The sequence below is a fragment of the Zwartia panacis genome (assembly GCF_030410395.1).
In the GTDB taxonomy this organism is placed as follows: Bacteria; Pseudomonadota; Gammaproteobacteria; order Burkholderiales; family Burkholderiaceae_B; genus Zwartia; species Zwartia panacis.
Map to the genome: position 1 here is coordinate 1 of NZ_JAUHHF010000001.1, position 461,373 is coordinate 461,373.

Below are 461,373 nucleotides of genomic sequence, written 5' to 3' on the forward strand. Positions count from 1 at the left end.
TTTGGCTGAGATGTTTGTAGCTCATAAGGTGACTTTGACTTGGCGGTCTGGAAATCTGAGATGCTAGAACACTCTCAGCCAACCCGCCCAATTAATCAAAGTTGCACTTCGTACTTGAAACCACCTTCTTTTTTAGAGACTCACCATGAAAATTATTGTGTTGCCAGGCGATGGCATTGGGATTGAAACAGTTTCCGTAGCAGTGGATGCGCTTGAATTTGTATCTAAAAAATTCAAACTCGATGTGTCCCTCAAGCACGACATCGCAGGGCATGAGAGTCTCAAGAAATATGGCACCACGATTCACCCTGGTTTGCTCGAGTCCGTCAAAAATGCGGATGGATTGATTCTCGGTCCGATGGCCACTTACGATTTTAAAGACGAAGCCAAGGGCGAGATCAATCCGTCAAAGTTTTTCCGCAAGAGTCTCGACTTGTTCGCCAATATTCGACCCGCCAAGACTTTTCCGGGCTGTGGCACACCACACAAGCCGCTCGATCTCGTGGTCGTACGCGAAAACACCGAAGGCTTTTACGCGGATCGCAATATCGAGTCGGGTGGTAGCGAAATGCTGATCACACCTGATGTCGTCGTATCCTTGCGCCGGATTACGCGACTGTGTTGCGAGCGGATTGCACGTGCGGCCTTCGAGCTCGCGATGACACGCAGAAAACACGTGACAGTTGTTCACAAGGCCAATGTGCTGAGGCTCGGAGACGGCATGTTCATTGACTCGTGCCGCCTGGTGGGCAAAGAGTTTCCCGAGGTGCAAATCGAAGAGATCATTGTCGATGCGATGATGGCGCACGTGGTGCGTACGCCGGAGCGTTATGACGTGTTGGTGACGACCAATATGTTCGGCGATATCTTGTCCGATCTCACGGCCGAGCTTTCCGGTAGTCTGGGAATGGCTGGATCAATCAATGCCGGCTCCGATTACGCCATGGCTCAGGCCGCGCACGGCTCGGCGCCAGATATCGCGGGCAAGAACCTTGCCAATCCCTTCTCGCAGGTCTGGTCAGTGGCGATGCTCTTGAACTGGTATGGCCAGCGCAAAAACAAGCCTCAGTTTGTGACTGCCGCGCAGGTGATGGAAACCGCGATGGCACAAGCGATCGCAGCAGGTGAGTCGACCAAAGATATTGGTGGCAAGCTTGGTACCAAAGAGACGGGTCAGGCCTTGCTGGAGCGTTTGTCGAGGGCTTAAATCAGAGGCCTGAGTGTTCGCTTTAGTACCAGGAAAGGGGCTCTTAACCTGCTTTGTTGAGAGCCTCGATTTTTTTCAATGCTCCGGCAATTGCGTCGCCTGACAGGTTAATTGCCGGAATACCTCGAAACACAAACGCGATCCCCGCAACAGCTTGAAGCTCCGCGACCGAGGCACCCGCGCGGAGTGCCGCGACTGCGTGGTTTTCAGCGGCTTGAGACAAGTTCATCAACAACATGCCGAACGCCATGAGCTGACTGGTTTTCAGATCCAGTGCCTCTGGTTCGAGCAGCTGGGCACGCAGGCGTTCAACACCCTCTGTCATCTCCGGCGCTGTCTTAACGCCAAGGGTGATACGCGAGTGAATCCGATCAGGTACGAATCCCAGAATGTGTTTGTAATTTTCCTCGAGTGCATCGATCATGCTTTGCTCGTGACCTGGTTCGCTCGTTTCTTTGTTCATGTCAGGGTCTTGTCGGAATCATTGTTGATAGGGTTTGAAGCCATATAAACGCTCGGCGTTTGTGACGAAAAGTTTTTGGCGCGCTTCATCGTTCGGTATCCATGTTTCCAACAGGTCGAGCAAGTCGATGTCGTTTGGAATATTGGCGTGGAGACCTGGGTGAGGCCAGTTCGTCCCCCACACGCAGCGATCGACGTGATGCGTCAGCAATGTTTGGGCAAATGGTTTCATGTCCGGATAAAGTGGCATACCTGTGGCTGGCACGGGGACATCTGACATCCGGTACCAGCTGGAAATTTTGACCCAGGTATCGGATTTTTGATCGAGCAGCCGACGCAAGACAGCGAATTCCTCGGAGTGCACACCTGTATTGCCGCGGATCCGTCCCATGTGGTCAAACACTAAGCCAACTGGACAAGCCATCAGACGTTTTTCAAGACCGATCCAGTCCGCACCATTGAGGATGTTGATTTCAATGTGCCAGCCAAAATCCGCCACCAGCGCCGCGATCGCTTCGAGATCGCGCGTGGTTGCTCCGTTTGGATACTGATCCATGAGGCGCGCGGCCCGAAATCCGGCGTCATGCAGGCGCTGAATATGCGCCTTGGGGGTTCCCGGCGCAATCGCTGCAACGCCGCGAAAACGCTCGGGATCGGTCTTGATGAAGTCTTCGGTGATGCTGTTGTCGAAGCTGTAAATCGACCCATGAACTTGCACACCGCGATGCACACCCATGATGCGATGCATATTGAGCCAGGATTCGCGCGTACAGACAGGTGGACTGTATTTGCGATTGGGATCCATTGGATAGCGCTCCATCTGGTCGAAGATGTGCGCATGACAGTCGATGGTTCCGGCAGGCACCTGGCGTTTGGGGGCGCGCAAATCCAGAATGGGTGGCAGCGGTGTGGCGTGTGGCTTCATGACGACTTATTGATTGATGACGATGTTGGCAGCTTTGCCGATTTCTTTATTCGTGTTGTAGTCTTTGTTGACATACTCCTGAAACGCTGCGCGATCCAGAGGAATGATTTCCACGCCGAGTCCTGCAAAGCGTTCTTTGACGCTGTCACGCTCAAGCGTCTCCTTCAACGCCTTTGTCAGCTTGTCCATGACAGGTTGAGGCATGCCTTTGGGTCCAAAAATCCCTGTGTACGTCATCATGTCAAAGTCTTTCACGCCGAGCTCTTCAAACGTTGGCACATTGGGGAGCAAAGGTGAGCGCGTCTTGCCTGTTTGCGCCAAAGGAATCAGTGCGCCACTCTTGATGTGTTGAAGCGACGCGGTGAGTTGGTCCATCATCGTGTCCACTTGGCCGCCAATCACGTCCACCAAGGCGGGGCCGCTACCCTTGTAGGGAATGTGATTGAGCTTGACGCCCATTTTCAAGGCCAGTAATTCAAGTGCAAGGTGTTGGGTCGAACCGTTACCTGCTGAGCCCACGGAAATTGGGTTTTTGTCTGTTTTGGCGCGCGCAGCAAAATCAGCAAAATTTTTCATCGACCCTTTGGCCGAGGCACTCAAGACAATTGGCACGGCATGAATGGGTCCAATCGCAACTAAGTCTGTCACGGGGTTGTAGGGCGATGTCGGCGTGAGCGCAGGCGCAATCGAGATTGATCCACTCGAACCCAACAGCAAGGTGTAGCCGTCCGGCGTGGATTTCACGACGCCGGTACTACCGATAAAACCACCTGCACCGGGCTTGTTTTCGACAATCACTTGCTGACCCAGAATCTCGGACATGCTGGGTGCGACCGCGCGGGCGGTAATGTCGACGTTGCCACCAGGCGCCCAAGGCACGACCAGTTTGATCGGCTGTTTAGGGAAGTCCTGGGCTTGAGCCTGAGTGCCTGTTGCCAAGGCGAGGGCGCAGACTGACAGGGCCAGGCTGGGAAGAAGTCTGGATAGTTTCATAGCGGTCTCCGAATGCCTCAGTCTCGAAGCAGGTGCCAGAAAGGCGCCAGAGGGATGCTTGTAGACTGAGCAACTGTTTTTGGTATCGCTTAGACTATTGGTTTTGAGGGCGTCGTGCAAGCCATTTCTAGGACGTCCTTTGTGCTAACGTAACGCGCACCGCATTTTCCTGCCGGATGAGTCCGGCCGGTTGGCAAAGAGACAAGGAATAACCGAATGACTGCGAACACCTTTAACGAGACCGCCGAAGGCGTCTACCTGATTACCGTGACCCCCTTTAAAGACAATGGGGACCTCGATTTGGCCAGCACAGACCGTATGGTCGACTTCTGTCTCGAGCGCGGCGTGACGGGTTTGACTATTCTTGGCATCATGGGTGAAGCCACCAAGCTGACTGCCGAGGAGTCGCGCCAGTTTGTTCGTCAGGTGCTCGCCCGCGTTCAGGGCAAAGTCCCCGTCGTCGTGGGGGCTTCTGCCGCTGGCTTTGCGCCAATGAGCGAGCTCACCAAAAGCGTCATGGACATGGGCGCTGCCGGAGTCATGGTCGCACCGCCATCGACCGTGCGTACCGATGACCAGATTTGCAGTTACTTCGACATGGTGACCGAGACTTTGGGGCCCGATGTGCCCTGGTGCTTGCAGGATCACCCCACCTCGACGGGTGTGCAGATGTCTTCAAGCGTCGTCTTGCGAATTTTGAAAAACTCGCCAACCTGCGTGATGCTCAAACACGAGGATTTCCCAGGGTTGGCCAAGCTGTCGGCTGTGCGTCAGGCGATCGAAAAGGGTGATTTGCGCAAGATTTCGATACTGACCGGTAATGGTGGCGGCTTGTTCCTGCCCGAAGAAATGGTACGTGGCGCCAACGGCGCGATGACCGGCTTTGCCTACCCAGAGATGATGGTCGACGTCGTGAACGCCTTTAAAGCAGGAAATGTCGAGCGCGCTTTCGATATTTTTGATTGCTATTTGCCACTGGCCAAGTACGAGCAACAGGCGGGCGTCGGTTTGGCTGTGCGCAAGCATCTGCTGGCCCAGCGTGGTGCGATCGCCTCGGCTGCTGTCAGAAAGCCAGGTCCAAAATTATCCGCACTCGACCTAGCCGACATTGCCCGACTGGTCGCCAGGCAAGAGAAAAAACTGGCAGCCCTGGGTTAATCATTCAGATCCCCTAGGTTCGCTTTTAATCAATAACCACTCAATCAGTATCCCGGAGATTACTCATGGTAGATATGCAACTTGATCCCAAGGTGAAAGACATCCTCGCAGGGATCTCCACCGCAACCTTGACAACGATTTTGCTCAAGAAGGGTTTGCGCAACGTTTGGATGCGCGGCACCAAGCCCATCCGCGCTGGTCAGCCACGTCTGGTGGCGCGCGCGTTCACACTGCGCTTTGTGCCAGCACGCGAGGATTTGGCGACGCCGGAGTCTTGGTCGTCACCAAAGTCCACGCGTGGAGCGATTGAAGACATGCCCGAAGGCTGCATCGCCGTGGTGGATTCGATGGGTGTTCAGGATGCCGGTATTTTTGGCGATATCTTGTGCGCGCGCATGGCGAAAAAGAAAGTGGCCGCGCTTGTGACAGATGGCGTGGTACGCGATCTCGCGGGTGTGCTCGGAACTGGATTGCCTGTGTGGTGTTCCGGTGCTGCAGCACCTCCATCAGTGGCGGGTCTGACCTTTGTGGACTGGCAGCAGCCCATCGGTTGCGGTGGTGTTGCCGTGTTTCCCGGCGATGTCGTAGTCGTGGACGATGATGGCGCAGTCCTGATTCCCGCCGCGATGCTCGATGACGTGGTGACCAGCGCAGCGGCTCAGGAAAAATTGGAAACCTGGATCATGTCCCAGGTTGAAAAGGGCCATCCTCTGCCAGGTCTGTATCCACCCAACGCAGAAAATCTGGCGCGCTACAAGGCGGAAACAGGCCAGAAGTAATCAGTTTGCTGTGTTCTATTCGAGAGGTCTGCGCAAAAGCGCAGACCTTTTTTTACGCTTTACATCAAACGATTTATGCCGCTATGTTGCTGTTGCGAGATGGTCCAAATGAGCGCCAGGTAAACCACGCGATACTGATCATTGCGATGGCAGCCGCGACAAATTGAGCGGGTCTTGTTTCTGGAAAGTCGATGGTGGTGGTCAAGAGGATATAGACCCCAACGAGACCTGCGGCGCTGATGATGCGCATCAACCATGACTGAGGTCGCAAGGCGCGTGCGGGTATGCGTTGCGTCAGCCAGACGCCTGCAACACCGCTGAACAGTCCGATCGCCGCACCTGCGCAGACATCTGCTGGCCAGTGCGCACCCACTGCGATGCGTGCGACGCCCGCCAGAGTCGCCACCACAAACAACCAGCGGTAGGCACCTCGTTTGTCAGGTTCGAGCGCAAAATAAAAGGCCGTCAAAATAGAAAAAGCCGTGAGTGTGTGTCCGGAGGGCATCGACAGCGAAGTCAGCGGTTTGCCCAGGATGTAAAAGCTTGCGGGATCCAGCACGGAGGCCGGGCGGGGCATTTCGAGCGTGTGCTTGAGGATTCGTGAAATGATTCCGGAGATCGCCCCACCGCAGAGGGCGGCGGTGAGCAAGCGTGGTGCGAGCAGCAGCAAGGGACATGCAAGGGCGAAGATTCCCCAGCCATTGCCAAGCATATTAAAGCTTGCCCAAAACAAATCAGGCAGAGCCCGGGCGGAGGTATTGATCAGACGAAACAATTGGGGTTCGGGTGCGAACAGCCAAAGCCCCAACCACACGACAAGCGGAATCAGGCACCAGACAAAGTCCCGGCCTTGTACTGTCGGGACATTGCTGGCGCGAGACACCGCGGCCTGTTGATCTCGAGGATCAGACATGCGCACGGGCCGCTTCAAACTGCACAGCGACTTTCTCCATCACCTGCGCCACAGAGATTGCCTGCATGCAGACATTGTCCGAGCAAGGCGTTTTACGGTGATTGGCGGCGCTCACGCAAGGCGAGCAGGCGAGTTGAGCGGTGATGGGGATTGACTTGCCCAGCGAGCCATATAAGGCAGGTGTTTCGGGTCCGAACAATACCACCGTATGCAGATCCGTTACGGATGAAAAATGCCCGGGACCCGAGTCGTTGGTGACCATGACATCGGCCAGACTGTATAGAGCGGGTAATTCGGAGAAAGAGACTTGGCCTGCAAAGTTGAGCGCACTGCTCACCTGAGCGCCTACCCGAACGTTTTCGACATACTCAAATTCCGAAGGGGAACCGGTGATCAAAATCAGGCTGTCAGGCCATTTGCGATTGAGTTCAATAATCAGCGCAGAGAAACGTTCAGGCGCCCAGCGACGTTGAACCAGTAATTCGCTTGCGTTGGGATTGACCAGAAAGAGGGGTTGGTTGCCCAGTTTGAACACGCACTGTGCATTTTTTGCGAGCGCTTCGATGCGATCGAGCACAGTTTGACGAACGGCAGGATCAATCACTGCCTGTGCGATCTTGATCGCTTCGTCGGGAATATGTATTTTGCTAAACGGGGTTTCCTGATCAGTCGAGAATGCGGCATGAATCAGGGACAGGAAGTTTTTGGCGATGTGGATGTGGGGGTTGTAATGAACCTTGTGGGTCAGCATGTTGCCGCGCCACAGACCTTCACCGTGAAAGATGTGATAACCGACCCGGCGTCGCGCGCCACACAAACCGGTCAGGAGCGCTGTAAAACGCGAAAAAAGCTCCAGATCAATGACAGTATCAATCTTGCGTGCGCGTGCCCATACGAAAAACTTGAGCGTATCTCGTGCGAGTGAGACGACCGAGCTCGAGTCGATCGTGAACACATTTTCAGCGGGTACGGTGTTGAGCAAACTCAAACTGGCCTGGTTGCTTTTGAAAATCAAAAAGAAGATCTCTGCCCCACGCGCTTGTGTATCGCGCATCGCGGGATCGACAATGATGGCGCTCCCCATTTCGGAAAGTTCGATAAAGAGAACTTTACGGGGCATCGCAGGCTTGCCCGCAAACAGGCGTGTGATCCAGTCGATCAGGATCACGATGGGGGTGAATAAGGCACAAAGCGGAACACCGACGCGATGGTCGATGGTGCGCATGGTATCAACACTTAAGCTCATAAGCTGAGTATTCTAATGGTGTTTGGAGGAGACGGGCGCTGCAGTGCCGGCATCCTCGTGCTTACGCCTCAACAGAGACAGCGCACCTGGCAGGTAGGTGACCAGCGTCACAATCCCAAAGCTGACGGCAGCCAGAACGGTAATCCCGCTATCAATGTTCCACAGTGCGAGCGTGGCCGAAAGCGTCGCCTCGCGCAGTCCCCAGCCCGAGATGCTGATAGGCAGCATCATCAGTAGGCCGAGTGCTGGCATACCAATCATGAGAGCAGAAAAAGGCGCGCTGATACCGAAGGCTTTCAGGCAACACCAAAAGCTCGTCAATGCCAGGACATGGGTCATGACGGAAATCACAAGCTGAGGCAAGACGTTGGGCCAGCCCAACCCGGTTTTAAGCGCAAACATGGCCTGCGGCATACCAAGTTTGTCCAAAATTCGCTGGATCAGCGCGCGACTGGCGGATATTTTGATCAAGAGCGAGGCCAGTGCGGCGGCTGCCAGCATGGCGCCAAGAAGCCACCAGCCCAGTGCCTGGCCCCAAGGGCCGAGCATCGCTCCGCCCAAGATCAGTCCCAGCGCGCCCAGGATATTGTTTCCAAGTAGGCCCAGCCCACGGTCGAGCGCAACACTAAAAAACCCCAACCGCAACCTGGGGGGCGCGCGATTGAGATCGACCGGAGAGTGGAGCTCTTGTGCAAGGGTTTGATGAGGCCCCGGATCTCGAGACGCGGATACTCCAGCGTGATAGGGGCGACTGCCTTCAACTGCGCGATAGCTGTCGCCCCCGATCGTGCTGGGCAAGCCTTGATTGATCAAACCACCCGCAAAATAAAGCGAGATGTAGTCCCTGGCAGGTCTGTAAAGTTTGACACTGCGCATCAGCCAGCCCCAGCGGAGCACTGCCAGCAGGTTGGTCAGAACGAGCATCAGAAATGCCAATCCGAACCAAACGGGCACGATGGCGATTTTCGTGTCTCGCAAGGCTTGCCAGTCAATATTGCGCGTCGCTAGCCAGAGCAGGGCGATGGAAAGCGCGATTCGAATGTAAGGCCAGAGTTGTTTAAAAAGTTGTTTCAAGTGAATCGCATTATTTGGTGGTGGCGTTGTGGTTGGCGCCCCATTGACGACAATGGTAATAATCAAAGCGCGAGACGTGGCGGGTCAAGCGTTTAGCTTCGAAGCTGCCAATTAGCCTGCACCACTCGAATTCGCCTGTCTGGGTAGGCAGATCAAAGTGAACCTGCGACCAGTTTACAAAAAGACTGTCTGTGCCGGGGGGAATTTTGCCAAACCACAGGTCAAATTGATCGAAACGGTTATCCAGTACATAGACGGGCAGGGGTCTGCCGTACCAAGCAAGTCGGCTACCCAGCGTCCAGTTGCGCACCGAGAGAGAGGGAAGGTCGTGCGCGCGCGCCAGTTCGAGAGCTTTCAAACCCGCCTCATCCCAACCCCAGAGGTCGGCGAGCGGGTTTTTGCGCGCGAGCGGATGATCGGCGGACAGGCCGGGGATACCCACGAAAAATAATGCAGCAAAAGCGACCAGACACATCACCGCTTGCGCCCGAATGAAAGCCAGAATCAGGGCTTGACGACCACTTGCCCAGCGCTCAGCCAGTGCATTCGCGGCGAATGGTGTCATTGCAAGCCACGCAGGCGCTGTCCAGTGTGGCAGGCTCCCCCCTCCGCCCGACATCAAACCCGTGACAACAAAGGGGATAAAGAAAAACAACAGCAATCCTGCGCCTAACCACTGCTTGCTTTTGATTATTTGACGTGATGCCAGGTAGGCACCCAGGACGAGTAAGGGCCCGTAGGCGACAAGTTGAACCCCAGCAAAAGCAGCGAGCCTGCGTGCCTTCCATGCCCCCCCGCTGCCGTGTTGGAGTTGGTAGGTAAATGAAATCCATTCATGTTGAGCGTTCCAGTACAGGACCGGGCTGATCATCACCAGCGCGACAACAGCGGCAAACCATGGACCTGCGGTCAACAACAACCGGACTCCGCGCGTGACAAGCAAGGTCACGATGACGGCTGCGGCAGGTAGAACAGCGGTGTATTTGGAAAGGCCCGCCAAGCCTAGCAAGACGCCTAGGGCTAACCATTGCGCAGTGTGATGAGGTGCTGGCTGCGCGAGTTTGAGGGTGACGGACATGAGCAGCAGCACCAGCACCATTAGCAGGCTGTCAGGCAAGAGGCCCACAGCCAGCACGTGCATGACTGGGGCGAGCAATACTAATCCGACCGCCCATAGGCCCACAGTATCGCGGCTGATGGCTGGTTTGTCCTGAGCGGCATCCCTCAGGAGCCGCAGATCGTAAATTTGGATGGCGAGCCGCCGCGTCAATAAACATGCGATCAGCCAAAGAAGCTGTGGAATCAGGCGAATCACGCTATCCGGCGCACCCGCTGCGACCAGGGGCCATTGAATCCAGCCGACAAGAGGCGGGTGGTCAAAATAACTCCAGTCAGGCTTGGCGGCATACAACACGTAATGCGCTTCGTCGACCGACAGAGTCAAGAGCGCGCCAAAGCCAAGATGAATCAGCAGACCAAGCGCCAACAACGAGGTCAAATTGATCCAGGACGCAGCGGAGGTTGTCGCGACGCTGCGGGCATGTTTGGTGTGCACGGTTTCTCGGACGACCAGAGTGGTTTTATTTGACCTGAACAGGCAGGACACGCCAGGTCACTTGGCGCTTGCCATCCTCGGCGATGACTTTGGCATTCGCGCGCGTGGCGGTAAAACCTGCGGGCAAGTCTGTTGTTCCGGTGACATGCAAAAAGTGATTGAGTTTGACCGCGATGCGGGGCAAAGTAATCGTTTCCACCCGACCGTTTGCATATCGTCCTTCAAAGGATAATTCGAGCCATCCTTTGAACTCAGGTTTTTGAGCGTTTTCCTGCAATAACCACACCAGATAGGACAGTTTGGTGGAGTTTTTCCCTTGGGTAAACAAGCTGGTGCTCACACCGATCGGACCATAACGCGGGTCGAACGGCAAGGTTTGCGCAAACAAGTTCAGTTGTTCTCGCAAAGGTCCGATCAAGGATTCTGCGGTCGACAGACTGCTTGTCAATTCTTTGATCTTCGTGTCGCGCACGCTGATTTCGGCGTCGAGCACCTTTTGCGACTCGTCTACCTTGGTTTGCAAGGTTTGTTTTTCGACCGTCAGATTCTTGAGCTCTTCGGTGAGCTTTTGCGTTTCGGCAAGAGAAAGGCGTTTTTCACCATAACTTGCCTGCAAAAAAAGAACACCGCCACCACCCAGCAAAATGCCGATCAAAAAGAGAATCAGCCAGCCGGGCAAGCCGCGGGAGCCGCGGCGTGTATCGTAGGGCGCTGGTTTGAAAATCGCGCGTTTGGCTTGAACACGTATCACCATATCATTCTCCGCATCGCGGACATCAACTCTTGAGTATGCATTCTAACGTGTTGAGCCGCTCGGGGGTACCGACATCAATCCACACCCCTTGATGAAGTGCTCCTGACACGAGTGTGCGAACGATCGCATCGCGTAACAATGGAGCGAGTTTTGCGGGTTGTTTTGCCGGAGTATGGGCAAAAAGAGAGGGCTGATACACACCGATACCGGAAAAGGTGAATTTGGGCATCGTGTCATCGGTCACGCAACCGGTCGGCAACAGCCCGAAATCTCCGTGAGGATGATGCGCGGGATTTGCCACCAGCAGCAACCACGCTTGTTGTGCAGTGCATTGCAACGATGAGGCGATCTCCAGCGCTTGAGCAGGATCCCAGTCACACCAAATGTCTCCGTTTATCACCAGAAAAGGATCGGTTCCCAAAAGAGGCAGCGCCGTGGCAATGCCTCCTGCCGTTTCGAGCGCAACCGTTTCGGCTGAGTAGCGGATATGAACGCCCCATTGATGACCATCGCCAAGCGTTTGTTCAATCAGCGCACCCAGCCAAGCGTGATTGATCACGATCTCTTTGATCCCGGCCGCTGCGAGTTTTTCGATATGCCACTGGATCAGTGGTTTGCCGGCGACGGGAATCAGTGGCTTGGGTAGAGTGTCGGTGAGTGGGCGCATTCTCTCCCCGCGCCCAGCAGCCAGAATCATCGCACGCATCAGAATGTGTATCCCACCTTGGTTTGCACTTGGTCGAGTTCGTCAAGCACACGCAAAAGAGGTTTGAACGCGAGATAGCGTCCGGCGACTTGGCGGACGTACTGATTGACGCGAGGAATATGCGCCAAATAGCCTGACTTGCCGTCGCGATGGTTGAGTCTGGCAAACACACCGAGAATACGCAGGTTGCGTTGCAGTCCCATCCATTCGTAATCCTGGTGGAAATCTGCGAAATCGGTAGGCACTGGCAAACCGTGTTTTCGGGCTAGTTCCCAGTAGCGAATGGCCCAGTCTAATTGCTGGGGTTCTTCCCAGGTTGTACGGGCATCCATCACCAGTGAGGCCAGATCGTAGGTGATCGGGCCGGAGACGGCATCTTGAAAATCCAAAATGCCGGGGTTGGCGCCGTGTTCCGGGCGTTCGCAACGCATTAGATTCGGGGAGTGGAAATCGCGGTGCACGAGCACGCGAGGTTGCGCGGCGTTGCGATTGGCCAGTAAATCAAATACTTGATCCAGCCCTTTTAAGGCCTCAGGGCTCAAGGTCACTTTGCAATGGACCGTGACATACCACTCGACAAAGAGGCCGAGCTCATCTTTGAGGCGAGCGACGTCATAGACAGGCAGTCCCGCAGCGCTGGCAGATTGCATTTGCACGAGTGCGGCCAATGCCTCACGATAAATTTTTTGCAGCGTGGCATCATCAAGTCCCGCCTGAATGCAGTCGTAATACGTGGTGGGACCCAGATCGGACAACAGTAGAAATCCCTGAGTCAGATCCTGGGCGAGGATCCTGGGTACGTTCAGCCCGACAGTCGAGAGTCTTTGGGCTACATCGACAAAAGGTTTGCAGTCCTCCTGAGGCGGTGGCGCATCCATCACGACGAGCGTGCCCTGCGCAGCGTTGATTCGAAAATAGCGTCTGAAACTCGCATCGCTTGAGGCGGGTGCAATGCTGGCAGGATCGAGGCCCAAGGAGCTTGGGCAGGTCTGAATCCACTCAAGGAGCCGGGTCATTCTGGAGTCGGAAGAAGAGGTTGACATCATCGCGAAAATGTAGTGAAAAATTGAATCTGACCGACCGTTTGATCGATCACAGCAAAGATGAGGGGCTTCTCTATAATAGCGTCAGGATAGAACATATTTTTAGAGCTGTTTTCAAAGCAAACAAACCTGGTTTGTTGCTAAGTGTCTGTATTAAGGTGACTTTTCAGAACGTGCGTATCTATCATTCGCTGTGGTTGCTTGCGGGGCTGGGGATTGCGGCGGTACATGCGCAACCTTCCCCTGCGCCTGCTGCACCCGCGATTGTAGGCCCAGGTCTACGTGTTTCGCCTTTGCTCGAGCGCAGTACAGTACCTGACAGGGAAATGCCAGCTTTCCTCGAAGGAGCACAGATCGAGGGTGATAGCCAGGGAAATGCCAGATTACGGGGTAAAGCCAGCATCAGAAGGCAAGATGCCGTCCTGAAGGCCAACATTATTGACTACAACAAGCGCACGGGCGTGATGGACGCTCAGATTAATGCGCGCCTGATTAGAGATGGAAACATCCTTTCCGGTACTAGCATTATTTACAACTCAGAAGATGGCACGGCCAGCGTGGATCAGCCTAATTTTTGGCTGGATGATGGTGGTGCCGGAGCGGGGTCTTGGGCGGATGTTTTCAATCGAGATCAGATGAGTATCACTGATGTCACCTATAGCGGCTGCCCATGTCCGCAGCCTTCATGGTACATAGAAACTGAAAAGCTCGATCTGGATTACGCTGCTAACGAGGGCGTGGCCCGAAACGGGGTGCTTTATTTTAAAAATGTACCGATTCTGGCTTCGCCATATCTGACATTTCCGATTAAAAAGGAACGAAAATCCGGTTTCTTGTTGCCAACGTTCGGCAACACATCCAATACCGGCTTCGATTACACGCAGCCGTACTATTTCAACATCGCACCCAATTACGATGCAACACTGCAGACTCGCGCGATGTCCAAGCGAGGCGTACAGCTTGGAGGAGAATTTCGCTACCTTGGAGCGAGTTACAGCGGTCAAATGGCGGGTACTTATCTGGCTAAGGACCTGCAAACAGGCGAGGATCGCTGGCTATACAGTGCGCAGCACAGCCAACGTTTCGGGCGAGGCTTTTTTGGTGGTTATAACGTCAACGGCGTGTCGGATGACAATTACTTCAATGATTTTGCCAGCCTGGGTATTAATCAGGCTGTCATTAGCGCCCTACCCCGTCAGGTTGGCGGAGGTTGGGGAAGTGAGTACGTTACTACAAGCGTAGCGGTGTCGACTTTCCAGACGCTGTCACCTACTGGCACGCTTGTGATCCCGCAGTACAACAAGGTTCCCGAGTACGCGATCAATGCCTCACGCTTTGATATCGGTGGGTTTGATGTACAAAGCTTGAATACTTTGACAGAGTTTCAGGCGCCACTTGATAATCGATTCGCTTTTGGACCAGGCGGTAGTTTACGCTGGCGCCCAGACGGTCAGCGCTTGCTTTCATATAACTCGATCGCTTATCCCATCGTACGACCAGGCTGGTATATCACCCCCAAAGTTGCTATGAGTCTGTCTCAGTACCAGACGAACTGGTATGGCCTTGAGCAGACTTTTGGTTACGGACAGCCTTCCAATGGTCGCGCATTGCCGATCATGTCAGTCGACTCTGGTATGACTTTTGAGCGCGATACGACTTTTTTTGGCAAATCCGCGCTCCAAACGCTTGAGCCTCGAGCCTACTATCTGCGGGTGCCTTACAGGGATCAGTCTCAGTATCCTGTTTACGATACAACGCTGGCGGACTTTAGTTTTTCTTCTGCCTTCCAGGAGAATATTTTTGCGGGTTTTGACCGGATTTCCAACGCAAACCAGGCGACCTTTGCTCTGACGACCCGCTGGCTCGATGCGAGCTCGGGTTTTGAGCGACTGCAGCTTGGAATCGCTCAACAATACTATTTCGAAGATCAGTTGGTGACCTTGCCAGGACAGATTCCACGCACCAACACCAAGTCTCAGTTTCTCTTCGGTGGAAATGCGGCATTGACGGATACTCTCAACTTATCCTCGCTGCTGCAATACAACCCCTACGCTAGCCAGATCAATCGTGCTCAGATCACTAGTCGCTGGCGCCCACAGAGGCTCGCGACTCTAGCGTTATCTTATCGCTATCAGGTCAATCCGCCTGCCTTAAGTTTGTACCAGCCCCAAGGTCAAAATCAGGTTAGCGCGGCTTTTCAATGGCCGTTGACAAACAAGTGGTACTCGATTGGTCGTGTGGACTACTCATTCAACAAGGTATTTGCACCCAGCATCATTAATCCCTCTCAAACACTTGATATTCCTAAAGTCACTCAGGCAGTGCTGGGTCTTGAGTACAAGGGCGACTGTTGCTGGACTGGGCGTGTCGTGATGCAGCGCTACGTTGTGAGTGTGGATCAAACCAATACAGGTGTGTTTTTTCAGCTCGAGTTAGGTGGTTTAGGCAATCTCGGCCAAAATCCCATGGCTGTTATTGGCCGAAGTATTCCCGACTATCAGCCGATTAATCCGCCGCTTCCGCGAGTCAATAAATTTGAAAGGTATGAATGATGACAGGCGCTACGAAAAGCTCAATGAAAAGCACGACCATTATTCGGCGTTGTTTCACATGGCTGACGTTCCTGGGTTTGTCGACTTTTGCGCTGACGAGTACTGCACAGCTAGGTTCGCAAAATCAAAATCGAGCCAATACCGCCCAAAAATCAGCTACTGAGCGAGACGCCGACGGAATTGTCGCCGTCGTCAACAAGGATGTCATTACACGCCGAGAGCTCGATTCCCGCGTTCGTATTACAAAACGCGAACTTGCCGCCCAGCGCATTCAGGCGCCGCCCGATTCTGTGATTGAGGCTCAAATTTTGCAGCGCCTCATTACCGAGACACTCGAGCAACAAGAGGCTCGTCGCCAGCGTATTGATGTCACGGATGCGATGACAAATTCCGCCATGGAGATTATTGCCAAGCGTAACAACACGACTGTTGCGGTCATGCGCAAGCAGATCGAAGGCGCAGGTATCAACTGGTCCGATTACACCGCCATGATTCGTCGCGAAATCATGGTTGAGCAACTCAGGCAAAGAGTCGTGGACAGCACCATTTTTGTGAGTGATGCCGATGTGGACGCCTATCTGAGAGAACAAAAGGCGCGTAAAGAAGGCAATCTGCCGCTTTCCGTGCGTCCCGCGCCACCTCCGCCTCCACCACCCAAGCCTCAGCCAAAACCGCAGGCTGCAACGCCTGCCATCATGGGGTTAGCCCAGATCCTGGTGCGTGTGCCAGAAGGCTCGAGCGAAGAGGAAGTTAAAGCGCTGCGCGCCAAGGCGCAGGGACTGCTTGCTCGTGTGCGTAAAGGTGAGAGTTTTGAGGCCGTTGCCAAAGCTTCGTCCGATGGTCCAGAGGCCAGCCGAGGCGGAGATATGGGGGTGCGTCCACTGAGCGGATGGCCTGACCTGTTTCTCAAGGGCGTGGCGGGCGTGCCCGATGGCCGTGTGAGTAACATCATTCAAAGTCCCAACGGCTTTCATATCTTGAAGGTGATTGGACGCGCAGGCGGTGCGCCTCCACCACCACCTCCGGAACCTAAACCTCAGGCAGCACCTGCACCAGGCACCCCGGGCGGACCCGTTCCTCAGGGACCGATGCCAGTTCAGCAAACACAAGCCAGACATATTTTGATCAAGACGACCGCAGTCGTCACCGATGAAATTGCCCGTCAGCGACTTGAGCAAATCAGGCAGCGAATTGTCCAGGGCGGAGAGTCTTTCTCCGATATGGCAAAACGTTTTTCTAATGACTCGTCTGCGCCTCAGGGTGGTGTGCTGGGCTGGCTCAATCCTGGTGAAACCGTACCGCCTTTTGAAAAGGCGATGAACGCACTCAAAGAGGGTGAAGTCAGTCAGCCTGTGCAGAGTCAGTTTGGTTGGCATCTGATCATTGTGGATGGACGTCGCACCCAGGATATGGCGGATCAGTTCATTCGTAACCAGGCCCGCCAGCAAATCTTCCAGCAGCGATCGAATGTCGCTTTTGAAGCGTGGTTGCAGCAAGTGCGCAGTCAGTCCTTCATCGACAACAGGCTTGAAAAAAGCCAACGTCAGTCAGGACGCTAAGGCGTGGTGACAAACCACGGTTCTCAGGCGCATCAGGCTCGCAAGCGGTTCGGCCAGAATTTTCTGGTCGACGCTGCTGTGGTGGAGTCCATTGTTCGCGCGATCGCCCCGCAGCAGCAGGACAACATGGTCGAGATCGGCCCGGGCTTGTCTGCATTGACGGCCCCATTGCTTGAACGTCTCGAACGCTTGTCTGTGATCGAAATTGATCGCGACCTGGCGCAGCGTCTGCGTGAGCGTTTCCCCGCAGCTCGACTCAATATCGTTGAAGGCGATGCCTTACAGATTGATTTCGCCCAGTTTGGCGACAAGCTTCGTATTGTCGGGAATCTTCCTTACAACATTTCGAGCCCATTGCTTTTTGCCTTGGTTGGTTGTGCAGAGCGCGTGATTGACCAGCACTTCATGCTGCAAAAAGAAGTGGTGGATCGAATGGTGGCTCGCGCAGGCGAGTCCGATTACAGCCGCTTGTCCGTGATGTTGCAATATCGCTATCGGATTCAAAAACTGTTTGATGTGTCGCCAGACGCCTTTGATCCGCCACCACGTGTGACTTCGTCCATTGTGCGCATGATTCCTTTGGGCCCGGAGCGCTTGCGGGCGCAGAGCGACACATTATTCGCGCAGGTCGTGCAGCGCGCTTTTTCACAGCGACGCAAAATGCTGCGTGGTGTGCTTGGAGAATGGACGGCTTCGATTCCCTGGGAGAGTTTGGGGATCGAGCCTACGTGGCGTGCCGAGCAGGTTTCAGTTGCGGGTTTCGTTGGAATGACAGACGCTTTGTGGCAGGCAAGCGTACGTTGACGTTTATCGCGTCTGATGCTTTTCAGCGGCGAGCCATAATCTGAGGACATCCTGGGCCCGGTCGCGGAGCAGTTGCCCGGCATTTGAGCAGGCTTGGTCCAAGCTCATGGGTCCAGAGACGAGACTGAAGGCCGCGATGATACCGGTGGGATACAGCGCTTGATATCCAGCACCCAGCGAACCCACAATCGCGACGACGGGCACACCGGCAGCTTGTGCGATTTTGGCTACTCCCATCGGCGTTTTTCCATGGAGGGTTTGCGCGTCCATGCGACCTTCGCCCGTGATGACGAGTTGTGCACCCTGAATCGCCTGTGCTAGCCCACCGAGCTCTGCGACCACTTCGACGCCTGGTCGAAAACGTGCCTGCATCCAGGCGTGTGCCGCAAATCCCAAGCCTCCTGCAGCGCCAGCTCCTGGCGCGTTGCGGTGGTCGTGACTCAGGACATCTGCGCACTTGTCTGCGAAATGTTTCAAGGCTGCGTCCAGTGTGCTGACTTGTTCTGGTGTTGCGCCTTTTTGGGGACCAAAAATTGCCGAAGCACCCGTGGGTCCGCACAAGGGATTGTTCACATCTGAGGCGATGGTGATTTGAACCCCTTTTAATCGGGGGTCAAGTTTTGCGCGGTCGATCCGTGCGAGCTTGGCGAGTGCCGCCCCACCGGGTGGCAGTTCATTGTCATGTTGATCCAGGAGTCTCAGGCCCAGCGCTTGGAGCATGCCCGCGCCTGCGTCATTGGTGGCCGATCCACCGAGACCCAACACGATTTGTTCCGCACCCAGATCAAGCGCATGAGCAATCAGTTGTCCGACGCCAAAACTACTCGCGCGCAAAGGATCGCGTTCTGTGATGGCAATGTGTTCAAGACCTGCCGCGCAGGCCATTTCGATGATCGCGACTTTGCCAGGGAGCCAGCCCCAATGCGCCTGGATGGGACGGCCGAGGGCATCCTGCACCTGATTACTGCGACGCTCTCCGCCTGTCGCAGCTAAAACTGCCTCGACGGTTCCCTCGCCCCCATCAGCCATTGGGATGCTCACGCACTGAACGTGTGGAGCGGCTTGACGCAATCCGGCTGCGATGGCCTCGGCAACCATGGGCGCGGACAAGGACTCTTTGAAAGAGTCAGGGGCGATCACGATTTTCATGGGATCAGGCGGCGGTCTTTTTTTGAATCAGCTCGATTTTGTAACCATCGGGATCCTCGACAAAAGCAATCACGGTGGTGCCGTGTTTCATCGGACCGGCTTCGCGTGTGACTTTGCCTCCGCGTGCCCGGACTTGATCGCAGGCCTCGTAGGCGTTGTCAACGGACAGTGCGATATGACCATAGCCTGTACCGAGATCGTAAGAGGATGTATCCCAGTTGTAGGTGAGCTCCAGTGCCGGACCTTCACTTTCGTCTTGGTATCCAACAAAGGTGTTCGTGAAGCGGCCGCTCGGATATTCCGTGCTGCGCAGGACACGCATGCCGAGGACTTTTGTATAAAACTCAATCGAGCGCTCAAGATTTCCAACGCGCAACATAGTGTGCAAAATTCTCATGGATATTCCTTGCTGGTCATGGTTCAAAGCTGATGGATCAATGATAACAACACTCCGGGATCACCCATCAGAGATCGGGGACATGGTCCGGCGTGTGTTTTCGTAGCATTTTCTTGGCTTGCTCATAATCCGGATAGAGTTGCTGCACTTCCGACCAGAAATCCTGACTGTGATTCATTTCGCGCAAATGCGCCAGCTCGTGAGCGATGACATAGTCGATCACCATCGGTGAAAAATGAATCAGGCGCCAGTTCAACATGATGCTGCCGTCGCTAGTGCACGAGCCCCAGCGAGTTGCTGCAGAGGATAGGCGCCAGCGGCTGATGGTGAGGCCTGTTTTATCCAGGAAGTGACTGATCCTCTTTCCGAACCAGAGTTTGGCACGTGCCTGAAGCCACGCCTGCGTCATATCGCGAATGCGATGCGCATCGGCATCGTGGGGCAATGCAAGCCATAGATGCTGTCCGGGTTCCGGCGCCTCCGGATCGCCTTCAAAATAAGCCGCACCCTGTGCGGTCTGCGCGCTCGGCGTACCGCTTCGCAAAATGATTTTGCAACCCAGGTACGGAAGCTCCCCGCCAGACTGCCAGCGCGTGTGCGCCATCGCCAGTCGCTCTTTGCGAGCTTGCCAGTCCTGGAGCTTGGCCAGAATCCACGGCATTTTTTCAATGACCGCTTCATCGATTTGCGCGAGCGTCACCCAGTTTGGCGCGGTGACGCGCAAACCCTCGTCCTGAATGACGAAACCAATACTGCGTCGGCGCGATCGCAGCAAACTAAAACCGACAGCCTGATCGCCATGTCGGACAATACGCCATTTGGCGCCGAGCGGCATGGTTTCAGGCGCGATCGTCCAACCCGGTTTCGGGGTGTCCGCGTCTGAAAGCAAGAGCTCGAGTTGGCTCATGATGGATGGCGATAGCGTTCAGGGTTCAGGCGTTGCATTTCTGCTTCGATCCACTCTTGTACCCGCTCATTAAGCGCTTCGGGTGTCAGTCCGACGGAGTCGATCGCAGGGCCAATTGAAACAGTAATGCAGCCCGGTTTTTTGATAAAGGCATTGCGTGGCCAGCACTCGCCCGCGTTGAGCGCGATGGGAATGACAGGCGCGCCCGTTCGCGTGGCAAGCAAGGCACCCCCCATTTTGAAACGGCCAGTCTTGCCCGGCGCAATTCGGGTGCCTTCTGGAAACAGGATGGGCCAGCGTCCTTCGTCCAGTCTTTGTTGGCCGACTTTAACGACTTGTTCAAACGCGTCGCGTCCTTTGCTGCGGTCGATCGGAATCATCGCAAGCAAAGCCAATCCCCAGCCAAAAAATGGCACGCGATGCAGCTCGCGCTTGTAGACGAAGCAGACTTCACGTGGCAGGTAGGCGGGCAGAAACAAGGTTTCCCATGCAGACTGATGCTTGGATAGCACAATCGCGGGACCATTCGGGAGATTTTCCCAGCCTTTGACTTGCCACTTCACACCGCAGATCACACGAGCGCCCCAGACAGCCAGTCTGGGCCAGCCCATCGTCAGTTTGTAGCGCCAGTGCAGGGGAAGCGGTGACCAGATCATGCAGGCAAACGCATAGGGGATCACCGTCACGACCAGCAGTAAGGTGTAGAGCGTCGCGCGCGTGATGAGAAAAAGTTTATTGAGCATGGGTGAGTATTTTTTCTACCGCTTCGGCCAGATCTTGAACGACCTGAGTGTTGGCAGGTAGATTGCCTTGTTTGAGGGTTTTAGGACCATTGCCGGTTTGAACCAGCCATGGACGACAACCCGCTGTCGCACCGGCTTGAATGTCTCTCAGAGAGTCACCGACAGTCGGAACGTCCCTGAGGTCGACGTCATAGCGTCTGGCGATGTCATGAAATAGTCCTGGCAGAGGTTTGCGGCATAGACAGCCATCCTCGGGTCCATGCGGACAGACAAAGATTGAGTCCACGGCGCCGCTCAACTGCGCGAGTTCTTTACGCAGCTTGAGATGGATGGCCGTGAGCGCCGAGATGTCGAAGAGTCCTCGCGCAAGTCCTGATTGATTGGAAGCAATCGCGACGGTCCAGCCCGCCTGATGTAAACGTGCGATCGCTTGCAGGCTGCCGGGAATCGCATGCCATTCGTCCGGACTCTTGATGTAGTCCGGGCTGTCTTGGTTAATCACGCCATCGCGATCGAGGATGATGAGTTTCATGTTGCCAGTCTGGAAATGTCTGCCACTTGATTCATCAACCGGTGCAATTGTGCCAGCAGCGCGAGGCGATTCAGGCGCACAGCTTGATCATCAGCCATGACCATGATGTCATTGAAAAAGGTATCCACCGCGGCACGCGTTTGTGCGAGCGTGGCCAACGCGGCTTTGTAATCACCAGAGTCGAACTGTTTTTGTGCCACGGGTTGCACAGCCGCGATACTTTGCGCGAGCGCCTGCTCGGCTGGCTCGGTGAGGAGCGCTGCATTCACAGCGGGCAATGTGCCTTCAACTTTTTTCAACAAATTCCCGATGCGTTTGTTGGCGGCAGCCAGACTCGCGGCATCCGGACTTTGCGCAAAGGCCTCGGCAGCCACAACGCGAGCGGGGACTTGGTGAAGGGGAGGAGCGATTGCCAGCACGGCTTCCACAGCGTTGCGATCGAACTGTGTGATGAGCTGGTTACGAAGTCTTTCAAGAATAAAGGCCTGCACTTCGCTGACAGTGTCGGCCTGAAGTACTCCCGGAGTAAAGGTGTCTGCGCACGCTTGCAAAAGACCTTGCAGGGTCAGAGGTCCGTCTTGTTGGATATTCAAGACGGCGCCAGCAGTCAATTGTTCAAAGGCGCTGATCAAGCCGAGCGCGGCACGGCGCAAGCCAAAAGGATCGCGCTCGCCGGTGGGCGCCAGTCCAATCCCCCAGATGCCGACAAGAGTTTCTGCGCGTTCGGCCATGAACAGCACCGTTGCAGTCAGGTTTTCAGGTTGGACGGGAGCGTCGATTCTGATGCGGTATTGTCCCGCCAAGGCTTCCACGACCTGGGGAGATTCTTTGTCACCCCGGGCATAGTAGGCACCCATGATGCCTTGGAGCTCGGGAAATTCTCCGACCATGTTGGTGTTGAGATCGGCTTTGGCGAGTAACGCCGCGCGTTCGCACTCTGCGACATTCGCACCAAGCGTGTGCGCCAACCAGGCGGCGATTTTTTGCACGCGGGCGGTGCGTTCAAGCTGGGTACCGAGCTTGTTGTGATAGACGATCGCGCTGAGTTGATCGACTCGCGCGGCTAGAGGAACTTTTCGATCAGTTTCAAAAAAGAACTCGGCATCGGCTAGCCTGGGTCGAATCACGCGCTCATTGCCCTCGATGATCGCCACAGGTTGATCAGTGGGCATGTTACTGACAATCAGAAACTGATTCGTCAGTTTTCCTGTCGTGGGATGAAAGAGTGGAAAGTATTTTTGATTCAGACGCATGGTCAAAATCAGACATTCCTGGGGGACAGCCAAAAAACGTTCCTCGAATGTTCCCACATAGACGACGGGCGCTTCGACGAGCGCGGTGACTTCGTCCAGCAGGGCAGGAACTTCCGGGTCCCGTCCGAGCGAAGCGCCCAGCCGTGTCGCCTGAGCGTCGAGCAGGGCTTGAATTTGTGTGCGTCGCGCATCAAAGGACGCGACGACATGGCCGGTCTGGGCGAGTTGGGTTTCGTAACTTTCCGCGCTGGTGATGGTCAGGGCTCCGGGATGCAGGAAGCGATGGCCGTGTGTCACACGACCTGCAGTCAATCCCAAAATCTGGGCTGGGATGATTTCCTCACCAAACAGCGTGACTAACGCATGAGCGGGGCGGACGAATTTGACCGAAGTTTGACCGTCGGCGAGCTGGTATTTCATGACCTTGGGGATGGGCAATCCGGCCAACGTCGTTTCGATGGCGGTTTGCAACACATCGACCAGTTTGGCGCCGGGCGCTGTGCCGCTGGCCACAAGGTAGTCCTGCTTGCCGTCCGATTCGCGTCCAAGCTGGCTGATATCCATCTGTTCCAAGCCCTTGGCTGCGAGTTTCTTGAGCAAGGCAGGTGTCGCGGCGCCTGAGGAATCGAGACCGACTTTCACAGGCATCAGCTTTTCGGAAAACGCCTGCTCTGGTGCCTCGTCCAGCACGCGGGTCAGACGTACAGCGAGTCTGCGGGGGGTCGCAAAGGGGACGACTGTATTGTCGGTCGCAATGAGACCTTGTTGGGTCAACGCTGCGCAGAGCCCCTGTGCAAAGGCTTGTCCGAGTTTGGGCAGCGCTTTGGGGGGGAGCTCTTCGGTAAAAAGTTCGACAAGCAAAGGGCGCGTGATCATGGCTGTGCCCCTTTGGTTGAGTGCAACATGGGAAAACCTAATTTTTCGCGGGAATCGTAATAAGCTTGAGCGACCGCGCGCGAAAGGTTACGGATGCGTCCAATGTAGGCGGCACGTTCAGTCACACTGATTGCGCCTCGGGCATCCAGCATATTGAAAGTGTGCGCGGCTTTGAGGGTGGCCTCGTAAGCAGGCAGTGCCAGCGGAACTTCCATCAGGCGTTTAGCCAGCACTTCAAAGTCGGTGAAATGGCGAAAGAGTGTTTCCGCGTCGGAGTGTTCGAAGTTGTAGGTGGATTGCTCGACCTCGTTTTGGTGAAACACATCGCGATACAGCACGCGACCGTTCGGACCCTCGGTCCATACGAGGTCGTACACGCTTTCCACACCCTGAAGATACATCGCCAGGCGTTCCAAACCATAGGTGATCTCGCCTGTTGTCGGGGTGCAGTCCAGCCCCCCGACTTGCTGGAAATAGGTGAACTGCGTGACTTCCATGCCATTGAGCCAGACCTCCCAGCCCAAGCCCCAGGCACCAAGCGTTGGATTTTCCCAGTCGTCTTCGACAAAGCGGATGTCATGTTCGGTCGGGCGAATGCCCAACGCCTCGAGAGACCCGATATAGAGGTCCAGGATATTGGGTGGCGCGGGTTTTAGGACGACCTGATACTGATAGTAGTGTTGCAGACGGTTTGGATTTTCCCCATAGCGGCCGTCTTTGGGGCGGCGTGAGGGCTGAACATAGGCGGCGCGCCAGGGTTCGGGGCCAATCGCGCGCAGGAAGGTCGCGGTATGAGAGGTGCCGGCGCCAACCTCCATGTCGTAGGGTTGGAGCAGGGCACAACCCTGTTGATCCCAGTACTCCTGCAGTCGCAGGATAATTTGCTGAAAGGTGATCATGAAAATTTGAACGCATTAAGGGCGAAATAAGACTTCATTTTAGCTTGGGGGCGGGGAGGCGTGGCGTTGGCACCGGGTCACTGACAACTGAAAGGGCACGAATCGCCTATGATTTAGGAAATACAGCCAGATTTATTGAATATTTTGCCTGTTGGTTTCGCTTTTTTACTTAGGAACACCTATGTCAAACCTGGTCAGCGTGGATTTCACTGAAGGAATCCTCATCATTACGATTAATCGTCCCGAGGCGCGCAACGCGATCAGCTTCGAAACAGCTCAGCAGCTTTCCGCCGCTTTTGATCAAATGGACGCCCGTGAAGATGTCAAGATCGGCATCCTGACCGGGGCTGGCGGGACGTTCTGCTCCGGTATGGATTTGAAGGATTTCGCCAAGACCCGCAAGCGTTCCTCTGTGGAGGGGAAGGGTTTTGGTGGGTTGAATGAGGCGCCCCCTAAAAAGCCGCTCATCGCTGCCATTGAGGGGTATGCGGTGGCAGGTGGCTTTGAAATGGTGCTGGCCTGTGATTTGATTGTTGCCGCTAACAATGCCAAATTTGGTTTGCCTGAAGTCAAGCGTGGACTGGTCGCGGGTGGTGGAGGTTTGGTGAGATTGCCCCGCCAGATTCCCTACCATGTCGCGATGGAAGTTTTGTTGACGGGGGATATGCTGTCTGTTGAGCGCGCCTATCAGCTTGGTCTGGTGAACGTGGTCACTGACCCGGGGCAGGCGTTGTCCGAGGCGATGAAATTGGCCGCCCGAATCTGCGAAAATGGACCGTTGGCGATTCGGACTGTCAAGGATGTGGTGGTCAAAGGGCTCGATTTTCCAGTAGCTGACATGTTCAAACTGCAGCGACCTTTGACGGATCATATTTTCATGTCGGAAGATGCCCGCGAGGGCGCGACGGCGTTTGCGGAAAAGCGCAAACCCGTCTGGAAGGGAAAATAATTTTTTACATATCTTTTCATATATCGAAACACAGATAGGGTTCTCTATGTCCATCACCATTCAAGAAGAAGATTTCGTCAGTTCGATTGCCGATGCGATCCAGTTCATCAGTTATTACCATCCTGCTGATTACATCAAGCATCTTGCGCGCGCCTATGAGCGCGAGGAAAGCCCTGCTGCCAAGGATGCGATTGCACAGATTTTGACTAACTCGCGCATGAGCGCCGAGGGGCGTCGACCCATCTGTCAGGACACGGGTATCGTCAACGTCTTTCTGAAAATCGGCATGGATGTCCGCTTCAACTCCAAAAAAAGTATCCAGGAGTTGTGTGACGAGGGTGTGCGTCGCGGCTATCTCAATCCAGACAATCCATTGCGCGCCTCGGTGTTGGATGACCCCATTTTCTTGCGTAAAAACACCAAGGACAATACACCCTGTATCGTCAATGTCGAACTGGTTCAGGGCAATACAGTCGATGTACAGGTTGCGGCCAAGGGTGGCGGCTCGGAAAACAAGTCCAAGCTTGCGATGTTGAATCCCAATGATTCGATCGTGGACTGGGTGTTGAAAACAGTGCCGACGATGGGTGCAGGCTGGTGTCCGCCTGGCATGCTCGGAATCGGTGTGGGCGGTACAGCGGAAAAAGCGGTGTTGATGGCTAAGCATTCGCTGATGCAAGATCTGGACATGTACGAGTTGCTTGAGCGTGGTCCACGTAACAAACTTGAAGAGCTGCGGATTGAGATCTACCAAAAGGTCAACGCGCTCGGCATTGGCGCGCAGGGTCTGGGTGGTTTGACGACTGTGCTTGACGTGAAAATCGAGACCTTTGCGACGCATGCGGCCTCGTTCCCCGTCGCCATGATTCCAAACTGTGCCGCCACGCGTCACGCACACTTTGTGCTGGATGGTTCGGGTCCTGCGCACTTGCATCGTCCGTCATTGTCGGATTGGCCGGATGTGCATTGGGCGCCTGACTATAAGTCCTCCAAACAAGTGGATCTGAACAAACTGACGCGTGAAGAAGTCGCCAGCTGGAAACCAGGTCAGACGCTGTTGCTCAACGGCAAAATGCTCACGGGTCGCGATGCTGCTCATAAGCGGATTCAGGACATGCTAGCCAAGGGCGAACCCTTGCCTGTCGACTTCCATGGCAAGATGATTTATTACGTGGGCCCAGTGGATCCGGTGGGTGACGAGGTGGTGGGTCCTGCCGGTCCTACGACGTCTACCCGGATGGATAAGTTCACTGACATGATGTTGGAGAAGACGGGTCTGTTTGCCATGATTGGCAAGGCTGAGCGGGGTCCTGCAACGATCGAGTCGATTCGCAAGCACAAGTCTGCTTATTTGATGGCGGTGGGTGGTGCTGCGTATTTGGTGTCCAAGGCGATTCGTGGCGCCAAGGTGATTGGCTTTGAGGACCTGGGTATGGAAGCGATCTATGAGTTCGATGTCGTGGACATGCCTGTGACGGTGGCGGTGGATTCTCAGGGTACTTCGGTGCATACCACTGGACCGAAGGAGTGGTCGGCCAAGATTGCCGGGATTCCTGTGGTGGCTGGGTAAGTGCTTGTATAGGTGAAAGGCGCGCAAGGGGCCATGGCTCACAGTGCGCTGGCTTTCTCGGCCTGCTTTGCAGGCTACCCTCAGACCCCTTGCTTTGACGGAGACGACCCCAAACTCGCTTCGCTCAAACAGGGGGTCGTCTTTTTCCGTCAACGCTGCAGGGCTTCAGCTCGACAGACATCGCACTGTGAGCCATCGGCCCCTGCGCGGGTTTTGATTATTTAAGCGCTCGTACTTGAGGCTAGATTTTTTTCTGCTAGCTCTCTGAGTTTGACTCGCTGGAATTTGTCGCCGTTGGCGCTCGCTGTGGCCGGAAAGGCGTCGATGAACCAGAGATGGGCGGGAATTTTGAAGGCGGCGAGTTGTTTGGAGAGTCTGTTCAGAATAATGGCTGGGTCGATTGTTTCGTTGTTTGTGCGACCACTTTGTGTGTCTGACGGGATCACGAAAGCGACGGGTTTGAGTTGACCTTTGATTTCGATACCGACGACTTGTGCGCTTTTGATTTCGGGTTGTTCGGCGAGTACTTGCTCAATCTCGGTTGGATCGACGAGAAAACCGCCGAGCCGCATGGTGTCTCCCATTCTGGACTGATAGACAAAGCTGCCGTCTGTTCGGGTGTAGCCGAGGTCGCCTGTCTTGAAAAAACCATCTTCTGTAAAAGCATCCTTGGTCGCTTGAGGATTGTTGAAATAGCCTTTGAATAAGGTTGGTGAGTGAATTTCCAGTTCACCTGAGATGCCTGGCGGACAAAGCTCTCCCGAGTCTGGATCTCGGGCGCGCACAGTGGCAAGAGCGCCTGCTGCGGTGTATCCGCCACCGAGTGCGCGCTCCTCAATGGGCATGTCTGCCTTTTGCAGGGAAAATAGCGCCATGACTTCGCTTGATCCGTACAAGCCGCGCATCGGAATGCCGCGCGGGATCAGGGCTTTCGCCAAGTCGATGAAGCGCGGACTGAATGAGGCAAAGCCAAAGGTTTTTAAAGAGGGAAAGGGAGTCGGATCGCTGTTTTCTGTCAAACGACGCAACATTTCGTCGCTGCCAAACACATGTGTGATGTGCTCGCTATGAATCAGCGCCGCTGCGGTATGTCCCTCAAAGAAATCCATGAGCACGACTGGCATACCGCCCGCCACAGCGCCCAGCACGCTGTTCAAGCCGAAGACTCCGCAAAGTGGGAGTGCCGCAAGCAGCTTATCGCCAGGCTCACCGAATCCGTAGCCTGAGGCAACATGTCCGGCATGCTCGCTGAGCGTGCGTTGGGTGTGCATGACGAGCTTGGGTCCCTTCGTTGTCCCCGAGGTCGTAAAGAACGCCATGTTTTGGTCTGCCAGTGTGCTGGGTCCATCGACAGGGCTGCGCTTAGTGGGCGTGATTGGAGTCGCGGTAGTCACATCAGCATTCACATCAGCAGTCACCTTGGCATCCGTGACGCTAAAAGCAACCACAGGCCGCCCAAGCAAATGCGTGGGCGTTGAGGTGTCGGCATCCAGCATGATGACACGTTGGAGATGTCGGAGTGCTTCTGGATCGACATCTTTGACAACTGCTGCGAAATCAATCTTCTTGAAATTGAGTTGCAGGATCAGTGTTGTGGCCTGAGAGTTCGTCAAAATGTACTGCAACTCGTGCGCACGATATTTTGTATTGACCGCGACAAGCGTCGCCCCGATCCTAGCAAGGGCAAAAAGGAGCACCAGCCATTCGATCCGGTTGATCAGCCAAACCGCGACATGATCGCCTGGCTGAATGCCTTGTTTCATCAACCAGTCGGTTGTTGCTTGAACCTGTCGGTCAAACTGTAAGTAACTCACAGTTTGGCCATCCTGAACAAGCATGATGGCGTCTGGGGTACGCGTTAAGTGTTTTTGGTAGATCGAAAAAAGCGTACCCGCATGCGACATGTCAATACAGTTCCATCAATTCAGTGTTGTTACTAAAGTCCTCGGGGGAACCTTCGCGGATCAGCTGGCCGGATTTCATGACGATGACGCGATCAGAAATCTTGAGTGCTTCTCGCACGTTTTGCTCAACGATCAAGATTGACATCTTGCGCTCTTGCTGGAGGGCGCGAATCGGTCCTGCCAAGTCTTGGAACAGTTTTGGGGCTAGACCGATTGACGGCTCATCAAGTAGTAAACAACGTGGTTGGCTCAGGAGCGCGCGACCCAAGGAAACCATTTGTTGCTGTCCGCCCGAAAGCGTACCGGCCCGTTGAGTATAGAAACGCTTGATCATGGGCAAGACTCCCATGACCCATTCAAGTCGGGCGCTTTGTTCGCCGACAGGGATATTGTTCGCCCAGAAACCGAGCTTCATGATTTCGGCAACCGTCAAACCGGGGAATACGCCACGACCCTCGGGGACAAGGGCAATACCGGCCGCACTGAGTTCTCTGGGGTCAGGTCGCTCGACAGATTTGCCTTCGAGTGTAATGGCCCCCTGCTCAAGCGGTACCAGTCCGAATAAAGCTTTGAGCAGCGTGGATTTGCCTGCGCCATTGTGTCCGATCAGACACAGGACCTCGTTGTATTGGAGGCTGACATTGAAGTCCTCGAGCACGGGACGTCCACCGTAACCCACGCGAAGATTTTTTGCTTCGAGAAAAGGGCCCTGGCTCATGAGCGATCTCCAAAATAAATGGCCGCAAGGTGAGGATCTTTCAGGATATCCTGCGAGCTTCCTTGCGCCAGAAGTTTGCCCTGATCCAGAAAGGCAACGCGGTCAGAGAGTTTGATCACGATGTCGAGGTTGTGCTCAATGATGCAGATTGTGATGCCGCGTTTCGCATAGTCACGAAGTAGTGTCACAAAACGTTCGAACGAGCGAGGATCCAGGCCAGAGGCCGGTTCATCCAGCAGCCAGAGTTTGGCCTCGCTTGCCATGATGCGCGCCAGACTCAGGAATTTACGTTCAGCGTAAGCAAGATCCACCGCGCGTTCTTGACGTTTGTCGCTCAGTTGGGTTTCCTGAAGGATCTCGGTGACACGTTGTTCCGCAGCGACTCTGCCACCTTGCCAGAGCCAACTGCTGCGCTCCATGACCGTCATGATATTTTCTTCGACGGTCATCTGGTTAAACAGACGCAGATCCTGAAACGTGCGCGCGATTCCCATGCGGGCGATACGCCAGGGTTCGATGCCTTTGAGTGGTTGTCCGAGCCAATGGACGGTTCCGCTCGAGGGCACCAGATGGCCGGTGATGAGGTTGAATAAAGTCGTCTTTCCAGCGCCATTCGGTCCCACGAGTGTGGTGATCACACCTGCGGGTAAGTCCATCGTGACATCTGAAATGGCCTGGAGACCGCCAAAATTTTTATTCAGGCCACGGATTTCAAGCAGGATCTCTTGAGCAGAGTCGATTGCCGGGGCGTGACGTTCTGATGCGGTTACTGTCGTCATGCTGATTTCCCCTTTGTGCGTCCGCCCACCAGACCACCGGGTCTGAACATCATAAGCAGGACCATGGCGAGTCCGTAAATAATCTGCTGAATGGTTCCAAGCTCAGAGGGCGGCAGGAAAGGCAGATAGGTGAGCGCTGCAGGTAAAGACATCAACAACGCAGCGCCTACGATGGGTCCAAACAGCGTGCCTGTCCCGCCAATGATCACCATCGCCATTAACAGAATCGACATCTCCAGCATGAAACTCTCTGGGTTGATGAAGCTCATGTAAAAAGCGTAAAGAGATCCCGCAACGCCGGCGAGTCCGGATGAAACTGCCACAGAGAGTGTTTTGACCGCATTCACGTGCTTGCCATATGTTTGCGCGGCCGACTCGCTGTCTCGGATCGCCATCAGGCTGCGTCCGAAGCTGCCTCTCACCAGAAGTGCCGTGATGCCGAGCACCAGCAACAGGATGACGAGAGCGAGAGCAAGAAAAGCCGTATCGTTGTTGAAGACATAGCCAAACAGGTTGGGGCGCGGGATGCCGATCATTCCCCCGAGTCCGCCAGTCACGGATTTCCATTCAGAAAAAATGGTCACTCCGATGACTTGCAAGCCAAGGGAAGCCGCGACAAAGTACTCCCCCCGAACACGCAGAGCCGGCAGCGCAAGCGCCATTGACAGGACTGCCGAGATAACAGCCGAAGCTAGCATGCACAGTAGCAGCGAGTCCGAGAAGTTCAGCGCGATATAGGCTGTCGCATAAGCACCCACGCCAAAGAAAATCGCATGGGCCAGAGAAAAAATTCCCGCATAGCCCATGATGAAATTCAGCGTCAGGGCCAGGATGCCATTGATGCAGAAAAGAACAGCGATATTTTGTAGGTAGGCAATCATTTTTTGTCCTTCCTCAAGAAACAGTGGCTCGACCGTACACGCCACCGGGACGGAACAGGATGAACAGGAACAAAATCACAAAAGTGACTGCCTCACTCCACTGAGGGTCGATAAAGGCCAGGCAAAGATTTTCAGCCAGGCCAAGCAGCAGGCCCGCTACAGCTGCGCCTCTCAAGCTGCCGACACCACCGACGATCGTGGCAGCGATACTGATCAGCATGATGTGGTGACCCATCGCGGGGTTCAGGCCCGAGGTCGCGGCAGTCAGAATGGCTGCAGGGACGACCAGGATGGAGCCGATCAGAAATACATATTGAGACAGGCGGCGGGGCGTCAGACCATAGACTTCAATCAGCGCTGGATTTTCACCCAGGGCGCGCAAGGCGATGCCTAGATTGGTTCGCGTCAGGAGCCACTGCAACAACGCGAACGAGACAATGGCGCATACAAATACGACGCCCGCGATCGGAGCGATAAAGAGTCCTGGAATCAACTCCAGACTTTTGCTCAAGGGTGTGCTGACTGTCACCATGCCTCGACCGAACACGATCGAGATGACGTTCTGGACTATGATCGCAGCACCAAAAGAGGCGACAAAGACCGTGAAGAACGAACCTTCGTGACGTTGAATCACTGCGTAGACCCAGCGATCCAGCAGAACACCGAACAAGCCTGCCGCGGCGGCTGAGGCGAGTGCGGCAAGTGGCCATGCCCACCCGAGTACGGCATAGCACTCATAAAAAACAAAACCCGCGATTGTGAATGTCGCACCATGCGCGGCATGAAATACGCGGGTCATACCAAAAATCAGTGAAAAGCCGGCTGCGATCAATGCGTAAAGCGCACCAGTTTGCAGACCATTGGCGAGTAATTGGGCAAACAGCATAAAGCAGTGTCCTATTTAGGCAACTAGAAGACGCGTGGACCACGTCCACGCGTTTGTTTACTGCGGACTCTGATGATTATTTGCCTGCAGCGATCAGTTTGCTGGTGCCATCACCGACGATCTCGTTGATTTGGATCGGTGACTTCACAGTACCGTCATCCGCGAAAGAAACGGTCGCGCCGACGAACTGGAAGTTTTTGGTGGCTTTGCGCTGAGCCAGCAAATTCTCGCCTGTCACAGGCTTACCTGCTTTTTCAAGCGCAGCAGCCAACTCTGCAAAAGTCAACACGGCGTTGTAATAGTTGAGCACGTACATGTTGGGCTCTTTGCCGTATTTCTTTTTGTAGTCCTCTTCGACACGCTTGGTCAGTGGATCGTCTTTATTCAGAGTCACCTGCTGGCTGGTGTAGACCAGGCCTTTCGCTTCTGGAAGCTTCAAGATCGAAGGCAAGGACATCGCAGAGTAGCTGGCCAAGGGCTGGCTCACGCCATTGTCGCGCAACTGCTTGACCAATTGAACCTGCTGGTTCCCGTAGGTGGCGATATACACGGCATCGGGTTTGGTGTCGCGAACGCGAGCAGCCACGCCGGAGAATTGTTGAGCGGTTGTTGGAATAGAGAAGGAGCCCACGACATCACCACCGGCGGCCTTCACTTCTTTGGTGAGGTCTTTCAGGACCGCCTGACCAAGGGGATCATCGACGTAAATCAGCGCGATACGCTTGTAGCCTTTTTCTTTGACCAGATAGGGCACCATCGCTGTGACTTCAAAGTTTGCGAGAGGAATCGTGTTCCAGAAGTACTCGCCCAGCATGGCAAGATCAGGACCCACGCCACCGCCATTGACCATGACAGTCTTAGTTTTTGCACCAATCGGCGCCATCGCTTTGGATACGCCTGTAAATGCCGACAAAATGTAGGGGACCTTGCTGACGTTGATCAGCTTGTTCGCGGCAATCACACCTTGGGCGGGTAAGGCCTGGCTATCTTCGTAAATGGCGCTCAGTTTGCCCGACAGTTTTTTATCAGCATTGATATGCTCGATGGCCAAATCCACTCCGGAACTAAATACCTGACCGTATTCGGCGTTCGCACCGCTCAATGGAAAGGCTGCGCCGATCTGGTAGTCCTTGGCTAGCGCGGGAGTCGCCAGCGCTGCGTGCAATAAAGTCAAACCTACGAGTAACTTCTTCATGTGTCTTGTCTCCGAAATGTATGAAAGGACTGCTTTCCAATATTTACTCTGATTGATGAACTGAACGTTTTAAAGATCAGGACGTCCGGCCCAGCAACTCCTTTAGGATCTCTTCTGTGTGTTGCCCCAGTAGCGGAGCGGCCCGCTTGTATTGCACGGGAGTCGCTGAAAAAATCATCGGGCTCGCCGTGGTGGGCGAGGTGCCGCCCGTCGGGTGAGGGATGTTTTTCCAGATCTCGCGAGCCTTGACCTGTGGGTGGTCAAATACCTGGTCGATGGTCTGGATCGGTCCGCAAGGCACGCCAACGGCTTCGAGCTTGGCGATCCATTCGTCGCGTTTGCCTGTCGCCATGATTTTTTCGAGGACAGGGATCAATTCGTCGCGATGCAGGATGCGCTGACGATTTGTCACGAACTTTGGATCCGTCGCGTATTCGGGGATGCCGATCGCACCGCAAAAAGAGCGGTACTGTGAATCGTTGCCGACCGCGACGATCATGAATCCATCTGATGTTTTAAACACCTGATAAGGCACGACGTTCTGATGGGCGTTGCCCGCGCGTCCGGGAGCCTTACCCGTTGTCATATAGTTCAGGTTCTGGTTGGCCAGCATCGAGACGTGACAGTCGAGCAAAGCGATGTCGAGGTGTTGTCCCAAACCACTATGATTGCGCTCTTGAAGCGCAGCCAAAATGGCGACGGAGGCATACATGCCGGTGATGATATCCGTGACGGCCACACCTGCTTTCTGTGGACCGCCTCCGGGTAAGTCATCGCGCTCTCCTGTAATACTCATCAGGCCGCCCATGCCCTGAATCATGAAGTCATAGCCCGGGCGTTCGGCGTACGGACCCGTCTGACCAAAACCGGTGATGGAACAGTAGATCAGGCGAGGAAACTCTTGCTTCATGCTGTCGTAGTCGAGACCGTATTGCTTGAGCCCGCCTACTTTGAAGTTTTCAACCAGTATGTCGCAGTGTTTGGCGAGCTCTTTGACGAGCTTGATGCCTTCCGGACTCGCCAGATCGATTTCAATCGAGCGTTTGTTGCGGTTGGTGCTGAGATAGTAGGCCGCCTCGGTCGTATCGTTGCCGTCTTGGTCTTTTAGAAACGGCGGCCCCCATGCTCGCGTGTCGTCACCGAGTTTGGGTCGCTCGACCTTGATGACATCCGCGCCTAGATCGGCCAGATTTTGCGTACACCACGGACCGGCGAGTACTCTGGATAAATCCAGAACGCGTATGCCGGCCAAGGGTGCGCGACGGGGAGGGGAGTCCTGATTGACTGCTGTGGTCATGCTTTGATTCCTGCGTATCCATGGCTTAAAACGACGACATCACGTTCAGCGACCTTGGCCCGAAAACGAACGGCTTCTTTGCCATCGCGCCACATTTCACAGACGAGTGTTTCGCCTGGAAACACGGGTGAAGAAAAGCGTGTGTGCAGCGCGGTCAGCCGGGTTGCGTCATTGCTGCAAGCGGTCTGAACGATTGCTCGAGCCGCCACACCATAGGTGCACAAACCATGCAGGATCGGGCGCGGGTAGCCTGCGCGTTCAGCGACAGCAGGATCGGCGTGCAGTGGATTGTTATCGGCACACAGCCGGTAAATCAAAGCGGCCTGAGGCAGAGTTGGCAAGGCGCAGGTCATGTCCGGTGCGCGATCAGGCGTAGCTTCGAGTGCTGGTGGGCTTTCATCAGATTGACTGAGGCCGCCATCACCGCGACAAAACGTCGTTGAGCCGATTGTGACGAGATGATTGCCGGCATCGTCGTGCAAAGTACGCTCGGATAAAACCAGCGCACCTTTGTCAGCGCCTTTGTCGATCACATGCGTGATGCGCGTGCGACCAATGACGCGACCAGCGGCCGGCAAAGGTTTGTGAATGGTCAGGCGCTGCTCGCCATGGACGAGCTTGACCCAGTTGATGCCGGCTTTAGGGTCTTTCATCCAGAAACCGGGATAGCCCAACACGACCGCCATCGTCGGAAACGCCTGCAAATTTTGTTCGTAGACGTATTTCAAGTGATCGGGATTGGTGGGCTCCTGGCCGAATCCGATACCGAGTGCGTACAAGATGCTGTCGTTCTCGGTGTAGGTCCGATCAACTTCGGGGAAGACCCAGTTTTTAATTAGCTGATAGTCCATGATCAGATTGGATCCCAGTCGATGGCGTCAGGTGAGCGCTCAAGCGCCATGAAGTGGTGACGCATGGCGGGCGCGGCGATTTCGGCGATTGCCTCAGGTGTCCAGCCTGTGCTCATGTGCACTGAGCGAATCGGACGAGGCTGGCTAAACAGCATGATTTCGTTGGCGCGGACGCCGAAAATCTGGCCGGTCACATCCTTGGCTTGCTCGCTGGCGAGATAAACGGCCATTGGCGCGATTTTGTTCGCTTCCATTTTTTGGAGTTTGGTCACGCGCGCTTTTTCCTCGTCGGTATTGGCGGGGATTGAGCTGGTCATACGGCTCCAGGCAAAAGGGGCGATACAGTTTGAGCGGACATTGTAGCGATTCATGTCCAGCGCGATGGACTTGGACAAGGCCGCGATACCAAGTTTGGCAGCAGAGTAATTGGCCTGGCCAAAGTTGCCGATCAGGCCGGAGGTCGAGGTCATGTGCACAAAGGCACCGGACTCTTGCTCGCGGTAATAGTTGGCTGCGGCGCGGCTGACAAAAAATGTGCCATTGAGGTGCACATCAATCACCTGGCTCCATTCTTCCTCGCTCATCTTGTGAAACACGCGGTCGCGCAAATTGCCGGCATTGTTGACGACGATATCGATCCGTCCAAAAGTCTGCACAGCAGTTTCAATGATGTTATTGGCACTTGCGCGAGTGGCGACGCTGTCGGTATTGGGTACGGCCTGGCCGCCTGCCTTGATGATTTCATCCGCGACTTGCTGGGCGGGACCTGCGCCTGAACCTTCACCTGCCAGACTGGCTCCGATGTCGTTGACGACGACTTTCGCTCCGGCTGCAGCCATTGCCAAGGCGATGCCACGTCCGATTCCACCGCCTGCGCCCGTGACAACAGCGACTTTACCTTCCAACATTCCACTCATGAAACACTCCAATGAATAATGATCTGATTTAAAAATTAACTGAATGATTTACTGATTTGGGTAGATGTTGCCCTTCGTAATCACGTCTTCCCACATCTTGTATTCTTTGTCGATGCGTGTGCTCAGAGCCTTGGCATCCTCTTTGTCGAGTGAATAACCACCCGCTTCGATCGCTTTAATGAATTCGGGATTTTTCTTCACAGCCTCGACTGCAGCGGTGAGTTTGGCCACGATAGGCTGGGGCATGTTTTTAGGACCAATGACAGCAAACCAACCCAGCACTTCATAATCAGCAATACCCGCTTCGATCATCGTTGGAATATTCGGCAAGCTTGGGTTGCGCTCTTTCGAAGTGACAGCTAGGCCGCGTGCCTTGCCGCTATCGATAAAGGCTTTGCCGGTGCTGGTGATATCGAACATGAACGTCACTTTTCCACCGATCACATCCACCATCGCGGGTGCGTTGCCTTTGTAAGGCACATGCAGCATTTGTGTTTTTGTGGATTGCTTAAGTAATTCTGCCGATAAATGATTCGAGCCACCAAAGCCTGCAGAACCAAAGCTCACTTTCTCAGGATTTTTGCGCGCATAGTCCACCAGTTCTCCAACGGTTTTGGCAGGAATCTGCGGACCGATCAGTAGCACGTTCGCGTAATTGACGATTGGACTGATCAGCGTGAAGTCCGTGCGCGGATTGAATAACTTACTGCGCTGGACAATGGGAGAAATCGTCAGGCTGGGACTTGCGACAAAATTCAAGGTGTAGCCGTCCGGCGTTGCTTTGGCTGTTGAGTCTGCACCAATCATTCCGCTTGCGCCAGCCTTGTTTTCAACAACGACAGTTTGTTTGAGTTCGTCGCCTAAAAAGCGCGCAAAGATACGTCCAGTGGTATCGACTGGGCCGCCTGGGGAATAACCCACAATCAATTTGATCGGACGGTCTGGCCAGTTTGTCTGAGCCAAAGCAGAAGTGGTCGCACCGAACGTGAGAGTCAGGCCGCAGACGATGCGTAATGCTTGAATGATTGTTGTTTTAAATGATTGATTTTTCATATTCAGTCCATTCGAAAATTAGTTGATTTTTGCGCCAGATTCTTTGACGGCTTTGTTCCACTTGACGAGTTCTGCTTCAATGAGTTGACCAAAAGCGGCGGGTGTGGAGCCCACCATTTCGTAGCCATTCGAATTGAGTTGAGCTTTGATTTTTGGATCGGCAGCCACCTCTGCAAAGGCCTTGCTCAGGTTGTCCACAATTGCCGCAGGTGTGCCGGCGGGTGCCAAAATGCCATACCAGACATTGACTTCAAAGCCGGGCAGTGTTTCGGCGACAGTCGGCACATCTGGCAAGATGGAGGCGCGCTTGGCGCCCGTCACCGCGATTGCTTTGAGCTTGCCGGTTTTAACTTGCTGATAGGACGTTGAAATACTGTCAAACATGAAATTCACTTCATTGCCAAGCATCGCAATCACGGCTGGACCACTACCTTTGTAGGGGATGTGTGTCATCTGGGTGCCAGTCTGTGATTTGAATAACTCCACAGCCAGATGGCTCGTGTTTCCGTTGCCTGCTGAAGCATATGAAAGTTTGTCTGGATTTTTCTTGGCGTAAGCGATGAGCTCGGGAATGGTGTTCGCAGGTGTCGCAAGCGGAGCGGCCACGAGTAAAGGTAAGGTCGCGACCAGTGAGACAGGTGCGAAGTCTTTGCGAGTGTCGTAGGGCAGGGATGGGTAGAGCGCGTCATTGATCGCGTGTGCGGTCAGCACCATCAAGATCGTATTGCCATCTGGTTTCGCGCGGGCCAGTGCTTGTGTGGCGATCGTGCCGCCAGCTCCAGCTTTGTAGTCGAGCACGATCGTGCGACCAAGTTTCTTTTGCAGCTCTGGCAGCATCGGACGCGCCAGCATGTCAGCGCTTCCACCAGGAGGGTAGGGAATGATCAAGGTCAATGGTTGGCTGGTGGTACTTTGCGACCAGGCCAAACTGTGTGCAACGAGTGCGGCAGCGCCCAGCGCGAGCCTCAGGCCAATCGATATTTTTTTGTTCATCATTGTTCTCCTCGAATCACGAGACCCGGTTGAGTTCCCGTTTTGGTGTGGGCGTGTCCCCGCCCTTGATTTGATTATTGTGACGCAAACAGGCGCTGCCGCCATTCATGACTACCCGTAGACGGGATTTCCCTGCGCATTGCGGCGAATGACGGAGAGTTTTGCTGAAGCCCTAAGCGGAGCGCCAGTTTTTTGTTGCAATATTTCCATCGACAAGCCCTCAATCATCGCGCGCACCTCGAAGCCTTGGGAGGTCACATCAATGATGGCCAAGTCTGTGTAGATCTGGTCAACCACCCCGGCGCCGGTGAGCGGGTATGTGCACTTTTGCATCAACTTTGGGGTCTGATCCTTGGCGACATGCTCCATCATGACGATGACGTTTCGCGCGCCAATCGCAAGATCCATGGCGCCACCGATTGCCGCAATCGCATCGGGACCCGAGGTAATCCAGTTTGCCAGATCGCCGTTGGATGCGACTTGAAAACCACCCAGAACTGAATAGTCCAGATGGCCGCCCCGCATCATGGCGAAAGAAATGGTGTGTTCGGTGATCGAGGCGCCCTTGAGCAGGGTGACGGGCGTACGGCTGGCGTTGATCAGATCGAGGTCGATCTCATCTCCAACCGCTGCGCCGCCCATCCCCAAAATTCCGTTTTCACTGTGCAGCAAAATTTCGCGGTCTTTAGGCAGATAGTCAGAAACTTGCGTAGGCATGCCGATGCCCAGGTTCACCACGGATCCATCAGGAAAATCATGGGCTACAAGGTAGGAAATTTCTGCGCGAGTGAGTGGTTTGAAACTGCTGGCTGGCGTTGTGCTCATCTCTCGCCTCCGATTGCGACAACTGATTGAACGAAAATTCCGGGTGTCATGACATGTTCAGGCGCAAGTTCACCGAGCTCGACGATACGATTAACCTGGGCGATCGTATGCTTGGCAGCCATGCACATCACAGGGCCAAAGTTGCGAGCGGCCCAGCGGTATGTCAGATTTCCCCAGCGATCACCTAAATGTGCGCGCACCAAGGCGAAATCCGCCGACAGAGGCTGTTCAAGAATGTAGCCTTTGCCATCGATCACGCGCTGCTCTTTGCCCTCGGCAATCAAAGTGCCGAAGCCGGTGGGGGTGAAAAAAGGTCCTAGTCCAGCACCGGCCGCACGCAAGCGCTCGGCGAGTGTGCCTTGTGGCATGCATTCAAGTTCGACCTGACCCGCTCTGTATGCGTTGGCAAATACATCCGAGTTGGCTGGCCGTGGGTGTGAACAAACAATTTTGCGTACGCGTCCAGCTTTGATGAGTCCGGCAATACCGGTCTCATGCGTGCCTGCGTTGTTGCTGATGATCGTGAGTTCTCGAATTCCCTTGTCAAGCACCGTGCTCATCAGCTCAAAAGGTATGCCAGCATCACCAAAGCCGCTCACCATGATGGTCGCGCCGTCCTGAATAGGTTCGATCGCTTCTTGCAGGGACGCTTTTATTTTATTGAGCATGCTGACTCCAGATGGGGCTCTCAGTGAAAAGTGGCGCCGAGACACCAAGTATTAGGGTTTTCATTAGTATGTGTGCTGTCTGAGAAATAATTTTTTTTGATTGTAGGGTTATTTTTATCGATGAGAGGCACGCGAGGTTTTTCACTTGCTGAACGGGGACTTCCAAAATGACAGACAGGATAGGGGGGCGAGGGGCGTTAAGATAACGTGCACAGGAGAACACTCATGGACTTGACTTGGACCCCCGAAGAACGCGCCTTTCGTGAAGAAGTCCGCGCGTTTGCGCAGGCAAAATTACCAGCAGATTTACGCGCAAAGACGTTTGCCCATCACCGCATCAAACGCGACGACTATTTGCGTTGGCATCGAATCCTCGCCGAAAAGGGTTGGGGTGCACCGAGCTGGCCCAAGGAGTATGGTGGTACCGGCTGGAATGCTGTTCAGCGGATGATTTTTGAAATCGAATGTTTCAAAGCGGGCGCCCCGCGTCTACTGCCCTTCGGTCTGGGCATGATTGGTCCGGTGCTGATTAAATACGGCACCCAAGCTCAAAAAGACCGTTTCCTCTCTCGCATCATCAACGTCGATGACTGGTGGTGCCAAGGTTATTCGGAGCCCGGTTCTGGCTCCGATCTGGCCTCATTGAAAACGCGGGCCGAACGAGTCGGTGATCGCTACATTATCAACGGACAGAAAACCTGGACGACCTTAGCGCACTATGCCGACTGGATGTTTTGTCTGGCCCGCACTGACCCCTCCGCCAAGGCACAACGCGGTATCTCGATGATCCTGATCGACATGCGTCAGCCCGGTGTGCAGGTCAGACCCATCAAAACACTGGACGGCGGCGCGGAGGTCAATGAGGTTTGGCTCGAAAACGTCGAGGCGCCTCTGGAAAATCTGATCGGCGAAGAAAACAATGGCTGGACCTATGCGAAATACTTGCTCGGCCATGAGCGCAGCGGTATCGCGGGTATCGGTCACTGCCATCGTGAGCTTGCGATCCTCAAGTCATTGGCTGAGCGCACGATGGCCAGTGGAGAGTCGCTGAGTCTGAATCCGCGCGTGCGTGACAGTATCAATCGTGTCGAAGCACAAGTGCTGGCACTGGAAATGATGGTCTTGCGGGTCGCCGCGGATGAGTCCAGCGATCCCGGACCTAAAGCCTCCATCCTGAAAATTCGAGGTTCAGAGCTTCAGATGGAGTTGGCCAAGTTGCAAATGCAAGTGGCAGGTTCTGATGCCTGGCCGTACGACCCGGAGTGGATGTTGGCAGAGGCCGATTTCCATGGCCCCGGTCCGGAATATTCGGCTGCCGCTGCCGCCGCTTACTTTGATATGCGCAAGACGGCTATTTATGGCGGAACCAACGAGGTTCAGAAAGGCATTATCGCCAAGCAAATTATTGGGGTCTAGGATACATCATGGATTTTTCATACTCAGAAGAGCAACGGATGTTGACTGACAGTCTGCGCCGTCTTGTCGCAGACAACTGGACCCGACCCAAGCGCCGGGCGCGTCAGGAAGCAGGCAAACTTGATATCCCTGCATGGAATAGTTTGGTCGAGCTGGGCATGGGCGGTTTGCTTGTGCCGCAGACCTACGGTGGTTTTGGCGAGACGCCTGCGACGATGTTGGCAGTTCACCAGGAGCTTGGTCGCGGATTGGTGAGCGAGCCCGTGATCTCCAGTGCTGTCATGGGCGTCACATTGCTCGGTGAAAGCGATAATCAGGCTCTCAAAGACAAATGGCTAACTGCGCATGCCGAAGGTGAAGCCATACTTGCCGTTGCTTGGCAAGAAGAGGGCGAGCGCGACACGCAACGCCCGCTGTCGACGCGTGCCGCCACTACCTCGGCCGGGTACCAGCTTGATGGAAAAAAGATCCTGGTCTGGCACGCTGCAGGGGCGGACGCATTGCTCGTATCCGTGATGCTCGATGGTGAAACTGCCATCTTGCTGGTGCCAACCAATAGTGCCGGCGTACACATCACGGACTTTCCGACCTTTGACGGTTCACGCGCTGCCACGGTGATGTTTGAGCGCGTGTCGGTCCCTACTGAAAATCTTCTTGCCAAAGGCGAGCTCGCCCAGACTGCACTGCGCAAAGCGCTTGATTTCGGTATTGTGGCTTTGTGTGCGCATGCCTGTGGCGCAATGGCCTACTTAACCGACAGCACGATTCAGTATCTTAAAACTCGCAAACAGTTTGGTCAGCCGCTGGCGAATTTTCAGGTGTTGCAGCATCGCTTAGCCGAAATGCTGATTCAATCAGAAATGGGATTGTCGATGACTTATGTGGCTGCCATCGCGCTCAGCGAGGCGGATGCTGATAAGCGCAGTCGACTCGTCTCGATGGCCAAGGTCGAAGTCGCTGCGGCTGCCCGTTTTGTCGGCGAGGCTTCGGTTCAGTCGCATGGCGGGATGGGTGTGACCGATGAGCTCGAAGTGGGAGATTATTTCAAACGTTTGACCTACCTCGATCTGTTATTGGGTGACACCAACTACCACTTGCAGCGCATGCAAGATCTCGAAGCTTAATAAGGAAGTCAGTAGATGTCGACGACAGATTTGAATGCCTGGCTAGGCAAATCCCAGACCGTGGTGGATCGTATGGATCCTGGTCATGCAGCATGTATCGCCGCCACATTGGGTGAGCCCACACCACAAGTCGGGCAAGTCGTGCCACACCTCTGGCATTGGGCCTTTTTTCTTGAGACGGTGCCAATCGCACAAACAGGTCTGGATGGACATCCCGCTCGCGGTAGTTTTTTGCCACCTGCGGATAATCGAAATCGCATGTGGGCAGGTGGGCGCGTGACTTTCAACGATGGGTTGCGTGTTGGCGTTGAAGCGCAAAAAACTTCCACGGTGTTGGCCATTAAAGAAAAACAAGGACGTACGGGATCCTTACTTTTCGTCACAGTCAAACACGACATCGTTCAGGCAGGCAAGCTTGTGATCAGCGAAGAGCAGGATATCGTGTACCGCGAGCCCAGCCCTCCCAAACTTCAGGGCACGGAGCCTGCCCCAGCGGCGCAGTGGAAAGAATCCGTCGATCCGAGCCCTGTATTGTTGTTTAGATATTCAGCGGTAACCTTCAACAGCCACCGCATCCATTATGATCATCCCTATGTCACGCAGACCGAAGGCTATCCAGGTTTGGTGATTCATGGGCCTTTGATCGCGACGCTGATGTGTCGAGCCTTCGTCAAGGCTCATCCGGCCTCTCAAGTCCGTCATCTGGCTTATCGCGGGCTGCGTCCACTCATTGCGCCGACTCCCTTCTCTGTCGCAGGCTCGATCGCCGCACCGGGTGAAGCCAAGCTCTGGGCCGAACAAGACGGCACACTCGCACACCAAGCTGAACTGAGGTTTGAATCATGAATAAAGTCGGTCCACGTCCACTCGACGGTATTACCGTCGTAAGCCTCGAACATGCGATTGCGGCCCCATTTTGTACGCGTCAACTGGCAGATCATGGCGCACGCGTCATCAAGGTTGAGCGTCCCGGTGTGGGTGATTTCGCGCGCAAGTACGACGAGCGCACACGCGGCATGGCTTCGCATTTTGTCTGGACCAATCGCTCCAAGGAAAGTTTGACGCTGGATCTCAAGCATGAGGATGCAGGTCCCATTCTGGAAGAGTTACTGGGACAAGCTGATGTACTCGTCCAAAATTTGGCACCTGGTGCAGCGGCGCGCATGGGTCTCTCTTTTGAAGCGCTGCATCAACGCTTCCCCAGGCTGATCGTGTGCGATATTTCAGGCTATGGTGAAGGCGGTCCTTACGAAACCAAAAAAGCATATGACCTGCTCATCCAGAGTGAGAGCGGCTTCATCTCTGTCACCGGTTCCCCGGATGCGCCCGCCAAAGCGGGTTGTTCGATTGCGGATATCGCAGCGGGCTCTTACGCCTATTCTGGAATTTTGAATGCATTGTTGCTACGTCATAAAACCGGACTGGGTAGTCATCTTGATGTTTCGATGCTTGAAAGTATGGTCGAGTGGATGAGCTTTCCGATGTACTACGCCTTCGAGGGTCAGACTCCGCCTCCGCGTGCGGGTGCGGCCCATGCAACCATCTATCCCTATGGTCCTTTTCCAGTCGGTGATGGCAGCAATGTGATGCTGGGTCTTCAGAATGAGCGAGAGTGGCAGGTCTTTTGTGAAAAAGTCTTGAATCAACCCGACTTGGCCAAGGATCCTCGCTACGATTCGACGTCCAAACGCGTCGCCAATCGCGATGGATTGCGCGGTTTGATTGTCGATGCTTTTGCCAAGATGACGATTGATCAGGTGGTCGAGGCCTTGGAAAAAGCGCAAATCGCCAACGCGCGCGTCAACGAGATGAAAGATGTCTGGGCGCATCCTCAGCTCAAGGCGCGCAATCGCTGGACTGAAGTTCAAAGTCCGGTTGGCGCCTTGCCTGCGCTGCTTCCACCCGCGACCAGTAATGCTTTTGAGGCACGCATGGATCCGATTCCGGGCATTGGCGAACATACTCTGGCGATCCTGAAGTCTCTGGGAGTCAGTGACGAGGTGATCGCCAAGCTCGAGGCTGCCAAGGCGATATAAGCCGATCTAAAGTCATTTAAAGCCATTTAGAGTCTAAAGCGGCCAGAGTTTTTGGTCGCTACATTTTTCAAGCAGCAATTTGAGGCTTCCCTGCTTGAGTGCGAGCGTGGGGGTTAGATCACTGAGGGGTTTGAGCACAAAAGCTCTCTCGTGCATGCGTGGATGCGGCAATGTCAGTCTGGCCGAGTCCATGGTCACCCCTTCGTACCAGAGTAAGTCCAGATCCAGCGTGCGAGGTGCGTTGCGATACGGGCGCTTTCGACCATGAATCTTTTCAATGGACTGCAAAGTATCAAGCAATGCCAGGGGTTCGAGGCGCGTTTGGATTTCGGCCACTGTGTTCACAAAGGTCGGTCCTTGCGCATCAACCGGATCGCTTCCATATAGAGGCGCGACAACCACCGACTCAATCCCGTCCGTATGTTTTAGCGCGTCAAGCGCTTCTTCAATCGTCTCTCGCGCTTGTCCCAAATTGGCGCCTAGACCGATGAACGCGCGGACAGGCATGCTCTACAGAACCTTAACTGGCATCAGAGGTGGGTGTGCGCGGCGTACTCGCACCGGTTCCCGCTCTCGGGCTTCGTCTGCGCCGACTGCGCGCACGCGGTCCGGTCGCGCTGGATTCGCGAGGGAGTTTGCTGAGATCCTCCAGCATTGCTGCGCGAGTTGAGTCGTCCGCATTGGCCAGATCCATCCACCATTGGGCCAAAACACTGTCGAACTGATGCGCGGCGGCGCGAAGCTGCAGAAAATCAACGGCAGCTCTGAAACGCGGTTGCTCGAACATTCGCCAGATTGCTTTAGGTAAACGTTTTTCAAAGCGTGGTTGCATGAACCAAATCTCGCGCATGTCCGCACTGAAACGTTTTTGAATCGCGAGCTTCTCTGTTTGTTCGTCCAGTACAGAGTCTGCGGCTTCCATGAGGGCTTGAATCGAGGGTTCGCCCGCCGCCACCCGTTTTTTCCAACGCACATCGACCTGATGCCAAAGGAGTGCGGCGAACAAAAAGCTCGGACTCACGGTTTTGCCGCTGCGCACTCTGTGATCAGTACGATCCAGGGCGAGCTCGATGAATGCTTCGCCGCCCGGTTGCTCAAGGACCACGTCCAGGAGCGGGAGAATGCCTTGATGCAGACCGTCTTGTCGCAATTGCGTCAGGCACTCCATCGCCTGTCCACAGGTCAGCAATTTGAGCATTTCATCAAACAAACGAGAGGCTGGGACATTTTCAATGAGTTCGGCCATCGAGGCGAGCGGCTCTTTTGTCGCAGGCTCAATCTTTCCCTTGAGTTTGACTGCGAAACGAACTGCCCGCAGCATACGGACCGGATCTTCGCGGTAGCGTGTGCGTGGATCACCGATCATCCGCACCACGCGATGCTTGAGATCATCCACACCGTTGTGATAGTCGATCACCTCTTCAGTCGTGGGATCGTAATAGAGCGCATTGATGGTGAAGTCGCGGCGAGCCGCGTCCTGGGCATGGGTGCCAAACTCATTGTCTCTGAGGATGCGGCCATGCCCATCGGTGGATTGGGACTCTGAGGCGGGCGCCCTAAAGGTGGAGGTTTCGATGATCTCCTGTCCAAACACCACGTGAACAAGCTGAAAGCGTTTGCCAATGATGCGCGCGCGTCTGAAAAGAGGGCGAATCTGTTCGGGGGTCGCGTTTGTCGCCACATCGAAGTCTTTGGGCTCGAGTCCCACGATCAAATCTCTCACTGCTCCGCCAACGATATAAGCTTGGTAGCCTTCGTGTTGCAGAACTTCGCAGACCTTGATGGCATGGCGAGAGACGAAGCGGCGATCGATGCCATGTTTGTCCTTGCCGATTCTTCGCAAACCCTGCGATCGTTGGCCAAACAACTGACCGACAAAGCGTTTAATAGTGTCTGTAAGCATCAGGATTTATCGTCGGCTAGCTTGTTGAAAAGGTTCAGTACGGGCCACTTGCGTTGCTGGGCAACCGCCAGCAGACTCTCGCTCGGATTCGTCACAATGGGATGTGTGACAACTTCGAGCAAAGGCAGATCGTTGATTGAGTCGCTGTAAAAATAAGATTCGTCAAAATCGTGCAGTCTCTTGCTCATCCCGTCGAGCCAGCTGTTGACGCGTAAAACTTTGCCGTGCTTGAAGCTGGGAGTACCTAAAATTTTTCCGGTGTAACGCCCGGCAATGTATTCAGGATCAGTTGCAATGAGTGTTGGCACACCAAAGGCCCGAGCAATTGGCGCCGTGACAAAGCTGTTGGTTGCCGTCACAACCGCGCAGAGGTCGCCAGCGGCCAGGTGTTTTTGAACTAGATCGATGGCAGCCTGTGTCATGGCCGGTCGAATGACGTTTTGCATAAACTCTTCGTGCCAGGCTGCCAGAAGGTGGGGCGGGTGTGCCGCCAGCAGACCCAGCATGAATTCGGCTGCCTGCTCGGCGGTGAGTTCACCGGCGTTGTAGCGGTCCATCAACTCTTCGTTGCGTCGCAGTGCTTCGGCGGGGTCGCCTGCGCGACCGGATTTCGCCATGAAGACAGCCCATTGATAATCGCTGTCGAGCGGCAGCAGCGTGTGGTCGAGATCAAATAGTGCGAGTCTTCTGGAGGTCATGATTGCAAAAATTCTTTGTCAGTCAGCATTTGGCGCACAAGAGGCACGGTGATGGTCCGGTGTTTGGAGAGTGAGTATCGGTCCAGCGCGTCCACCAGCGCAAAAAGTTGGCGAATGTCTCTGGAGTAGTGCGTCAACATCCAGTCCAGAACTTCTGCGGCCAGTGGAAGTCCGCACCTGAGTGCGTAGGCAACAATTGCTTCGCGCTTTTCTGCATCGGATAATGGTTCGAGTCTAAATACAAGATCCCAGCCCAGACGGGTGCGGAGGTCTTCACGCAGGGACATCATCATCGGTGCGCGATCGCCCGTGACGACCAAACTGAAAGCCTGGCTGGTCGCACTGAGCTCGCGCCAGCGATTGTACAGGGCAAATACCGCAGCCTGTTGCTCTGCGGTCATTTCCTGAATGTCGTCCACGGCCACGATCTCTGCCCCGGGCTTGTCTGTCGGCAAGGTGGCAAGCGCCATGATTTCGTCCGAACAGGTCCGGGTGTCGACAAAATCAGCCATTTTGTCTTTTATCATTGCATGAAGCAGATGGGTGCGCCCGCAGCCAGGAGGACCCCATAAATAGAGCGCCCGACCACGTGACAAGCCCTTTGCCGCATCAATGGCAGCGGCATTTTCACCCACTACGGTATTGTCCAAACTTGGACTTTGTGTGGGCGTGATCTCTAGAAGTAACTGCCGACTCATCGACTCATCGTAAAATCAGTAAAAATACGGACGAAAGTCCACAATTGTCACACAACCACGGCTTTTTCCCATGACTCAACCTCAAGCACCTCTGACTTACCGCGACGCTGGCGTCGATATCGACGCAGGCGATGCCCTTGTAGACCGTATTAAACCTCTGGCGGCACGCACGATGCGCGAGGGCGTCCTGGCTGGTATTGGTGGCTTCGGCGCGCTCTTCGAGGTGCCAAAGCGTTACAAAGAGCCGGTTCTTGTCTCTGGAACGGACGGGGTGGGTACTAAGCTCAAGCTCGCGTTTGACTGGCAACGCCACGACACCGTCGGAATCGACCTGGTTGCCATGAGTGTCAACGACATCCTGGTTCAAGGGGCTGAACCGCTCTTTTTCCTGGATTATTTTGCTTGCGGCAAATTGTCTGTGGATGTCGCGGCGCAAGTCGTGGGCGGTATCGCCAAGGGATGTGAGCTTTCGGGCTGCGCTTTGATTGGCGGTGAAACGGCCGAAATGCCTGGCATGTACCCCGAAGGCGAATACGATCTGGCAGGTTTCGCTGTCGGTGCCGCTGAGAAGTCTTTGCTGATTGATGGCAAGTCGATCCAGCCAGGTGATGTGGTGCTGGGCTTGGCCTCAAGCGGTGCGCATTCCAATGGTTACTCCCTCCTGCGCAAAATCTTGCAGCGCGCCAATGCCCGGCCTGAACAAGACTTTTACGGCCAGCCACTCGGTGATGTCGTCATGGCGCCCACGCATTTATATGTCAAGCCTGTCCTGGCCGTTTTAAAAGATTTCGGTAAAGAAATCAAAGGCTTGGCTCATATCACGGGCGGTGGATTGCTTGATAACGTACCGCGTATTCTGCAGCCCGGCCTGCAAGCACGCCTGCATCGCGATGCCTGGCAAATGCCCAAGCTTTTTAGCTGGTTGCAGCAACAGGGTGGCGTGGCGGATACCGAGATGCATCGTGTCTTCAATTGCGGTATTGGCATGGTCGCAGTGGTGCCTGCCGCCCAAGCCGAGGCGATCAGCCGTGCCCTTCGCGCGCAGGGTGAAACCGTCTATCAGCTCGGAGAAATCGCCGAGTGCGCAGCCACTGATGCGCAAACGGTTGTGCTGTAAGTCAGTCCGTAATCGTCCGATCGTCGATCAGTCGACCGACGATCGCGAGGGTGCGCTCAAGCGCGCCTGGCGCATCGGCTTCAACGGTCAGTCTCTCTGGCAGACTGCGTAGCCAGGTGAGTTGCCTTTTGGCGAGTTGCCGGGTCGCAGCAATCGCCTGTTCTCTTGCCTGCTCAGGCGTGACCTCTCCACTCAGCATGCTCCAAAGTTGACGGTAACCCACGCAACGGATGGCGGGCAGGTCGGTATGAAGGTCTCCACGCGCGCGCAGTGCCTGCACTTCCTCCACCAGTCCCTCCTTCAACATCGCATCAAACCGTAACGCGATGCGCTGATGCAAGTTGCTGCGTTGCGCAGGCTCAAGGCTCAGCGTCACCGTCTTGAGAGGCTGATCCGTTTGCTCGGAGGCGTTGAGCAGTTCTGACATGGGTTTGCCACTGATATGCCAGATTTCCAGTGCACGCTGAATGCGCTGACTATCATTAGGTGAGAGCCTGACTGCTGTTACTGGGTCGATCGCACGTAATGCTTCATGCATGGCAGGCCAACCCAGCTGGGCAGCGCGTGTCTCCAGCTCTTTTCTAATCTCTGGGTTCGCAGTAGGCAGATCATTGAGTCCCTCGCGCAAGGCTTTGAAATAAAGCATCGTGCCGCCCACCAATATTGGCAGGCGTCCGCGTGACCGGATTTGCGCCACACAAGTCAGTGCATCGCGTCTAAAAGCGGCTGCCGAGTAGGATTCAAGAGGATCCAGAATATCCAGTAAATGGTGCTGGATCATGGCGCGTTCTTCGCGGGAAGGTTTGGCTGTCCCGATATCCATACCGCGATAAATTGTGGCGGAGTCGACGTTAATGATTTCGCACGGCCATTGTTGAGCGATCGCGCGGGCGATCGCACTCTTGCCGCTCGCGGTCGGACCGGCTAGACATAGCAATGCGGGCGGATTCGACGATGATGCAGAGTGAGCGCGCTCTGTCATTGGCCGCGCAAGAAAAGTTTGTCCAAATCCGACACGCTCCAGTGAATCCAGGTCGGTCGACCGTGATTGCATTGATCTGCCCGCTCGGTTTGTTCCATCTGACGAAGCAGAGCGTTCATTTCCTCGAGAGTCAATTGACGGTTGGCGCGTACGGCGCCGTGGCAAGCCATGGTTGCAAGCAAGGTGTTACGTTGTTCAGTCAAAAGCTGACTCGCGCCGATCTGTTCGAGATCACGCAGAACGCCTCGGGCCAATGCCTCAAGATCTCCCCGGGCAAGCATCGCCGGCACCGCGCGAAGCGCCATGGACTGCGGTCCGACTGCAGCCATTTCAAAACCCAGCCGACTGATCTGTTCCTCAAACTCCTGGACGAGTGCGAGTTCCTTCTCAGTGACTCGGAATACGACCGGAACAAGCAAAGCTTGTTGTGGCAGGGATTGCGAATCCAGTGCTTTTTTCAATTGCTCATAGACCACACGCTCGTGCGCGGCGTGCATGTCGATTAACGCAAGTCCCGAACTCGTCTGCGCGAGAATGTAGATGCCGTGTACCTGAGCGAGCGCGCGACCGAGTGGCCAAACTGGAGGCTGCTCTTCAAGGGGTGCGTAGAGTGTCTGCCAGGCTTGGGGAGAGGTTGAGTGAGCGTGTCCAGTTTCGCGCAAATGAAAAGCGCGTTGAATATTGGCTTGTGGAGTAAAACTTGTTTCATTGCGCGTTGAAAACTCAGACGAAGCAGACGTGGCGGCAGAGGGTTCAAAGGATGTCGTGGCAAAGGTCGTCGCGGCAAACGCGTTTTCATTTTGTGCGCCTGCGACACCTGCAAGCGCTTGAGTCACGGTTTGTTGGACAAAACGATGGACAGCGCCGGAGTCGCGAAAGCGAACCTCGTGTTTGGCTGGGTGAACGTTGACATCGACGGCGCTCGGATCGATCTGTAAAAAAAGCACAAAAGCTGGCTGTCGGTCACCATGCAGGACATCTGCATAGGCACTGCGAATAGCGTGAGAGACGGTGCGATCACGTACATGACGACCATTGACAAACAAAAACTGGCGATCTGCGCGGGCGCGTGCCGCCGTCGGGCGTGTCACGACACCCATCAAAGAAATCATGCCGCCTTGGGCGTTCACTTCGATTCCGTGTTCGTTGAATTCCGTACCCAGCACATCGCTGATGCGTTTGAGGGCCGAGGTTGGCAGCCATTGTCTGACTGCACGATCATTGTGAAACACGCGAAAGCCGACTTCAGGAAATGCCAGCGCGATACGTTCGATCGCGTCGATACAATGACCAAATTCGGTAGCCTCGGCGCGTAAAAACTTGCGTCGAGCGGGAACACGATCGAATAAATATTTGACATCTACTGTCGTGCCCAAAGCCCCGGACGCAGCGGTCGCCTCTACTGCACCCGGTTCCAGACACCAGGCATGCTCTGCGTCTTTTGTTCGGGAAATGAGAGACAGTTGTGAGACCGCGGCGATCGAGGCGAGAGCCTCACCGCGAAAGCCCATCGAGTGAACCGACTCCAGTTCTTCAATCGAGCTGATTTTGCTGGTCGCATGCCGTGTGAGCGCAAGCGCGAGCTCATTTTTTTCGATCCCACTACCGTCGTCAATCACGGCGATTCGCCGTATACCGCCGGCTTCAAGTCTGATTTCCACCGTTTGCGCACCGGCGTCTACAGCGTTTTCCACAAGTTCTTTTAGAACGGAAGCGGGACGCTCGATCACTTCACCTGCGGCGATTTGACTCACAAGCAGGTCGGGCAGGGCACAGATTGGGCGGCGAGTCGACATATTGAATACGAACAAAAGAGAACCTCTATTCTAGAGGCTTGTCGGGTCGAATGTTCGTGTGGTTGACTTAACCCGTGCTGGCCAGGTGCGGATTCGCTCTGAAAAACTGCTGAATGCCTGTGTGCATGGCGACAGCAAAGCGATCTTGTGTTTGGGCGCTGCGCAGCATTTGCTCTTCGGTCGGATTGCTGATGAAGGCGGTTTCGACCAAAATCGAAGGCATATCGGGCGCTCGCAGCACTGCAAAGCCTGCATTTTCGACTTGCGGCTTGTGCAAACGGTAAACGTTCCGGAGTTGGTCCAGCATATTCGAGGCCAATTGCGTGGAGTCTTTGATCTGGGCAGAGGTCGAGAGGTCCAACAAAATTTTGGCAACTTGCTGATTTTGAGTCTGAATGTTGATGCCGCCAATCAGATCAGCAGAGTTTTCTTTTTCAGCGAGCCATTTTGCAGCAGTACTCGAGGCGCCGCGCTCGGACAGGACATAGACTGAACTGCCGCCTGCAGTCGGTCTTGGAAAAGCGTCAGCATGAATGGAAACGAAGAGATCGGCTTTGACCCGGCGCGCTTTCTCCACACGCACATGCAGCGGAACAAAGTAATCGCCATCGCGCGTCAGGTAGGCACGCATGCCGGGAGTCGCGTCAATACGGGCCTTGAGCTTTTGAGCAATCGCCAAGACGACGTCTTTTTCCCGCGTGCCGCCTTTGCCGATCGCACCTGGATCCTCTCCACCGTGTCCGGCATCGAGAGCGATCGTGACCATGCGACGTCGACCCAGCGGAGTCGGACTTTTGCCTGGGCTGCTTGGACCTGTCGCAGGCGCAACGGAGTTGGGGATGACAGGCATGGCTGTCATGCCGGTGCCTTTGGGATTGTTGCTAATGTCGTTGAGCACGCGGGCAAGCGGATCTTCATCCAGCTTTTTCTGCGGCATTTTTTTGAGCAGGGCCGTCAGCGGATCTTGCGCGACTTTAGGGTATAGATCCAGCACAAGCCGGAACTTGTAGTCACCGACAGGCTTGAGGGTGAACACTTGAGGCGCGATCGCCTGCTTTAAATCAAAAACGATACGAATCACATTCGCCCGGTTTTGCGCGACGCGCAGGGAGCTGATGTATGGATCGTCGGGGCGCACCTTGCGCACCAGATCGTTGAGTGCGGGATTCATCTCCATGCCTTGAATATCCACCACCATGCGATGTGGATTTTCAAGTGTGAAGTGTTCGGCGCGTAATTCGCTATCCAGCTCGAGCGTGACACGCGTGTAGTCTTCTGCGGGCCATGTGCGAACAGCGAGCAGCTTGGCCGCCATGGCGACCCGAGGAATCACGGGTAAAAGCAAAATCGTGGCAGCGCCCAACAGACGACGACGAGCAGGCGCTTTCAGCTCAGCTGAGCGTCCCGAATTGTCTGAGGCAGTGCGTCGATCCATTGAAGCCCTTTTACTGTGTAAGCACTGAGTGTTGCTTGGCGCCCCTGCCCTGCATAGGACAGCTCAATAAGTAGATCCGGATATCTCAACAAGTCGCCTGCACGTTCAGGCCATTCGATCAAAACAAGCGCTTGTTTGTTGAGTAAATCCCGGAATCCAGCATCGAGCCATTCGGCAGGGTCGCTAAATCTATAAAAATCAAGATGATACAAGTATAAGTTAGAAACTTCATAAGATTCAAGTAAAGCGTAACTTGGACTCTTGATTCGGCCAGAAACACCACACTGTCGTAAAAATGCTCTAACTAAGGAAGTTTTACCTGCACCAAGGTCCCCTTGAAGGTGAATGCGTCCGCCTGCTTCAGGTCCGGGAATACTTCCGGATACCGTGGGTTGCAGGTCTGCCGCGACCTGTGCGAGCGCTTGTCCAAGGCGATCCGTATCGGACTCGTTGGGCAATGCGAAAGAGATCGTTTTAAAAGGCGTAGGGGTCATGTCTTTTGTGTTCAGCGCGTCAAGCAAGCAGCAGCAACCATAATGGAAGGGTGAGAGCTGCCAAGAGCGTGCCAGTCGAGATCATCAGGCTGACGAGCTTTCCATCGCCTCCCATCCGGACAGCCAGGACATAGGCGGTTGGAGCAGGAGGCAGGGCAGCGAACAGCACCAGTATTTGTTTTTTCAATGGTTCGAGTTCCAGCCAGTTTGCAATGAACCAGGCGCACACTGGAAGTGCGAGTAATTTAACAATCAACATCCAGCTTAATAATTTAAAGTTGGTTTGACTGGGTTGCCACAGCAAACTTGCACCTACGCAAATGATACCCATCGCAATGGAAGCCGCGCCGAGTTTGGCCAACAAAGTGCTGATGAAAGCTGGAATCGGCAAGCCCGCCAAGTTGCAGGCCAGTCCGAGCGTGGTCGAGATAAAAAGTGGATTGCGAATCAGCGACGACAGAATCCCCGACCCTTGCTGTCTGGCTAGTCCATATACCGCGGCCACGTTGACGAATGGCACAGCGATACCCACGATAAGTGCCATGATGGCTTGTCCATCAGGACCGCCCAGACTCAGCGAGAGAGCCAGCGCGATGTAGGCGTTAAAGCGATAGCCGCATTGAGCGATCGAGGCCATCGCCAGTGCAGGTGGTCGCAGTACAGGACTTGCCAGCCAAGACATCGCGATGCCCGCTGTTGCGACGGCGATAGTCCCTGCTAGAGGATCTGCCGCGGACTCCAGCGTGATGGGCACGCGCGTGATGGAATGAAACAGCAGTGCGGGAAAGAGAACGTAATAAACAAGCTTTTCGACGCTTGTGAAGAATTCGCTCGAAAACCCGAATTTTCTTTTTAATAACCAGCCGAAGGCGATCATTAAAAACTCAGGCAAGACGAGCAGGGCGACAGACATGTGCGGGACGCGAGAAAAAATGATGGTGCTCAATGCTACTATTAATTCTTCAATTCGCGACATTGCATCCTTTCATGAGTGTTCAGGAATCAAGTGCAGTCAGCGCTTTCATCGATGCCGTCTGGCTCGAGGATGGACTAGCTGCAAACACACTCTCGGCGTACCGTCGGGATTTGTGTGCGTTTGAACAGTGGCTCAACGCTGAACGCGGTATCGCCCTGGATGCAGCCACTGGCGGGGATATCGAATCATGGTTCGCAGCGTTGCATGCGCACACTAAACCCAGCACGGCAAATCGCAGGCTCGCGACGCTGCGTCGCTATTATCTTTGGGCCATGCGCCATCAGCGCGTATCAACGGATCCTTGCCTGCAATTGACCACTGCGCGACAACCTCTGCGTGTACCCAAGACATTGTCCGAGGGACAGGTTGAGGCTTTGCTCAAGCAGCCACCGGTTCATACGCCTCGAGGGTTGCGTGATCGCGCGATGCTTGAGGTTTTGTATGCCACGGGCTTGCGCGTATCCGAACTTGTCAGCGTCGGTGTTTTGGATATCAGTTTGTCCGATGGTGTGTTGAGAGTCGTGCAGGGCAAGGGCGGAAAAGACCGTCTGGTACCGCTGGGCGCCGAGGCGGCCCACTGGATTTCGACTTACATGAAAGATTCGAGACCGATTTTGCTCGGAGAGCGCACTAGTCCCGCCATGTTCGTGACATCTCGCGCCATGCCCATGACGCGCCAGTCGTTTTGGTTGCTGATCAAAAAATATGCCGTGCTTGCCGGTGTTCGGGCGCCTCTCTCGCCGCATGTCCTTCGCCACGCGTTCGCTACGCATTTGCTCAATCACGGTGCGGATTTGCGCGTGGTGCAAATGTTGCTCGGACATGCCGATATTTCAACCACACAGATTTATACCCATGTTGCGCGCGAACGCTTAAAGAGTCTGCATGCGCAGCATCACCCGCGAGGTTGAGGGACTTGTTAAACTAGACAATACGCCGCCGTAACTCAGTGGATAGAGTACCTTCCTCCTAAGAAGGGAGTCGGACGTTCGATTCGTCTCGGCGGCGCCACATTATCCTTTTGCCTGTTCATTTCATGACGCAAACAAACAGCACTGCAACGGATCCAGGCAAATTACTGGATAACCCAATCGCTTTTAGAACCATTCTGGTGGGAACTTTCATCGTGCTGTTGGCGATGGGTATCCGCGCCACGATCGGTTTGTTTATCCAGCCGATGGGTTTGGAGCGAGGGTGGGGGCGGGAGGTGTTTTCGCTCGCCTTTGCCGTCCAGAATCTGGTGTGGGGGTTTGGCGCGATTGGCGCGGGCATGATGGCTGATCGTTTCGGCTCAGGTCGTACCATCGCGCTGTCGATCGTTTTGTATGCGCTGGGTCTGATTGGTACGCGCCTGGCAAGTTCGGAAACGGAGTTTTATCTGACTGCCGGTGTTCTGATCGGTCTGGGTCAGGCCGGCACGACTTTCGCGGTGATTTTGCCTGTGATTGCGCGCACGGTCCCAGTCGCGCATCGGAGCACCGCTATGGGAATCGCCAGTGCGGGCGGATCTTTGGGACAATTCCTGGTGGTACCGACCGGTCAGCTCTTGATTGATACACTGGACTGGACTGGCGCCTATTGGGTGATGTCCGCCGTATTTGCCGCGACATTGCCGCTTGTGTGGTTTTTGCGTGGTAAACCGGGTGTCACTGCAGGCCCGCAACAGTCCATGTTTTCAGCGATCGCACAGGCCTTGCGCCACCCGACTTTTCATTTCCTGTTCTGGGGCTATTTTGTTTGCGGGTTTCACACGGCATTCATCACCTTGCACTTGCCAGCGTTCGTTGTGGACAAGGGACTCAATGCCGGGACAGGTGCGATTGCGATCGGGTTGATTGGTCTCTTTAATGTTTTCGGTTCCTTTACCGCAGGCAAACTCGGTGGCATTTACAGCAAAAAGAACTTGCTTGCGGGTATTTACGCGATGCGCTCGGTTGGTTTGATCTGGATTCTATTGATGCCGACGACGCCTTTTGTGCTTTATATCTTTGCTGCATGGATGGGTGTGTTTTGGCTGGGTACGGTACCGCTGACGCAAGGCTTGATCGCTCAGATTTATGGATTGCGTTTCGCAGCGACGTTGTCAGGTATGGTGTTTTTAGGGCATCAGCTCGGTAGCTTCATCGGCGTCTGGCTGGGTGGTCGTGTGCAGACGGTCACCGGGAGTTATGATCTGGTCTGGTGGATGGCAATCGCGCTCTCGCTTGTCGCCGCAGCATTATGTTTGCCTGTGCGGGAAAAGCCTATCGCGATCAAGTTACCCGGAATAGCGAGCCCGCAAGCGAGCTAAGTGACTGATGGAGGTCCGACCTATGATGCAGCAGACCCAGCAAGAACAGCCTGCGCAGCCACGACGGATTTCTCTGTGGCTCAGAGTCACGCTCGGTCTCATTTTTATCGCTGTGCTTGCGGTGGGTTTCATGGGGTATCTCACGCCGGCGATGCGCGTCAGTTGGGAAGCCATTGCATCGATGTGCGGCTTCTAACAGCGCGTATGATCAACCTTGATGCGTGTCCCCGAGTTTCATTGTCCGCGCTTGCGCAACTCAAAGCGACTGAAACAACCGTTTTGACAGTGAATAATCGCCTGGCCAGGCGTGTTGTTCAAGATTTGGCGCAACGCTCGGGAACCTCTGCTTCTGTTCGCGAGATGCCCACGATCGTCCCCTGGTCTGCATGGATTTCTCAACAGCTCGTACAAGCGGGTTTTCATGAGTCGCTCAAATCCCATTCGGTGCTCCTGGATGCTTTTGGTTCGCAGTTGTTATGGGCAAGGGTGATCGAGGCGATCGAGGCCGATGAGCCTCTGCTCGATACACAACAGGCCGCGATCGCTGCGCAGCAGGCAGATAAACTGATCGATGAGTGGATGATCGAGGTTGGCGAGACTTCAACTACGGAGGAATACGCGCACTTCATGTTGTGGCGAGAGCGTTACCGTGAAGAACTCTCGCGTCTGGATGCGTTGGATCCGAATCTCGGTTTGGCGCGCGTGATTGAACATGTGCGCGCAGGACTTCCTGTCAAACCTCAATTGCTACTGGCCGGGTTTGCTGAAATCTCTCCACGTATGTCGCAATTACTCGCCGCATTGGTTGAGCGAGGAGTGTCTATTTCTGTTCTGGAGTCAGGCGTATCGGTGCAGCCTCGATTGACGCGCATGATGTTCGACACCACTCAGGATGAGTGGTTGGCGGCTGCCCATTGGGCGCGCGCCAATCTGGCAAAGAATCCCGAAGGACGCTACGCCATCATCGCGGTGAATCTCGAGGCCGAAGTGGCGTATGCACGCAGGTCTTTGAGTCGCGTGCTCGAGGATCAGTCAGCCCAGTCGGATCTGTCAGGCCTCGGCGCGCAGGCTTTTCCCTACAACGTCGCGTTGGCTCGTCCTCTGTCCGAGTGGCAAGCTGTGCGCGCGGTGTTGGCCTGGCTGCGCACATTTGTTCTGTTCAAAGAGCAACGTCAAGCGCGGGCCAGTGAGCTTGGTGCGGCGCTTCTTTCAGGCTATTGCGCGGGAGACCTGGCAGAGTTGGGTGACCGTGCCCGCCTGGATGCGGACTGGCGTCACAATCAGGTTGTTGAGCTGAGTGTGATGGCTTGGTCCAGAAAGATTGAGCCCCTTAAACAGCTCTCTCCTGCGTGGCATCTCGCTTGGCAATCCTGGTCGGAATTACCGCGCAAAGGTTCGGTTCGCTTATGGTCCATGGCTTTTCGTCAAACACTCTCAACGCTGGGTTTTCCAGGACGCACGAAACAGAGCTCGACCGTGTACCAGGTGATCGAGGCACTCGATCAGTTATTCGAGCGATTCGATGCTTTATCTCCGGTTGTCGCCTCTCTGTCAGCATCCGAGGCGTTGAGTATTTTTGGACGCCTGGCCCGTAGCATCCCTTTTCAGCCTCAACGCGATCCACAGGCACGACTCGATGTGCTGGGGATGCTTGAAGCAGAGGGCGGTAGCTGGGATGGGGTCTGGATTTTGGGGCTGACGGACGAGGTATTTCCAGCCATCCCGAAACCGAATCCTTTTGTCCCACTGTCCGAGTTGCGGCGTGTAGGTGCGCCCCGCGCTACACCCGAGCGAGAACGCGAGTGGGCTGCGCATATGTACCGACAATTATGCGCGCTCGCGCCAGATGTTGTCCTGAGTGCTCCCAGACATGAGGGGGAGCGGGGTTTGCGACCCTCGGCCTTGATTCAAGATGTTCCGCTGACCAGTCATGACAAGCTTGTGCCGAACGAGCAACCAGGCTGCGAGGCACTCGAGTTCATTGAGGACAGTCAGGCGCCAGTTTTACGACCCGAGGAAAACGTTAAGGGCGGTATTGCCTTGCTCGAAACTCAGGCGCGCAATCCCCTCTGGGCGTTTGTCCGTTATCGTCTGGGCGCCTATGGACTGCCCGCATATTCGGAGTTGGCGCCTGTCTCGGCACGTGGCATGTTTTTGCATGCTGTGATGCAAGAAGTTTGGGAAACATTCAGAACTCAGGCGCAATGTCAGCAGATCACCGCAGCTGGCGAGTTGCGAGAAATACTTGAGAGACTGATTCATGCCTCTGCTGACCAGGAGCTCACAGCTTTCAATCCCGCATTGCGTGCTCTCGAGGAAAAACGGGCGCTGGCTATTGTGACGGCCTGGCTTGCGTTGGAATGTGAAAGGGATTCTTTTACGGCGGTTCAGATCGAGGAGAAACATGAACTGTCCGTCTCTGGGTTGACGTTGAGTGTTCGACTTGATCGCATGGATCAACTCGAGAATGGAGATCATGTCGTCATTGATTACAAAGCCGGAGGGAGTCTTCCGAAAGTACTCAGTGATTGGCAGCGTGACCGTCCTGTTCAGCTTCAACTGCCAGCCTATGCCGCAGTGTTGGATAAAGAAGGAATGCTCGATACGGTTGCGGGTTTGATGCTTGTGCACTTGCATTCTGGGCCACAGCTTCCCACTGGTCTGCTGAGCCGAGACATCGGCGTACGTGGGCCGGTCCTTATTCAGGATGCTAGCTATCCGGATGCGGATTGGTCAGCGACGATGACACGTCTCAAGGATGTGGTGTATGCGCTTGCCTCGGAGTTCACTTCCGGATTGGCCGTCAATTTGTCATGGTCGCGTCACGATTTGCAGTATTGCGATGTGCCCGCTTTGCTCAGGTGCTATGACGATGGGCTGGAGGTGCTCGATGAGATGCTGGACATGACTCGCCCAGCTTCCCTGGGAGAAAAAGATGTCGAATAGACAGCCAAGTGATTGGGCTGTGCGGGAACGTGCGACAGACCCGCGAGAGTCTTTTCTGGTGCAAGCGCCTGCCGGATCAGGTAAGACGGAGTTGTTGACGGATCGCATTTTGGCCTTGTTGGCGATCGTTGGCCGTCCGGAGGAAATCGCCGCGATTACCTTTACGCGCAAGGCCGCTGCCGAAATGCACGAGCGTGTCCTTGAGAAGCTTCGTCGCGCCGAAAATCCTGAACCTCCCGAGGCTGCTCATGCGCTTAAAAGCTGGACCCTTGGACGTGCTGCACTGGCAAGAGATCGGGAGTTCGGGTGGGCCTTGCTGCAACACCCTGCGCGTTTATCGATTAGAACCATAGACGCCTTTTGTGCATCGCTTGTTCGAAATATGCCCTGGCTTTCTTCCATGGGTGGTGTGCCTAAACTTGTGGATGATGCGCGCGCGCACTACCTTGAGGCTGCGCGACAGACGCTTGAGATGGTGGGGGAGGTTGAAGCTGTCACGCGTTTGCTTGAGCATATGGATCTCGATGTGTCCCAGACCTGTGAAGCGCTTGCCGATATGCTGGGGCAGCGCGATCAATGGCTGCCGTTGCTGCCTGAGGGTGATGATCGCCATGTGCTTGAGGAAAACTTCTGCGACGCCGTCTGTCAGGATCTGGCGGGGTTGCTTGCACTGATGCCAGCAGGTTGGGCGGAGCAGCTGGCGCCGATCGCGCGTGGCGCTGCGGACGTTTTGTTGCAAACTGAACCCACGCATCCGATCGTCGCGCTCCTGGACTGGGACGGAGGGGCTTTTGAAGCGGATGCGGGCGAGCTTGAACGCTGGAAAGGACTGGCTGCACTGCTACTGACGAGCGCGGGAAGCCTGCGCAAAACGGTGAATAAAAATCAGGGCTTTCTCCCCAAAACAGAACATAAGGAACGCCTGCTCGAATGGTTGCGAGGTGTCGAATCTGACGAGCCGCCCGCTTGGGTCGTGCGCTTGCAAGCCATTGTCCATACGCCTGAGCCTGTGTTCTCTGTGCAGCAGTGGGAAATTCTCCAGGCACAACTCACTTGTTTGCGACTCGCCGCAGCACAGCTGATGCTGAGATTCATGGAGGTGGGCGAGGTTGATTTCATCGAAATCGCCCGTCGTGCAGATCAGGCGCTTGGGCGTGCCGAAGAACCTACCGAGTTATTACTCAAGCTCGATCAAAACATCCGTCATCTTTTAATCGACGAGTTTCAAGATACAAGCCAGTCGCAAATTTCCTTGATTGAAAAAATCACCGCAGGTTGGCAACAAGGAGATGGACGCACACTTTTCCTGGTGGGCGATCCGATGCAATCGATTTATCGTTTTCGTAAAGCCGATGTGGTGCTGTTTTTGCGTGTGCGCGACGAGGGTTTGGGATCTATTCGTCCTGAATGCCTTACGCTGACAGATAATTTCCGTTCCCAAAGCGGAATTGTCGATTGGGTGAATCACGCTTTTTCATCGCTTTTTCCAGCGTCCGATGATCCTTGCGCCGGTGCGATTGCCTACGCACCCTCAACGTCTTTCAAAGACGCTACGATCTCTCCTGCCGTGCGATTCCATGGTGTGTGTCCACAGCTCGGACAGCGTTCCCAAGATGTTGTTCTTGACCTGGTCAGGCAGGCGCTGACTGACTTTCCCGATTCAGAGCATCCTGTCGCGATCTTGGTGCGCGCGCGCTCTCATCTGAAAGATGTGACTCAGTTACTTGCGCAAGAAGGGATCGCCTGTCGCGCAGTCGAGTTGGTGCCTTTGCATCTTCGCGCCTACGTGGTCGATTTGGTTCAGATCATTCGCGCGTTGGTGCATCCCGGAGATCGGGCAGCCTGGTTGTCGGTATTGCGTTCACCTTATTGTGGCTTGCGACTCGAGAGCTTGCATCGACTCTTTGGTATGGATCGTCATGGCGCGATTCCGGCCTTGCTTGAACGTGTCTTGCATCGCACCGATTCTGACATGCGCTGTCAAGCTGAAAAAATCCTGGCCCCTGACGAGTACGAGCGATTGTGCGCGGTCGCGCCTGTCTTGCTGAATGCTTTGGTCGAAGACGATCTGGCTCCTTTGGCAGCTCGCATCGAGCGAGTGTGGCGCTTGCTAGGGGGCGTGGCGCTTGCCCGCTCGGCCACCGATTTACAAGATGCAGAAAGCGTCTTCGCCCTGATTGAGAAAATCGCGCCGTACGGTGGACTGGATGTGGATGTGCTCGACGCTCGTTTGACCCGTTTATTCGCCTCGCCAGAAACAGGTGAACGTTCGGTGGAAGTGATGACGATGCACAAAGCAAAAGGGCTACAGTTTGAATCAGTGATTCTATTTGGCTTGCATCACCCGCCGGTTTCGGATCGTGCGCCTCTCGTTCGAATCGAACAAGTCGCCGACAAGGTGATGCTCGGACCGATTAAGGCGCGTGCAACCGAGGAACAGGATGTGATTTCCAAATATCTTGCCCAACGTGACAAGCGTCGAAGCGATTATGAGGTGGATCGCTTGTTGTATGTTGCTGCGACGCGTGCAAAGGAAAGTTTGCACCTCGTGGCAGAGTTGCAGCTTGATGCAGAATCTGGCGCACCGCTTGCGGCCCGTTCAGGCAGCTTATTGGCGCGCCTGTCCCCTTATGTGCAGTTTCCTGAGCCTGCGACCGTGGTCAACGAGGCGGCAAAAGCAGAGCGCGCAGTACCTGCTTTCTCGATGCCTCGTTTATCACGTTTGAAAAACCGTGCGCCGCAGCCCTTGCACACAATAATGGTTCAGAACCCAGCCTATGCCTGGCAAGCTCAGTCAAGCTATGAGAGGTTAGCGGGTGTGTTGGTGCACGGATGGTTGGCACACATTGGCGACCAAGGTGTGGCGCTTTGGTCCCAGACCCGCATCGAACAACAGCGCGATCGCATTGAACGCCAGCTTTTGCAAATGGGGGTCGTGGCCGAGGCAATCGCTCAAGTGGCCGACGAAGTCATCGACACCTTGGTGGCGATGCTTAAAAGCGAACGGGGACAGTGGCTCTTGAGTCAGTCCCGGGCCAGGCATGAATGGGCTTTACTCGATGAGTCCGGGCAGATGTCTGTGCTGGATTATGCGCTCAAAGATGAAAAGGGTTGGCTCGTTGTCGATTACAAAACAGGACGGCCAGAGCCGGGTGAAAGCCCTGAAGCCTTCGGTGAGCGGATGATCTCACGCTATCGGCCACAGTTGACGCGGTATTGCGAAAAGCTTCACGCTTTTGATGGCGCTGCAGCCCGTGCAGCCTTGTATTTTCCTCGAGATCAGCTCTGGTTTGAGTGCATCCCGGCTCTCTGACTCAAGCCCTGCTAAAATCTAAGTTGGCGGGCCCCTTCGCATGGTTCGGCGGTCAATCTGGTCAGGTCGGGAACGAAGCAGCCACAGCCGTGCAGAACTAGTGCCGAAGTCAGGCTCGCCTCTTCAATTTCCGTCTGTGGTCGGTAAAACTTATGAGCTATTTGGTCCTCGCGCGTAAATGGCGCCCCCGCTCGTTCGATACGCTGGTCGGTCAGGACCACGTTGTCCGCGCACTGACGCATGCACTGACGACCCAGCGACTTCACCATGCTTGGCTATTTACCGGTACGAGGGGTGTCGGCAAGACTACGCTTTCGCGTATTTTGGCCAAGTCGCTGAATTGTGAGACAGGTATCACGGCGACCCCTTGTGGTGTTTGTCAGGCGTGCACCGAAATCGACCAGGGCCGTTTTGTTGATTATCTTGAGCTCGATGCCGCCTCCAATCGCGGTGTCGATGAAATGACCCAACTACTCGAGCAGGCGGTTTACTCGCCCAGCGCCGGTCGTTTCAAGGTTTACATGATCGACGAAGTCCACATGCTCACGGGGCACGCTTTTAATGCGATGCTCAAGACCCTTGAGGAGCCACCTGCGCATGTGAAATTCATCCTCGCGACGACCGATCCCCAGAAAATTCCTGTCACTGTACTGTCGCGTTGTTTGCAGTTCAATCTCAAGCAAATGCCAGGCGAGGCGATTGTCGGCCATCTCGAAAACGTGCTTGGACAGGAGCAGATCCCTTTCGAAGTGCCAGCTTTGCGACTGCTTGGTCAGGCCGCTGCGGGTTCAATGCGCGATGCCTTGTCGCTTACCGATCAGGCGATTGCCTACAGCGCGAGCAACCTCACCGAAGAGGCTGTGCGAGGTATGCTCGGGACGATTGATCAGCGCCATCTTGTTAGGCTGCTGGATGCCTTGCAGTCGGGCCAGGCCCCCGCAGTGCTTGAGATCGCCGATGAGCTTGCGACGCGCGGTCTCTCCTATCGCGCGGCTTTAGCCGATCTCGCGGTATTGCTTTCACGTATCGCGATTGCCCAGCGCGTGAGTGCTGCGGTTGACGAATCGGATCCCGTCGCGCTCGACATTCGCCGATTTGCCGCTTCGCTGCACCCGGATGTGGTGCAGTTGTTCTATACGGTGGCTGTACATAGTCGGTCGGAGCTCGCGATTGCGCCTGATGAATATGCAGGTTTTGTGATGGCGTGCCTGCGCATGTTGTCTTTGGGTGGGACCTCAGGCGTTGCGATGCCCGCGCCTGATTCGGTATCGCCCAATGTTTCCAAGCCAACCCCCTCGATTGCGACAGCGGCAGTACCCGCTCAAGTCCCTGCTGCGCCTGCCACCCCGGCTGCTTCACCTCCAGCCATGACATCCTCGGCACCCCCGACCCCTCCGACACCTACGACCCCTCCGACACTTCCAACACCGAAAGCGGTATCCAAGTCTCTGGTTACTCCTAAACCCGAACCTGAGCCCGAACCCGAACCCGAACCCGAGTTCGATAATGATGATGAGGGCTTTGGTTTTCAGGGCACCGCTGAGCACGACCAATACTCTCTCAGTGCCGAGGACTATGAGCGGATGCAAGCCTCGAACTCCGACACCATTGTCCTTCCCGAGCCTTGGGCAGCATTCGCGGCCAAGTTACCGTTGTCAGGTCTGGCAGAGCAACTCGCCAGACAGTCAGAGTGTGTGGCGATTAACAAGCATCAGCTGACTTTGCGCGTGCCGAGTAAAGCCTTGTCTGAAGGGGCGCCAGTCGAGCGCTTACGGACTGTTCTGAACGATTATTTTGGCTTCAAGGTTGAGCTGCTGTTTGAAATCGGCGAGGGTGAAGGCTCTTCCGCGCATGCGCTTGACCTGGTCGCGCAGCAAGCCCGACAGGAGGCCGCGGAGGTCTCGATTCAAAAAGATCCTTTTGTACAAGCGTTAATTCAGGATTTTGGTGCCAAGGTGGTGCCAGGGTCGATCCGGCCGAGCTCGCCTGCCTAATTGCAGATGCGAATTCGGACTCATTTTTAAATTTTTTATTCAGGAAATCCAATCATGATGAAAGGACAAATTGCAGGTCTGATGCGTCAGGCGCAACAGATGCAGGAAAACATGAAAAAAGCCCAGGACGCTTTGGCTGATATTTTGGTTGAAGGCGCTTCGGGCGGCGGATTGGTAAAAGTCACAATGACCTGCCGTCATGACGTCAAGCGCGTCTCGATCGATCCGACCTTGCTCGCCGATGACAAAGATATGCTCGAAGACCTGGTGGCTGCCGCGTTCAATGACGCTTTGCGCAAGGCCGAGGCGACTTCCTCGGAAAAAATGGCTGCCGTGACTGCAGGCATGCCTTTGCCACCCGGGATGAAGCTTCCTTTCTGAAATGGAAAAATTCAGCTCCGAACCTCAACCACTGCTTGCGCTGGTCGACGCATTGCGTCGGCTGCCGGGCGTGGGTGTCCGGACTGCGCGGCGCATGGCTTATCACCTGTTGCAGCACGATTTGCAGGCCGCCGAACAGCTCGGTCAGGCGTTAACCGAGGCGGTTGAACGTTTGCAGCATTGCGAACAATGCAATGGTTTTACTGAAGTCCCTGTCTGTGCGACCTGCGAGCATCCGGAACGCGATGCTTCTTTGCTCTGTATTGTTGAAACGCCTGCCGATCAAAACTCAATCGAAGCGACCCATGGCTACACAGGTATGTACTACGTTTTGATGGGTAGTCTCGCGCCTTTGGAGGGCCGGGGACCCGACGAGCTCGATTTTGGTCGGGTGTTGAAAAGAGCCGGTAATGGTCTGGTTAAAGAAGTGATTCTTGCGACCAATTTCACGGCAGAGGGCGAGACGACCGCACACTACCTCTCTGAGTCATTGCGTGCGCTTGGCATCAAGGTGACGCGCCTTGCGCGCGGAGTGCCTGCGGGCAGTGAGATCGAATATGTCGACGCGGGCACGGTGGCGTGGGCGCTCATGGAACGTCGCCCTACGTAGCCTTGAAGATTACCGTTGCGCGTCAATCAAAGCATCGAGCTTGCGAGCATCCGCGACAAAAGCCCGAATCCCTTCTGAGAGCTTTTCACTTGCCATTGCGTCTTCGTTCAGTAGAAATCTAAAGCTTTGCTCGTCGCAAGGTAAAGCCTGCGGCTGACTGGCGCGCGCGCCTTCGGGCGTGAGTGAGGCCGAGAGGCTGCCGGTGGACTCGTTTAGACTTCCCAGGAGCTCGGGGCTGATCGTCAACAGGTCGCAACCTGCGAGCGCGAGTATCTGACCCGTATTGCGAAAACTTGCGCCCATGATTTCAGTGGGAATGTCGAAATATTTGTAGTAGTTGTATATTTTTGTCACCGACAGTACGCCGGGGTCGTGACGACCGCTGCTGGCGGCTTCATCCCAGGCACTTGCTTGCTGTTTTTTGTGCCAATCGTAAATGCGACCCACAAAAGGTGAAATCAGTTGGACGCGGGCATCGGCGCACGCCACAGCTTGAGAAAGCGAGAAGAGAAGCGTCAGGTTGCAGCGGATACCTTCGGACTCGAGAACACGTGCGGCTTGGATACCTTCCCAAGTCGCCGCGATCTTGATCAAGACACGTTCGCGTCCGATCCCCTCAGCTGCGTAAAGGGCCATAATCTGTCGTGCCCGGTCGATCGTAGCCCGCGTGTCAAAAGAAAGCCGTGCGTCGACTTCTGTTGAAACTCTCCCCGGCACAATGCTAAGAATTTCTTTTCCAAAGGCAACCAGTAGCTGGTCGACCAAGGTCTCTGAAGACGCTTTGGGGTGAGCGTTGACGCAGCGCGCAAGCATGGGACGGTAGGCGTCCTGCTGAACAGCCTTCAAAATCAGAGAGGGATTCGTCGTGGCATCGGTGGGTTGATAGCGCTTCATGCTCTCAAAGTCGCCCGTGTCTGCTACAACGGTGGTGTATTTACGTAAAGATTCGAGAAGGCTGGCCATCGGGTTATACTTCCAAGGTTTGCTTATAAGATTTGATGCCGGGGTTAATTGTGCTGCCAAATATATTTGATGAGATTGAGCTTAAGAACCCAGGGTCTGGAAAGAATGATACAACTGCTGCCGCCAAAACCACGCGTCGCAACTCGATTGCGATTTTAGCGCTGGCTGATGGTACCGTATTTCGGGGTATTTCTATTGGTGCCCCTGGCCATACTGTCGCCGAGGTGGTCTTCAACACCGCCATGACAGGTTATCAAGAGATTTTGACGGATCCGAGCTACAGCGGACAGATCGTGACGCTGACGTATCCCCACATTGGCAATACCGGCGTCAACCTCGAAGATGTCGAATCCACCAAGATTCATGCCGCAGGCCTGATTGTTCGCAATTGCCCTGCGCGCCTCTCCAATTTCCGTTCAACACAGTCCTTGCCCGACTACCTGAAGTCGCAGGGTATTGTCGCCATCGCCGAGATCGATACCCGTAAGTTGACCCGTATCCTTCGTGAGGGCGGTGCGCAGGGTGGTTGTATCTTTGTGGGTGACGATGCCGAACAAGCGCTCAAGCTCGCGGCAGCTTTCCCTGGCATGTCGGGTCAGGATTTGGCCAAGGTCGTATCGGCCACAAAAAATGCAAATTGGACGGAATCGACCTGGCAACTCGGAGTGGGTTACGGCAAAAACGATCGTCAGTCGCCGCATGTTGTCGCTTACGATTTCGGTGTGAAATCCAATATTTTGCGCCTGCTCGCTGAGCGTGGTTGCCGCATCACCGTTGTTCCGGCGCAGACCACCGCCGAGCAAGTCTTGGCACTGCAACCAGACGGCGTGTTCCTGTCCAATGGCCCTGGCGATCCAGATCCTTGTGACTATGCGATTGCCGCCACCAAGGTTTTTCTCGAGCGCAAGCTCCCGATTTTTGGCATTTGTCTGGGCCAGCAGATTATGGGTCTTGCCTTGGGTGCCAAGACAGTCAAGATGAAAACGGGTCATCATGGCTCCAATCATCCCGTCCAGGAGCTGGCGAGCGGACGCGTGTTCATCACCGCCCAGAACCACGGTTTTGCTGTGGACGCCAAAACGCTCCCCGCCAATGCGCGCGTGACGCATATTTCATTGTTTGACGGTACCTTGCAGGGCTTCGAGCTCACGGACCGCCCGGCATTTTGTTTTCAAGGGCACCCCGAAGCCAGCCCTGGACCGCACGATATCGTGGTCCTGTTCGATCAATTCATGAGCCTGATGGCCGGTAAAAAATAAAGAGTCACCATGCCAAAGCGTACAGACCTAAAAAGTATTCTCATCATCGGCGCGGGTCCGATCATCATCGGTCAGGCCTGCGAGTTCGACTATTCAGGCGCTCAGGCTTGCAAAGCCTTGAAAGCCGAGGGTTACCGCACCATCCTGGTCAACAGCAACCCTGCGACCATCATGACCGATCCAGAAACCGCCGATGTTACCTACATCGAGCCGATCACCTGGCAGGTTGTGGAAAAAATCATCGAGAAAGAGCGTCCCGATGCCGTGTTGCCCACCATGGGTGGCCAGACTGCGCTGAATTGCGCGCTTGATCTCGACAAACACGGCGTTCTCAAGAAGTACAACGTCGAGTTGATCGGTGCGAATGCGCATGCGATCGAAAAGGCCGAAGACCGTCAAAAATTCAAAGTCGCGATGAGCGCGATCGGACTGGAGTCCGCGAAATCGGGCGTCGCCCATAGCCTTGAAGAGGCGTGGGAAGTTCAAAAGAGAATCGCTGCTGAAATTGGCACTTCCGGTTTTCCAGCTGTCATTCGTCCAAGCTTTACGCTCGGTGGGAGTGGTGGCGGTATTGCCTATAACGCCGAAGAATTCGAAACGATTTGCCGCCGAGGCCTAGAGGCCTCTCCGACCAGCGAGTTGCTGATCGAGGAGTCTCTGCTGGGCTGGAAAGAGTTTGAGATGGAAGTCGTGCGCGACAGCGCCGACAACTGCATCATCGTTTGCTCGATCGAAAACCTCGACCCGATGGGGGTGCATACCGGTGACTCGATTACCGTCGCGCCGGCGCAGACGCTGACCGATAAAGAATATCAAATCATGCGCAACGCCTCGATCGCGGTATTGCGCGAGATCGGTGTTGATACGGGTGGCTCAAACGTTCAGTTCGCCGTGAATCCCGACAACGGTCGCATGATCGTGATCGAGATGAATCCTCGCGTGTCACGCTCCTCGGCGCTTGCCTCCAAAGCAACGGGCTTCCCCATTGCCAAGGTCGCAGCCCGTCTCGCGGTCGGCTACACGCTCGACGAATTGAAAAACGAAATCACAGGTGGTGCGACACCCGCATCCTTTGAGCCCACAATCGACTACGTCGTCACCAAGGTGCCACGTTTCGCTTTCGAAAAGTTTCCGACTGCTGATGCGCGCTTGACGACACAGATGAAGTCGGTCGGCGAGGTGATGGCGATTGGGCGCACGTTCCAGGAGTCTTTCCAGAAAGCCTTGCGCGGCCTTGAGGTCGGTGTGGACGGTCTCAATCAAAAAACAACTGATCGCGAGAAAATCCAGGTCGAGCTCGGTGAGCCCGGTCCTGAGCGCATCTGGTATGTGGGCGATGCGTTCGCACAAGGCTTCACGCTCGACGAAGTGCATCAACTCACCAAAATCGATCCCTGGTTCCTTGCGCAGATCAAGGAAATTGTCGATATTGAACTGGCGCTCGAGCAACGCACGCTGGCCGACCTGGATGTCGAGACGCTGTTGCAGCTCAAGCGTCGTGGCTTTTCAGACCGTCGCCTGGCTTTCCTGCTCGACACCGTCGAAGCCGAGGTGCGCAAGTTACGCCATCAGTACAACGTACGTCCCGTTTACAAGCGCGTCGATACCTGCGCGGCCGAATTCGCCACCAACACAGCCTATCTCTACTCGACCTATGAGCAAGAGTGCGAGGCAGAACCCACTGATCGCAAAAAAATCATGGTGCTCGGTGGCGGACCCAACCGTATCGGCCAGGGTATCGAATTTGATTACTGCTGCGTGCACGCCGCGCTGGCCTTGCGTGACGATGGTTATGAAACCATCATGGTCAATTGCAACCCAGAGACTGTTTCGACTGACTATGACACCTCGGATCGTTTGTATTTCGAACCCTTGACACTTGAGGACGTGCTTGAAATCGTCCACAAGGAAAAGCCGGTTGGCATCATTGTTCAATATGGTGGCCAGACACCCTTGAAACTCGCTCGCGCGCTTGAGGCGAACGGTGCGCCGATCATTGGCACCAGTCCCGAGTCGATTGACGTTGCTGAGGATCGTGAGCGCTTCCAGAAATTGCTCAACAAACTCAATTTGCGTCAGCCGCCCAACCGTACCGCGCGTACCGAAAGCGAGGCGCTGAATCACGCGCAGGAAATTGGCTATCCCCTGGTGGTGCGTCCGAGTTACGTGCTGGGTGGTCGCGCCATGGAAATCGTGCATGAGCAGACAGACCTCGAGCGATACATGCGCGAAGCCGTCAAAGTCAGTAACGACTCTCCCGTGCTGCTCGATCGCTTTTTGAACAACGCGATTGAAATCGACGTCGATTGCCTGTGCGATGGTCAAGAGGTATTCATCGGTGGTGTCATGGAACACATCGAGCAAGCAGGTGTGCACTCAGGCGACTCCGCATGCTGCTTGCCGCCTTACTCTCTGTCCCCCGAGATGACCGAGGAAATCAAGCGTCAGACAGCGCTGATGGCCCGCGCGTTGAATGTGAAGGGGTTGATGAACGTTCAATTCGCCGTTCAGAACGGTGATGTATACGTGCTTGAGGTCAACCCACGCGCTTCGCGGACCGTTCCCTTCGTCTCCAAAGCGACAGGTCTGCAACTGGCCAAGATCGCGGCTCGCGCGATGGCCGGTCAGACTCTGGCTTCACAAGGCATCACAAAAGAAGTCGTTCCACATTACTTCTCGGTTAAAGAGGCTGTCTTCCCCTTCGTGAAGTTCCCCGGCGTTGATACGATTCTCGGACCCGAGATGAAGTCGACAGGCGAGGTCATGGGTGTTGGCGAGACCTTCGGTGAGGCTTTTGTCAAATCACAGATGGCGGCTAGCGTCAATTTGCCTGAGTCGGGTACGGTGTTTATCAGCGTGAAAAATGCCGACAAACCTAAAGCTGTTCAAGTTGCGCGCGGTTTGCACGCACTGGGTTTCAAGGTTGTGGCGACACGCGGTACAGCGGCTGCGATCCAGGAGGCTGGCATTCCCGTGATGCTTGTCAACAAGGTCGCCGAAGGGCGTCCGCACATCGTGGACATGCTTAAAAACGGTGAAGTGTCTCTCGTGATCAACACTGTTGAAGAACGCAGAAACGCGATAACCGATTCACGTGCGATTCGCACCCAGGCGCTGGCTGCGCGTGTGACCTACTACACGACCATCGCGGGCGCTCTCGCGGCTGTCGAGGGCATGCAGTACTTGCGCGAAGGGCTCGGCATCAAGGTTTACTCATTGCAGGACTTGCACCGCTCACTCGCTTCTTAATTCTTCTTTAAGGCAGGCTGGCTGATGACTCTTCCCTACACCGGATTGCGTGTTTTAGATATCAGCCAGGGGATCGCCGGGCCCTATTGCGCGCACATTCTGTGGCAACAGGGCGCCGACGTGATCAAGGTCGAGCCTCCTTCTGGCGACTGGATCCGTTTTATCGGCGTCAACAAGGGTGATCACAGCGCTTACGGCATTCAAAACAGCGCCGGTAAAAAAGCGCTGGCACTGGATGCTCGCCATCCAGAGGGCAAGAAGATTTTGTATGACATGGCGATGCAAGCCGATGTCATCGTGCAAAATTTCCGTCCTGGTGTCGCGCAGCGGCTGGGCATCGGCTACGAGGAGCTCTCCAGGCAAAAGCCAGAGCTCGTATATGTCTCGATCAGTGGCTACGGTCCGGATGGTCCGTATGCGGATGCTCCGGCAACAGATTCGGTGATGCAGTCTGATAGCGGTCTGATGTATTCCAATCAAGATGAGCAGGGTACGCCTCGTCGCTTGGGCGTGCTCGCCGCTGACATCATGACGGGTCTCTATGCCGCGCAAGGCGCCGCAACAGCCTTGTATCAGCGTCTTGTCCGCAAGCAAGGCACGCATGTCGAAGTCAGTCTCTTCGAAGCTTGCGCCTCGTTTCAAGGAATGTGTTTTCTCGAAGAAGCGATGGCGGGCAAGCGCCCCTTTGGTTCAGTCAGTGCTCCAAACGGAGTATTCGATACCGCGGATGGAAAGATATCGATTGTCACGGTCCATACCGAACACTTCCATCACATATGCGATGCAATGGGGCGTCCCGAATGGAAGACCGATCCACGCTTCATCGATAATCACATCCGTTTTGAAAACAAAGCGGTGTTACGCGATCTGATGAATCAGCAGCTCTGTCAGCAATCAACCGAACATTGGACAGCACTGTTCAAAAAACATGATGTGTTGCATGCGGTTGTTCGTGATTATCAAGGTGTGCTCAATCATCCGCAGGCCCAGCATTTAAAGCTTGCGCAACAACTCGATCAGCCAGGGGTCGGGTTATTGCCCTACATTGGTTTGCCCATTCACCCGCATCGTCGTCCCGTCGAGAGCTCCCCTCGGATTGGCGAACATTCAATCGAGATTCTCATGCAAATGGGTTTGTCCGAAGATGCGGTTGAGCGATTGATCACTGCCGGCGTGGTCAAACAGGCGGGTCGCTAATCCATGGCGGTATTCATCACAGGTGCCAGCAGCGGGCTGGGTGCTGCCTTGGCGCGTCATTATGCAGCTCAAGGTCATGTGTTGGGTTTGCTTGCGCGACGCGGTGAGCGTCTCAACGCGCTGATCGAGACCTTGCCGGGTTCGCATCATATGTATGTGGTTGATGTGTGCGATCGCGAGGCGCTGCATGCTGCCGCTGAGGACTTCATTAGGCAAGTCGGTCGCGTGGATATCGTGATTGCATCAGCGGGTATCAGCGCCGGTACGCTCACCGAGGAGCGGGCAGATTTTGATGTCTTCAAAGCGATCTTTGAAACGAACGTGATGGCGACGGTCTCTACCTTTGAGCCTTTCGTTCCCCTGATGAAGCAGGTCGGTACCGGTACGCTTGTCGGTATCGCGAGTGTGGCAGGTGTGCGTGGCTTGCCTGGCGCAGGTGCCTACAGTGCATCCAAAGCTGCGGTCGCGACATATTGTGAAAGCCTGCGCCTGGAGCTCAAACCTTTCGGTTTGTCGGTGGTCACCATTGCCCCGGGCTATATCAAAACCGAGATGACCGCTAAAAATCCCTACAGCATGCCCTTTTTGCTAGACGCGGATATTTTTGCCCGGCGTGCGGCACGATCGATCTCTCAGCACAATTCCTATGTCGTGATACCCTGGCAGATGGGGATTGTCGGCAAAATCATGCGTGCGCTACCGAACTGGCTCTATGACCGTTTGGCCGTGAATGCGCCGCGAAAACCCCGTCAGAGCTAAAAGACTCGATAGATTCGAAAGATCTAAAAGATCCAAATCATCCCGTCAGGGCGTGACATCATTCTGTGCGCCTTCGCCAAGGTGCTCCACCTCGCCCCAGCTCAAGATTCTCCATGATTCCGGGGATACGCTGAGACGATTCAAACTCGCGTTCAGCAATGGAGCTTTGCGATCAGCCTGTAGACCGACCTGACTGGCGTGGCGCCAGATGATGTCCATCGCACCGCCATGACTCACTACCATGATGCGTTGCCCTGGGTGTTTGGTCGCGAGTCCATTGATGGCTCCGACTACCCGACGGTGGAAAAAGCCAAGCGATTCGCCCTCAGGCATTTCAAGATCGGGATCACGGCTGCGCCAGATCCGATAAGCCTCAGGCTGGTGCTGTTCCATTTCGCTATAAATCAAGCCCTGCAAGACGCCGAAGTGACGTTCACGGATACCGGGTTCGAGCGATAAAGGCAAACCCACTGATTCGGCCACGATGCTGGCAGTGTGATGGGCACGCTTGAGATCACTGGTGTAGATTGCATCCAGACGCGTCCCCGAATCACTCAGATTCTTGATATGACGCGCAAGTGACCGGGCTTGTTCGATACCGTTTTCATTCAGTCCGATGTCCTCCCAGCCCTGTACGCGGCTCTCCACGTTCCAGGGGGTTTCACCGTGTCGAACCAACCAGATTTCAGTCATGCTGTGCATCAATCCTTAAAATAGATCTTCCAGTGTACTGCGCGAGATTATTGCTCTGCGAATGCGCGTTCGATCACAAAATCGCCGGGGCGGGTGGTGTTGCCTTCTTTGAACCCGCGCGTTTCAAGCATGGCTTTCAGGTCGCGCAACATATCGGGACTGCCGCAAATCATGATGCGGTCTTGCTCGCGGTCGAGGTGCGGGACTTTCAAGTCGGCAAAGAGCTTTCCACTCTCAATCAAGGTCGTGATGCGTCCCATGTTGGTATAGGTTTCGCGTGTCACAGTGGGGTAGTAGCGTAATTGACGACTGACCATTTCGCCCAGGAACTCATGCTGTGGCAAGGTTTGAGTGAGGTAGTCGTGATAGGCCAGTTCGGCAACTTCGCGCACGCCATGCACCAACACAACCTCCTCGAATTTCTCGTAGGTTTCCGGATCGCGAATCACGCTCAGAAAAGGCGCCAGGCCTGTGCCCGAGGCAAACATATATAAACGTTTGCCCGGCAGTAAATAATCGATCAGCAGTGTCCCGGTGGGTTTGCGTCCCACAATAATCGAGTCTCCCACTTGAATATGCTGCAAGCGTGAGGTCAGCGGGCCGTCCTCGACTTTGATACTGAGAAATTCCAGGTGCTCCTCGTAGTTCGCGCTCGCGATACTGTAGGCACGCAAGAGAGGCTTGCCGTTCACCTTCAAACCGATCATTGTGAAGTGACCGTTGCTGAATCTCAGGGAGGGATCCCGCGTTGTCGTAAAGCTAAAAAGACGGTCTGTCCAGTGATGCACACTCAGGACTTTTTCTTCGTTGAAGGCACTCATGGGGGTTTTCTTTTAAGACTCACAAAAAAAAACTATAACAAATATGGCAGGGATCCCAGCTTCGGCCCGGCCTGACGTGCATTTAGGTTAAAGTTTTTGGTTCAGGCGGCTATAGTGATCGTTCGCCGCAACGCTTTAATGCGATTTTGAAATGCTGTAGGAGCAAATGTCATGAGTGTGCAGACCCCCAATTGGATACGACTGGTGCTACAAGCCACCGCAGTGCTGGCCTTTTCATCCACTGTCCATGCGCAGGGCACCATTAAAATTGGTGAAATCAACAGCTACAAGGCACAGCCCGCATTTCTCGAGCCCTATAAAAAAGGGATGGAGCTGGCCGTCGAGCAGATCAATGCTTCTGGCGGTCTGAACGGTAAGCAAGTCCAGTTGATCACGCGTGATGACAATGCCAATCCCGGAGATGCCGTTCGGGTCGCAGAGGAACTCCTGACGCGTGACAAGGTTGACGTGTTGACGGGGTCATTTTTGTCTCATATCGGTTTAGCGCTCACTGATTTTGCCAAACAGAAAAAGGTGTTCTTCCTGGCGAGCGAGCCACTGACCGATAAGATCGTTTGGCAAAATGGCAATCGCTACACATACCGTCTGCGCACTTCAACTTACATGCAGGTTGCGATGTTAGTGCCCGAAGCCGCTGCCATGAATAAGAAACGCTGGGCGATTGTTTATCCCAATTATGAATATGGTCAATCCGCGGCTGCCACATTTAAAACACTTCTCAAAGCGGCTCAACCAGACGTCGAGTTTGTCGCTGAACAGGCGCCTCCGCTAGGCAAGCTCGATGCGGGCAGTGTGGTGCAGGCCTTGTCGGATGCGAAACCAGATGCGATTTTCAACGTGTTGTTCGCCGCGGATCTCGCCAAATTGGTCCGCGAGGGCAATACACGTGGTTTATTCAAGGGTCGCGAGGTCGTGAGCTTGCTGACAGGCGAGCCCGAATATCTGGATCCACTCAAGGACGAGACACCTGATGGCTGGCTGGTGACCGGCTATCCTTGGTACGGCATCAAAACACCTGAACACGAGGCTTTCCTGAAAGCCTATCAGGCACGTTTTAAAGACTATCCACGACTCGGATCGATCATTGGCTACAGCACCATCATGTCGCTTGCAGAGGGTATTAAAAAAGCGAAAAGTACGGATACTGAGGCCTTGGTCGCCGCTTTCAAAGGATTGCAATTGATGACGCCGTTTGGCCCAATCACTTATCGACCTGAGGACCATCAATCGACGATGGGTGCGTTCGTGGGTCGCACAAAAAATGAAGGTGGAAAGGGTGTGATGGTGGATTTCCGCTACATGGATGGCGCAAAATTTTTACCTTCTGCCGCCGAGGTGAAAAAGCTTCGACCGGCTGACTAGGCGCGTCGAGCGCATCGTATGGATCTTGCCAGTTTCATCGTTCAGCTCTTAAACGGCTTGGCCGGCGCCTCCTCGTTATTTTTGGTGGCGGCCGGTTTGTCGTTGATTTTCGGTGTGACGCGCATCGTCAATTTTGCCCATGGATCTTTTTTCATGGTCGGGATCTATGTGGCCTACAGCCTGGTCACAAGATTTTCTTCGACGATTGGTTTTTGGCCCGCCATACTCGCTGCGGCACTCAGTGTCGCAATATTGGGTGCGCTGGTGGAAATGACGTTAATGCGCCGTATTTACAGAGCGCCTGAGTTGTTTCAATTACTTGCGACCTTCGCGCTCGTGTTGGTGATCAAGGACGCTGTCTTGTGGTTCTGGGGGCCGGAGGAGTTGCTGGGCCCGCGTGCGCCGGGATTTAAATCCGCCGTGCAGATCTTGGGTCGCAGCTTTCCAAGTTACGACCTGCTTTTAATTGTGCTGGGGCCTGTGATCCTCGGGATGTTGTGGTTATTGCTGACCCGCACTCGCTGGGGGGTATACGTACGCGCTGCCACACAGGATCGTGAAATGGTGGGTGCCCTAGGGGTCAATCAGGCCTGGTTGTTCACCAGCGTATTCGCGCTTGGCGCCTTTCTGGCTGGTTTGGGGGGGGCGCTTCAGCTGCCTCGTGAGCCCGCCAGTCTGGAGATGGATCTCAATATCATCGGTGCGGCCTTTGTCGTCGTCGTGGTCGGCGGCATGGGCTCGATTCCAGGCGCTTTTGTCGCCGCGCTATTGATTGCTGAAATCAAGGCGATCTGTATCTGGTTGGGTGTCGAGACAATCTTCGGCGTAGAAGTTTCTTTTTCCAAGCTGACCTTGGTCGTGGAGTTTCTGGTGATGGCGACCGTCCTGATGCTCAGGCCCTGGGGATTATTTGGACGACCCCAGCAGCCTGCTCGGCATACCACTTATGCCGAAGCACCCTTGCGAGCGGCCAGTGTCTGGAGCGTGCCGTTCTGGACAGTGTTGATTGTCTTGCTTGTACTTCTTCCCTGGCTGACCCGATCTTCTCCGTATGTGACAATTTTGAGTATTGATTTGTTGGTGGCCGCACTCTTTGCGACGAGTTTGCATTTCATTATGGGACCGGCTGGCATGCATTCTTTTGGTCATGCTGCCTATTTTGGTCTGGGTGCCTATGGCGCAGCGTTACTCTTGAAGTATGCCGGCGTGCCCATGGAGGCGGCGCTTTTGATCGCGCCTTTGGTTGCCTTGTTCGGCGCTGCTGTGTTTGGCTGGTTTAGTGTGCGTTTATCGGGTGTTTATTTGGCCATGCTGACGCTCGCCTTTGCCCAGATTACGTGGGCAGTCGTCTTTCAGTGGGATGGGTTCACGGGCGGCAGTAATGGCCTGACCGGTGTGTGGCCCGCCCATTGGCTCATGAACAAGCAACACTATTACTGGCTCACACTCGCTTTCGTGGTCATTGGAGTATGGTGGATGCGCCGGGTATTGCACGCGCCGTTTGGTTACGCTGTGCGAGCAGCCAGGGACTCTGCAGTGCGGGCCGACGCGATCGGGATCAATGTCAAGCGCATGCAGTGGATTGCGTTTGTGATCGCGGGTACGCTGGCTGGATTGGCTGGGGCGCTCTTTGCTTTTTCTAAAGGCAGTATTTCGCCCGAAGTGTTGTACGTGAGTAAGTCCGTCGATGGTCTGGTGATGGTGCTGTTAGGGGGGATTCAAACGCTCTCGGGTCCTCTTGTGGGAGCCTTGTCGTTCACCTGGCTTCATGACACCGTGGCGCGCAACACAGAATACTGGCGCGCGATGCTCGGTGGCATCATTCTTTTGCTTGTGCTCTTGTTTCCGGAGGGGCTAGCAGGTGCCGGGCGTCGCTTCCTGATCTGGCGGGGTGCGCGATGAGTTTGCTTGTCGTCAGGGATCTCGGGAAATCTTTCGGGGGGCTGACTGCCGTAGACGAGGTCAGCTTTTCAATACGCCCGGGTGAATTGTTGGCATTGATCGGTCCAAATGGCGCGGGCAAAACAACAACATTCAATATGATCAATGGACAATTGCGCGCCGATCGAGGCTCTGCGCAATTATCCGGACATGAATTGCTGGGTTTGGCTCCGCGCGATATTTGGCGCCTCGGAGTCGGTCGAACATTCCAGATCGCGGAAACCTTTGGTTCATTCACTGCCCTGGAAAATGTACAAATGGCGTTGCTCTCCCATCAGCGTCGCCTGTTTTCATTTTTAAAACCCGCACGTGCGTTCGCGCAAGCACGCGCCCAAGAGTTGCTCGAGCAGGTTGGGATGGCGCAACAAGGCGAGCGCGCTTGCAGTGAGCTCGCTTATGGTGATGTTAAACGCGTTGAACTCGCCATGGCACTGGCTAACGAGCCCAAGCTTTTACTCATGGATGAACCGACTGCCGGCATGGCGCCCGAGGAACGACACGCTTTGATGGCCTTGACCAAGCGTTTGGTGCTCGAGCAAAACATCGCGGTGCTTTTCACCGAGCACAGTATGGATGTTGTGTTCGCGTTTGCGGATCGTGTCATTGTGTTGGCGCGCGGCCGTCTAATTGCGCAGGGAACACCCGCCGAGGTGCGTGCAAATCGTCAAGTACAAGAAGTGTATTTTGGAACAGGCGCGACCTTTCATGCCGACTGGGGAGGAGGGCAATGACATCACCTCTCGTCGCAACATCCCGACAGACGCTCACGCCCATGTCGGAAGTGAAAGGTCACGAACAGCCGTTGCTCGTGGCTGAGCATTTGTGCGCGTGGTATGGCGCGGCTCAGATTCTATTTGATGTCGATCTCGAGGTCAGGCGAGGGGAAGTCGTCGCCCTGATGGGTCGCAATGGTGCGGGCAAGTCGACTGCGATCAAGACGCTGATGGGCTTGATTGAGCGACGAGCGGGTCAGGTCGTTTTCATGGGACGCGATATCTCGACGCTACCCGCCTATCGCATCGCGACGCTGGGTTTGGGTTTCGTGCCTGAAGATCGGCGCATATTCACAGATTTGACGGTGCTTGAAAATCTGGCCGTCGGGCGCCAGCCTGCTCGCCGCTGGCCCGATGGTTCTCTTGCACCCGAATGGAGTGTCGAGCGTTTATTCGATTTGTTTCCCAATTTGTCTGAAATGCCCCATCGTCCGGGCGGAAAAATGAGCGGTGGTGAACAACAAATGCTGACTGTGGCGCGAACGCTGATGGGCAATCCTTTCCTGGTGTTGCTTGACGAACCGTCCGAAGGGGTGGCGCCAATTGTTGTCGAGCAGATGGTGCATATGATCTTGGCGCTCAAGCGTCAGGGTGTCAGTATTTTGTTGTCAGAACAGAATCTCCACTTTGCGCGACTTGTGTCCGACCGTGTGTATCTGCTCGAAAAGGGTCACATTCGTTTCACTGGCACGCTGGCCGAACTTGATCAGCTCGAACAAGTCAAGAAAGACTACCTGACGATGTAAGAAACATGAATCTGTAGAGGGTGGCTTGCATTTGCCGCCAACTTTGCTCACAATAGAGACTTGATCACCACCCCGGCTTCGCATCGATCCGGGGTTTTGCTTTTTGGGAAAATATCATGGCCACTATTCCTCTTACCGCGCGCGGGGCCGAGCGCTTGCAAGCCGAGTTGCATCGCCTCAAACATGTTGAACGTCCAGCCGTGATCAATGCGATCGCGGAGGCGCGTGCGCAGGGCGATCTTTCGGAAAACGCCGAGTACGATGCCGCTCGCGAGCGCCAGGGCTTTATCGAAGGCCGTATCAGCGAGCTCGACGGTACCTTGTCCAATGCTCAGATCATCGATCCAAGCACGATCGATGCGGATGGTCGCGCAGTTTTTGGCTCGACGGTCGAGATCGAGGATCTCGAATCGGGTGAAAAGGTGACCTATCAGATTGTGGGCGATGTCGAAGCCGATATTCGCGCCAATCTTATTTCTGTTTCCAGTCCTGTCGCGCGTGCCTTGATCGGCAAATACGAAGGCGATGTCGTTCAGGTGCAGGCACCTTCCGGTATCCGCGAGTTCGAGATCGTCAGCATCAAATACCTGTAAAGGTTTAATGGTTCGCCATAAAAAACGCCCCGATGCCTGGTGCATCGAGGCGTTTTAAATTTTGTTTTAACGCTTGGGTGCGGGACGTTTACGAGAAACCAAACCAGGCGCTCCACGACGAGCACCGGCACGCAAGGACAGTGCGCTGCGACGCGGAATCCCATGTGCTGTATCCTTGGAGCCTGTGGCACGTGTGCTAGGTCGTGCCGGACGATCACCAGAAAATACGCGGGGGCGATCCTCTTCGAGCTCGCTGTCACGTTCGGCGCGAGTGCGACGCGATGGCTTTTCAAGTTTTTTTCCTTCGGCGGCAAGCTTTTTAGGCGTGTGGGGTTCCGAAGGTTTGCGTTTTGCAGGTGAGGTGGGGGCAGGTTCAGTCTTGAGGTAGGTGCCTTTCGCGCCGTACCTGTACAAAATCAGCATCTTGCCCAGATGATGAACGGCGGCGCAGGAAAGCGTTTCGCAGATCGCACTGAGCATTTCCTCGCGCGCCTCTCGATCTGCCGTGCCGGCGCGGACTTTGATAAGCTCGTGTGCCGACAGGTTGAGATCGATTTCTTTGAGTACTGCCTCAGTCAGGCCATTGTCGCCAATCAGGACGACGGGGCGCAGTGGATGGGCAGCAGCACGAAGGGCGCTGCGTTCGCGTGGGGTGAGTTCCATAATAGTCATAAGGTAGATTGTACGGGAATGGCAAAGAACAAATTTTCAAAAGAGTGGGTGATGCAACACATCAACGACCCATTCGTCAAATTAGCCCAGCAAAAGGGTTATCGCGCCCGTGCGGCTTTCAAGTTAACCGAAATCCTGGATGCAGAGAAGCTGATGCGTCGCGGGGATGTGATTGTCGACCTGGGTTCGGCGCCTGGTAGCTGGTCCCAGGTCGCCCGCGAAAGGCTGGTGGGTAAGGGGGGCGTTCTCGATGGACGCATCCTCGCTTTGGACATCCTTCCCATGGAGCCCATTGCCGGGGTGGAGTTTATCCAGGGTGACTTCAGTGAGGAGTCGGTGCTTGAGACCTTGAACACGATGCTGGATGGAGCTAAGGTAGACTTGGTGCTGTCAGATATGGCGCCCAATTTGTCCGGAGTGGGCATGGCTGATGCCGCGCGGGTGCAAATAGTGATCGAATTAGCTCTTGAATTTGCGCTGATGCACCTCAAACCTGATGGTGCGTTGATCGTAAAAGCCTTCCACGGCAGCGGTTTCTCTCAAGTCGTTGAAAGCTTCAAGCGACACTTCAAAAGAGTCGTGGAGCGCAAGCCTAAAGCGTCTCGGGATCGTTCCTCTGAAACTTTCCTCATCGCGAAAGGTCGAAAGTTGTAGAGGTCTTGGAGCGTTCTGGAACTTCTTGATTTTGTTCCGCTTTTGATTCCCTTTTGATCCCCCGTTTGAACCCTTCAGGCCGAAGGGAATCCAGCCGGAAAGTGACCAGAATCGGGGTAGAATGAAGTATTGATTTATATTGCGAAACTCCCTTTAGGCCACTAGGGTATCGCTTGTCAGCATTACAAGCAGGAGATCGGCCTTGAACAATTCGTTTTCTAAAGTCGCTGTCTGGATGGTGATCGCACTGGTTCTGTTTACTGTTTTCAAACAGTTTGACAGCCGTGCGCCTGCCCAAGACTCCGTCAGTTACACCCAGTTTATGGACGATGCCAAGGCTGGCAAAATCCGCAAGGTGGATGTGCAGAGCGATGTGCTCTACGTCACGCCCGATGCTGGCCGTCCTTACACTTTGACTTCTCCCGGCGACCTCTGGATGGTGTCCGACCTGATGAAGGCGGGTGTGCAGGTTTCGGGCAAGGCGCGCGAAGAGCCCTCGTTCCTGATGAGTATTTTCGTGTCGTGGTTCCCCATGCTGTTGCTGATTGGCGTGTGGGTGTTTTTCATGCGCCAGATGCAGGGCGGTGGCAAGGGCGGAGCGTTCAGTTTCGGCAAGTCCCGTGCCCGGATGCTCGATGAGACCACGAACTCCATCACCTTTGCCGATGTCGCGGGCTGCGACGAGGCCAAAGAGGATGTGCAGGAGCTGGTTGATTTCTTGCGTGACCCGACCAAGTTTCAGAAGCTCGGTGGACATATCCCCCGAGGCGTGCTGATGGTGGGTTCGCCCGGTACGGGTAAGACACTGTTGGCTAAAGCAATTGCCGGCGAAGCCAAAGTCCCATTCTTCAGCATCTCAGGCTCTGATTTTGTCGAAATGTTTGTGGGCGTGGGTGCTTCTCGCGTGCGCGACATGTTTGAGAACGCTAAAAAGCATTCGCCTTGCATCATCTTCATCGACGAAATCGATGCGGTCGGTCGCCAGCGTGGCGCCGGGCTCGGTGGTGGTAACGATGAGCGCGAGCAAACGCTCAACCAGTTGCTCGTCGAGATGGATGGTTTTGAGACTGGCGTGGGCGTGATCGTGATCGCCGCGACCAACCGTCCTGACGTGCTGGATCCAGCCTTGCTGCGCCCCGGTCGTTTCGATCGTCAGGTTGTCGTGCCTCTGCCTGATATTCGCGGTCGTGAACAGATCCTGAATGTGCACATGCGTAAAGTTCCTCTCGCTCAAAACGTCAACGCGCATGTTTTGGCTCGCGGTTGCCCTGGCTTTTCTGGTGCCGATTTGGCTAACCTGGTGAACGAGGCTGCGTTGTTTGCCGCCCGTCGTAATGGTCGGACGGTTGATATGTCCGACTTTGAAAAGGCCAAGGACAAAATCATCATGGGTGCCGAGCGTCGTTCGCTTGTCATGCCTGAAGAAGAGCGTCGCAATACCGCTTACCATGAGTCGGGTCATGCGATTGTGGCGCGCATGCTCCCCAAGACGGATCCTGTGCACAAGGTCACGATCATTCCACGTGGCCGCGCGCTGGGCGTGACGATGCAGTTGCCCGAAGGCGATCGCTACAGCATGGATAAAGAGCGGTTGCTTTGCACGATTGCGGTGTTGTTTGGTGGTCGCATCGCCGAAGAATTGTTCATGAATCAAATGACGACTGGCGCCTCCAACGACTTTGAGCGTGCAACGGCGATCGCCCGTGACATGGTGACGCGTTATGGCATGTCGACCGAACTTGGTCCGATGGTGTATGCGGAAAATGAAGGTGAAGTCTTTTTGGGTCGCAGCGTGACCAAGACCACCCACATGTCCGAAGACACCATGCAAAAGGTCGATAACCAGATCCGTAAAATTATTGACGAGCAGTACGCTGTCGCACGTACCATTCTCGAGAACAATCGTGACAAAGTTGAAGTCATGACCAAGGCTCTGCTCGAATGGGAAACCATTGATTCCGACCAGATCAATGACATCATCGAAGGCCGTCCGCCGCGTCCACCCAAAGTGCCTGAGGCACCGATGGATTCGACAGGGGCACCACCGAGCGGCACGGCGCCTGGCACAAACACTGATCCCGCCGCCGTCGTCTGAGGCAGGTAGTGTCCGGCACAATGGCTGAACGCTGGGTATGCGGGCGCTTTGAGTTTGATCTCAAGCGCCCGATTCTTATGGGAATCGTCAATGTCACGCCAGACTCGTTTTCTGATGGCGGGCAACATGCCCGCACAGAGTCGGCGATTCGACATGCGCACACGCTGATCCAGGAGGGGGCCGACATCCTGGACATTGGCGGAGAGTCGACACGTCCGGGTGCTTTACCCGTTTCTGTACAAGACGAGCTCGCGCGCGTGATTCCTGTGATCAAAGCGTTGTTGCACAGTGGTGTGGCGATTTCTGTCGACACCTGCAAGCCCGAGGTCATGCAGGCAGCTCTTGATGTGGGTGCGGATATCATTAACGATGTCACAGGTATGCGCGATGTATCCGCGCAGCGTATCGTCGCCAGACATGGTCATTGCGGCGTATGCGTGATGCACATGCAGGGCGAACCCCGAACAATGCAGACCAAGCCACATTACAACGACGTGGTCCATGACATTCATGCAGAGCTTGTCAGACAAGCTCATCAACTCGAATCCCTGGGTATTCAGTCCGAGCGTATTAGTCTGGATCCTGGCTTTGGTTTCGGTAAAACTGTCGAACAAAATTATCAGTTGCTTGCCAATTTGAACGTCATTGCGAATACGGGTTATCCTGTCGTTTTAGGGGTGTCGCGCAAATCAATGATTGGTGCTGTGACTGGACAGTCAGTCGATCACAGACTTTCAGGCAGTATCTCTGCCGCACTCGCCGGAGTGGTGCGTGGCGCCCGTGTACTCAGAGTGCACGATGTGAGAGAGACGCGCGATGCCTTGTCGGTATGGCATGCAGTAGAGGATGCGAAAAAATAATAATGTCTAAAAGAAAATATTTCGGTACAGATGGTGTCCGAGGGCTCGTTGGCGGCGAGGTGATCAACGCCGAGTTCGCCCTGCGTTTAGGGTATGCCGCGGGCAAGGTTTTGTCTCAGTCTCATGAAAGCGCGGGTGGACGCAGTGGTCGTCCTACCGTTCTGATCGGCAAAGACACTCGGATTAGCGGTTACATGCTGGAGTCGGCTCTCGAGGCTGGTTTTGCTTCTGCAGGTGTGGAGGTGCTTCTTGCGGGACCGCTCCCGACACCTGCAGTCGCGTATCTGACCCGCACTTGGCGGTTGGTGGCCGGTATCGTCATCAGTGCTTCGCACAATCCGTATCATGACAACGGCATCAAGTTTTTCTCCTCGAAAGGGATGAAATTGCCCGATGAGACTGAGGCCGCAATCGAAGCCGCGATTGACGAGCCCATGGTGTGTGTCCCCTCTGAAAAACTAGGTCGGGCGCGTCGTATTGACGATGCGCCCGGGCGCTACATCGAGTTTTGCAAAAGCACTTTTCCTTCAGATCTGGATTTGAAAGGACTGAAGCTTGTGATCGATGCCGCCAACGGAGCGGCTTACCACATCGCGCCTCATGTGTTTCGTGAGCTGGGCGCCGAGGTCCACGCGATTGGCGTTTCTCCTGACGGATTCAATATCAACAAGGACGTTGGTGCCTTGCACCCCGAGGGTCTTGCCGCCGAAGTGCGAGCGCGTGGTGCTGATCTGGGGATCGCGCTGGATGGCGATGCGGATCGTTTGCAGATGGTGGACGCTTCAGGTCGTGTTTACAACGGCGATGAGTTGTTATTTGCAGTGGTGCGTGAGCGTCTCGCGCGTGGACCGGTGGCAGGTGTCGTCGGAACCCTGATGACCAACTTCGGTTTGGAGAAACAGCTTAAGTCACTTGGCATTCCTTTCGAACGTGCGCAGGTGGGTGATCGTTACGTGCTTGAGCAATTGCGTAACCGTGGCTGGCTCTATGGTGGTGAAAGTTCAGGCCACTTGTTGTGTCTGGACTCGCACACAACGGGTGACGGCATTGTGGCGGCATTGCAAGTGCTTGCGGCACTTCAGCGCAGTGGCGAAACTCTGGCTCAGTGGCTCGATACGTTGAGGATGTACCCTCAGACAATGGTCAACGTGCCGTGGGTGCCGGGTAAAAGCTGGACCGCGCATGCGGGACTGGTCGCCGCCAAGGAACAAGTCGAGCGCATGCTGGGTGAGCGCGGGCGCGTATTGATTCGCGCTTCGGGTACTGAACCCAAATTGCGCCTGATGGTCGAGGCGGAGGACCATGGTCTGGTCGAGCAGGGTATTTCAATGTTGACGGCGGTTGATCTGAACTGAGTGCTGTGCATTCAGCGCTGTTCATTTGATGCGACTTATTTCGCGCGACTCTTTTTTGCGCGACTCAGATCAGAATCAATTCAAAATCGAAGCCCACCTTGCTCCACTCCGACTCTTCGCCATGCAATGAAAAGTCTGTGAGCGGATGCGTGGCGAGCCATTTCTTATCCACTTTGCACACGATGGAATTTCCGTTGATGCTGACCGAGAGGGGCAGGCGCGCGACGTCCTCTCTGCGTCGACAGAGCAACACTGCAAGTCGTAGACACAGGATTGTCAGCCATTGATCACGGCTCTTGACCAGCGATTGTGCTTTGGCGAGTTTGCCGGTGTGCACGAGTGCTAACAGCCCGAGATGCAATTGATCAACTCGTGAAAAACCCGGCATATCCGCGTTGTTGAGAATATAGGCACTATGCTTGTGATACCCGGCTTGTGCGATGGAAAGACCGACCTCGTGCAGGTCTGCCGCCCAGCTCAATGTGTGTCGTAGCTCGTCTTGCTGGCTACGGTCGGGAAACAAGCTTTCAAACAGACTCAGCGCAGTGCGTTTGACCCGGTTGGCTTGCCGCGTATCGACATGATAGCGTTTCATAAAAGCACTGACAGATTCATCCCGACGGTCATGCGCTTCTTCGCGTCCGGCCAGATCGACGAGTACGCCGAGACGTAGCGCACCATCACCGGTTTTCATTGTGTCGACACGCATTTCATCAAAAAATGCGCTCATGATGGCCAGGCCGCCTGTGAGGACGTCCGCACGGTCCACCTTGATGCCCGGCAAATCATTTGTGATCACACGACCTGAGCGAATGAGTTTGGCTTTCAGGCGATCCAAACCGTCCCGGGTAATGCCGCCGGTCGTCAGCTTGCCATCGGTCAGGATGGCCAACAGGGCTTTGGCCGTGCCCGATGAACCGTAAGCCATATCCCAACCCATTTTTCTGTAGGGTTTAGTGATGACCTCGATTTCGCGACGGGCGGCGAGCTCAGCTTGTTTCATACTCTGGGCATCGATTCGACCATCTGGAAAGAATTTTTGGCTAAAGCTCACGCATCCCATATAAAGCGAGGAGGTGAGGATGGGCTCATCGCCTTTGCCAATAATCACCTCCGTTGAGCCGCCACCGATGTCGATGACCAGTCTCTTCTCGGCAGAGACGGGAAGCGTGTGACTCACGCCCGTGTAAATCAGGCGTGCTTCTTCACGGCCAGCGATGACTTCGATTGGAAAGCCCAGTGCCGCTTCGGCCAGAGGCAAAAAGTCCGCGACGTTTCGGGCGACGCGAAAAGTGTTGGTCGCAACTGCGCGCACGCGGTCCGGGTGAAAGCTTCGAAGACGCTCTCCGAAGCGTTGCAAAACCTCGACAGCCCGGTCGATGGCCTCTTGACTGAGGTTTTTGGAGGCGTCCAAGCCGGCGGCCAGGCGCACGGTTTCCTTGAGACGGTCGATTTGGTAGATGTGTTTGGCGCCATTTTGTTCGGCCACCCGACCAATTGACAGCCTGAAGCTGTTGGATCCCAGATCGACTGCCGCCAACAGGTGTTTCATAAAATTAAACCAAAATGCGATAGCAACATTATAAAAGGGTATCTTGTAAAAAGTTTGTCATACAGGCACGATAAGCTGAATGCACGAAAATGCCGCTATCATGTGCCTAAAAGCCTTGAATAATGCCTCTCCATACCTACACATAGGTTTTTGTCCAGATGCCCGCCAGAAAGAAAGCTGAGCCCCTTTACTTCAACCGAGAGTTGTCGCTGCTGCAGTTCAACGAGCGCGTGTTGGCGATGGCCGAGCGCCCTGATACACCGGCTCTGGAACGGTTACGTTACGTCTGTATCGTCGGCTCGAATCTGGACGAGTTTTTTGAAATCAGGGTCTCGAGCCTCAAGGCTCAGATCGCCCAGCATCCACATTTGATGGGACCTGACGGACTGACGGCCGAAGACGCTTTTGAGCGTGTCCAGCAGGCGGTGCACGTTTTGGTGGATCGCCAATATGCTCTGCTCAACGAGCAGGTCTTGCCGGCACTTAAAGCTGAAGGGGTGGTGCTTCACCAGGCGGCTGATTGGAATGCCGCCCAGAGGAAATGGGCGCGAGAGGTTTTTCACAGGGATGTGATGCCGCTGTTGACGCCAATCGGTCTGGATCCCGCGCATCCTTTCCCCAGGGTCTATAACAAAAGCTTGAATTTCATCGTGCCTCTTTCCGGGGTCGATGCGTTTGGTCGTAAGTCGACGATCGCGATTGTGCAGGCGCCGAGGGCTTTGCCACGACTGATCAAGGTGCCTCCAGCAGTGTCCGGTTCTCCTCACGGCTTCATATTGCTGACCGGATTTTTGCGTGCCTTTGTCGGTGATTTGTTTCCCGGCATGCATATGGAGGGCTGTTACCAGTGGCGTGTGACACGTAACAGTGATTTATTTGTCGATGAAGAAGAGGTGACTAATCTGCGCCAGGCCCTTCAGGGCGAACTCTCCCAGCGTAATTTCGGTTCGGCCGTTCGTCTCGAAATTGATCACAATACGCCTGCACACATTGAAACTTTTTTACAGAAAGAGTTTTCTCTGACCGCTGAAGATACTTATCGGGTGAATGGTCCCGCGAATGTCGCGCGCTTGATGCAAATCTGTAACCTGGTTAAAGAGCCGGATTTACTTTTCCCCGAGTTTCAAGGGCGCGTGCCCAAGCCTTTTGACTCCTTGCCGGCACGTTCGCCCGCGATTTTCGACGCGATTGCCAACCAAGACCAGCTTCTTCATCATCCCTATCAGTCCTTCAAACCAGTTTTGGATTTTTTGACTGCGGCGGCTTTCGATCCGGATGTCGTGGCAATCAAGCAAACGATTTATCGGACGGGCGAGGACTCCGAGCTCATGCATCTCTTGCTTGCGGCAGCCAAGGCGGGTAAAGAAGTGACGGTCGTCGTGGAACTGATGGCGCGTTTCGACGAGCAAACCAACATTAACTGGGCGGCACGCCTTGAAGAGGTCGGCGCGCATGTGGTGTATGGCGTCGTCGGCCATAAAACACACGCCAAGATGGCGCTGGTGCTACGCCGGGAAAAAGGCCGTATCCGTCGCTATGGTCACATGGGGACTGGAAACTACCATTTGCGTACGGCAAGCCTCTACACGGATTTTGGTCTTCTGACGGCAGATCCCAAGCTTTGTGAGGATATGGATCTAGTATTTTCTCAGCTGACCGGACTCGGTGAGCGACGCAAACTCAAGATGTTGCTGCAGTCGCCGTTTACGATGCACAGTACGGTCATCAGCATGATCCGCGCGGAAACCCGCGCCGCGCGTGCAGGGAAAAAGTCTCGAATACTCGCCAAAATGAATTCTTTGTTGGAGCCTCTTGTGATTCAAGAGCTCTACAAAGCGAGCCAGGCCGGCGTCAAAATCGATTTGATCGTGCGTGGCGTCTGTGCTTTGCGCTCAGGCGTAGCGGGTTTGTCTGAAAACATCACTGTGAGATCCATCGTCGGGCGCTTTCTGGAGCACTCGCGCGTCTTTTATTTTTATGACCAGGGCAAAGAGTCTGTTTATCTTTCCTCGGCGGACTGGATGGACCGAAACTTCTTCAGGCGAGTTGAAATTGCCTTCCCCGTCAATAATCCTCTACTCAAAAAGCGGGTGATTGATGAGGCCTTTACGGAGGCGCTGCGGGATAACCAGCGGGCCTGGCTGCAACAGCCCGATGGCACATATGCGCTGATCCGTAACCGTCGTGCGCCGTTTTCATTGCACCAGCATTTGATGGAAAAGCTGGGCTCAGACGTCAAATAAGCGGTTTTTTTCAGGATTGTCACGAAAACGTCATTTTCGTTCCCTAAGATTCAGTCTGTAGCGTGAAACTACTTACATTAATAGTGATTGAGGATTAAAAATGATCAAACGCGTACTGACTTCCCTGACCGCCGGCCTCGCCATGAGTGTTGCCGCGTTGTCCGTGCAAGCTGCCGACATTACCGGCGCAGGTGCCACGTTTCCTTATCCGATCTTCGCCAAATGGGCGGAAGTCTACAAAAAAGCAGAAAACGTCGGTTTGAACTATCAGTCGATTGGTTCCTCGGGTGGTTTGCGCCAGATTCGCGCCAAGACCGTGACTTTTGGTGCTTCTGATGCGCCGGTCAAGGGTGATCAGCTCGACAAAGACGGCATGGTCCAGTTTCCAGTGATCCTCGGTGGTGTGGTGCCGGTTGCCAACCTAGAAGGTTTCAAACCCGGCGAGCTCAGATTGACCGGTCAGCTGTTGGCCGATATTTTCATGGGCACCATCACAAAGTGGAACGACCCCAAGATTGCCGAGATCAACCCTGGAAAAACTCTTCCAAATCAGTCGATTACGGTGGTTCATCGTGCAGATGGGTCGGGCACAACCTTTATTTTCACCGACTACCTGAACGAAGTCAGTAAGGACTGGGCAGGCAAGGTCGGCAAGGGTGCCGCAGTGAAATGGCCCGCAGCGAGCTCCGTTGGTGGCAAAGGTAATGAGGGCGTTGCGGCGAACGTGACACGCGTCAAAGGCGCAATCGGCTATGTCGAGTATGCCTACGCTAAGAAAAACAACATCAAGCACCTTCAGTTGATGAACAAAGATGGCAAATACGTCAATCCGAGCGAGGCCACCTTTGCCGCTGCCGCAGCAGGTGCCGACTGGTTTAGCGTACCGGGCATGGGTATTTCCCTGGTTGAGCAAAAAGGCGAAGCCGCCTGGCCCATCACAGGTGCTTCCTTTGTCCTGATGTACAAAGAGCCGACTGACAAGCAAGCCTCTAAAGACGTGATCAAGTTCTTCTCCTGGGCGTTCAAAGATGGCAAGCAGCTCGCGCTGGATCTGGACTATGTGCCGTTGCCAGATGTCTTGACTTCGGCCATCGCTCAAAAGGTCTGGTCACAGATCAAGCACTAAGCTCTATCCAAACTGAGATGATGTTTCAAAGTCTCAAATCAGTCTGTCCAGGCCCGGTGGGTCTGGACATTCGGTTCTAAGGAGTAGTAGATGGGTACGCCCCCAACGACGAGCGGCATGTTGGACCCACGCATGATGGCGGTGGTCAAAAAGCAGCGTATTCAGGACTTTTTTTTCCATAAAGTCACCATGTTGTTTGCCGTGCTGGTGCTAGTCGCGCTTGCAGGCATTCTGGTCTCGCTGATGATCAGTGCATGGCCAGCATTCAAAAAATTTGGAATCGACTTCATCTGGACCGTTGAATGGGACATCATCAACGAGGACTTTGGAGCCGCGATCGCGATTTATGGCACGCTCGTGAGCTCAGCGATTGCCTTGTTAATCGCCGTGCCGTTGGCATTCGGTATTGCGTTGTTTCTAACTGAAATGTGTCCGGTCTGGTTACGTCGCCCGCTGGGTACGGCCATCGAGTTGCTCGCTGCGGTGCCTTCGATCATCTACGGCATGTTCGGACTGTTTATTTTTGCGCCGTTGTTTGCTCAATACGGCCAGCCGGCTTTGCAATCCACGCTCGGTCAAATGCCCATCATCGGACCTTTGTTCGGAGGGGCGATGAACGGCATCGGTCTTCTGGCCGCCGGTATTATTCTGGCGTTCATGGTGCTGCCCTTTATCGCTGCCGTGATGCGCGATGTGTTCGCCATCGTGCCACCGATCTTGCGCGAGTCTGCTTATGGCTTGGGCTGTACGACTTGGGAAGTGGTGCGTTACATCGTGTTGCCCTACACCCAAAAGGGTGTGATCGGCGGCATCATGCTGGGCTTGGGACGCGCGTTGGGCGAGACGATGGCGGTGACCTTCGTGATTGGTAACTCACAGCGCATCAGCGAATCTTTGTTTGCGCCAGGTACCTCGATTGCCTCCACACTGGCTAATGAGTTTGGCGAGGCAGATGACTTCCACCTTTCGACCTTATTTGCACTCGGCTTTCTCTTGTTCGTCATTACTTTTATCGTGCTGGCTCTGGCCAAAATCATGATTTTGCGAACTGAAAAAGCCCAAGGGGCCAAAACATGATGAATCCAAACATCTATCGTCGTCGCAAGTTCGTCAATACCCTCGGTCTATCACTGTCCATGTTTGCCATGGGCCTGGGATTGTTCGTCTTGCTCTGGATTTTATTTATCCTTTTTAAAAATGGCTTCGCGGGTCTAAGCGTCGCAATTTTCACGGAATCCACCCCGGCGCCCGGTTCAGAAGGTGGTGGTCTGGCCAACGCAATTGTCGGCAGCCTCATGATGATTGGAGTCAGTGCATTGATCAGCACGCCGATCGGGATTTTCGCCGGCGTCTATCTGGCTGAATTCGGCGATGGCAACAAGCTGGCTTCGGTCACCCGCTTTGTGACTGACATTATGTTGTCCGCGCCATCGATTGTGCTCGGGTTGTTTGTCTATGCTGTGTTGGTTGCACAGGTTAAGCACTTCTCGGGCTGGGCGGGATCTTTCGCGCTTTCCCTGATCGCGATTCCCGTGGTGTTGCGCACGACAGAAAATATGCTGCGTCTGGTGCCAGGAAGTTTGCGAGAGGCTGCTTTCGCGCTGGGTGCGCCTCGCTGGAAAGTGACAAACTATGTGACCTTGCGTGCGGCGCGCGCAGGCGTCATGACCGGTTTGCTTCTTGCGTTGGCGCGTATCAGCGGAGAGACGGCTCCCTTGCTCTTTACAGCGCTGAATAACCAATTTTTCTCGACCAACATGAACGCACCGCTGGCGAATTTACCTGTGGTGATTTTCCAGTTTGCGATGAGTCCCTATGACAACTGGGTCAGTCTGGCATGGGCGGGCGCCTTGCTCATCACGCTGACCGTACTTGTACTGAATATCATTGCGCGCGTTGTGTTCCGCGACCGCACTGTTGGTTAACTTTCTGGATCTTTTATGAATAATAAAGCTACTGCCGCGCCGTTGAAGAATGCCCTCGAGGTGCGCGGTCTGAACTTTTTCTACGGAAAATTCCAGGGTCTGAAAAATATTGATCTGGATATCGCCGAGCATCGCGTGACCGCTTTTATCGGTCCATCTGGTTGCGGTAAATCAACGCTCCTGCGCGCGCTCAATCGTATGTATAGCCTCTATCCTGGTCAGCGCGCCGAGGGCGAAGTCAATTTCTACGGTGAAAATATCCTTGATCCGAAACAGGATCTGAATATGCTGCGTGCCAGGATCGGCATGGTGTTCCAAAAGCCGACACCCTTTCCCATGTCGATCTATGACAACGTTGCCTTTGGCGTACGCTTGTATGAGAACTTGAGCAAAGCCGATATGGACGCCCGAGTTGAGTGGGCCCTGACCAAGGGTGCGCTGTGGAACGAGGTGAAAGACAAGCTCAATCAGAGCGGTCTATCCCTTTCGGGTGGTCAGCAACAACGCTTGTGCATTGCCCGTTCGGTCGCGGTCAAACCTTCGGTGATTTTGTTCGATGAGCCAACCTCGGCGCTCGACCCCATTTCGACTGGCAAAATCGAAGAGTTGCTCCATGAGCTGAAATCCGAATACACCGTCGCGATCGTCACGCACAATATGCAGCAGGCCGCCCGGGTCTCGGATTTCACTGCTTTTATGTATTTGGGCGAGCTCGTGGAGTTTGGTCAGACAGACAAGATTTTCGTCAAACCCAAGCGTAAGGAAACCGAGGATTACATTACCGGCCGTTTTGGCTGATTTCCAAATTTCTGGTATATTGTCGGTCTTCGGGGCGTAGCGCAGCCTGGTAGCGCATCTGCTTTGGGAGCAGAGGGTCGTGAGTTCGAATCCCACCGCCCCGACCAGTCATACCAACGGGTTACAGATCAAAAGTCTGTAACCCGTTTTTTTTAGTAAGCAAACCTTACCCGTACACAAATTTAAAGGTTCGTCTGGCTCGAGTTCGATTTGTCATTCCGAACCCAAGTTATTTTCCCTTTTCGCATGTCAAGTAGCGTTTGATCTACCGACCACGCAAACGATTAGGATTTAAAACTTGGTACGAAGTATTTCACCAGTCCTTGAACAGTCTCGCATTTCGTATTTGAATGTGTAGATACATTTCGGTGATGGCGTGATCAAGGCCTCTCCAACAAGCATTTTCATCACATCCAAAGGACGTTCTAGCCCGCTCATCGATTCGTCTTCGTGGGAAGCAATGCATGGATCATTTGCTCCACGCTTTGCTTCCATGTGTTGTACTGAATGGCGTCGCTCTTGATGTGCGTACCGGCTTGGAATGCTTCCATCCAAGCCGCAATAGCCTCAGCCGTATCTTGCGTGCTTTCGCCTTTGAAATACGTGGCTGCCTGGCCGGCAACTTCTCTAAATACAGGTATGTCACGCAATAAGACGGGTAAGCCGTGTTTCGCGGCTTCGATAATGGGTAGTCCAAAACCCTCCCCCTCGCTTGCGACAATTAGGCAAGCACTTGCGGCATATAACTGTTCCAGAGACTCATCGCTTACCCCTTCAAGCCAAAAAAGGCGTTGACCGAACTCAGGATGGTTATGTAAAGCTAATATGAGCGCATCGATATTCCAGCCCGCCTTGCCAACAATGACGAGATTTGTCTGTTTGCCTTCACGCCAAAGTTCAGTAAAAGCATTAAGAATTAGTCCGTAACCTTTACGAGGCTCTAATGTGCTGACCATTAAAAATGTTGGACGCTGACGAAGTAACTGAAGAAATCCTGCGTGATCAGGAAGAAGACCTTTAGTCGGTGCCGAATGTTGAATATCAGCGCCTAAATGGAAATAATCAATACGGAAATCTGGCGAAGGGTTCAGATTGTTGGCGTTGAGCCATTGGCGATATTGATTCGCAACAGTTTGTGAGATACATATGACACCGTCGAATTGACTTAAGGTTTTGAGCCAACGCGAATGAAACGCTTCGCTTGAGGGTGTGAAATATTGGGGAAATTGAACGGGAAGTAAGTCATAAATGACGAAACAAACCTTAACCCCCTCGTTTCTAATAGCAGATAAGTACTCGGCTTCTCTCAGGGTGGCCGTGCATGCGAAATCCAACCCCAAAAATATATCGCCCTTGCAAATGGAAATTGTGTGTAGCCCAGAGCTTTTGGTCAAGGAAAAGGACTGATCTATACCGGTAGATAATTGCGCGGGTCGATAGCCAAAATGTGGATCTGCATAAACGGGTTGGATGGCATATCCGGCGGGTGGCTGTTGCTGCAATTCAAGCAAAATACTACGTACGACGCGTTGTATACCCGTTTTGTGATCTTCCAACACTAAAAACGATACGTCAACAAAAAGCATGTTGGTGCAAGAGGGATCTCGATGATGAATCACGCGCTGCTTAGAAGCAAACAAGTCAAAGAGTAAGACTTGTACTTTGCGGACAACAATGTCGATTGCTGGGAATTTTTTAGCGACGGATTTGAATGCTCGCTTAAGGGGATCGCTCGTTAAAAGATCGTATATACGTCTTGCAAACATTCATTGACCTCTATCTGCCTAGATTAAGCGTTACCCTACAATCGGGGTCTAGTTAAATATTCAACACCTAAGATCCGAATTTGCCGCTGCGGGCAACTTTTACATGCAGAAAGGGTTGGCCTTTGGGTAAAGAAAAAAGCTCTACGAAAAACACAAGTTTGTGTTGGCTAAGGGCTTTTTTAGATGATCAGTTCAGTACAACTCTAAACGCAGGTCGAGTAAGTTCGCCTTCGATTGGGACCTCATACAGCTCATTTGGAAAAAGCTTGAATTTTAATAGTCGATGCTTGCCAGTACGTTTGCTATCTGCATGACTAAGGGTTGGAGCCGCACAAAAGGGCTATTGGTATCTTATAAAGCGAACTGGAATTAGGGTCTGTCGCGATTGGCAATTTCAATCCTTATTTGATGGATCTGCTTCATGCTAGCATGAAAATTATTAAATAAGATGGTCAGCATTTTATGCAAATTTAAGATGAACACACGACTTGTTCAGTCTCATGCGGCAACCATAGAAATCTTTACAATCGGCCACGGCCCCTGGCTTGTCATCCTGCCATCACTTGGACGGGGTATTGAGGACATGCAGGATTTGGCGCGTAGCATCGCCGAGCAGGGTTTTTCCGTGTGTTTGCCCAACCCCAGGGGGATTGGGCAGAGCATCGGACCCATGGACGGTGTCAGCCTCGATGATCTGGCGGACGATATCCTGAACGTCATTGAGACCTTGACGACCGAACCGGTTGTTCTCGCTGGGCATGCATTCGGTAATTGGGTCGCGCGTAATGTTGCTACTCGTTACCCTGAGCGCGTGAAAGCGGTCGTGCTGATCGCAGCCGCGCACAATACGATCCGTCCCGAGCTGGCTCGGCACATCGATACTTGCATGGATACGCAGTTCAGTGATGAGCAGCGCTTGTCATCCTTGCAACAGGCTTTTTTTGCTCCGGGACATGATGCCCGCCCCTGGTTGGCAGGGTGGTATCCCGAAGTCGCAAAGATGCAAAGACAGGCCAGCCAAGCCTGTCCACGCCAACAGTGGTGGCATGCGGGTCAGGCACAGATCCTGGATCTTCAGGCGGGGCAGGACCCATTTGCTCCGTTGGAAACTGCATATGCCTTATCCAAGGAGCTCGGGGGCGATCGGGTTAAAGTGGTGCGTATTCAGGATGCAAGTCACGCACTTATACCTGAGCAGCCTCAGGCGGTGACAGACGCTATTGTTCAGTTTATGCAGTCCATCCATACATAAAAATTAGTTTGAAAAAAATATTCGGGAGACAAAAAAATGCTGGGATTTTTAAGACGTCAGACACTCGTATTGTTCGCGATGATTGGTCTGAGTTGTCATGCTTTTGCAGCTTATCCGGACAAGCCGATTCGACTCGTTGTGCCCTTTCCGCCTGGCGGGGCGGCCGATATTATGGCCAGAGGCATGGCAGTCAAACTCGGTCAGGAGCTGGGTCAGCCAATCGTGATCGACAACCGGGGTGGGGCAGGTGGCAGCACGGCCAGCGAACTTGTCGCAAAATCTCCAGCGGATGGATACACGATCTTATTTGCCAACATGGGTACCATGGCAATCAACGTCTCCTTATATCCAAATTTGCGCTATGACCCGGTCAAAGATTTCGCACCCGTGAGTCTGACGCACATGACTCCGCGAGTCTTGATGGTGAGTCCCAATGTGCCGGTCAACTCCATCGCTGAGCTCATCGCATTGGCTAAAAAAAATCCAGGTATGTTGAGTTATGGTTCAGCGGGGAATGGTAGTTCTAGCCACATCTCTGGCGCGCTCTTTGGCACCATGGCCGGGGTCGAAATGCTTCATGTGCCTTACAAGGGTAGCGCACCGCTTGTGACGGATTTGCTGGCAGGTCGGGTCAATATGACTTTCGACTCTTACTCCGTTTACGAGGATCATATCCGCAGCGGCAAGGTCAAAGTCTTAGGCGTGACCTCTCCCGCGCGCATGGCGGTGTTGCCCGCGGCGCCAACAATTGCTGAGTCTGGATTGAAAGGCTACGAAGTATTGAATTGGTTGGGACTGGTTGTGCCCACCGGTACGCCGCCACAGGTGATTAAACGCTTGAATGAGGCAACGATCAAGGCCATGGCTGATCCTGAACTGCGCAAACAGCTCCTCAATTTAGGCATTGAGCCGACACACTCAACGCCAGAGGAGTTTTCGGCCTTGATTCTGGCAGAGATTCCTAAATGGAAGGCCGTTGTCAGTAGCACAGGGGCGACGAATAACTGATCATTTGAAATCAGGCTCGCCAAGCTTCAGATGGCGTCTTTAATGCGATCCACCGGCAGCGCTTCCATCTTGGCCGGCTTGGTAGTGCGCTGCGAAAGGGGTGAGGACAGCACTGTTGATTTTTTCGTTTGCTTTGAGCGAAAGATGGAAATGGGTGAATCCGACACGACGCAATAAAAATATTAAATCCTGAGTAATGTCCCCTGAGGCATGAAGCTCACCCTTAAAACCCGCTTCACGAAAGCGTGCGGCAAGAGAAAAACCTCTGCCATCCGTAAATTTCGGTATTCTGATTTCAAGGGCATGAACGCTGGGATGCTTTTCAATCCAGTGGTGGATTTTTTTAATGGTGTCCGTCGAGTCATCGCTCGAAATGAATGCTGCTGGATCAATCACAGCATCGCAATCTGTGAGTTTTTGAATCAAGCTTCCAGAAAGATCACAAATGAATAGATCTTGAGGATTTTGTGTGGGATCAGTCATTTTGTTCATGGATCGGGCTCGGTGGGTTCTCCGCATTGACAGTCGCGGAGATTGCAAAATGCGCAAAAGCTGAAATCAGCGCACGACTCTCACCCAAAGGCGGAAGTGTCTGAAACGAGAGCTCCGGATGTGCGATTTGTGCCTGAGAGACTAGTTGCGGCACACAGCTTCTGATGTGTCCACCTGTAGCGAGAAATAAAGGGACGACCCTGATCGTTGTGACCCCGCGCTTTGCAAGCTCAATGACGCAGTCCGCGAATGCTGGTTTCATATGCTCTAAAAATGAGAGGCTGACCGGGCCACCATGCAAATGAGAAACTTCATTTTGAATTTCTAAAAAGGGCTGTCGCCATTGTTCATCGCGAGAGCCGTGGGCCAATAACAGGATTCCGGTTTTGTGATGCATCATGAGCCTATCGCACATAGTTGTGCACGTTCTTCCAGATGCGTTTGATTTGCCCTGGAAAATGCTTCCCCAAGCATCAGTAATACTGGACCTGGTAGATCAGGCAGGGCGTTGTCTGCAAGTTCGCGCAAGGTCATATGCAGGCAAGCACCCTCCAGACTGGCGTTCTCAACAACGCATACGGGAGTATCTGAGGATTTTCCTCCTGCGATGAGCTGTTGTCCGAGGGTCTGAGATTGCGCACTTGCCATATAAAGTACGACAGTGTTTGCGGCCAGACTGACGGCAAGCCATTCTGTGTCGGTATCCGTCAAGCGTTTTCCGACACGCGGGGTGACAAATGCCACGCTCCTGGAAACACCTCGCAAGGTCAGACTCGTCTGGAGTTGAGCTGCTGCCGCACAGGCTGATGTGATGCCAGGTACGACCTCAACTGTGATTTGGGCTGCTTGACAGGCGGCAATCTCTTCCGCCATGCGACCAAAAATGCTTGGATCTCCCCCTTTGAGGCGCACCACATTCAGTCCTTGCTTGGCATAGGACACGATTAAGCGGCAGATAAATTCTTGTTCGACAGACAGGCGGCCTAAACGTTTTCCAACATATACCCATTGAGCATGGGGTGCCGCTTCTTTCATGCCTTCGACATCCAGTAACGCGTCATGCAACACCACATCGGCCAAACTCAGCAAACGCCATGCTTTTCTGGTGAGTAGCTCAGGATCGCCGGGCCCCGCTCCAATCAGCGTGACGCGACTCACGGGGACTCTCCAGCATTCAGACTTAAGCCAGGAGCGTTTCGTATGGTCGAGATTCGAATGGTGTCAGCACTCGCGGCGAAGAGGTCTTTGCCTAGCCGATCGACCGAAGAGCGAAATGTTTCCCCCGGTAACCGATGCTCAAGATAGGTATCCAGTACTTGTTCAACCGCATCGGCTATTTCATCCTCGGCAAATGCTCTTCCGATGATGGTGCCAAGCGTCGCTGGAGCGCCATGACCAGAGTGCCCTCCAAGCAAGAGCTGATAAAACGCTGCGCCATCCTTGTCGACACCCAGAATGCCAATGTGTCCGACATGATGATGACCGCAGCTGTTCATGCATCCGGAGATTCTGAGGTCAAGAGGGCCGATATTTTCCTGGGCATCAAGATCCGCATAACGTTTAGAGATCTCCTCTGCGATCGGTAATGATCTGGCATTGGCTAATGCGCAATAGTCGCCGCCAGGACAGGCGACCAGATCACCAATCAGACCACCCAAAGAGTCCGCCAGACCAAGCTGCCTGAGAGATTCATACAGGTCGGGCAGGTCCGATTCCTTGACGGCAGGTAACAGCAGGTCTTGAGAGTGACTGACTCGGATGTAGCCTTGACTGTAGGTATCGGCAATATTGGCGATAGCCTCCATTTCTTGGCTGGTCACGTCACCAGGTGGACGTCCTGCCCCTTTCAATGCAATCAGGACGGCAGCAAAGCCAGGCCGCCGATGAGGTAACACATTACGTGCGCGCCATCGATTCCATGCGGTGAGCGCAGGTCCGGTCAGGTTGACTTCCGACGCATTGATAGGATGTCCCATTGACCAGTCCGGTTCAACGAAAGACGATTTGATCCGTGCAAGCTCAGCATCAGGAAGCTTGTGGGGGCCATTTTTATGTTGTTCCCATTCCTGCTCCACCATTTGACGGAAAACATCGATACCGGTCGCACGGACTAATATTTTGATGCGCGCTTTAGTGAGATTGTCACGTCTGCCAAGTTCGTTATACACACGCATGATGGCATGCGTGTAACTCAGCAGATCAGACCATTCCAGACGCTCACGCAAGACAGGACCGAGTATTGGCGTACGTCCAAGACCACCACCCACCCGCACTCTGAAGGTGACAACAGGTTGGACATCGACGACTTCAAAGGCCAGGTCATGAATCTGAACGAGCGCGCGGTCTTCGGGAGTACCAGTCAAAGCAACTTTGAATTTACGTGGCAGGAAGGCGAATTCTGGATGAAACGTACTCCACTGGCGTAATAGTTCGGCATACGGTCTGGGATCAAGCAATTCATCGGGTGCGATACCCGCTAAGGCGTCACTCGTGATGTTGCGTAGGCAATTACCGCTGGATTGAATGCCATGCAAGCCCACCTCAGCAAGATCGGATAACGCAAGCGGAGTATCGTCGACAGAAATCCAGTTCAACTGAAGATTCTGTCGCGTCGTGAAGTGACCATAGCCGCGATCATAGCGTCGTGCGACTTGTGCAAGCGCTCTAAGCTGCGCGCTGTTCAACATTCCGTATGCGATGGCAATACGAAGCATAGGCGCATGTCGCTGAATATACAGACCATTTTGAAGACGCAAGGGTTTGAGCTGGTCATCAGTCAGAAAACCTTCTTTGTTTCTAACGATTTGGGCACCGAGTTGGGTGGCGCGCTCTTTTAAACGGCTGATATCGAATTCACTTGCCTGGTACATGGTTCGGCCAAAGATAGTGGTGAACCACTATCTTAGAGATCATGCAGAGACCTAGTCCAATATCGAATGGATGTAATCAAATACATGATTTTCATAAGTTGATTGGGCGATATGTAAATCAGCAATCGGTATTTTGTATTTGACTCCTGAGCACATAGAGTGTTTGTCAGTACCTTGCAATCCTGGCTTGTACGATTGATCTTTGAAGCTGAATCAACGTGAAACATCAGAAGTCTCTATCTTTCATTTTTCTCGCGACCCTGCTGGCGGCTTCCACTCTTCTCGCTGAGTGGTTCGCAGGCGAGGTCGAGCCCTCATCACCGATGCAGACCCATGCTGACATAAGCACCAGCAAGTGGATTGTGGATGCAAATCAAGCAAAAAAAATGATTGATGATGGAGCGCTTGTCATTGATGCACGGGCGACTCCACTCAAACTTAAATCATCCTCTCCACCAGGTTCGATTTCGCTTCTTTGGCACGATCTCTCAAGGACTGCCATGTCTGAGAAGGGGATTCCTCTATCTTTTGCAGTGGGTATTCGCAAGCTTTCTCTACTCGGTGTGAACGACTCTAGTCCCGTTGTTGTTCTGGGTGATTGGGAAAATGGCTGGGGCGAGGATGGGCGTGTGGTGTGGGCGCTGCGCAGATGGGGTCATGCGAATGCAGTCATGATCAATGGAGGGCTGAGTGCCCTCGAAAAAGTGGGTATGCCTGTGAAGACGCACAATCAGGTTGCTGCGCCATTTACAGGGGCAGATGTTCCTGCGTTGCAGGCATCGATTCAGGAGGTCAAACACAAAATCGGTCAACCTGATGTGGTGTTTTTGGATGTTCGTGAAACCAGGGAGTATGCGGGTCAAACACCGTATGGCGAAGATCGAGGAGGTCATTTGCCAGGGGCAATCAATATCTGGTTCAAGTCTTTTCTGAAAAGCGATGGATCCTTGAAGTCGAGAGGAGAAATCACACATCTTCTCTCGGAACATGGAATTTCGGATCAAAACGAGATCATCGTTTATTGTTCAGGGGGTTTTAGATCCGCCTGGGTGATGGCCATACTCCACGATTATGGTTATCAGGTAAAAAATTATGCAGGTTCGATGTGGCAATGGTCTGACCGAAATTTTGTACGTTATCCGCTTGCCGTAGCAACTCAAGGGTTATATAGATAAGTGCTATCTATCCTTGTGTATTTAATTCGCAAGTCGAGGCATACTCCAAAGACTCGATCTGAATCGTTGCATGCTCGATATCGAATTTGTCATGGAGCAAGGTTGTTGCGGATTTCAAGATATCGACCTTGTTGTGAGTGACGCTGTCACTGACCAAGTGTACGCTCAGGGCGACTTGTGTCGTACTCGTCGCCCAGATATGCAAGTCGTGCAGCCCACTGACCCCGGGTACAGTTTGAAGAGCGTTTGAGACGGACTGCAACTCAATACCCTCTGGTACACCATCGAAGAGCAGATGCAGAGATTGGCGGAATAATGACCACGTTCCGATAATAATCACCAAAGCAATCAAAATGCTGCTGACGGGATCGACCCAGGTCCAGCCTTTCCACAGCGAGACGAGACCAGAAATCACGACCCCCAGTGAGACCAAAGCGTCTGCGGCCATATGTATGAAGGCACCGCGTATATTGAGATCTTTTTTGCTGCCAGAAACAAAAAGCCAGGCGGTGATGCTGTTAATGACAATGCCAATCGCCGCGACAACAATGACCACTTTTGAGTCGACGACCGCAGGTTCATTGAGCCGGCTAATCGCCTCCCAACCGAGTGACCCCATCGCGACAAGCAAAATGATCGCATTGAAAAAACTGGCGATGATGGAGCCCTTTCGCCAGCCAAACGTTCGCGTTGCACTGGGTTTGATTTTTGCGGCTGCATAAGCTGCCCATGCTAGGAGCAAACCTCCTACATCACTTAGATTGTGACCTGCATCGGCCAGCAAGGCCAATGAGCCAGCTTGCCAGCCGTAGAACGCCTCCACAGCGACAAAAACCAAGTTGAGTCCAATGCCGATGGCAAATAGTTTGCTATATTGAACCGGGGCATGGTGGTGATGCTCACTCATCTATTTTTATTCTCAATTTTGGTTGTGCGATGCAGGTTGATTCATCGGAGATCGTCCCTCTCACGCGATTTCCTCAATCATACATGCGGAAAGTGTCACGATAAGGCAGTCTGAACCCTCATGAAGCCTACTTCTGATCACGCGATTGACCTGGACAAGACGAGTTCTGCTCAAGAGCTGAATCACACTTGTTATTGCAAAACGCTGAACAAGCAAGTGCTCCAAAAACAGCTGGATCGCGATCCTAGCGTGAGCGCGATCATGGCAGATCTCTGGCAATCGCATCCACACTTGTTTTCTTCAACAGTCGTGTTTATCTCTCCCGCGACCTTGCTGCTGATGACTGAAGCGATCCAGGCCCTGGAGCGGGTGATTGCATTGCCTGCGTATCAGTCGATGGCGCTGGATAGGGCGCCTGTGATCGCCCGGCATCACTTTGGTCCGCGTGGTGTATTTCAGGGTTTTGATTTTCACCTGGATGCTGATGGGCCGAAGCTGATTGAGATCAATACCAATGCTGGCGGGGCGTTGCTCAACGCTGCCTTGGCGCGTGCGCAGGATGCTTGTTGTCAAGAAATGGAATGGACGCGTCATCCAAAGCTGGCGCTGAATTCACTTGAGGATCAGTTTGTTGAAATGTTCAGAAATGAGTGGCGTTCTGTACGCGATCAAGCGTCCTTGCGCACGCTCGTGATTGTGGATGATGATCCGCACAATCAATATTTGGCTCCAGAGTTCGAGCTTTTTAGGCTCATGTTCAACAAAGCTGGCATTGATGCGCATGTTGCTGATCCTTCTTCTCTGATTTTGCGTGAGGGGCGGTTGTATTTCGAGCAACAGCCTGTGGACATGCTCTATAACCGCTTAACGGATTTTTATCTCCAAGAGCCTGCGCATCAGGCAATACGCGAGGCTTACGAACAGGGTCACGTGGTGATGACCCCGGATCCGCATGCGCATGCGCTGTATGCGGATAAACGCAATCTGATTGTGTTCAGCGATGATGGCTTGTTGGAGAGTTGGGGTGTGGCTGAGTCCGATCGTGCTCTGTTGCATCGAGTCATTCCCCGTACGATGCTTGTGCGTGCCGACAATGGAGAATCACTCTGGGCCAATCGAAAAAATTTATTTTTTAAACCCGTTGCAGGTTACGGTTCAAAAGCGACTTACCGTGGTGACAAACTGACTAAAAAAGTCTGGGCAGAGATCCTTGCCGGCGATTTTGTTGCGCAAGAGCTGGTCAAGCCGAGTGAACGCCTGATTTTGCAAGACGAGGTGTTGATCGAACTTAAATTTGATGTGCGAGCATATGCTTACGACGGAAAGATTCAGCTGTTGGCCGCGCGCATGTATTCCGGTCAGACAACAAATTTCAGGACATCAGGCGGCGGTTTTGCCCCCGTCGTGGTGTTGCCGAACTGAGTGTCTTGGTTCGAGTGTTTATTTTGAACGAAACACTTCAACACCCACACCTTCGCAATCCGGGTAGACATCGGGCTTTTCCGTCGAGACGCGTGTGGCGTAAACAAGTGGATGGGCGAGCATGCGTTTGACGATTTCATCGCAAAGGGTTTCTTGCAAGTGAATATGCCCTGTCGCGATGATGTCCGCGATGGTCTGGCGCATAAAGTCGTAATCGACCACTTCACTTAAGTCGTCCTGGCTGGGCGTGTTGCTCTGCAGAGGCACGTACAAGTCGACATTGATGATGACACGCTGCTCCCCTTTCTTTTCGAAATCGTGCACACCGATGTTCATGTTGATTTCAAAGGCTTTCAAGAACAGGCGGCGGCAGTGTGTGAGGTCGAGCTTTTGAATATGCGTAGGTGTCATTGGTCAGTTGTAGTGGTCAAAATGTCAAAAATAGAGGAGGCGATTGGGTGATGAAGCGATTGAGTCATGATGTCAAAAACATGACATCACGGTCTGAGGACTTCAGGTGCTGACCGCCGTCCACATAAAGCGTGGTGCCAGTGATCGCGTGCGCGCTGGCGATATAGACCGCGGCCGCGGTGATATCCTCGGGCGTGGAAGACTTGCCAAGCGGTGTCATGTGGTGGGCTTGCTTGAAGCCCGCCTCAGTCTGATCTCCGAATACCAGCGTGATACCTGGTGCAAGACCGACTACCCGGACATGCGGCGCCAGCGCCTGCGCCAACAGTCTCGTGGCTTCGAGTAGGGCGGCTTTGGATAAGGTATAGGATAGAAAATCAGGATTAGGGTTGATCAGCTTTTGATCCAGAAGATTGATCACAACGGCCGGATGTTTGAACGTATCCGGATTCTGTTTGCGGGCGCGGTGCAAGTCGCGCGCAAGTGTGATCGGCGCTGCGACATTGATTTGCATATGGGCATTCAGTCGCGCGTAACTAAAGCTGTCTGTCTCGTCATAATCAAACAGCGATGCATTGTTCACGACACAACTGGGGAGTCCAAACGTATCGGTACAACGCTTGATCAAGCTTGATACTGAATGCTCATTTCCGAGGTCGGCTTGTAGCGCAACCGCCCGGCGGCCGAGCGCCTCGATATCTTTCACGGTCTGTTGAGCATCCGCAGCCGATGTCCCGAAATGGATCGCGACATCCCAGCCTGCCTGAGCAAGCCCCAGGGCAATGCTGCGCCCCAGACGCTTGCCAGCGCCTGTGACCAGGGCAATTTTCTCTGAGTGGACTGAGGACACGTTTATTTCGCCTAAGCAAACTGCGACGCCACACATGGACGCCACGACAAACGACATATTAACTTGCCCGGGTCAAATAAGACTTATGCACCCCTGAGTAAAGGGCTCAATACCCGTGAATATTGACTCGCCATGTCATAGGCATGCCCAAGCTGCAGGACCTCAAGGTCATGCTGCAGAGGACCGATGACTTGAATGCCAGCGGGCATCCCGGCGGCGCTGAAGCCTGCTGGCATGCTGAGGGCGGGCAATCCCGCCATCGTGGCCGGGATTACAGACTGCATCCAGCGGTGGTAGGTGTCCATTTTCTGACCCGCCACTTCTTTGGGCCAGTGTAGTTCAGCGATGAAGGGGAAGATTTGCGTGGTCGGCATGACGAGGAAGTCATAGGTCTCGAACAGTCTGCGCAGCTCTTGATACCAGGCAGTGCGGACTTTTGCGGCAGTAAAGACCTCGGGGCCGGACAGTTTGAGACCGCGCTCGATTTCCCAGACCGCCTCGGGCTTGAGAAGCGCCCGGCGCTCAGGTGCCTGGTAGTGATGCGCGTTGCCGCCAGCAAAGGTAAAGCTGCGCAGTGTGATCCATGCGTTCCAGAGCTGTTCAAGATCAAAGTTCAACCGAGCGTCCTCAACCGAACAGCCAAGCGTCTTGAAATGATCGAGCGCGCGGGTGGTGACAGCGAGCAGCTCGGGATCCATGGGTAAATGACCTTGCAAGTTCCCAAGCCAGCCCACACGTTTACCTCGGAGGTCTGTTTCAAGGGGCTGAGTAAACAGGCGCGGATCATCTTGGCGGCGTGTCAGGGGAAGGCGAGGATCAAATCCTGCCTGAACCGCTAAAAGCATGGCCAAGTCCGGCACATTGCGCGCCATGGGTCCGGTGACACTGAACTGCTGGAAAAAGACCTCTTCGCCAGGTCCGTGCGGCACGCAACCAGGCGAGGGACGAAAGCCAAAAACGTTGTTGAACGCCGCGGGTGTTCTGAGAGATCCCATCATGTCCGAGCCATCGGCGACAGGCAGCATCCTCAAGGCGAGTGCCACACCGGCACCGCCACTGCTGCCGCCCGCGGTGCGCGAGGGATCAAAGGCGTTCCGGGTGATTCCATAAACGGGGTTGTAGGTGTGCGCACCCAAACCAAATTCAGGTGAGTTTGAGCGCCCGACAAAGATTGCACCTCCCGCACGCACGCGGCCATTGGCAGCCGAGTCGACTTGAGTGACCTGACCTTTAAAAATGGGTGAACCGTTGGTGGTGACCATGCCAGCAACAGGTGCGATGTCCTTGGGTGCCTGAGGAAAGCCGTGAAGCGGACCCATGCTCTGATTGCGGGCCAGCTGGAGATCGCGTTCTTGCGCCTGCGCACGCAAGACATCACGATCCTGCATAGCGACGATCGCATTGACTGCCGGATTGTGCGCATCGATCTGGGCGAGAAATGCGTCCATGACCTCGACACATGAAAGCGCTCGTCTGTGAATGGCGCGTGACAAGCTCATCGCATCCATGGACACGATATCCCAGTGCTGATTTTTGTTGTTGGTGTGGTGGGTATTTTGAGGCGCGGCGGGTGTGGTCATGATGTATTGTCGGATCAGAGTCGAAAGCGTTGTGGGTCACGTCGGGAAATTCAGCCACTATTGTGCAATAAAATCCACGTGAACAAGCCCACTGGGCAGGACAGGAGCGAAATGAGTCTATTTTCTTTGCACGGCAAAACGGCGTTAGTGACGGCCAGTGTGCGTGGACTGGGCTTGGAGATCGCGCGTGGACTGGCACGGCAGGGCGCACGCGTATGGATCAATGGCCGAAATGACGCGACGGTTGCGCAAGCGGTTGAACAGATCCGTGCCGAGGGCGGGCAGGCGAAAGCCATGGTGTTTGATGTTTCTCGTCTTGATCTGCTGGATGGCATGATGCGAGTCATCGACGAGACTTGGGGTCCTCTGGATATTTTGGTTAACAACGCGGGGATGCGGGATCGCCGTGACCCCTTCGCTTTCGAACTGGATGCCGTCAGGCAGATGTTCGAGACGAATCTGGTCGCGCCTTTTGAATTATCCCGGCGGGTTGCGGGCCGCATGGTTGAGCATCAGGTTTCAGGGCGAATCATCAACATTACGTCGATAGCGGGTCAGATATCTCGTGCATCTGATCCGATTTACACCACCGCCAAGGGTGGACTTGCGGCGATGACGCGAGCCCTGGCGGCAGATTTTGGTCAATACGGAATCACGGTCAATGCTGTGGCTCCGGGATTCTTTGCCACAGAGGCGAATGCAGAAATGGTCGCAGACCAGGCTATTGAACAAATGTTGGCTAAACGCACCTCTCTGGCGCGTTGGGGGCGTCCTGAGGAAATTGCGGGAGCCGTAGCCTTCCTAGCCTCGGAAGCGGCGTCTTTTGTTACCGGTGAGGTGATCGCTGTCGATGGTGGTTATTTGGCACACTATTAGACGTCACTGGAGTCGCAACAGAAAAAACTGTTGACCGTCTTCAATCTAACACCTTAATCTGAACCTACAATATTAAATCTGACAATTGATAGTTCATCAGTCTAAAGTTCAGTGGACATCAGTTGTCGGTCAATCATTATTTGAAAAGCCCATTAAGGGATTGGAGACAAAAATGTTCAGACCTTCAACTCGGTCAGCTTTAATCGCGTCTGTACTAATCGCAAGTTCATGCGCTTCGGTTGCACAAACGAAGGTCTCTGATGATGTTGTCAGGATTGGGGTGTTGACCGATATGTCAGGTGTATTTTCAGCCAATGTCGGTCCCGGATCTGTCCTGGCAACCAAGCTTGCGATAGAAGAGTTCGGCGGTAAAGTCGCTGGAAAACCGATTGAAATGTTGTTTGCAGACCATTTGAACAAGGCTGATATTGGAGCAGCTCGTGCGCGCGAATGGATGGATCGCAATGGTGTTGACGTCGTGACAGAGTTGGGAAATAGCGCGGTCGCGCTTGCCGTCATGAATGTCGCAGCCGAAAAGAACCGCGTCACGATGGTGACAGGTGCAGGCGCCACGCGCATTACCGGTGAGGACTGCAAGCCTAACAATGTTATGTGGGTATATGACACATACGCTTTGGCCAAAGTCGGCACACTTCCGCTTGTGCAGGACGGAGCCAAGAAATGGTATTTCATCACCGCCGATTACGCTTTTGGCCACTCGCTTGAGGGTGATGGCATGCGTTTTGTAAAAGATGGTGGAGGATCTGTCTCAGGCTCTTCGCGCTATCCTTTTCCTGGCACTGATTTCTCCTCTTATCTGATTTCAGCTCAAGCAAGCGGTGCAAACGCTGTAGCCTTTGCAAGCGCGGGTGCTGATTTGCAAAATCAAATCAAGCAAGCGAACGAGTTTGGTTTGTCCATAAATCAAAAGCTTGTCGCGATGTTGATGAGCATTACGGATGTACATGGCGTAGGTTTGGATGCGGCTAAGAACATGAACTTTGCCGAAACTTTTTATTGGGACATGGACGACGAGACGCGCAAGTTTTCACAGCGATTTTTCAAGGAACTGGGAAAAATGCCAACAGCCTTGCAAGCTGGTCAATATTCGGCCGTCTTGAATTATTTGCGTGCGGTTGAAAAATCTGGCTCTGATCAGGCTGAAGTGGTCATGAAGACTCTTCGTGAAATGCCTATTCAAGACGCTTTTGCGCGCAATGCGAAATTACGCCCTGATGGCAAGCTGATTCACGACACTTATCTTGTCTCTGTGAAGACACCTCAGGAGTCAAAGGGGCCATGGGATTATTACAAAATCGTCAAAACAGTACCAGGTGATCAGGCGTTCAGCCCACTTTCAGAAAGTAAATGTCCGCTTGTTAAAAAATAAGCTACTCCGGGTGTGAAGATGATGCACGATGAAATAATCCTGAGGTTGTTGCCGGCTCGCGTGAATGCAGACGACAGGCTGTGTTGGCGTGGTCGTCATGTGAATACTACTTTTCTATTGGAATCAGGCACGGCACAGTATTTGATTTCGATAGAGAAGGGACGGATTTCCTCGGTCAGCAAGAGCGCCGGCCACCCCGATAGCTATCGCTTCGCTTTGCGAGCCGATGAAAGTGTCTGGGGCTCTTTTTGGCAATCTCATCCAGCACCCGGGTACCACGACATCATGGCATTAATAAAATTTAAACGTTTAAAAGCTGAGGGGGATCTCTACCCTCTCATGTCGCATTTGCTTTATTTCAAAGATGTTTTAGCAGCTGTCAGGGATGTCCCCCAGCCCGCTGGAGTCCACGCATGAGCAGTCAATCAGTCGTCAATCCAAAGGTCATGGTAGAACCGATCGTTGGTCGATACATGCATATCGATTTAAAGGGTCAGGAGCACCGGATATATGTAGAGGAGTCGGGTTCAGGTACGCCCTTGCTCTGCCTGCACACTGCGGGCTCGGATACCAGGCAGTATCGTGCCATTCAAAACGACCCTGATATTCTTAAAAAATTTCGGGTAGTTGCTTTTGATTTGCCTTGGCATGGAAAGTCTTCCCCTCCTGAGGGATGGCAAAACTCCACCTATCGCTTGTCATCACAAGATTATACGGAGGTGATTTTGGCGGTATCAGACGCCCTTGAGCTTGACCGTCCGATTGTCATGGGCTGTTCCATTGGTGGGCGGATCGTTTTACATCTTGCGCTCGAACATCCGGAAAGATTTGGCACAGCCATTGGCTTGCAGTCAGGGGCGCACGTCGAGCCTTATTACGATTTGGAGTGGTTGCATCGCTCTGATGTGCACGGTGGCGAGGTCTGTGCAGGAATTGTTTCCGGACTGATCGGACCATCTAGTCCCTCGGTTGAGCGTTGGGAGACTCTTTGGCATTACATGCAGGGCGGTCCCGGAGTCTTTAAAGGCGATTTGTTTTTCTACACCGAGGATGGTGACATCAGGGATCGCGTAAAAAATATTGACACAAAGAAATGTCCTCTTTGGCTATTAACCGGCGAGTATGACTACTCCTGTACTCCGCAAGACACAGAGTATCTTGGGAAAAATATTGCCGGCAGTCATTGGCAGATTATGCGGGGCATGGGTCATTTTCCCATGAGCGAAGACCCCAAGACTTTTCTGGAGTATTTGAAACCTGTGCTTGAACAGTCTCTGGCATCAAGAGCCCAGCGGACTCAAGAGGGTAGTCCGTAGCGAGGGAAGTCCGTTGTGCTTAGCGCAAGTTGCAGACATCCATCTGGGGCTGTACAAAGCCAGGGTCTCCGTTGCCATAGGCAGCCGGGTGCATGGTTCTGACTGTCTGTATTGCTTTCAGGCAAGCGGAGCCATAGTGAGTTGATCTGGAAAAGGCGCCCCAGCGCATTTGCATTTTTTGTACGACTTCCGACTGTATTCTGCAGTTGACGTTTCCCCCGCATCGCAGCGGCGAGGTTCCATCATAAGACGCGGCGGGTCGAGGTGCGGCAGCTGGTGGCGCTGAGGGTGCGGGTCTTGGGTTGGCTTGGGCGGTAGGTACAGTGGCCGAGCGACCATCGAAATCCACTCTGTCCAGCTGGCACAGATTCAGATTGCGTTTTTCTTCGACAAGCCGGCTTTGATATTCAACCCGAAGATCAAAGCTGCAGCCACGCGCGGATCCGGGGTTAAAAACCTGTTCATAGCCTTGCATCAAGACTTCTTCACCCAAAATATCCTGGCCCCAGCCGGTGGATTGCAAGGGTGAGATAAAAACTTTAAATATCGGCTCAGTACCTCGGTTTACGAGAGTAAAGCGCGTATCAATGAAGTTGGCGGGAGTTGGAAGACCAGAGCCAACACGCTCCATCACCCATTTCACATTTTTTTCACCTTCGAAATACAGGCGTCCGTCAGCTTGCAGCGTTGCTTGCACATTGTAAAATTTGCCGTCGGTATAAACCTGTCTGCCTGCAAAGGTCGTAGGGGAAGTGGCTGTCAGTTGAATAATGTTTTGACCCACTTTGAAGTTGGGACTGTTCGTGCTGGTGGCAGTGCCAATCCCATTTTTCAAAACGTAGCCGTACTTCCACTGTGTGCTGTACCAATTACCATCGAGCACGTCCACGGCGTCCTGGGCATTTCCGATCGGTACCATGAGGAAAAACATGGCCATGGTCTGGAAAACTCGGAACATTGTTATATGCATAATGGCGACCCTGATGCCAGATTATAAGTGTTGTCAATTTGACAATTATAGTCTTGTGTCTGTTCAGTTTGCCAGCGGCTTTTTCCTGCTAGCCAAGTTTGCCGCCCAGAACAGTAAGGTCAATAAAACGGCGGCCCCGACTTGTGCGACCAGCACGATGTTGTAAGACTGATCGATGGCCCATAGCCACGCGGCAACGACCGGACCGATCGCGCGCGCAATGATAGTCGGGACCGTAATCAGGCCGTTGAGTGCGCCATAGGCGTGCGCACTCAGCATTTCGGGTACGACTTGCGAACGCACAATCGTAAAGACACCATTCGCCAGACCGTAAATGCCGAAGAGTGCCGCGACAAGTTGAAAACTCAGTGAGTCCAACAGGAAGGTCGCGAAGACAAAAGGGAAAATACTGAGCATGATCGAGCCAAGCGTGCGCATCGAGACGCTTGACGCGAAACGGCTGATGATCATGCGGCCAAGCACCTGGGCTGGGCCGATAATTGAAATCGCCCATACCACTTCGTTAGTCGGTAATTGCTTGTCGAGCAACATGGGGTACATGTGAAACGTAAAAACTGAGAAAACCATCGAGTAGGTTGTCAAAGCAATCAACAAGAGCCAGAACACCGAACTTCGCAGGGCCTCGTGCACGATGTTTTTATCGCGTGCGATGTTGTCCGCCTTGCTGCTGGTCTGTGTGGCGTTGACGGCATCGAGTTCGGGTTTGATCCAGTGCCAGTAGCCTGCGGCGCAAGCAACGTTGACCAGCGCAAGCACCCAGAGCGAGGCGCGCCAGCCCCAACCATCCAGCAAGAACTGTTCAAGTGGAATAAAGACCGTACTGGCAAAGCCTGCCCAGAGTGTGATGGTAGTGATCCCGGCGCGAGAGTTTTGTGGACCGACGCGACGCGCGAGCAGCGCGAAAGCGGACTCATAGAGTATGGCTGCCTGGAGTGAACCCATCGCAGCCGCGATCAAGTAGAAAATAAACAGGTGATGAACGAAAGACCAGGCAATAAATAAGACCGCTGCGGTGATTGAACCCCAGACCATGACGCGCTTGCCATAACCTCGATCAATTGCCAGTCCGACGGGATAGGCGAGCGCGGCCGCTAGTAACAGGCCGATTGTCAGAGCGCCGTAAACGTCTGATTTTGACCAGCCCAACTCGCGCTGCATGGCGACGACAATCACTGGAAACGCATAGTAAATCGTGCCGTACGAACAGATTTGTGCGATACCAAGAAAATGGGCAAGTCCGTGTACTTGACCTGTGTTGGTTGATGCCTCGCGATCCATACCTTGTCTCGGTGTTATGATTTTTTATCAAACTAAAGATTACCTCATAATGAAAATATCATCGATTCTTGGACTGTCAGTCTGTTCCGCTGCGATTGTGTTGGCGGGCTGTTCGAGTAGCACACCAAGTGATACGGCCTTGGCCATGCGTGCGGATTTGTGCAAGACAAAAGACTTGGGCAGCATGACCAAATACCTGACCGAGGAGTCCAAGCCATTGATGGAAATGGTCACTAAGCTCGCCTCCAGTCCAGAAAAGAAAGCGATGATGGACAAAAACCTGGGTGAGACTTGCGCTAAACCTGCAAAGGTGATTGCAGAGAGAGTGACGGGCGATACAGCTGAAGTCACTCTCGATGGCGACAAGCCGATGAAGCTCAGAAAAGTGGACGGTAAATGGCTCGTCGTCATTTCCAAAAACTAAGAGTTTTCGTTGTTCTCGGAACGGCCGCATTGATGAGTGCGGCTGTTTTTTTTCTGTTGTTTCCGCAACGCGCGGAGCAGGACTTTTCTGTGATGCAAGCCGAGAGGCTAGTTGCCGAGCTGACCACTCAGCTTAAGGAAGGTGATCTTGTATTTAGGCGCGGGCGCGGTTTTTGGTCCGAGACATTTTCGGATCGCGCCGGTTCGAACTTGAGCCATGTGGGTGTCCTAGTTCTTGACCAGAATGGGTGGTCGGTCGTGCACGCCGAAGCCGACGATTTGAGTCTGATTGGTGGTGTGCAAAGTACGCCACTTGTTACTTTTTTAACAGGTACGGTCCTGCGACATTTGCGCAGAATTCAAATGACTGATGAAAGTCGCTCAATCTTCGTCACGGACATCAGAGACCATTTGCGTCGACAAACTCCTTTTGATACTGGCCTGTCGCTCGAAGATGATGCCCAACGTGTTTATTGTTCAGAGCTGATCTGGGCTTCTGCCCAAAAAGCCGGAGTCGATTTGGCTCGACCCCGGGAGTTGCTGGGCAAGTCTTACATCACCATTGACGACTTATTCTTTAGCCCTTTGTTGAGCGTGGTGTCTGTCACGCCTTGATCAGGCCTCATCCAGTCAAGCATCTCAGTCCAGTATCAATCTCCTAACCGCACCAGTCCATCGACTGCCAGTACTTTGTTGGACTGAACGAACAAGGGGTTGATTTCAGCTTCGAGCACATTGACACCCGTGACTGCAGCGAGTTTGGAAAAGGCGACGACCGCTTGTGCCAAGGCCTCGCAGTCACCCTTAGGCAGGCCACGGAAGCCTTTGATGAGCTTGGTGACGCGGACCTCGTCGATCATGGCGTGTGCCTGCTCGAGCGTGACAGGTGCCCGACGGATTGCAAAATCGGGTGACAACTCTGCCGTAATGCCCCCCGCACCCAGGATAATCGTCGGGCCGACTAAGGGATCATTGCGATAGCCGAGGATCAACTCGATCAGACGCGACTCCATGGCCTGAACCAGAAAACCGTCGATTCTTGCTTGTGGTGCGTAGGCTTTCGCGTTGCGACCGATCTCCTGCACAGCGGCTTCAAAATCCGCAGTGTTGTGGATGCCGACTTTGACGCCACCGGCCTCGGTTTTGTGCGGAATATCGCGCGAAGATACTTTGACCACAACGGGGTAGGGAACTGAGTGCGCAGGTTTTTCGCTGCTGACAAGCTGCGCTTGCGCGGTATTGACACCCAGTGTTTTAAAGACTTGCGCGGCTTCGAATTCGGTGAGTAAGCCCTGCTGAGGACAGGAAGCGGGCCAGGAAATTGCCGGCAAGGTTGGCGGGGCGCTGATGCGTGGCTGGAAAAATACTGACAAGGCGTCCGCGCAGGACTCGGGTGTGCGAAACGCGGGAATGCCTGCTTGTTGTAACAGGCCGAGCGAGGCCATTGCTTCAGGTGCCAAAAACACTGCGAGCGGTTTGGTGTCGGGCTTGTCTGATTCGACCAGAGGTTTGACGGCCAACTCCGGATGAAACTGCGCAGAAGAACCCACAACGCTCAACACGGCATCACACCAATCGGTGCGTAATAGTTGCTCGAGCAGGTCTTTGTATTGCGCGCTTGTCGCGGCAAGCGTCAGATCGATGATGGTCGTCTCGCGAATTTTCATGCCGCGTTGCGCCATCTGGGCGACGAAAGCGGGTGGGGGGGCGACCGCCACCATGCCCATGAGCCCGAGGTTGTCGACGACTGTCGCCGCACCCCCGCCAGTCGTGGTGATCACAGCCACGCGAGCGGGGTGGGGGTGGGGTGCTGTTTTGCCCAGATAGCGTTGAGCCAGTGGCGCGATTTCAAACAGGGTCTCAAGATTGCGCACGCGCAACACGCCGTGGGCACGCAAAAAGGCGTCTACGGCCACATCGTTTCCTGCCAGAGCGCCTGTGTGTGATTGGGCCAGGGCATCGCCCTGTTCGGAGCGTCCGATCTTGTAAGCAATCACTGGTTTATTGTGCGCGCGGGCACGTTCAAGCGCACGTGCCAAGGTGGGTGAATCGCGAATGGTTTCGAGAAACAGCAGAATGACTTTGGTTTGCGCATCATCGACCAGAGCGTCGATGACTTCACCCACGGTCACGTCGCTTTCATTCCCCACCGAGACCGATTTCGCAAAACCAAAACCACGCGCATTGGCGCGTGCCATGAGAGAACCCATCATTGAGCCGCTTTGCGAGACCAGGCTCAGGCCGCCTGTGACCAGCTTTTCTGTCTCAAAGGCTGCGTTGACGGACAAAATCATCCCGCTGTGCAGATCCGCCAGGCCAATGCTGTTGGGCCCAATAATGCGGACACCTAGCTGTTTTGCGCGCGCAATCAAGGCGTCTTGGGCGGCCATCCCCTCGGGACCCGTCTCTCCAAAACCGTCCGAGTAAATCGTGATGACTTTCGCGCCCGCTTTGGCGCACGAATCGATCAATGGCAACACGAGGTCGCTTGCCACCATCACAAATGCATGGTCGATAGGGCCAGGCAGGTCAGCCAGATCGGCATACGCGGGCTCACCCATGATTTCAGACTGTGTGCGGTTGATCGGGTAAATCTTGCCCTGAAAACCATGCTTGCGCATAAAGCGCATCGGACGCGCTGTGTTTTTCTGTAAGTTTCCTGAAGCGCCTACTAGGGCGATCGCGCGAGGGGAGAATAGTGCCTGGGCAAAGTCAACGGCAGAGACGGGATTATTCATTGGGTTCAGCGATATTCAAGCAAGTTTTTAAGAAGGAAAGAACAGATTTCGCTACGATAACTCAAAGAATCGCGCTGTTTTTTTTGCCGACTATCCTACAATCGGCGATAGAGATGAAAAAAACAGGTCACAAACGGAGGGGTTGGACCCATGAGTCAGGAAAGTAGCGGAAAACGCGTTAAAACACCCGAGTCTTTGCGCAGTGCGCGATGGTTCGCACCCGATGATTTGCGATCCTTCGGTCACCGGTCTCGCGCGATGCAAATGGGTTACGGACCCGAAGACTGGGTCGGTAAACCTGTCATCGGCATTGTGAATACCTGGTCTGACATCAATCCCTGCCACAGCCACTTTAAACACCGGGTCGAAGACGTCAAGCGTGGCGTGCTGCAGGCGGGTGGATTTCCCATCGAGTTGCCTGCCCTGTCCCTTGCAGAACAATACGTCAAACCCACCACCATGCTTTATCGCAACTTGCTGGCGATGGACGTGGAAGAGTTGCTGCGCTGTCATCCGATTGACGGAGTGGTGCTGATGGGGGGCTGCGATAAGACGACGCCCGCTTTGCTGATGGGCGCCACCAGTGCGGGCTTGCCCTCCATTTATGTGCCTGCCGGTCCGATGTTGCGCGGCAACTGGCACGGCAAGGTACTGGGGTCCGGCTCGGATGCCTGGAAATATTGGGATGATCGACGGGCGGGTTTGATTAATCAGAAAGACTGGATCGAAATCGAGGGTGGTATCGCGCGCAGCCACGGCACCTGTATGACCATGGGTACGGCTAGCACCATGACTGCGATTGCTGAGGCCTTGGGCATGACCCTGCCTGGCGCTTCATCGATCCCCGCGCCGGACTCCAATCACTTGCGCATGAGCGCCGAGTCCGGACGCCGAATCGTCGATATGGTCTGGGAAGACCTCACCCCCAACAAAATTCAGACGCATGCCGCGTTTGAAAACGCGATTGCTGTCGCGATGGCCATGGGGTGTTCGACGAATGCCATCATCCACGTGATTGCCCAGGCCAAGCGCGCGGGCTGTGACATCGGGCTCGAGGATTTTGATCGCTTTAGCCGCTTTGTGCCGGTGATCGCCAATGTCCGTCCGAGTGGCGATCAGTATTTGATGGAAGATTTTTTCTATGCGGGCGGACTCCCTGGTCTGATGACTCGCATTAAGCAGCATCTGCATCTGGATACCTTGACGGTGACCGGTAAAACGCTTGGTGAAAACATCGAGGGGGCCGCTGTATACAACGACGATGTGATTCGTCCGATCGACAATCCGATCTACGCTGAAGGCGCTCTGGCCGTGCTCAAGGGGAACCTGGCTCCCGACGGTTGTGTGATCAAGCCCAGTGCTTGCCCGCCGCATCTGCATCGTCATACGGGTCCCGCGCTTGTCTTTGACGACTATCCTTCGATGAAAGCCGTGATTGATCGCGATGATCTCGATGTGACCGCGGATCATGTGCTGATTTTGCGTAACGCTGGGCCGCAGGGTGGTCCAGGCATGCCAGAGTGGGGGATGTTGCCCATGCCTAAAAAGCTCCTCAAACAAGGGGTGCGAGATATGTTGCGCATGTCCGATTCGCGCATGAGCGGCACGAGCTATGGCGCGTGTGTGCTCCATATTTCTCCGGAGTCTTTTGTCGGTGGTCCTCTGGCGCTGGTCAAAACAGGCGACATGATCTCGGTGGATGTTCCAGCACGCACGATCAATCTCGACATCTCTGAAGAGGAGTTCGCGCGGCGCAAAGCAGCCTGGAAGGCACCGGAGCCCAAGTACGAGCGCGGTTATGGCTGGATGTTCTCCAAACATATCCAGCAGGCCAATGAGGGCTGTGACTTTGACTTTTTGCGAACGGACTTTGGTAAAGCTGTTCCTGAACCAGACATCTATTAAGAGACGGAATCATGAGCAAACTTTCTGCTGCGACACGCGACAAGCTCATGGCGGTGAGTACCGCCACGTTGGCGACTTGCCTGTACAAGCGTGGCTTGCGTTCGCAATTTATCCAAAACGTTCAAAAACTCTCTCTGGCCAAGAAAAACATGGTGGGAGAAGCCTATACCTTGCGGTATATCCCTGCGCGCGAGGATTTGAACGGAATTGAGGTCTTTAAGGATCGTGCGCATCCCCAGCGTAAAGCCGTGGATGAGTGCCCAGCGGGGGCAGTGATGGTCATCGACAGTCGCAAGGATGCCCGCGCGGCTTCGGCCGGAGGCATTTTGGTGGGACGACTGATGGCCCGGGGCGCCGCAGGTGTGGTCACGGACGGTGGTTTTCGGGATTCGGCAGAAATCGCCGAGCTCGGCATTCCTGCCTATCATCAGCGTCCTTCGGCACCGACTAACCTCACGCATCATCAGGCGATTGATATCAATGTACCGATTGCCTGCGGCGATGCGCCCGTGTTTCCGGGAGATGTGATCGTCGGAGATGCGGATGGCGTTCTGGTGTTACCCGCGCATTTGGCTGACGAGCTGGCCAATGAGGCGACCGAAATGACTGTTTTCGAGGATTTTGTAACGCAAGAGGTCAAGACGGGTCGGTCGATTCTCGGCCTCTACCCCAACACGGACCCAAAGACGACAGCCGACTTTCAGGCTTGGAGAGAGAAAGTGGGCAGATAAGGACCCTAAAAGCTCTGGACACAAAAAAGCCCTGTATGGCAGGGCTTTTTCAGGAAATCTGTACTGGGGTGAGCGACGGGGCTCGAACCCGCGACAACCAGAATCACAATCTGGGACTCTACCAACTGAGCTACGCCCACCACAGAAGCAAAATTCTATCATGTTTGTGCGTTTGTCGTGATTCACAATAGCAACATATTCAATTCCTAGGTAGCACTTCATGGCTCGGCTTCAAGAAATCCTGATCGAATATTGGCCTCACCTTTTGTTGGTCATTTCGATCGTCGCAACTACCGTGGCCTCCGTCCATGCGGCCATGACCAAGCAAGATGTCAGGGCGGCAATCGCTTGGGTGGGGGTGATCCTCTTTTCCCCTATCCTGGGGGCCTTTTTATATCTTGTCGCAGGCATCAACCGCATCCGTAAGGATCGCGTTTTTGCCAGGCGTGCCCATACGCTTTACGACAAGGATCTGATCGATAAGGTTCTGGTGCATGATGTTGTGGATGTCTCTGGCCCTCAATTTGCCTCGCTCAAAACACTTGGAGACCGGGTCAGTGATTTCAAGGTGCTGGGTCTCAACCAGATCAAGATGCTGCATGGTGGTGACGAAACTTACCCAGCGATGTTAGAGGGAATTCGCCAGGCAAAGCACTCGATTGCACTCCAGAGCTATATTTTTGATCACGATACGATTGGTAAAGAACTCGCCCAAGCCTTGATCGACGCCCATCACCGCGGCGTGCACGTTCGAGTGTTGATCGATGCGGTGGGCGCCAAATATTCGCATCCGCCCATCACTTCCATGTTGCGCGATGCGGGTGTCAAAACAGCTTTGTTTATGCAGCCCGTGATTGGTATTCGTCTGGTCTATGCCAATCTGCGCAGCCATCGAAAGCTGCTGGTCATTGACGGGTTGCACGGTTTCACAGGCGGGATGAATATCCGCGAGGGTTTTGTCACGGCGATCGCGAAAGATGCGGTGACGCATGACACGCACTTTCAGGTGAATGGTCCCATTGTGTATCAGCTCATGACGAATTTTGCGCATGACTGGGAATTTACGACTTCGGAAAAACTCACGGGTGAGGAGTGGTTTGCGCCTGCAGCCACCGAGCTTAGAGATTCAGGTGTGGCGTTGCGGTGCGTCCCGTCGGGTCCTGATGCAACGCTCGGTAGTACACACAGTATGTTGATGGGTGCTCTGGCCGTGGCACAAAAGCATGTCAGGATTCAGTCGCCCTATTTGTTGCCTGACATGGCGTTGATTGCCGCATTGTCCACGACCGCGCGTCGCGGCGTCATTGTGGACGTGGTCGTCCCGGGCGCCAACAACCTCAAGCTTGTCAATGCTGCGATGATGGCTCAGATTGACCAGCTTATTGCGACAGGCTGCCGGGTCTGGAGAGCCTCGGGGACGTTTGATCACTCCAAGCTTTTTACCGTTGATGGCGGCTGGTCTTATATCGGCTCTTCCAATATCGACCCACGAAGTCTGCGTCTGAATTTTGAACTCGACCTCGAGGTGTACGACCGCAGTATCGCCAAGGAGATTGAGACCAAGATCGATCGCATCATCGCAAACGCCGAGCTCATCACGCTGCGCATGGTGCGCAAGGATCCGTTCCTGATCCGATTGCGCAACAAGGTGATCTGGCTGGCTTCGCCTTATTTATAGATTTATAGATGATCGAGCGGATCCTGCTCAGGGTCCGCCGCATGGCCCACGCCCGCGCCTTGGATGCCATGTTTGTTCATTGACGCTTTGACCATGCCGCTCGCCTTCATTTCCTCGACAAATTGACGCAAAAATGTTGCGGCCGCCGGGCCCTTCGATTTTGGTACTCCCATGGCTTGATTAATCACCATGAAACGCTCTGGCAGGATTCTCACGCCGGACATTCCCTGCGTGTCCGCTTCAAGTTGTTGTTTGACGCCTGCAGCCACTTCGATGTTTTGCGCGAGGAAATCTTGCACAACGGTCTGTGAGGACGATGCGCGCACGATCGGAGATTGTTTGAGATGTCTGGTGAGAAACAAGTCGTAGGCACTTCCCTTGCCAACTACAACACGATTGCCGGGTGCATCGACTTGATCATTTCGCGTAATGGGCGAGTCCGTGCGCACAAGGTAATACCCTTCGATCAGCACATAGGCTGCGGTAAAAGAAATTTCTTTGCCACGCTCTGGATCCACGGCAAAAAAACCGATGTCGGCACGTCCCGATTCGACTGTTGCGACGGATTTTCCAGCGGTCTCATTGACGATCAGCTCAACCGGAACTCCCAGTTTTTGACCAAGCGCCTGAGCCAGATCAATTGAAATGCCAAATGGTTTGCCCTGTGCATCCAGATTGGCAAGAACAGGATTGCCGATATTGAGCGATGCGCGCAGCACACCATTAGGGGCAAAGGCTTGGATGATATCGCGGGAGATGGAATTCATGGGATGGGTGCTCCTGTCAGATCAGCAGTGTCAGTCTGCAATTTTTTGCCAACATAACAGAATCAGAGTCAATTGACAGGGCACAATCCAATACTGTTTCGTAGCGCCTATAATCAAATCATAGATTTCTAAAACTTATTTAGCTCAAAGATCATTCAAATGATGAATATTCGTTTACTGAAGTCCTCTGCTATTTGCGCGGCTTTTCTGCTGATGAGCGGAATGGCCCACGCCCAGCCTAAACCGGCTGCCCCGTTGGCGACAGTCAATGGTGTGGCGATTCCGGAGTCGCTGCTTGAGCAAAATGTCCGTGCCAATGTTGCGCAGGGCCAGCGTGATACCCCCGAGCTGCGTCAGGTTCTCAAGGATGAACTGATTAATCGTGAGATTTTGTCGCAGGAAGCTGCCAAGCTTGGATTGGATAAAACCGCAGAAGCCAAGACGCAATTGGCACAATTGCGCCAGACCATGATGGTTGAGCTTTTGCTGAACGATTACGCGAAAAAAAATCCAATCACGGATGTCAAAATCAAAGCTGAATATGATCGGCGCGTGGAGCTGCTTAAAAATGAGCAAGAGTACAAAGTTGGGCTGATCGTCACGCAAACCGAAGACGAAGCCAAGTCGATTCTCGCCCGTCTGAACAAGGGCGAGTCTTTTGCCAAGCTTGCCGAGCAATCTTCGATCGATCCGAGCAAGGTTCGTGGTGGGGACGTGGGCTGGGTTCTGCCGGCTCAGATCTTGCCAGCGATTTCCAACGTGATGGTCAATTTGAACAAGGGGAGCCTGGCGGTTGCCCCGATTCGTACGCAGGCAGGTTGGAACATCATTAAAGTCGAAGACAAGCGCGCCTATCAGGCACCGAGTCTGAATGATGCGAAAAACGAAATTCGCCAGTCTTTGGCTCAGCAGCAACGCGCCGAGTTGGTCAAACGTTTGCGTGATAGCGCCAAGGTACAGTAATTTTGGCGCCCCCGGCGAGAATCGAACTCACAACCACCCGCTTAGAAGGCGGGTGCTCTATCCAATTGAGCTACGGGGACGGCGCGGCGCTATTCTAACCTTTCTAATCTGGTCTGAGTTCTGATGTCACAACTCTTTGCCGTTCATCCTGACAATCCGCAACCTCGTCTGCTCAGGCAGGCGGCCCAGCTTTTGCAAAACGGCGGGCTCGTCGCGCTCCCGACCGACTCAAGTTATGCGGTTGTCGCGCGCCTCGATGATCGCGCGGCCGCTGATGCTTTACGTAAGCTGCGCGGCCTCGATGAGCGTCACCATCTGACGGTGCTGTGCCGGGATATGACCTCGATCAGCCAGTTTGCCCGCGTCGACAATGCCCAGTTTCGGTTGTTAAAACAAGCCACTCCCGGGCCCTGGACGTTTATTCTGGAGGCGTCACGCGAGGTCCCGAGACGGGTTTCTCATCCTTCCCGTAAAACGATCGGTATCCGAGTCCCCGCACATCCCGTGACACTCGCTTTTTTGGAAACGGTTGACGCGCCATTGCTGTCTACAACCTTGATTCCCGAGGGTGAGGAGTTGCCGCTCAACGATCCCGAGGAGATCAGGGAACGTTATCAGCACGCTTTGGCTGCGGTGATTGATGCCGGGGCTTGTCCCTTCGAGCCCACCACGGTGATCGATTTATCGGGACCCGTACCCGAGCTCATACGTCGCGGTCGAGGTGATCCGGCTCTTCTGGGTATCCCTTAGCGTTGCATGCCCGATAAACCTCTACAATCAGTTGCATGAACGAAATTATTCAAACGCTGACCCTGTATGCTTTGCCAGTGGTGTTCGCCATTACCCTGCATGAGGCGGCTCACGGCTATGTGGCGAGATTGTTCGGAGATCCAACCGCGACACTCGCGGGCCGAGTGACCCTGAATCCAATCAAGCATGTCGATCCGATGGGAACGATCGCCGTACCGATCGGTATTTTGCTCATGTCCAAGCTGGTGGGCGGACCGTTCTTGCTGTTTGGCTGGGCCAAGCCCGTACCGGTTGATTTTGGACGCCTGCGCCGGCCCAAGAGAGATATGCTCTGGGTGGCCTTGGCAGGTCCTGCTGCAAACCTTTTCATGGCAATTCTCTGGGGAATTTCTCTGCGATTGCTATTCGAGTCTGGCGACCGAAGTAGTTTTTGGTTTCAAATGGCCCAGGTGGGTATCCAGATCAATTTGACATTGATGGCACTGAATCTTTTGCCGATTTTGCCCCTCGACGGAGGCAGGATGCTGTTCAGCCTGTTGCCGCATCAGCTCGCCTGGCAATATAGCCGCATTGAACCTTTTGGCCTCTGGATCGTGATTGCCCTGCTTGCCACAGGGTTGCTTGGCACCCTCATCGCACCCATGATGTCTCTGGGGGAGTGGGTGGTAAGACTAGTGCTCTGAAAAGCCCACTATTCCGGTACACTTTCGACTGACTTCTATTAACGGCGCTTAGGCGCCACGAACAGCGCTCTGGATCCTATTTATGGCCACGAATTCTTCTTCCAACGGACCCCAGTTTCAAGGCAGTATTCCAGCCTTGGTGACCCCGATGCATCCAGACGGCAGCCTGGATTACGAAAGCTTTCGGGCTCTGGTGGACTGGCATGCCCAAGAAGGCACAGACGCACTGGTGATCGTCGGCACTTCCGGCGAATCCCCGACTGTCAATGTCGACGAGCATGCAGAACTCATCCGCGTTGCTGTCGAACACGCTGCTGGACGTTTACCCATCATCGCTGGCGTCGGCGCAAACTCGACGCGTGAAGCCATTCATCTGGCTGAGCACGCGCGCAAAGTCGGTGCTCACGCGGGCTTGTCCGTGGTGCCCTACTACAACAAGCCTTCGCAAGAAGGTATTTACCAACACTTCAAGACAGTTCAAGAAGCGGTCGATCTGCCAACGGTGCTCTACAACGTGCCCGGTCGCACGGTTGCCGATATGTCGCATGACACCGTGCTCAGGCTGGCTCAGATCCCTGGCATTATCGGCCTCAAGGACGCTACGGGTGACATTGGTCGCGGCGCGTTGTTGATTCGCGATGTGCCTGCCCATTTCCAGATTTTAAGTGGCGATGATGCCACCGCGGCCGCGCTGATCTTGCTGGGTGGTCGCGGCAATATTTCCGTGACAGCCAATATCGCGCCTCGTCAAATGAGTGAGATGTGCAAAGCCGCCTTGGCCGGTGATGTACAAAAAGTCCGACAGTTAAATAGTCTGCTGGGTCCTCTCAACAAGCTTTTGTTTGTTGAAGGGAACCCGATTCCAGTGAAGTGGGCATTGGCGCAGATGGGACGTATCCCCTCTGGTATCCGCTTGCCGCTTGTGGAATTAGGCGCTCAGTATCACGCTCCTTTGAGAGCTGCAATGGTTCAGGCGGGGTTGCTCTGAAATGAAAAGTTTGTTGAGTCAAAAGAAAGCGCTGATGGTGTCGGCAATTGCCGCCGTCATGGTGCTGAGTGGTTGTGCCTCGGTGCGAGAGGTGTTGAGTGGCGATAATTCTGTCGACTACAAGAGCGTGGTGCGCACTGATCCTCTGAGCATTCCGCCTGATATGACACAGGCCGCGAGTGACCCGCGTTTCCGTGCGCCCGACTCAGGTACAACGACTTTTAGTCAGTATCAGAAAGCCGGCCAGGTGAATCCTGCCGCACAAGCTTCGACTGCGAAATCCGCCGTGCTACCAACGCGCAGTGACATGCGCGTGATGCGGGATGGTGATTTACGCTGGTTGTCTGTGGATATGCCTGCTGACCGTGTATTTTCCACGGCAGCCGATTTTTGGACAGAGCTTGGATTCACGCTCGACGTTACAGATCCCAAAGCGGGTTTGATCGTGACCAACTGGGCTGAAAATCGCGCCAATATTCCTGACAGCTGGATTCGTCAGGCACTAGGGAGCGTGATGGGTGGCGCTTGGGACAGCGGTACACGTGACAAGTTTCGCACACGTATTGAACGTAACGGCAACCGCACCGAGATCTACATCACTCACCAGCACATGGTTGAAGAGGCTCTTGGTAAAGGCGCCGGAGGTGTCGCTGCCGATATCCGCTGGACAATCGGAAAGGAAGATCCAGGTCTGAACGCAGCCATGCTTGCACGCATGATGGTCTTCTTTGGTGAAGATGTTGACGGCGCTCGCAAGAAAATGGCTCAAGCCAAGGCCGATCCCCAGTCTCCTCAGGTCGTCGCACCAGATGGCGACAAGACCAAGCTGGTCATTGGTGAGACATTTGATCGCGCCTGGCGACGTGTCGGCGTGGCGCTTGATTCGGGCGGATTCGCTGTGGATGATCGTGATCGTTCGACGGGTGAGTATTATGTTCGCTACGTTGATACTGACACAGGCATGAAACGCGACGAACCACACTTCTTTGCCCGTCTGTTTGGTGCCAAGGATGCGCCAAAGGCCCCGACATATCGTATCCGTCTGACATCTGTCGGTACCCAGACTGAGGTGACGGTACTCGATGACAAGGGTGTACGAGACACGAGCGCAACCGCTCAGCGCTTGCTGGCTGTATTGGCGGACAAAATCTAAGTCGCCTTTCATCACGCGTTGCGGGTGCGGTGTCCCGTAAAAATAGGCTCCTTTTGGGAGCCTGTTTTTTTCGCCTTCCCGAAAATAGGGCAACCAGGTTGTCAGTGCACCAAAATAATGCATTTGGTGCGCCAGAATGAGGCGCATCGCAGAAATGCGCTCCCACGTCATGCTTTTACCGCAGAGTATTCTCTGTACATGGCGATCAGGCATCATTATTGCTTGTGTCAGGTCATGAACCGCGTCGAGTCTTTCACCACAGCAAGCTGGCTAGCCCGGCTTGAACTGGATTTTTATCCTGACGGGCAGGTCCAAACAGGACCCGCAGGACAAACACGCCGTACGAATCTCAAACATCAGCATCAGGGTCCGTTAAGGATACAAAAGGCGCTTTACCCCGAAGGCCCCGCACTCTGTCACGCGATCATCGTGCATCCACCCGGTGGAATTGCTGGCGGTGACCGGCTTGAGGTGCAACTTCGGAGTCAAGTACAGAGCCGTGCGCTGGTGACTACACCATCGGCTGCGAAGTGGTACGGGACCGATTGGGTGGTGCCAGCCACGCAAAAAATTGAGATCGACCTGGAAGGACAACTGGAGTGGCTTCCTCAGGAAACGATCGTCTTTGATCGCGCTCAAGTCGAGTCGGACATCACAATCGAGGCCGCCGCGACTGGGGCGATGCTGGGGTGGGATCATTTAATTTTTGGGCGACGAGCTTCAGGTGAATCCTTTACCTCAGGACGTTTTGCGCAATCACTCAAGATCATTTTTCCAGAGGGGCTCGTCTGGCATGATCGTATCGTGCTGGAGGGAAGCGATGCGTTGTTTCACTCACCGATCGGTCTGAGAGGACATCATGCGTTTGCAACGGTTTGGGCTATTTTGGCCGAGCCAGACGCATGGACAGAGCCTCAACTGGAGTCCGTGCGCAAGCAGAGCCCCGAGCTTGCGTGGACCGTGCTTCATCCACGTTTACTCGTCGGACGTTTGCTTGTTGAACCTTTAAAACTCAAGGGCTTGCTTGAACAGGCGTGGAGCACGCTGCGGCCCCTCGTTCTGGGTCGCATGGCCCTTCAACCCCGTCTCTGGGCAACATGAATCAAGGAGTGTGCGGATGGACTTGACCCCTCGAGAAAAAGATAAGTTACTCATTTTTACTGCGGCCCTACTTGCGGAAAGGCGCCTGGCACGCGGCTTAAAGCTCAATGTTCCCGAAGCGATTGCGCTGATTACGGCTGCGATCATGGAGGGCGCGCGTGACGGTAAAACCGTTGCGACACTGATGGCGGAGGGGCGCAACATATTGACTCGTGCGGATGTGATGGAGGGTATTCCTGAAATGATTCCGGACATTCAAGTCGAGGCGACGTTTCCGGACGGCACCAAACTCGTCACGGTCCATCAACCTATTCAATAAGGAGAGGCGATGCAAACAACATCCATGGTTCCGGGACAAATGCTTGTTCAAGAAGGCGATGATATCGAGATTAACGTCGGTCGCGATGTATTGAGCCTGACTGTGTCCAATACAGGTGATCGTCCTGTTCAGGTGGGTTCGCATTTTCATTTTGCTGAGACCAATGCGGCGTTGTCGTTTGATCGCGCTGCGGCTCGAGGTTTTCGATTGAATATTCCCTCGGGAACAGCGATTCGCTTCGAGCCTGGACAGGCCCGTGAGGTCGAGCTTGTGGCCTTGAGTGGTGATCGCATTGTGTATGGCTTTTCTGGAGCAGTCATGGGGAGTCTGGACCAATGAAAATTTCAAGACAGGCTTATGCCGAAATGTTTGGGCCGACCACTGGGGACAGGATTCGTCTCGCAGACACCTCTCTTTTTGCGCAGGTGGAAAAGGATTTCACGATTTACGGTGAAGAGGTCAAGTTTGGTGGTGGCAAGGTCATCCGGGACGGAATGGGACAATCGCAACGGATGAGTGCGGATTGTGTCGACACCGTTCTCACCAATGCATTGATCATCGATTACTGGGGCATCGTCAAAGCCGATATCGGCATTAAAAATGGTCGTATCTCGGGAATTGGCAAAGCAGGTAATCCGGATATCCAGCCTGGGGTGACAGTCGTGATCGGACCTGCGACCGAAGTCATCGCAGCCGAAGGCATGATCGTGACGGCGGGTGGCGTCGATAGCCACATACACTTTATCTGTCCGCAACAAATCGAGGAAGCCTTGTGCTCAGGCGTGACCACCATGATCGGAGGTGGAACAGGGCCCGCGACCGGGACTTTTGCAACCACGGTCACCCCCGGTCCCTGGCACCTGGCGCGCATGCTCCAATCCCTGGAGTCTTATCCAATCAATATCGGATTGTTGGGTAAGGGCAACGTGTCGTTGCCGGGACCTTTACATGAGCAAATCGAAGCGGGTGCCGTCGGTCTCAAGCTTCATGAGGATTGGGGCAGCACGCCCGCCGCGATCGACAACTGTCTGACCGTCGCAGATCAGACCGATACGCAGGTGGCGATCCATACGGATACGCTGAACGAGTCGGGGTTTGTCGAGGCCACACTTAAAGCCATTGACGGCAGGGTGATCCACACCTATCACACTGAAGGTGCCGGAGGCGGCCATGCACCCGACATTATCCGCGTGTGTGGTGAGCAAAATGTTCTGCCCTCGTCGACGAACCCGACCCGACCCTATACGGTCAATACGCTTGATGAACATCTCGATATGCTGATGGTGTGTCATCACCTCGACGCCTCGATTGCCGAAGACATTGCTTTCGCAGAGAGCCGGATCCGTCGTGAAACGATCGCTGCCGAAGACATCTTGCATGACATTGGAGCATTCTCGATGATTTCATCGGATAGTCAGGCGATGGGGCGCGTTGGAGAGGTCATCATGCGGACGTGGCAGACGGCGCATAAAATGCGTGAGCAACGTGGCTCCTTGAGTGATGGGGCATTTTCTGACCCCTCGACAAGCGATAACTCGCGCATCAAACGATACATCGCGAAATACACGATCAATCCTGCGCTGACGCATGGTATGGCGCATGAGATCGGCTCAATCGAGGTCGGTAAATGGGCGGATCTGGTGTTGTGGCGGCCGGCATTTTTTGGCGTCAAACCCTCGACGGTCATCAAAGGTGGTCAGATCGCCATGGCCGCGATGGGTGATCCCAATGCCTCGATCCCGACACCGCAGCCTGTCCATTTCAGACCTCAGTTCGGAGCTTCCGCACGTGGTATTGAAACCAGTTGCATCACGTTCATGTCTGGTATCTCGGTGCAACGCGGCCTGCATCAGGAGCTTGGCTTGCGTAGACAGATCGCGACGGTGCAGGGTACGCGCACAGTCACCAAGGCCGATATGAAGCTCAACAGCGCCACCCCTCACATTACGGTGAGTCCTGAAAACTACAAGGTTTATGCCGATGGCGTCTTGCTGGATTGCGCCCCTGCGCAGGTGTTACCGATGGCGCAACGTTACTTTTTGTTTTAGGAGTTTCGATGGCGATCATGTTGACGACCCGTATTCCTGCGCAAGAGCGAGCGTCTGGGCAAGTGCAAGCTCTCTCAGAGGTCGATGCGCAATCAGAGTCTATTCCTGTACTGGAACTCACCCTTGAGGATCGGCAGCGTTCACGTTTGGCTGCGATGCTTCCCAACGGACGTGCGGTCGCGGTCATCCTGGCGCGCGGCGAGTCCATGCAGCATGGGGATGTGCTTTGCGGTGAGGGCGGTGAACAGGTGCTCGTCCAAGCCGCACCTGAGTCGCTCATGCTGATCCGGGCATCCAATGCGTTCGAGCTCATGCGCATTGTGTACCACTTGGCGAATCGGCATGTGCGGGCGATGTTGCTCCCTGATTCTGTGTTGATCGAGCCTGATCCTGTTCTTGCAGAGCTTGTCCGACGCCTTGGAGGCACAGTGGAGCAGACTCGCCAGCCTTTTCTTCCCGAGGGGGGCGCTTATTCTGCCAATACGGGTGGTCACTCGCACTCACATTCTCATCACCATCATCAACATCCGAGTGAATGTGGCGTCGAGCTTCAGGACGAAGCGATGGGTCAGATCGGCGAACAACTTTCCATAGCAGCCCATGCGCGATCCAAAACTTAATTCCCTTCTGGCGGCTTTGCATCTGGCGAGTCCGGCCTTACCTGTCGGAGGATTCGCGTACTCGCAAGGCTTGGAGCAAGCGATCGAGGATCGGTGGGTCACCGATATGGAACAGGCTTACCTCTGGATTCGTGATGGTTTGCTGCTCAATTTGGCCCGTCAGGAGTTGCCGTGGTGGTTGCATTGTTATGACTGCGCTGCACGACAGGACTGGGCTCTGCTGAAGCTGGGTAATCAACAACTCAGCGCGTTGCGGGAAACCTCTGAACTCAGACTCGAATCCCTCCAGATGGGGTATTCAATGGCAAAACTCTTTGGACAGTGGCCTCTGGCACATGCTCTGGCCCAGTTTAGGGACATGACCTGGTCTTATCCTGCAGCCTATGCCGCACTGGCAGCCTGTAGCGGGGTAGAAAAGGAAACGGCACTGGCAGCATATTTGTGGGGATGGATTGAAAACCAGGTGTTGGCGGCCATTAAAACCGTTCCGCTCGGTCAGGTCGAAGGTCAACAACTGTTACACCGGCTCAAGGATGATATTGCTCAGGCTTGTTTGATTGCCCAGCAGACCAGTCTCTCCGATGCCGGCACCGCTACATTCGGTCTGGCGATGGCAAGTGCAAGGCATGAGACGCAGTACAGCAGATTATTCAGAAGTTAAAAATAAGGAACACGAACATGACACAACTTTCCAATCCTTTGCGTGTAGGGATCGGCGGCCCTGTGGGTTCTGGAAAAACGACCTTGGTCGAAGTCCTTTGTAAAAGGATGCGCGACCAGTACAAACTCGCTGTCGTGACAAATGACATTTACACCAAGGAAGACGAGCGATTGCTCGTCGCGGCAGAGGCGTTGTCAGCGGACCGAATCATGGGCGTTGAAACAGGTGGCTGTCCGCATACGGCGATTCGCGAGGACGCGTCGATTAATCTCGAAGCAATTGACCGCATGCAAAAGCGTTTTCCAGATCTTGAGCTGATCTTTATCGAGTCCGGTGGAGATAATCTGGCGGCGACTTTTAGTCCTGACTTATCGGACCTGACGATTTATGTGATTGATGTGGCGGGTGGAGAAAAAATTCCTCGCAAAGGTGGTCCGGGTATCACGCGCAGTGATTTGCTGGTGATCAACAAAACGGATCTCGCACCGTATGTGGGCGCCAATCTGGACGTGATGCGCCATGACACGGCGCGCATGCGTGTCGATCGCCCCTGGGTCATGACCAACTTGAAAACAGGCGAGGGTCTGGACGAGGTCATCCGTTTTATCGAAAAATCAGGTTGCCTGGTTCGTTCGTGAAAAACTGCGTCTGGACAAGACAGGTCCGATTAACGGACCTGATTATTTGCGCACCAGATGAATCCATCCATCGTCGAGCCAGTCTGCAAGTGCTTCGAGTGCATCTTTCGACAGGCGTTTAGCCGCGGGATCCGTTCCGGCAAGCTCCCGTGCATCGGCCAGTCGCTTGAGTCCCGCTTCGGCTTTCACCAAGGCGGCTTCGCCGTTGATGAAGAGTTGTTGACCACGATAGAGCATACGTGTGCGACGATCCAGTACCCAGTGCGTATAGGCTTGCGTATCTTTTTCTGAGTCCTGTTCCTCGTCCAATTCATGCGAAAGCGGGCTGTCAAAGACAGCGGCCTGATTAGGCTCGGTGAGCCAGCACCCAAGAAAGCGTGTGGCAAGCGCATGATCAAAGCGGATTTTGCTGGCTGCAGCGATCGCAGCCTCTGTCAGTCGCTCGGGGATTTCAGCAGGATGGGCCACGGCGGGTTGACCCGGATCCCGATAGAACTTGTCTAGTGCAGGTCCGGGCAGGGCAGGTTCGCCGTAGGGACCGCTGGTAACGCCAGCGCGAGACAGAATCTGGTCGGCCGCTGCCTCGAGCATGCCACGCGCCAGAGCTGCCTCGTCGGGTGCGCGAAAACCAATCGAAATTGTCATACAGTCATCCAGTGCGATGCCATCATGAGCGGCTTGCGGGGGCAGATACAGCATGTCCCCCGGCTCGAGCACAAACTCTTGTTCAGGTTCAAAATTTTGCAAAATCTTGAGTGGCAAATCAGGTACGAGCGATAAGTCTTTTTGCTGACCGAACTTCCAGTGTCGACGACCTTGTGCCTGCAAAAGAAAAACGTCATAACTGTCAAAATGCGGACCGACGCCTCCACCTGCAGTGGCAATGCTAATCATGAGGTCATCGAGTCGCGCGTCCGGTACAAAGCGAAACTGGTTCATCAGCGCGCAGGCCGCGTCATCATGGATATCAACGCTTTGTACCAACAACGTCCAATGCGTCTCGGACATTTTGGGCAAGCGACTGAAGGGACCGACTTCCATATTCCATTCGTCCTGGTCCCGCCAGATGAGTTTGGACTCAACATCGTCGCGCTTGCTCATTTTTTTGAGTGTTGCCATTGAGACGGGAGGCTTGAAGTTTTTGAAAGCCTGGCGCACGAGTAAGGGTTTGCGCTGCCAGTAGGTTTTCATGAATTGGGAAGGGGTGAGTCCACCCAGGAGGGCGAGGGGCTGATCCGTGTGCATACAAAACCTAAGGTAATAAATTCTTGAGTTGATAAAGCGCGTCGAGTGCCTCGCGCGGGCTGAGCCTGTCGGGATCGAGCTCGTTGACCGCTTGTTGAAGCGCAGCTTGCGCCTCTGCGAGATCACTGGGGATCTGGATTGTGCTCTGCGCGGGGGTGACCTCGCCAAACAATCCAAGCTGAGGTGTGGGTGCGCCTTGGGATTCGAGTCGTTCGAGCTCGCGGGTCGCATGCCGGATCACGGCAGCTGGCACACCTGCGCGTTGCGCAACTTGAATGCCGTAGCTGCGGCTGGCGGGTCCGTCTTTGACTTCGTGTAAAAAAACGATCCCGGACGGAGACTCCGCTGCGGCAAGGTGCACGTTGGCCGTGTTGGGTTGCTCGTTGGGCATGCGCGTGATTTCAAAATAATGCGTTGCAAAGAGTGTCAGAGCGCGATTGTGGGTGACGAGTCTTTGCGCAATGGCCCAGGCGAGCGCCAGGCCGTCATAGGTCGAGGTGCCACGTCCGATTTCATCCATGAGGACGAGACTGTGGGCAGAGCTGGAGGCCAAGATCGCGGCGGCCTCGGTCATTTCCATCATAAAGGTCGAACGCCCACCCGCGAGATCATCCGCTGCGCCGATGCGCGTAAAAATCCGATCCAGGGGACCAATCGATGCCGCGCGAGCGGGCACAAAACTCCCGATCCGGGCGAGCAAGGCAATCAAGGCGACTTGACGCATGTAGGTGGATTTACCGCCCATGTTGGGCCCCGTGATCACCAGCAGTGCGCGGTGCGGATTCAGGCTGCAGCTATTTGGCGTGAAGCGTTCGATTGAGCGTTCTACGACCGGATGGCGACCTGCCGTGATTTCAATGGCAGTGTGATCGAGCAAACTCGGGGCGACCCAATCGTGATGCTGCGCATGATGCGCGAGTGCGACCAATACATCGAGCTCCGCGCAGGCGCTTGCACATTGTGACAAAGCTTGCGCCATGGGCATCAGTTCTTGCAACACTTGCTCGAAGAGCCATTTTTCGCGAGCGAGCGACCGATCCTGGGCGGAAAGAACTTTGTCTTCCCAGGCTTTCAGCTCGGGCGTGATGTAGCGTTCTGCATTTTTGAGCGTTTGACGACGACGATAGTCTTCGGGAACTTTGTCTGCCTGCGCGCGACTGACTTCGATAAAAAAGCCGTGAACGCGATTGAATTCCACGCGCAAGGTCGAGATCCCTGTGCGAGCGCGTTCACGCGCTTCGAGCTCAAGCAGGTAGGCGCCGTTATCCGTGGAAATCGCACGCAACGCATCGAGCTCAGCGTCATAACCAGTGGCAATGACACCGCCGTCCCGAACTTGAACGGCAGGTTCAGCGTCAATAGCCGCCAACAATAAGCTTTCCATGCCGGGAGGCGGAAGCAAATGCTGTGCAAGTTCCTGCAAGCGAGTGTGCAGGCCGTGCTCAGATGATTGCGCTGATGCGATGAGTTCTTGCAGTTGGGGCAAGGCACCAAAGGCATCGCGCAAGCTCGCGAGCTCGCGGGGTCTGACCGACAGAAGTGCGATGCGAGTCGCGATACGTTCCAGATCGGGCAGGACGTTCAAGGCTGTGCGTAGCGATTCCAATACCGAGGTCGCATGCAATAGTTCACTGCGAGCATCGCTTGCTTGCATGAGGGCGGAGATCGCCTGTTGACGTGCCAGCACAGGCGCGTTGTCTCTCAAAGGGTGGTGAAGCCAGCGTCTTAAGAGTCGCGCGCCCATTGGGGTGCGGCAACTGTCCAGGACAGAAAAAAGCGTGGGCGCCTCCTCTCCGGACAGCGTGCGCGTGAGCTCGAGGTTGCGGCGCGTGGCAGGATCCATCAGCACATACTGGCTGGCACGATCTGCGCTCAGAGTCTGAATGTGAGCCAAGCCGTGCGCTTGGGTACGACCCGCGTAACGGATCAGTGCGCCTGCCGCGCAGATGGCGGCGGGCAGATCATCGACGTCAAAGCCCGAGAGTGATTGGGTTTTGAAATGCGCAAGCAATTGTGCCTGTGCCTGTTCGGCTTCAAAGTGCCAAGAAGGGACACGCGCAGTCGCGCAGCTGAGCGTCATGTCCAGCTCCGCATCGTCGGCGATGATGATCTCGGCAGGTTCGATGCGATGCAGTTCTGAATCCAGCGCTTCTGGGGCGCACTCCGCGAGTTTGAATTCGCCACTCGCAACGTTGAGCCAGGCAAGTCCGGCACGAGGTGTTTTACTGCCCTTGCGCGAGATGAACACTGCCGCGACGCATCGATCCGCTTTGGCCGGCAGGAGTGCTTCGTCAGTCAGCGTGCCAGGTGTCACGATGCGAACAATTTTGCGTTCGACAGGACCTTTACTGGTGGCCGGGTCACCGATTTGTTCACAGATCGCCACAGAGACGCCTGCCGCGACAAGCTTGGCCAGATACTGTTCGGCTGCGTGATAGGGTACGCCTGCCATCGGAATCGGTGCACCATTCGAGGTGCCACGACGGGTCAGCGTGAGATTGAGCAGGCGCGCGCCGCGCTCGGCGTCCTCATAAAACATTTCATAGAAATCCCCCATGCGATAGAGCAGCAGCAAAGGACCGGCCTCAGCCTTCAGACGCAGATATTGCTGCATCATGGGCGTGTGTTGCTCAGTGTTGGCGGGCGTGAGTGCGTTGTCTTGCATAGGTGTGTTTTTCGGGGGATTGCCGCTCATCTGGGGAAGCCTTTAGTGTAAGCCACCGGGATAACAGACTTCTCTATAATCAATCAAATAAATGCGTTTCGTGACAAGGTGAAACAAACATGATCTCTAAAATCGTGCCCGATTTACAGGCGGCTATGGCTGGTATTCAGGATGGGTCAACCGTTCTGATCGGCGGCTTTGGCGGCGCTGGGCAGCCACATGAACTGATTGACGGCCTCATCGAGCAGGGCGCGCGCGAGCTGACAATCGTGTGTAATAACGCAGGATCGGGCGACAAAGGTATTGCAGCATTGTTGGCTTCAGGCCAGGTCCGTAAGGTCGTCTGTTCATTTCCGCGTCAGGCGGACTCGTATGTGTTTGACCGGCTCTATCGCGCCGGCAAACTCGAACTCGAATTAGTACCCCAGGGGACGCTGGCCGAGCGTATCCGGGCTGGTGGCGCAGGGATCGGCGGATTTTTCACGCGCACGGCGGTGGGTACGCAATTGGCCGAGGGTAAAGAGGTCCGTACGATCAACGGTCAGGATTATGTACTCGAAGGACCGATTGTGGCGGATGTCGCCGTGATCCGCGCGCATCGCGCCGATCGTTGGGGCAATCTTGTTTATCGCAAGACGGCACGCAATTTTTGCCCCGTGATGGCGACTGCCGCCAAGCTCACCATTGCGCAGGTCAATGAAATCGTCGAGCTCGGCGAGCTTGACCCTGAAGCAATCGTCACGCCTGGCGTCTATGTCAAACGCGTTGTGCGCATCCCGGCTCAAGCTGCCAAAGGTTAATCATGAAACGTATTTCAAGAGACGAGATCGCCGCACGCGTGGCGCGCGATATTCCAGAAGGTGCAGTCGTGAATCTTGGCATTGGTTTGCCGACCAAGGTTGCCAACTATTTGCCTCAAGACAAAGATATTTTCCTGCAAAGCGAAAACGGTGTGCTTGGGATGGGACCCGCTCCCGCACCCGGTGAAGAGGACTGGGATTTGATCAACGCGGGCAAACAGCCCGTGACCTTGCTGCCTGGCGGCAGTTATTTTCACCATGCCGATTCGTTTGCCATGATGCGTGGCGGTCAATTGGACATATGTGTGCTGGGTGCGTTTCAAGTTGCGGTAAATGGCGACCTCGCCAACTGGTCCACCGGCGAGCCCGATGCGATTCCCGCGGTCGGCGGCGCAATGGATTTGGCCGCAGGTGCGAAAGATGTTTTTGTCATGATGGAATTGCTCACCAAGGACGGTCAGAGCAAGCTGGTCAAGCGCTGTACCTATCCTTTGACGGGCTTGGGTTGCGTGTCACGGGTCTACACCGATATCGCGGTCTTTCAGATCGAACCTGGCGGTGTCGTTAGGGTGGTGGACGACGTGTCCGGCGCTGGCGAGCAAGAGTTGCGCCGTTTGACCGGGCTGGGAATGGATTTGTTGTTCTAGGTCGCGTGGGACTTTAGCCGTTTACTCATCGACGAGCTTACTGAGTTTTTGAGTATCAAGTGGCGGTGAGGCATCCTGTATTTTGGAGCCCATCGCCTCGAGTGACTGACACAGATTTGAGATCCGCGCATCTTGCCTGGCGACATGCGTGATCAGTTCATTTAAAACTTTGTTCAAGGGATCGGCCGCGCCGGGATCGACCGCGTAGGCGATATTTAAAATAGCTGGGGTGGCGGGAGTGCTTTGCGCCTCCGTCTCTTTTTCAATCACGCGTGCAGGATTACCCACTGCCGTGGCGTGCGCTGGAACGGGTTTGACCACAACAGCGTTGGAGCCGATACGTGCACCGTCACCCACCAAAAAACCTCCCAGGACTTGGGCACCTGCACCGACCACGACGCCTTTGCCCAGTGTCGGGTGCCGCTTAGCCCCTTTGTACAGGCGTGTGCCGCCCAGTGTGACGCCTTGGTAGATGGTGCAATCGTCACCGATTTCCGCCGTCTCGCCGATCACGACACCAAAGCCGTGGTCAATAAAAACCCGCCGCCCGATTTTGGCGCCAGGGTGTATTTCGATGCCTGTCAAAATACGGCTCAGGTGCGAGACAAAACGACCCAGCCAATAAAACTGTGCGTTCCACAAACGATGCGCCAGGCGATGCGCCATGATGGCGTGCAGCCCCGGATAGCACGTCATTACCTCGAGCTTGCTGCGTGCGGCGGGGTCCCGCTCAAGAATGCAAGCGATGTCTTCGCGGATGTTTTTAAACATGTTGATGATCCTACCGCATGAGGGAATATCGTTTGATATTAACCAGATTAAACGGATTTAAACGGGTGGTTTGTTATGCAGAGGGTATGCGCTTGTGAGCCGTCGCAATCATGGCGGTGCAGACACCGCGCATCATGTCGACCTCATCTTTGGTTAAATCCGAGCGATTGAACAAATGACGCATGCGCGGCATCAGTTTTTTTGGATGTTCGGGGTCTAAAAAGCGAACGGCTTCGAGAGCCTCTTGCCAGTGCGCGAGTAACGCTTGCACCGATTCGCCACTCGCGGGTTGATTGCCAGGGTGTTTGGCCACTGGCCTAGGGGTAATCAAGGAGGCCGAACGTGGCGCCGTGCCGCCTTGGAGCAAGGCGTAACGGAGCTCCCAGGCGCCGAGCTGCATAGCTTGGGAGACATTGAGCGAACTGTAGGCAGGATTGGCCGGGATATGGCACACGCGGTGGCAGAGCTCGATGTGCTCGTTGGTCAGCCCTGAGCGTTCCGTCCCCACCACAAGCGCGATGCGGCCCTCTGGGTGCTCGCTCAGATGTATTTGGGCCATCTGTGCCGCTTCACGGATGTCGCAGGCAGGTGGCCCCAGCTCGCGTTCGCGGGCCGTTAAAGCAAAAGCGAGGGTGACCGGGGCCAAGGCATCTTTAAGGTTGTCAAAGGTCTGGGCTCGGGACAACACATCGCCGGCACCGCTGGCCAGGGCGATCGCCTCAGGCTGAAGGGCGATTTCAGGGGTTTTCGGGGCGACGAGCACCAGTTCTTCGAAGCCCATTGTCTTGATCGCACGAGAGGCCGAACCGACGTTTCCGGGGTGGCTGGGCTCGGTCATAATGAAACGAACACGGGAAAAATCGGAAGTCATTTAAAATTCTGCTTTGCTTAATAGAAAACCTACGCTCATGCACCCGATGCTTAATACCGCCATCAAGGCGGCCCGGCGCGCCGGAACCATTATCAACCGTGCGAGTCTCGAACTTGATCGATTGCAAGTTGCCCGCAAAGGGCCCAGAGATTATGTCACGGAAGTCGATCGTGCCGCCGAAGAGGCCATCATCGATGTGCTTCGTACTGCCTATCCCGATCACGCCTTTTTGGGTGAGGAGTCTGGCTACCAGGGCGGTGACACCCCCGAGGGTGAAGTACCCGCCAACGAGTGGGTAATCGATCCTCTGGATGGTACGACCAACTTTATTCACGGTTTTCCCACCTATGCGATCTCCATCGCGCTACGGCAGTCTGGTCAGGTCACGCAAGCTGTGATTTATGACCCTGCCCGCAACGAAATGTTTACCGCGAGCCGTGGCGGCGGCGCGTTTCTGAATGACCGACGTATGCGCGTGTCGACCCAGTTGAAATACCACGATGCCTTGCTGGGTGCGCGCTGGCCTGGTTCAATCGGCCCAGACGAGGCTTCGCAGCCTCGTTTCATGGAAATGGCGCGCCAGTGCGCGGGTGTTCGTCGCACAGGCTCAGCGGTGCTGGATTTAGCGTATGTCGCCGCGGGGCGCTTGGATGGCTTTTGTGGCCTCGGTCTCAAGCAATGGGACATGGCTGCAGCGAGTCTGATGGTGCTCGAGGCCGGTGGTCTGATCGGCGATCTAGAGGGTGAACAGACTTGGATGGAAACTGGCAACGTGATTGCGGCAACTCCCAAAATCTTTACCCAGATGTTGGGTCACCTCCGTGTTTAAGCCTTAAAAGAGGGTTTGAAACCCACTTTTTTAAAAGTTTTACTTAGTATAAGGGTGTCGCGACAAGAGTTTGATCGGGTACTATAGAAGGCTGATCAACTCTTGGAGCCCTCAATGGAGTGGCTGCTCGACCCAACGATATGGGTCGGACTTTTAACGCTCGTGGTGCTCGAGATCGTTCTCGGCATCGACAACCTGATATTCATCGCTATCCTTGCGGATAAGCTGCCTCCCGCCGAGCGTGAACGCGCCCGGGTGATAGGACTCTCCCTCGCGCTCATCATGCGCCTGGGCCTGTTGGCTGGTATGTCTTGGCTGGTACAACTCACCGCGCCACTCATCGGATTTTGGGGTTTTCAGCTCTCCGGCCGGGATCTGATCCTGATTGTGGGTGGATTTTTTCTGCTGTTCAAAGGCACGCTCGAACTTCATGAGCGCCTGGAAGGCAAGCGCCTTGAGTCAACGAATACGCGTGTCTATGCCAGCTTCTGGGTCATCGTGACCCAGATTGTGGTGCTGGATGCGGTGTTTTCTATTGATGCAGTGATTACGGCTGTTGGTATGGTCGATCAGTTGTCAGTCATGATGACTGCCGTGGTGATTGCGATGGTCATCATGCTGCTTGCATCAAAACCCCTGACGCGTTTCGTGAATGCCCATCCTTCGGTGGTGGTGTTGTGTCTGGGCTTTTTGCTGATGATTGGCTTTTCGTTAGTGGGCGAGGGCTTTGGTTTCAAAATCCCCAAGGGCTATTTGTATGCGGCGATTGGCTTTTCAGTCCTGATCGAGTCGCTCAATCAGCTGGCGCGTCACAAAGGTCTCAAACTCGAGTCGAAAAGGCCCATGCGGGAACGCACGGCTGAGACCGTTTTGCGCATGCTGGGCAAACGCTTGCCTGATGAAATCGTCGAAGCTAAACCGACGCCTCAAGGTCAGCCCGAGGCGATCGCCTTTGGAGTCGAGGAGCGGAACATGGTCAGCGGCGTACTGACCCTGGCCGAGCGCTCTATCCATTCCGTGATGACTCCCCGCACAGAAATTTCCTGGATCAACCTGGATGACGATCCCCAGGAAATCCAAAAGCAGATCTCCAGGGTCCCGCATAGCTTTTTTCCTGTTTGCCGGGGCTCAGTGGACGATGTGGTCGGGATTGGCCGAGCCAAGGAAATGATTGCTGATTTGCTGACGCACGGCAATATTCGTCGCGCTGGACTGCGTGAGCCGATAATCGTCCACGATACGATCAGTATTATTCGACTGATGGACACTCTCAAGCGTTCGCGTGGACAGCTGGTGCTCGTGGCCGACGAGTTTGGCGCGATTCAAGGACTGGTCACGCCGATCGATGTGTTCGAAGCGATCGCGGGCGAGTTTCCGGATGAGGATGAAACGCCAGATATCGTGCCAGATGGAGAGGGACAATGGCTGGTGGATGGTGCGGCCGATCTACATCATCTGGAACAGGTGCTGGAGACTGAAGGCCTGGTAAACGAGGATCAGGAGTACACCACGCTGGCAGGTTATTTGTTGGCGAGGTTTGGTCAGTTGCCCTCAAGGGGCGATCAGTGTGAATTCAAGGGCCAGCACGCGAACTTCAAGTTTGAAGTAATGCACATCGATGGTCGCCGGATTGCTCAGGTCAAGGTCAAGCGACTGGCCGAAGAAACTGAAGACATGACAGGGTAAGTCAGTCTTCAGTGCTGTCACGCATCGAGTGTTGAGATTGAACCTAAGCCTGATCCAGATCGAACAGTGCTGGACCATCCTCGTCGATCACCATCCAGCCACCGCGCATCTTGCCTGCAGGGGCTGAGGATTCGCAGTCCCAGTCTGGTAAGACCCAACGCTCACAGATGCGACCATCGACGCTCAATACATTGCGACCTGGGCGATGCGTATGTCCATGCACCACCAAGGAGACTCCGGCTGTGCGAATTGCAGCGGCAACAGCATCGGCGTTGACATCCATGATTTCCATCGATTTGGTCTGATTGGCCACCATGCTTTCGCCGCGCGCCTGCGCTGCCAGACTTAAGCGTTCGGGAATGCTCTTGGACAAAAAGCCGGACTGCCAGGCGGGGTTGCGTACCATGGTTCTGAATTGCTGGTAGGCCACATCATCCGTGCAGTATTCGTCACCATGACTCAGCAGCATTGTGCGCCCGGCAATTGTCACGAGCACCTGCTCTGGCAGCAGTTGTGCACCCAGCCCTGCGACGAGTGCTCCACCCATGAGAAAGTCGCGATTGCCACGCCCCAGCCAAACGGGAATCTGGGCCGCACACGCTTTGATGGCCATGAGATCCTGCGCGAGCCAGGGTGGTGCTACAACGGCGACATCGTCACCGATCCATGCATCGAAAATATCGCCAGGCAACAGCAAAGCCGAAGCCTCGCTGGCAGCGAGCTTTAAGAAATCACGGAAAGCTTCTGCGGTGCCGGTCGTGTGTTGCCCGAGATGAACATCCGAGGCAAGCCAGACCGGACCGTCAAGTTCAATCTTATTCAAGGACGACAGCCTTTGTGATCACGAGATCGGTGGTGGGGACGTTTTGATGGAAACCGCTATTGCCAGTAGGCACGCCTTTCATCTTATCGATGACGTCCTGACCTTCGACCACCTCGCCAAATACTGCGTAACCCCAGCCTTGGGCTGTTGGCGCAGTGTGATTTAGGAAGTCGTTGTTGGCGACGTTAATGAAAAACTGCGCAGTTGCCGAGTGTGGGTCGCTGGTGCGTGCCATGGCCAGAGTGTATTTGTTGTTCTTCAAGCCGTTGTTGGCTTCGTTTTCAACAGGTGCTTTGGTGGGCTTTTGCTTGAGACCTGGCTCAAAACCGCCGCCCTGAATCATGAAGCCATCGATGACACGGTGGAAAATCGTACCGTCAAAAAAGCCGTCTTTGACGTAGGCCAGGAAATTCGCCACAGTCTTGGGGGCTTTTTCAGCGTTAAGCGAAATGATGAAATCGCCCTGGTTGGTGGACATTTTGACGCGGGGTGCTGTGCTCATGGAAGTAACGCCTTGTTTTTGAGTCGAGTTGGAAGGAGGGGCCGCTTGGGCCGACAAAGACACCAGTGGAATCATACCGACCAGTGCGAGGCAACGCATGACACGCAGCCCGTAAGAGGAAAAGTTGGCAATACTCATTTAGTGGAACCCTCAAGCAGTTCTTTGACACGTTTGATTTTTGGTCCGAGACCGGATACCCCAGCTTGCTCGGCACTTTGATAGGCACGCAATGCGAGGTTGAGCTGCACATCACCCAGATTAGCCTGCGCAATAGAGTATTTAGGATTGATCATGATCGCCATTTCGAGCGCGCGTCTGGCCTGGTCGAGCTCGTTGCGTTTGACGTATAGCGCGGCAAGGTTATTCCAGGGCTCTGGCAGCTCGGGAAAACGACCCGTCATCTGAAGGTAGATCGCCTCGGCCTCGGCAGTGCGATTCATCTCAGCCAAAATTCGCGCGTGCAAAAACATGAGCTGCACGTCTGTGCCGGGAGTGTGGCGCATGGCCTCCACAGCTTGGCGAGCCTCGACGGTTTGCAGGGCTTCTTTGAGGCGGCCCGCGCGAATCAGGCCATCAATACGGTTTGAGATTTCAGTGGGCGTGAGCGGGACGCTGGTATCGACAGAGGGGGCGAGCGCTTCCAGCAGTTTTGCCAGGCCATCCCAGCCACCGTCGGGAACCTTGTCTCCCAGGACCGCGTTGGGCGCATTGGGTACAGCCGGAGGCAGACTGTTGCGCGGCGTCCGGTTTGCACCGGTATCCGTGGGGTCGCTGGACAATGGGTTCAAGGTGGCGGGGGTACTGCCACCCAGGTTCAGCTGGGCGAGCGCAGGCTGGTGCATCAGCACCGGCAGGCAAAGCGCGATTGCCGTGGCCGTCCATCCTGCCATGGTCGCGATCGAACGCGTACTTTTCACCAGCTTCAAGTCGTAAAACCCTCAATTGCTATACTTGTAGATCTGCATTTTAGCCCTGCTTTTGACTGACCACACGCATGCTACAGATCTACGACTCATTGTCTCGCTCCAAGCGCCCCTTTCGTCCGGTACAACCCGGTAAAGTAGGGCTTTACGTGTGTGGAATGACTGTCTACGACTACTGCCACCTGGGCCACGCCCGAATGTTGGTGAGTTTTGATGTGGTCCAGCGCTGGCTGCGTGCATCTGGCTATCAGGTCCAATATGTGCGCAATATCACGGATATCGATGACAAAATCATCCGTCGCGCGGTGGAGACTAACCGTCGGTTGGGTGAGGTGACCTCCTATTACATCGATGCGATGCATGCTGATGAGCGAGCTTTGTCCGTTCAGTCGCCGGACCATCAGCCCTGCGCCACCGAGTATGTCGGCGATATGCTTGACATCATTGGCAAGCTTGAACAAAAGGGTTTGGCCTATCACGCGGTCGATGGCGATGTGAATTTCTCCGTGCGAGAGTTTCCTGAGTACGGCAAGCTTTCAGGCAAATCCCTCGATGACTTGCGCGCAGGCGAACGTGTGGCTGTCGCTTCCTCCAAGCGAGATCCACTTGATTTTGTCCTGTGGAAATCCGCCAAGGAGCACGAACCAGCCGACACGCGCTGGGATTCGCCTTATGGCTGGGGACGTCCTGGCTGGCATATTGAGTGCTCGGCCATGAGTAAAGCCCTCTTGGGATTGCCGCTCGATATCCATGGCGGCGGCCCGGATTTGAAGTTTCCTCATCACGAAAACGAAATCGCGCAGACTGAAGGCGCTTTTGGTGGCACGCTGGCCAACAACTGGATGCATTGCGGTCCGTTGATGGTCGATGCTGAAAAAATGTCCAAATCACTGGGCAATTTCCGCACCATCCGTCAAACAATTGGCGTGTTGGATCAGGCCTCTCAACAGGGGCAACCCGGTGTGACTGAGTCGGCAGAGTATGAGGTCAATCCTCGCGAAGCTGAAATGCTGCGTTTCTTTATTGTGCGCAACCACTATCGCAGTGCGCAAAATTACGCGCCTGACAATTTGATCGATGCGCAGTTGTCACTCGATCGTCTTTATCAGACGCTTCAAAACTGCCCACCCTCTTCAGGGTCGGTTGAGATTGACTGGAAGTCCCCCCAAGCCACTGCCTTTCGCGAGGCAATGAACGATGACTTCAATAGCGCCGGTGCCGTCGCGGCGTTGTTCGAGCTGGCGAGCGAGGTCAATCGCAGCAAAAGTACGGCACTGTCCTCACAGCTCAAGGCACTGGCCGAGCTGCTGGGCATATTGCAGAAAGATCCGGCTTTGTATTTCAAGAGCCCTACCCGCTATACGCGGCGCGCGACCCAGCGCACGAGTGAGGAGGGGGCGTCTAGTGAGGTGACGACTGCGGCGGCTGCACTTTCCGAGTCAGAAATCGAAGCCTTGATCGCGGCTCGGGCGGCTGCTAAGGTTGCGAAAAATTTCGCCGAAGCCGATCAGATTCGTGCGACACTGAAAAACGCAGGAGTCGAGCTTGATGACAAGCCCGGCGGCCTGACTCAGTGGCGCCGTGCCTGAGGTTGATTCCATGCCCCGTTCTGATATCGCTTTAGGTAAGCCCGAATACTGGGATTCGGCGACCGCTCAATTGATGCGGCGAGACCGCATCATGAAAAAAATTATTCCCAAGCATCCAGATATTTTTCTGACGACGCGTGGCAATCCCTTCGTCACACTCGCCCGCTCGATCATCGGTCAGCAAATTTCTGTGAAAGCGGCTGAATCTGTTTGGCAGAAATTTTTGCTCGAATGTGGAAAACGCCCAACCCCGCAGAGCGTGCAAGCCGCAGGGATGGAGCGTCTGCGTGCAGCTGGACTCTCCGCGAGAAAATGTGAGTACATCATTGATTTATCGACACATTTCCTCGATAAACTGGTGCGTCCACAAAAGTGGGCCAGCATGGAAGACGAGGAAGTCATTGCCGAGTTGACCGGTATCCGTGGCATCGGACGCTGGACGGCAGAGATGTTTTTGATTTTTAATCTTCAGAGGCCTAATATTTTGCCGCTTGATGATGCGGGATTATTGAAAGCAATCTCGTTACACTATTTCAGCGGTGAGCCCGTCTCCCGTTTTGAAGCCCGAGAAGTGGCCCAGGGATGGCAACCGTGGTGCACGGTCGCGACTTGGTATTTATGGCGCTGTTTGGATCCCACCCCGGTGGAATACTAAGCGCACCCCAGATTGAATGAGCACACACTGACATGCGCAATACTTTTCTCGAATTTGAACAACCCCTTGGTGAACTCGAGGGCAAGATCGAACAGCTGCGCTATGTGCAGGCGGATTCGGCCGTCGACATTTCCGATGAAATCAGTCGTCTGCAACAAAAAAGTCAGACGCTCGCCAAAGAGATTTACTCAAAGCTCACGCCTTGGCAGACTTCCATGGTCGCCCGTCATCCCCAGCGTCCTTACACGCTGGATTATGTGCGCGAGATCTTTACCGATTTTCATGAATTGCATGGTGACCGCATGTACGCCGACGATTTATCGATCGTGGGTGGCATGGCGCGTTTTAACGGTACACCTTGCATGGTGATTGGCCATCAAAAAGGTCGCGACACCAAAGAGCGCGCCGTGCGCAATTTTGGCATGCCCCGTCCCGAGGGTTACCGCAAAGCGATGCGCCTGATGCGCCTGGCTGAAAAATTCAACCTTCCCGTGTTTACCTTTGTCGATACTCCGGGCGCATACCCAGGCATCGGTGCCGAGGAGCGCGGACAGTCCGAAGCCATCGGTCACAACCTCTACGCCATGGCTGAGCTCAAGGTACCCATCATTTCCACCATCATTGGTGAGGGCGGTTCGGGCGGTGCCTTGGCGATCGCGGTCGGTAACGTTGTCTTGATGTTGCAGTACTCCACATACTCGGTGATTTCCCCTGAAGGTTGCGCGTCGATCTTGTGGCGCAGTGCGGACAAGGCTTCCGAAGCCGCCGCGGCGCTCGCGATCACCGCGGATCGCCTCAAAGAGTTCGGTTTGATCGACAAGATCGTGAACGAACCCGTCGGTGGTGCGCATCGCGATCCGCGCGTGATGGCGCGACTGCTGCGTCGCTCTCTCGCGGATGCGTTGCGTTCACTGTCAGGCATGACGCCACAGCAGCTGATCGACCACAGACTCGAGCGGTTGTTGTCCTACGGCAGTTTCCAAGAGGTGCGCGCCTAAGGGCGGTGCCTCGGGTGCCTCCTTACGCGCTTGCTTGCCCATTTTTATGCAAAGCGCCTGGCCTGATGCGCCCGTCCGGGCACTCCAGCAGGCGCTTGCTGATCTCCCCGCTGAGCAGGCAGTCGCTGTCGCACTGAGTGGCGGCACTGACTCTGTCGCACTCGCTTTGGTTGCGACGCAGGTGTGTGCACAGCGTGGTCAGTCTCTTTATTTTTTTCACATCCACCATGGATTGATGCCCGAGGCGGATGCCTGGGTTGCGCATCTGAGCGAGCTAGCGCTCTTGCTCGATGTGCCCTTGGCGGTGCGCCACGTCCAGGTTGATCTCGAGCAGGGACTGGGTATCGAAGCCTCGGCGCGCGAGGCACGTTATCAAGCGCTTGCTGCGCTAGCAAGTGAACATCAGGTGGGTGCGATTTTGCTCGCACACCATCAGCAGGACCAAGCAGAAACGGTGTTGCTGCGCTTGTTGCGCGGGGCAGGGGTGCTGGGCCTGAGCGCCATGCAAGACGATGTGTCGCGCCAGGGCATGCGTCTCCTGCGTCCCTGGCTGGACATTGAACGTGCCCAGCTGGTCGCCATCGCGCAGGCGTTCGCTGCCCGCACAGGATGGCAAGCCGTTGAGGATCCGAGTAACGCAGACCCACAATACAAGCGGGGGGCGTTCAGAACTGAACTTGTCCCCGTCCTAGAAAAACACTGGCCCGCTTGGCGCCAGACGTTGGTGCGCCATGCCCGACAGGCCGCCGAGGTGTCAGAGGTTTTGGATGAGGTCGCCGCCTCGGACTGGTTGACTCTTGACCCTGATGCATCCGGGCAAAGCTTCAGTCTCAAGGCCTGGCGTGACCTGAGTCCACCCCGTCAGGCGCTGGTGCTGCGCTATTGGCTCGGCCAGCAGCAAGTGGCCATGCCCGGAGAGCGCCGGCTGGCTGATTTAATGCGCCAATTGAGGCAATTGCATGCTCTCGGACACGATCGAGAGCTGTTGTGGCAACATGGTTCCCATATTGTGCGGTGCCTGCGCGGGCGAGTATCGCTCTGTTCGGGCTAAAATAGCGGACTTTGCATCTGTCTATCCGTTTTTACCCTTCATCATGTCACTCATCGTTCATAAGTACGGCGGGACCTCTATGGGATCCGTCGAGCGCATTAAAAACGTCGCGCGTCGCGTTGCCAAATGGCATGCGGCTGGTCACCAGGTTGTGGTGGTTCCCTCCGCCATGTCAGGCGAAACCAATCGCCTGCTCGGTCTGGCCCGCGAGATCTCCGAGTCCGCTGATGGTCGCGAGCTCGATATGATCGCCGCCACCGGCGAACAAGCTTCGAGTGGCCTACTGGCCATCGCGCTCCAGGCCGCGGGCCTTCAGGCCCGTAGCTATGCCGGTTGGCAAGTCCCCGTGCGCACCGATTCCGCCTACACCAAAGCACGCATCACCGCGATCGACGACAAGCGCATTCGCGCCGATCTCGATGCCGGACGCGTTGTCGTGGTGACAGGTTTCCAGGGCGTGGACGACGAGGGTCACATTACGACCCTTGGACGCGGTGGTTCGGATACCTCCGCGGTCGCGGTCGCAGCCGCGCTCAAGGCAGACGAGTGCCTGATTTACACAGACGTGGATGGTGTCTATACGACCGACCCGCGTGTTGAGCCCGATGCCCGCCGTTTGAGCGTCATCTCTTTCGAAGAAATGCTCGAAATGGCCTCGCTGGGTTCGAAGGTTTTGCAGATTCGCTCGGTGGAGTTCGCGGGTAAATACCGCGTGCCCACCCGCGTGTTGTCATCGCTGACCGACCCTGACATTCCGCTGGACGAGGAAATGCGCTCCGGCACCCTGATTACTTTTGAGGAAGACGAAAAAATGGAAGCAGCTGTTGTCTCGGGCATCGCCTTTAGCCGCGACGAAGCCAAGGTTACTTTGCTGGGCGTGCCCGACAAGCCAGGCGTCGCTTACGCCATCTTGGGCAAAGTCGCCGACGCGAATATCGACGTCGACATGATCGTGCAAAACCAGTCCGTGGCCGGTACGACCGACTTTTCCTTTACGGTTCACCGCAACGAGTTCGCCCGCACGCTCGCCTTGTTGACCAGCCAGGTCGCACCCGCCGTTGGCGCAAGCTCAGTCGTGTCAGACGACAAAGTCGCCAAGGTCTCGATCGTCGGTATCGGTATGCGCTCACATGCGGGCGTGGCAAGCCTGATGTTCAAAACACTGGCCGCAGAAAATATCAATATCCAGATGATCAGCACCAGCGAGATCAAAACTTCCGTGTTGATCGAGGACAAGTACATGGAACTGGCCGTGCGTGCATTGCACAAGGCTTTTGGTCTAGAAACTGCTGCACCGACCAAGATTTAAGGTCCTTGCAAGAGTCAAAAAAGGCGCTATTCGTCATGCTAGAATAGCGCCTTGGTTTGGAGGCGTGCCCGAGCGGCTGAAGGGGCTCCCCTGCTAAGGGAGTATATGCGCTAAAACGTGTATCCAGGGTTCGAATCCCTGCGCCTCCGCCAAGTAGTAAGTGTTTATGAGGCTCTTCAGGGGGTCAGTCGCAACGTGGTACCACTTGTGGTGCCAGTCTTGTAGGGGTATCAGCCGAATCCCTGGAGCAAAATCCCGCTTGTATGTCTGCCGCCAGACAGTTTGACCGACACATATCCAATACCTGAAAGTCGTGCCTTTCCACTTGAGACAAGGAGAACGGCATGGGTAGCTCAACACAGTTTGACCAGGAATTGTTCGCAGAACAGCATGCCGATCTGATCTAGGCGCTTTCGGTATTCCGAGGCAAGGGCGACGACCAGGATAGCGAGGGCGCAGCCCTGAACATGCTCGGGCTACTGGCGCAGTACGGCTGCACAGACCTCATTCGTAGATCGTCAATTACAGCCTTGGGCGCGAAGCGTACCTAGGTCTAGGCATACAGCTGCTTGTTGACATTGCGTTCCCCAGTAAGGTTTTCTGATCGCCTGCCCAACGCCAGCCTTGTACTCGGTCCGTTGAGCGTAAGTGCTCGGAGGATGGGACTGCTGGTGCCACTTGAAGGAAATGCTGATCCGCCCCCTGGGGTAGCACCGCTCACCCGAGCTCTGATGGTTACCCCCTCACTCAGAAATTTTCAACAGTTTCAGACTTTCAGCTTACTCCCTCCCACCGCTCGACCTTGTCGGTGTCTCAACTAAGGTGATCACCAAGAGATGCTTGTCACATCTGGCGCATGATGTTAAGTTTAGCTTGCCCCCAGAGCTCAGACCTGCCACCATGATCTATGCCATCTACTTCGTTGCGTTCTATCTGGGCTTCTTAGCCTTTGCTCTGGCGCAGCTGCTTGATCGGCATAACGCAGCTAATCGGCCAGCAAATCCAGCATCGATGCGCTGGGCTGCGCGCTTTGGAGCTGCATGTGTTCTAGCGCTTACCATATTCGGGCTCTCGAAGTTCGCCTGGTACGTCCCATTGCTCGCATATCTATCCGTTGCGCTCACAGCAGGTACGGTTCGCTATCGAGCGCGCCGTTCCCCGAAAGCGCTAAGTATCGAGATCCTATGCGGCGCGAGCAGTGTATTTCTTACGATTCTCAGTTTCCAGCTGGTGGACTAGCCCAAGGAGTTGCGCATGTCACGTCCATCATCCAGCAACAAGTACTGTCAGGCAGGAAACGACCCGTTCCATTCACAGGCTTCCGCGAAAAGACTGCCCCAAAGCCGCCTCACAGCCGTCCAAATACTGTGGCTAATGGTAATTTCCTGTCAATGCCGATCCGGCTTCAGCATTGCAGTAACACGGGCTGGTTTGTGCGACTCGATCGAAAAGACGATACTCGTGCCCACGTTAGGATGACGTACTTAACAACCAAAAGATAATGCCCTATGACGATAGACGAGTTGGTAAACGCGGCGAAATTCACTGTGCTGATCGGCAAGAACGGCGCTGGTAAAAGCACGCTGTTGCGCTCACTGAATGCTGGCGATCGGCCTCATATTAAGTACGTATCTCCCGAGCGAGGCGGAACGCTCAAATACGATCCAAACGTCGACAACAACATTAATTCCAATGAGGCGTGGCTTAAGCAAACTAGACAGACGAACAGGTTTGAGCAATTTCGCCAGCAAAGCGCTGCACAGTTCAGAAACCTTGAAACGGCAGTGCTTCGCGAGATCGAGAAAGAGGCCGAAAAACGTGCCGACTCAACATATACATTTGATGTCATTCTTGAGCAGATAAACGAACTGCTTCCAGCAATTAGGATGATCCGCAACGACAAAGGTGGCTTCTCGGTCCAGACGAAGTCTGGACAGCCGCTTGATGAGGCGAATATATCCAGCGGTGAATCAGAGCTGATTGCGTTAGCCATCGAGGTGTTGGTGTTCTCACGCCAGTCAATGGCAAACAAGATGCTCTTGTTGGATGAGCCTGACGTGCATCTTCATCCAGACTTACAGCAGCGTTTTACCTCGTTCGTAGAAACAGTCGCAGTTGCACATGATCTTCGCGTCGTTATTGCCACTCACAGTACAGCAATCATTGGGGCCTTCTCGAAGAGCGCTGATCTTCAAATTGTTCCGATCTCAAAGAGAGATCAATCCGATTTCGCCACCTTCAGTCGGTCAGGGGTTTGCGAAGAAATTCTGCCAATTTTTGGCGCTCATCCCCTTTCGACTGCTTTCAATCGATCACCTATAGTGCTGGTGGAAGGAGACGACGATCGGCGCGTCTTAGAGCAAGTTATTCGTTCGGGTGGAGGTAGGTTTGCACTGGCGCCGTGCGTCGTTGGCAGTGTCACTGAACTTTCGGATTGGGAAGACTGGTTAAATCGGTTTCTCCCGGTCCTGTATGACACGCCAAAGGCCTTTTCCCTGCGTGACCTTGATGATGCTCAGGAGGCTGACATCAATGATCTCGACCACGTGCGTCGCATCCGATTGAACTGCTATGCAGTAGAAAACTTGCTTCTGTCCGATCAGGTGCTCACTGCTCACGGATTCAGTGCCGATGCCTTTAGGACTGCTCTGCAGGCACGCGTGGAACGTATTCCAGATCACAAATACACAGGTGCTTTGCGTGCTCTTGTTGATGACTTCGAGAACCGTAGGACTCGGAACATCAAAGACGTTCGCAACATTCTTGTCGCTGAACTTGGTAGCAACAAACCGTGGGAAGTGCTATTAGGTCAGTTGATTGCGGCCGAGGTTGCGACCGTTAACCTAAGTGAACATTCCATTCAAACCTACCTCGGTCCAAAGGCCATGACATATCTCTTCCATTGACGGTTCTCCGCGGACACTCTTGAATCGCGGAAGCTGCCGTTCGGGAATGTCAGCTCCTGGCCGAAACCGGCTGTTATGAACTCAGTTATGGCTTGATCTGACATACACTGTCTGATCAAGTTTGAGTTAGTGCATCTAAATCAATCTAAGACCTCTTAACCTGTCCATCTTGATCTATGCCGTCTACATCGTTGCATTCAACCTTGGGCTGCTTGCCTACGTGATCGCGAGATTGATTAACCGGAAGTCACCGATACACCAGCCATTGAGACCTGCACCCATGCGCTTTAGCTCCTAGTTGGCTGGATTATGCGTGTTAGTGCTGATAGCCTACGGTTTCTGGAAACTGTCTTGGTACTTACCAATACTTGCTTACCTGTCTGTTTTCTTTACTGCTGGCACTATTGCACGCCGTGCTTCAAGATCCGATAAAGCTCCGGGAATAGTGATCGCTTTCGCTGGAGTGAGCACCTTGCTGACAGTGCTCTTTATTTCGGTGACGCTCTAGCGCGCTGGGCTGTTAAGCCTCGCGGCTGGCCGCTCGAAGCATTGTGCCCTGCATAGGGCATTAGATAAAATGATCGCATGACAAATCAAAACAGATCAAGCTACCGCAAGGGCGTTGACCTTACCCTTAAACAACGTGCCTTCGTGACCATTTTGGTTAGGCAAGGCTGCAATCCGACGCAGGCGGCGCGCCAAGCGGGTTACGTTGAGCCTAAGGTTGCCTCGTACGACTTACTACGCACCCCTCATGTCCAAGAGGCGGTTCGGCAAGAAAGGGCGAGGTATGTATCAGGAGACCTTGCTAACGTCGCCACCGGAACGCTAAGAGCGATTATGATCGACGAGAATGCGCCGGCGTCTGCTCGCGTTGCAGCGGCACGAACTGCTCTGGAACTTGCTGGGGAGCTTGGATCGAGTAAACGTGACGTAGATAACGATCGCCCATTGAACGAAATGACTGCCGATCAGCTGGCGCAACTCATTGATAAATGGCAGGGTGAGCGGTCAGAGCTGGCAAATACCGTCGACGCTGATGATGTGACTATGCCTTGTGCAGCTGACTCTTCGCAACTCCTTCAATAGTCTGGTTAACAACACCGGACAAGGCAGGGTTTTGTTATGGGCGAGCCAATATGGCCTGACGATGCGACACCTGAGCAAATAGCTCGCATCACCCGCAAGGTGGACGGATTCTTAAAGATGAGACCACCTCGCAAGGCGACCCCTGCTAAGGTTGAGCCAGGTGTACTGGTGCAACCCACTACCAATGCTAAACAGTCAAAGCCCAAGGGTTAAGATCCGAAGTCTGTCTATCCTTGCCTCTGAAACAAAATTTTTACTGTGGTTTAGTGTCAATTACGCCTTCGTCAAATTGTCAAGAAAATTAAGTACGTACAGGTGTTTTTTTATTTTACATACCCCAAAAGCATATCCAAAAATATCGACTTAATTTCAAAGCGGTATTGCTTTTAGAACCAGTCTCTTTTGCTTTTTGTTTGCGAAGATGTTGCGTTTAGTCTCAGCAGTTTGGGCTATTTGTACCTCCCCTTGTTGATTTTATCCAAACGACAACCCATAGTACCAACCTCCAAAAATCGGTTTGGGTCCCATCTTGCTACCTTTACACTACGTTCAGCTCAAAAAAAATTTGATTGTGAAAATTTGTGTAGCAATCCAACTTAAATAGCAAAGTGTTGGGCCTGAGGAAATTCTAGTTAGGATGATACGGTTCAATCATTCGGACATCTCTCTCAGCAATGTGAGTGTGATAAGAGCTTTGTATTTTTAAGACGCATTACGCACGTGTCTCTTTCAGATCACTCATGACAAAAAAATCGATTGAAAAAAGGCAGCATTATGTGTGAATATTGATTGAAAATATTGATGCATAAACGTCAAATTAAACGATTTTGAATCGCTGCATTTTTAGAAAATTTATCGATCAAACCATTTCCACAAGCCGTACCACCCACGAAAAAAATGACTTAAGTCTCCGTTAAGTTTTGAATATTAGAATATAAAAATATCTTAATAATGTTGATGGAAACAAACTTGAACACATCTTCTGCCGCTTTAATTAAAAAAAGAAATCGTTTTTCAAGTATCAGCATCGGGCTACATTGGTTAATGCTCCTCCTTCTTGTTGCTGTGTATGCGACGATTGAACTCAAGGGTTTTTTTCCTAAGGGCGGAGATGTGCGGCAAGCCCTAAAACCCTTGCACTCAGGATTAGGTATTACGATCTTGATGCTTGTAATAATACGTATTACTTACAACGCCTTTCAAGAGTCGCCAGCGATTATGCCCAAGCCGCCGCAATGGCAGCTCTTTTCTAGCAGAATGATGCACTACGTACTTTATTTGTTCTTGGTTGTCGTTCCTGTTGTTGGTTGGCTTATGTTGAGCGCTAAAGGAAAACCAATTGCGTTTTTTGGGTTTGAGCTACCTGCGTTGATTGGACCGGATCGCGCTTTTGGAAAGCGACTTGAAAATCTTCACGAAACACTTGCTCAAGCTGGTTATTTTTTAATTGGTGCACACGCAATCGCTGCATTAGTTCACCATTACGTATTGCATGACAATACTCTTATTCGCATGCTGCCTAAATTTAACAATGGTAAATAATCATGCGCGTTCTGATTGCAGAAGATGATCGCTCTTTAGGCAGTGGTATCGAGGCAGCACTAAAGATGTCAGGCTACGCTGTCGACTGGGTACTGGACGGAAAAGACGCCTTGCTTGCTCTAGACTCGGGTGAATATGCAGCATGCGTGTTGGACTTGAATTTGCCTCGCATGGATGGCATCAAGGTACTTCAGTCCTTGCGGCGTCAAGGAAACAATGTACCTGTCCTGATATTGACGGCTCGAGATACGAGAGAAAGCAAAATTGAAGGTCTCGATGCTGGAGCAGATGATTATTTAACCAAGCCGTTTGATTTGCCAGAGTTGCAGGCTCGTATACGGGCGCTCTTGCGCCGAGCTGCGGGATCTGGTTCAGTTCAGTTAACTTATAAAAATATTTCTTTAGACCCAGTTGCACGCAGAGTAACTGTAGATGGCAATAATGTTACCTTGTCAGCAAAAGAGTACGCCCTGCTTCATGATCTAATTAGCCATCAAAATCACATACGCTCTCGCGCTGATTTAGAGCAAAGTCTTTATGGTTGGGGTGATGAAGTAGAGAGTAATGCTGTAGAGGTACACATACATCACCTTCGAAAAAAACTTGGTGTTGATATGATCACAACTGTTCGTGGAATGGGTTACGTGATGGGTGATCTGTGAGCTGGCGCGAGGCACTTTCAAGTGGCTCTCTTCGGCGAAGACTGCTAACCTCAATATTTGTTCCGTTATTGATCGTATGGTTAGCGCTAGTTCTGATTGCATATGACAAAGGTAAGCATGAAGCTGAGGAGCTACTCGATGGTCAGCTTTCATTATCCGCTCGACTCCTTGAGGCTCAGATTTTTCACGAGGAAACTAATCACACTTTCGGTCAGTTAGCAGAAGATGGCACAGATCAAAAAAAGACTGCATTAATTGAAAAACTGGATATTGAGGATAGGCTGCCCTACGAGCAAGAATTAGCTTTCAAAATTAGCAAGGAATCAGGTCCTGTTATTTTGATGTCCGCCAACGCCTTATCTATGGATCACTTCGCTGAGCCTGGGTTTCATTTACAAGAAATTGATGGGACAATTTGGCGAATTTACGTAAAAAAGAGCCTCGATAAACGGTTTCATCTGCAAGTAGCTCATCCGCTTTCGAGCCGCGAATTAATTGGTTTGGATGTGGCGGAACGTATTGCTATTCCATTGTTCTTCGCATTTCCGATTTTGATGCTCATCATGTACGTTTCGGTCACACGTTCGATTCGCCCTCTAGATCGTGTTGCAGAGAGTTTGTCGACAAGGTCAGTTGATAATCTCTCACCCGTCTCAGACTATAAAATTCCTTTAGAGCTGCGTTCAATCATCCATGCGTTTAATCGCTTACTTTTGCGCGTAAGTGAAAGTATCAAAAATGAACGTAGATTTACTTCAAATGCTGCGCATGAGCTCAGGACTCCTCTGGCCGGTACAAAGCTGCACGCTCAATTAGCATGTGCTACTTCTGACCCAGTTCAGAAAGAGCAATTCATGTCTCAGGTTTTGGAGGGTTTGGATAGATCCCAGCGACTGATTGAGCAGATGCTCAAATTGGCACGTTTAGACCCTGAAAATCTTGGCCAATTAAAACTCGACAATATCGATATAAAAACTTTACTTTTAGAGGTGCAAGATACTGAGGCAGAAACTCTAAAAAGAAAAAATCAGAATCTGGTGCTTGACGTATCATCGTCGCTGAGCACTATCAGAGCTGATGAAGAGTTGTTAAATGTCGCACTTACTAATTTGGTGGGCAATGCTGCTCGGTACAGCCCAATGGGGACTACAATTTTCGCTGGCAGCTGGGCAAAAGACGAACAGTACGGTTTGTATGTTCAAGATTATGGTCCAGGTATTAACCCTGAAGATTTACCTACGATTACCCAGCGTTTTCGGCGTGGAACCGATGTGCGAGAGGAGGGTACTGGTCTAGGACTGGCAATTGTTGAGCGTATTGCATCGCTACACCATGCAGAGTTGATATTGCGAAACATCCCCACGGGTGGGCTTAGGGCTGAGATTGTTTGGAAACTCGATTAAATTTTTTTATTCTAATAATTACTGCGCTTGTTTTCGTAAGATTCATTTAGTGAAAATTGATTGCATCATTGATAATGCGGTCATACATCCCAGTTACACGTTACAACACACTCGCGTCATATTCTTGATGCGTGTATTTATTTTTACTTTTTTTTAAAAATACCCTTTATTTCCATATGGTTAGGATTTATGGATAGTTTTTAATCTCTTAAGTTTCTCCTAAGAATGGAACATTAAAGTTCCAACTACAGAATGCCTGATCGGCAACTGTTAATTCCCTTAGGAATTATGAACAGATACTGACTTAAGAGGTGCTTTATGAGCCGTTACGAGAATGAACGAGATGACGACCGCTACGAGCGCGATGATGATCGCTATGAGCGTTATGAGCGCGATGATGATCGCTATGAGCGTTACGAGCGTGATGATGATCGTTACGGTGATAGTGATGACAGGCGTTATGCTTCAACGCCAAATACGCCAGCTAGTACTGCTCGCTATGCTGAAATCGATGACGATTATGATGGTCAAGCCTTTCGTTTATACATGGCTGCGCTAGATCGCACTCCGGATCCAACTGGTCTCGCAAACTGGACTAATTTGTTGCGTAGTGGTGCTGATCTAGACGATGTGGCTAGAGGTTTTGTAACCAGTACAGAATTTCAATCCCGATATGGTGATTTGGATGACAGCGAGTATGTCACTCAACTGTACCTCAATGTGCTTAATCGCTCCCCTGATGCGTCGGGCCAAGCAAATTGGATTGCTCAGTTAGAGTCTGGTGCAACACGCGAGTCGGTATTAATTGGATTTTCAGAATCTACAGAAAATCGCTTGCAAGCAGAGGCACTTGTAAATGGTGTCGATTATCAAGCTTGGGTAGGATAAGGTGTTTAGCGTTGTTTTGCTAAGAAAATGCGTTCCCATAGCTCTTGCTCTGATGCACTATGGGAACGTTACATTCGCGCAAAGCCTACAAGAAAGTGTGAATATAGCTCTAAGCCAGTATCCATCAATACTTGCTGCACAATCACGAACACAAGCCGCTGATTTCGACATCATTAGGGCTCAAGGTGCGCATTACCCACAAGTAGCGTGGTCAGGTACGCAAAGTTCTTATAACACTGGAAATATTCCTAGTAATTGGATTCAATCTCCAACAGTCACGATGAATATATGGTCGGGCTGGGCAATTGAGTCGGATGTCGAGAAGTCTAAAGCACTAGCAAACGCAGGCCGTCAACAGCAGCGAATCACAAGAGATGATGTCGCATTACTTGTAACAGAAGCTTATTTGAATTGGGCGCGTTCATTACAGCTTGTGAAACTAGCCCAAACCAATCTCGAAGAACATCAACGAATTCGTCGCGACATTACAACCATTGCTGAAATTGACATTGGACGCAAAGTTGATTTAGACCAAGCGCAAGTACGTTTTGAAAGTGCCAGCCTGTCATTAAAGCAAAGGCAGACTGAATTGGAAGTGGCCAGTCAGCGACTTTCTCGCATGTTGATGGGGAGGATGCCAGTCAAACCGGAAGGTCTAAACGCAATGGTTGGGCGATTGCCAGGAAGCTCGAATGAGGCATTAGGGTACTTGGTTGATTCGCACCCTGTTATTGCTTTAAAGATTGCTCAGGTTCAGGTAGCGAAGGCAAGCGTAGGTGCCGCACGTGCTCAACACTCCCCGACAGTCAATTTAACTTATGGGAAGCAAGTCAATCAAGGTTCAGGTCAGGGCGACTATGTCGCTCAGCTTAATGTGTCTATTCCTATTTTTACAGGAGGTTCTGCAACTGGAGCGACCGGCACAGCATCAGCAAATTTACAAGCAGCCGAATTTGATTTGAGCGATACACGTTTAATTTTGCGTGAGAAACTTCTCTCAGCATGGTCCGAGTATTTTTCCTCAAAAGATCGGGCTGCTCTTGGTACAAAACAGGAGCGCACTGCGAAAATACTGGTATCAAGTTATGAAAGTCAGTTTCGAATTGGCCGTCGATCATTACTTGATTTGTTAAATGTGCAAAACGATCTTTACAACTACCAAAGTAATGCCTTAGCGGCACGTTTTGATGAGCAGATTTTTTATGCGCGAATCATGGCAACAATTGGAAAGCTTGCGAGTTCGTATGCGCCGTCTAATGACGTAAGAAGTCAATCCATGCCTTTACCTGGCATGAATCCTCAGGCGACTTGGTTGCTGATCACGGAATCCCGATGAAAAAAACCGAAAAGATTTCTGGACCAGCATTTGATTGGTTTTGGGGAACGTTGTGGAAATTCAGGCTTTTCTATTTTGAGTCGATGGTGGCATCAGTTGTCGCCAACTTACTGACTTTAGCCTCAATATTTTTTACGATGAACGTATATGATCGGGTCGTGCCATCACAAGCATTTGTGTCGTTGTGGACGTTGGCAATCGGTACAACAATAGCAATTGTTTTAGAGTTTTTGATGCGTTGGGTCAAGGCAAGATTAGTAGATCTTGGAGGAAAAAAAGCAGATTTAGCAATTAATGCCACGTTGCTAAGCGAAATCATGGCAATCAAACTTGAGCACCGACCACAGTCTATCGGTGTTTTTGCAAGCTCAATGCGGGATTTTGAAGCGTTAAGGGATTTTTTCTCATCTGCTTCCTTGGTCCTGGTCGCAGATATGCCTTTCATAATTTTATTTTTAGTATTGATCGGTTTAATTAGCGGTCCACTCGTACTTATTCCGGCCGTAATAGTTCCATTATTGATTATTGTTGGATTGGTTGCCCAGCGTCCATTGATGCGCTCTATGCGCGAAGGTATGAAGCAGGCTGGGGACCGTCAAAGTGTATTAGTTGAGTCTGTGCTGAATCTCGAGTTACTAAAGGCTCACAATGCTGAAGGCTATTTGCAAAGTCGTTGGGAAATTGCAAATTTAGCTGCAGCAGATTCATATAAAAATACAAGAGCTATTACAAACTTTATGATGGGCTTAACCGCGACGGCACAGCAGCTTGGAACTGTTTCCATGGTCGTTTTTGGTGTGTATCTTATTTCATCTAATTCTCTGACCTTGGGTGGGTTGATTGCCTCGGTAATTTTGGCGGGGCGTGCTGTAGCTCCTTTGGGAAGTATCATGTCCCTCGCATCTCGTTACCAGCAAGCTGCATCCGCCTTAGAGACACTTGATGGATTAATGCAGCGGCCGAGCGATCATGTTTTAGGTAAACGATACGTCAAACTAAAAAATTTCAAAGGTAGTTTAAAAGCAGATTCTGTTGAATTCGCATACCCGGGCATCGATCGCGGCGCAGTTATCAAAGGTATTTCAATGGATCTTAATCCAGGTGACCATATCGCGTTACTTGGAAAGGTCGGCAGCGGGAAAAGTACATTTCTTCGATTGATGTCTGGTCTTTATACTCCCAATGCAGGAAGAATTCATGTCGATGATTTCGATATGAATGAAATTGAACCGAAGCAATTCCGTTCCAACTTAGGTTATGTCGGTCAGGATCCCCAGTTATTTAGGGGAACATTACGAGAAAATCTAATTTTGTCTGATACAAAAATTCAAGATCAGGAAATTATTGATGTATTGAAAAAATTAGATTTTTTTGATGTTGTTCAGTCCCATCCGCTGGGTCTTGAGATGCCATTGAGTGAATCAGGAGGAGGGCTTTCCGGTGGCCAAAGACAGTTAATTGCCATTGCGCGAATGATGGTGCGTAACCCAGTCTATGTATTTATGGATGAGCCTACGGCCAATATGGATCAAGCGACAGAGACACTAGTCATTGAAGTATTGCAGACCTGGTTGCAGGGGCGCACACTACTATTAGCAACTCATCGGCTGCAATTACTCACTTGGGTAAATCGTATTGCTGTTTTTGAGCATGGAAAATGCTTAGCTGAAGGACCTCGTGATGAAATTATGAAAAGCTTAGCCCGTGGGGCGGAAATTGCTCGCGCTCGAAGTGCGAAATCGATGCAACAGGTAAGCGAATGATTGAGAGTGAGTTCGAAGAGCGCAAAGTATTACGTCTGTTGGTATGGACGTCAGCGCTTGTACTTGTTTTAGCGCTGATCTGGGCCTCTGTTTTTGATTTAGACGAAATCACACGAGGTCAAGGACGCGTCATACCTGCGAGTCGAGAGCAGATTGTGCAAAGCTTAGATTCAGGTATCTTGTCAGAATTGCTTGTACGTGAAGGAGACTTAGTTCAAAAAGATCAGACCCTGTTACGTATAGATGATATTCGGTCCGGATCGCTGTACCGTGAGACTCGTGAAAAAATGTTGTCATTGCTTGCCCAGGCATCCCGATTGCGTGCAGAGGCCTATAGCAATAATCTTGTATTTCCAAGCGAACTTGATGCACAGCCAGTACTGAGAGAGCGTGAGCACAAAGTTTTTGAGGCTAGAAAAAATGCACTTGAACAACAACTCTCTGCTCTAAGTAAATCGCTCGTTGCAATTAGCCGAGAGTTAGCATTAACGGCGCCGATGGTTAAAAAGGGGGTAGTTTCGGAGGTGGAGCTTCTTCGCCTTCAACGCCAGCAAGCGGAGTTGGAAGGACAAATTGCTGAGCGCACTAACCGCCACTTAACCGAATCAAGTAACGAACTTAGTCGTGTAGAGTCAGATTTGGCTCAAACGCGCGAATTAGTGCTTGCTCGAGAAGATGCTTTTAAGCGAACAGTCATACGCTCACCGATGAAGGGTATCGTAAAAAAAATTCAAACGACAACAATCGGCGCAGTGATACAAGCAGGACAAAATATTCTTGAAATTATCCCGACACATGACGAAATGCTAGTTGAAGCTTATGTTAAACCATCAGAGATTGCGTTTTTAGAGATTGGTCAATCCGCAGTAATAAAACTATCAGCTTACGATTTTAATAAATACGGCGGTCTAAGGGGTGAGTTGATAAACTTTAGTCCTGATACGCTGCGCGACGAAAGCGGTAGTCGTAAATCGAGTGGAAGTCCTGCTGATCTGGAAGAGGGTTACTACCGTTTGTTCATACGCATTCTTAATCCAAACGTGATGAGACACGGTGTTTCTTTGCATCCTAAGCCAGGTATGACTGTAACTGTCGAAATTTTAACGGGTAGAAAGACTGTGATTGAATATCTTTTCAGACCGTTACAGGCCGTGACTCAGGCACTTCGTGAACGATAGCTTGGATCTTTTGATTTAAATAGAATTGAAATCACTTGCATCATTAATAGTTTCAAACACTAGTGGGTCTTTGGAAAACGATTCCAGACGCGAGACAAGGTCTGATACATTAGCTTTGAGTATGTTGAGATTTTTTTACAGCCTAAAAAGGCAGTATTTAACTCTCGGATATTTCCCTCTAAACAATTTATCTGCATGGCTGGCTTAGTCAACAATCAGGGGAAAGATTCGACGCATGAAAATTACCTTAACGTTGACAAAAAACAGAGGGAACCTAAAAGTACTTTAAAAGGTTGGTTTTATAGTACCAAACTATATTCCAAATTAATGTAAATTTAAAAAATTGTTTTTTATCATTGGGTTATAAGTATTTTGTAGGACTGCGCCTACGCCAGATCTGTTTTTGCAAATTAAGCACCTTCGGGTGCTTTTTTGTTTGTCCATAAATTCCCTAAGCCAATCCGATGACGCATCCTTGATTCGCTGTGTGTCTAAGACCAAGCCTCATATAATTCTCAAATTGGTATTCAACAGAGAGTATAAAAATGCGTCGCGTTTTCTTATCCATTATCATCCTCGCCCTGTCCTGTATTACTTCGGGCGCGGCAGCTCAACAGATAAACGAGCAGTGGCTCGGTTTCTGGGACTCCGCTGACGGCCAACTCATCGTCACCTCCAAAAATATTGTTGATGCCGGCAAAATCTGTAGATGGGTGGGCAAGATACCCGCTGGACAACATACAGGTTGTATCGCATTTTATGGAGGCACCACGACTAAAAAGAACATGCTCGCAACACTTCAAAACATGCGTGAAGCTCTTCGAGACAACGTTCAAAACATGGACGCCCAGTATCTGGCAGGAGAAAAGAAACTGGTGGATACGTTGGAGACTAACCTCCAATCACTCAGCGACAGTACCTTTAGAATCGTGGACACCTCGGATGCTGATTATCAAGGTTCGGGTGATTGCGGCAACTATTACATTATGGATCAAGGTGTTGCTTACTCAGTTCGTCAATGCGAGTCAGCCGGCTTGGGCAGTGCATTGATACTGACGCCTATGCGTAAAGGTCCAGCGACAGGACCCATCACAGCGCTTGATGGAAACTGGGTCAGTACAAAATGGAAATACGGCTACACACTGAACAACGGACTTGGCACAGCAACTGCTACGAACAGCGCAAAGTTTAAAGTAGGTGATGAAATCATCATTCTTCGCGCCACAGGAAAAAACACCTTTGAAGGCGAGCAGGTCTATCAGGATGGAAAATTCTATTCTGTAAGTGCTGTCTTGCTGCCTGATGGGCGCCTGCAGTTTAAAGGCGATAAAAATATTACTTGGATCATGGAACGTAAATAAAATTAAAAGTTTCACTGGCGTTCTCTAAGGCTCTAAGGTTTCTACGCCTGAGCCTTTTAGAGCGCATATCAAGCACCTACGGGTGCTTTTTTGTTTTCATGTGTAAATCTTTATTTTATGCAACGGAAGAATGTACTGACAGATCTGGCTCATTCAACTCAACGCTTCACACGCCAAACGTAATCTGCGGCAGCCTTCTTTAAGTTCAGACATGGAGGTTGCGAACGAGATACGAAAAAACGGGGAGACTCCATACGCGTCGCCTTGTATGACCGCGAGATTTTGTTGTTCGAGCAGGTATAAAACAAACTCTTCATCGCTTTTTAGGATCTTGCCTTGGGGAGTCTTTTTTCCAATGACGCCTGCACAAGACGGAAACGCGTAGAACGCACCCTCCGGGAGGTGGCAACTCAAGCCTGGTATGGTGTTGAGCTCACCCACGACCAGATCCCGTCTTTCTTGAAAGATTCTTGTGCGCTCTTCAATAAAGTCCTGAGGGCCGTTGAGGGCCGCTGTCGCGGCAGCTTGGCTGATCGACGATGCGTTGGATGTGCTTTGCGACTGAAGTTTTGTCATGGCTTTGACGAGTGCGGCGGGTGCGCCTCCGTAACCAATGCGCCAGCCGGTCATCGAATAGGCTTTGGATACGCCATTGATGGTGAGGGTTCTGTCTTTCAGTGCAGGTTCGATTTGAGCGATGGTTGAAAACTGACGACCGTCATACAAAATATGTTCGTAAATGTCGTCGGTCATGATCCAGACGTGGGGGTGACGAAGCAAAACATCAGCCAGCGCCCTGAGCTCTGCGGCAGTATACGCAGCGCCGCTCGGATTGTTAGGGGCATTGAGTATGAGCCACCGCGTGCGCGGAGTGATGGCGCACTCGAGGTCTTGGGGGCTGAGCTTGAAACCGTTTTGTGGTAACCCGGGTACAAAAACAGGTTTGCCTTCGGCTAGTAAGACAATATCGGGGTAGGATACCCAATAAGGTGTGGGCACAATCACTTCAGCGCCCGCCTCAACGGTACACATGAGTGCATTGAAAATGATTTGTTTGCCTCCTGTTCCGACGATGATTTCATTTTCAAGATAGTCCAAGTCATTGTCACGCTTGAACTTTTTGATGATGCTGGCCTTGAGCTCTGGTGTACCGCCGACGTCTGTGTATTTGGTCTTGGACGCAGCCATCGCGCTGACCACTGCTTCGCAAACGTGTGCTGGTGTATCAAAATCGGGCTCACCCGAAGTCAGGCTGATGATGTCACGACCCGCTGCACGTAGTTCGCGCGCACGCTGGCTCGCCATTGAGCTAGGGGAGGGTTTGATTCGATTCAGACGAGCAGCGATCAGACTCATTGGTTAACCTTATCAAGCGTTGAGTACACTGTAATTGAAGCTGTTATTGTGAAGCTGAAATTTTTTTCTAAAGCGCGTTCTACATCACAAGCAAGTTTATTTACATATTATTTAAAACAGTCTTGCCTTCATTTGCATACCAGACGTATAGTGATCCGAATATAAACTAAAAGTACTATAAAAAAGGAGACCTCCATGTCACTTCGGAAAGTTAAAGCTTGTTCCGCTGCAGTCGTATTAAGTGTGTTGTGTGCCCCCAGCTTTGCTGCCTGGCCTGACGACCAAACAATTGAATTGGTGGTTGGTTTCGCCCCGGGCGGTGGCACGGATCTGATGGCTCGGGCGCTTGTACCTTTCCTTGAAAAGAAACTGGGGGGTAAAGCCCGAATCGTTGTAGTCAATAAGCCAGGCGCGGGTGGTGAGATTTCAACAACATATTTGGCGCGCGCGAAACCAGACGGCTACACAGTTGGCTTTATTAATGTGCCGGGCTTTGTGTTTATTCCGATGTACAAGCAGGCGACATACAAAACGGATGACGTTCGTATCATTGCGCGCGTCGTCGATGATCCGGCTGTATTGATGGTTCGCGATGATGGAAAATTTAAAACAATTCCTTCGATTATCGAGGCCCTTAAGAAGGATCCTAAATCGTTATCTTTTGCGACAAGCGGACGAGGCACCAGTGGGCATCAGGCTTTACTCAAGATTGAAGCTGCAGCCAAGGTCAAAGGCACAGACATTCCGTTTAAAGGAGCGGGTGAGTTTAAGAGCGCTCTGATCGGCGGGCACGTGGATTTCGCTTTTGCGAGTGTGGGAGAATATCTCGCAGGTTATGGCAACATGAAAAACATCATACCTGTTGCGGTGATGAATCCATCAAAGGTGTCAGCTATACCTAATGTGCCATCTGTGTACGAGTACGGCTACAAAATTCGAGTGACCTCGGAACGGGCGATTGCAGGGCCTAAAGCATTGCCAGACGATATTGCTAATCGCTTTCAGCAAGCGATTAAAGATACGATTGCTGATCCTGCATTCGTGGCGACTGTGAAAAATGATGCGGCCGTGCTTGCGTATATGCCTGGAGCGGAGTTTACCAAGTCGCTTGAGTTGATACGCGAAGAACTCAAACCGCTTGTTGCTGCAATGCAATAAGTAGTTTGAGATGATGTCCTCAATTTCTTAGAGAGACTTTCAAGCAAAGACAGCGCTTGCTCGGCTCATGATTAAGGATAAATTAAGCACCCTCGGGTGCTTTTTTATTGCCAGTATTTGAGAGCAACTTTCACACTCTAGTTTGTAAAATCCACCAGTTTTTTTTAGTGAGATAACGTGTGTACATGTTCATCTTGCTTGTTCAAAGCATCTAGAGCTGTAACTTGGATTTGAAACTTAAATCTCATCAAATTATTTTTATTGTCATATTGACAGCCTTGTTCGGCCGTGCCCAAGCCGATGAGCCTTGTCCTGTAAACGTCTCCACTAACAGGAATATCTCGGTTTCAGTTGCTTCAACCCCTAACTGTTCTATCTATATTAGCAGCGGAGTAACCTTGTCTGCTTCGGGGTATGCCATTTTAGCTGGCGGGGCGGGTTCTACAGTAGTCAATGATGGAACAATTTCTGGGTTTAGTGGAATGAGAAATTCAACTCCTGGGATCGGCACTTTCACAAACTCCAGCTCAGGTGTGATAACCACTACAAGCACTAGTATTTTTAACTCTAACTCCAGTATTACGACTTTTAATAACCATGGATCTATTTCTAGTAATAATGATTCCTTTACGAACCGAGGCAATATAACCAATCTGATTAATACAGGTTCAATCAAAGGAGGCAATGTCGCTGGTGGTGCTGGCTCAGCAATAGTTAACGGCAGTGTCTCTTTATCAGGCACCATCACAAATTTAACCAATACTGGTGCCTTAAGCTCTGGAGGAACGGGCTATGGAATTTACAATTATCTGGGTCAGGGCTCTGTTTCAAATCTTAACAATGGTCAAGGTGGGAATGGCGCGACACCAAGCACAACTGCACTGAAGCACTGGGGACCACTTCCTACCAATTACAACATCATCGTTACTTCAACATCAAAATACGGTCAACTTGCGGTTTTCAGTCCTTCAAGTTCAACTATTTTTGGCATATATTCTGGTGGTGTATCTGGTATCGCAGCATCCACGTTAACGCCTGGCACATATACGGATGTCTTTACAGGTCTTGATGTAATTAACTTAAATGGTGCCACCTCTGGCACATACGGTTCTTTGTATAACTGGTCACTAAGTAACAGAACTGGTAGATCCTGGGATCTCATAGTCACTTGTATTAGCACTTGTGGTAGCGATAACAGCAACAGCAACAGCAACAGCAACAGCAACAGCAACAGCAACAGCAACTCCTCATCCACAACAAACATCACAACAGGTTCAACGGTAAGTTTGAATGCCGTCGGAGTGACCGCAAATCCTGTGCTTGCGGGTGGCACACTTGTTTTAACCAAAGGTGAACGTTCCAGACAAGCCCTGTCTATCCTGAGCGAAGGCGGAATAATTAGTGCCCCAACAGCTGGGGCGGCTCAGCTATTGGGACAACTCTCAGGGTCAGGTCGGGTCACATTCAACGGTTCTGGAATGACCGTTTTGTCTGGAGTGAACACCTATACGGGTGGCACCACTGTCGAGTCAGGTACGCTGTCCTTGCTTGGCGGAACTTTGGGATCTGGTGATGTTTACGTGGCACCGGGGGCTCAGCTTGTTGGTACAGGAACCATTCCAGGTCCTGTCACTGTTGCCGGCTTGTTCAAGCCTGGTAACTCACCCGGTTATATCAATGCCAATGCAAATGTTGTCATGACGAATGGTTCGGTCTACCAACAAGATATTGCGGGCACGACGCAGGCCTCACAAAGCTCACCCGTTGGCGCAACAGGGTACTACTCCTATTTGAACATTACAGGCGGCCAGTTCATTATTAATCCCGGCTCGACTCTGACCCCAGCTTTATCAAACCTATTCAATAGCGAAGAATCTGGCTATGGCAGTACGCCCTACACACCAGTGATCGGTGATCGTTTTCGTATCATCACGGCTGATGGTGGTATCTCTGGCAAATTTTCAACGCTCACGCAGCCTGCGGAGCTGCTTAGTGACAGGCAGTTTTTGCCGTTCTACAACCTTGATGGCACGAATAGTCTTGATCTTGCGGTGATTCCCAAGTCTTATGTATCAACGATCGCTGTGAACTCGGGCAATCAGAACGCTCAGTCCGTTGGTGCTGCACTTGATCAAATGGTCACGGCGACTCAGTCTGGCACCTCGAACTCAGCACAGGATCAGCTACTGTACGCTGGCTCGACTCAGAGCGCATCAAATCTCGTCAGCTACGCTCAGAGTCTCGCCGGCGAGGTCTATGCAGCTGCCGTCGCTGTGATTGCACAAACAACACAGCGTGTGCAACAAGCCGTACTGACTCGAATGGGCGACACGATGGGAATAGGGTTGCCCAACACTTTGACATCGCCTGCCGGTAATACGGCGCTCATGGAAGCAAGCCATGCTGCGCTTTCAGGTGGAGTGCCTTCGCCTGCTGTCAGCTCCAATCCAAGCGTCAATCCCAATGCGGAGGCCAAGAGGTTTGCAAACGGTAATGTTTGGGGTGATCTAGTCTATCAAAAAGGTCATCGCACGAGCGACAATTACTCTGGCGGCTGGAATAGCAATCTTTACCAGCTTGTATTTGGCTCGGATTTCTTGACCACACATGGTATGACGGTCGGTGGTGGTCTGGCTTTATCCAATACAACGCTTAATCCAAGTTACGGCTCAGGCACCATTCAGCAGGGCGCTGTTTTTGCTTATGGCAAGTTGCCTGTGCAGGAGTACATCGTGGATGCCACGGCGAGCTTCGGTTTGAACTCAAGCGATCTGTCACGTGGAGATGTCACGGGGTTGAGTAATGGGTTCAAAAACAAGAACATCTCTGGTCAAGACGCAATGATCAGCTTGGGCGTCAGCCGCCCGGTGGATATCGAGCATGTCAGGATTACGCCCTATGCTCGAGTGACTTGGCAGGTCGTGATGCAATCTGGTGTGAATGAGGGGGGGGCTGCGTCAGCCCTGAGTGTCAATAGCTTTACTGGCAATGGCGTACGGGGCGTGATCGGCATCGCTGCAGGATCAAAAGCCAACTCTCCCATGACAAATCCATATACTTACCGCGCCTATGTGGGGGTCGGCGCAGACTCCTCAGGAGTGTTCAATCCAATACTGAACGCTTCGATTGCAGGGATCAATACAAGCGTTACCACCCCCCATGCGGGCGCTACGTTTGTTCAGGCAGGTCTTTACGGTACTGCGAAGATTGCCGAAAACGCTTACGTCTATCTTGGACTCTCGGGGGAGGCTCGCAGCGGTCAGACTCTTGGCGCTGTGAACTTTGGGGTGAGGGTTCAGTTTTGAGACCCAAATCCCAGTTTTTAAAAGGATTTTGATTCGGCAGGCGCCAGATCAGTTATTCTTGGAGATACGCAGCAAATCAGACTGCACCAGCGCTCAACATTTTCTTCAGGTGCTTTCAGCTCGACGGCTGTTATCACTGATGTGCGCATTCCTCAAGGAGTCATCATGACAAATTCAATCAAAATTACACGCCGGAATCTGCTAGGTGCGACCGCCGGTTTGATTGCCGCGGCTGGACTTAAACCATCAGCTGCCTCTGCACAGCAGGCTGCTGCCACTGCAGCGGCCCCTGCCGCTTCCAAGGCAAAACCACTACCCAGCTATGTCAGCTGGAAACATGCTGACAGCATGATTGTTCATACTCCGACGACCATTGAAACAAAGCGTTCCGCTATCGGTTCAAGCATCATCACACCGACCGATCGCCTGTTTATCCGTAATAACCTGCCAGCACCTTCGGAGGCGGATATCGGGGATGTGAATGCTTGGAAAATCAATTTCGAAGGCGTTGGAAAGCCGCAGACTCTTTCTGTGACTGATCTCAAACAGATCGGACTCGAAACAATGGCGACTGTGCTGCAATGTTCAGGTAATGGTCGCGGCTTGTTTCCTGGTAAACCAAGCGGTACTAGATGGCAGACGGGTGCAGCGGGTTGTGTGATGTGGACGGGGGTCCCAGTTCGCGACGTCATTCAAGCTTTAGGCGGAGTATCCGCAGGAATGGTCTATATGACGGGCACCGGAGGCGAGAAGCTTCCCGAGGGCATTGATCCTAGTGCGGTCATTGTCGAGCGTTCTGTGCCTGTTGCAGCGATGCAAGACGCGATGCTGGCCTGGGAAATGAACGGCGAACCAATGCCGTTGGCGCATGGTGGTCCTCTGCGTTTGATTGTTCCTGGCTACAGTGGTGTAAACAATATTAAATACATCAAGCGTTTGGCTTTTACCAAAGAGCAGACACAGGCGGCTATCCAAAAGACTGGATACCGGATGTCACCTGTCGGTCAAAAGGGCGATCCAAGTCAACCCGCTGTTTGGACGATGGATGCTAAGTCTTGGGTGACATCGCCTTCGCCTGACAGTGGTCCCGTCAAAGCGGGTGTTGTCCAAATTACCGGTGTTGCGATGGGTGGACTCGAGGATGTCGCCAAGGTAGATGTCTCGCTTGATGGTGGTAAGACATGGCAGGCCGCTCGGCTAGTTGGTCCAGATTTGGGTAAGTACGCATGGCGTCAATTTGTTCTCGCCACAAACTTGAAGCCCGGACAGTACGATGTTTCTTGCCGTGTCACGACCAAGTCTGGCGTTGAGCAGGTTGCTCAATCCACAGAGAACGCCGCAGGGTATTTGAATAGTGGCTGGATCGCACACACTGTAAAAATTGATGTGGCCTAAACTCAGATTGACAACATTTTTACGAGAGTCATTTGATTTCAATGTTAAAAAAAACCTTCATTCATTTCGCTGAGGTGACCAGAGCGGTTGCTTGTGTATCCGCGCTTGTGTTTGTTTCGGGGTTGGCTTCTGTTGCCTCGGCAAATGATGAAGTCGGCAAGCAGTTGTTCTTAAAAGGTGCAACTCCTGCTTGTGCGATATGTCACACTCTTGATGCAGCCGGGGCTGCGGGCGCGGTCGGTCCCTCACTGACGGAGCTGCAGCCCGATGCAGCTCGTGTCCTGAACGCTCTCAAGAACGGTATTGGTCAAATGCCTGCCTATACCAGCTTGACTCCGGAGCAGATGCAAATTCTCTCTGAATACGTCGCAAAAGCAAGTCGCGAGTAAAACCGAATCAGTCGCGATCGACTCATGTTTCCGGTTTTTCCGCTCATCGCCACACTCGCAACGCAAAGTCTGGCGACGATGGCGGCTTACTCGTTTCCAGTTGTTGCTCCGGTCATTGCCAAGGATCTAGAGGTCCCTGGCACGCTTGTGGGTTTCTTTATCTCGACCGTCTATGGTGTCGGCATTATTTCTGCACTGTTGTCGCCGCGCTTTATCCGGCGTTTTGGTGCGGTCAGAGTGAGCCAACTGGTCTTAATGGCTACGCTCGCCATGCTGCTGTCTTGCGCGGTCGGAAGTGTTCTCTCAGTCGTACTGGGTGCCGCACTCCTTGGATTAGCCTATGGTGCGACGGCGCCGGCGAGTACGCACCTGCTGGTGCCGCGTACACCCCCACGCATCATGAACTTGGTGCTCTCCATTCGACAGATCGGCGTGCCGCTTGGGGGCGTATTGGCAGGTTTGGTGATGGCGCCACTGACTTTGAGTCTGGGTTGGCAAGCTGCCTTGCTGTGGCAGACTTTACCTGTGCTTGCCGTGATATTGCTGCTGGAATGTACGCGTCTCGCCTGGGATGCTGATCGGGATCCGAGTCGTCAAATATTCAGTCAAGGACTCTTCGCACCGGTGCAAATGTTGTTCGACCGTCCTGAGCTTCGTCGTCTAGCTTTTGTGAGCTTTGTTTATAGCGGCTTACAGCTTTGTTTTATCGCTTTTATCACGGTGCATTTAACGAGTAAGACGAGATTTGATTTGGTTCAGGCGGGTTGGGCCTTGGCGGTCTATCAGTTGGCTGCGGTCATCAGTCGGCCGATTTGGGGTTGGTTGGCGGATAAATGGCTCTCCGCACATTCATTATTGGCCTGGCAGGGTTTCATTATGGGTGCAGCCGCTTTGCTAACTGGTCAGTTCGGAATGAATTGGGCACCTTGGGTGGTGCTGTCATTGAGCGCGGTTGCGGGCGCCTCGGCGAGTGGGTTCACGGGGCTCGCCTATGCGGAGTGGGCACGTCTTGGGGGGACGCAGAGAACGGAGGCGACAGGTTTAGGCTCCGGCCTGATGTTTGCGGGTGTGTTGTTATTACCCTCGCTGTTCTCGGTAATCGTGACTGCATTCGATGATTATGCTTTGCCGTATGGATTTGTTGGCGGCTTGGCGGCCCTGTCTGGATTCTTGCTCTTACACCAAAAAAATAGCTGATTCAAATGATCGGTTTATTGTTCGTGGTGACAGTTTGTTTCATCTCAGTTCTTGTTGCCGAACTCTGGGTTTGAGACAATATTTTGCCTGTATTTTTGGACGAGCAAAATGGAAACCAGAGTCAGTGATTTAGAAACTTTTGCGGTGGATGCGCGCGATCGACTGGCTCGAATTGAAACGCGTCTGGATACCTTTGCGACCAAGGCAGATTTGCACCGTGAGCTTCACAGCATGACTTGGCGTTTACTGGGTGGTGCCTCTGCCTTAGTTGGAATTGTCTATTGGATCGCTCGAGTTGTTCATTGATTTAGCAATCTTTATTATGAAAAAACCGAACATAAGATCATAAAAAGTTCGATTGATACGAAGTTATTTCCCCTTCATGATCCACTCCAATACGTTTGCCGTTCACGGCTGTCTACTGGAGTGCTCAAATGAAAGTCATACTTTGGGGCAGTGTTGCCCTGTTGGCCCTGTTGTGGACAAGTGGGGCCGCCTTGCTGGCCAAGGCAGTCAAGTGGTCTGCGCAGCAGATGTCCGGGGGGACGATCACGAGTCTCGATGGGATGGCAACTAATCTCGTCATCCCGGTCTGGTTGACTCCATGGTTCGATCCGGCTATGTGGACAGGTGTTATTCAGATGATGCAGGATATCCTTGAGAACTTTTCTAGTGTGTTGCCCTCGATGGGGATGGTGCTTGGATGGCTTGTTCCCGCCATCTGGATTACCTGGGTGCTCGGTATCTTGGTGTTGGTGGGCGCCGTAATAGTGGGTACGCTGATGTTGCAGCGTTATCACAAGTCTTAAAAACCATCAGTCCTGGCCAGTGACTTCACCAGTGCAAGCGGTATGATGAAAAAAATATAACAATCAAAACGACCGCAAAATAATGGAGATGTCATGCAAGTAAAAGATGGTTACCTTGAAATTCCCTCACTGAAAGGGAAAGTTTCCGAGGCTGAGTGGCAAGCGCGTGTGGATCTGGCCGCATGTTATCGACTGGTGGCGATGTATGGTTTGTCGGACATGATCGCCAATCATATTTCTGCGCGTATTCCGGGCGAAGAGGGTGTGTATCTCATTAATCCCTATGGCATGATGTATGAGGAAATCACTGCCTCGAGTTTGTTCAAGGTGGACTTCTCCGGCAAGGTTGTGGGTGGACCGGACTTTGGTAGTTTGGGTTATGGCGTGAATCGTGCGGGTGCTGTCATCCATAGCGCCATCCATGAAGCGCGTCACGATGTGGGTTGCGTGTTGCATACACACAGCTGGGCCTCGATGGCCGTATCGTCCCTGGAGTGCGGCATACTGCCGCTGACGCAAACCGCAATGCGGTTTCTGAAAGTCGCCTACCATGATTACGAAGGCGTGGTTCTGCTGGATACCGAGAAAGCATCGTTGGTGAAAGATCTTGGCACAAACAACGTGTTGATTTTGCGTAATCATGGCGCACTGACTGCGGGTGCGACTATTGGCGAGGCGTTTAACTGGATGCACCGCCTGGAGCTTTCCTGCTATGCGCAGCTTGCTTCCATGGCATGCAATTCCCCCTTAGTCAAAGTTTCTGAAAGGGTGCTGGAGGAAACGTGGAACAACTACCAAGCCAATACGCGTCGTCGCTTTGGTGATCTGGAGTGGCCTGCCTTGCTACGCAAACTCGATCGTAGTGACCCGACTTATAAAAATTAATGAAGTATTGCTATCTACACTGGCTTAAAACAAACCTTTCAAACCCGTGTAGATAGCAACAATCGTCGTGACAATCGCACCTATTGTGGCAGTGAACTCGCTAATTTTTTTAGCGATCATTTGTAAAGATGCGGACGGTACACGCTCATCATTTTTATCTGCAAGCCAGCTACCCGAGGTCTGTCGATTGACGCTCGTGGAAACCATGATGCTATTTGATTTTAAAAATGAGAGTCTACCTAGCAACATCCCGGTTATATAACTGAACGAAATGCTCGCTGCAAACTCGATCAAGTCTCGCCATACATAGATCGTCTGGGGCCAAATCGGTGAGTCGTCTACGTAGCTGGTCACGGCACTCATGCACGCAACGGCGACCCATCCCAGTGTTACCACACATACCAGCCATACAAGCGTGTTGCGAGATTGTCTGTGGCATAAAAAATATCCAAAACATATCGGCAAAATAAGTGTTACTAGACGCAGATATAAAATTTTGGTGTCGTAGATAATCGTGATGCAGACATGTGCCAATACTAATAAAAGCAGAGGCAACATAAAAAACTTTGCAAAATCAAAAAAGAAATTGCGATATTTCTCGTGAGAGGTCGTTGCGATTCTACAGGTTTCTGTCTCGATCGCTGGCGAGGCGGACTCGCCCTGACCGTGCTGATGAGTGTGTAATGCTTGAAGCTGTTCTTCGAGTTCGTGAATGCGCGACATCAGTTGCTTGGGTAAAGCAATATCGCGTTTGCATTGGTGACATACAAGCGCCTGATGATTGAGTTCGACGACGCAGTATGGACATTTCATTATGGATTCACCTGAATGGTGATCTGTGAGTTCGTCTCGCGACCTTCGACGTCTTTGATCGTGAGACGGATGGTGTGGGAGCCTGGTGGCACAATCGCTTTTTTAAGCTCAATGCCGTTAGGGGTGACCGCTGTTTGTATACGAGGTGTGAGATCGACGATTGGTGACTTGAGGTAGGTCACCTTTAGAGAAGATGGATCGATTTTTACTCCTTCGCGTGATTCAAGTAGTACCTTGAGCTCAAACGGGGAGCTGACTACGATCCCATTTTTAGGATTTATCCACTTGACTATGGGTCCTCGGATAATGCTACGAGAAGCTGGTTTCGAGGTATACGGAGGAAGTGCAGCCTCTTGCTCACTGATCAGAGTCTGCGCTTGAATCGGTATAAAGATGCTAATCAATATAGTGCATAACAACAAATATATTTGATGAGCTTTCATCTCTAGGCCTGATTATGAGTCTCGTAATGTATGTGTTTTTAACAAGTGTAATATATCCAAAAGAGAAGTAGCTTGAAATATCAGCGAGTCGCTAATTAGTCTTGATGTTGTCTCTCTTTACACGGAATTCACATGAGCTCTCGCAGAACCTTTCTTAAAGGTCTGGCCTCTTTAGCGCCTGCAGCTTCGTTTTCAGATTTATTTGCTGCGCAAAATTCCACGGCACATCAGGCGCTCGTGATTGGAAACAGTCAATATAGTGACATGCCTCTTGGCAATCCGGTCAATGATGCCTCTGCAGTATCCAAACTCCTTCAAACGGCTGGCTTTGTCACAGATACTCAGCTCAATACGACACGTTCGAACTTGATCGCTTCGATAGACCGTTTTACTCAGGTGATTAAACAGTCGCAAACACAAGTTGTCGTTTTTTATTACGCAGGGCACGGTGCGCAACTTGATTGGCGTAACTACCTTGTGCCGGTCGATGCTGTGGTGACAAAGCGTGCAGACATGCAGTCACGTTGTGTGGACTTGAACAACCTGCTGAGTCAGCTGAGCAAGATTAAAGATAAAACTTTTATCATCATTCTTGATGCCTGTCGGGATGATCCTTTTGGCAATCGTTATAAATTAGAAAGTAAGGGATTGTCGCAGTTTGATGCTCCGGTCGGTAGCCTGTTGGCCTATTCGACTTCTCCAGGAAAAGTCGCCTCTGATGGCAGTGGAGCGAATGGTCTCTACACCGAGAATCTCGTTCGAGAACTTTCTTTGCCGAACGTCAGAGTCGAGGATGCGCTTAAAAGAGTACGTTTGAATGTTCGATTGGCTTCAAACGGAGATCAAATCCCTTGGGAGACTACTTCGCTGGAGTCAGATGTCTATCTCTTTGCTTCTGCTAATAAAAAGCAAAGCGCGTCTGATCTTGAACGTTTAATTCAGGAAGAAATTGCGGATTGGTCAAAGGTCAAAGATTCAAAAGTTCAGGATCAGTGGGTCGCCTATTTGCGTAAATATCCCAATGGGCGATTTTCTGAGGTGGCTCACCAGAGATTAAAAAAACTCATGGTCGAGCAATCCTCTAAACCGACATTTTCCGCTGTTTCTTCAAGCGGCGTAGCTTCAGCCAAAAATAAAAAAGAGCTCGCGGGAAACATGAAACCTTTCGCGCCTCCAGAGACGGGTGGGGCGGTCAGGTTAGGCCCCGGGCTCACTGTGCCCAAGCTATGGAAGCCCTCTCAGAGTCCATATTCTGTCGGACGTTACGAGCTTGGCAGGATTTTCACCGTGGGTGATCAGGCAAAAAATCGGATCTCTGATATGTTGTCGGGAATTGAGACCGAGGTCCGTGTCGCGACCATCACGCGAGTTGATACGGATGCCGATCTTGTTGAAATTAACAATGGCAGGATTATTCTGGATTTAATGGGCAATCCTATGTCTGTTCGGGGTCGTAAGTTTGATACGCCTCTAGTGATGATCCCTGCTGAGTTTCAGCTTGGAAAGAAATGGACAGCGACGAATATCAGTACTGTGAATGGTCAGCGTTCATTTGTGACTTACGATGTACGAATCGCCGCAGTTGAAAAAATACGTGTGCCTGCAGGAGAGTTTGATGCGTTCAGGGTCGATGCTCACGGTTGGAATGTGACGAATGATGTTGAACTCACAGAAACGAATTGGCAAGTTCCTGGCTTGAATTTTTCGGTGAAGCGCGAGACCATGAGGCGTAAGCGAAATGGTCAAATTGTGTTTTCAGAACGTCTGGAACTGATGGAGCTTTATCAGCAAAAAACAGTGTTGGATTTAAGTATTTAGCACCGTTAGGAGACCGAGGTTTCGATCGCTGTTATTGAATGCGATTCTTTTCGAAGGATTGGCTCAGAAAATCCACAAAAATACGGACTCTTCGCGCAAGGTGATGCCTCTGCGGGTAGACAGCATAAATATCTGCGGGTGGTGCTCGGTAGTTTTTCAACAACAATACTAGTCGACCGCTTTTAAGATATTTCGCCAAATCCCATTCCGCACGCAAAAGAATGCCATGACCATCGAGCGCCCATTGCACAGCGATATCTCCGTCGTTGGTTGTTAACGGTCCGTTGATTTTGACTGTTTCCTGTCCTTGAGCTGAAGATAAGCGCCACAATCCATACGCCTCATCACCGTGTTTGATGGCGATGCAGCGATGTTGAGTGAGATCCCTGGGTGTTTTGGGTGTGCCATTCTTTAAAAGATAGCTGGGCGCCGCGCATAATAATCTGCGATTCGCAGCAATTTTTTTGGCAATCACACGTGCATCAGGTGGCTCTCCAAAGCGAATGCAAACATCGTAAGAAGGATCCGAGGGAGGCGGGGGATTGACGGTCAGTTGCAATTCGACTTGAACGTTCGGATGGGTCTCGTGAAACTTGGAGATAATCGGTGCAATGTGACTGCGTCCAAAGCCCAGCGTCGCATTGACACGCAGGAGTCCTTGGGGCTCTGTCATCGATGTGGAAAGACGATGTTCTACATCGTCGATTTCCGCCAAAATTCTGCGCGCATGATTGAGGTATTCCTCGCCCTCGGCAGTCAAACTCATTCTTCGGGTTGTTCTCGTAAGCAACGGAACCCCAAGTCTTTGCTCAAGCAGATTGAGTTTTCGCGTCACGGCCGGCGGTGTGATCCCCAGCTCTCTGGCAGCCAGACTCAGGCTGCCAAGTCTGGCCAGCAAGCTAAAAAACGCCATTTCAGCGGAGGAGTTTGGGATCTCTTTCATTCTTAACTTAATTTGAAGAGTATGTTCAGTTTAAATCTATTTTTAACTTATTGAAATAAGCAAAACTCGAACATACAAATACAAATTAGGGAGATGACATGATTAGGTTGATTCGCACGCTTTTGGCAAGCACGATTCTTTTGACAAATTTTGTCTGGGCTCAGAGTGACTACCCGTCCAAGGCCGTCACGATTGTGGTTCCGTATGCCCCGGGTGGTACGACCGATATCGTGGCGAGGATTTTGGCTCGCGCTCTGCATGGCGCATCGGGTAAGTCATTTGTGGTTGAAAACAAGGGTGGGGCGAGCGGTACCATCGCGATGGGATACGTGGCGAACGCTGCACCGGATGGATATACCTTGCTTTCTAACGAAATGACGCAAACGGTTGTGCCGGCGTTGTTTCCAAAGTTGACCTACAGTCCCGTTCGCGATCTCACGTCGATTGGTATTTTTGCCGAAGCGCCTTATGTGCTGGCCATCAGTTCAAAAGTTCCAGTGAACAATTTGCAAGAGTTTGTGGCATATGCCAAAGCCAATCCAGGCAAGATTAATTTCGCCTCTGGCGGTTCAGGGAGCGGCCCCCACATGGCGGGTGAGTTGTTGAAATCTGTCGCTGGAATAGAGATGACGCACATCCCTTACAAAGGTTCGGGCCCCGCACTGCAAGATTTGCTCAGTGGTCAAGTAGAGGTTTTGATTACTGCAGCGCCCACTGTTGCCCAGCATTTGGGATCAGGTCGAATCAAGGCACTTGCCGTCGCGAGTAACAAGCGAGTGTCGAGCCTTCCGACTGTTCCCACATCTACCGAGGCGGGTCTCTCTGCTTTTGTTGTCGCTAACTGGTTTGGCTTGGCAGCACCAAAAGATACGCCCGTCGCGATTATTCAACAACTGAATAAAATGCTAGTTCAAGAACTTGCCAAGCAGGATTTCAAAGATAAACTGATCGCCGCAGGTGCCGAGCCCGTCAATATTTCACCCGCTGAGGCAAATACATTTATTACAGCTGAGGCTAAACGCTGGCAAGAGTTGATCAAAAAATCTTCGATCAAAGTAGAGAATTAATTACAAACTATATTTAAGAGAGACATGATGAAAATTGTAAAAGTTGTGCCGTGGCATGTGGGTCAGTTCATGTTTGTACGCATTGAAACAGACGAGGGGATTACTGGATTCGGTGAGGCCGGGACCTGGGGACACATCGAAGCGGCTGGAGCTTGTATCAAGAGATTTGCGGAGTACTTGGAAGGCAAGGATCCCTATCCGATTGAGCATCACTGGAACGTGATGCACCGTTTTAGCTATTTTCAAGGTCTTGCAGAAAATGCCGCGATCTCTGCGATCGATATGGCACTCTGGGATATCAAGGGAAAGGCGCTGAATGTTCCTATCTATGAGTTGCTGGGTGGCGCAGCACGAACAAAGGCGCGTATCTACGGTCATATCTACGAAAGCACGATCGAGAAAATGCTAGTCGAATGCGAAGCCAAAATGAATGCAGGCTTCACTGCGTTTGGGCATTTGAATCCGTTCCTGGACGAGGGGCATGACAAGGTCTACTTTAAAACGCATATCAAGAAAATGCGTGATGCGATCGAAAACACGGAGCGTATGCGTGAGGTGGTGGGAGATCGGGTGGATTTGCTGCTGGAAATCCATCGACGGTTAACACCTGCCGAGGCGATTGTGTTTGCGCGCGGGGTCGAGCATACACATCCGATGTTCATTGAGGATCCGATTCGTCCTGAAAGTAATGATGCCATGGCGCGCGTGGCGGAGAAAATTCATATTCCGATTGCAACGGGTGAGCGCTTCTCCACTATTTACGAGTTTCAAATGTTGATGGCACGTGGCGGTGTTGAATATGCCCGTGTTGATTTGTGCTTGTGCGGTGGTATCACAGGCGCTAAAAAGGTGGCAGCTATTGCTGAAGCGCATCAAGTCCAAGTGGTTCCGCACAACCCGTTGTCACCGATCGGCTTGGCCGCATGTTTACAGCTGGCTGCGGCGATCCCGAATTTTGCGATTCAAGAATACGCGACTGGTTTTGAGTCGGGCACCTTTGAGTCCCTGCCGATTCACCTCGGCAGCAATGTCGTCGACAAGGTACCACTGCCCAAAGATGGTTTCGTGGATATTCCGAATGGACCTGGTTTGGGCATGAATATCTTGCCAGATGCGCACAAGATCAGACCTCCACTTGTGAAGCCCATTTCCATGCGGCCACACTATGATGGTTTCGTCGTGGATCAGTGATAGGCGCGTAAACGCTGAATCAAGGAGATTCGGGTTGTTTTTGATTCTTGATGATGAAAAAAACGTCCCGAATGATCGGTGGTGAGGCAATGAGCAGTAGAAAAATGGCGATAGGGACGGTCGTGAAATATCCGACCGTCTTGAATGCCAGGGCGCCCAGAATGCCGCCCATCAAAAACGCTGAAAAAATAGACAGGTAAATGTTGAGCTTTCGCCTGTTGGCCCGCACATCCTCTGCGGGTGGAAGGTGTTTGCTTTTATTCCAGTAGAAGAGGCGACCGAGCTCGATGCCGATATCGGTGACAACGCCCGTCATGTGGGTTGTGCGTATTTCCGCGCGAGAGACTTTGGTCATGATCGCATTTTGCAGCCCCATGATGAAGCAGAGAAGCAACATAGTGGTCGGGACAAAAACCTCGACTAGTATGTTCAGGTTGGCACCTAACAGACCAAATATGAGTAATAAAGCGGCCTCGAGCGCCAGAGATAATGCATATTCGCTATGCAGTCTGCGTCGTCGTGCCCAGTTGATAAAAATGGCGGTGGTCGCGGCACCTGCAATGAAGCAAAACAGCGCGGCAACACCTGCCAGTACAACGGTGAGATCACTCACGACCAGGTCATCTGCGATTCCGGAGATGATCCCTGTCATGTGAGAGGTGTATCGCTGAATCGCCAGAAATCCACCCGCATTCACAGCGCCTGCGATCAGCGCCATGATGCAACCCAGAATCCAGTTGGACCGAGGTTCACGGTCCTTACCAGTGAGCTTAAGGAAAAACGCGAGAGACATTCGACTCCATGGGTTGACGCACTAGATCATGTTGATCCCGATTGCCGTGAGTATGGCGAGCATGATTCCATAGCATAACGCGCCTGCGACTAGGGAGAGTGCGGCGATCTTGAGGGCTTGTATCTCGTTTTGTGGATTCAGTCTGAGCAAGACCGGACGACCTCCAATTGAGACGAATGCGAGGCTGTACAAGACGCACGCAATATTCAGGATGTCCGTATCTTTCAGTGCGAAGCCCAGCATGAAGACTGCGGTGCCGACGATAAAGCTAGGTAACCCCACGATATAGCCGAGCGTACGAAACAGTGTCACACCCGCGAGGTCCCAAGTCGTGGGGACTTCCTCGGGGTGAATGTTTTCGTCCTTGTCGCAGGGGTGCTTCACACCAGCCCTTATTAAGTTAAAACAAATAAGTTATTTTATTTTATATCAGCCGATGATATAATCAAAAAATGAAAGATCATGAAATTCGCACGCTGTTGGATCTACATGATCAGATCATCGACCAAGAGAATGGCTACTGGCTCAAAATAGAGGCTTGGGAAGTCAAAATTAGCAAAGATATACCTCATGGTATTCGGTATTCCCTTACGCTGCATGCCCCAAGCGGTAAACGAATTTTAGGTTATGACAACGCTCATGCCGTTAAGATGATAGGGAAGAGATATTCTGGTCAACGGATACCGTTTGATCATAAACATAGGCATATTGCAGACAAGGGTGTGCCATATGCATTCAAAAATGCGCATCAATTGTTATCAGACTTTTTTACTGAAGTTGATTCGGTTTTAAAAGAGGCGAAGTCAAAATGAAAATTATTAAAATAGGTATTGCTTCACAAGAAAAAATTCGCGCACGTATGTTGGCGATCGCGAGAGGTGAGCTCAAACCTAAGCCTTCAGATCCTAAAATTTGGTTTACTTCAATGCGTTCACTGTCTGAAGTACTCAGCGACGAAAATCGAGCGCTTCTGGATGTCATTCGCACTTCACGACCTGCATCTATCAGTGCACTTGCTGATCTCACAGGACGTAAGCAAGGAAATCTCTCGCGTACTTTAAAAACGATGTCACGATACGGTTTAGTAAAAATGGAAAAGCACGAGCGATCACTTCGTCCGATTGCTCATGCTGAACGTTATCAGATTATGGTCTGAGTTAACTGAGCGCGAAACTACGACTAGTACGATCCCATGTAGTCTTTCTTGCCGATCTCGACGCCGTTATGACGCAACAGGTTATAAGCGGTGGTGACGTGGAAGAAAAACTGCGGCATGCCGTATTTCAATGCGTAGTCTTCAACCGCCAGTTTTTTCTCTTTTGGTGTACCGGGGCGTAATACGACTTCTTTGACTGTGCTGCCATTTAGTTGTTCAGCGGTCATGCCGTCGATGAGTGCGATGGTTTTGGCGATGCGCTGTTGTAGTTCGGCAAAGCTTTGTTCGGTATCTTCGTAGGCAGCGACCTCTACGCCCGCGATACGCGCCGGAACACTTTTGGCAAAGTCGCAAGCGATCTGGACCTGACGCACTAGTGGCAGCATGTCGGGAAAAAGACGCGACTGCAACAACACGACTGGATCAAACTTGCGCTGTTGTGCGTGTTCTTCGCCCTTTTTGAGCACATCGCTCAGCGCCAAAAGCATTTGTTTGAAAACAGGCACGGTTGCGCTGTAGAGGGAAATGGACATGATTTTCTATCCTGTTCGGGCTAAGTCGAGATTGATTAAAGCATGATCTCACTGATCGGAAAATTTCATTTGGTTGTATCCAAATGTTAATCGTATACTGTATTTATGTACAGTATTCTTGCCTCCCAAACTCAATCCGCCAAAGCGGAGCCAAACCTGACTCAAACGCCTGTTCATGCGGCGCTGGAGCCGGCTGCGCGGGATTTACCGCTTTTGGCGCACCGGATCAGCGCGGGCTTTCCTTCGCCTGCGGCGGATTATCTCGAGGTCGGGCTTGATCTCAACGACTATCTGGTACGCAATAAACCCGCGACATTCCTGTTCACGGTCAAAGGGGACTCCATGTCGGGTGCCAGCATCGAAGAGGGTGACAAGGTCATCGTGGATCGTGCGCTGACGCCCAAGCATCGGGATATTGTGGTGGCGGTGGTGGATGGCGAGTACACGCTCAAGCGGTTGTTCAAGCATCGCGGGCGCGTCGAATTGCGCGCTGAAAATCCTGCTTACTTACCGATCGAGTTCAAAGATGGCAATGAGTTATTAGTCTGGGGGGTGGTGGTCGGGGTGGTGCGGCGCTACTCAGCAAGGGGTGGATGATGTTCGCGCTTGTGGATGTCAATAATTTCTATGTCTCTTGTGAGCGTGTGTTCAAGCCCAAGCTTGAAGGTATTCCGATCGTTGTGCTGTCTAACAACGATGGTTGTGCGGTGGCCCGCAGCAATGAGGTCAAGGCGTTAGGCGTCAAAATGGGCACGCCATGGTTCCAGATGAAAGACTTGGCGCGTGAGCACCGTATTCTGGCGTTTTCCTCCAACTACGCGCTCTACGGAGATATGAGCAATCGTGTAGTGCAGATTTTGCGGGACTTTTCGCCTGATACAGAGGTCTACAGTATCGATGAGTCTTTTTTGCAGATCGAAACGGTCGCGCACCTTTACGGGGGGGCGCTATCGATGGGGCAGCAGATGCGCCAGCGCATCAAACAGTGGACGGGACTGCCTGTTTGCGTGGGAGTCGGACCGACTAAAACGCTTGCCAAGTTCGCCAATCATTTAGCTAAAAAAAATCCTGAATTCGAGGGGGTATGTGATTTGCATGTGATCCCGCGTCAGGAGCGTGTGCGCTGGATGAGCGGCATCGAGGTGGGCGAGGTCTGGGGCGTGGGGGGACGGATCGCGCGCCGGCTCGAGGCGATGGGGATTCATACGGTCCTGGATCTGCGCAATGCTTCGCCAAAAGAAATGCGCAGGCACTTTGGTGTCGTCATGGAGCGCAGCTGTAATGAGTTGCGCGGGATTTCTTGTTTGGCGCTTGAGGATGTTGCCGGACCCAAACAACAAATCATGTCTTCGCGCAGTTTTGGCCGACCTGTTGAAACGATCGAGGAGTTACGCGAGTCGCTTGCGAGCTATTTATCGCGCGCGGCTGAAAAACTACGCAAGCAACAGTCTGTCTCGGCGGCTGTGTACGTGTTCATCCAGACGAATCGCTTCAACCAAGATGAGCAATACAACGCGAGCGTGACGGTGCCTTTGCATGAGCCGACTGATGACACGCTCACCCTCACTGCTGCGGCCTTGAGTGGTTTGGAGACGATTTATCGTGCTGGTTTTCGTTATAAAAAAGCGGGCGTGATGTTGATGCTCCTTTCGGACAAACAGAGGCGCCAGATGAGTATTTTTGATAACTTGGCAGCGACACAGAAATCAACTCAGCTGATGCGCGCGCTTGATACGATTAATCGTGATTATGGGCATGGTACGGTGCGCTCTGGAGTGAGTGGGTTCACGCAACGCTGGGCGATGCGCAATGAAAACCGTTCACCACGGTATACAACGCGCTGGGACGAGTTGCCTGTTGTACGTTAGAAGATATCGAACGTATTTAGCGCCGTCCACCCGCCATTTTGATCGCTTCTGGTTGTCGTCGCAGTGTCATCATGCTGAGGGCGCCTAGTAACGGACCAATGGCCAGTACGATGAAAGCATAGCGCCAGCCAACCATCTCGGAGATCTGTGCGATGAGCCAGATCGAGGAGGCTGTGAGCAGAAAACCGAGGCTGGTCTGCAGGGTCAGCACTGTCCCGATCAAGCGGGGTTCGGCGAGTTCGGCGATGGCCGCCGAAAACTGTGCCGAATCCGCTACAACGGTCATGCCCCAGACCGCCGCGATCACGATGACTGCGATTGGACCCGCGTCCACTGAAAAGCCGATCAATAGCGCACAACCGCCGCTTAAGAGCAGCGCGCCGGTAGTTGTCAGGGTGCGACCAATACGATCGGCAAGCAGACCTGCCAGCAAGCATCCAATCGCTCCAGTGGCCATCACGAGAAAGGTGATCAACGAAATGGAGGAATGACCCAGTTCGATCTCCATGCCTGAAGCAGGCAGCGCCCAGACAAAAAAGCTACCGAGCCAAGCCCACATGGCATAGAGCTCCCACATATGCCCAAGGTAGCCACCCTGAGCCAGCAAAATGGGTTTATTTTTCAGCAGCGCTTGAAGGTCTGCCCAGCGAAAAGTCATGGACTTGGCATGCTTGGGTCCGAGCGCGACAAAATGGATAGCCGCTGCCGCTGCAATCGCGCAGCCACTGGCAAGCGCGACGGGGATGTGCCAGCCGATACTGACAAAGGCGTAGAAAAGATGCGGCATGGCAGATCCAAGCGTCACGGCGCCCACCAGAGCCCCCATGAGCAGCCCCATGTTGCCTGTGGACCAGCCAGCAGCGAGTTTCATGCCGACTGGATAGACGCCAGCCATACAGACTCCCGTTGCAAATCTCAATACAGGCGCCGCAGGATGATCAAAGCCAGAAAGCAAGAGTGCCCCATTGAATAGTGCGCCAAGTAATGCCGCTGCTGAAAACAGCACGCGAGAGTCAAAGCGGTCGGCAAGTCCAAATCCGGCGCTTGTAAACGTGCCGGCTACGAAACCAATCTGGACTGCAGATGTGAGTGCGGCGGCGGCATCGGTCGAAAGCTGACCAGCATCCAAAAGACTCGGTACCGCTGCCGAGGCAGAAAACCATAATGCCATCGCCGCGATTTGACACACGATAATCAGAAAGATGGATAGGCTGCGTCCGCTTGCGCGCATGAGGGTCCAATCTTGAAAATGGGCGATTACCCGGAACTTTGTGATTTTATATTTAACTCAGAGACAAAATCACAATGATGTTTCCCTTACACTCAATGACTATGGCGAAAAAACTCAGCAGTCTCACTCATTGGTTACGTGAGTACCGGGTGTTCTCCCGGTACAAGACACAGTGGTTTCTGGCCGCGCTGTTTTTACTTTTGGCTGCAGCTGCCACGCTGGCCGTACCACTCGCATTTCGTGATTTGGTCGATACCGGATTGACCAGCGAGGCGGTTGATCTGAAATTCATCAATCTGTTGCTGTTGGCTGTGGCGCTGGCATTGATGACTGCGAGCCGGTTTTACGTGATGTCATGGCTCGGCGAGCGTGTGGTCGCGGATATCCGACGGCGTGTCTTTGAAAACGTCTTGCGACAGAGTCCTGCGTATTTTGAAACCCTACAGACAGGCGAAGTGTTGTCACGGATGACGAGCGACACTACTTTAGTTCAAACACTAGTGGGCTCAAGTATCTCGATCGCATTGCGTAGCCTGGTGATGTTGCTTGGTGGGATGACCATGATGCTGGTGACCAGTGCCTGGCTAGCCGGCGTGATGATTATTTTGCTCTTGGTGATCGTTCTACCCCTCTGGGCCTTGGGTCGGCGCGTGCGTAAGATGTCACGGGCCAGCCAGGATAAAGTCGCCGATACGAGTGCGATGGCTGGCGAGGTGTTGAACGCGATCACGACTGTTCAGGCGTTTGTGCGAGAGCCCTACGAACAAAAACGTTTTGATTCGGCGGTCGAGCAGGCCTTTGCCGAAGCCAAAAAACGTATCACCATGCGCTCAATACTCACAGCGTCGGCGATCGTGATGGCCTTTGGCGTCATTGTGTTTGTTTTATGGATGGGTGCGCGTCAGGTCACTCAGGGCGTCATATCGCTTGGTGAGTTGACTCAGTTCGTGTTGTACGCGGTCTTGATTGCTGGCTCGATTGGAGCACTATCAGAGACCTGGGGTGACTTGCAGCGCGCAGCGGGTGCGATGGAAAGACTCGTCGAGTTGATGCAGGCCAGGCCTGCCTTGATTGATGACTCAAATAAAAACAGCGAAAGCATTGATCGATTGATCACCGGCATTTCAGCGCCAGATTCGTTCATGGGGAATGAGTTTGCTGAGGCATTGAAATTCAAGGACGTCACGTTTTCCTATCCCTCACGGCCTGATTTTCTGACGATGAATCACTTGTCCTTTTCTGTATCGAGTGGTGCCCGTTATGCGCTGGTGGGGCCCTCTGGCGCGGGGAAAAGCACGTTATTTGCGATGCTATTACGTTTTTATCAGCCTGCTGCTGGACAAATCGAAGTGTTCGGCCGTGATATTACGCAATGGCCGGTGAGCACGTTGCGTAATTTGATTGGCATCGTTCCTCAAGAACCGGTCATATTTGCAGCCAGTGCGATGGAAAATATCCGCTATGGCAGACTCGATGCAACCGATCAAGAAGTCATCGCAGCGGCCCAGACTGCGCACGCCCATGGCTTTATCACGGCCTTGCCGCAAGGGTATGACAGCTTTTTAGGTGAGCGGGGCGTGCGATTATCAGGTGGACAAAAACAGCGGATTTCAATTGCGCGCGCGATTTTGAAAAATCCGCCGCTCTTGCTGCTTGATGAAGCGACGAGCGCTCTGGATGCAGAGTCGGAGCGCGAGGTTCAGCTCGCGCTGGAAAGTGTCCTGCCAGGCAGGACATCATTGACGATCGCGCATCGTTTGGCGACAGTGCTTCAAGCTGACCGTATTATTGTGTTGGAGGATGGTACGGTGGTCGAGCAGGGTACGCACGCGGAGCTGATTGGCCAAAGTGGTTTGTATGCACGGCTGGCGAAGTTGCAGTTTGCTTGATCAAAATACCCCTAGAAGTCGTATGGAACTCTTTGTTCAGCAGACTAGTCTATAAAACTTATTTAACGTACTTTACAAGGAGCCTATGATGCATTGTCCAGTTTGCAAAGATCCTCAGCTCGTGATCTCTGAGCGTCAGGGTATAGAAATTGATTACTGCCCATCATGTCGGGGTGTATGGCTCGATAGAGGAGAATTGGATAAACTGATCGAAAAGTCGAATGTCATGAATCAACCAAGTCCGGTTAGCTCGTATCAACAAAGAGAGTCTCAGCCGCGCATGGATGACCGTTATCATTCGGACTCTAGACATCATTATCAGAAAAAACCAAAAAACTGGCTCAGTGAATTTTTTGATTGAGTATAGATTTTGACCCTGACACATTGACATCTCTACTCGCTCACTTTATGTCCACTCATCCATGTTCAGTTCAAGCACTACAAAATCTGAGTCTTCCTGTTATCGCCTCTCCGATGTTCACAGTCAGTTATCCAGAACTGGTGTTGGCGCAATGTAAAGCGGGAATAGTGGGGTCTTTTCCAGCATTGAATGCTAGAGAGCCTCAGATACTGGATGAATGGCTTTATCTGATTGAGCAGGATTTGGAGGCATTTAAAAGACAAAATCCTCAGATGAATATTGGTCCTGTCGCCGTGAATCAAATTTCACATCAATCTAATGTTCGTTTGATGCAGGATGTTGAGACATGTGTCAGACATCAAGTACCGATTATTATCAGCTCACTCAGGGCCCCAGTCCGCGAAGTGATTGATGCTGTGCATAGTTATGGTGGCATAATTCTTCATGACGTGATTACTATCAGACATGCAGAGAAAGCACTTGAGGCGGGCGTTGACGGATTAATTGCTGTTGCAGCGGGTGCGGGTGGTCACGGCGGAACATTGTCGCCTTTTGCTTTGGTCGGCGAAATTAGGCGCTTCTTCAAGGGTCCTTTGGCACTCTCGGGATCAATCGCGACCGGACGTGCCGTATTGTCAGCTTTGGCGATGGGCGCAGATTTTGCTTACATAGGTACTCGATTTATCGCCAGCAAAGAGGCCAATGCAAGCGAGCAATACAAGCAGACAATTCTAGATTCTGCCGCGGCTGATATCATTTATAGCGATTATTTCTCTGGTGTTCATGGAAACTATCTTCGCGAGAGTATTGTGCGCGCAGGTTTGGATCCTAATAGTTTGCCTGTTGGCGACAAGAATAAAATGAGCTTTTCTGATGGCCGCTCAAAAGCGAAGACTTGGAAAGATATCTGGGGTGCTGGCCAAGGCGTGGGACAAATTGATAGCCTCTTGAGTGTTCAGGAAATCGTCAATCAGTTGCGACTTGAATATCAAGAGGCTTTGCAATCACTGAGCCTTCGCGCCTGATACTTTGACGGCTTGCTCCCAGCGTGTGAGCTCGTTTTTAAGCAGTTTTTCAAAGTCTGCCGGACTGCCACCTGTAACAAGCGACCCTTGTTGTTCGAATTTCTTTTGCATTTCTGGATCTTTAAGCGCTGTATTTACGGCTTGGTTAAGTGTATTGATTATGTGAGCCGGTGTACCTTTTGGTACGACGATCCCGTACCACACTGTGACAACAAGATCCGGGAATCCGGATTCAAGCGCTGTGGGAACATTGGGTAATACAGAAGAACGTTCTTTGGAGGTAACCGCAAGAGCTTTGATCCGACCATCTGTAATTAAAGGTGCGGTTAAAGGGACGCCGTCTATCACCGTATCGACTTGGTTGGCCATTAAGTCTTGAACGGCCGGGGATCCGCCTTTGTATGGAACGTGCAAAAGCTTGATCCCTGTTTGAAGTTTAAGTAATTCGATCGTCAGGTGAGAAATGCTGCCGGAACCACCTGTGCCAAAGCTATATTTGTCTGGTGCTCCCTTTGCCAGCGCAACGAACTCACTTAGATTGTTTGCCGGCAAGGAATTTTTTGCCACGATCGCAAGCGGTGATGTTGAAACTAGTGCGACAGGCTCCAAATCCCTGAGTGGCTGAACTGATTGTCCCGGAGTCATGAAGGGATTGATCGTGAGTGATCCAGTATTACCCAGCAGTATCGTATAGCCATCTGGCTGGGCTTTCGATACGGCAACAGCAGCGATACTGCCGCCCGCTCCAGGTCGATTTTCTACGATGATTGTTTGGCCCAGCAGTTTGCTCATGCCGCTGGCGATTAGACGCGCACTTAAGTCGGCGCCACCGCCTGCAGGGAATCCAACCAGCATTCTGATCGAATTAGAGGGATATGTTTGTGCGAATGTCGTCGCTGAGCATGTCAGCAACGTCAATCCGAGCGCGAGCTGTACTTTGGTGAACGCGTGTTTGAAGTTCATTTTGTCTCCTTCGGCTGCCTTTTAGGCTGTTGCTATGTCTTCGAATGTAGTGATATCGCTTGTGACCGTCAAGGACGATTTTTATCCTAAAAGCGGAAAGTACAGTCTGTGTTGCTGCGGTTATTCTCTGTGCCGGTTCGGGTACGAAACTTTGGCTGATTATCCGCAGTGGATTTTAAAATTTTTATCTGTGACTCAAGGTTATAGACTTTTAAGGAAAACTGTCTAAACGATGCAAGGAAAGAATAGAGTTACTTGTCAGTGCCACAAGTTGTGTTGCTGCATTCTTAAATGATGCAACTCCTTGTACGATTCTGCTCGAAATCATCGAAATGCTGTCTGGCGGTTATTTGGTTGAGGATGATGTCGCGCGTTTCGACCATGAGTACGAACGAAGGGTTTTAATGAGAAGTTCATTCAATATGTCGCGAAGCTTTATTGGTTTTTTGTCTCCTTTTAGACTTTCAAAAAAATCATAAAAATCAATTACATACTTCGATTAGCGTACGCTTCGGTAGAAAAAAATTAATCTCAAAATGAATACAATTTCCAAAGGAGTTTTTGATATCTAAACATTAGTTATTTAAAAGAGCACTAAAAAAGCATGCCTCAAAATAAAGCTATCTTGCCAAAATCTTTAGCTGCATCTTTAGTAGTGACATGCCTGATTAATGCTCCATCATTTGCGCAACCATCCGCGGGTTCGCTGATGCAGCAACTGCAGAGTGAACAGCCTCTTATCACTTTACCCCCTGCACAGCCGAGTCTGGCACCCGGAAGATCGGTCCCCACCACACCTGATCAACAAAAAGTATTCATCAAGCAATTTAAATTTCTCGGTAATCAAAAATTATCCGATCAGGATTTACAAGCGCTAGTTGCACCCTACAAAAACACCTCTCTATCTTTTGCGGATATCAAAGGAATCACAGAGCTCATCGGTAAGCATTACAGGCAGAAAGGTTGGCTGGCACGTGCGCTGGTGCCAGCTCAGGACGTGACCGATGGAGTGTTGACGATTCAAGTGGTCGAAGCTGTCGTGGGTGAAATCCGGATCGACAATCAGTCAAAAAGAGTCAGTACAGAGCGAATCGAGTCATGGATTGATAACGGTATCACCCGGAAATCAGGCTTATCCCTCGGGCAATTGGATCGCACGATGCTGACGCTGAATGATTTGCCGGATGTCAATGCGGTCAGTTCATTACAAAGCGGTACAAAAGAAGGCGAAACAGATTTAAATGTTGTGATTACCGATAAACCGCGTGTCGATGGTTTTGTCGATGTCGATAATTATGGTGATCCTGCAACGGGTATTTGGCGTGCAGTTGGAAGCGTCTATATCAATAGTCCTTTGGGATTCGGTGATCAAGCAATCGTTTATGGGTTGTATTCCGAAGGCGTTTCATTTGGACGTGTTTCCTACACCGTTCCTGTCGGTCAAGATGGATTGCGCCTGGGCGTGAACGCGAGCGCATTAAATTACCGTGTGATCAACCGCGATTGGGATACGTTGCGCTTGGGAGGACAATCTCAATCTGGTGGTCTTGAGGCCGCCTATCCAATTCTTCGCAGTCGACCCGCTAATTTATATGCGCTCGGTTTTTACAACTACAGTAATTATGAAAACCGAAGTGACGGCAACATCACCAATCGTTACAAGACTTCTGTGCTGAGTGCTGGACTGTCCGGAAATTTAATGGATGGCTTGGGTGGAGGTGGGACCAATAATGGCTCGCTGATTTTTTCAGTGGGTGTCATTATTTTAAATGGATCACCACTTCAATCTTTTAACGAGGAGACCATCAATACTGGTGGTCAATTCACCAAGATCAGATACTCGTTAAACAGATTGCAAAATATCTCGAAAGATCTCTCTGGGTATGTTTCTTTGTCCGGGCAGTTCGCAAATAAAAATATGGACTCCTCCGAACAAATGTTTATGGGGGGACCCTATGCTGTTCGCGCTTACGCCACTGGGCAAGGTGCAGCGACACAAGGAAATTTACTGACTGCAGAGTTGCGTCTGAGATTGCCTCACCAATTCATCGCAACTGCTTTTTATGATTTGGCTAATGTCCAAATGCTGAAGTCTTCAGATTATCCGGGCAATACAGGTGCAAACATGTATCTGCTACAAGGACTCGGCCTGAGCTTGACGTGGAACGCCCCCAAAAACATTTTGGTACGCGCAACCTGGGCGCATCGCACGGGCCCTCTCTCTGATGCTGCTCAGACATATCTATCCAGCAATGGTGGTTTGAGTCCCAACCGCTTTTGGTTGAACGCTTCTATTTCATTCTGAAACAATGTCTGATCACAACTATTCAGCAACGCGCTCGCTGAGCGACAATTCTGATCGATTCAAACTCAAGCACCTCGTTTGCGTACTGATCAGTATTTTTTGGTATCCCGCGTTTGCTCAAGCTCCTGCGCGAACTCAATTGCCTACTGGTGGAACAGTCACCGCAGGTCAGGCAAACATCTCACAGTCTGGTAACGCTACGACAGTGAATCAATCCTCGAATCGTGCGTCAATCAGATGGAACAGTTTCGACGTGGGAAGGGATGCGACAGTCAACTTCGTTCAGCCTGATACCAAGTCAGCGACGCTGAATCGCGTTGACAGCATGGCGCCTAGTCAAATTTATGGCCAGATCAAAGCAAATGGTCAGGTGTACCTGATGAATCCGGCCGGGGTTTACTTTGCACCCAGCGCAAGCGTCAATGTTGGCGGGGTTGTGGCCACCACGCACCAAATTTCTGACGAAGATTTCATGCAAGGCAAGACGACCCTGAATGGTCGTGGAGCGAAGGGTAGCGTCGTCAATGAAGGGAAAATAGAAACTGATCTGGGTGGGTATGTTGCATTGCTCGCACCAGATGTTCGCAACAAGGGTTTTATTCTGGCGCGTCAAGGTACCGTTGCGATGGCGGGTGGGGAGTCCATTACGCTCAATTTCGGACCACTTAACAAGCTTGAAAGTGTGACAGTCACTGCAGGTGATATGGCGGCCTTGATTCAAAATCAACAGGCGGTTCAGGCCCCTGGTGGTCTTGTCATTATGTCAGCCCGTGCGATTAATCAGCTTGCAAGTCGCGTGGTGAATACCGGAGTGATTGAAGCGCAGGGATTAATCGACAAAGGCGGCCGAATTATTCTAGATGCCGGTTCGACAGGCACAACAGTGGTTTCTGGCAGTCTAGATACATCGAGTCAACAAGGACGCGGTGGTCGTATCGATGTAACAGGTCAGCACATACAGGTGCGCCAAGGTGCCAAAGTCAATGCCTCGGGTGCAACAGGGGGTGGGGAGGTATTTGTTGGGGGTGGCTGGCAGGGTAAAGATCCCTCTCTGCTGCAAGCAACAAGCACGTCGGTTGAGTCTAGCGCTGTTATTCAGGCCAATGCAACAAAGCAGGGAAGTGGAGGTACAGTCGTAGTCTGGTCAGATACTAAAAACGCCAAGTCCACGACTGTCGTCAAAGGCGATATTGAAGCGAAGGGCGGGCCTCTTGGTGGCGGTGGTGGCAAGATTGAGACATCAGGCGCTCAAGTCGATATTGCCGGAGCCATGGTAAGTGCTCAGGCCCCTGCGGGTCGAGGTGGTATCTGGCTGATCGATCCTTACGATTATTTTATTGGTCAGGCACAAGCCTCGACCATTATGAATACACTGAATACTGGTACCGATGTCATTATCGAAACTTCGGTGAACAATACTTCCTTGGGATCCAATGGTAATAGTTCCAGTGCGGGCAATATTATTATTTCTAGTCCAATTACTAAAACGAACGGGAGCTCAGCCACTCTGACTTTAAATGCAGCGAATGAAATTTATATCACTGCGGATATCACTGCGGTCGGTAATGGCCTAGATATAGTGTTGAATGCACCCGGTCGTTCGAGCTTGGTCTCAGGCCGACTCTCCCTTGGTTCAGGCTCTCTCACCAAGTTGGGTGCTGGCGCTTTGACCCTCACACAAAATAATTCATATTCGGGTCTGACTTACATCAATGCGGGAAGTTTGGTTTTTGAAAATGATGCACCAGTTTTTAATACAAGCGGCTTTAGAGGGATCAACGGTTCACTGACCATTCAGCCTGCTTCGTCTAGTTTTAGTGCTCCCTATACAGTACCCTCACTATTGACCTCCGCTTCTTTGGGTGGCTTGACGATTGGTAAACCGTCTAATGAGGCAGCCTTAACGTTTTCAAATAATATTCTGGTTGCTGGACCCATCAATATTTATGGCGGCAGAATTAACTTTAATGCCAACTTGACTTCATCATCAGGTGATATTTTGGTGCGTAGTGCCGGTGTGACGAACATCGCATCTGGTAAATCTTTAAGCGCAACGAATGGAAATATTGTCGTTACCACAAGTCAATTTATGAATGACAGTAACGCTTCTGCATTACAAGCTTCGGGCGCATCAAAGTCATGGCAGGTTTGGAGTACAAACGCGAATCCGTTTGATGGAAGTACTGCAGACGTCACTGGAAATCTTGCATTCGATTTTGTTCAATATAACGCTACTTATGGCGCGACCACAGTCCTTGGAAGTGGTAATGGATTTCTCTACAGCCTTGCTCCGACTGTGAGTGTCGCTTTAGTCGGTACGTCAGCCAAAGTGTATGACGGCAATAAAAGCGCATCTTTAACAGCTTCAAATTACAGTATCATTCGCGGAGGAGTAAATGGCGACGTCGTCACTCAAGTGAGATATCCTACAAGTGGAACCTATGCGACTGCAAATGCAGGTAATGGGATCCTTATCACTGCTGACGGAACATCTGTTTTATCAGCGTCTACCAGTGTCGCCTCTGGTAGTAAGCCCGCTTATGGCTATCGATTAGCTGGTGGGTCAGCATCCGGAAATATAGGTTCGATCTCTCCAGCTAATTTAACTGTCACAACAAACGATTTTGCACGACCTTTTATAGGTCAACCATTTTATGGCGGTAATGGTGTAATGATGTCTGGCTTTGTGAACGGTGAAACGTCGAGCGTGCTCTCTGGCACTCTCATATATACGGGCACGAGTCAGGGTGCAATTAACCCTGGACAATACAGTTTATTAGCCTCCGGATTAACGAATCCGAACTATACGATTAGATATGTTGGTGGTCAGTTAGTCATTACGCAACCTGTTTTTGGAATTGCTTCACCTGCTCCATCTTCGGTGCTAACGGCGATGATTCCTTCGCCTTCAACTCTGGTCATGCCAACACTATCAGTATCTGCTGATGTTGCGGATGCAGGTCCTGATGCGAATACAAGCTCAGATGTTGGTCAGTTTTTGGATAGCAGTGCGAGTACTTCGTCTAGAGGTTCTGGCGCAAATGTAGGCAGTGAGGCAAATACAGCAGCTGGAACGGGTCAAGGTGCTGGCGGTCCTGGTGATGGTGCAGGTCCTGGTCAAGGGGCAGGTCAAGGAATTGGCAAAGGTGGAACTCAAGTTGATTCCACTTCACAACCAATCTCTGATTCAGGGGCTAATGAAGGTAGTTTTGTAAATACTCAGCCGGGAACGGGTCAAGGTGCCGGAGGTCCTGGTGATGGTGAAGGCCCTGGTCAAGGGGCAGGTCAGGGAATTGGCAATGGTGGAGTTAAAGGTCCTGATGTCACTCCAACGATGCCGCCAGGTGGAGTGACGCCTCCAGGCGGAGTTACACCTCCGAGTGGAATTACACCTCCAGGTGGAATCACACCTCCGAGCGGAGTCATACCACCGAGCGGAACCACACCTCCAAGTGGAATCACGCCTCCGAGCGGAGTCACACCACCAAGTGGAGTCACACCACCAAGTGGAGTCACACCTCCAAGTGGAATTACACCTCCAGGTGGAATCACACCACCGAGCGGAGTCACACCTCCGAGCGGAGTCACACCTCCAAGTGGAATCACACCTCCTAGCGGAGTGACGCCTCCAAGTGGAGTGACACCTCCAGGCGGAGTGACACCTCCGAGCGGAGTCACACCTCCAAGTGGAATCACGCCTCCGAGCGGAGTCACACCACCCGGCGTCGCGACACCGCAAGCCAGTACTTCAAACACTCTGACTGGTCAGCGCTTAGTGACTTATGAAGATATTTCAGTTTCTCTTGTCAGAGAACCAAGAGCGCAAGAGAAAGGGCTGGTCACAGTGTTGGTTCCAAATACCATCATCTCGACGGGTAAAGAGTTTTCTTTCAAATTACCTGAAAAAATTGGTGATACTGCAGTGGGTTCTCAGCCGATTAGAATCACCGCCGAAAATGGTGGTCCTTTACCTGGCTGGTTAAATTTTGATCCGAACTCCAAGACACTAGAGTCGATGTCATCTGCAAATCGAGTCTTCCCCGTCAAATTAATCATCCGAATCAATAATCAAACTGCAGACCTCATCATTTCGGAGAGGACAAATTCCAAATAATTAAGCGAATCAATATCGGGTTGTTACGGGGGTTGACTATCTTCATCAAGATGTATGATGGGATTCAATTCCCACAATGCAAAGGAATTCTTCATGGTGCATACAACTCGTGCGTTCGCAAAGTTTGCCAAGCTTTCTCTGACAGCTTGTGTTTTTTCTTGGTTTTCACTCACGGCCTCATCAGCCGCGGCGCAAACAAATTACCCAACTAAGCCAATCAAGCTGATCGTAGGATTTGCACCAGGTGGTGGCTCAGATTTGATTGCTCGCTTGGTGGCCGCCAAGCTGGGTCCAGTACTGGGTCAATCAGTGATTGTGGAGAACAAGCCTGGTGCGGGCGGCAACCTTGCCGCTGAACTCGCGCTGAAATCTCCCGCAGATGGTTACACCTTGTTCTTGTCGGCTGCAAGTTATACCGTCAATCCCAGTTTCTACAAGTTACCTTTTGACTCTGGTAACGATATGACTCCAATTGCACTATTGGCCCGTGGACCTTTTATTATTGCGGCAACAAAAAGCTTTCCTGCCAATACGCTGCAGGAGTTTGTGACCTTGGCTAAGGCAAGTCCGGGGAAATACAGTTTCGCGACTTCGGGTCAAGGCAGTATCACCCAGATGGCCACTGAGTATTTCAATGAAACAGCAGGTATCAACTTGCTGCATATCCCGTACAAAGGTACCTCTCCTGCACTGACCGATACTGTAGCGGGTCACACCGATATCATTTTTGGAACTGTTGCCTCAACTTTGCCTTTAGTCAGTACTGGGCAACTCAAAGCATTAGCAGTGACCACGCCTAAGCGTTTGTCCGCTTTGCCTGATGTCCCGACTGTGATGGAGTCAGGCTACCCGTCCTACGAAGTGACGAACTGGCACGGGATTATTGCACCTAAAGGTGTACCGGTTGCTATTCAGCAAAAGCTGAATAAAGCCATCAATCAGGTTCTTCAGGACAAAGAGATGGAAAAGACGTTGACTAGTGATGGCTTGACGGCCGCCGCGTTGACACCAGAACAGTTCGGCGAGTTGTTGAGAAGTGAAATCGCTCGCTGGGGAGCTCTTGCTAAAAGTCGTGGATTGTCCATCAAGTGAATCTGATTTCTGCAGGCTGTTAAAAATCTGAACTATATCGATCCTCCGACGCGGAGGATCGATAGTTTCCTGACTATTTCTTTTGCAGCATCCGCTCGTAATTAAACCGTCGATCCACGTCAAGGATTGATTCGCCAGACTCCAGGGCGCGGACCATTTCGAGCTCCTTGCTCAGGATCTCCTCGGCGGCCGCGACGACCTCTTCTACTTTCTCGACGGGAATGACGACTACCCCATTCACGTCAGCGACAATGACGTCGCCAGGGCGCACAGGCGCATCGCCTAATCTGACTGGAACGTTCCAGGCTTCTTGAACGATGCGACCCCGGGCAGTCAAAGGCACAGTGCCGCGTGCGTGCACGGGAAACCCGAACACTTCACAGGCATCGACGTCCCGAACCGCACCGTCTACAACAACGCCTGAAACGCCTTTTTGTCGGGCGCCCATCGCGAGGATTTCTCCCCAGCAATTGTTGTAAAGATCGCCTCGGTTGTCGATCACAATGACATCACCGGGATGGCTGTTGAAGATGGCGTCTACGCCGAGGTGCGCTTTGGCAGGGACCGCGCCTGCCGCTGTCATCTTGATGGTGACGGCGCGCCCGATGACCTTTGTTTTGCCCCAGCGGGGAACGATACCGACGACGCTGCAGCGAGCGATCCCAAGCTGATCAAGCGCGTCGCTCAGATTGGATGTGGCAAGCGCCTCTAAGCGCCCTCGAAAATCTTTGTCAAACGTTTTGTTGTCCATAACCTTAGTCCACTTTTGCACCAGACATTTTAATCAGCTCTGCCCATTTTGGAATTTCAGCATCCACGACCTTCTTGAAATCAGCCGGCGTGCCGCCCAGCGCTGTTGAACCTTGCTCTTCAAGTTTTTTCAGGACGGCTGGATCTTTCATGACCGTTTGAATTGCGCTGCTGAGTTTGTTGACGATTGCAGGTGGTGTCGCTGCGGGAGCGAAAATGCCGTTCCACAAGACGATTTCATAGCCTGGCAGGATTTCTGCGATCGCAGGTGCGTTGGGGATTCTGGATGAGCGCGTTTTAGTGGTGACGGCAAGCGGTCTGAGTTTTCCGCTATCCAAATACCCAAGTACTTCGACCATAGGTGAAAAAACAGCTTGTACCTGGCCTGCTAGAAGGTCATTGTTCGCCAAGGAGCCGCCTTTGTAGGGGACGTGCACCATTTCACCTCCCACCATGTTGTTAAACAAAACACCTGCGAGATGGTTGGAGGCACCACTACCCGAGGAACCATAGTTCACGGGTACTTTTTTCTGTTTAACAATTTCGACAAACTCTGCCAGGGTTTTGGCTTGAAAATTATTGTTCACCATCAAAACATTCGGAATCAGCGCGACTTGCGAGACGGGTATGAGATCTTTCTGTACGTTTAAACCCATGTTTTTGTACAGAGAGACGTTTGCGGTGAGTGTGCTGGTATGCAAGAGGATGGTGTAGCCGTCTGGCTGGGCTCTGGCAACAAAGGCTGCTCCAATGTTACCCGCTGCGCCGGGCTTATTTTCCACGACTACGCTTTGACCGAGGATGGGACCGAGCTTTTCAGCGAGCATGCGTGCGGTGATGTCGGTGCTGCCGCCTGCTGCGAAGGGAACGACCATGGTAATCGGGCGAGTGGGCCAGTGACCTGATTGCGCCATCGCGCTAGTGCCTAAGGCAGCCATCGCAGTTGTTAAAACAAGTTTTGCAATTTTTTTTGTGATCATGATTTGTCTCCAGATGTTTTATCGCAATGTGCTTCGTTTATTTTTATGAACGATTTTTAAGACTCACTTCAACAACGCCTGCGTCTGCGTCGATTTCCACATAGTCGCCTGTTTTGATGACAACTGTCGGGTCTTGATCCAGTCCTGCCACGACGGGTATGTTGCCGATAATCGCACCGATGGTCGTGATGGGCTCTGGGTTGACTTGTATAAAAGCGACGGGGGCTGTGCCACGCGAGACCATGTCGTATATTTTGTATGAACCCCCTGTGGAGCCTTTGCCAGTCAAAAATACGAGCACTTTCCCGGAAATATTCATACCTTCAATTTCATGGCCAGGTTCGGTCACGATCCCAGTCATGTTGTCGACGCCTCCGTTAAAGCTGATGGCCTCTTTGGTCACAATTGCTTCGCCTTGAGCTTTGCCCGTGACAATTTTTCGCCCTTGAAGTTTTAATGTTGTTGTATTCATCTTTTATCTCCAGACACCGTCGATGGCGGCTTGCATCACGCGTTGTAGATTGCCGTAATGAGCCGGCAGTCCAAATTGACCGGGTGCATAAAAAGCCATCTTTGCTGAATTGGTGGTCAAGGTTTTGTAGCCTTTCGAGGGTGCGATCACACGACTTCTCGCTAAAAATGGGCAAGTTTCACGCACGACTACGCCACCAGCGTCTTTGATCGTCTTGATGTAGCCCATTTCATCGGCCATCGCATACATGGCGCCGGCGGTCGTGACCCAAAGCGACACGTCAGGGTGTATTTTTTTTCCTTCAAGCGCTTCGGCTACTTCCCGGATCTCCTGCACCGATGCATTTGGACATCCGACCAATATCCAGTCGACGTGATCTGAGGGCTCTTTGTTAAGAGCGTTTTCAGCTTGTTGACGTTCTTGCTCTCCAAATACCAGTGTTTTGGCAGGCTTACGATCACCAAAGGCTGCCTCGAGCGTGGGGGCTTCCGGCGTCACACCAATGGCATGAAACATACTCACCGCTCCAGAGGCTGCGAGTGCCGCACTCAAAGCCTTAAGTTCCTCAAGAGTAGGATGATTGGGGAGTCCCTCAAAAACCGGCGTATCTTGTCCTGCGATTTTCCCTGCAAAGTAACCGAGCGTTCCATAGTCAGTCATATCTCGCATGGGTGTTTCAACTTTGATCAAGAAACTTCCATAGCGATTTTCTTTGAGATGGAACCCGTATTCAGGTGTTCGACCGGTGAGTGCTGTAGCAAGAGCGCTTGGACCGCCTTCACGATTCGTTCTTGCGCCACAGACTGAGTTGGCAAAAACAACCGCGGACGATTCTCCCCAAGCCATATGTTCGCCAAAACGCGGCATGTTGCCCACCAGATAGGGGATGCAGGTATTACAGGTGTTTGCACCCATCCCCGCATAGGCTCCTGTCAAGCGTTTTTGCAGGACCTGATCGGATTCAGGAATGCCGATTTGCTCCCATTGAGTGGGATCCACTGCCGTTGGATTCGTGGTGACTCGGGTCACAAAGGTGCCCCCTTGTTTACGAATATCCTCGACAAAACGTGTGCCTGCCTCTTCTGCAACCAGGACGGATGATCCAGCCATGTGGACGTTATTCACGGGAAGGAGTTTCTCTGCCCCAAAGCTTTCCCCGAGTGCGACGAGGATTTGCATCGCTTTTTGAACTGCCGGGCCTTTTTCCCCCGCCAGCATCTTTGTCTCTTCTTCTGTCAGAAACATCTATTTCTCCGTTTATCACTGGAATCACGTATTCACGATCAACTAGGATTCTGGACAATTAAATAAATCATGAAAAGCGATAAATTGGAATTAATATACATTCTAAATAGTGATCTATTAATTGAAGTGAATATGCGCCATGATGACTTTCAAACAGCTGGAAGCACTGTTCTGGATTGTGCAGGCAGGTGGTTTCTCACAAGCGGCAGCGCGCCTGCACACCACTCAATCCGCCATTTCCAAGCGTGTGCACGAATTGGAGGAGATGTTTGAGACGCCTCTATTCGATCGTACCCAGCGCTCGGCTAAGCTGACGGCAAAGGGCGAGGAGATGTTTTTGGTCGCCAAGCGACTGTTGGAGCAGCGGGATGTCGCGATTGAGCAGTTTCAACGTCCGGAGGTTTTGGTGCGGCGCATCAGAATCGGTGTCACAGAACTGACAGCCATGACGTGGTTGCCTCGATTGGTCAGCGCGATCCAGGCCCACTACCCCAAGGTCATCATCGAACCCGATGTGGATGTCAGCCTTGCCCTACGTGACAAGCTGTTTGCCGATGATGTGGATTTGATGATCGTGCCTCAGGTTTTCGAAGATCAACGCTTAGTGGTCAAGAGAGTAGGCGTCGTAGAAAATGTGTGGATGTGTAAGCCGGGTCTGGTGAAAGCAGGCAGAAATCTGCGCATGCAGGATTTGGCAAACCATAGGCTGCTCACTCAAGATGATCGTTCAGGCACGGGTCAGCTCTATAACCGTTGGCTGCAGTCGATTGGTATTCAGCCAGAAAATACGATCTTGAGTAATAGTCTCGTCACACTCATCGCACTGACGATCTCCGGGATGGGCGTGAGTTATCTGCCTAAGAATTGTCTGCAGCAAATGATTCAGGCTGGTGCGCTTCAAGTGTTGCCAATCAAACCGACCTTGCCACTGGCCTCCTATGCTGCCGTGTATCGTGCAGATCGAAAGAGCACCTTTATTTCTGCGGTGGCGACTCTCGCGCAAGATCACTGTGATTTCGGTACGATCTTTCAAACAGCTTAATGGATGTATTAGTATCTGGCTATAACCGAATCTACAAAAAATAAATCTCAAGGAGACAAGTATGAAAGTAGGCTTAATTGGTGCAGGAAATATCGGGCAACATTTTGCGACGCGTATTCTGGCTGCAGGTCATGAACTCGTAATTTTTGATCTGAATAAAGAGGTGCTGACGCGCTTCAAGGCCCTAGGCGCCGAAGTGGCCGACGGAGTGTCTGACCTTACTTCGCGTGTGACAGATGTTTATTTGTGTTTGCCGGTACCTGCTGCGGTCAAATCCGTAGCCGCTGAAGTCGTGAACGGTTCAATGGTCAACATGTTGATTGATCTTTCCACGACGGGTCCTTCGATTACCAAAGAAGTTCACGAAATATTGTCGCAAAAAAATATAGCATTTGTGAGTGCCCCGGTCAGTGGCGGGACTGTTGCTGCCCAGCATGGCACGCTGGCGGTGATGGCGGCAGGAGATACGGAGGCATTTAAAAAAGCCGAACCGATTTTGAAGATCATAGGCAAAAATATTTTCTTCCTCGGTGAGGATCCCAGCCTGGGTCAAACGATGAAGATCATCAACAACACTTTGTATGCCACCAGCATGCTGGCAAGCTGCGAAGCATTAGTTTATGGCGTCAAAGCTGGTCTGGACTCCAAGACCATGCTCGATGTTTTGAATGTGTCGAGTGGCAGATCCTTTGCGACACTTGAAAGAATTCCGCAATGTGCCTTGGACAGAAGTTTCCCTGTGCGTTTCACCACAGAGTTACTGCACAAGGACATCAAAATGTGTCTGGATGAAGCCGAAAAAATTGGTGCGCCAATGTTTATCAATCAAAACGCACGACAGTTTCTCGCCTTTGCAATGACGCAAGGTGATGGACCCAAAGACAATCTCATGCCGATGAGACATTTTGAAGAGTGGGCTGGCGTTCAGTTTGGTAAAAAACCCGATTAACTCAGAATTAAAAGTTCGAGTGGTAAGGAAGGATGCGTGTTGATGTCTCAAAAGTCTTTGCTGTTAGTGCTTGTATTTTTGACCGAAGATCATCGTTCTCTTTTGTCAGAACATTTTGACGTGATTTACTTGCCTTACGAAAAATATGGCGGTGATCGATCATTTTGTATCGAAACCATGCGTGAACATGCGTCGCGAATCAAGTTCGTTTTGACCAACGGCGCGTTTGGTTTGAAAGATGCCGAAATGGCACGCATGCCCAAGCTCGAGTTCATCAGCACGTTAGGTGTCGGCCATGAAAGTGTTGATCTTGAGGCTGCTAAAAAAAGAGGCATTGTCGTTTGCAACACAGCGGGGACGAATGCGGAGGTTGTCGCAGATCACACCATGATGTTGCTGCTTGCCACCATCAGGCGACTGCCATTCCTGAATCGCGAAGTGCGTAAAGGTTTATGGCGTGACGACGTTCCACGACCAAGACATATTTCAGGTAGAAAGATCGGTATCTTTGGTTTGGGTGCCGTGGGACAAAAAATCGCGACGCGTGCTCAAGCCTTTGAGATGCAGGTGGGTTATCACAGTCGTACCCGAAAGGACGAAACGGGGTACACGTATTTTTCAAACATTGAAGAACTGGCAACATGGTGTGATTTTCTGGTGCTTTGCGCCCCAGCAGGTCCCCAGACATTTCATATCGTAAATCGCAAAATTTTGGACATGCTGGGTCCTGAAGGTGTGTTGGTGAATGTTGCCAGAGGTGCCCTGGTCAATACAGAAGAACTTGTTGAAGCTATTCAGGCAAAGGCGATCGCAGGGGCTGCTCTGGATGTGTATGAGGGTGAGCCCAATTTGCCGCCCGCTCTAATCGATCTCGATGATGTGGTGATCACCCCTCATATTGCAGGTGTTTCTCCGGAGGCGATGCGCTCAGCGATAGACAGAGTCATTGAGAATTTGCAACGTCATATCGCTGGGCAAGCTTTGATATCGCCTATTTAGATTTTTTCTCTTTCAAGAACTGACCCATGTACTGCTGTGGTTCACCAGTTTGAAAAGCTGCAGCAAACTCACTGATACTGTTTCGGATAGAGGTCTCCAGAGGCTCGTCTTCCCATTCTCGCATCATGCGTTTTTGTTGGGCGAGCACCTTGGGACCAAGTTCTGCGAGACCATCGGCGACACGCGCGATTTCTTGGTCTAGCGTATCGAGTTCGACCACCTTATCGAGCAATCCCCAAGAGAGCCCTTGCTGGGCATCGATAACTTCACCCGTCAGGAGCAACCATGCCGCGCGCGACTGACCGATTAGCCGAGGCATGAGTGAAGCGTGAATGACGGAGGGGATGCCTACTTTGACCTCAGGCATGCCTAGCTTCGCAGCTGTCGATGCGATACGCAGGTCGCAGCAGAGGGCGAATTCAAGTCCGCCACCGAGTGTCCAACCTGGCACGCGAGCGATGACCGGCATGCGCAAGACACGGACGGCTTCACACAATTGTCTGAGTTTGTCGATAAACACCCTGGCAGTTTGGTGATCAAGCGCAGCCATTTCCTTGATGTCGGCACCCGCAACAAAGGCTTTGTCGCCATGCCCACGCATGACCACGACTCGAACATCGTTGTTATTTTCGACCCAGGCTAATGCCTCGATCAGGCCATTCATGACAGGCGTGCTCAAAATATTCAGGCTGCCTGCCTGTTGAATGGATACGGTCGCAACACCTTTAGTCGATACGTTGACTGTAGCAAACTGATTCTCAAACATCATTCTTTTGTCACCTGATTTTATGTGGTCATGTATTGGTTAAATCAAATGAAGCAGCCAGCCCGTTAAACCTCCGACCATCACTACGAGCCATGGCGGGAGTTTCCAGAACATCAGCGCGACAAAGGCGATCAGTGCCAGGCAAAAATCCTGTGTACTGAGGATCGCGCTTGTCCAGACTGGCTGATACAGTGCGGCGAGTAACAAGCCCACGACAGATGCATTGATGCCGCTCAGTGCTGCTTGCGTGCGTAGGTTTTGACGGAGTTGTTCCCAGAATGGCAGGGCACCTACGACTAATAAGAAAGAGGGAATAAAAATCGCGATCAGTGCGATCAGTCCGCCTGCCCAACCGCTGGGAGCACTCGTCATGGAGGCGCCGAGAAACGCGGCGAACGTAAAAAGGGGTCCTGGCATGGCTTGAGTGGCGCCGTATCCAGCCAGAAAAACTTGTTCCTCTACCCAGCCCGTCGGCACAACCTCGGTCTGCAGCAGTGGAAGGACGACATGACCACCACCAAACACCAGAGAGCCTGCACGGTAAAAGGCATCCACGATGGCCAAGGTCTGACCAGGCATTGCTTCGGAGGCCAGTGGCAAGAGGATTAACAAGATAAAAAAGAGAGCAAGCCAGAGACTTCCCGTTCGCCGTGAGATCTGAATGGGAAGAGGATCGTGTGGGGCAAGCTGAGCAGGTTTGAATAGGGCTACACCCGAGATTCCAGCCACAATGATCACGCCTACTTGAGCCCAAACCGACGGCATGAGCAGTACGGCGCAAGTGGCGAGCATCATGATCGAGATGCGTTTTTCATCTGTACACAGACTGCGAGCCATGCCCCAGACTGCTTGCGCCACAACCGCCACCGCGACGATTTTTAAACCATGAAGTGCTCCGGCCGAGAAACTGTTGCCGGCACTTGAGATCCCAATCGCAAAGAGAATCAGCACGATTGCCGAGGGAAGGGTAAAACCCGCCCAGGCTGCAAGTGCGCCAGCGTAGCCTGCTCTCGAAAAACCTAGTGCGATGCCGACCTGACTGCTGGCTGGTCCTGGGAGAAACTGACAGAGCGCGACGAGATCTGCATAACTTCGGTCGCTGAGCCATTGTCGACGTGTGACGAACTCTTCTCGAAAATATCCCAGATGGGCGACGGGTCCTCCGAAAGAAGTCAGCCCAAGTCTGAGGAAAATCAGAAAGACTGTCCAGACGGAGCGGTTATTGGAGCGTTTTTCGGATCGGTTTTCGTTTGATGGGGGAGATGTTGTCATGATTATGAGTACCCAAAGTATCTAGGTGATTATGCCTCAGCTCGTGTCTGTAAATGAAGGGTTGAGTCAAGCGTGTTATGGTTTCACACACTTAAGTGAGCTTTCCGGAGCAGTGGCATGACCCAGCGGATCCCGAGTTTTTACAAGACCTTTGAAATTGATCCCGCTGCGGTGGTGGCCGAGTTAGAGTCGGGCCTGTGCTCGCCGCATGCACATTGCTCACCAAAATATTTCTACAACGCTTTGGGTTCAACCTTGTTTGAGGCCATTACGCATTTGCCTGAGTATTACCCGACGCGTACCGAAGCCAGCATTTTTACTGAACACGCCAATGAGATTCACCGTCATATCCCTCTCCAAGCTGCGTGGATCGATCTGGGAGCCGGGAGTTGTCAAAAAGCAGTGAGCCTGTTCGCTGGAACGACACCTGGGATGTATGTGGCGGTAGACATCTCGCTGGATTATTTGACGGGTACGCTGATTCAACTGCAGCGCAGTCACCCGACGCTCGAAATGGTTGGCGTGGGGATGGACTTTTCCTCATCTCTTGATTTCCCTGCAGTACTCGCTAGTCAGTTCACTGAACGTCCGGTCTTTGCTTTTTATCCGGGGTCAAGCCTTGGCAACTTTACGCCCTCGGAGGCGCAGAAGTTTTTAGGTCGAGTGTCTCACGTTTGTCAAAACGCTCAAACTGGTTCTGGTTTACTGATCGGGATAGATTTGGTGAAGTCCAGACAAGTTCTTGAGCTTGCTTACGATGATGAACTGGGTGTGACCGCAGCATTCAATTTGAATGTCTTGAGACATATCAACACCTTATTGGGAACCAATTTTGATGTGCGTGACTGGCGCCATAAGGCTTTATTTAACGAAGCAGAGTCTCGAATCGAGATGCACTTGATCGCCCGCCATGCTCTCACTGTGCGCTGGGGCAGTCGGTCGCGTGATTTTCAGGCAGGAGAGGGTATCCATACTGAAAATTCCTACAAGTGGACGATTCCCGACTTTGATTCGCTTCTGAAGTCTGCAGGATTCTCAGAAACAAAATACTGGACGGATCCCCAACAGCAGTTTGCCGTGTTTTGGGCGAGTTAAGTTCAGAGTGAATGGTGACAAACCCTGAAACCAGAGTAGATGTCGCGGCGCTCGGGTGTGAAAAAGTTGCGGTAATGCACATTGCGTAAATATGGGTGAGTCGCCCGTGCAGCGCCGCGTAGGACTTTTCGTGAACCAAACCAAGGCGCGGAATATTCGACGTAGGGGTGGGGCGTAAAGCCCTCGAAAGGTTCGAACGTGTCCGATGTCCATTCCCAGACATCGCCCCATTGGAAATTTTGTAGTGTGCGAGCAGCGTAGTCCCATTGGGCCTCGGTCGGGAGGCTGCACTGTGCCCAGCGGCAATAGGCTTGAGCGTCGTCCCAGGAGATGTGTTGGGCGCATGCTTCGGGATTGATAGGTTCCCAAGTGCCGAAGGTATTGATTTCATAAGGTACTGAGCCAGTCTGCGCCTTCGAGGGTTGGACATAGAGTGGCAATCGGTGTCCTGTTGACTCGACGAAATCGAGATACTCTCTCCAAGTCACCGGTTGCAGCGCAATGGCAAAAGATTCGAGCCTGGTTGTGCGTTCTCCGACTTCGTTATCAAAACAAAACGACCGACCCGCCAAACCACTCCAGTTTGTCCCCATTTTCCAGTCGGTCGCTGTGAGCTGACTCATCCCCTGCGGATAGACATTAGGGTGTGAGGCCCATTGGGTCTCAAATGGAATCCCCAAGGCTTGGGCCATATAGGTACTGGCCTCCAGGTGCATCGCTTCATGTTGCAGTGCAAGCCAGTAAAAATAAAGTGCAGCTGAACCATCGGTTTCTTTTTCTAAAGTCACTAGTGTTGTATCAAGTGTCTTTCTCAGATAGTCCAAGCATTGCTCAGTTTTTAGGAGAGGGAGGGTCCAGCGCAGATCATGGGCGACTTGTGTACTGTCATACCATTGATCAGCCGAGTTGACGATCGAGGGTGCACGTTGGTGTTTGATGTCCTGAAAGACGCCGCGCTCCCTTTGTAGATTGCGCGCGATCCAATATTCCTGAAACCAGGCGAGGTGGCCTAATTCCCAGAGTGGAGGATTAAACTCATCCTCCAAAGGAACCGTGAGTACACTGGCTCGCTGATAGCAGGCAAAAGCCTCGAGCGTATGCGCGCGCAGAGTTTTAAGCCCTCGAGCCAATATGTGTACTTCTGCTTGTCTCATAATTCTTGCTAACCTCTTGTTATGTCTATTTTACCCAAGCCTACACTGTTGAATGTTGTGATTGTCAGTCCTGCGCTGGCAGCGGCGAACAATGGCAACTGGCAGACTGCCCAGCGCTACGCCAGACTACTGCGCGCGTTTTGCCGCGTCAGGATTGTGCAGCGATGGGATGGCAGTGAAAGCGATGATGTCATGATCGCTCTGCATGCACGACGCAGCTATGAGTCGATCGCACAGTGGCATGTGCGCCACGGAACGCGCGGTTTGATTGTCGTTCTCACAGGTACGGATTTGTATCGCGATATTCAGAGCGATCCGCAGGCGCAGCAATCGCTTCGCTGGGCGCATACGCTTGTTGTGTTGCAGTCTGAAGGGGTGCAAGCTGTGCCGGAGTCCTTTCAAGCAAAAACAGTCGTCGCTTTTCAGTCGACAACAACGCGTCAAACACTTCGCAAAACGCCAAGATATTTACGCGCGATTATGGTGGGTCATCTGCGTCCCGAAAAATCGCCTCGAACCTTTTTTCAGGCAGCCCGTCAGTTGGCATCGCATGGTGATATCCAGCTTCAGCACGTGGGTGGCGAACATGATCCCGAGCTCGCACAACTCGCGCATCAAACTGCTGCAGAATGCCCAAATTATGTTTTCCTCGGTGCCCGTTCACACGAGGCGACGCGAAGACTGATCCAGCGTGCGCATGTTCTGGTTCACCCGAGCGTGATGGAAGGTGGAGCGCATGTCGTCATGGAAGCCATATGCAGCGGTGTTCCAGTGGTTGCTTCCCGCATCCCCGGCAACGAGGGCATGCTCGGTCATGATTACGCTGGTTTTTTTCCGACAGAGGATGCGGCGGCTTTAGCTGAAGTTTTGCTGCGTTTGCGCCGTGACGCTTCGTTTTATGCTCAATTAATGGCTCAGTGCGCCTTGAGAGCCCCCTTGTTTGCACCCGCCCGTGAGCAAGAGCGTTTGATTACAATCGTCCAACAGTCTTTTTTGTCTTAACCCCCCCAAGGAATCTCATGAAATCACTCGAGCCCCGCCTAACTTCACTGTCGCACGGTGGCGGTTGTGGATGCAAAATTGCTCCGGCCGTCTTGTCCGAGATTTTGAAGGGCACCCTTCAGATGCCGATTCCCAAAGAGTTGATGGTGGGTATCGCGACCGCTGACGACGCTGCGGTTTATCGTTTAAACGATGAACAGGCTTTGATCGCAACAACGGATTTTTTTATGCCGATCGTAGATGATCCGCATGAGTTCGGCCGCATTGCCGCAACGAATGCCATCAGCGATGTCTATGCGATGGGGGGGCGTCCGATTTTGGCATTGGCGTTGGTTGGCATGCCGATCAATGTGCTCTCAACCGAGACGATCGGTAAAGTTCTCGAAGGTGGCGCTTCGGTTTGTCGCGCGGCTGGAATACCGATTGCGGGTGGTCACACAATCGACTCAGTCGAGGCGATTTATGGACTCGTTGTGCTGGGCCTCGTGCATCCCGACCGTGTCAAGCGTAACGATGGCGCGCGCAAGGGCGATGTGATGATTTTGGGCAAGCCTGTTGGTGTGGGTATCTTGTCAGCGGCTTTAAAAAAGGAGGCGCTTGATGAGGCCGGATACGCTTCAATGATCCACAATACGACCAAACTGAATACGCCCGGTCCTGAGCTCGCCGAGCTCGAAGGCGTGCATGCCTTAACCGATGTGACGGGTTTTGGTCTGGCCGGACACGCCCTTGAAATTGCCCGTGGTGCCGACTTGACTGCCCAGATTAAATGGGCCGATGTGCCTTTGTTGCCGGGTGTGACTGATTTGATCAAGGCTGGAATGGTAACTGGAGCCTCAGGTCGCAATTGGGATGGCTATGGTCAAGACGTCAGTCTCGCGGTCAACTTGGGTGCAGAATGTAAAACCCTGCTGACCGACCCTCAAACCAGTGGCGGCTTGCTGGTGTGTTGTGCACCTGAAGCGGTGCAGGATGTGCTGGCGATCTTTAAAAAGCATGACTTCGGGCATGCCAGCGTGATTGGCCAGATTACCGAAAAGCAAGCTGCGCGTCTCGTGGTGGTCTGAGTATGACAGGGCGCTCCCTGCTCAGCGGAGCACTTGTCGCGCTCTGTGTGATGTTCATGCAGAGCGCCTTGTCCGCGCCCTTTGTCGTCGGTTCCAAGCGATTCACTGAGTCTTTTATCCTCGGTGAAATTGTTGCCCAAACGGTCCGCGAGGCGGGTGACGTCGATGTTGAGTTGAAATCTGGCATGGGTAACACCAGTATTCTGCTCGCGGCGCTCAGAAGCGGCGAGATCGATGTGTACCCTGAGTACACCGGTACCATTACACGTGAAATTCTCAAGACTGATCGAGCACTGACGCTGGATCAGATCAATGACAAACTGGCGCCAATGGGTTTGCGCGCAGCCATTCCGCTCGGCTTTAACAATTCCTATGTGCTGGCGATGCGTAGTGATCTCGCGCGCCAACTGGATATCAAAACGATTTCAGATCTGAGGCGGCATCCCTCACTTGTCTTGGGCTTATCCCATGAATTTATCGGACGAGCGGATGGATGGCGGGGACTGACGCAGGCGTATGATTTGGGCGCGCTCAAGCCTCGTGGTCTGGATCATGGGCTAGCCTATGAGGCGATCGCAGCAAAAAAAATTGATCTGGTCGATGCCTATGGCACTGATTCAAAGCTTTCACGCTATGCACTAACTGCGCTGGATGATGATCGACAGTTTTTTCCAAGCTATGAGGCAGTGCTACTGTTTCGAGCCGATGTTCCCGAGAGGTTTCCGCGGGCCTGGCAAGCGCTTCAGAACCTTGAGCAATCTATTTCTCAAAGTACCATGCTCGCACTGAATACGCGGGCTGAAATCGATAAACAAAGTTTTCCGAATGTTGCCAGGCAATTTCTGGAAACCAAAAAAAAAGGCGTGACATCAGTCGATACCCAGGCTGTGAGTTTTATGAAGTTTTTATTCGGTCCTGATTTCTGGCGTTTGTCTGGACAGCATTTATTCCTTGTTTTGAGTTCACTCGCGCTTGCCACGCTGATTGGGATTCCTCTGGGAGTATTGTGTTTTTATGCACCTCGCCTGGGCCAGCTGGTGCTCGCAATCACAAGCGTGATACAAACCATTCCTTCGCTTGCTATCTTGGCATTTCTCATCACGCTGCTTGGCACAATTGGCATCGTGCCGGCGATTGTGGCGCTGTTTCTGTATGCGTTGTTACCGATCGTGCAGAACACGCATGCGGGGCTCAAGGAGATTCCCTCATCGATGCGTCAAGCTGCGACAGCCTTGGGTATTTCTGACAGTCAACGGTTGTGGTTGATCGAGTTACCCTTGGCCCGTAGTCTGATAATTTCAGGTATAAAAATTTCAGCCGTTCTTTGTGTGGGAACGGCGACGATCGCGGCCTTTATCGGGGCAGGTGGTTATGGAGAGAGAATCGTTCAGGGCTTGGCTCTGAATAATACCCAGTTGCTTCTTGCAGGCGCCATTCCCGCCGCAGGCTTGGCGTTGCTGATGCAAGGCGGATTTTTTCTCTTGGAAAAACACTGGTCTCCGGGCTCAAAGGGTTGAAAGTATGGATGAGTGCCAGTTAGCCTGATCGCGCTTGAGCGGACCCGCTCCTAAACTCCATTGCATGTTGATGCCAGATACGGTGACAGGCCATTTCACACGTCTAGCCGGTCCCCACACTGTGAGTTCAACAGTGTCACTCCAGTCTTTGGGTGTTTCTGGGGCGAGGGCAGGGCGTTCAAGACCTAAAGGGTCCACAGTCGTCAACAGTAAGGCGCCGGTTCGAGCCAGCGATGCGCGGGCAATCGAGCCAATACCGGTTTGGACGCGCTTTTCAAGGCCTTTGAGAACTGCCGTGGCAAGCAAGTAGCCTGTCGCATGATCCAGCGCCTGAACGGGGAGTGGTTCTGGGCGAGCGCTCTGCGAAAGCTCTTGTCCCAGTTGAGCGATCCCGATACTCATTTGTACCAGACTGTCGAAACCCCGTCGGTTGGACCAAGGTCCAGTAAAACCATACGCATCGAGTGAAACATCAACCAGACCTGGTCGGATCCGCTGACGCGTCTCTGCGTTGAGTCCCATCTTGACCAGGGCATCGCTGCGATAGCCATGGACCAAAACGTCCGCTTCGCTCAATAGTTTGATCCAGTGCGCACGCTGTTCGGCCAGGCGAAGATCGAGCGCTGCGCAACGTTTGCCAAGGGTCATTTCGGGGGCGTTTGACTCATTCCACATCGGCGCATCGAGTCGCAAAACTTGCGCACCGAGTCCGGCCAACATGCGGGTCGCCGCCGGGCCCGCTAATACACGCGTCATGTCGAGAATTTTGATTCCCGCAAGAGGCTGGCCAGGATCATACTTCCAGCCACCGGGATGTCCTTGTTCACCGTCGACCCAATCGATCAGGGGTTCCTGTTCAACGGCTTGGCCCTGTGGATGATGCAGCCATTCATTGACAGAGAGCATGGTTGCCGCACATCCGCCTTCGGCAATCACGCTTGCCACGAGTTCGTCGCGTTTCCATCCCGATACCGCTCGAGCCATCGCTTCAGGGTTTGCGGAACACCCAAGCGTCCGGAGTGCCGCAGCACGATGATGTGAAGCATTGGTATGCAGCCGCAACCAGCCATCTTGCGCCAGATAGTCCGCCGCGGGGAGCTCATCCAGTTTGGGAGGCTTCCAACTCTCGGGTCTGAGCGTTGTGGCAAACCAGAATGAAGCCAAGCGCCGATCGACTTGTACCGTCATATTTTGAGGCGCGCCTCGACCATTGGCAGTCTCCAGGGCGTGAACAAGCGAGCCAACAGCCAAGCCTGCAGCCCCCATTGATGCGGCGGCGAGTTCAGTGACTGCAAAAAAAGAGGGTAAATGTCCTTTGCCTGTGAAGGACACGCTCTCCGTCTGAGAATGGGCGCCTCGGGCCGCCTCCCAGATCGTCTCCAGAAGACTCCGACTCGAATCTTGCGAGGGCCCGGGATAAGGAGGTGGTTGCTTGAACATGCCGAAACCTGAAGTTGGTTGAAAAGCTGAGCAGAACTCGAAAGCAAATTCAATCCTACACCCGTTTTAAAAAGCTGATATAATTTTAGTCTTTGTAGCGCCCGTAGCTCAGTTGGATAGAGTACTTGGCTACGAACCAAGGGGTCGTGGGTTCGAATCCTGCCGGGCGCGCCATAAAAATCAGGGGCTTACAGATTAATTCTGTAAGCCCCTGTCCATTTTTGAGGCCAATTGCTGCGACGCATCAATAAAACTATGACCTACGTTATACGCTAATTGGAATAGTTGGAGTTGCTTTAAGTTAAAAATTGGCGCTATCATTCACACATGGCTACTGAATCGAAACACTCTCTTACATATCTGCGCTTCCTGAACCTCGTTCATGCGATTAAGCAGATCCCCACGTTTCCTGCAATGGATCCGGTCGAAGAGCGCTTGCTCGCCATGCTAGGTGTCAATTGGCACAATGGTAAAAAAGTCAGCGTGCTCGAGGCAATGGGTCTCTCAACAGAAATCTCTGCGACAACTGCTCACCGGCGCTTGAAGACACTGCGTAAAAAAGGCATGATCGAGCTTGACACAGACAAGGTCGATAGCCGCGTGAAATATGTTGTGCCTACTCCACTTGCAGAACAGTACTTTGTGACGCTCGGACAGGCGATCGACAAGGCCCATCAACCAGGTTGATTTATGTTTTCCACGCCACCAGGCGCTGCTGATCGGACAAAAACTAATCATCGCCTCAGTACTGGGGCGATGATTTTGTTTGTGGTCGGGGTAGCTGTTGCTTGGGTCGCTTTGTACCAATTCAATACTTGGCTTTTCTCGAGTATCCACCTGACTGGCTTCATTAGCTGGATCTTTTTGCCTGCCGCCATTCGAATGTTGGCGGTGATGGTCGGTGGCTGGGCGGGTGCGCTCGGGCTGTTTTTGGGGGCAATCATCACAAACTTGAGCCTGCTGCAGTTCGAGCCACTCAACATTGTGGTTCTGGCGGCGCTTTCAGCTCTTGGGCCTTTAGTTGCCGTTTATCTTTGCACCCGATGGTTGCAGTTGCCCAGCGATCTGGGTGGTCTGCAGCGCTCACAACTCATGGTATTCGCTGTCGCAGGTGCCGTCTTCAATGTGTTTCCACACAATCTTTATTTTTATATGACTGGACTCACGCATGATGCATGGTCCGGTGTGTTCCCGATGTTTGTTGGTGATTTAGCCGGAACATTGATTGTGCTGTATCTGGCGAGTTTATCGATTCGCTTGGCTCTCAAGAGCGCTCGGGTTTAAATCAAAAAACTATACCCACCCCCGAAGCCAATGTTGTTGATCTTTCAATGCGCGCCATGCCAAGCGTATGACTCTGCCTGTCATGGCAGCCTGAAGCTCAATTTCAACAACGGGGTCACCCGGTTGCTCAGGTTCGATGACGTTGACCACCCAAAAATGCTTTTCTTTGTGTGTTGGCCGCACAGCGGTCCATTTGCTCAGCAAAAGCTTTTTTGGGTGAACGTGATTTTTCGTGGGTGTTGTATCACTTTTCAATGGTGATATTGCCATCTGTGATGACTTTGTTCCAAACAGCACTTTCCTCTACCATCTTCTTGGCAAAATCGGCCGAACTGCCACCGCCAGGGTCAAAGCCAAGCTTGGCAAGTTGCGCAAGCACTTTTGGATCTTTTAACGACTGATTCAACGCTTGATTGAGCTTGTTGAGGACCGGCTCACTCATGCCTGCGGGACCGAATACGCCAAACCAGGTCAAGGACTCGTAACCGGGCACAAAGTTGGTCAGTGGTGGAATGTCAGGCGCGACTGAGAAGGGCTTGCCCGAGGTCACTGCCAATGCGCGGACTTTACCATCCCGGATATGAGGTAACGAAACAGAGATCGAGTCAAACATCATATCCAAACGGCCAGCCATCAAGTCCGGCATGGCCAATGCCGTGCCTTTGTATGGCACGTGAGTCATTTTGGTATTAGTCATGGCCAGAAAGCGTTCAGCCGACAGGTGGGGGATGCCACCCGTGCCTGCCGACCCAAAATTGAGCTTGCCAGGATTTTTCTTGATGTAATCAATCAGTTCCGGCATGGTCTGAGCGGGTGAGCTCAGTGGCACCACCACCACCTGTGGCGAGGAAGCCAGGAACATGATGGGCGTAAAGTCTTTGGTGGGCGAATAAGGCATCTTTGGGTTGAGCAAAGGGCCGATCGTGTGTGTGCTCGAGGTGGCAATCAGAATGGTGTATCCATCAGGCGCTGCGCGGGCGACCATTTCAGAACCAATGACGCCTGCGGCACCCGCGCGGTTTTCAACCACAACACTTTGGCCAAGCTCCGCGCCGAGTTGTTGCGCCACGACTCGAGATACGAGGTCAGTCGCACCTCCTGCTGGAAAAGGGACAACAAGCTTGATGGGTTTATTCGGGTAGGCCTGCTGCGCAAAAGCGATTGGTGCAGTCATGCAGGCCAGAGCAGAGAGACCTGCAATGAGTGCAATGCGTCTAGTTTTCATGACAAAGACTCCGAAGCAATAAAAACGACAGTGATTGATATATTAAGCCAGCACGCGTCAGGCAGGCTGAGAGTACTCTTTGACTGTAAGCTTTTCTGCAAGCGCTTGTGGGACGACAATCGGCATATCCATCATCCAGAATGACAAGCCTTTTCCATGCGTATCAAGATTGAGTGCGTCATTGACGCCACCGTCCAAAATCCCCTCAAGAACGAAATTCATCGCGTGCAGTTTGGGCAAGACGTAGCGCGTCACTTTGGTCGGATGTCGGTAGCCAAACCACTCAGCGACTTTTTCCTCCGTTGCCTGGGCAACCAGTAAATCGAAACAAGCAGGGTCCCAAGCGATGACACTGATATTAGAGGTATTGCCTTTATCTCCCGCGCGTCCGTGTGCGAGTTGGTACAAGGGCAGTTGAACTGTTTGATGAGGTGTTGAGGTCATGCGCGCTGCTCCTCGACAAAGCGATAGCCACAAGGGACGGATTCACGTGGGATGGTGCAGGACAATGTGTCCAGTCGGGGTCTGAGTGAAGTTCTCACGCCCCCCCCTCCGGCAGGGCCACAGCAATACAGTGAGGTCACCTCACGCAGAATTTTTTCAGCGATTGATTTATCAATGTGTACGCCGGCCACACGCAAGCGGACGTCACGCGCTTCGGGTAAGCCTTTGCCCATTAGTTCTCCGGCGTCATCGCCAAAAATACTGAGGGCACCGATCAGATCCACGCGCAATGGTAATAAGTGTCCGATGCGTTTGCGGACTGTTTCACCAGCCAGCGCGGCACGCTCTCTGGCGCGAAAGCCCGCATAGGAAATCTCAGCTTCGGCGAGATAGCCATTGTCATAGCAAACGTTGACTTTGAGCTCAGCTGGGCGAGGATGCCCTTGGATGCCTTCGACACGGATACGATCCGGACCTTCTTGTGTGATGGTCGCCTCAGTAATGTCTGCGGTGACATCCGGTGTCAAGTAGCGGGCTGGGTCATGCACTTCGTACAAAATCTGCTCACGGCCTGTACGGTCATCCACGAGTCCACCGGTATTGTTTGCCTTGAAAACAGAAAAAGTACCGTCTGCACGAATTTCAGCGATCGGAAAACCGATTCGGTCCATGCCAGGGACGGACTTTTGACCAGGTACGCTGTAGTAACCACCTGAAACTTGCGTGCCGCACTCAAGCATATGTCCGGCCATCGTGCCACAGCCCATTTTGTGCCAGTCATCCATCGCCCAGCCAAAGTGCGCAATGGCGGGACCCAGCGTGAGGGATGGATCCGACACACGACCGGTCACAACAATGTCTGCGCCTTCCATGAGCGCTTGCGCAATCTCAAAGGCGCCGATGTAGGCATTGGCACTGACAACACGGGCTGGATCGATATTCGTACCGAGTTTTTTGAGTAAAAATTTCAATTGCTCGGGCTCGGTCAGGTCGTCCCCGTACACGACTGCGATGCGAGGAGTACGGAGATTTTGTTCGCGTGCAATGGCGAAAATCCTCTGGGCAGCGGCTTGGGGATTGGCTGCACCAAAATTACTGACGATCTGAATATTGTGATCGAGACAGCGTTTGAGTACGGGACCCACCAGATCTGCGAGAAGGGGCTCGTAGCCCATTTTCGGATCTTTGCGTTTTTCGATTTGCGCGAGAGCTAAGGTACGCTCGGCAAGTGTTTCAAAATTCAGCACGCCGCCGCCCAGAGCGATCAGAGTATCGACCACAGGGCCTGCGCCATCCGTGCGATCTCCAGAAAAACCGGTCGCGCATCCCACGTAGAGGGGGCGTTGCGCGGCATGCGATGTAGTTAAAGTGCTCATTTATTTGCCTGATTAGTGAGAGTGACACCAGCAATGACAATCGCCCCGCCAATCACCATCGAAATATAGACGGGCTCGTCGAGGATCAGATAGCTTAACAATAAGCCAAAAACGGGGACAAGGTTGGTGAAAACGACAGTCCTGGCCGGACCGATCATTTTGACGCCTTCGTTGTACCAGATGAAGGCGATGGCTGAGCCAAACGCACCTAAATAGAAAATGGCGAAAAAATTATTCCAGGTCAGCATTTCAGCACTCAGCCTGTCTAGTTCGGTCAGTGCTGCAAGACCCAGCACCAACGTGCCCCAAAGCGTGGCGTAGGTTGTTGCCGCAATTGGAGATAATCCTCTGAGTGCAAAGCGACTAATCACGGTATAGCTCACCCAGCTGACAATCGCCCCGAACATCAAAAGCTCCCCCCAGCTGAAAGTCTGAATCAAACTTTGGGTGGCATTGAGAATGTCGCCTTGGGTGACGATGGTCAGGGTACCGATGAGGGCGAGTGCGATTCCGCCCCAGCGATAGAATCCAAGTTTTTCTTTGAGAATCAGCGCAACGGTGACCGCTGTCATAATCGGACTTAACGCCACGAGCAGGGCGGTTTTTCCCGCAGGCATACGCTCCAGTGCGCCAAATAAAAAGAAGTTGTAGATGGAGATCCCGGTCAGGCCCAGAAGCAGGGTCACCCAAAGCTGTTTGTGGCTGAGCTTGGGTAGACCACCCTCGACGCGGTAGGCAATCAACAGCAGTAACACCGATGCGATCACGAAACGACCTGTCGCGACAGTCAGTGGCGGCATGGCCTGTACGGCGATTCGACCTGCAATAAAAGTGGCGCCCCAAAAAAAGGCACAAAGCACGAGTTTGATATAGGCCGAGCGAAGGGATTGTGAGTGCGTCTGTGGACCCAAGGATGTCTCAGCTCACCACGTTAACGGGTTTGCCTTGCGCAAAAGCGTTGAGATTGTTCGAGATACCATCCATCAGGCTGCGCATGCCATGCTCGTTGGCCCAGGTGATGTGAGGCGTAATAATCAGATTTGGCAAGTGCATCTGCAAAAGAGGATTTTCGGCGGGAGGGGGCTCGACAGCCAGCACATCTAATGCCACACCGCCTAACTGGCCACTAAGCAGACCATCGGCGACCGCCTGTTCATTGATCAGAGGTCCGCGCGCAGTGTTGATCAGCATGGCTCCACGCTTCATTTGAGCGATCTCCGCCTGGCCAATCATGCCGCGCGTGGCTTCGGTGAGCGGACAGTGCAGTGTAATGATGTCACTTTGAGCTAAAAGTGTTTCAAAGCGGACATAGCCTGGGCGAACCTCGGGTCGGTGGCGATGTTCGCCAAAGATGACATTCATACCCAGGGCCTGCGCGAGCGTCGCGACTTCGTTGCCGATGGCTCCCCGTCCAAAGATTCCCAGCGTGGCACCCCGCACATTGAGCACGGGGGCCCCGTGCACGCAAAAATGGGGTGACTCTGGCCAGGCTTGACGCGCGATTGTCTGGTAATAAGGGAGCGCGCGTCGCAAAGAAAAAATAAAGCCAATCACGCCCTCGCCCACGCTTTGCCTGGAGTAACCCGGTACGTTCGAGACCACCACACCATGCTCGCGGCAGGCTTGCAGATCCACACAGTCGTACCCGGTCGCAGCGACACAGACGAACTTCAGGCGAGGCAACTGCGCAAGGATAGTCGGAGTGAGCTTGATTTTATTGGTGATGCAAATGTCTGCTTCGGCGAGCGCCTTGACCACTGCCTCGGGATCCTGTGGTGTGGCTGGGAGATTGACCCACTTGGAAACCCAATCGGGCACGGGAAGGGGGGTTGGAATGGTGTCGCTGTCAAGAAATACGATCTGCATGGTTAAACTTTACCCAGATGTGGTCTGATGTCGAATGCCGCCAATGCGGCAATGAAGCATTAAATCATGTTGGCGGTCAGTTTGAACTTAGTGCAAGATGGATGCTCAAAAATGATGAGATTTTCTCGCGATGTTTGACATCTCAACGGGCATTTAAGGGATATTTGATCTATTTTTATATATAAATCAAACAGTTAAATGAAAAACAATCAACGGATACAAAAGACTCTTTTCGGGATTCTCGCTGCGGCACTGGCCTTGTTGGCTCTGTGGGGTTCTCAAGACCTGTCTGTGCAACTGATTCCTGATGCGCACGCTGCAGATAAAACCTACAAGTTGACCGGGAAAGTTGTTCGTGTCTCTGATGGCGACACGATCAACTTGTTGATCGACAACAAACAAGAGCGCATTCGTTTGGCAAGTATCGATGCCCCGGAAACTGCGCATGGCAGCGATCAGCCAGGTCAACCTTATGGAGAGGCTTCCAGAAAAAACCTCGCTCATTATGTCGCGGGTAAAACGCTGACGGTGCTTTGTTTCGAAAAAGATCGCTTTGATCGACACATCTGTGACATCCCGATTGACGGTACAACCGCCAATCGGTTGCAAGTCGAGCAAGGAATGGCCTGGGCCAATCAGCAAGCTAAAGGTAAATACTTGCGTGATTCCTCATTGATCGAGCTGCAAAAAAATGCGCAGCAGAAAAAGCTGGGGTTATGGGCAGAACCAGGTGCGGTTGCACCCTGGGATTGGCGAGTGCAGTGCTGGAAAAATAAAAAATGCTCTTAAGCCTGACAGGCGCGTTATCTAGGACAATTGCGGTTTGCGCAATCGTCCTGTTGGCTGGCTGTGACCAAGCGTTATCTCCAGGCCAAATCTTTGGTGAGTCTCCGATCAATAGTCCGTATGTGGCGGGTGCGGAGAAGCAAAATGTTCTGTATACGGCCTTTACGCAACGCTCACCGAAGTATCTCGATCCGGCGCGCTCATATTCGACCGACGAGACTCCCTATACGTACAACATATATGAGCCCCTGTATGGCTATCATTATCTCAAACGTCCTTATGAGCTCATTGCACGCACCGCCACGCATGTCGCTGAACCTGTTTTTTTAGATTGGCAGGGAAACACGCTGGATGCAGACTCACCTGCGACAGAGATTGTTGAAAGCGTCTACGACATCAAGCTGCGACCTGGCATCCTGTTCCAGCCTCATCCTGCTTTTGCACGGAAGGAGGACGGCCGATTTCAATACTGGCCGATCGATGCACAGGAGTTTGAAAACAAGTTCTCCATTCCCGATTTCGAGTACATGGGCACGCGTGAGTTGACGGCCTATGATTATGTGTATGCGCTACGCAGACTCGCCAGTCCGCGTGTGGCCTCTCCGATTTTTTCAACCTTGGCGCAACACATCGTCGGGATGGAAGCCTATGGCAAGCGCTTGCGGGAAATCGACAATGACTTGCGCAAAGATGTTCCGCCGGGCACCCGCGATTTGCCTTGGCTGGACCTACGCAGCATTGGTTTTTCCGGCATCGAAGCGCTTGACGAATACACGCTGCGGATCCGTGTCAAAGGTTTGTATCCTCAGTTCAAGTATTGGCTTGCCATGACGTTTGTCGCGCCCATTCCCTGGGAAGCTGACCGGTTTTACAGTCAGGCGGGTATGGCGCAGCGTAACCTCTCGCTGAATCACTGGCCAGTCGGGACGGGTCCCTACATGTTGACTGAGTCTTTGCAAAACAGGCGTCATGTGCTCTCACGCAACCCTAATTTTCGTGGCGAGCCCTATCCCTGCGAAGGAGAGCCCGGCGATCGCGAGGCTGGTTTGTTAGAAGACTGCGGGAAAATGACCCCCTTCATTGATCGCATTGTTTTCAATATTGAAAAAGAAAGTATTCCCTTGCAGGGTAAGTTCATGCAGGGTTACTACGACATCCCTCAAGTGGATCGCGGCGATACAGGTGTCGCGATGCTCGTGGCTGCCAGTGACTCCACAGAGAAAGCCGCCTTGTACGCCAAGCACGGGATTCAATTGCCGACTACGGTCGAAGCTCAGATGCAGTATTTCGGTTTTAACTGGCGTGACCCGGTTGTCGGTCAGGGAGACACACCAGAACAACAGATTCGCAATCGTAAGCTGCGTCAGGCCTTGAGTATCGCGTTTAACTGGGAAGAGTTCGTCGCGATTTTTCAAAACGATCAGGCGCAGGTCGCCTACGGGCCGATACCCCCCGGCATTCTTGGTTATGAAAGCGGTGAGGCGGGCATTAATCGTGTGGTGTACGACATCAAGGACGGAAAACCGCAACGTAAATCCCTCGATGAAGCCCGCCGCTTGCTAGCCGAAGCAGGTTATCCAAACGGCCGACATGAGAAAACGGGTGAGCCACTGGTGCTGCATTTCGATTCGGCAAGCGGCGCGGGTGGCTCAAGCCCGACGCTTGACTGGATGCGTCGTCAGTTTGCCAATATTGGCGTGCAACTGGATGTGCGCTCGACCGACTACAACCGGTTTCAGGAAAAAATGGCGCGAGGTGTCGCCCAAATGTACATGTGGGGGTGGGTGGCGGACTATCCTGATGCGGAAAATTTCTTGTTCTTACTGTATGGACCCAATGCCAAAGCAGGCAAGGGTGGAGAAAACGCTTCGAATTATGCCAATCCAGCCTACGACGCACTCTTTGAAAGAATGCGTGACTTACCCGATGGTCAGGAAAAGGCAGAGGTGATCGCCCAGATGACGCGCATCTTGCAAGAGGATGCGCCATGGATGTTTGGGGCATTTCCCAAGTCCGGGGGAGCATATCAGCAGTGGGTCGGTAATGCCAAGCCCACCCAGATGGTGCGTAATACATTGCAATACATGAAGATCGACCCGGAGCTGCGTGCTAAAAAAATCGCCGAGTGGAATCCGCCGATCTGGTGGCCGCTGGGTGTGTTGCTCGCTGTGCTCGCTGCCATCGTTTGGCCTGCGTGGCGTGTGCTGCGCAAACAAGAGCGTCTCAATGCATTTGGCGAGGATGCCCGCGAACATCAGCCGCTGGAGATGCGCAAATGATGGCTTATATTGCTCGCCGTTTACTGTACGGCGCATTGATTTTAGTCGGCGTGAACTTGTTCACTTTTATTTTATTTTTTGCAGTCAATACGCCTGATGATATGGCGCGACTCGCCATTGGCGGGCAACGTGTCAGCACCGATGCGATTGAAAAATGGAAGGCTGATCGTGGGTACGACAAGCCACTGTTCGTCAATACAGAAGCGACGGGCCTGGGCAAATATACCGACACGATTTTTTATCAACGCTCGGTGCCATTGTTGAAGTTTGATTTCGGCGCATCGGACGAAGGGCGTGACATTGGTCGTGAAATCGGAGTGCGAATGTGGCCAAGCCTTGCGCTGGCGATACCGACCTTTATTCTTGGTTTGTTGGTGAGTGTCGCATTCTCTTTGTCTTTGGTTTTTTTCCGAACAACGCGTCTCGATTTTTGGGGTGTGGTGTTGTGCGTGCTGATGCTATCGATTTCGGGTTTGTTTTATATCATCGCAGGACAATGGTTGTTTTCAAAAATGTTGCGTCTGGTCCCTTATTCGGGATTTGCCTGGGGCTGGGATGCGGTCAAGTTTTTAACACTTCCGGTGCTGGTGGCGATCATCGCGCGTCTAGGCCCTGAGGCCCGTTTTTATCGCAGTTTGTTTCTTGAAGAAATTGGCAAAGACTATGTCCGTTCCGCGCGGGCGCGCGGGCTGAGTGAACGCGTCGTATTGTTCAAACATGTGTTGCGTAATGCGATGTTGCCGATTTTGACAGGTACGGTTTCTACCTTGCCCTTGCTGTTTATGGGTAGCTTGATCGCGGAGTCTTTCTTTGGGATTCCGGGATTGGGGAGTTATACGATTGATGCGATTGGCGCGCAGGATTTTTCGGTCGTGCGGGCGATGGTTTTTCTGGGGGCAAGTCTTTATATCGTCGGCTTGATTCTGGCGGACATTTCTTACACGCTCGCCGATCCGCGCGTGCGTTTCGAGTAACCGCCATGCCTAAAATTGTTTTCCTTTGGACCGATATCGCGATCTTCGCACTGTTCGCTGCGACGTTGATCTACGCCTGGCATGTCTCGCGCTCACGCAATTTGCGTGCGACATGGTCGAGGGTGGCTCGCAGCGCTCCCGCCATGTGCTCGGCGGTTGTGCTCTCCGTGTTCGTTGTGATTGGCTTGCTGGACTCGATGCATTTTCAGCCGCGCTTGCCACCCGTTCCGGGCGGACCTGTCAATGCCGCGCCGGTTTACGCACCGAAAGTCGTATCAGTCCTGGATGCGTTGCTTGAGGATACGGCTTTTGTACGCCCTGAAAAAACGTATTCCGCTCCTTTAGATTGGCTGCAATTCACCAAAGAAACCATCTTGCAGGATGGCGGCGCGCCGACGCGAGATTTTCCGCGGTTGCGCTTTGGGGGGCGGCATTTAACTGATCCGGATTTGGAGTGGGGTGGCGATGTCGCGCAACGCGCGGGTCTGGGAGGCCTGGCGGGTTTGCTCGTGGCTGCAGTGTTGATGTGTTTGACAGTCTTGTGTGTGGGCGAGGGGACTCGCCTTGAAGTCGCCAGACAGATCTGGCGTGGTCAGACAGAGCTTCCCTGGCGCGCTGTGCTGATCACAGTATTTGTGCTTTGCGTCACGCTTGGCGTGGTCTTGGGGCTGGCCACGGGGTATCACGTGCTGGGGACAGATCGCACGGGCAATGACGTGTTGTGGCAAGCCTTGAAAAGCATTCGCACAGCCTGGGTCATTGGTAGCCTGACCACCGTCGCCATGCTGCCTCCCGCCCTGATATTGGGAATATCAGCGGGGTATTTCAAAGGCTGGATCGACGATGTGATTCAGTATGTTTACACCACGCTGACTTCGATTCCGGGTGTTTTGCTGATTGCAGCCTGTGTGCTGATGATGCAGGTCTACATTGATACCCATCCTGGTTTGTTTCCCACTGCGGCTCAGCGTGCAGATTTGCGACTTTTCTTGCTATGCATGATTTTGGGATTAACGGGGTGGGCAGGATTGTGCCGGTTACTGCGCGCCGAAGCGTTGAAGCTGCGTGAGCTCGAATATGTGCAGGCTGCGCGTGCGTTCGGTATTTCCAATTGGCGCATCATGGCGCGCCATTTGCTGCCCAATGTCATGCATATCGTGCTGATCACAGTGGTGTTGGAGTTTTCTGGTCTCGTCTTGTACGAGGCTGTGCTGTCCTACCTCGGGATCGGTGTCGATCCGAGCATGAACTCTTTTGGCTCCATGATCGAAAAATCGCGTTTCGAGATGTCGCGCGATCCGATGATCTGGTGGAATCTGCTTGCTGCCTTTGTGTTCATGCTGGCCTTGGTCCTGGCGGCGAATTTGTTTGCCGATGCAGTGCGTGATGCGTTTGACCCACGATCGAGGATGTTCCGCCCAAAGCGCTTTAAGTTTCTGGCCACTCATCAGTCCTCAAATCAGTCCTCAAGTCCTGAGGCACCCGCGTTGACGAATGATGCGAAGAGGCGTTCTGATGTGCCGGTCCTTGATGTGCATTCACTCGATGTGGTGATCGATACGGGTGAGGCCTGGCGACATGCGGTGCAGGGGCTGGCTCTTGCTGTGCATCGTGGCGAGACTTTTGCCCTGGTCGGTGAGTCAGGCTCGGGCAAGAGCATGACGGCGCTCGCGATGATGAGACTATTGCCGGAAGCCTTGCGGGTCACACGCGGTCAAGTTGCAGTCGAGGGTGTGGACATCAACAGCTTGTCCGAGTCCTCAATGCGGGCGGTCCGCGGTGGTCGGGCAGGCATGATTTTCCAGGAGCCCGGAACGAGTCTCAACCCTGTGCTCCGTGTGGGAGACCAACTATGCGAGGCCATCGTGACCCATACGGCTTTGCGTGGAAACGCCGCCAGGATGCGGGCGATTCAGTGGTTACAGCGTGTGGGGATTCCCGAGCCTGAGCAGCGGATCGACGATTATCCTTTTCAGTTTTCCGGCGGTCAAAAACAGCGGATTATGATTGCGATTGCGTTGGCGGCCGAGCCTGAATTGTTGATTGCGGATGAGCCCACGACGGCGTTGGATGTCACCGTGCAGGCGCAAGTATTGAATCTGATTCGAGACATTCAGCAAGAACTCGGAATGGCGGTCTTATTGATCACACATGATTTGGCAGTCGTGCGTGATGTGGCGGATACGGTCGCATTGATGCGCTTTGGTGAGATCGTTGAAACTGCACCTGCGCAGCAGTTTTTCAGTGCCCCCAAGCATCCCTATGCGCGGGAGTTGTTTGCTGCGATTCCGACATTTGCCAAACGTGGTCAACCTTTGAGTGCGCTGAGTCTGGACTCAGTCACTTTTGCTGAAACATTGACGCCCTCCGTCACAAGTTCCTCTGGTGCGTCACAAGCACCTGCACTTCTTGTCGAGCGGCTGCAGATTGGTTATCCAGTTCGCAAGGGCTTGTTGCGCAGGCAAGTGGGAATCAATCAAGCGGTGCGAGACGTCAGTTTCTCTTTGTGTCGCGGCGAAACCCTGGCTCTAGTCGGCGCTTCAGGCTGTGGTAAGACAACGGTCGCGAAAGCTTTGCTGAGATTACTGGATTCTTCCGCGCTGATTGTTGGTGCGGCGAGGTTGGGTGATCAAGATTTGTTGTCAGCATCTCGCCAAGAGATGAAAGCATTGCGCCGTCGGATTCAAATTGTCTTTCAGGATCCCTTTGCCTCGCTTGATCCTCGCATGCGCGTGCGAGAGATTTTGCATGAAGGCATCGCGGCTCTGCGGCCCGAGTGGACGTCGGCACAACAAACTAAGCGAATTTCAGCACTGTTGGCGCGTGTGGGTCTGCCTGCGGATGCCGAGGACCGTTATCCGCACGAGTTTTCTGGCGGCCAACGCCAGCGAATCGCGATTGCACGCGCCTTGGCTGTTGAGCCCGAGGTTTTGATTCTGGATGAGCCGACCTCGGCACTTGATGTCTCGGTTCAAGCGCAAATCCTTGATTTGCTGACTGATTTGCAGAGAGAGACAGGCATGGCCTATTTGTTTATCACCCATAATTTCGGTGTGGTCGAGTATCTGGCTGATCGCGTGGCCGTGATGGATGCAGGCAAAATCGTAGAGCTGGGAGACGCCACGCAGGTGCTTCAGGCACCCAAGAGCGAGGTGACGCGCGAGTTGCTCGCTTCCGTGCCTCGTTTAGGGTGATCCCTAGGTGATTTGGGTGAGTCCGTTATACTTTGTAGGACTTGTATTTTTCAAATTTGCCCTCAGATCAGGTGTATGGGACTAAAAGTTTTCGATTTGCAGTGCGAGCATGGCCATCTTTTTGAGGGCTGGTTCGGCTCGCATGAAGATTATGACTCGCAGCAAAGTCGAGGTATGTTGACATGTCCGATGTGTCAGAGCGCCAAAATTGAAAAACGCTTGTCGGCGCCAAGGCTCAATGTGGGTCATTTTGATTCGGAAACGAGGGCATTGGACGGCGCAAGTGCCTCCGGAAGTTCCTCGGCAACCGGCTCTGCAACCGCTTCCCGGGAGACAGTGCTGGCAGCTTCGCCCGAAGCCCTTCAGCTCGCCCAAATTCAGGCCGCCATCATGCAGCAGATGCGTGAGCTGGTTCGCAATACCGAGAACGTTGGTGCCAGTTTCGCCCAAGAAGCTCGCCGGATTCACGAAGGCGAGTCAGAGGAGCGTCCGATCCGCGGCACCGCTACCCCCGAGGAGCGTGAGGCACTGATCGAAGACGGCATCGCCGTCGTGGCCTTACCAGACTTTCTCGATGCCGATCAATTGCAGTGACAGGCATTGTGGTGCCTGCTGCATCGCACCTTCCATCAACAGTCCAATACCCGGTATGCCACATGGCAAACCTGCGGGTGTTCCTTGCATTCACCTTCAGCAAGATTTTCGTTGCGCGATTTTCGGTCAGCCAGAGCGGCCTGCGTTTTGCGGCGGCCTTCAGCCGTCAGACGAGATGTGCGGGTCGGACAGGGTGTACGCGCTTCGTTGGCTTAGCGAACTCGAACGCGCCACGTGTTAAAAATACTCAAGGTAGATATCTCCTGAGAATCTGATCACTTACTCGTCTAGAATGTCTGGATTTCTTAGTCTTATTGTTATGAAACTACTACTCTCAAAATGCGGCACACTGAAAACAAAGAAAAACGCGAATCGCTACTGAGCAGCATCATTCACAGCATAGGATCTTAATCATTCATGAGTACGGTGTCTGCAGTCATCATCGTTAAAAACGAAGAGGCACATCTCGCTCAATGTTTGAGCACCTTGCAGTGGGTTGATGAATTGATTGTGCTTGACTCGTGTAGTACAGATGCTACTTGCCGTATTGCGGAGTCATTCAACGCGCACATTGAACAAGTTGAGGATTGGAAAGGTTTTGGGATACAGCGTCAGCGTGCTCAAGCTTTGGCCACTTGTGACTGGGTATTGATGATCGACGCCGACGAACGAGTGACGCCAGAGTTGAAAGCTTCCATTCTGGCGCATATTCAAGGAGAGCCTGCCATTGGCAGAATGTCACGCTTGAGTTGGTGCTTCGGAGGGTTTATTCGCCATTCAGGTTGGTATCCCGATCTGATTGACCGTCTCTATCCAAGAGAGGCTGCCCATTACAACAGTGATATGGTCCATGAAAAGCTATTAAACCCCAACAATTTGCCAGTCAAAAGGCTGCATGGAGATTTACTTCACTATACCTACGACAGTATGCGGCAATACCTGGTTAAATCTGCCCACTATGCCGAGTTGTGGGCTCAGGGACGGCAACAGCAGGGTAAAACAACCAGCCTCAGTGTGGCTTTTATTCATGGTATTGGTTGTTTTATGCGGATGTATGTATTGAAGGCAGGTTTTCTGGATGGTCGCCCAGGTATATTGCTCGCTCTTCTGTCGGCGCATTCGACTTTTGCTAAATATGCAGACTTATGGGTTAAAGGAAGAGCTCAACGAAAGGATGTAGAGAAAATAATTTCAATTTCAAAGTCTCCTACTGACATATGAAAGCCTTACGCATACTGGTGGTGCGCAATGACAAGCTGGGAGATTTTATGCTTGCATGGCCAGCCTTAGCGCTTCTCAAACGTTCACTGCCAAATAGTCAAATTAGTGTGCTGGTTCCTGCCTACACTCAGCAACTTGCTGAACTTTGTCCTTGGGTAGATCGAGTGTTGGTAGATCCTCAAGCGCTTTCTCAATTGAACCGTCAAAATTTTGATGCGGTGTTGACTTTGTTTTCGACAGGGCGGATAGGGTGGCAGGTCTTTAAAGGTCGCATTCCAGTCCGTTTTTCGCCAGCAACAAAATGGGCACAGATTTTTTATAACCATACAGTCGTCCAGAGACGATCTCAATCAGTGAGACCTGAGTTCATATATAACCTTGAGCTAGCGTCAGCTTTAATCGAATATTTAGGTCATAAACCGGCCCAGTCTTTACCACCTTACTGGTCAATCAGTTCAGATGAAAAAAGTGAACTTCGTCATCAGTTGGCTAAAAAACTTGGATTAGATCGTGCCAGACCATGGTTTTTTTTGCATAGTGGCTCCGGTGGTTCTGCTAATAATCTCACTGTCGCTCAGTATGCCCAATTACTGGTTTCAATACATGAACAATTAAAGCAAGAACGTCAATATTTGCCTCAGTGGGTCTTGACATCTGGTCCAGGAGAGGAGGCTGATGTTGAGTCTTTGTATCAGCGTATTCCTGATCATATTGAAAGAGTTATCTATCGTTCAACTGATGGGTTGGCTGCATTTGCCAAAAATATTGTGACTGCTCAGTTGATGGTGGCCGGGTCGACAGGGCCATTGCATATTGCTGGAGCGTTTGATGTGCCGACAGTAGGTTTTTTTCCAGCTAAACGTTCGGCAAGTCCTTTGAGGTGGCGTCCTTGCAATAGTGAATTACGTACTATTAGCTTTAGTCCCGAGTTACATGGAAAAGAGCTGAGTAATATGGCCAGTATCGATATCAGTATTTGTACGCAGCGTATTGTGAGTTGGCTCAGCAAGAATGATTTGCTGCAACGACAGTAAAAAATTATTTACAAACAAACCGACCATATTCATAAAAAATTCCCACCATGAGGTGGGAATTTTTGATTAGTTTTGCTGCAAAAGAAAAAAATTTTTACATCACGCGGCTGCGGTATTCGCCTGTGCGTGTGTCGATCTCGATCTTGTCGCCGATCGCGCAGAACAAGGGTACTGGCAACTCGTGGCCAGTGTTGATCTTGGCGGGCTTCATGACCTTGCCGGAGGTGTCGCCACGCACTGCGGGCTCTGTGTAGACGATTTCACGCACGACCATTGTGGGCAGTTCGACAGAGATGGCGCGGCCGTCATACAACACGACTTCGACCTTCATGCCTTCTTCGAGGTAGTTCAACGCATCGCCCATGCTGTCGGCTTCGACTTCGTGCTGGTTGTATTCCTCGTCCATGAAGACGTACATGGGATCGGCAAAATAAGAGTAGGTGCACTCTTTGCGATCGAGCACGACCACATCGTATTTTTCGTCAGCTTTTGACACCGTCTCGCTGCCCGAGCCGGTCAACAGGTTTTTGAACTTGAGCTTGACGACAGCGGCGTTGCGGCCAGACTTGTTGTATTCGGCGCGCTGCACGACGACGGCGTCTTTGCCGACCATCACTACGTTGCCCACGCGCAGTTCTTGTGCGGTTTTCATACTTTAAAACTCCGGTAACTGAGAGTCTCCGGGACAAACTTGGCCGGAGTTGTTTGATTAAAAAGCCCTCTATTTTAGCCTTTCTGGGCGCTTGACGCTTTAAATTGGAATTAACCGCTCAAATGCTGAAGCTTTTCTCTGCAAAAATGGTCCAAAGAAGTCGCCAAATCAGGTTGAAGAGCCAGTTTTTGGCTAAGTAACTGGCATGTCGAGCTCCATTTTTCCAGCTCGGCAGGACCCAGCGCCAAGCGAAAGGAATCTCTCAAGGCGGGCTCTGGGGAGTCTTGATTCCATTCAAGCAGAAGCTTTTGAGCAAATCCAGGCAGGTCACAACGTGCGAGCCAGGCCTCAAGTTTTTTGAGGTGTGTCTGTTCGGATTGCGGATAAATATGCCAGACAAAAGGTTTGCCAGCCCAGAGGGCGCGCACGATCGAATCCTCGCCACGTACGAAATTCAGATCTGCGCACCACAGGATTTTGTCGTAATCCTCTTGTGAAACAAACGGGATGCGCACAACATGAAGTGAACCACGAATATGAGGTGTCAAATCTGGCACGACGCCTTCAGGAACGAGTAATACAGAATCCTGATGGTCTCGGCTCAAAACCTCGAGTAAGGGCGCAAGAGGAGCCTTTGGGTAGCAAAACAGGGAAATTAGTCGTCCTGTGTGTCCGGGTGTGGGGGGCGCTTCTCCCTGCGGTCGCCATGCTTGCATGGCGGCTTCGGGTACGCCCAAGCTCTTGATGAAATGGTACTGTTGGGTGCAGTCTTTGAGCCATGCCTCGCGCTTTGCCAGCAACGCATTTTCACGAAGCAGTCCACCCGTTTGAGGCGTAAAGCCCGGAAAAAAAAAGTGGGAGGACAAACCGTCTGAACGGAGCGAAGGCAGCCCATGGCAGCCTTCCACCCATTTTTCCGCGCTCAAGTACTCGAGGTTCACCCACAAGCTTTCTTGCTCGGACATCTGGGCTAAATAAGTGGTGGGTAGATCGCAGGAAAAGCTTGCGATGACAACGGGCCTTGGGAGGAGTGCGGGTGCTGGATCTGTCCAGTGAATGATCTCCACATCCGCAATGGTTTGGCGAGCCAGCGCTGAATCCAGTCTGGGCTCCAGGCGCTGAAAGCTCCTCAGATCATCGACCCACAAACGAATCGACCACTGATACTCACTTTGCAATTGACGCACCAACCGCCAGGTCACCCCGATATCGCCAAAGTTATCAATGACTCGGCAAAAGATATCTGCGTGCATGGTCAGTGAAAATGAGCGGGCGCGGTTTCAGCGTCTTCGGGCAATTCAGCGTGCACCATTTCACCATTTGGATTGGGAAAGTAGGGCGCGCCGCAGTCTTCACAAAACTCGGGCATCAATATTCCTGGCAAGCGCCGAATATCACTGACACCGCATTCTTTGAGCAGATTGGCGATTTCATCGATCGTTTCAATCGGTGGGGGCTCATGGTCCAGCAGTGGTTGATCATCTTCGCGGCCATACAGTGGCCACAGGCAACCGTAAACCACTTCGTTTTGATTTTTCTGTGTAAAGCCGATGCGGTACTCGTCAATGCGTCGTTCGCCGCATCCGGCGATGACGGCGCGCAGTTTAGAGGCCTCGATATTGAGTGCGGCACCCAACCATGAAACCGCAGCTTTGACAGACAAAGGACGCACCCGACGATCTGCATCGCGGTTACTCACATAATAGGCATCGGGGGTCAGAATCTCAAAGCCACAGCCCGGCAAGAGATTGGCAAAAATTGGCGTTGTGTCTGCAATCCAGCGCTCCAGGCAGCTCTCGCGACCGACTCCAAGTTCGCCAGGTTCTTCTTGCCAGCGAAAGAGCGGCTGACCCTCGGGTACGGCAATTGCCGCGACGAGATACCGTGTATCGGCCAACATATTAAACGCCTCGGGTTCGCTGTTGAGTGTGGGCGCAGTATAAGAAGCGCCCAGAGCGGCGAGACCCAGTTTTTGTAACCAGTCCCAAGTCTCGCAAAAAGTGCGCGGCATTTGATCGAGGCTCGCCAAATGAGGAAACAGGGCGACCTGAGTATCGCGTGCGAGGACGTGTCTTTGAAGATGCTCGCGCAAGGCTTGCGCTGGCGCCGTTGGGATCTCGGAGGCGGGAATGCTGTATCGCGTCCATGCCACGAGCGGCGCCACCAATAGCAAGACATCAAAACGTTTGCCGTCTTGTTCGATGACGCAAGATTCAGAGAGAGTCTCTGCTTGCTCGATCAAGACTTCGTAGCCACCCAGGTGTGTCTGGGATAGATGCTCCAGAGCCGCGTCGATGGCCCCATCATGATGGTTGCGCATGAGCTTGAGCAGCACGTTCGCGAGCTCGGCTTCCCAATAACGATCCTCGACGCGGCTGCCGGAACTGTGGAGCGCGAGCGCGAGCGCCACCAGACGCGCAGCATCACGCGTCAGGCGGGTAGAAGGGGTGGTCGAACGAAGACGTGCCATGATGTTGCGTGCCTGCCGACAAAAGGAGACTAGTGTAACGAACTATCCTCCACTCATCGGCGGGTCACGGGATCAGGTCAAAATTCCCCTTTTATGCGGCGATTAACTGCCTCAGGACAAAGGGCAAAATCCCGCCGTGTTGGTAGTAGTCCACTTCGATTGGGGTATCGATACGCAGAAGCACAGGGATACTTTGTTTGGAGCCGTCTGGTCGGTGAATCACAAGGGTGACATCTTGTTGCGGCACGATGCCGTTTTCGAGTCCCTCGACATCAAACGTTTCCGCACCCGTCAGGCCCAGGGAGACAGCGCTATCCTGACCCTTGAACTGCAGGGGAAGCACACCCATTCCGACCAGGTTGCTGCGGTGAATGCGCTCAAAGCTCCGTGCAATCACGGCTTTGACTCCCAGCAGTTGCGTGCCTTTCGCCGCCCAGTCGCGCGACGAACCTGTGCCGTACTCTTCACCGCCAAAAACGACAGATGGAACACCATCTGCGACGTACTTCATCGCCGCGTCGTAAATCGAGACTTGTTCACCGCCTGGCTGCAATAGCGTTTGGCCACCTTCGACACGCGAGCCATCCGGTCTGGCGGGAATCATCAGATTTTTGATGCGCACATTGGCAAAGGTGCCGCGCATCATGATTTCGTGATTGCCACGTCGTGAGCCATAGCTGTTGAAATCCGCTTTTTGAACGCCATGCGCAAGCAGCCATTGACCGGCTGGTGAGGCTTCGCTGATGGAGCCTGCAGGAGAAATGTGATCAGTGGTCACAGAGTCACCAAAGATGCCAAGGGTGCGAGCCCCGCGGATCGCAGGCATTGGTTTTGGCTGCATCGTGAAGTCGTCGAAAAACGGCGGTTCGGCAATATAGGTCGAGCTCGGCCAGTCGTAGACATCCCCATTGACGCCTTCGATGTTTTGCCAAAGTTTGCCAGGCTTTTTCTCAACCTTGGCATAGTTGGCGCGGAACACTTTGGGATCCATCGCAAACTTCATCAGCTTTTCAACTTCTTTGGCGCTTGGCCAAATATCGCCCAGGTAAACCGGGCCTTTTTTGCCATCGCCCACAGGTTCGGTCATTAAATCGCGCATCATGTTGCCCGCCAAAGCGTAGGCGACCACAAGCGGAGGCGAGGCCAGGAAGTTGGCTTTCAGATTCGGGTGGATGCGGGCTTCGAAGTTTCTGTTACCCGACAATACCGCAGCACAGATTAGATCGTTGTCGATAATGGCTTGATTGAAGTCAGCAGCCAAATCACCTGCGTTGCCGATACAGGTTGTGCACCCGTACGCGGCGACATCAAAACCCAATTGCTCCAGATAGGGCAGAAGACCCGCGCGCTCCAGATACTCCGTGACAACACGGGATCCGGGGGCAAGCGATGTTTTGACATGCGCAGGGACTTTGAGGCCGGCCTTAACCGCTTTTTTGGCAAGCAGGCCAGCGGCCAGCATCACGCTTGGGTTGGAGGTGTTCGTACAAGACGTAATACCCGCAATCAAAATGTCGCCGTTATGGAGGGTTTTGCCCGTTGCAGTCGTAAAACCTTTGCTGAGTTTGGCGGCGGGTTGATTGAAGCCGTTGTCAGCGATGGGTTTGGAAAACAGTTTTTTGAAGGTTTTTTTGACCTCGCCGATTTCGATCCTGTCTTGTGGGCGTTTAGGACCCGCGAGTGAGGGGACGACGGAACCAAGATCGAGTTTGACGACTTTGGTGTAGTTGATATCGGCGGCGTTAGGCACGCCAAACATTTGCTGCGCCTTGAAGTAGGCCTCGAGGGCTTGTACCTCGTCTTTCGTGCGGCCGGTACCCTCGAAATATTCAATCGTGCGTTGATCAACAGGGAAAAATCCCATGGTCGCGCCGTACTCGGGCGCCATATTGCCGATTGTGGCACGGTCTGTGACGGACAACTTGGCTGTCCCGGGGCCACAAAATTCGACAAACTTACCGACCACCTTTTCTTTGCGCAAGAGTTCTGTAATGGTCAGTACAAGGTCGGTCGCGGTCACGCCGCCGCGCAATTCGCCGGTCAACTCCACCCCGACGACGTCGGGCGTTAAAAAGTACACGGGCTGCCCGAGCATCCCTGCCTCGGCTTCGATGCCACCTACACCCCATCCCACGACACCAATGCCGTTGATCATGGTGGTGTGGCTGTCCGTCCCGACCAGTGAGTCAGGATAGTAGACATCGTTCTTTTTATCGTAGTGGACTCCGCGCGCCAAATATTCCAGGTTGATCTGATGAACAATCCCAAAGCCCGGAGGTACTACGCCAAAGGTATCAAAAGCTTGCATCCCCCACTTAAGGAACTGATAGCGCTCCTTATTGCGCGCGAACTCGACCTTCATGTTGAGATCCAGCGCGTTCTTGGTACCGAAATAGTCGATCATGACCGAGTGGTCGACGACTAAGTCGACAGGTACCAAGGGTTCGATGGATTTCGCCTCTTTGCCCATTTTCTGGGCGACTGCACGCATCGCCGCAAGATCAGCCAGTAAGGGGACACCTGTAAAGTCTTGCAACACCACACGTGCCACGACAAACGGGATTTCCAGTTCGCGTTTGCTGTTGGGTTTCCAGCCAGCGAGTTCACGGATGTGGCTTTCTGTGACTTTTTTACCGTCGCAATGACGCATGACGGATTCCAGCACGATTCGCAGGGAGACTGGCAGACGGGAAATGTCAATGCCTAGTGCCTCGCCCAGTGCGGGGAGGGAGTAAAAATGGGCATGTTTTTTGCCGATTTTGAATTTTTTAAGCGTGTTCAGTGTGTCGTGTTTCATGGCGTACGCTCCTGGGTGTTGATGTCTTTATCCTACACCAGCCACACGCTCTGCGTACAATAAAAAATCCCCCTGTGAGGACATCCACAGGGGGATTAGAGATCGAGCAGACTTAGATGGCGTCTGCTACATCTTTGTAGTCAGGAATTTGATCAAAATTCAGATACTTGTAGATTTCGGCGCTGCTGTTTTTCAGTACGCCCATATCCGCCATGTACTCTTCTTTGGTCGGGATACGGCCAAGTTTCGAGCAAATCGCTGCCAATTCGGCTGAGCCCAGATACACATTGGTATTTTTGCCCAGACGGTTGGGGAAGTTACGCGTGCTGGTGGACATCACGGTTGCACCTTCGCGGACTTGAGCCTGGTTACCCATGCACAGCGAGCATCCAGGTGACTCTGTACGCGCGCCGGCTGTGCCAAACACGCCGTAGTGACCTTCCTCGGTCAGCTGGGCCGCATCCATCTTGGTCGGTGGTGCGATCCAGAGCTTGACGGGCATGTCGCGCTTACCTTCGAGCAGCTTGGAGGCGGCACGGAAGTGACCGATATTAGTCATGCAGCTACCGATGAACACCTCGTCGATCTTGGCGCCGGCGACTTCAGACAACATTTTGACGTCATCTGGATCGTTGGGGCAGGCCACGATTGGCTCATGGATATCAGCCAGATCGATTTCGATGACGGCGGCGTACTCAGCATCCGCATCGGGTTCGAGCAGCTGTGGGTTGGCAAGCCAGGCTTCCATGGCTTGGATACGGCGCTTGAGGCTGCGCTCGTCTTCGTAACCATTGGCAATCATCCACTTCAACATGACGATGTTGCTGTTGATGTATTCGATGATGGGTTCTTTGTTCAGGCGAACAGTACAGCCCGCAGCGGAGCGTTCGGCTGACGCGTCCGACAATTCGAAAGCCTGCTCGGCCTTGAGATCAGGCAAACCTTCGATTTCGAGAATGCGACCTGAGAAGATATTTTTCTTGTTTTGCTTGTCAACGGTCAGCAGACCAGCTTTGATGGCGTACAGAGGAATCGCGCTCACCAAATCACGCAGCGTGACACCGGGTTGCATTTTGCCTTTGAAACGCACCAACACTGACTCTGGCATGTCCAGAGGCATCACGCCTGTCGCGGCGGCAAAGGCCACCAGACCGGAGCCAGCTGGAAAGCTGATACCGATCGGGAAACGCGTGTGTGAGTCGCCGCCAGTACCGACTGTGTCGGGCAACAGCATGCGGTTGAGCCACGAGTGAATCACACCGTCACCTGGACGCAGTGAAATGCCACCACGATTGCTCATGAACTCTGGCAGAGTGTGGTGTGTTTTGACGTCCACAGGCTTGGGATAAGCCGAGGTGTGACAAAACGATTGCATGACCAGGTCGGCGGAGAAGCCCAGACAAGCGAGGTCTTTCAACTCGTCGCGTGTCATCGGACCAGTGGTGTCCTGGCTGCCGACTGAAGTCATCTTGGGTTCGCAGTAAGCACCTGGGCGCACGCCCTGACCTTCAGGCAGACCACATGCGCGGCCGACCATTTTCTGAGCCAGTGTGAAACCTTTTTTGGATGCTGCAGGATTTTGTGGCAAGCGGAACAGCGTCGATGGGGGCAGACCCAATGCTTCGCGCGCTTTGCCCGTGAGGCCACGACCGATGATCAAGGGAATACGACCACCTGCGCGAACCTCATCGAACAAGACTTCGGACTTGACTTGAAACTTGGCGATGACCTTGCCGTCTTTGAGTGCCTCACCGTCATAAGGACGCAACTCGATCACATCGCCCATGTTCATGTTGGAGACATCGAGCTCGATGGGCAGGGCGCCTGCGTCTTCCATGGTGTTGTAAAAAATAGGCGCGATTTTGCTACCCAGACAAACACCTCCAAAGCGCTTGTTTGGCACAAAAGGGATGTCTTCGCCGGTAAACCACAGTACCGAATTTGTCGCGGATTTGCGCGAGGAACCTGTACCGACCACATCGCCGACGTAGGCAACCAGGTTGCCTTTTTTCTTGAGGTCATTGATGAAATTGATCGGGCCCGTTTTGCCGGGTTCTTGAGGCTCGATACCGGGACGGGGATTCTTGAGCATCGCCAAGGCGTGCAGAGGAATGTCGGGGCGACTCCAGGCATCTGGTGCGGGGGACAAGTCGTCCGTATTGGTTTCGCCCGTGACCTTGAAGACCGTGACTTTGAGGCTCTTGGGCACTTCGGGGCGGCTGGTAAACCACTCGGCATCGGCCCAGCTCTGCATCACAGCTTTGGCGTTGGCGTTACCTTGAGCGGCTTTTTCTTTGACGTCGTGAAAGGCGTCAAACATCAGCAGTGTTTTCTTCAGTCCATCGGCAGCGATCGTGCCGACGTCTTTGTCGTCGAGCAGTTCGACCAAAGGTCCGATGTTGTAACCACCCAGCATAGTGCCCAGCAACTCAGTGGCCTTAGCGCGTGTGATCAACGGACACTTTTCCTTGCCCAGTGCGACTGCTGCAAGATATGAAGCTTTGACTTTAGCGGCATCATCCACGCCTGCGGGTACGCGGTGCGTGATGAGTTCCACGAGTGCATCGCCTTCGCCTGCTGGTGGAGCTTTGAGCAGTTCGATCAGGTCAGCGGTCTGCTGAGCCGAGAGTGGAAGGGGAGGAATACCAAGGGCTGCGCGTTCGGCAACGTGTTGGCGATAGGCTTGTAGCATGTGAGCGCCTTTCTATGTGGTGAAGAATGGATTGATTGTAGAGGGAAGACACCGGTGTCGCAAGTGTCTTATATCTTATATAAGACTATAAAATAAAGTAAAACTTAATTCACGAGCGAGGCGTATTCAGGATGCTTTTTGATGTACGCCGCGACGTAGCTGCATTGAGGGATGACCTTCCAGTTTTGTGAACGGGCATAGTCCAGCGCAAACTTGGTGATGTCTGCGGCTAAACCACGTCCGCCCAGCTCATTTGGAACGCCGGTATGCGTCACGGTCATAACTTTATTGTGCAAGGTGTAGTCCAGCACGCAACGGTGGCCTTCGAGCTTAAGCTCGAAGCAGTGTCCGGCGATGTTGTGTTCGATCGTATTCATTAGTTGGATCCAATGATTAAAAGAGCCCAAAGTCCAAGCATGGCAATCAGTCCGACCGCACAGCTTCCCCACATCCCCACGATTGGCCAGCGAACGCTCATGGGCAAGTTGATCGGGTCAACGTGCGACAACAAACGATTGGCATTGCTGGCAAAAGAAGCGGTCGATTTATGAAAAAGGATACGTAAAAAATAGTCTAGTGTGATCGTCAGTCGAATACTGATGGGCAGATCCGCGAACCTACGTTCACGCAAGTATGGGTGCTTAAAGCGCGCGTTGACCTCGTCGATTTTGAAAAACCACAAATACGCCCCGGAGATAAAAAATACAAAGGAGCAGGTGATGAAAAACGTAAAGGTCAGAACGAGCGCATGGGAAAAATATTGTTGCATACAGCCTACTAGATGTTTAAGAAATATCCGCTTGCATTAACCAGGAACGCGAACCCAGCCTTCCATCAGCACACGTGCGCTGCGGCTCATGATGGCTTTGGTCACCTGCCACTCGCCGTCGATTTGTGAGGCTTGGGCGCCAACACGCAACGTCCCTGAGGGGTGGCCAAAACGGACGGCATCCAGATTGCCACCACCAGCCGCCAGGTTGACAAGTGTGCCCGGAATGGCGGCAGCGGTTCCGATCGCCACAGCGGCCGTTCCCATCATGGCGTGGTGCAGCTTACCCATGGATAAGGCGCGTACCAACACATTGATATCCGAGGCAGAGATTTTTTTACCGCTCGAGGCGACGTAGTCAGCGGGCTTGGCGACAAAAGCGACTTTGGGTGTGTGCTGTCGCTTGGCCGCCTCTTCGAGCTGGCTGATCAGACCCATGCGCAGCGCACCGTGGGCACGAATCTTTTCAAACATCTCAAGCGCTTTGGGGTCGCCATTGATGTCATCCTGTAGTTCGGTGCCCTTGTAACCAATCGCCTCGGCATTGAGAAAGATCGTCGGAATACCCGCGTTGATCATGGTCGCTTTGAGTGTGCCGACACCCGGCACCACGAGATCATCCACAAGATTGCCAGTCGGGAACATCGCACCGCCGCCACCTTCTTCTTCGGCAGCTGGATCCATAAATTCAAGCTGAACCTCGGCGGCCGGGAAGGTGACACCATCGAGCTCAAAATCACCTGTTTCCTGAACGGCACCGTCAGTCATCTGCACATGCGAAATAATGGTTTTGCCGATATTGGCTTGCCAGATCCGCACGGTCGCGATGCCATTTTTCGGGATGCGGGCAGGATCAACGAGACCATTGCTGATACTAAAGGGACCGACCGCCGCGGATAGGTTGCCGCAGTTGCCGCTCCAGTCGATAAAAGGCTTGTCGATCGAGACCTGGCCAAACAGATAATCCACGTCATGATCAGGGCGTGAACTTTTTGCCAGAATCACGGTTTTGCTGGTGCTCGAAGTCGCCGCCCCCATGCCATCCGTTTGCTTGCCGTAGGGGTCCGGACTGCCAATCACACGCATCAGCAAGGCATCGCGCGCCGCACCCGGCACTTGAGCGGCTGCGGGCAAGTCTTGTAGACGAAAGAAAACGCCCTTGCTTGTGCCGCCGCGCATATAAGTGGCAGGTACTTTGATTTGAGGTGCGTGCGCCATGTGTATGTTTCCTGATAGATGTTTAAGCCGCTGCGTTGGACTCTAAAAAGTCTTGTGCGAAACGTTGCAAGACGCCGCCTGCTTCGTAAATCGAGACTTCCTCCGCTGTGTCCAGACGACAGGTCATCGGAACCTCGAGGCGCTCACCATTTTTCCGCGTGATGACCAGAGTTAAGGTTGCGAGAGGTGTAGGCTTTCCAAGCACGTCATAGATTTCGGTGCCGTCCAGGTTCAGAGTCTTGCGATTCACACCGGGTTTGAACTCGAGCGGCAAGACACCCATACCCACGAGATTTGTGCGATGGATACGCTCGAAGCCCTCGGCTGCAATCGCTTCAACACCCGCGAGCCGAACGCCTTTGGCCGCCCAGTCACGCGAAGAGCCCTGACCATAGTCCGCACCCGCGACGATAATTAATGGCTGCTTGCGTTCCATGTAGGTTTCGATTGCTTCCCACATGCGGGTGACCTTGCCTTCGGGTTCAATGCGCGCAAGCGAACCTTGTTTGACCTGACCGTTTTCCACTGCCATTTCATTGATCAGCTTCGGATTGGCAAACGTCGCGCGTTGCGCGGTCAGATGATCGCCACGGTGCGTCGCATACGAGTTGAAGTCTTCTTCGGGCAGCCCCATCTTCTCTAGGTATTCGCCAGCAGCACTATTGCGCATGATGGCGTTTGAGGGAGACAGGTGATCCGTGGTGATGTTGTCACCGAGCAAAGCCAGTGGACGCATGCCTTTTAATTGACGGACACCCGCGAGAGCGCCTTCCCAATAAGGGGGACGACGGATATAAGTACTCTGTGGACGCCAGTCATACAGAGGGCTGAGCTTTTCACCTGTATCCACTGTTGCGGCGAACATGGGCTCGTAAACTTTGCGGAACTGTTCGGGTTTGACGCTGGCTTTGACGATGGCATCGATTTCTTCGTCAGAGGGCCAGATATCCTTGAGCATGACGGGTTTGCCTTGCTGGTCGTGACCCAGCACATCGCGCTCGATGTCAAAACGGATCGTGCCTGCGATCGCATAAGCCACTACGAGTGGGGGCGAGGCCAGAAAGGCCTGTTTCGCATAGGGGTGAATGCGACCGTCAAAGTTACGGTTTCCGGATAAAACGGCAGTCGCATAGAGATCGCGATCGATGATTTCCTGTTGGATCACGGGGTCGAGCGCGCCGCTCATGCCGTTACAGGTCGTGCAGGCAAAGGCCACAATGCCAAAGCCGAGTTTTTCCAGTTCGGGCAAAAGCTTTGCGTCGTCGAGGTAAAGCTCGACAGTTTTCGAGCCTGGTGCAAGAGAACTCTTGACCCAGGGCTTGCGTGTCAGTCCGCGTGCGTTGGCATTGCGCGCCAAAAGACCCGCGGCGATGACGTTGCGCGGATTGCTTGTGTTGGTGCAGCTTGTGATCGCGGCAATAATGACTGCTCCATCAGGCATGAGGCCAGGTTCATTTTCAACCTTTCCGGAAATGCCTTTGGCAGCCAGATCAGTGGTCGCCACGCGTCGGTGGGGATTGGAAGGGCCGGCGATGTTTCGAACCACCGTTGACAGATCGAAACGCAGTACGCGCTCATATTCCGCCGTTTTCAGGCTGTCTGCCCAGAGGCCGGCTTGCTTGGCATACGTTTCGACGAGCTTGACTTGCTCGGCTTCGCGACCGGTCAAGGTCAGGTAGTCGATTGTTTGCTGATCGATATAGAACATTGCCGCAGTCGCGCCATACTCAGGCGTCATGTTGGAGATCGTTGCACGGTCACCTAAGGTCAGGTGTGCCGCGCCTTCTCCAAAAAACTCCAAGTAAGACGAAACGACTTTTTGATGACGTAAAAATTCGGTGAGCGCCAACACTAAGTCGGTTGCAGTGATGCCGGGCTGCAGTTTGCCTGTCAGCTCTACACCAATAATGTCGGGTAGTCTCATCCATGAGGCGCGACCGAGCATGACGCTTTCCGCCTCAAGTCCACCCACACCAATCGCAATCACACCGAGTGCGTCAACATGTGGCGTATGACTGTCTGTACCGACTAAGGTGTCTGGAAAGGCAACGCCATCTTGGGCGTGGACAACAGGCGACATGCGTTCCAGATTGATCTGGTGCATGATGCCGTTACCGGGAGGAATGACGTCGACGTTTTTGAAGGTCTTTTTTGTCCAGTTAATAAAATGGAAGCGATCTTCGTTGCGACGGTCTTCGATGGCACGGTTTTTTTCAAACGCATCGGGGTCGAATCCCCCACATTCGACAGCCAGAGAGTGATCGACAATTAATTGTGTCGGTACCACCGGGTTGACGAGTGCGGGATCTCCCCCTTGCGCTGCGATCGCATCCCTCAACCCTGCCAGGTCGACTAATGCAGTTTGTCCAAGGATGTCATGACAAACGACTCTGGCGGGAAACCAGGGAAAATCCAGATCGCGTTTGCGTTCGATGATTTGCGTCAGCGAAGCCACGAGTGTCGCGGGGTCGCAGCGACGCACGAGATTTTCAGCCAGCACACGCGAGGTGTAGGGCAGTTTGTCATACGCACCCGGCTTGATGGCATCGACAGCCGCACGGGTGTCAAAATAATCAAGCTTAGTGCCTGGAAGAGGTTTGCGATACGCAGTGTTCATATTTTCTATGCCGATTAACGACGCTTGGCGAGTGGAACGAATTTCTGATCGTCGGGACCGGTGTAGTTAGCTGCCGGACGAATGATCTTGTTGTCGATACGCTGCTCGATGATGTGCGCTGACCAGCCCGCCGTTCGCGCGATCACGAACAGAGGGGTGAACATCGCAGTGGGTACGCCCATCATGTGATAGGACACAGCGGAGAACCAGTCGAGGTTGGCGAACATTTTTTTCGCATCCCACATCACGGCCTCAAGGCGATCCGCGATGTCATACATTTTGGTTGTGCCGGCTTTCTTTGAAAGGCGCAACGCCACTTCTTTGATGACTTTGTTGCGTGGATCAGAGATCGTGTAGACGGGATGGCCAAAGCCGATGATGACCTCTTTGTTTTCGACACGCGCGCGCACGTCGGCTTCAGCTTCGTCCGGGGTTTCATAACGCTTTTGCACTTCAAAAGCCACCTCGTTGGCGCCACCGTGCTTGGGGCCGCGCAGCGCGCCAATGCCGCCAGCGATGGCCGAGTACATGTCGGAGCCTGTTCCAGCAATCACGCGGCAGGTGAATGTTGAAGCGTTGAATTCGTGCTCTGCGTAAAGAATGAGGGAAGTATGCATGGCACGGACCCAGTCAGCATTGGGTTTTTTGCCGTGGAGCAGGTGCAGGAAGTGTGCGCCGATCGAGTCATCATCTGTTTGTACATCGATGATGCGACCATTGTGACTAAAGTGGTACCAGTAAAGCAGGGCTGAGCCCAGACTGGCCATCAAGCGGTCCGCGATATCACGTGCGTCGGGAATATTGTGATCGTCTTTTTCTGGCAGGATGCAGCCAAGTGCCGAAGCCGCTGTGCGCATCACATCCATGGGATGGCTGGCCGCAGGCAATGATTCGAGAATGGTTTGCAACTGTGCGGGCAGACCTCGCATTGAGCGCAATTTTTCTTTGTAGGCGGCGAGCTCAGCCTTGTTTGGAAGTTTGCCGTGAATCAGTAAGTGCGCGATTTCCTCGAATTCGCTCGTATCGGCGAAGTCCAGAATATCGTAGCCGCGGTAGTGCAGATCATTGCCGCTGCGACCGACTGTGCAAAGCGCGGTGTTACCGGCAGTCACGCCAGAAAGCGCAACGGATTTTTTGGGTTTGAAGGCGGGCGCAGCAGTTTCGACAGCTTTAGCAGGCGCTGCGCGTTTTGCCGTTTTCTTGGTCGTGGCCATGTGTGATTTCCTCAATAAATTATTTGGATTTGCCCTGAGCGAACAAAGCGTCGAGTTTGCCTTCGAATTCGTGATAATTGATGCGGTCGTACAACTCGTCACGGGTTTGCATGATGTCGATCACATTGCGCTGGTGGCCATCACGTCGGATCGCGGTGTAGACAGTTTCAGCCGCTTTGTTCATGGCACGGAAGGCGGACAGCGGGTAGAGCACCATGCCAACACCAGAGCCGCGCAATTCATCCACTGAAAAGAGCGGTGTTTTGCCGAATTCTGTAATGTTTGCAAGCAATGGGACGTCAACGGCTTTTGAGAACTTTTCAAATGTCGCCAGGTCGTAGGCCGCTTCGGCAAAAATCGCATCGGCACCTGCTTCAACGCAGGCAATCGCGCGCTCGATCGCGGCATCGACGCCATGTGAGGCGATCGCATCAGTGCGAGCAATCAGATAAAAGCTGTCATCGGTGCGTGCGTCGGCTGCTGCTTTGACGCGGTCGCGCATTTCTTCAGTCGAAACAATTTCTTTGCCTGGGCGATGTCCGCAGCGTTTAGCGCCGACCTGGTCTTCAATGTGGCATCCGGCTGCGCCAAACTTGCTCAAACTTTGAATGGTGCGAGCGATGTTGAACGCCGAGGGGCCAAAGCCGGTATCGATATCAACGATCAGGGGCGTATCGCATACATCCGTGATGCGGCGCACATCAGTCAGCACGTCGTCAAGCGTATTGATCCCCAGGTCCGGTAATCCCAGAGAGCCAGCTGCGACTCCGCCACCAGAGAGGTAAATAGCCTTAAAGCCGGCGCGCTTGGCGAGCAAAGCATGGTTGGCGTTGATCGCACCGATGATTTGCAATGGTTTTTCGGCGGCGAGCGCTTCGCGAAACCGTTGACCGGCGGGAACTTGTTTGGGCATGATGATCTCCGTGACGAATATTTATTTTTTAAAGATTGATCTTATTAAAAAAATGGGCCCTCATGGGGCCCATTAACTCGATGCTTACTTGAGCAAATGAGCGACTGCGTCGCGCTCTTCGATCAATTCTTTCAGCGTGAGATCCATACGCTCACGTGAGAACGCATCAACCTCGAGACCTGTGACGCGGTGGTATTCGCCACCTTCGCAAGTCACTGGCACGCCATACATGACGCCTTCGGGGATGCCATAGCTTCCGTCGGAAGGAACACCCATGGTGACCCATTTACCGTTTGTACCCAACACCCAGTCGCGCACATGGTCGATTGCGGCGTTGGCTGCCGATGCGGCAGAGGACAGACCGCGCGCTTCGATGATTGCCGCGCCACGCTTGCCGACTGTAGGCAAGAAAACGTCGCGGTTCCAGGCTGCATCATTGATCAGTTTTTGAACGCTCTGGCCTCCGATTGTTGCGAAACGGTAATCCGCGTACATTGTGGGAGAGTGGTTGCCCCAGACCGCCAGCTTTTGAATTTCGGCGACAGGCTTGCCCATCTTACTGGCCAACTGCGACAAGGCGCGGTTGTGATCGAGGCGCAACATGGCAGTGAAGTTTTTGGCAGGCAGGTCCGGTGCCGACTTCATTGCGATGTAGGCGTTGGTGTTGGCGGGGTTGCCGACAACCAGTACTTTGACATTACGGTTTGCGACCGCGTTCAGCGCTTTGCCCTGTGCAGTGAAAATCGCGGCGTTCACCGCGAGCAAGTCCGCGCGCTCCATACCGGGGCCGCGTGGGCGTGAACCGACTAACAGTGCGACTTCAACGTCTTTGAATGCTTCGAGGGGATCGCTGTGTGCTGTCATCGATTGCAGCAAGGGAAATGCGCAATCATCAAGCTCCATCATCACGCCCTTGAGCGCCTTTTGGGCTTTCTCATCCGGGATTTCCAGCAGCTGCAAGATAACAGGCTGGTCTTTGCCAAGCATTTCACCTGAAGCAATACGGAACAAAAGGGCGTAACCAATCTGGCCAACTGCACCAGTAACCGCAACACGCACGGCGGGTTTGGACATAACGATCTCCGAAAGGACTGAGAGGATTGTAAGAAGGGGAAATAAAGAGTTTAGCTTTTTTGCGCAACCCGTTTTTTAGGCGGCCTGGCAGGGGGCGACACGTTGACGAATGCTAAAGCAAACACGCAGTGTTCGTCAACATTCTTATATCTTATATAAGACACAAGAGTAATGGACTTTCGCTGAGGGCTATGCCACAATGCGACATGATATTTCAGAGCCCTTCAGATGTCTGACAGTTCTCGCGCCCGTGCTGCTTTGGTCGAATCAGTTCCAACTACTGCGGCGGCTTTTAGTCCGCTTTATCAGCAGATCAAGTCTCTGCTGGTTAAGTCGCTTGACGCCGGCGAATGGAAGCCGGGCGAGGCCATTCCCAGTGAAATCGAGCTTGCCGCCCGTTTTCAGGTGAGTCAGGGAACCGTGCGTAAAGCGGTCGATGAATTGGCCGCTGAAAATTTATTGTTCAGACGTCAGGGAAAGGGAACGTTCGTGGCGACGCATCTGGAGCCCAGGGTACGTTTCAGATTTCTGAGGCTTGCGCCGAACGAAGGCGCGCCCGAGCCGGCTCAAAGCAAAGTTCTGGATTGTCGTCGTATCCGTGCGAATGCCGAAATCGCGCGGGCGCTCGAAATCAAATCGGGTGATCCGGTTGTGGCTATTCGCCGCTTACTTTCATTTTCCGATACCCCTACAGTTGTTGATGATATTTATTTGCCAGGTGCGCTCTTCAAGGGATTGACTGCAGATCTGCTCAACGATTACTCCGGACCGCTTTATGGTTTGTTCGAGTCAGAGTTTGGCATCAACATGGTGCGTGCCGAAGAAAAGCTTCGCGCCATTGCGGCTCCCGATGACGTTGCGCTTGCATTGGGTGTCGCCCCCTCAATACCCCTACTTTGTGTGGAGCGAATTTCTTACACCTACGGAAACCGTCCTGTAGAATTACGTATCGGTCATTATGTGACTAATGAGTATTATTATCGTAATAGCTTGAATTAATTATATATTTTTGCTGATTTGAATGCAGTCTCTACATGAGCGAAAATAGCGTGTTTTCCCTTATCCAACTGTTCTACGTTCGAGGTCGTTATGTCTGACACAGCTAACAAGCCGCGTCCTCAGTTTCGTAACATTAATGTTACAGACTTGATGGCGTATCGCTTGCCAATGGCCGGAAAAGTCTCCATTCTCCATCGAGTGAGTGGTGCTTTGCTCTTTTTGTGCTTGCCTTTCCTGATCGCGCTCTTTGCGATGAGTTTTGTCAGCCAGGCCGGTTTCAACGCATTGGCAATGGTGATCGGTCACCCGATCGTCAAGGTGATTCTGTTGGTCCTGATTTGGGGCTACCTCCACCATTTCTGTGCAGGCATTCGTTACCTGATCCTCGACTTGCATATTGGCGTCGACAAAGAGTCTGCTGCTAAAAGCGCGAGTCTTGTCATGGGCGTGAGCCTGGCGCTGACCCTCGTTTTCGGTCTCAAATTATTCGGAGTGTGGTAATGGTTCCCGTCGAAAAAATTGGTCCCAAGCGTCTGGTAGTTGGCGCACATTACGGCACAGGCGAATTCATTGCCCAGCGTGTGACCGCCATCATTCTTGCGGTATACACCCTCGTGTTGCTGATTGGCATTCTGACAATGTCGGGCTTCACGTACGAGGGCTGGAAAAACCTCTTTACTTTTACTGTGCTGTTCATGCCTTTGGGTCAGATTCTTGCCACGCTCGCCATGTTTTCGCTGGCTTGGCACGCTTGGATTGGCGTGCGAGACATCTGGATGGATTACATCAAACCCGTTGGTCTTCGTATTTTTTTACTGGTCCTGACTATCCTGTGGTTGGTCGGTTCGGTCGTGTACTTCGTACACATCCTCTGGAGAAATTAAGCCGTGGCAGCTGTCAAAACATCTTTACCGCGCCGTCAATTTGATGTGGTGGTCGTGGGTGCCGGCGGAGCCGGTATGCGTTGCTCACTTCAGCTCGCCAATGCGGGCCTGTCGGTAGCCGTTCTTTCCAAAGTCTTTCCTACACGCTCCCACACGGTTGCGGCTCAGGGCGGTATTGGTGCCTCCTTGGGCAACATGAGCGAAGACAACTGGTACTGGCACATGTACGACACCGTCAAGGGTTCAGATTGGCTGGGCGACCAGGACGCCATCGAATTCATGTGCCGCGAGGCGCCCAACGCTGTCTATGAGCTTGAGCACATGGGCATGCCTTTTGACCGTAACCCTGACGGTACGATCTATCAGCGACCCTTCGGCGGTCACACTGCCAATTTCGGTGAAAAGCCCGTGCAGCGCGCATGTGCTGCCGCAGACCGTACCGGTCATGCTCTTTTGCATACCCTTTATCAGCGTAACGTGGCTTCACGCACTCAGTTTTTCGTGGAGTGGATGGCGCTTGACCTGATTCGCAACGATGCGGGCGATGTCCTGGGTGTGACAGCCCTCGAGATGGAAACCGGCGAAATCTATATTTTCGAAGCGAAAACGACCGTGATCGCAACGGGCGGTGCAGGACGTATCTGGGCCGCTTCGACTAACGCCTTTATCAATACCGGAGACGGTATGGGCATGGCTGCTCGCGCGGGCATCCCGATGATGGATATGGAGTTCTGGCAGTTCCACCCCACTGGCGTAGCCGGTGCGGGCGTGCTGATCACCGAAGGTGTGCGAGGCGAGGGCGGTATCTTGCTGAACAAAGACGGTGAGCGCTTCATGGAGCGTTACGCGCCCACGCTCAAGGATTTGGCTCCTCGCGACTTCATTTCCCGTTGCATGGATCAGGAAATCAAAGAGGGACGCGGTTGCGGACCCGATGGCTCATACGTTCATCTCAAGCTCGACCACCTTGGTGCAGACGTGATCAACAAGCGTTTGCCTTCGATTCTCGAAATCGGGCACAAGTTCGCCAACGTTGACGCCACCAAAGAGCCCATTCCTGTTGTACCGACCATCCACTATCAGATGGGCGGTATCCCCTGTAATTACAACGGTCAGGTGACAACCTGGGACGGCAAGCAGACCAAGATTGTCAATGGTCTTTACGCAATCGGAGAGTGTTCCGCAACATCGGTACACGGAGCCAACCGTTTGGGTACAAACTCCTTGCTCGATTTGATCGTGTTTGGTCGTGCGGCGGGTAATCACATTGTCGCGGCTCACCTTGAGCGTCAGCATGCGCACCAGCCTTTGCCAATGGAGTCCGTTGACTTTTCGCTTGATCGCGTCAACAAGCTTGAACAACGCAAGACTGGTGAAAAGACGCAGGTCGTTGGTAACGAAATTCGCAACGCCATGCAACAGCATTGCGGCGTATTCCGTACCATGGCCTCTCTCAAAGAGGGTGTGGCCAAGATCGATGCGTTGGCTGAAAAGGTCGACAACATCGCCTTCCAGGACAAATCCAAGGTTTTCAACACGGCACGAATCGAAGCACTCGAACTGAGCAACATGATCGAAGTCGCCCGTTCGACGATTCATTCGGCAGCAGCCCGCACGGAAAGCCGTGGCGCACATGCGCTGGACGACTTCCCAACGCGTGACGATGATAACTGGATCAAGCACACTCTCTGGTATTCCGAAGGCAACCGCCTGGACTACAAGCCCGTGCAGATGCAGCCTCTCACCGTCGAGAGCTTCCCGCCCAAGACTCGTACATTCTAAGTCAGGATATCTGGAACAAATCATGAGCAAAAAACGCATCGTGAAGTTTGAAATCTACCGCTACGATCCAGACAAGGATGAGCGCCCTTACATGCAGAAACTCGAAGTCGAGTTGCTGCCTACCGACAAAATGCTGCTTGACGCATTGCTTCGCATCAAAATGGATGTCGATGACAGCCTGGCATTGCGTCGGTCATGCCGCGAGGGCGTTTGCGGTTCAGATGCCATGAACATCAATGGCAAAAATGGTCTGGCTTGCACCACAAACATGCTTGAACTCAAAGAGCCTGTGGTGTTGCGTCCTTTGCCAGGCCTGCCTGTCATTCGCGATTTGATCGTCGATATGACGCACTTTTTCAATCAGTACCATTCGATTCGCCCATACCTCATCAACGATACGCCTCCTCCAGAGAAGGAGCGTCTCCAGACTCCCGCTGCGCGTGAGGAGCTTGATGGGTTGTATGAGTGTATTTTGTGTGCCTGCTGTTCGACTTCCTGCCCCTCGTTCTGGTGGAATCCCGACAAATTCGTGGGTCCCGCAGGCTTGTTGCAAGCTTATCGTTTCATTGCGGACACCCGCGATCACGCGACAGCCGAACGCCTCGATAACCTAGAGGATCCGTACCGCTTGTTCCGTTGCCACACCATCATGAATTGTGTGGACGTCTGTCCAAAGGGTCTGAACCCAACCAAGGCGATTGGCAAGATCAAAGAAATGCTTGTGCGTCGCACGGTTTAACTTAGAGCTTTCATGGGAACACTATCAGATCAGGATCGGGTAAGGTTACGTTGGCGTGCCAGGAGAGGCCTGCTCGAAAATGATCTGATACTCACCCAGTATCTCGATGCTCACGAGAAGGATTTGACAGACGTTGAAGTTGGCGCTCTGACTCAACTGTTTGAACTCGGAGACAACGAACTGTTAGACTTATTACTAGGTCGTGTCGAGCCCGAGGGGGCGCTTGACCGACCCGCAGTCAAGATGGTGCTGGCGCAGATTCGCGCAGCATAGACAGCGTCTTGTATTGCCCACCGAAATTAAACGAAGGAATTACGCATGAAACTGTCCGACAAAAAAGCCACGCTATCGTTCTCAGATGGTAGCCCCTCAGTTGATTTTCCTATGTACGACGGCAGCGTCGGCCCACAGGTGATCGACATTCGCAAGTTGTATGGACAGACTGGTCTGTTTACCTACGACCCGGGTTTTTTGTCGACCGCTTCATGTACTTCAAACATCACCTATATTGACGGTGACAAAGGCGAGTTACTTTATCGCGGTTACCCGATCGAAGAGCTTGCAGTCAATTGCGACTTCATGGACATCAGTTATCTGATCCTGAATGGTGAATTGCCTGATCCCAAGCAAAAAGTTGAATTTGATACGCTCGTGTCCAAGCACACGATGGTCAACGAGCAGATGCACTTCTTCTTGCGCGGCTTCCGTCGTGACGCCCATCCGATGGCGGTGTTGACTGGCCTGGTCGGCGCGTTGTCTGCTTTCTATCATGACTCGACAGACATCACGAACCCACATCATCGTCATGTTTCGGCGATCCGACTGATCGCCAAGATGCCAACTCTTGTGGCCATGGCTTACAAGTACTCTCAGGGCCAGCCTTACATCTATCCGCAAAACAACCTGTCTTACACAGGGAACTTCTTGCGCATGATGTTTGCCACGCCATGCGAAGAGTATGTCGTGAACCCAGTGGTCGAGCGTGCGCTCGATCGCATCTTTATTTTGCACGCCGATCACGAGCAAAATGCATCGACCTCTACAGTGCGTTTGTGCGGTTCGTCCGGCACCAACCCCTTTGCAGCGATCGCCTCTGGTGTGGCTTGCCTGTGGGGGCCCGCTCACGGCGGCGCCAACGAAGCGTGCTTGCAGATGCTCGAAGAGTTGCAGGCCAAGGGCGGGTTGTCCAAAGTCGGCGAGTTCATGGAGCAGGTTAAAGATAAAAACTCCGGCGTTCGCTTGATGGGTTTTGGTCATCGCGTCTACAAAAACTACGATCCACGCGCAAAACTCATGCAGCAAACCTGCAAAGAAGTGTTGGCTGCCTTGGGTCTGGAAAACGACCCGTTGTTCAAACTTGCGATGGAAGTCGAGCGCATTGCCCTTGAAGATCCATATTTCGTTGAGCGCAAACTGTATCCAAACGTAGATTTTTACTCTGGTATTGTTCAGCGCGCGATTGGAGTTCCAACAGCGTTGTTCACAGCCATTTTTGCTTTGGCTCGCACAGTGGGTTGGATTGCCCAGTGGAACGAAATGATCTCCGATCCCGAGTACAAGATCGGTCGTCCACGTCAGTTGTACCAAGGCTCTGTTTCGCGCTCGGTCCCCAAGCGCAAGTAATTTGCACAAGAGCCAGCGCTGAAATAAAAACGCCTGATGATGAGTCAGGCGTTTTTTCTTTTAGGATGCGCTGGCTCGCGCATCCTATGGGGTCGATCAATTTCCGATCACCTTTGCTCCGCTTCCATTTGAGCATCAATCACGGCAAGCGCCGTCATATTGATGACGCGTCGTACAGTCGCGCTATTCGTCAGAATGTGAACAGGACGGGCGGCACCCAACAAAACGGGTCCCATCGCAATGCCATTGCTCCCTGTCATTTTCAACAGGTTGTATGTGACATTGCCGGTGTCGAGGTTCGGCATGATCAGCAGATTGGCACTGCCTTTCAGAGTACTGTCCGGATAGTTCGCCGTACGGATGGATTCGGACAGAGCTGAGTCCGCATGCATTTCGCCATCGACTTCGAGCGAGGGTGCGCGCTCGACGATCATTTGACGTGCATGCGCCATTTTGCGTGAAGACTCGGTCGGGCGACTCCCGAAGTTGGAGTGCGAGAGCAGGGCGATTTTCGGGACGATGCCAAAGTTGCGCATTTTATGTGCCGCTTGAATCGTCATGTCCGCCACTTGCTCGGCAGTTGGATCCTCATTGACATGCGTATCGCAAATGAACAGGGTCTGATCGGAAAGCATCAGCACGTTCATTGCCGCGAAAGTCGAAGCGCCTTTTTGTAAACCAATGACATCCTCTACGTACTTGAGCTGATTGTCGAAACGGCTGCCGATTCCGCATAGCACCGCATCTGCGTCGCCACGCTTGAGCAGCAATACGGCAATCAGTGTGTTGTGCTTGCGTACCATCGCCTTCGCCACGGTTGGTGTGACACCCTCGCGACCTTTCAGGCGGTAATACTCTTGCCAGGACTCGTTGAAACGGACATCGTCCTCTGGATCCACGACTTCAATATTTTTGCCAACCTCGAGGCGCAGTCCCATTTTCTTGATGCGCATATTGATGACAGCGGGGCGTCCAACCAAAATCGGAAAAGCGATTTTCTCGTCAGAAACCGTTTGCGCCGCACGCAGGACGCGTTCGTCTTCGCCGTCTGCGTAGATCACGCGCTTGGGCGCGCGCTTGGCCTGTGTGAACAGCGGGCTCATGAGCTGGCCGGAGTGGTAAACCATCGCCAACAATTTGGCTTTGTAGGCTTCCATGTCCTGAATCGGTCTGCGTGCCACACCTGAGTCAGCCGCCGCCTGTGCGACAGCAGGAGCGATTTGAACGATCAGGCGGGGATCGAAAGGTTTTGGAATGATGTAGTCAGGTCCGAAAGTCAATTCCTGGCCTGCGTAGGCTTGCGCAACTTCGTCACTTTGTTCAGCCTCAGCGAGTTCTGCGATCGCCTTGACGCAAGCGAGCTTCATCTCTTCGGTGATGCTGCTCGCGCCCGCATCGAGCGCACCCCTGAAAATAAAGGGGAAGCAGAGCACGTTATTGACTTGATTCGGATAGTCGGAGCGACCCGTCGCAATGATGCAATCGGGGCGTGCGGCTTTGGCGATTTCAGGACGAATCTCTGGCTCTGGATTTGCCAAGGCCAGGATCAATGGCTGCTTGCCCATGCTCTTGACCATTTCGGCATTGACGACGCCTGGCGCGGAGCAGCCCAAAAATACATCTGCACCGACCATCGCTTCTGCGAGCGTGCGAAGCTCGGTTTTTTGCGCATAGCGCTTTTTGTTTTCCTCCATCTTCGCATCGCGACCTTCGTAAATCACGCCGCGAGAATCGCAAACAAAAATGTTTTCTTTCTTGATACCAAGGTGGACAAGTAAATCCAGACAGGCGATTGAAGCCGCTCCTGCGCCGGAAACTACAAGTTTGACCTCTCCCATCTTTTTGCCAACAACTTTCAGGCCGTTCATGATCGCAGCAGAGGAGATGATCGCTGTGCCATGCTGGTCGTCATGAAAAACTGGAATCTTCATGCGCTCGCGTAGTTTGCGCTCAATGTAAAAACACTCAGGCGCCTTGATATCCTCAAGGTTGATGCCACCCAGCGTGGGCTCGAGCGCAGCAATGATCTCCACGAGTTTGTCTGGATCTGTTTCGGCAAGCTCAATGTCAAAAACATCGATACCTGCGAATTTTTTAAACAGGCAGCCTTTACCTTCCATGACGGGTTTGGCGGCCAAAGGACCGATGTTTCCAAGCCCCAATACTGCGGTTCCGTTAGTGATCACTGCCACCAGATTTGACCGTGAGGTGTATTTGGCGGCGGCTTCGTCGCCTTGCGCATGAATCGCCATACAGGCAGCCGCCACGCCCGGGGAGTAGGCCAGTGACAAATCGTCCTGGTTCGCCAGTGGTTTCGTGGGGGTGACGGAAATTTTCCCTGGGGTGGGGTAGGCGTGGTAATCGAGGGCAAGCTTAGAGAGGTTTTCGTCCATGGATCTCTTCAATGCAGGTGATTGGGATAAATGTGACGTTAAGCTTACAGGTAAGCATGCGCAATGGCATCAAATCCAGGTAATTTTCGATTTTGCGGCGCACCATTCACGAAAACAACTAAAGGCTTAGGGTTATACTTACATGCCGGCTCTTAAGGCTATCAAATAACCGCCTTCTGCCCCGCTATCCGCAAATCGGTTTGGCCGAGAAAACGGAAGGTATTCCTGCATCGTAACGGGTGAAGCACCCGAATAGGTGAAGCGCTAAAATGTCATCAGAACTCGAATCTTTACAAAACTCATACCTTTTTGGGGGCAATGCGCCCTACGTAGAAGAACTCTACGAAGCCTATCTGGATAATCCAGGTTCGGTTCCTGATAATTGGCGAAACTACTTCGACCAGTTGCAGCATATGCCGGCAACAGATGGCCAAGAAGCCACTCGCGACCAGGCTCACGCACCCATTATCGAATCCTTCGCGCTGCGCGCCAAAGCCAACGCTTTTGTTCAGCGTGGACAGGAGCCCGATCTCGCCGTGGCGATGAAGCAAGTCCATGTCCAGTCGCTGATCGCAGCGTATCGCTCACTCGGCTCGCGCTGGGCTGATCTCGATCCCCTCAAGCGACAAGACCGTCCCAGCATTCCCGAGCTCGATCCTGCTTTTTACGGCTTGACCGAAGCGGATCTGGATCAGGTTTTCTCGGCAACAAATACCTATTTCACGAAAGCGACAACGATGACGTTGCGCGAGATCTTGAAAGCACTGCGCGACACCTACTGCCGCTCAATTGGCGCCGAGTTCATGCATGCCTCAGATCCGGCCGTCAAGCGCTGGGTTCAGGAGCGCCTTGAGTCCACCCTCGGCGCACCGACCTTTACCCCAGAGCGCAAGCGCCACATCTTGCAGCAGTTGACCGAGGCCGAAGGCCTTGAGCGTTACCTCCATACCAAATACGTCGGCCAAAAGCGTTTTTCCCTCGAGGGAGGTGACAGCTTCATCGCATCGATGGACGAGGTCGTCAACCACGCTGGCGAGTCGGGCGTGCAGGAAATCGTCGTGGGTATGGCCCACCGCGGCCGCCTGAATATGCTGGTCAACATCATGGGCAAAATGCCTGGTGATCTGTTCGCAGAATTCGAAGGTCACCATGCCGAAGGTTTGACCGATGGTGACGTCAAGTATCACAACGGTTTCTCCAGCGATTTGTCCACACGCGGCGGCCCAGTGCATTTGTCACTGGCCTTTAACCCCTCGCACCTCGAAATCGTCAACCCTGTGGTCGAGGGCAGCGTTCGAGCTCGTCAAGAGCGTCGCGGCGCGGATGGCTACAAGCAAGTGTTGCCTGTGCTGGTTCATGGTGATGCCGCCTTCGCAGGTCAGGGCGTTGTGATGGAAACCCTCAACCTCGCCGAAACCCGTGGTTACGGTACGGGTGGCACGGTTCATCTGGTGATTAACAACCAGATCGGCTTTACGACTTCCGACCCGCGCGATACCCGCTCGACGATTTACTGTACAGACGTCTCCAAAATGATCGAGGCGCCTGTTTTTCATGTGAATGGCGATGATCCTGAGGCAGTTGTGTATGCCACACGCCTAGCGCTGGATTTCCGCATGCAGTTTGGCAAGGATGTGGTGGTCGACATCGTCTGTTTCCGCAAGCTGGGTCACAACGAACAAGACACACCTTCGCTGACTCAGCCTTTGATGTACAAAAAAATTGGTGCGCACCCCGGCACACGCAAACTTTATGCGGACAAGCTGACGGCTCAGGGTGTACTCAAGGAAGGTGAGGGCGATCAGCTCGTCAAAGACTACCGCCAGTACATGGAAGACGGTCGTCGCACGATCGAGCCTGTGTTGACCGACTACAAGAGCAAGTATGCGATTGACTGGTCCCCTTATCTGAATGCGAAGTGGACCGACCAGGCCGACACCGCAGTGCCGATCACTGAGCTTAAGCGCATCGGTGAAAAGCTGACTGTCGTACCTGATGGTTTTGCCCCTCACTCTCTCGTGACCAAGTTGCTGAACGATCGTCGCGCCATGGCGCGTGGCGAAATGAATCTCGACTGGGGCATGGGCGAGCATTTGGCTTTTGCGACGCTGGTTGCGTCTGGTTATGCTGTCCGCATTACAGGCCAAGACTCCGGCCGCGGTACGTTCACGCACCGTCACGCAGTGCTGCACGATCAAAATCGTGAACGCTGGGATGATGGTACTTATATTCCCCTGCAGCATGTTGCCGAAGGTCAGGCGCCCTTCACCGTCATCGACTCAGTCTTGTCCGAAGAAGCCGTTCTAGGTTTTGAATACGGCTACTCATGCGCCGATCCCAAGACACTCACAATTTGGGAAGCGCAGTTCGGCGATTTCGTCAACGGCGCGCAGGTCGTGATCGATCAGTTTATTGTTTCAGGCGAAGCCAAATGGGGCCGTCAGTCTGGATTGACTATGATGCTGCCACACGGCTACGAAGGGCAGGGTCCGGAGCACTCCTCCGCGCGTATCGAACGCTTCTTGCAGCTTTGCGCGGACAACAACATCCAGGTCGTTCAGCCCACGACAGCCGCTCAGATTTTCCATCTGTTGCGTCGTCAGATGATCCGTCAGTTCCGCAAGCCTTTAGTGATTTTGACGCCCAAGTCCTTGCTGCGTAACAAGGACGCAGGCTCGCCCCTGCCTGATTTGGCGACAGGTCGTTTCCGTCCGATCATCAGCGAAGTCGACGAGTCGATCAATCCCGCATCCGTCAAGCGCGTATTGGTGTGTTCGGGCAAGGTTTACTACGATCTGGTCAATGGTCGTCGCGAACGCAAGGACAACTCTGTCGCGATTATTCGTGTCGAACAGCTTTATCCTTTTGCGCATAAAACTTTTGAAACCGAGTTGCGTAAATACCCCAAGGCAACGGAAGTGGTCTGGGTTCAGGATGAGCCACAGAACCAAGGTCCATGGTTCTATGTCCAGCATCATCTGTACCAGAACATGTCCAGCGGTCAAAAACTTGGTTACGCAGGTCGCGCGGCTTCTGCCTCGCCAGCTGTCGGTTATCTGGCCAAGCACCTCGAGCAGCAGAAAGCGCTGGTCGAGCAAGCCTTTGGCAAGTTTAAAACCTTCATGCTGACGAAGTAATCCCAGAGAATCGAATTCATCCAATTACGGAAAAAATATAATGGCAATCACAGACGTTGTTGTTCCACAGTTATCCGAATCAGTGTCCGAGGCGACACTTCTGACGTGGAAAAAGAAACCTGGCGAAGCTGTCCAGGCTGACGAAATCCTGATCGAAGTTGAAACTGACAAAGTTGTCCTCGAAGTCCCTGCGCCTGCCGCAGGCGTGTTGTCTGAAATCGTCAAGGGCGATGGCAGCATGGTGACTTCGGGCGAGGTCCTGGCTCGCATCGATACGGACGGCAAAGCAGCTGCTGCACCTGCCGCGGCCGCTGCTCCGGCAGCTGCCGCTGCGCCCGCCGCAGCCCCTGCAGCACCCGCAGCACCCGCAGCACCCGCAGCACCCGCAGCACCCGCAGCAGCCTCTGCCTCGGCTGCGGGTATTGCTTCTCCAGCTGCCTCTAAGATCCTCGCTGACAAAGGTGTATCTGCCGCATCGGTGGCTGGCACAGGTCGCGACGGTCGTATCACCAAGGGTGATGCGCTTGGCGCCTCTGCTGCCCCCGCAGCACCTGTGGCCGCTCCAAAGGTTGCGCTTGCAAATCCCACTGTGCCGATGACACAGTCCCTCGATGGTCGTCCAGAGCAGCGCGTCCCCATGAGCCGCTTGCGTGCCCGCGTCGCTGAGCGTCTGTTGCAATCGCAGCAAGACAACGCCATCCTGACCACGTTTAACGAAGTCAACATGCAGGGCGTGATTGATTTGCGAAACCTGTACAAAGACAAGTTCGAGAAAGAGCATGGCGTCAAGCTGGGCTTTATGTCTTTCTTCGTCAAGGCCGCCGTCGCAGCGCTCAAGCGTTATCCAATCCTGAACGCTTCGGTTGATGGCAAGGACATCATCTATCACGGCTACTTTGATATCGGTATTGCCGTGGGTAGCCCACGCGGCTTGGTGGTGCCAATCTTGCGCAACGCAGACCAGCTCACGATCGCCGAAATCGAAAAAACAATCGCCGACTTTGGTAAGCGTGCCTCCGAGGGCAAGCTTGGCATCGAAGAAATGACAGGTGGTACGTTCTCGATTTCCAACGGTGGTGTGTTTGGCTCCATGTTGTCGACACCGATTATCAATCCTCCTCAATCCGCGATTTTGGGCGTGCATGCAACCAAAGAGCGCGCCGTGGTTGAAAAGGGTCAGATCGTGATTCGTCCAATCAACTATCTCGCGATGTCCTACGATCACCGCATTATCGACGGCCGCGAAGCGGTTCTGGGCTTGGTCGCCATGAAAGAGGCGCTCGAAGATCCGCAGCGCATGCTGCTCGAAATCTAAGCTGGAAAATATATGTCTTCAAATCAATTTGATGTAGTGGTGATTGGTGCGGGTCCCGGCGGGTATATCGCCGCGATTCGTGCGGCCCAGCTGGGTAAAACCGTTGCGTGTATCGATGCCTGGCAAAATGGCCAGGGTGGGCCCGCACCAGGCGGCACATGCACCAACGTAGGATGTATTCCTTCCAAGGCTTTGTTGCAGTCGTCAGAGCATTATGAGCAGGCGAATCATCATTTCGCCGAGCATGGCATCGAGGTCAAGGGTGTTTCACTCAAGCTCGATAAAATGATCGGCCGCAAAAATAGCGTTGTAAAACAAAACAACGACGGTATTTTGTACCTGTTCAAAAAGAACAAGATCACTTTTTTCCATGGCAAAGGCGCCTTCGCGGGTCAGGTCGATGGTGGTTGGGCGATCAAGGTTAGCGGCACAACCGAGGCTGACATTGTGGGCAAACATGTCGTGATCGCAACAGGCTCTTCGGCACGCGAGTTGCCAGGTCTGCCCTTTGACGAGCAGCAAATTTTGTCCAATGACGGTGCCCTGAACATCGGTGCTGTTCCCAAGAAGCTTGGCGTGATTGGTGCTGGCGTGATTGGTCTCGAGATGGGCAGTGTCTGGCGACGTCTGGGTGCCGAAGTGACTGTCCTCGAAGCGATGCCAGAGTTTTTGGCGGCTGTTGATACTCAGGTTGCTAAAGAAGCGCACAAGATTTTCACCAAGCAGGGTCTGAACATTCAGATGGGCGTCAAACTCGGCGAGATCAAGTCAACAGCCAAGCAAGTGACTGTTCCCTATACGGATGCCTCTGGCGCGGAGCAGAAACTGGTGGTTGACAAGCTGATCGTATCGATTGGTCGCGTGCCTTATACCGGCGGTCTGAATGCTGAGGCTGTTGGCCTCAAGCTGGACGAGCGCGGCTTCATTGTGGTTGATGCGGATTGCAAGACGAACTTGCCAAACGTCTGGGCGGTGGGTGACGTCGTGCGTGGTCCGATGCTGGCACACAAAGCTGAAGAAGAGGGCGTTGCCGTGGCTGAGCGTATTGGCGGACAACACGGCCATGTCAACTTTGACACGATTCCTTGGGTCATCTATACCTCTCCCGAAATTTCATGGGTGGGTCAGACCGAGCAACAGCTCAAGGCTTCTGGCCGAGCCTACAAGGCTGGCAGCTTCCCCTTTCTGGCCAATGGCCGTGCTCGCGCCCTGGGCGATACCACTGGTTTCGTCAAGATCCTTGCGGATGCGACCACAGACGAGGTGTTAGGCGTGCACATCATCGGACCGATGGCTTCCGAGCTCATCGCCGAGGCGGTCACCATCATGGAATTCCGTGGCGCTGCCGAAGACATTGCCCGCATTTGTCATGCCCATCCGACTTTGTCGGAGTCCATGAAAGAAGCGGCCTTGGCGGTTGACAAGCGCACTCTCAATTTCTGAGGCACTTGCGTGCAACTCTCTTGAACGTTCTTCAATATTACGAGAGCAGTCTGGCTGAGCGCGGTTATCAGCCAGACCACGCTCAGCGCGCCGCGATAGAGCGTTTACAAAAGTATTTTGACGACTGGATCGCCTTTAAGGGTGCTCGATCCAGCGCGGTCAAACGCCTGTTCAAACGACCCGATGTGCCGAGAGGTGTTTATCTCTGGGGTGGTGTCGGACGCGGTAAAAGCTTTTTGATGGATGCGTTTTATGCAACCGTTCCGGTTAAGCGTAAAACACGTCTGCATTTTCACGAATTCATGCGCAGCGTGCATCGCCAGCTTGACGAAGTCAAAGGCATGCAAGACCCTCTTGATGAGGTTGCCAAGCGTATCTCCAAACGCTATCGACTCATTTGTTTTGACGAGTTTCATGTGTCGGATGTGGCCGACGCCATGATCCTTTACCGGTTGTTACTCAAGTTTTTTGAACATGGAACGTCATTTGTCATGACGTCCAACTACGAACCTTCATTACTCTATCCTGATGGCTTGCATCGTGATCGTATTTTGCCTGCAATCGCTCTGATCAAAGACAGGATGGATATTTTGAATGTGGATGCGGGGATTGACTATCGCCGCCGTACGCTCGAGCAAGTCAAGTGCTATCACACGCCGCTGGGCCCCGAGGCCGACCAGGCGTTGCAAGAGGCTTTTGCTCAGTTATCAGATACGCCACCTCAGGATCCCGTGCTCTTGATCGAGCATCGTGAAATCACCGCTAAAAAACGCGCAGGTAGCGTGGTGTGGTTTGATTTTGCAACCTTATGCGGTGGGCCTCGCTCGCAGAATGACTATCTTGAGATCGCCAGTCGGTTTCACGCCGTGATTCTTTCTGACGTACCAAAGATGGGACCCAAGCACGCCTCCGAGGCCAGACGGTTTACTTGGCTGATCGATGTTTTCTATGATCACAAGGTCAAATTGATCATGTCGGCCGCGTGTGAACCTGAGGAAATCTACACCTCGGGTCCGATGTCAAACGAGTTTCATCGCACTGTTTCACGCATTTTAGAAATGCAGTCCAAGGAATATCTGGATTCCGAGCAGCGCGATACCGTCAGTCTCTAAGGTCATTATTCATGAACACTCGCGTTCTAACCGGCATCACGACGTCGGGCACTCCTCATCTGGGCAATTATGTCGGTGCGATCAGGCCTGCGATTCAAGCGAGCCTTGAAAAAAATGTTGATGCATTTTTCTTTCTCGCGGATTATCACGCGCTGATCAAGTGCGAAGATGCCGATCGGATTGCACGCTCACGACTGGAGATCGCGGCGACGTGGTTGGCTGCGGGTCTTGATCCCGAGCGCGTCACGTTTTATCGGCAGTCCGATGTCCCTGAAATACCCGAGTTATGCTGGATGTTGACGTGCGTGACAGCCAAGGGACTGATGAACCGAGCGCATGCTTATAAAGCCTCAGTTGATCAGAACGTTGCCAAGAATGTCGAGCCTGATGATGGCATCACGATGGGGTTGTTTTCTTATCCTATCCTGATGGCGGCGGACATTTTGATGTTCAATGCACACAAGGTCCCGGTCGGACGTGATCAGACTCAGCATCTTGAGATGGCGCGCGATATCGCCCAGCGCTTTAATCACTTGTTTGGACAGGGCAAGGATTTTTTCGTCTTGCCCGAAGCGGTGATTGCCGAGGACGTAGCAACCTTGCCCGGCCTGGATGGTCGCAAGATGTCCAAGAGCTATAACAACACCGTCCCTCTTTTCGAGGGAGGTGCACGTGCGTTGAAAGCGGCTGTCGCCCGGATTGTGACGGATTCGCGTGGCCCGGGAGAGCCTAAGGACGCTGAAGCTTCTCATCTGTATCTTATTTACAAGGCTTTCGCGCAGCAAGCTGAGACCGCTGCATTTCGTCAAGCGTTGTCAGCAGGAATGAGCTGGGGCGATGCCAAGCAAACGCTTTGCGAGCGAATCGAGCAAGAGCTCGGACCGATGCGTGCGAACTATGAAGATTTGATGGCACATCCCGCCCGAATCGAAGAAATTCTGCAAGAAGGTGCGCGTAAGGCGCGGGCCATTGCGACCCCCTTTATTCATGAGTTGCGCCAAGCAGTGGGATTACGCACGCTTGCGAATAAAGCGAATGCCGGCGGCGCCAAGGCGGCAAAAGGCGGAGGTAAAGGCGCACGTTTTGTCAGTTTCCGGGATGAGGCTGGACAGTTTCGCTTTCGTTTTCTGGGTCAGGACGGCACGGAGCTTTTTTCTTCAGTGGCTTTCGCAGATCCCAAAAAAGCTGGCGCTGCCATGCGCGCTCTGCAGACATGCGAGCTCGAATCATTGCTGACTCTCATCGGAGAGCTTGATTTCAATCTTACCCTGGAGGGTGAAGTGGTCGCCTCAGGCGTCAAGAGCGAGACTGCTGCCCAACGCTCCGAGCGTATTGAAACGCTCAGAGCGAGTTTGCGTCCATCCGAGTGAGCACCACCCGACTTTCTACCTAACGCTTAAGCTTGGCAAAGGCGGCCGCCATGGCGCCTTGTCCCGTAGTAGCAGGTGCGGGTGCAGCGTTGCGGTTTGGTTTTGCCGACCCATTGCCACCCGCAGAGGAGCGAGCAGGTGGTGCGTCGTCATTCAACCGCATCGTCAAGGCAATTCGTTTCCGTGCAATGTCGACCTCTTGTACGCGCACTTTGACAGTTTGCCCGACGCGTACGACATCCCGAGGATCAGAGACGAATTTTTCAGCGAGCGCCGAGATGTGTACCAGGCCATCTTGATGAACGCCGATATCGACAAAGGCGCCAAAGTTTGCGACGTTGGTCACGACGCCTTCGAGAATCATGCCCGGGAGTAGATCGTTGAGCGTTTCGACGCCCTCTTTGAAGGTTGCTGTTTTGAACTCTGGACGTGGATCACGACCTGGCTTTTCAAGCTCAAGCAAAATATCCCGAACGGTCGGTACGCCAAAGCGTTCATCGGTGAATTCAGAAGGCGAGAGCCCTTTGAGTTTTTCACGGTTGCCGATCACGTCTTTCATATCGGCGGAGATTTTCTTGAGGATGCGCTCCACGACAGGATAGGCTTCGGGATGCACCGAGGAAGCATCGAGAGGATTATCACCATTTGGAATACGCAAAAAGCCTGCGGCTTGTTCAAACGCCTTTTCGCCGAAACGCGATACTTCTTTAAGAGCGAGACGATTTGAAAAGGCTCCCTTTTCATCGCGATACGCCACGATGTTTTTGGCAAGTGTGCTGTTCAGACCTGAGACACGTGTGAGCAGCGCTGCTGAGGCGGTGTTGACGTCCACGCCGACGGCATTCACACAATCTTCGACAACCGCATCCAGAGAGCGCGCAAGTTCCCGTTGGTTCAGGTCGTGCTGATATTGACCCACGCCAATGGCCTTGGGTTCGATTTTGACAAGTTCGGCCAGTGGATCTTGCAGGCGTCGAGCGATCGAGGCTGCTCCGCGCAGGCTGACATCGAGGTCAGGAAACTCCAGCGCCGCCAGTTCAGAGGCGGAGTAGACCGAGGCCCCGGCCTCTGATACTACGACTCGCGTGAGTTTGAGGTCAGGTTGTTCGGACATCAGGTCCGCCACCAGTTTTTCTGTTTCGCGCGAGGCGGTCCCATTTCCAATCGCGACCAGTTCGATCTTGTGTCGACGGGCAATCGCCGCCAGTGTGGCGAGTGAGCCTGCACGGTCGCGTCTGGGTTCAAAAGGATAGACTGTGGCCGTTTCAACGAGTTTGCCGGTGTGGTCGATCGCAGCGACCTTGACGCCTGTTCTGATCCCTGGATCCAGACCGAGGACTGCTTTGGGGCCAGCCGGTGCGGCAAGCAACAGATCTTTCAGGTTGGCAGCAAAGACACGGATCGCTTCTGCTTCTGCACTTTCGCGCAAGCGCGTGATCATTTCCGTTTCGAACATCGTGAGCAATTTGACGCGCCAAGTCCAGCGAGCCACATCCGCCAGCCACTTTGCCCGAGGTGTGGGAGCTGCGTCAAAAAGATCCCGTCCAAGTTTTAGAAATTGAGCCACTCGCTCAACGCAAGGGTGTGGCACCAAAACATCCTGGCTCTCCTCGAGTCCAATGCGCAACTCAAGTACCCCTTGTTGGCGACCGCGGAGCATGGCGAGCACTCGATGCGAGGGTAGTGTGCGCAGGGGTTCGCTAAATTCGAACCAGTCGCGGAAATTCGCCCCCTCGGCTTCTTTGCCTTCGGCTACCTTGGAATACAGATAGCCATGCGACCATAAATGCGTGCGCATATCGGCCAGCAAGTCGGCATTTTCGGCATAGCGTTCGGCGAGGATATCTCGAGCCCCATCTAACGCAGCCTTGGGTTCTGCAATATTTGCATCCGGATTTAAATATTGTCCGGCAAGCGTCAGCGTATCGCAGCCGAGGTCAGCCAGGATGGCATCTGCCAGGGGTTCGAGTCCGGCTTCTCGGGCAATCTGGGCGCGTGTGCGACGCTTGACCTTGAAGGGGGCGTACAAGTCTTCAAGTCGTTGCTTGGTATCCGCCTGTTGAATCGACTTTTCAAGCTCGGGTGTGAGCTTTTGCTGTTCGGTGATCGAAGCCAGAATCGCCGCCCGACGGTCTTCGAGATCTCGCAGATACAGTAGGCGAGTATCCAGATTGCGCAACACTGTGTCGTCCAGGCCCCCGGTGGCTTCTTTGCGGTAGCGGGCGATAAAAGGGACAGTTGCGCCATCCTTGAGCAATTCAATGACGGCCGTGACCTGCTGGGGTCTGATGCCCAGTTCCTCGGCGAGCTGGGCAGTGATGCGTTGCTCGGCCTGTGCGGCGGTGACGGGCGCGGCCAAGGTCGAGGACGGGGTGGAGCTTGAATGGCTGGTGCTTGAATCGCTCATTGTTTCCAGAACTTTAATGATGACAACAAACGGACGATTTTGCCACAAGACTGAATTCGGCCCCGTTTCGACGGGGTATGATCCGGCTTGCCCTTTGGTGTCCTTTATGCAAGAACCTACGATTTCCGAGCTTTTCTCTCTTGATGGCCCTCTGGCCGTCATGTCTCCTGGCTTTCGCGTCCGGCCCTCCCAGATTGAGCTTGCCCAGGCTGTTGAGCGCACCATTGCCGAGCGCTCAACACTGGTGGCTGAGGCAGGGACTGGCACAGGTAAAACCTGGGCTTACCTGGTGCCCGCTTTACTTGGAGGAGGAAAGGTTCTGGTCTCGACCGGGACGCGTACCCTCCAGGACCAGTTGTTTGCGCGTGATTTGCCCAGGGTCCGAGAGGCCTTGAGTCTGCCAGCCTCGATCGCGCTTTTAAAAGGGCGTGGTAATTATGTGTGCCACTATCACCTGGAGCGAATTCAGGGAGAGGATCGGTCTCTGCATTCGCGGGCTGAGGTCCAGCAGTTGCGTCATATCCAAACGTTTACACAGCAGAGCAACACAGGCGATCGCGCCGACTTGCCTTCGGTTCCCGAGGATGCGGAAATTTGGCAGCGTGTGACCTCCACGCGTGAAAATTGTCTCGGACAGGATTGCCCCAATGTGCGAGATTGTTTTGTCCTCAAAGCGCGTCGCCAGGCACAGGAGGCAGATGTTGTCGTGATCAATCACGCCTTGTTCATGGCGGATTTGATGCTGCGTGACGAGGGGATTACAGATTTGTTACCTGCCGCGGATACAGTGATCTTTGATGAGGCCCATCAGCTGCCTGACACGGCAACGCGTTTTCTCGGAACAAGTATTTCGACTCACCAGTTATTAGACTTATCCAAGTTGGTAGAAACCGCAGGTTTGGCGCATGCACGCGAGCTGACGAACTGGTCGGAGCAGGCGCGTCGGATTGAGCACGCCGCCAAGGAACTCAGGCTGAGCTGCGCTGCGCTTGAGAAAATGCCAGCGCGCAGAGTGACTTTCGAAGCCTTTCCCTCGCCAGAGAACTTTGATGCTGCACGCGATGTGTTGCAATTGGCTCTTGATGAGATTGCACGCATGCTTTCCAGTGTTGAGGAAAAGCATCCTGATTTGGCTGCGGCTGCGCGCAGCTGCCACGAACTTGCAGAGCGCTTATCCCAATGGGGAAAGCCGGGTCGAACGAGTCATGCTGCGCTTGAGGATGAGCAGGAGGTTGTGCGCTGGGTTGAATTAGGCCTGCACCATGTTCGCTTGCATGCGGCGCCTCTTTCAGTTGCGGAGGCGTTTTCACGCTATCGACAGGGCGGTCAGGCTTGGATCTTTACTTCCGCGACCTTGTCTGTCCATGGAGATTTTTCACACTTTACCTCTCGCCTGGGACTGGAAAAAGCCGAAACGCTGCGCATGGAGTCCCCGTTTGATTATGCGAATCAAGCTTTGTTATTCGTACCTAGGTCGCTACCTCCTCCTCAGTCGGCGGATTTTTTACCTGCGTTCGTCGACACCTTGATGCCGTTGATTCAGGCCAGTCAGGGAGGCGCCCTGGTTTTATGCACGACGTTGCGTGCGGTCGAGCGTGTGGCGGGGTTGCTGGCGGACGCTTACGATCGGCTTGGTTTGACTTGGCCAATCATGCGCCAAGGCAACGGTACGCGTCGGGATTTGCTGGAGCGGTTTCGCACACTTGACCATGCCGTGCTGGTGGGGAGTGCAAGTTTTTGGGAAGGGATTGATGTGGCCGGTGATCGTTTGACCCTCGTGGCGATTGATAAGTTACCCTTCGCGCCGCCGGATGATCCCGTGCTTGAGGCGCGTCTAAAGGCTTGTCGCAGTCGTGGCGGTAACCCCTTTATGGAGTATCAGCTTCCTGAGGCTGCAATTGCGCTCAAACAAGGAGCGGGTCGGCTCATTCGCACCGAGACAGACTGGGGCGTGCTGATGGTGGGTGATACCCGTCTGGTTGACAAGCCTTATGGAAAACAACTTTGGCGGGGCTTGCCGCCTTTTGCAAGGACACGCGATGTTGAGGAGGCTGTGGCCTTTTATCAACGCCACAGCGCTCCGATTGATGCGACTTAGAACAGACGCAGTGGGTTCCAGGCGCTGTACTTATTGGGGAAACCTTCGCTGATCAGCTTGGTTTTGGGAAAGTTTTGCAGCAAGACCCGCTCTGCATCGTTGCGAAGTTCCGTCATGCCAAGCTTTTCATAAGACATCATCATGATGTACAAGGCCGATTCGGCAGCGGGCACACCCTGGTAGTCGGTGATCACGCTCTGGGCGCGGTTGATGGCCGCGACGTAGGCGTAGCGATCGTAATAGAAGCGTGCAACGGCGAGTTCATTTTCGGCCATTGTATTGACCAGCCAGTTCAGGCGCTTGCGCGCATCGGGTGTGTAACGGCTTTCTGGGAACTGCTGTACGAGCTCGGTAAAGGCGGCAAAAGACTGACGCAGCGCGCGCACGTCACGCTCGCCTGGATTTTGACGCGTCAGACCCGAAAATACGGCGCTGGGCGGCGTGAAGTTGATGAGTCCCTTGAGGTACAGCACGTAATCCATTGAGGGATTGCCGGGGTATTGTTGCTGAAAACGATTGAGTGTCCCCAGGGCAAGCTCAGGCTCTTTGTCTTTCCATTGGCAATAGGCCAGATTAATCTGGGCCTGCTGCGCATACACACCAAACGGGAAGCGTGCCTCAACCGCCGCAAAGCGCTCTTTGGCAACGCGCCAGTTTGCCGCATTCATTTCGGTTTTGCCGTCTTGGAACAGTCGCTCAGCATTCCAGTTCGCTGTGGGATCGTATTCCGGAGCCTTCGTGCCGCAGCCGGCAATGACCACCAATGCGGCGAGCATTAGCAAAACACGGCTGGCAAGCTGGCTGAGCGCGAGTGTAGGAAGAAAAGAAAGGGCGGTGCGACTCATCACGAGATGATCCTTGGTGTTAGCATTCTCCACTGATTATAAGACGAGTCGAAATGCCTGATACCCCTATTTCTGAAGATGCCCTCCCGGACGACGAACCCCTGATTTTTCTGGTGACGGATGAGATGCCGCTCGAGCGGCTGGACAAGGTCCTGGCTCAGTTGGTGCCTCAGCACTCCCGTAGTCGTCTTCAAGCCTGGATTGAGCGCGGGCATGTGCTTGTCAACGGCCAGGTCGCACGTGTTCGCCAGACGCTGCGAGAGGATGACGTGATCACTGTTTATGCTCAGCCATCCCCGGAAGAAGGCGCATTCAAGGCCGAACCGATCGATTTCGAGGTGATGGGTGAAAGTCCTGACTGGGTCGTCGTAAACAAACCAGTCGGTCTTGTGACCCATCCTGGTGCCGGCAACTGGAGTGGGACGCTGTTGAACGGATTGCTTTACCGCTATCCAGAGTTGGCCCAAGTGGCGCGAGCGGGGATTGTGCACCGTCTCGATAAAGATACTTCGGGACTGTTGGTGGTAGCTAGAAACGAGGTGGCTCAAACGCATTTGGTTCGGCAGCTCCAGGCTCGAACCATGGGGCGCGAATATCTGGCTCTGGCGCATGGGCGGATGTTGGGCGCGGGGACGGTGGATCGTCCGATTGGACGGGATCCGCGGGTACCTGTTCGTATGAGCGTCGAGCGTCCAAGCGCTCCCAAACCTGCTGTCACGCATTACGCGCTGATGCGCGTAGGTGAGTACCACGGTTCCAATATCTCCCAAGTCAGTTGTCGTCTGGAGACCGGCCGCACCCACCAGATCCGCGTGCATCTGGCGAGCTTGGGTCATCCCCTGTTGGGCGATACGCTATACGGTGGAAGAATTTTGGGTGATGCGAATCGGCAGATGCTTCATGCTTATCAACTTCGATTCGAAGATCCGGGCACAGGTGGCGAGGTGTCTTTTATCGCGCCGCCAGCCGAGGATTTATCGAGAGTCCAAGATCAAATCCAATGGAAATAAACACTCAATCCTCCATTCCTGTCATTCGTCCTGCCAAAGCCTGGTCTGGCGTCCATACTTTTTGTACGACCCGCGTGGGAGGTGTGGGCCGACCTCCTTACGACTCCTTCAATCTGGGTCTTGGGGCGGGTGACCTTCCCGAGACAGTGTTGACGAATCGGGGTTTGCTCGCCCAGTTGATCCCGCAGGAGCCTGCCTGGTTGCAACAAGTGCACGGCGTGCGCGTGGTCGATGCGGATGACCCTAAAAATTTTGTATCGGCAAACTCTCCACCTGCGGCGGATGCTTCAGTGACCACGCAACATGAGCGTGTGCTGGCCGTTTTGACTGCGGACTGTCTGTCTGTCGTATTGGCGGATGATCGAGCAACGGTGCTGGGTGCGGCGCATGCCGGCTGGAAAGGTCTGGCAGCGGGCGTGCTCGAGGAAACACTGTCCCTCATGAAGCGCAAACAGCCTGATGCCATGGGTTGGCGTGCCTGGATCGGTCCCGGAATTGGTGCTGCTGCTTTTCAAGTGGGTGCGGACGTGTGCCAGGCGTTTGCAGCCGAGCTTGCGCTTGAGCCCAGCCTGTGTGTCCCTGATCCTGCAGTCTGCGACCGCTGGAGACTTGATCTGGCGGGTCTTGCGCGGTTACGTCTCTCCAAGATGGGTGTGGGTGATGTTGAGCTGAGCCATTGCTGCACAGCCACCAATCCTAAGCAATTCTTTTCCTATCGACGTGATCGTCAGACTGGTCGCATGGCCACGTTGGCTTGGCTCAGTCATCAGCCTGAGTCAAATGATGTAATGGTGGGGCGGGATCCATGAATGACGTTTGCGTCCGTTTCCCCTGATTGACATTATTTGTATTGCAGCGCAGGATTGAAACGCCGTGTGCATATAAAGGTCACGATTTGAATTTTCCATTTCCTGATGGTTGGACTCCACCAGCCGGTATCTCTCCCGAAGCCCTCGTCAAGATTCAGCAGGATTTTTTGGAGGGCTGGCAACGCATCTCAAAAGATGCAGCCGATGGACATTTAACTCCCTTAAAAGACAGACGTTTTGCCGGGACGGCCTGGGCAAGCAGTCCTCCGCATCTGATGATGGCGCACTTGTATTTGCTTTCTGCTGACGCGATGAGTCGCATGGTGACAGCCTCGGAAGCTGCGCCAGAGGTCAAAAACCGTTTGGAGTTTTCCATCAGCCAGTGGCTCGATGCTTTGTCTCCTGCCAATTTTTTAGCGACGAATCCCGAGGCACAAGCAGCACTTGTAGAGTCGGGCGGTGAGACACTTGTCTCGGGTATGAGTAATTTGCTCAGTGATTTGCAAAAGGGACGCATTACTCAAACGGACGAAACTAAATTCAAGCTTGGTGAAAACGTTGCGACGACACCAGGTTCGGTGGTGTTCCAAAATCCGTATTTTCAGTTGCTCCAGTACGCACCCACCACACCGACTGTATTTCAGAAACCTATTTTGTTGGTGCCCCCATGTATCAACAAGTTTTACATCCTTGATCTCCAACCGGAAAACTCTTTTGTCCGCTTTCTCGTGGAACAAGGGTTTACCGTCTTTCTGATTTCATGGCGTAATCCGATCGCCGAAGAGAACGATGGAATGGAGAAAGCCACCTGGGATGATTATCTCGAGCAAGGCGTTCTCAAAGCGATCGAAGTGACACAGGCGATTTCCAGACAAAAACAGATCAATGCTCTGGGCTTCTGTGTGGGAGGAACGATGCTGGCGACGGCGCTTGCCGTGGCGGCAGCCAGAGGCCAAGAGCCGGTCTCGTCAGTGACGATGCTGACTGCGATGATTGATTTTCGAGACACGGGCATGCTGGGTGTTTTTGTCGACGAGCAACATGCGCAATTGCGCGAACGGCAAATCGGTCAGGGCGGATTCATGTCTGCGCGCGAACTTGGTTCAACGTTTTCTTTTTTGCGTCCGAATGAACTCGTGTGGAACTATGTTGTTTCCAATTATCTGAAAGGTGAAACACCCGTCGCTTTTGATTTGCTCTTCTGGAATAGTGACGGTACAAATTTGCCGGGTCCGTTTTTCACATGGTATTTCCGCAATACCTATCTCGAAAACAAGCTGCGTCAACCGAATGCGCTGAAATGTTGCGGCGTACCGATCGATATGCGCAAAGTCAAGATTCCGGCTTTCATCTATGCCTCGCGCGAGGATCATATTGTTCCGTGGCAGTCCGCCTTTGCCACGCTTTCATTGTTTTCGGGCGAGAACACTTTTGTTCTGGGTGCGTCGGGCCATATTGCTGGTGTGATCAATCCACCGGCAAAAAACAAACGAAGTTATTGGGTGGGGCCGACGGAGTCAAAAACTCAGGATCCAGAAAAATGGGATCAGCAGGCAACAGAGAAACCAGGGAGCTGGTGGCCGACTTGGGTCGAATGGCTCGCCACGCAGAGCGGCAAACGGGTGCGTGCACCCAAGCAAGCGGGTCGCGCGCCGTTTGATGTGCTCGAGGCAGCACCCGGTTCATATGTCAAGGTGAGGGCAGTCTAACTTCAGTTCAAAGTATCGTGCAGGGCAACCAGGGGAGAACCAGTATGAGTGCAAAGATTGCGTATGTCACAGGTGGTATGGGTGGAATCGGAACTGCGATTTGTCAGCGTCTGGCCAAGGATGGTATGACAGTCATTGCTGGTTGTGGTCCAAGTCGTGACCATCAGCAGTGGATTGATGAACAGGCCGCTCTGGGTTACACGTTCTATGCGTCTGTCGGAAACGTCTCCGATTGGAACTCTTGCGAAGCGGCATTTAAAAAGGTTGTCGCAGAGCACGGCCCCGTCGATGTTTTGGTGAACAATGCTGGCATCACCCGCGACGGAGTATTCCGTAAAATGTCACTTGATGATTGGCGTGCCGTGATGGATACCAACCTGAACAGCTTGTTTAACGTGACCAAGCAAGTGATCGACGGAATGGCTGATCGTGGATTTGGGCGTATCATTAACATCAGTTCAGTGAACGGACAGAAAGGGCAGTTTGGCCAATGTAATTACGCAACGGCCAAGGCGGCCATTCATGGTTTCACCATGTCGCTGGCGCTCGAGGTTGCCAGCAAAGGTGTGACGGTCAATACCGTTTCGCCTGGCTATATCGGGACAGACATGGTGCGGGCTATTCGTCCGGATGTGCTTGAGAAAATTATTGCTACCATTCCTGTCAAACGACTTGGACGGCCTGAGGAAATTGCTTCTATCATTGCCTGGATCGCGTCTGAGGAATCAGGGTTTTCGACCGGAGCGGATTTCTCACTGAACGGTGGTTTGCACATGGGTTAGTTCAGGCGAATGCGCCGGGTGGGTTGTTGACCTGCTCGGCGAGTATTTAAAATGGATAAATAGACAGTAGATCTGGGGACAAGTAATGACTGAAGCAGCAGCGGGCGCCGTTGTACGCCTGATTAAAAAGTATCCTAATCGCCGGCTGTACGATACACAGACCAGCACTTACATCACATTGGCTGATGTCAAACAGCTTGTATTGGAAAATGAGTCATTCAAAGTTGTCGATGCCAAGTCGTCCGAGGATCTGACGCGCAGCATTTTGCTACAGATTATTCTCGAAGAGGAGAGCGGTGGAATGCCGATGTTCTCTTCGACGATGCTTGCTCAGGTGATTCGTTTTTATGGCCACGCGATGCAAGGCATGATGGGCTCGTACCTCGAAAAAAATATCCAGGCTTTCATGGAAATTCAGGAACGGATGGCAGACCAGTCAAAAGGTCTTTATGGCACGAATCAGTTCGCACCTGAGGCTTGGTCGCAATTCATGAGCGCACAGACGCCTATGGTGCAAAACATGATGAACAGCTACGTCGAGCAAAGCAAGAACTTGTTTTCCCAGATGCAGGACAAGATGCAAGACCAGACGCGCACCATGTTCTCGACATTCCCTTTCCCACCCGGATCGCCAGCTGAGAAAGGGAAAAGCTAATACAGCTCAACCCTGTGCAACGCGCAGGGCGATGTGATCCAGCGCCTCCTGCACCTGATCGATCAGTATCAAACACAGATCGCCAGGCTGCAGTTTGGCCAGCGCCGTATCGATGGCCAGAAACTCGCCCCGGATTTCCACAATATCTTTGGTTCTTGACACATTCTGCAAACCTTTTTGCAAAAGTGCGAGCACTTCGCCGTCTTCGCGACCGCGTTGACATTGATCCTGATACAAAATGGCCTGATCGAAGACTTCGCCGAGGATCTCGGTCTGGCGCACGATGTCCTCGTCACGGCGATCACCTGCGCCGCTGATGACGACCATGCGTCGTTTGGCCGGGATCGTTTCGACGGCCTGAATCAATGCTTGAATGGCATCCGGATTGTGTCCATAGTCGGCCACGACCGTGGCGCCCCTGTAGTCGAACACATTAAAGCGACCAGGTGCAGTTTGGGCATCGTTGACAAACGTGGACACACCGGTCGTGATGGTTTGCCAGTCGAGGCCCAGTGCCCAGGCCGCTGCGATCGAGGCCATTGCATTTTCATTTTGGAATGTGATGGTGCCATTGCGTGTGAGCGGAATCGATTTGAGCGCAATCCTGTGTTCGCGACCACCCTCAGCGGCCACGACATGATCGCCATCGATATACACGACGCGTTTACCTTGGGCCCGGTGCGTATTGAGAGCGGGATTGAGGCGGTCGATTGAAAAGAGCGTGACTGAACCCGGGCAAGCGTCCGCCATTTTAAGAACCATGGGATCAGACGCATTCAAGACGGCCGTGCCATTGGGGGCGACGTTTTGAACAATGACGCGTTTGACGAGTGCGAGATGATCGATGGTGTTGATGAAATTCATACCAAGATGATCACCGACTCCGAGGTTGGTGACGACTGCGACATCGCATTTGTCAAATCCAAGCCCTTCGCGCAAGATGCCACCACGCGCTGTTTCAAAGACGGCTGCATCCACATCGGGGTGCATGAGCACATTGCGAGCGCTGCGAGGACCGCTGCAGTCTCCGGTGTCGATGCAGCGATGTTCGATATAGACGCCATCGGAGTTGGTCATGCCAACGCGTTTGCCGCTTGTTTTCAACAAGTGCGCGGTTAACCTGACGGTTGTTGTCTTGCCGTTGGTCCCTGTCACGGCGACCACGGGGATCCGGGCGTTGTCACCCTCGGCGAACATCGTGGATATGATCGCTTCCCCCACGGGACGCGCTTTGCCGAAAGAGGGGCTCAAGTGCATACGCAGACCTGGCGCGGCATTGATTTCAACAATTCCGGCACGTTGTTCTTCCATGGGTTTGATCACGGTCTCGGCGACGAGATCGACGCCGGCAATATCAAGTCCCACCATTTGCGCTGCGGTCACCATTCTCGCGGCCAATTCCGGATGCACTTCGTCAGTGACATCAGTCGCGCTTCCGCCCGTACTCAGGTTCGCATTGTTACGCAGCAAAATGCGCTGACCCTTTTCCGGAATGGACTGTGCGTTCAGTCCCTGGTTGGCGAGTGTGGCCAGTGCGATTTCATCGAGCCGAATTTTTGTCAATGCCGTGGCGTGTCCGTCTCCACGCAAAGGATCTAAATTCACTGTTTCAACCAGTTGCGCGATGCTGTGCTGGCCATCGCCGATGACGCTGGGCGGATCACGTCTCGCGGCGGCAACGAGTTGGTTGCCGATCACCAGCATCCGGAAGTCGTGGCCGGGTATGTATTGCTCGATGATGACATCGCTGCTGATCGTGCTGGCGACATCAAACGCTTTATTGAGCTGTTCACGCGTTTCGATATTGACGGCGACCCCTTTGCCCTGATTGCCATCGCGGGGTTTGACCACCACGGGTAATCCGATGCGGGTCGCGATTTCCCAGGCTTCATCCTGGTCGCGGGCGACATGTCCCTGCGGAACAGGGACACCCGCCGCCTGAAGGAGCATTTTGGTGAGGTCTTTATCTTGGGCGATTGCTTCGGCGATTGCGCTGGTGCCGCTCGTCTCTGCCGCTTGAATACGTTTTTGTTTGCTGCCCCAGCCAAACTGTACCAAGCTACCTTCTGTGAGCCTGCGATAAGGAATGCCCCGTGCAACTGCGGCATCCACAATCGATCCTGTGCTGGGTCCCAGACGTACATCCTCGTCCAACTCCCGTAGTTCGCTCAGGGCCTGTTTGACGTCAAAGGGCGTGTCATCGAGCGCTGCCTGGCAAAGATTCTCCGCGAGTTCCAGGGCACGTCTTCCCACAGGTTCTTCTGTGTATTGAAAAACAATCTGGAAAACGTTTTGCTCGGGCGTCGCGGTCGTTTGACCAAAAGCGACAGGGCAGCCTGCTGCGGCCTGCAAGCCAAGCGCGATGGCTTCCAACGCATGTGCGACCGTGATGGGGTCTTTATGTCCCAGAGGGCGCAGCGGTTTGATTTCCGGGAATCGTGCTCGCAGTCTTGTGACAAAGCCGGGCATCTTGTCTAGGTCTGCCTCGTCGCCTGCACATGTCACGACGGCCTCGATGGCGGTGTGACGGCTCCATAAGTTAGGACCACGTAGAGCGCGAATTCTTGAAACTTCCATGTCGATTCCTGAGGATGAGGAGGTGGAACGTATTAAATCAATGAATGAGTTGAGTGAGTCAGTGCCATTCAAAAGCGATCAGACCCGCTTCGATCAAATCCGGTGTAACACCCAGCGACCATGCGGCGGCGGCAGCGGCGAGCACACTCGTGATGTGTTCGCGATGTGTGTCTTGACGGGTCACAGGGATGGACGTGATCGTACAGAGATTTCGGCGAACCGATCCATGCGCCAAAATGAGTTGGCCGTGCTCAACGAAGACAGCGCGTTCCCCGTTGGCAACATGATTGACCAGTGCAGGCAGTTTGGCCTGACTGCTAAAGAGTGTCACTTTGCCGTCGCAATAATCCGCAAGCGCCATGACACGAGCATCTTCTGCATTCAGGACAGCCATGCCATGAGGCAAGACGACGTCCATCTGGGTACGGTAGATATTGATGAGATCTTGTTCGTCTAGTATTTCGTAAGCGGCAAGGTCTTGAGTCCAGTCCACATTTGTGATGATGCCGACCTCACAACGCTCGTAGGCGAGACCTTCAGTCAAAATTTGTTTGCAACCGTTTTCAATGATGACCGCTTGCACTTCCCTGTTCAGAAGCACACGTCGTCCATTCGCGTGGTCCGCACAGTTTCCCGAGTGCAAACGGCGATGATCGACGAACAGGCCCTCGCTGCATGCCAGACCCGTTTTCCAACCATGCAAAGATAAAAGTTTGAAAAGTAGTTTGCCCGTCAGTGTTTTGCCACTGGTACCGGTGATTCCCGTGACGGGAATGCGTGCCATGTCTCCGGGGGGGAAGGTGTAGCCTACGATGTCCCGTCCAACTTGTCGTGCTTTGCCTTGAGCAGGCTTGAGATGCATGAGCAAGCCCGGACCCGCGTTGACCTCCACAATCGCGCCTTGTTGCGCGGCGAGGGGTTTGGAAATGTCTTGGGCGACAAGATCAATACCCGCAATGTCCAGGCCGACAATGCGAGCCGCCGTACAGGCAACGGCGGCCACTTCGGGATGCACTTGTTCGGTACAGTCAAAGGCGACATTGCCGTTACGCTGAATGGTGATTGTTTTGCCGATGGGGGGGACATCGTCCGGTCCAAAGCCTTGCCGTTTGATTTCGAGCATGACTGCCGAATCCAGGCGAACGTAGTTGAGCGGTTGATCTTCTTCGTGTCCGCGTCGCGGATCGGCATTGAGTTGCGTGTCGATGAGTTCGCGAATACTGCTTATGCCATCGCCAGTGACTGTCGCATCCTGGCCTTTGGCTGCGGCGATGAGTTTCCCCCCCACCACCAGCAGTCTGTGCTCGTCGCCGCGGATGAATTGTTCAACGAGTACACCTGACCCTTCCTCGATTGCGACGGCGTACGCCCGTTCAATTTCCTCTTTTGTTGACAGATTCGTGAAGACGCCGCGTCCATGGTTACCGTCACTAGGCTTGACCACGACGGGCAGGCCTAAATCGACTGCGGCTTCCCAGGCATCCTCGACGTTTGCGACCTCTCGGCCGACCGGTACGGGCACGCCACAGGCACGTAATAAGCTCTTGGTCAGATCTTTGTCGCGAGAGATGGTCTCAGCAATCGCGCCAGTGTTGTCAGTTTCAGCGGTCCAGATGCGTCGCTGGTTCACGCCATAGCCCAACTGCAACAAGTTGCCGGAGCTCAGTCTGATCGCTGGAATGTCACGGTCATCCGCGGCATCCACAATGCAAGCAGTGCTGGGCCCGAGGCAAAAGCGCTGTCGCAAATCATGAAGCGTATCAACCATGGGCTTGACCTCGAGTGCTTGATCCTCGAGTGCATTCAGAATGAGTGTGCGCGCGAAAGCCAATGCCTGGCGCGTCACGTTCTCATGCCATGCGCGCACGACGACCTTGTACAGGCCAGGTTGGGAAGTCGCACGCGTTTGACCGAACCCTCCGGGCATGCCCGCCAGTTGCTGTAAGACCAGCGTGAGATGCTCAAGCAGGTGAGGCGGCCAAATGCCTGCGGCCAGCACGGATGGGGTGTCTTTGGTGGCTTCAATCCCTGGCCCAGGCTGGATAAGCGCTGGCACGGCTTTGATTAAGCGTTCGTAGGCGGCTAGAACTTTGGGGGCGGGAAGTGCTTGAAACCCGTCAAACTGTATCCAGGCCTCGATGACCGGGCGGTAGGTCCAGATATTCGGCCCGCGTAAATAAATGTCACGCCGGGTCGAGATGTCACATGTGCTCATAGGAAACAGTTTGGCTGCAGTAAAAGAGTATTTTGTTGCGCTGCACAACGTCATGCATGTGTCATTATCGCAGCAAAAAAGGTGTTTGGCGGGGCCTGACACATCGCGAGATCAATGCTTGGAGCATATGCTAGTTATACTTGCGAGGTGAACAGATTATTGAGCCAGCCAAATTTTCCCAATGAACAGCTTTCTGTTGCAGTCGGCGTTCCAGACTGACGAGCCCCTTCTGCCGCAGCAATGACACCTCTCGCATCCTCTGAGTCCACTCTCAGCCCATCCTTGCCCAGTAGTTGGTCAGACACTCTGACAGCGCTGCTGGAGCCGGATGAGCACGTCATTTCCTGGCTTGAGCCTGACCTGGACGACCGGCTGTATTTTGCGACGGGTGCGCTGGTCTTGACATCGCGTCGGCTGTTTTCAAGAGCGCCCGGCTCGACGGACTGGCTAGTCTGGACTGTATCCACGTCCCAGTCGCTTCAGCATCGCGATCATGCTGGAGTCGGTGCCATCGAGTTGTTTGATGGCGCAAACCGCCTCGGGATCTGGCGCCATACGCTAGGTATTGTTCCGGCTGTGGCTCGCATGGTCGAACTGTTTGGCAATTTACAAAAAAAATTACGCGACCCAAATGCTGAGATCGTGGTCGATGCGGCCTCTTGTCCTGCTTGTGGCACACCTTACGCACCTGACCAGGATGAGTGCGCGGTTTGTGATGCCGCCCCGACCGGACCGAGCGATACCTGGGCGTTGCTGCGTTTGGCGCGATTTGCCAAACCTTATCGGATACCGTTGCTTGTCGGATTGTTGTTGACGCTGATGTCGACTGCAGCCTCGCTGGTGCCCCCATACCTCACCATGCCGTTGATGGATGACATTCTGATTCCTTTTCAGAATGGCAAGCCTATTGACTACGATTTAGTGACCCTTTACTTGACGGGTCTGGTTGTGGCTGCTTTGCTTGCCTGGTTGCTGGGATGGGCCCGAACCTATCTCTTGTCCTGGGTCAGTGAACGTATCGGCGCGGACTTGCGCACGACGACATTCAATCATCTTCAGACATTGTCCCTGCAGTTTTTCGGCGGCAAGCGAACAGGCGATTTGATGGCGCGTATTGGTAGCGAAACGGATCGCATCAATTTATTTCTGTCTTTGCATTTCCTTGATTTCGTCAACGATGTCTTGATGATTTTGATGACGGCCGCGATCTTGCTGTCCATTGATCCATGGTTGGCAGTCACGACACTGGTTCCATTGCCGGTCATTATTTGGATGATTCATCTGGTCAGGGATCGCTTGCGTTTCGGTTTTGAAAAAGTTGACCGCTCTTGGAGCGAGCTGACCAATGTGCTGGCCGATACGATTCCCGGAATCCGTGTGGTTAAAGCATTCGCTCAGGAAAAACGTGAAGTCGCACGCTTTAGAGAGGCGAATGATCGCTACCTGAATGTGAACGACCGTATCAACAAGATCTGGGCGCTCTTTGCCCCGACCGTTACTTTTCTGACAGAGATCGGTTTGTTGGTAGTTTGGATTTTTGGTATCACTCAAGTTGCCTCCAGCGCGATTAGCGTCGGTGTGTTGGCGGCATTCTTAGCTTATATCGGTCGTTTCTACACTCGACTGGATTCGATGAGCCGGATCGTGACCTATACCCAACAGGCCGCAGCGGGTGCCAAACGAATTTTCGATATTCTGGATCACGTCTCAAGTGTCCCCGATGCGCAACGCCCCGTGCCTCTAGACCGGATGGAGGGTCGGATCGAGATTCGCAATGTGGGTTTCCGTTACGGAAGTCGTACCGTGTTGCGAAACGTTAATCTGAGCATTGGTGCGGGGGAAATGATCGGACTGGTCGGGCATAGTGGCTCCGGCAAGAGTTCACTGGTCAACCTGATCTGTCGCTTCTACGATGTCACCGAGGGTGGTATTCGTGTCGATGGCGTGGATATTCGCTCCTATTCGCTCAACTCTTTCCGAAGCAACATTGGTCTGGTGTTGCAAGAGCCTTTCCTGTTTTTTGGCACGATTGCCGAAAATATTGCTTACGGAAAGCCGACCGCGACACGCGAGGAGGTCATCGCAGCAGCCAGAGCGGCTCGTGCGCACGAATTTATTTTGAGACTTCCTCAGGGCTACGATTCTCTGGTGGGAGAGCGTGGACAGGCTTTGTCAGGTGGTGAGCGTCAACGTATTTCTATTGCGCGCGCCTTGCTGATCGATCCTCGCATTTTGATTCTCGATGAAGCGACTTCGTCGGTTGATACGACAACAGAAATGGAAATCCAGGAGGCTCTGGATAATTTGATTCAGGGTCGTACGACTATTGCGATTGCGCACCGACTCAGCACGTTGCGTAAAGCCGATCGTTTGGTCGTACTAGACCGCGGGCAAGTCGTCGAGATCGGTAATCATGAGGATCTCTTGGCGCGCGGTGGCGCCTATCACGCTTTGTACGAAGCACAAACGCGTCAAGTGGATGCGGAACCTCCTCTCCCAAGTTCAAGTGAGGCGAGCAATGGTTGATTTTCAGCTCACGCGCAACTTGGCTGGGCGGCTCGTCCTGAGGCTTTCTGATGGCACGACACACGAAGGCGTTACGCCTGTGCGCGCGTACCCTGTTCAGTCTCCCCAGGAGTTTGTCGCATTGATGAGCACTGAAGGTAAGGAGGTGCTCTGGATTGAACGCCTGGCTGACGTGCCCGAGGATATCCGAGCGCTCGTTAATGAAGAAATCGCCTCGCGCGAGGTCATGCCTGTGATCCAGCATCTGACCAAGGTCTCAACCTATTCGACACCGAGCACCTGGGAGGTTGTGACGGATCGCGGTCCGACCAAATTCGTCCTGAAGGGTGAGGAGGATATCCGTCGCCTGAACGGAGGTACCCTCATCATTACTGACAGTCACGGTCTGCGTTTTTATGTGGCGGACATGCAGCAGCTCGATAAACATAGTCGCCGAATTCTCGATCGCTTCCTTTAAATCAAAAGCGATGCTCAAGTCAGCTTGATGAGCTGCTTGCCAAAATTTTCTCCTTTGAGTAAGCCAACAAAAGCTTTTGGAGCGTTCGCAAGACCCTCAGTCACAGACTCTTTAAATTTAAGTTTGCCCTGTGTCACGAGTGCGTATAAATTTTCCCTGATTCCTGGCCAGGTCTCGCGTTTGTCCGACATGATGAAGCCCTGGACACGGATGCGATTGATCAGAATAGAGCGCAGCGTGCGATAAGCGTGCGGTTCACGGTTGAACTCGGACACCATGCCACAAAGAGCAATGCGTGAACCGACACGCATGTGCGTGAGCAGTGTCTCAAAAATTGCGCCGCCAACATTTTCAAACAAACAGTCAATCCCTGTGGGAACCGCCGCAGCGAGTTCTTTGGCAAAGTGAGTGGATCGGTGGTCGACGCAGACATCAAAGCCAAGCTCTTGGGTCACATAACGGCATTTTTCAGGTCCGCCCGCGATGCCAATCACACGGCATCCATTGAGTTTGGCGAGTTGACCGACCACGCTGCCAACGGCGCCAGAGGCGGCATCCACCACCACGGTTTCCCCGGGTCTGGGCTGACAAATATCGATGAGTCCGGTCCATGCCGTGATGCCAGGCATGCCCAGGACACCTAAATAAGCGGAGGGGCTCACAGCTTCTGTGTGAATCAAGGTGACCGCGTTTGCGTCCATCGCAGCGAATAATTGCCAGCCAGCCGCGGCGAGCACTGTGTCGCCAACCTTGAGTGCGGGTGCATTGGAGGCGATGACCTGACCGACCGTTTCCCCCACCATCCGTTCACCGATATTGACACCCCGCGCATAGGATTTCGCCTCGGATATTCGACCTCGCATGTAGGGATCAAGCGATAACCAAAGGTTTTGAATCAAGACTTGACCTGGGCCCGGGGAGGGGAGTTCCGACTCGATCAGCGAAAAATTCTCGGGTGTGACCCACCCATCGGGGCGGCTGGCCAGAATGATTTGTTGGTTTAGCATGGGCGGGACGATATGTTTGATGGAATATAGGGTATACACCAAGCGGTGCTTAAGGTCGCGGAGTAGTAACTTTACACATTAACAAGAATTCGCAGTTACTCGTTTTTAGACAATTAAACACCGCTCTGGGAGCTCCCAAATGGCTATAAAACTGACCGTCAATGGCAAACAGCACAGCATTGATGTGGATCCGACAACTCCTCTACTGTGGGCCATCCGTGAACAAGTCGGATTGACCGGCACCAAGTACGGCTGTGGCGTGGCCCAGTGTGGCGCCTGTACGGTGATGCTCGATGGGCAAGCCATTCGCTCCTGCGTGATTCCTGTCAGTGCGGCAGAAGGCAAAAGCGTCCAAACCATCGAAGGTCTTGCGACCGATGGCAAACTCACCAAGCTGCAGCAAGCCTGGATTGATCATCAAGTGCCGCAGTGCGGCTTCTGTCAAGCCGGCATGTTGATGGCTGCGACCGATCTGCTGAACAAGAATCCAAAGCCCACCGATGCGGACATCGACACGGCGATTACGAATATTTGTCGTTGCGGAAGTTTCCAGGAAGTTCGCGCCGCGATTCACTCAGTTGCTAAAGCTTAAGGGGTCCTCACATGAATGCTCGCGTCCCGAATCCTTCCCGCAGACAATTTATCGTCGGCACGACTGCCGTCAGTACAGGTCTGGCCCTGGGCTTGCAGTTTCCCTTTAGCAGCCTCGCGCAATCCGCCGGCGCCACACCCGAGATCGGTGTGTGGGTTGTGATCAAGCCTGATGAAAAAGTCATTGTTCGCGTCGTGCGTTCAGAGATGGGTCAAGGCACCATTACCGGCTTGGCGCAGATGGTTGCAGAAGAGCTCGAGTGTGACTGGAAAAATGTCACCACCGAGTATCCGACACCCGGCGAAAGTCTCAAGCGTAAAAACCCCTGGGGCTCGTTCTCCACAGGTGGTAGCCGCGGTATCCGCACTTCAGAGCAGTACGTGCGTCAGGGTGGCGCAGCGGCCCGCATGATGCTCGTCCAGGCAGCAGCCGATGGCTGGAAAGTGCCGGTGGCGGAGTGCGTGGTTTCCGAAGGCGTCATTACCCACAAGCCAACCGGTCGCAAGACAACCTATGGCAAAGTGGCTGATGCTGCTTCGAAATTAGCCGTACCAAAAGACATTCCACTGAAAGATCCAAAAGACTGGAAAATCATTGGCAAGTCAGTTCAGCGTATCGATACGTTTGCCGACAAAGTGACCGGCAAGCAGATTTACGGCATGGATTTGACGCTACCTGGCATGGTTGTGGCCACCATCAAAGAATGTCCCGTCTTTGGCGGCAAGGTCAAGAGTTTTGATGCCAGCAAAGTCCAGGGCATGAAAGGTGTCAAGAAAGTGGTGCAGGTGGGTGACTCCGCCGTGGCCGTCGTGGCCGATACTTTCTGGGTGGCCAAGACGGCCATGGATGCTTTGCCAATCGTGTGGGACGAGGGTCCAAACGCCAAAGTATCGAGTGAGACCATCGCTGCGATGCTCAAGGAAGGTCTGGCCGCCGAGCAAGCCTTTATCGGTAATCAGCGTGGTGACACCAAGGCAGCGCTTGCCGGTGCGGCCAAGAAAATCGAGTCCACATATTCTTATCCGTTCCTGAATCACGCTCCGATGGAGGTGATGAACGCGACAGCCAAGTGGACGCCTGAGCGTTGCGAGGCCTGGGTTCCCACTCAGGACGGTGAGGCTTCTCTTGCTGCAGTGATCGCCGCTTCCGGATTGCCTGCGGACAAGTGCGATGTCTACAAAATCAATCTCGGCGGTGGTTTCGGTCGTCGTGGCGCTTTCCAGGACTACACCACACAGGCGGTCAATATCGCCAAGCAGATGCCTGGCGTCCCCGTCAAGCTGATCTGGACTCGCGAAGAAGACATGACCCAAGGTCGTTACCATCCTGTCATGATGTGCAAAATGACAGGTGCGTTTGACGCTAACAAGAAACTGACCGGCGTGCATATGCGTCTCTCAGGCCAGTCGATTTTGGCGGCTGTGCGTCCAGCGATTGTCGAGAAAGACAAGGGCCGCGACATTCTGGTTTTCCAGGGCGTCATGGAAGGTGGAGAGCATGCGATTGGTTATGAGTTCCCCAATCAGTTGATCGATCACGCTATGCGCAATACGCATGTGCCCCCAGGTTTCTGGCGTGGCGTGAACGTCAATCAGAACGCGATCTTTATCGAGTGTTTCATGGACGAGCTGGCCGAAGAGGCTGGCATGGATCCTGTCGCATTCCGTCGTCAATACATGGGCAAGTTCCCGCGTAACCTGGCTGCCATGAACGCAGCGGCAGAGGGGATTGGTTGGGATAAGCCCGCTCCCAAGGGTGTGCATCGGGGTATCGCCCAAATGATGGCGTTTGGCAGCTATGTGGCCGCTGCTTGCGAGCTGTCTGTCATGGACGGTAACAAGGTCAAGATCCACCGGATTGTGGCGGCGACTGATTGCGGCTATGCCGTGAACCCTGCTCAGATTGAGCGCCAGGTATCCGGGTCTTTTGTTTATGGTTTGTCCGCGCTGTTCGAAGAGGAGTGCACAATCAAAGACGGCCGTGTCGAACAAAAGAACTTTGATACCTTTAACTCGATCCGCCTGGCGCAGATGCCCAAAGTTGAAACCATCATCATTCAAGGTGGCGGAAAAGCCTGGGGCGGCATTGGTGAGCCAACAATTTGCGTGGCAGCTCCAGCCGTATTGAACGCGATTTATCGCGCCACGGGTAAGCGTTTGCGTGATGTGCCCTTGAAGAAAAGTGGTTTTACCTTGGTATGACGCGAAGAGTGATAAGGTGCCTCATCACAGCATGTTTTGTGTGGGCGGCTCCTTTCACGATTCAGGCGCAGCACTCTAGCCAAGTCACAGACGGGGAGGTCATTGTCAACTCCCTGTCCGGTGCGCCTGGTGATCCAGCGCGGGGTCGCCTGATCGTTTTAAGCCGTCAAAGTGGCCTGTGCATCTTGTGTCACAGTGGTCCGTTTCCCGAAGAGCGTTTTCAGGGAAATCTGGCTCCCGATTTGGCTGCGAGTGCCGCCAGACTCTCGGAAGCCCAGCTGAGGGCCCGCATTGTCGATGCCAGTCGCTTTAATCCCGACACAATCATGCCGCAGTATTTCAGAAAGGATCACTTTACCCGGATTGCACCGCAGTTCGCTGGCAAGACGATTCTGACTGCTCAGGAAATCGAAGATGTCGTGGCATTTTTAGTGAGCTTAAAACAATGAGCACAAACCGCAGAGCATTTATCACAGTCATCGGGGCGATGGGTATCGTGCCTTGGTTGAATGCCAAAGCAACGCCCGCTGAGGCCGTTGAGGCGATTCAGAAAATTCTTGGCAATGCCCAGCCCCGCAATGGGCGTGTGGCACTGGAAATTTCACCCCTGGTTGAAAATGGCAATCTGGTGCCCATGAGCGTGACCGTGGAAAGTCCAATGACACAAGCTGATCACGTCAAGGCGATTCATGTCATTTCCGAAGGGAACCCCTTGCCAAATGTGGTGAGTTTTTATCTCGGTGCCCGTGCCGGACGCGCGCAAGTCAGCACCCGCATTCGACTGCTGACTTCCCAACGTTTGTGGGCGGTGGCTGAAATGAGCGATGGTTCGTTCTGGCAAGGTTCTGCCGAGACGATGGTGACGTTGGCTGCTTGCACGGAAGAGGTGCTGATATGAGTAAAACCTCACGGACTGTCGTATCCATGCCCAAGACTGCTGCAAAAGGCGAGATTGTGCCGATCCGTGTCATTGTTCAGCACGACATGGAATCGGGGTTTCGTCATACTGAACGTGGTGTGCGCGTACCAAGAGACATCATTCGAAATTTTGTTTGCACCTATGAAGGTGTTGAAGTGTTTCGCGCTGATCTGCATCCTGCGGTGGGTGCCAATCCGACATTCAGTTTTTTCACAGTGGCGACGCAAAGCGGTACCCTCGAATTCAAGTGGTCGGGTGACAATGGCTACGCCTCGAGCGTGACAAGTCAGCTGACGGTGACGGGATAGTGTGACTTTGCCGGGTGTGTTCATTCACAGCGTTGCCGTGCGTTTGTTGCTCACGCTGGTATTGTGTGTAGTCGGGCTGTCGGCTTGGGCGCAGGACAAGCGTCAATCCAGTTATTGGTTGATGTCCCCCGAAACAAGAGCGATGCAGGATGACGAAGCGCTCAATCCAGCGACCTTCTGGATCCTGGATGGGCAAACGCTCTGGAACGAAGCGGCAGGCAAAAAAAACATTTCCTGTGCGCAATGCCATGGTGATGCGTCTGTCTCGATGAAGGGTGTGGCGGCGAGTTTTCCCAAAGTCGTCAATCACGCACTCTTGAGTCTGGAGGGACAGATCAACATGTGTCGCCAGTCGAAACAGGATGCCTCGCCCTTGACCCTAGAGAGCAAGCCTTTATTATCGCTCGCGACGTATGTGGGTCATGCCTCCAAAGGTATGCCGATCTCCGTTGAGCGCACGCCCGAGAATTCGGCTGATTTGGATGCCGGACAGCGACTTTTTAACCAGCGTGTTGGTCAGCTTAATTTGTCTTGTGCGCAATGCCATGCTGAACGCGCCGGCTTGAAACTTGGAGGCAATGTCATCCCGCAAGCGCATCCCACGGGTTATCCGATCTATCGGCTCGAGTGGCAAACGGTGGGTTCCCTGCAACGCCGTTTGCGTAACTGTATGACGGGCGTACGTGCCGAGCCTTACGCGTTGGGATCGAAAGAACTCGTGCAACTGGAACTATTCCTGATGTGGCGAGCAAGAGGTATGCCGCTTGAAACGCCCGGAGTGCGCCCTTAACCTCCCGAGAGACTGTGTTCATCCTCGGCAAGCCCTGTGCCAGTCAAATGCACCGTGCAGTTCACGAGCTCTGCCCGATGAGGGGCGTGCGCACTGATCGTAGTGATGGCCGTGTTGCCGATGCGTTCCGGAATGCTGTGCGCACCAAGTTCGATATTGTTCTCAAGCATGGCACGAATGACCAGGCCATGACTCACGATAATGAGCGGTCCTGTCAGACTTTCCCTCAGCTTGGCTGCATAGGCAAGCGCCTCGGTTACTCGCGCGTGAAAGCTCGCCATGGACTCGCCATTTTTGGGGGCTTCAATCATTTCCATCGCATTGAAGCTGAGTGTGTCGTAGGGACGTCCACGTAAATCCCCAAAATTGCGCTCCCAGAGTAATGGGGTGCTGATAGGCGTGAGCCCTGTGCTACGACTGATTGCTTGCGCAGTCTGCCAGGCGCGTGGCATGTCGCTCGCCAAAATAGCGGCAGGCTTGAGCGCACTGATCCGCTCTGCGACACGCTCTGCCTGTGCGAGACCGCGAGGAGCCAGTGGCGTGTCTGCAGGCTGGATGGTACGCGCCGCATTGAGAAGTGTTTCGCCGTGGCGAATCAGGATAATCGACATGGTGCCTTCCTTGTGTCTGCCACGTTCGTGGTCAGGAGGTGAACATACCGATAAATATTGCGGGATCGACGCGCGCATCATTCAGGCTGACATTCCAATGCAGGTGCGCGCCGGTGACTCGGCCCGTTGCGCCGACCTTGCCAAGGATTTGACCGCGCGCGAGTTGTTGCCCGGACTTAACATCGATCGTCGAGAGATGGCAAAACATGCTGATCATGCCTTGACCGTGATCGACAAAGACGGTCTTGCCATTGAAAAAGTAATCGCCCACCAAAATCACACGACCAGCAGCGGGTGATTGAACGGGAGTCCCGGTCGGAACGGCGAAATCCAGCCCCGAATGTGGTGCGCGGGGTTGATCGTTAAAAAAGCGCTTGAGACCGAAAGGACTCGAGAGCGGTCCCTTGACTGGACGATCCAGCAAGATGTTGCTCGGGGACTGCGCACTGAATTGCTGATAGGCATCGTCTTGAAGTTTTTTTTCTCGCTCGTATCGGGCTAAATCCTCAGGGCTGAGGTCGACGTGCTTGTTCGTTTTGAGCGTGATGCGTTGCTCGCGATATTTCTTGTCGCGGATGAGAAATATTTCTATCGATTTCTTGCCACCTCGGGACACCTCGAGTTCTTGCTTTTCAATGGGAGCGGACAGCGGGATGCCGACTATCGCAAACCAGCGACCCGTATCGGTTCTGGCAACCAGCACGGGCTTGTTTAAATACCGGGCTGTGGGGGCGGGGGTCTGTCCTTGACCTGTGCCCGTGATGTCGAGGACAGCCACGCCGCCAGGCACCGGCTGGTGTAAAGATTTAAGCTGCTCTGCACTAAAAGACGTGGCATGTGTCAAGACGGGTGCGATCAGTACCGCAAGCGTCAAGAGTGCGAGCAGAAGTTTGCGCAAGGAGGAGTGCAATAGGTCACCGAGACTCAAAACCAAAATTTCCAGAGATATTCAGTCGGGTTGTCGGGACAGGAACCAAACTGGCAGACCATGAGTGCGCTGATCAAATTCGCGGCGGTGATCAAAAAAAACAGACCGATTAACAGTGAAGCGATTCTTGCGTGCAAGGAAGATGTCCCGCTTGTGAGCTGCACACGGGGCGCGGAGAGCTGATTGCGATCAATGCACAACATGACAGCGCAGAAAATCATCATCACGACAAAAGCAATGAAGCCCCATGTATAAAAATGCAGACCAAATAGAGTCGAGCCGTATCCAAGGTCACCTGGTGCAATGTGAAGCAAGATCTGTCGTCCAGAGGCTGTAGCGCCACCTATAGCCGAAGCCAGGATAATGGCGTAATGCACGGCTGATGGTCCGAAACGGATGTTGAGCATCATTCCCATGCCGGCGAGCGTGAGGGCGACACGTTGTAACTGGCAGAGCGGACAGGGAAGCTCATGAAAGAAAATCTGCCAGTAGAAAGCCTCGAGCAAGGAACCGCAGATCGCAGCGAGTGCCAGCGCATTGAGCCAGAAAGACAAGCCCTGTCCTGTGGTGCTTTGCGAACGACTTGAATAGTCCATGACTGACCTCAGAGGGAAATATTGAGTTTGTCTGTCATGTGGTAATTCAACCACGCCAGAAAAATGATGAACGTGATGCCCCAGCCAATGATGGTGGGCATTCTTTCGCCACGCATCGTCAAGCCGATCGCGATCAGGGCGGTTAAAAAAGGCAGCATCATAATCATGGTAGTGACTTCCTAGTTTGACCTTGAGATGGTCGAGCGTGTCAAGCTTAACATCGCGCGAGACTGGAAAGAGACCTCGTCTGTTGAGGGTTAACCTCCATATCAGTTAAACCGCGAGGTTTGCTTCAAAGGGTTGTCCAACACGGATGGTTCGGCCCGCGCCATCCTGAACGATGGCGTTCATGCCAAAACAAATCGCATCATTCATTCTGTCCAATCGGCGGTAGGAGGCCAGCGTGTCCATGACCTCCGGGGAACTGGTCGCCGTGTAGGGGTCGATATTGGGAATCGGGCAGCGTGGACAAGGCTTGACCAGCTTGAGATCAATCACGCCCTGCTCGGTATGAAGTAATAATTCCGAGAGTTCGTCCTCCGAATGTGCATCGAGCCCTTCGAGAACGAGATTCGGTCTAAAGCGCAGCATATCAACGGCATCAAAACCCCGTTCCATCAGCCGTTCATTGAAAACGTCCAGAGACCGTTGCGTGACGACGAGTAGCGCAAAACCGTCGCTGAACATATTGTGCGCCGCAATGTCGCCCGTCCATTCTCTGGAGGAAATTCGGCTCGCCGTGGGGGAGAAACGGATTAGTCGGTATTGTTTGCCCGGGACCGCCAAAAAGGTATCGAGCCAAGCAGCCGCCTCGTCTCCCATGTCGTCGCCCATCAGAGTGTCGCGCCAGATAGTCACTTGTCTGGGCGTGCTTTTTTGATCGAAGGCCACTCTAAGTTCGGTTTGACCGGGTGCGCTCAGATAAAGGGCTTCTGAGGTCAGCCTGGGGGTGATCCACACCATGTGGGGAATCTGGCGTTGTGTAAGGAACTGGCCGTCCTGATCCACGATGAGCCACTCTCGGTCGTGTGTCAGGCCCGCAGGCGTGAGGGTCGCTTCAGAGATTTCAATCCCCGCACACGACTTTACTGGGTATATGAACATCTGGCTGATGACGCCAGTACAGTCTGCCATGCTGGTCTTCCTGCTTGTCTGAGGTCGATGTATTCTAAAATGAACTTCTCACTTCTGTCAGGATTTCGCTATGCCTTCTTTTGATGTGGTTTCTGAAGTCGATAAACACGAGCTGACCAACGCTGTCGATCAAGCCAATCGCGAGCTGTCGACCCGTTTTGACTTTAAGGGTACGGACGCCAAGTTTGAGCTTGAGGGCTTTGTCGTGACGCAGGTTGCCTCCAGCGCGTTTCAGCTCAAGCAGATGCTGGATATTTTGCGTAGCCGCCTGAGTGCCCGAGGCATTGACGTACGCTCCATGGACGTGGCTGATCCCCTTGAAAATCTGGGTGGCGCGCGTCAGAAAATCACGATCAAACAGGGGATTGAGCAACCGATCTCTAAAAAACTGATCTCGGCGATGAAAGAAGCCAAACTTAAGGTCGAGACACAGATTACGGGTGAAAAGTTACGCGTGACTGGTAAAAAACGCGATGACCTCCAGGAAGCCATCGCGTTATTGAAAAAAGTGGACGTACCACTTCCCCTGCAGTTCAATAATTTTCGGGATTAACGCCCGCCCGTTTTCGCATCACCGAACAGTGTCGTCAGTCCGCGTGGTTGTGAACGCCAGTATTGCTTGGGTGCCTGAATCGAGGCACCCAACTCTGCTGCGGCATGCCAGGGCCAACGCGGGTCATACAACATGCCGCGGGCCAGCGCGACCATGTCGGCTTCGCCGGTCGCAATAATCTCTTCGGCCTCTTTGGCCTCGGTGATCAGTCCGACCGTCATCGTGGGAAGTCCCGTCCCTTTTTTGATCGTGGTGGCCAGAGGCACCTGATATTTAGGGCCCAAGGGGATTTTTTGCTGATGCGACACGCCACCGCTTGAGACATCGATAAAGTCACAGCCCCTCGCTTTCAAGAGGTTGCAAAACTCGACGCTTTCCTCCGGTGTCCAGCCACCCTCGGCCCAATCCGTGGCTGAGATGCGGATGCCCAGGCTGATTGATTTAGGAGTGACGGCACGCACTGCGTCGAATACTTCGAGCGGGAAGCGCATACGATTGGCCAGTGAGCCGCCGTACTCGTCCGTGCGTTGATTGGCGATGGGTGACAAAAACTGGTGCAAGAGATAGCCGTGCGCGCCATGCAGCTCAATGCCATCAAAACCGATGCGGATTGCGCGTTTGGCGGATTCGACAAACGCTTCGCGAATGCGGACCAGACCGGCTTTGTCCAGCGCCAGTGGGGGCGTCTCTGTGGGAAGCTGGGGAATCGCAGAGGGGCCGACGGGCTGCCAGCCGCCATCTTTTTGCGCGATCAGCTGACCACCCTCCCAGGGGCGGGCGCTCGACCCTTTACGACCCGCATGGGCGAGCTGAATCATGATGGGCATGGAGGCGTATTGCCGCACCGCATCGATCGTTTTTTTGAGCGCGGCTTCTGTTTCGTCAGAATACAGACCCACGCACCCATGAGTAATGCGTCCGATATCCTCTACGGCCGTGGCTTCGATAATCAGTAAACCCGCACCGGAGAGCGCCATATGGCCCAGATGGATCGTGTGCCAGTCGGTCGTTTTGCCATGTTCCGCGGAGTATTGGCACATCGGCGCGATGACAATACGATTCGATAACGTAAGAGGACCGATCTTGGTGGGCGTAAACAGCTGACTCATGTGTCTGTGTCCTTGTTTGTGTGAAATAGTCACCAAATGCTAACGGGCGGCGTTCGAGTCCGCAAGTTGGCGGGCTTCCCATTCAAGCATGCGCGCTTTTCGCTCCGCTCCCCAGCGGTATTGACCACTTTCTCCCGAGGCCCGAATGACACGGTGGCAAGGGACAAGAAAAGCCAGCTGATTGGCGGCCAGTGCGGTGCCAACCGCCCGCGCCGCGCCGGGATGACCGATTGAGTCGGCCAGTTCGCCATAGGTGCGGACTTCTCCGAAGGGAATGTCTTGTAATGCTTGCCAGACTTTGAGTTGGAACGGGCTGCCGTTTAAAAACAATTTGAGTGTTGACGGATTTGTAACCGGATGAGGCTGTTTGAAGGCTTGCTCGAGGAGTTTGCCGGCTTGCGAATCATCGCGTTGCAGGGTGCTTTCCGGATACTGTTGCGCCAAGATCTTGTGAGCACGGAGATCGTCTGATTGCAGCAGGTGCAGCATCACCACGCCTTGCTCTGTCCAGCCAATCAGACCAGGTCCAAAAGGCGTCGCTGCCTGGCCGAAGCGAACTGTTGAAAAGGTGTTCACGATGATTAACCTCTTAAAAAGGCGAACCCCGCAATCGGGCTCCGGTTCAGTGTAGTGGCTTCGCGCATGGAGGGAAACCCTCAGCACGCAGGCATATAATTTCGAGTGCACCCAGTGGGCTGGGTTATTTTCGGATGGACAAATCATAATGAAGCAGGTGTTGCTGGGATGCATTGCCGATGACTTTACAGGCGCCACCGATTTAGCAAACAATCTGGTGCGCGCGGGAATGCGAGTCTTGCAGACGATCGGGGTGCCTGATTCGCCCGTAGACTTGGCGATTGATGCCGTGGTGGTCTCTTTAAAAAGTCGAACAATCCCGCCTGGCGAAGCCGTCAAGCAATCTCTGGATGCTTGCACCTGGTTGCGAGAACAGGGCGCCAAACAGATTTATTTCAAATACTGTTCAACTTTTGATTCGACTGCGCAGGGCAATATTGGTCCCGTGATCGACGCCTTGATGCGCGCGCTGGGCGCGGACTTTACGATTGCGACACCCGCTTTCCCCGATGTGGGGCGCACGGTTTTCAAAGGTCATTTATTCGTAGGAGATGTGTTGCTCAATGAGAGTGGCATGCAAAATCATCCGCTCACACCCATGAAGGATCCCAATCTTTTGCGCGTATTGGCACCACAGACCAGTCATTCAGTGGGTCTGATTGATTATGCTGTGGTCGCACAAGGCGCCGATGCCATCCGTGCGCGCATCGCCGAGTTGAGACAGCAGGGGATCGGTATCGGGATCGTCGACGCCATCAGCAATGCGGATTTATATCGTCTGGCTCCGGCGCTTGCCGAGTTGCCGCTGGTGACGGCAGGTTCTGGCGTAGCCATCGGTTTACCCGCCAACTTTTCAATTGAGCCTAATTCTCAAGCAGCTCTGTTGCCACCAGCCTCTGGCCCGCGAGCCATTTTGTCCGGAAGCTGTTCGCGGGCGACCCAGGCGCAGGTGGAAGACTTTGTGGCAAAAGGTGGTCAGAGCTATAGGATTGATCCGCTGGCCTTGGGCGAGGGACTCGCGGCCATCGACGTTGAGGTTAAACGCGCATTGGATTGGGCGCATCCTAAACTTGGCGATCAGCCGATTTTGATTTACTCAACGGCTGCTCCTGAGGTTTTACAAACAGTACAGAATCATCTGGGCGTCGAGCAGGCGGGTGCGATGGTTGAAACCGTGCTGGCCCGGATCGCCCAAGATTTGGTCGAAGCCGGTGTGGGGCAGTTGATTGTCGCGGGTGGTGAAACATCGGGCGCGGTGGTGCAGGCTTTGGGCATGACTCAGCTTCAGATTGGTCCTCAAATCGATCCCGGCGTGCCCTGGTGCGCAGGAATGACGCACCCCTCAGGCAAACGGATTCATGTGGCGTTGAAATCCGGTAATTTCGGACAAACTGATTTTTTCACTCAGGCCTTCAACAGGATGCATCCTCAATGAGTCAGTCACCATCATCCTTGGAGGTTCATTTGCGCCAAGAGGTATGCCGCGCCGGACGCAGCTTGTTTGAGCGCGGATACGTGCATGGTACGACCGGTAACATCAGCGTGAAATTGCCGGGTGAGGCGGGAGGTTTTCTCATTACCCCAACAGATGCCTGTCTTGGATTTTTGGAGCCTGAAAAACTGGCGCTTGTCGATGCGCGGGGCGAACAGCTTGCAGGCGATCGTGCCAGCAAAACACTGTCTTTGCATCGGCGCATATACCAGCATGCGCCCGAGGCCAACTGTGTCATTCATACGCACTCATCCTGGTTGGTGGATTTGACGCTCAGAGGTGTGTGGAGCCAACAAGACATTGTTCCACCTCTGACGCCTTATTACGTCATGAAAGTCGGACATGTGCCGCTTGTTCCTTACTTCAGGCCGGGAGATGCGCGGGTCGCAGACCACGTTGCGCAGTTGATCGACACTTACCTGCAGCGAGGGCTTAGTCTGCGGGCAGTCATGTGCGACCGACTGGGACCGCAGGTCTGGGCGACGCACCTGACTGCCGCCATGGCTGTGCTCGAGGAGCTTGAGGAAACCGCTCGTCTCTGGTTGCGAGGCGGTTGTCAGGCACAGCCTCTTTCAGAGGAAGCGATCGAGGATTTACGTCAACACTTCAAGGCCTCTTGGTAAAAATGAATATTCTGATCACCGGTGGAGCGGGTTTTCTTGGCACGTTACTTGCACGTACTATTTTGGAGCGCGATCATCTAAGAGATCAGACGCTGAGAACGTTGACGTTGACTGATTTAGTCGCCCCGGTGCGCCCAGAGATCGTGACGCATTCCAAGGTGAGTATTGACGGCGGAGATTTGCTGCTGCGATTGCCCGAGTTGTTCAAACAAGATTTCGATGCGGTGTTCCATCTGGCTTCGGCCGTGTCTGGCGAATGCGAGGCTGACTTTGAATTGGGCTTGCGTTCCAATCTCGATGCCACACGCGCTGTGCTTGAGGGATTGCGCGCACAGCACGCGCGCACAGGTCGTGCCCCTCTGCTGTTCTTTGCCAGTTCTGTGGCGGTATTCGGTTCAGATGCAGCGATTCCCATGCCTGCGGTGGTCACAGACACGACCTTGCCGACACCACAATCCAGCTATGGCATACACAAATTCATTTGCGAACAGCTGATTGCTGATTACACACGCAAAGGATTTATTGACGGTCGGGTGGCGCGATTAATGACCGTATCGGTGCGACCTGGTCGTCCAAATGGTGCGGCTTCCAGTTTTTTGTCTGGAATTGTGCGTGAACCGCTTGCAGGGGTCCCGACGCGCTGCCCTGTCAGCCTGGATACGGCAGTCGCACTGTCTTCACCCTTGACTTCCATCCAGGGTGTTCTTGCTGTGGTGGAGGCTTCTCGGGAAGCGTTTGGAGGACGGACCGCGTTGAATTTACCCGCCTTGACGGTGACGGTCGGCGAGATGTTGCAAGCATTGAAAGAGGTGGCTGGAGAACAAGTCGCCAGTCTTGTGTCTGTCGAGCCTGACGAGCAGATTAAACGCATCGTGGGAGGCTGGCCATCACGCTTTGATTGCCAGCGCACGCATCGACTGGGGCTCCAGGCGGACGCGTCTTATCAAGACATCATCAGACAATATCTTGAGATGACGCGTGCCTGAGGTCTTTACACCACGACGGGATGTGCTGCGCCGTCCATGGTGATGACAGTACCCGTGACATAACTTGCCCGGTTGGAAGCAAGGTAAACCACTGTATCGGCGACTTCTTCGGGGCTGGCGAGTCTGCCCATCGGGACTTGCGAGGTCATGCGTTTGAGGACTTCTTCGGGACTGATTTTTTCGTGCTCGGCATTGACTTTTAAGCCCTCTACCAGGCGATCGGTCAGCGTGCCGGACGGATTCACAGCATTGATGCGCACACCTTTGGGCCCGTAGGCGACTGCCAGGCCTGCGGTCGTGAGCATGAGCGCCGCATTGGCGCTGCCTCCCGCGATGTGGACGGTGCTGGGGACTTTGCCGCCTGCACCGACCACGTTCACAATCACCCCCTCGCCACGCGCACCCATACGCTTGATCACAGGGTCGATCATGTTGATATAAGTGAAAAATTTGGCCTCCATGGCTTCTCTGAAGAAAGAGGGGGAGAGATTTTCAGCCGGGGTGCGTTTGGCCGCACCGGCAGAGTTCACCAGCACATCGACTGGCCCGAATGTTTTTTCAGCCTCGTTCAGAGAGCGTTCGGCAGAGTCTGCGTGTTGAAGCTCAGCAGAAAAAAGCGCGATCCGATCCTGACTGCCCGATACTTGAGTTGAGAGCAATGTTTTAGCTTTCTCGAGGTTTGACGGATCACGCGAGACCAGACTGACTTTGCAGCCTTCTTCGAGAAATACCTTGGCGCAAGCCAAACCTATTCCTCTGCTGCCACCCGTAATCAGCACATGCTTATGGCTGAGGTTTAGTTCCATGTGACGACTCCATTGTCTTTGAGGGCTGAAATTTCATTTTGGGTATACCCGATACTTTGTAATAACTCGACAGTGTCCGCACCGATTTTTGGGGGCGCTTTGCGGACTTTTAGTCGCTCACCTTCGAGTGCGATCGGCAGCAGGGCCACGCGCGTTTCGATTTCACGCCCGGCTCCCGTATTGTCGGCTGCAATCGTGACCGGGGCGAGACCTCCAGTCGCAAGCAAGTGCGGGTCATCGAATAAATCGTGCGGTCGTGTGATCGGCGCATAAGGCAGACCGCATTTTTCAAAACGACTGCTGAGTTCTTTTGCACTCAGTCCGCCAAACCTTTCCCGCAAAATCGGAATCAGCCAGCCGCGCGCTTTGACGCGATCGTTATTGGTGACGAGCCTGTCGTCCAGTTTGAGATCATCAAAACCGAACTCCTCGCACAGGATTGCCCATTGCGTATCGCTCACGGCGGATAAAAATATCTGCTCTCCGTCTTTAACGGTAAAGACATCGTAAACCGCCCAGGCACTCAGTCTGTTGGGCATTGGATTGGCGGGGGCTCCGGTGACGGCAAATTGCATCATGTGCTGAGCGACGAGAAACACATTGTTCTCGAACAAGGCGCTCGCCACCTCTTGGCCTTTGCCCGTGCGGTGACGCTTTTGCAGAGAGGCCAGTACACCGATCGCGCCAAACATCCCGCCCATAATGTCGTTGACGCTTGCGCCCGCGCGCAGAGGTTGTCCGACAGGACCAGTCATGTAGGCAAGTCCCCCCATCATTTGAACCACCTCGTCGAGTGCGGTTCTATGCTCATAGGGTCCGGGTAAAAAGCCTTTGTGGGAAACGTAGATCAAGCCAGGATTGAGCTTGGAAAGCGCTTCGTAGCCAAAGCCGAGCTTGTCCATCGTGCCACTTTTGAAGTTTTCACTGAACACATCGGCTGTGCCTAAGAGTTTGAGGACAATTTCCCGACCCTCGGGTTTTTTGACATCGACCGCAATGCTTTTCTTATTGCGGTTGAACATCGGGAAAAAGCCCGAGCCCGAGCCAAGAAGTTTGCGTGTGTTGTCACCTGCGAGGGGTTCAACTTTAATCACTTCCGCGCCCAGATCCCCGAGGATCATGCCACAGGTTGGTCCCATGACCATATGTGTGAATTCAACTACGCGTATGCCATCGAGCGGCAGGGAATCTGACATCGTGCACCTTCAATTTGGGTCTGCAAACGAGTTGTTATACCATCGGACAAGCGGTGGGAGGCCGATCGGTCTGCACCAGTCTTTGGGAGCGCGTTATATGCAGTGCAACATTACCGTTAAAGTCGTGGATTATCTCGATCCCAGTGATCGACAGGCGTTGCTGTCCATGCTGGATATGTATGCGCGCGATCCGATGGGGGGTGGAGACCCTTTGCCGAGTGACACACGTCTGCGCTTGTGTGACGACCTGGCGAAAATACCGGGCGCCATCAGCTGGCTCGCCTTCAAGGATGGTCAGCCCGTTGGACTCTTGAATGCCTTGCCCGGTTACTCAACCTTTAAAGCGCGTCCGCTCATGAATATCCATGACATCGCCGTCGCGCCTGAATGTCGGGGTCAAGGTGTTGGCCAGTCTTTACTCAAAGCGTTGGAGCAGCACGCGCGGGCACTGGGTTGCTGCAAAGTCACGCTCGAGGTCTTGAGTGGCAACGTCCAGGCACTTCGGGCTTACACGCGTAATGGTTTTGAGCAATACTCTTTAAATCCCGAGACTGGGCAGGCACTTTTCATGCAGAAGTGGTTATGATGAATACAGATAATCGGGTCACGGTGTATTACGATGGATCGTGTCCGCTTTGTAGGCGGGAAATCGGCTTTTATAAAAATAGTACCGGTGCCGATCTGATCCGCTGGCAGGATGTGAGTCAGACTTCGGACGGCCAGGTGGCGACTGATTTGAGTTGCCAGCAGGCGATGGCGCGATTTCATGTGCGAGCAGCGGATGGTACGCTTAAAAGTGGCGCGTCGGCTTTTGTCGAGCTCTGGTTAAGTTTGAAGTATTGGCGATGGTTGGGCACTCTTTTTGCCCATCCTCCCGGTATCTGGTTTTTAGAAAAGTGTTATGTTGGGTTTCTTCGCATTCGCCCAGCCATTCAACGTCGGATCAAGTAGTGCTTAATTTAAGTAGTGCTTAAGTTTGATCCTTTTACCAATCAATAAAGAGACACCGCGATTCAACGCCCAAATATGAATTCTCCAGACCCAGAAAAAGGTACACCGATTTCGGTGGTGATCCGAAAACGACTAAAAGACGCACGCAAGCGTTTTCATGCAAACGACAATATTTCCGATTTCATTGAGCCAGATGAGCTTGGTCTGCTGCTCGATGAAGTCGAGAGCAAGATGAAAGGTGTGCTGGAAAGTTTGGTGATCGACACCGTATCCGATCACAACACCAACGACACGGCTCGACGCGTGGCCAAAATGTATCTGCATGAAGTGTTCGGTGGGCGTTATCGTGCGCAACCTCCCATCACCGAGTTTCCCAACGTCGAGCATCTGAGCGAGTTGATGATCGTAGGACCGATCACTGTGCGCAGCGCTTGCAGCCATCATTTCTGCCCCGTCATTGGCAAGGTTTGGATTGGTGTGATGCCCAATGAGCATACCAATGTGATTGGTTTGTCCAAATATGCCCGGTTAGCCGACTGGATCATGAGTCGTCCCCAGATCCAAGAAGAAGCCGTTGTCCAGCTCGCTGATTTAATCCAGGAAAAAACCCAGCCGGATGGCTTGGCGGTCGTCATGAGCGCGACGCACTATTGCATGTCCTGGCGTGGCGTCAAGGACATGGATAGTCGTATGATCAATTCCGTTATGCGCGGCGCTTTTTTGAAAGACGCCAATCTGCGTCGTGAGTTCTTGTCCCTGATTCCTCGAGAGGTCTAGTCATGTTGGTACGTTTGCTATATGTCAGTCGCGCACTTGATCCAAACGCGCATGAGGTGACGGACTCGATCCTGGACTCCGCACGGCAGCACAATATCTCTCACGGCATCACGGGTATTCTTTGTTACGGCGGCGGGATCTATCTGCAGGCGATCGAAGGGGGGCGCAGACAAGTCAATGAGCTGTACAACCATATTTTGCGCGACCCGCGTCACAAAGATGTGGTCTTGCTTCATTATGAAGAAATCACTGAGAGACGTTTTGGTGGCTGGACAATGGGACAGGTGAATCTCACCAAGCTCAATACGTCGATTGTCTTGAAGTACTCCGAGCAACCAGAGCTGGATCCTTATTCGGTTTCAGGAAAGGTGTCACTGGCCTTGCTCGAGGAACTGATGTTGACCGCTTCGATTATCGGTCGTGCCTGAAGTGTGATTAAAGGATTGACGGAGTTTGTATAAGATGAGCGCAGCAGACGCATCCACTCAAACAAAAGACCACTCGCTGATCGTAAGATTGCTACTTAATGTCGGACACGGTCTTGACCACATGTTCTTATTGATCTTTGCGGCATCGGTTGGTGTGATCGCCATCGATTTCGGGTTCGACAGCTGGGAGGATCTCATGCCTTACGGGGTTGGGGCTTTCGTGCTGTTTGGTCTCGGATCCATTCCATCCGGGCGTCTCGGTGATCTCTGGGGACGTCGCCGCATGATGGTGGTGTTTTTTGTTGGCATTGGCGTATCAACCCTGATCGCCGCAATGAGCCAAAATGCCTGGCAACTTGCTGTTGCGCTGACTTTAGTGGGAGCGTTTGCTTCGATCTACCACCCGGTGGGCATTCCTTTTCTGGTGCAAAAATCTGCAAATCCAGGCTACGCCATTGGCATCAATGGACTGGCGGGTAATCTGGGTGTCGCGCTTGCTGCGGTCGTGAGTGGATTTTTGATCAAGTGGCTGGGATGGCGTGCTGCATTTGCGATTCCCGCGTTGCTTTCGATTGGCTGCGGGATCTGGTTTGCCTATGTCTGTCCCGCTGAGCCTGAGGCGCCTGCCAAACGCAAGACGAGCAACAAGGTGCAGTTTCCTCCCGCGATGGTCGCGCGCGCCTTGGCCGTGATGACGGTGAGTGCGGCAACAGGGAGTGTGTTGTTTAACTTCACAACCAACGGCAACGGACAGCTCTTGCTGGAGCGTTTTAAAGGTATCGTCGAAGATCCCGCAACGCTCGGTATCATGCTTGCGCTGATTTACGTCGTGGCCTCACTCATGCAAGTGATCGTTGGCAAGTTGCTCGATCGCTTCGCGGTGCGCCCTCTGTTTCTGAGTATTGTCTTATTGCAGATTCCTCTTTTCTTGCTTGCGTCCCACGCTCAGGGCTGGTGGTTGTTTGCCGCGCTGCTCGGTGTGATGGTGTTTATCTTTGGCGCCATCCCATTTGTGGATGTGATGGTCGTGCGCTACGTCGATGATCGCATGCGGTCCAGGGTGGCTGGGATCCGCCTGGCCGTTTCCCTTGGTATCAGTTCGGTCGCGGTATGGGCTCTCGGACCCACGGTCAAGAGCCTGGGCTTCGATGTCATGCTGATGGTGATGGCGGGATTTGCTGCCTGTACAGCGTTGGTTGTGACCATGCTGCCTCGCGAGCCCGCAGCTTCCAATTCTGAAATATCCTGAGGACGACACGAGATGAGCATCACCCGTCTGGAGTCTGATGAACTCAAAGCTGCTTGTGCAACATGCCCCGACTGGCACTACGAGCCAGCAAAAGGCGGAAGCTTGCGTCGCGATTTTATTTTCAAAGATTTCAGTCAAGCTTTCGCTTTTATGGCCCGTGTGGCGCTTCTGGCGGAGAAATTTGACCATCACCCCGAGTGGTCAAACGTGTATAACAAAGTGTCCATCGTACTGACCACACACGATGCGAGCGGTCTTTCTGCGCGGGATATTCAAATGGCCTGCGCCATTGACCAACTCTCACGCGCGTGACTCAATAGCTGTCTAGCGATGCCTTGATCTCGCTTGCCTTTTGTTGCAAGGATTCGATCGCGGAGGCATCCATTTTTTCAATGTTTCTATACACCATTCCAAGTCTGAAGTTCTTGGACAGTTTTTTCTCGTGCCGGATAAAAAAGTCCCAATACAAGGCGTTGTAGGGACAGGCACGTTCTCCTTCCCGTTGTTTTTTGTCGTAGTGACAGCCTTTGCAGTAGTCACTCATGCGATCGACATAGGCCGCGCTTGAGACATAAGGTTTGGTTGCCAGTAGCCCATCATCGGCAAATTGGCTCATTCCAATTACGTTGGGCAGCTCGACCCATTCGAATGCATCAATATAAATTCCCAGGTACCAGCGATGCAGGGCCGCAGGGTCCAGACCAGCAAGCAAGGAAAAATTACCAATAACCATCAAGCGCTGAATGTGGTGTCCATAGGCATGCTCCAGGGACTGACCAATGGAGGCGGAGAGACAGTTCATCTTTGTCTTGCCAGTCCAAAACCACTCTGGCAGGGGCGTTGAGTGCTGAAATGTATTGTGTTGGTCATAGCCCGGCATGTGGTGCCAGTAAATACCTCGGATGTATTCGCGCCAGCCGAGTATTTGTCTGATAAAGCCCTCGGCTGTGGCGATCGAAACTTTGCCTGCTTGCCAGGCTTGTTCAGCGCGACTGACCACTTCTTGTGGTTTGAGCATCTTGGTGTTGAGCGCAAAGGACAAGAGTGAATGAAACATACGCCAGTGTCCAGTACTCATGGCGTCTTGAAAGTCACCAAAATTCGGTAAAACATGTTTGATGAAACGGTCCAGGTCCGCGAGCGCCTCTTGACGGTTCAGGGGCCAGGCAAACTCTGATGCATGTGGTGTCCCCATTGTTTGAACGCCCGCTTTTTCAATCACTGTCCACAAGGCAGAGTGATCGTGTTGAGCGCGTTGATCTTTGGGTTCTGGAGGTGTGCCGGTCCAGCGCTTGCGATTCTCATGATCAAAGTTCCATTGTCCCTCGACAGGTCGTTTGGCATCCAGCATGAGGACGTGATGTTTAGTCCGCATCTGCCGATAAAAACGCTCCATCAACCAGCTTTTCTGTCCTTTGAATAACGTTCCAGCCTCATGACGGGTCGTGTAAAAGTGTTCGCTTTCGCACATCTCGACATCGATTTTTTGCTTTTGGGCAAAGGTTTCTAGTTGTGCATCCAAGCGCCACTCGTCCGGTTGTTGATATTCAAACCGTGTGCATTTGTAGTGCTTGATGATTTTTTCGAGGTTGAGCGTCAGGGATTGCGTATTGTTCGGGTCATCAATCCTCAAATAGTGCACACGATGTCCCTGTGACTCAAGCAGAGCAGCCAGATCGCGCATGCCAGCGAAAATAGCAAGCACCTTTTGCGCATGGTGCACCACATAGTCGGTTTCTTGACGCATCTCCATCAAGGTGTAGACAACATTTGAGTCGACAGCTGAAAACCAACTGTGCGTGGGGTTTAGCTGATCACCCAATACCAAGCGAAGCGTTGTCATTTCTATGCCCATTGTTTGCGATAGAGACCTTTGGGGTCATGCTCCAGCGCTTGTTTTTCCATATTCATGCGACGACCACCCCTCGGGTCGGTGCCCAATCCTGCGATATAGAGCCAGTTACCCTGATTGCTGTAAACGTCGTAATCGAGAAGTTGCGATTCAAACCAGGCTGCGCCCGCTCTCCAGTCTATTCGCAGGTCGTAAATCAAATAGCTCGCCACGATCTGTCTCATGCGATTTGACATCTTCCCTGTGGCAGAGAGTTCGTGCATCCCTGCATTGACTAGGGCATTTTTGGTTCTGCCCTGCATCCATTGTTCAAAAAGTTTCTGAGCAATGCCCTTTGTAGGCTCAGCAAGAACCGTTGCGTCAGGAGTGCTACCAGACTTACGCAGGCCCTCGCGCAAGTAAAGTGCTCGACCATACTTGAGATGCAAGAAACGAAAATAATCCCGCCACACCAGTTCAAACCAGATCCAGTAGGTGCCGTCGTTGGCGCCTCGGGTGGCTTCATATTGGGTGAGCCTTTCAACAATGATCGGCGCGGAAAGCGCACCTGTGGCTAACCACGTCGAAAAGCTCGTAGAGTAATCTGTACCGGAGAGTTGATTACGAGTCTGCTTGTAGGTGTGAGGCAGTTCGTCCGCGAAGTAGTGATTCAGGTGTTCAAGGCCATGAGCAGTCCCTGCGAGCGTGCGCCCCATTTCTGTTGATTGCGAGCGCAGTTGAGCGAGTCGTTGCTTCAGACAGACACTTTCCACCTGCAAGTTCTCAGGCAGACTGGGCAAGCGCTGGGGACGCGACACGGTTTTTCTTGCGCGCAGCCCTTTGGCTTCCAGCTTTTGCCTGAACTGCGTAAACATATCGGGCATCTGCTGTGGAGTGAAGGGCATTGCGGCAGGCTCGATCATCGTCGACTGCCAGAGAGACTGGACCTGGATGCCGCGCGCCTTGAGTTGTTCGACTTCGGCTTGCTCCTCGGGTGCGGCGATTTGCTCGCAGATGATGCCCGCTGCCTGGGTGGACTGGGCAAGTGCGACGAGGGTGGTGGCTGCCTCGCCCTGAAGCACCAGTAGTCGACTTCCAAGTTCGCGACATTGCGCATCCAGTGCGGCGAGCGTTTCGGTCAGATACTGTTTTCGGTGCGTACTTTCGCGTTCAAATCCCCAGCGTGTGGTGGTGTGCTCGGGCGCCAGTACGTAGACCGGGATCAGATGCGTGGCTTCACGACAGGCTTTATTCAGTGCCGGAGAATCGATCAGTCTGAGATCGTTTCGAAACCAATAAATCAAGGTGCTCACTTGGATGCTCCGGAAGATGTTCGACAACGGTCTGAACAAAACTTCACGTTTTCCCAGTCGCGTTCCCATTTTTTTCGCCACGTGAACGGTCGGGCGCACCGCTGACAGACTTTGCTTGGCAGGTCTGATTTTTTACGTCCACGCATGGGAGAGGGAGATGTCATGAAAAATCCAATGCGTGCTGAGTGGGTGGGGGCGTGTGTGGTGTGGCCTGTGGCGCAGTGCGAGAACGTCTGCGGCTCGCGGTCTGCGGTTGACCTGAGCGCTTGCGGGAGGCGTGTTTTTCTATGACCGCTTTTTTTCCTGCCTTGACCTCAGCGTCACTGCGTCGATCATACAGACGACGCTTGGACTCACGTGTAGCGGCTTCCAGATCCACAACAGGGACTGGCAGCCTGTTGTCAGCAGGGATACCAAATTGTTCCTGCATCTCAGGCGTTAAATGCCAAGGTTCAAACAGCCACGTATTAGGCACCCGTCTAAGCGCGGGGATCCAGCGACGCACAAATACGCCGTTTGGATCGTGGTCGCGGGCTTGCTTAATCGGGTTGTAGATGCGCGGGATATTGATACCCGTCGTGCCAGCCTGCATTTGCATCTGACTCCAGTGAATACCGGGTTCGTAGTCTAGAAAATGTCGAGCCAGCCATTGGCCGACGCCTCTCCAGTGCAGCCAGAGCGGGTAGGCCGCGGTCGAGACGATCATCGCGCGCATTCGGAAATTGATCCACCCGGTGTCTTTGAGCATCAGTACGCAGGCGTCCACCAGTGGCCAGCCTGTACGCGCCTCGGTGAGCGCGGAAAAATGCGCCTCGTTCCAGTCGTTTTCACGCAGGCCATCGTAGCCCCGGTGAACATTCTGATACTCAAGCTCGGGTTCCGACTCAAGTTTTTGAATAAAGTGACAGTGCCAGTACAAACGGCTCATCAGTGCCCGCAGTCCCTTTGATTTTCGACTCTCCCTGGACGGCTCGTTGTCCATGACCTCAACCATCGCATGGACAACCTCACGCATGCTGATGCAGCCATAAGTAAAGTAGGGGGATATGCGAGAGCATGCCGTGGGGGCTGAGAGCGGCGAGGAGATCCCGCCCCGGTATTGCTCGCTGCGGATATCTAAAAAATCATTCAGAACTTCCAGGCCGATCTTGCGACCCCCCTTCTGGCGGCGAGGAGGGTTCAGTGGATCAATGCCGAGTTGTGCCGCACCAGGAGGTCGGGGCTCAGTCCAGGGCAAGGGTAACGCGTCGATTTGCGCAGGCGCGGGAATGCAATCTTGCTGCATGTGCTCTTCCCATGCCGCTTGCCAGAGATTTCTGTCACGCAGTCGCCTGACCACGCCAAACTGTATGGGCTCATGCCACGTCACGCCTTGTTGCCGGCACCATTTACCCACGGCGATATCGCGCGCATAACTCAGTGCATTGCCGGTTTCTTGATGTGAATACAACGCATCAAACGGCATGAGAGCATGCAGTCGCTGCAAGACCTCCACCGCTTCACCGGTGACAACATGCAGCAGCCCCCCCAGACGTTTGATCTCCAGATAGAGATCTCTCAGGCTTTCAAGGGTGAATTCATAGTGCTGGGTCGAGGCGTCCGGACTGCGCCAGAGACTGGGCTCGATGATGTAGAGGCAGCAGACACGACCGCGTTTAACCGCTGCAGCCAGCGCGGCGTGATCATGGACTCGTAAGTCCTTTTTAAACCACACGACGCTGTTGGGCATGACACTCCGTTTTCTACATCATCGGCCTGTGCAGAGCTCTATTTCCCAAAGAGACTTTGCACACTGGGGAGACTGTCAAGGTTGGCAATGCGGTCATACAGCCCATCGTCCGCACCGTGCAACCCTGGATTGACGGCTTTGCCAGTCGCGACGCAGTCCAGGAATTTCGCCTTGAGACCCGCGGCATCGATTGGATTTTTCGCATTGCCCAATGGGAAACGGATTTCACCAGAATCGAATTTCTGACCACTTTTTGTCTCGATGACGACGCGATCCGTGAAAGCGAAGGCGGGCTCGAGCGGGCATGCGGTATCCACTGTCGTGATGGAGACCTTGCCGTAGAGTTCGGATACATCCGGACGGGTGGCAAACTCGTCCGTCAATTGGGACAAGCCGACCTGACGCGCGACGACCGCGGAGGCGACGGCAAACTGCGCGCTGAACTTGGCCTCAAGACCGGTGACGGGATGTTTGTTGCGCAACATCGAAGCCTGAGCGGGTCCGATTGTCAGGTGAACCCGGCTAATGTCGTCAGCCTTGAGGTTTTCACGTTCAACAATCTCCAGCACGCCGTCGATGGTGCGGTGACTCGAATAGCACACTGGGTAGCGCTTGATTGACAAGCCGCTATCCAGAATTCTTAAAGTCTTTCCAAGGGTGTCGGCAGGACGCTTGAGATCCGCACGACCCGACAGGGAGAGCGCAAACAAATAACCCGCCGGGTGTTCAAAGATATCGGGTGCCGAGGTCATGCCGAGCTTGGATAAACGCACGGCGTCAATACCGTGCGAGGCTGCGCGGCCCGCATGAAAAGGTTTAGTCATCGTGCCAAAGTTGGCGACCAGACCACTCGCTAGACTGGCTGAGATGGCGAGTGCTTGGCGCGCGTCCTCGACTGAAAGTTTGTTGAGATAGGCGACAGCAGCCGCTGCACCGACCGCGCCGAATACCCCAGTGGGATGCCAGCCTTTCAAGTGGTACTGCTCGGGTTCGCGACTCACGAGCTCGGCCCAAACCTCATAACCGACGATATAAGCGCGTACCGCGTCCAGTCCAGAACTGTTCAGTCTGTGCCCTTCGGCCAGAATAGCTGGAACCAGAACGGTGCTGGGGTGACCTGAAATCGCGACATCGTCATAGTCCAACGCATGACCTGCGACCGCATTGATAAAAGCAGCTTGAGCCGCGGGATGCATTGTGCCCAAAAAGGGCACGGGCGCCTCGGCGGGTGTTGTGGCTTGTTCAAAAAACTTTCGCACGATCTCGACGACTGGCTCGCGATGACCCGCCATCATCGTGGCAATGGTATCGATAAAGCCAGTTTTGGCGACGGCGTATGCGGCTTGCTCCTGACCGCCAAAGGTCGGCTTCGCGACGAACTCGGCGAGCGCCTGCGTTAATCCTGTTGTCATCTTTGTCTCCTGCACGAATTTTTGAATGATTAAAACGAGCGTGGCATGCCCAGCATGTGTTCGCCGATATAGGAAAGCACCAGATTGGTGGAAATCGGCGCAATCTGGAATAGTCGTGTTTCACGCCATTTACGCTCAACATCGTATTCCTTGGCATAACCAAAGCCGCCATGGCATTGCAGGCACGCTTCCGCCGCATGCCAGGTGGCATCAGACGCGAGCAATTTACCCATGTTGGCTTCGTCACCGCAGGGCAGGCCCGCATCAAACAGCGCAGCAGCGCGTCGCAACACCAGATCAGCCGCTTCTGTTTCGGCATGGGCGCGCGCAATCGGGAACTGCACCGCCTGGTTTTGACCGATAGGACGATCAAAAACGCGACGTTCGTTGACGTAAGCGACAGCGGTTTTGGCGAACCACCGCGCATCTCCAATCGCTTCGGCCGAAACCAGAATGCGCTCGGCGTTCATCCCGTCGAGGATGTACTTAAAGCCTTTACCTTCCTCGCCGATCAGATTGTCGGCAGGAATTTTCAAGTTGTCGAAAAACACTTCAGTCGCATGGTGATTGACCATGGCTTTGAGGGGACGGATATCGAGTCCCTTGCCCAGACCATCACGGATATCAAGCAGGAACACAGACAAGCCATCGCTTTTTTTCTTGCACTGGTCTAGCGGCGTCGTACGCGCGAGCAACAACATCAAATCAGAATGCAGTGCGCGTGAGGTCCATACTTTTTGACCATTGATAACATAATGATCGCCTTGACGCTCCGCACGTGTTTTGAGTTTGGTGGTGTCCGTGCCTGAAGTGGGCTCGGTGACGCCAAAGGCCTGCAAACGTACTTTTCCAGAGGCGATATCGGGCAGGTATTTCTTCTTTTGCGCTTCGCTGCCGTGACGCAAGACCGTACCCATGGTGTACATCTGCGCGTGGCACGCACCGGCATTGCAGCCCGAAGCGTGAATCGTTTCAAGAATCACTGCCGCCGCGCGCAAAGGCATGCCGCTGCCACCGTACTCTTCGGGGATCAACGCGCCAAGATAACCCGATGCGGTCAACGCCTGGACGAATTCAGTGGGGTAGGCCAGAGTTTCCTCAAGGCCTCGCCAGTACGAGCCAGGGAAATCCGCACAGACTCGTTTGACACCTTCGCGGATCTCGGGGTAGTCCTCACCTGTCTCGATGGTGATATTTTGTTTTGGGTTTGCCATGTGATGCTCCGCTTAACAGCCTTTGAAGTTCGCTTTACGCTTTTCGTTGAATGCCGCGACACCTTCCATCCGGTCTTCGGTGTCGATGAGGTGGTTGTAAGCCTCGATTTCGAAACGGAACGCTGTACGCAATTCCATTTGACCGCCATAGCGGACAGACTTCTTGATTTGGCGCACTGAAAGTGGGGCATTGCCCGCAATCACCTCGGCCGTTTCAATAGCTTTGCCCAAGACTTCGCCCGGCTCCAGTATGGCGTTGATTAGGCCATACTCGCTCGCTTGAAGCGCCGTAAAGGGCTTGCCGGTCATCAGGATCTCTTTGGCGCGGCGCTCGCCGATCGCGCGAGGCAAGTTCTGTGTGCCACCCGCGCCCGGCATGATGCCAAGCGTGACTTCGGTCAGCGCAAAGCGCGCGGCATTGCTGGCGTAGATAAAGTCGCACGACAGCGCTAATTCCAAGCCTCCCGCATACGCATGACCATTGACCGCCGCGATGACAGGCACCGGCAAATCCACCAGCGTCCAGTACATCCGTTCGAATAACTCGTGCTGCAACGTCCATTGACGCTTGGTCATGCCGTTGCGCTCTTTCAAGTCACCACCGGCACAGAAAATCTTTTCACCCGCGCCCGTCAATACGATACAGCGTACGTCACCCGCATCGGCCGTCAGCCTGTTCCAGAGATCCAGCAAGTCGTGACCCGTTTGCGTGTTGATCGCGTTGCCGACCTGAGGACGGTTCAGGGTGACTTTGAGCACATGCGTGCTCACCATTTCAGTTGCAATAGTTTCGTAAGTGGGAAAAGTACTCATGTTGCCTTCCTTTTGGAGATCAATTCAGTGTGTTCGCCGAGTTTGGGTGGCGCGGCGTAAGGTTTGGGTCTGACGCCATCGAAACTAATGGGCAAACCGATAAAACGCATGCCTGTACCAGGAACGTCTTGCATTAAGCCAAGTGCCTGGGTTTGAGGGTGCGCAACCATTTGCGCGAGATTGTTAACCGGCGCGCAGGGAACGCCCGCTGCCTCAAGTCGCTCGACCCAATAGTCGGTAGGTTGGGTGGCAATAATGGCGTCAAGCATCCCGTAAAGCTCGGTTTGGTTTTCAACGCGACGCGGATTGTCGATAAAACGGGGATCAGTCGCCCACTCTGGTTTGCCGACTGTGGTGGAGAGCGCCTTGAAAAGCGCATCGCTGCCCGCGGCGATCACGAGTTCGCCATCACTCGTCATATAGCCTTTGTAAGGAACGATGCCCGACGCACCAGAGCCTTGTTTGGCGGCGACCTCACCGTTTGAAAGGTATTGTGCGGCAAGCAGTGAGACCCAGGTGGTTGCCGTTTCATAAAGTGAGACGTCGATGACTTTGCCGACGCCGGATTGTTGCCGTTCGAGCAGGGCAGTCAGGATACCAATGATCCCCCACATGCCTGTTCCCATGTCAACGATTGAGGCGCCGACGCGTACGGCAGGACGTCCAGGCTCGCCCGTCGTACTCATGATGCCGCCAAACGCTTGCATCAGGGGGTCGTAACCTGGTCGGTCCTTGAGCGGTCCCACTTTCCCAAACGCACCCAGATTGCAGTAGATCAGACGAGGTTGTCTGGCCAATAGACTCGTGGCATCCAGGCCCAGCTTTTCAACATGACCCGGGCGAAGGTTTTGAATGACGATATCGGCATGCTCGCAAATGTATTGCTTGAGCTCTTCGATTTGTTGTGGATCACGCAGATCGCAGACCACGGATTTTTTATTGCGATTCAGGGCCTGAAAAAAAGGTGAGGCGCCCTCCCAGAATGGGGGACCCCAGCGACGAGCATCGTCACCGTCGGATTTTTCAATTTTGATCACCCGGGCACCGAGTTCACCCAGTATTTGACCCGCAAACGGCGCGGCAACACTGTTGCCCAATTCGATAACCACGAGACCGGCAAAAGGACCGGTTCGGAGACTTTCTTGCTGCGTAGACTCAGACATTTTTGATTTACTTTTTGAGTGGTTTGTCCTCCCAAAATTATGTCACGAATTCATCCACCCCATAGCCGAGAACGAAGCTGGAATCCGCGAATCTAGCGCAAAATCAATTCAATCGATGGTGGTTCGTCCCAGATCCAGTTGCCATTGCGTCGGAAAATCTCGGGAAAATGTCCGGGCACCACGATATCTGTTCCCTCGCAGATCTCGGCGATCGAGCGGCGCGAGTCCTCGGTCGAACCAAAACACATGTCGCCGACTTGAGCGAGTACCTCTTTGGGATACTTGACGGCATCACCGGCTAGAACGACTCGGCGACCGTCCTCTTGGGTAAATCGCAGCGCCTGGCAGCCTGTCGTGTGACCCGGAACCTCGAAGTGTTCAATGCCAGGTGCGATCACACCCCGCTTGGGCAGCGTGCGCAAATCAAAATCGGCCAGTAATTCATGGATTTTCCAGGGGATAAACAGATCATCCGGATGCGGGTTGCGCGCATAGCCGAGCTCGGTTTCACCGACCGCGACGGGTACGCCCTTAAATAAGTCCAGATTCTGACAATGATCGAAATGCAGGTGCGAGAGAAACACCAGATCAATGTCCGTGGGTGCAAGACCGCGTTCTTTCAAACCGTTGATGAGACCTTTTCTGACACAGTAATGTCCCGTGTCAAAGAGAATGCGCGTACCGTCCTCTGCCGTCACCAGTGCGACATTGCACAGACCAAAAAAACCACCTCGAAAACTCAGGCTGTTGCCTTTGATGAGTAACTCGTAACGCGCATGCATGATATTTTCCTTGGAACCGACAAACTCTGAGGTGTTAGTTCAGCTGCTCGCAAATCGCGGCTGTGACTTGGGCGGTCGTGGCCAGACCACCGAGGTCGCGCGTGTGCAGACGAGGATTGGCTGTTACGGCTTCGATGGCCTTCATCAGGCGCTTGGCCGCAGCCTCTTCGCCCAGGTGTTCGAGCATCATCACAACGGACCAGAAGGTGCCGATTGGATTGGCCAGGCCCTTGCCCATAATGTCGAAGGCCGAACCGTGGATCGGCTCGAACATGGAGGGGTAGCGGCGCTCGGGATCAATGTTGCCAGTCGGTGCAATCCCCAGGCTGCCTGCAAGTGCGGCAGCCAGGTCGCTCAGGATGTCGGCATGCAGATTCGTGGCCACAATCGTGTCTAGCGTGGCGGGGCGGTTGACCATGCGCGCGGTGGCCGCATCAACCAATTCCTTGTCCCACTTCACATCAGGAAACTCTTTGCTGATCTGAACGGCGATTTCATCCCACATGACCATGGCGTGACGTTGCGCATTGGACTTTGTGACGACGGTTAAGAGCTTGCGTGGACGTGACTGCGCGAGCTTGAAGGCATAGCGCATGATGCGCTCGACGCCCGCACGGGTCATCATGCTGACATCGGTCGCGACTTCGATCGGGTGACTTTGATGCGCGCGACCACCCACGCCGGAGTACTCGCCCTCCGAGTTTTCACGCACAATGACCCAGTCGAGCTGTTCAGGTGTGCAGCGCTTGAGCGGAGCATCGATGCCGGGCAAAATCCGTGTCGGACGCACGTTGGCGTACTGGTCGAAACCCTGACAGATTTTCAGGCGCAATCCCCAAAGCGTGATGTGGTCCGGGATATGCGGATCGCCCGCCGAACCAAACAAAATCGCGTCTTTATTGCGCAAAGCATCCAGCCCGTCTTCCGGCATCATCACGCCGTGCTGTCGATAATAGTCACCACCCCAGTCGAAACTCTCGAACTCAAATTTCAGCGACTGATCTTTAGCCGCGATGGCTTGGAGCACTTTTTGGCCCTCGGGGATCACTTCTTTGCCGATGCCATCACCTGGAATCGCGGCGATACGATATGTCTTCATGGATGAGTCCTTAGTTTGATCTGAGTAAGAGTGTGGAAGAGGCGTCAAGGCTTGTCGCCGGTTTCGTAGCGTTTACCCCGCGCGAGCAGCTCTGGAGTGCCAATGACAGCATTTAAACCGTCAAAATCAAGCATTGCGCTTTGAAAAGCGCGTGTGCTGCCGGTCGCCTTGAGGCTGGCGTAATAGTTTTGCAGCAGGTGCGCGACTGCCCGGACTGTTCCGCCCGGAAAAATCGCAATCGAATATCCGATGGCCTGAAGTTCTTCGGCGGACTTCACGGGTGTCTTGCCGCCCTCAACCATATTGGCGAGCAAGGGGACGCGGCCCGCGAAACGTTTGTTGACGATTTGCATCTGCTCGTCGCTACGCACCGCTTCGATAAAAAGAATGTCAGCGCCTGCTTCAAGATAGCGCTCTGCGCGCTCAATCGCGGCATCGAAACCTTCGACCGCCACAGCATCGGTACGGGCCATGATAAGGGTATCGGTAGAGTGCCTTGCATCGGTCGCGGCTTTGATTTTTCCGACCATTTCCTGAGTGGAGACCAGACTTTTCCCATCAAGATGGCCGCAGCGCTTGGGAAAAGATTGATCCTCAAGCTGGATGATGTTGGCACCACAACGCTCAAAGCCGCGCACAGTGCGCTCAGTATTCAGCGCGTTTCCAAATCCAGTATCGGCATCCACAATTAACGGGACTTGAACCCGGTCCCTGAGTTGTGCGACCTTTTCACTGACTTCTGTAAAAGTCGTTAAACCCACATCTGAGCGTCCGAGCGCGGTGTAGGCAATCGATGCTCCCGATAGGTACAGCGCTTCGAAGCCAGCTTGTTCGGCTAGCGCAGCGGAGAGTGCGTCATACACACCGGGTGCCAGCAAAATTTCAGGGCGTGCGAGTCTAGCCTTGAGTGCGTGCATGATTGATTCCTGTCGAAAACTTATTGGCCGGAGCGAAAAACGTTGGCGGGTTCATCGAACCAGTTTCTGTTTTTGCGCAGGCGACTGGTCATTTCGAGTGCATGGGGTGCGGCTTCGCAGAGGACTTCCATCAGTGCATCGTCCAGTTTGAGCCCGGCGTTTGCGGCCATGCGTGCCGCAAAGTCGCGTGTGCGCGCGTCGCAGTGGGAAGTGTCGGGCGTGAGATCTGGGGCGACAAGCGGCGGTGCAGGTTGACCAGGTTTGAGAGTGGGGCGCTTGTGCCGCAAACCAATCGCTTGTTCAAACGCATGACCGGCTTTTAATACGAGCGCATCGGTTTGAGGTGCCCCGACGATTTGCAAGCCCATGGGCAGACCCGAAGCGTTAAACCCACAATTGACCGAGACGGCTGGTCCGCCAGTAATGTTGGCCAGCACCTGTGTATTGGCTTTGCGCCAAAAAGTGATGGGCCGATGCGAAGTGATGGGCTGAGCAGGTCCAAAGCCTGGCATTAAAAGCAAATCAAATTTTTCATAGATTGGCTTCATTTCCTCGAGCATGCGTTTGTGCTCGCGTGTGGCTGCGAGGAAATCAAGCGACTGGAACATCACGGCCGGCAAGATACGCGTCAGGAAATCGCGTCCATAATCATGGGGACGTTCGGTGAGTCCCTGTTGCTGAACGGCAAAAATTTCCGTTTCAGCAATGACCACTTTGACATCCATATAGTCTTGCATGGGGCGCAAACGGCAATCCTGTACCGATGCACCCAGATTTTTGAAAATTGTGACCGCATTATCGAGCGCCTGACGGTGTTCTTCGCTGGCGACAAGATCTTCTTCCCATACATAGCGCAACACACCTACACGCAAGCCTTTCAGGTCTTGTCCAATACTGGCCGCATAGTTAGGAATAGGCTGCTCAAAGCTATTGCCGTCGGCGGGGTCGTGCCCAGCCATTGCCTGTAACATCAATGCACAGTCCTCAACGGTCCAAGCCATAGGTCCGCAGTGATCGAGGGTAAAAGAGTTGGGCATGACGCCGACACGACTGACCAGGCCTGAGCTCGGCATAAAGCCTGCGATGCCGCACAGAGAGGCTGGCCCCCTGATCGAGCCTCCAGTATCCGTACCCAAGGCCGCACCCACAAAGCCGGCAGCGACCGCAGCACCCGAACCACTGGAAGACCCACCTGAGAAACGCGTGAGATCCCAGGGGTTTCGCACAGGTGGCCAGGGGAGGTCCAAAGAAGGACCGCCATGCGCAAACTCATGGGTATTTAACTTGCCCAGCAGAACCGCACCGGCTTCGTAAAGCTTTGAGACGACCTGACAATCTTGAGCAGGAACGTGTTGTTGAGCAATCCGCGAGCCGCCTGTGGTCAGGATCCCCGCTGTCTCATAGATGTCCTTTGCGCCAAAGGGGATGCCATGCATCGGACCGAGGTAGCGACCGGCCATGATCTCGCTTTCAGCGGCTTTAGCCTGTTGGCGGGCGAGACCGAAAGTGGGTGTGATGAAAGCGCTAATCTGGTCATCCAGTGATTCAATCCTGGTACTGAGATGGTCGACGTACTCCACAGGCGAGAGTTTTTTGGCTTTGATCTGCCGTCCTGCCTCGGCGATCGTCAGGAAATGCAAGTCTGCGTTCATACTGGATCTAGTCCTTGTTGTGCAAAGGCGCGCTTGGCGTCAGGGGTCTGCAAGAACGCAACGAAAGTCTGCATGGCATTGAGTTGCGGGCTTTCATTAAAAATACCCGCCGAAAAGATGGTGGATTGCTGCACGGCAGGCGGAAGTTTGGCAAAAATGTTAATGCCGGGAACTTGCATCAGCTCGCTCATTTGCTGCACGGCAATCTCGACTTCGCCTTTTGCCACCAGTTCACCTGTCAAGCCTTCGGCAAGCACGATTGCTTTGGCGCGGACTTCTTCATCGAGTCCCAGGCGCTTGATGAGGCTGGCGAAATACATACCGCTCGCACCTTGTTTGGAAAAGGCGATCGAACGCGCGGCGCGTAATGTGGAGACAAAAGCCTCTTGTGTAGAAATGTCGGGCACGGGGGAGGAGAGTGCTACTGCCATCGCGACATCCGAACTGACAAGATCCACTCTGGTGCCCGGTTTCAAAATATTTTCACCGATGAGGTCGTCGATTGAGCCCCCCACTGCCAACAGCATGTCAGCGCGTCTGCCTGCGCGTATTTTTTCAAGGAGCTGTGCAGTGGCACCATATTTGATGGAAATATTGATACCAGTCGCCTGGGTAAACACCGGAATCAGTTCTTTCAAGGCGTTGCGTAACGCCATGGTCGAAAGAACGTTCAGAGAAGGGGCGGTCGAAGCGGAGGACTGGGACTGAGAGAGTGTCATGGATGAGTTGTCTCGTTTGTGATGAACGCTAAAGTCGTTGCGTGTTTTTTATCGTAAAAACTTCACTCAGAATCTTATATCTTTTAATGCTCCGTTATCTGTTAATGCTCCGTTTTACTCAGTGCCTGAGGATCAATATCCTCAATGATCGATTTCAAGTAGTCCACGAGCACTCTGACCTTGGCCGCCAGAGTGCTGCGCGGGAGGTGCACGACAGAGACCTCCGGACCGGCGACCACATACTCTGACAGAATGCGCTGAATCTTGCCGGAACGCAGGGCGTTTCCCGCGATAAAGTCGCTCACCATCACAATCCCGGCGCCGGCGATTGCCGCCTCGAGCAGTGATTCTGCATTGTTGATGTTCAATGCGCCCGACACCACTTTTGTGAAATCCTGACCATTTTTGCTGAAACGCCACTCCCTGTGATCTCCGGACATTGGAAGCAAATAAGCGAGGCAGTGGTGGTGATCCAAGTCATCTGGCGAGAGCGGCGTACCATGCCGAGCCAGATATTCTGGAGAGGCGTAGGCAGCGAAGCTCAGATTGCACAGCCTGTGTGCCACGACCCGCTCGTCTGTGATCGGGCCGATCTGAATGACCGCATCGACAGCCTCATAGGTCAGATCAACCTGACGATCACTGAGTTCGATATCGATGCTCAGTTCTGGGTAGCGCTGGGTGAACTCCCACATTTTTGGGACGATGACGCGCCGTCCAAACCCGACAGGCATTTGCAGGCGCAAGCGCCCTTTAGGGGTGGCGGTCGTGGCGGTGACTGCGCTTTCAGCGTCTTCGATCTCTGTGAGGATTTGTCTGCAGCGCTCAAAAAAACTTGCTCCCTCTCCTGTTAAGTTCACAAGCCGGGTCGAGCGAGTCAGCAACTTGACCCCAAGTTCTTGTTCCAGACGGGCAATGGATTTACTGATTGCGGAGGAAGTCAGGCCAAGTCTCTGGGCCGCCAGAGTAAAGCTACGTGTTTCTGCAACTTTGACAAAAACGAGGAGAGCATTCAAATTTCGCATGGACGACAGTGTACTCATGAATCAAATTCAGCAATAGCATTTTATTCTAGCGAATTGACCGTGGAAACATCAGTCGTTAGCATCGGGAATTCAACATTAAGCTGCATTTGATTCAAAACCATGGAAAATCATCCCGCCTCCCTTTTGCCCGGCGCGACCCAAGCTCTGGCAGAGTTCGCCTCTTCTATTGAATATGGTGACATTCCCGCCGAGGTGATTCATCGGATGAAGACAAGCTTTCTGGATAGCGTCGGATGCTGCCTGTTTGGTGCGACACTTCCCTGGACGCAGCGTGTCCAGGCCATGATCGAAGAGGAGGGTGCCCGTCCGGTCGCCTCCATTTTTGGCGCGGGCGTTAAAACCTCGGTTGCGGGCGCTGTGCTGGTCAACGCCACTGCCGGCCACGCATTTGAGCTGGATGACATCCATAAAGAGTCCATCGTCCATGCCGGTTCTATCGCAACCCCCGTTGTCGTCGCGCTGGCCGAACAGATGGGCTGCAAAAGTGGCCAGAAATTATTAACCGCTATGACAACGGGCTATGAAATCGGGACGCGTGTCGGAAATGCCGCCACGATGGGACTGTTTTTCAGGGGCTTTCATCCTCAAGGTGCCTCGGGTGTGTTTGTCGCCGCAGCGAGCGCCGGCAAGATGCTGGAACTCGACGCTTTGCGCATGCAACATGCACTGGGTATCGTAGGATCTCAAGCCGGTGGTTTGATGGCCGCTCAGGAGGGAGCCATGGTCAAGCGATTCCACTCCGGACGTGCCGCCCAAAGCGGGGTCTATTCAGCCTATTTGGCCAAGCGTGACTTTACGGGGATCACCGATGTGCTGGAGGCGGGCTATGGCGGCTACCTGAGTTCTTATTCAAATACGCCGAACGCCGTCAGATTGACCGAGGACCTTGGACGTGTCTGGGAAACGGCTAAAGTGGGCTACAAACCCCATGCCTGCGTCACAAGTATTCACTCCGCGCTTGATGCCTTTGCTCATTTGTTGCGCGTGAATCAACTGACGCCCGATGATGTGAGTCAGGTCGATATTGGCATGAGTCCAATGACCTACACGCACTGCGCCTGGGAGTACAAGGCGCAGGGCGTCACAGCCGCGCAGATGAATCTTTATTATGGAATCGCTGTCATCGGTTTTGACGGAATGGCCTTTGTCGCGCAATACGCAGAAGATCGGCTGGCAGACCCCAAAATCATGGATTTCATTAAAAGAATCCATGCGCGGATTGATCCTGAAATCGAGGCGATGGGACCGGCTTATCGGCATGCGGCGCGCGTGACCATCACCGCACGGGATGGTCGACAATACAAGCATGAGATCTTGAATCGTAGGGGGAGTCCGGAAAACCCTCTGTCGCATGACGAAGTGGTATACAAGTTTCGTAATGTGGTCGCGTCTTGTTTATCCGGCAAAGATATTGATCGTGTGATTGCACTCACCGAGCAACTCGACACCACAACGGACACCTCGGAGCTCTTTGGTTTGCTGGCCGCTGCACGCAAGAGTGACTGATATTCCAAGTGTTTAACCGGTGTCCTGATGATGAATAGGTAAATATATTGAAAATGATGAAGCTGAAAAAAATATTCGCCGGATTGATTTTTGTTTTAGCGCAATCTTTCATGGTTCCTGCCGCACAGGCGCATCCACATATCTGGATTGAGGGCGGGATAGAGCTTGTCTTCAATAGTCAGGGCTACGCCTCCGGGGTGCGTCAATCTTGGCTTTTCGACGAACTTTTCTCTACGTACGCGTTGCAAGGCATGCCTCGAGACAAGGCAGGTCAAGTGCCCAGCGCAGAGCTCGAAAAGATCACAAGCGAGTGGATGGCTGCGCTGGCAGACCCCGAATCTCACTTCTTTACAAAAATCACGCTCGCTGGAAAACCACTCACTTTTGGTGCGCCTCGCGATGCGCGTTCGACGTGGGATCCCAAAGCCAGTCAACTCGTGCTTTCTTTTGAGTTGCCGATCGATCCCCCTGTCAAGATCGATGCCAAAGGGATCGAGGTTGATATTCAGGACCCCAGTTATTTTGTAGCTTTTGATTACAAGGGTGGGGTACGCGCATTCAAAGGAATCGGTGCACCTGCGCAATGCAAATTTGGATACATGCCGCCCAGACCGCTGGACCCCAAGACTGAGCGCTTGCTTTGGTCCATTCCTCCAACCCAAAAAGAGTTGCCAGAGAATCTTCGTGAAGCAGTCCGTCAACTTTCTCACCAATTCACTGTGAAATGCCCGTGACCAACCATATCTCCATGCGAACTCGTTTTCTTCAAGCAGGTCTGTTCATTTTTCTCGTGCTTCTAGGCATGGGACTCTCAGACCTCGCGCTTGCACAATCTGCGCATCCTTTTGCGACTCCAGAGCAACGCCTGAATGTCCCCGCCACCGGCTGGTTCGCCGAGTTCAGTGGTCAGATGGCGGCTTGGCAGGGACAGTTTTATCGCCAACTGACGGGTGCCGTCCGCGCGTGGAAACAAGATGGCTGGGCTGCATGGCTGTTGCTCGGACTTTCGTTTGGCTATGGTGTCTTTCACGCACTCGGTCCTGGCCACGGAAAAGCTGTATTGACGGCCTATGTTCTGGCCAACAAAGAAACGATTCGCAATGGTGCGTTGCTGGCGATGCTTTCCGCCTTTCTCCAGGCGTTCGTTGCGATTGGATTGGTCGCGATCGCAGCCGGTCTCCTTCAGGTCTCGGGTGTCGCGATGAATCGCGCGACCTGGTGGCTTGAGCTTGCGTCTTACGCCATGATGGTGGCGTTGGGTGTCTGGCTTGTTTTTAAACATATCCTTAGACCTTTAGCCTATTCGTTGACTAAAAAATCCGAGCATTCAACTCATGCGAGCCATAGCTGTGACCATGATCACGGTCATGGTCATCAGCACGTGCATGATCATGCACATGCACATGCTCATACTCATTCTCATGCTCATGGACACGAACACGGGCACGCGCATGTTCACGATGAAAGCTGTGGGCATGTGCATGTGCCCGATCCCGCCCTGATTGCCGGTCCAATGAATTGGTCCAAAGCAGTTTCAGCGATTTTGGCTGTGGGTCTTCGCCCGTGCTCGGGGGCGGTTTTTGTGCTGGTGTTTTCTTTAGCGCAGGGATTTTTTGTTGCGGGTATCGCCGCCGCACTCGCAATGGGGCTTGGCACCGGCTTGACGGTGGCCGCGTTGGCTTGTTCCTCTTTATGGATCAGTCAGCTCGCCATTCACACATCTGGGGGGCCTCAGCGAGTGCTTGGGCGAATCATCATGCTGTTGCTCCAGGCGCTTGCTTCTCTGGCTGTATTGGCGTTTGGCCTGCTCTTGCTGAGTGCCGCGCTTGGCTCGGGGACGACAGGCAACTAATCAGCAGTCTTTGCATCGCCCGTAAAGCGTCAGATCATGGTCTTCAACTCTAAAACCTTTTGGAGCCAGCATCGCCAAATCAGACGGGCATGAGTGGATATCAAACACTCTTTGACATTGAGTGCATTGAAAATGATGGTGATGTCCATGACTGCCCATCTCAAAGCGTGGGTTTTCACCGGGTAAAACGACCTGCCGCAATGTGCCGTCCTCCACCATGGCTTTGAGGTTTCGATAGACCGTCGCGATTCCAAGGTTAGGAACATGACGCGCAGCAAGGTCGAGTACCTCTTGGGCAAGCAAAGGACGAGCCGCAGTTTGCAGGGCTTCTTTGATCGCAGAGCGTTGACGGGTGGCGCGTTCCATATTCGTTAATGATAGTGTATTATCATTATCATTGCTAGTGATCATGCTGATCTCTTTATTCCCTTTTTCCCTTTCAATTTATTAAAGTACTTTGGATGCCACACGACTCAAAGTCTGCTCAGTCGCCCACGCATACACATGCACATGGTCATGATCATTCACATGGTCAATCGCATGGTCATACGCATTCGCACGTCTCAACCAGTCCCCCTCAATCAGTTACAGACTTGAAAAGTCCTGTTTTAATGGGGCTGGCAGAAAGGTTCGTTTGGGTGTCTTCGTTGATCGCTGTATTGTGGCTGTTTGTTCTCTGGGCGTTGCACACAAATGGCTGACGCGCAGGCCCTCGCAACACACTCAAATGCGATTGAAATTCGTAATTTGACACTTGCCTACCAAGGGCACCCGGCCGTGCACCATTTAAGCGGCGCATTCGAGTCTGGCTCGTTGACTGCAATCGTTGGGCCCAATGGCGCCGGTAAAAGCACATTGCTGTCAGCTCTGTCAGGTCAAAAAACAGGCATAGAAGGCACGATTGCCTTCACCTCGGCGATTCATTCCAAGCAGGGACGGCCTTCAAAGCTGGCATATCTCCCCCAACAGTCTGCGATCGATCGCGAGTTCCCCGTGCGGGTGCTGGACGTTGTCGCGCTCGGTGCCTGGCGCGAACTTGGAAGTTTTCGTCCTGTCTCGACTGAAATTCGCGCCCGAGCTTCTGAAGTGCTTGCGGCGGTTGGACTGATCGGATTTGAACGTCGTTATATTGGCGAACTTTCCGTTGGTCAACTCCAACGCGTTCTGTTCGCCAGATTGCTGATGCAGGATGCAGAGATTATTTTGCTCGACGAGCCTTTTAACGCCCTCGATACCCGCACGGCCGAGGATTTACTTGGGGTTGTGCTGAACTGGCATCGACAATCGCGCACTGTGATCGCGGTGCTTCACGATCTGGAAATGGTGCGTCAGTATTTCCCACAGACTTTATTACTCGCACGTGAAGTGATTGCTTGGGGTGAAAGTACGGAAGTGTTGACGCCTGAAAACTTGAAACGTGCGCGTCAAACAGCCGAATACTGGGATGACCGCGCGCCTTGGTGCGTACGTCCCCCGGAAAATGGGAGCCGAGGCGGATGATGCTCGAGTGGATAACAATACTTCACAGCTGGTTCATCGCACCGTTTGCCGAGTTTGGATTCATGAAGCGGGCATTGATCGCTTGTGTGTCGATTGGACTGGCCTGTGGACCGATCGGTACGATTCTTGTGCTTCGCCGTATGAGCCTTGCGGGTGATGCGATTGCGCACGCGGTATTGCCGGGCGCGGCGGTAGGTTTCATATTTTTTGGTTTGTCATTGCCTGCCATGACGATTGGAAGTTTCGTCGCGGCTGCGCTGATGGCGCTCGTGGCGAGTCTGGTTTCCAGGTGGACCAGTCAAAAAGAAGACGCCAGTTTCGCTTCTTTTTACCTGATCGCTCTTGCGCTTGGCGTATTGTTGATTTCGACCTCAGGCAGCAAGGTTGACCTGTTGCATTTCTTGTTTGGGAGTGTGTTGGCGATTGACGCCGAGTCGCTGCTGATGATCGCTGGTGCATCGACTTTCTCACTGTTGCTATTAAGTGTGATCTGGCGTCCGCTCATGCTCGAATGTTTCGATCCAGGTTTTCTGCGTTCAGTGGGCGGTCGAGGAGCGATCGTCCATCAGCTCTTCATGTTGATGGTGGTGCTGAATTTAGTCTCGGCCTTTCAAGCGCTCGGGACACTGATGGCAGTGGGCTTGCTGATGTTGCCCGCAACGGCTGCGCGATTCTGGTGTTATGGCGTTGTGGCTCGGTCATTGCTCGCCGCAGCTTTTGGCGCCTTCAGTGGTGTGTTTGGTTTGCTTGTTTCCTATCACGCCAACTTTCCCTCTGGCCCATCCATTGTGCTGGTCGCAGGTGTTTTTTACCTCGCCTCGCTATGTCTTGGCACGCGTGACAGCTTTAGATTAATTCTATTTCCTACTCCTCAACATAAGGAATCGTGATGTTCCAAAGATTCTTGATCAGAGCCCGAATTATTGTCTTAATGCTTTTAGTTTCAGGCGCTGCACCCGTATTCGCGAATGAGCCTCTGCCCGTTGTGACGAGTTTCTCTATTCTTGCAGACATGGTCAAACAAGTAGGCGGACCGCACGTGGCGGTCACCAGTCTGGTGGGTCCGAACTCCGACGCCCATGTGTTTGACCCAACCCCTGCAGACGCCAGACGCCTCGCTGCGGCAAAGCTTGTGGTTGTCAATGGTTTTGGATTTGAAGGATGGATGAACCGTCTCGTCAAGTCCTCTGGATATCAAGGACCTGTGGTGACTGCCACCAAAGGTGTTAAGTCCATTCCTATGGCGAAAAGTGATCATGATCACGGTCATAACCATGCGCATGCCGCCCCGGATCCTCACGCCTGGCAGAGTTTGCTGAATGCTCGCCAATATGTCGAGAACATCAAAGTCGCACTGGTTGCTGCGATACCTTCTCAGGCAGCTGATATTCAGGCCCGCGCCGCGGAGTATTTAAAACAAATCGATAGTCTTCAAAAAAGCACACAGGAACGCATGGCTGCCGTGCCGATTGAGCGACGTCGCGTGATTACGTCTCATGATGCATTTGGATATTTTGGGCGTGCGTACAAGATCAGCTTTTATCCATTGCAGGGTTTGTCCACTGGCAGTGAACCCTCAGCAGCGGATGTCGCACGCATCATTAATGAAATCAAAAAAAATAAAGTCACCGCGATTTTTGCAGAAAATATCTCTGATCCACGTGTGCTTGAGCGCGTCGCCAAAGATACGGGTGCCAAGATTGGTGGCACGTTGTTTGCAGACGCCTTATCCGAACCCGGTCAGGGCGCAGATACATATTTGAAGATGTTCGAACACAATGTGAATACGATTTTGGTCGGCATTTCTGCTTCTGCCCAACCTTGATCGCGGAGAATCTTCGTTAGCATTTTGTTGCAATTAATTTCATTAGATGAGAATCATTATCGTTTAGAATCCTCTCATGGATAAACGTATCGCTCATCTTTATCACGCTACTGAATCACCGCATCATCCCTTAACAGGCCACTCAGGCCCGGATAAAGTTCCTAGCGGGACTGTTTTGCGGATCACGAGTCAAAAGCTGTTCGCGGGCGCCCTTGAGTTGGAAATCACGCATCAGGGTGCTCAGTATCGGTTACGTCAGACGGCTCTAGGCAAGCTTATTCTGACCAAATAGTTTTCTCTGTTGCACAAGCCAGCCATCGCCAGCCAGTGCCTAAATTCATTTAGGACACCCCTATGCTGCGCAATCATCATGCTGGACCATTACAGGCACGTCATCTCTTATCTAAGCGAAGTCTCACCTCAGGTTTTATTACAGGCCTGACTTGCAGTATTACCGCTGGTTTATACGCAAGTCCTGCAATCGCTCAAGTCCCCGGTCACTCCATCACTCAACTTAAAGAAATGACGGTGAGTGCTTCGCGCGGAGAACGTCGCATAGAGGAAGTGCCAGCTTCTGTCACCGTTATTAGCGCTGAAACCATAGAAAAAGAGGGCGCTCGTGACTTAAAAGACATCTTTCGCAATGAGCTCGATGTCACCGTACCTTCGGGTCCGACCCGTTTCAGTCATGCAGGGACCTCGACTGGTAGATCGGGTAACCAGGGGATCAATATTCGCGGTCTCGGTGGAAATCAAGTGTTGATGCTGATCGACGGGATTCGAGTACCCAATGGTTTTTCTTTTGGTTCGTTTAATACAGGTCGCGGAGATTACCTGGACATCGATGGAATCAAGTCTATCGAGGTGCTGCGAGGACCCGCATCGACACAGTATGGCAGCGATGGTATTGCAGGTGCTGTCAGTTTTCGCACACTCGATCCCGCTGATTTATACAAAAAAGATAAAAGCCAAGGCGATGTCAGCAATAGGGGTAGCATGGGTGGATTTGCGAGAACAGGTTACGCCAGTATCGATCGTTCCTGGTCCAGTTCGCTTGGGTTCGCAGGGGAACGAGGTCCTTGGCAAGGCATGATTCTCGGTAGTTTCCGCCTTGGCCACGAAATCATCAATCAAGGGACGAACAACGCACTCAACATTGATCGGACTGCTCCGAATCCCGTTGATTACAACAGCCGGTATTTATTGGCAAAAGCGATACTTTCCATCGATACCCATCAGCAGTTAGGGCTCACACTCGAGTCCCAGCGACGCACACAAGCCACTGATGTTTTTTCTGCCAGAGCGGCTCAACCGCTCAGACCTCTGGGCACCTTGAGTTTTTCTACATTGGATCGAATCAATCGCGACCGCGTATCACTTGAACATCGTTACAGCGATATGAGTGCGGCTTTTATCCAAAAGGCAGAAACCCGTGTTTATTGGCAGGATGCACAAATCAATCAGTTTGCGACAGAGGAGCGCTACCGTGCACGCGAACGGACACGTGACAATACATATCAAACAACAGTATTAGGTGCCGCAACACAGTTTGAAAGCAACATCACGAAATTTCTCGATCAGCGACTTACTTACGGCTTGGACTGGAGTCAGGCCAATATCCAAGGTGTACGGGACGGCACAGTCCCTCCCTATGGCGGCGTATTCCCTGATAAACCCTTTCCCGACACGACCTACACGCTGAGTGGTGCGTTTGTGCAAAGTGAAGTCGAGTTGGGAGATTTCAGCATCACACCCGGGCTACGTTTTGACTATTACCGTATTGCACCCTCTACGAATTTCAATGGTCCACACACCCCAAAAGGTAGGCACAACAACGCACCCGCAACAACGGATGGATACGCCTTGACACCGCGTTTAGGCATTGTCTGGTCCATGCATCCGATGTTCGCACCCTATGCTCAGTATGCCCAGGGATTTCGCGCACCGACGCCTGATCAGGTCAACAATGGTTTCAGGAATCTCGCCTCAGGCTATACGAGTATTGGTAATCCTGACTTAAAGCCTGAGTACGCGGATAGTTTTGAAATTGGAGTGAGGGGGTTTGACCAAAAAGTCAGTTATTCACTCTCCGTTTTTGACAATTACTACAAAAATTTCATTAGTCAGCAAATTGTCGGCGGAGCAGGTCGACCATCGAATCCTACGGTTTACCAGTACGTCAATCTGACAAATGCGCATATTCAGGGGCTGGTTGCCAGAGCTGACTGGAGATTTGAAAAAAACTGGAGTCTCGAGTCAGGTTTGGCATATATGAAGGGAGACTCAACAATTCGAGGGCGTAAACAACCTCTCGACTCTATTCAGCCTTTCAAGATCTTGTTGGGTCTTCGATATGACCAGGCAGAGTGGGGGGCTCGAGCAGATTGGATCTGGAATGCGGCCAAGAGTCCTTCACAAATCGCACAGTCATCGCCAGAACAGTATGCCACGCCATCCTATGGCACGCTGGATCTGGGGTTCTTTTGGAAACCAGCGCCAAACTTCACGCTCAACGCCAACGTAAACAATGTGTTTGATACCAAATACTGGCGCTGGTCCGATGTAAGCGGTTTATCCAATCACAGTGCGATCAAAGACGCGTACACAGCACCTGGTCGCAATATCCAATTGTCTCTGCGGTTCGACTTTTGATCTCAGAGACTCATTTCCATTCACGATCTATAGCAGGAGTACATCATGACTCAAACCCATGAGACGATACGCGCAGCTTTTGCAGCAATGCGCCGGGACGGACCACGCAGACATCGCGATATTGCAAAAATATTGATGATTTCAGAGGCTGAATTACTGGCCGCACATTGCGGTCAGTGTGCTCACGAGGAGAGCGTCACACTCCATGCAATTCGTTTGAGTGAACAATGGGCGGAGCACATCTCGAGCATGGAGACCTTAGGTGCAGTCATGGCTCTGACCAGAAACGCATCATGCGTGCATGAAAAAATGGGTGTCTACACTCCGGTGAGTCAAACAGGGGATATAGGGCTGGTACTTGGGACTGCCATTGATCTGCGTATTTTCTATAAAAAATGGCATGTTGGCTTTGCTGTCATTGAAAAAACTGCGCGCGGTGTACAGAAAAGTCTTCAGTACTTTGATCAAGCTGGCGTTGCGATTCACAAGATATTTTTACTTCCTGAGAGCCAAAGCGACGCTTTTGAATCTTTAATAGATCGATTCATTGACCCTGAACAGTCACCCGGTGTGTCTATTTGTTCCCAATCACCCAGCAAGCCAGAGTGTAGCGACCAGGAGATCGATGTTCCGGCTTTACAAAAAGATTGGATCGGTATGCGTGACACACATGATTTCTTTTTGTTATTGAAAAAACATGTCGTATCGAGATTACAGGCGTTTCGTCTGATTGGCGCAGACTATGCGTTTTCTGTCAGGCCAGGTGAGTGCCGACGGGTGTTAAGCGTTTGTTCAGATAAAAAAATACCTGTCATGGTATTTGTCTCCAATCCAGGTGTGATTCAGATTCATACCGGAGCGATTCGTAATATTTCTGTGTCCAATGGATGGTTAAACATCCTGGACGATGATTTCAATCTGCATCTTCGCCAAGATCAAATCGCCAGTGTTTGGGTTGTTCGCAAGCCGACAGTCGATGGTGTAGTCACTTCCATGGAACTGTTTGATCATTCGGGAGAAGTCATCGCAATGCTCTTTGGTCAGCGTAAACCTGGCTTTCCAGAAAATATTCAGTGGCGTGCGTTGCTGGATGGGCTGTCGACTTCGAGCAGATTATGCGCCGCATGACACCTTCCCGATTTCCAGAAACATTGGCATTTTTGATGAGGAGAAGGGCTCTCAGCCGTCTGGGTACGATTGGTGCGTTGGCGCTTAGCCCACAATTGCATGCCGGACATTCGAACGATAGAGTCCTCCGTATCGTCTGCGCTGGAGGGGCGTTAACCGAGATTATTTATGCGCTGAAAGCAGAACATTGTCTTGTTGGCGTGGACGCAACGTCTACCTATCCTGTGGAGGCGCTATCCTTGCCGCAGATTGGTTATGCACGCAGCCTTTCAGCAGAGGGTGTGTTGGCGCTCAATCCAACGCATGTGTTTGCAACCGAAGAGGCAGGACCAACGTCTGTTTTGCGCCAGATCGCTTCTGCCGGTGTGTCTATCGAGCAAATGGACTCTGGATACCGATTTGAAGGTCTTATCGAACGTATTACGCGTATTGGAAAGTTGCTCAGTCGGGAGTCGCAGTCTAGCCTGGTGAGTCAGCATCTACAGCTTGAATGGGAGCGAGTTCTCGCATCGTTCGCCATGACTGAGTTGCCTCCTCCGAGAGCGATATTTCTCTTTGCTCATAGTACCAATCGCTTGCTGGCAGCAGGGACGCATACGGGAGCGCATGCCATGATGACGTATACAGGTGCGATCAATGCCGTATCAGGATTTTCTGGGTACAAGCCTCTTACCCCAGAGTCACTGGTAGCCGCCCAACCAGAGGTGTTAATGCTCACGGAGCAAAGTGTGCGTGCCTTGGGTGGTCTTGCGAATGTTTTTAAACTTCCTGGCGTCAGTCAAACACCTGCAGGTCGAAATCGACGTATCGCTTCAATGGATGCAAGTTTATTGCTTGGCTTTGGTCCGCGTCTACCTGCTGCAGTGCAGATGCTGCACTCAAAATTGATTGGATCATGAGAACAACCAACTCAAGGGTAGTCCACCCAAAGATCGTTCACTTAACGATCTCGTTTGCGGTAGTGTTGGTGAGTCTGTTGTTTGCATTACAAACCGGTGCCGTCAGCGTCGATTGGAACGATTGGCTCAACTTAAGGACGATTGCGTTTTCTTTTGTTGGTGGGGATCTTGCCCACGTTCTAATAGATGGAGATTCGTATGTACTCTGGTATCTGCGAATGCCACGTGTGTTGTTAGCCGTGCTGATAGGGGCTTGCCTGGGACTGTCAGGGGCACTTGTACAAGGTTTGTTTCGCAATCCCTTGTCAGATCCAAGTTTGCTGGGGGTGACAACGGGAGCTGCTTGTGCGGCTGCCATCACAATCGTTGTGTTCTCTGAACTCACTACTTCTGTATCTGCGAACGTTAGATTTTGGCTATTACCCATTGTTTCTTTTTCAGGCGCTTTTTTGACCTGCATGTTTTTAAATGTCAGTTCTAGATGGTTGACGCCAGGTTCTATCGCGGGGCTTCTATTGCTAGGGATTGCATTGAATGCTCTCGGAGTGGCCATTATTGGTTTGTGTACCTATCTTGCGACAGATGAACAATTGCGTAGCCTGTCTTTCTGGACACTTGGGTCATTGGCTGGCGCGAGTTGGACAATGGTTTTAGTAGCAGGGTTTTTACTTACTGGCGCTTTTCTTTGGGCCCGCTCATTGGCATACCGTCTCAACGCGCTGAGCCTAGGTGATGTCACCGCCTCTCATCTGGGCGTGGTAGTGACGCGCTTGCGCTGGACTGTATCAGTTTTGGTCGCATTATTGGCGGGGCTGGCTGTTGCATTTTGTGGGGTGATTGGTTTCGTAGGTTTAATCGCGCCTCATCTGGCGCGTTCGCTTGTCGGATCCGATCAGCGTGCGCTTTTACCCTTTTCGCTACTATTCGGATCGTTACTTATGCTAGCTGCAGATACGATGGCTCGAACGGTAGCGATACCCGCCGAGATACCTGTCGGAATTTTTACTGCACTGTTGGGTGGTCCGTTTCTAATGCTTCTATTGCGCACTAAGCGTCATCAAGTTGGGTGATTGCAATGCTAGTGATGGAAAATGTACATAAAAAATATGGCCAGCATTCTTTTGGACCCTTCACGCTTCGAATTCGCAGTGGCGAGAGCATGGCGATCCTGGGACCTAACGGCGCTGGAAAATCAACACTTCTCAAGCTTCTTTCGGGTTCGACCTCGCCCACTTCAGGTCAGATCAGATTCAATGATCGTCCCTTAAGCGCCTGGGATCCTCATCAACTGAGTCAACATCGCGCAGTGTTGACTCAATTCCACGAGATGGCTTTTGCACTTTCAGTGCATGTCGTGATTGGTCTTGGACGTGTCTCCAGAGTGAGGAGCGCAAGTTGTGATCAGATTGTTGCGCGAGCAGGTGAGATGCTGGGTGTGACACATCTGATGGCTCGGACAGTGGACACTCTGTCTGGAGGCGAGTTGGCTCGCGTGCATTTGGCACGCATATTTGCCCAGCTCTGGGATGTCGAAGACGGGTATATTTTGATGGATGAACCGATTGCTGCAGTGGATCCCGGCTTGCAGGATCTTTTACTCGAGACACTCATGAGGTTTGCAAGGATTCGCCGACATGCAGTGATTGCAGTGATGCATGATGTCAATCATGCTCTCAGATACTTTAGTCGCCTGACGCTCGTTCACCCTGGATCAGAACTTGAATGCGTCGAAAGTGGTGTGGATGCAAAACAGTCGCTAGAGCAGTTGTATGGTGTTCGTTTGGCATGTCTCACGGACGAGCAGGGTGATCTCGTCATGATGCCACTTCGAAATTTATCGAAAAACATTCCTTAAAATATCTGCCACAATCGCCGTTCCAATTGCGACTAAGATTAAATCAGACCCTGCGACTCGCCACTCATAACCTGGGTGGTATGGGAGTTGACCGAGCATGGCATTCGGGGGGTATTTTTTGGCGATACCAGGTGGAAGTGGTTTACCTCGAACCAGATTTTTAGCGATTCCGGGAGGCAGTGGTGCATAGCCAACCATGCCGTAATTTGTAGCGAGGTTTTGAGCGGCTATCGCAGTGATGCCCGCTATGACCAGACCCGTGGCAAGGTCAGAGGAGTTGTCCTGAGCATTACCCTGACTCTGCCCCTGGTCACTATTGCCTTTATTTCCATTATTGCCGTTGTTTCCCTGGCTTCCCTTGTTAGGGTTACCTTTGCCGGGGGGAGGGTCGGCCATTACGGGCTGGATCGCTACAATACTGCTCAGCAGTAAAGCGATCGAGATGCGTTGGAAGCTTTTCATATCACGGTCTCCCTGTCGATGTTCAAAGCATGAATATCAATACTTATTAAGCTCAGGGTACACCAGATGCTCAACTAAGTGGATGACCTTGGTCAGTATGAATATAGTTGTGCAGTTAGTTAGAAAAATGATTGATTGATGACATTAATTTATTAACTTAACGGCATGACCCATGCGGTTGAAAGTAGCAAATTGGCTAATTTGTTCAATCTTAATAGACTCAACCATTATGCCAATTTTTTTGTCGATTTCTTGATCTAGGAGGTTTTGACCGGGCTTTGCACCCAATGCTCCTGCAAAGACAATGTCCCAGTCCTGAACAAACTCATTGGCTTCTTGGCATAATTCTGTGAATGATTTGATTTCGTCGGCTCGTTTGTCGACACAAGCAACAGGCATAAGCGCTCCGCCGTGACCGGCAGCGAAACCAGCGCGTTGTTCATCGCTGCAATCGTCCGGAATTTCAGCTTTAGTAAACACAAGCAAAAGCTGCTGTTGAGTACTTTGAGATTGAGCTGCGTTCAGCAAATCGTCAAATGAGGTGATTTCCATCATGCATGCCTTGTCATATTAATTTTGAACGAGAGGTGTGTCGGCGCTTTCAAGTTCTATTCCTTCTATTTCAGACCCACCTACGAGTAGCATCATGAACTGACGTAATGCAGTCGCACGTGATTGCATGGAAAGATGCATCTCAATTTTATCCTTGACTTCGTCAAAACTCAGTTGAGTCCCTGTTCGTCTTTCTAATACTTCAATAATATGAAGTCCGTGTCGAGAGTGAATCAATCTGGGATGAAGACCTTGACCCAGTTGAGCCTCGCCATCAAAAAAGAGCGCCCTTGCGAGCTCAGGCGCGCATTCATGGGGTTCCAACCAACCTAGTTGTCCACCCTCTCTTCCCGACGGACAGTTAGAGAGCTCTTTCGCTTTTTGATCAAATAAGCCAGCGCCCGCATTTTTATGCATGAGTTCAAGAAGAGCAGTTTCAGCATGTCCCGCCAATGCCTGAACAGGAACGCCTTCGGTTACGGCAAACAAAATATGTCGTAGATTGATCGCTTGTCCAACGACATATTTAGCTTTGTTGGCTTCGTAATACCTGGAACATTCGTTTAATTCAGGCTCAGGAGTGAGTACCTGTTTTTCAAGCATGTTTTCAATGATTACCTGCTCTTCCTCAGTTAGTGGGAGCCAACAGGATGTTTGACGAGGTGAAACAAGCTTCAGGCGGGCGGCCTCTTGACGCAACAGTTCAGCATAGGCACGTTCACGCAAATCATCGTCAGAGAGTTCTTCTCCGTCTTGAGCCAGTGAGATCCCATTCACTTTTGGGGATGAAACGATCAATGTTGCAGACATGGAAGTTTCTCCTAAGTCGAGCGAGTCGTTGAGTGCGTGGAAGATTGTGACTGACTCAAGGAGGTTTTTTTCAATCCGAGTCGTCTGCTGCGAACGAGTTGAGGAGGCCTAAAGACATAGGCGACTGTCGCAAAGCCACTCCAGACATGCACCAGCCTGGAAAATGGAAACAAGAGGAAAATTGTCATGCCTAATACAAGGTGGACTTTATAAGGCCAGTCAAGATTAACAATGCCGCTTGCATCCGGTCTGAACGTCAGGATACGTTGAGCCCAGTCTGAAAGGGATAGCATGACAGAGCCATCTGAGTGACTGAGTGAAAACGGTAGGGTGACGAGTCCTATAACCAACTGGACCCACAAAATCAGCAAGATAAACAAGTCAGTACGATGGCTGGTGAGTCGGATTCGTGGATCGAACATCCGTCGATGGAGTAAAAGACTCAGTCCGATAAAACAGATAAAGCCCGCAATTCCCCCTGCGTAGATTGCCAAGAGCTGTTTTTGAGCCGGAGTGATAAAAGGCTCGTAGATAAAATGGGGGGTGAGCAGCCCAACGGTGTGACCCACGAACAGGAACAAAATGCCTGCGTGAAACAGGTTGCTTCCCCAGCGCAATTGTTTTGCGCGCAAGATCTGAGATGAGTCACTTTTCCAGGTGTACTGATCGCGATCAAAACGCGCCAGACTGCCCATCAAAAAGACTGTCAGACAGATATATGGATAAACATTGAAGAGAAAGTTATGCAGCGTGCTCATGCTTACGCTCCTTGATGATTCAACTTTGTTTCGGTCGCGGTACGTTTCACAATACGGATGAGTTGTGGTTGTCCGGGTTTGTTTTGACCTTCTGTCGAGCAACCTCCAAAGACTTCGGGCTCTTGCCAGCTTTCATCCATATCGGGATCTTGCTGGATGGTGACTCGTTCAGCCTTTTCACCTGAGAGTTCGATGATGGCAGCTAAAACGCTTGCATAGTCGCTTTCTCTTTCGAGGAGTGCCGTGAAAATCGCACGTGAGATGTGCGCGGTTTCGCTTAAAAACGCTCGAGCTTGAACAGCCGGTTGGGTCGATGCAAATTCCAGTAATACGGGCAAATAATCCGGTAACTCGTCAGGATCAAGATACAAACCCGCTTTTTCGTAAGTTTGTATCAGGTCAACCATGGCTGGGCCACGGTCTCTCGAATCGCCGTGCACATGCTCGAACATCAGTAACGAGGTTCTGCGACCACGGTCAAAGATATCCACATACTCTGACTCGACTTCCAAGGTTGGACGTTTGGTTAGTTTGTGAATCATAATGACAAGTTCGTTGGTTCTGGACGGACTCAGAGCGGACTCGTTTTCAAGCGCTTCGATCAGTTCTGGTCCATGCGCTCTGAAAGATGCGTCCGGGTAACGGAGCAAATAGGCGAGCGCCCGCAAAGTCAGGCTCGCGTTGACGGGAGGGGTGTCAAATAGGTTCATCTCAGGCCTCTACCTTGATAGGGATCGTGCGTTTTTTCTCGCTACCAAACAAGCTTGTTTCGGAGACGCCCTCTGAACAGCCGTTTCCGAAACTAAATCCGCAACCACCCCGCACGTTGAACGTATTTTCGGCATATTCGCGATGTGTCGTCGGGATGACAAAGCGATCTTCATAGTTGGCGATGGCCATGTAGCGGTACATCTCCTCGACTTCTTTCTGAGAGATCCCCACTTGCTTCAATACATTTGTATCGATGACTCCATCTACATGTTTTGCCCGTTGATACGTCCGCATTGCAAGCATTCTCTCGAGCGCGCGGACGACCGGGGCTGTATCGCCTGCGGTCAGCAGGTTGGCCAGATACTTCAGTGGGATGCGCAGTTGACTGACATCGGGGATCGCGCCTTTCGCTTCGACATGTCCGGCTTGTGCGGCTGCCGTGATGGGTGAAAGAGGAGGGACGTACCACACCATCGGCAAGGTGCGGTATTCGGGGTGCAGTGGAAGTGCGACTTTCCATTCAACCGCCATTTTGTAAACGGGACTTTGTCGTGCGGCATTCATCCATGCGTCAGGAATCCCGTCCGCGCGTGCCTGTTCGATCACCTTAGGATCATTCGGATCTAAAAAGATATCGAGCTGAGCCTGATAGAGATCTTTTTCGTCCTTGACGCTGGCTGCCTCGGCGATTCGGTCGGCATCGTACAGCAATACGCCAAGATAACGGATACGGCCTACACAAGTTTCCGAGCACACAGTGGGCTGACCTGCTTCAATCCTGGGGTAGCAGAAAATGCATTTTTCAGCTTTTCCGCTTTTCCAGTTGTAGTAGATTTTTTTGTAAGGACATCCACTGACGCACATGCGCCAACCTCGGCATTTGTCCTGATCGATCAGGACGATTCCGTCTTCTTCGCGTTTGTAAATTGAACCAGATGGACAGGACGCCACACATGCGGGATTCAGGCAGTGTTCACACAGACGTGGCAAATACATCATGAAGGTATTTTCAAATTGCCCCATCATCTCTTTTTGAGCCGCTTCAAAACCCGCCAGATTGGCGTCTTTGCTTCGCTTGCTAAACTCGCCGCCCAGGATCTCTTCCCAGTTCGGTCCCCATTCGATTTTTTCCATTCTGAGGCCCGTGATGAGCGAGCGCGGACGCGCGGTCGGCGCATGCTTCATTTCGGGCGCACTTTGCAAGTGGTCGTAGTCGAAGGTGAATGGTTCGTAATAGTCGTCTATCTCGGGAAGGTGCGGATTGGCAAAGATTTTCATCAATAGTTGCCATTTTCCGCCTTGCTTGGGCGCAATGCTTCCGTTTGATTTTCGGACCCACCCACCTTTCCATTTTTCCTGGTTCTCCCACTCTTTGGGATAGCCGATACCTGGTTTAGTTTCGACGTTGTTAAACCAGGCGTATTCGACACCAGGTCGACTCGTCCAGACGTTCTTGCAAGTGACTGAACAAGTATGGCAACCAATGCATTTGTCCAGGTTGAGCACCATTCCGATCTGTGCGCGTACTTTCATTTCTGACTCCTTTGATCTGGCGTGGGCTCAGGGGTTTTCGCCCTGTGACTGATAGACGGCTGCGAGATGGTCGTCTCGTGGCGTGTCGAGCCAGTCAACGTTCTTCATCTTGCGCACGACAACAAACTCGTCACGATTCGTTCCGATCGTGCCGTAGTAGTTAAAGCCGTAGCTGTACTGAGCGTATCCGCCAATCATATGGGTGGGCTTGGTCACGATGCGGGTGACCGAGTTGTGGATACCTCCCCGCACGCCCGTAATTTCAGATCCCGGTGTGTTGATCGTTTTCTCTTGTGCGTGGTACATCATGACCATGCCTGGATTGACGCGTTGACTGACGACAGCACGCGCGGCGATCGCTCCGTTGATATTGAACAGTTCGACCCAGTCGTTATCGACGATGCCTGCTGACTTGGCATCATCTTCGCTCAGCCAGATCACCGGGCCGCCCCGATTCAGCGTCAACATCATGAGGTTGTCGCTATAGGTCGAGTGGATTCCCCACTTTTGGTGAGGCGTAATAAAGTTCAACAGGATTTCAGTGTTTCCGTTGGACTTGATTCCGTGAATGCCTTCTGTTGTTTTCAAGTCGACGGGTGGACGGTACGAGGTAAAGCCCTCGCCAAACGCCCGCATCCAGGGGTGATCCTGATAAAACTGCTGGCGGCCTGTCAGCGTTCTCCAGGGAATGAGCTCATGGACGTTGGTGTAGCCTGCGTTGTAACTGACGGTTTCACTTTCGATACCACTCCAGGTGGGCGAGCTGATGATTTTTCTGGGCTGAGCCTGAATATCCCGGTAGCGGATTTTTTCATCCTCACGATAAAGTGCCAGGTGAGTATGGTCACGGCCAGTTTGTTTACCAAGCGCTTCCCAAGCTTTGACGGCAACATGTCCATTTGTCTCGGGCGCAAGCTGAAGCACGACCTCACAGGCATCGATGTCGCTGACGATGCGTGGCATACCTTCGGTCACGCCGGGCTCCTGAGTCAGCCCGTTGAGCTGACCCAGTTGTGTCACTTCCAGATCCGTTTTCCAGCCGATTCCCTTGCCGCCGTTACCCACTTTATTCATCAGTGGACCAAGGGCCGTGAAACGTTTGAAGAGATTGGGGTAGTCCCGTTCGACCACGGCGATTTGAGGGGCTGTTTTACCGGGGATCAGTTCGCATTCGCCTTTTTTCCATTCTTTCACTTCGAAAGGTTGTGCGAGTTCGGCAGGGGTGTCGTGCATGAGAGGTGTCAAGACGACTTCTTTTTCGACACCGAGATGTCCGACACACACTTCGCTAAAGGCTTTGGCAAATCCTTTGTAGATCTCCCAGTCAGACCGCGACTGAAAAACAGGATCTACCGCAGCTGACAGAGGGTGGATAAAGGGATGCATGTCGCTGGTGTTGAGATCATTTTTTTCATACCAGCTCGCTGTGGGTAGAACAATGTCTGAGTACAGACAAGTGGTCGACATTCTGAAGTCCAGCGTGACCAGGAGGTCCAGTTTCCCTTCGGGTGCTTCCTTGTGCCATTTGACTTCAGTCGGTTTCGCGTCATCGACACCCAGATCCTTGCCCTGAACGCCACTCTCAGTTCCGAGTAAATGCTTGCAAAAGTACTCGTGTCCCTTACCGCTGGAACCCAGAATATTGGAGCGCCAGACAAACATGTTGCGTGGCCAGTTCTCGACGGCATCAGGATCTTCGCAGCTGAGTTCGAGTGAACCGTCTTTGAGACCTTTGACGACAAAGTCTTTAGGATCGACTCCGACGGCCTGTGCTTTCTTCACAACTTCCAGAGGGTTCGTTTTGAGCTGGGGGGCACTAGGTAGCCAGCCCATTCTCTCGGCGCGAATGTTGTAGTCGATCATGCTCCCGCCATAGATTTTTTTATCGGCCAGGGGGGACACGATTTCTTCCATCGTCAGTTTTTCGTATCGCCACTGATCCGTGTGAGCATAGAAAAAGCTCGTGCTGTTCATCTGGCGAGGCGGACGTATCCAGTCAAGCGCAAAGGCCAAGGCGGTCCAGCCGGTCTGTGGCCGCAGTTTTTCCTGACCGACATAGTGTGCCCAACCACCTCCGCTCTTACCAATACAGCCACACATCATGAGCAGGTTGATGACACCGCGATAGTTCATGTCCGAGTGATACCAGTGGTTCATCGCGGCGCCAATGATCACCATGGATCGACCCTCGGTTTTGTGCGCATTGTCCGCAAATTCTCGGGCGACGGTGATGACTTGCTGACGTGGGACGCCCGTGATGCTTTCTTGCCAGGCTGGTGTGTATGCGGCCTGATCGTCAAAGCTCTTCGCGCCACTGCCCAGACCACGGTCGATGCCGTATTGCGCGACCTGCAGATCAAAAACGGTTGCGACCAGCGCTTCTTGTCCATTGGCTAATGTGAGTTTGGTGGCTGGTACTTTTGCGTGATTGATTTCATTGGTGGTTTTGTTGTGGGAAAAGTGAGGTGTCGCATTGCCTCCAAAGTACGGAAAGCTGACCTGAACGACATCGTGTGCTTGTGCTTCCTCTTCAAGGACAGAGAGCTTGAGTGTCAGGTCCTGGCCTGTTCGTGCGTCTTTTGACTCCAGGTTCCATTTACCTTCATCCTTGCGCCCCTCCGCACCCCAGCGAAAGCCGATCGAACCGTTTGGTAAAACGACGTTCCCCTGCGTATCGAAGGCGAGTGTTTTCCAATCTGGATTGTTGTCTTGCTCAAGACCATTTTGAAGGTCGCTTGCACGCATATAGCGATCAGGCACCAGAGTGACTGAACCATCCTCTAGTGTCTTTTCTTTCAGCAAGACCAGCAGTGGCAAGTCCGTATAGCGTCTTGCGTAGTTGTCAAAATAAGGACTACGCGTTTTTCCGTTGCCAGGGAAGTAAAACTCTTTCAGAACGACATGCCCCATGGCCATCGCCAGAGCGGCATCAGTTCCCTGCTTGGGATGCAGCCAAAGGTCGGCAAGCTTGGCGACTTCTGAATAGTCAGGTGTGACGGCAACAGTTTTAGTGCCCTTGTAGCGAACTTCAGTAAAAAAGTGCGCATCGGGTGTGCGAGTCTGGGGAACGTTTGAGCCCCAGGCGATGATGTAGTTGCTGTTGTACCAGTCCGCGGACTCGGGCACGTCTGTTTGTTCGCCCCAAACTTGGGGGCTGGACGGCGGGAGATCGCAATACCAGTCGTAAAAACTCATGCAGACGCCGCCAATGAGTGACAGGTAACGGCTACCTGCTGCATAGCTGATCATGGACATGGCGGGAATGGGTGAAAAACCAATAATCCTGTCAGGTCCGTATTTTTTAATGGTGTATACGTTGGCACTGGCGATGAGTTGATTGACTTCGTCCCAAGTGCTTCTGACAAAGCCGCCCATGCCCCGCAGTTGCTGATAGTCGCGTCGCGCCTCTTGGTCGTCGGCAATCAGTGCCCAGGCATCGACAGGTGTCTTGGCGACTTTAAGCGCCGAGCGCCAGCGTTCCAAGAGGCGTCCCCGGACCATGGGATGTTTGACACGGTTCGCGCTATAGAGGTACCAGGAGTAGGAGGCGCCGCGTGCGCAACCTCTGGGTTCGTGGTTGGGCATATCCCAGCGCGTCCGAGGATAGTCCGTCTGCTGGGTCTCCCAAGTGACAATGCCGCCTTTGACATAGATTTTCCATGAGCAGGAGCCCGTACAGTTCACGCCGTGCGTGCTACGTACGATCTTGTCATGCGCCCAGCGGTTTCGGTAGGCATCTTCCCAGGTGCGATCCTCATTGGTCGTGCGACCGTGTTCACCAGAAAATTTTTCTGTGGGAAGTGAAAAGTGGGTTAACCGATCTAGAAAATGACTCATTACTCTTTCTCCAATTCTGCTTGCCTCGAAAGGCCAGAGTCCTGACGACATCCTACGGGTGTAGGGTGTCGTCGCCAATTCTCCAAACGAACTGATCAATCAGTTCATTGTGGGGAGGGGACTAGTCCTTTGTGATTAGTTTGTGTGTACTGGTCAGCATGGCATCGGTGCGTGACGACGGGAGTACCACCACCACGTGACGAAAAGACAGCTCAGATAAAACGCGATAAAGACTGCGAGAGCCGCGTGAGGAGTTCCCGTCATGTCAATGGAGGTTCCAAAGCTCTTAGGGATAAAAAAGCCTCCGTATGCACCTACAGCACCTGAAAAGCCCAGGACGGCAGCGGCTTCTTTTGCACCGTCGAGGGTGGCGCGTCGCTGCGAGGCTTCGTCTTTTTCGGCGGCATGCTGGCGTTCTTGCAGAAAAATCACGGGAATCATTCTGAACGTTGAGCCGTTGCCGATTCCTGTCAGTGCGAACAGGATGATGAACATCGTCAAAAAGCCGTAAAAATTTCCTGTGTTTCCATTGCTGGGAAGGAAGTACATCACACCCATCACAGAGAGGATCATCAAGAGGAACGTCCAGAATGTGACGCATGCCCCGCCAAGTTTGTCTGAAATCCAGCCGCCAATTGGACGGACTGCGGCACCGACGAGCGGCCCTAAAAATGCATACTGAGTTGGGTTGACATTCGGAAACTGCGACTGGGTGAGCAAGGCCAGCCCTGCCGAAAACCCAATAAAAGAGCCGAATGTTCCAAGGTACAGCCAGCACATCAGCCAGTTATGCTTGCGTCGAAAAATGACAGCCTGATCCGCGAATGATGCCTTCGCATCGGCGATATCGTTCATGCCGAACCACGCGGCAATGGATGCGATCAGGATAAATGGGACCCAGATAAAGCCTGCATTTTGTAGCCAGATCGTTTGTGTACCGCCTGCAGCTGTCGTGGACGAGTGACCGTCCCCGCCCAAGGCGCCGAACATGCCCACGGAGATGACCAAGGGCGTAACAAATTGGACAACGGACACACCAAGATTGCCGACGCCCGCATTCAGACCGGTTGCCAGACCTTTTCTGGCCTTGGGAAAGAAAAAGCTGATGTTCGACATCGAGGAGCTAAAGTTTCCTCCGCCAAAACCGCAAAGCAGAGCGAGCATCAGTAATGTCGGGTAGCTTGTGCTGGTATCCCTGAGGGCAAAGCCCATGCCAAAGGCTGGAATCAGCAAACTCGCAGTCGAAATGGCAGTCCATCTGCGACCGCCGAAAATCGGGACGAGAAATGAATAAAAGATGCGTAAGGTAGCTCCGGACAAGGCGGGCAACGCAGTCAACCAGAACATTTGGTTTTTGGTAAAGCTAAAACCGGCTTTATTCAGATTGACCACAACAACGGACCAGAGCATCCAGACGCTGAAGGCAAGCATCAGCGCCGGGATGGAGATCAGCAGATTTCTATTTGCAATCCTGCTGCCTTCTGAGCGCCAAAAGTCTGGTTGTTCAGGTTCCCAGCGCTTAAGTACATAAGGTGTCGACATGATGTGTGCTCCGGGTGATCGATCAATGTTGCAAGGCAAGCGCTGCTTGACCTTTGGCGACTGTTTCCTTTCTGAAACTGAAATGCATCCAGATCAGAGAGATACAGACTGTTCCGTACAAAAGCATGAAAGCAGAGGTTCTGACGCCAGTAATGTCGACGAGCGCGCCAAACATGATGGGTAGCACGAAGCCTCCTAAACCTCCTGCCAAGCCCACAATGCCGGATACAGCGCCGATATTGCCGCTAAAGTCATCGGAGATGAACTTGAAGACCGAGGCCTTTCCGATGGCTGTGGCAATGCCCACCACGAAGAGCAAAATGGTGAAAATGGTTGGGGAAAGCGCAATACGGAACGTGCGAGGTCCTTCAACGGTCAGGACAGTAAAGTCAGTCTGTGGGTAGCTCAGGAGAAAGAACGCGACCCAGCACACCCACATCACCCACCAGGTTGTTTGATAAGCGCCGTATTTATCTGAAATCCAGCCTCCGAGAGCACGTAACACTCCGCCCGGCAATGAAAAGCAGGCTGCCAAAAGTGCCGCAGTCTGAATGCTAAAACCATATTCGCCAACGTAATAACGTGTCATCCAGAGCGCGAGTGCGACATAGCCTCCAAACACAACCGAGTAGTACTGACAGTAGCGCCACACCCTCGGATCTTTGAGCATCTTGACTTGCTCTTTCAGACTGACCGAATTCGAAGCATTGTGCGAGGGATTGGTCGCCGAAAATATCCAGAAAAGAATCGCGGTGACAAGCATGGCGATGGAATAAACCTGCGGAACTATTGTCCATGAACCACCCGCCATCACGATGAGTCCCGGGGCTACAAATTTAGTCAGTGCCGATCCTGAGTTGCCTGCTCCAAAAATACCCATGGCCAGACCTTGTCGGTTTTTAGGAAACCAGCGTGCGACATAAGGCGTACCCACAGAAAATGAGCCTCCTGCCAGCCCGACGAACATCCCGATGACCAAAAAATGCCAGTACTGTGTCGCGTACGACATCAACCAGATCGGTAGGACAGTGCTGAGCATCAGCAAAAAGAAAACGATCCTGCCACCGAAGCGGTCGGTCCATAATCCCAAAGGTACCCGTACCAGTGATCCTGTAAGAACAGGCATCGCGGCAAGCAGGCCAAACTGAGTTTCGCTGAGATCCAGTTGTTTTTTGATAGGGATGCCGATCACGGCAAACATCATCCAGACTGCAAAGCAGATTGTGAAAGCCAGGGTACTGGAGGTCAGAACCATGACGGATTTTCTTTGGTTTGGTTCCACGGTAGTGGTCTCCTGAGTCGTTCGTGTTTGATAGTGAACAGACTACGAGACTGGTGATGCTTTGCCCATTCTCCGTTGGCGGGAGACGGGCGAAGCAATGGACCTAGTTCCCCCCTACTTTAGGACTAGGCCCTTTTAGCCGAATGACGCATGGCTAAATTCAGCACTGAGGGCGAGAATATGTGTATGGATAATCATCTCGCTCCACTTGTTGACCGGTTTGGTCGAAAAATCGACTATTTGCGCTTAAGCGTGACAGATCGTTGTGATTTGCGTTGCAGCTATTGCATGCCTAAAAGTTTCAAAGGGTTTGAAGAGCCGGGAGACTGGCTCACTTTTGATGAAATTGAACGTGTGGTGGGTATTTTTGTGCGCATGGGGACGACCCGGGTTCGTTTAACGGGAGGAGAGCCCCTGTTGCGTCGTCACCTGCCGAGACTGGCGGGACGTTTGAGTCAACTGCCGGGCTTGTCCGACCTGTCGCTCTCCACCAATGGAACACAATTGGTCAAACATGCCGAGGCTTTATACGAAGCAGGTGTCAGGCGCCTCAATATCAGCATGGATACCTTATCGAGAGATTGCATGATCCAGATTACCGGGCGAGATTCGATGAGTGCGGTGATGTCCGGTCTGGATATTGCGCAAGCTATTGGTTTTGCACCGATCAAACTGAATATGGTGGTGATGCCTGGTATTAATTTATCGGAAGTGCAGGCAATGGCCGAGTTTTGTATCAACCGCGGACTGATTCTCAGGCTCATTGAAACCATGCCCGTAGGCAGTACGGGTTTGAAGAGCGGCTTTACCCCGCTTGGTCCGATCGTTGAGTCGTTGCGTCAACGTCTGGATTTGATTCCTGAAATCAAGGTGATGGGAGGAGGGCCGGCGCGTTATTGGCGGACAAGGGATGGAAAAGGTCAAATCGGACTGATTACGCCGATGAGTCAGCATTTTTGTGAAACATGCAATCGTCTGCGGATGTCAGTGGATGGCACGATTTATCTTTGTCTGGGTGAAGATGAAAAGGTCGAGCTTAGACCCTATCTGCGCGGCGGTGCGACAGATGCCGACATCGAGCACGTATTGCGTGAGGCAATTGAGCTCAAGCCAGAGCGTCATCACTTTAATGAAACACCCGAAAAAATTGTGCGGTTCATGTCGCAAACGGGTGGCTAGATCCTGGAAATTGCTATGCCAAAACATGATTTGGAAAAATTCATCAATGGTTTTGAACGTTTTCAAAAAACCTACTACGGTGACGATCACGAGCTCATCGAGGAGCTTACTCAGGCTCAACACCCCCGTACTTTTTTGATTGGTTGCTGTGATTCACGGGTCGATCCCGCGCATTTGATGGGGGCAGAACTCGGTGAGTTGTTTGTGTCCAGAAATGTTGCAAATTTAGTACCACCATGCGAGGCGAGCGAGGGGAGTCATCATGGCGTCAGTGCTGCAATTCAGTTTGCAGTCCAGAATCTCCAAGTGGAACGAATTATTGTGCTGGGTCACGCTAGATGTGGTGGTATCCGCGCTTTGATGGACGACACTCGGATCAAAGAGCCAGTTGATTTCATTTCATTGTGGGTCAACATTGCCGAATCTGCTAAACGTGAGACCTTAGCGGCGTTTGGCGAGGCACCTTTCGAGGTCAAGTGCAAAGTCTGCGAACAATCGTCTATCCTGAATTCCCTGAACAATCTGATGAGCTTTCCCTGGATACAGCAGGCGTTGGAGGAAAAGCGCTTGACCTTGCATGGCTGGTACTTTGATCTTGAGGCAGGAGAGTTGCTCGCTTACTCCAAGCGCGCAGGCACTTTTTTACCAATGGTATGCGCCTTGAATCCCTCCCTTGAATAAGAAAGACTAAACTACGGTGTCTATTGCAAAAAGTTCAAACGATGACCGCGACCGCGAATCAAACGAACCTGCGGAATATAGTGGAGTCCATTCGGGAGCCTGAGTCTGCTGGCGCCCGGATGTCAATCGGCCGTAATTACCGGCTCGGTGTCAGGCTGGTGTCTGTAGCCTTGACCACGCTTGTATTTGGACTGACCATGGTGATGGTCACGCTTTGGCTATCATGGGCACTCGAAGGCGCTGCCGCGGCGATTAACGACACGGGGAGTCTACGCATGCAGTCTTTGCGCGTGGGCTTGCTGATGACCGAACAGCCGGTTTCCCAAAAAGAAATTGTCGAACGCGCAAGTTTTTTTAATAACACCTTGCTCGCACTGCGCGAGGGGGATCCGCAGCGACCGATGCGCCTGCCAAAGTCCGATGCTGTTCAAGAGCAGTTTGAGCGCGTACGCTACATGTGGATTGAACAGTTACAACCTGCACTCATGCGTGTTGAATCAAGTCTGGGGCAGGATCGCGCATCGATTCAATCTTATCTCGAGGATTTGCCAGAGTTCGTCAAGCAATCCGATACGCTGGTTTCCTTGATTGAAGCGCAAAATGCCAGGGATACAGCATTGTTGCGTGGCTCTCAGATGGCCGTGATTGTTTTGATGATTGCGGGCTGTGTGGGTATTGTTTATTTACTGTACGGATGGGTCATCAGACCTGTCGAATCACTTCGTCTGGGTATTGCTCAAATGTCCACTCGAAACTTCGCTTACAGAGTGCCTGTGGAGGGAGGTGACGAGCTTGGGGAGCTTGCGCGGGGATTCAATGATATGGCCTCTCAGCTCAGCCATTTGTATCGTGATCTGGAACAGAGAGTTGAGGAAAAAACGCAGCAACTGGCCCAGCAAAATCGCGAAATTTCGACCTTGTACGAATTTTCCGCCTACTTGAGTCAGGCAGGGGATCTTGAGCAGCGGTGCCAAGGATTTCTGGCGCGTTTGATCGAATATTTCTCAGCTGATGGTGGAACTGTCAGGATTTTGGATCCGCGTCAAAAGAACTTGCATTTGACTGTCCATCAGGGACTTTCGCTTGATTTCGTCAAACAAGAACAGTGTTTACATGCAGGCGATTGTTTATGTGGAGAGGCTTCTGAAAAAGGTGTCATGGTCTTGCACGATTTTCGCAAATTGCCACAGGAGTTTAGTTTGCGATGCCGCGAGGAAGGTTTTACGGCGATTGCCATTGCGCAGATTATTCATGCAGGACAGCAGTTAGGTAGCTATACCTTGCACTTTCAGGAACCTCGGGATTTTTCCGCAGACGATAGGCGTCTGTTCAATACTTTGGGTCAGCATTTGGGTGTCGCGATCGAAAACCAGCGACTGCTCGCCCGAACGCGTGAGCTTGCGATCGCCGAGGAGCGTAACCTCATGGCTCAAGGATTGCACGACTCGATTGCTCAAGGATTGAATTTTCTGAAGCTACAGGTTCAGATGCTGGAGGATTCAATCGCGAGAGGTAAAGATGATGAGGTGAAGGAGGTCATTCAGTTGATTGAGCTTGGCGTGCGCGAAAGTTATGATGATGTGCGCGAGCTCTTGACGAATTTTCGAATCAAACTCGATGAGGGCGATATCGTCGAGGCGTTACGAGCATCAGCCGAGCGCTTTAAAAAACAAACCGGCATTGCCGTTTCCGTCCAGGTGGTGCATCAGGGTCCTCCCTTGCCGCCAGAGCAGCAGCTACAAATCCTTTTCATTGTTCAAGAGGCACTTTCAAACATTCGTAAACACGCGAATGCGCATCAAGTCAAAATCATTCTGGATGATCATGACGACTTCAATTTGACGGTTTCTGATGACGGACAGGGCTTTGACATAAAATCTTCGAACGCAAATGAAGAACAGCACGTGGGTTTAAAGATTATGCGTGAACGAGCCTTGAGGCTACAAGCCATTCTGTCCGTCGTATCTGAGCCAGCATCGGGAACATCCATTTCCCTGAGTCTCCCTAAAGAAAATCGTACCACCGGTTAGCGTGATGACTTCTCCCATAAAAGTTTTACTTGTCGATGACCATGCTCTTTTTCGCAGCGGCATCAAGTTATTGTTACAGCGAAACCATGATTTCGAAGTCGTGGGCGAGGCGTCTGACGGCATTGAGGGCGTCAAGCGTGCGAAAGCATTGCAGCCTGATGTGGTCTTGCTCGATTTGCATATGCCTGGACTTTCTGGTCTGGACGCGATCAAGTTGATTCAAGAAGAGGTCCCTGCTTGCCGTATTATTCTGTTGACAGTTTCAGAAGAGGGCGAGGATCTCACGACAGCGTTGAAAAATGGGGCGGTTGGCTATCTGCTCAAGAACATTGATGCAGACTTTTTTCTCGATGCGATTCGGCGCGCCATGCAAGGTGACTCAGTTATTTCCAATGAAATGACAGCTAAACTCGTCGCGAATTTGCGTCGAGGCCATGAACCGATCCCCACCGAAATCAGCAAACTCACCCCGCGAGAGGGTGACATTCTTTCTCAGCTTGCTTCTGGTTTGAGTAACAAGGAAATTGCCCGAGAACTGAACTTGGCCGAGAGTACCGTCAAAATTCATATTCAGAGTATTTTGAAGAAGCTGGGGCTATCCAATCGCGTGCAGGCGGCGATTTATGCTGTTGAGAGAGGTTTTGGCATTCAGCACTGAGTGTTTCAAACGTCACATCAAGCTGGGGAGCATGGCGCTTCAGAGCTTCGCCGTCAATGATGGTGATTTTTGTTTTATCTACGATGATACATTTCTCATCGATGAGCTGATGCAACGCACGGGAAAATGTCTCGGGTTGTAATCCAAGTTTGGATGCTATCGTGCGTTTAGGAAGTGACAGATCGATTTCATGTCCCAGAGTCGAGTTTTGAAGTAAATAATCCGCGACTCTGGCGGCGGCGGAGGGTAGATTCACGACCTCGATATCGTGCAGGAGGGTTTCGAATCTTAGGGCCAGACCATTCACTATCTTTTTCATAAATAGTGGGTTTGAGGTCATGATACTGAGGAGTGCATCGCGTTCGATATGCACGAGCAACGTGTCTTCGAGCGCCTGGGCATCGATCAGGTACGGATGCTCCAGAAACATCACCGCTTCGCCGAAGTGTTGGCCGGTTCCGAAAAATTCAATCACTTTGTCGTGTTCATGGACGCCAGGAATTGAGATTTTGACTTTCCCAGTCATGACGACGTAAAGACCTGTTGCGCGATCGCCTCGCTTGATGACATAACCGCCCTTTGCCAGTCGCACAATTTTGGAGGCTTGCGCCAGATATTCTCTTTCTTTGCAACTGATGTCATCAACAAGTGGTATGTGTTTCAGCAGTTGACTGAGTGATATCTGATGCCCCATTTCTCTCACCTATAAGAAAAGGTTTCAAACAGATCCTTTAAATGACTGAGTGCGAGAGGACTGAGTGAAACATTGCTAGTGTGCGTCCCTGGAGATCTGAAACGCTGTAAGGCATATTCCCTCACACCTTGCTGGGACAAGCTTTGCGCTAAATCAATTAATTCGCTTTCAGACAGCCAGTCGGGTGACCAGGTTGTCCTGCACTCAAAATTTCCGCCCCAGTCCAGTAATATCTCGAGAGACTGTGCTGTTTGCTCGAAGCTTTTGGCCTGTCCAGTCAATTTTTCATAATGGCGTTCAGTCGTTTTAATATCCAATGCGACCCATTGAAGTTCTGGAAGGATCTTTTTCAGACGTCCCGGATACATGCCTGCCGTGTGAAGCGCAAGCCCAAAACCTTGTTGTCGGATGTCAAGTGTCATCTGCTCAAAAAATGGATCACTCAGGGGCTCTCCGCCTGACAATACAACGCCGTCTAATAAAGCAGCACGAGATTTTAAAAAAGAAAGTATTTGTGACCAGCTTTCAGCTTTCTGACGTGTTTGGAGGTGAGGGTTATGGCAGTAGTGACACCGCCACGGACAGCCTGAGATAAAGACGGTGCTTGCAAGTTTTCCTGGCCAGTCTACAGTTGAAAAGGGCGTGAACCCTCCAACGGAAGGTCCATCATTTTTACGCTTTGTTTGATTCAGTAAAGAACTGACGCTCATTGAATTCACCCTTTTTGCCGATATTGAACGAGCTCACCGGACGGTGATAGCCCATCACTCGTGTCCAGACTTCGCAGCGGGTTCTTAGGTGGTCTGGCGGTAAGTGACTGTTGTTGATGTTTGATTGGCTTGTGCTGTTTGCCATGATTGAATGCTCCTCGGGTTAGGTGATTTGAGTTTGGTTGCTTGGGTTAGACTGTTTGAGTGATACTGCTTGACCAAGTTTTTCCTGGGCGATGATTTCAGCATCGCATTTTGGACAAAACTCGTGATGACCGGATAGATATCCGTGTCTTGGACAGATTGAAAATGTGGGGGTGATGGTCAGGTAAGGCACTCTAAAGTTGCTTAGGGCGCGTCTGACGAGTTGCTTACAGGCTTGTGCACCCGATATCGCCTCACTCATATAGAGGTGAAGCACGGTTCCGCCGGTGTACTTCGATTGCAACGTTTCTTGCAGGCTCAGTGCTTCAAAGGGATCATCTGTATAGCCCACGGGGAGTTGACTCGAGTTGGTGTAGTAGGGCTGATCATCGGTACCCGCTTGCAAAATATCTGGCCAACGCTTCTTGTCTTCTTTTGCGAAACGATAGGTTGTTCCCTCTGCGGGTGTGGCCTCGAGGTTGTAAAGATGTCCGGTCTTTTCTTGAAATTCAGTCATCCGCATTCTGACATGATCAAGAAAGCGTAGGGCAAACTCATGGCCTTGTGGCGAGGATATATCAAAAGTGTCGTGACTGAAGTTTCTGAGCATCTCGTTGATACCGTTGACCCCGAGCGTACTGAAATGGTTTCTCAGCGTACCCAGATAGCGCTTGGTATAGGGGTACAGTCCTTCGTCGATGTATTTTTGAATCGTTGTTCTTTTGCGCTCCAAAACATCGCATCCCAAGTTCAAGAGTTCGTCCAGGCGATCCATCAGCGCGCCTTCGTTGCCTGCATAGAGATATCCCAGTCTTGCGCAGTTGATCGTGACAACGCCCACACTACCTGTTTGCTCGGCTGAACCAAAGAGTCCATTGCCTCGCTTGAGCAGTTCGCGCAGATCGAGTTGAAGGCGGCAGCACATTGAACGCACCATATGTGGTTCAAGATCTGAATTGAGAAAGTTTTGAAAGTATGGCAAACCATACTTGGCCGTCATTTCAAACAATGGCGACGTATTAGGGTGTTCCCAGGGAAAGTCTTTCGTGATGTTGTAGGTGGGGATGGGAAAGGTAAAGGCGCGACCCAGCGCATCTCCAGCCATCATCACATCAATGTAGGCACGGTTGATCATATCCATTTCTTTTTGCAAATCACCATAAGAAAATGGCATCTCAATACCACCGACGTAGGGGATTTGCTCTTTGAGATCTGCGGGACACGTCCAGTCAAAGGTGAGGTTGGTGAAAGGTGTTTGTGTACCCCAGCGACTCGGGACATTCAGGTTGTAGATCAGTTCCTGCATGCATTGCCGGACTTGTTGATACGTCATTTCATCTTTGCGGATAAACGGCGCCATATAGGTGTCAAAGGAACTGAAGGCTTGCGCGCCAGCCCATTCGTTTTGAAGGGTTCCCAAAAAATTAACGATCTGACCGATCGCGGCAGACATGTGTTTCGCGGGTGAGGCCTCCACTTTTCCGGGAACACCGTTAAAGCCTTCCCTGAGGAGTTGACGCAGCGACCAACCTGCGCAGTACCCTGAAAGCATATCCAGATCGTGTATGTGGAGATCTCCATTGCGGTGTGCATCACCCGATTCGGGACTGTATATGTGGGATAGCCAGTAGTTCGCCGTGACTTTGCCCGCTACATTGAGAATCAGACCGCCCAGGCTGTATCCCTGGTTGGCGTTGGCATTGACGCGCCAGTCACGTTGCTCGAGATACTCTTCCATCGCTTGTTCAACGTTGACGCTGACGGGAAATTGTGTGGTGATTGAAGGATTCATTTGACACTCTATGTTGTGTTGTTTGATGAATCCTAACACCACATGTTGTGTTTCAATGAAAAATCATTCGACTTCTTTCAAATCGCTTGATTGAGGTCAAGCGTCCTGTGGCCTCTGCGTAACGCCATGTTCATGCCAATCGTGCGAAGCGTTTCTGGGGGAAGAAACTGGGCGTGGGGATAGATGGACTTTTCTTCCCGATCTGCATGATGCACGTATTTTGTAGCAAACTCATCCAGACACATTGGCGTTGTACCCGGTTTGTTTTCAACAATGTCTCTGAGCCAATTTTCAATTTCGCTCCACAGCACGCCGAGTGCGACGTGCTCTGTTTCAAGCTCTTGAATAGTGATGTTCAAATTTTTATATGACTCTTCACCAAGCGTTGCTGGAGATAAATGCATGAGCGCTGGAAAAAGATCATCTTCTTCGTCCTGGTGATGAAGCGGAGCTGCGATCGTGAAATATCTGAGTACAGACTCGGCGGCTTCTTGTGCTTTCCTATCGATTCCCTTTTTCTCGATGTGATGCGCGATTCGCTGGGTCAGTGTCGCGAATCGTCTGATTTTTTCATGGCAGGCTTCGAGTAGTTCGATGGGTGAATCGAAGCCTGCACTGTGAAGGGAAAAAAAATCAGTCACGCTATGTGGGCCTGTGTCGGAGCCGCTGATCGATCAGCCATGAAAAGAATATTGTTTTCAAGATGAATGTGTTGCATCAGATCCTCCCTGAGTTGACGTAAACCTGCGTATAGCGCGCGCCAAGTATTGCAGGCATCAGCTGGCGCGATGATGTCGTTGGTCAATTGTTCGAGATGCGCGAGCGCCTCACCATGTTGATCATGCTCAAAGCGCATCATTGAGATCGGTGCGGACACTTGCGCGGCGCTGGCTCGACGCAGCATTGGAAATAAGATCTGTTCTTCTTTCATCATATGACTTTCAAGCTCTTGCTGCATATCTGAGAGATGATCGGCGAGACCTTTCGGACAATCGGCGCGCTCTCCGTGCACTTGTTCGACTCGACGCGCAAGTCGAATGAGTTCGGGCAAACCCTCCCTGTGTTGCTGGTGGTACCTCACCAGAATGTGATCGATTAAGGCGTCGTTGCTCTTCTCATGCCAGGGAGAGTGTGTGGTTTCAGTTTGGGTCGCCATGAGTTTGGCGAGCCGATCGAAGATCGGTTGAGGGTTGTTTATTTTGCGTCGTTCGAGAGTTTCGCGCAGACTGCGATGACCACCGCAGCAAAAATCGAGTTTGTATTCATGAAAGATTTGTGTGGCGCCAGGAACGTCGCAGGCGATTGAGCCGATGGAGCGGTCGAGTAGATCAGTCATGTCATTTCCTTTTATGAGTGTGTATACCACTCAAAGCAAATGCCATGCCAGTTTGTAACTTATTGAATTAATTCGATTTAATTTTTAATTGGTTAAAAATACCTTTTAATATTTGGTTAAAAGTACCATTTTTAGGGTTAATATAACCTTATTCATGCGGTCTCTCGCTTTATTCTTACAAAAGCTCAATCACCACGATGAATGCTGAACTGTCTTTAATTGCAGACATGATTGCAGACTTGCCACGCGCAGTCCGCGCACAGCGAATGGTACGTTCGATTCGCGATCAATTTAATTGTCACGCTGTCGGATTGTTAAGACTAGAAGGAGACACTCTTGCACCGGTTGCATTTGAGGGACTGACGCGCGAGGCGATCGGTCGGCGGTTTGTGATCGCACAGCATCCCAGGCTAGTGAGCATTTTATCGACACGCACCCCTGTTCGTTTCCTCCCTGGTAATCCTTTGCCTGATCCTTATGATGGCTTGCTCGATGATCGCGTCGGCGAGCCTTTGCCAGTGCACGACTGCCTGGGGATGAGTCTTCATCTCGAAGGCCACCTGTGGGGCGCATTGACACTTGATGCGTTTGAAGGAAAGTCCTTCAAGGCAACAGATATTGAACGGTTAAGTGCTTTTGCTTTGGTGGTCGAGGCCGCCGTACGCGTGTCTCGCCTCGAAGAGGAAAATCGAAGTCTGCGTCTTTTCAGAGGAAGCGATTCGATCGATCGTTCGACGGTGAGTGTTCCAGATGAAATCCTGGGGCAAAGTGCTGTGATTCAAGCTGTGTTGCGTGAGCTTGACGTCGCCGCTGAGTCAGACCTGCCCATTTTGTTACTCGGTGAAACAGGCGTGGGTAAAGACCTGTTCGCGCAGCGGGTGCATCGTCAGTCTCTCAGACATCGGGGACCTCTGGTTCAGGTCAATTGTGCCGCCTTGCCTGAGTCGTTGGCTGAAAGCGAATTGTTCGGACATATCAAAGGGACATTTTCGGGCGCGACGGCGGACCGTGTTGGACGCATTGAGGCTGCAGAAGGGGGGACATTGTTTATGGACGAGGTTGGTGAGTTGCCGCTCTCCATTCAGGCAAAACTGTTACGTACGCTTCAAAACGGAGAGATTCAGCGGTTGGGCGAAGATACCCCCCGCAAGGTCAATGTTCGCTTTGTATCGGCCACCAATCGCCAGCTGCAGGAAAGTGTCAGAGCTGGACGCTTCCGGGCCGATCTATACCATCGACTCTCGGTATACCCAGTACATATTCCTCCTTTGCGTGAGCGCGGGACGGATGTGCTGATTCTTGCGGGACGCTTTCTCGAGATTAATCGCTCCCGTTTGGGATTGCGTAGTATCAGATTATCGGAGCGTTCGGAGATTGCATTATGTCGTTACGACTGGCCTGGTAACGTCAGGGAGTTAGAGCACGTGATCAGTCGAGCCGCCTTGCGGGCAGTCAGCCGTGGTGCGGATCGCAACGATATTCTGACTCTTGAACCAGAGTTGCTATTGTTGGAAAACTCAGATCGAGTCATTGTTCATGCGTCTAGCAAACTCGAGTCTGACATATCAGATCAGGAACAGAAATTGAGTTCTCACGAAACGCTATCGATGCGTCAGGCTACCGAGTTGTTTCAACGCCAACTCATACAGCGCGAGTTAGCGCGTTTTCAAGGTAATTGGGCCAAGGTATCTCGCAGTCTGGGGATTGATACGAGCAATTTGCATAAACTTGCGAAACGATTGGGGCTCAAGGATGCTTCGTAGTCGCTGAGACTTCAGTCAGCATTTTCCATACCGATTCTGCTGGTTGACTCATCTGGGCTTTTTGTCTGTACAGTTTGATGTCAATGGGAATTTGCCACTGTACCCCACCAGCCAGAACGAGTTCTTTATTATCGAGTTCCTGTTGAATCAAGTACGCAGGTATCCATGCGACCCCACGTCCACTCATTGCCATGGTTTTCAGTAACATCGCGTTGTGAGCTGAAAATACAACCGAGATATTTAACTGTTTTCCTGATTGATTTTGATCGTAGATCAAAGGTTTGAGTTTGGTTCCGGCAATCAACCCAAGCGCCGAACTTTGATTGTATTCAAGCAAAGGAATGACTGAAGTTGAGTCCAGAGAGTATTGGGGAGTCTGGTCTTGCTTGATCGCAGAAATCGGTACGAGTCTATCGCGACCTAACGTCAGTACAGGATAGTTTTCTTGATCCAGACGAGAGGGAATATCGGGATGCCCATACGAAAGCATGAACTGAACTTTCCGCATGCTCATCATCTCGGCGCATGCTTGAAAAGTATCAGAAAATGTCTGGATCGCACTGAAACGATAAGTATTTTCCAAAGATGCCAGCCAGCTCGGGAAAAAAGTTAAAGAAAGGGAATGCGTCACAGCAAAGCGCAAACTTGCAGACTCGGCATCGTGAGCAGCACGCGCTTTAATTCTTGACGCCTCAAGCGCTGCCAGGATGGTTTCGACCTGGGTTTTGAAAGCTGCTCCAGCAGCGGTAGGTTGAACCGGATGCGCTGCTCGGTCTATCAGCTCCACGCCCACCCATTCTTCCAGGGATCGAATATGTCGACTCAGTGCGGGTTGTGCAATGCAGCGAATAGCCGCAGCACGCGAAAAATTCTCTGTTTCGCAGAGCACGGCAAAGTCTTCTAGCCAGTCCAGGTCGAGCGGGCGGTTGCCGGGTCCCATATTGATCTTTGCCTAGAGTAATTCGGACAATGAATAGTTTTATGCGTTTTTAGTATTGGATTGAATGCGCCACACGCAGCAGAATTGAACGGTCTCAATCTTTCAAAGTGTATAACGACTATGCCACAAATCAAGAATTACAAAGGAATCATTCCTGCAATTTCCTGTCCATTTACACCGGATTTTAGAATTGATGAGCCAGCATTAAGAAAGCTGGCTTCCTGGCTCGCGAGCCATGATGGTGTAGTCGCAGTCATGACCAACGGTCATACGGGAGAGGTTTTTTCGCTCACGCCAGAGGAACGCGTCGAAGTCACCCGCATCGTCGCAGACGAGCTGAAAGGAAAAACTCCTGTTATTTCGTCAATTGTCTGCGAAGGTCTTGCAGATGCAGCGTCACATGCAAAGGCTGCCCGCGCCGCGGGAGCTGTCGCTCTTGACGTCATGCCTCCGCATCATTGGTTGCGTTTTGGATTCACGAGAGATCATGCGCTGCAGTATTTTGACGCCATCCATAAAGCGACACCTGATCTTGACTTGGTGTGCCATGTTTACCCAGCATGGACGCGTGCATCGTATTCGTCACAATTATTGGCTGAATTAGCTCAGTTACCCTATTTGCAGGCTTTTAAAGTCGGACAAAGGGATATGAATAAATATGCCCGTGATATTCAGGCCATTCGTGAGGCAGATGCGAGCAAAGCCATCTTGACGTGTCATGACGAATACTTGCTTGCGTCAATGGTGCAGGGAGTCGATGGCGCACTAGTAGGATTTGCAACATTTATTCCGCAGCTCATTATCGATCTCTGGAACGCAGTCAAGGCAGGTGATCTCAATAAAGCAATCGCCATTCAAGCTGTCATCACACCTCTTAAAGATGCAGTCTATGGTGGAGGTGAGCCAACTGGAGAGGCGCATGCCCGCATGAAAGGCGGCATGTATCTTGCTGGTGTCCTGGATAGTCATACGGTACGACCACCGACAGAATTGCCAAGCGCTCAAGAGATGAGTGTTTTGCGCGCAGCTGTTTCGCAGGCGGGTTTGTTAAAGCGCTAAGTTTTAAATAATTTGCTTAACAAGATTGAAATTGGAGACTGATGATGAAAGTGCGTAATATTATTTTTAATGGTTTAACGGCTCTTATAGCGATGACTTCAATCACCGCGTCGGCGCAATCTTATCCAACCAAAGCTGTGCGCGTCATTATTCCATTTCCTCCTGGAGGAACTTTGGACTCTGTCGGTAGAACACTGGCTAATAAACTCAGTGAACAAACTGGGCAACAGTTTGTTGTCGAAAATAGGCCGGGTGGAAATGGAACCATTGGTGCCGATGCCGTTGCGAAGGCACCTGCAGATGGTTACACGTTGTTATTCAATGCATCGACATTCACGACTGCACCGATGACGATGCCTAAAGTGCCATATTCGGTCGTCAATGATTTTGCCCCTGTCGCTTTAGTTGCAAAAGCACCGCTGTCCGTGGCGATCAACAAAGATTTGCCTGTTAAAGACATTAAATCTTTGGCTGCTTACGCAAAATCAAAATCAGATAAAGTGAATTTTGCGGTGGGATCGATCGGCTCTGCAGGGCATTTAGCCACTGAGCAGTTAAAAAAAGCAGGAGGCTTTGATGTCAATATTGTTCCTTACAAAGGAACAGCGCCCGCACTCAACGATTTAGTCGGGGGCCGTATCGATGGCTTTATTGATCCGATTTTGGGTTCCTTGCAATTCCACAACAACGGTATGGTTCGAGTCATTGCGGTGACATCGGCGAGCCGTACACCGAATCTTCCCGATGTGCCCACTGTAGCTGAATCGATTCCCGGGTTCGAAGCTTATAGCTGGTATGGATTGTGGGCCCCTATTAAAACGCCCAGAGCCATTCAGGAACGTTTAAATGCTGAAGTCAATAAAGCACTTTCTTCCAATATCCGTGAGAATTTGATTAAACAGGGTTTATTGGTCACTGATGGTTCGATCGAGGATTTCATCAAGTTTCAAACAGAAGATATGGCTCGATCACAAAAAATTGTCACTGAAGGAAATATTCGTGTCGAGTGAGCAAGGTCAGGTTGTACTTGTATCAGGAAGTAGCTCAGGTATAGGGCGAGCTATTTCTGAGCATTTGTTAGCAGGGGGATGGTCTGTGCTCGGTTGGGATAAAGCCCAATCCAGTATTGAGCATCCTTCTTATCAGCACACTCAAATTGACCTCATGAATGTTGAAGCTGTCCAGCGTGCACTGGTCGATGTCAAAAGCTATGGATTTATCCATGCCGCTGGCATCATGCGCGTGGGTCGGCTTGGAGAGCTTGATTTGTCAGCAGGCAGTCTGATGTGGTCCATTCATGACCAATGTGCTGCAGTCATGACAAACGCCTTGATTCCTCATATGGTGAGTATGGGAGAGGGCAGGGTGATTTTTATCGGGAGCCGGGTTTCCCAAGGAATGCCCGGTCGAGGGCAGTATGCCGCGACCAAAGCTGCTCTCGTGGCGATGGCTCGCAGCTGGGCGGCCGAGCTTGCGCCAACAGGGGTGACTGTCAATGTGGTTTCTCCTGCGGCGACAGCGACGGCGATGCTTTCAGATCCTGATCGAGCGGGTAGTCAGCCACGATTACCACCCATCGGGCGACTGATTGAGCCTAGTGAGATTGCCGCACTCGTCGGCTTTTTATTAACCAAACCCGCTGCAGCCATGACCGGACAGGAATTGATAATCTGCGGTGGTTCTTCCCTTCATTTATAAAGTTTTTTGCATCATGAAAATCGTTAGCATCTTAGAGTCCACCCGTCCGATCAAATCAGATATTCGTAATGCATATATCGATTTCTCAAAAATGACATTAAGTTTGGTTGCCGTTGTAACCGATGTCATCCGTGAGGGCAGACCTGTCGTGGGTTACGGATTCAACTCAAATGGTCGTTACGGGCAGGGCGGACTCATTCGAGAGCGCTTTGTGCCGCGCGTGCTTGAAGCGGATCCCGCCAGCTTGATCAACGATCATGGGAATAATTTAGATCCCCATAAAATTTGGGCTCGGATGATGACGAATGAAAAACCTGGCGGTCATGGTGAGCGTTCTGTTGCCGTGGGTACGATTGATATGGCGGTCTGGGATGCCGTTGCCAAAATTGCCGAGAAACCTCTTTATCAGCTTTTAGCTGAGCAATACGGAAACGGAATTGCTCAGCCCCACGTGTTTGTATATGCCGCGGGTGGTTACTATTATCCGGGTAAAGGCCTCGATCAACTTGGCAAGGAAATGCAGAGTTATTTAGATCGGGGGTATTCGGTCGTCAAAATGAAGATCGGAGGCGCATCGCTCGCCGAAGATTGTCAGCGTATTGAATACGTTCTGAAGATGCTTCAACCGGGTCAACAGCTTGCCGTAGATGCAAATGGACGCTTTGATCTTGCTACGGCGGTCAGTTACGCCAAGGCCTTGTCCCAATACCCGCTTTTCTGGTACGAAGAGCCCGGTGATCCGCTTGATTATGAATTGCAGGCCAAGCTGTCCGAGGTTTATCAGGGATCAATGGCGACCGGAGAAAATCTTTTTTCGATGCAGGATGCGCGTAACTTGATTCGTCATGGCGGCATGCGTAAAGATCGTGACTGGTTACAGTTTGATTGCGCACTGAGCTACGGGTTGGTTGAGTATCTACGCACCTTGGAAATGCTAAAAGAGTATGGATGGTCTCCGAGTCGCTGCATTCCGCACGGAGGTCATCAGATGTCACTCGCCATTGCGGCGGGCTTGGGTCTTGGAGGTAATGAGAGCTATCCAGATTTGTTCCAGCCGTATGGTGGATTTCCGGATGGCGTCAAGGTAAAGAACGGATATGTTGATTTGCCACCACTGCCTGGTATCGGTTTTGAAGGCAAGTCTGATCTGATCACTGAGATGCGTGCATTGGCTCAGTAATTTAAAACTGCCAGGTTACACCCGACATCACGGACCAGTTGTATTCGCGGCTTGGGCTGCCAAGGGCCCGATTACCCATCAAGCCCAGGCCGATTTGCAGATTTTTAACAGGTGCGTATACGGCACCGATCTGCGCATAGGCAACTTGGGCGCTTGTGGCATTCGGGTTCGTCTCCAGGCCCGCATCCACACCCAGTTTCCATTGATGATTCAGCACCCAGACAGGCGCTACGGACACTCCCCAGAGATGTTGTGCCTGTTGCTCCTCTGAACCGCTGTAGGAGAGGTTGCTCGTGTAGCGCGCATTGACATGGACTTCATACTTAGGTTGCAGGTATGAGCTGATCAGCGAGACCGTGCCATTGGTTTTGCCGTTACCCAGTCCTGAGGCTTCCATGCTGCGGGACACGGGAGTAAGTAGAGCAGGTTTGATGGCAAAGCTCCAGCCTTCTTCCGCATCTCCGGCAAAGCGCCATTTAAAACCAATGGAAGAGTTCATCCAGCCGTTGGTGGGTGAGGTTTGACGGATGATGCCAACAAACACGTCGAGATCATCGGTCAGTCCTCGTGTGTAGGTCATTGGAAAAGAATTGCTCGTTCCGAATTCACCGGGGTAATAGGTGCCGTCCTCCGCCAGACCCACGCCGCGTTCTTTGATAAAGATGTAGTTGAGTTCAAGCTGATTGCCGCCTTGGCCTTGGGTGCCGGTGTCATCCGTGATAAAGGGGAAGTAGGCGTGTGCGGGTATTGAACTAAGTACTGAAAATGATGCGGTAAGCGACAAGATGATTGAACGCAAACGCAGGCTTGTAGCACGGTGGGTCACGAGCGACTCCAAATTTATTGTTTTGATAAAAGCAACATTCTAGATGATCGCTCGTTTGAGATGCAAAAATTACTGCGCCTTGATTCCCGCTGCCTGAATCACGGCGCCCCATTTTTCAAGCTCGGCGTTCAGGTGGGCGGATAGCTTTTGCGATGTGCCACCCAGGGGTGTCGCACCAATAGAGGCGAGTTTCTTTTGAAACTCAGGATCCTTCAGAACTTCATTAATTTCAGCATTCATCTTATCGACAATGGGCGCTGGGGTACCCTTTGGTGCCAGCATCGCGAACCAGGTAGATGACTGTAGCTTTGGAAACCCAAGCTCAGCAGTCGTGGGCACATCGGGCAGAGCTGGCGAGCGTGTGTCCGATAAGATCGCCAAGGCTTTAACTTTTTCAGCTTTCACCTGACTGGCGATGCCGGGTACGAGCTGGAACATGAGCTGAATATCATTGGCGATCATGTTGGTGGTTGCTGTACCTGGTGCGTTATAGGGCACGTGAACCATTTTTGCGCCAGTCTGGGTCATGAATAATTCGCCGGCCAGATGCATCGAACTTCCGATTCCGGTTGAGCCAAAGTTGAGCTTGCCGGGATTATTTTTGGCATACTCAACGAACTCCTTGAGCGTTTTGACGGGTTGCCCATTGTTGACGACAAGAATATTGGGGACGTCGCAGATCAGCACAATCGGTGCGAAGTCCTTCTGCGAGTCAAAGCCGGGTGTGGTGTAAAGCTTTGGACTGACAGCCAAAGTACCCGCCCAGGAAAATAGAAAACGATAGCCATCAGGCGCGCTTTTCGCGGCGAAGGATGCGCCAATATTACCGTTGGCCCCAGGTTTGTTTTCGATGACAAAGCTTGTTTTGAGCCGAGTCGCTAATTGTTCGGCTAGCATACGTGCGATCGTGTCGCCCGTGCCACCACCACCGGGTGCGGGGACGACAATGTGTACAGGCTTGCCGGCTTCTGGCCAGGACTGCGCACAGGCAGGTGCGATCAAGGCAGTGAGCATCGCGACAGAGGAAAGGGTTTTAATGATCGAGTGCATGTGCTTCTCCAGGTTGAGGCAGTCAAGCGGATGGAAATACGGGTTCGCCAAGATTGAGCATCAAGCGATTGGCCCAGGCGAAAATCGCGACAGAGTGAATCAGATCAAGAATTTCTGGTTCAGTCAGACCGACATCCTTGAGCGCTTGGATATGTTTGGCTGAAATGGCATCCGGGTGTTCAGTTAACTCAATACTGAATTGAACAATCGCTTTTTCCCTGTCAGTCGTACCTGCGGTGTACGGATCCGTAAAAACCTGCTTGATACTGTCGTTTCTCTTGGCAAGTTGCTCAAAACGCTGGGCATGCACGGAGGCGCAATAGACGCAACCGTTGATGCGTGACACCACGGCGGTCGAGAGCTCACGCTCGGCGCGGGGCATGCCACCCGATGCGTACATGATGGCGTTGAATGCGGCTGAACGTTGTCGCAAAATTTCAGGCTGATGCGCGAGAAAGAGGTAATAGTCGGATTCTTTAGCCTTAGGGTGACTTTCCTCAAGGATGGCAATTTGTTCCGGAGTTGCCTTGTTGATATCGACGACATCGAGCCATGCTTTCCAATCCAACGTTTCATTGGTAAAGCCTTTGATACGAATGACTTCGCTCATGACTGCGCTCCTGATGGATTGAGGGCTTTGAGGGCGTTGAGTCCGGCATAGACTCTGACTTGATAGGACACAAAAGCAATGAGCTGCGCCAGGGCAGTGATTTGAGGGGTGGTGAGGCCTGAGGCTTTCAAGGCCAGCAGAGCTTGTTTATCCGCCTTGACAGGGTCTGTAATCAGTGTCGCGGTAAAGATCAGCATTTGCTTGAGGCGAGGATCGTTGAGATGCTCGAATTGAGCATTTGCCACAGTTTGGATTGTTTGATCGGGTGCCCCTAAAGCTGAGAGCCTTTTTACGTACTCGTTTTTCAGAGTTTCGGACGGCGTCAGCGCGCATGCGAGCAAGGCGACATACAGGCGGTCAATGACTGAAAGTCCTTCGACTGGGGCGCCAAGGAGCAAGTCCTCGCTCCCCTGCGTCGCATCGACCACTTTGGTGCGCTGATGTCTGATCTCGTATGTGGGCGAGCCGGGGATAAGTTCGAGCAGTCTGTCGAGCGTATCCGGTTGTTGCTTCACTGTTTCATGATTTGACATGTCTCTTCCTGATCAATAAATGTGTGTAGGCAAGTATTAGATTTTTTCCAAAGCCTGTGGAGGAGGGGCGACAGACCATTCGTCGCCAATAATTTCAGGTTCAGAAAAGTTTTTAATATTTTCAAAATGATCGGCGATGTCTTCTCGATAAAACAAGCTAACGATGCCTTGAGCAAGTCTTTTTGCGCCATCGCTGATTGCCGGGATATCGCCTGAGACCGTGCCATGAGACAGTGCGGCGGGATAACAAAAGACGTGAATACGCTCTAGACCCGGGCATTGACCTGGATTTTTTTCTTTTAATTCAAAGCTTGCTCCCAAATCAGGGGAGTCTTGTAGCTCTTTGTCCTGCAGGCCTATTTCATGTGTGTAGCGGTCACCCCAGGTGCGAAGATGTTTGGCAATCGCTGCATATTCAGGCCGAGCAAGCCAGTCGATTTTGAATCCTGTCGCAAAAATCAGAAAATCGAGTTCGAATATTCCTTTGGGTGTCTGGATCGCCAAACTGCCGTCTGTATTGATTGTGATTTCATCAATGGGGCAACCTAGGTTAAAACGCGCATTGGCATGCTTCGACACACGCAGAGTGCTGCCACGAGGTGGTGGAACTTGCTGAGCATTGATGTAATGCCGAATTCGCCATTTCCACTCGTCCGGCAAATCAATATGCCCGTGCGTCAGTCCTGGGTTACCCGCTCCCTTGCCTTTGTTGATGCGAGGTAAATCAGGGCGTCGGATCAGCATGTCGACACTTTTTGCGCCACATTCGAGAGCGGTTGCGGCGCTATCCATGGCCGATGCACCCGCGCCAATGACTCCTACGCGTTTTCCTTTAAGTGATTGATAGTCAAGCGCATCAGAGGAGTGTGCTCTGCGCTGTTGGGGGACCTTGCTCGCGAAATCAGGGAGTGAGGGGCCACCCAGGCCGTCTCTGCCCGAGGCAATGACAACACGTCGAGCAAAAATCTTTTCCAAGCCTTTTGGGGTTTGTACCTGAAGCTCGACAAGTTGATCCGCTCTGGGGAGAACTTCAAGGACCTGATGTTCATTTCTGATCTCGAGGTGAGTGACCTTGCGATACCAGCGTAAATACTCCATCCATTGCGTGCGTGGGATTTTGTCGAGCTCTGTCCAGGCTTGCTCACCAAATTGCGCTTCGAACCACGCACGAAAGGTGAGGGCGGGCAGCCCTAGGGCAGGTCCGGTGAGTTGCTTGGGGGATCGGAGTGTTTCCATCCGGGCCGTCGTGACCCAGGGACCCTCGTAGCCCTCTGGCGCACGATCAAACAAGACTGGATGGAGTCCCAGAAGGCTGAGCGCTGTACCTGCTGTGAGCCCAGCCATACCGGCGCCAATGATCGCGACATCAATGACAGACTGGCCCTCATGGGACTTTTTGATCATCCAGGGCTTTGCAGGGAGTTCTAGCCAGGAAAGATCTTGCCTGAGTCGTGCTTCCAGTAAATCGAGGCCATTTGGGGTGTGTGTGTGCATGCGAAGAGTCGAACAATCAAAAGGTGCTTAAACAATGTGCTTAAACGAGGTGCTGAAAAGAATTGTTACTTTTGATTGTCTACTACTAGTGGATATAAAGGCAAATGTTTCTTCTTTATATGCAAATAAGCCCAGTTTTAAAGTCGATGAGCCTGGAGGGAGGCATTCCGTTCCCGTGCTCCAAGCCAGCCATCAATCAGCATTTTCGGCACAATCAGACCAAAAGTCATCGCCATGACGATCAGAAAGGTGGCTGTGCCGTTTGACACCACGTTTGTGAGCATTGGGAGTGTGGCTGAGCTGCCCGCTAAATACACATCGATCAGACCACTGGCTAGTTTGAAGACAAAAATCCCAGGCATCATCGAGACCACAGCACTAAAGGCGAGTGCGGCAAATGGTAGCTTTAAGTATCGTGCCAAGATCGCTGTGATGATCCCTGCGATCAGGCAGGCCACAAAGGCGCCAAGAACGACACCACCACCATTTTCCAGGATGAGCCAGCGGCTAGCATGACAAATCATGCCTACCAAGATCGGTGCGATCAGGACGCGCCAGGGTAGAGAGAAGAACGCTCCAAAAGCAGCGACTGCGACGCCCGCAGACACGATATCAAGCCAGAGTGGCACTTGATCGGAAAGCATTCCGTCAGTCAGAGAGCCGTTGGTCATGGTGAGGCCCACTAATAGGCCCGCACAGATCGCTAATAAGATCATCATGCAATAGGTCAGGCGCGCGAGTCCCAAGCTCAAGCGACCTCTCGCCAGATCGAGTGAGGCGTTCAGGATATGCGCACCGGGCACAAGGATCATGCAGGGTGTGATGTCCACAAACTGAAGCTGCGCGTCAGCAAATAGGTGCTGGGAAGCGCCACCCACAAGTCCCGCGACTGTTGCGGCGACAAGGGGTTGGACGAATAGATTTTCGCCAGCCAAGGCGCGTCGAACGATCGCACCGAGCGCTGCGGCAAAAAAAATCAATGCGAGCGTAAGGTGGCTGGTGACACCAAATATCAATCCGAGCGCCGAGGCGCCCAGACCTGCCATCAATATAAACCGCATATTGCTGCTGGGTTTGAGCGCCGCGATTGCCCTGAGTTCTTGTTCGGAGCGTAAGACTTCTTCTTCGCTGAGTGGCAAGGGCAGGTCAGAGAGCCGATCGATCAAGTGCGTGGTTTTCGCCACCTTGTTCATATCCACGCCGGTGGGACGGACATGAACGGCTTCGTCTCGCCAAGGCGTATGCTCGTCTGCGCCGAGAGCACGAAAACGCAGAAGAATGAGATCCCACTGCGGCAGTACGGCCGCTTCGTAACCGTAGGCGCGCGCCAGACGGGTCGTTGCTTCTATCACGCGTTGCGTCGTCTGGCCATTAGCGTGAAGCAGTGCCGCAGCCCGGACGACGTTCGCAATACGGTCAGTCACCATAAACAGGCTTGTAGGCCATTGCCCGGACGTGCGCCTCGATATCTTTAGGACGCTCGACGCGAGCCAGGTTGTTATCAAACACATATGTGGCGATTTTTGCTGCGGTGTGCAGCGAGGCATCCAGAATTTGTGACTGGGGAGGATAAATCAGGCCAGTGTTCAAATCCTCTTGCGTGACTTGCTCAGCGACAGCCTTGGCGGCGACGATGAACATTTGCTGCGTGACACGCTTGGCCTGAGTGGCCAGTACAGCCATTCCCATTGCCGGGAAAATATAGACGTTATTGCCCTGGCCTGGAACGAAAGTTTTGGCACCTAGTGTGACGGGATCAAAAGGGCTGCCACTCGCGAAAATCGCCTTGCCATTCGACCATTTATAGGCTTCTTCGGCCGTACATTCCGAACGTGAAGTTGGGTTGGAGTAGGGGAAGATAATTGGCTGCGCGTTAACCTTGGACATCGCTTCGATGACTGGCTGATTAAAGAGCTTAGGTACAGTGCTGACACCCACGATGCCATTTGGTTTGATATCGTTGATTGCATCCACAAATGATTGACAGGGTGCGTGTTGGTGCGCAAAAGGCTTTTGAAAATCCGCTAAGTCAGTCCGGGTAGACTCGACCAGTCCATTGATATCAAACAGCCAGTTTCTTGCGCGCGCCTCTTCGATGGTGAGACCTTCCATCACCATAGCTTCACTAATCAGTTCGGCAATTCCGGTCGCAGCGGAACCTGCGCCCATAAACAGGAAGCGTTGATCAGTCAGTTTCTGACCCGTAATGCGTAGGGCTGCGTAAAGTCCCGCAAGCGCGACACCTGCAGTTCCCTGGATGTCGTCGTTATAGGTGCAAATCTTGTCTTTGTAGGTTTCAAGAATTGAGACGGCATTGAAATTCGCGAAGTCTTCCCACTGTAAACAGCATTTTGGATAAAGCGTTTGTACGGCATCGACAAACTCAGCAATGAACGCATGGTACTCATCGCCTCGCACACGTGGTTGGCGTAGGCCAAGGTAGAGTGGGTCGTCCAGAAGTGTCTGATTATTCGTGCCGACATCCAGCGTGATTGGCAAGGTGAGTTCCGGTGGTACGCCGGCGACTGCGGTGTAGAGTGCGAGTTTGCCGATCGGGATACCCATCCCGCCCACACCCAGATCACCCAGGCCGAGAATTCGTTCGCCATCTGTGACAACGATAAAACGGATGTCTTTCTGTGGCCAGTTCGACATGAGTTCTTTCAGTCTTCCCTTGGCGCTAATCGGTAGATAGAGACCGCGAGTGGAGCGGAAAATGTGATCGAATTTCTGACAGGCCTCGCCAACGGTAGGTGTATAGACCAGTGGCATGAATTTCGCCGCATCGGACATCAGCACCGCATAAAAAAGCGTCTGGTTTCGACTTTGCAAGTCCATGAGAAACAAATAGCGCTGCAAGTCAGTATCCAGCATGTCAAGCTGGGTATGCACACGGGCGACTTGAAGCTCAAGGGTATCGACGCCAGGAGGTAAAAGCCCCTCCAGACCCGCCGCTTTTCTTTGCGCCTCTGTAAACGCAGTGCCACGGTTCATGAGTGAGTCGTGGAGGACGGTATAGCCTTTATTTTGAGTGGGGGTCGACATCTGAAAGCTCCGAGCGAAAAGTATCTATATTTAACAAAATGTTAAATAAAATCCTCATCAATGCTAGCAGAGTTTGATGACGCTATTTATCGAATAAACCCTAATGTTTCTTCGGTACTGGCAACCTGACAGTAAATCCAGTTGATTGTTTTGAGTTCATTGTCGTGCAGTTCTTCCGTTGCAGCGGCGCATGCGTCGTGGGCAACCACAACGTCAAAACTTTCGTCTGCCAGGCTGCGGACCGTGCTGGATACGCACTGGTCGGTGAAAATTCCTGCGCAAATGACGTGCTGGGTGCCTAAGTTATGAAGCATGAGCCGAAGATTGGTCCCCGTTAGCGCGCTATCGGTCGTTTTTAACACAACGATTTCATCAGGGTTGGGCGCTAGGACGTCAATGATCTGGCTTTCCCATTCATCTTTAGGTAATAACAGATTGTTGAATCCTGGCTTGCGTTGAGAGAGCGAGCGTTCCCGCCCATCAGGTGTCTGACAGGCGATGCGAGCAAATAGTATATTCATCCCCTTTTTGCGACAAGCATCAATCAGACGTTGAATATTTGGTATGACCTTTTCGTGCATGCGCGCCATGAAAGGTGCCCAGCGCCTGCGTTCAGCGAGATCTTGCGATTCAGTCAAATAAGTATTTTGAACATCAATGACGAGCAGAGCCGTTTTTGAAGCAGCTAGCTCAAGGTCATCCGGATGAGGCGCATGTTCGTAATAAAACGAGCGGTAAGCGGTTTTCCAACTTTCTTGAGCCATGCTGTTTCCCAGGTATCAAATGAATGTTTCTAGAGATGTCATTTACTCTGGTTGAATATTTTTGCTTCGAATGATCCTTTCCCATTTTGCTGTATCTTTGGCTAAGAGTTCAGACAACTGTTGGGGAGTGGACGCAGCGGGTTGAGCGCCAGAGTTCGAGAGTCGTGTTTTGACGGCATCGTCAGCGAGTACGCGCGCGATCGCTTTGTTAATTCTTTCGATATCTGCTGGAGGTGTGTTTTTGGATGTGAAAATCGCATACCAGTTGTCAGAGTCCACCCCCTTGATACCCATTTCTTCAAAGGTTTTGACATCCGGCAGGAGTGGATGGCGCTCTTTGGCAGCGAGTCCGACGGGCTTGAGCTTGCCGGCTTTGACGTTATTAATCAATCCCGGAATGTCTCCAAAAAATCCGTCGACATGACCTGCCATCACATCAGTAATCGCGGGTGCTGCACCTTTGTAAGGGACATGGACCAGATTGGCGCCGGTCGCGTCGGCGACTTGCTCCATCGCCAAATGTGGCACGCTACCCGCACCGGATGAGGCCATCGTTGTGCGTTGTTTTTTTGCGTTTGCAACAAATTCTGCTGGATTGTTGGCAGGGTTTTTTGGGTTGACGACAAGAAGTTCGACGTTATTGACGACAAGTGAAACCGGGGCAAGATCTTTTTGTGGATTGTATGATAGCTTGGGATATAGGCTGGGATTGATAGCAACTGCACCAACACTGGTGAGCCAGAGTGTATTCCCATCAGGGGGTGATTTGATGACATAGTCGGCTGCGATCGCCCCGTTGGCACCCGCCTTGTTTTCAATAATTACGAGTTGCCCCAACTCTTTGGATAAAGCTTCGCTGATGCTCCGCGCGACAAAGTCCACAGGACCCCCGGGCGGGAAAGCGACGATCAGTTTCGTGGTTTTTGTTTGCGCAACCGAGAGGTGAGGCGTTGTAGCGAGTAGCACTGTGCCCAGTAATGACAAGGCCATCTGTTTGATTTTTATGGTCATGAGAAATCTCCTGGAAATGATGAATGATTTAACCGCACCGTACCGACATGCCGCCATCTACGACGATTTCAGTACCGGTGATGAAACGCGCTTCATCAGAGGCGAGAAATACGGCCGCATTGGCAGTGTCGCGTCCGTCACCCATAAAGGGGAGGGGAATGCGGGCTTGTCGTTGTTCGAGGAGCTTTTCCACATCTCCCCCTGACCGCTGGCCAGCCAGTCTGACTTCGACCATGGGGGTATGGAGCTGCCCGGGTACGATCGTATTGACCCGAATGCCTTTCTTGGCATACTGAATCGCGACAACTTTGGAAAGCTGGATCACACCGGCCTTGGTCGCGGCATAAGCGACTTGGGCAGAACCCGTCCAGCGAATGCCTGAGGTGGAGGACATGTTGATGATGGCACCGCTACCTTGTTTCTCCATAATCGGTAAAACATGCTTGCAGCTTAGAAAAACACTTTTGAGGTTGCTGTCCACTTGTGCATCCCAGACGTCCTCTTCGAGCTCAACCGGACCACCTGCCGCCGAGCCCCCTACGTTATTGATCAAAATATCGATTCGTCCCCACTTTTCCATGCACTGGCGAACAACGTCCGCGATTTGAGTGCTTTGGGTGACGTCGCAGTGAGCAGTTTCGATTTCTCCGCCGATCTCCTTGATGCGCTCAACCGTCTCGGCCATTCGGGCCAAGTCCTTGTCCACGCCAAATACTTTTGCACCCTCTTCGGCGAAACGAACGGCCATTGCGCGACCATTTCCCCAGCCAGGGCCAACCGATCCTGCACCAAGAATCAGGGCGATTTTTCCTTTAAGTCGAGCTGTCATGCTGTCTCCAGTTAATTGATGTGTCTTTTTGTCACAAACTGACATTTTTGTCTAAAAAAGCAATATACCCAACAAAAAATTGATCATGCGATACTGAGGCTTAAAATTTGATGGTAATTGCTCCACATAAAAAGTATCGACGTCAAATTCATTAAAAATCTAAGGTGAGTGCTTCATGAAGTCTTTTTTCCATCCTGATGTCAAACTTCATTTCCCTCAGACTTATTTGTCGCGTGGCCAGATGCGTAAGCCACAGGAAATACCTGATCGAGTCGATGGGATTTTGGCGGGTTTGGCGCGTATGAATATCAAGGTCATTCAGCCTGACGATTTCGGCAAGAAACCCTTGCTCGCCGTACATGACGCGGACTACCTTGAATTTTTGGAAAATGCACATCGTCGCTGGAAAGAAATCCCCCAGGATTGGGGCGACGAAGTGATGTCCAACGTCTACATTCGTCATCCTAATCCGATGCGCGGAATACTGGCTCAGGCTGCGCGTTACCTTGCTGACGGCAGTTGTCCGATTGGGCCTCACACCTGGACTTCTTCGTATTGGGCCGCTCAGTCTGCTGTTGCCGCAGCGCAGGCCATCCTCGAGGGAGATGCGCAAGCTTATGCCCTATGTCGCCCTCCAGGTCATCACGCGCGTCGAGATGCCGCGGGTGGATTTTGTTACATCAATAATGCAGCCGTTGCGGCGCAGTACCTCAAGAAAAGATTCGGCAAAGTTGCGGTTCTTGATACCGATGTCCATCATGGCCAAGGTGTACAGGAAATCTTTTATGGCCGAGATGATGTGCTCTACGTTTCCGTTCATGGCGATCCGACGAATTTTTATCCAGTCGTTGCAGGGTTCGATGATGAGCAAGGCGAAGGAGCGGGGAAAGGCTTTAATCTGAATTTACCAATGCCCCATGGTTCTTCGGAGCAGGTTTTTTTCGATAACGTTCAAGCTGCGATTGAAAAAGTGAATGTATTCAAACCCGAGGTCTTAGTGTTGGCGCTTGGTTTTGATGTCTATGAAAATGATCCGCAAACAAAAGTTGCAGTGACGACAGAGGGTTTTAAACGCTTAGGCAAGCTAGTTGCGGGCTTGAATCTCCCAACGGTTGTCGTGCAAGAGGGTGGTTACCATCTAGAAGCCATGGCCGACAATACTGAAAGTTTTTTTACGGGATTGATCAAAAGTTAGATTGAGTTTTGGTTGGCTGGTATACGCTGATCTTCAAAAAAACGTATTACTCTGGCAAAAAGCGAAAGTTCTTTAACAGCTCGCTTTCGTCAGAAAAAATATAGGGCGCAAGTTTGACGGCTTTTTGACTGTACTCTTGGGCCATCACTTGGTTGCCCTGTGCCTGAGCAAGCCAGGCTATTCTGGCGAGTACATCTGGTGCATTTGAGTTTAGCTTGTTCGATTGTTCATACAGTTTCATGGCAGAGTCTTCATCGCCTCGCAGCAAAGCGAGATCACCTTGAAACTTATAGGTATCCCACCATCGGAGTGTCCCTGCAAGATTCGCATAAATTCTAGATAAGTTCGGTTTGATATCGAACGCTAGGCGGTAATGTTTGACAGCAAGATCGAGCTGCCGAATTCTGCGGTAATGATCTGCTAGATTTAAATGACCGATTTCATTATCAGGTTCGACGGCAATCGCCTTTTCAAACCAAACCTGAGCTTCATCGACTCTTTTGAGCTCAATCAGCGACCATGCCTTATTCAAATAGCCGCGAGCGCGAGTGGGTTCGACTTCGATCGCTTTTTCAGCTTCAATTAGAGCGTTGTCCATTTCACCTTTGCGTCGCAGAACCTGACTCAGGTTGCTGTGCGCCCGAGGAAATGTAGGATTGCGATCCAGCACAAATCGAAGTTCTTCCTCAGCCAGGTCCCAGCGTCCTTGATCAATTTCGATGAGACCTCGAACAAAATGTGCCCAAATAATATCGCCCGATCATTTCTTTAGAATGGCTTTTTCAGTCATACGATATGCATCATCGTATTTTTTTAATCCGCGGTAGTAATAAGCCATTGTGATCGGCTCATACTCTTCCATAATTCCGATGGCGGCATTTTCCGCGATTGTGTCGACCTCACTAGAGGGTTCTTTATTGGATCAGCAAAACAAGTTGTTCGATTGCCGACTTAGAAACTTGACCACTGAAATTGTGTCCCTGCCCTTGAAGCGTAATCAATTGACTCGAGAGGCCAGCATTTCTTGCTTTTTTATCGTATGCGATAGATTGTGCGATTGGCACATCACGGTCTGCGTCTCCATGCACAAGAACAATCTTGGTTTCTTTACTGATCTTTGAGACGAGATCAATACCTTGAATTCCACTTTGCCCACGATTCCTATACGCTGCGAGCGCATGCAGATCATACACACCAGCGACCAGAACTGCCGCGGTGATTAATCCTGGTTTTTTACCAAGAATACCCGCCATGTTCATGGCTCCTTTGGAGTGACCAAGAACATAAATCTTTTGGGTCTTGTATTGAGTGCTGAAATACTCCAACGCGCCGATGATCGGATCAGTATCATCCGCTAGCCTGCGATTAGCATCGGAGCCTTGACTTCGTTTGCCGTCTCGATCGAAATAGCCAGGCCCGAGAAGTGCGATGGCAACCACATCGGGATGGTTGATCGCAAATCGCCTGGCATAGCTATACATGTAATCCGCCGGACCTCCCGATGAAACGGCCCCATGCATAAACACGACGATAGATTTTGGATTCTCAGTGTTGCCGTAGGCTTGATACGCTAGAGTTCCAGCGCACTCAGGTTGGCAGGCATACACGTATGTATTAAAAAAGAGCATGGCGGCCAAGCTGGCCATGCGTAAAAGCCTGTTCATGGATGTCTGCCTAGAGAGCTGATTGCGCTTCTGAAACTTTAGCAGACAAGTACTCTTGAATATAGACTAAACCTACTGATAAAAAATCATAGGCTATTCAGTTATTAAATTGAAATTAAATTTGTTTTAGATTTTGATGATCTTCGGGAAATGCACCATTGTTGTGTCGCCACAAAGGATCAAGCATCAATGCGAGGAGAGAAACTCCGGCAGCCGCCATGATGACAATCGCTGGTGCCATCACGAAGTGGAGTTTGCCCACGAGATATTCGGTGAGCATGGGTGCGAGTCCGCCAACAATGCCAACCGAGAAGCTATATCCAAAAGCGATCACGGTGACACGAACCTTTTTCGGAACAATGCTCGCCATACTTGCGCAAAACGGTCCACAAAAAAGGCCGTGAGCAGTGCCGATGATGAGTGAACCGAGAAACATCAATGGCAGTAAGCCAGTTTTGAACAATAAAAATGCGGGCCATGCGCCACAGAGCGCGACAAGGGCTCCGATCTTGACAGTTCTGACTCGTCCGATTTTGTCACCAATGATTCCACCCATCATCGTCATCGCACAGCACAGGGCTAAGCTAACAATATTGATGCTAAAGGCAAGTGTGCTGTGAATACCTCCCTGATCAATCATCCAGGGGACGGCATACATAAAGCCAATAAATGACATGGCACCCGTCATGGTGTTCCCAAGCCCGATCGATAGCATTTGTCTCCAGTACGTTTTGAATGCATCCAAAACAGGTGAGTTGGCGGACTCGGCTTGTTTGATGGAATCAGGTGCGATTTTTGATCTGAGCCAAATGCCGAAAAACATCAGCAAAACGCTGCCGATAAAAGGCAAGCGCCATCCCCACTCTTTCATGATTTCCTGACCTAGACCCAGAGTGCAGAGGAAAGTCACCAGTGAGCCGATTAACAAACCAAAAAATGCACCCAGGGGACTAAAGCTTCCGAAGAAACCACGTTCTTGAGGAGCCGCTCGTTCAACTAGAAAAACGATTGCAGCGGAATACTCGCCGCCCACCGAGAGTCCTTGAACCAGTCGCATCAATAACAACAGGATTGGCGCCCACAACCCAATCATGTCATACGTTGGGAGAAAACCGATCACAAATGTCGGCAGTGAAATCATGAGCACTGAAATTTGCAGTGCCATTTTCCTGCCAATCTTGTCTCCAATAGAACCAATGATGACCCCGCCCAAAGGACGCATCAGCATGCCAGCGGCAAAACCTCCGTAGCTCGCGATCAATCCCGTCACAGGATCGTCTAATGGGAAAAACTGTGAAGCGAAATAATGTGCCAGATAGGCGTATACGATAAAGTCGTAAAACTCGATTGCATTACCGATGGCACCGGCGATCATGGTACGCCGGTCGTGAGGTGAAAGTGACATGGTGAGTTAGATACGTTTTTTTAAGGCATCAGTCAGTCTGAGCAAAGCAGGACTATAGCCGTCCTTCGGTACACAAGCACGGATAATGTGAAGATCTTCGTGATTGATCGCTAAACTGAGGGCTTCGGAAAACTCAGATTCATATTCACATAACGTACCTGTTCCGACGCCAAATGGCTTGATCAACTCTTCAGCTTTAAGTAGGGGAATATCATTGAACGGACCATCCATCATGGGGCGCTGGGTTCCATACCCTTTATTATCAACAACGATAATGATCGGATTGACGCCATGAAATTTCGCACTCAGTGCCTCCAAAGCAGTCATCAGTAAAGCCCCATCCCCGACAAGTACGACTGGTCGACAATCTGGCGTAGCGCGTCCGGCCCCAAGCGAGGCGGGTACCGCGTAACCCATGGTTGCGTAATATGCGCTGGAAAGACTGAAATTGGGTGCAGGTAAATCGACAGAGCCAAACAGACAATCGCCTGGATCAATCAGCAAACGATGACGATCATCGATGACTGAGGCTAGGCACGCCATGATGCGCTCTACGGAGAGTGGCTGCTTGTCTTTGAGGATAAAACGAGGTTTCGCCAATAATTGTTTTGGATGTTCGCGATATTTTCTTAATTTTGCAGCTTCAATGAGAGCCGGTAAAAATGCCCAAAGGGGCACATCTTGATAAGTACGATACCCAATATTGACGTGGGTATCCGTACATTCGATCACTTGACCTCTATCCAGGTGATCGGTGAAACCACCCATCACGAGATCGGCATACAGCACACCAAAGGAAATCAGGGGTTTCGCCTTTTCTACTCTGTCAACGACCTGTTGGGAGCTCACTGCGCCCATATAAACACCGAGGGCAAGTGGATGTGTTTCCGGAATGACGCCTTTTGACAAGGAGGTAGATGCCATCGGTACGCCGAAATGTTCGACAAAGTCCAGCAACTCACCACTCAAGCCTCTCCTCACAGCCATGACGCCAGCGATCGCGACAGAGTCTCCTGCGCCGTCTAGCCACTGCAACGCATCTTCAACAGCGAGTTCCAGTCTTTTTTCATGAACCTTGGGCAATTCAATCGCGAGAGGTTGTTCCTCATCCAAAATATCGATATCCACCATGTCCCGTGGCACCTCGATATAGCCCGGCCTCTGCTGGGTAATCATTTCACGGATAACCCGGTCAATTTCCTTTGCTGCGGTAAGAGGATTGTTGAGTACAGCTTGAGCAACTGTAATATCGGTAAAAACTTCAAGCTGTGTGTTGAAATTTTTGACCCGATGATGCAGGAGTGGATCGTTTTTTCTTTCGGCAATGCCGGGAGAACCACTTAAGATTAAAAGGGGGACATTTTCTGCCCAGGCGCCCGCTGTAGCATTGGCTACTTTTAACCCTCCTACGGAATAGGTGACTGCACATACGCCAAAGTGACGCAGACGAGCGTAGGCATCCGCGGCAAACGCGGCGCCTTGCTCATCTGCAGTGACAAGGATTGGAAAATCAAGTTGATGGAGTCTGTCGAACAGTTTGAGCGCAAAATCGCCAACGATTCCAAATCCTTCGTCAGCTCCGCATTCCTTAAAGCGTCGAACTAAATGATTGGCAATGGTTGTTGTACTGTTAGACTTCAAAACATACTCCAGTTTTAAGATTTAAATTAGTTCGGTTTTGTATTCAGTGTGCTCATCAATGCTTCGCCAGGACGAGAATCCTTGAGCAAGTTCCCTTCGCGAATCACAAACTGACCATTCACCATCACATAATCCATACCTTGTGAGGGTTGTCTTGGATTTTCATAATCTGCACGGGGTTCCACCTTGTTGAGATCAAAGACGATGATATCGGCGTCCATGCCCGGCTGAATCCTGCCTTTGAATTTAGCCTGATTCGATGCGGTTGCCACGAGATTGGCAGGGAGCAAACTACCGCGCCTGAATACATCGATGAGACTCATGGATTGTTGATCTCGGACATAGCGGGCAAGTACAGTTGTAAAAGTTGCGGCGGTTCTTGGATGAGAGTACGCAAGCTCAGGCAGTGGCCATTGCTCGTCTTTAATTTCCTTTCCGTTGATAGCATAGGGCATTGCGTCTGAGGCAATCATCGTGTCCTGGAACAAAATCGCTGAATCGATGTATTTCATTTCCTCAGGTTTTTTCTCGTCCAGATAGTGCACCACGATCGTTCCACCTGGATCTTGTTTGCGCAATTCATTCAAGCGCGCGTCATTTGCGACATATTCTTTTGTTTTCAAATAATAGATATTTGAAGATGTGATACCGACTTGGGGTAAGTTTTCAGGGCGTAAAAACGGAGCTCCAATCACAGTTGAACCTGCTCCAAAGGGATAAGCTTCGGTTGTGACAAGCAGTTTTTTTCCTTGCGCTTTCTCAATTAATGGAATGACATCAACAATTTTTTTCAATGAGGTGCTGTTGATATGGCAGATGTGCATTCTGGCCCCGGTTCCTGCCGCAACACCGAGCAACTCCACAAAACCTTCAACCGCGCCGCTTGGCTCATAGGTGTTTTTTGCGCGCAAGTGGGTATAGGTCGGAACATCGTATTTAGCCGCTAGATTCGCTAAGGCCACATACTCTTCTCTGTTGGTTTCAGGGGCATAGCCCGTTACAACCCCGATGCCAATCCCTCCGTCAAGCATTTCCTGTTCGACAAGTTTGACAACTTCAGCTGATTGATTAGGCGGTAATAATTTTGACCATTTTGGCCAGCCAAAATATTTAGTGGCTGTTTCCAGCGTTCCATCCATGTCTTTGATTCCATCTGCGACAGAAAGTCTGGCGCCAACCCAAGAGGCACTAAATCCATAGTTCAATGGTAGTCGCAGCTTCGCTGCATTGGCGTATGCCTTTTTGATTGGAAATCCGCCTGCTTCGAGTTCAAGAGCCGTTGTGACCCCATCGAAGGCCTGTATCCAGAAAGTGGGGACATTGACGCCATGCACATGTAAATCGATAAATCCGGGACCAAGGACTTTGCCTTTGGCATCGATTTCTAGCTTTCCTTTAAGTGATTCAGTGGAGACTGCGGCAATTTTTTTACCGCTTATGCCGACATCGCGAATGGCGTCTAATTTCGTTTCAGGATCAATGACTCGACTTTGTTTAAAAACAATGTCATAAATTGGTTGCTGTGCTTGGCTCGGACCATGGAGCAAACTGAAGGCAAATCCGATGATGACAGCAGCGAGTGAAGATATCCTTAACCTGGGATGCATTGTTTTCATATATTCATAAAATCAGGTGAGTGAAAGAAAAATAAACTCGAACTGTATTTAAATTATGAATGAATGATCATTGCATGAATATTCACTCACGAGGAATGTCGGAATTGGTCAGTTTTCCCTGCTTAATTCATCTATAGAATTTGTCTGGATCTTTGGACAAATAAAGACTGGTTAATATTCATAGGTGTTGGGATGAGCGGCAGATTAAGAATAAAGATAGCGTCCACGATATATCTGGCAAGTTGTCTTTGTGTGACACCCTTTACTGTCTCTGCCCATCCCGAGGATCAAAATCTACCCTCATGGGCTAAACCAGTCGCAGCCTGGCCTGTCGTGAGCGCATCTGTCAAACAGAGCATCCAAAATATTCTTGCTGAACAAACAATCAAGAAAACAATGGAGTCTTTGAAAGCAGACGAGGATTTAACACTCAAACAAAATATAGCGTTGAGTGAAATCCCGGCACCTCCCTTCAATGAACAGAAAAAAGCCCAAGCTTTCAAAGAGTTGATGATAACCGCGGGTATAACAGATGCTTATATAGATCAAGAAGGGAATGCGATAGGCATTCGCAAGGGGAGTGGGAACGGGCCGCTGATCGTTCTCGACGCGCACCTCGATACAGTTTTTCCACTTGAGACAGATCTTAAGGTCGTTCAAAAAAATGGAAAGTATTATGGCCCCGGCTTGACAGACGACACGCGTGGACTCGCTGTATTGCTCTCGTGGATTCGGGCATTGAATGCTAATAACATCAAAACAGTCGGTGACTTGATGTTCGTTGGAAGTGTGGGCGAAGAGGGGAATGGTGATTTGCGGGGTGTCCGGGCATTACTCAAAGAAAATAAAAATGTCGATGCATTTATCGGTTTAGAGCCCATCCCGCTGGGGGCTGTTGTCTCTCTCAACACTGGATCTGTTCGTTATGAAGTGAGTTTTTCTGCACCTGGCGGACATAGCTACGGAGCATTTGGCCTAGTACCCAGCGCAATTCATGCAATGGGAAGGGCGATTTCAAATATTGCGAAGTTGCAGGTACCGAGCGTGCCGCGTACGACTTTCAATGTGGGGATCGTCAAAGGCGGTACGTCTGTGAATACGATTTCTCCGGATGCAACGATGGAAATCGATATGCGTAGTGACGGTACAAAAGAGCTACAAGACCTCGAGCAAAAAGTTTTGGATATCATTGGGAAAGCGGTCGACGAAGAAAATAAGTCGATCGGCCAGAATTTAGCCGTTGGTAAAAATTCAGTCACGGTGAATTTAAAAAAGATTGGTCAACGACCTGGAGGGATGACGCCAAACAACTCGCCGCTTATTCAGGCGGCACTAGAGTCTCTTAGAGCGATGGGTCAAAAGGAGCTGGTGATTGTCGGATCGAGTACCAATGCAGGCATACCAATTTCTCTCGGGATACCGACCGTGATCTTACCGCCGGGAGGCGTGTTCGAGGGCTTTCATTCGCTTCAGGAGGGCATGGATCCGACAGACGGTTACAAGGGCTCGCAGATAGGGCTGTTGACGGTTTTATCGGTAGCAGGGGTGCAGGGCGTGAGTCAGCCGCTCATTAATAAAAAATGAATGCTAGAGCTCTGAATTGAGAACTTGACGTCAATAGCTCTCTTATACTTTCATCAATATTCTCACAAACCGGATTGGAATCATGCCACCTAAAGTATTAATCGTTGAGGATGAGGCCGATTTTAGAGATGGCTTGGTTGAGCTGTTGAAGCTAGAAAGCTTTGATGCAAATGGAGTCGGAAGCATCCAAGAGTATTTGGAATGGATTAAGAAAAATCAATACGATATTCTGATTTTGGATAGAAATTTGCCTGATGGAGATGGTTTGGATATTTTGAGAAAATATCACAAACAGTCTGAGGCGGATTCGATTGTGTTGAGTTGCGAGGGACAGCCACACGATCGAATTTTAGGAATGAATGTTGATGCAGATTATTACTTGGTCAAACCCTTTCCTAGCGATGAGCTTCTTGCGATTTTGCATCGTATCGAACGAAGACAAGGTGCGATCCAATCGTCCGATTCTGAAATATGGCGATTGAATATTGTCAGATGGGAAATCAAAACACCCAATCATCTCGAAATAGAACTCACCAGAAGTGAGTTTGCTTTGCTGAATTGTTTTGTCAATAAGTCAGGTCAAGTGATTTCAAGAGACGAAATCATCAAAGGGCTCGGTTTCAATCCTGCTGTCTATGATAACCGTCGTCTGGAAGTGATGCTTCGCCGTTTGAGAAAAAAAATTGAAGACGCTGGGGTTGTTAAATTTCCGCTTCAAACGGTCTATGGAGTTGGATTGGCATTTAATGGTGTCATGAAGACTTCCGAATCATAGCTTTGTGTTTAGATACTCTGTAATTGATCTGTTGGTTGTGCAATGCTGGTTTCAGGAAACCAGGCGATAAATTCTGATCCCTTGCCTAAAGCACTAATCACCTCAATTTGACCGCCATAAAACTCCATCACTTTTTTGACAAAAGATAATCCCAAACCATAGCCACGTTTGCTGGAGCCGGTTTGCACTTGCATGTACTCTTCAAATATTTTTTCATGATTTGCTTGATCTATACCGATCCCTGAGTCAGTGATCGAAATACCCACTTTATTTTTGTCTAGCAGTATGCGGATCAAAACTGTAGATTGAGGCTCTGAATATTTGCAAGCGTTGTCAATAATATTCAGCACAACGACTTCCAGCATTTTTTCGTCTAGGACGAGCACCGGAACCTCTGCAGGTGAAATGAATGTGAAAGTATGATTCGGATGGTAGCCTTTACATTTTTCCACTGTATCTTTGAGCCACGAGTCAATTTGTATGAGCTGCGGCCTGTCTGTGTCGATGTGGCTCTCCAGGCGGTCGCCTTGCAACCAGCGGTCAAAGAGGAGTGCGAGTCTATGGGTGGCGGAGCTGATAATCGACAGTCGTTTTTTGTAGTTGTCATTATCGGTTTGACGAATGAGCAACGCTGCTTGATTTTCAATAATACCTAAGGGACTTCTAAACTCATGTGAAATCAGTGAGCCAAAGCGAATGTATTGCTCGCGAAGTTTTTTCTCACTTTCAAGCATGGTTCTTAAATCATTGGTTCTGTTAAAGACTTGTCTTTCAAGTCTTTCCTCAGAGGCGCGTAGCGTTTGTACAAGAGTTTCTTTCGTGAATAATGCTTCTTGTTGTGCTTTTTCTCTCAGTATTCTCTCGTGTTGAATCCGGCTTGCGAGTGCAAAAGATAGCAACAACATTTCAATGGAGGAGGAAATTTGCAGTGCGTACGAGGTGAACCAGTTTGTTGGAATAAGATCCAGTTGGCGAAGACTAGCCAAGACGCCTCCAATACACAAAGTACCCCAGGATATGATAAAAAACTTGGCACTGTATTGACCTGACAGATAAGCGCGAAAGCCGGCATACAAGACTATCACAATGACGGGCATCACGATGATAGGAAAGATTTCAAAAATTAGATTTTTCGAAACGTTGACATACTCTGCCGCAATAATAACGACAGCATATGTAAAGAAAACGATGATCAAAAAATTAAACATCCAATTGGTAATGGGTTGTTCTTTTTTGGTATTTAAGAATTTTGTTGAAAAAATAAGAGCCATTCCCGTGCCAAGGGTCAAAAAGACAATCTGCGAGATCTGATCCCATTGGGGAGAGTTTGGCCAAATAAAGAGCCGTCCGTAGCCGTTTCCGGCAAAAATACCCAGTCCAAAAAGTATTGCGAACGCGGAGTAATAAAGATGAGAGCGATCTCTCAGATATAGAAAAATAAGAAAGTTAAATGCAGCGAGGATTCCAAGACCCCCATAATAAAAAGCTTGGATCAGCGTGTCAGTTTGAATGTGTTTGTCAAATGCGGACTGTTCCCATAGCCTGAGTGGAATGGTCAAACTTTGCTTTGAGTCAATTTTGAAATAAAAGTCTTTCGGTTCTTCGCTTAACTCAATTGGAAAGGCGTAGAAACGGTAAAAGCTGCTTCTGCTATCGACGGGCATCAGATTACCCGTCTGTGTCATGCTTTCTTGGGAAGCATAAAAGTCGATGTGATCAAGTCCAAAATAGGGTATTTCTAATATCCAGCTTGAGGTCTGTGTGTGTTTGCTAGAGAGTGAGAGTTTGATCCAGTATGTTGAAGAACTGAATCCGAAATTCAATTCCTCACCCCATGAGAGTGCGGGTTTAAATTTTTCTTGATAAGCGGGCGTGAGAATTTCCTGATAGCTGAGTAATCCCGTAGGATCAATTAGGACGCTGGCATGAGAAATAGGATTCGAAGGATTTGTGATTTCAGTATTGGATTGACTGAAAGTATTTGCCTGAAGTCCAAAATACAAGCACAACCAATAAAGGAGATTCAATAAATATTTCTTATTCTTCATGTTCTGAGAATGTATGAGGATGCGCTGGGTATCAACGTCTGAACGGAGTGTACAAAGATTTGCTTGTATAGGCCGAAATTAAAGTCAACATACCTAATAACGACAAATTCTGACATATTCTGCGATAGCAGTAATCAATTAGTCTGATAGATTTAAAGTTGATGTCACGAAGATTTAATGTGCAAACGACTGATATCTCAAATTCATGAACCCGCCAAAAACAAACACTCCAATGCATCCTGATGAAGCTCTGGCAAAATTGATTGCTGGTAACAAGCGATACATGGCTGGATTCGACTCTCCAGATTCGTTTAAATTTCAGGATCCAGGTATCGAACATCATCAATTTCCATATGCCTGCATATTAGGATGTGCGGATTCCAGGGTAAGTCCAGAGCATACATTTGATGAGAGTCATGGAAATTTGTTTGTCACGCGCGTCGCAGGAAATTTTGTGACCCCCGAAATCCTGGGAAGCCTTGAATATGGTACGGCGGTATTGGGTGCATCTGTTATCTTGGTGTTAGGACATTCTGGATGTGGTGCGGTGAATGCTGCGATAAAAGCCGTCGCATCAAAAGCAGTCTTTGAGGGTCATATCAATCAACTGATCGATTCGTTAGTGCCTGCTGTTGAGGAAGTCAGGCATGATGATCATGAGCATTGGAAGAGTGAAGCTGTCATTCGAAATGTGTCTCAGAATGTATCCATATTGACGTCATCTGAACCAATTTTGAAGAAAAGAATTGAAAACGGACTGTTAAAAGTTGTGGGAGGTGTCTACAACCTTCATAGCGGTGAAGTCTCGATCATTAAGAGTTGTTAATCGATTCGGATTCAGGAGCAAAGTAGTTCGACGACACAGACAATGTCATAAACGTTTCAACAAATTTTTTCAAAGCATGAAGAGTTCCTCAATGATCTGGTTTATGACTCTTTAACTCAGCTTATCTTGCAGAAGATGTGATCCAGACCCTACAGAATCGTTTAGTCAATCTATAAGCTTTTAAAAAAATTAGCTAAATATTATGCAGAAAAATATCAATACATTTCTTAGCAATTGCAGCAGATATTTTGATCGTTACGCGCTAAGGGAGTTCAATGCCTGGCTGTTAATCGTACGATATTTTGCCGTGTTATTGCCATTTATTCTGATCATCGCTGTTGCCGTTTTTCTTTATGTGAACCCTTTCGCACCCAAAAATGCCTATCTTGCTATTGGGCAAACAGGATCCTCTTACGGTGTGATCGGTGAAGAGTTTCAGAAAATATTCGCAAAGTACGGAATCAATCTGCAGTTGATCAAGACAGAAGGATTAGTACAGGGACTACGCAACCTTGATGATCCGAAATCTTTAGTCAATGCAAGCTTTATCACAGCCGGCTCCTCGATTGAAAAAGAATATCCGGATCTTGTCTCGCTTGGTAGCGTCCAGTTTGCTCCAATATGGATATTTTATAGGGGTGAAAAATTAAATATAGATGATCCTTTTGAATATTTTGCTCAGCGAAAAATTGGTATTGGATTGCCGGAAACAAACTCAAACAAAATGTTTCGTCGTGCATTGCTTGCCAATCAACATGATGCGATCTACTCAAAGGGTTTATTGGAGTTGCCACATCTGGAGTCTGCAGAAAAGCTAAAAGCTGGCGAGCTTGATGCTGTTTTCATTGTCGATAGTTTTAATGCACCCGTGGTTCAATCCTTGTTGCAAGACCCGAAGATTCATGTCTTGAGTATGAACTTAGCGGATGCCTATGTAAAAAAGTATCCTTTTTTGCATAAGCTTGTGATTCCAAGGGGATCGCTGAACCTTGAAAAAGTATTACCACGTGAAGATATCATTCTTCTGGGATCGACGACGAACCTATTGATCGAGGCTTCGACACACCCAGCAGTGCAATGGGCTTTTATGCTCGCGGCAAGTGAGTTTGGAAAGTTTTCCCAAGACTTTTTTTCGAAGCCGGGTGATTTTCCCAAGTATCAAGATTCAGGCTTTCCTTTAAGTCCGGTTGCAAAACGGTTTTATACCCAGGGACAGCCTGCTGTTTTTGACTATTTACCCTTGTGGCTTGGCAGCATTATCGAGAGTGCTTGGGTCGTCATATTGGCATTCATCGCATTGATATATCCCATGTTTAAGTGGGTCATGGGAATACGGTCATATCCATCTAAAAAATTCATGTACAAAAACTTTATAGACATGCGTGATTTAGATGAGGATATTGATCAAGCAAAAACTAAAGAAGATGTCATGGCATTGATGAATCGTTTAGATCAACTGATTCAATCGAACGAAAGTCGCTGGTTGAGTGAAACAGAAGTTCGATTTTATTTCGTGAAGAAAAATCTTCTTCTAGGTATGCAAAAACAGCTCAATGAAAAATTAAAGTCATATGAACTATAAATTTTTCATCGACTCTATCGCTTGGATGATTGGCGCCGCAGATACTTTTGTTTGACCCGTATAAGGATGATCAATAATCATGACTGCTGAGAAAATCAGACTGAGCATTGTGACTTGTGTGCTGAGCGCGACGAAACGCATCGGCGTGGCATGACTGAGGCGTAATGCACAAATGATCGCCACACCAAAAAGATAAAGATAACTGATTGTCCAGAAGAGGGTGGGTAACCCACCCGAGGCATTGAGTAATCTTATTTCCCTGGAAAGAATTACTTGATCAGTCTTGCGAACAATTTCGGTGTACAAGGCTTTTTGTTGCTCTGTCTCTGGTTTGAAGAGTAATAAATTTTTACTTAACTTTTGCATCAGTTTTTCTGTTGTCGGACTGCCACCACCACGTAATTTTGGCCATTCATCTTGAACGATAGAGTTGGAATATTGAATCAAATCTTTTCGCATCACTACTGCTTGAGCACTACCATCAAGCGTCAGCATCCTGTCAAGACTTTCGATATTGGTACCTTCGTTCATAACGTTTGTTTCATAGGTATCTGCCGATCCCATAACGAGTACGAGCGTAAATCCGAGGATTACGTAGGCGGCACTTAGAGTATTTTGGGTTGCAGTGTCAACAACGTCTGTGTCGTTGTCATAGAGGCTTTCAGTTGTAATGAATTTTCTGAAAATTATGGAAAGTACAGCCATGACGCTGAGTGTCACCAGAGGATATATCCAAAGCACGACCCACTCAGGCATGATTTCAAAAAGTTTTAAATGAAAGTCGTACATTTCTTTCTTCCCGAGATGGATGGCATAGATATAGATGAACCAGTGTTGGAGAATTTAAATGATTCAAAGTGAAATGGCAAAGATTGTCAGGGCCGCCTACTTCGCTGGTGAGAAGCATAAAGATCAACGACGAAGTGACAAAGAAGAAACACCATATATCAATCATCCTCTTGAATTAGCATCAATTTTGGTTGATGAAGGCCACATTGAGGATGTGGATGTGATCTGTGCAGCATTGTTGCACGATACGATCGAAGACACCGATACGACCTTCGAAGAATTGGAGAGGAATTTTGGACTGATTGTCACAAATATAGTTCGTGAGGTCACAAATGATATGACACTCAGCTCAGCCGAGCGAAGACTGAAAGAAGCTGCGAGTATTCGAGGACTTTCGAATCAAGCAAAACTTGTCAAGCTCGCGGATAAAATTGCGAACATTAGGGATATCTCTACGATGCCTCCTGTTGGTTGGACACTCGCTAAAAAGGAAGCGTATTTTGATTTTTCGCTGACCATCGCAGAGCATGCTAAAGATGCATCACAACTTCTATATGACGTTTTCGTACACGACTATCACAAGCTTAAAATCGGTTGATTCTTCAGTGTGATTTCAGTGACAACTTATCGACAACCACGATGGTGATCGCTGTGGCCATCAGCACTATCTGAATCGCCATCTGCATCAAGATCGTTTCCATCTCGATATGAGCGGCATTGACAAATGTTGCCAATAAATGAACTGCACCAATCGTGACGATTGAGATGGCGAGTTTAACTTTTAAAGAACCCGGATTGACATGGGCTAACCATTCAGGTTGGTCTGGATGATCATCAAGATTTAAGCGTGAAACAAAGCTTTCATAACCGCCAACTATCACCATGATCAGCAAATTCGCAACCATGACGATATCCACCAGATCCAACACCTCGAGAATGACATATCGATCAGGTGTGCGCTTGAAAATAATTAATTCAACTAATTCCCATAAGTGGATGAAGAACTCATAGGTATATGCTCCAAGCGCGATGATCAAACCAAAATACAGCGGCAGTTGTAACCATCGTGCTGCAAACATCAGAGACTCAAGGGAGTTTCGTGGATTGGCAGGAGCACTATTTTTCATATTTGATTGTCCTTTCAAACGAACTCATTAATCTCGACAGATTGAATAGACGAGTGTGGAGCGTTTTTTAGATTTTCCTTTAAATGCATAACGTGCATCGGGATTGGCATTAGGCTGCGGTAAATCTATCGAGCTCAAGACGGTTTGGTCGCCAAAGCAGCCACGAATATCGATCGCACAATGTCGGTATATTTCTACATATGAAGCGCCATCGTCGACTTCAAGATCAAAAATGTCACGATCTTTACGCTGATCTTTCGTGGAGTCAACGATCAGACTTTTATGGATTTCAACCCGGCTGCTGCTGATATTTAATGCATCTTCCATCGGATTTTTGATTTCGAGTCGATTAAAAGAAACGTGAGAATTTGTAATATCAATGCCGTCATCGGCTGAGTAAAAACTGCGTACCGCACGAATATTCCATTCGTTTTTACCTACGCCCAATATAGAGAAGCCGTCAATATCGTCTCGCACTGCTATTTTTTTTTGCTTTCTCGTTTCACTCGCTGGATCGAAACGTCCAAGGTAATAAGTCGCTATCATCTCTGCATTGAAAGAAGACAGAGGTTTTTTGCGGTTGACTGTCACTGAGACCGTGTCTTTGGTTGCGTCTTGGAAATTACCTAAAAACCAGACCCCGCCGTTATCGGAGTGTTTGACTGGTTTGTAATTTTCATCGGCAGCCTTGATATACAGGCGTTTAGCCAATAGAGTCGAGCCTTGGTCAAAAATCAAAGCGGATCGACGCAGCTTGGATTTTTCTTTCATTCCATTTGTTAGCAATATGGTGACGCGATCCTCAATGGTGAGTGTGACGCCACTCGCGACATGCACTTCAGCATCTATGACATAAATCGTATTCGCTTTGAATGTCGTACTTTTTTTAATGTGTCGTGCGATTAATTCAATACGTTTATTCATGATTCAAGTCTCTGGTGAGTGCAAATGAGATTTCTGCTTTTATAGATCGTTTATGTTGGACGACTGACTTTCGCTGCATTTTTGCGAGTTGCTTTCTTCGCGGATGTTGAACCTTTCGCTGGTTCAGAGTGTTCGGTTGCGTTCAGTTCAAGCGCACCTTTTTTAAAATTGACCGAGCGGGAAACTTTTTTATTTTCGTTTGGATCAACGTCAGCTTTGGAGTTTTTACGTGCGCCAGGGGCAGAGGCTTTACCGCCAATGATTTCTGTATTGTTTTCTCGCATGCCCCATTCTTCAGCGTCAATGGCTTCATCAAAACCAATCAATATGATGTCGCCCACGTGAATATGCACATTCACCTTCCCATCAGAGTGACTGAATTGACCGCTGCGACTGATGGCTTGTGTGATGGAGGCGGCAGTCTTCGTTGCGAAATCCGTTAGGTTTTCAGTTTGACGGTTTATTCCCGGCACTTTTTTAGTCGTTTTTTTTGCGGTTTTCATAGATGTATTGACCTTAAAGTGTCTGATGATTGGTAAAAGAGTGAATAGTGGCGGGTCATTAGAGATCAGGGATTAGGGTAGATACTTTTCCACCAGTCACATTGATGCGCTTGACCGCCATCGAATTGACCGACACTACCTGGGGCAAACTTAAATACATTTTGACTATTTTTATATGCAAGCCATGGGTTCTTTGCATCAATCTTAGGTTGTCCCGTTGCAACGAATGCAGAAAGATGTTGGACCATCAAATCTGCAAGTTCTTGAGATTTTGGTTCCAAATTTGGCGCATTGATTTTTTTATTATTGGAATAGTTCGGGAACCAATAGTTGATGATCGAGGAATGAACTGGGCCCAATGGAAAGTCTGGATAGGGAGGCATGATGCCAACACCTTTGACTAGAGCATTCGGATCAGCAAACTCAAACAGATATGAAGGACGGGCACCTGGGTAGGCAATAATCTTATCGGCTGTTCGATAGTAGAGACAATTATTAATCCCAATTAAAGGATTAAAGTCAGAAAGTACTTCACCCAATCTTTGTGCTCCCACCTTTGGATTGTCAAATCCGTACTTGTTTGCGACCGCATTTGCATGTTGACCATACAAGTTTTTCAACCAGAGATTGTTAATTGTTTGATTGTCGACTGATGGTCCTTTACCGCCTAGTGCATCTTGCCACCAATAGCCAACATAAAGAAGAAGTTCTTTTTGCATTCCTCCCATGATCAATGGCACCGTTGTGAATTTACCGCCGTTTGTCCGATTTAATGCATCGGATATTGAGGTTGGAATCGTGGCATTTGGATGGGATGCCGTTCCAGGAGTCGGTGCATAAATGGCAAGGTCGGTGGGGTTTTCGTCTGCAAATTTTGTTTGAGCTTTCAATATTTCAGCGACTGATTTGCTGCGTAAGCATGTCAGATCAGAATCTTCAGGGCAGCCCAGATCTTTGGTAATCACTTTTCCGATGGCGTTAATGGCCTCAGGGACTGTTTTGATTGGAGCCAGACATCCCGCACTGACAATCATTGCTTTATGAAAAAGACCTTTAACCTGGTCAGGACTGCTCAGATGCATGCAAACAGATGCACCGCCTGCGGATTCACCTGACACCGTGACATTATTTTTATCGCCACCAAAAGATGAGATATTACGTTGAATCCAGCGCAAGGCTTCTCGCTGATCTTCGATTCCAAAATTGCCATTAACCGCTTCTTTAGCGAGCCCTGGTAAAGGCACGAAGCCTAAAAATCCCAGCCTGTAGTTTGCTGAAACAACTACCATGCGCCCCTCTGAGGCGAGTTTGTCTAAACGATACAGATTGGAAGAGCCACCCACAAATGCGCCACCGTGAATCCAGAACAAAACGGGTAGTTTTTCTCCAGGCTTGAGGTCTGCTGGTGTAGAAATATTCAGGCTCAAGCAGTCTTCTTCGATGCTGCTGTCCGTTAAATTAAATCTGGAAACTTGGGGACACGCGGGACCAAATTGACTGGCGTCTAGCGTGCCATTCCACGCGAGGGCCGGCTTGGGCAAACTCCAACGTAAGGAACCCGTTGGATTTTGTGCGTAGGGTATGCCTCGATATTCGATCACGTTTTGACCTGACGACGCTTTTCGTATTTGACCTTGTAAGCGACCCGTATCGATATTAATTGGATTTGACGTTTGTGATGCAAAGCCAGTCAGGCTGAACATGGATAGAGATAGCAAAATGCTTTTGCTGAATATTGAGCGCATCTTTTGTTCAGTGCTTATAAAAAGAGGTGTTTATAAGAAAGAGAAGGTAATAAAAATGTATCATTGAACGTGGTCTTCAATACCGACCAATTGCGACATGTCCTGTAGAAAATCAATTCGTTGTCCGCAATGTTTCAATGAAATTTTTTTCAAAAATCGGTGCATTGACATGCATACAAACATCGATTTTTTTTCCATTATTTGAAATCAGCGTCGCTCCTGCCGATAACTCATTGAGGGCATTCCGTTTTTTACCCTCAGCATTCGTCAGTGGAAATGCAGCAGACGGTTGTCCATTCGGTAAACCTTGATCAGTGCCTGTTGATGTCACGATGTCCAGTAAATACGTTTGGGTCTGATCACAAAACTCGGGATTTGCAGCAACCGAAGCCGTGAGAGGATCCCAGTGGTAGTATTCGCCGTTAGTTGTGGATTGCAAAATATTTTTAAAAATACGATCCGCAAAGGCTTCTAGGGGTTGTTGTTGCTCTCGCTGCAGTCGAGTAATAAAGTCCTTTGTCAGAGGGACCTTATTCGTTGCATCAAGTGGCACCAGAGTGATGGGTACGCCGCTTGTAAAAACAATTTTGGCTGCGATGGGATCGATGTAGTAATTCCATTCGGCTTTTGTGTTGGAGTGGGAGTCTGTGAAACCTGGAACGCGCAGATTTCCATTTACTTTTACCGCGCCACCCATTGAATAAATTCTTGTGATTTTTTCCTTAAGTTCCGGTTCTACCGATAGTACGGTTGCGATATTTGTCATACTGCCGATAGCAAGAATATCGACTGGACGCTTACTTGAACGAAGGAGTTCAGCGAGTAAAGTAGGACCGTCTGGGTATATTTTCGAAGGCGTCGAGGAGGGAATCTTTTCTCCCATCATGTCCTTGCTTGTTTCGCGCCATGGTGTTGGATAGGATGCAAAACCATCCATTGGCCAATTTGAACCACAACCAATCGGTTTGTCTTTGTTTCTTGTGGACAAACTCAACAGGTATTGAGCATTACGACCCGCATACTCACAGGTAGCGATACCATTCCCAACAATGGTGACACCGAGCAAATCAATTTTCTGATTTTGTGCAATGTATGCAATCGCCAACCAATCATCTGTTCCCATATCAGTATCGATAATGAGGGGTTTGATGCTTGAAATCTCAGCCTTTGGAGTGGATTGGGTGTGAGCTATATTAAAAACACTCAATAAAGACAGGGCAATCAGAGATTTTGCTATGCGACGCATTTAGTTTTCCTTTTAATGCATTTCGCTCTCATTGACCTTTGCTCCAAAAATTCTCTATACGTTTAAGTGGATCTTGATATTGAAGCCCGGATTTTTCAAGCCATGAGGCGTTGTAATAATTATCTGCATATCTGAGCCCTGCATCACAGATGATGGAGACGATTGCTCCTGATTGTCCCGATTGGTGCATTTCTTTGACGATACTCAATACTCCACAAAAATTTGTGCCCGTAGAAGGCCCGACATCAAATCCGACGAGTTTGGAGACTAAGTGCATGGCTGCGACTGAATCCGCATCAGGCACCTTAATCATTTTGTCTACGCCTTCACGCAATAGGCTAAAGGTATTCCCCATTTTGATCGGTCCGCGAGAGCCGATGCCCTCGATTCTTGAGCCTTTCGAGATTGATAAGCTGTTGTCACCGGTTTTGAACCAATCCATTAAGACAGAGTCCTCCGGGTCGACCACTGCAAGTTTTGCCGGACATGCACCGTCGTAATCTGACCATTTCCTAATGTATCTGGCAATGCTGGTTGCTGTCCCGCCAGAGCCTGCTCCCGCAACAAACCATTGCGGGCATGCATGATCGCTATGTTGAAGCTGTAGATAGATTTCGTTGGCTATATTCATGGTTGCAGCGGGATTCCCTTTGTAATAATCAAGGGCTTTTTCCGCATTGGCAAACTGATCAATGTTGTAGGCGAGGGGGTCTTTTTCAATTTCACGTCGTATGAATTCAGCAGGTGTCATGTCTTGCGTCAGAATTTCTGTACGTGCCCCAAAGCCCCTGATTGCTCGGAGTTTTCCTTCACTGACGCCAGGACGCATGACCGCAGTAAAGTTGAGATTCAGCAGTTTGGCGAAATATGCTTCTCCGATGGCGGTATTGCCACTGGAAGCTTCGTATAGCTTTGTTTGGGGTCCGATTTTCCCTTCAATGATGGCATGCATGATCAGCGCCCACGCGACACGATGTTTCAAGCTGCCCGTTCTGGATTTGGATTCGTCTTTGAGATAAATGCTTATTTTTTCATCGAATGGGCAGTTAGTTTTGATGAGTGGCGTAACACCCGATTGCTCACGATCACGCCACATCGTTTTAATCGCTTCACGTATCCAGAGTCTATTGGTGCCTGAAACAAGATGATTGGCATCTACAAAGTTATAGCGAGGCTCAGCCAGGACATAGGGGATACCCAATGTCAAACTTCCGATGCCGAACATTCCGTTTTTTAAAAACTTTCTTAAAGAAGTGTTTGGTTTATTAGTGTTCATTTATTGAGCAACGAGTTGCACTGAAGATGACCAGATTCTATCCCTACTCATTATCTTGCTTACCCGATCGTCAGAATTTGTCGGAATTGTTCTGGTGGAGAGTTTCATTTTGAAATGTATATTGAGTGAATGATTGAGATTATTCATCCGTCTAGAAATATGAATTCGCGATTACTTCTTGAGCAATATCGTCACTGGATCTATCCTAGGCCTATCGAGGATATGCGGAAAGCGATTTCTTCGGGAGGGTATCTTGAGATCGGTGACCCCACATACTATTGGCCCTTAATGTGGTCAGACAGTCGCCGCGTCGATCAACCTTTAGATGTATTGTGTGCGGGTTGTGGAAGTAACCAAGCTGCTTATTACGCTTGTCAGAATCCTCAGTGGAATGTAGTGGGTATCGATGTATCAGATTCGGGTTTAGCGCATCAGAGTCTACTCAAAGAGCGACACGCATTAAGAAATCTTGAATTGATTGAGATCGACCTCACACAAGTTTCCCAGTTGGGGAAAAGTTTTGATTTCATTACATGTACTGGTGTGCTGCATCATATGACCGATCCTGATGCCGGTCTCAAGGCACTGTCCTCAGTTTTACGTCCGGACGGTATCCTCAATATCATGATGTACGGAAAGCATTTGCGCATGGGTATCTATCCGTTGCAGGAGGCGTTCCGACTCATGCGACTTGAGCAGTCATCCAGTGACGTCACGTTGATTAGAGAGATTTTGCAGTCTTTACCGCAGGATCATCCTGTCCACAGATATATGCGTCATTCAAATGATCTAGGTTATGACGCAGGTATCGTCGATACCTTTTTAAATCCGTTGGATCAAGCTTATTCAGTTAAAGATATTTTTTCTTTTACCAGGCGTGCTGGCCTTGAGTTTTTAAATTGGTGTGAACCTGCAGAATACAGTTTGCGAGCCCAGGTCCCTGAGGATCATCCGCTTTGGTCAAGGCTTGATGATCTATCGCAAGAGGAGGCTGCGCACCTCTGCGATTTGTTGTTGCAGTCCCGAGGAACACATCGCTGGATGGCTGCTCACCCTGATTATGTTGCAAAAGCAAAGATTCCATTTGATCATGATGCTTTATTTGATTACACATTCAGATTGACCCCAGGGGGAAAGATCAATGAAGGCCATGATTCCAGCGGCTCGGACTTGTTTGAGTGCACCAGAGGCAATCTTACTTTCAAATTTCCAGGGCTTTTGCATCATCTGACTGAATGCATGAGTTTCTCAAGATCCATCAGATCTGTACTTGAGTCGGATGCGTCATTCGCTAATGATATTCAATCTCTCAAAGCCTATGTGTCCCGAACTTTGAGAGATCTCTACGAAATGGGGCATGTACAGATTTTTATGCCTGATTCATCTCAGGTTTTGTCTTGAAAGGAGAGTAAGGTGAAAAAAATATCGATCGCTTTGACTGTCGCAGCAATCAGTTCTGGCGCTTTTGCACAAGGTGGCAATGGAGGTCTCGGAGGAAATGGCGGAAATGGAGGCGCCATTATCGAAGATCCTACTCGAGGTAGTCTGGCGCCAAATATGAGATCAGGCGGTAATGCAGGAGCCGTATCTGCTGGTGGTAATGGTGGTAGCGGAGGTAAAGGTGGATCTGGATTCGATGAATGGGATCTGGATCGTAATGGTGTTCTGAGCATTGCAGAAGCACTGCGCGCCGGTTTTACAGAAACACAGTTTGTCGCAATGGATACTGATCGTGATGGGCGTGTGACTCTCAAAGAATTCACGGTCGCCAGCATCACGCCTCAGAGATAGTTGTATTGATCGATTTACCTTACGATGACTGCGGGAGAAGCTGGAATCGCTCCGGGTATCTTGGCAATTGTGACTAAGGTCGCCATAAACTCCATCACGTCCTTGGTGTAGGACTCGTCATTATCTGCTACCGAGTACGTGATGCCTTTGTATTTGACAGTCGCTGCGGCATCAATATTGCTTGCATTTTTATAAACCTTGAATAACGGCAAGGGTTTTTTGTAGCGTTGATTATAGCTATCAAAGACTGATTTCGAAGGTTGCAACATGACCTCTTTGGATCCATCTCCTTCGAATTGCACATTCAAGACTGCGCCCAGAAAATCGAAGACGTTTCCGGGTGAACGAATACCGATGACAAACTCTAGATTTTTGGCATCAGGAAAATGCGAGATGAATGCTTTGATTGCCTTCGCATACTCCATATCAGGCTTTGCAAAACGCGGGGAGTCCTGGCAATAAGATTGCGGGCTTAACATATCCCCAAGTAACTCTTGTGTACGATATTTGTTTACACACACGCGCGCTTGTTGATCATTTCTCACCAGCTGATAGAGTTCTCTGCCATTTTTATTGACCTTTTCGAAGGAAATCAGCCCTTTAGCCAAATTGTCTACAGTGGATCCGCCCCACGCATCCAGTGACCTGCTCAAGGCAGCCTGCTCTATTGGCGGACCTAGTGGTGTCTTGACTAAGGTATTTTCAACTGTGAGCCCTGATTCGATCAACAAATACAAAAGGTCTTGAAAATCCTTATATTTGGGATCGAGTGGATCATTGTTAAAGCGATGAACTGAGGCATTATTTTTTCTTAACTCAATATTCTCAATTAACAGCGTGTAAGAAACAGCACGTGGTAACAATCGCTCAGTTCCTTTTACACCCAGCACTCCTAAAGGTATTTCCTTTAAAAATGATTGCATGAATTGTGCGTTATCTAAAGACGCTTGAGTAAAAGTAAAGCCGTTATTGACAGAGAGCCCGAGTGAGCCCGAAGTGATGGAAGGCGGGGATACCTGTGTTCCCGCACTTTGTGTCGTGTTCACACCAGCATTGGCCATCACGTTCCCTGTGCCGATGACGGAGGGAATATCCAAAAAGCTCAATGGCATATTCTTTGAGGAACGAACGACATTTAACAAAATGTTTTCATTACTATAGTTTTCAACGACTTGTCGGTAGGCTGTGGACATGTCGCCAAAACTGCTGGAGTTGATGCCTGTACAACCAGACAATGCACCCACGAATGCTATCGCTGACAAAGTTTTAATTTGCATCGTACGACCTATAGTCAAGAGAGTGAATTTCATGGATTTCCGTTATTTAAGAAATCCATGAAGATTATTTTTTTTCTGTTCCGCTAGTGACAGGTGGCGTTTGGGTTTTGATATGTTCACGCGTTGTGTCGCGTTGCGCCTGTGTCACTGAGTCAGTGATTTGATTATTAATCGGCGTAGGGTAGGAGCCAGGAGGCTTGGGAGCGACAGGCGTGGGCAAATTAGGAGCGGGCATCACTTGCCCGGGCATTGTTTGCGGGAGATTCGTTTGAGCAAGTGTTACTGTTGAGAATGAAATGGCGCCAGCAATCGCAAGTGACCATGCGCACGAATTCATCAATTTATAGATACCAGACATGAAAAACCCCGATGAACACCGGGGCTTGCTGAGTTCAGGGCTGAACTCTTCTAAAGAATCCCCAATGTCATCGGAGTTTAAGCTGACAGAGTCGGCGACCACATTTTTTAAGCAGTTTTGTCGTAATTTGTCGGTTTTAAAGGCTAGTCTAGTTTGATGCCCGCACTCACGACTTTGCGCCACCCTTGCAGCTCATTCTCCATCATTGAGCCAAATGCGGCAGGAGATCCATAAAATGGAGTGGCACCCTCGCGCTCAAAGCGGTCTTTCAACGCGGGTGATTCACTGTTGATCGCTGCCTTGAGTGTCGAGATGACATTGGCCGGTGTGGATTTGGGCGCAACAATACCCCACCATGTCGAGACTTCGTATCCCGGAACACCACTTTCGATCACAGTCGGTACCCCAGGAAACATGGTTGATGGCTCTTTGGACGTGACCGCGAGCAGGTTGACCTTATTGCTTTGGATTTGTGCACGTATGGTCGGAACTGTCGAGAAAAATACCTGGGTTCGGCCCGCAATTAAGTCTAGAGTTGCAGGACCGCTTCCTTTGTAGGGAACGTGAGTCATTTTGACTCCGGCCGCCTGAGCATACATTTCCGCGGCTAGGTGGTTGATTCCTCCAGGCCCAGAGGTGCAGTAGGCCAGTTCACCGGGTGATTTCTTGGCTTTCTCTAAAAGCTGTGCCATGGTTGTGATCCCGGAGTCTTTCGAGGTCACGACAACGAGGGGCCCGCTTCCCAGCAAGGCCACCGGGGCGAAATCTTTAATCGGATCGTAGCTGGGCTTGGGGTCAGAAGCGGCATGCGTTGCAAACGTGGAGGTCACAAAAAGAAGTGTATGACCATCGCCTGGTGCTTTCGCGACTCCATTGGCCGCGATTGAGCCACCCGCTCCACCTTTGTTTTCAACAACAACCGGAGTTTTTAACTTTTCACTCAATAATTTTGCCAAGTCGCGAGCGATGCTGTCTGTACCTCCGCCTGCGGCAAAGGGCACAACAAGTGTGATTGGTTTTTTGGAAAAATCGACAGGCTGCGCCTGCGTTGCCCAAGGCGTGACGAGGGCCGTGGCAACGAGGGTGTGACAAACGAGTGTTTGTATAAAAAGACGGCGTTTATTGATTTTGAAGCTTCTTGATGGACGCATGTTTCTCTCTTGTTGACTTAATCGATTGTGATCTTGCCATCCTCGATCACTTTTTTCCATCGAGCAAATTCATCCGCCTGGAACTGAGTGAATTGTTCCGGTGTATTGGCGACAACTTCGAGTCCCTGGGAAACAAATCTCTCTTTGACTGCTGGATCATTAATGGCGGCAATAATAGCTTGTGAAAGTTTTGATTTGAGCTCGGCAGGTAAGCCTTTGGGGGCCGCGACGGCCTGCCACGAATAGACATTGACGCCATTCACATTCTGTTCTTTCAAGGTGAGTACCTCTGGTAAAACAGTAGAGCGATTATCTCCAGTGATTGCCAGCGCCTTTAGTTTTCCAGCCTTGATATGTGGAACAACCGCATTGATATTAAAAAATGCCGCGTCCATTTGGCCGCCGAGCAGATCGTTCAGCGCGGGTGCGCCACCTTTGTAGGGAACATGTAGGCCTGTTGTTTTGGTTTGTTGCCAGAACAGTTCAGCGGTCAGGTGGTCAGAGGAGCCGTGACCAGAGGAGGCGAATGACACTTTTCCGGGATTTTTCTTGAGTTCCGCAAGCACGTCACTCATGTTGTTGAAACGCGAGTTGGCAGGAACGACTAAAACGTTTGGCGCTTGAACAGCGACAGTCAGATAGTCAAAGTCCTTCAGTGCATCGTATTGCAGATTCTTGATCAGGTGGGGTGCGATGACGAGCGGACCAAGGGATGAAACAAAAAGCGTATAGCCATCTGCAGGTGCGCGTTTGACAAGCGTGGCACCGATCGTACCCGTCGCGCCAGCCTTATTTTCCACAACAAAGCTACCACCAAATTTTTCTTGCAGTTTGGGAGCTAGGGCGCGTGCAATGCTGTCAGTCGGACCACCGGGAGGAAAGGGGACGATGATCGTGACAGGTTTTTCTGGATAAACAGCCATTGCGTTAAAAGATGCCATGAGTGAGATAAGCATCGTGGCCAATATTTTTTTCATGTGTGTCTCCAAAGTTATATTTTTATAAATTTATCTTAGTTCCACCTTCTTGTCGATATCATGGCTTATCCCTAAGATCCAACCATAGCAGTTAATTCAATACAAGGATTTTAGTATGCGATTAGTGCCTGTCATTCGTTTCGTATGTTTAACATTTTGTGCAACGACCAGCCTTTCCTTTGCACAGTCATCACTCACACTGTACGGTACTGTCGATTCAGGTTTTGCATATCAAAACCACTCAGCCAATGATTCTGGAACATATGGAAGCGCGTCTCGCTTTGCGATGGTGAGTGGTGGACAATCAGGTAATCGCTTTGGTCTGAAGGGTAAGGAAAAAGTTTCTGAAAATACCGATATAAATTTTGTTTTGGAAAACGGATTTGATATCGGTAATGGTACGTTCAGTCAAAGTGGTCGAATGTTCGGCAGACAAGCTTGGCTTGGTGCGAGTTACAAAGGTTTAGGGAATTTTCGACTGGGTCGACAATATGATTTTGCGAATGATTACACATCCGAATTAACACCATTCGGACCGGGTGATTTTGCTTCGGCATCGCTGGGCTTATCGTTCGGATCAGCGAATGCAGAGCGCTTCAGTAATATGATTCGATTAGAGACTGATCGTATCGAGGGCTTCAAAGCAGGCGTAGGCTATACGTTTTCTTCGCAGATACCATCTGCCTACGTCATAGACGGTGCGTATCCTGTTGTTCCTGGTGAATCGAGAGATTACAACTTCGCGAGTCAGGATAACCTGCGTGCGCTCTCGTCTGGAATCCAATATCAGAGTGGTCCACTTTATACGACAGCGACCTATGATGCCTATTATCCAAACGCTGCAACTGCTAAAGGACAAGTGCCGAACGCCTCGGCATGGATTCTCGGTGCGGCATACAACATTGGTTCATTTAAATTATCAGGAGCCTATGGGCAAACGCGCAATGCCTGGTTAAATCCTGCTCAGCTCATTCAAACATTCACGCAACCTAGCAACCTCGGCACAACAAATAACAGCATTGTTTTTGATCAGAACATCGCAGTCGATTCATATTTATTAGGTCTGACTTATACACCCAATAAAGTCACCAACATTTTTCTGTCATGGCAGATGGCAAAACCTTCAGCTGGTATGCAATCGAATCCATTCTTTCCTATCGATACTCAAACCGTTTACAGTTTTGCATACACATATAACTTTACTCCCCGGACAAACATCTACGCGATGGGTGCATATTCGACCAACTACAGCATGAGTCAAGGTCTGACATACTCCTTGGTTGGAGTTGGTATTCGTCATAAATTCTGACCTAAATACAACATTTTTTTAAAATGTAAGTATTCGTCAGATTGATTTTTGAACGGATTGATTCCTGACCCGTAATAACTTTTTATCGACCTTTCCTGCAGCAGTCAGTGGTAAAGAATCTTTAAATTCGAATGATCGGGGGCACTTGAAGCGACTGAGCACATGACGACAGTGATCCAGCAAGATTTCTTCACTGGCTGTCATGCCTGCTTTGAAAACGATCACCGCATGCACACTTTCTCCCCACTTTTTATGCGGGATACCAATGACAGCGCATTGGCTGATACTTGGGTGACTGCAGATGACACTTTCTACTTCAGCAGGATAAATATTCTCGCCGCCAGAGATGATCATATCTTTAAGGCGGTCTGTCACAAACAAATAGCCTTCTTCGTCCAGGTATCCCACATCTCCTGTTCGTAACCACCCATCCAGATATGCTTTTTCGGTATCCACAGGACGGCGCCAATACCCTTTCATGATTCCGGGACCTCTTAACAAAATCTCTCCATTTGTACCGCAGGCGACAGGTTCGCCGTTTTCATTAATGATGCGGATTTCGGATGATAAGGTTCCGCGTCCGACAGATCGGAAACGATTACTTTGAATAAATGAAGGATGGTTCTCTATGGACAAGACTGAAACAGAGGCTGCGGTTTCTGTCATGGCATAGGAATGGACGAATTCGACTGCTGGAAATCTGGCTAACGCTTCTTGCAGTAAAGGCAATGCAATGGGTGCAGCTCCCCAGAAAACTCTCTTTAAGCTCGGCAGGTATTCTGGATCAAAATTCTCCGTATTCATCAACATCTGCAGCATACTGGGCACCAGCATTAAATCGTGGACACCCTCTTGTTTGATCAGCTCGATGACGGATTGAGGTTGAAAGCCTGGTAGTGTCACTGATGTACCGCCCACCAGAATTTGCAAAATCATTCTAGAAAGTCCTGCGACATGAAACATCGGCGAGGTGAGCAATGTCACCGAATTGGATGCGCTGGGTACCTCAACCATGCGACCGACAAGGGAGGACCAGAAATTTCCATGAGACAACATGACACCTTTAGGTGAACCAGTCGTACCGCCTGTATAAACTATTGCGGCTAGGGCATCTGCGGCGCACCGCATGTCATCCATTGGATGACTTGAATGCGATACTTTTTCTAGATTAATGTAGCCCTCCGGTTCCTGATCATCATCCAAATACAAGTACCAATCAAGTGCCGGCATGTCTGAATCGATTGCCTGAACAATGGTCAGCATATTTGAGCAAGTCGCGACTGCTCGTGCCCCCGAGTCTGCAATCGCATAGCCCATCTCTGAGGGTGCCCAACGGGTGTTCACAGGTTGTGCGACTAATCCAGACCACCAGCATGCCAATAGCAACTCGATCATTCGATCTGAGTTTTGAGAGACAATCGCTAGACGGTCTCCTGCCTTTAATCCTAGTTTATGCAGGGCAGAGGCCCTTCGTGAGACACGCTCGATTAATTCGGCGTAAGATTGACGACGATCGCCACTCACTGTCGCTATTTTTTCAGGGTGGCGTTGCAGCGAGCGATGAAGTCCTGATGTCAAATACATGATTTTTTCTCATTCCCTCGGTAGGATATTTAATTTTGTTGATAGGCTGCAGAACCGTCTATTTGGGCGCAAATTGATTGGATTTGCTTGGCTGATTGCTCGATGACAGTCTGTTTGTAATGGAAATCTTCTCTGATTCGTCGCATGTGGTAACGATTGGCATTGACATACGTTGGTATGAGTGAACTCAGTGAAGTGTCTGAAGCGCCGACTGCATCGGCTAAAGCATCACCGTGGATATGACGCGCAAATCCGTGCATGAGTGAAGTGGCAATGTCTTTTGGGAGATTCATCGCTAAAGACATGCGTTGTCCCATTGCCTCCAGCATAGAAAGAGTCAGAACTTTCGATTTTTCGCTTGGATTGGGCATATCTTGATCGAATTTTTTTAACCAAGCTAAAGCGCGACCGGGTTGTGCAAGCTCTGACATCATTCTGACGGGAATACCTAGGAGTTGTCCGACGAGATGCCAAAGCGCGGCGACATGATGTTGCTCCTCCTCGGTCCATTCAATTCCAAGTCGCTCAAGCGCTTGTGGTGATACGATCGCAAAATCCAGCCAGGTACGAACCATTTGTCTCTGATCAAAAGGTTGTTTGTTGCTGAAGTGTGGGGCATCCTTTTTAATACTTGCACGAACTTTTGCATGAATCAGTCGAACTTGCAGTGTGTGCACATATCCATAACCTCCCGGCTCCCAGGCATCTTCTTGCAAAAGCTTCAGGAGCCAGAGTTGAGTTTCAGACAGACGTTTGGACGCCATTTCATTCACGAGCTTTCCGGTCTGAACCAGAATGTTGGCAATTGCTGGATCTGTATAGGTGTGCAGTAGCGCTCCGGGACCTAAAGAGATGCTCAGCCAGAGTGGTCCGATATACAAATAGGGGATCGAAGCTTGTTTCAGGCATGGGGAATTCTTTAATAATTCTTCAGCCTGAGAGAGAAACGATCGATAGGATGGTGGTGCCTGTGGAATCGACTGAACGCCTTGCTTGACGCCTTGAATTAACCAATCTTTTTCTAGTGGCGATGCCTTGAGCCAATCTTGAATGGCCGCATCGGCAAGTGGATCGCCTTCATTCAGTTCGGGCCATTCATTTAGATTGATTTCATGATTCATCTCAATACGTCCGTTAAAAGCGCCTAATCTGCTGTGCTCTAGCTCGTCATGGCTCAATAGTTGAGTTCATGAACCGACTGAAATTGATATCAAGATACTTCGAGTGATCAAATAAATATTTTGAATCGGTCGAAATACAAGTCGTTTGACGAGGGTTGTCCTTGCTGAGACTTTAGATTTAGTAGATTGTCATACTAGCGTGCTTGCAGATCAGTGGATGCGTGATGTCAGTATTCGTCAGATTTTCTGTTGCCAGATTTTGCTGGAAATACCCTTGCCAAACGCGCATGGTTTAAATAGGCGGTGACCTCTACACTGGTGGTCCAGCATCACTTAATCGGGCCATCGCAATGAACAAAGCATTTTTCCTCGGCATGGCACTTCCTCTTTTGACGGGTCTCTCGGCATCGGCTTATTCCCAATCGAGCTCCGTATCACTCGTTCCGAACTCCGGCGCTTACATCGGTCTTGGTTTTGGTCTGAATTCCACGCAGTTCAAAGGACAGATGCTTGAAGCCACAGGCATCTCCAATGTCACGAATACATCCACAGGTGCGCCTGTCTCCTCAGGGACTGCAGGAGGTCCTCCAGTGGGGATCGATATGCCCACTGCAAATGGTATATCTCCCTTGGTTCAAGGCGGATATTTTCAAAAACTTCAAGGATCTGATTACCTGTGGGGAGTGAAATTCTCCTACGGCTACCTGGGCGGCACCACTGCAACCAATGACTACATTAGAGTGCCTCAATATGGCTCGTACTCAAATGGCACACCGTTTACAGGGAATGCGATCGCGAGTTCCTATCAAAAGACCATTCATCATCAATTCTCTTTGATTCCGTATTTTGGTCAATCGTTTGAGCGAGGCACGGTTTATGCCGGTATAGGTCCAACGCTGTCGCAGGTCGATACCAAGATCAATAATTTGGTGGGTTTTGCTGATCTAAATGGAGTGAGAACCGATATTTCCGGTACACCTCAAAATTTTTCAGCCAGCCAGTGGGTGTGGGGTGGGGCTTTAGTATTGGGCGGTACGTATTACATCGACAAGTCCTGGTTTCTGGACTTGAGCTACACCATCAATATGACGCAAAATAAAACGGCGAGCTACTACTCGACGTTTAACAACCCAAGCTCACCCAATACATATAGCGGATCTTTGATTGGAAGCAGTACTGGCACGGCGACCACACAGTCGATTATGCTGACAATTAACAAGGTTTTTTAAGCGCATAGCTCGGTCATTTAATTGCTTGGTTAAGATACTTTTTATGATGAATAATCTTAAATTTGTAAATGCTCATAGCCCTGAATGGTCTGAAATCGCGATGTCGATGACGCGCGACTATTTTCATTGGATGAATGGGGAAATTGAGAAAACCTGTTCCTTCTCAATCAGTGATGTAGTGGGGATGCCCTTGGATCAATACATTACGACCGCGGCAAATGAAATCTGTCCGAAAGACCCAAGCGCAGCAAAATACTATTTATTAGTGGATGATGGAACTGCTGTGGCCATGGGAGGATGGCGAACACTGCCGAGTGGCGATGCCGAGGTCGTTCGCATTTACACAAAACCAGAATATCGTGGACGCGGCATGGGAAGTATGACTATGCAACGCTTGATTGAAGATGTGCGCCAAGCAGGTTTTAAAAAGCTGAAGTTAGATACCGGTATCTTTATGAAGGATGCACAAGCCATGTATGCCTCACATGGCTTTAGTGCTTGTTCAGCATATGAAGGTGCGGAACCGCCCGCTGCTCTTTTACCTTATTGGCTGTTTATGGAGTTAGATCTTAGCTGATACATTTATACTCTGAACAGGTCCTCACCTTTCACCTCAAAATCCGGCCTTGTTCGATTGAGGACGCATCATTTGCGTGATGTTTCAGCTCAATGTGGGCTAAAAAAAAAGACCATCCTCGAAAGGATGGTCTTGTGCGGTTTGGTGGTGGGATGGGAGCTAAGGGAAAAAATTAGTAGTGCAAAGGGTTTGGGTAATTGATAGTTATTGTTAACAGGTGAGGGCTTAGCCGTTTGATTAGGTGTCTCCAATTTGGACTAGTGCAGATATGCTGTCGTTTAGTCGCTAGAATTGCAAACTTTGCCAGTCGCGTCACTAGGCTGGCGAGCCAGCTCAATGAAAGCACGAACGTAATCTATAGTTGTATCCGCTTCCCGGGCTCCCAAGAAAATCTGTTTGGCGATGCCGCGTGCGCCCAGCCGCACCGGCACAACATCCATCTTCGCTGCGTATTCCTCGACAAGCCAGCGGGGTAGAGCGGCCACGCCGCGGCCGTTGGCTACCATCTGAAGCATGATGTCGGTGGTTTCGATGGTTTTGTGGCGCCTGGGAGTGATGCCGGCTGGCAACAGGAATTGGTTGTAGATGTCCAAGCGTTCGATATCCACTGGGTAGCTGATAAGTACCTCGCGGGTTAATTGCTGGGGTTTTACATAGGCCGTCGAAGCCAAAGCATGGTCTTTACCCACGACAAGTACCTGTTCGTAGTCGAACACAGGTTCGAACTTTAAACCAGGTTTATAAAGTGGGTCGGGGGTGACTAGCAAGTCGATCTCGTAACCTAAAAGCGCGCCAATTCCGCCAAACTGGAATTTTTGTTTGACATCCACATCCACGTCGGGCCATGCGGTCAAATAGGGTGAAACCACCTTAAGTAACCACTGGTAACAAGGGTGACACTCCATGCCGATGCGCAGCGCACCTCGCTCGCCCTTCGCAAACTGTCCAAGGTGCTCTTCAGCTAGGTTTAGTAGCGGTAGCACCCTATTTGCCACCGCAAGTAGGTACTGACCGGCTTGTGTCAGACGCAGACTTCGTCCTTCTCGTAACCAAATGTCGGTGCCTAGTTGCTGCTCTAGTTTCTTCATGGTGTGGCTAAGAGCCGACTGGGTCAGGTGTAGCACGCCCGCGGCGGCAGTCAATGAGCCTTGTTTCTCGACCTGCTGAAGGATTCTTAGATGAATGCGTTCAATCATTTTAATGATTATTTTTCATGGATTCATGAGATAAAACCATTTTACTTCATGAATTATGAAGTCTAGCATCTCAACCATGGCATCTGTTATATCCTAGATTGGTAACGAAAATGACTCAACCTCTCCGTGTAGTAGCGGTTTCTGGCGGACTGCAAAGCCCTTCCAAGTCTGCAGCCTTGACAGAGCACATATTAGGTCTAATCGCTGATGAAATCTCAAGCGAACAACATATGGTTGAACTTGGGCAACTCGCACCGCTGCTTGCTGGCGCGATCTGGCGATCCCAGTTGCCCGAAGTCGTGGAGCGCAAGCTTACTGTAGTCGAGCAAGCCGATATTCTAGTGGTCGCAACACCGGTCTACCGCGGTTCCTACACGGGGCTCTTCAAGCATTTCTTCGATTTTATTCATCAGGACGCCTTGATCGACAAGCCAGTTTTGTTGGCTGCCACCGGTGGTAGCGAGCGCCATGCATTGGTGATCGAACACCAGTTGCGGCCGCTTTTTAGTTTCTTCCAGGCGCGCACATTGCCATTGGGCATATATGCGACTGACAAAGATTTTGTCGACTATCGATTGCAGGACCCCGCCTTGATCGAGCGGACTAGGCTGGCGTTGCAACGGGCAATGCCATTGCTGGAGCTGACGCGCAAAGCCAGGCACCCTTTGGTCGAGCAATTAGCTGTGGCCTGAAACAGAAATCTGCATTTTCTTATTTTTAAATTTTAAAAAGATTAAATCACAATGAACCAAGAACTTATTTTTAAACTGAAAAGTATTTGCTTCGATGAGAACTATTCTCCATCGGACAGTACGCGTCTCACCACGAATTTTGCCAATTTGGCACGAGGCACGAGTCGGCAACTGAATTTGCGCAACACGTTGGAGATGATCAACAATCGCTTCAATAATCTTGCCCAATGGGATAATGCATTGGGAGATCGATACGCTGTTGAATTGGAGATTATCTCTGTCGAGATTAGTCTCGGTTCTGGAAGTAGCGAGACTGCATTTCCATTGATCGAAATGCTCAATACCAGCATTCTCGATAAGAAGGCGAACAAGCGCATCGATGGCATCGTGGGAAACAACTTCTCTTCCTACGTGCGCGATTACGACTTCAGCATCTTGCTGCCGAGCTTCAATGTGGATCGCTCGGAATTCAGTATTCCAGATGATTTTGGAGACTTGCACGGAAAGCTGTTCCAACAATTTTCTTGCTCTAGCACTTACAAGCAACGGTTTAGCAAGCCACCAGTCATTTGTATCAGCGTGTCGACTAGCAAGACCTACCAGCGGACCTTGAATCAGCATCCGGTATTGGGGATTGAGTATCAACAGAATGAACTGTCTCCGACCGATCGTTACTTCGCAAAAATGGGAATGCAGGTTCGTTTTTTCATGCCGCACAATGGCGTTGCACCATTGGCTTACTACTTTTACGGTGATTTACTGGGCGACTACACAAACCTTGAGCTGATCAGCACAATTAGCACCATGGAGACCTTTCAGAAGATCTATCGTCCCGAAATCTACAACGCAAACTCTGCTGCGGGAAGACTATATCGCCCAAGCTTGGAATGTCAGGATTACTCGTCAACGCAGATAGTCTACGACCGGGAGGAGCGCACCCAACTAGCCGTTAATCAAGGAAAATTTGCGCAAGAGCACTTCATCAATCCCTACAAGAACTTACTTGAGCAGTGGGTGACTGATTTCGCGCATTAAATGCTTGATTTATTCGGAACAATTCACGTTCCATACTTATATACATTACAAGGAATTTTCATATGTTTGAAACTTCGATAGCTGGGAGTTTACCTAAGCCCGCATGGCTGGCTGAAACTAACAAGCTTTGGCCTCAGTGGAGGGTTGAGGGCGACGCACTGCTTCAGGCCAAAGCAGATGCGACCCTGTTGTGGATCAAGGCTCAGGAAGATGCTGGCCTGGACATCGTGAGTGACGGTGAGCAATCACGCCAACATTTTGTGCACGGATTCCTTGAGCAGATTGATGGCATAGACTTCGAGCATAAAGTGAAGATGGGCATCCGAGATAACCGCTATGACGCGATGGTGCCGCAGGTAGTATCGGCGCTAAGGCTGAGAGGTCGGGTGCATGCCTTCGAAGCGCAGTTGGCGCGTGCGCATACAAAAAAGAAGTTGAAATTCACTTTGCCTGGCCCGATGACTATCATTGATACCGTAGCAGATCGATTCTACGGCGACAAGGTCAAGATGGCATTTGCGTTTGCTGAATTACTCAATCAAGAGGCGCTCGCATTACAGGCAGATGGTGTGGACATCATCCAGTTCGATGAGCCTGCCTTCAATGTCTACATGAAGGATGCGGCTGATTGGGGAGTGCAGGCGCTGGAGCGCGCCGCCCAGGGTTTGACCTGTACAACGGCGGTCCACATTTGCTACGGCTATGGCATTAAAGCCAATACCGATTGGAAGAGCACGCTTGGTGAAGAATGGCGTCAATATGAAACGGTATTTCCTGCGCTGGCCCGCAGCAGCATCAACCAGGTGAGTCTCGAATGTATTCATTCTCATGTACCTCCTGATCTGATGAAACTGCTGGAAGGTAAGGATGTGATGGTTGGCGTCATTGATGTGGCAAGCGACGTGGTCGAGACACCTGAGGAAGTTGCAGACACGATTGGCCTAGCGCTGAAGTTTGTGCCGAAGGAGAGATTGTTCCCGTGTACGAATTGTGGCTTGGCACCGATGGGGCGAGAGGTGGCATTACGCAAGCTTCAAGCATTAGCTGAAGGCACGAGGCTGGCAAAGGAACGCCATTCCAAAACTTGAGGCGCTCCGAATCCTTGCGCATAGTCCGTCGCTCAGAACCCCGTATTTACTGAGTCTTGAGCCAAAAAAAAGGCCCGGAGATTATCCGGACCCTTCGCGGTATGGTGGCGGTTGATTTTTGAGCATGGCTAGAAATGACATGTAACACGACATTTGCAAATCAATCTATGGTAACTAGAGGTTGCAGGGTTCATCCGTTCAAAAGGACGTTTTCGCCTGTAAACCTTAACTGAGAAGTTAGTTCAAATTTCACGCCGAGCTAAAGCCAGAAAAGCACCGATTCCAATCATCGTGCCTCCTGATAAACGGTTCATTAATTTCGCTCGAGCTGTGCGAGCAATATCGGACTTCATTAATCGATGAGCCGCGAATACTGCAAAGATATCAACCAGTGTATTGAGTGCAACGCATACACATCCAAGTAAAACAAACTGCGCAACAAGAGGTTCCTCTCGGGAAACGAATTGAGGTAGAAATGCTAGAAAAAACAAAGCAGTTTTGACATTAAGCGTTTCAACCACAACGCCTTCGATCAAAGCGCGTCGACTGCCTTGAGATGGGATGGAACTGACCGTAACCTGCGTTTCCTTGCTGCGCAGTATGCGAACACCTAGGTAAACAAGATATGCTGCACCAATGTACTTCAGCAAGTTAAATGCCATGGCGGATTCAGCAATGATGAGCGACAAACCAAGTGATGAGGCTAGAACGTGAACGAGTCCGCCCAAGCTAGTCCCTAAGCACGACGCCAAGCCTTCAGCGCGGCCACCTGAGACAGTCCTGGCTACAACATACGCAAGGCCAGGTCCTGGGGTAATGGCTAGAAGGCCGGCAGCGAGCAGAAAGGGGATTAAGGACATATTGTGATCGCGTTTAAGAATCCGTTAAATCTAAGGTCATTTTGGCATAATCCCGATGCTAGGCGTCTGACCCGAACTTGGCAAGAATCAATAGAAATATCTAGTTACAACGCCTCAAAACGAAAAACCTCCATGACTAACGCTGTTGGTTTGGGTACATTGGATTGCTCCTCATAATTGTCTTCGAAATGCCCCTCGTAACTCATTGATTTATATAGAGGTGGGGCTGCGCCTACCCGCAAGCTAATCGGAGAAAAGAGACAAGATCGGCGTGAAATTCGTACTTTTTTTGATTTATTCGTCAGATCCCATCCGCAAGCCTTTCGCCCAGAACCCCGTAAACACTGGGCTTTAAGCCAAAAAAAAGGGCCCGGAGATTATCCGGACCCTTCGCGGTATGGTGGAGCCGGGGGGAATTGAACCCCCGTCCGCGAGCCCTCTGCAGGCAGTTCTACATGCGTAGTCGATTTACTTTTTGTTTAACCTCGGACTTAGCCAACCGACAGGCCGGACCTTGGCGATTCACTTGGATTTAAGAATTTGACGAGTGACCCGGCAAACCCCGATTCTTTGTAAATGACGCTGCTGTGGATTTCTCCACCTGACCCAAAGACAAATCAGTGCAGCGGCTCACCGCTTAAGCGGCCAGAGCGAAACGCTCGTCGTTGGCGTTTATAGTGTTTCCAGTGGATTTACGAGCGAACTGGTGCTCGGCATGCCCTGCGCTGTTTCGCGACCCACGTCGAATCCGGATCGGCCCCAGTTGTTGGATTGTAGACGAACAATCTATGAACTCTGACCATTAAGTTGTAAAAGAGTTCAACGATCGGTCACGTATTTAAAAGTTTTCTAATTGCGGGCCACATTTCTCTGGCGGAGTTCACACAATGATCCGCTTGCCAGGTCTCGATTGGGTGATCTGGACCGCAATAACCATAGCCCGCGGCAATGGAGGCCATGCCCGCCGCACGCGCGGCTTGTATGTCACGAATATCATCACCAATGTAAATACTGCGATCCGTGCCAAAACCAGCCTGTTGTGCTGCGTGCAGCAAGGGCAGGGGGTGCGGCTTTGAGTGCGCTGTTGTATCGCCACAGACAAGCACGGCACAGTCCTGATCGAGTCCCAATGCGGCAACGAGAGGCTTTGCAAGATAAGTGGCCTTGTTGGTCACAATGCCCCAGGACAACCCTTTGCGGGAAATATCCTCTAGCAACTCAGGCACGCCATCAAACAGGCGGGTATCGACATGCATAGCCGCTTCGTAATCTTTCAAAAACTGGACACGGTGCTGTTCGTAGTCAGGATGTTCTGGCGTCATATCCAGCGCGCAACGCAATAGCCCACGCGCGCCAGCAGAAGAGTAGGGCCTCAGCACATCAATGGGTAAGGGCTCCAAACCAGCTCGCACGCGTTGCTTGTTGGCGGCAGCTGCCAAGTCGGGTGCTGTGTCGGCAAGTGTGCCATCAAAGTCAAACAATACTAGTGCGGTCATTTACAGGTCGCCTTTGCGAGTGGCCATGAGGTAGTTCACGCTCGTGTCGTGATTAAGAGAGTAATGTTCAGTCAGTGGGTTGTACCCCATTCCAATGACCTGATGTGTCGTGAGGTTGGCTGCGCGGGCGGCTTGCGCGAGCTCACTTGGGCGCACAAAGCTGCGCCAGCTATGCGTTCCGCGCGGAAGAATACGCAAAATGTACTCCGCGCCAATAATCGCGAATAAAAACGATTTTGGGTTGCGATTGATGGTCGAGAAAAAAACCCAGCCGCCAGGTTTGACGAGCGTCGAGCATGCGCGCACGATTGAACCGGGGTCTGGCACGTGTTCGAGCATCTCCATGCAGGTCACCACATCAAACTGACCGGCTTGCTCGAGTGCTAGATCTTCTGCTCGGATGTTGCGATAGGTCACTGTCACGCCAGATTCAAGGCCGTGCAATTTTGCAACCTTGAGAGATTTCTCCGCTAAATCTATTCCTGTGACTTCTGCGCCACTGACCGCCATACTCTCAGCCAAAATGCCACCACCGCTTCCCACATCGAGGACTCTTTTGCCCTGAAGCCCGCCAGTCAGGCCTTTTATCCAGTCCAGTCGGAGCGGATTGATGGCATGCAAGGGTTTGAATTCACTATTTGGATCCCACCAGCGCGAAGCAAGGGCGCTGAACTTGTCCAGTTCAGCTTGATCAACATTGTTAGAGCCCATGGGCGTCTCAGAGTTCATGGCGGTTCTTTTAAAGGTCTGACGAGGAGGCTTGCAGTCAAGTGCGTGACAAACGTTCGATACAGTAACAAACTTTCGCTTGCAAACGAATGTAATCCCCAAAAGAAAAAAGACCTCGCGAACGAGGTCTTTTAATCTAACCAGAACCGCCGAAGCAGTCTGGCCAGTCAACATCAAGAATTACTTCTTGCTGCCGATGATTTCAACGTCTACACGACGGTTCTTAGCACGACCAGCTGCTGTACGGTTGTCAGCGACTGGATCGGACTTGCCCTTGCCGGAAGCAGTGATACGATTGGCTGGAACGCCTTTCGATACCAAGTATGCTTTCACAGCATCAGCACGACGGATCGAGAGAGCCATGTTGTAGGCATCTGTACCGATGGAGTCAGTGTGACCCACGGCGATGATGGTTTCAAGGTTGATTTCGGCTTGGCGAGCAGCAACCTGGTCGAGCAACTTACGACCTTCTGGCTTGACGATAGCCTTGTCGAAGTCAAACAAAGCTTCTGCTTTGATTGAAATCTTGTCGGCCATTGGCTGAGCTGTCTTTTTGACGCACTCTGCAGCAGCCGTAGCTGGGGTCCAGAAGTTGTCCTGCCAGCAGAGTTCATTGGAACCGTTCTTCCAAATGAGCTCATTTGAGCCGTTCTTCCAATTGTCTACCGTTTGCGCGGAAGCGACGCCAGTTGCTGTGAAAGCAGCAAAGGCGAGTGCCAGAGCGAATTTGGAGGGTTTGTTCATGTTTCTCCTCGTTGAGCTTGAAGCTGGATAAGTGACTCGCAGCGAACCCCCGCCGCAAATAAAAAAATACATCAGGAAACGGGTCCAGTAAAGCAACACAGTGAGCACTTTTTTAAATACCCGCTGGGTTTCCTGCGTGCTGATCGAATCTTAAGGCATTTGATGAGGTTTAGTCACTCTTCTAGTGCTCTAGGGGCTCTGATATGCGTATTTATACGCTTACCGGGGGTTTCTTGTTGGTTTTTGGCAACAAAAAATGACGTTTGGACACAATTAAAAGAGATTTTCGAGAGGAAAACCTTTTTTATTTTGTAGGTAGGGCAATACCTCTCCGAGAGAAGATGAACTGTCAGACTAGTCATTTTTCAAAAAGTTCATCTTTTTTGAAAAAAAATTATGGATGAACGCTTAAGGGTGAACACGCACACTCGGGTATGGGGACCCACTATATATAGTGGGTGCACGCCAACGCTGAGCGCCGGTGTAGAATCCGAGGTTGTCCTTTAGCACTTGCTTTTTACCATTTCGACCCCGTCTCGGGTTTTCAACCGTTGTCATTTGTTGCGAACTTTATGGATTCCTTTGCCAAGGAAACTCTTCCGATATCACTCGAAGAAGAAATGCGCCGCAGTTATCTCGATTATGCAATGAGCGTAATCGTAGGGCGCGCCCTCCCGGATGTCCGGGACGGTCTCAAGCCTGTTCATCGCCGCGTTTTATTCGCGATGCACGAACTCAATAATGACTGGAACCGTGCCTACAAAAAATCTGCGCGTATCGTCGGTGATGTCATTGGTAAATATCACCCGCATGGTGATCAGGCCGTCTACGACACCATCGTTCGCATGGCGCAGGATTTTTCGCTGCGCTATATGCTGGTGGATGGTCAGGGTAACTTCGGTTCCGTCGACGGCGACAGTGCTGCAGCGATGCGATACACCGAGATCCGTCTGGCAAAAATTGCGCACGAATTATTGGCAGACATCGATCAGGAAACGGTTGACTTCGGACCGAACTACGATGGTAGTGAAAATGAGCCTTTGCTCTTGCCTTCGCGTTTGCCAAACCTGCTTGTCAACGGTAGCTCCGGTATCGCGGTAGGCATGGCCACCAACATTCCGCCACACAATCTGGCGGAAGTGATTGACGGTTGTCTGTATTGTTTGCGCAATCCTGAGTGCACAGTCGATGAACTGATCGAGCTCATTCCCGCGCCAGACTTCCCAACAGGCGGCATTATTTACGGCATCGTCGGCGTGCGCGAGGGATATCGCACAGGTCGCGGGCGCGTGATCATGCGCGCGAAAACACACTTCGAGGATATTGGTAACAACCGCCAATCCATCGTGGTCGATGCGCTGCCTTATCAGGTCAATAAAAAGACCTTGCAAGAGCGCATTGCCGAGCTTGTGAACGAAAAGAAAGTCGAGGGGATCTCCGATATCCGCGACGAGTCCGATAAAGACGGCATGCGTCTGGTGATTGAACTCAAGCGTGGCGAGGTGCCAGAAGTCATTCTGAATAACCTCTATAAGCACACGCAGCTCCAGGATACTTTTGGTATGAACCTGGTGGCGCTGGTTGATGGTCAGCCGCGATTGCTCAATCTCAAGCAAATGGTGGAGTATTTCCTGTCCCACCGTCGCGAGGTTGTGACACGCCGTACTGTATTCCAGTTGCGAAAGGCCCGTGAGCGTGGTCATGTTCTCGAGGGCTTGGCTGTCGCGTTGGCGAACATCGACGAATTCATCGCGATTATCAAAGCGGCTCCAACGCCGCCAGTCGCGCGTCAGGACTTGATGGACAAATCCTGGGACTCTTCTTTGGTCCGGGAGATGCTCGCACGTGCAGATACTGAGGCTGTTGGCGGTCGTGGCGCATACCGACCCGACAACCTTCCAGAAGCTTACGGCCTGCAGGCCGATGGTCTGTATCGCTTAAGTGAAACGCAAGCTCAGGAAATCCTGAACATGCGCTTGCAGCGTTTGACCGGACTTGAGCAAGACAAAATCGTCAGTGAGTACAAGTCCGTGATGGAAACGATCCTGGACTTGCTGGATATTTTGGCCAAGCCAGAGCGCATCACTGTCATCATTAGCGAAGAACTCCAGGCGATCAAAACCGAGTTCTCGATCAATGCCAAGGACGCGCGACGTTCCGACATCGAACTGAATGCGACTGAACTGGATACTGAGGACTTGATTACACCGGCCGACATGGTCGTGACCTTGTCACATGGTGGCTATATCAAGAGCCAGCCCTTATCCGAGTATCGCGCGCAGCGCCGTGGTGGTCGTGGTAAACAGGCAACAGCCACCAAAGAGAACGACTGGATCGATCAGCTCTTTATCGCGAACACGCACGACTATCTGTTGTGCTTCTCCGATCGTGGCCGTGTCTATTGGCTCAAGGTCTGGGAGGTGCCACAAGGAACGCGTACTTCTCGCGGCAAGCCGATCGTCAATATGTTCCCCTTAGTGGATGGCGAAAAAATCACCGTTGTACTCCCGATCAAAGCCTTTAGCGACGATCAGACTGTATTCATGGCGACTTCGCGCGGTACTGTTAAGAAGACGCCTTTGTCGGATTTCTCCAATCCACGCAAGGCCGGCATTATTGCAGTCGATCTCGATGAGGGTGACTTCCTGATTGGTGCCGAACTGACAGACGGCAAGCATGATGTCATGTTGTTCTCTGACTCTGGCAAAGCAGTTCGTTTTGATGAAAACGATGTGCGTCCGATGGGTCGCAACGCACGTGGTGTGCGCGGCATGATGCTCGAAGAAGGTCAGCAAGTGATCGCGATGCTAGTGTCGGGAGACGAGTCGCAAACGGTCTTGACCGCCACGCAAAATGGTTTCGGTAAGCGAACACCGATTGCGGAATACACGCGTCATGGACGTGGTACCAAGGGCATGATTGCGATTCAGACCTCTGCGCGAAACGGCAAAGTCGTGGGTGCTGTATTGGCCAATGCGACTGACGAGATCATGTTGATCACAACAGGTGGTGTGCTGGTCCGTACGCGTGTCGCTGAAATTCGCGAGATGGGACGCGCAACGCAAGGTGTCACGCTGATTAGCGTTGACGACGGCAGCATGTTGTCTGGCGTGCGCAGAGTGGTTGAAAGTGACGCGGACGATGATGCGCCACTGGACGCGGCATCCGAAACAAATCCGGATAACACCTCTACAGATGCCCCTGGCGAGGCTGGATCGGAGTCTTAAACATGGCGCGCCCCTGGAATTTTTCTGCAGGGCCGTCCGCGATGCCTGAGTCCGTGCTCAGGCAGGCTGCGGCGGAAATGTTGGACTGGCGTGGCTCAGGCATGTCCGTCATGGAAATGAGTCATCGCGGCAAACAGTTCGTGGAAATCTGTTCTCAGGCCGAGGCGGATTTGCGCGAGCTGCTTGAGGTCCCTGAACATTACGCTGTGCTGTTCATGCAGGGCGGCGCGACCGCTGAAAATGCGATCATCCCGTTGAATCTACTCGGTCGCGCGGCTCAACCCAAAGCGGATTTTGTGATTAGTGGCATTTGGGCAAAAAAGTCACTCGAAGAGTGTCGTCGTTATGGCGATGCGCAAGTCGCTGCGACCAATGCCGTCGAGACCGTGATAGATGGGCGCACGCAAGGCCCGTCAACCTGGTTACCCGAGACTTCGTCTTGGCGGGTGCGACCTGATGCGGCCTATCTGCATGTGTGCAGCAATGAAACCATTGGTGGTGTGGAAACGATGGCATGGCCTGACATGGCCGATCTTGGCGCACCCGATGTCCCGCTGGTGGTTGATGCTTCATCGCATTTTTTATCACGCCCGATGCCTGTTGCCAAAACCGGTATGATTTTTGCAGGTGCCCAGAAAAATGCGGGTCCTGCGGGTTTGACTGTGGTGATTGTGCGTCGTGATTTGATCGGACATGCTCTGGCTATTTGTCCCTCGGCTTTTGATTACGCGAATGTTGCACGTGAAAAATCCATGTACAACACGCCTCCGACTTTCGCGATTTACATCGCAGGCCTTGTATTTAAATGGCTTAAGGAGCAGGGCGGGTTAGCCGCGATTGAGCAGCAAAATATCGCCAAAGCGACCATGCTGTATAACTATTTTGATCAGAGTCGTTTCTATTCTGTTCCGGTTCATCCTTCAGTGCGCTCAAGGATGAACGTCCCGTTTTTCTTGCCCGACACTGCGCTTGAGTCGGCCTTCCTAGCTGGCGCCGAGGCGCGAGGATTGATGCAGCTGAAGGGACACAAAAGCGTGGGTGGCATGCGTGCGTCAATTTATAACGCCATGCCACTCGAAGGTGTCGTCGCTCTCATCGATTATCTCAAGGACTTCGAGCGCTCTCATGGATGAGTCATTGCAAGCCCAGCTGTTACCTCTGCGTCAACGAATCGATCAAATCGACGCTGAAATTCTTGATTTGCTCAATAAGCGCGCAAAAACCGCTCAAGAAGTAGGAGAGGTCAAACACGCACATCATGCTGAAGGTCCTGTTCTTCGGCCCGAGCGTGAGGCCCAGGTGATTCGGCAATTGCAACATCTCAATCGTGGGCCTTTCCCCAGCGAGGCCGTGGCCTCTGTCTGGACAGAGATCATCTCGGCTTGTCGAGGTCTCGAGCAATCATTGACTGTCGCTTTTCTTGGACCCGCTGGCTCCTTTTCCGAGCAAGCTGCGTTTGAGCATTTTGGACGCTCTGTGAAGGGTTTACCTTGCCCATCATTTGATGAGGTGTTTCGCTCCGTAGAAGCGGGTGCTGCCCAAGTTGGCATGGTGCCAGTCGAAAACTCGACCGAGGGTGCGGTCAATCGCACACTGGACCTGCTGTTGGGTTCCTCGCTGCGGATTCTGGGCGAGCGATCGCTCTTGATCAAACATTGTTTGTTGTCCAAAACCGGCAATATGCAGGGTGTGACCAAAATTTTGGCCCATCCTCAGGCGCTGGCGCAATGTCAAAACTGGCTCAATCGAGAGTATCCAGGCATTCCCCGTGAGCCTGTCTCCAGCAATTCAGAGGCTGCCCGCTTAGCCTCGCTCGATCCAACGATCGCGGCGATCGCCAGTGATGTTGCCGCGCAGACTTGGGGTCTCGAGGTAGTCGCGCTCGGTATTCAGGATGATTCGCAAAACAGAACCCGGTTTCTGGCCATCGGCAAACTCGATATTTTGCCGAGTGGACGCGATAAAACAAGTTTGATCCTTGCCGTACCCAATCGCGCAGGTGCCGTTTACCAGATGTTGTCACCCCTGTCTGAAAATGGCGTGTCGATGACGCGATTCGAGTCGCGTCCGGCGCGCACAGGGCAGTGGGAGTACTACTTTTATGTTGACATAGAGGGACATTGCGAGGATCCGCGCGTCAAGAAAGCGCTGGCGGCTCTGGAGTCCCAATGTGCCTTCTACAAATTGTTAGGCTCATATCCGGCACAATAGTTTTCACAATCCCGCTTCGTTGGTGTCCCCATCATGTCCGCTCAAGACTCTGTATTGATTCCGCCGCCACATATCGCTGCGATCGCCCCTTATCAGGCCGGCAAGCCCATCGAAGAGCTTGCGCGCGAGTTTGGCCTTGATCCGTCCGGTATCGTGAAACTGGCTTCTAATGAAAACCCGCTCGGGATGCCCGAGTCAGCGCGACGCGCGATTTCGGATGCCGTCGCCGGCTTGGGCCGTTATCCGGACCCAGCAGGCTTTGACCTCAAAAAAGCGTTGTCCGAACGTTACGGGGTTCCACAGAATTGGCTGACTTTGGGAAATGGCTCTAACGATATCCTTGAGCTAGTGGCCTCCGCATTGCTCGAGCCTGGAAGCTCGGTTGTTTATTCGCAATTCGCCTTTGTGGTCTATCGGCTTGCGACACAAGCGCGTGGTGCCCAGCACATTGTGGTGCCCGCTAAAGATCACGGCCATGATTTGCCTGCCATGCTTGAGGCCATCCGGGACAATACAAGATTGGTCTTCATTGCCAACCCCAACAATCCGACCGGGACTTATTTGTCCAATGACTCGATCGAGTCATTTCTGGCCGCTGTGGCAAAGCGTCATGGCACACGTGTGACGGTCGTGCTTGACGAGGCGTATAACGAGTTCCTTGAACCTGAGCTGCGTGTCGACAGCATCGGACTGGTCAAACGTTATCCCAACTTGCTGGTCTCCAGAAGCTTCTCTAAAGCATATGGGCTGGCAGGCTTACGCGTGGGCTTTGGTGTGGCACAGCCTGTGCTGACAGATTTGCTCAATCGCGTGCGACAACCCTTTAACGTCAATTCACTCGCACAGGCTGCCGCAATTGCCGCGCTGGGCGATCAAAAGTTTCTTGCAGAAAGCTTCGAAGTCAACCGTGCAGGGAAAGCGCAGTTGCAAAGCGCGTTTGAAAAACTCGGCTTGACTTATCTGCCCAGCTACGCCAATTTTGTATTGGTCAAGGTCGGAGATGCTGCACACGTCAATCTCGAGTTGCTCAAGCGTGGCGTGATTGTGCGCCCCGTCAAGGGGGATGGTTTACCAGAGTGGTTGCGCGTATCGATTGGTTTGCCACAGGAAAATCAAAAGTTTATCGATGCCTTGACGGTCGTCATGAAACAGTTAGCCCCATGAGCGGATTCAAGATCTCTACCGTTGCGATCATTGGTGTTGGTTTGATTGGCGGATCCTTTGCGGCTGCTCTCAAGCAAGCGGGCGCTGTGGGTACGGTACTCGGCGCCGGGCGACGCCCGGAAACGTTGAAAGAAGCTGCTCGTTTGGGCTTGATTGACGAGATCGTCAGCTACAAGGACGCGGCGCAGCGAGCAGATTTGATTTTTGTTGCGGCACCCGTTGGCGCGTTTGAGGCGATTTTCAAAGAACTGGCGCCTTGGCTCGGACCCAAGACCATTATCACGGATGGTGGCAGCACCAAGCAAAACGTGATCGAAGCGGCACGAAATGGATTGCAGTCACGCATTGCACAGTTTGTTCCGGGGCACCCGATGGCGGGTTCGCATGAAAAAGGTCCTCAGGCTGCAGATGCTCAGCTTTATGCGGGTCGACGTGTCATGCTGACACCTTTGGTTGAGAATCATCCCCAGGATGTCGAGACTGTTCGCGCAGCTTGGCAGGCTTGCGGCGCCAATGTGGTGTCGATCGATCCTTCCCAGCATGATGGGGTGGTTGCCGCGATTAGTCATCTGCCCCATTGGGTGGCCGCTTTATTCATGGAGTACATCACGCATAGCGATGATGCCGCACTCAAACTTCAGACTGCAGGCTCGGGCTTCCGGGACTTTACGCGTGTCGCGCAAGGCTCTGCAGAAATGTGGCGTGACATTTTTATTGCGAATCGCCCCGCAATGCTTGCGGAACTGCAGGCGATGAAGGCTGTTTTCGAACGTGCCGAACACGCGCTGCGAGAAAACGATGCGCAATGGCTGGAAAACATGCTGGATCATGCATCAAAAGCGCGACGTGACTGGCAGGATCTTGGATCATGAGTCGTCTAGAGTATTTGGATCTTCCTTCGGCCAAACATGCTCAAGGCGTTGTGACGCTTCCCGGATCGAAAAGTATTTCAAACCGTGTGTTGTTGCTGTCTGCGTTGGCTCAAGGCACGACCCGGATTGAGGGTTTGCTGGAGTCTGATGACACAGCCGTCATGTTGGCTGCGCTCAAGCAGCTCGGTGTGCAGCTCGATCAACATTCCGCACATTCCGTCAGCGTGACGGGTGTCTCGCCTTTCCCTGTCAAGCACGCACAACTCTTTATGGGAAATGCTGGCACGGCGATTCGTCCTTTGACGGCCGCGCTCGCGGTGATGGGCGGGCATTACACACTTTCGGGCGTGCCGCGCATGCATGAGCGCCCCATCGGTGACCTGGTCGAAGGTTTGCGCGAGATGGGTGCGCACATTCATTATCTTGGTCAATCTGGCTATCCGCCCATTGAAATCCTTGAGTCCGCTCACCTGAGCGACCGCGTACGCGTTCAGGGTTCGGTCTCGAGTCAGTTTCTGACAGCCGTCCTGATGGCTGCACCGCTTGCGGTGGCGCGTTCGGGGCGGGCACTGACTGTGGAAGTGATCGGTGAACTGATTTCAAAACCCTATATTGAAATCACTCTGAATTTAATGGCACGCTATGGTGTCAAGGTTGAGCGACAGGGATGGCAACAATTTGTCATCCACGCCGATGCGGTCTACCGGTCGCCGGGCAATATTTTTGTTGAGGGTGACGCCTCTTCGGCCTCGTATTTTTTAGCCTTGGGCGCGATTGGTGGCGGACCCGTGCGGGTGGTCGGAGTGGGGGCGCAAAGCATTCAGGGGGATGTCGCGTTTGCCGATGTCGTCCAGGCTATGGGGGCACAGGTTTCGCGGGAGGAGTCTGCGATTGAGGTGTCGGGTATCAATGTGGCCAAGGGCCAAAAACTCAAGGCGTTCGATACGGATTTCAATCTGATCCCTGATGCGGCCATGACAGCGGCGGCACTCGCTTTGTTTGCGGATGGTCCTTGCACCCTGCGAAATATCGCGAGCTGGCGGGTGAAAGAAACGGATCGTATTCATGCGATGGAAACCGAGCTGCGCAAGCTCGGTGCGCGCGCGGAGAGTGGGCCTGACTGGCTCCGGGTATTTCCCGTGGAGCCTGGTCAATGGCGGGATGCAGCGATCGATACGTATGATGATCACCGTGTGGCCATGTGTTTTTCTCTCGCCGCTTTTGGTCAGTCGCGTGTGCGGATCATGGACCCCGGCTGTGTGAGCAAAACATTCCCCACCTATTTTGATGTACTGAGCGGTCTGTTGAAATGAGCCATCCCGTACCCGTAATTACGATCGACGGTCCAACTGCCTCGGGCAAGGGTACGGTGGCGCATCGCGTCGCCCAAGCCTTGGGATGGCACGTCCTGGATAGCGGTGCCTTGTACCGTCTGACTGCACTTGCAGTCATTCAGAAAGATATTGATCCAGACGATGCCGAAGCTGTCGCGCACGTGGCTCAGAACCTGCAGGTCGAGTTTCATCCCGAGGGTGTCCGATTAGACAAACTGGAGGCCTCTGAGTTGATTCGTCAGGAACAAGTCGGGAACCTGGCCTCCAGACTGGCGCCCAATCCGCTGCTGCGGGCTGCTTTACTCGGGCGCCAAAGGGCATTTCGACAGGCGCCAGGCCTGGTGGCAGATGGCCGGGACATGGGTACGATTGTTTTTCAGGATGCTCAATTAAAGATATTCTTGGTTGCAGATGTCCAGGCGCGCGCCCAGAGAAGATGTAAGCAATTGATCGAAAAGGGAATTTCTGCTAATCTAAAAGACCTGCTCGCGGATATGCGAGAGCGAGATGCGCGTGATATCGAGCGTGCGGTCGCTCCACTCTTACCTGCACAGGATGCACATGTCGTTGATTCGTCGAATCTGACGATTGATCAGACTGTGCAAAGCATCCTTGACCTGTGGTCAAGGGTTTAACCACTCCACCCGAATAGGGTGTGTTACCGGCTCCAAAGGCCAACTGGACCTTCCGTACATGTCAACTCAACAAACCTCAACCCAAGCCGGCGAAAGTTTTGCCGCGCTGTTTGCAGAAAGTATCCAGAAACAGGATATGAAGTCCGGCGAAGTGATTTCCGCCGAAGTCGTCCGTATCGACCACAACTTTGTCGTCGTGAACGCGGGCTTGAAATCAGAAGCACTGATTCCCCTCGAAGAATTCCTCAATGATCAGGGCGAGCTCGAAGTCAAACCTGGCGACTTTGTCTCTGTCGCGATTGACTCGCTCGAAAATGGCTACGGTGATACCGTGCTGTCCCGTGATCGCGCCAAGCGCCTGTCCGCATGGCTGTCGCTCGAGCAGTCGCTCGACAAGAACGAACTGGTCACAGGTACCATCACTGGCAAAGTCAAAGGCGGTCTGACTGTCATGACTGCAGGCATCCGTGCCTTCTTGCCTGGTTCCCTCGTCGACTTGCGTCCTGTCAAGGACACGACGCCTTTCGAAGGCAAGACCATGGAATTCAAGGTCATCAAGCTTGATCGCAAGCGTAACAACGTTGTGTTGTCACGTCGTGCGGTGCTTGAGGCCAGCATGGGCGAAGAGCGTCAGAAACTTCTGGAAAACCTCCAGGAAGGCTCGATCGTCAAGGGCGTCGTCAAGAACATCACCGACTACGGCGCGTTCGTCGACCTCGGCGGTATCGATGGTTTGCTGCACATCACCGACATGGCATGGCGTCGTGTGCGTCACCCTTCAGAAGTCTTGACCGTTGGTCAGGAAGTCGAAGCCAAAGTCCTGAAGTTCGATCAGGAAAAGAGCCGTGTTTCCTTGGGCGTCAAGCAGCTTGGCGAAGATCCATGGGTGGGTCTGGCTCGTCGTTACCCACAGGGTACGCGTCTGTTCGGTAAGGTCACGAACCTCACCGATTACGGTTCATTCGTTGAAGTTGAAGCAGGAATTGAAGGTCTGGTTCACGTTTCAGAAATGGATTGGACCAACAAGAACGTTGATCCACGCAAGGTCGTGACACTTGGCGAAGAAGTCGAAGTCATGGTTCTCGAAATCGACGAAGACCGTCGCCGTATCTCTCTGGGCATGAAGCAGTGCCGTCAGAACCCATGGGAAGAGTTTGCTTCCAACTTCAAGCGTGGCGACAAGGTTCGCGGTGCGATCAAGTCCATCACAGACTTTGGCGTGTTCGTGGGTCTGCCTGGTGGCATCGACGGCTTGGTTCACCTCTCCGATCTGTCATGGACCGAGACAGGCGAAGAGGCTGTGCGCAACTTCAAGAAAGGCGACGAGCTTGACGCAGTCGTTCTGGGCATCGACACAGACAAGGAGCGTATCTCCCTGGGTGTGAAGCAGCTTGAAGGCGACCCATTCAATAACTTCGTAGGCACCTACGACAAGGGCGCTGTTGTGCCTGGTACGGTCAAAGCAGTTGAGCCCAAGGGCGCAACTGTGACGTTGTCACACGAGGTCGAAGGCTTCCTTCGCGCTTCCGAGATCGCGACCGGACGTGTCGAAGATGCAACGACAGCTCTGAAAGTCGGTGACAACATCGAAGCCATGATTATCAACGTCGATCGCAAAACACGTTCGATTCAGTTGTCGATCAAGGCGCGCGATACCGCCGAAACAGCTGACACGATGCAGCGTATGACTGAAGCAAGCGCTTCTTCGGGCACAACAAACCTGGGCGCATTGCTCAAGGCTAAGCTCGACCAAGCACGCGACACTGAATAAACCCAGTGACTAAGTCAGAACTCATCGCTGCACTGGCGGCCCGCTATTCCCAGCTGGCCGCTCGTGACACCGACTACGCGGTTAAAACCGTCCTCGACGCGATGACCCAGGCTTTGGCCGAGGGTCAGCGCATCGAGATTCGCGGATTTGGCAGCTTTTCGTTGTCCGAACGTGCGCCAAGAGTCGGGCGCAACCCCAAATCCGGTGAACAAGTGCTGGTGCCTGGCAAACAGGTCCCTCACTTCAAAGCTGGCAAGGAGTTGCGCGAGCGTGTGGATTTAAATGAAGATCAGGCCGGGGCTGTAGCCGGCTAGTTCGAAACCGCCGAATAGGCGGTTTTTTTATGCTTCTAGCACTTTGGGCGCTTACAATCGTCTTTTGCATATTGGAGGATCAGCCATGCGCTATTTTGTTTGGGCCTTGCGCCTGATCGTTTTTCTTGCAGTGCTGATGTTCGCACTCAAAAATACGAACCCTGTCTCTGTGGCCTTCATCGAAGGTGTCTCGATTCCGAACGTGCCCCTGATCGTTGTCATGCTGTCGACCTTTGTTTTAGGAACGATTTTCGGTCTGCTCCTAACGGTACCGCCCGCTTTGAGACGTCGCCGTGAGCTGGCAAAACTTCGCAAAGAACTCGAAAAACTTCAAACTGCGACAGGTCCGCAGAGTCAGGCGGGATTGTCTCCCGATGCCTTGTTGCCGTTGTCGCCTTTATAAGCATTGTGCTGTGCCAAGGGCGCGGCGAAATATTGATCTTTCTGGAACCTGATTGTGGATTTTGAAGCCTGGTGGCTGATATTCTTGCCGTTATTGTTCGCCCTTGGGTGGATGGCGGCTCGTTTTGATATCAAGCAGATGTTATCCGAGACCCGCAACCTTCCGGACTCCTATTTCCGCGGACTGAATTTTTTATTGAACGAAGAGCCCGATCGTGCGATCGATGCTTTTGTCGAGGTTGCCAAGCTCGACCCCGAAACAACGGAGCTGCACTTTGCGTTGGGCAGTCTTTTCCGTCGCCGCGGTGAAATGGAGCGTGCGATCCGGGTGCATCAAAGCCTCTTGTTTCGCGAAGACCTTCCGATCGCCCAGCGCGATCATGCGCAACACGAGCTGGCGCAGGACTATTTGAAAGCGGGCATGCTGGATCGTGCTGAAGAGGCCTTTTCCGTCCTCAAGGATACGAGCTTTGCTTTGCCGGCTTTGCGTGCGTTGATCCGCATTTACGAGTCCGAACATGACTGGGCGCGCGCGATCACGGCAGTGCAAACACTCAGAAAGTTGGTAGATGAGCCCGTACCGCAGTTGGTGCACTATCACTGCGAACAGGCTCAGGCCCATTTGGCCGAGAAGCCTCCCAATATTGAGCAGGCACGCGCAGCACTCGCGTTAGCCGAGCGCGCTGTGGATCAAGCTCAAATGAGCGGACCCACCCCTGCATTTGTTCGCGTGTCGATGCTCAATGCAGGGATTGCCGCATCATTACAAGATCTCAAGCAACAGCAATACTTTCTGGAGTCTGTCCTCAATCAGGCACCTGAGTTTGCCGGCTTGATTGCGGCCGAGCTCTTTGATAACTACATTGCCCAAGGACAGGCCGCCAAGGGACTGCAGCGACTGCAAGAGCATTACCAGCAGCATCCTTCGCTAGATTTATTCAACGTGGTGTTCAGAGGTTTGCGCGCGCAGCAAGGCGTCGAGCAGGCATGGACGTTTGCCAGACAAGCTTTACAGCTGCATCCATCCCTACTCGGGCTGGACCGTTTACTCGAGGCCGAGTTAGCGCAAAAGCCCGGTGCGGAGCAGGGCGCAACACAAAGCCCCATTCCCGGCGCGGATCTGACACTCTTGCGCAGGCTGATCAATCGGCATACGCAGCGTCTGGATCGGTATATTTGTAGCGCGTGCGGCTTTCAGGCGCGCAGTTATTACTGGCAATGTCCAGGTTGTAACGCCTGGGAGACATACAAACCACGTAGATTGGAAGAGCTGGAATGAGTCATTTTCCTAAAGAGGCAGCTACGCGAGCAAGAATCCTTGTCGTGGGGGACATCATGCTTGATCGCTATTGGTTTGGCGAAGTCGAGCGTATCTCTCCCGAAGCGCCAGTGCCGGTTGTGCGGGTGGTTAAGCGCGAGGATCGTTTAGGCGGTGCCGCGAACGTGGCGCGCAATATCGTGGCACTTGGCGCGCAAGTCACGCTCGCAGGCTTCATCGGAGAAGATGAGGCCGCGCTGAGTGTGCGTCACTTGCTATCCGAGGCGGGTATTCAAGCCCACATGATCACGGATGACGCTCATCCGACGACGCTCAAAATGCGTGTGCTAGGTCATCGACAGCAGTTGTTACGGATTGATTTTGAGGAGAAGCCGACACCTGCTCTTCTCAATGCTTTGCGGGATCAGGCTGAAAGTTTGTTGTCTGGACATGATGTGCTGGTGTTGTCTGATTATGCAAAGGGCGCTCTTGCGCAGGTAGAGTTACTGATTGAAATGGCGCGTCAAAAAGGCTTGCCTGTACTGGTCGACCCTAAGGGTACGGACTATCAGCGATATCGTGGTGCGACACTCGTGACACCGAATCGTAGCGAGATGCAGCAGGCAGTCGGTGCTTGGAGTTCCGAGCAGGAACTCACTGATCGGGCCCAGGCATTACGCGCAGAGCTAAAACTCGAAGCATTGCTCGTGACGCGATCAGAGCAAGGGATGACGCTTTTCACAGAGAAAGGGCGTGAGCATGTCGAGGCCCAGGCTCATGAAGTATTCGATGTTTCAGGTGCGGGCGATACGGTACTCGCCACGCTCGCTGTCATGCGCGCGGTCGGTGCGCCATGGTCGAACGCAATGTATTGGGCGAATCGGGCCGGTGGTATCGTAGTGGGTAAATTAGGTACGTCCATTGTCACAGCAGGAGAACTTTCATGATCATCGTCACCGGCGCAGCAGGTTTTATTGGCAGCAATATTGTGCGCGGACTGAATCAGCGTGGAATCACGAGTATCCTGGCTGTCGACGATTTGACTGACGGGGACAAGTTCGTCAATTTGGTGGGTGCACAGATTGCCGATTACATGCATAAGGATGACTTTCGCCGACGTGTCTTGGATGGATTTTTGCCAGGGATCCGTGCTGTTTTTCATCAGGGAGCATGCTCCGACACAACGGAGCGTGATGGTCGTTTCATGATGGACAATAACTATCGTGTCACGCTGGAGTTGTTCGAGTATTGTCAGTCGCACAAGGTACCCTTCATTTACGCTTCATCGGCAGCCGTATACGGTGCAGGCCCCGTGTATGTCGAAAGTCTCGAAAACGAGCGTCCGCTGAATGTCTACGGCTATTCCAAATTTCTTTTCGATCAGGTCGTGCGTGCGCGGGCGCAATCCCTCACGGCTCAAGTTGTTGGCCTGCGTTATTTCAATGTCTATGGTCCTCAGGAGCAGCACAAGGGTCGAATGGCTTCGGTCGCCTTCCACAATATGAATCAATTCCTCTCGGAGGGCTATGTCCGTTTGTTTGGAGGATGGGATGGCTATCCCGACGGTGGACAGATGCGTGATTTCATCTCTGTGCATGATGTGGTCGATGTGAATTTACATTTTCTGGATCATCCTAAAACCTCCGGTATTTTTAATTGTGGTACTGGGCGCGCACAGCCTTTTAATGATGTCGCTGCGGCGGTCGTGAACGCGATGCGCGGTATTCAGGGCAAAGCCGCTTTGACTCTGGAAGATCTCGTCAAACAGGGATTGTTGCGCTATGACAGCTTTCCAGATGATTTAAAAGGTCGTTATCAGAGTTACACCCAAGCGGATGTTTCGGCTTTGCGTCGAGCAGGTTTTACCTCCCCGATGCGTGATGTTGAAACAGGCGTTTCGGAGTATGTTCGACAATTGCACGCCCCCCCAAGCTGAGCTTTGACGGATACTTGCGCGAAACCCGCATGGATGAATTGCGAGTTTTGAATCCACCTCGTTTGGTTTGCCCGTCAAGATAGTGCTCAATCAACTGACCTATTTCTGGTCTTTCGGTTGACCCAATCTCACGGAGCAAACCCCTCATGAATCCTTTCCTAAAAGATCCAGTCGCTCAGCCTCTTGACGCGCTTGAACCCAGTCATTGGCGTGCACCACAGAAGCGACAACGCACCTCGACGATCGCCAGACACACTTCTGTGGCCATGATGGCTGCGGGTCTGACAGTTGGTTTGTCTGCTCAGGCAATGGATGTGAACACTGCCTCTGCTACGCAGCTTGAAAGTTTGCGGGGTATCGGCCCTCGTACAGCCAAAATGATCGTGCATGAGCGGACTCGGGCGGGGGCCTTTGTCTCGCTGGAAGATTTGTCCGAGCGTGTGCGGGGTCTTGGTCTTCGTCGCGTTCGCGCTTTGCGTCAGGCTGGCTTGGAGGTCAGACCTGCAAAATCAGGGAATACGGTCGCTGCGGAGCTGACTGGAGCTCTATCTGAGTTCTCAGTCGATCCTAAAACGATGAACCGAAAGTCGCCCGCAACGTTTGCCAAACCTGAAATTATTTCCCCATAATTTTTCTTGTTAGACAAAGTGGAGTTTGCGGACAGTTTCGAAGACTTTTGGGTATGATCAAGGCATATGAAAACTTATCCTACCGTCGAAAATACCGTTGGCAATACTCCACTCGTGCAGTTGCAGAGATTGCCGGGCTCCGTCGCGCGCGAGCGCGGAAATATTGTCCTTGGCAAGCTGGAGGGAAATAATCCCGCTGGCTCTGTCAAGGATCGTCCAGCCTTATCCATGATTCTGGGTGCTGAGGCCCGCGGCGAGATCAAGCCAGGCGACACCCTCATCGAAGCCACAAGCGGCAATACAGGAATTGCTTTGGCCATGACTGCGGCCATGCGTGGTTACAAAATGATATTGATCATGCCCGACAACCTCTCTGTCGAGCGACGCGCTTCCATGGCTGCATATGGAGCCAAGCTGATTTTGACACCCGCCAATCAAGGCGGGATGGAGCATGCGCGGGATCTTGCGATGCGCATGCAGTCAGAGGGACAGGGGAAAGTTTTGGATCAGTTTTCCAACCCGGACAATCCCCTGGCGCACTTCAAAACGACGGGGCCTGAGCTTTGGGAGCAGACAGAAGGTCGTATTACCCATTTTGTCAGTGCCATGGGCACGACTGGCACGATCATGGGTGTGTCGCGTTATCTGAAAAGTCGCAATCCTGCCATTACGATTGTCGGTGCCCAGCCTGCTGAAGGTTCGCAAATCGCCGGCATACGCAAATGGCCCGAGGCTTATTTACCGTCCATTTATGATCCATCACTCGTGGATCAGTTCGAGCTCATCGAGCAGAAAGACGCTGAAAACATGGCTCGTAGACTGGCTGCCGAAGAGGGCATCTGCGCCGGGGTGTCCGCAGCAGGGGCCTTGATCGCAGCATTGCGTGTTGCGCAGACAGCTCGCAATGCAACCATTGCGTTCATTGTGTGCGATCGCGGAGATCGCTATTTGTCCACGGGCCTGTTCGACGAAAAGACCTAACGATTTTCGAGAGCCTGAGCCAGGTCGGCCACTGAAGCGGCGTAAAAGTAACTGCGGTTGTATTGGGTGATCGCAAAGAAGTTTGGTGTGGCTGTCCGCAGCTCTACTTTTCCAGTCGCTTCTTCCGGCAAGTCGATGACGCCCAGCGGCCCGCGGGACCAAGCGGTTTCTTTTGCTCCTGGAGCGAGTTTGGCACCCGCCGCACGTAATTGCGGCCAGTCCAGATTCGGCTTGAGTCCACCATCGACGAGCTTATCCGCTGAGGCTGGAAGTGTGACAGGCGCAAAGACGGGTAACCCACGCTGCCAACCGTGCTCAACTAAAAAATTTGCGACGGAGACAATTGCGTCAGGCACGCTGTTAGACAAGTCGATCGTTTTGGCACCCGTGGCGCTGACAGCAAAGCGTTTGATGCTGCCTGGCATAAATTGCGGGATGCCAATGGCGCCCGCATAAGAGCCTTTGATGCTTCGCGCATCCAGGCGACCGGTCAAATCGAGCTCAATCAGATCGGCCAGTTGTCCGCGGAACATTGCGGCACGATCCGGACGTTTGGGGTCCGGATAGTCAAAGCCCAGAGAGGCCAGTGCGTCCAATACACGGAAATTACCTTGGCTTTTACCGTAGAGTGTTTCTACTCCGATGATGGCGGCGATGATGGATTGCGGAACCCCATAACGTTGCGCTGCGCGATCCAGTTCCGCAGCGTACTGCTGCATGAAGGCACGGCCTTGATTGATGCGGATGGGTTCAACAAAACGTCCCCGGTAACTGGCCCAGCTGCGTGGCACCTTCGGTTGTCCAGCGGCAGGCGGAGTCACGATACGAATCACGGTTGGGTTGTAGCGTGCGTCATCCACCAGGCTCAATACACCTGCTTCTGAGAGTTGTCTGGTCGACGCAAGTTCTTGACCAAATTGACGCAAGGCCGCCCGGCGCGTCGCAGCCGTGTGTCCACCTGCTGGAGTCGAACTGGTCAGTTGTTGATTTTTGGAGTCTTGGCGTTCGGATGTTTGCTGACTGTCAGGCTTGCCTGAGTTTTCTGCCGTTCCAGGTTTGGTTGGGGCTGAAGTCCCGGCACAGGCGCTGAGCATGACGGCCAAACAGCTGATTTGCAGAATACGACTCGACGCAGACATAAATTTTCCTTATTGGCGATAGTCGATATGATACTCAGTCGGACGCTGGTTTCACCGGTTCACGCGATTCTTTCACGTTGGCATAGGCACGGTTTCACAATCGCATAGGGGCTCGTCCCAGTACTTTCCCCTATATCCGGTAAAATCGTCTGCAATAGTGTCATTTAAATGCTTGATTTACCTCTGGAGATCGTTGGATGAAGGTGCTTGTGCCTGTAAAACGTGTCGTTGATTACAACGTCAAAGTACGCGTCAAATCGGATCAGTCGGGTGTCGATATCGCGAACGTCAAAATGTCGATGAATCCATTCGATGAGATCGCAGTCGAAGAAGCCACACGTCTCAAAGAGAAAGGCGCTGCGACAGAAATTATCGCAGTCTCTTGCGGTGTGGCACAGTGCCAAGAGACATTGCGTACGGCAATGGCGATCGGTGCGGATCGTGGCATTTTGGTCCAGACAGATGTGGAGTTGCAGCCTCTGGCAGTCGCCAAGCTCCTGAAGGTTCTGGTTGAAAAAGAGCAGCCACAGCTGGTGATTCTGGGTAAGCAGGCTATTGACGATGATGCGAATCAGACCGGTCAAATGCTGGCTGCATTGCTTGGTTGGTCCCAGGCGACATTTGCCAGCAAGGTTGAGCTCGGCGACGGCGTGGCGCGCGTGACCCGCGAAGTTGACGGTGGTCTTGAAACGCTTGAGCTCAAATTGCCCGCGATTGTGACAACCGACCTTCGCCTCAATGAGCCGCGCTACGTGACGCTGCCCAACATCATGAAAGCGAAGAAAAAACAGCTCGATACCGTGACCCCCCAGGATCTCGGTGTGGATGTCACGCCTCGTCTGAAAACGCTGAAAGTGGCGGAGCCCTCAGCGCGTTCGGCGGGCGTCAAAGTCCCCGATGTTGCCGCACTCGTCGATAAACTCAAGAACGAAGCCAAGGTGGTTTGATCATGTCTATTCTTGTTATTGCTGAACACGATAATGTTCAATTGAAAGCCGCGACACATAACGTTGTTGCAGCAGCCTCCAAAATCGGTGGCGATATTCATGTGCTCGTCGCGGGCGCAAATGCGGCCGCTGTGGCTGAGCACGCTGCCAAGATTTCTGGTGTATCCAAAGTACTCTTGGCTGAATCTCCTGCGCTGGCGGACGGTTTGGCTGAAAATGTGGCCGAGCAAGTCTTGGCACTCGCCCCCGGCTACAGCCACATCTTGTTCGCTGCGACGGCTTCAGGCAAGAACGTTTCCCCACGCGTGGCTGCTCGCCTCGATGTGGCGCAGATCTCTGAAATCCAGTCAGTCATCTCCCCCGATACGTTCGAACGCGCCATTTACGCAGGGAACGCGGTTGCCACAGTGCAATCTGCCGATCCAGTCAAGGTGATTACGGTTCGCACGACTGGCTTTGATGCTGCGCCTGAGGGTGGTGCAGCTGCTGTTGAGTCTGTTGCTCCTGCTGCCGCAGCGGGCCTGTCAACATTTGTCGGACGCGAAGTGGCCAAGAGTGATCGTCCAGAGCTTGCTGGCGCCAAAGTTGTGGTGTCAGGTGGTCGCGGCATGGGCAGCGCTGAAAACTTCAAAATCCTTGATCCTCTCGCGGACAAACTCGGTGCAGCACTCGGTGCCTCACGCGCTGCTGTCGATGCGGGTTATGCCCCGAATGACTGGCAAGTGGGTCAGACGGGCAAAATCGTCGCGCCTCAGTTGTATGTGGCGATTGGTATTTCGGGTGCGATTCAGCACTTGGCCGGAATGAAAGACTCCAAGGTGATCGTAGCCGTCAACAAAGACGGCGAGGCACCGATATTTGGTGTTGCGGATTACGGTTTGGTGGCCGACTTGTTCACAGCCGTTCCCGAATTGGTCAGCACCTTGTAATTGGTTTTTTGGCTCTCCTGACCCCCAAACGTTGGATCACATATCCAACTTCTGGGGGTTTATTTTTTAGCTTTATTTTTATCCAATCCTTTCAACATCTCCTGGTGCCCCATGACTTATCGTGCTCCCGTCGAGGATTTCAAATTCGTATTTCATTATCTTGCGAATATGCCGGGACTGTTGGACTTGTCTGCTTTTGCCGGGGTTGAAACGGATTTGATTAATGCGGTGCTCGAGGAAAACGCAAAATTCACCGCTGAAGTGGTTGCACCAACCAATCGAATCAGTGATCGCCAGCCTCCCGTTTGTCAAAACGGAAAGGTCGAGATGCCTTCGCAGATTCATGAGGCATTCAAACATTTTGTCGATGGAGGCTGGCAAGGTCTGCGTCATCCAGAGCAGTGGGGTGGACAGGGTTTGCCCAAACTGTTGGCGACTGCGACGACTGAGAATCTGTACGCGGCGAACGTTGCATTTTCTCTGTGTCCCATGCTTACGGATGGTGTGATCGAGGCATTATTGCTCACGGGCTCTGAGGAACAGAAGCGGACTTACATCGAGCCACTGGTCAGTGGTAAATGGACCGGCACGATGAACTTGACCGAGTCACAGTCGGGCTCCGATTTGTCCTTGGTCACGACTCGTGCGGTTGCGCAGGCCGATGGTACCTATCGCTTGTTTGGTCAAAAAATTTACATCACCTTTGGCGAACATGATCTGGCTAAAAATATTGTGCATCTCGTGCTGGCGCGCACCGCTGACGCACCTCCCGGAGTCAAGGGCTTATCCCTTTTCATCGTTCCGAAATATTTAGTCAATCCGGATGGTTCGCTTGGCGCGCGTAATGATGTCTGGTGTGCCTCGATTGAGCACAAGCTTGGCATCCATGGCAGTCCGACAGCAGTCTTGTTGTTCGGTGACCAAAAAGGTGAAGTGGGAGCGGGTGCTGTAGGGACCTTGGTTGGACAAGAAAATCGGGGCCTTGAGTACATGTTCATCATGATGAACGCCGCGCGTTTCGCCGTTGGCGTTCAAGGCATCGGGGTCAGCGAGGCTGCGATGCAAAAGGCCTTCGCTTACGCGCGCGACCGAATCCAGAGCCGCGCGATAGAAGGCTCTGCCGGACCCGTCGCCATCATTCACCACCCGGATGTGCAACGTATGCTGATGACGATGCGTGCGTTGACGCAGGGGGCCAGAGCGATTGCCTGTTTCGCGGCTGCGGCAGATGACTTGAGTATTGAGCATCCTGATCCCGAAGTGAGACGCGCAAACCAGGCGCTCTACGATTATCTGGTTCCGGTTGTGAAGGGATTCTCGACTGAGTGCTCACTCGAGGTCACATCCCTGGGTGTCCAAGTCCATGGCGGCATGGGATTTATCGAGGAAACTGGAGCCGCTCAGTTTTATCGTGATGCGCGTATTCTGACGATTTACGAAGGCACGACAGCGATACAAGCCAATGATTTGATTGGCCGAAAGACGTTGCGTGACGCAGGAGCAACTGCGCAGCATCTGATTCAATGCATGCGTCAGACTCTCCAGGAACTTCAGCAGCATGCATCCAATCCTCATTCAGGTGAACAGTCTGAATGGGGCTTGATTGTTGAAAATTTGACGCTGGCGATTACTCAATATGAGTCAGTGGTTGCGTATGTTCTGGATCAGACCAAGGATGATATCCGCGCGGTGTACGCAGGCAGTGTTCCTTACCTCATGATGACAGGGTATGTGCTGGGAGGCTGGTTAATGGCGCGTGCAGCCCTTGCATGCGCAAACGCGCAAACTGAAAATACCGACACGGTGGTCTCTGCGGCATTTATGAAAAATAAACGCGCGACAGCAGTGTTTTACGCGGGTGTGATTTTGCCTCGCGCGCAAGCCCTCGCTCTGGCAATCCATCAAGGCGTCACGCTGACCCATGCGGTCGAGCGTTCCTCCTTAATGGATTAACAAGAGTTTTTAATCAGGGCAAGATTGCGTCCAGACTGCTGTTCACTTCGATCAGCAAGGGTTCGCGTGTGGCTAATGCGCTTTTAATGACACTATCGATTTCAGCTTTATATTGAATGCGCGCGGCCTTCATGCCAAAGCTTGTCGCCAGCGTGTAAAAGTCGGGGTTAAACAGCGAAGTGCCACTCACGCGACCAGGATAGCCACGCTCTTGATGTAAACGAATCGAGCCGTAACTGCCATTGTTTGAGACGATGAAGATGATGGGGAGCTTGCGTTCCACCGCCAGAATCATCTCATTGCCGGTCATCATGAATCCACCATCGCCCACCATGCAGATGGTGGTGCGTTCTGGTTCGCGCATGGCACAGGCAAGAGCCGCTGGCGTGCCATACCCCATGGCGCCTGCCAGAGGCGCCATCAGGCGTTGGCCTGATTTGAAATTGAAGTGCCGATAGACGGGGGCGGCGAACGTGCCCGCATCCAGACAGACTGTGGTGTCACGCGAGGCGTTTTCCGCAACAGCGCGTACGACATCCGTAAAGTTGACGCCTTTTTTGGCTTCTCGGTTTGGCCAGGCCGCATAGGGTTCGGAATGTTGGCGCAAAGCTTTCAACCATTCTTGGCGGGCAGAGCCGGGTTGAGTGGCGTTCGCCTGAGTCAGTGCCCGCACGAGCGCTACAGGATCGCATACGAGCGGATAGTCTGCCACCGTGTCCCAGTTCACGATGCGTGAGTCCGGGTAACAATGCAAGAATGCCTGTGGGGCTTGGGCATAGCGTGGAAACTGGAAGTTCTGGGTCGTGATGTCGCCCAGTCGCGTGCCAAGCGCAAGAATAAAGTCGCTTTCTTGCAAAGTGGCCATCTGTGCCGCAGGATTAGAGAGACCTAAATCACCCACAAACAAGGGGTCATCATTGGCGAAAATATCGTGACGGCGAAAAGACACCATCGTGGGGAGCTGCCAGTGATGAACAAAGGCCTTCAGCGCTTCACGCCCACCCGGACAGTTAAACATGCCTCCTGCGATGACGAGGGGCCTCTTGGCATCAGCCAGACGCTTACCAATTTCATCCATCAGCGATTGTTCGGGTAGACCAAAAACCTGAGGATGGTTTTTAAATGCAGGTTTGGCCACGGTTTGTTGCTGAATGTCCTCGGGAATCACGAGGACAACCGGGCCGGGAACACCCGAGGTCGCCATACGAATCGCTTTGAACGCAGTTTCACCGAGCTGCTCGGGAGTTTGGCATTCAAAGACCCATTTTGCGATGGATCCATACATCTTTTGATAATCGATTTCCTGGAAAGCCTCGCGGCGCAAGTCACGTGCGGCGATCTGACCCACGATCAGGATCATTGGGACGGCGTCTTGTTGCGCAGTATGAACGGCAATAGCCGCGTTCGAGGCGCCTGGACCACGGCTGACGAGCGCCACACCCGGGCGACGGGTCAGGCGACCATCCGCGACAGCCATGTAGCCTGCTCCACCCTCATGCCGACAGGTCACTACATCGATTTGAGGAAAGTCTACAACTGCGTCTAACAGCCCGAGGTAACTTTCGCCTGGGACAAGAAAAATGCGATCCAAACCGTGATCTGCGAAAACCTGAAAGAGTGCATGGCTAGAGGTAAATGGCTTCATGAGGTGAGTCTGTGATGAGTGTGTGTCGGTGTTCTTTTATTCTTGGATCGTGAAATTAGCACAAAGCGCCACGTTGTAAAAAAACAAAAAATATAGACTGTTATTGCAAACAGTACTGTTTTAATGTACAGTACTGTTTATGCAATCAGTTCATAGGAGAGACAACATGACCCGCGAAGTCCGTCACAACTACCCACCAGCATTTGCAGCATATTCTTCAGACAGCCGTACCGTTACGACCAAACATGTTGTATCCGATGTGCTCTTGTTGGCTTTCTGGTGCGCCATGGTACCTGTTTCAATGTGGATCGGCAGCGCTGCAGGGTTCTGATCTGCTGGGTTCTGATGAGCGGGTTTCTGATGAGCTAGTTTCTGAACGACTAGTTTCTGAGCTTAGCCAGCATCGCTCAGCTACTCGCGAGCATCACGACACCCGCTGCTATAAAACAGCAACCCACCAGCCTGCCCCATCCGACGGGCTCCTTGAGTATGTAAAGTCCTGCAAGCGTCACTAGCAACATTGACATCTCGCGTGCTGGTGCGACCAGACTGACTGGTGCGCCATCGCGCAGGGCATATAGAACCAAAATATAGCCCAACGGCGATAGCAAGCCGACGGCCCAGGCTATCGGCCAGTAGCCCCGCATGGCTTCTAGCGCACGACCGGGTTGTCTGGCAATGTGCGGAAGCATGATGACGGTACGAGATGCAGTCGTTCCCCAATCAAACAACACGGGGGCGATCGCGAGCGCTTTTACGCCATAAGCATCAACCAGGGTATAGGCCGCGATTAATAATCCAACGAGCAAACCCCAGCGAACTCCCACCATTGCTTCGGGTTGGAGCAGACGCCGAATTTGACCTTGTGTGGCGATCATCAACACTCCTGCGACGACGCTCAGCATGCCCCCGAGCCCGAGTAAAGTTGCGGGCTCCCGAATAAAAAGAATGGCGCCCACGGTTGACAGAAAAGGGCCAGTCCCTCTGGCAATGGGGTAAACAACAGACAAGTCTGCGACCTGATAGCCGCGTTGCAGGCTGAGGCTGTAGGCCAGATGCAGGGTACCTGACAGTAGAATGCACCCCAAAATCGCCCAGTTCCAATCGTTTTGCTCAAAAACGAGTATCCAGATCACCCATGGGGCAAACAGGATAGTCGAGCATAGTCCGTAGGCAAAAACAAAGGCTGGACCGACCTTGGCGGCACGCTTTGCAAGCAAATTCCAGGAGGCATGACAAATCGCCGCAACGATCACCAAAAGTAGGGCGGAGAGACTCATGAGGGGGTCATGCTGGGAAAGAGTTAAGCGAATTCAACAGAGTAGCTCAAAATGTAGTAGAATCAATGGCTTTTTATCGCATCCTCTGCCCGGTAGCAGATGTCCGAATAGGTCGGATATCCAGCCAAATAATATTGACCGAGAGCATGATGACTTGGAGTTTTTATGAATTTGATCGAAATAATTGAGCAAGAAGAAATTGCTCGCTTGACAGGTGGCAAACCTGTTGCCGACTTCGCTCCTGGCGACACAATCGTTGTGAACGTCAACGTTGTTGAAGGTAACCGCAAGCGTACCCAGGCATTTGAGGGTGTTGTGATTGCTCGCCGCAACCGCGGTCTGAACTCAGCCTTCATCGTTCGTAAGATTTCCTCCGGTGAGGCAGTTGAGCGTACTTTCCAATTGTATTCACCACAGATTGCTGGCATCGAAGTCAAGCGTCGCGGTGATGTGCGTCGCGCCAAGCTCTACTATTTGCGCAACCGTTCCGGTAAGTCCGCACGTATCAAGGAAAAGCTCGTTCGCAAGACAGTCGCTGCATAAGCCTTTGTCATGTGACCAAAAGCACCCCACGGGGTGCTTTTTTTATGGGATCCAGCAATAGAAGCAAGACTATCCGAGCAGTAAACGCCTCAAGGTGTTAAAAAGTCATCACGTTTATTTTGCCTCGATAAGTGTTCGGGCTTTAATCATGTCCTCTGATCCTTCAGCAAGTTTGCGTCCTCGTCGTCCACCTGTCAGACCATCCTTCGATCCGATGACTCAGCCGTGGAGTCCCTCCGCGCTGCCTTTTACAGCGGTACCCCCTCATCGTTTGACGCCTCATGCTTTGCGTCATGTTCTGTCTGGCGAGATTCAACGTCCTCTGGATATACCCAATGAATCCCTGATCAGGTTGCCTGGACGTGAGGGCACGCCCGTTGAGGCTGCCGTCCTGGTTCCTATCGTGATGAGGCCTGATGGATTAACTGTTTTACTGACACAACGTACGGCGCATTTAAATGATCATGCCGGTCAGATCAGTTTTCCGGGAGGACGGGTTGAGTCGTCCGATGCAGACGTTCAGGCAACTGCCCTGAGAGAGACAGAGGAAGAGACAGGACTTTCAAGAGAGTTTATTGAGTGTCTGGGAGGCTTGCCACGATATGTGACGGGCACCGGTTTTGCAGTCAGTCCAATCACGGCACTTGTGCGCCCAGGTTTTACCTTGAGCCCGGATACATTCGAGGTCGCCGAGGTTTTCGAGGTGCCTTTGTCGTTTTTGACGGATCCTTCAAATTACCGATTTCATCGCGCCGAGCTGGCGGATGGTCGTGTCAGACAGTATTACTCTGTACCTTGGAATCAATACTTTATTTGGGGGGCGACTGCTGCGATGTTGCTCGGGATGTGCCAAATTTTGTCCGAGGCCGCCGCATCCGCGGCCAATGAATTTGAAAAATGATGCGACTCAGAGGCTGCGCTATTTAGTAGCTTTCGTGATCGTCTTTCGCCTGGACGAGTCTGACATACAGGGCATGACGCGCTGGGTTGATTTCTTGACGAGCCAACGCCGCAAGCACACCGCAGCCGGGTTCGTGTTGATGTGTGCAATTGTAAAAACGGCAATGTTCACGGTGCGCGCTGAACTCAGGAAAGCCGCGTTCGATTTCCTCCCGACTCAGGTGCAATAAACCAAACCCCTGAAAGCCGGGGGAGTCGATCAGATCTCCGGCGCCATCCGGTAGATGGTAGAGGCGTGTGCTCGTTGTCGTATGACGTCCTGCACCCAAAGCAACGGAGTGCTCCTGTGTCGCCGCCTGTGCCATGGGCGCAAGTGTATTGAGCAAGGTGGACTTGCCCATCGCGCTTTGCCCTAAAAGCAGAGAAGTTTTACCTTTGAGCAGGGGCAAAACTTTGCTTTTGACACTGACCGGGTCGCGTGCGCAGATTTCGATGATTGGCACACCCAGAGAGCGAAAAGGAGCGAGTCTTTCTTGCGCCGCTGGCATGCCGGCAATCAAATCCACTTTATTTAACAGGATAACGGGGGCAATATCGGCAGACCATGCTCCTGCGAGTGAGCGTCCCAAAAGGTCATCAGAAAATGGTGGCTCAACCGCGATCACGATCAAGAGCTGATCGACATTTGCCGCAAATTGCTTGCTTCTGGATTCGTCGGAACGAAACAGTAGATTTTTACGCTCCAAAATGGACTCGAGCGCACCTTCATCTTGGCCTTGTCGAGAGATGGCGACGTAATCGCCCACCGCGGCATCGTTTTTTTTACCTCTGGGAAAACACTTAATGAGCGTCCCGTCTTCGATTTCAACGGTGTAGTGACGCCCATGCGCCGCGATGACCCGTCCTTGCAGGCGTTCTGTCATGACGCCAGTAGTTGACGAATGCGGATCGCAACTGGAGGGTGGCTATCATAAAAAGCAGAGTGCAAGGGGTCGGGCGTCAGTGTTGAGGCATTATCATCCACGAGCTTGACCAGGGCGGAAACGAGTTGCTCCGCAGAGCTCTGGTTGCTGGCGAAACGATCCGCTTCGAACTCGTCTTTGCGTGAAAACCAGCTAAACAATGGTGTCAGTCCAAATGTAAAAACAGGCACAACCATGAAGAACAAAATCAGAGCCATTGCGTCATTGCGACCACCCAGTTGCGGGATCACGCCCAGGTCTGTGTAGAACCAGGTTTGTTGAGCCAGCCAGCCAAGTATCGCGAAAAAAATCAGGGCGCCAGCAAAGCTCATCGCCAGGCGTTTAAAAATATGATTGTGTTTGAAATGTCCAAGCTCATGCGCCAGTACGGCAATGATTTCGTCCGCGCTCAGACGAGCGAGCAGGGTGTCAAAAAACACAATCCGGCGCGCGCGGCCGAAGCCAGTGAAATAGGCATTTCCGTGTGCGGAGCGTTTTGAGCCATCCATCACGAACAAGCCGTTGAGGGAAAAACCACAGCGCTGAGCCAACTCCTGGATCTGCTGGGCAAGTTCCTTGTCTTCAAGAGGGGTGAACTTGTTGAATAGCGGTGCAATCCACGTTGGGAAAATAAACAGCACCAAGAGGTTGAATACCGACCAGAGACCCCAGGCCCATACCCACCAATACTGGCCTGCTTCTGCCATGAGCCAGAGGACAGCGGCAATCAAGGGCAATCCCAGGACCGCTCCAATCAAAATACCCTTGATCGAGTCAGAGATGAACAGTTTTGGGGTCATGCGGTTAAAGCCAAACTGAGCTTCCAGTTTGAATTGTCGATAAATGGAGAAGGGCAGGCCGAGGGCACCGAGCAGCGTCATGACAGCCACGATGAGCAACACCTGTCTCAATAAATCATGGGTCGTCAGTGTGCTGACCCACAGATCAATCTGCTGCAGACCTCCCAGGAGGGTCAGACCGACTAAGACGACTGCATCGAATACCAGCTCGACCATGTTGAGACGAACCTTGGCTGCCGTGTAGTCAGCCGCCCGCTGGTGGCTGACAAGCCCGATACGGGAAGCAAACTCGGCAGGAACGGTATCACGGTGGCTGACGACATGCCGAAGCTGGCGACTGGCCAGCCAGAGCCGGGTGCCGATGGTCGCAAGGAGAAAGGCGATAAACAGTATCGTAAGCATGAGTCCAGAGAACCTTATGACAGCATGTGAGAAAATCACGTTTTAACTGGATTGATTATATGGCCAACACCCCCTCTCAGGCATCTGCCGCACAAACTGGAAAAACAATTCCCAACGAGTTCCGCCTAGTGTGGCTGGACATGGAAATGACGGGGCTGGACCCTGAGAAGGAACGCATTATCGAGGTTGCCGTTGTGGTGACGGAACCGGACTTGACGGTCGTGGCTGAAGGACCCGTTTTGGTCATTCACCAGCCGGACAGTTTGCTTGACGCCATGGATAGCTGGAATCGTTCCACCCATGGCAAAAGTGGGCTGACAGAGAAGGTTAAAGCCTCAACGCTGACCGAGGCGCAGGCAGAGCAACAGCTCATCGAGTTCCTCTCCCAGTATGTCCCCGCGGGCAAGTCTCCTTTGTGTGGAAATACTGTGAGCCAGGATCGTCGTTTTATGTTTAATTACATGCCCAAACTGGAACAGTTTTTTCATTATCGAACGATTGATGTCAGCACCCTTAAAGAGCTCGCACGCCGCTGGAAGCCAGAGCTGTTGAAAGGTTTTGAAAAACGAAGCAAACATGAAGCGCTTGCCGATATCTATGAGTCAATTGACGAGCTCAAATACTATCGGGACACATTCATCAAGCTCGTTTAAATCCCTTGATGATGTGACGATACCAGCCGTGGAGCAGCACGGCTGAAATAGCCAGGCCAGTTGTGGCCATCAACCACATACTGCCTGCGCCCACAGGAGAGCCAGCCAGGAGCTGGTTGCGCAGTGGTTCGATGAGTCCTTTGCCGGGACCAAAACCGAGCCACCATCCTCCCAGCAATCCAACAACCATCAGTGCAAAAATCTGCAGACAAAGTGGTACGACTGCGATTTTGTGCGCACGCAAAAGATAGCTGTTGATGCATTGCATCGCATCGACGATGTGAAAAAATGGCAAGAGCGCTAACAGAGATAAAGCGATGGTGGCAACGGCAGGGTCGCTGGTATAGAGGGCAACAATGACATCTCGACCAAAATACAGTCCACAAGCTGTTAAGAGCGCCCCAGCCAAACCCACGACCAAGCCCATCATGCTTGTGCGATGTGCCTGGTGTAATTGTCCTGCGCCAATGGCTTGCGCAGCCAACGCTGCGGTTGCGACACCGATGGCCATTGGCATCATATAAGCCAGCGCTGCGAGATTGGAGGTAATCTGGTGCCCTCCGATGACAGCGGTGCCTTCCTGAGCAACGAGTAAGGCCATAAAAGTGAAGGCGCTGACCTCGACTAAATAAGACCCTCCCATCGGAATACCCAGTCGCAGAATGCTCCACAGTTCTCCCCAGTGCGGGCGTCCAAGCTGCAGCTGAAACTGTTTGTAAAAGGGGGTGCGTGTCACGACCCATAAGCCAATGGCGAGGTTGATCCAGAACACGATGGCCGAGGAGATTCCTGCTCCAGTCGCACCCAGCGCGGGCAGACCCCAGTTTCCAAAAATCAGTAGCCAGTTAAAAAATATTTTGAGAACGATCCCGACCAGATTAATCATCATGATCAGCTTGGGGCGTGATACGGCGTTGGCCAATGAATACACGGTGCGAAACATCAGCGCCGCTGGCAGCGCGCAAGTCAGCGCGAGAAGATAGCTTTTCACATTGGCGCGAACGACCGGATCGATATCACCAGAGAAGCTCAGCCATACATCCGGGAACAGGAGCACCGCGCCGCCCAGCACAGACAAGAGCAAAGATACCCAGATTCCTTGCCCCCACGTTTGTCCAACACGCTCAAGTTTGCCTGCGCCCACGAATTGAGCCTGAATGGGAATCAATGCGTGCATGACACCGGTCAGACCGATAAACACGGTGATGTAAATCGAGATTGATAGTGCCATTGTTGCGAGATCAATCGGCCCGGCATGCCCCGTCATGGCCGTGTCCAGTACGCCAAAAGCCATGCTGGCCCACTGACTGATTAGTATGGGCCAAGACTGCTTGAAAATTGCTCGAAGTGTCGCACCAAAAGAGCGAGGCGAGGTGTCGACGACATTCATTGTTTGGAAAGACGCAAAATACGGTAGCGATCAAAACGATCGGCACCGCGAGAGCCTTGCCAGAGGACTTCAGCATGATCGCTAAATCCTGCCTCACCGTTCTCGAGTTTTTTAAGCGTTGTCTGCTGCAAAATAAAGGGGCACTTCGTGTCGTAAACCAGCTCAATGTGGTCAAACACGTACAGGGATGCGCGCGGGCCGAGAGCAAGACCCTGTTCTCTGAGGCAAGCAAGCTCTCCCGGCGTCTCAGATAAGCCTTCAAGTGTTTGCCGTATATCGGCCGACATGGGACGGTAACTCCGGACGTAGTCAACCGCGGGCAACCACAGCAATACCAGCATGATCCATGTCAGCGTCAATCCGCCAGCTGCGAGCAGGGATCCGCGCCATAACGCATTGGGGTTTGCTTTGACTCGCCACAAGATCATGGCGATCCAGCAAAGAGTGCACAGGATGGCGAGCAGTACTGCCCACCAGACGATCTGTGGTTCATAGCCCTTTGTTTGACGTGCGATATTGAGAGAAATTTGTTCTGGTATGCCGAAATGCAGAGCAAACCAACCAATCCAGACGCAGGCCACCGTCACCGAAAAACACATCAGTGCGAACCAGTCCAAGGTGTTGATCACGCCACGTCGCATAGTCGGAATCGCGAAAGCAGCCAGAATGGCGAGTGGACAAGTAAAAAGCACATACTCCGCCTCGCCTGATTGTGGCGAAACAAATAGCGTCAGTAGGGCGCCCAGTACAAAAGAAAGGGGAATCCAAATGTGTGGTGCCGTGATCCAGCGGCGCCATTGCCAGAGCGCCAGGACTGCCAAAGGCCAGATTGGCCAGAGAAACCATGGTAAGTCGCGCAGGGGACGCACGGCATTTTCATACTCCGGCAACCCGAAACTCATTTTGTTCCAGTGGAGCCATTCGTTCATCCAGCCGGGGTGCAACTGCATCGCAGGAATCCACCAGCTTGCGATAAGTGCGCAAGCCAGTACTAGCGCAGCCAGTGCATGGTAGCGAGACGACCACAGTATCGAGCGTCTTTGAAAAGCGATCGGTAAGGCGAGCAAGAGCGGAACGAGCCCGGGCCAAGCGCGCGTCAAGAAAGCTCCCGTCAGGGCAAGCGCAAGCATCACAGCACCCATTTTGGGTTTGTCCATCATGCGCGCCAGCGAATAAAAACCTAACGCCTGAAAGGCGAGGTTTGCGGGAACATTGGAGGTTTCGTGAAAACGCAGCAGCACGCCACCGGTTGCGAGAAAGAGGAGTGTTGCGACATCGGCCAACAGTCGACCGTAGTCTTTGACGGTCGGCTCTCCGCCAAAAGGAAGCGCCAAGGGCTGGGCCTCGGTGCGGCGCCCTAAGAGGTAAGTCCCGTACCAGACGCACCCCAGTGTGATGCCGAACCAGATGATATTGATCAGGCGTGAAGCACCGACTTCACCGATCCAGGGGCCAAAGAGATGGATCAATATGGCACCCAGCCACATCCCCAGGGGGCCATCCTGGGCAAGTTTAAGTTCGCCCAAATGCGGGACCAACCAGTCCGTGCCCTGAGACTGTAATGCCGAAAGCATGGTGGCCAGGCTCAGCACATCATCCGTTTTCCAGGGGTCTCTGCCATAGAGCCCTGCCAAAACATAGGCGATCGCTAACAGCAACAGCACCAGCCTGGGAAGCTTGGCTGAGGCGTTGGCGGTTAGTCTTGCCGGGGTGGACTGAGATGACATCAATATGCCTTCATCAAAAAAAAGGCAGCCATCAGGCCGCCTCTTTTCGGGAGATCTGATCCGAGAGACTCAGATTAGGCAGAAGCCTTTTTCGTGCCAGTCGTGCGTGCAAAGCGCGCGCGGAACTTCTCGACTCGACCTGTTTCGACGATACGAGTTTGCGCACCGGTGTAGAAAGGGTGAGATTCGGAAGTCACGTCACACTTAAACAATGGATAGGTTTTACCATCCATTTCAATGGTTTCGCGGCTGTTGAGCGTGGAACGGGTGATGAATTTGTTGCCAGTCTGCAGGTCAACAAACACCACATCGCGGTAATTTGGGTGAATCTCGTCTTTCATCTAAAGTCCTTTCGGTTGGGCGGGTCGCCAGCCACATTCGCCAAACAATCAAAGCGATGTCACCACGTATCCTGAGTCAAGCCCTCGATTCTACAGGTAAAGACGGGATTTCGCAATGTGACGGTGCTATTCTGCGTACAAACGAAGACAAAAAAGGTGTTTTTTAACAATGGCTTGGAAAAAAAATACAGCCCCCCTGCGGGATATTCCCACAATATCTGAGGGTGGTGGGATCCGATATTTGCACTTTGGCACGCCCTGGGTGCAAGGTGCGATGTGGGTCTCCAGACCCGCGGAACTGGTGCTTGAATACACGGCGCAGATGATGGCGTGGCTTCTTTTTCTCGCCCCTGCGCGTCAGCAGTCCATCACGCTGCTCGGTCTGGGGGCGGGTTCACTAGCTCGTTTCTGTCTCAAACACACCTCTAACAGGGTCCAGGTGGTGGAGTGGAACCCCATGGTGACGTCTGCCTGCGAGATGTATTTCAAATTACCCCGACCCGCGAGGCTGGTGGTCGAGCATCTCGACGCCGGTGAATGGGTTGCCGATCCCCGGAATCAAGAACACAGCGCAATATTGATGGTTGACTTGTATGACGGCGAGGCCGCGGGACCCGTGCGAGACTCTCTGGAGTTTTACCAACAGTGCAGAAATGTGTTGGGAGACGTCGGGGTGATGACTGTCAATCTGTTCGGTGCGCATGCCAGTTTTGAAAAAAATATTCGGCGCTTGAGTCAGGCATTTGACGGTCGACTGTTGAGCTTGCCTCAGATCGATGCTGGAAATCAGATTGTGCTTGCATTCAAAGGACCGCCGATCGAGGTTTCGATTGAGCAGTTGCTGGCGCGCGCGGAGGTCGTTGAGTCACAATACGGTTTGCCTGCGAAAAAATGGGTACGCTCCATGATTGGGCGATCCAAAGATGGCGTATTGATCGTTTGACTGGTATTAACCCATTGATGAATATGAATAAATTAGGTGCATGGTTTTTGGCGATTGGTATGTTTTTGATCAGTGCCACTACCTTTGCCCAAACCAAGGCAGTCTCGGTTCTTTCTTACCACCAGGACGAAGACTCAGAGGGAATGATCGACGGGATTCGGGAGGTGCTCAGGTCTGCAGGATTTCGAGAGGGACGTAACCTGAAGTTGACTCTGGCGGATGCGCAGGGCACGCCAGAACGTGCGCAGCAGCTTGCGCTTGAGCTCGTGCGCGGACGTCCGGATGTCATCGTGACCTTGTCTTTGCCCGCAACACAGGCTGTGATGACGTACACCAAACAAATTCCTGTTGTTTTCGCGGGTATCACGGATCCGGTTGCCGCCGAAGTCGTCATGGGTTGGGGACCCTCGGGTACCAACGTTACAGGTGTCTCTGATGCCTTACCTCTGAAAAAAAGAATCGACTTGATCAAGCAGCTCGTGCCTCAGGCTCGGCGGGTTGGAGTGATTTACAACCCTTCAGATGCGAACTCTGTGGCCCAAGTGCGGGAGTTTCAGGAAAACTTGAGTGGTACGGGTCTCATTGCGATCGAACTGACCGTCTCAAGACCCGTTGATGTGGGTTCAGCAGCCCGCAGTCTGATCGAAAAAGTAGATGTTTTTCAATCACTCACCGATTCCACAGTGAGCCAAAGTTATGCTGCCCTTGCTCAGGTCGCCAATGATGCCCGCATTCCGCTGCTTGGCTGGGATGTCAAGGATGTACGCTCAGGGGCTGTCGCGGCTCTCGATCTAACCGACCAGGATATCGGTACGGCAGCCGGACGCGTTGCCTTAAGGGTGCTCAGAGGTGTCAAGCCTGGTGCGATTGCCCCGGAAGTGATCGCAAACCCGCCGATCTATGTCAATTTGCAAGCAGCCAGCAAACAGTCCGTCACATTGTCACCAGCCTTAACAAAAGTAGCCCGTCCACTTGTTAAATAACCTACGCAACATAAGTGATTGGCGACCGTGATAATCTCATGCAGGTACGCATGCCAATCTAGCCATGCCACGCAGATAACAGTCCTTTATAAAAGAGAGTTCCACCATGATTGATCTTGGCGTCAATATTGATCACGTTGCAACGTTGCGTCAGCAACGTCACACGACTTATCCAGATCCGATCGCGGCCGCACTGCTCGCTGAGGACGCGGGTGCAGATCTCATCACACTGCATTTGCGCGAAGACCGTCGACATATCCAGGATGCGGATGTTTTTGCGCTACGTCCAAAGTTGCGAACACGCATGAACCTGGAGTGTGCGATTACCCCTGAAATGTTGGCAATAGCTTGCAAAGTCCTGCCTCAGGACGTGTGTCTCGTTCCGGAAAAGCGTACTGAATTAACGACTGAGGGTGGTCTGGATGTCATCGGTGGATTTTCAACGGTCAAAGCCGCAGTCGAACAGTTGCAGTCAAATGGAATCCGTGTCTCGTTATTCATCGATCCGGATGCGCGCCAGATCGGGGCTGCTGTAGACACTGGCGCGACGGTCATTGAGCTGCATACAGGTGCGTATGCGGAAGCCAACACTGAGGAACAGCGCGCAGCAGAAGTGAGTCGTCTGCAAAAAGCCATCGCTGTAGCGGTTTCCCAAGGTTTACGCACAAATGCCGGTCATGGTTTGCATTTTGGTAATGTGGCCCCGATTGCCGCTCTCGATGGAATCGCTGAGCTCAACATTGGACACGCCATTGTTGCGCAAGCGATTTTTGATGGCTGGGAAAATACGATCCGCAACATGAAAGCATGCATGATCGAAGCCAGGCTCAAGGCCCAGCGTGGTGCTTTATTGCAACCACGTAAAAACTGATGGTGAACTGACGTGGCTGCAATTGCTGGCATTGGGATGGATTTAGTCAAGATGGATCGCATCGACCGCGCATGGCAGCGACATCCCGAACGATTTCCAGAGAAAATTCTGGGTGAGGATGAATTGCGCGTCTTCAAAGCGAGGGCTGCCCGTGATCGCAGTCGCGGTGTCAGATATCTTGCCACCCGTTTTGCGGCAAAAGAGGCTTTCTCCAAGGCGGTTGGCCTGGGGATGCGTATGCCGATGTGGTGGACACGCATGCAGACTTTGAATATGAAAGGTGGACGTCCTGCGGTTGTTCTTTCGGGTCCCTTGGCGCAATGGTATGAGATGAGGTTTGGTCCTGCCCATGTGTCCTTGACGGATGAATCAGAGTACGGTGCGGCCTATGTCGTGGTTGAAACCCTGCAAGACGCACCCCACAGCACAAATGTTTCTGGAGCAGAGTAATAATGAACGCAATGACAAGGCCTTTTCTTCCCCGCGGTCCATTGGTCGTCGATGTGGCGGGTACGGTGATGACCTCCGCAGAGGAAGCGCGTCTGCTGCATCCGCTCGTGGGTGGTGTCATTCTTTTTGCACGTAATTTCGAGACGCGTAAACAACTCGTCGCATTGACCAAACGCATTCACGACTTGCGCTCACCAGCATTGCTGATCGCGGTGGACCACGAAGGTGGGCGCGTACAACGCTTTAGGACGGATGGGTTTACGACTTTGCCTTCCATGCGCTCTTTGGGTCTCGAATGGCTGAAGGATCCGATGCGCGCGATGCGTATGGCCACGGACGTGGGCTATGTGTTGGGTGCCGAGCTGCGTGCCTGCGGCGTTGATTTGAGTTTTACGCCTGTGCTGGATTTGGATTTTGGCGTGAGTAGTGTCATTGGCGATCGTGCCTTTGATGGTGATCCTCGCGTGGTAGCCATGCTTGCGCGCGCACTTTCGCAAGGTCTTGCTCAAGCGGGCATGGGGGCGTGCGGCAAGCATTTTCCAGGGCACGGCGCTGTCGCTGCGGATTCGCACCATGCGATCCCGCGCGATAGCCGGTCTTTGAAGAAAATTCTGGAGCACGATGCCGCGCCGTATCAATGGTTGGGTGATCAGGTCATTCCATCTGTTATGCCCGCGCATGTCATCTACACCAAAGTCGATCCTATGCCGGCTGGCTTTTCGTCCAAATGGATCAAGCAAATATTGCGTGAAAAGTTAAGCTATGACGGAGTCGTTTTTTCTGACGATCTCACGATGGAAGGTGCCTCCGTCGCAGGCGATATCTTGGCGCGTGCGCGCGCAGCTTTGAATGCTGGCTGCGATATGGCTCTGGTCTGTAATCGTCCTGATCTTGCGGATGACTTACTCTCGCGTCTTCAATGGAAGTCCACCCGTCGTTCTCTTGAGAGAATCGAGCGTCTGATGCCCAAGTCGATGGCGCCTGATTGGAAATCACTTCAAAAGCAGCTGGCTTATGTTGCAGCTTTGAAATCAGTTCAAGCACTCCATGAGCGAGCCTGAATCAACCGCTTTTGATATCAAAGCGTTCCTCGCGCAGCTGCCGCATTTGCCCGGTGTTTACCGTCATATCGATGCGACAGATGAGGTGTTGTACGTTGGTAAAGCACGCGATCTGAAAAAGAGGGTGTCCTCCTATTTTCAAAAGACACCCTCAAGTCCTCGCATTGGCCACATGGTGGCGCGCGTGGTGCGGATCGAGGTGACGGTGACGCGTTCCGAGGCTGAGGCGCTGATTCTTGAAAACAACCTCATCAAAACTCTGCGTCCGCGCTACAACATTCTGTTTCGCGATGACAAGTCATACCCATATTTGATGCTCTCTGGGCATGTTGCCCCCCGGATTGCGTATTACCGGGGTTCGACTCAAAAAAAAGGACAGTTTTTTGGTCCCTACCCGAGTGCGTGGGCAGTGCGCGAAACTATTCAGATCTTGCAAAAGGTTTTTCGCTTGCGCACGTGTGAGGATACGGTTTATGCAAATCGTTCCAGACCTTGTTTGCTTCATCAGATTGGTCGCTGCTCGGCCCCCTGTGTCGATGAGATTTCTCCGCAAGACTACGCTGCCGATGCGCAACGTGCAGCGCGATTTCTGAATGGCGAGACCCAGGAAATCATGGGAGATATTGAGCGCCGCATGCAAGCCGCGGCCGAGGCCCTGGAATTCGAGCAGGCGGCGATGCTGCGTGATCAGATGGGGGCGTTGGCCAAGGTCTTGCATCAGCAAACCATGGAGGACTCTGACCAAAGCGACACTGACGTGATTGCGGTGGCCTCTTCAGGCGGTAAAGTATGCGTCAACTTGGCCATGGTCAGAGGTGGTCGGCATTTGGGAGATCGCGCTTTTTTCCCAACGCACGCCGATGGGGATTCCGGTTCGGAAGTCATCGAAGTTTTTATCGCGCAGCATTATGTGGATCATCCGTTGCCGGCTGTGATTGTCGGATCCCATGTGTTGCCCGATGCAGAGCTGATCGATTTGCTTGCGGAATCCAAGTCCACAAAATGCAGATTTATCAGTCGTCCCCAGGGTGTGCGTCGGGCGTGGCTTGAGCAGGCGACACGCAATGCTGAAATGGCGCTGGGGAGCGCGTTGCTGGAATCCGGCGCCCGCAGCGCCCGAACGCTGGCTTTGGCTGAGGCGCTCGAGCTGGATACGGATCCCGCAGCACTAGAGGCCCTGCACATAGAGTGTTTCGACATTAGTCATACTGCCGGCGAGGCGACGCAAGCTTCGTGTGTCGTTTACACGCATCACGCGATGCAGCCTTCGATGTACCGACGTTACAACATCGCAGGGATCACGCCTGGCGATGATTATGCAGCGATGAGGCAGGTGCTGACTCGTCGATTTGGTAAGGTTGCGGATGGTGAAGCGATCATGCCGGGTTTGGTGCTGATCGATGGCGGCAAGGGGCAGGTGGAAATCGCCCGCCAAGTGTTTGCGGAGCTCGGTCTGAACACGGATGTGCTGGTAGGTGTGGCAAAAGGTGATCGACGCAAGGTCGGTTTGGAGACCCTTATCTTCCCGGACGACAGAGCTCCTTTGGTATTGGGAGAGTCCTCTGCGGCACTGATGTTGATTGCTCAAATACGGGACGAGGCGCACCGTTTTGCCATCACTGGCATGCGCGCTAAACGCGCCAAAGCCAGAAATGTATCCCGTTTGGAGGATATTGATGGTGTTGGAGCCAAGCGACGGCAGCGTTTATTGGCAAGATTTGGCGGTTTCAGTGGTGTGGCCAACGCCAGCATCGAAGACTTGGCCTCTGTTGAGGGAATCTCCCCTGAATTGGCCGAGCGCATTTACTTTTCCTTACGCTAACTGGGTTAGCATAGCGTATGCCTTTAAACATACCTATCATTTTGACGTGGCTGCGCATCGCCATGATTCCTCTGCTCATCGGACTCTATTATTTGCCCGAGTCCTGGATGAGTGTGCCTGTGCGTGACACCACGGCCAGCCTGGCGTTCATTTTTGCAGCGCTCACGGACTGGTTTGACGGTTGGTTGGCGCGGCGTTGGAACCAAACCTCGTCTTTTGGGGCATTTCTGGATCCTGTTGCCGACAAGTTGATGGTTTCGGCGGCCTTGCTTGTTTTGCTCAATTTGGATCGTGTGGATGTCATGATCGCCTTGGTGATCATTGGACGAGAAATCACAATCTCCGCTTTGCGCGAGTGGATGGCACAGATTGGTGCCAGCGCTAGCGTTGCTGTGCACTGGCTCGGCAAGTTCAAAACCGCTGCCCAGATGATCGCGATTCCCTGCCTGCTCTATGACGACACCCTTTTGGGCATGCCTTTTGCCCAGATCGGGCGAGTGCTGATTGTGATCGCCGCGATCCTGACTGTCTGGTCCATGTTGTACTACTTGCGTCGGGCGATGCCTGTCATTCGCGAGAAAACCTCGAAAACTTGATCTGAGTCAGATTTTCTTGGGCTCGGCTACTGCCTGGCACTTCGATGCAATGAGGGTGCCGCCATATCTGATGTGGCTCGCCAGGGATTGATATCCAGCCCGCCTCGTCTGGTGTAGCGTGCATACACCGAGAGGGATTCAGGATGACAGCGCGTCAAAATGTCGTTAAAGATGGTCTCCACGCATTGCTCGTGAAATCCGTTGTGCATCCGAAAAGAAATGATGTATTTCAACAGGCTGGCCCTGTCGATTTTGGGTCCTGTGTAGTCGATTTTGACGCATGCCCAATCAGGCTGGGATGTCACTGGACAATTGGATTTCAACAGTCTGGAAAAGAGGGATTCTGTCACGCGCGCTTGCGTGGTCGTTTCATCGGTTTCCAGGCGCAGAAGGTTTGCATTGGGTTCGTAACAATCAATATCCAGTACTTGAGTATCCAGGTCGACGCCATCAAATTCCTCGATTAAAAGACTACCAAAGTCCTTGGGTTCGATGAGCTCGACCCAAATATCGGTTCCGGCGGCCTGGGAGAGATCGTGCTTGAGCGTTTCAAGCATGCGTTCAGTCGACTCAAAAGGGGTTTGGTTAAAGCTGTTGAGGTAGAGCTTGAGGGATTTTGACTCAATGATATGAGGGCTCCGACAATCGACCTTCAGCCTGAGTATTCCGACTTTTGGCATTCCCTGGGGCGTCAACCAGGATAATTCGTAGGCATTCCAGAGATCCCAGCCGATGAAAGGCAAAGAGGCAGGGCTCAGGCCAAGCTCGAGACGCGCTTGCGATCGTTCAATTGGAAATAAAAGTGTCGGGTCGTAGGCCGTTGGATAGGAAACATCTTGGCCAAGAGGGAGATCGCGCGGGGGCAGCTTCATGAGCTCACATCAAGAAAATAAACTGGATTTTACCTAGTTGATCTATATCAAGGCGCAGAAACACCTACCGCGCCTAGAATGAGCCTCACCATGGCCAAATCAATTTTTGCGTTGAATCGCCCTTTGACTCCTGCTGAAATGAGCGGGCGCAGGCGCAGCCTTGTGCGGCTGGGATTGGCCTGGCTTGCCATGATGCAGGTGATGATGTTTGCCTTGCCCGGATATCTTAGGGTTGAAGCAGGTCCCAACGATAGTCTGGAAGTTCTGGATTGGGCTATTTTTCTAATGAATTGGGCTAGCCTTGCCCTGACGGTACCCGTGGTGCTCTATGCTGCCTGGCCTGTCTGGCAGGGAGTTGGTCTCGCCTATTCAGAGCGACGCGTGACCATGGACATTCCCGTGGCGACGAGTATCGTGGCTGCTTTTATTCCCAGCGCGTTTGCGACGATCTTGGGTCATGGCGAGGTTTATTACGATTCCGTCACGATGTTTGTCGCCTTTTTGTTGACTGCGCGTTACTTTGAAACCCGCGCCAGACAGTCGGTCCAAGCCACGCAGGGTGGGGCGCAGCTCGATGCCCTGTGTCAGCCCTTGATCGTTCAGTCGGATCGAGTCGCCACAGTCTTTATTCTTGTACAACTGGCTGTTGCCTTCTTGATTGCCAGTTATTGGTGGCTGACGCAACCCGAGCATGCGCTTTCGGTTCTGGTCGCATTACTTGTGATGAGTTGTCCCTGTGCCTTGGCCTTGGCTGCCCCCATGTCACTGGCCGCGACGCATGCCAGTCTGGCCGCCTATCCCGAGATGAACGATGCGCAACGTGATGTACTTTTTGCGCGCACACGTCGTGTCACGCTACAAAATTTGTATGGTGCGTTGATCTGGCATGTTTTGACGATGCCTCTTGCCGCCGTAGGTTGGGTCACGCCCTGGTTGGCCGCTTTGTTGATGTTCGTTTCTTCGACAGCGGTGGTGATCAACGCCTGGCGGCTTTACGCAATCCCTGCTGATCCAGGGCGTTCGGCGCACGCCGCGACCTTTCAAGCCCGGGCGCAGTCCTAGGAATCATTTTGGAAATACTTTACCTACTGTTGCCTTTGTCGCTAGCCGTGATCGCGCTAGTGGGGGGCATGCTGTGGTGGGCGGTTTTTTCCGGTCAATACGATGATCCGGATGCGGCAAGTCATTCAATTTTGCTTGACGATGATCGTGCGGATGCTGTTGTGAATGTGTCAAAAATCGATCAATCCTGAAGAGACTCCTGTCAAAAGTCGGTTGGGCTTGATATGGATCAAGTGGTTGTCCACATCGTTTTGGCATGATGGTGTAGTCGGGAAATATCTCTAATAAGGAAACAACATGGCTCGCTCAAGCGCGGTAACGGCCGAGACCTTCAACTACGGTGTCGTGAGGCAGTTTGCCATCATGACAGTTGTCTGGGGTGTCGTAGGGATGCTGGTTGGCGTCATCATCGCCGCCCAATTACTTTGGCCTCAACTCAATCTTGATATCCCTTGGCTGACGTACGGACGCATCAGACCGCTTCATACAAACGCGGTCATTTTTGCGTTTGGGGGCAGCGCGCTTTTCGCGGCGTCTTACTACGTCGTGCAGCGTACCTGCCAGGCGCGTTTGTTTGGCGGCTTCCTAATCCCGTTTACCTTCTGGGGCTGGCAGCTCGTGATCGTCGCCGCTGCGATCACCTTGCCTTTGGGTATTACCACCAGCAAGGAATACGCTGAGCTCGAGTGGCCGATCGATATCCTGATCACGCTTGTGTGGGTCGCTTATGCGATTGTTTTTTTCGGGACAATCGTCAAGCGAAAGAGTAAGCATATCTACGTCGCAAACTGGTTCTTCGGTTCCTACATTCTGACGATTGCGATTCTGCACATCGTGAACAACATCGAGATGCCCGCAACGCTCTGGAAATCTTACTCCGCATATGCCGGCGTGCAGGACGCGATGGTGCAGTGGTGGTACGGTCACAACGCAGTGGGATTCTTTTTGACCACGAGCTTTTTGGGCATGATGTACTACTTCATCCCCAAGCAGGCAGAACGTCCCATCTATTCATACCGCTTGTCGATCGTGCACTTTTGGGCGCTTGCGTTCACATACATGTGGGCGGGTCCACATCACCTTCTTTACACCTCATTGCCTGACTGGACACAGTCGCTGGGTATGGTGTTCTCACTGATACTGCTGGCACCCTCCTGGGGTGGCATGATCAACGGCATCATGACTTTATCAGGTGCCTGGTACAAGTTGCGCACCGATCCTATTTTGAAATTTATGGTGGTCTCTCTGTCTTTCTACGGTATGTCGACCTTCGAAGGCTCGATGATGTCCATCCGAACAGTGAATGCGTTGTCCCACTACACAGACTGGACGGTCGGCCATGTGCACTCGGGTGCACTGGGCTGGGTCGCGATGATCACTTTCGGTATGTTGTATTACCTGATTCCCCGACTCTGGGGACGTGAAAGGATGTACAGCACCAAGTTGATCGAGGTGCACTTCTGGATTGCGACCATTGGTGTGGTGCTCTATATCGCTTCGATGTGGATTGCCGGCGTGATGCAGGGTCTGATGTGGCGTGCGACGGAGCCGGATGGTTCACTGACGTACAGCTTTGTCGAGTCCGTCAAGTCCTCAGTCCCTTTCTACGCGATTCGTCTAGTGGGCGGACTCCTGTACCTGAGCGGAATGTTCGTGATGGCCTATAACGTCTTTAAGACTGTGATTGGTGAAAAAGCTGTCAATCCGGTGATCCCGAAAGACGTTGCTCAACCTGTGTCCGCTGTCGCTGCGGCAAACGCCTGAGGAGGAAATCATGGCAAATGAAAAGCAAAGTTTCTTCTCGCACCAGACCCTCGAGAAAAATATCGGTTTGATGATTGTTTGCAGCATCATCGTGGTCTTGTTCGCTGGACTCGTCCAAATCGTCCCGCTGTTTTTTCAGCACTCCCTGACCAAACCAACAGCGGGCGTCGAGCCTTACGATCCGCTCAGGCTGATGGGGCGCGACCTGTATATTCGTGAGGGTTGTGTAGGTTGCCATTCTCAACAGATCCGGATGTTACGCGCTGAGGTTCAGCGTTACGGATCCTACTCTTTGGCGGGTGAATCGGTGTTTGATCGTCCGTTCTTGTGGGGCTCCAAGCGGACGGGTCCTGATTTGGCCCGTGTCGGCGAGCGTTACTCGGACGAATGGCATCGCGTCCACTTGCGCAACCCAAGGTCCGTAGTTCCGGAGTCCAATATGCCCGGTTATCCCTGGCTCGCACAGCGTCAGTTGACTGATACCGATATCAAGGACCGCATGCATGCACTGCGAATCCTGGGCGTGCCATATACCGATGCGCAAATCGAGAGCGCACCGGCTGCCTTGAAGGGTAAAACAGAAGAAGACGCCATGATTGCCTATTTGCAGGGCTTGGGCACGGGTGTTCGTAAAGCCGCACAGGCCGCGCAGACGAGTCCGTCTTCAGCAGGAGCGAAATGATGCTTGCCTATCTCAATGCCTTTTCAACAGTGTTGGCGATGCTGACATTTTTCGGAATTATCTGGTGGGCCTTTTCCAAAGGACGTAAACAAGCAAACGAAGAGGCGGCCATGTTGCCTTTCGTCTTGCCCGATGAAGGCGCCAAGCAGCAGAAAGAGGAGTCGCGTCCATGAATGATTTTTTTGATGGTTTTTGGGGTTATTACATCGCAACCGTTGTGTTGGGGGGAATCATCTGGTGTCTGTGGCTGCTGTTTTCCCAGCGCAAGTGGTTGGTGAAACGCACGCCTGGAGTTGTAGAGGACACGGGCCACGTTTGGGACGGCGATTTGCGCGAACTGAATAATCCCGTGCCAAGATGGTGGACGTACATGTACGTACTCATGTGCATTTTCGGCTTGGGTTATTTGGTTCTTTATCCAGGGCTCGGGGCCTATCAGGGTAGCCTGGGATATACCTCCGCGCTTGAGGTCAAAGAGGATCAAACCAAGCAGAACGAGGAGGTCAAGCCAGTTTATGCACGTTTCGCTTCCATGGATATCCCCGCGATCGCGGCCGATCCCGAGGCGCGGGTGATTGGTCAACGTTTGTTCCTGAATAACTGTGCACAATGTCATGGATCAGACGCTCGCGGTGCGGTGAGTTTTCCAAACTTAGCGCAGGGCGATTCGATGTATGGACGCACACCCGAAGCCATTCAGACCTCGATCGCAAAAGGTCGAAATGGTGTGATGCCGCCCATGAGTGCGACTATTGATGCCAAGACTGCCGGTGAAATCGCTCAGTACGTTCGCTCCATGTCCGGTTTGGCGCATGATCAGATTCGCGTGATTCCCGGTAAGCGCGCCTATCTCAACAATTGCGTGGCGTGTCATGGTGTCGATGGCAAGGGAAATAAAGCGCTTGGTGCGCCTAATCTCACAGACGATGTCTGGCTCTATGGCAGCTCCGAGGCCACGATCGTACATACCATCCTCAATGGTCGTAACAACCGCATGCCTGCCCAGGAGCATGTGCTCACGCCTGAACAGATTCGTCTGTTGACTGCTTGGGTATGGGGTTTGTCCGGTGGCAAGGACGTGACCGCTTCGGCAGCGATGTCCTCGGATTCGGCCAAGTAAATGATGACCAAGTCAGGTGATGCACATGACCTCTGATTCTCAGACTCCCCAGTCCGAAGAGGTGGCGCCCCTGGCCTGGCGTCCGCTTGGGAGCAAACCGCTGCCACCCGGGGCCGAGATTCTTGAGCAAACACTTGCGGATGTTCGTCAAAAAATTTATGCCCGTTCCGTTGTAGGTGTGTTCGCACGTTGGCGCATTGCGCTCGTCCTCCTGACGCAAGCGCTCTTTTATGGTTTGCCGTGGCTCAACTGGAACAGACGTCAAGCAGTTCTGTTTGACCTGGGTGCCCGTAAGTTTTACATCTTCGATATGGTGTTGTGGCCTCAGGACGTCATTTATCTGACACTGCTGCTGATTATTTCCGCGTTGGGCTTGTTCCTCTTTACGGCGATTGCTGGTCGACTGTTTTGCGGGTATGCCTGTCCACAGACTGTTTACACTGAAATTTTCATGTGGATTGAACGCAAGGTCGAAGGAGACCGCGTTGCCCGCATTCGTCTCGATGAGTCGCCACTATCTTTTAGAAAATTTCGCCTCAAAGCAACCAAGCACGCGCTTTGGCTGGTTGTCGCATTCTGGACAGGGTTCTCGTTTATTGGTTACTTTGCGCCCATACGCAGTTTGGCGGCTGATTTGTTGGCTTTTACTCTGGGCCCGTGGCAATGGTTCTGGTTGTTTTTCTATAGTTTTGCGACATGGGGTAACGCAGGCTTTTTGCGGGAACAAGTATGCAAATACATGTGCCCCTACGCACGTTTCCAGAGTGTCATGGTGGATCGTGACACGTTGGTGGTGACCTACGACACGGTGCGCGGAGAGCCGCGCGGTGCGCGCTCCCGCAAGGTGGATCATCGTGCCCAGGGCATGGGCGATTGCGTAGACTGCAGTATTTGCGTTCAGGTATGTCCAACAGGGATCGATATCAGGCAAGGACTCCAGTACATGTGCATCGGTTGTGGTGCTTGCGTGGATGCGTGTAATCAGGTCATGGACAAACTTGACTATCCCAAGGGGCTGATCCGCTATACCTCAGAGAGAGGTATCTTGGAAAAACTCTCGCCAAAAGCTATCCGTAAAAGTCTTTTGCGTCCGAGGGTGTTGATTTACTCGGCGTTGATGCTGGTGCTTGTGGCGGTCTTTATCGGTTCTTTAGCCACGCGTACGACTTTGCGTGTGGATGTGATCCGGGATCGAGGAATGCTTGGCAGGGAAGTTGCAGGCGGATTGATTGAAAACGTTTATCGAATCCAGCTGATCAATGCATCTGAACAGCCACTCGTGCTTTCTTTAGGGGTGGAGGGCGTACCCGGCATGACGGTAGCTCTGGCGGATCGAACATCCGTTCCACTATCAGGTGCCCAGTCCGGCGATCCGGTGCAGTCAGCAGCGCGGATCAATGTGCCCAGCGCATCGAATCGATTGATCGCAGTCGTGGTCAGGGCGCCTGCTGAGTCCGCCAAGCCCGGTCCGCAACCGATCAGATTCATTACCCGCTCACTGGGTCCTGATGGTGCTGTGTTGACTGAAATCAATGAAGCATCCAGTTTTATATTTCCTAATTAAGGAGACATTATGAACAGCGCACAACAAAAGACAGAAACAACGCGCGCTACGCCATGGTGGCGCGAGCCCTGGCCATGGATATTGATGGCAGGCCCCGCGTTAGCCATTGTCGGTTGTGCGATTACGATCGTATTAGCCCTGAACAGCTTCTCCGATCAGCCTATTCTGGAGGGCGGCATGAAGCGTGGCTTGGTGGTTGAGAAACTACCTGTCAAGCCGCCTTCAAACGAAGCACGTTAATCAAGGGAGCTACTATGAAGTGGCATTCATTGATGTGGATATTATGGCCGTCTTTCTTGATGGCCGGTTTGGCCAGCGCTGTGGTCTTTGCGCTGGTTGATCCGCTGGATGTGGCGATTTTTGGCTATATCCGGCCAGAACGTGAAATTTTGTACGCGGCCGGTTTTTTCTTTTTCTGGTCCATTGCGGCGCTATCCAGTTTGCTGACAACTTTCATGGCGCCTAAAAATGACAAAGAGGCTGGCGAAATCGGGTTTTAGTGTCTCTCGCCGGCGAGCATTCTGACCGCTGTATAGGTCATGACATCGATGCCGTCCTGATTTTTGACATCCACGCGAGAGGTGACGACCGCACGGTTATGTTTAGACGTGGGTTTGATCGCCGTGACCTCGACTTCAGCCCAGATGGTGTCTCCGGCCAATACCGGTTTGAGCACTTTCTTGTGCACTTCAAGCAGTGCAAGCCCCGTGCCTTGAACCATCCCTTGCATCAGCAGGCCTTCGATGAGCCCATAAGTCAAACCTCCGGGCACCGGACGTCCCTGCATGGCGCCGTGTGAAAACGTTTTGTCGATAAAAATTGTCTCGAGCATTCCGGTCACACTGATGAAGTTGATGATGTCAGTTTCCGTGACGGTGCGTCGATAGGTTCTGAATTTTTGACCGACAGCCAGTTCCTGCCATATGTATCCTGATCCTAAAAGCTTAGTTTCCGTCATGTCTTCCCCCGTGAGTTGGCTGTAATCGTGGCAAACAAATACAATTCATGCAGTATAAGACGATCACAAATCGCTGTAACCGAGGCTCGATATCCCATATCATCCAGCTTCTCCAAGACAGGTTAAATATGCTGACTGCACTTGAATTTACTGAGGTCCCACAGGACGAGCTGGCGTTTCGCGCGGAGATCCGGGCGTTTCTAAACGATGAAATGCAGGGTGTTCCCAACCATATCAAGGCCCGTTCCTGGATGGGAACAAGCGAAGCGTTCAGTAAAAGTCTCGCTAAAAAAGGCTGGCTGGGGTTAACGATCCCCAAGGAATACGGGGGTTCAGGCAAAGGCTTTTTTTCACGCTTCGTATTGTCCGAAGAGCTTTTGATCGCAGGTGCGCCCGTGGCCTCGCACTGGATTGCCGACCGTCAAAGCGGACCGCTGATTTTAAATTTTGGCACCGAGGAGCAACGGCGTTTTTACATTCCTAAAATTTGCCGGGGTGAAGCGTTTTTTTGCATCGGCATGAGTGAGCCAAGCTCAGGCTCGGATTTGGCGAGCATCCGGACGCGTGCGACCAGGACCGCCGAGGGCTGGCTACTCAATGGCAGCAAGATATGGACAACAAACGCGCATGGTTGTCACTACATGATCGCTCTGGTTCGAACCTCAGGCGAAACTTCTGACCGTCACAAAGGTTTGTCCCAGGTCATCATCGATTTGAAGTTGCCAGGTGTGACGGTTCGTCCCATCCGGGACATGGCCGGGGATGCTCATTTTTCCGAGGTATTTTTTGATAACGTCTTGCTCGCGCCCGATGCCTTGGTAGGCGTTGAGGGGCAGGGTTGGGATCAGTGTACGGCTGAGCTTGCTTTCGAACGCAGTGGTCCCGAGCGGATTTACTCCAGTATTGCCCTGCTAGACAGTTGGATGGATGGCCTGCGGGAGCAAAATGTGACAGATCCCGAGACCGCCGCTTTGGTTGGATCACTGGTGGCCGAGATGGCTGTGTTGCGGGCTCTCTCTCTGGCTGTCACACAAAAGCTGGTCGATGGTGAGAGCCCTGCGACTGAGGCTTCTGTTGTCAAAGATTTTGGTACGGATTTTGAGCAAAAGCTTATCCGGCAAATTGCTGCCTGGCTGGGTGCCCATCCGGATTTTGTGGCGAGTCCGGATTTGTTGCAAACACTCGGCTATCTTGAGCAGATGGGTGTGACGTTTTCCTTGCGGGGCGGAACTCGCGAAATTTTGCGTGGCATCATCGCCCGCGGCTTGGGCTTGAGGTAATCAAACATGCAAAATTCTTTCTATGATTCAGCAGATCGTTTTTTCGCCCAAGAGTGCACGCCCGCTCAGTTGCGTCAAATCGAGCAGGGCAGTGATCCCAAGCTCTTGTGGGAAACATTTTTGTCTGCTGGTTTTGCGGACGGACTGCTTCCCGAAGGGTCTGGCGGTGCCGGTCTGACCTTGGCCGAAGCTTGGCCCATCATGTTTTGCATGGGACGTCATGCATTGCCGCTTCCTTATGCGCATACGATGCTGGCGCGCGCCTGGTTGAGTCACCATCAGCAAAATATTCCTGACGGGTCTTTGACTTTTGCGCCCTTTCAAGTCAACCTCGACGACAAGGGTTTGACGGCGCACGCGGTGAATTTCGGGCTGGTGTCTGACTGGATTTTGGCTCAAAAAGGAAAGCAGGTCTGGTTATTAGCCACTTCAGAAGCGTCTGTCACACCCTCGGGCGGTCATGGAACCCTGGATGCAACTCTGACATGGTCCGTGCCAATCGCCGAACGTTCGTTGCTTGGAAAATGGGATCTCCCTCAATTTCAACACTTGCTGGCGCTCTCTGTTTCTGTACTGATAGCCGGGGCAGCCGACAGAGTCTTTGAAATGACGCTTGCCCATGCGAATCAGCGAGAACAGTTTGGAAAGCCGATTGGGCGTTTTCAAGCTTTACAACAGCAGATCAGCGAGATGGCCGAGTTGGTGTTTGGCGCCAGGATGGCAACCGAGATGGCTTGTCGCAGTAGTGACTGGCAACCCGCGCCCATGCTAGCTGCCTTAGCCAAATCTCAGACAAGTCAGGCGGTGGCCAGAGTGACAGCCGTCGCACACGCCGTGCATGGTGCGATTGGGGTCACGCATGAATATGATTTGCAGTTATTTACCCGCAGGATGAATGAATGGGCGCGGGCAGGGGGCGGGCAGGCATTCTGGGCGCAACAGATCGGAAGGAATTTACTCTCATCTGAACGCACAACCCTTGATTTCGTTCGGTCCGAGCTGTTTTTAGAAGCTAAGAGCTGAGAGATCGTTCATGCGCTTATATGAAACAACCGGGCAGCCCTGCATTAACAGGGTTTGCCCACGAGTTCGTTGAGCGCCACCATATCTAAAATCTTGATTTCACGCTGACTCACGCGTATGACGCCATCTCTGGCGAATCTAGAGAACAGTCGACTGACTGTTTCCAGGGTGAGTCCGAGATAGTTTCCAATCTCTTCCCGACTCATCCGCATAATGAATTCTGTCGACGAGTAGCCCAACGCGGCCAATCGTTGAGACAGATTGATCAGAAAGGCAGCTAGGCGCTGCTCAGAACGCATAGAACCCAAAGCAAGCAAGACCTGATGGGATCGTGCGATCTCCTTGCTCATCAATCGTCTGATCTGATGCTGAAGTGATGGGACGTAGCGGCTGATTTCATCAATGTCATCCAGCTTGACCACACAGACTTCGGAGTCTTCCATTGCCACGGCAGTTGAACTGTGTATGCCATCCATCATGCCGTCGAGACCCACAATCTCGCCGGGAAGAAAAAAACCAGTAATTTGCTGTTGACCTGAGGATTCGATGATCTGAGTTTTGATCGAGCCTGTACGCAAACCAAACAGGGCATCCAGGGGAGTACCATGCTGGAAAAGGGCTTGTCCCTTCTCAATACGCAGTCGCTCTTTGACCAGCTCATCGAGCTGTGCGACTTCATTGGAAGGCATGCCGACAGGCAGGCAAACGCTTCCCATCATGCATGTTGAGCAATGCGGTGATTCCGAGGTGACCGGTACACGTTTAAGCATGAGCTCCCGACTCCTTTTGCTGCTTGGGTAACTGCTTTGGCAAATTTGATACTGACCCTACATCCTTATTGTATATCTCTTAGGAATAACCCTTGATTTAAGTCAAGTTAAAGGGCAAGGACTTAGGCTAGCCTAAGCATAGATTGATACAGAATCTGCGAATAGCCATTGAAATCAGGCGAAACGCCCATATGTAACGACTAACGGAAATTGGCCACAAGCCACACACATAATGTTAGGAGCAACACCATGCGTTTTGACAAATTAACGACTAAATTTCAACAGGCTCTCGCGGACGCCCAGAGCCTGGCCGCGCGTAATGACCACCCTTACATCGAACCTGCCCACGTACTTTCGGCGCTTCTCGCTGACAGCGAGAGTGGTGCAGGCAGTCTTCTGGCGCGTGCTGGCGTGGCGATTAATCGCCTGCAGCCTGCGTTGGATGCGATTGTGAAGGGGTTGCCACAAGTCAAAGGTGGCGATGGAAACATTCAAGTCAGCCGCGACTTGCAGTCTGTTTTTACGCGCGTAGACAAAGAAGCCGCCAAGCGAGGCGACACTTATATTCCGAGCGAATTATTCCTGCTTGCTTTATCAGAGGATAAGGGCGAAGTCGGTCGTGCGCTCAAAGAGGCGGGCTTGCAGCGCCAGGCACTAGACTCGGCGATTGATGCTGTGCGAGGCGGTTCGCCCGTGCAAGATCAAGAAGGCGAGTCCAACCGAGAGGCGCTGGCCAAATACACGACCGATCTGACTGAACGCGCCCGCCAGGGCAAGCTCGATCCAGTGATTGGTCGGGACGATGAAATTCGTCGTGCGATCCAAATCCTGCAACGCCGCACAAAAAATAATCCTGTGCTGATTGGTGAGCCAGGTGTGGGCAAAACCGCTATTGTCGAAGGGCTGGCTCAACGTATCGTTAACGACGAGGTGCCCGAGACTTTGCGTGGCAAGCGCGTGCTGTCGCTGGATTTGGCGAGCCTGCTCGCGGGTGCCAAGTTCCGTGGCGAGTTCGAAGAGCGACTCAAGGCTGTGCTCAAAGAGCTTGCTCAGGACGATGGCAGCTACATCATATTCATTGATGAAATCCACACCATGGTCGGGGCGGGTAAAGCCGAAGGCGCCATGGATGCCGGCAATATGCTCAAGCCTGCGTTGGCGCGCGGCGAATTGCATTGCATCGGTGCGACAACGCTGGATGAGTATCGCAAATACATCGAGAAGGATGCCGCACTCGAGCGTCGTTTCCAGAAAGTGCTCGTGGATGAGCCCGATGTCGAGTCGACGATTGCGATTTTGCGTGGTTTGCAGGAACGCTACGAATTGCACCACGGTGTGGAAATTACCGATCCCGCGATTGTGGCGGCGGCGGAGCTGTCGCATCGCTACATCACAGATCGTTTCTTGCCGGATAAGGCGATCGATCTGATCGATGAGGCCGCCTCGCGGATCCGGATGGAAATCGACTCCAAGCCCGAAGTGATGGATCGGCTGGATCGCCGGATCATTCAATTAAAAATTGAACGCGAAGCGGTCAAAAAGGAAACCGATGAGGGATCAATCCGTCGTTTTCAAATCATTGAAGAGGAACTTGAAAAACTTCAACGCGAGTACAACGACTTCGAAGTGATCTGGAAGAGTGAAAAAGCCGCTGTGCAGGGCACTCAGTCGATCAAAGAGGAAATCGAGCGTGCGCGTGCTGAAATGGCCGAATTACAGCGCAAAGGTCAGTTCGACAAGCTGGCTGAGATTCAATACGGCACCTTGCCAGAACTTGAGTCCAGACTGAAGGCCGCCGAGGGATCTGCGCAGGCCAAATCACCGGGTGAGCGCCCGAAGTTGCTTCGTACCCAGGTCGGTGCAGAGGAAATCGCCGAAGTCGTGTCCCGTGCGACAGGAATTCCCGTGTCCAAAATGATGCAGGGCGAACGTGACAAGTTGCTCAAGATGGAAGAGCGTTTGCATGATCGTGTGATCGGCCAGGATGAAGCGGTGGGTCTGGTCGCTGATGCGATCCGACGATCCCGTGCCGGCTTGTCAGACCCTTCGCGTCCGTATGGCTCATTCCTTTTCTTGGGCCCGACCGGTGTAGGTAAGACTGAGCTGACCCGTGCCTTGGCGGACTTCATGTTCGATTCAGATGAGCATCTCATCCGCATCGACATGAGCGAGTTTATGGAGAAACATTCCGTCGCCCGATTGATCGGTGCGCCTCCAGGCTATGTCGGCTATGAAGAGGGTGGTTACCTGACCGAGGCGGTTCGCCGCAAGCCTTATAGCGTCGTTTTGCTGGATGAGGTGGAAAAAGCGCATCCGGATGTATTTAACGTGTTGCTCCAGGTTTTGGATGACGGTCGATTGACGGATGGTCAGGGTCGGACGGTGGATTTCCGTAATACGGTGATCGTCATGACCTCGAACCTGGGCTCGCAGCATATCCAGGCGATGGTCGGCAAGCCTTACGAGGCGGTTAAAGAAGTCGTGTGGGAAGAGCTTAAACAGCACTTCCGCCCAGAGTTTTTGAACCGGATCGACGAGGTTGTGGTGTTCCACGCATTGCAAAGCCAGCACATCGAAAAGATCGCAGGTATTCAGATCAGACGTCTCGCTCGCAGGATGGAGCAGCAGGAAATGCGTCTCGAGGTCTCTGACGCCGCACTCGCTGAACTTGCGCGCGAGGGGTTCGATCCTGTCTTCGGTGCGAGACCTCTCAAGCGCTCGATTCAGCAACAGTTGGAAAATCCGATTGCCAAGCTGATTCTTGAGGGCAAGTTCGGACCGAAAGATGTGGTGCCTGTCGACTGGCGTGAAGGTAAGTTTGTGTTCGAACGTACCCTTCAATAAGTGGATTGAACGCCGTTGGTAGTCACGTTAGTGGCTAATCAATGAACCGGCCCACAGTCATTGGCTGACCGCTTCGGATGCGGTGGACCAATTTCTGTGGGCCGATTTTGTTAGTCGATCGGAACTGGGATCAGACGGCGATTGCCGTCTGATCGGTTCTGTGACAGCGTGCGCTGTGATCAGGTGTGAGCTTGATGATTTCAGGCACACTCTGTCGACAAGAGTCCAGAGCCAGACTGCAACGATCCGCGAATACACAACCCGGCGGCAAGTTGCTCAAATCAGGTGGGGATCCGGGAATCGTCTCCAGGCGTGTGCCTTTGGCCACATTGCCATGAGCCAGACTTTTGAGTAGAGCGCGTGTATAGGGATGGCGCGGGCTACGCATCAGGGTGCGTGTCGTGCCTTCTTCGACGATGCGACCCGCATACATGACCGCGAT

Annotated in this window: 424 protein-coding genes, 6 tRNA genes, 2 other RNA genes and 2 pseudogenes (1 of these 434 only partly in view); 238 read left to right on the forward strand and 196 right to left on the reverse strand. The window is 52.4% G+C overall.

Annotation, left to right across the window (positions count from 1 at the left end):
• Positions 1-145 precede the first annotated feature (145 nt).
• Positions 146-1,207 carry an isocitrate/isopropylmalate dehydrogenase family protein gene (locus QWY30_RS00005; RefSeq protein WP_290237135.1) on the forward strand — a complete coding sequence of 354 codons (1,062 nt, stop codon included), beginning with the start codon at positions 146-148 and terminating at the stop codon, positions 1,205-1,207.
• A gap of 43 nt (positions 1,208-1,250) precedes the next feature.
• Here the strand turns inward: QWY30_RS00005 and QWY30_RS00010 are convergent, their stop codons facing one another.
• From QWY30_RS00010 to QWY30_RS00020, 3 genes are read right to left on the reverse strand one after another with little or no spacing between them, the layout of a single operon-like run.
• Positions 1,251-1,670: a carboxymuconolactone decarboxylase family protein gene (locus QWY30_RS00010; RefSeq protein WP_290237137.1), complete on the reverse strand. Its 420-nt coding sequence runs from the start codon at positions 1,668-1,670 to the stop codon at positions 1,251-1,253.
• Positions 1,671-1,688: 18 nt separating this feature from the next.
• The gene (locus QWY30_RS00015) at positions 1,689-2,594 is read right to left on the reverse strand and encodes an amidohydrolase family protein (protein ID WP_290237139.1); all 906 of its coding nucleotides are present in this window, start codon (positions 2,592-2,594) and stop codon (positions 1,689-1,691) included.
• A 6-nt stretch (positions 2,595-2,600) separates the two neighbouring features.
• Positions 2,601-3,587 carry a Bug family tripartite tricarboxylate transporter substrate binding protein gene (locus QWY30_RS00020; RefSeq protein WP_290237141.1) on the reverse strand — a complete coding sequence of 329 codons (987 nt, stop codon included), beginning with the start codon at positions 3,585-3,587 and terminating at the stop codon, positions 2,601-2,603.
• A gap of 216 nt (positions 3,588-3,803) precedes the next feature.
• Between QWY30_RS00020 and QWY30_RS00025 the strand changes: the two genes are divergently transcribed.
• A complete protein-coding gene (locus tag QWY30_RS00025; protein WP_290237143.1) occupies positions 3,804-4,745 on the forward strand; it encodes a dihydrodipicolinate synthase family protein in 942 nt (313 codons plus the stop codon).
• 65 nt (positions 4,746-4,810) lie between these two features.
• A complete protein-coding gene (locus QWY30_RS00030; RefSeq protein WP_435433337.1) occupies positions 4,811-5,524 on the forward strand; it encodes a ribonuclease activity regulator RraA in 714 nt (237 codons plus the stop codon).
• A 73-nt stretch (positions 5,525-5,597) separates the two neighbouring features.
• On the opposite strand, the gene QWY30_RS00035 is transcribed toward QWY30_RS00030, so the two are convergent.
• Genes QWY30_RS00035 through QWY30_RS00065 form a run of 7 tightly spaced genes read right to left on the reverse strand, consistent with a single transcriptional unit; the run spans position 5,598 to position 12,788 of the window.
• Positions 5,598-6,437: a phosphatase PAP2 family protein gene (locus tag QWY30_RS00035; RefSeq protein ID WP_290237145.1), complete on the reverse strand. Its 840-nt coding sequence runs from the start codon at positions 6,435-6,437 to the stop codon at positions 5,598-5,600.
• A complete protein-coding gene (locus QWY30_RS00040; RefSeq protein WP_290237148.1) occupies positions 6,430-7,662 on the reverse strand; it encodes a glycosyltransferase family 9 protein in 1,233 nt (410 codons plus the stop codon). Before QWY30_RS00040 ends, QWY30_RS00035 begins: the two co-directional genes overlap by 8 nt.
• Before the next feature lie 33 nt (positions 7,663-7,695).
• A complete protein-coding gene (locus QWY30_RS00045; RefSeq protein ID WP_290237150.1) occupies positions 7,696-8,757 on the reverse strand; it encodes a lysylphosphatidylglycerol synthase transmembrane domain-containing protein in 1,062 nt (353 codons plus the stop codon).
• A gap of 10 nt (positions 8,758-8,767) precedes the next feature.
• The gene (locus tag QWY30_RS00050) at positions 8,768-10,312 is read right to left on the reverse strand and encodes a glycosyltransferase family 39 protein (RefSeq protein WP_290237152.1); all 1,545 of its coding nucleotides are present in this window, start codon (positions 10,310-10,312) and stop codon (positions 8,768-8,770) included.
• Positions 10,313-10,337: 25 nt separating this feature from the next.
• The gene (locus QWY30_RS00055) at positions 10,338-11,066 is read right to left on the reverse strand and encodes a hypothetical protein (RefSeq protein ID WP_290237154.1); all 729 of its coding nucleotides are present in this window, start codon (positions 11,064-11,066) and stop codon (positions 10,338-10,340) included.
• Positions 11,067-11,088: 22 nt separating this feature from the next.
• Complete coding sequence (gene murU / locus QWY30_RS00060) at positions 11,089-11,772, reverse strand: N-acetylmuramate alpha-1-phosphate uridylyltransferase MurU (RefSeq protein WP_290237156.1); 684 nt, start codon at positions 11,770-11,772, stop codon at positions 11,089-11,091.
• Positions 11,772-12,788 (reverse strand): aminoglycoside phosphotransferase family protein, encoded by a 1,017-nt coding sequence (locus tag QWY30_RS00065; protein ID WP_290237158.1) that lies wholly within the window; start codon positions 12,786-12,788, stop codon positions 11,772-11,774. Before QWY30_RS00065 ends, murU begins: the two co-directional genes overlap by 1 nt.
• Before the next feature lie 200 nt (positions 12,789-12,988).
• Here QWY30_RS00065 and QWY30_RS00070 point away from each other — a divergent pair, with 200 nt between their 5' ends.
• The 3 genes from QWY30_RS00070 to rsmA are packed head-to-tail and all read left to right on the forward strand — an operon-like array spanning position 12,989 to position 17,730.
• Complete coding sequence (locus QWY30_RS00070) at positions 12,989-15,367, forward strand: LPS-assembly protein LptD (protein WP_353958784.1); 2,379 nt, start codon at positions 12,989-12,991, stop codon at positions 15,365-15,367.
• 23 nt (positions 15,368-15,390) lie between these two features.
• Positions 15,391-16,926: a peptidylprolyl isomerase gene (locus tag QWY30_RS00075; protein ID WP_290237160.1), complete on the forward strand. Its 1,536-nt coding sequence runs from the start codon at positions 15,391-15,393 to the stop codon at positions 16,924-16,926.
• Positions 16,927-16,932: 6 nt separating this feature from the next.
• On the forward strand, positions 16,933-17,730 hold the full coding sequence (rsmA, locus tag QWY30_RS00080) for a 16S rRNA (adenine(1518)-N(6)/adenine(1519)-N(6))-dimethyltransferase RsmA (RefSeq protein ID WP_290237909.1): 798 nt from the start codon (positions 16,933-16,935) through the stop codon (positions 17,728-17,730).
• A gap of 3 nt (positions 17,731-17,733) precedes the next feature.
• On the opposite strand, the gene QWY30_RS00085 is transcribed toward rsmA, so the two are convergent.
• The 7 genes from QWY30_RS00085 to glyQ form a co-directional block, all read right to left on the reverse strand.
• Positions 17,734-18,879, reverse strand: a complete 1,146-nt coding sequence (locus tag QWY30_RS00085) for a glycerate kinase (protein ID WP_290237162.1) — start codon at positions 18,877-18,879, stop codon at positions 17,734-17,736.
• Between the two features lie 4 nt (positions 18,880-18,883).
• Entirely contained in the window at positions 18,884-19,276 is a 393-nt protein-coding gene (gene gloA / locus QWY30_RS00090; protein ID WP_290237165.1) for a lactoylglutathione lyase, read from the reverse strand.
• Between the two features lie 67 nt (positions 19,277-19,343).
• Positions 19,344-20,183, reverse strand: a complete 840-nt coding sequence (locus QWY30_RS00095; RefSeq protein ID WP_435433338.1) for a M48 family metallopeptidase — start codon at positions 20,181-20,183, stop codon at positions 19,344-19,346.
• A complete protein-coding gene (locus QWY30_RS00100; RefSeq protein WP_290237167.1) occupies positions 20,180-20,926 on the reverse strand; it encodes a lysophospholipid acyltransferase family protein in 747 nt (248 codons plus the stop codon). The genes QWY30_RS00095 and QWY30_RS00100 overlap by 4 nt, the downstream gene beginning before the upstream one ends.
• Positions 20,916-21,458, reverse strand: coding sequence for a D-glycero-beta-D-manno-heptose 1,7-bisphosphate 7-phosphatase (gene gmhB / locus QWY30_RS00105; RefSeq protein ID WP_290237170.1), 543 nt, complete (start codon positions 21,456-21,458; stop codon positions 20,916-20,918). The genes QWY30_RS00100 and gmhB overlap by 11 nt, the downstream gene beginning before the upstream one ends.
• Positions 21,455-23,587, reverse strand: coding sequence for a glycine--tRNA ligase subunit beta (glyS, locus tag QWY30_RS00110; RefSeq protein ID WP_290237171.1), 2,133 nt, complete (start codon positions 23,585-23,587; stop codon positions 21,455-21,457). The genes gmhB and glyS overlap by 4 nt, the downstream gene beginning before the upstream one ends.
• Positions 23,584-24,486, reverse strand: a complete 903-nt coding sequence (gene glyQ, locus QWY30_RS00115; RefSeq protein ID WP_290237173.1) for a glycine--tRNA ligase subunit alpha — start codon at positions 24,484-24,486, stop codon at positions 23,584-23,586. The genes glyS and glyQ overlap by 4 nt, the downstream gene beginning before the upstream one ends.
• Positions 24,487-24,667: 181 nt before the next feature.
• On the opposite strand from glyQ, the gene QWY30_RS00120 reads away from it, so the two are divergent.
• The gene (locus QWY30_RS00120; RefSeq protein WP_290237175.1) at positions 24,668-25,435 is read left to right on the forward strand and encodes a crotonase/enoyl-CoA hydratase family protein; all 768 of its coding nucleotides are present in this window, start codon (positions 24,668-24,670) and stop codon (positions 25,433-25,435) included.
• Positions 25,436-25,481: 46 nt separating this feature from the next.
• Entirely contained in the window at positions 25,482-27,005 is a 1,524-nt protein-coding gene (locus tag QWY30_RS00125) for a fumarate hydratase (RefSeq protein WP_290237178.1), read from the forward strand.
• 221 nt (positions 27,006-27,226) lie between these two features.
• Here QWY30_RS00125 and QWY30_RS00130 read toward each other — a convergent pair whose 3' ends face one another.
• The 13 genes from QWY30_RS00130 to QWY30_RS00190 all read right to left on the reverse strand — a co-directional run bounded on the left by QWY30_RS00130 (position 27,227) and on the right by QWY30_RS00190 (position 39,972).
• Positions 27,227-28,909, reverse strand: a complete 1,683-nt coding sequence (locus QWY30_RS00130; protein ID WP_290237180.1) for an AMP-binding protein — start codon at positions 28,907-28,909, stop codon at positions 27,227-27,229.
• A gap of 1 nt (position 28,910) precedes the next feature.
• Entirely contained in the window at positions 28,911-29,627 is a 717-nt protein-coding gene (locus QWY30_RS00135; RefSeq protein WP_290237183.1) for an ABC transporter ATP-binding protein, read from the reverse strand.
• On the reverse strand, positions 29,624-30,406 hold the full coding sequence (locus tag QWY30_RS00140) for an ABC transporter ATP-binding protein (RefSeq protein ID WP_290237185.1): 783 nt from the start codon (positions 30,404-30,406) through the stop codon (positions 29,624-29,626). The genes QWY30_RS00135 and QWY30_RS00140 overlap by 4 nt, the downstream gene beginning before the upstream one ends.
• The gene (locus QWY30_RS00145) at positions 30,403-31,287 is read right to left on the reverse strand and encodes a branched-chain amino acid ABC transporter permease (RefSeq protein ID WP_290237187.1); all 885 of its coding nucleotides are present in this window, start codon (positions 31,285-31,287) and stop codon (positions 30,403-30,405) included. The genes QWY30_RS00140 and QWY30_RS00145 overlap by 4 nt, the downstream gene beginning before the upstream one ends.
• Positions 31,288-31,300: 13 nt before the next feature.
• Positions 31,301-32,173, reverse strand: coding sequence for a branched-chain amino acid ABC transporter permease (locus tag QWY30_RS00150; RefSeq protein WP_290237189.1), 873 nt, complete (start codon positions 32,171-32,173; stop codon positions 31,301-31,303).
• 76 nt (positions 32,174-32,249) lie between these two features.
• The gene (locus QWY30_RS00155) at positions 32,250-33,368 is read right to left on the reverse strand and encodes an ABC transporter substrate-binding protein (protein WP_290237192.1); all 1,119 of its coding nucleotides are present in this window, start codon (positions 33,366-33,368) and stop codon (positions 32,250-32,252) included.
• Between the two features lie 76 nt (positions 33,369-33,444).
• Complete coding sequence (locus QWY30_RS00160; RefSeq protein ID WP_290237194.1) at positions 33,445-34,665, reverse strand: CaiB/BaiF CoA transferase family protein; 1,221 nt, start codon at positions 34,663-34,665, stop codon at positions 33,445-33,447.
• Positions 34,662-35,522: a MaoC/PaaZ C-terminal domain-containing protein gene (locus tag QWY30_RS00165; RefSeq protein WP_290237913.1), complete on the reverse strand. Its 861-nt coding sequence runs from the start codon at positions 35,520-35,522 to the stop codon at positions 34,662-34,664. Before QWY30_RS00165 ends, QWY30_RS00160 begins: the two co-directional genes overlap by 4 nt.
• Positions 35,519-36,433 (reverse strand): SDR family NAD(P)-dependent oxidoreductase, encoded by a 915-nt coding sequence (locus tag QWY30_RS00170; RefSeq protein WP_290237196.1) that lies wholly within the window; start codon positions 36,431-36,433, stop codon positions 35,519-35,521. Before QWY30_RS00170 ends, QWY30_RS00165 begins: the two co-directional genes overlap by 4 nt.
• 48 nt (positions 36,434-36,481) lie before the next feature.
• Complete coding sequence (locus tag QWY30_RS00175) at positions 36,482-37,486, reverse strand: Bug family tripartite tricarboxylate transporter substrate binding protein (RefSeq protein WP_290237197.1); 1,005 nt, start codon at positions 37,484-37,486, stop codon at positions 36,482-36,484.
• Between the two features lie 18 nt (positions 37,487-37,504).
• Positions 37,505-38,482, reverse strand: coding sequence for a tripartite tricarboxylate transporter substrate binding protein (locus tag QWY30_RS00180; RefSeq protein ID WP_290237199.1), 978 nt, complete (start codon positions 38,480-38,482; stop codon positions 37,505-37,507).
• A gap of 108 nt (positions 38,483-38,590) precedes the next feature.
• Positions 38,591-39,304 (reverse strand): 3-oxoacid CoA-transferase subunit B, encoded by a 714-nt coding sequence (locus QWY30_RS00185; protein ID WP_290237201.1) that lies wholly within the window; start codon positions 39,302-39,304, stop codon positions 38,591-38,593.
• The gene (locus QWY30_RS00190) at positions 39,301-39,972 is read right to left on the reverse strand and encodes a 3-oxoacid CoA-transferase subunit A (RefSeq protein ID WP_290237203.1); all 672 of its coding nucleotides are present in this window, start codon (positions 39,970-39,972) and stop codon (positions 39,301-39,303) included. The genes QWY30_RS00185 and QWY30_RS00190 overlap by 4 nt, the downstream gene beginning before the upstream one ends.
• A 225-nt stretch (positions 39,973-40,197) precedes the next feature.
• Between QWY30_RS00190 and QWY30_RS00195 the strand changes: the two genes are divergently transcribed.
• The 4 genes from QWY30_RS00195 to QWY30_RS00210 are packed head-to-tail and all read left to right on the forward strand — an operon-like array spanning position 40,198 to position 44,548.
• A complete protein-coding gene (locus QWY30_RS00195; protein ID WP_290237204.1) occupies positions 40,198-41,388 on the forward strand; it encodes an acyl-CoA dehydrogenase family protein in 1,191 nt (396 codons plus the stop codon).
• 8 nt (positions 41,389-41,396) lie between these two features.
• Positions 41,397-42,512, forward strand: a complete 1,116-nt coding sequence (locus QWY30_RS00200) for an acyl-CoA dehydrogenase family protein (RefSeq protein WP_290237206.1) — start codon at positions 41,397-41,399, stop codon at positions 42,510-42,512.
• Between the two features lie 15 nt (positions 42,513-42,527).
• Entirely contained in the window at positions 42,528-43,358 is an 831-nt protein-coding gene (locus QWY30_RS00205; RefSeq protein WP_290237208.1) for an HTD2 family dehydratase, read from the forward strand.
• Positions 43,355-44,548, forward strand: a complete 1,194-nt coding sequence (locus tag QWY30_RS00210) for a CaiB/BaiF CoA transferase family protein (RefSeq protein ID WP_290237210.1) — start codon at positions 43,355-43,357, stop codon at positions 44,546-44,548. Before QWY30_RS00205 ends, QWY30_RS00210 begins: the two co-directional genes overlap by 4 nt.
• A 33-nt stretch (positions 44,549-44,581) precedes the next feature.
• On the opposite strand, the gene folK is transcribed toward QWY30_RS00210, so the two are convergent.
• Genes folK through hda form a run of 4 tightly spaced genes read right to left on the reverse strand, consistent with a single transcriptional unit; the run spans position 44,582 to position 47,847 of the window.
• On the reverse strand, positions 44,582-45,055 hold the full coding sequence (folK, locus tag QWY30_RS00215) for a 2-amino-4-hydroxy-6-hydroxymethyldihydropteridine diphosphokinase (protein ID WP_290237212.1): 474 nt from the start codon (positions 45,053-45,055) through the stop codon (positions 44,582-44,584).
• Positions 45,056-45,068: 13 nt separating this feature from the next.
• Complete coding sequence (gene pcnB / locus QWY30_RS00220) at positions 45,069-46,451, reverse strand: polynucleotide adenylyltransferase PcnB (protein ID WP_290237214.1); 1,383 nt, start codon at positions 46,449-46,451, stop codon at positions 45,069-45,071.
• Positions 46,451-47,149 (reverse strand): HAD family hydrolase, encoded by a 699-nt coding sequence (locus tag QWY30_RS00225; protein ID WP_290237216.1) that lies wholly within the window; start codon positions 47,147-47,149, stop codon positions 46,451-46,453. The genes pcnB and QWY30_RS00225 overlap by 1 nt, the downstream gene beginning before the upstream one ends.
• Positions 47,146-47,847: a DnaA regulatory inactivator Hda gene (gene hda, locus QWY30_RS00230; protein WP_290237218.1), complete on the reverse strand. Its 702-nt coding sequence runs from the start codon at positions 47,845-47,847 to the stop codon at positions 47,146-47,148. Before hda ends, QWY30_RS00225 begins: the two co-directional genes overlap by 4 nt.
• A gap of 70 nt (positions 47,848-47,917) precedes the next feature.
• Here hda and purM point away from each other — a divergent pair, with 70 nt between their 5' ends.
• A complete protein-coding gene (purM, locus tag QWY30_RS00235) occupies positions 47,918-48,964 on the forward strand; it encodes a phosphoribosylformylglycinamidine cyclo-ligase (protein ID WP_290237220.1) in 1,047 nt (348 codons plus the stop codon).
• A 1-nt stretch (position 48,965) separates the two neighbouring features.
• On the opposite strand, the gene miaA is transcribed toward purM, so the two are convergent.
• The 5 genes from miaA to QWY30_RS00260 form a co-directional block, all read right to left on the reverse strand.
• The gene (gene miaA / locus QWY30_RS00240; protein ID WP_290237222.1) at positions 48,966-49,946 is read right to left on the reverse strand and encodes a tRNA (adenosine(37)-N6)-dimethylallyltransferase MiaA; all 981 of its coding nucleotides are present in this window, start codon (positions 49,944-49,946) and stop codon (positions 48,966-48,968) included.
• Positions 49,943-51,742 carry a DNA mismatch repair endonuclease MutL gene (gene mutL / locus QWY30_RS00245; protein WP_290237224.1) on the reverse strand — a complete coding sequence of 600 codons (1,800 nt, stop codon included), beginning with the start codon at positions 51,740-51,742 and terminating at the stop codon, positions 49,943-49,945. The genes miaA and mutL overlap by 4 nt, the downstream gene beginning before the upstream one ends.
• A 67-nt stretch (positions 51,743-51,809) precedes the next feature.
• The gene (locus tag QWY30_RS00250; RefSeq protein ID WP_290237226.1) at positions 51,810-53,177 is read right to left on the reverse strand and encodes an N-acetylmuramoyl-L-alanine amidase; all 1,368 of its coding nucleotides are present in this window, start codon (positions 53,175-53,177) and stop codon (positions 51,810-51,812) included.
• Positions 53,129-53,671, reverse strand: coding sequence for a tRNA (adenosine(37)-N6)-threonylcarbamoyltransferase complex ATPase subunit type 1 TsaE (tsaE, locus tag QWY30_RS00255; protein WP_290237228.1), 543 nt, complete (start codon positions 53,669-53,671; stop codon positions 53,129-53,131). Before tsaE ends, QWY30_RS00250 begins: the two co-directional genes overlap by 49 nt.
• Before the next feature lie 19 nt (positions 53,672-53,690).
• Positions 53,691-54,647 carry an AEC family transporter gene (locus QWY30_RS00260; protein ID WP_435433339.1) on the reverse strand — a complete coding sequence of 319 codons (957 nt, stop codon included), beginning with the start codon at positions 54,645-54,647 and terminating at the stop codon, positions 53,691-53,693.
• Positions 54,648-54,658: 11 nt separating this feature from the next.
• On the opposite strand from QWY30_RS00260, the gene xerD reads away from it, so the two are divergent.
• From xerD to recR, 10 genes are all read left to right on the forward strand, one after another.
• Complete coding sequence (xerD, locus tag QWY30_RS00265) at positions 54,659-55,558, forward strand: site-specific tyrosine recombinase XerD (RefSeq protein ID WP_290237230.1); 900 nt, start codon at positions 54,659-54,661, stop codon at positions 55,556-55,558.
• Between the two features lie 24 nt (positions 55,559-55,582).
• Positions 55,583-55,658, forward strand: a tRNA-Arg gene (locus QWY30_RS00270).
• Between the two features lie 25 nt (positions 55,659-55,683).
• Positions 55,684-56,937 carry an MFS transporter gene (locus tag QWY30_RS00275; protein ID WP_290237232.1) on the forward strand — a complete coding sequence of 418 codons (1,254 nt, stop codon included), beginning with the start codon at positions 55,684-55,686 and terminating at the stop codon, positions 56,935-56,937.
• A gap of 22 nt (positions 56,938-56,959) precedes the next feature.
• On the forward strand, positions 56,960-57,133 hold the full coding sequence (locus tag QWY30_RS00280) for a hypothetical protein (protein WP_290237233.1): 174 nt from the start codon (positions 56,960-56,962) through the stop codon (positions 57,131-57,133).
• 8 nt (positions 57,134-57,141) lie between these two features.
• Positions 57,142-59,883, forward strand: a complete 2,742-nt coding sequence (locus QWY30_RS00285) for a PD-(D/E)XK nuclease family protein (RefSeq protein ID WP_290237234.1) — start codon at positions 57,142-57,144, stop codon at positions 59,881-59,883.
• Complete coding sequence (locus tag QWY30_RS00290; protein WP_290237235.1) at positions 59,873-63,196, forward strand: UvrD-helicase domain-containing protein; 3,324 nt, start codon at positions 59,873-59,875, stop codon at positions 63,194-63,196. Before QWY30_RS00285 ends, QWY30_RS00290 begins: the two co-directional genes overlap by 11 nt.
• Positions 63,197-63,221: 25 nt before the next feature.
• An RNA gene (gene ffs / locus QWY30_RS00295) (signal recognition particle sRNA small type) lies at positions 63,222-63,319 on the forward strand.
• Positions 63,320-63,348: 29 nt separating this feature from the next.
• Positions 63,349-65,190, forward strand: coding sequence for a DNA polymerase III subunit gamma/tau (gene dnaX / locus QWY30_RS00300; protein ID WP_290237236.1), 1,842 nt, complete (start codon positions 63,349-63,351; stop codon positions 65,188-65,190).
• Positions 65,191-65,244: 54 nt separating this feature from the next.
• Positions 65,245-65,571 (forward strand): YbaB/EbfC family nucleoid-associated protein, encoded by a 327-nt coding sequence (locus tag QWY30_RS00305; protein ID WP_290237237.1) that lies wholly within the window; start codon positions 65,245-65,247, stop codon positions 65,569-65,571.
• A 1-nt stretch (position 65,572) separates the two neighbouring features.
• Entirely contained in the window at positions 65,573-66,181 is a 609-nt protein-coding gene (recR, locus tag QWY30_RS00310) for a recombination mediator RecR (RefSeq protein WP_290237238.1), read from the forward strand.
• A 9-nt stretch (positions 66,182-66,190) separates the two neighbouring features.
• Here recR and tal read toward each other — a convergent pair whose 3' ends face one another.
• Positions 66,191-67,144, reverse strand: a complete 954-nt coding sequence (gene tal / locus QWY30_RS00315) for a transaldolase (protein ID WP_290237239.1) — start codon at positions 67,142-67,144, stop codon at positions 66,191-66,193.
• A 146-nt stretch (positions 67,145-67,290) separates the two neighbouring features.
• On the opposite strand from tal, the gene carA reads away from it, so the two are divergent.
• From carA to QWY30_RS00335, 4 genes are read left to right on the forward strand one after another with little or no spacing between them, the layout of a single operon-like run.
• Positions 67,291-68,403 carry a glutamine-hydrolyzing carbamoyl-phosphate synthase small subunit gene (gene carA / locus QWY30_RS00320; RefSeq protein WP_353958789.1) on the forward strand — a complete coding sequence of 371 codons (1,113 nt, stop codon included), beginning with the start codon at positions 67,291-67,293 and terminating at the stop codon, positions 68,401-68,403.
• A gap of 9 nt (positions 68,404-68,412) precedes the next feature.
• Positions 68,413-71,652 (forward strand): carbamoyl-phosphate synthase large subunit, encoded by a 3,240-nt coding sequence (gene carB / locus QWY30_RS00325; protein ID WP_290237240.1) that lies wholly within the window; start codon positions 68,413-68,415, stop codon positions 71,650-71,652.
• Positions 71,653-71,676: 24 nt separating this feature from the next.
• Positions 71,677-72,849, forward strand: a complete 1,173-nt coding sequence (locus QWY30_RS00330; protein WP_290237241.1) for a CaiB/BaiF CoA transferase family protein — start codon at positions 71,677-71,679, stop codon at positions 72,847-72,849.
• A 3-nt stretch (positions 72,850-72,852) separates the two neighbouring features.
• Positions 72,853-73,608, forward strand: a complete 756-nt coding sequence (locus tag QWY30_RS00335; RefSeq protein WP_290237242.1) for an SDR family oxidoreductase — start codon at positions 72,853-72,855, stop codon at positions 73,606-73,608.
• A 45-nt stretch (positions 73,609-73,653) separates the two neighbouring features.
• On the opposite strand, the gene QWY30_RS00340 is transcribed toward QWY30_RS00335, so the two are convergent.
• Both QWY30_RS00340 and QWY30_RS00345 read right to left on the reverse strand, forming a co-directional pair.
• The gene (locus tag QWY30_RS00340; protein WP_290237243.1) at positions 73,654-74,301 is read right to left on the reverse strand and encodes a histidine phosphatase family protein; all 648 of its coding nucleotides are present in this window, start codon (positions 74,299-74,301) and stop codon (positions 73,654-73,656) included.
• Between the two features lie 47 nt (positions 74,302-74,348).
• Positions 74,349-75,122, reverse strand: coding sequence for a ferredoxin--NADP reductase (locus QWY30_RS00345; protein WP_290237244.1), 774 nt, complete (start codon positions 75,120-75,122; stop codon positions 74,349-74,351).
• 171 nt (positions 75,123-75,293) lie between these two features.
• Between QWY30_RS00345 and QWY30_RS00350 the strand changes: the two genes are divergently transcribed.
• The 5 genes from QWY30_RS00350 to greA all read left to right on the forward strand — a co-directional run bounded on the left by QWY30_RS00350 (position 75,294) and on the right by greA (position 80,558).
• On the forward strand, positions 75,294-76,505 hold the full coding sequence (locus tag QWY30_RS00350; RefSeq protein WP_290237245.1) for an ABC transporter substrate-binding protein: 1,212 nt from the start codon (positions 75,294-75,296) through the stop codon (positions 76,503-76,505).
• Positions 76,506-76,523: 18 nt separating this feature from the next.
• Positions 76,524-78,407: an ABC transporter permease gene (locus QWY30_RS00355; RefSeq protein WP_290237246.1), complete on the forward strand. Its 1,884-nt coding sequence runs from the start codon at positions 76,524-76,526 to the stop codon at positions 78,405-78,407.
• On the forward strand, positions 78,404-79,177 hold the full coding sequence (locus QWY30_RS00360) for an ABC transporter ATP-binding protein (protein ID WP_290237247.1): 774 nt from the start codon (positions 78,404-78,406) through the stop codon (positions 79,175-79,177). Before QWY30_RS00355 ends, QWY30_RS00360 begins: the two co-directional genes overlap by 4 nt.
• Positions 79,178-79,218: 41 nt before the next feature.
• Positions 79,219-79,965, forward strand: coding sequence for an ABC transporter ATP-binding protein (locus QWY30_RS00365; RefSeq protein WP_290237920.1), 747 nt, complete (start codon positions 79,219-79,221; stop codon positions 79,963-79,965).
• A 116-nt stretch (positions 79,966-80,081) separates the two neighbouring features.
• The gene (gene greA, locus QWY30_RS00370) at positions 80,082-80,558 is read left to right on the forward strand and encodes a transcription elongation factor GreA (RefSeq protein WP_290237248.1); all 477 of its coding nucleotides are present in this window, start codon (positions 80,082-80,084) and stop codon (positions 80,556-80,558) included.
• A 66-nt stretch (positions 80,559-80,624) separates the two neighbouring features.
• On the opposite strand, the gene QWY30_RS00375 is transcribed toward greA, so the two are convergent.
• Positions 80,625-81,230 carry a YhbY family RNA-binding protein gene (locus QWY30_RS00375; protein WP_290237249.1) on the reverse strand — a complete coding sequence of 202 codons (606 nt, stop codon included), beginning with the start codon at positions 81,228-81,230 and terminating at the stop codon, positions 80,625-80,627.
• Positions 81,231-81,248: 18 nt separating this feature from the next.
• Between QWY30_RS00375 and QWY30_RS00380 the strand changes: the two genes are divergently transcribed.
• The 4 genes from QWY30_RS00380 to glmM all read left to right on the forward strand — a co-directional run bounded on the left by QWY30_RS00380 (position 81,249) and on the right by glmM (position 86,194).
• On the forward strand, positions 81,249-81,884 hold the full coding sequence (locus QWY30_RS00380; RefSeq protein ID WP_290237250.1) for an RlmE family RNA methyltransferase: 636 nt from the start codon (positions 81,249-81,251) through the stop codon (positions 81,882-81,884).
• A gap of 202 nt (positions 81,885-82,086) precedes the next feature.
• Complete coding sequence (ftsH, locus tag QWY30_RS00385; RefSeq protein WP_290237251.1) at positions 82,087-83,979, forward strand: ATP-dependent zinc metalloprotease FtsH; 1,893 nt, start codon at positions 82,087-82,089, stop codon at positions 83,977-83,979.
• A gap of 20 nt (positions 83,980-83,999) precedes the next feature.
• Positions 84,000-84,839: a dihydropteroate synthase gene (folP, locus tag QWY30_RS00390; protein WP_290237252.1), complete on the forward strand. Its 840-nt coding sequence runs from the start codon at positions 84,000-84,002 to the stop codon at positions 84,837-84,839.
• A gap of 2 nt (positions 84,840-84,841) precedes the next feature.
• On the forward strand, positions 84,842-86,194 hold the full coding sequence (gene glmM / locus QWY30_RS00395; RefSeq protein ID WP_290237253.1) for a phosphoglucosamine mutase: 1,353 nt from the start codon (positions 84,842-84,844) through the stop codon (positions 86,192-86,194).
• A 64-nt stretch (positions 86,195-86,258) separates the two neighbouring features.
• On the opposite strand, the gene ppx is transcribed toward glmM, so the two are convergent.
• Positions 86,259-87,746, reverse strand: coding sequence for an exopolyphosphatase (ppx, locus tag QWY30_RS00400; RefSeq protein ID WP_290237254.1), 1,488 nt, complete (start codon positions 87,744-87,746; stop codon positions 86,259-86,261).
• A gap of 158 nt (positions 87,747-87,904) precedes the next feature.
• On the opposite strand from ppx, the gene ppk1 reads away from it, so the two are divergent.
• The 6 genes from ppk1 to QWY30_RS00430 all read left to right on the forward strand — a co-directional run bounded on the left by ppk1 (position 87,905) and on the right by QWY30_RS00430 (position 93,945).
• Positions 87,905-89,989 (forward strand): polyphosphate kinase 1, encoded by a 2,085-nt coding sequence (ppk1, locus tag QWY30_RS00405; RefSeq protein WP_290237255.1) that lies wholly within the window; start codon positions 87,905-87,907, stop codon positions 89,987-89,989.
• 100 nt (positions 89,990-90,089) lie between these two features.
• Positions 90,090-91,115, forward strand: a complete 1,026-nt coding sequence (gene pstS, locus QWY30_RS00410; RefSeq protein ID WP_290237256.1) for a phosphate ABC transporter substrate-binding protein PstS — start codon at positions 90,090-90,092, stop codon at positions 91,113-91,115.
• Between the two features lie 90 nt (positions 91,116-91,205).
• Positions 91,206-92,192, forward strand: a complete 987-nt coding sequence (pstC, locus tag QWY30_RS00415; protein WP_290237257.1) for a phosphate ABC transporter permease subunit PstC — start codon at positions 91,206-91,208, stop codon at positions 92,190-92,192.
• Positions 92,189-93,040 (forward strand): phosphate ABC transporter permease PstA, encoded by an 852-nt coding sequence (pstA, locus tag QWY30_RS00420; protein ID WP_290237258.1) that lies wholly within the window; start codon positions 92,189-92,191, stop codon positions 93,038-93,040. Before pstC ends, pstA begins: the two co-directional genes overlap by 4 nt.
• Positions 93,041-93,055: 15 nt before the next feature.
• Positions 93,056-93,838 (forward strand): phosphate ABC transporter ATP-binding protein PstB, encoded by a 783-nt coding sequence (gene pstB, locus QWY30_RS00425; RefSeq protein ID WP_290237259.1) that lies wholly within the window; start codon positions 93,056-93,058, stop codon positions 93,836-93,838.
• A 30-nt stretch (positions 93,839-93,868) separates the two neighbouring features.
• A tRNA-Pro gene (locus QWY30_RS00430) sits at positions 93,869-93,945 on the forward strand.
• Positions 93,946-94,272: 327 nt separating this feature from the next.
• Here the strand turns inward: QWY30_RS00430 and QWY30_RS00435 are convergent.
• A complete protein-coding gene (locus tag QWY30_RS00435; protein ID WP_290237260.1) occupies positions 94,273-95,604 on the reverse strand; it encodes a glycosyltransferase family 4 protein in 1,332 nt (443 codons plus the stop codon).
• 475 nt (positions 95,605-96,079) lie between these two features.
• Here QWY30_RS00435 and QWY30_RS00440 point away from each other — a divergent pair, with 475 nt between their 5' ends.
• Together QWY30_RS00440 and QWY30_RS00445 are read left to right on the forward strand one after the other, a co-directional pair.
• Positions 96,080-96,856 (forward strand): alpha/beta fold hydrolase, encoded by a 777-nt coding sequence (locus QWY30_RS00440; protein ID WP_290237261.1) that lies wholly within the window; start codon positions 96,080-96,082, stop codon positions 96,854-96,856.
• A gap of 36 nt (positions 96,857-96,892) precedes the next feature.
• On the forward strand, positions 96,893-97,864 hold the full coding sequence (locus QWY30_RS00445) for a Bug family tripartite tricarboxylate transporter substrate binding protein (RefSeq protein WP_290237262.1): 972 nt from the start codon (positions 96,893-96,895) through the stop codon (positions 97,862-97,864).
• A 39-nt stretch (positions 97,865-97,903) separates the two neighbouring features.
• Here the strand turns inward: QWY30_RS00445 and QWY30_RS00450 are convergent, their stop codons facing one another.
• From QWY30_RS00450 to QWY30_RS00465, 4 genes are read right to left on the reverse strand one after another with little or no spacing between them, the layout of a single operon-like run.
• Entirely contained in the window at positions 97,904-98,356 is a 453-nt protein-coding gene (locus QWY30_RS00450) for a DUF934 domain-containing protein (RefSeq protein ID WP_290237263.1), read from the reverse strand.
• Positions 98,340-98,756 (reverse strand): sirohydrochlorin chelatase, encoded by a 417-nt coding sequence (locus tag QWY30_RS00455; protein ID WP_290237264.1) that lies wholly within the window; start codon positions 98,754-98,756, stop codon positions 98,340-98,342. Before QWY30_RS00455 ends, QWY30_RS00450 begins: the two co-directional genes overlap by 17 nt.
• Positions 98,753-99,514 (reverse strand): uroporphyrinogen-III C-methyltransferase, encoded by a 762-nt coding sequence (gene cobA / locus QWY30_RS00460; protein WP_290237265.1) that lies wholly within the window; start codon positions 99,512-99,514, stop codon positions 98,753-98,755. Before cobA ends, QWY30_RS00455 begins: the two co-directional genes overlap by 4 nt.
• Positions 99,511-101,226: a nitrite/sulfite reductase gene (locus QWY30_RS00465; protein WP_290237266.1), complete on the reverse strand. Its 1,716-nt coding sequence runs from the start codon at positions 101,224-101,226 to the stop codon at positions 99,511-99,513. The genes cobA and QWY30_RS00465 overlap by 4 nt, the downstream gene beginning before the upstream one ends.
• A gap of 218 nt (positions 101,227-101,444) precedes the next feature.
• Between QWY30_RS00465 and QWY30_RS00470 the strand changes: the two genes are divergently transcribed.
• Positions 101,445-102,401 (forward strand): sulfurtransferase, encoded by a 957-nt coding sequence (locus QWY30_RS00470; protein WP_290237267.1) that lies wholly within the window; start codon positions 101,445-101,447, stop codon positions 102,399-102,401.
• A gap of 7 nt (positions 102,402-102,408) precedes the next feature.
• On the opposite strand, the gene QWY30_RS00475 is transcribed toward QWY30_RS00470, so the two are convergent.
• Complete coding sequence (locus tag QWY30_RS00475; RefSeq protein WP_290237268.1) at positions 102,409-103,308, reverse strand: cation diffusion facilitator family transporter; 900 nt, start codon at positions 103,306-103,308, stop codon at positions 102,409-102,411.
• Positions 103,309-103,428: 120 nt separating this feature from the next.
• Between QWY30_RS00475 and QWY30_RS00480 the strand changes: the two genes are divergently transcribed.
• Positions 103,429-104,730, forward strand: coding sequence for an ATP-grasp domain-containing protein (locus QWY30_RS00480; protein ID WP_290237269.1), 1,302 nt, complete (start codon positions 103,429-103,431; stop codon positions 104,728-104,730).
• A gap of 18 nt (positions 104,731-104,748) precedes the next feature.
• Here the strand turns inward: QWY30_RS00480 and QWY30_RS00485 are convergent, their stop codons facing one another.
• The 3 genes from QWY30_RS00485 to QWY30_RS00495 all read right to left on the reverse strand — a co-directional run bounded on the left by QWY30_RS00485 (position 104,749) and on the right by QWY30_RS00495 (position 107,571).
• Positions 104,749-105,141, reverse strand: a complete 393-nt coding sequence (locus QWY30_RS00485) for a dihydroneopterin aldolase (RefSeq protein ID WP_290237270.1) — start codon at positions 105,139-105,141, stop codon at positions 104,749-104,751.
• Between the two features lie 64 nt (positions 105,142-105,205).
• A complete protein-coding gene (locus tag QWY30_RS00490; protein WP_435433344.1) occupies positions 105,206-106,027 on the reverse strand; it encodes an SDR family oxidoreductase in 822 nt (273 codons plus the stop codon).
• Positions 106,028-106,074: 47 nt separating this feature from the next.
• Entirely contained in the window at positions 106,075-107,571 is a 1,497-nt protein-coding gene (locus QWY30_RS00495) for an amidase (RefSeq protein ID WP_290237272.1), read from the reverse strand.
• A 111-nt stretch (positions 107,572-107,682) separates the two neighbouring features.
• Here QWY30_RS00495 and QWY30_RS00500 point away from each other — a divergent pair, with 111 nt between their 5' ends.
• From QWY30_RS00500 to QWY30_RS00515, 4 genes are all read left to right on the forward strand, one after another.
• Positions 107,683-108,447: an SDR family oxidoreductase gene (locus QWY30_RS00500; protein ID WP_290237273.1), complete on the forward strand. Its 765-nt coding sequence runs from the start codon at positions 107,683-107,685 to the stop codon at positions 108,445-108,447.
• A gap of 172 nt (positions 108,448-108,619) precedes the next feature.
• A complete protein-coding gene (locus QWY30_RS00505) occupies positions 108,620-109,837 on the forward strand; it encodes an ABC transporter substrate-binding protein (RefSeq protein ID WP_290237274.1) in 1,218 nt (405 codons plus the stop codon).
• A gap of 18 nt (positions 109,838-109,855) precedes the next feature.
• Positions 109,856-110,254 (forward strand): hypothetical protein, encoded by a 399-nt coding sequence (locus QWY30_RS00510; protein WP_290237275.1) that lies wholly within the window; start codon positions 109,856-109,858, stop codon positions 110,252-110,254.
• Positions 110,251-111,153, forward strand: a complete 903-nt coding sequence (locus QWY30_RS00515; RefSeq protein WP_290237276.1) for an alpha/beta fold hydrolase — start codon at positions 110,251-110,253, stop codon at positions 111,151-111,153. The genes QWY30_RS00510 and QWY30_RS00515 overlap by 4 nt, the downstream gene beginning before the upstream one ends.
• A gap of 19 nt (positions 111,154-111,172) precedes the next feature.
• On the opposite strand, the gene QWY30_RS00520 is transcribed toward QWY30_RS00515, so the two are convergent.
• Together QWY30_RS00520 and QWY30_RS00525 are read right to left on the reverse strand one after the other, a co-directional pair.
• The gene (locus QWY30_RS00520; RefSeq protein ID WP_290237277.1) at positions 111,173-112,111 is read right to left on the reverse strand and encodes a hypothetical protein; all 939 of its coding nucleotides are present in this window, start codon (positions 112,109-112,111) and stop codon (positions 111,173-111,175) included.
• A 75-nt stretch (positions 112,112-112,186) separates the two neighbouring features.
• On the reverse strand, positions 112,187-113,422 hold the full coding sequence (locus tag QWY30_RS00525) for an MFS transporter (RefSeq protein ID WP_290237278.1): 1,236 nt from the start codon (positions 113,420-113,422) through the stop codon (positions 112,187-112,189).
• Between the two features lie 49 nt (positions 113,423-113,471).
• Between QWY30_RS00525 and QWY30_RS00530 the strand changes: the two genes are divergently transcribed.
• Together QWY30_RS00530 and QWY30_RS00535 are read left to right on the forward strand one after the other, a co-directional pair.
• Positions 113,472-113,846, forward strand: a complete 375-nt coding sequence (locus tag QWY30_RS00530) for a hypothetical protein (protein WP_290237279.1) — start codon at positions 113,472-113,474, stop codon at positions 113,844-113,846.
• Positions 113,819-114,460 (forward strand): YiiX/YebB-like N1pC/P60 family cysteine hydrolase, encoded by a 642-nt coding sequence (locus QWY30_RS00535; RefSeq protein WP_290237280.1) that lies wholly within the window; start codon positions 113,819-113,821, stop codon positions 114,458-114,460. Before QWY30_RS00530 ends, QWY30_RS00535 begins: the two co-directional genes overlap by 28 nt.
• A gap of 35 nt (positions 114,461-114,495) precedes the next feature.
• On the opposite strand, the gene QWY30_RS00540 is transcribed toward QWY30_RS00535, so the two are convergent.
• A complete protein-coding gene (locus QWY30_RS00540; RefSeq protein WP_290237281.1) occupies positions 114,496-116,583 on the reverse strand; it encodes an acetate--CoA ligase family protein in 2,088 nt (695 codons plus the stop codon).
• Between the two features lie 150 nt (positions 116,584-116,733).
• Between QWY30_RS00540 and araD the strand changes: the two genes are divergently transcribed.
• Together araD and QWY30_RS00550 are read left to right on the forward strand one after the other, a co-directional pair.
• Positions 116,734-118,488: an L-arabinonate dehydratase gene (gene araD / locus QWY30_RS00545; RefSeq protein ID WP_290237282.1), complete on the forward strand. Its 1,755-nt coding sequence runs from the start codon at positions 116,734-116,736 to the stop codon at positions 118,486-118,488.
• Positions 118,489-118,499: 11 nt separating this feature from the next.
• On the forward strand, positions 118,500-119,219 hold the full coding sequence (locus QWY30_RS00550) for a ribonuclease activity regulator RraA (protein WP_290237283.1): 720 nt from the start codon (positions 118,500-118,502) through the stop codon (positions 119,217-119,219).
• A gap of 64 nt (positions 119,220-119,283) precedes the next feature.
• Here the strand turns inward: QWY30_RS00550 and QWY30_RS00555 are convergent.
• A tRNA-His gene (locus QWY30_RS00555) sits at positions 119,284-119,359 on the reverse strand.
• Between the two features lie 80 nt (positions 119,360-119,439).
• Between QWY30_RS00555 and QWY30_RS00560 the strand changes: the two genes are divergently transcribed.
• Positions 119,440-120,897, forward strand: coding sequence for a phospholipase D-like domain-containing protein (locus QWY30_RS00560; RefSeq protein WP_290237284.1), 1,458 nt, complete (start codon positions 119,440-119,442; stop codon positions 120,895-120,897).
• Positions 120,898-120,899: 2 nt separating this feature from the next.
• On the opposite strand, the gene QWY30_RS00565 is transcribed toward QWY30_RS00560, so the two are convergent.
• Positions 120,900-121,664, reverse strand: coding sequence for an ABC transporter substrate-binding protein (locus QWY30_RS00565; RefSeq protein WP_290237285.1), 765 nt, complete (start codon positions 121,662-121,664; stop codon positions 120,900-120,902).
• Between the two features lie 159 nt (positions 121,665-121,823).
• On the opposite strand from QWY30_RS00565, the gene QWY30_RS00570 reads away from it, so the two are divergent.
• Complete coding sequence (locus QWY30_RS00570) at positions 121,824-122,627, forward strand: peptidylprolyl isomerase (RefSeq protein ID WP_290237286.1); 804 nt, start codon at positions 121,824-121,826, stop codon at positions 122,625-122,627.
• A gap of 3 nt (positions 122,628-122,630) precedes the next feature.
• Here QWY30_RS00570 and QWY30_RS00575 read toward each other — a convergent pair.
• Positions 122,631-122,707 (reverse strand) — tRNA-Arg (locus QWY30_RS00575).
• A 43-nt stretch (positions 122,708-122,750) separates the two neighbouring features.
• Here QWY30_RS00575 and QWY30_RS00580 point away from each other — a divergent pair.
• The 11 genes from QWY30_RS00580 to ureG all read left to right on the forward strand — a co-directional run bounded on the left by QWY30_RS00580 (position 122,751) and on the right by ureG (position 131,588).
• Complete coding sequence (locus tag QWY30_RS00580) at positions 122,751-123,377, forward strand: L-threonylcarbamoyladenylate synthase (RefSeq protein ID WP_290237287.1); 627 nt, start codon at positions 122,751-122,753, stop codon at positions 123,375-123,377.
• A 35-nt stretch (positions 123,378-123,412) separates the two neighbouring features.
• Complete coding sequence (locus tag QWY30_RS00585; protein WP_290237288.1) at positions 123,413-124,060, forward strand: site-2 protease family protein; 648 nt, start codon at positions 123,413-123,415, stop codon at positions 124,058-124,060.
• Between the two features lie 82 nt (positions 124,061-124,142).
• Complete coding sequence (dapA, locus tag QWY30_RS00590) at positions 124,143-125,048, forward strand: 4-hydroxy-tetrahydrodipicolinate synthase (protein ID WP_290237289.1); 906 nt, start codon at positions 124,143-124,145, stop codon at positions 125,046-125,048.
• A gap of 1 nt (position 125,049) precedes the next feature.
• Entirely contained in the window at positions 125,050-126,201 is a 1,152-nt protein-coding gene (gene bamC, locus QWY30_RS00595; protein ID WP_290237290.1) for an NlpB/DapX family lipoprotein, read from the forward strand.
• 234 nt (positions 126,202-126,435) lie between these two features.
• A complete protein-coding gene (locus QWY30_RS00600) occupies positions 126,436-127,302 on the forward strand; it encodes an urease accessory protein UreD (protein WP_290237291.1) in 867 nt (288 codons plus the stop codon).
• Between the two features lie 16 nt (positions 127,303-127,318).
• Positions 127,319-127,621, forward strand: coding sequence for an urease subunit gamma (locus QWY30_RS00605; protein ID WP_290237292.1), 303 nt, complete (start codon positions 127,319-127,321; stop codon positions 127,619-127,621).
• Between the two features lie 24 nt (positions 127,622-127,645).
• A complete protein-coding gene (locus QWY30_RS00610; protein ID WP_290237922.1) occupies positions 127,646-127,960 on the forward strand; it encodes an urease subunit beta in 315 nt (104 codons plus the stop codon).
• Entirely contained in the window at positions 127,957-129,669 is a 1,713-nt protein-coding gene (ureC, locus tag QWY30_RS00615) for an urease subunit alpha (protein WP_290237293.1), read from the forward strand. The genes QWY30_RS00610 and ureC overlap by 4 nt, the downstream gene beginning before the upstream one ends.
• 8 nt (positions 129,670-129,677) lie before the next feature.
• Complete coding sequence (locus QWY30_RS00620; RefSeq protein WP_290237294.1) at positions 129,678-130,289, forward strand: urease accessory protein UreE; 612 nt, start codon at positions 129,678-129,680, stop codon at positions 130,287-130,289.
• Positions 130,270-130,950 carry an urease accessory protein UreF gene (locus QWY30_RS00625; RefSeq protein ID WP_290237295.1) on the forward strand — a complete coding sequence of 227 codons (681 nt, stop codon included), beginning with the start codon at positions 130,270-130,272 and terminating at the stop codon, positions 130,948-130,950. Before QWY30_RS00620 ends, QWY30_RS00625 begins: the two co-directional genes overlap by 20 nt.
• 17 nt (positions 130,951-130,967) lie before the next feature.
• Positions 130,968-131,588, forward strand: coding sequence for an urease accessory protein UreG (gene ureG / locus QWY30_RS00630; RefSeq protein ID WP_290237296.1), 621 nt, complete (start codon positions 130,968-130,970; stop codon positions 131,586-131,588).
• A gap of 42 nt (positions 131,589-131,630) precedes the next feature.
• On the opposite strand, the gene QWY30_RS00635 is transcribed toward ureG, so the two are convergent.
• Together QWY30_RS00635 and mutS are read right to left on the reverse strand one after the other, a co-directional pair.
• Positions 131,631-132,833, reverse strand: a complete 1,203-nt coding sequence (locus QWY30_RS00635; protein ID WP_290237297.1) for a cupin domain-containing protein — start codon at positions 132,831-132,833, stop codon at positions 131,631-131,633.
• A 7-nt stretch (positions 132,834-132,840) separates the two neighbouring features.
• Positions 132,841-135,498 (reverse strand): DNA mismatch repair protein MutS, encoded by a 2,658-nt coding sequence (gene mutS / locus QWY30_RS00640; RefSeq protein WP_435433345.1) that lies wholly within the window; start codon positions 135,496-135,498, stop codon positions 132,841-132,843.
• A gap of 119 nt (positions 135,499-135,617) precedes the next feature.
• Between mutS and QWY30_RS00645 the strand changes: the two genes are divergently transcribed.
• On the forward strand, positions 135,618-136,298 hold the full coding sequence (locus QWY30_RS00645; RefSeq protein ID WP_290237298.1) for a 3-oxoacid CoA-transferase subunit A: 681 nt from the start codon (positions 135,618-135,620) through the stop codon (positions 136,296-136,298).
• A gap of 2 nt (positions 136,299-136,300) precedes the next feature.
• Positions 136,301-136,945: a 3-oxoacid CoA-transferase subunit B gene (locus tag QWY30_RS00650; RefSeq protein ID WP_290237299.1), complete on the forward strand. Its 645-nt coding sequence runs from the start codon at positions 136,301-136,303 to the stop codon at positions 136,943-136,945.
• 21 nt (positions 136,946-136,966) lie between these two features.
• Here the strand turns inward: QWY30_RS00650 and cysE are convergent, their stop codons facing one another.
• The gene (gene cysE, locus QWY30_RS00655; protein ID WP_290237300.1) at positions 136,967-137,716 is read right to left on the reverse strand and encodes a serine O-acetyltransferase; all 750 of its coding nucleotides are present in this window, start codon (positions 137,714-137,716) and stop codon (positions 136,967-136,969) included.
• 73 nt (positions 137,717-137,789) lie between these two features.
• Positions 137,790-138,587: an RNA methyltransferase gene (locus QWY30_RS00660; protein WP_290237301.1), complete on the reverse strand. Its 798-nt coding sequence runs from the start codon at positions 138,585-138,587 to the stop codon at positions 137,790-137,792.
• A gap of 37 nt (positions 138,588-138,624) precedes the next feature.
• On the opposite strand from QWY30_RS00660, the gene QWY30_RS00665 reads away from it, so the two are divergent.
• Positions 138,625-139,416: an inositol monophosphatase family protein gene (locus QWY30_RS00665; RefSeq protein WP_290237302.1), complete on the forward strand. Its 792-nt coding sequence runs from the start codon at positions 138,625-138,627 to the stop codon at positions 139,414-139,416.
• A 114-nt stretch (positions 139,417-139,530) separates the two neighbouring features.
• A complete protein-coding gene (locus tag QWY30_RS00670; RefSeq protein WP_290237303.1) occupies positions 139,531-141,102 on the forward strand; it encodes a TerC family protein in 1,572 nt (523 codons plus the stop codon).
• A 43-nt stretch (positions 141,103-141,145) separates the two neighbouring features.
• On the opposite strand, the gene QWY30_RS00675 is transcribed toward QWY30_RS00670, so the two are convergent.
• Genes QWY30_RS00675 through QWY30_RS00685 form a run of 3 tightly spaced genes read right to left on the reverse strand, consistent with a single transcriptional unit; the run spans position 141,146 to position 143,344 of the window.
• Positions 141,146-141,925 (reverse strand): UDP-2,3-diacylglucosamine diphosphatase, encoded by a 780-nt coding sequence (locus QWY30_RS00675; protein WP_290237304.1) that lies wholly within the window; start codon positions 141,923-141,925, stop codon positions 141,146-141,148.
• Positions 141,918-142,526, reverse strand: a complete 609-nt coding sequence (locus QWY30_RS00680; protein ID WP_290237926.1) for a peptidylprolyl isomerase — start codon at positions 142,524-142,526, stop codon at positions 141,918-141,920. The genes QWY30_RS00675 and QWY30_RS00680 overlap by 8 nt, the downstream gene beginning before the upstream one ends.
• A gap of 35 nt (positions 142,527-142,561) precedes the next feature.
• Positions 142,562-143,344, reverse strand: a complete 783-nt coding sequence (locus tag QWY30_RS00685; protein WP_290237928.1) for a tetratricopeptide repeat protein — start codon at positions 143,342-143,344, stop codon at positions 142,562-142,564.
• Positions 143,345-143,421: 77 nt separating this feature from the next.
• Here QWY30_RS00685 and cysS point away from each other — a divergent pair, with 77 nt between their 5' ends.
• The 16 genes from cysS (at position 143,422) to QWY30_RS00765 (ending at position 163,080) form a co-directional block, all read left to right on the forward strand.
• Positions 143,422-144,939: a cysteine--tRNA ligase gene (gene cysS, locus QWY30_RS00690; protein WP_290237305.1), complete on the forward strand. Its 1,518-nt coding sequence runs from the start codon at positions 143,422-143,424 to the stop codon at positions 144,937-144,939.
• 10 nt (positions 144,940-144,949) lie between these two features.
• The gene (locus tag QWY30_RS00695) at positions 144,950-145,594 is read left to right on the forward strand and encodes a DNA-3-methyladenine glycosylase family protein (protein WP_290237306.1); all 645 of its coding nucleotides are present in this window, start codon (positions 144,950-144,952) and stop codon (positions 145,592-145,594) included.
• 32 nt (positions 145,595-145,626) lie between these two features.
• Positions 145,627-146,592 (forward strand): acetyl-CoA carboxylase carboxyltransferase subunit alpha, encoded by a 966-nt coding sequence (locus tag QWY30_RS00700; protein ID WP_290237308.1) that lies wholly within the window; start codon positions 145,627-145,629, stop codon positions 146,590-146,592.
• 46 nt (positions 146,593-146,638) lie between these two features.
• Positions 146,639-147,643, forward strand: a complete 1,005-nt coding sequence (gene tilS / locus QWY30_RS00705; RefSeq protein WP_290237310.1) for a tRNA lysidine(34) synthetase TilS — start codon at positions 146,639-146,641, stop codon at positions 147,641-147,643.
• A 43-nt stretch (positions 147,644-147,686) separates the two neighbouring features.
• A complete protein-coding gene (locus QWY30_RS00710; protein ID WP_290237930.1) occupies positions 147,687-148,952 on the forward strand; it encodes an aspartate kinase in 1,266 nt (421 codons plus the stop codon).
• Between the two features lie 58 nt (positions 148,953-149,010).
• Positions 149,011-149,104, forward strand: a tRNA-Ser gene (locus tag QWY30_RS00715).
• Positions 149,105-150,460: 1,356 nt separating this feature from the next.
• Positions 150,461-151,858 (forward strand): AAA family ATPase, encoded by a 1,398-nt coding sequence (locus tag QWY30_RS00720; protein ID WP_290237313.1) that lies wholly within the window; start codon positions 150,461-150,463, stop codon positions 151,856-151,858.
• Positions 151,859-152,443: 585 nt separating this feature from the next.
• Positions 152,444-152,947: a terminase small subunit gene (locus QWY30_RS00725; RefSeq protein WP_290237315.1), complete on the forward strand. Its 504-nt coding sequence runs from the start codon at positions 152,444-152,446 to the stop codon at positions 152,945-152,947.
• Positions 152,948-153,916: 969 nt separating this feature from the next.
• Entirely contained in the window at positions 153,917-154,489 is a 573-nt protein-coding gene (locus QWY30_RS00730; RefSeq protein WP_290237317.1) for a cytochrome b, read from the forward strand.
• A 2-nt stretch (positions 154,490-154,491) separates the two neighbouring features.
• Positions 154,492-155,151: a response regulator gene (locus QWY30_RS00735; RefSeq protein WP_290237319.1), complete on the forward strand. Its 660-nt coding sequence runs from the start codon at positions 154,492-154,494 to the stop codon at positions 155,149-155,151.
• A complete protein-coding gene (locus QWY30_RS00740; RefSeq protein ID WP_290237321.1) occupies positions 155,148-156,554 on the forward strand; it encodes an ATP-binding protein in 1,407 nt (468 codons plus the stop codon). Before QWY30_RS00735 ends, QWY30_RS00740 begins: the two co-directional genes overlap by 4 nt.
• Positions 156,555-156,872: 318 nt before the next feature.
• Positions 156,873-157,442: a DUF4214 domain-containing protein gene (locus QWY30_RS00745; protein WP_290237323.1), complete on the forward strand. Its 570-nt coding sequence runs from the start codon at positions 156,873-156,875 to the stop codon at positions 157,440-157,442.
• A gap of 1 nt (position 157,443) precedes the next feature.
• Positions 157,444-158,778, forward strand: coding sequence for a TolC family protein (locus QWY30_RS00750; protein ID WP_290237325.1), 1,335 nt, complete (start codon positions 157,444-157,446; stop codon positions 158,776-158,778).
• Positions 158,775-160,541, forward strand: coding sequence for a type I secretion system permease/ATPase (locus tag QWY30_RS00755; RefSeq protein WP_290237326.1), 1,767 nt, complete (start codon positions 158,775-158,777; stop codon positions 160,539-160,541). The genes QWY30_RS00750 and QWY30_RS00755 overlap by 4 nt, the downstream gene beginning before the upstream one ends.
• Positions 160,538-161,719 carry a beta-barrel domain-containing protein gene (locus tag QWY30_RS00760; protein ID WP_290237328.1) on the forward strand — a complete coding sequence of 394 codons (1,182 nt, stop codon included), beginning with the start codon at positions 160,538-160,540 and terminating at the stop codon, positions 161,717-161,719. The genes QWY30_RS00755 and QWY30_RS00760 overlap by 4 nt, the downstream gene beginning before the upstream one ends.
• A 545-nt stretch (positions 161,720-162,264) precedes the next feature.
• On the forward strand, positions 162,265-163,080 hold the full coding sequence (locus tag QWY30_RS00765; RefSeq protein WP_290237330.1) for a hypothetical protein: 816 nt from the start codon (positions 162,265-162,267) through the stop codon (positions 163,078-163,080).
• 153 nt (positions 163,081-163,233) lie between these two features.
• Here the strand turns inward: QWY30_RS00765 and QWY30_RS00770 are convergent, their stop codons facing one another.
• Entirely contained in the window at positions 163,234-164,436 is a 1,203-nt protein-coding gene (locus QWY30_RS00770; RefSeq protein WP_290237332.1) for an aminotransferase class I/II-fold pyridoxal phosphate-dependent enzyme, read from the reverse strand.
• 195 nt (positions 164,437-164,631) lie between these two features.
• Between QWY30_RS00770 and QWY30_RS00775 the strand changes: the two genes are divergently transcribed.
• Positions 164,632-165,594: a Bug family tripartite tricarboxylate transporter substrate binding protein gene (locus QWY30_RS00775; RefSeq protein WP_290237334.1), complete on the forward strand. Its 963-nt coding sequence runs from the start codon at positions 164,632-164,634 to the stop codon at positions 165,592-165,594.
• 376 nt (positions 165,595-165,970) lie between these two features.
• Here the strand turns inward: QWY30_RS00775 and QWY30_RS00780 are convergent, their stop codons facing one another.
• Entirely contained in the window at positions 165,971-166,342 is a 372-nt protein-coding gene (locus QWY30_RS00780; RefSeq protein ID WP_290237336.1) for a hypothetical protein, read from the reverse strand.
• Positions 166,343-166,540: 198 nt separating this feature from the next.
• Complete coding sequence (locus QWY30_RS00785; protein ID WP_290237338.1) at positions 166,541-166,927, reverse strand: hypothetical protein; 387 nt, start codon at positions 166,925-166,927, stop codon at positions 166,541-166,543.
• On the opposite strand from QWY30_RS00785, the gene QWY30_RS00790 reads away from it, so the two are divergent.
• The 7 genes from QWY30_RS00790 (at position 166,896) to QWY30_RS00820 (ending at position 173,574) form a co-directional block, all read left to right on the forward strand.
• A complete protein-coding gene (locus tag QWY30_RS00790) occupies positions 166,896-168,899 on the forward strand; it encodes an autotransporter family protein (RefSeq protein ID WP_290237340.1) in 2,004 nt (667 codons plus the stop codon). The two genes, QWY30_RS00785 and QWY30_RS00790, sit on opposite strands and share 32 nt — an antisense overlap.
• A 165-nt stretch (positions 168,900-169,064) precedes the next feature.
• On the forward strand, positions 169,065-170,294 hold the full coding sequence (gene sorT / locus QWY30_RS00795) for a SorT family sulfite dehydrogenase catalytic subunit (RefSeq protein ID WP_290237342.1): 1,230 nt from the start codon (positions 169,065-169,067) through the stop codon (positions 170,292-170,294).
• Positions 170,295-170,335: 41 nt separating this feature from the next.
• The gene (gene sorU, locus QWY30_RS00800; RefSeq protein WP_290237344.1) at positions 170,336-170,683 is read left to right on the forward strand and encodes a SorU family sulfite dehydrogenase c-type cytochrome subunit; all 348 of its coding nucleotides are present in this window, start codon (positions 170,336-170,338) and stop codon (positions 170,681-170,683) included.
• A gap of 24 nt (positions 170,684-170,707) precedes the next feature.
• Positions 170,708-171,880, forward strand: coding sequence for an MFS transporter (locus QWY30_RS00805; RefSeq protein ID WP_290237346.1), 1,173 nt, complete (start codon positions 170,708-170,710; stop codon positions 171,878-171,880).
• A 108-nt stretch (positions 171,881-171,988) separates the two neighbouring features.
• Complete coding sequence (locus tag QWY30_RS00810) at positions 171,989-172,186, forward strand: hypothetical protein (protein WP_290237347.1); 198 nt, start codon at positions 171,989-171,991, stop codon at positions 172,184-172,186.
• 128 nt (positions 172,187-172,314) lie between these two features.
• Entirely contained in the window at positions 172,315-172,689 is a 375-nt protein-coding gene (locus QWY30_RS00815) for a hypothetical protein (RefSeq protein ID WP_290237350.1), read from the forward strand.
• A 93-nt stretch (positions 172,690-172,782) separates the two neighbouring features.
• Positions 172,783-173,574 (forward strand): class II aldolase/adducin family protein, encoded by a 792-nt coding sequence (locus QWY30_RS00820; RefSeq protein ID WP_290237352.1) that lies wholly within the window; start codon positions 172,783-172,785, stop codon positions 173,572-173,574.
• A 24-nt stretch (positions 173,575-173,598) separates the two neighbouring features.
• Here the strand turns inward: QWY30_RS00820 and QWY30_RS00825 are convergent, their stop codons facing one another.
• Together QWY30_RS00825 and QWY30_RS00830 are read right to left on the reverse strand one after the other, a co-directional pair.
• Positions 173,599-174,387 (reverse strand): hypothetical protein, encoded by a 789-nt coding sequence (locus tag QWY30_RS00825; RefSeq protein ID WP_290237354.1) that lies wholly within the window; start codon positions 174,385-174,387, stop codon positions 173,599-173,601.
• On the reverse strand, positions 174,387-174,569 hold the full coding sequence (locus tag QWY30_RS00830) for a hypothetical protein (RefSeq protein WP_290237356.1): 183 nt from the start codon (positions 174,567-174,569) through the stop codon (positions 174,387-174,389). Before QWY30_RS00830 ends, QWY30_RS00825 begins: the two co-directional genes overlap by 1 nt.
• A gap of 393 nt (positions 174,570-174,962) precedes the next feature.
• Here QWY30_RS00830 and QWY30_RS00835 point away from each other — a divergent pair, with 393 nt between their 5' ends.
• Positions 174,963-176,648 carry a caspase family protein gene (locus QWY30_RS00835; protein ID WP_290237359.1) on the forward strand — a complete coding sequence of 562 codons (1,686 nt, stop codon included), beginning with the start codon at positions 174,963-174,965 and terminating at the stop codon, positions 176,646-176,648.
• Positions 176,649-176,679: 31 nt separating this feature from the next.
• Here the strand turns inward: QWY30_RS00835 and QWY30_RS00840 are convergent, their stop codons facing one another.
• On the reverse strand, positions 176,680-177,591 hold the full coding sequence (locus QWY30_RS00840) for a LysR family transcriptional regulator (protein ID WP_290237361.1): 912 nt from the start codon (positions 177,589-177,591) through the stop codon (positions 176,680-176,682).
• Positions 177,592-177,689: 98 nt separating this feature from the next.
• Between QWY30_RS00840 and QWY30_RS00845 the strand changes: the two genes are divergently transcribed.
• Together QWY30_RS00845 and QWY30_RS00850 are read left to right on the forward strand one after the other, a co-directional pair.
• A complete protein-coding gene (locus QWY30_RS00845) occupies positions 177,690-178,658 on the forward strand; it encodes a Bug family tripartite tricarboxylate transporter substrate binding protein (protein WP_290237362.1) in 969 nt (322 codons plus the stop codon).
• Between the two features lie 24 nt (positions 178,659-178,682).
• Complete coding sequence (locus QWY30_RS00850; RefSeq protein ID WP_290237364.1) at positions 178,683-179,849, forward strand: mandelate racemase/muconate lactonizing enzyme family protein; 1,167 nt, start codon at positions 178,683-178,685, stop codon at positions 179,847-179,849.
• A gap of 19 nt (positions 179,850-179,868) precedes the next feature.
• Here QWY30_RS00850 and QWY30_RS00855 read toward each other — a convergent pair whose 3' ends face one another.
• On the reverse strand, positions 179,869-180,642 hold the full coding sequence (locus QWY30_RS00855) for a YoaK family protein (protein WP_290237365.1): 774 nt from the start codon (positions 180,640-180,642) through the stop codon (positions 179,869-179,871).
• 21 nt (positions 180,643-180,663) lie between these two features.
• A complete protein-coding gene (locus QWY30_RS00860) occupies positions 180,664-181,026 on the reverse strand; it encodes a hypothetical protein (protein ID WP_290237368.1) in 363 nt (120 codons plus the stop codon).
• A 68-nt stretch (positions 181,027-181,094) separates the two neighbouring features.
• On the opposite strand from QWY30_RS00860, the gene QWY30_RS00865 reads away from it, so the two are divergent.
• Together QWY30_RS00865 and QWY30_RS00870 are read left to right on the forward strand one after the other, a co-directional pair.
• Complete coding sequence (locus QWY30_RS00865; RefSeq protein WP_290237370.1) at positions 181,095-181,454, forward strand: toxin-antitoxin system TumE family protein; 360 nt, start codon at positions 181,095-181,097, stop codon at positions 181,452-181,454.
• Positions 181,451-181,798, forward strand: a complete 348-nt coding sequence (locus tag QWY30_RS00870) for an HVO_A0114 family putative DNA-binding protein (RefSeq protein WP_290237371.1) — start codon at positions 181,451-181,453, stop codon at positions 181,796-181,798. The genes QWY30_RS00865 and QWY30_RS00870 overlap by 4 nt, the downstream gene beginning before the upstream one ends.
• Before the next feature lie 23 nt (positions 181,799-181,821).
• On the opposite strand, the gene QWY30_RS00875 is transcribed toward QWY30_RS00870, so the two are convergent.
• Positions 181,822-182,331, reverse strand: a complete 510-nt coding sequence (locus QWY30_RS00875; RefSeq protein ID WP_290237373.1) for a DUF1993 domain-containing protein — start codon at positions 182,329-182,331, stop codon at positions 181,822-181,824.
• Between the two features lie 105 nt (positions 182,332-182,436).
• On the opposite strand from QWY30_RS00875, the gene QWY30_RS00880 reads away from it, so the two are divergent.
• Together QWY30_RS00880 and QWY30_RS00885 are read left to right on the forward strand one after the other, a co-directional pair.
• Positions 182,437-182,928, forward strand: coding sequence for a LexA family protein (locus QWY30_RS00880; protein WP_290237375.1), 492 nt, complete (start codon positions 182,437-182,439; stop codon positions 182,926-182,928).
• The gene (locus QWY30_RS00885; RefSeq protein ID WP_290237377.1) at positions 182,925-184,199 is read left to right on the forward strand and encodes a Y-family DNA polymerase; all 1,275 of its coding nucleotides are present in this window, start codon (positions 182,925-182,927) and stop codon (positions 184,197-184,199) included. Before QWY30_RS00880 ends, QWY30_RS00885 begins: the two co-directional genes overlap by 4 nt.
• A 16-nt stretch (positions 184,200-184,215) precedes the next feature.
• Here the strand turns inward: QWY30_RS00885 and QWY30_RS00890 are convergent, their stop codons facing one another.
• Positions 184,216-185,430 (reverse strand): MFS transporter, encoded by a 1,215-nt coding sequence (locus QWY30_RS00890; protein ID WP_290237379.1) that lies wholly within the window; start codon positions 185,428-185,430, stop codon positions 184,216-184,218.
• A 74-nt stretch (positions 185,431-185,504) separates the two neighbouring features.
• On the opposite strand from QWY30_RS00890, the gene QWY30_RS00895 reads away from it, so the two are divergent.
• From QWY30_RS00895 to QWY30_RS00905, 3 genes are all read left to right on the forward strand, one after another.
• Positions 185,505-187,319, forward strand: a complete 1,815-nt coding sequence (locus QWY30_RS00895) for an ABC transporter transmembrane domain-containing protein (protein WP_290237381.1) — start codon at positions 185,505-185,507, stop codon at positions 187,317-187,319.
• Between the two features lie 88 nt (positions 187,320-187,407).
• Positions 187,408-187,680 (forward strand): TFIIB-type zinc ribbon-containing protein, encoded by a 273-nt coding sequence (locus QWY30_RS00900; RefSeq protein WP_290237383.1) that lies wholly within the window; start codon positions 187,408-187,410, stop codon positions 187,678-187,680.
• 47 nt (positions 187,681-187,727) lie between these two features.
• Positions 187,728-188,705 (forward strand): NAD(P)H-dependent flavin oxidoreductase, encoded by a 978-nt coding sequence (locus tag QWY30_RS00905; protein WP_290237385.1) that lies wholly within the window; start codon positions 187,728-187,730, stop codon positions 188,703-188,705.
• Here the strand turns inward: QWY30_RS00905 and QWY30_RS00910 are convergent.
• A complete protein-coding gene (locus QWY30_RS00910; protein WP_290237387.1) occupies positions 188,685-189,668 on the reverse strand; it encodes a Bug family tripartite tricarboxylate transporter substrate binding protein in 984 nt (327 codons plus the stop codon). The genes QWY30_RS00905 and QWY30_RS00910 overlap by 21 nt on opposite strands.
• A 604-nt stretch (positions 189,669-190,272) precedes the next feature.
• Here QWY30_RS00910 and QWY30_RS00915 point away from each other — a divergent pair.
• The 3 genes from QWY30_RS00915 to QWY30_RS00925 all read left to right on the forward strand — a co-directional run bounded on the left by QWY30_RS00915 (position 190,273) and on the right by QWY30_RS00925 (position 197,179).
• The gene (locus QWY30_RS00915; protein WP_290237389.1) at positions 190,273-191,973 is read left to right on the forward strand and encodes a ShlB/FhaC/HecB family hemolysin secretion/activation protein; all 1,701 of its coding nucleotides are present in this window, start codon (positions 190,273-190,275) and stop codon (positions 191,971-191,973) included.
• Between the two features lie 4 nt (positions 191,974-191,977).
• On the forward strand, positions 191,978-196,087 hold the full coding sequence (locus QWY30_RS00920; protein WP_290237392.1) for a two-partner secretion domain-containing protein: 4,110 nt from the start codon (positions 191,978-191,980) through the stop codon (positions 196,085-196,087).
• Between the two features lie 93 nt (positions 196,088-196,180).
• Entirely contained in the window at positions 196,181-197,179 is a 999-nt protein-coding gene (locus QWY30_RS00925; protein WP_290237394.1) for a tripartite tricarboxylate transporter substrate binding protein, read from the forward strand.
• A gap of 73 nt (positions 197,180-197,252) precedes the next feature.
• Here QWY30_RS00925 and QWY30_RS00930 read toward each other — a convergent pair whose 3' ends face one another.
• The 4 genes from QWY30_RS00930 to QWY30_RS00945 are packed head-to-tail and all read right to left on the reverse strand — an operon-like array spanning position 197,253 to position 200,626.
• The gene (locus QWY30_RS00930; protein WP_290237395.1) at positions 197,253-197,930 is read right to left on the reverse strand and encodes an RraA family protein; all 678 of its coding nucleotides are present in this window, start codon (positions 197,928-197,930) and stop codon (positions 197,253-197,255) included.
• A 4-nt stretch (positions 197,931-197,934) separates the two neighbouring features.
• Positions 197,935-198,909 (reverse strand): Bug family tripartite tricarboxylate transporter substrate binding protein, encoded by a 975-nt coding sequence (locus QWY30_RS00935; RefSeq protein ID WP_290237396.1) that lies wholly within the window; start codon positions 198,907-198,909, stop codon positions 197,935-197,937.
• A gap of 43 nt (positions 198,910-198,952) precedes the next feature.
• A complete protein-coding gene (locus QWY30_RS00940; RefSeq protein WP_290237397.1) occupies positions 198,953-199,381 on the reverse strand; it encodes an aconitase X swivel domain-containing protein in 429 nt (142 codons plus the stop codon).
• 3 nt (positions 199,382-199,384) lie between these two features.
• Entirely contained in the window at positions 199,385-200,626 is a 1,242-nt protein-coding gene (locus QWY30_RS00945; RefSeq protein ID WP_290237398.1) for an aconitase X, read from the reverse strand.
• Positions 200,627-200,765: 139 nt separating this feature from the next.
• Between QWY30_RS00945 and QWY30_RS00950 the strand changes: the two genes are divergently transcribed.
• From QWY30_RS00950 to QWY30_RS00960, 3 genes are all read left to right on the forward strand, one after another.
• Positions 200,766-201,668: a LysR family transcriptional regulator gene (locus tag QWY30_RS00950; RefSeq protein WP_353958785.1), complete on the forward strand. Its 903-nt coding sequence runs from the start codon at positions 200,766-200,768 to the stop codon at positions 201,666-201,668.
• Between the two features lie 61 nt (positions 201,669-201,729).
• Positions 201,730-202,617, forward strand: coding sequence for an NAD(P)-dependent oxidoreductase (locus tag QWY30_RS00955; protein ID WP_290237399.1), 888 nt, complete (start codon positions 201,730-201,732; stop codon positions 202,615-202,617).
• 42 nt (positions 202,618-202,659) lie between these two features.
• Positions 202,660-203,616: a 2-hydroxyacid dehydrogenase gene (locus QWY30_RS00960; RefSeq protein ID WP_290237400.1), complete on the forward strand. Its 957-nt coding sequence runs from the start codon at positions 202,660-202,662 to the stop codon at positions 203,614-203,616.
• On the opposite strand, the gene QWY30_RS00965 is transcribed toward QWY30_RS00960, so the two are convergent.
• Positions 203,609-204,385, reverse strand: a complete 777-nt coding sequence (locus tag QWY30_RS00965; protein WP_290237402.1) for an enoyl-CoA hydratase — start codon at positions 204,383-204,385, stop codon at positions 203,609-203,611. The genes QWY30_RS00960 and QWY30_RS00965 overlap by 8 nt on opposite strands.
• Before the next feature lie 36 nt (positions 204,386-204,421).
• A complete protein-coding gene (chrA, locus tag QWY30_RS00970) occupies positions 204,422-205,654 on the reverse strand; it encodes a chromate efflux transporter (protein WP_290237404.1) in 1,233 nt (410 codons plus the stop codon).
• A 117-nt stretch (positions 205,655-205,771) separates the two neighbouring features.
• Between chrA and egtD the strand changes: the two genes are divergently transcribed.
• Positions 205,772-206,749 (forward strand): L-histidine N(alpha)-methyltransferase, encoded by a 978-nt coding sequence (gene egtD, locus QWY30_RS00975; protein ID WP_290237406.1) that lies wholly within the window; start codon positions 205,772-205,774, stop codon positions 206,747-206,749.
• A 2-nt stretch (positions 206,750-206,751) separates the two neighbouring features.
• On the opposite strand, the gene QWY30_RS00980 is transcribed toward egtD, so the two are convergent.
• A complete protein-coding gene (locus tag QWY30_RS00980) occupies positions 206,752-207,903 on the reverse strand; it encodes an SUMF1/EgtB/PvdO family nonheme iron enzyme (protein WP_290237408.1) in 1,152 nt (383 codons plus the stop codon).
• Between the two features lie 21 nt (positions 207,904-207,924).
• Here QWY30_RS00980 and senB point away from each other — a divergent pair, with 21 nt between their 5' ends.
• The 3 genes from senB to QWY30_RS00995 are packed head-to-tail and all read left to right on the forward strand — an operon-like array spanning position 207,925 to position 211,489.
• Positions 207,925-208,905 (forward strand): selenoneine biosynthesis selenosugar synthase SenB, encoded by a 981-nt coding sequence (gene senB / locus QWY30_RS00985; protein ID WP_290237411.1) that lies wholly within the window; start codon positions 207,925-207,927, stop codon positions 208,903-208,905.
• 17 nt (positions 208,906-208,922) lie between these two features.
• Positions 208,923-209,972: a selenide, water dikinase SelD gene (selD, locus tag QWY30_RS00990; RefSeq protein ID WP_290237413.1), complete on the forward strand. Its 1,050-nt coding sequence runs from the start codon at positions 208,923-208,925 to the stop codon at positions 209,970-209,972.
• Positions 209,973-209,974: 2 nt separating this feature from the next.
• The gene (locus tag QWY30_RS00995; RefSeq protein WP_290237415.1) at positions 209,975-211,489 is read left to right on the forward strand and encodes a glycine betaine ABC transporter substrate-binding protein; all 1,515 of its coding nucleotides are present in this window, start codon (positions 209,975-209,977) and stop codon (positions 211,487-211,489) included.
• Here QWY30_RS00995 and QWY30_RS01000 read toward each other — a convergent pair.
• Complete coding sequence (locus QWY30_RS01000; RefSeq protein WP_290237417.1) at positions 211,478-212,929, reverse strand: CoA transferase; 1,452 nt, start codon at positions 212,927-212,929, stop codon at positions 211,478-211,480. The genes QWY30_RS00995 and QWY30_RS01000 overlap by 12 nt on opposite strands.
• 97 nt (positions 212,930-213,026) lie before the next feature.
• Between QWY30_RS01000 and QWY30_RS01005 the strand changes: the two genes are divergently transcribed.
• The 3 genes from QWY30_RS01005 to QWY30_RS01015 all read left to right on the forward strand — a co-directional run bounded on the left by QWY30_RS01005 (position 213,027) and on the right by QWY30_RS01015 (position 214,213).
• A tRNA-Arg gene (locus tag QWY30_RS01005) sits at positions 213,027-213,103 on the forward strand.
• A gap of 153 nt (positions 213,104-213,256) precedes the next feature.
• Entirely contained in the window at positions 213,257-213,616 is a 360-nt protein-coding gene (locus QWY30_RS01010; RefSeq protein WP_290237419.1) for a winged helix DNA-binding protein, read from the forward strand.
• 3 nt (positions 213,617-213,619) lie between these two features.
• A complete protein-coding gene (locus QWY30_RS01015; RefSeq protein ID WP_290237421.1) occupies positions 213,620-214,213 on the forward strand; it encodes a hypothetical protein in 594 nt (197 codons plus the stop codon).
• Between the two features lie 9 nt (positions 214,214-214,222).
• Here QWY30_RS01015 and QWY30_RS01020 read toward each other — a convergent pair whose 3' ends face one another.
• From QWY30_RS01020 to QWY30_RS01045, 6 genes are read right to left on the reverse strand one after another with little or no spacing between them, the layout of a single operon-like run.
• The gene (locus tag QWY30_RS01020; RefSeq protein ID WP_290237423.1) at positions 214,223-214,483 is read right to left on the reverse strand and encodes a TIGR02450 family Trp-rich protein; all 261 of its coding nucleotides are present in this window, start codon (positions 214,481-214,483) and stop codon (positions 214,223-214,225) included.
• Positions 214,458-215,438, reverse strand: coding sequence for a Bug family tripartite tricarboxylate transporter substrate binding protein (locus tag QWY30_RS01025; protein ID WP_290237424.1), 981 nt, complete (start codon positions 215,436-215,438; stop codon positions 214,458-214,460). The genes QWY30_RS01020 and QWY30_RS01025 overlap by 26 nt, the downstream gene beginning before the upstream one ends.
• Positions 215,439-215,495: 57 nt before the next feature.
• Positions 215,496-215,882 (reverse strand): AtuA-related protein, encoded by a 387-nt coding sequence (locus QWY30_RS01030; protein WP_290237426.1) that lies wholly within the window; start codon positions 215,880-215,882, stop codon positions 215,496-215,498.
• A complete protein-coding gene (locus tag QWY30_RS01035; RefSeq protein WP_290237428.1) occupies positions 215,879-217,258 on the reverse strand; it encodes an acyclic terpene utilization AtuA family protein in 1,380 nt (459 codons plus the stop codon). Before QWY30_RS01035 ends, QWY30_RS01030 begins: the two co-directional genes overlap by 4 nt.
• The gene (locus QWY30_RS01040; protein ID WP_290237430.1) at positions 217,255-218,169 is read right to left on the reverse strand and encodes a DMT family transporter; all 915 of its coding nucleotides are present in this window, start codon (positions 218,167-218,169) and stop codon (positions 217,255-217,257) included. The genes QWY30_RS01035 and QWY30_RS01040 overlap by 4 nt, the downstream gene beginning before the upstream one ends.
• A gap of 7 nt (positions 218,170-218,176) precedes the next feature.
• A complete protein-coding gene (locus tag QWY30_RS01045) occupies positions 218,177-219,124 on the reverse strand; it encodes a D-2-hydroxyacid dehydrogenase (protein WP_290237432.1) in 948 nt (315 codons plus the stop codon).
• Positions 219,125-219,322: 198 nt separating this feature from the next.
• On the opposite strand from QWY30_RS01045, the gene QWY30_RS01050 reads away from it, so the two are divergent.
• The 8 genes from QWY30_RS01050 (at position 219,323) to QWY30_RS01085 (ending at position 229,206) form a co-directional block, all read left to right on the forward strand.
• Positions 219,323-219,913, forward strand: coding sequence for a thermonuclease family protein (locus QWY30_RS01050; protein ID WP_290237434.1), 591 nt, complete (start codon positions 219,323-219,325; stop codon positions 219,911-219,913).
• A 2-nt stretch (positions 219,914-219,915) separates the two neighbouring features.
• Complete coding sequence (locus tag QWY30_RS01055; protein WP_290237935.1) at positions 219,916-222,189, forward strand: ABC transporter substrate-binding protein; 2,274 nt, start codon at positions 219,916-219,918, stop codon at positions 222,187-222,189.
• The gene (locus QWY30_RS01060) at positions 222,186-223,163 is read left to right on the forward strand and encodes an ABC transporter permease (protein ID WP_290237436.1); all 978 of its coding nucleotides are present in this window, start codon (positions 222,186-222,188) and stop codon (positions 223,161-223,163) included. The genes QWY30_RS01055 and QWY30_RS01060 overlap by 4 nt, the downstream gene beginning before the upstream one ends.
• Before the next feature lie 5 nt (positions 223,164-223,168).
• On the forward strand, positions 223,169-226,357 hold the full coding sequence (locus QWY30_RS01065; protein WP_290237438.1) for a dipeptide ABC transporter ATP-binding protein: 3,189 nt from the start codon (positions 223,169-223,171) through the stop codon (positions 226,355-226,357).
• A gap of 75 nt (positions 226,358-226,432) precedes the next feature.
• Positions 226,433-226,951 (forward strand): DUF1178 family protein, encoded by a 519-nt coding sequence (locus tag QWY30_RS01070; protein ID WP_290237440.1) that lies wholly within the window; start codon positions 226,433-226,435, stop codon positions 226,949-226,951.
• Positions 226,932-227,192 carry a YkgJ family cysteine cluster protein gene (locus tag QWY30_RS01075; protein WP_290237443.1) on the forward strand — a complete coding sequence of 87 codons (261 nt, stop codon included), beginning with the start codon at positions 226,932-226,934 and terminating at the stop codon, positions 227,190-227,192. The genes QWY30_RS01070 and QWY30_RS01075 overlap by 20 nt, the downstream gene beginning before the upstream one ends.
• 176 nt (positions 227,193-227,368) lie before the next feature.
• Positions 227,369-228,172 carry a glycosyltransferase family 2 protein gene (locus QWY30_RS01080; protein WP_290237445.1) on the forward strand — a complete coding sequence of 268 codons (804 nt, stop codon included), beginning with the start codon at positions 227,369-227,371 and terminating at the stop codon, positions 228,170-228,172.
• The gene (locus QWY30_RS01085) at positions 228,169-229,206 is read left to right on the forward strand and encodes a glycosyltransferase family 9 protein (protein WP_290237447.1); all 1,038 of its coding nucleotides are present in this window, start codon (positions 228,169-228,171) and stop codon (positions 229,204-229,206) included. The genes QWY30_RS01080 and QWY30_RS01085 overlap by 4 nt, the downstream gene beginning before the upstream one ends.
• Before the next feature lie 94 nt (positions 229,207-229,300).
• Here the strand turns inward: QWY30_RS01085 and efp are convergent, their stop codons facing one another.
• The 12 genes from efp to QWY30_RS01145 all read right to left on the reverse strand — a co-directional run bounded on the left by efp (position 229,301) and on the right by QWY30_RS01145 (position 245,622).
• Positions 229,301-229,858 (reverse strand): elongation factor P, encoded by a 558-nt coding sequence (gene efp / locus QWY30_RS01090; protein WP_290194890.1) that lies wholly within the window; start codon positions 229,856-229,858, stop codon positions 229,301-229,303.
• A 110-nt stretch (positions 229,859-229,968) separates the two neighbouring features.
• On the reverse strand, positions 229,969-231,111 hold the full coding sequence (earP, locus tag QWY30_RS01095; protein ID WP_290237450.1) for an elongation factor P maturation arginine rhamnosyltransferase EarP: 1,143 nt from the start codon (positions 231,109-231,111) through the stop codon (positions 229,969-229,971).
• A 2-nt stretch (positions 231,112-231,113) separates the two neighbouring features.
• Entirely contained in the window at positions 231,114-232,328 is a 1,215-nt protein-coding gene (locus QWY30_RS01100; RefSeq protein ID WP_290237451.1) for a DUF2863 family protein, read from the reverse strand.
• Between the two features lie 91 nt (positions 232,329-232,419).
• Entirely contained in the window at positions 232,420-235,125 is a 2,706-nt protein-coding gene (gene acnA / locus QWY30_RS01105) for an aconitate hydratase AcnA (protein WP_290237452.1), read from the reverse strand.
• 112 nt (positions 235,126-235,237) lie between these two features.
• The gene (acnB, locus tag QWY30_RS01110) at positions 235,238-237,817 is read right to left on the reverse strand and encodes a bifunctional aconitate hydratase 2/2-methylisocitrate dehydratase (protein WP_290237453.1); all 2,580 of its coding nucleotides are present in this window, start codon (positions 237,815-237,817) and stop codon (positions 235,238-235,240) included.
• Positions 237,818-237,921: 104 nt separating this feature from the next.
• Entirely contained in the window at positions 237,922-238,194 is a 273-nt protein-coding gene (locus tag QWY30_RS01115; RefSeq protein WP_290237455.1) for a GNAT family N-acetyltransferase, read from the reverse strand.
• Entirely contained in the window at positions 238,194-238,586 is a 393-nt protein-coding gene (locus QWY30_RS01120; protein WP_290237457.1) for a hypothetical protein, read from the reverse strand. Before QWY30_RS01120 ends, QWY30_RS01115 begins: the two co-directional genes overlap by 1 nt.
• Positions 238,587-238,622: 36 nt before the next feature.
• Positions 238,623-239,804 (reverse strand): 2-methylaconitate cis-trans isomerase PrpF, encoded by a 1,182-nt coding sequence (gene prpF / locus QWY30_RS01125; RefSeq protein ID WP_290237459.1) that lies wholly within the window; start codon positions 239,802-239,804, stop codon positions 238,623-238,625.
• A gap of 22 nt (positions 239,805-239,826) precedes the next feature.
• Complete coding sequence (gene acnD, locus QWY30_RS01130) at positions 239,827-242,421, reverse strand: Fe/S-dependent 2-methylisocitrate dehydratase AcnD (RefSeq protein WP_290237461.1); 2,595 nt, start codon at positions 242,419-242,421, stop codon at positions 239,827-239,829.
• Positions 242,422-242,435: 14 nt separating this feature from the next.
• On the reverse strand, positions 242,436-243,635 hold the full coding sequence (gene prpC / locus QWY30_RS01135; RefSeq protein WP_290237464.1) for a bifunctional 2-methylcitrate synthase/citrate synthase: 1,200 nt from the start codon (positions 243,633-243,635) through the stop codon (positions 242,436-242,438).
• A 19-nt stretch (positions 243,636-243,654) separates the two neighbouring features.
• Entirely contained in the window at positions 243,655-244,548 is an 894-nt protein-coding gene (gene prpB / locus QWY30_RS01140) for a methylisocitrate lyase (RefSeq protein WP_290237466.1), read from the reverse strand.
• Positions 244,549-244,632: 84 nt separating this feature from the next.
• Positions 244,633-245,622 carry a malate dehydrogenase gene (locus QWY30_RS01145; RefSeq protein ID WP_290237468.1) on the reverse strand — a complete coding sequence of 330 codons (990 nt, stop codon included), beginning with the start codon at positions 245,620-245,622 and terminating at the stop codon, positions 244,633-244,635.
• Positions 245,623-245,850: 228 nt separating this feature from the next.
• Between QWY30_RS01145 and QWY30_RS01150 the strand changes: the two genes are divergently transcribed.
• The 7 genes from QWY30_RS01150 to gltA all read left to right on the forward strand — a co-directional run bounded on the left by QWY30_RS01150 (position 245,851) and on the right by gltA (position 251,649).
• Positions 245,851-246,621 carry a GntR family transcriptional regulator gene (locus QWY30_RS01150; RefSeq protein WP_290237470.1) on the forward strand — a complete coding sequence of 257 codons (771 nt, stop codon included), beginning with the start codon at positions 245,851-245,853 and terminating at the stop codon, positions 246,619-246,621.
• 90 nt (positions 246,622-246,711) lie between these two features.
• Positions 246,712-247,122 (forward strand): succinate dehydrogenase, cytochrome b556 subunit, encoded by a 411-nt coding sequence (sdhC, locus tag QWY30_RS01155; protein ID WP_290237472.1) that lies wholly within the window; start codon positions 246,712-246,714, stop codon positions 247,120-247,122.
• Entirely contained in the window at positions 247,122-247,505 is a 384-nt protein-coding gene (sdhD, locus tag QWY30_RS01160; RefSeq protein ID WP_290195056.1) for a succinate dehydrogenase, hydrophobic membrane anchor protein, read from the forward strand. The genes sdhC and sdhD overlap by 1 nt, the downstream gene beginning before the upstream one ends.
• A 3-nt stretch (positions 247,506-247,508) precedes the next feature.
• A complete protein-coding gene (sdhA, locus tag QWY30_RS01165; RefSeq protein WP_290237474.1) occupies positions 247,509-249,287 on the forward strand; it encodes a succinate dehydrogenase flavoprotein subunit in 1,779 nt (592 codons plus the stop codon).
• A gap of 22 nt (positions 249,288-249,309) precedes the next feature.
• The gene (locus QWY30_RS01170) at positions 249,310-250,026 is read left to right on the forward strand and encodes a succinate dehydrogenase iron-sulfur subunit (protein ID WP_290237475.1); all 717 of its coding nucleotides are present in this window, start codon (positions 249,310-249,312) and stop codon (positions 250,024-250,026) included.
• 12 nt (positions 250,027-250,038) lie between these two features.
• The gene (locus QWY30_RS01175; protein WP_290237477.1) at positions 250,039-250,299 is read left to right on the forward strand and encodes an FAD assembly factor SdhE; all 261 of its coding nucleotides are present in this window, start codon (positions 250,039-250,041) and stop codon (positions 250,297-250,299) included.
• Positions 250,300-250,344: 45 nt separating this feature from the next.
• Positions 250,345-251,649: a citrate synthase gene (gene gltA / locus QWY30_RS01180; RefSeq protein WP_290237479.1), complete on the forward strand. Its 1,305-nt coding sequence runs from the start codon at positions 250,345-250,347 to the stop codon at positions 251,647-251,649.
• A 107-nt stretch (positions 251,650-251,756) separates the two neighbouring features.
• On the opposite strand, the gene QWY30_RS01185 is transcribed toward gltA, so the two are convergent.
• Positions 251,757-254,042, reverse strand: a complete 2,286-nt coding sequence (locus QWY30_RS01185) for an NADP-dependent malic enzyme (protein WP_290237481.1) — start codon at positions 254,040-254,042, stop codon at positions 251,757-251,759.
• 269 nt (positions 254,043-254,311) lie between these two features.
• Between QWY30_RS01185 and QWY30_RS01190 the strand changes: the two genes are divergently transcribed.
• The 5 genes from QWY30_RS01190 to QWY30_RS01210 are packed head-to-tail and all read left to right on the forward strand — an operon-like array spanning position 254,312 to position 262,419.
• Positions 254,312-257,179: a 2-oxoglutarate dehydrogenase E1 component gene (locus QWY30_RS01190; RefSeq protein WP_290237483.1), complete on the forward strand. Its 2,868-nt coding sequence runs from the start codon at positions 254,312-254,314 to the stop codon at positions 257,177-257,179.
• Between the two features lie 40 nt (positions 257,180-257,219).
• Positions 257,220-258,494, forward strand: a complete 1,275-nt coding sequence (gene odhB, locus QWY30_RS01195; RefSeq protein WP_290237485.1) for a 2-oxoglutarate dehydrogenase complex dihydrolipoyllysine-residue succinyltransferase — start codon at positions 257,220-257,222, stop codon at positions 258,492-258,494.
• 12 nt (positions 258,495-258,506) lie between these two features.
• Positions 258,507-259,937, forward strand: a complete 1,431-nt coding sequence (gene lpdA / locus QWY30_RS01200; RefSeq protein ID WP_290237486.1) for a dihydrolipoyl dehydrogenase — start codon at positions 258,507-258,509, stop codon at positions 259,935-259,937.
• Positions 259,938-259,957: 20 nt separating this feature from the next.
• Positions 259,958-261,049: a cell division protein ZapE gene (gene zapE, locus QWY30_RS01205; RefSeq protein ID WP_290237488.1), complete on the forward strand. Its 1,092-nt coding sequence runs from the start codon at positions 259,958-259,960 to the stop codon at positions 261,047-261,049.
• A gap of 11 nt (positions 261,050-261,060) precedes the next feature.
• Positions 261,061-262,419, forward strand: a complete 1,359-nt coding sequence (locus tag QWY30_RS01210; protein WP_290237490.1) for a tryptophan--tRNA ligase — start codon at positions 261,061-261,063, stop codon at positions 262,417-262,419.
• Between the two features lie 19 nt (positions 262,420-262,438).
• Here QWY30_RS01210 and QWY30_RS01215 read toward each other — a convergent pair whose 3' ends face one another.
• Entirely contained in the window at positions 262,439-264,826 is a 2,388-nt protein-coding gene (locus QWY30_RS01215) for a Tex family protein (protein WP_290237491.1), read from the reverse strand.
• 106 nt (positions 264,827-264,932) lie between these two features.
• Here QWY30_RS01215 and yoaA point away from each other — a divergent pair, with 106 nt between their 5' ends.
• Positions 264,933-266,924, forward strand: a complete 1,992-nt coding sequence (gene yoaA / locus QWY30_RS01220; RefSeq protein ID WP_290237492.1) for a DNA repair helicase YoaA — start codon at positions 264,933-264,935, stop codon at positions 266,922-266,924.
• Here the strand turns inward: yoaA and QWY30_RS01225 are convergent.
• Positions 266,921-267,769 (reverse strand): outer membrane protein assembly factor BamD, encoded by an 849-nt coding sequence (locus QWY30_RS01225; RefSeq protein ID WP_290237493.1) that lies wholly within the window; start codon positions 267,767-267,769, stop codon positions 266,921-266,923. The two genes, yoaA and QWY30_RS01225, sit on opposite strands and share 4 nt — an antisense overlap.
• A gap of 53 nt (positions 267,770-267,822) precedes the next feature.
• Here QWY30_RS01225 and QWY30_RS01230 point away from each other — a divergent pair, with 53 nt between their 5' ends.
• From QWY30_RS01230 to phaR, 5 genes are all read left to right on the forward strand, one after another.
• On the forward strand, positions 267,823-268,779 hold the full coding sequence (locus QWY30_RS01230) for an RluA family pseudouridine synthase (protein ID WP_290237495.1): 957 nt from the start codon (positions 267,823-267,825) through the stop codon (positions 268,777-268,779).
• Complete coding sequence (gene pgeF, locus QWY30_RS01235; protein ID WP_290237497.1) at positions 268,770-269,588, forward strand: peptidoglycan editing factor PgeF; 819 nt, start codon at positions 268,770-268,772, stop codon at positions 269,586-269,588. The genes QWY30_RS01230 and pgeF overlap by 10 nt, the downstream gene beginning before the upstream one ends.
• 86 nt (positions 269,589-269,674) lie before the next feature.
• Positions 269,675-271,297: a class I poly(R)-hydroxyalkanoic acid synthase gene (phaC, locus tag QWY30_RS01240; protein WP_290237499.1), complete on the forward strand. Its 1,623-nt coding sequence runs from the start codon at positions 269,675-269,677 to the stop codon at positions 271,295-271,297.
• A gap of 44 nt (positions 271,298-271,341) precedes the next feature.
• Positions 271,342-272,079, forward strand: a complete 738-nt coding sequence (gene phbB, locus QWY30_RS01245) for an acetoacetyl-CoA reductase (protein WP_290237501.1) — start codon at positions 271,342-271,344, stop codon at positions 272,077-272,079.
• An 85-nt stretch (positions 272,080-272,164) separates the two neighbouring features.
• Positions 272,165-272,734 (forward strand): polyhydroxyalkanoate synthesis repressor PhaR, encoded by a 570-nt coding sequence (gene phaR, locus QWY30_RS01250; protein ID WP_290237503.1) that lies wholly within the window; start codon positions 272,165-272,167, stop codon positions 272,732-272,734.
• 6 nt (positions 272,735-272,740) lie between these two features.
• On the opposite strand, the gene cphA is transcribed toward phaR, so the two are convergent.
• Positions 272,741-275,311 (reverse strand): cyanophycin synthetase, encoded by a 2,571-nt coding sequence (gene cphA / locus QWY30_RS01255; RefSeq protein WP_290237505.1) that lies wholly within the window; start codon positions 275,309-275,311, stop codon positions 272,741-272,743.
• 58 nt (positions 275,312-275,369) lie between these two features.
• Positions 275,370-277,526: a cyanophycin synthetase gene (locus QWY30_RS01260; RefSeq protein WP_290237507.1), complete on the reverse strand. Its 2,157-nt coding sequence runs from the start codon at positions 277,524-277,526 to the stop codon at positions 275,370-275,372.
• A gap of 240 nt (positions 277,527-277,766) precedes the next feature.
• On the opposite strand from QWY30_RS01260, the gene QWY30_RS01265 reads away from it, so the two are divergent.
• Positions 277,767-280,052 (forward strand): cyanophycin metabolism-associated ABC transporter, encoded by a 2,286-nt coding sequence (locus QWY30_RS01265; RefSeq protein WP_290237509.1) that lies wholly within the window; start codon positions 277,767-277,769, stop codon positions 280,050-280,052.
• On the forward strand, positions 280,045-280,509 hold the full coding sequence (locus QWY30_RS01270) for a cyanophycin metabolism-associated DUF1854 family protein (RefSeq protein ID WP_290237511.1): 465 nt from the start codon (positions 280,045-280,047) through the stop codon (positions 280,507-280,509). The genes QWY30_RS01265 and QWY30_RS01270 overlap by 8 nt, the downstream gene beginning before the upstream one ends.
• A 14-nt stretch (positions 280,510-280,523) precedes the next feature.
• On the opposite strand, the gene QWY30_RS01275 is transcribed toward QWY30_RS01270, so the two are convergent.
• The gene (locus QWY30_RS01275) at positions 280,524-281,516 is read right to left on the reverse strand and encodes an NADP-dependent oxidoreductase (RefSeq protein WP_290237513.1); all 993 of its coding nucleotides are present in this window, start codon (positions 281,514-281,516) and stop codon (positions 280,524-280,526) included.
• A 145-nt stretch (positions 281,517-281,661) separates the two neighbouring features.
• Between QWY30_RS01275 and QWY30_RS01280 the strand changes: the two genes are divergently transcribed.
• The 6 genes from QWY30_RS01280 to soxA are packed head-to-tail and all read left to right on the forward strand — an operon-like array spanning position 281,662 to position 286,326.
• Positions 281,662-282,108 carry a (2Fe-2S)-binding protein gene (locus QWY30_RS01280; protein WP_290237937.1) on the forward strand — a complete coding sequence of 149 codons (447 nt, stop codon included), beginning with the start codon at positions 281,662-281,664 and terminating at the stop codon, positions 282,106-282,108.
• A gap of 11 nt (positions 282,109-282,119) precedes the next feature.
• Positions 282,120-284,309 carry a xanthine dehydrogenase family protein molybdopterin-binding subunit gene (locus tag QWY30_RS01285; RefSeq protein ID WP_290237514.1) on the forward strand — a complete coding sequence of 730 codons (2,190 nt, stop codon included), beginning with the start codon at positions 282,120-282,122 and terminating at the stop codon, positions 284,307-284,309.
• 38 nt (positions 284,310-284,347) lie between these two features.
• Positions 284,348-284,758 carry a sulfur oxidation c-type cytochrome SoxX gene (soxX, locus tag QWY30_RS01290; protein ID WP_290237516.1) on the forward strand — a complete coding sequence of 137 codons (411 nt, stop codon included), beginning with the start codon at positions 284,348-284,350 and terminating at the stop codon, positions 284,756-284,758.
• A complete protein-coding gene (locus QWY30_RS01295) occupies positions 284,755-285,207 on the forward strand; it encodes a SoxY-related AACIE arm protein (protein WP_290237518.1) in 453 nt (150 codons plus the stop codon). The genes soxX and QWY30_RS01295 overlap by 4 nt, the downstream gene beginning before the upstream one ends.
• A complete protein-coding gene (locus tag QWY30_RS01300; protein ID WP_290237520.1) occupies positions 285,204-285,536 on the forward strand; it encodes a thiosulfate oxidation carrier complex protein SoxZ in 333 nt (110 codons plus the stop codon). The genes QWY30_RS01295 and QWY30_RS01300 overlap by 4 nt, the downstream gene beginning before the upstream one ends.
• Before the next feature lies 1 nt (position 285,537).
• Entirely contained in the window at positions 285,538-286,326 is a 789-nt protein-coding gene (gene soxA, locus QWY30_RS01305; protein WP_290237522.1) for a sulfur oxidation c-type cytochrome SoxA, read from the forward strand.
• Here soxA and QWY30_RS01310 read toward each other — a convergent pair.
• The 5 genes from QWY30_RS01310 to QWY30_RS01330 form a co-directional block, all read right to left on the reverse strand.
• On the reverse strand, positions 286,323-286,937 hold the full coding sequence (locus QWY30_RS01310; RefSeq protein ID WP_290237524.1) for a histidine phosphatase family protein: 615 nt from the start codon (positions 286,935-286,937) through the stop codon (positions 286,323-286,325). The genes soxA and QWY30_RS01310 overlap by 4 nt on opposite strands.
• A 31-nt stretch (positions 286,938-286,968) precedes the next feature.
• Positions 286,969-287,796: a peptidoglycan DD-metalloendopeptidase family protein gene (locus QWY30_RS01315; protein ID WP_494338496.1), complete on the reverse strand. Its 828-nt coding sequence runs from the start codon at positions 287,794-287,796 to the stop codon at positions 286,969-286,971.
• Positions 287,797-287,861: 65 nt separating this feature from the next.
• Entirely contained in the window at positions 287,862-288,461 is a 600-nt protein-coding gene (locus QWY30_RS01320; protein ID WP_290237526.1) for a disulfide bond formation protein B, read from the reverse strand.
• Between the two features lie 8 nt (positions 288,462-288,469).
• A complete protein-coding gene (locus tag QWY30_RS01325; protein ID WP_290237528.1) occupies positions 288,470-288,628 on the reverse strand; it encodes a DUF5993 family protein in 159 nt (52 codons plus the stop codon).
• A 106-nt stretch (positions 288,629-288,734) separates the two neighbouring features.
• Positions 288,735-289,595 carry an MOSC domain-containing protein gene (locus QWY30_RS01330; protein ID WP_290237530.1) on the reverse strand — a complete coding sequence of 287 codons (861 nt, stop codon included), beginning with the start codon at positions 289,593-289,595 and terminating at the stop codon, positions 288,735-288,737.
• 70 nt (positions 289,596-289,665) lie between these two features.
• Between QWY30_RS01330 and QWY30_RS01335 the strand changes: the two genes are divergently transcribed.
• Positions 289,666-290,148 (forward strand): YajQ family cyclic di-GMP-binding protein, encoded by a 483-nt coding sequence (locus QWY30_RS01335; protein WP_290237532.1) that lies wholly within the window; start codon positions 289,666-289,668, stop codon positions 290,146-290,148.
• Here QWY30_RS01335 and QWY30_RS01340 read toward each other — a convergent pair.
• Together QWY30_RS01340 and QWY30_RS01345 are read right to left on the reverse strand one after the other, a co-directional pair.
• Positions 290,145-291,257, reverse strand: a complete 1,113-nt coding sequence (locus QWY30_RS01340) for an NADH:flavin oxidoreductase/NADH oxidase (protein WP_290237534.1) — start codon at positions 291,255-291,257, stop codon at positions 290,145-290,147. The two genes, QWY30_RS01335 and QWY30_RS01340, sit on opposite strands and share 4 nt — an antisense overlap.
• Positions 291,258-291,296: 39 nt before the next feature.
• The gene (locus QWY30_RS01345; RefSeq protein WP_290237536.1) at positions 291,297-291,833 is read right to left on the reverse strand and encodes a methylated-DNA--[protein]-cysteine S-methyltransferase; all 537 of its coding nucleotides are present in this window, start codon (positions 291,831-291,833) and stop codon (positions 291,297-291,299) included.
• 148 nt (positions 291,834-291,981) lie between these two features.
• On the opposite strand from QWY30_RS01345, the gene otnK reads away from it, so the two are divergent.
• Genes otnK through denD form a run of 3 tightly spaced genes read left to right on the forward strand, consistent with a single transcriptional unit; the run spans position 291,982 to position 294,934 of the window.
• The gene (gene otnK / locus QWY30_RS01350) at positions 291,982-293,268 is read left to right on the forward strand and encodes a 3-oxo-tetronate kinase (protein WP_290237537.1); all 1,287 of its coding nucleotides are present in this window, start codon (positions 291,982-291,984) and stop codon (positions 293,266-293,268) included.
• Positions 293,265-293,948 carry a class II aldolase/adducin family protein gene (locus tag QWY30_RS01355; RefSeq protein WP_290237539.1) on the forward strand — a complete coding sequence of 228 codons (684 nt, stop codon included), beginning with the start codon at positions 293,265-293,267 and terminating at the stop codon, positions 293,946-293,948. Before otnK ends, QWY30_RS01355 begins: the two co-directional genes overlap by 4 nt.
• Before the next feature lie 2 nt (positions 293,949-293,950).
• Complete coding sequence (gene denD / locus QWY30_RS01360; protein ID WP_290237541.1) at positions 293,951-294,934, forward strand: D-erythronate dehydrogenase; 984 nt, start codon at positions 293,951-293,953, stop codon at positions 294,932-294,934.
• Between the two features lie 5 nt (positions 294,935-294,939).
• Here denD and QWY30_RS01365 read toward each other — a convergent pair whose 3' ends face one another.
• Positions 294,940-295,740 carry an SDR family oxidoreductase gene (locus QWY30_RS01365; protein WP_290237543.1) on the reverse strand — a complete coding sequence of 267 codons (801 nt, stop codon included), beginning with the start codon at positions 295,738-295,740 and terminating at the stop codon, positions 294,940-294,942.
• Between the two features lie 2 nt (positions 295,741-295,742).
• Positions 295,743-296,936 (reverse strand): annotated as a pseudogene (locus QWY30_RS01370) (CaiB/BaiF CoA transferase family protein); the annotation flags it as partial.
• 97 nt (positions 296,937-297,033) lie between these two features.
• Between QWY30_RS01370 and QWY30_RS01375 the strand changes: the two are divergent.
• The 6 genes from QWY30_RS01375 (at position 297,034) to QWY30_RS01400 (ending at position 300,653) form a co-directional block, all read left to right on the forward strand.
• Positions 297,034-297,522 carry a GNAT family N-acetyltransferase gene (locus QWY30_RS01375; protein WP_290237547.1) on the forward strand — a complete coding sequence of 163 codons (489 nt, stop codon included), beginning with the start codon at positions 297,034-297,036 and terminating at the stop codon, positions 297,520-297,522.
• Entirely contained in the window at positions 297,519-297,887 is a 369-nt protein-coding gene (locus QWY30_RS01380; RefSeq protein WP_290237549.1) for a thiol-disulfide oxidoreductase DCC family protein, read from the forward strand. The genes QWY30_RS01375 and QWY30_RS01380 overlap by 4 nt, the downstream gene beginning before the upstream one ends.
• Before the next feature lie 75 nt (positions 297,888-297,962).
• Positions 297,963-298,664 carry a GTP cyclohydrolase I gene (gene folE, locus QWY30_RS01385; RefSeq protein WP_290237551.1) on the forward strand — a complete coding sequence of 234 codons (702 nt, stop codon included), beginning with the start codon at positions 297,963-297,965 and terminating at the stop codon, positions 298,662-298,664.
• 2 nt (positions 298,665-298,666) lie between these two features.
• On the forward strand, positions 298,667-299,092 hold the full coding sequence (locus QWY30_RS01390; protein ID WP_290237553.1) for a BLUF domain-containing protein: 426 nt from the start codon (positions 298,667-298,669) through the stop codon (positions 299,090-299,092).
• A gap of 34 nt (positions 299,093-299,126) precedes the next feature.
• A complete protein-coding gene (locus tag QWY30_RS01395) occupies positions 299,127-300,341 on the forward strand; it encodes an MFS transporter (RefSeq protein WP_290237556.1) in 1,215 nt (404 codons plus the stop codon).
• Positions 300,342-300,353: 12 nt separating this feature from the next.
• Positions 300,354-300,653 carry a 4a-hydroxytetrahydrobiopterin dehydratase gene (locus tag QWY30_RS01400; protein ID WP_290237558.1) on the forward strand — a complete coding sequence of 100 codons (300 nt, stop codon included), beginning with the start codon at positions 300,354-300,356 and terminating at the stop codon, positions 300,651-300,653.
• A 1-nt stretch (position 300,654) separates the two neighbouring features.
• Here the strand turns inward: QWY30_RS01400 and QWY30_RS01405 are convergent, their stop codons facing one another.
• The 14 genes from QWY30_RS01405 to QWY30_RS01465 form a co-directional block, all read right to left on the reverse strand.
• Complete coding sequence (locus QWY30_RS01405) at positions 300,655-302,184, reverse strand: cryptochrome/photolyase family protein (RefSeq protein WP_290237561.1); 1,530 nt, start codon at positions 302,182-302,184, stop codon at positions 300,655-300,657.
• A gap of 2 nt (positions 302,185-302,186) precedes the next feature.
• Positions 302,187-303,485: a DASH family cryptochrome gene (locus tag QWY30_RS01410; protein ID WP_353958786.1), complete on the reverse strand. Its 1,299-nt coding sequence runs from the start codon at positions 303,483-303,485 to the stop codon at positions 302,187-302,189.
• Positions 303,482-303,649 carry a DUF2256 domain-containing protein gene (locus QWY30_RS15915; RefSeq protein ID WP_435433340.1) on the reverse strand — a complete coding sequence of 56 codons (168 nt, stop codon included), beginning with the start codon at positions 303,647-303,649 and terminating at the stop codon, positions 303,482-303,484. Before QWY30_RS15915 ends, QWY30_RS01410 begins: the two co-directional genes overlap by 4 nt.
• Entirely contained in the window at positions 303,646-305,214 is a 1,569-nt protein-coding gene (locus tag QWY30_RS01415) for an FAD-binding domain-containing protein (protein ID WP_290237563.1), read from the reverse strand. The genes QWY30_RS15915 and QWY30_RS01415 overlap by 4 nt, the downstream gene beginning before the upstream one ends.
• 38 nt (positions 305,215-305,252) lie before the next feature.
• On the reverse strand, positions 305,253-306,626 hold the full coding sequence (locus tag QWY30_RS01420; RefSeq protein ID WP_290237565.1) for an MmgE/PrpD family protein: 1,374 nt from the start codon (positions 306,624-306,626) through the stop codon (positions 305,253-305,255).
• 29 nt (positions 306,627-306,655) lie between these two features.
• Entirely contained in the window at positions 306,656-307,840 is a 1,185-nt protein-coding gene (locus QWY30_RS01425; RefSeq protein WP_290237566.1) for an acyl-CoA dehydrogenase family protein, read from the reverse strand.
• Positions 307,841-307,852: 12 nt separating this feature from the next.
• The gene (locus QWY30_RS01430; protein WP_290237568.1) at positions 307,853-308,653 is read right to left on the reverse strand and encodes an enoyl-CoA hydratase/isomerase family protein; all 801 of its coding nucleotides are present in this window, start codon (positions 308,651-308,653) and stop codon (positions 307,853-307,855) included.
• Positions 308,650-309,816 (reverse strand): CaiB/BaiF CoA transferase family protein, encoded by a 1,167-nt coding sequence (locus QWY30_RS01435; protein ID WP_290237570.1) that lies wholly within the window; start codon positions 309,814-309,816, stop codon positions 308,650-308,652. The genes QWY30_RS01430 and QWY30_RS01435 overlap by 4 nt, the downstream gene beginning before the upstream one ends.
• Before the next feature lie 92 nt (positions 309,817-309,908).
• Positions 309,909-310,598, reverse strand: coding sequence for an MBL fold metallo-hydrolase (locus QWY30_RS01440; RefSeq protein ID WP_290237572.1), 690 nt, complete (start codon positions 310,596-310,598; stop codon positions 309,909-309,911).
• Between the two features lie 34 nt (positions 310,599-310,632).
• Positions 310,633-311,697, reverse strand: coding sequence for a tartrate dehydrogenase (locus QWY30_RS01445; RefSeq protein WP_290237574.1), 1,065 nt, complete (start codon positions 311,695-311,697; stop codon positions 310,633-310,635).
• A 44-nt stretch (positions 311,698-311,741) separates the two neighbouring features.
• Entirely contained in the window at positions 311,742-312,614 is an 873-nt protein-coding gene (locus QWY30_RS01450) for an isocitrate lyase/PEP mutase family protein (RefSeq protein ID WP_290237576.1), read from the reverse strand.
• Between the two features lie 20 nt (positions 312,615-312,634).
• A complete protein-coding gene (locus QWY30_RS01455) occupies positions 312,635-314,266 on the reverse strand; it encodes an amidase (protein ID WP_290237578.1) in 1,632 nt (543 codons plus the stop codon).
• A complete protein-coding gene (locus QWY30_RS01460; RefSeq protein ID WP_290237580.1) occupies positions 314,263-314,985 on the reverse strand; it encodes a substrate-binding domain-containing protein in 723 nt (240 codons plus the stop codon). Before QWY30_RS01460 ends, QWY30_RS01455 begins: the two co-directional genes overlap by 4 nt.
• 101 nt (positions 314,986-315,086) lie before the next feature.
• Positions 315,087-316,028: a LysR family transcriptional regulator gene (locus QWY30_RS01465; protein ID WP_290237582.1), complete on the reverse strand. Its 942-nt coding sequence runs from the start codon at positions 316,026-316,028 to the stop codon at positions 315,087-315,089.
• 102 nt (positions 316,029-316,130) lie between these two features.
• On the opposite strand from QWY30_RS01465, the gene QWY30_RS01470 reads away from it, so the two are divergent.
• Genes QWY30_RS01470 through QWY30_RS01480 form a run of 3 tightly spaced genes read left to right on the forward strand, consistent with a single transcriptional unit; the run spans position 316,131 to position 319,389 of the window.
• Positions 316,131-317,537, forward strand: coding sequence for an MmgE/PrpD family protein (locus QWY30_RS01470; protein WP_290237584.1), 1,407 nt, complete (start codon positions 316,131-316,133; stop codon positions 317,535-317,537).
• 53 nt (positions 317,538-317,590) lie between these two features.
• Entirely contained in the window at positions 317,591-318,271 is a 681-nt protein-coding gene (locus QWY30_RS01475; protein WP_290237586.1) for a DUF1007 family protein, read from the forward strand.
• Positions 318,272-318,285: 14 nt separating this feature from the next.
• Entirely contained in the window at positions 318,286-319,389 is a 1,104-nt protein-coding gene (locus QWY30_RS01480) for a nickel/cobalt transporter (RefSeq protein ID WP_290237587.1), read from the forward strand.
• Here QWY30_RS01480 and QWY30_RS01485 read toward each other — a convergent pair whose 3' ends face one another.
• Entirely contained in the window at positions 319,390-319,755 is a 366-nt protein-coding gene (locus tag QWY30_RS01485) for a Fur family transcriptional regulator (RefSeq protein WP_290237589.1), read from the reverse strand.
• Positions 319,756-320,082: 327 nt separating this feature from the next.
• On the opposite strand from QWY30_RS01485, the gene QWY30_RS01490 reads away from it, so the two are divergent.
• The 9 genes from QWY30_RS01490 to QWY30_RS01530 all read left to right on the forward strand — a co-directional run bounded on the left by QWY30_RS01490 (position 320,083) and on the right by QWY30_RS01530 (position 329,248).
• Positions 320,083-320,889, forward strand: a complete 807-nt coding sequence (locus QWY30_RS01490) for a metal ABC transporter ATP-binding protein (protein WP_290237591.1) — start codon at positions 320,083-320,085, stop codon at positions 320,887-320,889.
• 62 nt (positions 320,890-320,951) lie between these two features.
• Entirely contained in the window at positions 320,952-321,779 is an 828-nt protein-coding gene (locus QWY30_RS01495; RefSeq protein WP_290237593.1) for a metal ABC transporter permease, read from the forward strand.
• Positions 321,779-322,714: a metal ABC transporter substrate-binding protein gene (locus QWY30_RS01500; protein ID WP_353958787.1), complete on the forward strand. Its 936-nt coding sequence runs from the start codon at positions 321,779-321,781 to the stop codon at positions 322,712-322,714. The genes QWY30_RS01495 and QWY30_RS01500 overlap by 1 nt, the downstream gene beginning before the upstream one ends.
• A gap of 76 nt (positions 322,715-322,790) precedes the next feature.
• Complete coding sequence (gene hemP, locus QWY30_RS01505; protein ID WP_290237595.1) at positions 322,791-323,006, forward strand: hemin uptake protein HemP; 216 nt, start codon at positions 322,791-322,793, stop codon at positions 323,004-323,006.
• Positions 323,007-323,068: 62 nt separating this feature from the next.
• Complete coding sequence (locus tag QWY30_RS01510) at positions 323,069-325,366, forward strand: TonB-dependent hemoglobin/transferrin/lactoferrin family receptor (protein ID WP_290237597.1); 2,298 nt, start codon at positions 323,069-323,071, stop codon at positions 325,364-325,366.
• A 45-nt stretch (positions 325,367-325,411) separates the two neighbouring features.
• Positions 325,412-326,494, forward strand: coding sequence for a hemin-degrading factor (locus QWY30_RS01515; RefSeq protein WP_290237599.1), 1,083 nt, complete (start codon positions 325,412-325,414; stop codon positions 326,492-326,494).
• Positions 326,491-327,393 (forward strand): heme/hemin ABC transporter substrate-binding protein, encoded by a 903-nt coding sequence (locus QWY30_RS01520; RefSeq protein ID WP_290237600.1) that lies wholly within the window; start codon positions 326,491-326,493, stop codon positions 327,391-327,393. Before QWY30_RS01515 ends, QWY30_RS01520 begins: the two co-directional genes overlap by 4 nt.
• The gene (locus tag QWY30_RS01525; protein ID WP_290237603.1) at positions 327,390-328,463 is read left to right on the forward strand and encodes a FecCD family ABC transporter permease; all 1,074 of its coding nucleotides are present in this window, start codon (positions 327,390-327,392) and stop codon (positions 328,461-328,463) included. The genes QWY30_RS01520 and QWY30_RS01525 overlap by 4 nt, the downstream gene beginning before the upstream one ends.
• A 14-nt stretch (positions 328,464-328,477) precedes the next feature.
• Positions 328,478-329,248: an ATP-binding cassette domain-containing protein gene (locus QWY30_RS01530; protein WP_290237605.1), complete on the forward strand. Its 771-nt coding sequence runs from the start codon at positions 328,478-328,480 to the stop codon at positions 329,246-329,248.
• Here QWY30_RS01530 and QWY30_RS01535 read toward each other — a convergent pair.
• From QWY30_RS01535 to QWY30_RS01575, 9 genes are all read right to left on the reverse strand, one after another.
• Positions 329,228-329,710, reverse strand: a complete 483-nt coding sequence (locus QWY30_RS01535; RefSeq protein WP_290237607.1) for an anti-virulence regulator CigR family protein — start codon at positions 329,708-329,710, stop codon at positions 329,228-329,230. The genes QWY30_RS01530 and QWY30_RS01535 overlap by 21 nt on opposite strands.
• A 144-nt stretch (positions 329,711-329,854) precedes the next feature.
• Complete coding sequence (locus tag QWY30_RS01540; protein ID WP_290237609.1) at positions 329,855-330,265, reverse strand: ribonucleotide reductase subunit alpha; 411 nt, start codon at positions 330,263-330,265, stop codon at positions 329,855-329,857.
• A gap of 15 nt (positions 330,266-330,280) precedes the next feature.
• Positions 330,281-331,072 carry a peptidylprolyl isomerase gene (locus tag QWY30_RS01545; protein ID WP_290237611.1) on the reverse strand — a complete coding sequence of 264 codons (792 nt, stop codon included), beginning with the start codon at positions 331,070-331,072 and terminating at the stop codon, positions 330,281-330,283.
• Positions 331,073-331,083: 11 nt separating this feature from the next.
• Positions 331,084-331,830, reverse strand: a complete 747-nt coding sequence (narI, locus tag QWY30_RS01550) for a respiratory nitrate reductase subunit gamma (RefSeq protein ID WP_290237613.1) — start codon at positions 331,828-331,830, stop codon at positions 331,084-331,086.
• 2 nt (positions 331,831-331,832) lie between these two features.
• On the reverse strand, positions 331,833-332,540 hold the full coding sequence (narJ, locus tag QWY30_RS01555) for a nitrate reductase molybdenum cofactor assembly chaperone (protein ID WP_290237615.1): 708 nt from the start codon (positions 332,538-332,540) through the stop codon (positions 331,833-331,835).
• A 1-nt stretch (position 332,541) separates the two neighbouring features.
• The gene (gene narH, locus QWY30_RS01560; protein ID WP_290237617.1) at positions 332,542-334,074 is read right to left on the reverse strand and encodes a nitrate reductase subunit beta; all 1,533 of its coding nucleotides are present in this window, start codon (positions 334,072-334,074) and stop codon (positions 332,542-332,544) included.
• A gap of 27 nt (positions 334,075-334,101) precedes the next feature.
• Positions 334,102-337,911: a nitrate reductase subunit alpha gene (locus QWY30_RS01565; RefSeq protein ID WP_290237619.1), complete on the reverse strand. Its 3,810-nt coding sequence runs from the start codon at positions 337,909-337,911 to the stop codon at positions 334,102-334,104.
• 153 nt (positions 337,912-338,064) lie between these two features.
• On the reverse strand, positions 338,065-339,453 hold the full coding sequence (locus tag QWY30_RS01570; RefSeq protein ID WP_290237621.1) for a NarK family nitrate/nitrite MFS transporter: 1,389 nt from the start codon (positions 339,451-339,453) through the stop codon (positions 338,065-338,067).
• A 22-nt stretch (positions 339,454-339,475) separates the two neighbouring features.
• Positions 339,476-340,708, reverse strand: coding sequence for an MFS transporter (locus QWY30_RS01575; RefSeq protein WP_290237945.1), 1,233 nt, complete (start codon positions 340,706-340,708; stop codon positions 339,476-339,478).
• A gap of 213 nt (positions 340,709-340,921) precedes the next feature.
• Here QWY30_RS01575 and moaA point away from each other — a divergent pair, with 213 nt between their 5' ends.
• From moaA to QWY30_RS01595, 4 genes are all read left to right on the forward strand, one after another.
• Complete coding sequence (gene moaA / locus QWY30_RS01580; RefSeq protein WP_290237623.1) at positions 340,922-341,914, forward strand: GTP 3',8-cyclase MoaA; 993 nt, start codon at positions 340,922-340,924, stop codon at positions 341,912-341,914.
• 15 nt (positions 341,915-341,929) lie between these two features.
• Positions 341,930-342,595 carry a carbonic anhydrase gene (locus tag QWY30_RS01585; RefSeq protein WP_290237625.1) on the forward strand — a complete coding sequence of 222 codons (666 nt, stop codon included), beginning with the start codon at positions 341,930-341,932 and terminating at the stop codon, positions 342,593-342,595.
• 119 nt (positions 342,596-342,714) lie between these two features.
• Positions 342,715-344,625, forward strand: a complete 1,911-nt coding sequence (locus QWY30_RS01590; RefSeq protein WP_290237627.1) for a type IV pili methyl-accepting chemotaxis transducer N-terminal domain-containing protein — start codon at positions 342,715-342,717, stop codon at positions 344,623-344,625.
• A 4-nt stretch (positions 344,626-344,629) separates the two neighbouring features.
• Entirely contained in the window at positions 344,630-345,283 is a 654-nt protein-coding gene (locus tag QWY30_RS01595) for a response regulator (RefSeq protein WP_290237628.1), read from the forward strand.
• Here QWY30_RS01595 and QWY30_RS01600 read toward each other — a convergent pair.
• From QWY30_RS01600 to ytfE, 6 genes and pseudogenes are all read right to left on the reverse strand, one after another.
• Positions 345,183-345,977 (reverse strand): Crp/Fnr family transcriptional regulator, encoded by a 795-nt coding sequence (locus tag QWY30_RS01600; RefSeq protein WP_290237630.1) that lies wholly within the window; start codon positions 345,975-345,977, stop codon positions 345,183-345,185. The two genes, QWY30_RS01595 and QWY30_RS01600, sit on opposite strands and share 101 nt — an antisense overlap.
• Positions 345,978-345,982: 5 nt before the next feature.
• Positions 345,983-346,687: an anaerobic ribonucleoside-triphosphate reductase activating protein gene (locus tag QWY30_RS01605; RefSeq protein WP_290237632.1), complete on the reverse strand. Its 705-nt coding sequence runs from the start codon at positions 346,685-346,687 to the stop codon at positions 345,983-345,985.
• Complete coding sequence (nrdD, locus tag QWY30_RS01610; RefSeq protein WP_290237634.1) at positions 346,650-346,832, reverse strand: anaerobic ribonucleoside-triphosphate reductase; 183 nt, start codon at positions 346,830-346,832, stop codon at positions 346,650-346,652. Before nrdD ends, QWY30_RS01605 begins: the two co-directional genes overlap by 38 nt.
• An 18-nt stretch (positions 346,833-346,850) precedes the next feature.
• Positions 346,851-348,587 (reverse strand): annotated as a pseudogene (locus QWY30_RS01615) (ribonucleoside triphosphate reductase); the annotation flags it as partial.
• Between the two features lie 113 nt (positions 348,588-348,700).
• Positions 348,701-349,264, reverse strand: coding sequence for a hemerythrin domain-containing protein (locus QWY30_RS01620; RefSeq protein WP_290237636.1), 564 nt, complete (start codon positions 349,262-349,264; stop codon positions 348,701-348,703).
• Positions 349,261-349,959: an iron-sulfur cluster repair protein YtfE gene (gene ytfE, locus QWY30_RS01625; RefSeq protein WP_290237637.1), complete on the reverse strand. Its 699-nt coding sequence runs from the start codon at positions 349,957-349,959 to the stop codon at positions 349,261-349,263. The genes QWY30_RS01620 and ytfE overlap by 4 nt, the downstream gene beginning before the upstream one ends.
• A gap of 197 nt (positions 349,960-350,156) precedes the next feature.
• Between ytfE and norR the strand changes: the two genes are divergently transcribed.
• Complete coding sequence (gene norR / locus QWY30_RS01630; RefSeq protein ID WP_290237638.1) at positions 350,157-351,722, forward strand: nitric oxide reductase transcriptional regulator NorR; 1,566 nt, start codon at positions 350,157-350,159, stop codon at positions 351,720-351,722.
• Here norR and QWY30_RS01635 read toward each other — a convergent pair.
• Complete coding sequence (locus QWY30_RS01635) at positions 351,706-352,662, reverse strand: LysR substrate-binding domain-containing protein (RefSeq protein WP_290237639.1); 957 nt, start codon at positions 352,660-352,662, stop codon at positions 351,706-351,708. The two genes, norR and QWY30_RS01635, sit on opposite strands and share 17 nt — an antisense overlap.
• A gap of 120 nt (positions 352,663-352,782) precedes the next feature.
• Between QWY30_RS01635 and QWY30_RS01640 the strand changes: the two genes are divergently transcribed.
• From QWY30_RS01640 to QWY30_RS01655, 4 genes are read left to right on the forward strand one after another with little or no spacing between them, the layout of a single operon-like run.
• On the forward strand, positions 352,783-353,721 hold the full coding sequence (locus QWY30_RS01640; RefSeq protein ID WP_290237640.1) for a dihydrodipicolinate synthase family protein: 939 nt from the start codon (positions 352,783-352,785) through the stop codon (positions 353,719-353,721).
• A 44-nt stretch (positions 353,722-353,765) separates the two neighbouring features.
• Positions 353,766-354,731 (forward strand): Bug family tripartite tricarboxylate transporter substrate binding protein, encoded by a 966-nt coding sequence (locus QWY30_RS01645; RefSeq protein ID WP_290237947.1) that lies wholly within the window; start codon positions 353,766-353,768, stop codon positions 354,729-354,731.
• Positions 354,721-355,419 (forward strand): SDR family NAD(P)-dependent oxidoreductase, encoded by a 699-nt coding sequence (locus QWY30_RS01650; RefSeq protein ID WP_290237641.1) that lies wholly within the window; start codon positions 354,721-354,723, stop codon positions 355,417-355,419. The genes QWY30_RS01645 and QWY30_RS01650 overlap by 11 nt, the downstream gene beginning before the upstream one ends.
• 13 nt (positions 355,420-355,432) lie before the next feature.
• Positions 355,433-356,599 carry a mandelate racemase/muconate lactonizing enzyme family protein gene (locus QWY30_RS01655; protein WP_290237642.1) on the forward strand — a complete coding sequence of 389 codons (1,167 nt, stop codon included), beginning with the start codon at positions 355,433-355,435 and terminating at the stop codon, positions 356,597-356,599.
• Between the two features lies 1 nt (position 356,600).
• Here the strand turns inward: QWY30_RS01655 and QWY30_RS01660 are convergent, their stop codons facing one another.
• From QWY30_RS01660 to QWY30_RS01705, 10 genes are all read right to left on the reverse strand, one after another.
• The gene (locus QWY30_RS01660; protein WP_290237643.1) at positions 356,601-357,425 is read right to left on the reverse strand and encodes a transporter; all 825 of its coding nucleotides are present in this window, start codon (positions 357,423-357,425) and stop codon (positions 356,601-356,603) included.
• A gap of 69 nt (positions 357,426-357,494) precedes the next feature.
• On the reverse strand, positions 357,495-358,475 hold the full coding sequence (locus tag QWY30_RS01665; protein ID WP_290237644.1) for a Bug family tripartite tricarboxylate transporter substrate binding protein: 981 nt from the start codon (positions 358,473-358,475) through the stop codon (positions 357,495-357,497).
• Positions 358,476-358,497: 22 nt separating this feature from the next.
• On the reverse strand, positions 358,498-359,085 hold the full coding sequence (locus tag QWY30_RS01670) for a peroxidase-related enzyme (protein ID WP_290237645.1): 588 nt from the start codon (positions 359,083-359,085) through the stop codon (positions 358,498-358,500).
• The gene (locus QWY30_RS01675; RefSeq protein ID WP_290237646.1) at positions 359,082-359,618 is read right to left on the reverse strand and encodes a CMD domain-containing protein; all 537 of its coding nucleotides are present in this window, start codon (positions 359,616-359,618) and stop codon (positions 359,082-359,084) included. The genes QWY30_RS01670 and QWY30_RS01675 overlap by 4 nt, the downstream gene beginning before the upstream one ends.
• A 36-nt stretch (positions 359,619-359,654) precedes the next feature.
• Positions 359,655-361,112 carry an NAD(P)-binding domain-containing protein gene (locus QWY30_RS01680; protein WP_290237647.1) on the reverse strand — a complete coding sequence of 486 codons (1,458 nt, stop codon included), beginning with the start codon at positions 361,110-361,112 and terminating at the stop codon, positions 359,655-359,657.
• A 137-nt stretch (positions 361,113-361,249) separates the two neighbouring features.
• Entirely contained in the window at positions 361,250-362,539 is a 1,290-nt protein-coding gene (locus QWY30_RS01685; protein WP_290237648.1) for a threonine/serine exporter family protein, read from the reverse strand.
• Positions 362,529-364,157, reverse strand: a complete 1,629-nt coding sequence (locus tag QWY30_RS01690; RefSeq protein WP_290237649.1) for an NAD-dependent malic enzyme — start codon at positions 364,155-364,157, stop codon at positions 362,529-362,531. Before QWY30_RS01690 ends, QWY30_RS01685 begins: the two co-directional genes overlap by 11 nt.
• Positions 364,158-364,243: 86 nt before the next feature.
• Complete coding sequence (locus tag QWY30_RS01695) at positions 364,244-364,921, reverse strand: cysteine hydrolase family protein (RefSeq protein WP_290237650.1); 678 nt, start codon at positions 364,919-364,921, stop codon at positions 364,244-364,246.
• 42 nt (positions 364,922-364,963) lie between these two features.
• Positions 364,964-365,932, reverse strand: a complete 969-nt coding sequence (locus tag QWY30_RS01700) for a Bug family tripartite tricarboxylate transporter substrate binding protein (protein ID WP_435433341.1) — start codon at positions 365,930-365,932, stop codon at positions 364,964-364,966.
• Between the two features lie 28 nt (positions 365,933-365,960).
• On the reverse strand, positions 365,961-366,761 hold the full coding sequence (locus QWY30_RS01705; protein WP_290237651.1) for an SDR family NAD(P)-dependent oxidoreductase: 801 nt from the start codon (positions 366,759-366,761) through the stop codon (positions 365,961-365,963).
• Positions 366,762-366,936: 175 nt separating this feature from the next.
• Between QWY30_RS01705 and QWY30_RS01710 the strand changes: the two genes are divergently transcribed.
• Positions 366,937-367,956, forward strand: coding sequence for a histone deacetylase family protein (locus QWY30_RS01710; RefSeq protein WP_290237652.1), 1,020 nt, complete (start codon positions 366,937-366,939; stop codon positions 367,954-367,956).
• A 46-nt stretch (positions 367,957-368,002) separates the two neighbouring features.
• Here QWY30_RS01710 and QWY30_RS01715 read toward each other — a convergent pair whose 3' ends face one another.
• The 5 genes from QWY30_RS01715 to QWY30_RS01735 all read right to left on the reverse strand — a co-directional run bounded on the left by QWY30_RS01715 (position 368,003) and on the right by QWY30_RS01735 (position 374,282).
• Complete coding sequence (locus tag QWY30_RS01715) at positions 368,003-368,707, reverse strand: tetratricopeptide repeat protein (RefSeq protein ID WP_353958791.1); 705 nt, start codon at positions 368,705-368,707, stop codon at positions 368,003-368,005.
• Positions 368,708-368,870: 163 nt separating this feature from the next.
• The gene (locus QWY30_RS01720) at positions 368,871-369,620 is read right to left on the reverse strand and encodes an alpha/beta hydrolase family protein (protein ID WP_290237653.1); all 750 of its coding nucleotides are present in this window, start codon (positions 369,618-369,620) and stop codon (positions 368,871-368,873) included.
• Positions 369,621-369,735: 115 nt separating this feature from the next.
• On the reverse strand, positions 369,736-371,025 hold the full coding sequence (locus QWY30_RS01725) for an MFS transporter (protein ID WP_290237654.1): 1,290 nt from the start codon (positions 371,023-371,025) through the stop codon (positions 369,736-369,738).
• Between the two features lie 6 nt (positions 371,026-371,031).
• Positions 371,032-372,666: a thiamine pyrophosphate-binding protein gene (locus QWY30_RS01730; protein ID WP_290237655.1), complete on the reverse strand. Its 1,635-nt coding sequence runs from the start codon at positions 372,664-372,666 to the stop codon at positions 371,032-371,034.
• Between the two features lie 26 nt (positions 372,667-372,692).
• On the reverse strand, positions 372,693-374,282 hold the full coding sequence (locus tag QWY30_RS01735) for an amidohydrolase family protein (RefSeq protein WP_290237656.1): 1,590 nt from the start codon (positions 374,280-374,282) through the stop codon (positions 372,693-372,695).
• Between the two features lie 252 nt (positions 374,283-374,534).
• Here QWY30_RS01735 and QWY30_RS01740 point away from each other — a divergent pair, with 252 nt between their 5' ends.
• Together QWY30_RS01740 and QWY30_RS01745 are read left to right on the forward strand one after the other, a co-directional pair.
• Positions 374,535-375,866, forward strand: a complete 1,332-nt coding sequence (locus QWY30_RS01740) for a M20/M25/M40 family metallo-hydrolase (RefSeq protein WP_290237657.1) — start codon at positions 374,535-374,537, stop codon at positions 375,864-375,866.
• 82 nt (positions 375,867-375,948) lie between these two features.
• A complete protein-coding gene (locus tag QWY30_RS01745) occupies positions 375,949-376,641 on the forward strand; it encodes a response regulator transcription factor (RefSeq protein WP_290237658.1) in 693 nt (230 codons plus the stop codon).
• A gap of 8 nt (positions 376,642-376,649) precedes the next feature.
• Here QWY30_RS01745 and QWY30_RS01750 read toward each other — a convergent pair whose 3' ends face one another.
• Entirely contained in the window at positions 376,650-378,668 is a 2,019-nt protein-coding gene (locus tag QWY30_RS01750) for a sensor histidine kinase (RefSeq protein ID WP_290237659.1), read from the reverse strand.
• A gap of 226 nt (positions 378,669-378,894) precedes the next feature.
• On the opposite strand from QWY30_RS01750, the gene QWY30_RS01755 reads away from it, so the two are divergent.
• Positions 378,895-379,515, forward strand: a complete 621-nt coding sequence (locus QWY30_RS01755; RefSeq protein WP_290237660.1) for a carbonic anhydrase — start codon at positions 378,895-378,897, stop codon at positions 379,513-379,515.
• A gap of 202 nt (positions 379,516-379,717) precedes the next feature.
• Complete coding sequence (locus QWY30_RS01760) at positions 379,718-381,097, forward strand: TAXI family TRAP transporter solute-binding subunit (RefSeq protein ID WP_290237662.1); 1,380 nt, start codon at positions 379,718-379,720, stop codon at positions 381,095-381,097.
• Here QWY30_RS01760 and QWY30_RS01765 read toward each other — a convergent pair.
• Positions 381,092-381,886 (reverse strand): bestrophin-like domain, encoded by a 795-nt coding sequence (locus QWY30_RS01765; protein WP_290237664.1) that lies wholly within the window; start codon positions 381,884-381,886, stop codon positions 381,092-381,094. The two genes, QWY30_RS01760 and QWY30_RS01765, sit on opposite strands and share 6 nt — an antisense overlap.
• A gap of 58 nt (positions 381,887-381,944) precedes the next feature.
• Here QWY30_RS01765 and QWY30_RS01770 point away from each other — a divergent pair, with 58 nt between their 5' ends.
• Positions 381,945-382,484: an HD domain-containing protein gene (locus tag QWY30_RS01770; protein ID WP_290237666.1), complete on the forward strand. Its 540-nt coding sequence runs from the start codon at positions 381,945-381,947 to the stop codon at positions 382,482-382,484.
• 4 nt (positions 382,485-382,488) lie between these two features.
• Here QWY30_RS01770 and QWY30_RS01775 read toward each other — a convergent pair whose 3' ends face one another.
• The 6 genes from QWY30_RS01775 to QWY30_RS01800 all read right to left on the reverse strand — a co-directional run bounded on the left by QWY30_RS01775 (position 382,489) and on the right by QWY30_RS01800 (position 388,707).
• On the reverse strand, positions 382,489-383,013 hold the full coding sequence (locus tag QWY30_RS01775) for a TIGR00645 family protein (protein ID WP_290237668.1): 525 nt from the start codon (positions 383,011-383,013) through the stop codon (positions 382,489-382,491).
• Positions 383,014-383,040: 27 nt separating this feature from the next.
• A complete protein-coding gene (locus QWY30_RS01780) occupies positions 383,041-383,937 on the reverse strand; it encodes a hypothetical protein (RefSeq protein ID WP_290237670.1) in 897 nt (298 codons plus the stop codon).
• A 50-nt stretch (positions 383,938-383,987) separates the two neighbouring features.
• Positions 383,988-384,440 carry a hypothetical protein gene (locus QWY30_RS01785; protein WP_290237672.1) on the reverse strand — a complete coding sequence of 151 codons (453 nt, stop codon included), beginning with the start codon at positions 384,438-384,440 and terminating at the stop codon, positions 383,988-383,990.
• A 65-nt stretch (positions 384,441-384,505) separates the two neighbouring features.
• A complete protein-coding gene (locus tag QWY30_RS01790; protein WP_290237675.1) occupies positions 384,506-386,185 on the reverse strand; it encodes a carboxylesterase/lipase family protein in 1,680 nt (559 codons plus the stop codon).
• Positions 386,186-386,297: 112 nt separating this feature from the next.
• Positions 386,298-387,431: a nucleoside hydrolase gene (locus tag QWY30_RS01795; RefSeq protein ID WP_290237677.1), complete on the reverse strand. Its 1,134-nt coding sequence runs from the start codon at positions 387,429-387,431 to the stop codon at positions 386,298-386,300.
• Between the two features lie 28 nt (positions 387,432-387,459).
• The gene (locus QWY30_RS01800; RefSeq protein WP_290237680.1) at positions 387,460-388,707 is read right to left on the reverse strand and encodes a PLP-dependent cysteine synthase family protein; all 1,248 of its coding nucleotides are present in this window, start codon (positions 388,705-388,707) and stop codon (positions 387,460-387,462) included.
• 159 nt (positions 388,708-388,866) lie between these two features.
• Here QWY30_RS01800 and QWY30_RS01805 point away from each other — a divergent pair, with 159 nt between their 5' ends.
• Positions 388,867-390,108: a class I SAM-dependent methyltransferase gene (locus tag QWY30_RS01805; protein ID WP_290237681.1), complete on the forward strand. Its 1,242-nt coding sequence runs from the start codon at positions 388,867-388,869 to the stop codon at positions 390,106-390,108.
• A gap of 12 nt (positions 390,109-390,120) precedes the next feature.
• Positions 390,121-390,498, forward strand: a complete 378-nt coding sequence (locus QWY30_RS01810) for an EF-hand domain-containing protein (protein WP_290237683.1) — start codon at positions 390,121-390,123, stop codon at positions 390,496-390,498.
• 14 nt (positions 390,499-390,512) lie between these two features.
• On the opposite strand, the gene QWY30_RS01815 is transcribed toward QWY30_RS01810, so the two are convergent.
• The 4 genes from QWY30_RS01815 to QWY30_RS01830 all read right to left on the reverse strand — a co-directional run bounded on the left by QWY30_RS01815 (position 390,513) and on the right by QWY30_RS01830 (position 394,261).
• Complete coding sequence (locus tag QWY30_RS01815; RefSeq protein WP_290237684.1) at positions 390,513-391,808, reverse strand: hypothetical protein; 1,296 nt, start codon at positions 391,806-391,808, stop codon at positions 390,513-390,515.
• A 31-nt stretch (positions 391,809-391,839) separates the two neighbouring features.
• A complete protein-coding gene (locus tag QWY30_RS01820) occupies positions 391,840-392,133 on the reverse strand; it encodes a hypothetical protein (protein WP_290237686.1) in 294 nt (97 codons plus the stop codon).
• 143 nt (positions 392,134-392,276) lie between these two features.
• Complete coding sequence (locus tag QWY30_RS01825; RefSeq protein WP_290237688.1) at positions 392,277-393,284, reverse strand: Bug family tripartite tricarboxylate transporter substrate binding protein; 1,008 nt, start codon at positions 393,282-393,284, stop codon at positions 392,277-392,279.
• A 17-nt stretch (positions 393,285-393,301) separates the two neighbouring features.
• The gene (locus QWY30_RS01830; RefSeq protein ID WP_290237690.1) at positions 393,302-394,261 is read right to left on the reverse strand and encodes a Bug family tripartite tricarboxylate transporter substrate binding protein; all 960 of its coding nucleotides are present in this window, start codon (positions 394,259-394,261) and stop codon (positions 393,302-393,304) included.
• A gap of 115 nt (positions 394,262-394,376) precedes the next feature.
• Here QWY30_RS01830 and QWY30_RS01835 point away from each other — a divergent pair, with 115 nt between their 5' ends.
• Complete coding sequence (locus QWY30_RS01835) at positions 394,377-395,570, forward strand: porin (RefSeq protein WP_290237692.1); 1,194 nt, start codon at positions 394,377-394,379, stop codon at positions 395,568-395,570.
• A gap of 36 nt (positions 395,571-395,606) precedes the next feature.
• Here QWY30_RS01835 and QWY30_RS01840 read toward each other — a convergent pair whose 3' ends face one another.
• Both QWY30_RS01840 and QWY30_RS01845 read right to left on the reverse strand, forming a co-directional pair.
• Positions 395,607-397,154, reverse strand: coding sequence for a class I adenylate-forming enzyme family protein (locus tag QWY30_RS01840; protein ID WP_290237694.1), 1,548 nt, complete (start codon positions 397,152-397,154; stop codon positions 395,607-395,609).
• A 29-nt stretch (positions 397,155-397,183) separates the two neighbouring features.
• Positions 397,184-398,275: an oxygenase MpaB family protein gene (locus QWY30_RS01845; RefSeq protein WP_290237696.1), complete on the reverse strand. Its 1,092-nt coding sequence runs from the start codon at positions 398,273-398,275 to the stop codon at positions 397,184-397,186.
• A gap of 350 nt (positions 398,276-398,625) precedes the next feature.
• Here QWY30_RS01845 and QWY30_RS01850 point away from each other — a divergent pair, with 350 nt between their 5' ends.
• A complete protein-coding gene (locus QWY30_RS01850; RefSeq protein WP_290237699.1) occupies positions 398,626-399,504 on the forward strand; it encodes a hypothetical protein in 879 nt (292 codons plus the stop codon).
• Positions 399,505-399,547: 43 nt separating this feature from the next.
• Entirely contained in the window at positions 399,548-400,081 is a 534-nt protein-coding gene (locus QWY30_RS01855) for a GNAT family N-acetyltransferase (protein ID WP_290237700.1), read from the forward strand.
• Between the two features lie 278 nt (positions 400,082-400,359).
• Here QWY30_RS01855 and QWY30_RS01860 read toward each other — a convergent pair whose 3' ends face one another.
• The gene (locus QWY30_RS01860) at positions 400,360-401,277 is read right to left on the reverse strand and encodes a LysR family transcriptional regulator (RefSeq protein WP_290237702.1); all 918 of its coding nucleotides are present in this window, start codon (positions 401,275-401,277) and stop codon (positions 400,360-400,362) included.
• Positions 401,278-401,387: 110 nt separating this feature from the next.
• Between QWY30_RS01860 and msuE the strand changes: the two genes are divergently transcribed.
• From msuE to QWY30_RS01875, 3 genes are all read left to right on the forward strand, one after another.
• Positions 401,388-401,969, forward strand: a complete 582-nt coding sequence (gene msuE, locus QWY30_RS01865) for an FMN reductase (protein ID WP_290237704.1) — start codon at positions 401,388-401,390, stop codon at positions 401,967-401,969.
• Between the two features lie 51 nt (positions 401,970-402,020).
• The gene (locus tag QWY30_RS01870; protein ID WP_290237706.1) at positions 402,021-403,004 is read left to right on the forward strand and encodes a DUF1852 domain-containing protein; all 984 of its coding nucleotides are present in this window, start codon (positions 402,021-402,023) and stop codon (positions 403,002-403,004) included.
• 62 nt (positions 403,005-403,066) lie between these two features.
• Entirely contained in the window at positions 403,067-404,092 is a 1,026-nt protein-coding gene (locus QWY30_RS01875; protein WP_290237709.1) for a methionine synthase, read from the forward strand.
• 242 nt (positions 404,093-404,334) lie between these two features.
• On the opposite strand, the gene QWY30_RS01880 is transcribed toward QWY30_RS01875, so the two are convergent.
• From QWY30_RS01880 to ompA, 5 genes are all read right to left on the reverse strand, one after another.
• A complete protein-coding gene (locus QWY30_RS01880) occupies positions 404,335-404,952 on the reverse strand; it encodes a LysE family translocator (protein WP_290237711.1) in 618 nt (205 codons plus the stop codon).
• A 398-nt stretch (positions 404,953-405,350) separates the two neighbouring features.
• Positions 405,351-405,713: a transfer-messenger RNA gene (gene ssrA, locus QWY30_RS01885) on the reverse strand.
• Between the two features lie 69 nt (positions 405,714-405,782).
• Positions 405,783-406,448, reverse strand: a complete 666-nt coding sequence (gene gph / locus QWY30_RS01890) for a phosphoglycolate phosphatase (protein WP_290237713.1) — start codon at positions 406,446-406,448, stop codon at positions 405,783-405,785.
• The gene (ubiG, locus tag QWY30_RS01895; protein WP_290237715.1) at positions 406,449-407,177 is read right to left on the reverse strand and encodes a bifunctional 2-polyprenyl-6-hydroxyphenol methylase/3-demethylubiquinol 3-O-methyltransferase UbiG; all 729 of its coding nucleotides are present in this window, start codon (positions 407,175-407,177) and stop codon (positions 406,449-406,451) included.
• Between the two features lie 180 nt (positions 407,178-407,357).
• Positions 407,358-407,921, reverse strand: coding sequence for an outer membrane protein OmpA (gene ompA / locus QWY30_RS01900; RefSeq protein WP_290237718.1), 564 nt, complete (start codon positions 407,919-407,921; stop codon positions 407,358-407,360).
• Between the two features lie 572 nt (positions 407,922-408,493).
• Between ompA and gyrA the strand changes: the two genes are divergently transcribed.
• From gyrA to cysM, 15 genes are all read left to right on the forward strand, one after another.
• A complete protein-coding gene (gene gyrA, locus QWY30_RS01905; protein ID WP_290237720.1) occupies positions 408,494-411,148 on the forward strand; it encodes a DNA gyrase subunit A in 2,655 nt (884 codons plus the stop codon).
• Positions 411,149-411,150: 2 nt separating this feature from the next.
• Positions 411,151-412,281, forward strand: a complete 1,131-nt coding sequence (serC, locus tag QWY30_RS01910; protein WP_290237722.1) for a 3-phosphoserine/phosphohydroxythreonine transaminase — start codon at positions 411,151-411,153, stop codon at positions 412,279-412,281.
• Entirely contained in the window at positions 412,274-413,359 is a 1,086-nt protein-coding gene (pheA, locus tag QWY30_RS01915) for a prephenate dehydratase (RefSeq protein WP_290237724.1), read from the forward strand. Before serC ends, pheA begins: the two co-directional genes overlap by 8 nt.
• Before the next feature lie 33 nt (positions 413,360-413,392).
• Positions 413,393-414,523, forward strand: a complete 1,131-nt coding sequence (hisC, locus tag QWY30_RS01920) for a histidinol-phosphate transaminase (protein WP_290237726.1) — start codon at positions 413,393-413,395, stop codon at positions 414,521-414,523.
• Positions 414,520-415,395, forward strand: a complete 876-nt coding sequence (locus QWY30_RS01925) for a prephenate dehydrogenase (protein ID WP_290237727.1) — start codon at positions 414,520-414,522, stop codon at positions 415,393-415,395. The genes hisC and QWY30_RS01925 overlap by 4 nt, the downstream gene beginning before the upstream one ends.
• On the forward strand, positions 415,392-416,708 hold the full coding sequence (gene aroA / locus QWY30_RS01930) for a 3-phosphoshikimate 1-carboxyvinyltransferase (RefSeq protein WP_290237729.1): 1,317 nt from the start codon (positions 415,392-415,394) through the stop codon (positions 416,706-416,708). The genes QWY30_RS01925 and aroA overlap by 4 nt, the downstream gene beginning before the upstream one ends.
• Positions 416,705-417,364, forward strand: a complete 660-nt coding sequence (cmk, locus tag QWY30_RS01935; RefSeq protein WP_290237731.1) for a (d)CMP kinase — start codon at positions 416,705-416,707, stop codon at positions 417,362-417,364. The genes aroA and cmk overlap by 4 nt, the downstream gene beginning before the upstream one ends.
• 58 nt (positions 417,365-417,422) lie before the next feature.
• Positions 417,423-419,135 (forward strand): 30S ribosomal protein S1, encoded by a 1,713-nt coding sequence (rpsA, locus tag QWY30_RS01940; protein WP_290199170.1) that lies wholly within the window; start codon positions 417,423-417,425, stop codon positions 419,133-419,135.
• Between the two features lie 5 nt (positions 419,136-419,140).
• On the forward strand, positions 419,141-419,449 hold the full coding sequence (locus QWY30_RS01945; protein ID WP_290237733.1) for an integration host factor subunit beta: 309 nt from the start codon (positions 419,141-419,143) through the stop codon (positions 419,447-419,449).
• Between the two features lie 85 nt (positions 419,450-419,534).
• Positions 419,535-419,852, forward strand: coding sequence for a LapA family protein (locus QWY30_RS01950; protein WP_290237735.1), 318 nt, complete (start codon positions 419,535-419,537; stop codon positions 419,850-419,852).
• A gap of 54 nt (positions 419,853-419,906) precedes the next feature.
• Positions 419,907-421,130, forward strand: coding sequence for a lipopolysaccharide assembly protein LapB (lapB, locus tag QWY30_RS01955; RefSeq protein WP_290237736.1), 1,224 nt, complete (start codon positions 419,907-419,909; stop codon positions 421,128-421,130).
• The gene (gene rfaE1 / locus QWY30_RS01960) at positions 421,127-422,056 is read left to right on the forward strand and encodes a D-glycero-beta-D-manno-heptose-7-phosphate kinase (RefSeq protein WP_290237738.1); all 930 of its coding nucleotides are present in this window, start codon (positions 421,127-421,129) and stop codon (positions 422,054-422,056) included. The genes lapB and rfaE1 overlap by 4 nt, the downstream gene beginning before the upstream one ends.
• Positions 422,053-423,045 carry an ADP-glyceromanno-heptose 6-epimerase gene (gene rfaD / locus QWY30_RS01965; protein WP_290237740.1) on the forward strand — a complete coding sequence of 331 codons (993 nt, stop codon included), beginning with the start codon at positions 422,053-422,055 and terminating at the stop codon, positions 423,043-423,045. The genes rfaE1 and rfaD overlap by 4 nt, the downstream gene beginning before the upstream one ends.
• 146 nt (positions 423,046-423,191) lie before the next feature.
• The gene (locus QWY30_RS01970; RefSeq protein ID WP_290237743.1) at positions 423,192-423,674 is read left to right on the forward strand and encodes a ComEA family DNA-binding protein; all 483 of its coding nucleotides are present in this window, start codon (positions 423,192-423,194) and stop codon (positions 423,672-423,674) included.
• A gap of 66 nt (positions 423,675-423,740) precedes the next feature.
• On the forward strand, positions 423,741-424,655 hold the full coding sequence (gene cysM, locus QWY30_RS01975) for a cysteine synthase CysM (RefSeq protein ID WP_290237745.1): 915 nt from the start codon (positions 423,741-423,743) through the stop codon (positions 424,653-424,655).
• Here the strand turns inward: cysM and mltB are convergent.
• Positions 424,652-425,794, reverse strand: coding sequence for a lytic murein transglycosylase B (gene mltB / locus QWY30_RS01980; RefSeq protein WP_290237746.1), 1,143 nt, complete (start codon positions 425,792-425,794; stop codon positions 424,652-424,654). The two genes, cysM and mltB, sit on opposite strands and share 4 nt — an antisense overlap.
• 197 nt (positions 425,795-425,991) lie before the next feature.
• Here mltB and QWY30_RS01985 point away from each other — a divergent pair, with 197 nt between their 5' ends.
• From QWY30_RS01985 to QWY30_RS01995, 3 genes are all read left to right on the forward strand, one after another.
• Complete coding sequence (locus tag QWY30_RS01985; RefSeq protein ID WP_290237748.1) at positions 425,992-426,741, forward strand: electron transfer flavoprotein subunit beta/FixA family protein; 750 nt, start codon at positions 425,992-425,994, stop codon at positions 426,739-426,741.
• 2 nt (positions 426,742-426,743) lie between these two features.
• Entirely contained in the window at positions 426,744-427,670 is a 927-nt protein-coding gene (locus tag QWY30_RS01990) for an electron transfer flavoprotein subunit alpha/FixB family protein (protein ID WP_290237750.1), read from the forward strand.
• 111 nt (positions 427,671-427,781) lie between these two features.
• On the forward strand, positions 427,782-429,623 hold the full coding sequence (locus QWY30_RS01995; protein ID WP_290237752.1) for an acyl-CoA dehydrogenase family protein: 1,842 nt from the start codon (positions 427,782-427,784) through the stop codon (positions 429,621-429,623).
• A 13-nt stretch (positions 429,624-429,636) separates the two neighbouring features.
• Here QWY30_RS01995 and QWY30_RS02000 read toward each other — a convergent pair whose 3' ends face one another.
• The gene (locus QWY30_RS02000; RefSeq protein WP_290237754.1) at positions 429,637-431,268 is read right to left on the reverse strand and encodes a thiamine pyrophosphate-dependent enzyme; all 1,632 of its coding nucleotides are present in this window, start codon (positions 431,266-431,268) and stop codon (positions 429,637-429,639) included.
• Positions 431,269-431,434: 166 nt separating this feature from the next.
• Here QWY30_RS02000 and QWY30_RS02005 point away from each other — a divergent pair, with 166 nt between their 5' ends.
• A complete protein-coding gene (locus tag QWY30_RS02005) occupies positions 431,435-431,599 on the forward strand; it encodes a hypothetical protein (RefSeq protein ID WP_290237756.1) in 165 nt (54 codons plus the stop codon).
• Positions 431,600-431,675: 76 nt separating this feature from the next.
• Here the strand turns inward: QWY30_RS02005 and QWY30_RS02010 are convergent, their stop codons facing one another.
• Positions 431,676-432,548: an EamA family transporter gene (locus QWY30_RS02010; protein ID WP_290237759.1), complete on the reverse strand. Its 873-nt coding sequence runs from the start codon at positions 432,546-432,548 to the stop codon at positions 431,676-431,678.
• Between the two features lie 165 nt (positions 432,549-432,713).
• Here QWY30_RS02010 and rplS point away from each other — a divergent pair, with 165 nt between their 5' ends.
• Positions 432,714-433,091 carry a 50S ribosomal protein L19 gene (gene rplS / locus QWY30_RS02015; protein ID WP_290237761.1) on the forward strand — a complete coding sequence of 126 codons (378 nt, stop codon included), beginning with the start codon at positions 432,714-432,716 and terminating at the stop codon, positions 433,089-433,091.
• Positions 433,092-433,239: 148 nt separating this feature from the next.
• Entirely contained in the window at positions 433,240-433,992 is a 753-nt protein-coding gene (locus QWY30_RS02020) for a CoA pyrophosphatase (protein WP_290237763.1), read from the forward strand.
• A gap of 22 nt (positions 433,993-434,014) precedes the next feature.
• Here the strand turns inward: QWY30_RS02020 and rsgA are convergent, their stop codons facing one another.
• Entirely contained in the window at positions 434,015-434,914 is a 900-nt protein-coding gene (gene rsgA / locus QWY30_RS02025) for a ribosome small subunit-dependent GTPase A (protein ID WP_290237766.1), read from the reverse strand.
• Complete coding sequence (locus tag QWY30_RS02030) at positions 434,911-436,155, reverse strand: M48 family metallopeptidase (RefSeq protein WP_290237768.1); 1,245 nt, start codon at positions 436,153-436,155, stop codon at positions 434,911-434,913. The genes rsgA and QWY30_RS02030 overlap by 4 nt, the downstream gene beginning before the upstream one ends.
• Positions 436,156-436,214: 59 nt before the next feature.
• Between QWY30_RS02030 and orn the strand changes: the two genes are divergently transcribed.
• Positions 436,215-436,808 (forward strand): oligoribonuclease, encoded by a 594-nt coding sequence (orn, locus tag QWY30_RS02035; protein WP_290237770.1) that lies wholly within the window; start codon positions 436,215-436,217, stop codon positions 436,806-436,808.
• On the opposite strand, the gene QWY30_RS02040 is transcribed toward orn, so the two are convergent.
• The 3 genes from QWY30_RS02040 to QWY30_RS02050 all read right to left on the reverse strand — a co-directional run bounded on the left by QWY30_RS02040 (position 436,795) and on the right by QWY30_RS02050 (position 440,266).
• Positions 436,795-438,198, reverse strand: a complete 1,404-nt coding sequence (locus tag QWY30_RS02040; protein ID WP_290237772.1) for an MATE family efflux transporter — start codon at positions 438,196-438,198, stop codon at positions 436,795-436,797. The genes orn and QWY30_RS02040 overlap by 14 nt on opposite strands.
• A complete protein-coding gene (locus tag QWY30_RS02045) occupies positions 438,195-439,925 on the reverse strand; it encodes an ArnT family glycosyltransferase (RefSeq protein WP_290237773.1) in 1,731 nt (576 codons plus the stop codon). The genes QWY30_RS02040 and QWY30_RS02045 overlap by 4 nt, the downstream gene beginning before the upstream one ends.
• A gap of 74 nt (positions 439,926-439,999) precedes the next feature.
• Positions 440,000-440,266 carry a type B 50S ribosomal protein L31 gene (locus QWY30_RS02050; protein WP_290237774.1) on the reverse strand — a complete coding sequence of 89 codons (267 nt, stop codon included), beginning with the start codon at positions 440,264-440,266 and terminating at the stop codon, positions 440,000-440,002.
• Positions 440,267-440,435: 169 nt separating this feature from the next.
• Here QWY30_RS02050 and QWY30_RS02055 point away from each other — a divergent pair, with 169 nt between their 5' ends.
• From QWY30_RS02055 to pgsA, 7 genes are all read left to right on the forward strand, one after another.
• Positions 440,436-441,209 carry a class I SAM-dependent methyltransferase gene (locus tag QWY30_RS02055; RefSeq protein ID WP_290237775.1) on the forward strand — a complete coding sequence of 258 codons (774 nt, stop codon included), beginning with the start codon at positions 440,436-440,438 and terminating at the stop codon, positions 441,207-441,209.
• A gap of 17 nt (positions 441,210-441,226) precedes the next feature.
• Positions 441,227-442,192, forward strand: a complete 966-nt coding sequence (locus QWY30_RS02060) for an ABC transporter substrate-binding protein (RefSeq protein ID WP_290237777.1) — start codon at positions 441,227-441,229, stop codon at positions 442,190-442,192.
• A 106-nt stretch (positions 442,193-442,298) separates the two neighbouring features.
• Positions 442,299-443,063, forward strand: coding sequence for a pyridoxine 5'-phosphate synthase (locus QWY30_RS02065; protein WP_290237780.1), 765 nt, complete (start codon positions 442,299-442,301; stop codon positions 443,061-443,063).
• 12 nt (positions 443,064-443,075) lie between these two features.
• Positions 443,076-443,513 (forward strand): holo-ACP synthase, encoded by a 438-nt coding sequence (acpS, locus tag QWY30_RS02070; RefSeq protein WP_290237781.1) that lies wholly within the window; start codon positions 443,076-443,078, stop codon positions 443,511-443,513.
• Between the two features lie 2 nt (positions 443,514-443,515).
• Positions 443,516-444,574 carry a beta-N-acetylhexosaminidase gene (gene nagZ, locus QWY30_RS02075; RefSeq protein ID WP_290237782.1) on the forward strand — a complete coding sequence of 353 codons (1,059 nt, stop codon included), beginning with the start codon at positions 443,516-443,518 and terminating at the stop codon, positions 444,572-444,574.
• Positions 444,561-446,396, forward strand: a complete 1,836-nt coding sequence (uvrC, locus tag QWY30_RS02080; protein ID WP_290237783.1) for an excinuclease ABC subunit UvrC — start codon at positions 444,561-444,563, stop codon at positions 446,394-446,396. The genes nagZ and uvrC overlap by 14 nt, the downstream gene beginning before the upstream one ends.
• Positions 446,397-446,413: 17 nt before the next feature.
• Positions 446,414-446,992 carry a CDP-diacylglycerol--glycerol-3-phosphate 3-phosphatidyltransferase gene (gene pgsA / locus QWY30_RS02085; RefSeq protein ID WP_290237784.1) on the forward strand — a complete coding sequence of 193 codons (579 nt, stop codon included), beginning with the start codon at positions 446,414-446,416 and terminating at the stop codon, positions 446,990-446,992.
• 26 nt (positions 446,993-447,018) lie between these two features.
• Here the strand turns inward: pgsA and queF are convergent, their stop codons facing one another.
• A complete protein-coding gene (gene queF, locus QWY30_RS02090; RefSeq protein WP_435433347.1) occupies positions 447,019-447,858 on the reverse strand; it encodes an NADPH-dependent 7-cyano-7-deazaguanine reductase QueF in 840 nt (279 codons plus the stop codon).
• Positions 447,859-447,954: 96 nt separating this feature from the next.
• Between queF and QWY30_RS02095 the strand changes: the two genes are divergently transcribed.
• The 9 genes from QWY30_RS02095 to QWY30_RS02135 all read left to right on the forward strand — a co-directional run bounded on the left by QWY30_RS02095 (position 447,955) and on the right by QWY30_RS02135 (position 454,556).
• Entirely contained in the window at positions 447,955-448,926 is a 972-nt protein-coding gene (locus tag QWY30_RS02095; protein WP_290237787.1) for a P-type ATPase actuator domain-containing protein, read from the forward strand.
• An 8-nt stretch (positions 448,927-448,934) separates the two neighbouring features.
• Positions 448,935-449,117: a cbb3-type cytochrome oxidase assembly protein CcoS gene (gene ccoS / locus QWY30_RS02100; protein WP_290237789.1), complete on the forward strand. Its 183-nt coding sequence runs from the start codon at positions 448,935-448,937 to the stop codon at positions 449,115-449,117.
• 106 nt (positions 449,118-449,223) lie between these two features.
• The gene (gene ccoN, locus QWY30_RS02105) at positions 449,224-450,690 is read left to right on the forward strand and encodes a cytochrome-c oxidase, cbb3-type subunit I (RefSeq protein ID WP_290237791.1); all 1,467 of its coding nucleotides are present in this window, start codon (positions 449,224-449,226) and stop codon (positions 450,688-450,690) included.
• Between the two features lie 10 nt (positions 450,691-450,700).
• Complete coding sequence (gene ccoO / locus QWY30_RS02110) at positions 450,701-451,372, forward strand: cytochrome-c oxidase, cbb3-type subunit II (RefSeq protein ID WP_290237794.1); 672 nt, start codon at positions 450,701-450,703, stop codon at positions 451,370-451,372.
• The gene (locus QWY30_RS02115; RefSeq protein ID WP_290237954.1) at positions 451,372-451,545 is read left to right on the forward strand and encodes a cbb3-type cytochrome oxidase subunit 3; all 174 of its coding nucleotides are present in this window, start codon (positions 451,372-451,374) and stop codon (positions 451,543-451,545) included. Before ccoO ends, QWY30_RS02115 begins: the two co-directional genes overlap by 1 nt.
• Positions 451,542-452,492: a cytochrome-c oxidase, cbb3-type subunit III gene (gene ccoP, locus QWY30_RS02120; RefSeq protein ID WP_290237796.1), complete on the forward strand. Its 951-nt coding sequence runs from the start codon at positions 451,542-451,544 to the stop codon at positions 452,490-452,492. The genes QWY30_RS02115 and ccoP overlap by 4 nt, the downstream gene beginning before the upstream one ends.
• Positions 452,493-452,511: 19 nt before the next feature.
• Positions 452,512-454,056 carry a cytochrome c oxidase accessory protein CcoG gene (gene ccoG / locus QWY30_RS02125; protein WP_435433342.1) on the forward strand — a complete coding sequence of 515 codons (1,545 nt, stop codon included), beginning with the start codon at positions 452,512-452,514 and terminating at the stop codon, positions 454,054-454,056.
• A 9-nt stretch (positions 454,057-454,065) separates the two neighbouring features.
• On the forward strand, positions 454,066-454,296 hold the full coding sequence (locus QWY30_RS02130; RefSeq protein ID WP_290237800.1) for a hypothetical protein: 231 nt from the start codon (positions 454,066-454,068) through the stop codon (positions 454,294-454,296).
• 14 nt (positions 454,297-454,310) lie between these two features.
• A complete protein-coding gene (locus QWY30_RS02135) occupies positions 454,311-454,556 on the forward strand; it encodes a hypothetical protein (protein WP_290237801.1) in 246 nt (81 codons plus the stop codon).
• Here QWY30_RS02135 and QWY30_RS02140 read toward each other — a convergent pair.
• A complete protein-coding gene (locus QWY30_RS02140; protein WP_290237803.1) occupies positions 454,553-455,014 on the reverse strand; it encodes a MaoC family dehydratase in 462 nt (153 codons plus the stop codon). The genes QWY30_RS02135 and QWY30_RS02140 overlap by 4 nt on opposite strands.
• Before the next feature lie 128 nt (positions 455,015-455,142).
• Here QWY30_RS02140 and QWY30_RS02145 point away from each other — a divergent pair, with 128 nt between their 5' ends.
• Both QWY30_RS02145 and QWY30_RS02150 read left to right on the forward strand, forming a co-directional pair.
• Positions 455,143-456,294: an acyl-CoA dehydrogenase family protein gene (locus QWY30_RS02145; protein WP_290237805.1), complete on the forward strand. Its 1,152-nt coding sequence runs from the start codon at positions 455,143-455,145 to the stop codon at positions 456,292-456,294.
• Positions 456,295-456,300: 6 nt separating this feature from the next.
• Positions 456,301-457,317: an acyl-CoA dehydrogenase family protein gene (locus QWY30_RS02150; protein WP_290237807.1), complete on the forward strand. Its 1,017-nt coding sequence runs from the start codon at positions 456,301-456,303 to the stop codon at positions 457,315-457,317.
• 44 nt (positions 457,318-457,361) lie between these two features.
• On the opposite strand, the gene fnr is transcribed toward QWY30_RS02150, so the two are convergent.
• On the reverse strand, positions 457,362-458,087 hold the full coding sequence (gene fnr, locus QWY30_RS02155; protein ID WP_290237810.1) for a fumarate/nitrate reduction transcriptional regulator Fnr: 726 nt from the start codon (positions 458,085-458,087) through the stop codon (positions 457,362-457,364).
• 249 nt (positions 458,088-458,336) lie between these two features.
• On the opposite strand from fnr, the gene clpB reads away from it, so the two are divergent.
• Positions 458,337-460,931: an ATP-dependent chaperone ClpB gene (gene clpB, locus QWY30_RS02160; RefSeq protein ID WP_290237812.1), complete on the forward strand. Its 2,595-nt coding sequence runs from the start codon at positions 458,337-458,339 to the stop codon at positions 460,929-460,931.
• Positions 460,932-461,061: 130 nt separating this feature from the next.
• Here the strand turns inward: clpB and QWY30_RS02165 are convergent, their stop codons facing one another.
• Positions 461,062-461,373, reverse strand: partial view of an ABC transporter ATP-binding protein gene (locus tag QWY30_RS02165; RefSeq protein ID WP_290237814.1) — the final stretch only. The gene runs 681 nt beyond the window's last position; only the last 312 of its 993 coding nucleotides appear in the window; its start codon lies off the right edge, out of view; its stop codon occupies positions 461,062-461,064.

Excerpts from the sequence above, each read along its gene's own strand:
- QWY30_RS00005 (WP_290237135.1), top strand. The coding sequence starts at position 146 with ATGAAAATTATTGTGTTGCCAGGCGATGGCATTGGGATTGAAACAGTT.
- QWY30_RS00010 (WP_290237137.1), bottom strand. The coding sequence starts at position 1,670 with ATGAACAAAGAAACGAGCGAACCAGGTCACGAGCAAAGCATGATCGAT.
- QWY30_RS00015 (WP_290237139.1), bottom strand. The coding sequence starts at position 2,594 with ATGAAGCCACACGCCACACCGCTGCCACCCATTCTGGATTTGCGCGCC.
- QWY30_RS00020 (WP_290237141.1), bottom strand. The coding sequence starts at position 3,587 with ATGAAACTATCCAGACTTCTTCCCAGCCTGGCCCTGTCAGTCTGCGCC.
- QWY30_RS00025 (WP_290237143.1), top strand. The coding sequence starts at position 3,804 with ATGACTGCGAACACCTTTAACGAGACCGCCGAAGGCGTCTACCTGATT.
- QWY30_RS00030 (WP_435433337.1), top strand. The coding sequence starts at position 4,811 with ATGGTAGATATGCAACTTGATCCCAAGGTGAAAGACATCCTCGCAGGG.
- QWY30_RS00035 (WP_290237145.1), bottom strand. The coding sequence starts at position 6,437 with ATGTCTGATCCTCGAGATCAACAGGCCGCGGTGTCTCGCGCCAGCAAT.
- QWY30_RS00040 (WP_290237148.1), bottom strand. The coding sequence starts at position 7,662 with ATGCGCACCATCGACCATCGCGTCGGTGTTCCGCTTTGTGCCTTATTC.
- QWY30_RS00055 (WP_290237154.1), bottom strand. The coding sequence starts at position 11,066 with ATGGTGATACGTGTTCAAGCCAAACGCGCGATTTTCAAACCAGCGCCC.
- murU (WP_290237156.1), bottom strand. The coding sequence starts at position 11,772 with ATGCGTGCGATGATTCTGGCTGCTGGGCGCGGGGAGAGAATGCGCCCA.
- QWY30_RS00065 (WP_290237158.1), bottom strand. The coding sequence starts at position 12,788 with ATGACCCGGCTCCTTGAGTGGATTCAGACCTGCCCAAGCTCCTTGGGC.
- QWY30_RS00075 (WP_290237160.1), top strand. The coding sequence starts at position 15,391 with ATGAAAAGCACGACCATTATTCGGCGTTGTTTCACATGGCTGACGTTC.
- QWY30_RS00085 (WP_290237162.1), bottom strand. The coding sequence starts at position 18,879 with ATGAAAATCGTGATCGCCCCTGACTCTTTCAAAGAGTCCTTGTCCGCG.
- gloA (WP_290237165.1), bottom strand. The coding sequence starts at position 19,276 with ATGAGAATTTTGCACACTATGTTGCGCGTTGGAAATCTTGAGCGCTCG.
- QWY30_RS00095 (WP_435433338.1), bottom strand. The coding sequence starts at position 20,183 with ATGAGCCAACTCGAGCTCTTGCTTTCAGACGCGGACACCCCGAAACCG.
- QWY30_RS00100 (WP_290237167.1), bottom strand. The coding sequence starts at position 20,926 with ATGCTCAATAAACTTTTTCTCATCACGCGCGCGACGCTCTACACCTTA.
- gmhB (WP_290237170.1), bottom strand. The coding sequence starts at position 21,458 with ATGAAACTCATCATCCTCGATCGCGATGGCGTGATTAACCAAGACAGC.
- glyS (WP_290237171.1), bottom strand. The coding sequence starts at position 23,587 with ATGATCACGCGCCCTTTGCTTGTCGAACTTTTTACCGAAGAGCTCCCC.
- glyQ (WP_290237173.1), bottom strand. The coding sequence starts at position 24,486 with ATGATCACCTTTCAGCAAATTATCCTGCGACTGCAGGAGTACTGGGAT.
- QWY30_RS00120 (WP_290237175.1), top strand. The coding sequence starts at position 24,668 with ATGTCAAACCTGGTCAGCGTGGATTTCACTGAAGGAATCCTCATCATT.
- QWY30_RS00125 (WP_290237178.1), top strand. The coding sequence starts at position 25,482 with ATGTCCATCACCATTCAAGAAGAAGATTTCGTCAGTTCGATTGCCGAT.
- QWY30_RS00130 (WP_290237180.1), bottom strand. The coding sequence starts at position 28,909 with ATGTCGCATGCGGGTACGCTTTTTTCGATCTACCAAAAACACTTAACG.
- QWY30_RS00135 (WP_290237183.1), bottom strand. The coding sequence starts at position 29,627 with ATGAGCCAGGGCCCTTTTCTCGAAGCAAAAAATCTTCGCGTGGGTTAC.
- QWY30_RS00140 (WP_290237185.1), bottom strand. The coding sequence starts at position 30,406 with ATGACGACAGTAACCGCATCAGAACGTCACGCCCCGGCAATCGACTCT.
- QWY30_RS00145 (WP_290237187.1), bottom strand. The coding sequence starts at position 31,287 with ATGATTGCCTACCTACAAAATATCGCTGTTCTTTTCTGCATCAATGGC.
- QWY30_RS00150 (WP_290237189.1), bottom strand. The coding sequence starts at position 32,173 with ATGCTGTTTGCCCAATTACTCGCCAATGGTCTGCAAACTGGTGCGCTT.
- QWY30_RS00155 (WP_290237192.1), bottom strand. The coding sequence starts at position 33,368 with ATGAAGAAGTTACTCGTAGGTTTGACTTTATTGCACGCAGCGCTGGCG.
- QWY30_RS00160 (WP_290237194.1), bottom strand. The coding sequence starts at position 34,665 with ATGACCACAGCAGTCAATCAGGACTCCCCTCCCCGTCGCGCACCCTTG.
- QWY30_RS00170 (WP_290237196.1), bottom strand. The coding sequence starts at position 36,433 with ATGAGTGGAATGTTGGAAGGTAAAGTCGCTGTTGTCACGGGCGCAGGC.
- QWY30_RS00175 (WP_290237197.1), bottom strand. The coding sequence starts at position 37,486 with ATGAAAAATCAATCATTTAAAACAACAATCATTCAAGCATTACGCATC.
- QWY30_RS00180 (WP_290237199.1), bottom strand. The coding sequence starts at position 38,482 with ATGATGAACAAAAAAATATCGATTGGCCTGAGGCTCGCGCTGGGCGCT.
- QWY30_RS00185 (WP_290237201.1), bottom strand. The coding sequence starts at position 39,304 with ATGAGCACAACGCCAGCCAGCAGTTTCAAACCACTCACTCGCGCAGAA.
- QWY30_RS00190 (WP_290237203.1), bottom strand. The coding sequence starts at position 39,972 with ATGCTCAATAAAATAAAAGCGTCCCTGCAAGAAGCGATCGAACCTATT.
- QWY30_RS00195 (WP_290237204.1), top strand. The coding sequence starts at position 40,198 with ATGGACTTGACTTGGACCCCCGAAGAACGCGCCTTTCGTGAAGAAGTC.
- QWY30_RS00200 (WP_290237206.1), top strand. The coding sequence starts at position 41,397 with ATGGATTTTTCATACTCAGAAGAGCAACGGATGTTGACTGACAGTCTG.
- QWY30_RS00205 (WP_290237208.1), top strand. The coding sequence starts at position 42,528 with ATGTCGACGACAGATTTGAATGCCTGGCTAGGCAAATCCCAGACCGTG.
- QWY30_RS00210 (WP_290237210.1), top strand. The coding sequence starts at position 43,355 with ATGAATAAAGTCGGTCCACGTCCACTCGACGGTATTACCGTCGTAAGC.
- folK (WP_290237212.1), bottom strand. The coding sequence starts at position 45,055 with ATGCCTGTCCGCGCGTTCATCGGTCTAGGCGCCAATTTGGGACAAGCG.
- pcnB (WP_290237214.1), bottom strand. The coding sequence starts at position 46,451 with ATGCTTACAGACACTATTAAACGCTTTGTCGGTCAGTTGTTTGGCCAA.
- QWY30_RS00225 (WP_290237216.1), bottom strand. The coding sequence starts at position 47,149 with ATGACCTCCAGAAGACTCGCACTATTTGATCTCGACCACACGCTGCTG.
- hda (WP_290237218.1), bottom strand. The coding sequence starts at position 47,847 with ATGAGTCGGCAGTTACTTCTAGAGATCACGCCCACACAAAGTCCAAGT.
- purM (WP_290237220.1), top strand. The coding sequence starts at position 47,918 with ATGACTCAACCTCAAGCACCTCTGACTTACCGCGACGCTGGCGTCGAT.
- miaA (WP_290237222.1), bottom strand. The coding sequence starts at position 49,946 with ATGACAGAGCGCGCTCACTCTGCATCATCGTCGAATCCGCCCGCATTG.
- mutL (WP_290237224.1), bottom strand. The coding sequence starts at position 51,742 with ATGTCGACTCGCCGCCCAATCTGTGCCCTGCCCGACCTGCTTGTGAGT.
- QWY30_RS00250 (WP_290237226.1), bottom strand. The coding sequence starts at position 53,177 with ATGGATCGACGCACTGCCTCAGACAATTCGGGACGCTCAGCTGAGCTG.
- tsaE (WP_290237228.1), bottom strand. The coding sequence starts at position 53,671 with ATGACCCCTACGCCTTTTAAAACGATCTCTTTCGCATTGCCCAACGAG.
- QWY30_RS00260 (WP_435433339.1), bottom strand. The coding sequence starts at position 54,647 with ATGTCGCGAATTGAAGAATTAATAGTAGCATTGAGCACCATCATTTTT.
- xerD (WP_290237230.1), top strand. The coding sequence starts at position 54,659 with ATGAGTGTTCAGGAATCAAGTGCAGTCAGCGCTTTCATCGATGCCGTC.
- QWY30_RS00275 (WP_290237232.1), top strand. The coding sequence starts at position 55,684 with ATGACGCAAACAAACAGCACTGCAACGGATCCAGGCAAATTACTGGAT.
- QWY30_RS00280 (WP_290237233.1), top strand. The coding sequence starts at position 56,960 with ATGATGCAGCAGACCCAGCAAGAACAGCCTGCGCAGCCACGACGGATT.
- QWY30_RS00285 (WP_290237234.1), top strand. The coding sequence starts at position 57,142 with ATGATCAACCTTGATGCGTGTCCCCGAGTTTCATTGTCCGCGCTTGCG.
- QWY30_RS00290 (WP_290237235.1), top strand. The coding sequence starts at position 59,873 with ATGTCGAATAGACAGCCAAGTGATTGGGCTGTGCGGGAACGTGCGACA.
- dnaX (WP_290237236.1), top strand. The coding sequence starts at position 63,349 with ATGAGCTATTTGGTCCTCGCGCGTAAATGGCGCCCCCGCTCGTTCGAT.
- QWY30_RS00305 (WP_290237237.1), top strand. The coding sequence starts at position 65,245 with ATGATGAAAGGACAAATTGCAGGTCTGATGCGTCAGGCGCAACAGATG.
- recR (WP_290237238.1), top strand. The coding sequence starts at position 65,573 with ATGGAAAAATTCAGCTCCGAACCTCAACCACTGCTTGCGCTGGTCGAC.
- tal (WP_290237239.1), bottom strand. The coding sequence starts at position 67,144 with ATGGCCAGCCTTCTCGAATCTTTACGTAAATACACCACCGTTGTAGCA.
- carB (WP_290237240.1), top strand. The coding sequence starts at position 68,413 with ATGCCAAAGCGTACAGACCTAAAAAGTATTCTCATCATCGGCGCGGGT.
- QWY30_RS00330 (WP_290237241.1), top strand. The coding sequence starts at position 71,677 with ATGACTCTTCCCTACACCGGATTGCGTGTTTTAGATATCAGCCAGGGG.
- QWY30_RS00335 (WP_290237242.1), top strand. The coding sequence starts at position 72,853 with ATGGCGGTATTCATCACAGGTGCCAGCAGCGGGCTGGGTGCTGCCTTG.
- QWY30_RS00340 (WP_290237243.1), bottom strand. The coding sequence starts at position 74,301 with ATGACTGAAATCTGGTTGGTTCGACACGGTGAAACCCCCTGGAACGTG.
- QWY30_RS00345 (WP_290237244.1), bottom strand. The coding sequence starts at position 75,122 with ATGAGTGCCTTCAACGAAGAAAAAGTCCTGAGTGTGCATCACTGGACA.
- QWY30_RS00350 (WP_290237245.1), top strand. The coding sequence starts at position 75,294 with ATGAGTGTGCAGACCCCCAATTGGATACGACTGGTGCTACAAGCCACC.
- QWY30_RS00355 (WP_290237246.1), top strand. The coding sequence starts at position 76,524 with ATGGATCTTGCCAGTTTCATCGTTCAGCTCTTAAACGGCTTGGCCGGC.
- QWY30_RS00360 (WP_290237247.1), top strand. The coding sequence starts at position 78,404 with ATGAGTTTGCTTGTCGTCAGGGATCTCGGGAAATCTTTCGGGGGGCTG.
- QWY30_RS00365 (WP_290237920.1), top strand. The coding sequence starts at position 79,219 with ATGTCGGAAGTGAAAGGTCACGAACAGCCGTTGCTCGTGGCTGAGCAT.
- greA (WP_290237248.1), top strand. The coding sequence starts at position 80,082 with ATGGCCACTATTCCTCTTACCGCGCGCGGGGCCGAGCGCTTGCAAGCC.
- QWY30_RS00375 (WP_290237249.1), bottom strand. The coding sequence starts at position 81,230 with ATGACTATTATGGAACTCACCCCACGCGAACGCAGCGCCCTTCGTGCT.
- QWY30_RS00380 (WP_290237250.1), top strand. The coding sequence starts at position 81,249 with ATGGCAAAGAACAAATTTTCAAAAGAGTGGGTGATGCAACACATCAAC.
- folP (WP_290237252.1), top strand. The coding sequence starts at position 84,000 with ATGGCTGAACGCTGGGTATGCGGGCGCTTTGAGTTTGATCTCAAGCGC.
- glmM (WP_290237253.1), top strand. The coding sequence starts at position 84,842 with ATGTCTAAAAGAAAATATTTCGGTACAGATGGTGTCCGAGGGCTCGTT.
- ppx (WP_290237254.1), bottom strand. The coding sequence starts at position 87,746 with ATGAAACACCTGTTGGCGGCAGTCGATCTGGGATCCAACAGCTTCAGG.
- ppk1 (WP_290237255.1), top strand. The coding sequence starts at position 87,905 with ATGCCCGCCAGAAAGAAAGCTGAGCCCCTTTACTTCAACCGAGAGTTG.
- pstS (WP_290237256.1), top strand. The coding sequence starts at position 90,090 with ATGATCAAACGCGTACTGACTTCCCTGACCGCCGGCCTCGCCATGAGT.
- pstC (WP_290237257.1), top strand. The coding sequence starts at position 91,206 with ATGGGTACGCCCCCAACGACGAGCGGCATGTTGGACCCACGCATGATG.
- pstA (WP_290237258.1), top strand. The coding sequence starts at position 92,189 with ATGATGAATCCAAACATCTATCGTCGTCGCAAGTTCGTCAATACCCTC.
- pstB (WP_290237259.1), top strand. The coding sequence starts at position 93,056 with ATGAATAATAAAGCTACTGCCGCGCCGTTGAAGAATGCCCTCGAGGTG.
- QWY30_RS00435 (WP_290237260.1), bottom strand. The coding sequence starts at position 95,604 with ATGTTTGCAAGACGTATATACGATCTTTTAACGAGCGATCCCCTTAAG.
- QWY30_RS00440 (WP_290237261.1), top strand. The coding sequence starts at position 96,080 with ATGAACACACGACTTGTTCAGTCTCATGCGGCAACCATAGAAATCTTT.
- QWY30_RS00445 (WP_290237262.1), top strand. The coding sequence starts at position 96,893 with ATGCTGGGATTTTTAAGACGTCAGACACTCGTATTGTTCGCGATGATT.
- QWY30_RS00450 (WP_290237263.1), bottom strand. The coding sequence starts at position 98,356 with ATGAACAAAATGACTGATCCCACACAAAATCCTCAAGATCTATTCATT.
- QWY30_RS00455 (WP_290237264.1), bottom strand. The coding sequence starts at position 98,756 with ATGATGCATCACAAAACCGGAATCCTGTTATTGGCCCACGGCTCTCGC.
- QWY30_RS00465 (WP_290237266.1), bottom strand. The coding sequence starts at position 101,226 with ATGTACCAGGCAAGTGAATTCGATATCAGCCGTTTAAAAGAGCGCGCC.
- QWY30_RS00475 (WP_290237268.1), bottom strand. The coding sequence starts at position 103,308 with ATGAGTGAGCATCACCACCATGCCCCGGTTCAATATAGCAAACTATTT.
- QWY30_RS00480 (WP_290237269.1), top strand. The coding sequence starts at position 103,429 with ATGAAGCCTACTTCTGATCACGCGATTGACCTGGACAAGACGAGTTCT.
- QWY30_RS00485 (WP_290237270.1), bottom strand. The coding sequence starts at position 105,141 with ATGACACCTACGCATATTCAAAAGCTCGACCTCACACACTGCCGCCGC.
- QWY30_RS00490 (WP_435433344.1), bottom strand. The coding sequence starts at position 106,027 with ATGTGTGGCGTCGCAGTTTGCTTAGGCGAAATAAACGTGTCCTCAGTC.
- QWY30_RS00495 (WP_290237272.1), bottom strand. The coding sequence starts at position 107,571 with ATGACCACACCCGCCGCGCCTCAAAATACCCACCACACCAACAACAAA.
- QWY30_RS00500 (WP_290237273.1), top strand. The coding sequence starts at position 107,683 with ATGAGTCTATTTTCTTTGCACGGCAAAACGGCGTTAGTGACGGCCAGT.
- QWY30_RS00505 (WP_290237274.1), top strand. The coding sequence starts at position 108,620 with ATGTTCAGACCTTCAACTCGGTCAGCTTTAATCGCGTCTGTACTAATC.
- QWY30_RS00510 (WP_290237275.1), top strand. The coding sequence starts at position 109,856 with ATGATGCACGATGAAATAATCCTGAGGTTGTTGCCGGCTCGCGTGAAT.
- QWY30_RS00515 (WP_290237276.1), top strand. The coding sequence starts at position 110,251 with ATGAGCAGTCAATCAGTCGTCAATCCAAAGGTCATGGTAGAACCGATC.
- QWY30_RS00520 (WP_290237277.1), bottom strand. The coding sequence starts at position 112,111 with ATGTTCCGAGTTTTCCAGACCATGGCCATGTTTTTCCTCATGGTACCG.
- QWY30_RS00525 (WP_290237278.1), bottom strand. The coding sequence starts at position 113,422 with ATGGATCGCGAGGCATCAACCAACACAGGTCAAGTACACGGACTTGCC.
- QWY30_RS00530 (WP_290237279.1), top strand. The coding sequence starts at position 113,472 with ATGAAAATATCATCGATTCTTGGACTGTCAGTCTGTTCCGCTGCGATT.
- QWY30_RS00535 (WP_290237280.1), top strand. The coding sequence starts at position 113,819 with ATGGCTCGTCGTCATTTCCAAAAACTAAGAGTTTTCGTTGTTCTCGGA.
- QWY30_RS00540 (WP_290237281.1), bottom strand. The coding sequence starts at position 116,583 with ATGAATAATCCCGTCTCTGCCGTTGACTTTGCCCAGGCACTATTCTCC.
- araD (WP_290237282.1), top strand. The coding sequence starts at position 116,734 with ATGAGTCAGGAAAGTAGCGGAAAACGCGTTAAAACACCCGAGTCTTTG.
- QWY30_RS00550 (WP_290237283.1), top strand. The coding sequence starts at position 118,500 with ATGAGCAAACTTTCTGCTGCGACACGCGACAAGCTCATGGCGGTGAGT.
- QWY30_RS00560 (WP_290237284.1), top strand. The coding sequence starts at position 119,440 with ATGGCTCGGCTTCAAGAAATCCTGATCGAATATTGGCCTCACCTTTTG.
- QWY30_RS00565 (WP_290237285.1), bottom strand. The coding sequence starts at position 121,664 with ATGAATTCCATCTCCCGCGATATCATCCAAGCCTTTGCCCCTAATGGT.
- QWY30_RS00570 (WP_290237286.1), top strand. The coding sequence starts at position 121,824 with ATGATGAATATTCGTTTACTGAAGTCCTCTGCTATTTGCGCGGCTTTT.
- QWY30_RS00580 (WP_290237287.1), top strand. The coding sequence starts at position 122,751 with ATGTCACAACTCTTTGCCGTTCATCCTGACAATCCGCAACCTCGTCTG.
- QWY30_RS00585 (WP_290237288.1), top strand. The coding sequence starts at position 123,413 with ATGAACGAAATTATTCAAACGCTGACCCTGTATGCTTTGCCAGTGGTG.
- dapA (WP_290237289.1), top strand. The coding sequence starts at position 124,143 with ATGGCCACGAATTCTTCTTCCAACGGACCCCAGTTTCAAGGCAGTATT.
- bamC (WP_290237290.1), top strand. The coding sequence starts at position 125,050 with ATGAAAAGTTTGTTGAGTCAAAAGAAAGCGCTGATGGTGTCGGCAATT.
- QWY30_RS00600 (WP_290237291.1), top strand. The coding sequence starts at position 126,436 with ATGAACCGCGTCGAGTCTTTCACCACAGCAAGCTGGCTAGCCCGGCTT.
- QWY30_RS00605 (WP_290237292.1), top strand. The coding sequence starts at position 127,319 with ATGGACTTGACCCCTCGAGAAAAAGATAAGTTACTCATTTTTACTGCG.
- QWY30_RS00610 (WP_290237922.1), top strand. The coding sequence starts at position 127,646 with ATGGTTCCGGGACAAATGCTTGTTCAAGAAGGCGATGATATCGAGATT.
- ureC (WP_290237293.1), top strand. The coding sequence starts at position 127,957 with ATGAAAATTTCAAGACAGGCTTATGCCGAAATGTTTGGGCCGACCACT.
- QWY30_RS00620 (WP_290237294.1), top strand. The coding sequence starts at position 129,678 with ATGGCGATCATGTTGACGACCCGTATTCCTGCGCAAGAGCGAGCGTCT.
- QWY30_RS00625 (WP_290237295.1), top strand. The coding sequence starts at position 130,270 with ATGCGCGATCCAAAACTTAATTCCCTTCTGGCGGCTTTGCATCTGGCG.
- ureG (WP_290237296.1), top strand. The coding sequence starts at position 130,968 with ATGACACAACTTTCCAATCCTTTGCGTGTAGGGATCGGCGGCCCTGTG.
- QWY30_RS00635 (WP_290237297.1), bottom strand. The coding sequence starts at position 132,833 with ATGCACACGGATCAGCCCCTCGCCCTCCTGGGTGGACTCACCCCTTCC.
- mutS (WP_435433345.1), bottom strand. The coding sequence starts at position 135,498 with ATGCAAGACAACGCACTCACGCCCGCCAACACTGAGCAACACACGCCC.
- QWY30_RS00645 (WP_290237298.1), top strand. The coding sequence starts at position 135,618 with ATGATCTCTAAAATCGTGCCCGATTTACAGGCGGCTATGGCTGGTATT.
- QWY30_RS00650 (WP_290237299.1), top strand. The coding sequence starts at position 136,301 with ATGAAACGTATTTCAAGAGACGAGATCGCCGCACGCGTGGCGCGCGAT.
- cysE (WP_290237300.1), bottom strand. The coding sequence starts at position 137,716 with ATGTTTAAAAACATCCGCGAAGACATCGCTTGCATTCTTGAGCGGGAC.
- QWY30_RS00660 (WP_290237301.1), bottom strand. The coding sequence starts at position 138,587 with ATGACTTCCGATTTTTCCCGTGTTCGTTTCATTATGACCGAGCCCAGC.
- QWY30_RS00665 (WP_290237302.1), top strand. The coding sequence starts at position 138,625 with ATGCACCCGATGCTTAATACCGCCATCAAGGCGGCCCGGCGCGCCGGA.
- QWY30_RS00670 (WP_290237303.1), top strand. The coding sequence starts at position 139,531 with ATGGAGTGGCTGCTCGACCCAACGATATGGGTCGGACTTTTAACGCTC.
- QWY30_RS00680 (WP_290237926.1), bottom strand. The coding sequence starts at position 142,526 with ATGCGTTGCCTCGCACTGGTCGGTATGATTCCACTGGTGTCTTTGTCG.
- cysS (WP_290237305.1), top strand. The coding sequence starts at position 143,422 with ATGCTACAGATCTACGACTCATTGTCTCGCTCCAAGCGCCCCTTTCGT.
- QWY30_RS00695 (WP_290237306.1), top strand. The coding sequence starts at position 144,950 with ATGCCCCGTTCTGATATCGCTTTAGGTAAGCCCGAATACTGGGATTCG.
- QWY30_RS00700 (WP_290237308.1), top strand. The coding sequence starts at position 145,627 with ATGCGCAATACTTTTCTCGAATTTGAACAACCCCTTGGTGAACTCGAG.
- tilS (WP_290237310.1), top strand. The coding sequence starts at position 146,639 with ATGCAAAGCGCCTGGCCTGATGCGCCCGTCCGGGCACTCCAGCAGGCG.
- QWY30_RS00710 (WP_290237930.1), top strand. The coding sequence starts at position 147,687 with ATGTCACTCATCGTTCATAAGTACGGCGGGACCTCTATGGGATCCGTC.
- QWY30_RS00720 (WP_290237313.1), top strand. The coding sequence starts at position 150,461 with ATGACGATAGACGAGTTGGTAAACGCGGCGAAATTCACTGTGCTGATC.
- QWY30_RS00725 (WP_290237315.1), top strand. The coding sequence starts at position 152,444 with ATGACAAATCAAAACAGATCAAGCTACCGCAAGGGCGTTGACCTTACC.
- QWY30_RS00735 (WP_290237319.1), top strand. The coding sequence starts at position 154,492 with ATGCGCGTTCTGATTGCAGAAGATGATCGCTCTTTAGGCAGTGGTATC.
- QWY30_RS00745 (WP_290237323.1), top strand. The coding sequence starts at position 156,873 with ATGAGCCGTTACGAGAATGAACGAGATGACGACCGCTACGAGCGCGAT.
- QWY30_RS00755 (WP_290237326.1), top strand. The coding sequence starts at position 158,775 with ATGAAAAAAACCGAAAAGATTTCTGGACCAGCATTTGATTGGTTTTGG.
- QWY30_RS00760 (WP_290237328.1), top strand. The coding sequence starts at position 160,538 with ATGATTGAGAGTGAGTTCGAAGAGCGCAAAGTATTACGTCTGTTGGTA.
- QWY30_RS00765 (WP_290237330.1), top strand. The coding sequence starts at position 162,265 with ATGCGTCGCGTTTTCTTATCCATTATCATCCTCGCCCTGTCCTGTATT.
- QWY30_RS00770 (WP_290237332.1), bottom strand. The coding sequence starts at position 164,436 with ATGAGTCTGATCGCTGCTCGTCTGAATCGAATCAAACCCTCCCCTAGC.
- QWY30_RS00775 (WP_290237334.1), top strand. The coding sequence starts at position 164,632 with ATGTCACTTCGGAAAGTTAAAGCTTGTTCCGCTGCAGTCGTATTAAGT.
- sorT (WP_290237342.1), top strand. The coding sequence starts at position 169,065 with ATGACAAATTCAATCAAAATTACACGCCGGAATCTGCTAGGTGCGACC.
- sorU (WP_290237344.1), top strand. The coding sequence starts at position 170,336 with ATGTTAAAAAAAACCTTCATTCATTTCGCTGAGGTGACCAGAGCGGTT.
- QWY30_RS00805 (WP_290237346.1), top strand. The coding sequence starts at position 170,708 with ATGTTTCCGGTTTTTCCGCTCATCGCCACACTCGCAACGCAAAGTCTG.
- QWY30_RS00810 (WP_290237347.1), top strand. The coding sequence starts at position 171,989 with ATGGAAACCAGAGTCAGTGATTTAGAAACTTTTGCGGTGGATGCGCGC.
- QWY30_RS00815 (WP_290237350.1), top strand. The coding sequence starts at position 172,315 with ATGAAAGTCATACTTTGGGGCAGTGTTGCCCTGTTGGCCCTGTTGTGG.
- QWY30_RS00820 (WP_290237352.1), top strand. The coding sequence starts at position 172,783 with ATGCAAGTAAAAGATGGTTACCTTGAAATTCCCTCACTGAAAGGGAAA.
- QWY30_RS00825 (WP_290237354.1), bottom strand. The coding sequence starts at position 174,387 with ATGAAATGTCCATACTGCGTCGTCGAACTCAATCATCAGGCGCTTGTA.
- QWY30_RS00835 (WP_290237359.1), top strand. The coding sequence starts at position 174,963 with ATGAGCTCTCGCAGAACCTTTCTTAAAGGTCTGGCCTCTTTAGCGCCT.
- QWY30_RS00840 (WP_290237361.1), bottom strand. The coding sequence starts at position 177,591 with ATGAAAGAGATCCCAAACTCCTCCGCTGAAATGGCGTTTTTTAGCTTG.
- QWY30_RS00845 (WP_290237362.1), top strand. The coding sequence starts at position 177,690 with ATGATTAGGTTGATTCGCACGCTTTTGGCAAGCACGATTCTTTTGACA.
- QWY30_RS00850 (WP_290237364.1), top strand. The coding sequence starts at position 178,683 with ATGATGAAAATTGTAAAAGTTGTGCCGTGGCATGTGGGTCAGTTCATG.
- QWY30_RS00855 (WP_290237365.1), bottom strand. The coding sequence starts at position 180,642 with ATGTCTCTCGCGTTTTTCCTTAAGCTCACTGGTAAGGACCGTGAACCT.
- QWY30_RS00865 (WP_290237370.1), top strand. The coding sequence starts at position 181,095 with ATGAAAGATCATGAAATTCGCACGCTGTTGGATCTACATGATCAGATC.
- QWY30_RS00870 (WP_290237371.1), top strand. The coding sequence starts at position 181,451 with ATGAAAATTATTAAAATAGGTATTGCTTCACAAGAAAAAATTCGCGCA.
- QWY30_RS00875 (WP_290237373.1), bottom strand. The coding sequence starts at position 182,331 with ATGTCCATTTCCCTCTACAGCGCAACCGTGCCTGTTTTCAAACAAATG.
- QWY30_RS00880 (WP_290237375.1), top strand. The coding sequence starts at position 182,437 with ATGTACAGTATTCTTGCCTCCCAAACTCAATCCGCCAAAGCGGAGCCA.
- QWY30_RS00885 (WP_290237377.1), top strand. The coding sequence starts at position 182,925 with ATGATGTTCGCGCTTGTGGATGTCAATAATTTCTATGTCTCTTGTGAG.
- QWY30_RS00890 (WP_290237379.1), bottom strand. The coding sequence starts at position 185,430 with ATGCGCGCAAGCGGACGCAGCCTATCCATCTTTCTGATTATCGTGTGT.
- QWY30_RS00895 (WP_290237381.1), top strand. The coding sequence starts at position 185,505 with ATGATGTTTCCCTTACACTCAATGACTATGGCGAAAAAACTCAGCAGT.
- QWY30_RS00900 (WP_290237383.1), top strand. The coding sequence starts at position 187,408 with ATGCATTGTCCAGTTTGCAAAGATCCTCAGCTCGTGATCTCTGAGCGT.
- QWY30_RS00905 (WP_290237385.1), top strand. The coding sequence starts at position 187,728 with ATGTCCACTCATCCATGTTCAGTTCAAGCACTACAAAATCTGAGTCTT.
- QWY30_RS00910 (WP_290237387.1), bottom strand. The coding sequence starts at position 189,668 with ATGAACTTCAAACACGCGTTCACCAAAGTACAGCTCGCGCTCGGATTG.
- QWY30_RS00915 (WP_290237389.1), top strand. The coding sequence starts at position 190,273 with ATGCCTCAAAATAAAGCTATCTTGCCAAAATCTTTAGCTGCATCTTTA.
- QWY30_RS00920 (WP_290237392.1), top strand. The coding sequence starts at position 191,978 with ATGTCTGATCACAACTATTCAGCAACGCGCTCGCTGAGCGACAATTCT.
- QWY30_RS00925 (WP_290237394.1), top strand. The coding sequence starts at position 196,181 with ATGGTGCATACAACTCGTGCGTTCGCAAAGTTTGCCAAGCTTTCTCTG.
- QWY30_RS00930 (WP_290237395.1), bottom strand. The coding sequence starts at position 197,930 with ATGGACAACAAAACGTTTGACAAAGATTTTCGAGGGCGCTTAGAGGCG.
- QWY30_RS00935 (WP_290237396.1), bottom strand. The coding sequence starts at position 198,909 with ATGATCACAAAAAAAATTGCAAAACTTGTTTTAACAACTGCGATGGCT.
- QWY30_RS00940 (WP_290237397.1), bottom strand. The coding sequence starts at position 199,381 with ATGAATACAACAACATTAAAACTTCAAGGGCGAAAAATTGTCACGGGC.
- QWY30_RS00945 (WP_290237398.1), bottom strand. The coding sequence starts at position 200,626 with ATGTTTCTGACAGAAGAAGAGACAAAGATGCTGGCGGGGGAAAAAGGC.
- QWY30_RS00950 (WP_353958785.1), top strand. The coding sequence starts at position 200,766 with ATGATGACTTTCAAACAGCTGGAAGCACTGTTCTGGATTGTGCAGGCA.
- QWY30_RS00955 (WP_290237399.1), top strand. The coding sequence starts at position 201,730 with ATGAAAGTAGGCTTAATTGGTGCAGGAAATATCGGGCAACATTTTGCG.
- QWY30_RS00960 (WP_290237400.1), top strand. The coding sequence starts at position 202,660 with ATGTCTCAAAAGTCTTTGCTGTTAGTGCTTGTATTTTTGACCGAAGAT.
- QWY30_RS00965 (WP_290237402.1), bottom strand. The coding sequence starts at position 204,385 with ATGATGTTTGAGAATCAGTTTGCTACAGTCAACGTATCGACTAAAGGT.
- chrA (WP_290237404.1), bottom strand. The coding sequence starts at position 205,654 with ATGACAACATCTCCCCCATCAAACGAAAACCGATCCGAAAAACGCTCC.
- egtD (WP_290237406.1), top strand. The coding sequence starts at position 205,772 with ATGACCCAGCGGATCCCGAGTTTTTACAAGACCTTTGAAATTGATCCC.
- QWY30_RS00980 (WP_290237408.1), bottom strand. The coding sequence starts at position 207,903 with ATGAGACAAGCAGAAGTACACATATTGGCTCGAGGGCTTAAAACTCTG.
- senB (WP_290237411.1), top strand. The coding sequence starts at position 207,925 with ATGTCTATTTTACCCAAGCCTACACTGTTGAATGTTGTGATTGTCAGT.
- selD (WP_290237413.1), top strand. The coding sequence starts at position 208,923 with ATGAAATCACTCGAGCCCCGCCTAACTTCACTGTCGCACGGTGGCGGT.
- QWY30_RS00995 (WP_290237415.1), top strand. The coding sequence starts at position 209,975 with ATGACAGGGCGCTCCCTGCTCAGCGGAGCACTTGTCGCGCTCTGTGTG.
- QWY30_RS01000 (WP_290237417.1), bottom strand. The coding sequence starts at position 212,929 with ATGTTCAAGCAACCACCTCCTTATCCCGGGCCCTCGCAAGATTCGAGT.
- QWY30_RS01010 (WP_290237419.1), top strand. The coding sequence starts at position 213,257 with ATGGCTACTGAATCGAAACACTCTCTTACATATCTGCGCTTCCTGAAC.
- QWY30_RS01015 (WP_290237421.1), top strand. The coding sequence starts at position 213,620 with ATGTTTTCCACGCCACCAGGCGCTGCTGATCGGACAAAAACTAATCAT.
- QWY30_RS01020 (WP_290237423.1), bottom strand. The coding sequence starts at position 214,483 with ATGGCAATATCACCATTGAAAAGTGATACAACACCCACGAAAAATCAC.
- QWY30_RS01025 (WP_290237424.1), bottom strand. The coding sequence starts at position 215,438 with ATGAAAACTAGACGCATTGCACTCATTGCAGGTCTCTCTGCTCTGGCC.
- QWY30_RS01030 (WP_290237426.1), bottom strand. The coding sequence starts at position 215,882 with ATGACCTCAACACCTCATCAAACAGTTCAACTGCCCTTGTACCAACTC.
- QWY30_RS01035 (WP_290237428.1), bottom strand. The coding sequence starts at position 217,258 with ATGAGCACTTTAACTACATCGCATGCCGCGCAACGCCCCCTCTACGTG.
- QWY30_RS01045 (WP_290237432.1), bottom strand. The coding sequence starts at position 219,124 with ATGCAGATCGTATTTCTTGACAGCGACACCATTCCAACCCCCCTTCCC.
- QWY30_RS01050 (WP_290237434.1), top strand. The coding sequence starts at position 219,323 with ATGAAAAACAATCAACGGATACAAAAGACTCTTTTCGGGATTCTCGCT.
- QWY30_RS01060 (WP_290237436.1), top strand. The coding sequence starts at position 222,186 with ATGATGGCTTATATTGCTCGCCGTTTACTGTACGGCGCATTGATTTTA.
- QWY30_RS01065 (WP_290237438.1), top strand. The coding sequence starts at position 223,169 with ATGCCTAAAATTGTTTTCCTTTGGACCGATATCGCGATCTTCGCACTG.
- QWY30_RS01070 (WP_290237440.1), top strand. The coding sequence starts at position 226,433 with ATGGGACTAAAAGTTTTCGATTTGCAGTGCGAGCATGGCCATCTTTTT.
- QWY30_RS01075 (WP_290237443.1), top strand. The coding sequence starts at position 226,932 with ATGCCGATCAATTGCAGTGACAGGCATTGTGGTGCCTGCTGCATCGCA.
- QWY30_RS01080 (WP_290237445.1), top strand. The coding sequence starts at position 227,369 with ATGAGTACGGTGTCTGCAGTCATCATCGTTAAAAACGAAGAGGCACAT.
- QWY30_RS01085 (WP_290237447.1), top strand. The coding sequence starts at position 228,169 with ATGAAAGCCTTACGCATACTGGTGGTGCGCAATGACAAGCTGGGAGAT.
- efp (WP_290194890.1), bottom strand. The coding sequence starts at position 229,858 with ATGAAAACCGCACAAGAACTGCGCGTGGGCAACGTAGTGATGGTCGGC.
- earP (WP_290237450.1), bottom strand. The coding sequence starts at position 231,111 with ATGCACGCAGATATCTTTTGCCGAGTCATTGATAACTTTGGCGATATC.
- QWY30_RS01100 (WP_290237451.1), bottom strand. The coding sequence starts at position 232,328 with ATGGCACGTCTTCGTTCGACCACCCCTTCTACCCGCCTGACGCGTGAT.
- acnA (WP_290237452.1), bottom strand. The coding sequence starts at position 235,125 with ATGAAACACGACACACTGAACACGCTTAAAAAATTCAAAATCGGCAAA.
- acnB (WP_290237453.1), bottom strand. The coding sequence starts at position 237,817 with ATGCTACAAGCCTATCGCCAACACGTTGCCGAACGCGCAGCCCTTGGT.
- QWY30_RS01115 (WP_290237455.1), bottom strand. The coding sequence starts at position 238,194 with ATGAATACGATCGAACACAACATCGCCGGACACTGCTTCGAGCTTAAG.
- QWY30_RS01120 (WP_290237457.1), bottom strand. The coding sequence starts at position 238,586 with ATGCAACAATATTTTTCCCATGCGCTCGTTCTGACCTTTACGTTTTTC.
- prpF (WP_290237459.1), bottom strand. The coding sequence starts at position 239,804 with ATGGCGCACGCACCTCAAATCAAAGTACCTGCCACTTATATGCGCGGC.
- acnD (WP_290237461.1), bottom strand. The coding sequence starts at position 242,421 with ATGAACACTGCGTATCGCAAACCTCTTCCAGGCACTAAGCTTGATTAT.
- prpC (WP_290237464.1), bottom strand. The coding sequence starts at position 243,635 with ATGGCCACGACCAAGAAAACGGCAAAACGCGCAGCGCCTGCTAAAGCT.
- prpB (WP_290237466.1), bottom strand. The coding sequence starts at position 244,548 with ATGCCCAAACAAGTTCCCGCCGGTCAACGGTTTCGCGAAGCGCTCGCC.
- QWY30_RS01145 (WP_290237468.1), bottom strand. The coding sequence starts at position 245,622 with ATGTCCAAACCCGCCGTGCGTGTTGCGGTTACTGGTGCAGTTGGCCAG.
- QWY30_RS01150 (WP_290237470.1), top strand. The coding sequence starts at position 245,851 with ATGTCTGACAGTTCTCGCGCCCGTGCTGCTTTGGTCGAATCAGTTCCA.
- sdhC (WP_290237472.1), top strand. The coding sequence starts at position 246,712 with ATGTCTGACACAGCTAACAAGCCGCGTCCTCAGTTTCGTAACATTAAT.
- sdhD (WP_290195056.1), top strand. The coding sequence starts at position 247,122 with ATGGTTCCCGTCGAAAAAATTGGTCCCAAGCGTCTGGTAGTTGGCGCA.
- QWY30_RS01170 (WP_290237475.1), top strand. The coding sequence starts at position 249,310 with ATGAGCAAAAAACGCATCGTGAAGTTTGAAATCTACCGCTACGATCCA.
- QWY30_RS01175 (WP_290237477.1), top strand. The coding sequence starts at position 250,039 with ATGGGAACACTATCAGATCAGGATCGGGTAAGGTTACGTTGGCGTGCC.
- gltA (WP_290237479.1), top strand. The coding sequence starts at position 250,345 with ATGAAACTGTCCGACAAAAAAGCCACGCTATCGTTCTCAGATGGTAGC.
- QWY30_RS01185 (WP_290237481.1), bottom strand. The coding sequence starts at position 254,042 with ATGGACGAAAACCTCTCTAAGCTTGCCCTCGATTACCACGCCTACCCC.
- QWY30_RS01190 (WP_290237483.1), top strand. The coding sequence starts at position 254,312 with ATGTCATCAGAACTCGAATCTTTACAAAACTCATACCTTTTTGGGGGC.
- odhB (WP_290237485.1), top strand. The coding sequence starts at position 257,220 with ATGGCAATCACAGACGTTGTTGTTCCACAGTTATCCGAATCAGTGTCC.
- lpdA (WP_290237486.1), top strand. The coding sequence starts at position 258,507 with ATGTCTTCAAATCAATTTGATGTAGTGGTGATTGGTGCGGGTCCCGGC.
- QWY30_RS01210 (WP_290237490.1), top strand. The coding sequence starts at position 261,061 with ATGAACACTCGCGTTCTAACCGGCATCACGACGTCGGGCACTCCTCAT.
- QWY30_RS01215 (WP_290237491.1), bottom strand. The coding sequence starts at position 264,826 with ATGAGCGATTCAAGCACCAGCCATTCAAGCTCCACCCCGTCCTCGACC.
- yoaA (WP_290237492.1), top strand. The coding sequence starts at position 264,933 with ATGCAAGAACCTACGATTTCCGAGCTTTTCTCTCTTGATGGCCCTCTG.
- QWY30_RS01225 (WP_290237493.1), bottom strand. The coding sequence starts at position 267,769 with ATGAGTCGCACCGCCCTTTCTTTTCTTCCTACACTCGCGCTCAGCCAG.
- QWY30_RS01230 (WP_290237495.1), top strand. The coding sequence starts at position 267,823 with ATGCCTGATACCCCTATTTCTGAAGATGCCCTCCCGGACGACGAACCC.
- pgeF (WP_290237497.1), top strand. The coding sequence starts at position 268,770 with ATGGAAATAAACACTCAATCCTCCATTCCTGTCATTCGTCCTGCCAAA.
- phbB (WP_290237501.1), top strand. The coding sequence starts at position 271,342 with ATGAGTGCAAAGATTGCGTATGTCACAGGTGGTATGGGTGGAATCGGA.
- phaR (WP_290237503.1), top strand. The coding sequence starts at position 272,165 with ATGACTGAAGCAGCAGCGGGCGCCGTTGTACGCCTGATTAAAAAGTAT.
- cphA (WP_290237505.1), bottom strand. The coding sequence starts at position 275,311 with ATGGAAGTTTCAAGAATTCGCGCTCTACGTGGTCCTAACTTATGGAGC.
- QWY30_RS01260 (WP_290237507.1), bottom strand. The coding sequence starts at position 277,526 with ATGAGCACATGTGACATCTCGACCCGGCGTGACATTTATTTACGCGGG.
- QWY30_RS01265 (WP_290237509.1), top strand. The coding sequence starts at position 277,767 with ATGACACCTCTCGCATCCTCTGAGTCCACTCTCAGCCCATCCTTGCCC.
- QWY30_RS01270 (WP_290237511.1), top strand. The coding sequence starts at position 280,045 with ATGGTTGATTTTCAGCTCACGCGCAACTTGGCTGGGCGGCTCGTCCTG.
- QWY30_RS01275 (WP_290237513.1), bottom strand. The coding sequence starts at position 281,516 with ATGCTAAACCAACAAATCATTCTGGCCAGCCGCCCCGATGGGTGGGTC.
- QWY30_RS01285 (WP_290237514.1), top strand. The coding sequence starts at position 282,120 with ATGAATGCTCGCGTCCCGAATCCTTCCCGCAGACAATTTATCGTCGGC.
- QWY30_RS01295 (WP_290237518.1), top strand. The coding sequence starts at position 284,755 with ATGAGCACAAACCGCAGAGCATTTATCACAGTCATCGGGGCGATGGGT.
- QWY30_RS01300 (WP_290237520.1), top strand. The coding sequence starts at position 285,204 with ATGAGTAAAACCTCACGGACTGTCGTATCCATGCCCAAGACTGCTGCA.
- QWY30_RS01310 (WP_290237524.1), bottom strand. The coding sequence starts at position 286,937 with ATGTCGATTATCCTGATTCGCCACGGCGAAACACTTCTCAATGCGGCG.
- QWY30_RS01320 (WP_290237526.1), bottom strand. The coding sequence starts at position 288,461 with ATGGACTATTCAAGTCGTTCGCAAAGCACCACAGGACAGGGCTTGTCT.
- QWY30_RS01325 (WP_290237528.1), bottom strand. The coding sequence starts at position 288,628 with ATGATTATGATGCTGCCTTTTTTAACCGCCCTGATCGCGATCGGCTTG.
- QWY30_RS01330 (WP_290237530.1), bottom strand. The coding sequence starts at position 289,595 with ATGGCAGACTGTACTGGCGTCATCAGCCAGATGTTCATATACCCAGTA.
- QWY30_RS01335 (WP_290237532.1), top strand. The coding sequence starts at position 289,666 with ATGCCTTCTTTTGATGTGGTTTCTGAAGTCGATAAACACGAGCTGACC.
- QWY30_RS01340 (WP_290237534.1), bottom strand. The coding sequence starts at position 291,257 with ATGAGTCAGCTGTTTACGCCCACCAAGATCGGTCCTCTTACGTTATCG.
- otnK (WP_290237537.1), top strand. The coding sequence starts at position 291,982 with ATGAAGCAGGTGTTGCTGGGATGCATTGCCGATGACTTTACAGGCGCC.
- QWY30_RS01355 (WP_290237539.1), top strand. The coding sequence starts at position 293,265 with ATGAGTCAGTCACCATCATCCTTGGAGGTTCATTTGCGCCAAGAGGTA.
- denD (WP_290237541.1), top strand. The coding sequence starts at position 293,951 with ATGAATATTCTGATCACCGGTGGAGCGGGTTTTCTTGGCACGTTACTT.
- QWY30_RS01365 (WP_290237543.1), bottom strand. The coding sequence starts at position 295,740 with ATGGAACTAAACCTCAGCCATAAGCATGTGCTGATTACGGGTGGCAGC.
- QWY30_RS01375 (WP_290237547.1), top strand. The coding sequence starts at position 297,034 with ATGCAGTGCAACATTACCGTTAAAGTCGTGGATTATCTCGATCCCAGT.
- QWY30_RS01380 (WP_290237549.1), top strand. The coding sequence starts at position 297,519 with ATGATGAATACAGATAATCGGGTCACGGTGTATTACGATGGATCGTGT.
- folE (WP_290237551.1), top strand. The coding sequence starts at position 297,963 with ATGAATTCTCCAGACCCAGAAAAAGGTACACCGATTTCGGTGGTGATC.
- QWY30_RS01390 (WP_290237553.1), top strand. The coding sequence starts at position 298,667 with ATGTTGGTACGTTTGCTATATGTCAGTCGCGCACTTGATCCAAACGCG.
- QWY30_RS01395 (WP_290237556.1), top strand. The coding sequence starts at position 299,127 with ATGAGCGCAGCAGACGCATCCACTCAAACAAAAGACCACTCGCTGATC.
- QWY30_RS01400 (WP_290237558.1), top strand. The coding sequence starts at position 300,354 with ATGAGCATCACCCGTCTGGAGTCTGATGAACTCAAAGCTGCTTGTGCA.
- QWY30_RS01405 (WP_290237561.1), bottom strand. The coding sequence starts at position 302,184 with ATGACAACGCTTCGCTTGGTATTGGGTGATCAGCTAAACCCCACGCAC.
- QWY30_RS15915 (WP_435433340.1), bottom strand. The coding sequence starts at position 303,649 with ATGACATCTCCCTCTCCCATGCGTGGACGTAAAAAATCAGACCTGCCA.
- QWY30_RS01415 (WP_290237563.1), bottom strand. The coding sequence starts at position 305,214 with ATGCCCAACAGCGTCGTGTGGTTTAAAAAGGACTTACGAGTCCATGAT.
- QWY30_RS01420 (WP_290237565.1), bottom strand. The coding sequence starts at position 306,626 with ATGACAACAGGATTAACGCAGGCGCTCGCCGAGTTCGTCGCGAAGCCG.
- QWY30_RS01425 (WP_290237566.1), bottom strand. The coding sequence starts at position 307,840 with ATGGCAAACCCAAAACAAAATATCACCATCGAGACAGGTGAGGACTAC.
- QWY30_RS01430 (WP_290237568.1), bottom strand. The coding sequence starts at position 308,653 with ATGAGTACTTTTCCCACTTACGAAACTATTGCAACTGAAATGGTGAGC.
- QWY30_RS01435 (WP_290237570.1), bottom strand. The coding sequence starts at position 309,816 with ATGTCTGAGTCTACGCAGCAAGAAAGTCTCCGAACCGGTCCTTTTGCC.
- QWY30_RS01440 (WP_290237572.1), bottom strand. The coding sequence starts at position 310,598 with ATGCATGCGCGTTACGAGTTACTCATCAAAGGCAACAGCCTGAGTTTT.
- QWY30_RS01445 (WP_290237574.1), bottom strand. The coding sequence starts at position 311,697 with ATGAAGACATATCGTATCGCCGCGATTCCAGGTGATGGCATCGGCAAA.
- QWY30_RS01450 (WP_290237576.1), bottom strand. The coding sequence starts at position 312,614 with ATGCACGCACTCAAGGCTAGACTCGCACGCCCTGAAATTTTGCTGGCA.
- QWY30_RS01455 (WP_290237578.1), bottom strand. The coding sequence starts at position 314,266 with ATGAACGCAGACTTGCATTTCCTGACGATCGCCGAGGCAGGACGGCAG.
- QWY30_RS01460 (WP_290237580.1), bottom strand. The coding sequence starts at position 314,985 with ATGACACTCTCTCAGTCCCAGTCCTCCGCTTCGACCGCCCCTTCTCTG.
- QWY30_RS01465 (WP_290237582.1), bottom strand. The coding sequence starts at position 316,028 with ATGAGTACACTGTCGTCCATGCGAAATTTGAATGCTCTCCTCGTTTTT.
- QWY30_RS01470 (WP_290237584.1), top strand. The coding sequence starts at position 316,131 with ATGGAAAATCATCCCGCCTCCCTTTTGCCCGGCGCGACCCAAGCTCTG.
- QWY30_RS01475 (WP_290237586.1), top strand. The coding sequence starts at position 317,591 with ATGATGAAGCTGAAAAAAATATTCGCCGGATTGATTTTTGTTTTAGCG.
- QWY30_RS01480 (WP_290237587.1), top strand. The coding sequence starts at position 318,286 with ATGCGAACTCGTTTTCTTCAAGCAGGTCTGTTCATTTTTCTCGTGCTT.
- QWY30_RS01485 (WP_290237589.1), bottom strand. The coding sequence starts at position 319,755 with ATGGAACGCGCCACCCGTCAACGCTCTGCGATCAAAGAAGCCCTGCAA.
- QWY30_RS01490 (WP_290237591.1), top strand. The coding sequence starts at position 320,083 with ATGGCTGACGCGCAGGCCCTCGCAACACACTCAAATGCGATTGAAATT.
- QWY30_RS01495 (WP_290237593.1), top strand. The coding sequence starts at position 320,952 with ATGAAGCGGGCATTGATCGCTTGTGTGTCGATTGGACTGGCCTGTGGA.
- QWY30_RS01500 (WP_353958787.1), top strand. The coding sequence starts at position 321,779 with ATGTTCCAAAGATTCTTGATCAGAGCCCGAATTATTGTCTTAATGCTT.
- hemP (WP_290237595.1), top strand. The coding sequence starts at position 322,791 with ATGGATAAACGTATCGCTCATCTTTATCACGCTACTGAATCACCGCAT.
- QWY30_RS01510 (WP_290237597.1), top strand. The coding sequence starts at position 323,069 with ATGCTGCGCAATCATCATGCTGGACCATTACAGGCACGTCATCTCTTA.
- QWY30_RS01515 (WP_290237599.1), top strand. The coding sequence starts at position 325,412 with ATGACTCAAACCCATGAGACGATACGCGCAGCTTTTGCAGCAATGCGC.
- QWY30_RS01520 (WP_290237600.1), top strand. The coding sequence starts at position 326,491 with ATGACACCTTCCCGATTTCCAGAAACATTGGCATTTTTGATGAGGAGA.
- QWY30_RS01525 (WP_290237603.1), top strand. The coding sequence starts at position 327,390 with ATGAGAACAACCAACTCAAGGGTAGTCCACCCAAAGATCGTTCACTTA.
- QWY30_RS01530 (WP_290237605.1), top strand. The coding sequence starts at position 328,478 with ATGGAAAATGTACATAAAAAATATGGCCAGCATTCTTTTGGACCCTTC.
- QWY30_RS01535 (WP_290237607.1), bottom strand. The coding sequence starts at position 329,710 with ATGAAAAGCTTCCAACGCATCTCGATCGCTTTACTGCTGAGCAGTATT.
- QWY30_RS01540 (WP_290237609.1), bottom strand. The coding sequence starts at position 330,265 with ATGATGGAAATCACCTCATTTGACGATTTGCTGAACGCAGCTCAATCT.
- QWY30_RS01545 (WP_290237611.1), bottom strand. The coding sequence starts at position 331,072 with ATGTCTGCAACATTGATCGTTTCATCCCCAAAAGTGAATGGGATCTCA.
- narI (WP_290237613.1), bottom strand. The coding sequence starts at position 331,830 with ATGAGCACGCTGCATAACTTTCTCTTCAATGTTTATCCATATATCTGT.
- narJ (WP_290237615.1), bottom strand. The coding sequence starts at position 332,540 with ATGAACCTATTTGACACCCCTCCCGTCAACGCGAGCCTGACTTTGCGG.
- narH (WP_290237617.1), bottom strand. The coding sequence starts at position 334,074 with ATGAAAGTACGCGCACAGATCGGAATGGTGCTCAACCTGGACAAATGC.
- QWY30_RS01565 (WP_290237619.1), bottom strand. The coding sequence starts at position 337,911 with ATGAGTCATTTTCTAGATCGGTTAACCCACTTTTCACTTCCCACAGAA.
- QWY30_RS01570 (WP_290237621.1), bottom strand. The coding sequence starts at position 339,453 with ATGTCGACACCTTATGTACTTAAGCGCTGGGAACCTGAACAACCAGAC.
- QWY30_RS01575 (WP_290237945.1), bottom strand. The coding sequence starts at position 340,708 with ATGGTTCTGACCTCCAGTACCCTGGCTTTCACAATCTGCTTTGCAGTC.
- moaA (WP_290237623.1), top strand. The coding sequence starts at position 340,922 with ATGGATAATCATCTCGCTCCACTTGTTGACCGGTTTGGTCGAAAAATC.
- QWY30_RS01585 (WP_290237625.1), top strand. The coding sequence starts at position 341,930 with ATGCCAAAACATGATTTGGAAAAATTCATCAATGGTTTTGAACGTTTT.
- QWY30_RS01590 (WP_290237627.1), top strand. The coding sequence starts at position 342,715 with ATGTCAATCGGCCGTAATTACCGGCTCGGTGTCAGGCTGGTGTCTGTA.
- QWY30_RS01595 (WP_290237628.1), top strand. The coding sequence starts at position 344,630 with ATGACTTCTCCCATAAAAGTTTTACTTGTCGATGACCATGCTCTTTTT.
- QWY30_RS01600 (WP_290237630.1), bottom strand. The coding sequence starts at position 345,977 with ATGGGGCATCAGATATCACTCAGTCAACTGCTGAAACACATACCACTT.
- QWY30_RS01605 (WP_290237632.1), bottom strand. The coding sequence starts at position 346,687 with ATGAGCGTCAGTTCTTTACTGAATCAAACAAAGCGTAAAAATGATGGA.
- nrdD (WP_290237634.1), bottom strand. The coding sequence starts at position 346,832 with ATGGCAAACAGCACAAGCCAATCAAACATCAACAACAGTCACTTACCG.
- ytfE (WP_290237637.1), bottom strand. The coding sequence starts at position 349,959 with ATGACTGATCTACTCGACCGCTCCATCGGCTCAATCGCCTGCGACGTT.
- norR (WP_290237638.1), top strand. The coding sequence starts at position 350,157 with ATGAATGCTGAACTGTCTTTAATTGCAGACATGATTGCAGACTTGCCA.
- QWY30_RS01635 (WP_290237639.1), bottom strand. The coding sequence starts at position 352,662 with ATGGGACCCGGCAACCGCCCGCTCGACCTGGACTGGCTAGAAGACTTT.
- QWY30_RS01640 (WP_290237640.1), top strand. The coding sequence starts at position 352,783 with ATGCCACAAATCAAGAATTACAAAGGAATCATTCCTGCAATTTCCTGT.
- QWY30_RS01645 (WP_290237947.1), top strand. The coding sequence starts at position 353,766 with ATGAAAGTGCGTAATATTATTTTTAATGGTTTAACGGCTCTTATAGCG.
- QWY30_RS01655 (WP_290237642.1), top strand. The coding sequence starts at position 355,433 with ATGAAAATCGTTAGCATCTTAGAGTCCACCCGTCCGATCAAATCAGAT.
- QWY30_RS01665 (WP_290237644.1), bottom strand. The coding sequence starts at position 358,475 with ATGCACTCGATCATTAAAACCCTTTCCTCTGTCGCGATGCTCACTGCC.
- QWY30_RS01670 (WP_290237645.1), bottom strand. The coding sequence starts at position 359,085 with ATGAGCGAAGTCATTCGTATCAAAGGCTTTACCAATGAAACGTTGGAT.
- QWY30_RS01675 (WP_290237646.1), bottom strand. The coding sequence starts at position 359,618 with ATGTCAAATCATGAAACAGTGAAGCAACAACCGGATACGCTCGACAGA.
- QWY30_RS01680 (WP_290237647.1), bottom strand. The coding sequence starts at position 361,112 with ATGCACACACACACCCCAAATGGCCTCGATTTACTGGAAGCACGACTC.
- QWY30_RS01685 (WP_290237648.1), bottom strand. The coding sequence starts at position 362,539 with ATGGTGACTGACCGTATTGCGAACGTCGTCCGGGCTGCGGCACTGCTT.
- QWY30_RS01690 (WP_290237649.1), bottom strand. The coding sequence starts at position 364,157 with ATGTCGACCCCCACTCAAAATAAAGGCTATACCGTCCTCCACGACTCA.
- QWY30_RS01695 (WP_290237650.1), bottom strand. The coding sequence starts at position 364,921 with ATGGCTCAAGAAAGTTGGAAAACCGCTTACCGCTCGTTTTATTACGAA.
- QWY30_RS01700 (WP_435433341.1), bottom strand. The coding sequence starts at position 365,932 with ATGACCATAAAAATCAAACAGATGGCCTTGTCATTACTGGGCACAGTG.
- QWY30_RS01705 (WP_290237651.1), bottom strand. The coding sequence starts at position 366,761 with ATGACAGCTCGACTTAAAGGAAAAATCGCCCTGATTCTTGGTGCAGGA.
- QWY30_RS01710 (WP_290237652.1), top strand. The coding sequence starts at position 366,937 with ATGAAGTCTTTTTTCCATCCTGATGTCAAACTTCATTTCCCTCAGACT.
- QWY30_RS01720 (WP_290237653.1), bottom strand. The coding sequence starts at position 369,620 with ATGAACAGGCTTTTACGCATGGCCAGCTTGGCCGCCATGCTCTTTTTT.
- QWY30_RS01725 (WP_290237654.1), bottom strand. The coding sequence starts at position 371,025 with ATGTCACTTTCACCTCACGACCGGCGTACCATGATCGCCGGTGCCATC.
- QWY30_RS01735 (WP_290237656.1), bottom strand. The coding sequence starts at position 374,282 with ATGAAAACAATGCATCCCAGGTTAAGGATATCTTCACTCGCTGCTGTC.
- QWY30_RS01745 (WP_290237658.1), top strand. The coding sequence starts at position 375,949 with ATGCCACCTAAAGTATTAATCGTTGAGGATGAGGCCGATTTTAGAGAT.
- QWY30_RS01755 (WP_290237660.1), top strand. The coding sequence starts at position 378,895 with ATGAACCCGCCAAAAACAAACACTCCAATGCATCCTGATGAAGCTCTG.
- QWY30_RS01760 (WP_290237662.1), top strand. The coding sequence starts at position 379,718 with ATGCAGAAAAATATCAATACATTTCTTAGCAATTGCAGCAGATATTTT.
- QWY30_RS01765 (WP_290237664.1), bottom strand. The coding sequence starts at position 381,886 with ATGTACGACTTTCATTTAAAACTTTTTGAAATCATGCCTGAGTGGGTC.
- QWY30_RS01770 (WP_290237666.1), top strand. The coding sequence starts at position 381,945 with ATGATTCAAAGTGAAATGGCAAAGATTGTCAGGGCCGCCTACTTCGCT.
- QWY30_RS01775 (WP_290237668.1), bottom strand. The coding sequence starts at position 383,013 with ATGAAAAATAGTGCTCCTGCCAATCCACGAAACTCCCTTGAGTCTCTG.
- QWY30_RS01780 (WP_290237670.1), bottom strand. The coding sequence starts at position 383,937 with ATGAATAAACGTATTGAATTAATCGCACGACACATTAAAAAAAGTACG.
- QWY30_RS01785 (WP_290237672.1), bottom strand. The coding sequence starts at position 384,440 with ATGAAAACCGCAAAAAAAACGACTAAAAAAGTGCCGGGAATAAACCGT.
- QWY30_RS01790 (WP_290237675.1), bottom strand. The coding sequence starts at position 386,185 with ATGCGCTCAATATTCAGCAAAAGCATTTTGCTATCTCTATCCATGTTC.
- QWY30_RS01795 (WP_290237677.1), bottom strand. The coding sequence starts at position 387,431 with ATGCGTCGCATAGCAAAATCTCTGATTGCCCTGTCTTTATTGAGTGTT.
- QWY30_RS01800 (WP_290237680.1), bottom strand. The coding sequence starts at position 388,707 with ATGAACACTAATAAACCAAACACTTCTTTAAGAAAGTTTTTAAAAAAC.
- QWY30_RS01805 (WP_290237681.1), top strand. The coding sequence starts at position 388,867 with ATGAATTCGCGATTACTTCTTGAGCAATATCGTCACTGGATCTATCCT.
- QWY30_RS01815 (WP_290237684.1), bottom strand. The coding sequence starts at position 391,808 with ATGAAATTCACTCTCTTGACTATAGGTCGTACGATGCAAATTAAAACT.
- QWY30_RS01820 (WP_290237686.1), bottom strand. The coding sequence starts at position 392,133 with ATGTCTGGTATCTATAAATTGATGAATTCGTGCGCATGGTCACTTGCG.
- QWY30_RS01825 (WP_290237688.1), bottom strand. The coding sequence starts at position 393,284 with ATGCGTCCATCAAGAAGCTTCAAAATCAATAAACGCCGTCTTTTTATA.
- QWY30_RS01830 (WP_290237690.1), bottom strand. The coding sequence starts at position 394,261 with ATGAAAAAAATATTGGCCACGATGCTTATCTCACTCATGGCATCTTTT.
- QWY30_RS01835 (WP_290237692.1), top strand. The coding sequence starts at position 394,377 with ATGCGATTAGTGCCTGTCATTCGTTTCGTATGTTTAACATTTTGTGCA.
- QWY30_RS01840 (WP_290237694.1), bottom strand. The coding sequence starts at position 397,154 with ATGTATTTGACATCAGGACTTCATCGCTCGCTGCAACGCCACCCTGAA.
- QWY30_RS01845 (WP_290237696.1), bottom strand. The coding sequence starts at position 398,275 with ATGAATCATGAAATCAATCTAAATGAATGGCCCGAACTGAATGAAGGC.
- QWY30_RS01850 (WP_290237699.1), top strand. The coding sequence starts at position 398,626 with ATGAACAAAGCATTTTTCCTCGGCATGGCACTTCCTCTTTTGACGGGT.
- QWY30_RS01855 (WP_290237700.1), top strand. The coding sequence starts at position 399,548 with ATGATGAATAATCTTAAATTTGTAAATGCTCATAGCCCTGAATGGTCT.
- QWY30_RS01860 (WP_290237702.1), bottom strand. The coding sequence starts at position 401,277 with ATGATTGAACGCATTCATCTAAGAATCCTTCAGCAGGTCGAGAAACAA.
- msuE (WP_290237704.1), top strand. The coding sequence starts at position 401,388 with ATGACTCAACCTCTCCGTGTAGTAGCGGTTTCTGGCGGACTGCAAAGC.
- QWY30_RS01870 (WP_290237706.1), top strand. The coding sequence starts at position 402,021 with ATGAACCAAGAACTTATTTTTAAACTGAAAAGTATTTGCTTCGATGAG.
- QWY30_RS01875 (WP_290237709.1), top strand. The coding sequence starts at position 403,067 with ATGTTTGAAACTTCGATAGCTGGGAGTTTACCTAAGCCCGCATGGCTG.
- QWY30_RS01880 (WP_290237711.1), bottom strand. The coding sequence starts at position 404,952 with ATGTCCTTAATCCCCTTTCTGCTCGCTGCCGGCCTTCTAGCCATTACC.
- gph (WP_290237713.1), bottom strand. The coding sequence starts at position 406,448 with ATGACCGCACTAGTATTGTTTGACTTTGATGGCACACTTGCCGACACA.
- ubiG (WP_290237715.1), bottom strand. The coding sequence starts at position 407,177 with ATGAACTCTGAGACGCCCATGGGCTCTAACAATGTTGATCAAGCTGAA.
- ompA (WP_290237718.1), bottom strand. The coding sequence starts at position 407,921 with ATGAACAAACCCTCCAAATTCGCTCTGGCACTCGCCTTTGCTGCTTTC.
- gyrA (WP_290237720.1), top strand. The coding sequence starts at position 408,494 with ATGGATTCCTTTGCCAAGGAAACTCTTCCGATATCACTCGAAGAAGAA.
- serC (WP_290237722.1), top strand. The coding sequence starts at position 411,151 with ATGGCGCGCCCCTGGAATTTTTCTGCAGGGCCGTCCGCGATGCCTGAG.
- pheA (WP_290237724.1), top strand. The coding sequence starts at position 412,274 with ATGGATGAGTCATTGCAAGCCCAGCTGTTACCTCTGCGTCAACGAATC.
- hisC (WP_290237726.1), top strand. The coding sequence starts at position 413,393 with ATGTCCGCTCAAGACTCTGTATTGATTCCGCCGCCACATATCGCTGCG.
- QWY30_RS01925 (WP_290237727.1), top strand. The coding sequence starts at position 414,520 with ATGAGCGGATTCAAGATCTCTACCGTTGCGATCATTGGTGTTGGTTTG.
- aroA (WP_290237729.1), top strand. The coding sequence starts at position 415,392 with ATGAGTCGTCTAGAGTATTTGGATCTTCCTTCGGCCAAACATGCTCAA.
- cmk (WP_290237731.1), top strand. The coding sequence starts at position 416,705 with ATGAGCCATCCCGTACCCGTAATTACGATCGACGGTCCAACTGCCTCG.
- rpsA (WP_290199170.1), top strand. The coding sequence starts at position 417,423 with ATGTCAACTCAACAAACCTCAACCCAAGCCGGCGAAAGTTTTGCCGCG.
- QWY30_RS01950 (WP_290237735.1), top strand. The coding sequence starts at position 419,535 with ATGCGCTATTTTGTTTGGGCCTTGCGCCTGATCGTTTTTCTTGCAGTG.
- rfaE1 (WP_290237738.1), top strand. The coding sequence starts at position 421,127 with ATGAGTCATTTTCCTAAAGAGGCAGCTACGCGAGCAAGAATCCTTGTC.
- rfaD (WP_290237740.1), top strand. The coding sequence starts at position 422,053 with ATGATCATCGTCACCGGCGCAGCAGGTTTTATTGGCAGCAATATTGTG.
- QWY30_RS01970 (WP_290237743.1), top strand. The coding sequence starts at position 423,192 with ATGAATCCTTTCCTAAAAGATCCAGTCGCTCAGCCTCTTGACGCGCTT.
- cysM (WP_290237745.1), top strand. The coding sequence starts at position 423,741 with ATGAAAACTTATCCTACCGTCGAAAATACCGTTGGCAATACTCCACTC.
- mltB (WP_290237746.1), bottom strand. The coding sequence starts at position 425,794 with ATGTCTGCGTCGAGTCGTATTCTGCAAATCAGCTGTTTGGCCGTCATG.
- QWY30_RS01985 (WP_290237748.1), top strand. The coding sequence starts at position 425,992 with ATGAAGGTGCTTGTGCCTGTAAAACGTGTCGTTGATTACAACGTCAAA.
- QWY30_RS01990 (WP_290237750.1), top strand. The coding sequence starts at position 426,744 with ATGTCTATTCTTGTTATTGCTGAACACGATAATGTTCAATTGAAAGCC.
- QWY30_RS01995 (WP_290237752.1), top strand. The coding sequence starts at position 427,782 with ATGACTTATCGTGCTCCCGTCGAGGATTTCAAATTCGTATTTCATTAT.
- QWY30_RS02000 (WP_290237754.1), bottom strand. The coding sequence starts at position 431,268 with ATGAAGCCATTTACCTCTAGCCATGCACTCTTTCAGGTTTTCGCAGAT.
- QWY30_RS02005 (WP_290237756.1), top strand. The coding sequence starts at position 431,435 with ATGACCCGCGAAGTCCGTCACAACTACCCACCAGCATTTGCAGCATAT.
- QWY30_RS02010 (WP_290237759.1), bottom strand. The coding sequence starts at position 432,548 with ATGAGTCTCTCCGCCCTACTTTTGGTGATCGTTGCGGCGATTTGTCAT.
- rplS (WP_290237761.1), top strand. The coding sequence starts at position 432,714 with ATGAATTTGATCGAAATAATTGAGCAAGAAGAAATTGCTCGCTTGACA.
- QWY30_RS02020 (WP_290237763.1), top strand. The coding sequence starts at position 433,240 with ATGTCCTCTGATCCTTCAGCAAGTTTGCGTCCTCGTCGTCCACCTGTC.
- rsgA (WP_290237766.1), bottom strand. The coding sequence starts at position 434,914 with ATGACAGAACGCCTGCAAGGACGGGTCATCGCGGCGCATGGGCGTCAC.
- QWY30_RS02030 (WP_290237768.1), bottom strand. The coding sequence starts at position 436,155 with ATGCTTACGATACTGTTTATCGCCTTTCTCCTTGCGACCATCGGCACC.
- orn (WP_290237770.1), top strand. The coding sequence starts at position 436,215 with ATGGCCAACACCCCCTCTCAGGCATCTGCCGCACAAACTGGAAAAACA.
- QWY30_RS02040 (WP_290237772.1), bottom strand. The coding sequence starts at position 438,198 with ATGAATGTCGTCGACACCTCGCCTCGCTCTTTTGGTGCGACACTTCGA.
- QWY30_RS02045 (WP_290237773.1), bottom strand. The coding sequence starts at position 439,925 with ATGTCATCTCAGTCCACCCCGGCAAGACTAACCGCCAACGCCTCAGCC.
- QWY30_RS02050 (WP_290237774.1), bottom strand. The coding sequence starts at position 440,266 with ATGAAAGACGAGATTCACCCAAATTACCGCGATGTGGTGTTTGTTGAC.
- QWY30_RS02055 (WP_290237775.1), top strand. The coding sequence starts at position 440,436 with ATGGCTTGGAAAAAAAATACAGCCCCCCTGCGGGATATTCCCACAATA.
- QWY30_RS02060 (WP_290237777.1), top strand. The coding sequence starts at position 441,227 with ATGAATATGAATAAATTAGGTGCATGGTTTTTGGCGATTGGTATGTTT.
- QWY30_RS02065 (WP_290237780.1), top strand. The coding sequence starts at position 442,299 with ATGATTGATCTTGGCGTCAATATTGATCACGTTGCAACGTTGCGTCAG.
- nagZ (WP_290237782.1), top strand. The coding sequence starts at position 443,516 with ATGAACGCAATGACAAGGCCTTTTCTTCCCCGCGGTCCATTGGTCGTC.
- uvrC (WP_290237783.1), top strand. The coding sequence starts at position 444,561 with ATGAGCGAGCCTGAATCAACCGCTTTTGATATCAAAGCGTTCCTCGCG.
- pgsA (WP_290237784.1), top strand. The coding sequence starts at position 446,414 with ATGCCTTTAAACATACCTATCATTTTGACGTGGCTGCGCATCGCCATG.
- QWY30_RS02095 (WP_290237787.1), top strand. The coding sequence starts at position 447,955 with ATGGCCAAATCAATTTTTGCGTTGAATCGCCCTTTGACTCCTGCTGAA.
- ccoN (WP_290237791.1), top strand. The coding sequence starts at position 449,224 with ATGGCTCGCTCAAGCGCGGTAACGGCCGAGACCTTCAACTACGGTGTC.
- ccoO (WP_290237794.1), top strand. The coding sequence starts at position 450,701 with ATGGCAAATGAAAAGCAAAGTTTCTTCTCGCACCAGACCCTCGAGAAA.
- QWY30_RS02115 (WP_290237954.1), top strand. The coding sequence starts at position 451,372 with ATGCTTGCCTATCTCAATGCCTTTTCAACAGTGTTGGCGATGCTGACA.
- ccoP (WP_290237796.1), top strand. The coding sequence starts at position 451,542 with ATGAATGATTTTTTTGATGGTTTTTGGGGTTATTACATCGCAACCGTT.
- ccoG (WP_435433342.1), top strand. The coding sequence starts at position 452,512 with ATGCACATGACCTCTGATTCTCAGACTCCCCAGTCCGAAGAGGTGGCG.
- QWY30_RS02130 (WP_290237800.1), top strand. The coding sequence starts at position 454,066 with ATGAACAGCGCACAACAAAAGACAGAAACAACGCGCGCTACGCCATGG.
- QWY30_RS02135 (WP_290237801.1), top strand. The coding sequence starts at position 454,311 with ATGAAGTGGCATTCATTGATGTGGATATTATGGCCGTCTTTCTTGATG.
- QWY30_RS02140 (WP_290237803.1), bottom strand. The coding sequence starts at position 455,014 with ATGACGGAAACTAAGCTTTTAGGATCAGGATACATATGGCAGGAACTG.
- QWY30_RS02145 (WP_290237805.1), top strand. The coding sequence starts at position 455,143 with ATGCTGACTGCACTTGAATTTACTGAGGTCCCACAGGACGAGCTGGCG.
- QWY30_RS02150 (WP_290237807.1), top strand. The coding sequence starts at position 456,301 with ATGCAAAATTCTTTCTATGATTCAGCAGATCGTTTTTTCGCCCAAGAG.
- fnr (WP_290237810.1), bottom strand. The coding sequence starts at position 458,087 with ATGCTTAAACGTGTACCGGTCACCTCGGAATCACCGCATTGCTCAACA.
- clpB (WP_290237812.1), top strand. The coding sequence starts at position 458,337 with ATGCGTTTTGACAAATTAACGACTAAATTTCAACAGGCTCTCGCGGAC.